We start from the raw sequence: 457,826 nt of genomic DNA on the forward strand, positions 1-457,826 counted from the left end.
GCGAGTGCAGCAGATGGGCCGAGTCGATCTGCCGGTCCCCGTCCCTGACCGCCCGGCGGCGGGCACCGCAGACCACCGCTGCCAGCTCGTCACTGAGCCTGGCATCGTCCGTCGGGGTGTCCGGGCGCCGACAGTCCTGTTCCTGGGCCGACTGCCGGGGAATACGGGGTTGCACAATCCCTTACCCCATCAGCCCCAGCGAGCCGGGTCATCCCCGAGGGGAAGCATCTTCGCGTCCCACACAGAGTGGACTCCGCCGGCCGGAATCTCCTCCTTACGGATGAGATCACGCCGAACGACCCCAAGGGGCGCGCGCCGCCTTGCAGTGCGCCTCGCGCGCAACCATGGCGCTGCGCCGCACGTCCCACAAGGAGATGGAGAGCAGGTGCTGGCTGGTGGCGTTACCGGCCGTGGACGGCAGACAGTACGTCTACCGGGTGTACGCCCCGGAGGACGCCCTGCTCGCCGACCTGTTCTGGGAGGCGTGGCACTGCCACGACGAGAGCGCGCTGCCGCGAGCGTGGGACGTGTTCGACGCGGCGGTGATACGGCGGGTGGGCTGAGTCGTGGGGCAGGCGACATCTGCGCGGGGCGGGCCCACGTCGGCGCGGGGGGGGAGAGAGACGCACGTCGGCGCGGGCAGGCACGTCTCCACATTTCCTGACGGCTCATCAGTATTGAATGTTCCAGGCCCCACGGCTACGTTCCGCGACACCGTAGCCCGAGACGAAGGGGTGGTCGCATGGCCGAAGTCAGCGCGGAGGCACGTATCGAGGCACCGGCCGAGAAGGTCTGGGCACAGCTGACGGACTGGTCGGCGTACGGGCAGTGGAACGCGACCCACACCAGCTTCCCCGGCGGCGGCCCCACGGCCCTCGAAGTGGGCGGGACCTTCCAGGAGAACATGAAGCTGATGGGGTTCCCGGCCGAGGTCGAGTGGACCATCGAGGAACTGGAGCCGGCGCGGGTGCTCGCGATACGCGGCAAGGGACCGATGGCCGTGACCGTGGCCACGCGCTACACGCTCACCCCCGAGGGCGACGGCGCCGCCACGACCGTGCGCATCGACGGGGAGTTCACCGGGGCGGCGGTGTCACTGATGGCGGGCAAGCTCAAGGACTCGGCCACGGCGGCGTTGAACGAGTCGCTGCGCAAGCTGGCCGGGCTGGTGACCTGACCGGCCGCGCGGCACGGACGAAGGCGCCCCGCGGAGTGGTCCACGGGGCGCCTTCACTTAGGGCGGGGAGGCCGCCGGTGCCGCTCAGTCCTCGTCGGCGAGGATCAGGTACAGCTTCTTGCGGGCGTCATTGATGACGGTCAGCGCCTTCTCGCGCTGCTCCTTGCTGCCCGTCTTCCAGACCTGACCGAAGGCTTCCATCAGGCCGAAGCCGGCCTGGCGGATCTCACCGAGGGCCTCCCAGTCGACGCCGCGGGAGGCTTCCTCCCAGGGCGCCTCGGGACCCGCCTCGGCCGCCTCGCGGCCCGCCTCGGTGAGCGAGAAGAGCTTCTTGCCACCCTCGCTCTCGCTGGCGATCAGGCCCTCGTCCTCCAGCAGTTGGAGGGTGGGGTACACCGAGCCGGGGCTGGGCTTCCACGCCCCGCCGCTGCGCTCGGCGATCTCCTGGATCATCTCGTAGCCGTGCATGGGGCGGTCCTTCAGCAGGGCGAGGATCGACGCGCGCACGTCACCGCGCCGCGCCCTCCCTCGGGGTCCGCCCCGCCCCCTTGGCCCCCAGGGGCCGGGCCCGAATCCGGGCCCACCGAAGCCGGGGCCGCCACCGCCCGGACCGAAGGGCCCGAAAGCGCCGCGAAGCCCCTCGAAGCCACCTCGGCCGCGGTGGCCGTGTCCACCAGGTCCACCGTGTCCACGCTCGAATCCATGGGAACGCATCGCAATCACTCCATTCCATCGTTGATCTGTCGCGATGCCTCAACGATATATCGGAATAGTTCGCATGGCAAGGGTGCGCGGAGGAGTGCGTGCCTCTGGGGCACCGAAAATCTCAGTTGATCTGGCCCCTGGCGCATGAATACTGGCTGTCGCTTCAGTTGATCCGGTCCGCTTCCGGCGTTTCGAACCGGACCAGTGGAAGAGCCTGCGAGAGATGACCATGCACGCTGACCAAGTGGACGTGACCACCGAAATCGTTGCGGCCTTGATCCAGGAACAGTTCCCCCAGTGGAGCGGCAAGGCGATCCGACTCCTGCCGTCGACCGGGACGGTCAACGCCATCTTCCGCATCGGGAACGACCTCTCGGCGCGTTTCCCACTGCGTCCGGTCGATGCCGCCGAGGCGCTGACGGTTCTGGAACAGGAAGCCCGGGCGAGCGCGGAGCTGGCACAGGTGTCTCGGTTCCCCGCCCCGGAACCCGTCGCCTTGGGAAAGCCTGGAGCGGGCTACCCCATGCCGTGGTCGGTCCAGACATGGCTGCCGGGAACGGTCGCCTTCGATGCCGACCCGAGCGGGTCGGACGCTTTCGCCGAGGACCTCGCGGCCTTCATCGCAGCCCTCCGGGACACCGAGACGCGGGGACGGCTGTTCAGCGGCGATAACCGTGGCGGCGTTCTCACTCACCACGACGATTGGATGGCGAAGTGCTTCGAGGAGAGTGAAGGGCTGCTCGACGTGCCCCGGCTGCGCCAGGTGTGGAGCCACCTTCGGGAGTTGCCACGCACGGCTCCCGACGTGATGAGCCATGGTGACCTGATTCCCGGCAATGTACTGGTCGCGGGAGACCGGCTCAGCGGCGTACTCGACACCGGCGGCTTCGGCCCGGCCGACCCCGCGCTGGATCTGGTCAGCGCCTGGCATCTGTTGCAGCCGGGCCCGCGGGAAGTGCTCCGGCGGGCACTGGGCTGTGACGATCTGGAGTGGGAGCGCGGCATGGCATGGGCGTTCGAACAGGCGATGGGTGTCGTCTGGTACTACGTCGAGAGCAATCCGACGATGAGCGGCATGGGGCGCCGGACGCTCGACCGCATTCTGGAGTCGATGAATCCGTGACGCCGCCGCCGACTTCCTTGCCGTGCACGGCCTGCCCGCCTCCGACCTCACGTGGGTGATGGCCACGGACGCCGTCGAAGCCGTCGGTCGCAAGAAGCCCTGCGAAGCGTGTGGGTGACGGACGGCCGGCCCTGACCCCAGGACTCCTACCGGCCCACACACGTCGGCGCCGTGCTCCCCGATGGCGTACGCCGCGTCACTCACGGCATGAAGGGACTGTGCCGTCCTGCGGGGTTTGGGTGTACCTCGAACCCAGTAGGGTGCGGCCGCCGCCCTCCCTGCCCCGAAATCGGTCCAGCACCCCTGAATTGGCCTTGGCCGCCCGCTCCACGCACCCCCTAGCGTCGACGCCATGCGGATTCGAATCGTCGATGCGTTCACCGACCGGCCCTTCGCCGGCAACCCGGCCGGGGTCCTGCTCCTGGACGGCTTCCCGGAGGACGACTGGCTCCAGAACGTGGCCATGGAGGTCAACCACGCCGAGACGGCGTTCGCGCACCGGCTGCCCGAGGGCGGGGAGGCCGACTGGGCGCTGCGGTGGTTCACTCCCCTCGCCGAGGTGGCGATGTGCGGGCACGCCACGCTCGCCACGGCCCATGTGCTGCACAGCACCGGCGCGCACGAGGGCCCCGTGCGGTTCGCCACCCGCAGCGGTGTCCTCGTCGCCACGCCCCGCGAGGACGGCTCCGTCACACTCGACTTCCCGACCGCCCCGCTCACGCCGGTCGAGGTCCCGGACGGGGTCGCGCGGGCGCTGGGCGCCGAGTCGCTCACCGCCTTCGACACCGGCCCGAACGTCGGCGACCTGCTCCTCGAACTGGCCGACGAGAAGACGGTGCACGCCCTCGCCCCGGACCTCAAGGCCCTCGGCGCCTACTCGCGGCGCGGCATCATCGCCACCGCCGGCGCCGAGGACCCCGCCCGCGGATACGACTTCGTCTCCCGCTGCTTCTTCCCGAACGTCGGCATCGACGAGGACCCGGTCACCGGCAGCGCCCACACCGCCCTCGCCCCCTTCTGGTCCGAGCGCCTCGGCCGGGCCGAACTCACCGGCCTGCAGGCCTCCCGTCGCTCCGGCCGGGTCCGCACGGAACTCCGCGGCGACCGCACCCTGCTGAGCGGGCGCGCGGTGACCGTCATCGAGGGGGAGCTGATCGCCTAGGCGGGCCGGCCAGGCATGCCAAAGGGGGCGTACGGGACCGTCGTACGCCCCCTTGCACACCCTCCGGCGATCGGGCTCACGCCGTCGGCAGCCAGCCCACCTTCCCGGCCAGCAGCGCGTACCCCACGAACGCCCCGATGTCGAGCAGGGAGTGCGCCACCACCAGCGGACCCACCCGGCCCCAACGCCGGTACAGGTAGACGAACACCACGCCCATCGCCATGTTGCCGAGGAAGCCGCCGATGCCCTGGTAGAGGTGGTACGAGCCGCGCAGTACGGAACTGGCCACCAGCGCGGTGCCCGGCGTCCAGCCCAACTGGCCGAGCCTGCGCAGCAGATAGCCGACGACGATGACCTCTTCCAGGATCGCGTTCTGCATCGCCGACAGGATCAGCACCGGGTACTTCCACCACACGTCGGGCAGCGCCTCGGGGACCACCGTGAGGTTGAAGCCGAGGCCCCGGGCCAGCAGGTAGAAGGCGATTCCGGTGCTGCCGATCACTGCCGCGATCGCCGCGCCACGGCCGAGGTCCGGCCAGGGCCGGGTGCGGTCGAAGCCGAGGGTGCGCAGGCTCTCCCCCTCGCGCAGCAGGAAGTGCGCGACGAGCGCGACGGGCACCAGCGCGGTGGTGATCCCGAAGAGCTGCCAGGCGAGATCCAGCCAGGGACGACCCGGCGCGGCCGAGGCGTTGAGGGTGGCCGCCTGGTCCTTGAGCCCGCCGGGCTTGGTGACCGATCCGACAAAACTGATCAGGGCGGACACACCGCTCGCACCGAGCGAGAGTGCCAGAACAAGCAGCGTCTCATCACGGAAGATCCGCCGCGAGGGCCGCTCGTGCGGAAAAGAATCGGCCACGGGGCCTGCCTCGCCCTGCACACCTGCCTCCTTGAGTAATCCCGCCTCATCCCGTCGCCTGCCGTACGGCCGGATCCCGGCACGAGGTTCAGCAGGGGCAACAGGGAGGGGCACCACCGTCGTGGGACGTCACAGCTTGCCCGATCAGTATGGGGCGGGCGTCGCCGCCCCCCGTCGACGCGGGCAGGCGTCGTGCCGCAGGCTCTCTGGACGCGGCCGGGGCGACGTTCACGCCCTCGAACCGACGGAGCGGCTCGCCGCCCTAAGGGGCGAGTGCACACGGTGTGACCGGGGTGAGCGGGGCTGACGGGACCCCCCTCTCTCGCCGGTCCACCCGTCCGTCACCCCAACGGCACCGGCTCCAGCAGCCCTACCGGCCACGTGTGCACCGGGTCCCCGCGGTGCATCAGCTCCCGGTACCGCCGCGTCGTCGCCGCCAGTGCCGCGTCCCGGGCCATCCCGGACTCCAGTGCCCGGTGGAAGGTGGCCGCCTGCCAGGATGCGCCGTTCATGCGCCGTCGACATCGCTCCTCGATGACGCCGAGGTAGAGATCCCGGTCGGCCGGCTCGACTCCCCACGCGTCCAGGCCGACCTCGGCCAGCGGCAGCAGTTCGTCGCGTACGAGGCTCACCGCGTCGACCTCGGTCGTCCCGCCGTACCGCCCGCGCCGCGGCCAGCGCAGCCGGGCGTCGATGCCGTGCTTGCAGGCCTCGTCGAAGTTGGCGGCCGCCGCCTCGAAGGGCAGCCGGGTCCACACGGGCCGTGATTCCTCCGCGAGGGCGCGGACGACGCCGTAGTAGAAGGCCGCGTTGGCGATGACGTCGGTGATGGTGGGCCCGGCGGGCAGCACACGGTTCTCCACACGCAGGTGCGGGACACCGTCGACGATGCCGTAGACCGGGCGGTTCCAGCGGTACACGGTGCCGTTGTGCAGGACGAGTTCGGCGAGCGTCGGTGTGCCGCCGGCGTCGAGGACGTCGAGCGGGTCCTCGTCGTCGCAGATCGGCAGCAGGGCCGGGAAGAAGCGCAGGTTCTCCTCGAAGAGGTCGTGCGCCGAGGTGATCCACCGCTCCCCGAACCAGGTGCGCGGCCGTACGCCCTGGGCCTGGAGCTCGGGCGGGCGGGTGTCGGTGGACTGCTGGAACAGCGGGGGGCGGGACTCGCGCCACAGCTCGCGCCCGAAGAGGAAGGGCGAGTTGGCGCCCACGGCGACCTGGGCGGCGGCGACCGCCTGGGCGGCGTTCCAGACGTCGGCGAAGCGGCCCGGGGTGACCTGGAGGTGCAGCTGTACGGAGGTACAGGCGGCTTCGGGGGCGATCGACTTCGAGGTGCACGTCAGGCGCTCCACGCCGTCGATGTCGAGCGTGAAGTCCTCGCCGCGGGCGGCCACGATCTGGTCGTTGAGGAGGGTGTAGCGGTCGACGGCGGAGAGGTTCGAGGAGACCAGGTCGTCCCGGTCCAGGGTCGGGAGAATGCCGATCATCACGATTCCCGCGTCGACCTCACCCGCTTTCCGGTCGGCATATGCCAGCGACGTACGGAGTTCCTCGGCCAGTCCATCGAATACCCGCCCCTGCAACCGGTGTGGGGCAATGTTGACTTCCAGATTGAACATGGCGAGTTCTGTTTGGAAATCGCGGCTCGCGATCCGCTCCAGCACCTGCGCATTCAGCATTTTCGGCATACCATCGGCGCCGGTGAGGTTCAATTCGATCTCCAGCCCCATGAGGTTCTTGGGGCGGTCGAACCGCTTCTCCTCCAGCAGCCGCTCCAGGCCCGTCAGGCACTGCCGCAGCTTCTCGCGGTAGCGCTGGCGATCGGACAGATCGAACCGACCTGCCACGACCTTCTCCCCCATCGAAGCTTCCCTCCTCGGTTGGGCGGGCCCTGTTGCCCGCCGCGTGGGCCCCGGATCCGGCCGCCGGTCTCCCGGGTCAGGTGGGATGATGCCCAGCCGAAGCGATCGATAACGTCCCGCGCGGGTGCGGCGCCCGCTAAGCTGTCGCCGGTGACCGGTGGCACATTCACCAGGCATGCGGCACGGTGCAGTTTCGGACGGTCGGCGAACTCGTGAAAAACGCCGACGAGAATTGGCCGACCGCACCCGTGGCATTTTTCGAGGTCATCGACGCATGACCGGCCGGAAATCGGGATGATTCCCGCATATCCGCGGCCGAATGAACCCTTGCCGGGTGCACCAAAAGCGGTTAGACGAAACACCGTCTGAACACTCGTCGTATAAACTCCGCAATCAAGGCAGAGGGTTGGCGCCCGAGGTCCCACGGACCTGCCGTCAGGTGACGTACGGCAGGCCTCTCTCACCCCCCTCGAGATCCCTGACCCCGGCCCCCGCCTCTCTGACCTCCGTGAGCAGACAGCGCCGTCCGCCCCCGCACCGCCCCGCCCCGCCCGGCCCTCGCGCCACCGTGCCTGTCGAATGAGAGGCGACCCACCATGCCGCTGCATGTTCCCCCGGCTCCCGCGCCCGCACTTCGCTCCGTCCTCACCGCACTCGGTTCACCCACCGCGGTCCGCGAGGCCCGAACCCCCTCCCTGCGCGCTGCCCAGGGACCCGCCACCCCTGAACTCCCGCTGCCCGTCCATGTCGTGGACGAGATCACCCCGGCGGGCGTGGCCGCGACCCGGCTGGCCGGGTGGCGCTTCCTGATCCACTGCGGGGAACGCGCGGTGGCCGCCGCCGAGACCCGGCTGACCCCCGACGGCTGGGCCTTCTCGCACTTCTTCGAGGGCCCTTACATCGCCTCCACGGAGCGTGCGCTGCGCCAGGCCGAGACGATCCAGCAACCCTTCCAGCCACGCCTGCTGTCGTTCCCCGGCCTCTACATGCTCACCCTCTGGCTGCACGGCGACTGCACCGCGGACGGCGCCGTCGGTCACCCCGACGCCACGGACATCCTCATCCCGCTGGCCCCCGCCCCGCCCGGCATCGCGTCCCACCGGCCGCACCGGGTCGCCGAACTGCTCCCGGTACTCACCCACCGGGCAACCCCGGCTCCCCTGCCTCCGCTGCCCCCGCTACTCGGCTCACCCGCCTGACAGCGCACGGCGCGAGCGCCTCCGTACCCCGCCGCCCACTTCCGGGCAGCGGGGTACGCGACTGTTCGGCGGCGGGATTAGGCTCGTATCGGAGAACAACAAAACACGCACGGACGAACCGTAAATAACTCGTACGAGCGAGAATGCGCTCGAATGAGCCTCGCAAGGTCCCGGCTCGACCGGACTAGCCCTATCCGACCACGGCGAACCATCCGAAGTGACCGTGGAGTTGGGATGAACCGTCGGCGCTCGGGATGCGTCATCAATCTGTAAGAAAGCGGTGCCGCGAAATCCCTGCGGATTGACGTCCATGGGGCAACACTGGGTTCCGACCGACTTATCAACGGGGGGCGGCCATGAACGAGTCTTCACGCCGCGAAACAGACACCACAGCCATCTCACAGATCACGACAGAGCGAAAGATCCCATCCATGTGCCAGCACCAGCCATCGTGCCCCTCAGCCAGCTCCGCCGACCGGGAGTCCGCCCGTCTCGTGGCGGCCCACCCGGAGCAGGGATGGAGTCTGCTGTGCAACGGTGTTCTGCTCTTCGAGGACACCGGTGAGCTCCTGCCGGACGGCCGGATCATCGCCCCGCACCGTCCGCATGGCACCGGCAAGGTGGTAACCGCCGCATAACGCCTGCCCGGCGGATCACGCCGGAGAGGCCCTGCACCACCGGGCGGACCGACGGACGCCCGGCGTTCTTCCAGGGGCCGGTCGCAGACCCTGACTGCGAGCCGGCCCCCACGTGCGTTCAGGGGAGGTCACTCAGCGTAGCGCCCCGATCGCCCTGCCCCCGGCCTACCTCAGCGCCTCCCTGATCGCGTAGTACGCCGGCTTCGGCCGGAGCTGCTCGTCCCACGGCAGTGCGGCGCCCTCGCCCTCGAAGAACGCCGGAATCCAGCTGTACTTGTCGGTGTAGTCCCAGACGGTGATGCCGACGCAGCGGCGCACCGCGAGGCAGGCGTCGGTCAGGTCCGCGTACCACTCGGCCTGCTGGGCCAGCTTCTCCTCAGTCGCGGGCAGGATCATCCGGATGTCGACCTCGGTGAGCGCGGTGTCCAGGCCCAGCTTGGCGAAGCGGCGGAGGTTGTCCTCCAGGGTGGTCGGATAGCCGTACTGGAGTGCCAGGTGGGCCTGGAGACCGATGCCGTCGAGCGGGACGCCCTGCGTCTTCAGCTCCTTGGCCAGGTTGTGGTAGGCGTCGCTCTTCGGGCCGATGCTCTCGATGTTGTAGTCGTTGAGATAGAGCTTGACCTTGGGGTCGGCCTGCCGGGCCCAGCGCAGGGCGTCGGCGATGTAGCCGGGGCCGAGCGTCTTGTAGAAGATCGTCTCGCGGTACGTCCCGTCCTCGTTGAACGCCTCGTTGACGACGTCCCAGGCGAAGACCTTGCCCCGGTAGTGCCGTACCTCGGTCTGGATGTGCTTCTTCAGTACGGCCCGCAGCTCGGTCGCCGTCCACTCGCGGCCGGTGAGCCAGCCGGGCAACTGGCTGTGCCAGACCAGGGTGTGGCCGCGCACCTTCTGGTGGTCGGCACGGGCGAGGTTCACGATCTCGTCGCCCTGGGTGAAGTCGAAGACGCCCTGCTGGGGTTCGGTGGCGTACCACTTCATGCCGTTGCCCGGTGTGATCTGGTCGAACTCGCTGCCGAGGAGGGCCTTGTACGGATCGTCAACGAGCTCGGGGTTGTCGGTGGCGCTGCCGAAGTAGCGGCCGTGGCGCTGGGCGAGGTCGGCGAGGGTGGGCGGCTTGTCATGGGCCTGGGCGGCCGGGCCGGTGATGGCGACCAGGACGGCCGCGAGGACACCGGCGAGTCTGAGACGGTTCTTGCGCATGGTGCGACTCCTCACGTGCGGATGTGTGGGTGAGCCGTACGTCCGTCGGTGTGTCTCACCCCTTGGTGGCACCGGCGGTGAGGCCGCCGACGAGCTGGCGCTCGGCGACCGAGTAGAAGGCGAGAGCGGGGACCATGGCCAGCACCAGATAGGCGAAGACGCGGGCGTAGTCCGCCGAGTACTGGCCCTGGAACTGCTGGACGCCGATGGGCAGGGTCCACCACGTGGAGTCGGTGAACACCAGCAGGGGCAGGAAGAAGTTGTTCCAGCTGGTGACGACGGCGAGGACCGAGACCGTGCCCAGCGCGGGCCGCGCCATGGGCAGCAGGACCCGCCAGAAGAACCCGAGCGGACCGCACCCGTCGAGTGTGGCCGCCTCCTCCAACTCGCCCGGGATCTGCCGGAAGAAGCCGCGCAGGATGATGATCGTCATCGGGAGCCCGAAGGCGGCCTGCGGCAGGATCACGCCCAGCGGGTTGTCCAGCAGGCCCATGGAGCGCAGCAGCAGGAACAGCGGCAGGGCCGCCACCGCGAAGGGGAACATCAGCCCCATCGTGAACAGCGTGAACAGCAACTCCCGCCCGCGGAAGGCGAACCGGGCGAACGAGAACGCCGAGAGCGCGGAGACCGCGACGACGAGGACGGTCGTGGCGACGGCGATCAGCGTGCTGTTGCCGAGCAGCCGCCAGAAGTCGCCGGAGCCGAGGATGCCGGTGTAGTTGCCGCCGACCCAGGGGTCGGGCAGCCCGACCGGGTTGCGGGAGAGCTGGTCGGTCGACTTGAAGCCGGAGAAGAGGGCGTAGAGCAGGGGTACGGCCATCACCGCGCCGACGGCGACGAGGACCACGTGCAGGGGCAGGTTCCGTAGGGTCTTGCGGCTCACTTGCCGTCCCCCCTCATCGTGGTGGTGGCCCCTTCCAGGTCGCGCCGGAGCACGAATCGCTGGTAGGCGAGGGCGAAGACGAGGCTGATGGCGAACATGGCCACGCTGATCGCGCTGGCGTAGCCGACCTGGTAGCGCTTGAAGCCGTACTGGAACAGGGTCACGGCCATGGTCTCGGAGTGGTGGTCGGGGCCGCCCTGGGTGACCACCCACACCAGGTCGAACAGCTGGATCGCCCCGATGACCGACAGGAAGACGCTGATGCGCAGGGTGGGCGCGAGCAACGGCAGGGTGACGCTGCGGAAGCGCTGCCAGGGCCCGGCGCCGTCGATCAGCGCCGCCTCGGTCAACTCCTTCGGGATGGCCTGGAGTCCGGCCAGGTAGAGCATCATGTGGAAGCCGAAGTACTTCCACGTCATGACCAGGAACAGGGTGGCCATGACCATGGAGGGGTCGGCGAACCACTCGCCGCCGAGGCCGTCCAGGCCGATCCCGCCGAGGATCCGGTCGGCGAGGCCGTCGTCGGGGGCGAAGATCATGCTGAACAGGACGCCGGTGATGGCCTCGGACAGCACGTACGGCGCGAAGAACAGCATCCGGTAGACGGCCCGGCCACGGATCCGCTGGTTGAGGGCGACGGCCAGGGCCAGCGCGAACGGCAGCTGGAGCACCAGGGACAGGGCGATCAGGACGAAACAGCGCCACAGGTCGCCCAGGAAGACCGGGTCGTCCAGGAGCCGCGTGAAGTTGTCTGCGCCGACGTAGTCCGACGGCATACCGAAGCCGCCCCAGCGGAAGAAGGCCGCGTACAGCGCGAACAGGATCGGCAACAGCACCAGGACGATGAACAGCACCAGCGCGGGCACCTGGAAGCCGACCGCGGTGAGCCAGTGCAGCACGCGCCGCCGGGCCCGCCCCCGTGCGGTGCCGGCGGACGGGGGCGGGGGGTCGACATCGGGTCCGGGCCGGTTGTCGGCGGACGGCAGGAACGTGGAGGTCATCGCCGGCTACTGCTCTTCCTTCGTGACCTGCGTGATCGACTCGGCGACCTGCTGAGGCGACTTGGACCCGGCGATGAGCGCGGCGACGCTGTCGTTGACCTCCTGGCCGACGGCGGGCGCGTAAGCCTGGTCGAGATAGAGCTGGAAGCCGGTGGCGGCCTTCAACTGTGCTTGTACGGCCTTGATGTTGGGATCGGTGATGGCGCGCTCGGCGGCCGGGAGCACCGGGAGGATGCCGGTCTTCTTGACCAGCTCAAGGTCTGTCGCCTCCGAGGCGAAGAACTTCAGGAAGTCGACGGCGGCCTGCGGAGCGCCGCTGCGCAGGGCGTGTCCGCCGCCTCCGCCGAACACCTCGGTGATCGTGCCCTTGCCTCCCTCGACCGCGGGGAACGGGAAGAAGCCGAGGTCGTCGCCGAGGCCCTTGCCGGCGTCGGCCTGGACGATGGGCGCCCACTGGCCCATGAGCTCCATCGCCGCCTTGCCGTTGCCGACGGCCGCGGCCTGGCCGGTGGGCGTGGAGTACGCGGCGCCGAGGAAGCCCTTCTGGAACGGCTGGAGGTCGACGAGTTCCTGGAGGTGCTGACCGGCCTGGACGAAGGCGTCGCCGGTGAAGTCCTTGTCGTCGTAGGCCTTCTGGAGGGCGGAGGCGCCCGCGGTGCGCATGGCGAGATAGGCCCAGTAGTACATGCCGGGCCACTTCTCCTTGCCGGCCAGGGCGAGCGGTGTGGTGCCCTTGGCCTTCAACTCCCGTACGGTGTCGAGGAATCCGCTCCAGGTCGTCGGCGGTTCGCTGATGCCCGCGTCCTTGAAGAGCGCCTTGTTGTACCAGAAGCCGATCATGCCGATGTCGAACGGGATGCCGTACAGCTTCTCGTCCAGGAGGTACGGCTCCTTCGCGACCGGCAGCAGGCCGTCGGCGAAATCTTTCGTACGGTCGGTGAGGTCCTCGACGAGCCCGGCGTCGGCCTGCTGCTTCAGGACGCCGCCGCCCCAGGTGTGGAAGATGTCGGGCAGCTTCCCGGAGGCGGTCAGCGCCGTCATCTTGGATTTGTAGGCGTCGTTCTCCAGCTGGACGATCTTTATCCTCACCTTGGGGTTCTGGGCCTCGAACTTCTTGGCCAGCGCCGCCCAGACCCCCTTCGTCGGCTCGACGGTGGAGATGTTCCACCACTCGATGGTGGTCGTGCCGTCCGACGACCCTCCGTCCGAGTCGCCGCCGCAACCGCTCAGTGCCGTCATGCCCACACCGGCCGCGGCGGAGGCCGCCAGGAAGCCGCGGCGGGACAGTCCCGGGTCGCCCATCATGCGCTCCTTGGGTACGGGACGGTCCGTCCTTGACCGTCCGCTGGATCGAAAGTTTCGGAAGAGATCCAGAAAGCTTCGTTGCTGCCGCACCCTAGAGACAGCTGCCAAACGGTGGCAACCCCTTGTACGCGGTGAATCTGCCGCCAACTGTCACGGCCCGGGCGGCTCTTCGGGGTCGTACTCGAACCAGTCGAAGGCCGCACTGGCCTCGGTGACGTACACGCCCCGAAGGGCTGTCGATCGCGAGGGCGATCGTGTCGGGCCCGCCGGCCGCACGCCGGGCGCGTCCTGACCGGTCGGGGACAGGGGCCGGTCGGTGCGGATCGCGGCCTCCAGCGTGACGGGCCCGTCCGGCACCGGCCGCCACGGAGGCACTGCCGTACCGGACCGATGCGGGCGATCACGCTCGCCTCTCCCCCGCCGAACTGACGAAGGTGTGTCCCGCCGGTCGAGACTGTCGGCGGTGGCGTGCAGAGTGAGCCGCCCCCGCCGTTCGGTCAGCGACCACGAGTCCTCTGGCCGACGGTGCGGGGAGATCCAGTACGGCGCCAGGCTCGCGGCGTCGAAGTCGTCCCGCGGGGCGGGCGGTTCGAGGGGATGGGGTTGGCGGGGGCCGGCTCGTAGGGGCCGCGCGGGGAGCGGGCGCGGGCGACGGAGACACTGTGGCCGAGGGCGGTGCCGCCCTCGGCGAGCATCAGGTACCGCCAGTCGCCGACGCGGCAGAGGTGCGGCGCCTCAGAATGCTGCATGCCTCGCCGACCCGGCACACGCTGGGGTCGGGGTGGAAGCCGCCGATGACCGGGTTGCCGTACGGAAGCCGCCGATGACCGGGTTGCCGTACGTCCGCATGCGCGTCAGCCCTCCACACAGTGTGGGCCGAAACATTCGGTCCGGTGGACGAACTTTACGGAGTGGACTGTAAGGGGGCGCTCGGGACGCGACGAGGGTGCGGGAACGCGGCACCTCCGGACGAGGGTCGGGCGGTCTCTCGTCCGGAGGCGGATGGGGGCCGGGATGCGGGTTACAGGCCCACGTCGCGGCTGCGGATGTCCTCCAGGGACTCTCGGCGGATCAGGAGCCGAGCCTGGCCGTCGTCAACGGCGACCACCGGTGGGCGGCCGACCATGTTGTAGCCGGAGGCCATGGACAGGTGGTAGGCACCGGCGACCGGAACGGCGAGCAGGTCTCCGGGACGGATGTCCTCGGGGAGTTCGACGTCGGCGGCGACGATGTCGCCCGCCTCGCAGTGGCGGCCCACCACGGTGACCGGGGCGGGGGCGGCGGTGCTGTGCCGGCCGACCAGACGGGGCGCGTACCGGACGCCGTACAGGGCGGGCCGGGGGTTGTCGCTCATGCCGCCGTCGACGGCGACGTACGTGTGCGCGCCGGTGCGCTTGACGGCCAGGACGTGGTACAGCGCGATCCCCGCCGGGCCCGCGATCGCCCGCCCCGGTTCGATGATGAGCCGGGGCAGGGTGAGCCCCGCCGCCGCGCACGCCTCGACCAGTTCGGCCCGTACCTTGCGGGCCAAGGCGGTGAGGTCCAGGGCGGGTTCGCCCGGGCGGTAGGCGATGCCGTGGCCACCGCCGAGGTCGAGTTCGGGCAGGACCAGGCCGTGCTGTACCTTCAGCCGGGCCATGAGCCCGACGATGCGCCGTACGGCGGCCAGATACGGCTTGGTGCTGGTGATCTGCGAGCCCAAGTGACAGTGCAGACCGGTCAGTTCGAGCTGGGGCTGGTCCAGGATCCGGGCGATGGCGTACTGCGCGTAGCCGTCGGAGATCGACAGGCCGAACTTCTGGTCCTCGGTGCCGGTGCGGATCTTCTCGTGGCCGCCGGCGCTGATGCCGGGCACCACGCGCACCATCACCTTCTGGTGGCCGTCGGGTCCGACCGCCGCGGCCAGCCGGGCGATCTCGGAGGGGCTGTCGATGACGATACGGCCGACTCCGAGGCGCAGGGCGGTGTCGAGGTCGCGCGGGGACTTGGCGTTGCCGTGCAGCACGATCTTCTCCGGCGGGAAGCCGGTGGTGACGGCGAGTTCCAGCTCACCGGCCGAGCAGACGTCCAGGCCGAGGCCCTCCTCGTCCACCCAGTGGACCATCGCCCGGCACAGGAACGCCTTGGCCGCGTACAGGATGTCGGCGTCCGGGAAGACGTGCCGGTAGGTGCGGCAGCGCTCGCGGACCTCGTCCTCGTCGATGACGTACACGGGCGTGCCGAAACGGTCGGCGACCTCGGCGAGCGGTACGCCCCCGACGGTGATCTCGCCCTCGCGGGGCTCGACGGCCGAGGCGGGCCACACCGAGAGAGCGTCGGCGGGGGCGGCGGTCACCGCGGGTTCGTGAAGCGTGGTCATCGTGCGGTGCCCCCTCAGCCGATCCACATCGCGAGTGCGGAGACGATCGCCGCCGCGCCGGTCACGCGCAGCGCTCCGACCGCCTGGGGGTCCCAGCGGTCCTGACGGAAACGGGGGCCGGAGTGCTGCCGGGCGTGCTCCGCGGCGGACGGCGTGGCCGGGACCGGTGGCGGGGCCAGGGTCGGGGCCGGGGCGGGCGCGCAGAACTGAGGGTCCACCGTGACGGTGGTGACGCCCAGAGGTGCGGCAAGGGAGCGCAGGGCGGGCTCGGCGAGCCGGATCCAGGGCTGGTCGGGGCCGAGGGTCGCGGTGAGTTTCCGCTGCGAGGTGAAGCCCACGGCCGTGCGGTCACCGATCGGTGTGCGGAAGAGGCGGGCCGCGCAGGCGGCCTGTCCCGGCCGGACCGGAACGTAGAGAGGGCCGGCCGGGAACCGATCAGAGGGCTCCGGGTCTTCGTCGGACAGGATGTCTGCCATGGGATGCCTCCGGGAGGATCCGAGGTGGGTCGGGCGAGTTGCTTGACGGCCCCGGACGCGGGGAGGCGGACCGGGGCTTGCCACTGACGCTATGCCCGACGCCCCGGGGTCCCGGACCCCTCATGACGCGATGCTGACGGCGATGGCCCGGACGCTGACGGGATGCTGACGCTGGGGCTCGTCCGACCGGGGCAGCGACCGTCAGAGGTGCGCCAAGAAGGGCCGCTCGGGCTGGCTGCGGGCCGGCCACCGGGGGTGACGGGAGGAACCCCGCGACGAGAAGAATGGTGAGGACATCTCCGGTTCCGACGCCCCCCCCGCCCGCACGGGTCATGGTGGGCGTGAGCGGCTCCCTGGGCAGCCTCACCGCGCTGTCCCGGTCCGCCGACGAGGCACGGCGGCGTGGTGCCGAACTGTGGCCGGTGCCGGCCTGGCAGCCGCCGGGCGGTGAGCTCGCCTCGCGGCGGGGCCCCCGGCGAGCCAGACGGATCTGACGGCCGTGCACCGGCGCAATGCCTGGCGGTTGCGGTTGGCCACCCGGGACTTGGCGGAGGCAAGGGGGGCTCGGGAAGGGGCGTGCCCCGGGGGAACTCCGCCGCGCGGGGTGCGTAGCCAGGAAGCGAACGACGCCGACGCCCCGGCCGATCGACAGCCGCCGACGTGACGTTCAGCGAACACTCACCGACGACACACCTCCCGCAGAACCTGACGAACCCGGCCGCGCCTTTGCTGGCCGCCCCTCGCCGAAAGCACCCGCCGACCGGCCCTGCGGGTCCCCCCGCGCCTACATCCGGCACACGCACCCGCCATCGGCGTGACGCACCGCCACGACGCCCTCATCCACCTCCGAAAGGGCGCGCGCCCCCGCCGACCCCCTGTCGTCGGCCAATCGACAACCGCCGACATGACGTTCGACGAACAGTCGCCGACGACCCACCTCCCGCCGACATGACCAACCCCGCCCGCACACCTGCCGGCCGACCCTCGCCGGGTGCACCCGCCAACCGGCCCTTCAGGTCACTTCCGCGCCTGCCGCCCCGCGCCCACCATCGGCATGACGCACCGACAAACCGACCCACCGCCCACACCGGCACGACGCCGAAATGCGCCCGCGAGAGGGCTGACGGCCCCGTCCGGCTGACGCGCGGCCGCCAGCCGGAGGGCCGTGGCGCCGTCGGGCGCCCGCGTCCACTCCGTGCCGGCGGGCCCGCATGTTGATCACGAGTGCTCGGACCAGCTGGGGGTCGTCTTCCGCGACCAGCACCCGGGTCATCGGTCAGGTGTCCTTGGTCAGTTCCTTGAGCGCGATGTTGAGTTCGAGGACGTTCACGCGCGGCTCGCCGATGAAGCCGAGCGTGCGGCCCTCGGTGTGCTCGTCCACCAGCTTCTGCACCTCGGCAACGCTCAGGTCGTTGCGCTGGGCGACCCGGTGCACCTGGAGGTCCGCGTAGGCCGGGGAGATGTCCGGGTCCAGGCCGGAGCCAGAGGAGGTGACCGCGTCCGCGGGGACCTGGGAGGGCTTGACGGTGTACCCGGACACCGAGTTCTCCTTGACGACCTTCGCCTGCGCCTCCTTCACCCACTTGATCAGCTCCGGGTTGTCTCCGGAACGGTTGGTGGCACCGGAAAGGATCAGCTTGTACTGGGTGTTGACCGAGTTCTCCCCCAGTCCGTTCGCCGGTCGGGGCTGGAAGTAGTCCAGGCTGTAGCCCTGTTGGCCGATCAGCGAGGAGCCGACGACCTTGCCGTCCGCCTTGACCTCCGAGCCGTTCGCCTTGTTGTGGAACAGCCCCTGGGCGATGCCGGTGACCACCAGCGGATAGATGACGCCGGTCACCAGGGTCAGCGCGAGGAGGGCGCGCAGGCCCGCCCCGAGCAGCCGGGCCGTGTTCGTAACCGAGTTGTTCATGGGGATCAGCACGCCTTTGGAGAGTTACAGCCCGGGGATGAGGGAGATGAGCAGGTCGATGAGCTTGATGCCGATGAAGGGGGCCACCAGACCGCCCAGCCCGTAGACGGTGAGGTTCCGCCGCAGCATGCGGTCGGCGCTGACCGGCCGGTACTGCACGCCCTTCAGGGACAGCGGCACCAGCGCGATGATGATCAGCGCGTTGAAGACGACCGCGGACAGGATCGCGGAGTCCGGCGAGGACAGGCCCATGATGTTGAGCTTGTCCAGGCCCGGGTAGACGGCCGCGAACAGCGCCGGGATGATCGCGAAGTACTTCGCGACGTCGTTGGCGATGGAGAACGTGGTCAGCGCACCGCGGGTGATCAGCAGCTGCTTGCCGATCTCGACGATCTCGATGAGCTTGGTCGGGTTGGAGTCGAGGTCGACCATGTTGCCGGCCTCCTTGGCGGCCGACGTACCGGTGTTCATGGCCACGCCGACATCCGCCTGCGCGAGCGCGGGCGCGTCGTTCGTACCGTCTCCGGTCATCGCGACCAGCTTGCCGCCCGCCTGCTCCCGCTTGATCAGCGCCATCTTGTCCTCGGGTGTCGCCTCCGCGAGGAAGTCGTCGACGCCCGCCTCCTCGGCGATCGCCTTGGCGGTCAGCGGATTGTCGCCTGTGATCATGACGGTCTTGATGCCCATGCGGCGCAGTTCCTCGAACCGCTCGCGCATGCCCTCCTTGACGACGTCCTTGAGGTGGACGACGCCCAGGATCCGGGCACCGTCCGCGTCCTCCACCGCGACGAGCAGCGGCGTGCCGCCCGCCTCGGAGATCCGGTTGGCGACGGTGTCCGCGTCCTCGGCGACCGTGCCGCCCTGCCCCTGGACCCAGGCGATGACCGAACCGGCCGCGCCCTTGCGGATCCTGCGTCCGTCGACGTCCACGCCGGACATCCGGGTCTGGGCGGTGAACGCGATCCACTCGGCGCCGACCAGCTCGCCCTGGTGCCGCTCGCGCAGCCCGTACCTCTCCTTCGCCAGGACGACGATCGAACGCCCCTCGGGGGTCTCGTCGGCCAGCGAGGAGAGCTGGGCGGCGTCGGCCACTTCGGCCTCGGTGGTGCCGCTCACCGGCACGAACTCCGATGCCTGGCGGTTGCCGAGCGTGATGGTGCCGGTCTTGTCGAGCAGCAGCGTGGAGACGTCACCGGCGGCCTCGACCGCGCGGCCCGACATCGCCAGGACGTTGCGCTGCACCAGCCGGTCCATGCCCGCGATGCCGATCGCGGAGAGCAGGGCACCGATGGTCGTGGGAATCAGGCAGACCAGCAGGGCGACCAGCACGACCATCGTCAGGTGCGTGCCCGCGTAGTCCGCGAACGGCGGCAGGGTGGCACAGGCCAGAAGGAAGACGATCGTCAGCGAGGCCAGCAGGATGTTCAGCGCGATCTCGTTGGGCGTCTTCTGCCGGGCGGCGCCCTCGACCAGGTTGATCATCCGGTCGATGAAGGTCTCACCCGGCTTCGTCGTGATCTTGATGACGATGCGGTCGGAGAGGACCTTCGTACCGCCGGTGACCGCCGAGCGGTCCCCGCCGGACTCCCGGATGACGGGGGCCGATTCACCGGTTATCGCCGACTCGTCGACGGACGCGACGCCCTCGACGACGTCACCGTCACCCGGGATGACATCGCCCGCCTCGCAGACGACGAGGTCGCCGATCTTCAACTCGGTACCCGGCACGCGCTGTTCGACAGCGCCGTCGAGCCGTCGCGCCACCGTGTCGGTCTTGGCCTTGCGCAGCGTGTCGGCCTGGGCCTTGCCGCGGCCCTCGGCGACGGCCTCCGCCAGGTTGGCGAAGATCACGGTCAGCCACAGCCAGGCGCTGATGGTCCACCCGAACCAGTCGCCCGGGTCCTTGAAGGAGAAGACGGTGGTCAGGACGGAGCCGATCCACACCACGAACATCACGGGGGACTTGACCAGCACCCGCGGGTCGAGCTTGCGGAAGGCGTCCGGCAGCGACTTGACCAGCTGCTTCGGGTCGAAGAGGCCCGCGCCGACACGGCCTTCGGGGGACTTGTGCCCCGTCGGCGCGTCCTGGTGCGGCGCAAGGGTGGGAGTGGACATGGAGTCCTGCTTCTTCAAGTCGGTCTTCGCTAGGTCGGTCTTCGCCACGTCGGTCTTCGCCACGTCGGTCCTCGTTACGTCGGTGGTCATGAGGCCAGCCCCTCGGCCAGCGGCCCCAGCGCCAGGGCCGGGAAGTACGTCAGACCGGTGATGATGAGGATCGCGCCCACCAACAACCCGGTGAACAGCGGCTTTTCCGTGCGCAGCGTGCCTGCCGTGGCCGGCACCGGCTTCTGCTCGGCGAGCGAGCCGGCCAGCGCCAGCACGAACACCATCGGCACGAAGCGGCCGAGCAGCATGCACAGGCCCAGCGTGGTGTTGAACCACTGTGTGTCCGCGTTCAGACCGGCGAAGGCCGAGCCGTTGTTGTTGGAGGCGGACGTGTAGGCGTACAGGATCTCGGAGAACCCGTGCGCCCCGCTGTTGGTCATGGAGTTCGCGGGAGTCGGCAGGGCCATCGCGAAGGCGGTGAAGACGAGTACCAGCGCCGGGGTGACCAGGATGTAGCAGGCCGCCAGCTTGATCTCACGGGTGCCGATCTTCTTGCCCAGGTACTCGGGCGTACGGCCGACCATCAGACCGGCGATGAACACCGCGATGATCGCCATGATCAGCATGCCGTAGAGGCCGGAGCCGGTACCGCCGGGCGCGATCTCGCCCAGCATCATGCCGAGCATGGTGATCCCGCCGCCGAGGCCGGTGAAGGAGGAGTGGAAGGAGTTCACCGCGCCGGTCGAGGTGAGGGTGGTCGCCGTGGCGAAGATCGACGAGCCGCCGATGCCGAAGCGGACCTCCTTGCCCTCGTACGCCCCGCCGGCGATGTCGAACGCCGGGCCGTGGTGGGCGAACTCGGTCCACATCATCAGGGCCGTGAAGCCGAGCCAGATGGTGGCCATCGTCGCGAGAATCGCGTAGCCCTGCCTGACCGAGCCGACCATGAGGCCGAAGGTGCGGGTCAGCGCGAACGGGATGACGAGGATCAGGAAGATCTCGAAGAGGTTCGAGAGCGGGGTGGGGTTCTCGAAGGGGTGGGCGGAGTTGGCGTTGAAGTAACCGCCACCGTTGGTACCCAGCTCCTTGATGGCCTCCTGCGAGGCGACCGCGCCGCCGTTCCACTGCTGCGAACCCCCCATGCTGTGCCCATTGACAAACTGCCCGACCTCGTGGATGCCGGAGAAGTTCTGGATGGCACCGCAGGCGACCAGCACGATCGCCGCGACGAAGGCCACCGGCACCAGGATGCGTACGACTCCGCGCACCAAGTCGGCCCAGAAGTTGCCGAGTTCACCGGTGCGGGACCGGGCGAAGCCTCGTACGAGTGCGACCGCCACCGCGATACCGACGGCCGCGGAGACGAAGTTCTGCACGGCCAGACCGGCGGTCTGCACGACGTGGCCCATGGCCTGCTCGCCGTAGTACGACTGCCAGTTGGTGTTCGTCACGAAGGACACGGCGGTGTTGAACGCCTGGTCCGGGTCGATGGCCGCGAAGCCCAGCGAACCGGGCAGCACGCCCTGCAGCCGCTGCAGCAGGTACAGGAAGAGGACGCCGACGACGGAGAAGGCGAGAACGCCGCGCAGATACGCGGTCCAGCGCATCTCGGTGTCGGGGTTGGCGCCGATGCCCTTGTAGATCCACTTCTCGACGCGCCAGTGCTTGTCGGAGGAGTAGACCTTGGCCATGTGGTCGCCAAGCGGTCTGTAGGCGAGCGCCAGCGCCGCCATGAGCGCGAGCAGCTGGAGCACACCGGCAGGAACGGGACCCATCTCTTGTCTCAGAACCTCTCCGGGAAGATCAGGGCGAGGACGAGATAGCCCAGCAGGGCGACGGCCACGACGAGGCCGACGATGTTCTCGGCGGTCACAGCTTCGTCACCCCCTTGGCGACGAAGGCCACCAGCGCGAAGGCCGCGATCGTGGCGACGACGAAGGCCAGATCGGCCATCGTGAGCTCCTGGAGTGAGGTTCGTTCGGACAGGGACGGTTAGAGGAAACAGCCTTCGTGGCCGGAATCGAGCACCGTTGACGGCTCCCTTACGGCCCACTGCGCGCCCTTGACGGAACTCATACGGCGACGCGATCGCCGCAGGTGACGGACGCCTCGGCGTCAGAACAAGCGGAACCGCAACCGGCAGATCACCGCGTCCGTCTCCTTGCGGACGGCATGCGCGACGATCGCGCCCCGCTGGTTCTGCAGCAGCCGCTGCCACATGCGTTCGGGCTCGGTCTCCGGGATGAGCACGGTGCCCCGGGTGGCCGGCTCCGCGGCCATGACGTCACGGACGTACGCGGCGATGGGCCGGCCCAGGGAGCACCGTTCGCCGACCGGCTGGACCAGGGGCACGCCGGGGTCCCACTCGGTCCAGGAGCGCTCCGGGGGCGGGCAGCGCGGCCCGGTCCTCGGGGTCGGGGTGGCAGACGGTGACCGCACGGACCTCGTCGCCCAGCGAGGAGGCGGCGGTGAGCGCCTCAGAGGGGAGCCGGGACAGCGAGGAGACGGGCACGATCACCACCGAGCGGTCGAGGTGCGGGTGTTCGGGGACATGGCCGAGGCCGAGGGGGCGGTCACGCCGGCCCAAGCCGCAGTCCGCCAAGAGTGCCCAGCCGGAACTCCTCGGTGACGCTGGGTGTACGCCCCCTGTCCACCGGACCTGCCCACCCCCTCATCCCCCATACAGCCCAGCCACCCCCGAAGAAGCCCCCGAGCTGAGCTCTTGACGGTCGCCCGACACCGGCACGGCGAGTCTTAACGGAAGCTTGACGCCGCTACGCCCGATATCCATGGGCCGGAGTGTCACTCTCTGCTTACGCTGGTGCCGCCGTCCGCGTGATGGCCGGATTCCGACGTCGCCTCGCACATGGCGGCGTCCCGCACATCAGGAGCACGCCGATGGCCACGACCGAACACCCCCCTCCCAGTCGCCTGCGCGCCTGGATGCTGGAGGGCCTGTCCGACATGGGCAAGGGCCACGGCCGCCAGGCGGAGCAGACCGAGTCCAAGCCGGAGACCACGGGCCAGCCCTGGTACCGCGTCATGTGCCTCACCGGCGTCGACTACTTCTCGACCCTCGGCTACCAGCCCGGCATCGCGGCCCTCGCGGCCGGTCTGCTCTCCCCGATCGCCACCATCGTGCTCGTGATCGTCACCCTCGCCGGCGCCCTGCCCGTGTACCGGCGGGTGGCCGAGGAGAGCCCGCACGGCCAGGGCTCGATCGCGATGCTGGAGCGGCTCCTGACCTTCTGGAAGGGCAAGCTCTTCGTCCTGACGCTGCTCGGCTTCGCGGCCACGGACTTCCTGATCACCATCACCCTGTCGGCGGCGGACGCCTCGACCCACCTGGTCGAGAACCCGCACCTGGAAAGCGCCCTGCACGACAAGCAGCTGGTGATCACCCTGATCCTCGTGGCACTGCTGGGCGCGGTGTTCCTCAAGGGCTTCCTGGAGGCGATCGGCGTCGCCGTCGCCCTGGTCGCGAGCTATCTCGCGCTGAACGCCGTCGTCGTGGCCGTCGGCCTGTATCACGTCGTGACCGAGGGACACGTGATCACCGACTGGTCCAGCGCACTCACCGCCGAGCACGGCAACGTCTTCGTCATGATCGGCGTGGCCCTGATCGTCTTCCCCAAGCTCGCGCTCGGCCTGTCCGGCTTCGAGACCGGCGTCGCGGTGATGCCGCACGTCAAGGGCGACCCGGGCGAGACCGAGGAGAACCCCCAGGGCCGCATCCGGGACACGAAGAAGCTGCTCACCACCGCCGCCCTGATCATGAGCTGCTTCCTGATCGCGACGAGCTTCATCACCACGCTGCTGATCCCGGAGAAGGAGTTCGAGCCGGGCGGCGAGGCCAACGGCCGCGCCCTCGCGTTCCTCGCCCACGAGTACCTCGGCAACGGCTTCGGCACGGTCTACGACGTCTCGACGATCGCCATCCTGTGGTTCGCCGGCGCCTCCGCCATGGCCGGCCTGCTCAACCTGATGCCCCGCTATCTGCCCCGCTACGGCATGGCCCCGCACTGGGCGCGCGCCGTGCGCCCCATGGTCATCGTCTTCACGCTGGTCGCCTTCCTGGTGACGTGGATCTTCGACGCGGACGTCGACGCCCAGGGCGGCGCCTACGCCACCGGTGTGCTGGTCCTGATCAGCTCCGCCGCCATCGCGGTGACCATCGCGGCCCGCGAGGCCGGCCAGCGCAAGTGGTTCATCGGCTTCGCGGTCATCTCGGCGGTGTTCCTCTACACCACCGTCGCGAACGTCATCGAGCGTCCCGACGGCGTGAAGATCGGCGCCTGCTTCATCGCCGGCATCATCCTCATCTCCCTGCTCTCGCGGCTGCTGCGCGCCTTCGAGCTCCGCGTGACCAGCGTGACGCTCGACGACATGGCGGGACGTTTCGTCCGGGACATCGCCAGCCGCAAGATCCGGTTCATCGCCAACGAGCCCGACCGGCGGGACAAGGCCGAGTACCGGGACAAGATCGAGCAGATCCGCAACGACAACGACGTCCCGGGCCAGGAGGACTTCGTCTTCGTCGAGGTGACGGTCACCGACCCGTCCGAGTTCGAGGCGGGCCTGACCGTACGCGGCGAGGTCATGCACGACCGCTACCGCGTCCTGACCCTGGAGTCCTCCTCCGTCCCCAACGCCCTGGCCGCACTGCTGCTGCACGTCCGCGACTCGACCGGCTGCATCCCGCACATCTACTTCGAGTGGACCGAGGGCAACCCCTTCACCAACTTCCTGCGCTTCTTCCTCTTCGGCCAGGGCGAGGTCGCCCCGGTCACCCGCGAGGTGCTGCGCGAGGCGGAGCCGGACCGCGAGCGCAGGCCACGGGTGCACACGGGCTGAAACGGCCTCGGGCATCAGGATCGCGTCAACGTTGAACCGTAAGCCGTCAGAGCACCGCCAGCGGCGTTCGCTCCGGCACCGCGGACCCCTACGGTCTGCTTGTGCAAGGAAGCAGACCGAGTTCTGCTCCGGCCGGCGACCGCCACTGGCGTGGCAGCGCCCGCTTCGCCACGGGCTGCGCACTGGTCTTCTTCGGTATGACCCTGCTGGTCGACCTGGACGCGGAGACCCTGACACCGTCCCGCACGCTGCTGTGGCTGGCCATGACGGCCGTGCTCTTCATGATCCTGCTCCCGCAGCGCGTGACCGCGGGCCCGGGATGGCTGGCGGTCCAGGGGCTCGTACGCCGACAGCGGGTGCGCACGGACGCACTGGTGGCCGTACGGCGGTACGGCGACGTCTCCGCACACCTGATCCTTCGTGACACGGACGGCCGTCGCCTGAACCTGGACCCAAGGATCCTCGTCGCCAACCCACTGCTGTGGCACGAGCTGGACACCGGCGTACGCCGCTCACGCGAACGCGGGACACTGCGCGATGGTGCGGACGTACTGGAGCAACTGGGGCACCAGATCGACGACTCGACGGCACAGGCCGTACTCAGGGCATCGGGGATCTACTGAACGCACCGCTCACACGGCGGGCGACCTCCAAAGACGCGCCGCTCACCCCGCAAGCGATCTCCCGAACGGCCTGCGCCGTGCGGGACCGACCACGACCCGCCCGTACGCCTTCCGCCCGGCGATCTCGACCCGCAGCACGACCGGCGCGCCGACGTCACCGGCCGGCCGCGCCTTGACCTTGGCGTACTCGACCACCAGGGAGTCGGTGTCCACCACAACGCCGGGCCGGGTGACCAGCCTCAGAGTGCCGCCCTGCCCTGGATGTCCAGGTCGGTGCGCGGGACCCCGTCGGCTATCACCGCCTGCGTGAAGTCGAGGGTCACGTCACCCCAGGACGACTCGATCTCCAGCCGCCGGAGCACCACCCACCCCTCGCCCCGTCTGACCGAACCACCCTGCTGCTCGATGCGGCCCACGTCCTTGACCTCGACTCCACCCGGCACCGCGGGCAGATCCACCGTCAGCTCGGCCGGCTCGGCCAAGGTGCGGGCGGAAAGGTCGGCGCTCACCCGCTCGTCCAGCTCCTCCATGGTCAGCCGTCCGTCCCCCGCCGCGGAGTTCAGCGCGTCCACCACAACCCGGACCAGCGCTATATCGCGTTATACCCAACGGCCAACCCCCTGCCCGCAGTTCCCGGCCCCTACCCCTATCGTGACCGCCATGCACTCCTACACGATCGGCCAGGCGGCGCGGCTGCTGGGCGTCAGCCCCGACACCGCCCGCCGCTGGGCGGACGCGGGCCGGGTGGCGACCCACCGCGACGAGACCGGACGGCGCCTCATCGACGGCAAGGACCTCGCCGCCTTCTCGGTCGAACTCGCCAAGCCCGGCAGCGTCGAGGAGGAGACCTCGTACACCTCGGTCCGCAACGCCTTCCCCGGCATCGTCACCGCGATCAAGCTCGGCGACGTGGCGGCCCAGGTCGAGATCCAGGCAGGCCCGCACCGGCTGGTCTCCCTCCTCACCCGCGAGGCGGTCGAGGAACTCGGCCTGGAGGTCGGCATGGAGGCCACCGCACGCGTGAAGTCGACGAACGTCCACATCGACCGCACGTAGTCGGACAAGAGGTCGCACTACGGTAGGAATCGCAACCCCAAAACGCCACAAAACCTACCCTCTGCGAGGCGTCCCCCATGAGCCTGAGCATCCGCAACCAGCTCCCCGGCACCGTCACCGCCATCACCCCCGGCGAGGTCATGGCAACGGTCAAGATCCGCCTCGCCGGCGGCCAGGACCTGACCGCGGCGATCACCCTGGAGAGCGTCGAGGACCTCGGCCTGGCCGAAGGCACCACCGTGCGGGCCCTCGTGAAGGCCACGGAGATCTCCCTCGCCACCGCCCCGGTCAAGGGCCTGTCCATCCGCAACCAGCTCCCCGGCACGATCACCGCCCTCACCGCGGGCGGTGCGATGGCATCGGTCAAGATCGCCGTGGAGGGCGCCGACCTGACCGCGGCCATCACCAAGGACGCCACCACCGACCTCGCCCTGTCCCCCGGAGTCCCCGTGGTCGCGCTGGTCAAGGCGACGGAGGTGGCGCTGACGACGGCGTGACGTACAAGGGGCTCCGCCCGGCCGGGTACGGCACAGGCGGAGCCCCTCGATGAACCACGTCGGCACTACGTCCGAAGGTCAGTCCTCGTACGCGGCCAGCGGCGGGCAGGAGCACACGAGGTTGCGGTCACCGAAGGCCTGGTCGATCCGGCGCACCGGCGGCCAGTACTTGTCGGCCACCGACACCCCGGCCGGGAACACGGCCTCCTCACGGCCGTACGCGTGCTCCCACTCCCCGCCCAGCGCGCCGGCGGTGTGCGGAGCGTTCCGCAGCGGGTTGTCGTCGGCGGGCCACTGACCCGACCCGACCTTCTCGATCTCCGCGCGAATCGCGATCATCGCCTCGCAGAACCGGTCGAGTTCGGCCAGGTCCTCGGACTCGGTCGGCTCGATCATCAGCGTCCCGGCCACCGGGAACGACATCGTCGGCGCGTGGAAGCCGTAGTCGATGAGCCGCTTGGCCACGTCGTCGACGCTCACCCCGGTCGCCTTGGTCAGCGGCCGCAGATCGATGATGCACTCGTGCGCGACCAGCCCGCCCGGGCCGTTGTAGAGCACCGGGTAGTGCGGCTCCAGCCGCTTGGCGACGTAGTTGGCGGACAGCACCGCCACCTGCGTGGCCCGCTTGAGCCCCTCGCCGCCCATGAGCCGGACGTACGCCCACGAGATCGGCAGGATCCCGGCGGAGCCCCAGGGCGCGGCCGAGATCGGCCCGACGCCCGTCTCGGGCCCGGCAGCGGGCTGCAGCGGGTGGTTCGGCAGATACGGCGCCAGGTGCGCCCGCACGGCGACGGGCCCGACGCCCGGACCGCCGCCACCGTGCGGAATGCAGAACGTCTTGTGCAGGTTCAGGTGGGACACGTCACCGCCGAAGTGCCCCGGCTTGGCAAGCCCCACAAGCGCGTTGAGGTTCGCACCGTCGACGTACACCTGCCCGCCCGCGTCGTGCACCTGCGCGCAGATGTCGGCGACGTGCTCCTCGAACACACCGTGCGTCGACGGGTACGTGATCATCAGTACCGACAGCTCGTCGCGGTACTGCTCGATCTTCGCCCGCAGATCCTCGACGTCGATCTCACCGTCGTCGGCGGTCTTCACGACGACGACCTTCATGCCGGCCATGACGGCGCTGGCGGCGTTGGTGCCGTGGGCCGAGGACGGAATCAGACACACGGTCCGCTGCTCGTCCCCGTTGGCCCGGTGGTACCCGCGCACGGCGAGCAGCCCGGCCAGCTCACCCTGGGACCCGGCGTTGGGCTGCAGCGACACGTTGTCGTAGCCGGTGACCTCGGCGAGACGTTCCTCCAGCTCACGGATGAGCGTCAGATAGCCCTGCGCCTGCTCGGCGGGCGCGAAGGGGTGCAGCTGCCCGAACTCCGGCCAGGTGACCGGCTCCATCTCGGTGGTCGCGTTGAGCTTCATCGTGCAGGAGCCCAGCGGGATCATGCCGCGGTCCAGCGCGTAGTCGCGGTCGGCGAGCCTGCGCAGGTAGCGCAGCATCGCCGTCTCGGAGCGGTGCTGGTGGAAGACGGGGTGCGTGAGGTAGTCGTCGGTGCGCAGCGGCCCGTCCGTGAGCGCGTCCTCGGTGCTCGCGTCCAGCGCCTCGATGTCGCCCTCGACCCCGAACGCCGTCCATACGGAGCCCAGTTGGGCCCGCGTGGTGGTCTCGTCGCAGGCGATGGACACGTGGTCGGCGTCGACCAGACGCAGGTTGACACCGTTCTGCCGGGCGGCGGCGACGACCTCGGCGGCCTTCGCGGGCACCCGCACGGTCAAGGTGTCGAAGTAGGCACCGTGCACCACCTCGACCCCGCCCGCCGCAAGCCCCGCGGCAAGGACGGAGGCATACCGATGGGTCCGCCGGGCGATGCCCTTCAGCCCCTCGGGCCCGTGGTAGACGGCGTACATTCCGGCCATCACGGCGAGCAGCACCTGGGCGGTGCAGATGTTGCTGGTCGCCTTCTCCCGGCGGATGTGCTGCTCACGCGTCTGGAGGGCCAGTCGGTACGCCTTGTTCCCGTCGGCGTCCACGGACACACCCACGAGCCGCCCGGGCAGGCTGCGCGCGAACTTCTCGTGCACGGCCATGTAGCCGGCGTGCGGCCCGCCGAAGCCCATCGGCACACCGAACCGCTGCGTCGTGCCGACCGCGATGTCCGCCCCCAGCTCACCGGGCGACTTCAGCAGCGTGAGCGCGAGCAGATCGGCGGCGACGGTGACGAGGGCACCGAGCTCGTGAGCCTGCTCGATGACGGGCTTGATGTCCCGTACGACACCGGAGGCGCCCGGGTACTGCAGGAGCACGCCGTTGATGTCGCGCGAGGCGACGTCGGCCGGAATCCCAGCACTGAGATCAGCGACGACGACCTCCACGCCGGTCGGCTCGGCGCGGGTCTCGATCACGGCGATGGTCTGCGGAAGGACATCCGCGTCGACCAGGAACAGGCCCTTCTTGTTCTTGCCCATACGCCGGGACAGGGCCATGGCCTCGGCGGCGGCCGTGCCCTCGTCGAGCAGCGAGGCACCGGAGGTCGGCAGCCCGGTGAGCTCGGCGACCATGGTCTGGAAGTTCAGCAGGGCTTCGAGCCGCCCCTGGGAGATCTCCGGCTGGTACGGCGTGTAGGCCGTGTACCAGGCCGGGTTCTCCATGACGTTCCGCAGAATGACCGGCGGGGTGAACGTCCCGTAGTACCCGAGCCCGATCATCGAGTCCAGCACCTGATTGCGATCGGCGAGCGACCGCAGCTCGGCCAGCACCTCGGCCTCGGTACGAGCACCCGGCAGATCGAGCGAGTCGGCGTTCTTGATCACATCCGGCACCGCGGCGGCGGTGAGCTCGTCGAGCGAGCCGTATCCGACCTGGGCGAGCATCTTGGCCCGAGCCTCATGATCAGGACCGATATGACGCTGCTCGAAAGGAATACCCTGCTCGAGCTCGGAGAGCGGAATGCGATGGGCGGTCATTGCGGAGGCCTCCTGGTCTGACACGACCTTCGAGGGGCACCACGGCGCGGGTCCCCGGACGGCCTCCCCCTCTGTCATCTCAACCTGAGAGCTTCACCGGTCACCCAAGGGCTCCCGGCTTTCACCGTCGGTGAGAGCGGAAGCCGTCGACACCCGCCCTGCTTTCCAGAGTGACCTCGTCCGTGCGGTACGTGTGCCTGAGAGATTCCGGGGAGGATTTGCTCCTTCGGCGCCTCCGGATGGTGTCCGGAGAGCTCTCCCGCACGGGGTCAGCAGCCGCTAGCAAGCCTACCAGCGGGGTCAACGCACGAACCTTCGAGTGGCCGCGCTCACCAATCTGCCCTTTCGTAGTGCTTACGTAGGAGTTGCGACCAAGTGGAGGGCCCGTGCAGACCGACATCGATCCGCGCAATCTGATCGGCCGCAAGGCCTTCGACCGCAACGGCACCAAGATCGGCACCATCGACGAGGTCTATCTCGACGACGCGACCGGGGTACCGGAATGGGCGGCGATACGCACCGGCCTGTTCTCCCGGGACGCCTTCGTCCCCTTGGAGCCCAGCGAACTCGTGGAGGGCACCCTCCACGTCCCCTTCGAGCGCGCCCTGATCAAGGACGCCCCCGACTTCGGCGTAGGCCGCCACCTCTCCCCCGAACAGGAACTCCAGCTCTACCACCACTACGGCCTGGACGTGACCCCTCCGCCCCCCATCCCGGACCGAGACTTCGGCAACTTGGCAGGTACGGAGGACACCTGACAGACCCACCACGCCAGCCCCGACACCCCCTGTCGGTCCACAACCACCCCGCCCAGCCCAGCCCTGCCGCTTCACCCACCCCAGCCACCATCCCCGCGCAGCCGACAGTCCCCCACCTCGCACAGTCCACGGAGAAAGCCACACGCCCAGCCCACGCCAACCCACACAGCCGAAGCCCACGGGGCCGGGAACAGCCGTGCGTACGGAACCCTGAGCCTCCGAGCCCAGAGCGCCTGCGACCAATGCAGCCCGGCCCGGACGCGCCTACCAAGGCACGCCCAGCCATCCGCCGCATCACGCTTGCCTCCCCACGCAACCTGAGCATCCAGGCCCGCAGGGCCCTTCAGCCGTCTCACCCAGCCCCCAGCAACCGACGCAACTTCAAGGCCCCCACGCCCACGCAGCCTCGCTCAGCCGCACCCATGCAGTCCGCAGCCGTTCCGCTCGACGCAGCTTGCGAGATGGCACCCGAACCCACCGCCCCTCCGGACATCCCCCATCCGCAGGATCGCGGCGCACGAACCCACCCAGCCTGCAGACATCCCCATCCACAGCCCCGCGCCACCCGCCCAGCCACCCACCAACCCAGCCTGCGGGCAGTCGTGCCGCTGGGGCGGCACGGGTGGGCGCAGGCGCCACCCCGCAAGCGCGGGCGAGCGTCCCCACCTCCGGCGCACCCACAACCCGCGCACACGGCCAGGGACAGGGCGCCCCACGCCCTCAGTCGCCCCGCACCCTCAGTCGCCCCACCCCTAGCCGCCCGACACCGCAGGCGCCACCCCGGAGTCCCCCTCCCCCTCCCGACCCCCCGCTCCAGAATCCCCAGGTCTTCGCGCCACCAACGGCAACGGCTCCGCCGCCTCCAACCCCGGATCGTCGACCCGAAACGTCCGCACCCGCCCCGGCTCGGACTCAGGCGTCTCGAACCGCACGGTCACCCGCCCCAGCCCACTCCCCTGCACCCACCCATGCCCGTACTCGACGTGCCGCACGTCATGCCCCGCAGCCCACCGCCGCTCGGCAGGGACCACCGCCCGCTCCTCCGCCGGCTCATCGTGATCCTCCTCCTCCTCGAAGCGCTCGCCCCGCTCCCCCGCCGCCTGCGCGAACAGATCCTCCTGCGTGTAGTCGGCCAGCCCACTCACCCCGACCCCCAGCAGCCGCACACCCCCCGTCGTGTCCACGGCATCCAGCAACCGCGCCGCGGCCTCCCGCACCACCGCCGGATCATCCGTGGGCCCCCGCAACGTCTCGGACCGCGTCAGCGTGGAGAAGTCGTACCGCCGCACCTTCAGCACGATCGTCCGCCCGGACAACCCGGCCCCACGCAGCCGCCGCACACACCGGTCGGCCAGCCGCTGCACCTCCAGCCCCACCCGGACCCGGTCATGAATGTCCACGTCATACGTGTCCTCGACCGACACCGACTTGGCCTCCCGTTCGGCCACCACGGGCCGCTCGTCATGCGCCAGCGCCATGGCGTACAGGGCATGCCCATGAGCCTTGCCGAGCAGCCGGACGAGCTCGTCCTCCCCCGCCTCGGCGATCTCGTCCACGGTATGGATCCCGGCCCGCCTCAGATGGTCCCCCGTCGCCGGCCCCACCCCCGGCAACGTCCGCACGGGCATCGGCCCGAGCATCGCCCTCTCGGTCCCCGGCTCGATCAGCACCAGCCCGTCCGGCTTCGCCTGCTCCGAGGCGATCTTCGCCAGCATCTTGGAAGCGGCCAGCCCCACCGACCCCGCAAGCCCGGTGACCGCCCGTATGTCGGCACGCAGCTTCGTCCCCACCAGCCGCGCCGACTGCTCGTCCCACGCCGCTCCCACTGCCTCCAGATCCACGAACGCCTCATCCAGGCTCAGCGGCTCCACCAGCGGCGACAGCTCCCGCAGCAGCGCCATCACCTGCTCGCTGATCTCCCGGTAGATCCCGAAGCGCGGCACGAGATAGGCGGCATTCGGCGCCAGCCGACGCGCCTGCGCCGTCGGCATCGCCGAGTGCACCCCGAAGACCCGGGCCTCGTAGGACGCGGTGGCGACGACTCCCCGCGGCCCGAGCCCGCCCACGACCACGGCCTTCCCGCGCAGGCTCGGCTTGGATGCCTGCTCCACCGAGGCGTAGAAGGCATCCATGTCGAGATGCAGGATCGTGGGCGCGTTTCTCACATCTCCGATGCTGCCTCACACCACTGACAATGCCCCGCTGACTGCCCGGAGGCGGCCGACGAGCAGCGACTCCCGCGCGTGCCGGCAGCCCATCCCGTCAAACCGCCGACCCCAGCCCGCCCGGCAGATGCGAGGCTCCCGAACGTCCTCCAGCGATGGCCGCACGGATCACTCGGTCCGCAGTGGATCACTCGGCCCGCTCAGACCGCCCGATTACGCCGCCGAGCCAACTCGTCCGCCGGATTGTGCCCGACCAACGTCTCCCCGGTGTCGATCCGCTCCCCGTGCAGCTGCGACAGGGCGCTCTCGACGTCCCGCCACACGACACCCACAGCGATCCCGAAGATCCCCTGCCCGCCCTGGAGCAGCGCGTGAACCTCGTCCGGCGAGGTGCACTCGTACACCGTCGCACCGTCGCTCATCAGCGTCATGCGTTCCAGATCGCGAAAGCCCCGCTCCCGCAGATGCTGCACGGCGGTACGGATGTTCTGCAGTGACACTCCGGTGTCGAGGAACCGCTTGACGATCTTCAGGACGACGACGTCCCGGAAGCTGTACAGCCGCTGCGTCCCCGACCCGTACGCGGGCCGCACACTCGGCTCGACCAGGCCGGTGCGCGCCCAGTAGTCGAGTTGCCGGTAGGTGATACCGGCGGCCGCACACGCCGTCGGACCGCGGTAGCCGATCTGCTCGGTCTCCATGGACGCCGCCCCTCCACCGCTGCTCGGCACGGCCGTCGGTCGCTGCGGAGCGTGATCGGCCGCGCTGCCCTGAAGCGGGCCGCTGGGATGGGGGTACCCCCTGCTCGAACGAAGTTGAGAACCCGGGGGAGGGAACGGACCACTCGCCCCGAGACTGCGCCCAGGGGCGCCCCCACCCGTACCGTCGCCGCTGCTTCTCACGCCGACCTCCGTCCTTGACCTGCCTTCTCGACGGTAGGCAGTCACCAGGGGTGCGTCAACGATCGCCACACTCGGCACGCCGAGTGATAATCACCCTAGGAGTGGTTTCCCGCACCCCACCGCGGGGAAAGGCTAGCCGAATGCGCTCGGCGCAAGCCCCGGGACGCTCTCACTCGCCGGTGGCAAATGCCGGCATTTGAGCCGTAACCGACTGTGGGCCGCCCTGTCACGGACCGCGAGTCCGCTGAACCGCCCACGCCGCCTCACTGACTGCTGGTGCCGAAGTCCTCGGGCGAGATCTGGTCAAGGAACTCGCGGAACTTCTCCACCTCGTCCTCCTGCTCGTCCGGGATCGCGATGCCCGCGTCGTCGAGCACTCCGTCGCTGCCGTAGATCGGCGTTCCGGTGCGCAGGGCCAGCGCTATGGCATCGGACGGACGGGCGCTCACCTCGACACCGCTGGCGAAGACCAGCTCGGCGTAGAAGACGCCCTCACGCAGATCCGTGATGCGTACTTCGGTGAGCTCCTGGCCGACGGCCTCCAGCACGTCCTTGAACAGGTCGTGGGTCAGCGGTCGCGCGGGGGCCATGCCCTGCTGGGCGAAGGCGATCGCCGTCGCCTCCCCCGGCCCGATCCAGATGGGGAGGTAGCGGTCGCCTCCCACTTCGCGCAGGAGCACGATCGGTTGGTTGGAGGGCATTTCGACCCGGACACCTACGACATCGAGCTCGTTCACACAGCAACCCTAGGCCGTGCTCGGGACGTTTGGGTAGTCGGGCCGAGAACGGGTGGCCGATCCGGCCTTCCCCCGGTAAGCAGGTTCACGGCAGCCGCACCCCGAGAGCGGTCTGCACCAGGGCGGCGTGCAGCTTCACCGTGAGCCCCGCCAGTTCCTTCGCCCGGGCCTCGGCATGTGCCCTGGTCTGGGGGTTGCGGTGGCGCCTGAGCGGCGCCACGACCTGGTCCACGAGCCCGGCCTCACGGTCGGCGGCGGCCTTCATCACCCGCAGATGCCTCGGCTCGATCCCGAACCGCCCGAGCTCTGCGACGAGCGAGGCCACAGTGACGGCCTCCGCGTCGTACGCCCCGTCCGGCAGCGGAGCGATCAGGCCGTACGACTCCCACTCCTCGAGCTCCTGCTCGCCGATCTCGGCGGCGGCGAGCAGCTCGGCCCGCCCGATCCGGGCCGCCGTGGGCCCTTCCACGGGCTCCAGGACCGTTTCTCCGTCACGCTGACGGCACACGGTCGGCAGGGGTGCGGCCTCACCGCGCTCCATGGCGTCCAGGTGCTCCCGGATGACCTTGAGCGGCAGATAGTGATCCCGCTGCATGCGCAGGACGTGACCGAGCCGCTCGACGTCCTGCGCACTGAACTTGCGGTACCCCGAGGGGGTCCGCTGCGGCTCGACGAGACCCTCCGACTCCAGAAAGCGGATCTTGGAGATGGTGATGTCAGGGAACTCGTCGCGCAGGACGTTCAGGACCGTGCCGATACTCATCAGCCGACTGTCCGGGGCGGCGATGCCGTGCCGGGCACCGCCGCTCGGTGTTTTCAGCATGGACCTTCCCTGGGTCTCCCCGGATGGGCTCCGGGGGAGGGTCAGTAGCCCCGCTGGCTCGCGTAGAAGACCAGCCGGTACTTGCCGATCTGCACCTCGTCACCGTTGTTCAGAGGGACCTGGTCGATCCGCTCACGGTTGACGTACGTGCCGTTCAGACTGCCGACGTCGGCCACCGTGAACGAGCCGTCCTGCGCGCGACGGAACTCGACGTGCCGACGCGAGACCGTCACGTCGTCCAGGAAGATGTCGCTCTGCGGGTGCCGCCCGGCCGTGGTCAGGTCGCCGTCCAGGAGGAAGCGACTGCCGGAGTTCGGTCCGCGACGCACCACCAGCAACGCGGAGCCCAGCGGCAACGCGTCGACGGCCGCCTGGGCCTCGGGAGACAGCGCCGGGATCGGCGTCTGGCCGGTCGCCTCGGCGTCGTACGCCTCGAGGCCGGAGATGGAGATCGTGGAGGTCGTCTCGGACGGGCGCTCGGGCGTCGCACCGGCCCGCAGCGGCGCTCCGCAGTTGGAACAGAAGCGGCTGTTCTCCGCGTTGCGGTTACCGCACCTCGTACACACCAGGGCCGACATCGGGGAAAACCCTCCACCCGTACTTGAGGTTGACGGTTGTCCGAAACCTATGCCGCCGGACTGCCCAGGGTCAACTGACGGCGCGCCCTGACCTCCGGAAATGTCACCGCCCGGACCAGGAACCTGGTCCCTGAACAGCGGGCGCTGGCCCTCTTCGTCCCCCTGGGCGCGATGACGAGCGGTCGCGTTGTCGCTGCCCTCTCGCGCGCTCTTGCCGAACAACTTCGCAAACAACTTCACGGGCGATTCCCCTTGACCGAAACAGACCCGCCCGTGGGGCAGGACGAACCCTGACTGCACTCACTGGCCGACCCGGACATCCTGACAACGTCCGTCTCCATCAGACAGTTTCCACCACGCACCACCCATTCGGTGCGCCGACCCCCCGCAACCTCATGCCCTCGCCGGACGTCCCCCATGCACCGCCGGTTCACTGGGAGGACGACCGAGCGTAGTCAGGCCGCTTCGCCGCTCGCAAGGCGTCCACGACGATCTTGTCCGACCGCTCGATGGTCACGGTGGCCTGCTCCTTCTCGAGGGTCTGCACCACGCCTCCAGGGATGTTGAGCGCCGGTTCCAGGTCCTGCGGCTTGCCGATGACCTTGAAACGATAGGGAGCGTTGATCTTGTTCCCGTCGACGCTCACGCTGTTGCCGGAATCCGTCAGATAGGTGCCGGCGACGACGCGTACGCCGTTCACCTGGATCGCCTCGGCGCCGGCCGCGCGCAGCTCCTGGATCGCGTCGAGCAACATGTCCGCCTCGACCGTCCCCTTCGTGTCGTCGATGGTCATCGTGATGCCAGGTCCCTGCGCAGCCACCGTGCCCGCCAGAATGCCGAGTTGCCTCTCCTTCTCGACGGTCTGCCTGCGGGCTTCCTCTGCCTGGTTCGAGCTGTTCTCCAGCTCGTCGCGCTGCTTCTCGAGACCTTGCTTCTCGTCCTCAAGACGCTGAGTACGGTCATCCAGTTCATCGAGAATGCGAACGAGATCTTCCTGACGTGCTCCACGCAGGGCGCTGTCACCGTCGCTGTTCGACGCGACCTGGACGGCCAGGCCGAAGCCGAGCCCGAACAGCAGCAGGGCGACGATGAGTTGGGCCCGGGTGACCCTCGGCGGCCACAGCCCCTGCGCCAGCCGCTGCCGCCCGGTCAGCTCGGCCTGCTGCTCCTCGGAAGCCTGCGCGGGTTCGGGCGCGCCGACCGGCGCCTCCTCGGGCAGTTCCTTGCGCAGCCTGTTCTCGGGCGTCTCGTCGTGGTTGCTCATCGGCCTCACGCCCGGAACACGTGCCGGCGAATCGCCGCGGCGTTCGAGAAGATCCGGATGCCGAGTACGACGACGACACCCGTGGACAGCTGAGCGCCCACGCCCAACTTGTCCCCCAGGAAAACGATCAGCGCGGCCACGACCACGTTGGACAGGAACGACACGACGAAGACCTTGTCGTCGAAGATGCCGTCGAGCATGGCCCGCAGACCTCCGAAGACGGCGTCGAGAGCCGCCACGACGGCGATCGGAAGATAAGGCTCGACGACCGCCGGAACCTCAGGCCGGACCAACAGGCCGGCCACGACTCCCACGACGAGGCCCAGTACGGCGATCACGATGTGCCCTTCTCGGATTTCTCGGTGTTCGGCTGTGCTGTACGTACGGTCACGCTCGGTGCGGCGGGCAGCCGGAGGTCGTCCTGCGCGGAAATGCTGGTCCTGATCCCGAAGTTCTCCTGCAGGGCGTGCAGGTAGAGCCCGTCGGCGCTGTCCTGGAACCTGGTGCTCAGCCGCTCCCCGTCCCCCACCGCGAGCACCGTGTACGGCGGAACCAGCGGCTTGTTGTCGACCAGTATCGCGTCACCCGCGGCCCTGATCGCCGACAATGCTGTCAGCCGCTGCCCGTTGATGGAGATCGCCTCGGCGCCCGATTCCCACAGCCCGTTCACCACACGCTGCATGTCACGGTCACGCACCCGCCCGGTGTCGGAGAACCCGGACGTGCCGCGCGGGTCGCCGTCACCCCCCGTGGCGGCTTCCTTGGCGTCGTTCACGACCAGCTTCACCCCGGGCCCGTGCACCTCCACGGCACCGGACAGGACGCCCACCAGTTCAGCCTGGTCACTGTCCCCGGTCGTCTTCAGCGCCTCGCGCTGTCGCGCGCTCACGTCGTCCCGCAGCTTGTCGACGGACTCCTCCAGCTTGTCCGCCGCCCCGGTCTCACGGTCGATCCGGTCGATCAGTTCCTCGCGCTCCTTGGCCATGACGGGCGCCGCGACCCGCGCCTGCGCCGCTCCCACGGTCACCACGAGCGCCGCGAGCACCAGACCGGCAGCGAGCCCCAGCTTCGCCCTCAGCGTCTTGGGAAGACCTCCGTCACCCGCGGCCTTCTTCCGGGCCGCGGCCTCGGCATACCCGTCGTCGAGGCTGTGATCCATGACGTTGGTGAGCAGCGACATGGACGCGTCCGGGCGCGCGGGGGGCGTAGGTGTGCTCCGAACGGGGGGCTGCGGCATGCCGCACATCGTCGCATGTCGCGGCCACTACCTCCGAATGGCCCCACCGGCGTGCCGGACAGGCCCCGTTCGAGGGCACCTGTCCGGCACGCGCGCGTGCTGCTTGCCTCAGCGGCCGGCGCTGTCCACGACCGCCGACCACTCGTCGAGCAGGGCCTGCGCGGACGCGTCGTCCGGCCCCTCGGCCCACAGATGGGTCACCGCCTCGGCCGGGTCGGGCAGGACCATCACCCAGCGTCCGTCGGTCTCCACGACCCGCACACCATCGGTGGTGTCGACAAAGCGATCTCCGGCCGCCTCGACGACCCGCCGCATCACCAGCCCCTTGACGGCCCAGGGGGTCGCGAGATCGCGTTTGATGACATGCGCCCGCGGAATCCGCGCGTCGATCTGGCTGAGCGTGAGCTGCGTCCGCGCCACCAACCCGATCAACCGCACAAAGGCGGCCGTACCGTCGAAGACGCTGCTGAACTCCGGAACGATGAACCCGCCCCGGCCGTCACCGCCGAAGATCGTCGTGTCGTCGCCACCCACCCGGGTCAGATCGTCCGGAGAGGTCGTCGTCCACTCCACCTGAGTCCCGTGATACGCCGCCACCTGCTCGGCGATCCGCGTGGTGGTCACCGGCAGCGCCACCCGCCCACTGCGCCGCTCCGCAGCCACCAGATCGAGCATGACGAGCAGAGCCCGGTCGTCCTCGACGATCCGCCCCTTCTCGTCGACCAGTGACAGCCGCTCACCGACAGGGTCGAACCGCACCCCGAACGCCGCCCGCGCGGACGCCACGATCTCTCCCAGCCGCACCAGCCCCGACCGCCGCGCATCCGCCGACTCCGTGGGCCGCGACTCGTCGAGACCGGGGTTGATGGTCAGCGAGTCCACACCGAGCTTGCCCAGCAGGCTGGGCAGCACAAGCCCCGCACTGCCGTTGGACGCATCCACCACGACCTTCAGCCCCGACTCCGAGATCCCGGTCGTATCGACGTTCCGCAGCAACGACCCGGTGTACGAGTCGAAGACACTGGCAGGAAAATGCAGATCCCCGATCTCTCCCGGGAACGCCCGCCGATACTCCTGCCTCGCGAAGACCCGGTCCAACTTCCGCTGGTTGGCCTGGGACAGGTCGGCCCCCTGCCCGTCGAAGAACATGATGTCGACAGAATCCGGCACCCCGGGCGTCGTCCGGATCATGATCCCGCCGGCACTACCCCGCGCGGTCTGCTGCCGTGCCACAGGCAGCGGTACGTTCTCCAGATCTCGTACGTCGATGGCGCTGGCCTGCAACGCGGAGATGACCGCCCGCTTCAGCGCCCTGGCGCCACGGGAGTGGTCGCGGGCCGTGGTGACGGTGGACCCCTTCTTCAGGGTCGTCGCATAGGCACCGGCCAGACGAACGGCGAGCTCGGGTGTGATCTCCACATTCAGGATTCCGGAGACACCCCGCGCACCGAAGAGATGCGCCTGGCCCCGCGACTCCCAGATCACCGAGGTGTTGACGAAGGCGCCGGCCTCGATGGTCTTGAACGGATACACGCGCACGTTGCCCTGAACGATCGATTCCTCACCGATCAGGCACTCGTCTCCGATGACCGCGCCGTCCTCGATGCGGGCGGCACGCATGATGTCGGTGTTCTTTCCGACGACGCAACCGCGCAGATTGCTGTGCTGCCCGACATACACGTTGTCGTGCACCACAGCCTTGTGCAGAAAGGCCCCGCTCTTCACGACGACGTTCGACCCGACGACGGTGTGCTCCCGGATTTCCGCCCCGGCCTCGACCTTTGCGTAGTCCCCGATGTACAGGGGCCCACGGAGAACGGCATCGGCATGCACCTCGGCACCCTCTGCCACCCACACGCCCGGGGAGATCTCGAAGCCGTCGATCTCGACGTCGACCTTGCCCTCCAGGACGTCGGCCTGCGCCTTCACGTAGCTCTCGTGAGTGCCGACATCCTCCCAGTATCCCTCCGCGACATAGCCATAGATCGGCTTGCCTTCCTTCATCAACTGCGGGAAGACATCGCCGGACCAGTCCACGGGAACGTCGGGCTCGACATAGTCGAAGACCTCGGGCTCCATGACGTAGATGCCGGTGTTCACGGTGTCCGAGAAGACCTGCCCCCAGGTCGGCTTCTCCAGGAAGCGCTCGACCCGGCCTTCCTCGTCGACAATGGTGATGCCGAATTCCAGCGGATTGGGCACACGTGTCAGACAGACGGTGACCAGCGCACCACTTTCCTTGTGGAAATTGATCAGCTCAGTGAGGTCGAAGTCGGTCAGGGCATCGCCGGAGATGACGAGGAAAGCATCGTCCTTCAACGCCTCTTCGGCGTTCTTGACGCTTCCGGCGGTACCGAGTGGCTTCTCCTCATTGGCATAGCTGAGCTCCATTCCGAGCTCTTCGCCGTCACCGAAGTAGTTCTTGACCAGTGAGGCCAAGAACTGCACGGTCACCACGGTCTCGGTCAGCCCATGCCTTTTGAGCAGCCGCAGAACGTGCTCCATGATCGGCCGGTTGGCCACCGGCAGGAGCGGCTTGGGCATGCTTGAGGTCATGGGGCGCAGGCGTGTGCCTTCGCCCCCGGCCATCACGACGGCCTTCATGTCGGAAGCGTCCTCCTCTAAGAGACGACGGTCTAGCCGACTTCACCCGTCCAGATTGTCCCGCACTTTTCCGCCGCGGGCCATCGAGCCGCTACGCCCGCTTCAATCCGCGAGTTCAATCGGCCATGGCGTCCGCACGAACCAGGCGGCGGACCTGTACCACGTAGAGGACTCCTGCCCACCAGTACAGCGTTGTACCCCATCCGGCGAACGCCCATCCGAAAATAGCAGCGAGTGACGGGATCCATCCATCTCCGTCGCTGAGCAGCAACAAGGGGAAGGCGTACATCAGGTTGAACGTGGCCGCCTTCCCAAGGAAGTTCACCTGCGGCGGCGGATAGCCATGACGCCTGAGGATGCCCACCATCACCAGCAGAACCAGCTCTCGCGCCAAAAGTGCAGCGGTCAACCAGATGGGCAGAATCTCGCGCCAGGTGAGCCCGACCAGAGTCGAGAGAATGTAGAGCCGGTCGGCCGCGGGATCGAGTAGCCGGCCGAGACTGCTGATCTGGTTCCAACGCCGCGCGAGCTTGCCGTCCAGGTAGTCACTGACGCCGCTCAGAGCCAGCACCAGAAGCGCCCAGCCGTCGCTCTTCGGCCCGCCGAACTCGGGCCTGAGAATCAGCCACAGGAACAGCGGCACGCCAACGAGCCGCGCCATGCTGAGGATGTTGGGGATGGTGAGGACCCGGTCCGTCTGGACACGGGTCTCCTGGACCTCCACCCGGGGGCCTCCTGTGGGAAACGTACCTACGATGCTCCCTGACCCTACCTCAACGCAAAAAAGCTCTGGCCCTTGGGCTGTGTGCCCAAGAGCCAGAGCTCTAAAAGGAGTTCGGCGGCGTCCTACTCTCCCACAGGGTCCCCCCTGCAGTACCATCGGCGCTGTAAGGCTTAGCTTCCGGGTTCGGAATGTAACCGGGCGTTTCCCTCACGCTATAACCACCGAAACACTATGAAACTGTCAAACATGCCGCACCACGCTCCATGGGAACGCGGGGCCGTTCGTGGTTTCAGAACCAACACAGTGGACGCGAGCAACTGAGGACAAGCCCTCGGCCTATTAGTACCGGTCACCTCCACACCTCACGGTGCTTCCAGATCCGGCCTATCAACCCAGTCGTCTACTGGGAGCCTTACCCCATCAAGTGGGTGGGAGTCCTCATCTCGAAGCAGGCTTCCCGCTTAGATGCTTTCAGCGGTTATCCCTCCCGAACGTAGCCAACCAGCCATGCCCTTGGCAGAACAACTGGCACACCAGAGGTTCGTCCGTCCCGGTCCTCTCGTACTAGGGACAGCCCTTCTCAAGACTCCTACGCGCACAGCGGATAGGGACCGAACTGTCTCACGACGTTCTAAACCCAGCTCGCGTACCGCTTTAATGGGCGAACAGCCCAACCCTTGGGACCGACTCCAGCCCCAGGATGCGACGAGCCGACATCGAGGTGCCAAACCATCCCGTCGATATGGACTCTTGGGGAAGATCAGCCTGTTATCCCCGGGGTACCTTTTATCCGTTGAGCGACGGCGCTTCCACAAGCCACCGCCGGATCACTAGTCCCGACTTTCGTCCCTGCTCGACCCGTCGGTCTCACAGTCAAGCTCCCTTGTGCACTTACACTCAACACCTGATTGCCAACCAGGCTGAGGGAACCTTTGGGCGCCTCCGTTACCCTTTAGGAGGCAACCGCCCCAGTTAAACTACCCATCAGACACTGTCCCTGATCCGGATCACGGACCCAGGTTAGACATCCAGCACGACCAGAGTGGTATTTCAACGACGACTCCACGAACACTGGCGTGCCCGCTTCACAGTCTCCCACCTATCCTACACAAGCCGAACCGAACACCAATATCAAACTGTAGTAAAGGTCCCGGGGTCTTTCCGTCCTGCTGCGCGAAACGAGCATCTTTACTCGTAGTGCAATTTCACCGGGCCTATGGTTGAGACAGTCGAGAAGTCGTTACGCCATTCGTGCAGGTCGGAACTTACCCGACAAGGAATTTCGCTACCTTAGGATGGTTATAGTTACCACCGCCGTTTACTGGCGCTTAAGTTCTCAGCTTCGCCATGACGAATCATGACTAACCGGTCCCCTTAACGTTCCAGCACCGGGCAGGCGTCAGTCCGTATACATCGCCTTACGGCTTCGCACGGACCTGTGTTTTTAGTAAACAGTCGCTTCTCGCTGGTCTCTGCGGCCACCCCCAGCTCAAGCAGCAAGTGCCATCACCAGGTGTGGCCCCCCTTCTCCCGAAGTTACGGGGGCATTTTGCCGAGTTCCTTAACCATAGTTCACCCGAACGCCTCGGTATTCTCTACCTGACCACCTGAGTCGGTTTAGGGTACGGGCCGCCATGAAACTCGCTAGAGGCTTTTCTCGACAGCATAGGATCATCCACTTCACCACAATCGGCTCGGCATCAGGTCTCAGCCTTAACGGTGTGCGGATTTACCTACACACCGGCCTACACCCTTACCCCGGGACAACCACCGCCCGGGCTGGACTACCTTCCTGCGTCACCCCATCACTCACCTACTACAAGTCTGGTCCGTCGGCTCCACCACTCCCCTTTGCCCGAAGGCTCCAGGGCGGCTTCACGGACTTAGCATCGCCTGGTTCGATGTTTGACGCTTCACAGCGGGTACCGGAATATCAACCGGTTATCCATCGACTACGCCTGTCGGCCTCGCCTTAGGTCCCGACTTACCCTGGGCAGATCAGCTTGACCCAGGAACCCTTAGTCAATCGGCGCACACGTTTCTCACGTGTGAATCGCTACTCATGCCTGCATTCTCACTCGTGAACCGTCCACCACTGCCTTCCGGCGCGGCTTCACCCGGCACACGACGCTCCCCTACCCATCACGATCCCCGTTGGGGGTATATATCGCAATGACACGACTTCGGCGGTACGCTTGAGCCCCGCTACATTGTCGGCGCGGAATCACTAGACCAGTGAGCTATTACGCACTCTTTCAAGGGTGGCTGCTTCTAAGCCAACCTCCTGGTTGTCTCTGCGACTCCACATCCTTTCCCACTTAGCGTACGCTTAGGGGCCTTAGTCGATGCTCTGGGCTGTTTCCCTCTCGACCATGGAGCTTATCCCCCACAGTCTCACTGCCGCGCTCTCACTTACCGGCATTCGGAGTTTGGCTAAGGTCAGTAACCCGGTAGGGCCCATCGCCTATCCAGTGCTCTACCTCCGGCAAGAAACACACGACGCTGCACCTAAATGCATTTCGGGGAGAACCAGCTATCACGGAGTTTGATTGGCCTTTCACCCCTAACCACAGGTCATCCCCCAGGTTTTCAACCCTGGTGGGTTCGGTCCTCCACGAAGTCTTACCTCCGCTTCAACCTGCCCATGGCTAGATCACTCCGCTTCGGGTCTTGAGCGCGCTACTATATCGCCCTGTTCGGACTCGCTTTCGCTACGGCTTCCCCACACGGGTTAACCTCGCAACACACCGCAAACTCGCAGGCTCATTCTTCAAAAGGCACGCAGTCACGAGATGGAAGCAAGCTTCCATCCGACGCTCCCACGGCTTGTAGGCACACGGTTTCAGGTACTATTTCACTCCCCTCCCGGGGTACTTTTCACCATTCCCTCACGGTACTATCCGCTATCGGTCACCAGGGAATATTTAGGCTTAGCGGGTGGTCCCGCCAGATTCACACGGGATTTCTCGGGCCCCGTGCTACTTGGGTGTCTCTCAAACGAGCCGCTGACGTTTCGACTACGGGGGTCTTACCCTCTACGCCGGACCTTTCGCATGTCCTTCGCCTACATCAACGGTTTCTGACTCGTCCTGTCGCCGGCAGACGACAGAAGAGAGATCCCACAACCCCGCATACGCAACCCCTGCCGGGTCTCACACGTATACGGTTTAGCCTCATCCAGTTTCGCTCGCCACTACTCCCGGAATCACGGTTGTTTTCTCTTCCTGCGGGTACTGAGATGTTTCACTTCCCCGCGTTCCCTCCACATACCCTATGTGTTCAGGTATGGGTGACAGCCCATGACGACTGCCGGGTTTCCCCATTCGGAAACCCCCGGATCAAAGCCTGGTTGACGACTCCCCGGGGACTATCGTGGCCTCCCACGTCCTTCATCGGTTCCTGGTGCCAAGGCATCCACCGTGCGCCCTTAAAAACTTGGCCACAGATGCTCGCGTCCACTGTGCAGTTCTCAAACAACGACCAGCCACCCATCACCCCGAACCAACAGATCCGAGTGCACTGGGGCCGGCATCGAAGGCTTCCCGACCTCACGGCCGTACCCTCAGACACCCAACAGCGTGCCCGACACACTCCCCGCTCCCCTCAACGTTCCACGCTCCGAAGAGCAGTACTAGAAGGAGAAGACGACCGAGTGTGCCGAATAATCAACGTTCCACCCATGAGCAACCAGCATCAGACATTCGCTGATGTACTGGCCTCTGACCTCGCCCCGAAGAGCTCGGTAAGAAGTGCTCCTTAGAAAGGAGGTGATCCAGCCGCACCTTCCGGTACGGCTACCTTGTTACGACTTCGTCCCAATCGCCAGTCCCACCTTCGACAGCTCCCTCCCACAAGGGGTTGGGCCACCGGCTTCGGGTGTTACCGACTTTCGTGACGTGACGGGCGGTGTGTACAAGGCCCGGGAACGTATTCACCGCAGCAATGCTGATCTGCGATTACTAGCAACTCCGACTTCATGGGGTCGAGTTGCAGACCCCAATCCGAACTGAGACCGGCTTTTTGAGATTCGCTCCACCTCACGGTTTCGCAGCTCATTGTACCGGCCATTGTAGCACGTGTGCAGCCCAAGACATAAGGGGCATGATGACTTGACGTCGTCCCCACCTTCCTCCGAGTTGACCCCGGCGGTCTCCTGTGAGTCCCCATCACCCCGAAGGGCATGCTGGCAACACAGGACAAGGGTTGCGCTCGTTGCGGGACTTAACCCAACATCTCACGACACGAGCTGACGACAGCCATGCACCACCTGTACACCGACCACAAGGGGGCGACCATCTCTGGCCGTTTCCGGTGTATGTCAAGCCTTGGTAAGGTTCTTCGCGTTGCGTCGAATTAAGCCACATGCTCCGCTGCTTGTGCGGGCCCCCGTCAATTCCTTTGAGTTTTAGCCTTGCGGCCGTACTCCCCAGGCGGGGAACTTAATGCGTTAGCTGCGGCACCGACGACGTGGAATGTCGCCAACACCTAGTTCCCACCGTTTACGGCGTGGACTACCAGGGTATCTAATCCTGTTCGCTCCCCACGCTTTCGCTCCTCAGCGTCAGTAATGGCCCAGAGATCCGCCTTCGCCACCGGTGTTCCTCCTGATATCTGCGCATTTCACCGCTACACCAGGAATTCCGATCTCCCCTACCACACTCTAGCTAGCCCGTATCGAATGCAGACCCGGGGTTAAGCCCCGGGCTTTCACACCCGACGTGACAAGCCGCCTACGAGCTCTTTACGCCCAATAATTCCGGACAACGCTTGCGCCCTACGTATTACCGCGGCTGCTGGCACGTAGTTAGCCGGCGCTTCTTCTGCAGGTACCGTCACTTTCGCTTCTTCCCTGCTGAAAGAGGTTTACAACCCGAAGGCCGTCATCCCTCACGCGGCGTCGCTGCATCAGGCTTTCGCCCATTGTGCAATATTCCCCACTGCTGCCTCCCGTAGGAGTCTGGGCCGTGTCTCAGTCCCAGTGTGGCCGGTCGCCCTCTCAGGCCGGCTACCCGTCGTCGCCTTGGTGAGCCATTACCTCACCAACAAGCTGATAGGCCGCGGGCTCATCCTTCACCGCCGGAGCTTTCAACCCTCACAGATGCCTGCGAGAGTGGTATCCGGTATTAGACCCCGTTTCCAGGGCTTGTCCCAGAGTGAAGGGCAGATTGCCCACGTGTTACTCACCCGTTCGCCACTAATCCCCACCGAAGTGGTTCATCGTTCGACTTGCATGTGTTAAGCACGCCGCCAGCGTTCGTCCTGAGCCAGGATCAAACTCTCCGTGAATGTTTTCCCGTAATCGGGACGACACATCACGAGAGCGGAACAGTCGAGCGGAATAGGCCCGACCGTTCACAGCGTCCTCGCTGTGTTTTTTCAAAGGAACCTCGTCCCAGCCGTGATGGCCGGAGACGGGGTATCAACATATCTGGCGTTGATTTTTGGCACGCTGTTGAGTTCTCAAGGAACGGACGCTTCCTTTGTACTCACCCTCTCGGGCTTTCCTCCGGGCGCTTCCCTTCGGTGTTCCAAACTCTATCAGTGTTTTTCCGGCCCTCTGACCACCGTCCTGCAGGCATGCAGAAGGTGACCCCGAGATAGGATCTGACAAGTTGGGTGCTGCCGGGCAAGGACACGAGGTTGTGTCGCTCAGCCCCAAGCAGGAGTACGACTGTACACGCGGCCGCAGAGCGGGTGCAAATCGACTTGAGGTATGGTCTAGACCACTCTGGAAGGCCGACGCGGAACCGGCACTTCCTGTGACATACCCTGCTGAACAGTGTGCCGTCCGACACAGACAGCGACGGCCCATATCGATCTCCACCCCTGGGAGGTTTCCCATGACCACCGTGACGTCCCCACTGGCAGGACGCGCCGTCGGACTGGCATCCGTGCCCGATCCTGTCTTCTCCGGGGCCATGGTCGGCCCGGGCACCGCGATCGACCCCGTGCGTGAACCCTCCGAGGCGGTGTCGCCCGTGGACGGCGTCATCGTCTCTCTCCATCCGCACGCCTTCGTCGTCGTCGACGAGCAGGGTCACGGCGTGCTCACTCACCTCGGTATCGACACCGTGCAGCTCAACGGCGAGGGTTTCGAGCTGCTCGTGAACAAGGGCGACACCGTGACGCGTGGCCAGGGCATCGTGCGCTGGAACCCGGTAGCGGTCGAGGAGGCCGGCAAGTCCCCGGTGTGCCCGATCGTGGCCCTCGAAGCCACGGCTGAGGCTCTCTCCGATCTTCGTGCCGACGGCGATGTGAAGGCCGGCGACAGTCTCTTCGTCTGGAAGTGACATCGACGCCGTCGTGTGACGGCAAGACGACGACAACCACCGCGGCGGCGGGACCCGCCGCACTATCGGAGACGGGTGAGATGGAGACAACGCTGCGAGGCGTCGGCGTGAGCCACGGTGTGGCGATCGGCGAGGTTCGGCACATGGGAACGGCGGTCCTCGAGCCGCCTGCCAAGCAGATTCCGGCCGAGGAGGCGGAGCGCGAACAGGGGCGCGCCCGCAAGGCCGTGGAGGCTGTGGCAGCCGACCTGATGGCGCGCGGCAATCTGGCGGGGGGCGAAGCCCAGGCGGTGCTCGAGGCACAGGCCATGATGGCCCAGGACCCCGAGCTGATGGCGGACGTGGATCGACGTATCGCCGTCGGCAGCACGGCCGAGCGCGCTGTGTACGACGCCTTCGCCGCGTACCGCGAGCTGCTGGCGGGTGCCGGTGAGTACCTGGCCGGTCGTGTGGCTGACCTCGATGACGTGCGGAATCGTATCGTCGCTCGTTTGCTCGGGGTCCCGATGCCGGGTGTCCCGGACAGTGACGAGCCCTATGTCCTGGTCGCTCGCGACCTCGCCCCGGCCGACACGGCGCTGCTGGATCCGGCCCTCGTTCTCGGCTTCGTCACCGAGGAGGGTGGGCCGACCAGCCACAGTGCGATTCTGGCTCGGGCCCTCGGCGTGCCGGCCGTCGTCGCGCTGCCGGGTGCCGGTGAACTTGCCGAGGGCACGGTGATCGCTGTGGACGGCAGCACCGGTGACATCTTCGTGAACCCGAGCGAAGAGAAGAAGGCGGAGCTGGAGGCTGCCGCCGCCGCGCGCAAGGCCGCGCTTGCGGCGTCGACGGGCCCGGGTGCCACGGCCGACGGCCACAAGGTGCCGCTGCTGGCCAACGTGGGCGGTCCGTCCGACGTTCCGGCCGCTGTCGAGGCGGGTGCTGAGGGTGTCGGTCTGTTCCGTACCGAGTTCCTCTTCCTGGACGACAGCAAGAAGGCACCGTCGGAGGAGAAGCAGGTCGAGGCCTACCGGCAGGTTCTCGAAGCCTTCCCCGAAGGGCGGGTGGTCGTACGTGTTCTGGACGCCGGCGCGGACAAGCCGCTGGACTTCCTGACGCCGGCCGATGAGCCGAACCCGGCACTGGGCGTGCGCGGTCTGCGGACGCTGCTGGACCACCCTGAGGTGCTGCGCACCCAACTGACGGCACTTGCGAAGGCTGCGGAGGGGCTGCCGGTCTACCTCGAGGTCATGGCCCCGATGGTGGCGGACCGGACGGATGCGAAGGCGTTCGCGGACGCCTGTCGCGCGGCGGGACTGCAGGCGAAGTTCGGTGCGATGGTGGAGATTCCGTCAGCCGCACTGCGGGCCCGTTCGATCCTGCAGGAGGTCGAGTTCCTGTCGCTGGGAACCAACGACCTCGCGCAGTACACCTTCGCCGCGGACCGACAGGTGGGCGCGGTGTCCCGTCTGCAGGATCCGTGGCAGCCCGCACTGCTCGACCTGGTGGCGCTGTCCGCCGACGCGGCGAAGGCCGAGGGCAAGAGCTGCGGTGTCTGTGGTGAGGCGGCGTCCGACCCGCTACTGGCATGTGTGCTGACCGGTCTGGGTGTCACCTCCCTGTCCATGGGGTCGGCGTCGATTCCTTACGTCCGGGCCACGCTTGCGAAGTACACGCTTGCGCAGTGCGAGCGTGCCGCTGCGGCGGCCCGGGCGGCGGACAGTGCCGAGGAGGCGCGCAACGCGGCTCAGGCGGTGTTGTCCGGCGAGTAGCCGGGGCCGGCCGGCCGCCTGTCGGTTCGTATGGGGCGCTCCACCTGCGGGTGGGGCGCCCCTTTGCGTTCAGTGGTCGTGTCCCGGGGCCACCTCCTCGTCACCGAGATCCGGCGGCACGCAGTAGTCGACACCCGATTCCGGGGCGATGAGGTCCCCCGATTCGACGTCGGTGCAGTAGGCGTCGAAGACTTCGCCCGCGGTGAGTGGTTCCAGGCCGTCTCCGCGCAGGCGCCATCCGTAGATGCGGTCGGATGTGCCGGGTGCGCTGGTCCGCATGACCAGTCCGCCGGGGCAGCGGGTGGCGAGGCCGAGTGCGAGCACCGTGGTGAATTCCAGCGCTTCGGCCTCGTCGAGGTGGGTGGCGCCCTGGGTGTCCTCGTCGGCATGGAGGACGGATACGAGTGTTTCCGGTGTTGCCGTGACGCTGCAGACGAGGTGTCGGCTGCCCGGCTGGGCCGTGTCCAGGATGCGGATCAGGAGGCTGGAGGCACGGGTGTAGGCCGCGCGGCCGATGTCCTCGCCGCAGGTGGCGCAGGCGCCGAGTCGTGCCAGGAGCGTGGCCGCGTACTCCCAGGTGGCTTGTCGGACGGCTTCGTCGACGAGGGCCGGGACGAGCTCGGTCAGGGGCTGGCCCTCGTAGAAGACGGTGGGTCCGGTGGTCGCGAGTTCGGCGGTGAAGCGCGTGCGGCTCGCTGGGGTGTCGGGGTCCAGGCCCGTTGTCGCGCAGAACTCGGCGTACTCCTGCGGGTCGAAGAGGGCGATCGCCGTATGGCTGCCTCGGGAGGCCCGTGTCCTGAGGAGGGCTTCCACCTGCTCCAGATAGATCTTGTGGTCGTCGAAGGTGAAGCTGCGGTAGCGCCGCATGGCACGGAAATCGTGCTCGTCGGTCAGCAGGCCGATCGTGCCGGCGATTTCACGGCGCAGAACGCGTCGCATCTCCTGGTGGTCGGTGTACGACATCTTTCCCCCTGCGTGCGGTCGATCAATGCTCACTCACAGTAACCGGGGGCACTGACAACGGCGTCGGGGTGGCGTGAGCGTGACCTCAAGGGGGGCATTCGGGCAGGTCGGAGGCGTGGTGACGCGACGGCTGGCCTCGGACGTCGTCGTGGTTCGCGAGTCCGAGGCCGGCGCTGGTCGGGTCAGGCGCGCTTGCGGGCGAGCTCCTCGTAGAAGTGCAGGAGGTCGAGGTTGTCGATGGATCCCGGATTGACCGCCTTCTCAAGGGGTGTGCCCTGGAGGAGGCGCTTTACCGGGACCTCGATGCGCTTGCCGGTGAGGGTGTGAGGGACGCCGGGGACCTCGATGATCTCGTCGGGGACGTGACGTGGTGAGAGCTGTTCGCGGATGGTCTGCTTGATGCGGTTCAGGAGTGCCTCGTCGAGCACGGTTCCGGGGGTCAGGTGGACGAACAAGGGCATCCAGTAGCCGCCGTCGGGCTGTTCGACGCCGATGACGAGGGATTCCTTGATCTCGGGGAGGCGTTCCACGGCTTCGTAGATGTCGGCCGATCCCATGCGGACGCCCTGGCGGTTGAGGGTCGAGTCGGAGCGTCCGTGGATGACGACGGAACCGCGTGAGGTGACGGTGATCCAGTCGCCGTGGCGCCATACGCCGGGATACGTGTCGAAGTAGCTGTCGTGGTACCGGCTGCCGTCGGGGTCGTTCCAGAAGTAGATCGGCATGGACGGCATGGGGTTGGTGACCACGAGCTCGCCGACCTCGTCGATGAGCGGTTCGCCGCTGGGGTCCCAGGACTGCAGGTCGGTGCCCAGGCCGGGGGCCTGGAGCTCGCCGACGTACACCGGCACCGTCGGCACCGCTCCCGCGAAGCAGGAGCACACGTCCGTGCCGCCGCTGACGGAGGCGATCCACAGATCGTCGCGGACCTCGTCGTGCAGCCAGCGGAACCCGTCGGGCGGCAGAGGGGATCCGGTGGTGGCGACACATTGCACCTTGGAGAGGTCGAAGTCGCGCGAGGGGCGCACATCGGCCTTGCGGCAGGCCATGACGTACGCGGCCGAGGTGCCGTAGAGGGTGGCTTCCGTGCGTTCGGCGACGCGCCACTGGGCGCCCGTGTCGGGATAGCCCGGGCTGCCGTCGTAGAGAACGATCGTGGTGCCGGTGAGCAGGCCGGAGACGAGGAAGTTCCACATCATCCAGCCCGTCGAGGTGTACCAGAAGAAACGGTCCTCGGGGCCCAGGTCGCAGTGCAGGCCGAGTTGCTTGAGGTGCTCGACGAGGATGCCGCCCTGGGACTGGACGATGGCCTTGGGGAGGCCGGTCGTGCCGGAGGAGTAGAGCACCCAGAGGGGGTGGTCGAAGGGGACCTGCTCGAAGACCGGTTCCTCGTCGGCCGCTGTGAGGGCGGACCACTCCAGCGCGCCCTCGGGGGCTTCGGAGCCGAGGAGGGGGATGTGCACCACGGCGCGCAGAGTGGGCAGTTCGCTGCGCAGCTCGGCGACGATGTCCCGGCGGTCGTGCTCCTTGCCGCCGTAGCGGTATCCGTCGACGGTGAACAGGACGACGGGTTCGACCTGCTGGAAGCGGTCCAGGACGCTGCGGGCGCCGAAGTCGGGGGCGCAGGAGGTCCAGACACCGCCCACGGCAGCCGTGGCGAGGAGGGCGACGACGGCCTGCGGGATGTTGGGGAGGTAGCCGCTGATTCGGTCTCCTGGGCGTACACCGAGGGCGCGCAGCTCGGCGGCGAGGGAGCCGACCTGGCGGCGCAGCTCGGACCAGGTCACGGGGCGGGGCTCGTGGGATTCGTCGACGTGCAGGAGGGCGGGTTCGTCGGCGCGGGTGGCGGCGGCGCGCAGGGCGTGCTCGGCGTAGTTCAGGGTGGCACCCGGGAACCACTGGGCGCCGGGCATCGAGCGATCGGCCAGCACGCGCGCGTAGGGGGTGGAGAAGCGTACGTCGAACCACTGCGTGACGGCTTGCCAGAAGGTGTCCAGTTCGTCGACCGACCAGCGGTGCAGGGCCGCGTAGCCGCCCTCGGCGGGGGCTCCGTGGTTTTCAGCGGCCCAGGCCTGGAACTTGGTGACCTGAGACCGAGCGATGCGCTGCGGATCTGGCTCCCAGAGAGGCTGGGGATTCACGGTCGACATGGGGCGGCTCCCGGACTGTGCGCGTCGTGTGCGTCTTCCACGCACGGCGGGGGTGTGCGCGTGACGCGGATGACACGGACGATGCCATGTGATCGACTTCTGCACCAGGGTGCGCCCCACATAGTCCGTGTCGTGAAGATGTGGTCCCGGCACGGGTGAACGGCAGTTGAACGACACGCATGTGTGGGGCGGTGAATGGCAGGCTGAGCAGCATGGACGGTCGTGACCTGGTGCGTTCGATAAAGGCGGTCGGTTCTGTGGGAGCGGCCCAGGGGTTGCGTACCGTACGGGCGGCGTGGCGCAGGAAGCGCGCCGACGCCGAGGGGCTGCCGCCCCGGGGTGCCGAGCGTGCTCGGGTGCCCGGGCCCGTGCAGGAGGTGCAGTCCGGTCCGGGCGGAGGCGTCATCCGGTTCAGCAGGTCCGAGCTGCGTGTCGTCGTCACCGTGAACGGGGCTGTCTTCTGGGGGTGGGACGGTGCCGCACCCGAGCCGTCGTACGCGCTGGCGGGCCGCTGTCCGGAACCGGATCCGCGGGCCGTGCTGGAGCCCGACAAGGACGGTGGCTGGCGGGTCGTGGCCGAGCGGGTGACGGTCGTCATCTCGCGGCACGGGGCCGTGGAGGTGCAGACGCCGGGTGGTGTGACCCTGCGCCGTGATCTGCCGCCGCGTTGGTGGGAGCCGGTCGACGGCGGGCCGGCGCGCTGGATGCAGCGGTCAGAGGTGGCCGCGGACTCACGGTTCTTCGGGCTGGGAGGCCGGGCGTCGGGGCCACGGCTCAAGGACGGGACGTACCGGCTGTGGAACACCGACCCCGGCCGTGCGTTCGGTCCTGACGACGACCCGCTGTACATCACCATGCCGGTGCAGCTGGTCGTGGCCGACGCGGCCTCGCACCTGGTGTTCCACGACACCTCGTGGGACGGCACGGTGACGCTGCGGGAGGGTCAGGAGGGCGACGGCTCCGGGCATGACCGCGCGGGGACCAGCGAACTGCGGATGGACGGGGGTCCGCTGCGCTGCTGGGTGATGGTGGGCACTCCCGCGCGCGTGCTGCTCGTCTGGGCCTCCCTCACCGGTGCTGCCGCGCTGCCGCCCACGTGGGCGCTCGGACACCATCACGCGCGGTGGGGCTTCGGCAGCGAACAGGAGGTGCGGCGGATCGTTTCGGGCTACCAGGAGCGGGATCTGCCGCTGGACGCGGTCCATCTGGACATCGACCACTACGACGAGCACCAGGTGTTCACGGTGGGCCTCGAGGGCTTTCCCAAACTGCCGCAGCTCGCCGAGGACCTGCGGCAGGACGGGATCCGTCTGGTGTCGATCGTCGACCCGGCGGTCAAGGCCGCGCCGGGCAATGCCGTGTACGACAGCGGGACGGCCGAGGACGTGTTTGTCAGGGACGCTTCGCGGCGGCTCGTGCAGGGCGTTGTGTGGCCCGGGGAGGCGGTCTTCCCGGATTTCACGCACGCGCGCGTGCGGCAGTGGTGGGGTGGTCTGTACGAGGAGCGGCTCGCGCAGGGCTTCTCGGGCTTCTGGCATGACATGAACGAGCCGACTTCGTTCGCCGCCTTCGGGGAGTCGACTCTGCCGCGTTCGGCCCGGCATTCCCTGGAGGGGCGTGGCGGGGACCACCAGGAGGCGCACAACGTCTACGGACTGTGCATGGCCAGGGCGGGCTATGAGGGGCTGCGCGCACTGGCGCCCGAGGAGCGGCCCTTCGTCTTCTCGCGGTCCGGGTGGGCCGGCATGCAGCGCTACGGGGGAACCTGGTCCGGCGATGTGGCCACGGGCTGGCCGGGACTGCGGGCGTCGCTGTCGCTGGTCATGGGCCTCGGGCTGTGTGGGGTGCCCTACTCGGGGCCCGATGTGGGCGGGTTCGACGGGAGTCCTTCGCCGGAGCTGTATCTACGGTGGTTCCAGCTGGCCGCGTATCTGCCGCTGTTCCGCACGCATGCGAGTCTGCGGGCGGGGCGCAGGGAACCGTGGGAGTTCGGTCCGGATGTGCTGGAGCACGCGCGCGTGGCGCTCGTCGAGCGGCGGAGGCTGCTGCCGTACTTCGTGACGCTGGCGCATCTCGCCCGGCGGACGGGGGCGCCGTACGTCCGTCCGCTGTGGTGGGCGGCGCCCGAGGAACGCGCGCTGCGCGACTGTGAGGATGCGTTTCTGCTGGGCGACTGCCTGCTGGTGGCGCCGGTACTGGATCCGGGCGCCGACCGGCGTGCGGTGCAGTTGCCGCCAGGGCGCTGGTACGACACGGCGACGGGGCGGACGTACGAGGGGCCGGGCCAGGTTCTCGTCGACGCGCCTCTGTCCCGGATCCCGGTGCTCGCGCGCGCGGGTGCCGTCGTCCCGGTACGCGGGGACGACGGCGGACTGGAACTGGAGGTGTGGGCGCCCGCCCGGGGACGTACCGGGGGCGGGCTTGTGGTGGCGGATGCGGGTGACGGCTGGGACGAACCGGAGATCGAGCGCTACGTCACCCGCTGGGCGGGCGGAAAGCTGGTCGTGGAGCTGGAGCATGAGGACGGGATGATCACGTCGCCTCGTCCGGTGCGCGTACGAGGTCTCGGCGAGCGGTGAGCTCAGACGTAACGACCCTCGAAGAACGCCCGTACGGCCAGTGTGTGCAGCGGGAAGGCGAGCTCCTCCGGCCTGCGCAGGAGGTGCCATCCTTCGGTTTCGTCGGTGGCGGCCGAGGTCGGCAGGCGGTCGGTGGGCTGTTCCGGAAGGAGGCCGAACAGCAGCAGGTGCCCGTCCGGTGAGCTCATCGCGTCGACGAGACGGACGTCGCGGCCGGCCGCGTCGATGCCGGTCTCTTCCTTGAGTTCGCGGACGACGGCCTGCCGCCAGTCCTCGCGGTCGTCGATGTAGCCGCCGGGCAGAGCGATGCCTCCGCGCGCGGGGGCGATGGTTCGGGTGATGACGACCAGGGCGGTGCCCTTGGTGTCGTACACGGGCTGGAGCGCGATCGCTACCGGCAGGGGATTGCGGTAGGCCACGGTGCCGCATGCCGGGCAGGTGCGGGGCCAGCCGGAGACGCCCTCTCCGTAGGGCGCGCCGCAGCTTGAACAGTGGGAGTCTGCTGCGGAGTTGGGGGCGGAGTGCTGAGTTTCGGACACGCGGCGGACTGTATCCGATCAGTGGAAGGGCGTCTTCCGGGGGGCGGTCACCAAAGCCTGGTGAGGGATTTCCAGGACACGGGGAAGTCGAAGTAGGTGTCCGGACAGGGCTCCGGCTTGGACGTGTAGTGCCACCACTCCTCGGCGAGGTTCACGAATCCGAGGGCTTCGAGGGTGCTCTTGAGCAGCAGCCTGTTGGCGCGCTGTTCGCCCTGGATGCGCGGGTCGAGGGTGTGCGAAAGGGTGTCGAAGCAGTCGAATCCGGTGCCCATGTCTACCGAGTTGACGGGGAAGCGTTCGCCCTGAGGTGCGTGGCAGGGTGCGAGGGGCTCTCCCGGTACGTATGGCCTGGTGGGGCCGGTAGCAGTCGTACACCTTGAGTGTGTAGCCCTGGCGCAGCAGCTGCTTCTGGGCCTTGTGGAGTGCTTCCGCGGCGGGTCGGGCGAGGATGCAGAGGGGCTGCCGGTAGCCGTCGATGCGCTCGCCCACGAAGTTGTGCGGTGTGAAGTACCGCATCTCCTCGACGATGGTGGGATCCACGGTGCTCAGCGCCACGAAGTCCTTCGGCGCCTTGGGCTCGGTCTTCGCCTGGGCGGTGGCCGGGGCGGCGGTCACGACCAGCGAGGTGGCGAGCATGGCGGCCAGCCCCCGTACCGCGGTCGAGAGTCGTGTCATGTCTCCTGCATCCATCAGGTATTCGCCGGGGCGGGGCGGCGATCCGACGCAGTCCACCCTTCAGGCCGCCCTGCCGCATTCCGGATGCCCGTGGCACACTTTCTGACGTCCCGTCAGATCTGCTGCCAGGAGGGGATATGCCACGCACGCGCACACCAGTGGTCGCCGGGTGGTTCGCCGGTGACGGGGACGACTTCCGGCTCCTGGGCACCCGGTGCTCTGCCTGTGCCTCGGTCTTCTTTCCGCGCGAGGACGCGCACTGCCGCAACCCGGCCTGCCCCGGCGGCGCGCTGGAGGAGGCTCCGCTCTCCCGGCGCGGGCGTGTCTGGTCGTACACGGACAGCCGGTACCGGCCACCGTCACCCTATGTGACCGATCCGGAACTTCCGTGGGAGCCGTACACGTTGATCGCTGTGGAACTGGCTGCAGAGCGCCTCGTGGTGCTGGGACAGGCGGTTCCCGGTGTCACCGTCGCCGATCTGGCGGTGGGCATGGAGGTGGAGGTCGTTCCCGGCGTGCTTCACGAGGACGCGGAGACGATCTGGACGACGTGGCAATGGCGGCCGACGGGGGTGGCGGCATGACGGAAGAGGTTGCGGTGCTCGGCGCGGGCATGCATCCCTGGGGTAAGTGGGGGCGCAGCTTCGTCGAGTACGGCGCGGTGGCGGCCCGCGCGGCACTCGCCGATGCGGGCCTGGAGTGGCGGGACATCGGGTCGATCGTCGGCGCCGACACGGTGCGTGGCGGCTATCCGGGGTATGTGGCCGGGGCGACCTTCGCGAAGGCGCTCGGCTGGCAGGGCGCCCGGGTCACGAGCGTGTACGCGGCATGCGCGTCCGGGGCACAGGCCGTCAACACCGCGCGGGCTCAGATACTTTCGGGGCTGGCGGACGTGGTGCTGGTGGTGGGTGCGGACGCGGCTCCCAAGGGGTTCTTCCGGCCTGCGGGCGGCGACCGGCCCGATGATCCGGACTGGCTGCGTTTCCGGGTCCTCGGCGCGACCAATCCGGCGTACTTCGGGCTGTACGCGCGTCGTCGGATGGCCGTGCACGGGGACACACCGGAGGACTTCGCCCAGGTCAAGGTGAAGAACGCCGCACTGGGCGCACTGAATCCCTACGCCCGCTACCGCAAGACGGTCACCGCCGAGGAGGTCGCCGCGTCCGCCGTGGTCGCCGACCCCCTGCGGCTGCTCGACATCTGCGCGACCTCGGACGGAGGAGCCGCGCTCGTGCTGGCCGGCATGGAGTTCGCGCGTCGGCACCGGGCCGCAGATCCGGTGCGGATCCGTGCGGTGTCCACCGTGACGCCGCGTTACCCCAACACCGTTCTGGATCTGCCCGACATCGCGACGGACTCCGCGGTGGCGGTGCGACCTGCCGCCGACACGTTCCGGGAGTCGATCGCGCGCGCGGCCTACGAGGAGGCGGGCATCGGCCCGCAGGAGCTCTCCTTCGCGGAGGTCTACGACCTGTCCACCGCCCTGGAGTTGCAGTGGTACGAGGATCTGGGGCTGTGCGACGAGGGAGAGGCCGCGAAGCTGCTTCGGGAGGGCACGACGACGCTGGGCGGCCGCATACCTGTGAACGCGAGCGGTGGGCTGGCTTCTTTCGGAGAGGCTGTACCGGCCCAGGCCATCGCCCAAATATGCGAACTCACCTGGCAGTTGAGGGGCGCTGCCGGTGACCGCCAGATCGCCGGGGCGCGGGTGGGGATCGCGGCGAACCAGGGGCTGTTCGGGCACGGGTCGGCGGTGATCGCGGTGCGGTGATGTACGACGGCGTTGCGGGCACGTGGAGTCGATTCCGCAAGCGTGCGTCACCGGCCTACGAGCGCGGCGCCCAGGCATGTCTACGGTGTGTGACCAACCCGGAATCCTGCGTGAACGTCTCATGAACTGGGCTCATGCGTGCTCCAGCGGCGCAATCATGCTCCCGTGGACTCCTGGACGGATACTCTCCGCTTCGCTTTCCAACCGGTGGTCAATCTGACGACCGGCGGGGTAGCGGGGCTGGAGATACTCGCCCGCCCGGAGACCGGCGACGTCCTGGCCGAGGCCCGCCGGGACCCGGAAGTCGACAGCCGGCTCGCCGTGTTGGCGTTCCGTGCGGCGGCCCGCAAGGAGGCGTTGCTGCCGCTGTACGTCAACGTGTTCGCCGGCACCCTCGCCGACCTCGGCGGGCTGACACCGCTGCACGACGCCGTGCGTGCGGCGGGGCGGCTGCCGTGGGAGGTGACGATCGACGTCGGCCCGCCGTACACGCACGTGCCCCAGCAGGCATTGCTGGAGGCGATCGGCTCGCTGCGGGACCAGGGTTTCCGGATCAGTGCGGACGGCGTCGGCGACGGGGACGTACCGCTGCGGCTGCTCGCCGACATGGCACCCGACCTGGTCAAGCTCGACGCGTCCTTGCTGGCGCGCCCGGCGGCCGTGCGGGCGATGCGGACGCTGTGCGACCAGTTGGCAGCGCTGCTGTGCGTCGAGGGCGTGGAGACGGAGCTGCAGTGCGGATCCGCGAGGTCGGCGGGCGCGCAACTGGCTCAGGGCGAGTTGTTCGCCCCGCCGGCCCGGCTACCCGCGGCGGAGGTATACGTTCCGCCGCGCTCCACGGGACTGGCGGTGACGCCACGCTCGGGACCGTCGGTGCGGGAGTTCGTGCGACCCGCGGCGCTGCTGCCCGCCACCGCCTCCGCGGGCCAGGTGCGGGCACTGCTGACCGGGTCGCCGGAGGTGTCCGGGGTGCTGCTGGTCGACGCGTACGGCGTCCCGGTGCGGTCGGTGCACCGCTCCCGGTTCCTGCTGTCGATGTCGGGCCGCTACGGCCATGCCCTGTACGCCGACCGGCCCGCGGCCAAGCTCGGCGACCCGCCGCGCACCGTGGGCGTGGACGCCACCGCGTGGGAGGTGCTGGACGTGGTCGCGGTCGGCGGCCGCGACCGTACGTCGGACGATGTGGCCGTCGTCGACCGGTACGGCCGCTGCGTGGGCGTCGTACGTCTCGCCGACCTCGTGCGGGCGCTCGCCGAGACCCGGGTCGAGGAGGCCGCGGGGCTCAATCCGCTGACCCGGCTACCAGGTTCGGACGCGATCACCGGTGAGGTGGATCTGAGGATCGCCGATGGGCGGCCGTTCGCGCTGAGCTGGCTGGACGTGGACCACTTCAAGCAGGTCAACGACGGAGCCGGGTTCGCTGCGGGCGACGAGCTGATCCGGTCGGTCGGACGTGCACTGCAGCACGCGGCGTCGGGCAGTACCCGCGTGGGCCACATCGGCGGGGACGACTTCCTGGTGCTCGCGGACCCGGAAGGGCTGAGTCCGCTGGCCACCTCCATGCTGGACACACCCTGGTCGGCGGGTGGGCGTCCCGTCACGCTGTCCCTGGCCACGGTCCTGTGCGAGCCCGGAAGCGTGACGGACCACCGGCAGGCTGCCGCCTGTCTCGCACCGCTGAAGCAGGCCGCGAAGTCACTGCGCGGGGCGAGCTGGGTACTGGGCCGCGCGGGGTTGTCCGGGCACGAGATCCTTCGCGGCACGGAGGCCGAGACGGCCCGGGCGTAGTCGGCGGTGGCGGACCCGGGCAAGGGGTGAGACGCTTTTCCTACCAGGTCGGCGGTGGCCGAAAGGTTTTCGTACGACCTCAACACAGTCATGGACTTCGACCCCTGCCGGGTCCAGCAGGATCTGGCCTCCCGGCCGGCCTCAGCAGGGCCTCGATGTCCGTCCATCCTCGAACGGGCGTGCCACGATTCGCTTCGGTGACGGTCCGTGACCCGTCGGTACGCCCCCAACCGTTGGCGTCGGCGACCTTGACGCCCCCTGGACGCCGGTGAACACTTCCCGGTGTCAGCCGACATCGCCGTACATTCTCGGCGTATCCACGCACTGCGCCGCGCGGTTCCGCCTGGAGCAAAGGCCCGTTCCCCCACGGGCGAGTCGGCTGCGACGGCACGCTCGTCACGGACGCCGGGCGGGGCGCGGGACCCTCCCTGCCTTCGGCTGAAGTCGCCATGGGTAACGCACCCCGCACGGAGCAAGCCGGGGCTGATCGTCCCGGCCAGGGCCTAGGAGCCGCCATGAGCAACGGAGATATTTTCCTCGGTGAGGTCATCGGTACCGCGATCCTGATTCTCTTCGGGGCCGGAGTCGTCGCCGCCGTCGTACTCAACTACTCCAAGGCGAAGGACGCCGGCTGGGTCGTCATCGCCTTCGGATGGGGATTCGGCGTGATGGCCGGCGCGTACACCGCCGCGCCGCTGTCCGGCGGGCAGCTCAATCCGGCCGTGACGATCGGAATCGCCATCGACACCGGGGAGTGGGACAAGGTCCACATCTACATCGCCGGCCAGATGGTCGGCGCGATCCTCGGTGCGGTGCTGTGCTGGCTGGTCTACTACGCGCAGTTCCAGGCCAACGCCGACAAGGACATCGCCCAGCCGACCCTCGGGATCTTCTCCACCGCGCCCACGATCCGAAATCCCGTGGCCAACCTGATCACCGAGATCATCGCGACCATCGCGCTGGTGCTACCGATCCTGGCGTTCGGCCTGACCAAGGGACTCGGCGTGTCCGGCACCGCGATTCTGATCGTCTCGTTCCTGGTGGTCGGCATCGGTATGTCGCTCGGTGGCCCCACGGGATACGCCATCAATCCGGCCCGTGACCTGGGCCCGCGCATCGTCCACGCCCTGCTCCCGATCCCCAACAAGGGCACCTCGGACTGGGGCTACGCGTGGGTTCCGGTGGTCGGACCGCTGATCGGCGGGGTGCTGTCCGGGGTCATCTTCAACGCAGCTTTCTGAAGGAACAGACGAAGGGGACGTCATGACGGACAAGTTCGTCGCCGCTATCGACCAGGGCACGACCTCCAGCCGCTGCATCATCTTCAACCAGGACGGCGCGATCGTGGCCGTCGACCAGCGCGAGCACCGCCAGATCTTCCCCAAGCCCGGCTGGGTGGAGCACGACGCCACCGAGATCTGGTCGAAGGTGCAGGCCGTGGTCGCCGGCGCGATCGCCAAGGCAGGGCTGCGCACCGACCAGATCAGCGCGCTCGGTATCACCAACCAGCGCGAGACGACGGTCCTGTGGGACCGCGCGACGGGCAAGCCGGTGCACAACGCGATCGTGTGGCAGGACACGCGCACGGCGGCACTGTGCAACCAGCTCGGTGGCACGGACGGGCAGGATCGTTTCCGTGAGCAGACCGGACTGCCGCTGGCGAGCTACTTCTCCGGTCCCAAGGCGGCCTGGTTGCTGGACAACGTGCCCGGCCTCAGGGCCCGCGCCGAGAACGGCGAGATCGCCTTCGGCACCATCGACTCCTGGCTGATCTGGAACCTCACCGGCGGCACAGACGGCGGACACCACGTCACCGACGTGACGAATGCCGGCCGCACCATGCTGATGAACCTGGAGACCCTGCAGTGGGACTCCTCGATCCTGTCCGCGATGAACGTGCCCGAGGCAGTCCTTCCGGAGATCAAGTCGTCCTCCGAGGTGTACGGGACCGCCGTCGGACAGCTGGCCGGCGTGCCGGTCGCCTCGGCCCTGGGCGACCAGCAGGCGGCGGTGTTCGGGCAGGCCTGCTACGACGTGGGCACGGCGAAGAACACGTACGGCACGGGCAGCTTCCTGCTGCTCAACACGGGCAACCGGCCGGTCCAGTCGAAGAGCGGGCTGCTGACCACCATGGGCTACAAGATCGGCAGTGAGGCGCCCGTGTACTGCCTGGAGGGAGCGATAGCCATAACGGGCGCGTTGGTCCAGTGGTTCCGCGACCAGCTCGGCATCATCCGCACCGCCGACGAGATCGAGCCGCTGGCGGAGAGCGTCGAGGACAACGGCGGCGCGTACATCGTGCCCGCCTTCTCCGGTCTGTTCGCGCCGTACTGGCGTTCCGACGCGCGCGGTGTCATCACCGGGTTGACGCGGTACGTCACCAAGGCGCACCTCGCCCGCGCGGTGCTGGAGGCGACGAGCTGGCAGACGCGCGAGGTCGTGGACGCCATGTACCAGGACTCCGGGGTGCACATCACGACCCTGAAGGTCGACGGCGGCATGACGAAGAACAACCTGCTCATGCAGCATCAGGCGGATGTGCTCGACGTGCCGGTGATCCGGCCCAAGGTCTCCGAGACGACCTGCCTGGGTGCCGCGTACGCGGCAGGGTTGGCCACCGGGGTCTGGAACGACCTCGACGAGCTCAAGGCGCACTGGGCGAAGGACGTCGAGTGGACGCCCTCAATGACCGCCGAGGCACGTGACCGCGAGTACCACAACTGGCGCAAGGCGGTGGAGAAGAGCTTCGGCTGGGAGGAGGACGGCGAGAGCTGAGAGAGGCGGCCGGCGCCGAGGAGACGGACGGCTGGAGCCGAAGCACGGTCCACGCGCGCGTGCGACCCGCTTGAGCCACGCGCGCGTGCCATGAGCCGCGGCCCGTACCCCGGTCGGCGGGGGTACGGGCCGTGTCCGTGCGCCGAGGTCAGGTGGTCCGCGCCGGAGGTCAGGTGGTCACGGTCTGGCGGCGGTCCGCCTGATAGGCCATGGCGTGCTGGACGACGCCGATGAGGATCTCCTTGACGGACTCTCGGTCGCGGGCGTCGCACAGCAGCAGCGGTACGCCGTCGTCGAGGTCGAGGGCCTGCCGGATGGCCTCCGCCGGGTAACGGTCGGCTCCCTCGAAGCAGTTGACGCCGACGAGGAAGGGTATGGAACGCCGTTCGAAGTAGTCGACGGCCGCAAAGCAGTCCTCGAGGCGTCGGGTGTCCGCGAGGACCACGGCACCGAGCGCGCCCTCCGAGAGCTCGTCCCACATGAACCAGAACCGCTCCTGGCCGGGCGTGCCGAAGAGGTACAGCACCAGGTCCTCCCGCAGGGTGATACGGCCGAAGTCCATGGCCACCGTGGTGGTGCGTTTGCCCTCGACACCGCTCGTGTCGTCGACCGGGCGTCCTGCCTCGGTGAGCAGCTCCTCCGTGCGCAGCGGCCTGATCTCGCTGACCGCGCCCACCAGGGTGGTCTTGCCCACGCCGAAGCCGCCGGCCACCAGGATCTTGAGCGTGACGGGCTCGACCGGAGGCTTCCCGCGCTCAGAACGCCCGAAGATCATCGATCTCTTCTCCTGCTTGGTTTGGGTCGCGCGACGGTGGGCCGTAGCCTCCGCCGCCGGGGGTTTCGATGACGAGTACGTCGCCGGGACCGACATCCGCCGAGTCGCTTCCGGCGAGTGCGGTGACCGTGCCGTCCGCGCGTTCGACGCGGTTGGCTCCCAGCGCGCCGGGTTCGCCGTCCGCCATGCCGTACGGCGGCACTCTGCGGTGCTGGGACAGCGTGGAGACGGTCATGGGCTCGTGGAACCTGATGCGGCGCACGGCTCCGTCCCCGCCGCGCCACTGACCGGCACCACCGCTTCCGCGCCGCACGGCGAACTCGTCGAGTCGCACGGGCAGCCGCCACTCCAGCACTTCGGGATCGGTGAGCCGCGAGTTGGTCATGTGGGTCTGGACGACGGGCGCGCCGGGGAAGCCGTCGCCCGCGCCGGATCCGGAGGCCACGGTCTCGTAGTACTGGTGGCGTTCGTTGCCGAAGGTGACGTTGTTCATGGTGCCGGAGCCCTCGGCCTGGACGCGCAGTGCGGCGTAGAGGGCGCCGGTGATCGCCTGGGAGGTCTCCACGTTGCCCGCGACGACCGCTGCGGGAGGTTCGGGCGCCAGCATCGAACCGGACGGCACGATGATCTCCAGGGGCCGCAGGCACCCGTCGTTGAGCGGGATGTCGTCGGCGACGAGGGTGCGGAAGACGTAGAGGACCGCCGCGTTGACGACCGAGAAGGGGGCGTTGAAGTTCGTGGCCAGCTGCGGGGACGTGCCGGTGAAGTCGACGGTGGCGGAGCGGTTCTCGCGGTCCACGCGCACGCGTACCCGGATCACGGCGCCGGAGTCGGTCTCGTAGGCGTACTCGCCGTCGTCCAGGGCGTCGATGACGCGGCGCACCTCTTCCTCGGCGTTGTCCTGGACGTGCTTCATGTACGCCTGGACGACGTCGAGGCCGAAGTTCTCGATCATGCGGGCGACTTCGTCGACGCCCTTCTGGTTGGCGGCGATCTGGGCGCGCAGGTCGGCGAGGTTGGTCTTCGGGTTGCGGGAGGGGTAGGGCGCCTCGGTGAGCAGGCGGAGGGTCTCCTCTTCGCGGAAGCGGCCGTTCTCGGCGAGCAGCCAGTTGTCGAAGAGGATTCCCTCCTCCTCGATGGTGCGGCTGTCGGCGGGCATGGAGCCGGGGGCGATGCCGCCGATCTCCGCGTGGTGGCCGCGTGAGGCGACGTAGAAGAGGATCTCCGGCTCACCCTCCGTGTTCGCGGTGCTTCCCGTGTCGAAGACCGGGGTGATCACGGTGACGTCGGGGAGATGGGTGCCGCCGTGGTACGGGTCGTTGACGGCGTACGTGTCCCCGGGCCGCATCCGCGAGCCGCGGCGCCGGATGACCTCCTTGACGCTGGTGCCCATCGAGCCCAGGTGGACGGGGATGTGCGGGGCGTTGGCCACCAGGTTTCCGTCCGGGGCGAAGAGTGCGCAGGAGAAGTCCAGCCGTTCCTTGATGTTGACGGACTGGGCCGTGGACTCCAGGCGGGCGCCCATCTGTTCGGCGATGGACATGAACAGGTTGTTGAAGACCTCCAGAAGAACCGGGTCGGCTTTCGTGTCGAGATCGGAACTCTGCGTAATCGCCACGCGTTCCATGACCAGATGCCCGTCGTCGGTCGTCGCGGCTTGCCAGCCGTCGTCGACGACGGTCGTCGCGCTGGCCTCGGTGATGATCGCCGGGCCGGTGACGGTCTCGCCGGGAGGCAGGTCCTCACGGCGGTGGAGAGGTACGTCGCGCCATGTTCCGCCGGTGTGGAGGCGGACGGTTTCCGGGGCGGCCGGGCCGCCTTCGGGGGTGGCTTCGTAGGGGGCGAGAGCGGAGAGATCGGGGGGTTCGGTGATGCCGGTGGCTTCGACGGAGAGGGCTTCGACGACGATCGGGCGGTCGAGGGTGAAGGAGTACGTGGCGCGATGACGTTCTTCGAAGGCGTGCCTCATCGTGTCGGGCTCGGTGAGTTCGACGGTGAGGGTGGTGTCGGTGCCGTCGTAGCGGAGTTGGGCACGGCGGGTGACCTTGATGCGGTCCTCGGGGACGTCCTCGTCGAGGAGTTCCGTGCGGGCGGCTGCTTCGAGGTCGTCCGCCGTCTTGCGGACGCCGGGCATCGAGGCGGCCTGCAGGGGCGCTTCGGCGGACTGTTCGCGCATGGCGGTGGTGTCGGCGAGACCGATACCGAGCGCGGAGAGGACGCCGGCCATGGGCGGCACGAGGACGGTCCGGATACCGAGCGAGTCGGCCACCATGCACGCGTGCTGGCCTCCCGCGCCACCGAACGTGGTGAGGGCGTAGCGGGTGACGTCGTGCCCCTTCTGGACCGAGATCCGCTTGACGGCGTTGGCGATGTTGGCGACCGCGATCTGCAGGTAGCCCTCGGCGACCTGTTCGGGGGTGCGGTCGTCGCCGGTCTGCTCGCCGATCTCGCGCGCGAGATCGGCGAAGCGATCCCTGACCAGGGCGTCGTCGAGGGGCTGATCGCCGTCAGGGCCGAACACCTTGGGAAAATGGGCCGGTTGGATACGGCCGAGCACGACGTTGGCGTCGGTCACCGCGAGCGGGCCGCCGCCCCGGTAGCAGGCCGGCCCCGGGTCCGCGCCCGCCGAGTCCGGCCCTACGCGGTAGCGGGAGCCGTCGAAGTGCAGCACGGAGCCGCCGCCCGCCGCGACGGTGTGGATGTCCAGCATCGGGGCACGCAGCCGGACGCCCGCGATCTGCGTGGTGAAGACGCGTTCGTACTCGCCCGCGAAGTGCGAGACGTCGGTGGAGGTGCCGCCCATGTCGAAGCCGATGACGCGGTCGAAACCGGCGAGCTGCGACATACGGGCCATGCCGACGATCCCGCCGGCGGGGCCGGAGAGGATGGCGTCCTTGCCTCGGAACTGCCCGGCTTCGGCGAGACCGCCGTTGGACTGCATGAACATCAGCCGTACGCCTTCGAGTTCGTCGGCGACGTGTTGCACGTAGCGGCGCAGCACGGGCGAGAGGTAGGCGTCGACGACGGCGGTGTCCCCGCGCGGGACGAGCTTCATGAGCGGGCTGACCTCGCTGGACAGCGAGATCTGCGGGAAGCCGATGCGGGCGGCGAGGCTGCCGACGGCCTGTTCGTGGGCGGGATGCAGGTGGCTGTGCATGCAGACGACCGCGACGGCCCGGATCCCGTCGTCGTACGCCTCCTGGAGGGGGCCGGCAAGGGCGTCCAGGTCGGGCGCGTGCAGGACGGTGCCGTCGGCGGCGATGCGTTCGTCGACCTCGACGACCCGTTCGTACAGCAGCTCGGGGAGTTCGATACGGCGGGCGAAGATGCGGGGCCGGTTCTGGTAGGCGATGCGCAGGGCGTCGCGGAAGCCTCGGGTGGTGACCAGCAGGGTCCGCTCGCCCTTGCGCTCGAGGAGGGCGTTCGTGGCGACCGTCGTGCCCATGCGGACGGCCTCGATGGGATCCTGGGAGCCCTCCAGCAGCTCGCGTACGCCCGCGACGGCCGCGTCGGAGTAGCGCGCCGGGTTCTCCGAAAGGAGTTTGTGGGTCAGGAGGCGGCCGTCCGGGCGTCGCGCGACGATGTCCGTGAAGGTGCCGCCTCGGTCGACCCAGAACTGCCAGCCTGTCACGTCACTACCCCGCTTCCACGCCGCTCACAGCGCCCGCAGGCCGTTGATCACGTCGCGCAGAATACTCTCGTCCACCAGCTCGGCAGGCGGTACAGGCCGGTTCACATGGACGAATTCCCCGTCCACCAGATCACCGATGAGAACCCGTACGACTCCGATGGGCAGGTCCAGTTCGGCGGAGAGCTCGGCCACGGACTGCGGGGCGTCACGGCACAGGTCGACGATGTCCACGTGTTCCGGGGACAGCGTCGAGTCCGCTTCCGGATCGTCCGCCTGCGACTCGGCGACAACCACCGCGATCAGGTCGAGGCGGTGCTGGGCCGCACTGGTGGTGCGGCCGCGCGTCATCGCGTACGGGCGGACGACCGGCCCGGCTTCGTCGTCGAACCAGTGGCTTCTTCCCTGACCCTCAGCGCTCATGCCATCCCACTACCCGCCCGAGGGCAGATCGGTGCGCGGAGCGGTGCCCAGATGCACACCGACCCGCTTGACGAGGAGCGTCATCTCGTAGGCGACCAGGCCGACGTCCGAGTCGGCGTCGGAGAGCACCGCGAGGCAGCTGCCGTCGCCGGCGGCCGTCACGAACAGGAAGGCGTCGTCGAGTTCGACGACCGTCTGCCGGACATTGCCCGCCTCGAAGTGACGGCCCACGCCCTTGGCGAGGCTGTGGAAGCCGGACGCGACGGCGGCCAGGTGCTCGCTGTCCTCGCGGGTCAGGTCCTTGGACACCCCCGTCGGCAGGCCGTCGCCGGAGAGGACGAGGGCCTTGCGGATGCTGGCGACGCGGTCCACCAGGTCGTCGAGGAGCCAGTTGAGCTCGCCGGACTGGTTGGTCGCGGTGTGGCCGGTCGCCTTCGGTGCGGTCATCGACCGTCCCCCTTCGTTCCCTGTGGTGCTGTGCCGCTGTGGGCGTCATCGCCCGCGGCGTTCTCCTGGCGGCCGCGCTGCCAGCCGCGCTGGAGGGAGGCCATTCGGCTGCGTACCTCGTCCGCGTCCCGCTCGGCGAGCTCCGTCCCCTCCTCGGTGCGCCGTGCGGGGCCCTGCCTGAGCTGCGGAGCCAGATTGGCCTGCCGTACGCGCCGGGGCAGCGGCGTCGAGCCGGAGCCGGTCTCCTGCGGGACGGCGGTCGTACTCGAGGCGCTGTCGTCGGGGCCGCTCGATGCGATCGCGGGCCTTCGTGGGCGCCTCGGGAGAGCCGCGGGCTGCGGCCGTTCACCGCGGTCGGGCCCGGCGACGGGCGGCGTGTCGCCACGGTCGCCGATCCGGTCCGGCGTGCCGGGCACCTCACCGCGGGCGGCCGTACCGCGGCGGCGGGTCGGCAGCGGGGCGAGGCCGTTCGGCTCCGGGCGGTTCGGGCCCGCGGAGGGCTCCGGGTCCGCTTCCCCTCGTCGGGACCGCTGCTCGGTGACCGGACGTCCGTGCGAGCTGACCAGCTTGGGTGTCCCGCGGCGGGGCAGCGGGACGGGCCCGCTCACAACGTCGTCCGGATCGGTCTGCTCCGGTCCGCCGTGGATGCCGGCGACCGGGTGGGCGCCGAGCGGGCCCTTCGCCTCGTCCTCGGACTGCGCGAGGGTGCGGCGCGGACGGAAGAGACCGCCGCGTTCGCCGTCCTCCTCGTCGAGTGGATCCGGGAAATCGCTGAGGGCGTCGAGGTCGACGGGGGCCTCCAGCTCGACCGGACCGTCCAGGAGCGAGGCGGGGAGGCCGGACACGCGGACCGGCACCTGGGCGAGGGCGGCGCGGCGCGACTCCTCCAGCTCGGCCTCCTTCGAGGGCGTGGGCCGGTCGAGACGGAACCCGATGCCGTTGGTGTCCGGGACGTCGTCGGTGAGCAGCGCGTCGGGGATGAAGACGACAGCGGTGGTGCCGCCGTACGGCGACGGCTGCAGCGAGACGCGGACGTTCTGCCGCTGGGCGAGCCGGCTGACCACGAACAGACCGAGCCGGTCGGTGTCGGACAGCTCGAACTCGGGCGTCTCGGCGAGTCGGAGGTTGGCGTCCAGCAGGGCGTCGGCGGCCATACCGAGGCCGCGGTCGTGGATCTCGAGGGTGAAGCCGTTGGCGACCCGCTCGCCCAGGACCTGGACGGCGGTGTGCGGCGGGGAGAACACCGTGGCGTTCTCCAGGAGTTCGGCCACGAGGTGGGTGATGTCCGCGACGGCCGGTCCGGTGACGGCGACGCGGGGCAGACGGCGCACCTCGATGCGCTCGTAGTCCTCGACCTCGGCGACGGCGGCACGCACGACGTCCATGAGCTGGACGGGTTTGCGCCACTGCCGGGACGGGGCGGCACCGGAGAGGATCACCAGGCCTTCGGCGTGCCGGCGCATTCGGGTGGTGAGGTGGTCGAGGCGGAACAGGTCGGCGAGTTCGTCGGTGTCCTCGGTCCGGCGTTCCATGGTGTCGAGGAGGGTGAGCTGCTTGTGGAGGAGGACCTGACTGCGCCGGGCGAGGTTGACGAAGACCTCGGAGACACCGGCGCGCAGTTCGGCCTGCTTGACGGCAGCCTCGACGGCGGCGCGCTGCAGGGTGTTGAGGGCCTGGCCTACCTCGCCCATCTCGTTCTTGTCGTACTCCAGGCGCGGAACCTCGGTCTCCACATCGACCTGTTCGCCGGCGGAGAGGCGGCGCATCACGCTGGGCAGTCGCACGCCGGATGCCTCATGGGCCTCCAGGCGCAGCTGCCGCAGATCGCGGATGAGGCCGCGGCCGATGCGCACGGAGAGGAAGAGGGAGAGCAGCAGGGCGAGCAGACCGAGGACGCCGGCGACGGCCGCCTTCAGGATGACGCCCATGGCGACGGGGCTCACGCGGTCCTGATAGCGCGCGCCCGCCTCGTCGTTGAGTTTGCTGAGCTCGTCGAGGACGCTGCCGGCGACGGTGTCCCAGCTCTTGGCGTCGACCGTGCTGGGCCTGCCCGCCTGGGTGGAGATGACGGCTTGTTCGGCGACCCGCAGTGGAGCGGTGGAGGCGTTCCGCCAGAAGCGCTCGAAGCGTTCCCGCTCGGACGAGGGCAGGTCCGCCAGGCTGATGTCGTACATGAGGGTGCGCTGGGCGACGAGATCGGAGACGTCCCGAATCTCCTCGCGCGAGAGCTTCCCGACCACTAGGGCGGAGCTGAGCAACGCGTCCTCGCGGGAGAGCAGTTCGCGGGCGCGGGTCACGTTGAGGAGAGCGCGGGCCTGCTTGTCCATCGCCACGCTGTCGATCCCGTCGAGGGAGCCCAGCAGGGCATAGCAGGGGTCCACGAGGAGGTTGTACTGGTTGAGGGCCGCGGCGCGGGTCACGGTTCCGTCCTCGACGCTGCGGCGCAGAGGGCTGATGCTGTCGAAGGCGTCCAGGACGGCGGTGAGGCGCTCGTTGTCGCCCTCGTCCAGGCCGTCGCGGACATCGGGGTCCTTGGCGTTCTTGCGGATCTCGGCGACGGCGGAGTCGGTGGCGTTCCGGGTGGCCCGCAGTGCGGACAGCGCGTCCGAGGCCCGGCGATCGGCGAGGTAGACCAGCGCCTGGCGGCGTTCCTGCTGCAGGACGCGGACGGCGTCCTCGGTGGAGTAGCCGATCTTCTCGACGAGGGACGACACCGTGAACAGCTGGGCCACACCCCGCCCCGTGAGTACCGTGGCGAAACCCCAGATCGCGGTCAGGGACACCAGCGGCACGAGAAGCAGCGCCACCATCTTCCGGCGGATCGACTTCCCGCGAAAGTGCATGGCCTCCCCCAGCTCAAACCCCCAACCGGTCAGGGGGCACACCTGTGCGTCAACAATTGGCGCGAGCCTACTACCGACGCACAAGTAACTCGAAGGCACATCCGGAATCTGAACTTCCGCACTGGTGACGAGACATGGGGAGTTGTCCGGGCATTGCGGGAGATTGCCTCCCGCAAACAGTCGGCGGCCTCGAAGGCCGATCCGGCCGACCCCTCAGGCCAGTTGGCCGGATTTCTATCCTTCGCGGGAATCTTCGGGACGCGTCGATCGTCCTTCTGTACGGGAAATGGGGGCGGAATGGGCCACAGGAGCCGCATCCCGTCCCCGGGCGGCGTAAAACAGCGCAAGCCGGGCAGTCGCTGGGGAGCCTGGTCTTCGGGACACGGGCGGGCGGTTTGTCGGCGGTGGGGAGTGACACGGTGATGGGCACGGCGGAGCGGCACGAGACGCCCGAGGGCGGAGCGACTGCGCATATGACGGCGCGGCCCGGCCCCGAAGCGCTGGATCGCGACATTCCCGTGGGCGGACTCGAGTCGACGGGCGGCCGAGAGGTTCGGATGGGCGTGAGTGCGGTGAGGGCGGACGAGCGAGACGTTTCGGCCGGCTCCGACGGCAAGGGGTCGATGAGCGGGAGAACGGCCACGGCCGTCGACGGCGGGGCGGCCGAACTACCGTCGCTGTACCGGCCGTTGTGGGTGGAGGAGCCCGCCCGACGGCGCCGGATGCCCGATCCGGTGCGCACCTCGGCGGTGCGGGCGGTACTGATCATCGCGGTGACGATGATCCAGGCGATGGTGGCCTTCCTGTGCACCCTGGCGGAGTCGTGGCTGGCGTTCCCGATGGTGATCAGCAGCGTGGTCAGCACGGTGGTGGCCACCTGGGGCGCCCTCGATGTCTGGGTCACCCGCCAGGTGTGGAACCAGCGCCACGGCGTGGTCTCGACGCCGAGCAGCACGGCGCGCGCTTTGCGACGCGAGCGGCGCCGGGCGCGACGGCAGGCACGGGAGGCCGAGCGCACTCAGGAGCGAATACGCCGCCGGGGCGGGGCCGGCCAGTTGTCGCACTCCTGAGCAGGGCGGGACGGCGCCGCGGGGAGAAGCGGGAGACGTAGTACATCTGGCGCGACACGTGCCGTTCACCGCAAGGTTGGTTCGATCGATCCGCCTCAGTGATCCCGGCACCCGCAGGCGCCTCCCCCTCCCCGGCCCACGAGGAGTCCGCTCATGTCATCCACGGAGCAGTCGACCGACCCCCACCGTCACGACGACGCCGAACTCGCCGAGTTCGGATACCGACCCGAACTCAGGCGCACGCTCGGCAACTTCCACACCTTCGCCGCCGGAATCAGCTACATCTCGATCCTGACGGGCACGTTCCAGCTGTTCTACTTCGGCTACGGCAGCGGCGGCCCCGCCTACTGGTGGTCGTGGCCGATGGTCTTCGTCGGCCAGTTCATGGTCGCCCTCTGCTTCGCGGAGCTGGCCGCCCGCTACCCCGTGGCGGGCTCGGTCTACAACTGGTCCAAGAAGGTGGGCAATCCGCATCTGGGCTGGCTCGCCGGCTGGATGATGTTGATCGCCTCCATAGTGTCCATATCGGCCGTGGCGCTCGCCTACCAGTTGACGCTCCCCCAGATCTCGTCGGCCTTCCAGCTCGTGGGCGACGGGACGGGTACGTATGACGTGGCGACCAACGCGGTCGTCCTGGCGGCGGTGTTGATCCTGTTCACCACGTTGGTGAACGCCTTCGGGGTCAAGCTGATGGCGAGGATCAACACAGCGGGCGTGTTCATCGAGTTGATCGCCACCGTCGTGCTGATCGTCCTGTTCGCCGTCCACATCACACGCGGCCCGCAGGTGGTGTTGGAGACGAACGGCACGGGTGCGGACCACGGCGCCGGATACCTCGGCGCGTTCCTCGTGGCCTCGCTGGCGTCCGCGTACGTCATGTACGGCTTCGACACGGCCTCCTCGCTCGGCGAGGAGTGTCTGGACCCGTCCCGCAACGCGCCGCGCGCCATCATCCGGGCGATCGTCGCCTCCTTCGTCCTGGGTGGCCTGATCCTGCTGCTGGCGCTGATGAGCGTCTCCAGCCTGAGCGGCGAGAAGCTGTCGACGGACGGCCTGCAGTACGTCGTGCTCGACGTACTCGGCCCGACGGCCGGCAAGGCGATGCTGTGGTGCGTGCTGATCGCCGTCACGGTGTGCGCCCTGGCGGTCCACACGGCGGCGATCCGGCTGGCGTTCGCGATGGCCCGGGACAACAATCTGCCGGCGTCCTCGCTGCTGGCCCGGGTCAGTCCACGCTTTCAGACGCCGGTGCTGCCGACCGTGATCATCGGGGTCCTGGCGCTGGCGATCCTGGTGGTCAACATCCGCCAGCCGCAGATCTTCACCGTCGTGACCAGCATCGGCATCATCATGATCTACCTCGCCTACCTCGGTGTCACCGCGCCGATGCTGGTGGCCCGGCTGCGCGGGAAGTGGCAGCCCGCGGGCGACGGCAAGTTCTCCCTGGGTCGGTGGGGACTGCTGGTCAACATCGTCGCCGTGGTGTGGGGCGCGGGCATGACGATCAATCTGATCTGGCCGCGCGCCTCGGTCTACAACGCGACGGCCCCCTACCACTGGTACTTGCGCTGGGGCGCGGTGCTCTTCGTCGCGGTCATCGCGGGTGGTGGCTTCGCGTACTACTGGTTCGTCCAGCGGCACAGGACGGGAGTCCTCGCCGAGCACCGCCTGGACACCACGGAACCGAAACAGGACGCCTGATCAGCTGGTCGTCGGTGCGGGACGTTTGAACATTCGCGTAGCCGTGATCTCGCTGTGCACCGCTTCCCCGGCCGGGGTCTGCTGCGGCAGTCCCGGCCGCAGGTGTTCCTCGACGCTGATGTACTTCAGCCCGGCGCGGAGGTCTGCGTCGTTGCGCAGTCGGATGACCAGGGGGAACTCAGCCAGCGCGGTGGTGTCGAACAGGCCGGTGGTGTAGAGGAGTTGGACGCCCAACGCGTCCGACACGGCGCGCTGGAGCTCCAGCAGGTAGGTCGCGTTGGCGCGTCCGATGGGGTTGTCCAGGAACAGCGTGCCGGCGTGCCGGTGCTTGTCCCGGCCCCGGTCGTTCGACCGCAGGGCGGCCATCGTGCAGTACAGGGCGATGGCCGCCGTGAGGAGCTGACCACCGGAGAACACGTCGCCCATCTGCCCGACGGGCACTCGCTCCGCGCGCAGAACGGCATCGGGCTTGAGGATCTCGACGGCGACGCCCTTCGGCTGCAGCGCCGCGGCGACGCCTCGCAGCAGCAGGGACATCCCGTCCCGCCTCAGGTCCGAGTTCTTCTTCACCGCCGCGCGCGTCGCCTCGTCGATGACCTCACCGAGGCGTTCGGTGAGCGTGGCCTGGTCGGGCTCCTCGAACCGGATGCGCAGGAACTCCTGCCCGGACCACTCGCCGAGCCCCTCGGGCAGCCGGGAGAGCCGCTGGGCGGACCGCAGGGTCGCCAGCGCCGATTCGACCAGCCCGCGCAGCCGGTCCACGATCGAGTCGCGGTTGCGCTCCAGTTGCGCCAACTCGTCGGTGAGCACGCGGAGTCGGGGGGCAAAGGCATCCGCCCACTTCTGCGCGTGTTCGGGCAGCGCCGAGGCGGGCAGCTCGCGGATCTGCTGGCGGGCGGGGGTGCGGACCTGCTCGTAGCGCGTGGAGTTGGCATGCCGGACGAGCACGTCGCTCGCCTCGCGCACGGCGGCCTCGGCTGCGGACAGGTCGGCTGCGCAGCCGCGCAGCGACCGGCGGGCCTCGGCGGCGGACTGCCTGGCCTCCTCCGGGCTGCCGGGATACGGCTCCGGCGTCTCCTGCTCGTCGTCCGCCGTGTGTTCCCGCAACAGGTCGCGCAGCATCGCGGCGATCTCGTCGAAGCCGCCCGCCGCGTCCTCGGCGGCGCGGTGCGCTTCGAGGAGCTCCGCGTGTGCCTCGCGGGCCTGGGTCAACGCCTCGGTGCGGGAGGCGAGTTCGGCGGTCGCCGTGCGCAGCAGTGCCTGGGCGTGCTCGGCGTCACGTGGCTGGAGTTCCTCGGACAGCTCGGTGTGTGTCTCGCCGTCCTCGGGCGCGTGCCGCTCGGCCTCGCCGCGCAGCCGGCCGAGCTGCTCGCTGGCGCTGGACATGCGGGTCTCCAGGAGCTGGACCAGCTCCTCCGCGCGCGCGGCGGCCGCCTGCCGGGAGGGCCCGTCGGAGCCGTCGGGCGACTGAAGGAGCTGCTCGGCCCGGGTACGGACCTTGTTGCTCAGCCGGTCCAGTTCCGCGCGGGCCGCGCTCTCGTCGCTCTCCGCGCGGGCCTGCTCGGCGCGCAGGTCGGCGCCGACGCCGACCTTCTCGTACACCTGGGAGGCCGCACGGTACGCCTCGCGGAGCGCGGGCAGGGACGCCTTCGGGGCATCCGCGTCCGTGTCCGGTACGTCATCGGGGGCGCCCGCGATCTCCGAGCGCTCGGCGCGCAGGGCGCGCGCGGTACGGCGCGCGTCGTCGGCAGCGCGCTGGGCGGCACGCCGGTCCTCGTCGGCGGCGCGGGCGCGCTCCAGGCAGACCTGGGCGCGGGCCTCGGACTCGGTGGCCTCGTCGGCGAGTTCGCGCAGCTTGACCTGCCAGCCGGCCCGCTCACGCAGCCGGAAGGCCAGCCCGGCCAGGGCGTCGGCGGCGCGCCGTGCCTTCTGTGCGGCCTCCTGTCGCTCGTCGCGGACCTGAGCGGCCTCGGCGGCGGCTTCGTCGGCCTCGGCCCGCACGGTCCGTGCCTCGGCCAGCTCGGCCTCCGACTCCTCGGCGAAGGCGCGCGAGTCCTGGGCCGCCCGCGCCAGCTCGACCAGTTGCCCGGCCGGGCAGCCCGTCCGCCACGAGGCGAGCCGCGCCGCCAGCTCCCGGTCCTTGCCGAGCCGCGCGGCGAGCGTGCGGATCTCCTCGTCGCGCTCGGTCGCCCGCGCGCGCAGGGCGTGCCGCTCCTGGTCGGCGGCGTGCTCGTCGTGCATGGCCGGGTTCGGCGGTACGAGGAACACATCAGGATCGGGGCCGCCCTGTGCATCGGCGGCCGGGGTCGGGGCGAGCAGGGCCGCTGCCGTACCGACCGCCACGGCGGACCGGGGCAGCAGGGCCGCGTCGCCCAGCACCTCGCGGGCACGCGCGTGCGTGTCCGGGTCGGTGATGATCACGCCGTCGACCAGTTCGGGCCGGGCGGCCAGCACGCGCGCGTGGTCGGCGGGGTCGACGGCCTGGGCGAGGTAGCGCCAGCCCGGGAGGGCGGGGATGCCCTGTTCGCCGAGGAACTCCACGGTGGCCAGCACGTCGGGGCCGGGCGGCAGCAGCCCGCCGTCACCGAGCGCGCCGAGGATCCGGGAGTCGTCGGCGGCTGCCGTACGCAGCTCGAAGAGCTGCCGCTCGGCGGCGGAGACGGCGGCGTCGAGCAGTTCGCGCAGTTCGTCGGCGAAGCGGTCGAGCTCCTCCGGGGTGAGCGCGGCTTCGGCGAGGGCACCCGGGGCGGCCTGTGCGGCGTCCTGCGCGGTCGCGCTTGCCTTGCCGTCGTCACCCGCGCGAGGGGCAGGCACGGACCCGCGCTTCACACCGGACTCTCCGGTCAGGCTGAGCAGTTCGGCGAGCCGCTCCTCCGCCGCCAGCCCTTCGGCTAGGCGGCGCTCTGCGTCGTAGGCACGCTCTGCGGCGCTCGCGGCGTCGGCAGCGCGGGCCGCCGTCAGCTCCGCGCGGGACTCGGCCGAGGCCGCCTCGCGCGCGTGCTCCGAGGCACGCCGGGACGCGTCACGGGCGGTGTCCCAGGCGGCGACGGCCGTCTTCTCGGCGTCGCTCGCGGCGAGGGCCGCGCGGGCCGGGTCGGCGTCGGGGGCGCTGTCGTCGAGCCAGCCCGCTCGGACGGCCTCGGCGGTCTCCTGCTCGACCTCGGACAGCCGTTGCCGCAGATGCCCGGCCTCACTGCGGGCCCGCTGCGCATCGGTGGCGGCGGCGGTGGAGTCGCGGTACGCGGACTCGCCGACCTCCTGGAGCGCTGCGGACCGCTCCTCCCCCTCGTTGGCGAGGGTCTCGGCGCTATCCGCGGCCGCGTGCAGGGCCCGTACGAGATCGACGGCGGCCTTGGCACGGGCGGCCAGCGCGGGGGCCGCGTCCCGCTCGGCCTCCTGGATCGCGGCGGACACACGCGCGACACGGTCGGCTGCCGCACGGTGCCGCAGCACGGCCTCGGCGGCCTGCCAGGCGGAGTGCAGGGTACGCGCGTCGGCCAGCTCACGCTTCTGCGCGGCCGCCGACTTTTCGGTCGCCGCGAGCGCCAACGAGGCGTGCCGGTAGGCGAGTTCGGCAGCGATCAACGCGCTGCGCTCCCGCGCCGCCTCGGTGTGGGTGACGGCGTAGGCGGCGGCGGTGACCCGCTGGGCGAGGTCGGAGGCGCGCACGCGCTCCTGGAGGCCCCGTGCGGACAGCCGCCGGGCCAGGGTCCGGGTCCTTCGCTCGGCACCGGCGTGGATGTCGCGCGCGCGTGAGCGCGCGTCGGCGGCCTCGACGATCCGTCCGAGCAGGTCCACGGACCCGGCGGTGAAGTCCCGTTCGGCCATCAGCTCGGCGCGCCGGCCCAGCTTGTTGCCGAAGCCGCTGACCAGGTCGGCGAGGCCGTCGGTGTCCCGCGTGTCCGTCACGGCGCGCAGCAGCAGGTCGGTGAAGTCGGAGTCCTTCTTGACCGCGAAGAGGCCGGCGGCCTCACCCTCGTCGGCGTTCATCTCCCGCTGGTAGCGGAAGAGTTCGGGGTCGAGGTGAAGGTCGCCGAGGTGCTCGATCCAGCGGTCGTGGATCTCCTCCCAGTGCACCTCCAGATGCGGATACGCCTTGCCCGCCTCGGTGATGGCGTCCCGGAAGCCCTTCATGGTGCGACGGCGCCCCTGCGCACCCGACTGGCCCTCGACGGACGGCCTCACGGCGGTGGCCTCGGCGACGGGCAGGTTGTCCAGCGACAGCCCGGGCCCCGGGCGGAAGGAGTACCAGGCCTCGGCGAACTTCCGCGGGTCGTTGGAGACCTGGCGCCCGCGCCATTCACTGACCTTGCCCACCACGACACACTCGCCGGTGAGCGTGTGCTGCCACTCCAGCGCGACATGCCCGCAGTCGTCGGCGAGCAGGAACTTCCGCAGCACGCCGGAGCTGGCGCCGCCAAGGGTGTTGCGGTGGCCCGGCAGCATCACGGAGAAGATCAGCTTGAGCAGGACCGACTTGCCGCCGCCGTTCTCCAGGAAGAGCACCCCGGCGGGCGCCGGCCGGCGCGGCGGACCGACAGGCTCCTCCTCGAAGAACTCCGCCTGCGTGGGGGCGGGGTCGGGCACGGGCTCGCCCACACCGCGCAGGTCCAGCACGGTGTCGGCGTAGCGCGCACCGGCCGGACCGATGGAGTAGAGGCGGACCCGGGACAGCTCGTACATGGCGGACTCTCGTAAGTCTTCGGCTAAGTCTTGGTCGATCAGGGGAGTTCGGGGACGTCAGGAGGAGTGGAACGGCAGCCCGGCGTCGGCCACCAGTTCCAGGTCGTCCGTGTCCTCGGCGGGCAGCAGGGTCGGCGTGCCGTCGGTGACCGGGACCACGCCCAGCTCCAGCAGCTCGGCCATGGCGGCGCTGCCCGCCATGTCACGCACCTGGAGTTGGTAGCGGGCGGTCGTGCGGTACGTGCCGCCGTTGTCGTCGCCGGTGCGCTGCAGGAACCCGGAGTCGGTGAGAAAGGCGGCCGCCTTGCCGACGATGCCGGTGGTCGAACCGGCGAGTCTGCGCGCGTCCTTGGTGGCGCCGGTGGCACTGCGTCTCACCCAGATACGCCAGGCGGCCTCCAGCCCGGGCGCGTCCGTCGCCGGGTCGGTGTTCTCGCCCCGTTCCTCGGCACGCTCCTCCAGCCGCCGGCAGGCCTGCCGGACGAAGGCGTCGACGCCGTTGACCGTCACGCGTCCGATGTAGCCGTCGTCGGCCAGGTCCTCGGGCCGCGGGAACGCCATGGCGGCGACGGCGAGATGGGCCAGTCCGTGCAGGAAGCGGTCGCTGCCGTCGGCGGACGTACGACGCGCGTAGTCGCCCATGCGGACGGCGAACACGGAGTCCTCGGCGGCGGTCACGGCCATCCCCGCGCGGGGGGACACCTCCAGGACCACGAGCCCGAGCCCCGCGGCCACGGCATCCGCGAGTCGCGCGAACGGCGGGTCCTCGCGGTACCGCCGGAGCAGCTCCGCGTACTCCTGGTCCCGTGCGGGCTGCAACTTGGGCTGCAGCCCGAACGCGACGAGCCGAGCCGCGTCGGCGGCGTCGGCGGGCGTGACGGCGGCGGGCGCCGACGGGGCGGAGGGCTCCGTGTCACTCCACTCGACGTGCTCGCTCACGGTTGGTGCTCCTTGCTCCGCTGTCGCTCACTCATGCTGCTTCCGTCCTGTCGGCGGCCATCCCGGCCGCGTCCAGCAGGGCCGTCCCCACGATCAGGTCGGCCCCGCCGAACTCGGGATCGTCCAGCTCCGTCCCGTCGTCCACGGCGAACAGCAGCTTCTCCTCGCCCTGCCGATAGGCGGTCCCGACAGGGGGACTTGCCGCGTGAACGGCCATCAACGCCACGAGATACGGAAGGTCCGGGTCCTGGCGACGCGCCTGAGCCAACAGGCCCGACAACCGGCGGGGCGCATCTGGCGGCAGGTCCAGCAGTTCCGTCGCCGCGGCCAGCTGTTCCTCGCTGAACCGGCTGTCGTCCGGCGTCGCGATGAGGTCGGGCTCGGGCATCTCCGCTCCGAGGTGCTCGCGCTCCACGGGCGGCGTCAGCAGTATGTCGACGAGGTCGCCGACCCGCACGGACAGCGGCGTACGCATGCCCGTCCCGCGCGCGAAGAAGGCGTCCGTGACCCGGACGGCCTGCTCCAGGGGCAACGGCAGGACGGGGGCGAGGAGATGGCCGTACAAATCCGTCCCCGACGTCGTCATCGGTGTCGCGAAGGCCTGCCGGTCCTGCTCTGCGCGGAACAGGGGGCCGGCCTCCAGCAGGCGTGACTGCAGCTGCGTGTGCCGTCGGATGCAGTCCTTGACGATGTCGACGAGCTCGGCCGCGCGGCGCTTGTGCTCCGCGTCCTCGGTCTCGTCGCGGGCCTTGCGGATGTTGGTGAGGATCGCGTTCTCGTGGCGGTACCGGTCGGCGACGTGGTCGAGCGCCTCGGCGATCATGTCCGGTACGGAGTTCAGCCAGTCGACCGACCGGACGTTGCGCCGGGTCGCGTCGAGGGCCCTGCGGAGCGTCTCCGAGTACTGCACGGTCCGGTACCGGGCCTGCTCGGCGGCCAGTTGCGCGTCGGCGAGGCGGCCGCGGTTGATCAGGACCTCCAGCTTGACCTCGGCGGCGATCTGGGCGCTGGTGACATCGGTGTCGAGGGCGCCGACGAGGACGTTGACCGCCTCGTCGGTCGTCCGCAGGTACACCGTGCCGCCCGGCCCCGGCACCTCCTCGATCAGCTTGAAGTCGTAGTCACGGCGGACATAGCTGCCGTCCGGCGCGAACGTGCCGTACACGGCCCTGAAGCCGCGGTCCACGCTGCCGACGTTGATCAGGTTCTCCAGGACCCAGCGGGCCACCCGCTCGTGCTCGGTGACGGGGCGCCGCGGGGCCTGGGCGGCGATGCGGGGGATGAGCCGGGCGACGATCTGGTCGTGGTCGGCGCCCGTGTCGAAGTCCATGTTGAGCGTGACCAGGTCGATGGCGGCGAGCGCCACCTCGGCCATGCCGTACACCGAGTACTCGCCCGCGAGGTTGGCCTTGCGCGCGTCGAGGTCGTGCAGCGGCGCGGTGCAGGCGAGCGCGCGCAGCCGCCGCGCCAGCCCCTCGTCGGCGGCCGGGCCCGGAGCAGGGCGCGGCCCCGCGCTGAGCTGGGGCGGAACACGGTCCGTCGATGCGGGTGAAGTCACGGTGCACAGACTAGGTCCTCGGTCTGACAACGACCCAAACGACGCAGATGCGCCCGGGCGTCACGGATGTCACACCGAGGCGGCTCAGGCGCTAGCCGTCGTCCCCGACGCGACGCCTGTACACCTCCACGACCCGCTCCAGCGAGTCGCGCAGGTACACGGCGAGCAGCCTTTCGGCCTCCGCCCTGTCCCCCGTCTCCAGTGCCTGCAGGATCTGCTGGTTTCTGGCCAGGTACGGCTCGTGCAGCCGGCGCGGGTCGTCCACCACGTGGAACGCCAGGCGCAGCTCCGCGAAGACACTGCGCATCAGTTCGTCGGTACGGTCACTGCCCGCGAGGGCGACCAGCTCACGGTGGAAGTGGATGTTGGCCGTACCCAGCGCTTTCCAGTCACCTTCGCGCGTCGCCCGCTGCCCCTGCGCCACGGCCTCGGCAAGGCGGTCGACGTCGTACGGCGGCTCCCCGAGCCCTCGCACGACCGCACACTCGACGAGCCCGCGCGTGCGGTAGATGTCCTCGACGTCCTCGACGGTCAGCACCCGGACGAAGACGCCCCGGTTCAGCTCGTGCACGAGCAGGCGTTCATGCGTGAGCAGCCGGAACGCCTCGCGCAGCGTGTTGCGGGAGACGCCGAGCGCGCCGCCGATGCTGTCCTCCGACAGCCGGGTGCCGGGTGGGAAGAACCCCTCCGCGATGCGGCTCCGGAGGATGTCCGAGACACGCTCCGCGGTGCTGGTGCGGCCCAGGAGGGCGCGGTCCTCGGCGAGTGAGGTCAGCTGCTCTGCCATGCCGGAATTCAATCGCAGATTACAAGAACGAAACAACATGGGTATTGAGGGATCGTTGAACGATCCCCTACGGTGCTACGAACCGGCACGGCTCAGTCCCCAGCGCCCTCCGTCCCCCCTCTCTGCGAGGTGCCCATGAGCTCGACCCCTCCACCGCAGGCCCTGACAGACGCCCACCCCACCACTGACGAACGCGCCGCCGACGACGGCGCGTTCGGCTGGTTGCGCGCCCTCGGCCCGCGCGGCCGCCGCGCCTTCGCGGGCGCTTTCGGCGGATATGCCCTGGATTCGTACGACTACTTCACACTGCCGTTGAGCATGGTGGCGCTGGCCGCCTACTTCGGCCTGGACAGCGGTCAGACCGGCCTCTTCACCACCGTCACGCTCGTGGTCTCCGCGGTCGGCGGCGCGCTCGCGGGTGTGCTGGCGGACCGGATCGGCCGGGTCAAGGCGCTGATGATCACGGTCATCACCTACGCGGTCTTCACCGTGGCCTGCGGCTTCGCGCCCAACTACGAGTGGCTGCTGGTCTTCCGCGCCCTCCAGGGCCTCGGCTTCGGTGGCGAATGGGCGGTCGGCGCGATCCTCGTGGCCGAGTACGCGACCGCCAAGCACCGGGGCCGCACGCTCGGTGCGATCCAGAGCTCGTGGGCGGTCGGCTGGGCACTGGCCGCGATCATGTACACGCTGGTCTTCTCGCTCGTCGACGAGGACCTCGCCTGGCGCGTGATGTTTTGGACCGGCGCGCTGCCCGCGCTGCTCGTGATCTGGATGCGGCGCCGCGTGCACGACGCCCCGGAGGCGGTGGCCGTGCGTGAACAGAGCGCCGGGAAGGGGTCGTTCGCGGCGATCTTCAAGCCCGGTCTGCTGCGTACGACGATCTTCGCGGGGCTGCTCTCCACCGGCGTCCAGGGCGGTTACTACACCCTCGCCACCTGGGTGCCGACCTACCTCAAGACCGAGCGCGACCTGTCGGTCGTCGGCACCGGCGGCTATCTGACGTTCCTGATCTCGGGCGCCTTCATCGGCTATCTGACCGGCGGTTACCTCACCGACCGGCTGGGCCGGCGACGCAACATCTGGCTGTTCGCGCTGCTGTCGGCGGTCTGCATCCTGGCGTACGCCAACATCCCCAGCGGCGCCAACACCCTGCTCCTGGTGCTCGGATTCCCGCTCGGGTTCTGCATGTCGGCGATCTTCAGCGGCTTCGGGTCCTACCTGAGCGAGCTGTACCCGACGGCGGTGCGCGGCACGGGACAGGGCTTCACGTACAACACCGGCCGCGCCGTGGGCGCGATCTTCCCGACCACGGTCGGCTTCCTTGCCGACAGCTGGGGTGTGGGCGGCGCGCTGGTCTTCGGTGCGATCGGCTACGGCATCGCCGCACTGGCCCTGCTCGGACTGCCGGAGACGCGCGGGAAGGAGCTGGTGTGAACCGTATGGAGGAGCGCCCGCTCACCGTCGGCCCGGACGACCGTCCGCTCACCGTCGCGTCGGACGACCGCCCGCTCACCCTCGTCGACGAGCACGCGCACGCGTGGAGCCCGAAAACGGCACGGGCCCGATTCCGGGAGGGCCTGACCGGTCCCACGGCCGGGGTCGCGGCGGGCCACACCCAGGTCAACCTGATCTCGGTGCCCGTCGACTGGGCGTACGACATGCTGCTGTTCTGCCAGCGCAACCCCAAGCCCTGCCCCGTACTCGACGTCACCGACGCCGGTTCCTGGACGAGCGTCCTCGCCGACGGCGCCGATCTGCGCACCGACCTGCCGCGTTACCGGGTATGGGAGGACGGCGAGTTGGTGGACGAGCCGACGGACGTGCGTGCCCACTGGCGGGGTGACCTGGTGTCGTTCCTGATCGGCTGCAGCTTCACCTTCGAGTGGACGCTGGCCGCGGCGGGCGTCCCGATCCGCCACGTCGAGCAGGGCCGCAACGTCCCGATGTACGTGACCAGCCGCCAGTGCCGTCCGGCCGGGAGGCTGCGTGGACCGATGGTGGTCTCCATGCGCCCGGTGCCACCGCAGCACCTGTCGGCGGCGCTGCGGGAGACCAGCCTCCTCCCGGCCGTGCACGGCAGCCCCGTGCACTGCGGCGACGCCTCGGCGCTGGGCATCGCCGACCTGGGCCGCCCGGACTTCGGCGATCCGGTGGACGCCGAGCCCGACGACATCCCGGTGTTCTGGGCCTGCGGAGTGACACCGCAGGCCGCGGTGATGGCCTCGCGCCCGCCGTTCGCCATCACCCACGCACCGGGGCAGATGTTCCTGACCGACGCCCGCGACGAGCAGTACCGCGTCGTCGCCTGACGGAAGAAACAACGGACGCATGACCTCCATCGATCTCAACGCCGACCTCGGCGAGGGCTTCGGCCGCTGGCAGCTCACCGACGACGAACGGCTCCTGTCGGTCGTCACGAGCGCCAACGTGGCCTGCGGCTTCCACGCGGGGGACGCGGCCACCATGCGGCGGGTGTGCGAGCTGGCGGCCGCGCGCGGGGTGCGGATCGGCGCCCAGGTCTCCTACCGGGACCTGGCAGGGTTCGGGCGGCGCGCCATGGACGTGCCGCCCGCCGAGCTGGCGGCCGAAGTGGCCTACCAGATCGGCGCCTTGGAGGTCTTCGCGCGAGCGGCGGGCACGCGCGTGTCGTACGTCAAACCGCACGGCGCGCTCTACAACCGCGTCGTGCACGACGAGGAGCAGGCCGGCGCGGTCGTCGACGGCGTGCTCCTGGCGGACGCCGCGCTGCCCGTGCTCGGCCTGCCCGACTCCCGGCTGCTGGAGGTGGCCGCCAAGGCCGGGCTCCCGGCCGTCGAGGAGGCGTTCGCGGACCGTGCTTACACCGACCAGGGCACACTCGTCCCGCGTGGCCAGGACGGCGCCGTGGTCACCGACCCGGAGACCGTCGTGGAACGCTCCATCGGTCTGGCCCGCTCGGGCGTGGTCACCTCGCACTCCGGGGCAGAGGTAGCGGTACGCGCGCGTTCCCTGTGCCTGCACGGGGACACGCCCGGCGCCGTCGAGCTGGCCCGACGGGTTCGGGCGCGGCTGGAGGAGTCGGGGGTCCTGGTGGAGGCCTTCGTATGAGGGCGCTGCCCGTCGGCGACGACGCCCTGCTCGTCGAGGTGAACTCGGGCGAGGAGGCGCGGGCACTGCACGCGGAGCTGCTGCGCCGCCGTGCCGAGGGCTCGCTGTCGGTCCGTGAGATCGTCCCCGCGGCCCGCACGGTCCTGCTCGACGGCCTCGCCGCACCGTCCCGCGTGGCCTGCGAGCTGGCCATGTCCGAAGTGCCGCCCGCTCCCCCACGCGCGCGTGACGTCGTCGAACTCCCGGTGCGCTACGACGGCCCCGACCTGGCGGACGTCGCCGCGCACTGGGGCGTCTCCGCGCACGACGTGGCCCGTATCCACGCGGACATCGAGTTCAGCGTCGCCTTCTGCGGATTCGCCCCCGGGTTCGGCTATCTGACCGGTCTGCCGCCGCGCTACGACGTCCCGCGCCGGGCCACTCCGCGCACGGCCGTCCCCGCCGGTGCGGTGGCGTTGGCGGGCCCGTACACGGGCGTGTACCCGCGCTCGTCGCCGGGCGGCTGGCAGCTGATCGGCACCACGGACACCGTGCTGTGGGACCACACGCGCGTGCCGGCCGCGCTGCTGTCGCCAGGCACGCGCGTGCGCTTCGTTCCGGTGGGGAGCTCATGACCGACCGCGCCTTCTCCGTCGTACGCGCCGGGGCGCTCACCACCGTCCAGGACCTCGGCCGTGCCGGGCACGCCCACCTCGGTGTGCCGCGCTCGGGTGCGCTGGACGGGCCGGCGGCGGCGCTGGTCAACCGTCTGGTGGGCAACGCCCCCGAGGCGGCGGTACTGGAGACCACGCTGGGCGGCTGCGCGGTGCGGCCTCGCTCCACAGTCACCGTGGCGGTCGGTGGCGCCCCGTGCCGGGTCACGGTGAACGGACGCCCGGTCGCGTGGGGCGCTCCGGTGCGCGTGCCCGCCGGCGCGCTCCTGGACGTCGGCGCGGCGGACTCCGGCGTACGCAGCTATGTGGCCTTCTCCGGCGGCATCGCCGTCGAGCCGGTCCTGGGCAGCCGTTCCACGGACCTGCTGTCCGGCCTCGGCCCACCGCCGCTCACGGACGGCGCGGTGCTGCCCCTGGGCAGGCCGACGCGGCTCCACGCGCGCGTGGACGTCGCGCCGCAGCCGGCGCCGCCTGCCGAGCTGGTGCTGCGTGTCACGCTGGGCCCGCGCGACGACTGGTTCACCCCGGCGGCCGTGCGTGCCTTCACCACCCGCGCGTACAGCGTCTCCGCCGCGAGCAACCGCATCGGGCTGCGCACCGAAGGCCCCGCCCTGGAACGGGCGCTCACCAGCGAACTCCCCAGCGAGGGCGTGGTCCTGGGCGCGGTCCAGGTTCCGCCCGACGGCCGACCGGTCGTGTTCCTGGCCGACCATCCGACCACGGGCGGCTACCCGGTGATCGCCGTCGTCCGCGCGGCCGACCTCCCGGCCGCCGCACAGGCGGTACCGGGCACCCCGATCCGCTTCGTGGCCGTACGCCACCGCTGACGCGCCCCCTCCCGCCACGCACGCGTGGGCAACGCCGTCTCCCACACGCGTGGGCAACGCCACCCCCGCCACGCACGCGCGCGCTACGCCGCCTCCGGCGCGGGCTGCGGCTCCGGGACCAAGCGACGGTCGGACAGGGGCAATCCCTCCGGCAGGGGCCGGTGCTCAGGCACCGCCCGATGATCGGTCAACACCATGGGCTCGGCCGCCGGACGCGGCTCGGGCCATCCCTTCCACTCGGGCATCCCCACGCTGTCGGGCATCCCCACGCTGTCGGGCATCCCCATCCACTCGGGCGCCGACAGCCCGGCCAACGCCATGGAGACCCCGTGTGCCGCTCGCCGGTCGAGCCGGTCGGTGGTGCCCTTCGCGCGGTGCCGCATCTCGACGGCGGCGAGGCGCACCAGCTGCGGCAGCAGGTCGTTGCACCGCCGGATCACCCAGGCGGTACCCGCCGTGGCCAGCCACAGCAGGCTCGCCGACTTGGTGGGCGGCGGGAACTCGGGCTCGGGCGAGGGCGCGGTCTGCGTCGCGAGGCCCCTGTGCGCCAGCATCGCGTGGAAGCGCAGGGCGATCTGCCGGTGCCCGCGCTCCCCGGGATGCAGCCGGTCCGAGCTCCACATCGAGCGTTCCATGATCCAGTCGTCGTCGACCGCGTGCAGATGCACCGCCCCGTACCGCTCGGACAACGTGTGGACCACATGGTTGACGGCCCGCTGCCGCCGAGCCAGCGGGTTGCCCAGGATGCCCGGCAGTCCCAGCATCGTGCCCGGGTCGGGCAGGCAGGCCGTGAGCACGGCCGTGCCCTGACGGGTGAAGGAGGCGTAGACCTTGTCGAGGCGTTCCGCGATCTTCTCGATGTCGAAGGTGCTGCGCAGTGTGTCATTGACGCCCACGAGGACGGACGCGACGTCCGGACGCAGGGTCAGCGCGGCGGGCAGCTGGTTCTCCAGCACGTCCCGCGTCTGTGCCCCGCTGACCGCGAGGTTGGTGAACTCGGCGCACGGTTCGGACAGCCCGCCGGCGAGCAGCGCGGCCCAGCCGCGCCACCCGTTCCCGACGGGATCGCCCACCCCCTCGGTCAGCGAGTCACCGAGGGCGACGTAGCGGAGCGGTCTCATGCCGCGCCCTCCGCACGCACGAAGGGACGCGCCGGCACCGCGGCGTCGTGCGCGGTGAGGAAGGCGTCCACCGCCGCGCCCCACCCGAAGCACTCCGCACGCGCGCGTGCCACCTCGCGGCGCTCGCGCTCGGGACGGTCGAGGAGCATCTCCACGGCGTCCGCGAAGGCGTCGCCGTTGTCCGCCGCGGTGGCCCCGGCGGCACCGATCACCTCGGGCAGCGCGGAGGACGCGCTCGCCACGACGGGCGTACCGCAGGCCATGGCCTCCAGCGCGGCGAGCCCGAACGTCTCGGCGGGCCCAGGGGCCAGGCACACGTCGGCGGAGGCCTGGAGCGCGCCGAGCAGGCTGCGGTCGGCGACATGACCGAGGAAGGTCACCGGCAGGTCCCGCTCCTGCGCCCGCTGTTCGAGCCGCGGGCGCAGCGGGCCGTTCCCGGCCACCACGAGCACGGCGCGCACTCCACGCCGGCGCAGGGACTCCAGGGCGTCCAGCGCGGTGCCGGGCCGCTTCTCCACGGAGAGCCGGGAGCACATCACCAGCAGCGTCTCGTCCGCACGCGCGTGCGTGGCGCGCAGCGCGGCGTCACGCAGGGTGGGACGCCGGTTCATCAGGTCGACGCCCAGCGGGGCCCGTACGACGTTACGGGCGCCGATCCGCACGAACTCCCGCTCGGCGAACTCGGTGGTGCACACGACCCTGGAGTACGTGTGGGCCGTACGGACGTTGAGGGCGTCGGCCGCGCGCCGGGACATCGTCTCCGACAAGCCCCAGGTGCGCAGGACGCCGTCGGCGGTCTCGTGGGAGACCATCACGGCGGGGACGCGGGCCCGGCGGGCCCACCTGCCGGTCCACCGCAGCGTGGTGCGGTCGGAGACCTCCAGGCGGTCGGGCGCGAGCTCCTCCAGCAGGGACGCGACCCGCCGCTTGTCGAGGAGGACGCGGTAGCCGCCGGTGCCGGGCAGCATCGGGCCGGGCAGGGTGATCACGCGGCCCTGCTCGGTCTCGCAGTCGGTGTACTTGTCACCCGGCACGATGAGGACGGGGTCGTGCCCCGCCAGCTTGAAACCCTTGCCGAGCTCGCGCAGCGCGGTGCGCAGCCCCCCGGAGGCGGGCGCGACGAAGTTCGCGAGCCGGACGATGCGCAGGCCGTTCATGCCGCCACCACCGCCCTGCGCGCGGCGACCACGTCCGCGTAGTGCCCGATCAGCTGGTCGCCGATCGCGGCCCAGGTGCGGCCCTCGACGGTGGCACGTCCTGCGGCACCGTACGCGGCCCGCAGCGCCCGGTCGGCGACCAGGGACCGCACGGCGTCCCGTACGGCGGAGGCGTCGCGCGGCGGCACCAGCAGGCCGGTGCGGCCGTGGTCGACCAGGTCGAGCGGGCCACCGGCGGCGGGCGCCACGACGGGCACGCCGCTGGCCATGGCCTCCTGCACGGTCTGGCAGAAGGTCTCGAACGGCCCTGTGTGCGCGAAGACGTCGAACGAGGCGAAGATCCGGGCGAGGTCGTCGCCGCCTCGTCGGCCCAGGAAGGCCGCGCCGGGCAGCGCCTCGGCGAGCGCGGGCTGACTTGGCCCGTCGCCGACGATCACGACCTTGACGCCCGGCAGACGGCAGGTGTCGGCCAGCAGGTCGATGTGCTTCTCGGGGGCGAGCCGCCCGACGTATCCGACGATCACCTCGCCGTTCGGGGCGAGCTCGCGGCGCAGCGCCTCGTCGCGCAGCTCGGGGCGGAAGCGGGCGGTGTCCACGCCGCGTGCCCACAGCTTGAGCCGGGGAACCCCGTGGGTCTCCAGGTCGTTCATGGAAGCGCTGGACGGGACGAGGGTGAGGTCGGCGGCGGAATGGACGGAGCGTATGCGGCGCCAGGCCGCGGCCTCGCCGGCGCCCATGTAGGTGCGGGCGTAACCGGCCAGGTCGGTCTGGTAGACGGCGACGGCGGGGATGCCGAACTTGGCGGCGGCGGCCATGCCACGGACGCCGAGGACGAAGGGGCTGGCCAGGTGCACGACGTCCGGGCGGTGCTGGACGATCGCCGCGGCGAGGCGCCGGCTGGGGAGGGCGACGCGGACCTGGGGGTAGCCGGGGAGCGGAAGGGAGGGGACGTGGACGACCGGGCAGGGCGCCGCGAGGGCGGCGAGCTTGTTTCCGGGCGCCGGGGCGGGTGCGACGACGAGGGGCGCGTGACCGCGATCGACCAGGTGTCGGGCGGTCTGGAGCGCGCAGTGGGCCACGCCGTTCACATCGGGGGGAAAGGATTCGGTCACGATGACGACACGCATACCGGTGTTGTCGCCGTACCGGACGTGGCCGCGTCAACGTGGATCTTTCCGAACAGGGAACGTCCCATGAGCGTTCCGCTGCGCACCCGGGCGGGTCAGATCACGTCCATGCGCGCCTGACCCGCAGGTCATCCCGCGTTCACCTCGCGGGCCGATCTCCGCGACATTCACAGCGTGAACACATGTCCCGGATGATGATCGGCGATCAGCCGACCGTCACGGCCCGCCCGATGATCATCTGACGGTCTCGCCCGGCGCCGTGTCCGGCCGAATGATCAACCAGATGTCGCGTCCGGCCCGAACGATCAACCGGATGTCGCGGCCCGAATGATCAGCCGGATGCCGTGTCCGGTCCGATCCGGCTGCGTACGGCCGTCTGCACCTCGGCCTCCTCGGCCGGGTCGGCGGCGAGCCTGCGCAACCGCTCCACGACGCGTGTGTCGCCCGTCTCGGCGTGCCTGGCGGCGATCTCGCGGGTGGTCTCCTCACAGTCCCACAGGCACTCGACGGCGAATCCGGACGGGAAGGAGGGATCGGTGGCGGCGAGGGCCCTGGCGGTGCGGCCGCGTAGATGGGAGGAGGCGGTCTCGCGGTAGATATGGCGCAGCACGGGGGCCGCGCAGGCGATGCCGAGCCGTCCGGTGCCGTCGACGAGGGTCCACAGGGTCGGCGCGTCGGGGCCTTCGCCCCGTACGGCCTCCCGTAGCGCCGCGAGGACCAGTTCCTTGTCCTCGGCCCCGCCCCGGCAGGCGAGCATGCGCCCGGCGGCGGCGCCCAGCGGGTCGGGCCGTCGGGCCCAGCTCCGCGCGCGGTCGACGGCGGCGATACTGCGCATACGTTCGAACGCGTCGAGGGCGGCCTCCACGACGGCCGACGAGCCGGTGACCACGGCCGCCTCGATCAGATCGAGGGCGTCCGGATCATTGCTGTCGGCGAGGTACCGCAGGGCCGTGCATCGGGCGCCGTCGGTGCCGTCCTTGGCGGCGGCGACGATCTCGGGCCGGTCCTCGGGACCCGCGACGGCGGTGAGGCACCGAGCGGCCGGCACATGCAGTGCGGCGCCGCGCTCCATCCCCTGCTGGGCCCACTCGAAGACGGCCTGCACGCTCCACCCCGGACGGGGCCCGGTAGGTCGCATCTGCCGCTGCCAGCGGTCGAAGCAGCCGGCCTCCTGGGCGGCACGCACACGCGTGGCGATCGATTCGCGTGAATCCTCGGCCCACAGCCGCCACGGCCGTGGCTCAAAAGCATCGCGTACGGCGGCGGCCAGTTCGGCCTCGCCCTCGGGATCGGCCGGGAAGCGGGCCAGCACGGGCGCGGCCAGGGCACGCAGTCCGGCGTCGTCGTCCCTGAGCGCGAGTTCGTCCAGCGCCCAGGCCCAGTTGGCACCTGACGCGGCGTACCTGCGCAGCAGTTGGAGGGCGTCCCGCCTGCCGTAGGAGGCGAGGTGACCGAGGACGGCGAGGGCCAGCCCGGTACGTGACTCCTCGGCGTCGAAGGCGTCCTCGACGTCGAAGAGGTGGGCCTCGATCTCGTCCAGCTCGCCGTTCAGGTCGAGGTAGAGACGGGCGTAGTAGAGGGAGCGGTTCTCCACCTGCCAGTCGTGGCGGGGGTCCCGCAGCACACAGTGGTTCAGGGCCGCGAGCGCCTCGGCGCGCGGGGCGGTGAGCGCGTGCAGTGTGCCGTCGCCGCGGCCCCGCTGGAGCAGGCCGAGCAGCGTACCGCTGGGCGCTATGACCGGTTCGAACATGGGAAACAGCCTCACATCAAGCGTCGACGCAACCGGGGTTCTTGCTTCACCTGGCCGCGTGACAACACGTCGGGGCGCCCGCCGTTTCCTGCTTGCTGTAGACCATTTTCCTCTGCCTCTCGTCAGTGGCCCATGCGGACCGCATCACGGTCCGCGCGGTGCGGCAACACCTGCCCAGCCATCGCGTCCGTGAATCACGACGTCATGATGACTCGGCACTTCCACCTGCCGCGACCGAAATTTCGGCGGCCCTGTACCGCCTCCCCCGTTTTCTGTGTTTTCGCTGGTCAGAACATTCGGATCAGTGTGCGCCGAACAACTCGAGCAGTTCCGTCTTGTGGAACATCCGGGCCGTGTCGACGGCCGACGGCGTGCCCTCGGACGGGTCGGCGCCACCCTCGAGAAGTGCCTTGATGACGTCCGTCTCGCCCTTGAAGACCGCACCGGCGAGTGGCGTCTGGCCTCGGTCGTTGACTCGGTTCGCCTCGGCCCCCCGGGCGAGCAGGGCGCGCACGGCCTCGGCGTGGCCGTGATAGGCGGCGAGCATCACGAGCGAATCGCCGCGGTCGTTGGTGAGGTTGGCCGGAACGCCGGCGTCGACGTACGCCACGAGCGCCTCGGTCTGCCCCTGCCGGGCCAGATCGAAGATCTTGGTCGCCAGCTCCACGACCTCGGGGTCGGGGGCTTCAGTCATCGGCCGGACCGCCTCTCACTACGAACACGGGGACTGCGGGGAACTGCTGGAACTGCTGGGAGCACCGGTACGGCCCGCGAGCGGTGCTCGGCCGTACGAGTGATTCGCCAGGGTACTGGCTCGCGCGGCACATGACCCGCCCCGCCCGCGGCAAAGATCATCGCAGACGCGGTCGGACGCGACACCCAAGCTCATCCGGCCAGGGACACTCCGCCACTCGAGGGAAATCCACCGAATTTCACCCGGTTGCACCTTTTATCGTATGGATACATCCTGTGAGCCTGGAAGTACTCATGGTGACTGTCCCCACAAACCAGGAGCACTCACATGATCCTCTCCATCTCAGGCGTCGTCCTGCTCGGCATCGTCGTCTTCATCTTCTTCCGCAAGGACGGGCTGAAGGCATCGCACGCCCTGATCTCGGCACTGTTCGGCTTCTATCTGGCGAGCACGGCCATCGCCCCGAGCATCAAGGCCGGCGGCGAGAGCCTGGCGAGCCTCCTGGGCGGCATCCAGTTCTGACGCCGCCCCACCCACCCGTACGCACCTGTAGGAGACAGCAGTGGCCCGCCGCCCCCTCCCTCGCATCCTGAGCACAGGCAGCGCGCAGATCGCCCGGAGCAGGGAGCTGGCCCGGGCGCAGTTCGCCCGAAGCCGCGAGCTGGCCCGGACGGCGACCGACAGCGCCTCTGACGTCCTCCATCCGCTGATCACGATCACCCGCGGTCTGCGTCGGCTGGCCTCGGCCGGGCGGCGCAAGTGGGCCGACACGCCCAAGGACAGGCGCGGCATGCTGCTGTTCCTGGTGGCCTCGGTGATCCTGGTCGTGGCACTCGTTCCGTACGGCCCGCTGCTCGCCGTCATCACGCTGATGGCGGCGGCGGCCTGGCAGGGCCGGGACCGCGCGCCGAGGGAGCCCGACGGCCCCGACGAGTCGCAGACGGAACGGCTGAGGGCGCTGTACGAGGCACTGGTCCCCTACTTCTCCACCGCCGATGACCCCGCCCCCCTCTACGCCCACGGCGGCGAGTGGGAGAAGGCCTTCCCGGAGTACGAGTTCGACGGCACGGGTCGCATCAGCGGTCTCCTGATCCGCTACCCGGCCTACTTCACCGACGGCGAGGCGCAGGCCCGCGCGCGGATCGAGCACCTGCTGACCGCGAAGTCCGGCCGCGGGCGGGAGTACCACTTCACCTGGGACGAGATGGGCAACGAGCTCACCGTCGCCGTCCTCGCGCCGCTGCCCACCGACATCGCCGCCCAGCGCTTCGTCACGGCCCCCGGCGAGACGGTCCTCGGCTTCACCGACCCCACCCAGGTCCAGCGCACCCTCCCCCTCACCCACGGCGAGATCCACCGCGACGTACCGCCGGTCGTCTGGCGCACCGGCATCCGCTCCACCGAGCCCCACCTCCTGGCCCTGGGCCAGCCCGGCAGCGGCACCTCGACCCTGCTGCGCTCGATCGCCCTGCAGGCGCTGCGCTACGGCGACGTCGTCATCGTCGAGGGCGGCAGCACCGGCGAGTACGCCTGTCTGATCGGGCGGGACGGCGTCCTGGCCGTCGAGTGCGGGCTGGCCGGGGCGCTGGCGAGCCTGGAGTGGGCGGCGACGGAGACCGAGCGACGTCTGATCGCCATCAACCGGACACGTCAGGCGGGCAACCCGCCGCCGGACGACACCAAGCGGCCGCTCTGGATCCTCCTGGACCGCCCGACCGCGTTCTCCCACCTCGCCGCGGCGGACAACCGCAAGGATCCCCAGTCCCTCCTCCAGGTCCCCCTCCGGCACGGCCGCGCAGCCAACGTCACGGTCGTCGTGGCCGACCAGTGGGACGCCATGGACACCCTCAGTGACGCCGTACGGCAGCACACGCGCGCGCGTGTCGTGCTCGGCCCCGCGACGGCGGAACAACTGGAGACCGTCCTGGGCGCTCCCCCGCACACGACCCCGGTCACCGACGTCCCGCCCGGCCGCGGCTACGCCCGCCTCGGCACGGGCCCCGTCCATCGTCTCCAGGTCCCGGCGACCCCGGACCCGTACGACGACGCGACGAGCGACGCCCAACGTCAGGCGGTACTGGACCTGCTCCCGGAGCGGACCACGCCGGTGCAGGCGGAATCCCTGGAGAAACTGGAGAGGTTGGAGAAGCCGGAGAAGGTGGAGAAGGCGGATCAGGAGCCGGAGCCGGTGCCCGCGGACGCTGTGGCCGCCGAGACGTCGTAGCCGTCAGGCGACGAACGGCCGCACCGAGTCGCCGCCCCCGCTGACCCCGCTCTCCACCAGCCGGGCCGCCGCGGCCAGCCTCACCGCGGCCTCCTCAGCCACCGCCCCCCCCACGGTGAACGGCAACCGCACATACCCCTCGAAGGCGCCGTCCACCCCGAACCGAGGCCCGGACGGCACCCGAACCCCGACCCGCTCCCCCGCCTCCGCGAGCCGCGACCCCGACAGGCCCCCGGTCCGCACCCACAACGTGAGCCCGCCCCGCGGCACCTCGAACTCCCAATCGGGCAGCTCCCGCCGCACAGCGGTGACCAGCGCGTCCCGGTTCTCCCGGGCCTGCGCGCGCCGCACCTCTACCGCCTGCTCCCAACCCCCCGTGCCGAACAGCCAGTTCACGGCCAGCTGTTCCAGCACGGGCGTCCCCAGATCGGCGTACGCGCGCGCGGCGACGAGGCTGCGGATCACATCCGGTGCGGCCCGCACCCAGCCGATCCGCATCCCGGCCCAGAAGGCCTTGCTGGCCGACCCGACGGTGATGACGGTCGACCCGGCGGGGTCGAAGGCGCACACCGGTCGCGGCATCTCGACATCCGGGTCCAGCCACAGTTCGCTCATCGTCTCGTCGGCCACGAGCACCGTCCCCGCCGAGCGCGCCGCGTCCACCAGCCGCCGCCGCTGGTCCTCGTCGGCCAGCGCCCCGGTCGGATTGTGGAAGTCGGCGACGACATAGGCGAGCCGGGGCGCGGCCTCCCGCAGCACCTGCCGCCACCGGTCCACGTCCCAGCCGGTCAGTCCCTCGGCCATGGCGACGGGCACGAGCCGGGCGCCCGCCTCCCGCATCAGCTGGAGGATGTTGGCGTACGACGGCGACTCGACCGCGATCCGCTCACCGCGACCCGCGAACAGATGGCAGATCGCGTCGATGGCGCCCATCGCCCCGGTCGTCACCATGATCTGCTCAGGCATGGTCGCGATCCCGTGCGCCGTGTACCGCTCGGCGATCATCGAGCGCAGAGCGGGCAGACCGGCCGGATAGTCACCGTGTGTGTGGGCGTACGGAGGCAGCTCCTCCAGCGCGCCCTGGACCGCACGGGTCAGCCACGGTTCGGGCGCGGGCAGCGCCGCCGTGCCCAGGTCGATCACCGAGCCGAGCGCCTCGGGCGGCAGCGGCTCCAGCCCGCGCGCGGGCAGCGGGTTCCCGGCCGGCACGGCGGTCCAGCTCCCGGCGCCGCGCCGGGACTCCAGGAACCCCTCCGCGCGCAGCGCCTCGTACGCGGCGGCCACGGTCGTACGGCTCACGGACAGCGCGAGGGCCAGCTCACGCTCGGCGGGCAGGCGCGCGGCGACCGGGACCCGGCCCTCCAGCACGAGCAGCCGGATGCCGTCGGCCAGGGCCCGGTACGCGGGCGGGCGCTTGGTGCCGGGGCCGGCGGGGCGGTCCTGCTGGGAGGTGAGGAGCCGGGCGAGCTGTGCGGCACCCACCGCAGAAGTCCACTGCGCCATGATTTCCAGTCCACCTTCCCCGAATTGGCCATGGATGGCATTGCTTCCCAAGCCACAGGGTGTCATGCATCAGGCCACTACCACCACAGGGGGGCATGTCTTGTCCACGCAGGGGGATTTCCTACAACGGCTCAAGCAGGGGCATCTCATACGGCGGCTGTCACAGCTCTACATCGGGCTCGCGCTGTACGGCGCGAGCGCGGCGCTGCTGGTGGAAGCGGGGCTGGGCCTGGAGCCCTGGGGCGTGCTGCACCAGGGCGTCGCCGAACGCACCGGCCTGACGATCGGCGTCGTCTCGATCGTCGTCGGCGCGGTGGTACTGCTCCTGTGGATCCCGCTGCGCCAGCGCCCCGGCCTCGGCACCGTCTCCAACGTCTTCGTGGTCGGCATCGCCATGGACGGCACCCTCGCGCTGCTCCCCGAAACGCACTCCCTGGCCGTACGGATCCCCCTTCTCCTGGCCGGCGTCGTGCTCAACGGCGTGGCCACCGGCCTCTACATCGCCGCCCGCTTCGGACCGGGTCCCCGCGACGGGCTGATGACCGGCCTGCACCGGCGTACCGGCCGCTCGATCCGCCTGATGCGCACGGCCGTCGAGATCGCCGTCGTCGTGACCGGCTTCACCCTGGGCGGCACCGTCGGCGCCGGCACCGTCCTGTACGCGCTGTCCATCGGCCCGCTCGCCCAGCTCTTCCTGCGCGTGTTCGCCCTCCCCCCGGCATCCGACGGCAGCACCGTCGTTGCCACCGGGCAACCCGAGCGGGCGATACTGCGTTCGTGAGCACCACGCGGATACGCCACCCGTACCTCGACCACCCCGGCCCGATCCCGTTCGCCCATCGCGGAGGGGCGGCGGACGGCCTGGAGAACACCGTGTTCCAGTTCCGGCGCGCGGTCGACCTGGGCTACCGGTACATCGAGACCGACGTCCACACCACGCGCGACGGCAAGCTCGTCGCCTTCCACGACGCGACCCTGGACCGGGTCACGGACGGGGCGGGCCGCATAGCCGACCTGCCCTGGGACGACGTACGGGACGCGCGCGTGGCGGGCAAGGAGCCGGTGCCCCTGTTCGAGGAGCTCCTGGAGACCTTCCCCGACGTGCGCTGGAACGTCGACCTCAAGGCGGAGCCGGCGCTCCACCCCTTCCTGGAGCTGATCGAGCGCACGAACGCCTGGGACCGCATCTGCGTCGGCTCCTTCTCCGAGGCACGCGTCATCCGCGCCCAGCGGCTGGCCGGACCGCGCCTGGCGACGTCGTACGGCACCCGGGGCGTCCTCAATCTCCGGCTGCGCTCCTGGGGAGTGCCGGCCGCGCTGCGCCGTTCGGCGGTCGCCGCCCAGGTGCCCGAGGCGCAGTCCGGGATCCAGGTGGTGGACCACCGCTTCGTGCGGGCCGCCCACGCGCGCGGGCTGCAGGTGCACGTGTGGACCATCAACGATCCCGATGCGATGCACCGGCTCCTGGACCTGGGAGTCGATGGCATCATGACCGATCACATCGACACGTTGCGCAAGGTCATGGAGGACCGGGACGTCTGGGGCTGACCCCCGTCCTGGCTCCGCCCTCGCGCGGGATCACCACGGGGAAGCGAGGGCGCGGGGTGGGCACCGATACCGTGCGGACGGATGCGGCCGACGAGGCCGCGGGGCGCCGCCGCGAGCAACGCGGCTGGTACCTCTACGACTGGGCGTGCTCCGTCTACTCGACGAGCGTGCTCACCGTGTTCCTCGGCCCGTATCTGACGTCGGTCGCCGAGGAGGCGGCGGACGCGGAGGGGTTCGTCCACCCCTTGGGCATCCCGGTGCGCGCGGGGTCCTTCTTCGCGTACTCGGTGTCACTGTCGGTCATCGTGGCGGTGCTGGTGATGCCTCTGGTGGGTGCGGCCGCCGACCGCACGGGCCGCAAGAAGCCCCTCCTCGCCACCGCCGCCTATGTGGGCGCCACCGCCACCACGGCGATGTTCTTCCTCGGCGGAGACCGCTATCTGCTCGGCGGCCTCCTGCTGATCGTCGCGAACGCGGCCCAGTCGGTCGCGATGATGCTCTACAACTCCTACCTCCCGCAGATCGCCCCGCCCGAGGAGCGCGACGCGGTCTCCTCCCGGGGCTGGGCCTTCGGGTACGCGTCCGGCTCCCTGATGCTGATCGTGAACCTGGTCCTGTATCTGGCGCACGACTCCTTCGGGGTCTCCGAGAGCACGGCCGTCCGCATCTGTCTGGCATCCGCAGGCCTGTGGTGGGGCGGCTTCGCTCTCATCCCGCTACGACGGCTGCGCGACCGTCGGTCCACGAGCGCCGACCACGTCGGCAAGGGGCCGAGCGCGATGGGCTTCCGGCAGCTCGCGGCGACCGTCCGCGACATGCGCCGCCACCCGCTGACGCTCGCCTTCCTCCTCGCCTACCTCATCTACAACGACGGCATCCAGACGGTGATCTCCCAGGCGTCGATCTACGGCTCCGAGGAACTGGGCCTCGGACAGTCCACACTCATCGGCGCCGTACTGCTGGTCCAGGTGCTGGCGGTGGCGGGAGCGCTGACGATGGGGCGGCTGGCCCGGACCTACGGAGCGAAGCGGACGATCCTCGGCTCGCTCGTCGCGTGGACCGTGACACTGGCGGCCGGGTACTTCCTGCCGGCCGGGGCCCCGGTGTGGTTCTTCGTGCTGGCGGCCGGCATCGGTCTGGTCCTGGGCGGCAGCCAGGCCCTGTCCCGCTCCCTGTTCTCCCATCTCGTCCCACCGGGGAAGGAAGCCGAGTACTTCTCGGCATACGAGATGAGCGACCGCGGTATGAGCTGGCTGGGGCCGCTGCTGTTCGGGCTCACCTACCAGCTGACCGGAAGTTACCGGGACGCGATCATCTCGCTCGTGATCTTCTTCGTCATCGGATTCGCCCTGCTCGCGAGGGTTCCGGTGCGGCGGGCGATCAGCGACGCGGGCAACCCGGTTCCGACAACGATTTAGCGTTCCGGCTGAAAGGGCGGTAGTGTACGCGTTTGGCCTGCCAGGCGTACCGTTACTGCGCGTCAAAGATGCCGAAACGCTGGGTCACATCTGCTAGCAGATGTGACAAACCGGGCGCCGGTGGGTACGACATTGGTCAGCAAGGCTGCGGCTACGACGGCGACGCATCACCCAGAACGGGACACGGGACGGGAATCTTTACCGCCGACCGGACGTTGACCGGATGACGACGACAGCGACACCTGTCCTGTGGGCGACAAGCCCGGGAGGCACGATTCATGAGTGAGCGAGCTCTTCGCGGCACGCGCCTCGTGGTGACCAGCTACGAGACGGACCGCGGCATCGACCTGGCCCCGCGCCAGGCCGTGGAGTACGCATGCGAGAAGGGGCACCGGTTCGAGATGCCCTTCTCGGTCGAGGCGGAGATCCCGCCGGAGTGGGAGTGCAAGGTCTGCGGGGCCCAGGCACTCCTCGTGGACGGCGACGGCCCTGAGGAGAAGAAGGCCAAGCCCGCGCGTACGCATTGGGACATGCTGATGGAGAGGCGTACCCGAGAGGAACTCGAAGAGGTCCTCGAGGAGCGCCTTGCCGTTCTGCGCTCCGGGGCGATGAACATCGCGGTTCACCCCCGGGACAGCCGCAAGTCGGCCTAGGTCCCTGCGCGGCTTGGACGGTTTGACCAAGCAACGCATCTAACCGCGGGCGCCGTACGTGAAGGTGACGTACGGCGCCCGCGGTTTGCTGTGCCCGAAAGCCGGGCCTGAACGCCTGAACACGGACCGGCAAAAAAGAGACCCGGCGCTCAGCGGCGCCGGGTCCTTGCGATGTCAGCGCGTCAGAGGCGGGCGCGGGTCCTGCGGGGTGTCCCCCGGCTCGTCCCTGATGACCTCGCCCTGCACGACCTTGCCGTCGGGGCGATGCATGCGGGCCTGCTGGAAGGCGTCCCCCAGTGAACCCGGGGTCGCCTCGCGCAGCTTGCGCTCGAACGTCCGCTCCGCATGGCGGCTGAGGGCCTTCTGGACCGGCGGGATCAGCAGAACCAGGCCCGCCGCGTCCGAGATCAGGCCCGGCAGCATGATCAGCAGGCCGCCGAGCATCATCAGGCCGTTGCCGCCCCCGCTCGTCGGGGTGCCGCCGCGTTGCAGCGCCTCGTTCAGCGACTGGAAGGCGCGTCGGCCCGCCCTCTTGATCACCACCGAGCCGAGCACGAGACCGGCGAGCAGCAGCAGGAACACCGTGAGACCGCCCGCCGCATCCGCGACCGCGGTGAGCAGCCAGATCTCCAGCACCAGCCACGCGGCGACACCGAGCGGCAGGAAGGTACGCAGCCGGGAGCGCCGGGGCCGGGCGGGATAGGTAGGGGTCGGTGCGCCAGTCGTCATGCGTCCAGTGTGCCTGGGCCCGGCTCAGAGCGGGATAAGGGGACGACTCAGACCGCCACGCCGCAAGCCGCGATCGCGACGGAGGCGCCCCGCGCTACGGCTGGGACGGCGACGAGGGCGACGAGGGCGACGACGACGGCTTGCCACGGCCCATCAGCTTGCCCACCCGCTCCCGCGCTCCCCACGACGTGACCCGCCACAGCGCCTCGACCAGGATGTCGCGGCTCATCTTCGAGTCACCGAGCTCGCGCTCGACGAAGGTGATCGGCACCTCGACGACATGGAACCCGGCCTTGACCGAGCGGCGGGCGAGGTCGACCTGGAAGCAGTAGCCCTGGGAAGCGACGTCGTCCAGGCCAAGGCCCTCCAGGGTCTCGCGGCGGAAGGCGCGGTAGCCGCCCGTGATGTCACGCAGCGGGAGATCGAGGGCGAGCCGGGAGTAGAGGCTGCCGCCGCGGGAGATGAACTCGCGGGACTTGGGCCAGTTCACGACGCGTCCGCCGGGCACCCAGCGCGAGCCGAGGACCAGGTCGGCGCCCTTGAGGGCGGTCAGCAGGCGGGGCAGTTCCTCGGGCTGGTGGGACCCGTCGGCGTCCATCTCGATCAGGACGCCGTAGCCGTTCTCCAGGCCCCAGCGGAAGCCCGCGAGGTAGGCGGCCCCGAGGCCCTCCTTGCCCTTGCGGTGCAGGACCTGGACCTGGTCGTCCTCGGCGGCCAGCTCGTCGGCGAGCTTTCCGGTGCCGTCGGGGCTGTTGTCGTCGGCCACGAGCACATGCGCCTCGGGGACCGCCTTGCGGACCCGGCTGACGATGCTCTTGATGTTCTCCGCCTCGTTGTAGGTCGGAATGATCACCAACGCCGTGCCGAGCGGGCCGAACCGCTTCCCCCGGTCCTGTGCCGCGAGGTCCCCGTCGCCGTCGTTCACTGCTGCCCCTTCACATCCGTACGCAGACATCCACCATAGTGGGCACGGCCTGCGCTGACGTGACAGCACGTTCGTACGGCGGTGTCGATTGCACAAGAACCGGGTAAGGCCGGGTTTTCCGGGACCGGTACGTCTGTTTCGCCACCTCTGCGGAGGTTGGCGCCCGCTGAGATGGTTCGCGCCTGCTGCGGATGGGGGCCCGGCGCCCTTCGGGCCGACCTGGGACCCGCTGGCTGCGGGTCGACCGAAAGCCGTTGTCTACTGAGCGCCCGGGCCCCACCCGGGTCACACCTCCCCGATCGGCCGCGACGTTCCGTCGTCGCCGCGCGGGCGCTGAGCCTGGCTCCCAGTGACGGTGCCCCGGTGCGGCACACCGTCCCTGACCCAGCGGCCTCGCGGCGGTTCCCGGAAGATCCGCGGTTCCCGTTCGGGCGTCCGGTGGTGGACTCGGCCGAACCTACCGGCCACGGGCCTGCGCCTGTCAACAGCCCTTTGACCTGCGGGTTTTCACCCGAATCGCTGGTCAGCGCGGAGGATGCGCAGGTCGCGCGCCGGGGTGGTGCGCAGCGATCGGACGCGCGCCACCCCGGGAGATCACTCGCCCGGCCGTACGAAGACCGTTCGTCCGCCCACCACCGTGCGCAGACAGACCGGCAGCTCACGGCCGGGGGTCAGGTCGGGCAGGCCGGGGGTGCCCGAGCGCGGGTCGGTGGACCAGCGGGCGACCCGGTCGTCGGGGGCCTGAACCACCAGTTCGTCGGTGCGCCACACGGCGTAGTCGGCGGGCGCGCCCGGCACCAGGACACCCGCGTCGTCGCGCCCGATCGCCCGCCAGCCGCCCCGCGTGTGCGCCGTGAACGCGGCACGCACCGAGACGCGGTGCTCGGGCGTGTGATGGAAGGCGGCCGCGCGGACCGTGCCCCAGGGGTCGAGCGGCGTGACCGGACTGTCGGAGCCGAAGGCGAGCGGGACGCCGGCGCGCAGGACGGCCGCGAAGGGGTTGAGGGTGCGGGCCCGTTCGGCGCCCAGGCGCTGGGCGTACATGCCGCCCTCGCCGCCCCACAGCGCGTCGAACGCGGGCTGCACGGAGGCGGTGAGGCCCAGCTCGGCAAAGGCCGCGACGGTCTCCGGCGTCAGCATCTCGGCGTGCTCGACGCGGTGGCGGGCGGCGCGGATCCGGGCGAGCCCGAGCTTCTCGGCGGCCGCGCGCACGCCCTCCACGACGGCGGTCACCGCCGCGTCGCCGATCGCGTGGAAGCCCGCCTGGAGGCCGGCCTCGGTGCAGGCGGCGACATGGGCGGCGACGGCGTTCGCGTCCAGGTAGGCGGTACCGGTGTGGGCCGCGTCGGCGTACGGCTCGTGCAGGCAGGCGGTGTGCGAGCCGAGGGCGCCGTCGACGAAGAGGTCACCGGCCGCACCGACCGCGCCGAGCTCCCGCGCCTTCTGGACGTCCTGCTCCGCCCAGTAGCCGATGACGCGCGGGCCCGGTTCCTCGGCCGCCGACCGGAGCAGCCCGGTGAAGTCCTCCTCGGACGAGATGTCCGGCCCACCGCACTCGTGGACGGTGCCGATGCCGAGGGAGGCGGCGTGGGCGAGGGCGGCGCGCTGTGCCTCGACGCGCTGGGCGGGCGTGATCGCGTCCAGCGCGGTGGCGCGTACGGCGTGATGGGCGTCGGCGACGAGCGGGGCGTCACCCGCCACCGGATCACCGGGCGCCATGTCCAGCAGGGCCGTCGTGACGACCGCGGAGTGGACGTCGATACGGGACAGGTAGAGCGGCCGGTCACCGGCGGCCTGGTCGAGCTCGGCGCGCGTCGGGGGACGGCCCCCGGGCCAGCGGGAGGCGTCCCAGCCGTGACCGAGCAGCACCTTGTCCTGCGGGCGGGCCGCGGCGAAGTCCCGCACCAGGGCGAGGGCCGCGTCGAGAGAGGGCGCAGCGGACAGATCGAGGCCGGTCAGCGCCAGGCCCGTGGCGGTGGTGTGCACATGGGCATCGGTGAACGCGGGGGTGACCAGGGCGCCGTCCAGGTCGACGACCTCGTCCACGCCGTCGGCGAAGGCGTCGGCGGCCCCCTCGGACCCCACCCAGGCGACCTGCCCGCGCTCCACGACCATCGCGGTGGCGAAGGGGTCGGCTGGGCTGTGGACCTCTCCGCGGCGGAGCAGGACGGTCTTCGGCTGGGCGGTGGGCTCACTCATGGGAGACAGTCTCGCGCCTGGCCCTGGATCTCTCTGAACAGGGGGCGGCCTCAACGCTCTGAAGGGGCGCGAGGCTGTATCGATGTGCGGCTCCGCCGCGCGGGCGCGACCAGCCCCGGATCACCCGCAGTCGGCGTCCGACGAACAGCTCGACGGCGACGACCCGCGGCGATCAAATCCGCGGCGGCCGCGCCTCGTACGGCGTCGACAACACCACCGTCGTCCGAGTCGAAACCCCCGCCAGGGCCCGCAGCCGCCCGAGCAGCTCCTCCAGTTCGTGCGGGGTGGCCACCCGAACCTTGAGGATGTAGTTCTCGTCGCCCGCGACACTGTGGCAGGCCTCGATCTCGGGCACCCCGGCCAGCCGCTCCGCGATGTCGTCGGGGGCGCTGGGGTCGAACGGCTTGACCGAGATGAACGCGGTCATCGGCAGCCCCACGGCCTCGGAGTCCACGACCGCGGCGTAGCCGCGGATGACGCCGCGCTGCTCCAGTCGGCGCACCCGCTGGTGCACGGCCGACGTGGACAGGCCCGTGGCCTTGCCCAGGTCGGTGTAGCTCATCCGCCCGTCCTTGACGAGCAGCTGCACGATTTGTCGGTCCAGCTCCTCCATGTCGCAAGAACCTACAGTGCGGTGATCTCTTGGGATACCTGAGCAGCCCAGGTCATGCCCGGTTTGTGATGTGGCCGGGCGTCAGCTGTGAACCGTCCGAGGGACAAACCGGCCGCCTCGGGCACCTGCGGGCGGCATGTGACGAACGCCACAGGCCTCGAACAGGCTCCGTGATGCCCCCGTGATTAACGCCGAGACCCGGCGGGAAGTGCTTGCTGTGGTCGAGGCCGCAGCGCCTTCACGGCCCCACCCGAGGGGGAGTTATCCATGCAGAGTCTTAAGCGCCCTGGTCGTACCGCGCCCAAGCGCCTTCAGTCCGTCGTCGAGCCCGCTCCGGAGGGCGTCGAACCCGACGACTTCGACGACGAAGAGCTGGACGCGTACGACACCTTCGAGATGTACCGGGTGATCTGCCCGGACTGCGCGCAGCCCATCGCCCTGCTGGCGGACGAGGACGTCCTGCCGGAGCACGCGCTGTGCGCCTCGCCGTGGAACCCGTTCGGCCTCACGGTCTGTGCCGGTACGGGCCGGCGGGCCGGCGAGGCCCGCTCCGCGGACGAGTCGGCCGAGCCCCAGGAGCAGGACACCGCCCTGCTGTTGACGCTCCCTCAGGGGCTCGACTGGCGGACACAGCCGTTCTCGCACGTCGGAGGCCCGGGCTCGCGCCCCATCCGGGTCCCCTCGATGCGCCGCCCGGCCGCCGCCTGAGCGGACGCCACCTCGGTCGCGTCGTTCAACCCCAGTAGCTGCCCTGCACCATGGCACGCAGGCTGCCGTGGTGCAGGATCAGTGTGTCCGGGTCCGCCGGGACGGCGACTTCGCCGAAGTACGCCTGGCGGTAGGCGATCCGCAGCATGACGACGGCGTGCCGCAGTGCGGCGTACAGCGTGTAGAAGTCCATGTCACGCGGGGTGTGGCCGGTGAGGCTGGCATAGCGGGCCTCGATGCGGTCGCGGCGCAGGAAGTCCGGCAGCCCGCGCTGTCCGAAGGTGACCGTCAGGTCGTGGAAGAAGCGGTGCAGATAGACGGTCCAGCCGAGGTCGACCTCGCGCGGGGCCAGTGCCGCCATCTCCCAGTCGAGGACGGCCGCGGGTTCGAAACCGTCGTAGATGACGTTCCCGATGCGTGCGTCGCCCCAGTTGAGCACCGGCGTGCCCGGGTCACGCGGCCAGAGCTCCTCCAGACGCTCGAACGCGTCCTCGATGAGCGGTGAACGGGCGAGACCGGCAACCACCCATTCGTAGTACGCGCGTTGGGCCGTGACGTGCCGCCGCAGTGCGTCACCCTCGCCCGCAAGTTCGAGGAACTCCGCCTCTTTCGCCGGTACTTGGTCGTGCAGCCGGGCCAGCAGTCCGATGGTTGCCGCCTCCAGGTGCTCGCGCTCGGCGTCGCTCGCCGCGTGCAGCCAGTTGCCCTCGTAGGTGTACGGCATGACGTCCGGCGGCACACGCCCCTCGACGCGCTCCATGACGAAGAAGGGCGCCCCGAGCGGGCCGGGGTCCTCCTCCAGCCACAGCACCTTCGGCACGGGCAGATCCGTGTGCTCGGCGACGACGCGCATCGTGCGGTACTGGCGCGGCATGTCGTACACCGGGAAGACGGTGTACGCCGCCGGATCCGCCGCGAGCCGCAACGCGCAGGCGTGCGCGGGCGGTTCGGGGTGCTCGATGTCGAAGAGCAGGGTCTCGCTGGACAGACCGTTCGACTCGGGGACGGTGACGCCGACCGCCTTCGCTCCGGGCAGCCGGGTGCCCAGCCAGGCGGCGAGGCGGCGGGTGAGCTCCTCGGGGTCGCGGGTGGTGGTGCGCGGGCGGGGTGCCGTGGCTGCCATGTCCCGAACCCTCCTACGGTGCGACCGACTTGAAGTCCGCGAAGCCGCTCGGGTCGTGCCGCCCGAACGAGCCGTGCTCGAAGATGCCGTGGCCGACCCGGCCGTCCAGCCGGAAGCGCGCGGCGTGGTCGGTGACGCAATACGCGGCCAGAGGGTGGTCCCCGGTGAGGTCGTAGCTGCGCCGGTCGGTCCACCCGCGCCCCTGCCAGGTGCCGTGCTGCCAGTCGTCGGCGGGCGGGTAGCCGGCGCCGATGGCGAGCGGGGACGAGGTGAGGATCTCCACCTGGAGTTCCTGCGGCTTGCGCACGTCGCCGAGGTGGACGAGGGCGCGTTCGGGGTGGCGGGTGCCGGAGCGGTAGGTGATCTCGGGCTGGGGCCAGCCGAGTTGGCGGTCGCGATGGCCGGGGTGGACCATGGTCGCCTCGCTCAACGAGCGGTACCCGTCCGCGTCCTCCTGGACGATCACCATCAGGAACCGGTCCTCGAAGCGCACCGGACACCAGATCCAGTGGAAGCCCTCGGTCGGACGCTCCTCGGCGAACCGCCCGCCCTCCTCCCCCGGCATGGGGCGCACACCCCAGCTGCGGTCGCGGGTGCCGGTCCACCCGCCCGGGCTGACGCGGAACTCCTGACCGCCCGCGCGCACGACGCCCGCCACTGCGCCCGCCTGCACGAAACGGCGCCCTTCGAGGGTGAGCCGGTCACCGCGGCGCTGGAGGTGGTGGGGTTCCCAGAGGGCGGGGAAGTCGGCCGTCCAGGCGATGTCGTACGACAACTCGGCGTCGTCGCAGATCAGGCGCAGCCGGCGCAGCGGCTCCTCCACCTCGATCCGCAGCGGCCCGACGGCCAGCCGCATCCGGTCCTCGCCGAGCGCGTCCGAGGCCCGCACCGCGTGCAGGGTGTCCCCCACCCGCAGGGTCGCGTACGCGTCGATCACCCCGACGTTGGGATACACCCCGAGCCCGAGGATCAGCAGGGCACGCCCCTCATGGTCGAGGACGTGGAAGATGCAGCGGTCGTAGGCGTTGCGGTCGCTGGTCGCGACGTACTTCATGGACAGCGGCACCTGGTGCACCGGGTACTCGTCGAGCGGTACCGGGCGGTCGTCGTCGGCCACGGCAAACCTCCCTGGAGACGGCTGGCCTGACGGTACGTCAGACGGCGTCGGGTGACCAGAGAAGGGGCCGGACGACCGCGAACTCACGCCCGATTCCCCCGAGCGGTGACTTGTCCGCCTGCCTCCGCGTTGCCCTGGTATGCCCCAGACGTACTCCGCGACCGGTCCGCAGCGCCGCATCTTCGTTCCGCGGCCCGCGGGAACGGTCACGCCGGCGCCCCCGCAGCAGCAGGATCCGCCCATCTACCGCGATCTGATGCGCAAGTGGGCCGACCGTGGCCGCACCTTGCCGGGGCGCCACGACCCGGAGTGGATCCGGCTCACGGCGCCCCAGGTCAGGCACGGCCAGTTCAGCGTCCTTCGGGACCTGCCAGGTGACGGGCGATGACCATCCGCTGGATCTGATTGGTGCCCTCGACGATCTGCAGGACCTTGGCCTCCCGCATGAAGCGCTCGGCGGGGAAGTCCGCGGTGTAGCCGTACCCGCCGAGGATCTGGACGGCGTCGGTGGTCACCCGCATCGCGGTGTCGGTGCAGTGCAGCTTGGCCATGGCCGCCTGCTTGGCGAACGGCCGGCCCGCGTCGCGCAGCCGCGCCGCCGCCAGATACAGCGCGCGGCCCGCCTCGATCTGGGTCGCCATGTCGGCGAGCATGAAGCGCAGGCCCTGGAAGTCGGCGATCGGCTTGCCGAACTGGCGTCGCTCGGTCGCGTACGTCACCGCCTCGTCCAGCGCCGCCTGGGCCACCCCGATCGCACAGGCCGCGATGCCGAGCCGTCCTGAGTCGAGTGCGGACAGGGCGATCGCGAAGCCCTGGCCCTCGTCGCCGACACGCCGGTCGTCGGAGACCCGGACCCCGTCGAAGTGGACCTGGGCCGTGGGCGAGCCCTTCATGCCCATCTTCTTCTCGGGCGCCGCCGCGCTCAGCCCCTCCGCGTCCCCGGGCACCAGGAACGCGGTGATCCCGCGCGGGCCGTCCTCGCCGGTGCGGGCCATCACGGTGTAGAAGTCGGCGATGCCGCCGTGCGTGATCCAGGCCTTGGTGCCGCTGATCACCCACTCGCCCCCGTCCCGCACCGCCTTGGTGCGCAGGGAGGCCGCGTCCGATCCGGAGGCCGGCTCGGAGAGGCAGTACGCGCCGAGCAGCCCGCCGCCGAGCATCGCGGGCAGGTGCTCGACCTGCTGCTGCTTGGTGCCGTAGGCGGCGAGGGCGTAGGAGGCCAGGGTGTGCACACTGACGCCGAGGCCGACGGTGAGACGGACCGCGGCGAGCTCTTCGAGGACCTGGAGGTAGACCTCGTACGGCTGGTCGCCGCCGCCGTACTCGGAGTCGTACGGCAGGCCGAGCAGTCCTGATTCGGAGAGCAGGGTGAAGACCTCGCGCGGGAAGCGTCCGGCGTCCTCCTCCTCGGCCGCGTTCGGGGCGATCTCGCGCTGCGCGATGTCGCGGACGAGCGAGATCAGGTCCCGGGCCTCGTCCGTGGGCAGTTGACGGTCCACCGGCTGCGGGGCGCGGTCGGGCATGGCGACGCTCTCCTCCCTTTCGGGAACGTCGGCGGTCGCGCCTTGGGTGGGGCGGCTCCGCCGGTCTCTCGGGTGCCGGCAGGTGCTCCGCTCCCGGGTCGCGGAAGCTGCTGACCAGCGGCTCTGCGGTGAGTATGCCCGATCGGGGACATCGAGTCACCAGTTAACGACCGCTTACTCCAAGAAACTTTCCGACCGATTCCCGGCCTCCCGAATTGGTCCGAACCATTGACCAAGTGGTCTAGTCCTCCTACCGTTTCGATCCAACGCCTCTCCGCGTTCATGCCAATCGGCGTGCGATCCCCTCTGTCCCCCGCGAGGAGACACCCGATGCACACCCCGCTTTCCTCCCGCGCTCGCGGCCGCACCCTGCCGGCCGCCGCGTGTTCCGCCGCGCTCGCGGCCGGCCTGCTCGCCGGCACCGGCACCGCGACCGCCGACCAGGACGGCCCCGACCAGGACGGTGCCCGCAAAGCGGCCGGCTCCAAGGTGGTCGGCTACTTCACCGACTGGGGCATCTACGACCGCAAGTACTACGTCAAGAACATCGAGACCTCCGGCTCGGCGAGGAAGCTCACCCACATCAACTACGCCTTCGGCAACGTCGTCGGCGGCAAGTGCGTCATCGGCGACACCTGGGCGGACACCGACAAGCCGTTCACCGCGGCGGAGTCCGTGGACGGCGTCGCGGACACCGCGGACCAGCCACTGAGCGGCAACTTCAACCAGCTGCGCAAGCTGAAGAAGCTCCACCCGAACCTCAAGGTCGTCTGGTCGTTCGGCGGCTGGAGCTGGTCCGGCGGCTTCGGTGAGGCGGCCAAGGACCCGGCGGCCTTCGCGCAGTCCTGCCACGACCTGGTCGAGAACCCGAAGTGGGCGGATGTCTTCGACGGCATCGACATCGACTGGGAGTACCCGAACGCCTGCGGCCTGACCTGCGACACCAGTGGCAGGGAGGCCTTCCCCGAGCTGATGAAGGCGTTGCGCGCCAAGTTCGGCAAGCGGGAGCTGGTCACCGCGGCGATCACGGCCGACGCCAGTGACGGTGGCCGCATCGACGCGGCGAACTACGCGGGCGCGGCCCGGTACGTCGACTGGTACAACCCGATGACCTACGACTACTTCGGCGCCTGGGCCGCCACCGGCCCCACGGCACCGCACTCCGCGCTGCGCTCCTACCCGGGCATCCCGCAGGAGGGCTACAACACGGCCGCCACCATCGCCAAGCTCAAGAGCCTGGGCATCCCGTCCTCGAAGCTGCTGCTCGGCATCGGCTTCTACGGCCGCGGCTGGACCGGAGTCACCCAGGCGGCGCCCGGCGGCACCGCCACGGGCCCGGCGAAGGGCACCTACGAGAACGGCTTCGAGGACTACAAGGTGCTCAAGCAGACCTGCCCGGCGACCGGCACGGTGGGCGGCACGGCGTACGCCAAGTGCGGGGACGACTGGTGGAGTTACGACACCCCGGCGACCATCAGGACCAAGATGCAGTACAAGGACCGGCAGGGGCTGGGCGGGACCTTCTTCTGGGAGCTCAGCGGGGACACCGCGAACGGTGAGCTGATCAAGTCCATCAAGTAGCAGGACCCTCGGGGGACTTGGGGCGGAGGACCACGAGGCCTCCGCCCCTTGTCCTGTCCGACGGGTTCAGTCGTCCCGCCGGGCGGGGTCGGGCGTCTTGTACGACGGGTCGAGCTCCTCGATGGCACGCATGGCGCCGCCCAGGGTCCTCACCAGCAGCTCGCGCATGGTGTCGCGGGGCAACTCGGGTCGGTCTATCCAGTCGAGGGTGGCGCCCTCCACACTGCACACCCAGGCGAGCAGACCCATGCGGGCCAGCGGGGCGATGTCGATACGGCCGTACGCCCCCTCGGCGATGGTCGCCACGATCGCCTCGCGCACCCCGTCCCGGATGGCGTGCACCTCGGTGTCGAAGCCGACGCCGCCGCTGACGATGGTGCGGTAGGCGGCCTGGTTGTGCTCGGCGTAGCGGAGGTAGCTGTCGATGGTGCGGTGGACCCGGTCCACCGGCTGCAGTTCGCCGCCGCTCGCCGCGTAGGTGACCAGGTCGGCGACGGAGTCCTGGATGATCGCCAGGTAGTAGCCGCGCTTGGACTGGAAGTAGTAGTAGATGAGCCCCTTGGCGACATGGGCCTGCCGGGCGATGTCGTCCATGGAGAGCGCGTCGTACGACGTGTCGGCGAACAACTTCCGCCCGATGGTGATGAGTTCGGCACGACGCGCCACCGAACGCTCGGTGCCGCGGGCCCGGGGACGGGCCGGGTCGCGCTGTTGACTAATATTCAATTTCGACCCTGGATTCCAACGGGCGGCGGGACATCGGCAGTATGGCAGACCTGCATCAGCTGCTCGTTCGAGTCTGATCGACTTTGATGGATCCGCTCGACATCACGTCGGCATATGTCCGACCAAAGGGTCGAGTGTGTGTCAGGTCACAGCAGACCGAGCTGAGTGACGAGCATCGCGACGACCACGACGAGGGTCCAGCCCATGACGTGCTCGACGATCTTCGGGCCGTCTTCCTTGGGGCCGCCGGTACGGACGCGGGCGGCGGTGGCAGAGTGCGCGGTCATACGCCCACCCTGCCACCGGGAACGGCTTGTGCGGCGGAGACGTTGCTCACAACACCCCGACCGCGGCGAGCGCGGCGCGCTGGCGCGGGGTCGCAAACGCCGGGAAGTAGAGGTAGCAGACGCCGCCGGTGCCGGAGACGACCTTGCCCGCGGCGTTGTACCGCTTGGTCCGCAGCCAGATGTTCTCCCATTCGCGCCGCTTGTAGACGCGCCGCACCGCCTCGTTGCTCGGCGAGTTCGGGTCGTTGGCGATCACGTCGCCGTCGGGGGTGAACCCTATGACGGTCATGAGATGCCCGGCGGTGCCGTACCCCGCCCCGGTCAGCTCCTCCTTGAGGAAGGACTGGGACGTTATGGCCGGGATACCGGCGGCGATCAGCTTCTCCAGGTCGGTGAGCGAGCCGAGCCGGGTGACGACGCCCCGGAGGTCCTCGAAGGTGGCCGCGTAGGCGGCGTTGAACGGCCAGTTGCCGCAGCCCTCGTACTGGTAGTCGAAGGTGAACCGGGCCGCGTGGCAGACCTGCGGGTCGGCGAAGGCCGGATCGACCCATTCCAGCTGCTCCGGGGTGAGGCTGCCACCCCAGTACTCGATGATCATCTGCGAGGAGGTGGGGCTGCACCATGCCTCGCCACCGTTGTCGTACTCGGGGTACTGGCCGATGTGGATCTCCTGCGAGTACCGCGGGACGATCAGCTCCCGGGCGAGGCCGGGGGTGGAGGCCGGGACGGTGAAGCGGTCGGGGACGTCGGAGCCCATGGCGCCGACCCGCCAGACCTTGGGGGTGAGCTTGGTACCGGGCTTGCGGTACAGGGTCAGCCGCAGCTGGTAGGAGGTCAGGCGCAGCCCGCCGGCCGGGTCGTCGATGGCGAACGTGTCCGTCCAGATGCTGCTCCGGCCGTCGCTCTGGTCGTCGACCGACGTCCGCCTGATGTCCAGGTCGCCGGCGGCCCAGCGGCCCATCACGTACCAGGGGGTCGCGGTGCCGTCGGAGTACGTGCCCCGCAGCTCGATCTGGAGCCAGGTGCCGTCGGGGGTGTGCGCGTTCCAGGAGGCGATCGCCTCGGTCGCGGGGACGGCGAGACGGTGGACGGGGGACGTCCAGGTCGCGTACTCCCAGCGGGCGGTCCTGCCGGTGTGCGGGTCGGTGTAGTCGATGGCACCGCCGGGCTTGGCGATCACGAGGCCGGGGCGGGTGCCCGCGACGGCTCGTGTGCCCTCGGCGGTGCCGGAGCGCCAGTCGGCGTACGTGGTCCAGGCCCGGTTGTCGACGGTGCGGGCCGGGGCCTCGGCGGGAGCCGGGGTATCGGCGCCCTGGTCGGCGGCGGCCGGGCCCGCGCCGCCGGCTACGGCTGCCGCGACGGCGGCGGTCAGGACGGCTCTCCGGGACGGCTGTTCGGCTCTGCTCATGGGCGGAAGACTCCCAGGTGTCCGAGTCGGCAAGGTCCAATGCACGGCTGTCCGCCAACTATGGCTGCAGGCGGCACCGTCTGCCAGCACTTCGGCCCCTGGCGCGCCTACCAATATTGGTCTCCACCACTGGCGCGACTCGGGATGGCCGTCCGCCCCAACCGCCCTATGGGCAGGGCGAGATGAGCGAGCCGGGTCTCGGCGTACGTCGCTGGAACGGCGTACACCGAGACGGGTGACGGATCGTCAGACGAGATCCATGGCGGCGATCTCGTCGGGGCGGCCGTAACTGACCGGGCCCTGGAAGCGGCGGCGGGCGGTGGTGAACCACCAGACCGTGGCCACGGCCAGGACGACGGCCAGCGCGATCGGCGCGTAGTTGAAGGAGTGGGCGGTGATCGGCGAGGCGTGCGGCAGCATGAACAGGACGCTGCTGAGCAGGATCCAGACCACGGCGACGGCCCCGACCGGCCGTCCCCAGCGGCCCAGGTGCCAGGGCCCCGGCTGGAAATCGTCCCCCAGGCGCAGCCGGAGCAGGATCGGCACCGCGTAGGCGAGGAAGAGTCCGACGACGTTGACGCTGACGATGGCGGTGAACGCGGTGTGCGACCACCAGCCGGGCAGCACGAGCGCCAGCGAGCAGGCGACCGCCAGCCACACCGCCTTGACGGGCGTCCGCGTGCGCGGCGAGACCGAGTGCCACCAGCGGGAGCCGGGCATCGCGCCGTCCCGGGAGAAGGCGAAGATCTGCCGGGTGTTGCTGGTGAGATTGGCGAGGCCGCAAAAGAGCATGGCGCCGATCACGATCAGCAGCAGCGCCTTCGCGGTGCCGAGGCCCAGCCCGTCGATCAGGATCTGCACGGGCGGTGCGTCGGCGCTCGCCACCCGGTCGTAGTCACGAATGCTGTAGACCAATGCGAGCATCAACAGCAGTCCCGCGATCGCCGAGAAAGCGATCGCCCGCGTGATCCCCCGCGGCGCGTTGACCGTCGCCCGGACCGTTTCCTCGGACATGTGGAAGCTGCCGTCGAAGCCGGTGAAGGTCCAGCTGGTGACCAGCAGACCGAGCATGCCGCCGTAAAGGCCGCTCGTGAAACCGGTGTTGTTCACGAAATGCGTGACAAAGGAAGCCGACTGATGATGTTCGGGCATGACGATCAGCGCGCTCACGATCACCACGAGTCCGATCAGCAGCCACCACACGGAGATCCGGTTCAGTACGGCCACGAGGTGCACGGTGTAGGTGTTGGCGAGCCCCTGGACCACGATGATCAGGCCCGTGATCAGCACCGTCCGGTGCGGGGTCGGCTCGTACGAGGGCCACTGCAGGGCGATGAAGGCCTGGAGGAAGGTGGCGGCGGCGTACCCGGTGGCCGCCGTGCCGCCGACCTGGCCCACGAAGTTCAGCCAGCCGGTGTACCAGGACCAGGCGCCCTTGTGCCGTTTGGCGAGTTTTCCGGCGGAGAAATACAGGGCGCCGCTCGTCGGATAGGCCGAGGCGACTTCCGCCATCGATGCTCCCACGAAGAGCACCATGACGGAGACGCCGATCCAGCCGAAGACGAGAACGCTCGGGCCGCCCGCATTCAGACCGAACCCGATTCCCGAGAAGATTCCCGAGATGATGTTGATGATGGTGAACGAGATGGCGAAATTGTCGAATGCCTGAAAACGGCGCGTGAGTTTTCTCGGATAGCCCATCGCATGCAGGGTCGCATCGTCGTCGAGCTCGATCGGAACCGCTCCCCCGCGCGCTCGGGCACGCGGAGCCGTTATCCCTTCTGACACGGAAACGGACCTTTCTCTTGGTGGGGGGTTGCGGTACGTCAGGCGCCCGGCACCGGCAGACCGCAGGCGCGACGCGCCCGGGACAGCTGCTCGGCCGGATCACCGAAGACGGACCAGGGCATACGGGAGGCGTACGGCCCCATCGCCGCGAAGACGGCACGTGCCTCCCCCTCGCGCCGGGCCATGACCAGGGCGTGGGCGAGGTAGGCCAGGTCGAGGACGGGCGTGAAGCGGTAGTCGGCCGCCGCGGGCAGCCAGTTCTCGTGGATCGCCAGGGCGGTGGCGCGCCACTGCGGCTGCTCCCAGACACGGTCGGCGAGCAGTTGGGTCGGGTCGTAGCACTCGACCAGGGCGACCAGGGGCAGCAGGCGCAGCGGTGAGTCGGCGGGCGCTCGCTGGCCGAGGAAGGCGGCGACGTCCCAGGCGGCCGTCACGGAGCCGCCGTACCGGGGAAAGAAGCAGGCCAGGAAGCGGTGGTGGGCCTCGCGGTGCCAGGGGTCGAGCGAGAGGACGTGCGCGAACAGGCGCCAGGGCCCGGACGGTGCCGTGAGCAGCCCGCGCGGGGCCTGGTCGCGCAGCCGGTGCAGCCGGGCCATGGCCAGCTTGGCCACCCAGGGCGTGGGATCGGCGGGGTCGGCCGTCGCGGCCCGGTCGCAGGCGGCCAGCGCTATCCGCTCCAGCGCCTCGGTGCGCGGGTCGCGGGCGTCGGCCGCGCGCAGTGCCCGTAGCACGGCCACCCGGGCCCACAGCAGCGCGGCCTCGGAGCCGGGCTCCTCGGCGAGCCAGCGCTCGACGAGGTCGGAGTCGGCCGCTTCGGAAGCGAGCACGAGGGAACGGTGGGCGCGCAGGGCGAAGTCGCCGCGGGTTTCGGCCAGGGCGTCACGGGCGCTCAGATAACGGCCGGCCCGGACATCGACGCTTACGCTCGCGAGCAAGCGGTCGTCGGCTGCCGGATGCCACACATACTGCCCCTCGAATAACCCCGCGGCCATCTGTCCCAGCCCATCCCCGTTACGGCACCTCACAGTTGCGCACCAGGCACCTTACTCATCGGAGGACTCAACCGGAACGTACATTTCGGGGTGGCGGCCGGAGTTTTTCGACGGGATTGCACCCCACCACGGCTAGTTCAAAGCGACACCTTTTCTCATTCCGTCCCGCCGCCATGGACACCAACCCCGCCCGGCATCCACTTCACCCACCACTAGAATGTTCCAAATAAATATGCCGACCTCCACTTCACTCCGGGAAAAACGATTCACGACCTCGCCACCCGGCTCCGCCGCCTCCCCCCGTCCTGCGGTCCGGTCCGCCTGATCGCCGTCGACGGGCACGCCGGCTCCGGAAAGTCCACGTTCGCCGGGCAGTTGGCCCGGGCGCTCGGCGACGCCCCGGTGCTGCATCTCGACGACATCGCGAGCCACGACGAGCTGTTCGAGTGGAGCGGGCGCATGCTGGCCCAGGTGATCGAACCGCTGTCCCGGGGCGAGACCGCCCACTACACCCCCTACGACTGGCGGACCCGCCGTTTCGGGCCGCCCCTCCCCGTGCCGCCCGCCCCGGTGGTCGTCGTCGAGGGCGTCGGCGCCGGCCGGCGCGCGCTACGCCCGTACCTCGCCCAGTTGCTGTGGATGGAGTTGCCGCACGAGGACTCCTGGACCCGGGGCCGCTCGCGGGACGGGGAGGAGCAGCGGGAGTTCTGGGACGGGTGGGTCGGGGCGGAGTTGAAGCACTTCGCCGAGGACCCTTCCCGGCCGTTCGCCGATCTTCTGATTCAACAGTGCGGCAAGGGGTATGAGGTGCTCAGTGGGCCTGCGGGGACGGTTGGACCGGACCAGCTCTTCACGCAGGGTGACGACCCATCGGCAATGTGCTGAACTTGTGAAGGGCCTTGCGGGAGAAGTTCCCGGAGTGCTTCAACTCGGCTTGACCCGGGGGCCGTACAGGACTTACGTTCTCAATGTGCGGCCAATCGAGGCCGCCCCCATACGCGAAGCCCCCGGTTGTTCCCCCGTGATCGGGGGCTTCGTTCTGCCCTCACACCTCTTTCCGCACGCTGTGAGGCGCGATTCGCTCACCCTCGGTCACCGAACGCGATACGCGCGCTCTGCTCCCACCTCCGCAAACGGCCGGTGCGGCACCCTGGGTCGGGCCATACCCGCGCAGGTACGATGCCCTCGGTGCGACCTACGGACAGCTGCTCTGCGCACCGATGCAACTCCGGTCCGCAGTACGGCGGTTCGAACAAGGCGGCCCCGGGCGACGGCCCGGCGGCCAACCGACGGGGGCACGGTCTGTGGGGGACGGGATGGACTTCGGCATGCAGGGCCCCGAGGCCCCGGCCGACCTCGCCTGGCTGCGAGGTGTGGATGCCTACACGATGGGGGCCTATCCACAGGCGGAGGAGGAGTTCCGCACCGCGGTGCGGATCGATCCCGGGATGGCCGACGGCTGGCTCGGCCTGCACGCGCTGCGCGTCGACACGACGACCGCGCTGCTGCGGATGTTCCGGCACCGCGAGCGCTTCGGGGAACAGCGCGCCCGGCATCGGCGGACCATCAACTCCTGGTACTGGCTGGGCTGGTGGGTGCAGCCGGTGCTGGAGAGCCCGCGCGACCTGCTGCTGGCCCACGCCTCGCACTGGCTGGACGGCCGGCACGTCCCGGAGCTGGACCGGGCGCTGGCCGGGCTGCCGCCCGTGGACACCGATCACCAGGTCCGCTTCCTGCACGCCTGCCGCGCCTACCTGGTCAAGGACTGGGAGCAGCTGGTGAGGCACACCGACCCGCTGCTCGACGACGCGATGCTCGGCATCGAGGCGGGCCTGTTCGGCGGCATGGCGCGGGTCCGGCTGGAGATGTACGGCCAGGCCGATCCGCTCCTGTCGGCCGCGCTCATGCGGTGCCGCAGTGAACAGCCGCAGCGCAAGGAGCTGCGCTACTGGCTGGCCCGGGCGCACGAGGGCACGGGCAGGTCCGCGGCCGCCCTGCCGCTCTACCGTGCCGTGCACCGCGTCGACCCCGCCTTCATGGACACCTCGGCCCGGCTCGCGGCCATCGCCGAGGGCGACGGGTACGACGACACGGCCGACCTCGCGTCGATCACGCTGACCGGCCTCGGGCAGGACGTGGCCGACGGCCCCGACGGGTTCGATCCGCTCTTCGGCATCGAGGGACGGGACCTGAGGCTGCCGGACCCCGACCTGCCGCCTTCCGGTCCGCTGCCGTCGGTGGTGGATCCGGCGGTACGCGAGAAGACGGCCGTACCGTCGCAGCCGCTGCCCGCGGGGCCGACCGACCCCGGGTTACTCGAGGAGGCGCTCGCCGAGCTGGAGCGCATGGTGGGGCTCGAACCCGTCAAGCGCCAGGTCAAGGCGCTGTCCGCCCAGTTGAACATGGCCCGGCTGCGGACCGGGCAGGGCCTGCCGGTCCAGCCGCCCAAACGGCATTTCGTCTTCTCCGGCCCGTCCGGCACGGGCAAGACCACGGTCGCCCGGATCCTGGGCCGGGTCTTCTACGCCCTCGGGCTCCTCGGCGGCGACCATCTGGTGGAGGCCCAGCGGGCCGACCTCGTCGGCGAGTACCTGGGTCAGACGGCGGTGAAGGCCAACGAGCTCATCGACTCCGCGCTCGGCGGGGTCCTCTTCGTGGACGAGGCCTACTCCCTGTCGAACTCCGGCTACGGCAAGGGCGACGCGTACGGCGACGAGGCCCTTCAGGTGCTGCTGAAGCGGGCCGAGGACAACCGGGACCACCTGGTGGTGATCCTCGCCGGCTACCCGGAGGGCATGGACCGTCTGCTGGCCGCGAACCCCGGTCTGTCCTCGCGTTTCACGACCCGCGTCGACTTCCCCTCGTACCGCCCCCTCGAACTGACCTCGATCGGCGAGGTGCTCGCCACCGAGAACGGGGACGTGTGGGACGAGGAGGCCCTGGACGAGCTGCGGTCGATCGCCGGGCACGTGGTCGATCAGGGGTGGATCGACGAGCTGGGCAACGGGCGGTTCCTGCGGACGCTGTACGAGAAGAGCTGCGCGTACCGGGATCTGCGGTTGACGACCTACCCGGGGGCGTTGACGAGGGGCGACTTGTCGACATTGCGGTTGTCGGATCTGATGCAGGCGTACGGCGAAGTGCTGTCGGGCAGGGGCCCGCAGGACCCGTCCGCCATGTGAGGTGGCCGGATCCCGCGGGCGCCGGCTAGCCGGCCAGTGCCCCTTCCGGCTCCCCGCTGCTCACCCGCGGCTGTGTGACCCGCACCTCCGGCAGCTCCCGGTGCGCCGGGTCCCGTACCTCGCCCACCAGCAGTTCCAGTACGTCCTCCAGCGCGACGAGCCCCAGCACCTTGCCGGACGTGTCGGCCACCTGGGCGAGGTGGGTCGCGGCGCGGCGCATGACCGTGAGGGCGTCGTCCAGCGGGAGTTCCGAGCGCAGGGTCGTCATCGGGTGCCACACCTGCTGCGGTACCGCCCGCTCCGACTCCTCCAGGTCCAGCACGTCCTTCACGTGCAGGTAGCCCATGAAGGCGCCGTTCTCCGTCGCGACCGGGAAGCGGGAGTACCCGGTGCGGGCGGTGAGCTCGACGATCTGGCCGGGGGTGACCGAGGGGCTGACGGTGACCAGGGACTCGCGCTTCAGGAGCACGTCGGTCACCGGGCGGGAGCCCAGTTCCAGGGCGTCCTCCAAACGTTCCTGCTCCTCGGGGTCGAGCAGACCCGCCTGGCCGGAGTCCTCGACGAGGCGGTTGAGCTGTTCGCTGGTGAACACCGCCTCCACCTCGTCCTTCGGCTCGACGCGGAAGAGCCGCAGGATGGCCTGGGCGACCGCGCCCAGGGCCACGGTGATCGGCCGGCAGAAGCGCGCGAACCAGACCAGCCCGGGGCTGAGCCACAGCGCGACCTTCTCCGGGGCCGCCATCGCCATGTTCTTCGGCAGCATCTCGCCGATGACCAGGTGGCAGAAGACCACCGCGGCGAGCGCGATGACATAGGTGAGCGGGTGGATCATGCCATGCGGCAGATGGACCCACTCGAACACCGGCTCCAGCAGATGCGCCACCGTCGGCTCGGCGACCGCGCCGAGCGTCAGCGAGCAGAGCGTGATGCCGAACTGGGCCGCCGCCATCATCTGCGGCAGCCGCTCCAGGCCGTACAGCACCTGACGGGCGCGTGCCGTGCCCAGGGGTTCGATCTGGCTGCGGCGGACCGAGACGAGGGCGAACTCGGCGCCGACGAAGAAGCCGTTGGCGAGCACGAGCAGCGCGGCGAAGAGGAGTTGGAGCACGCTCATCGGGCGACCTCCACCACGGTCCCGGTCCGGACCAGCCGAACGCGCTCGGCCCGGTAGTGGCCGACCCGGCGCACCGACAGCCGCCAGCCCGGCAGCTCCGCCTTGTCACCGACGGCCGGGATGCGCCCGAGCAGGTCGGCGACGAGCCCGGCGACGGTCTCGTACGGCCCCTCGGGCACGTCGAGTCCTATGCGCTGCAGGATGTCGACACGGCAGCTGCCGTCGGCGTCCCAGGCGGGCCGGCCCTCCTCCGGCGGGGCGGCGGCGAGTTCGGGCAGGTCCTGCCCGTCGTGCTCGTCGCGGACCTCGCCGACGATCTCCTCGACGATGTCCTCCAGCGTGACCACCCCGGCCGTACCGCCGTACTCGTCGACGACGACCGCGATGGGCTGCTCGCTGCGCAGCTGGGCGAGGAGGGGCTGGACCGGCAGGGTCTCGGGGACCAGCAGCGCCGGGCGGGCGATGCGGCCGACCGGGGTGCGCAGCCGGTCACTGGAACGGATCGCCAGGGCGTCCTTCAGATGGACCATGCCGACGATCTCGTCGATCTTCTCCCGGTAGACCGGGAAGCGGGACAGGCCCGTGGCGCGGGTCAGGTTCACCACGTCCTCGGCCGTGGCCGACGACTGGAGCGCGCTGACCTTCACGCGCGGCGTCATCACGTGCTGCGCGGTCAGCTCACCGAGCGACAGCGTCCGTACGAAGAGGTCCGCGGTGTCCTGTTCCAGCGCGCCGGCCTGGGCCGAGTGCCGGGCCAGGGAGACCAGTTCGTCCGGGGTGCGGGCGGAGGCCAGTTCCTCGGTGGGCTCGATGCCCAGGGCGCGCACGAGGCGGTTGGCGACCGAGTTCAGCCCGGCGATCACCGGGCGGAACAGCCGCGCGAAGGCGTGCTGCGGGCCGGCGACGAAGCGCGCGACCTGCATCGGCCGGGACACCGCCCAGTTCTTGGGCACCAGCTCGCCGATCACCATCTGCACGGCCGAGGCCAGCAGCATGCCGACGACCACGGCCACACCGGACACCGCGCCGTCGGGGATGCCGATCGCGGTGAAGGGCCCGCCCAGCAGCTCCGCCAGCGCCGGTTCGGCGAGCATGCCGACGACGAGGGAGGTGATGGTGATGCCGAGCTGGGTGCCGGAGAGCTGGAAGGACAGTTCCTTGAGCGACTCGACGACCCGGTGGGCCCGTCGGTCGCCCTCCGCGGCCGCCTTCTCGGCGTCCGTCGCCTCGACCGTGACCAGGCCGAACTCGGCGGCCACGAAGAAGCCGTTGGCGAGAATCAGAAGGAACGCGGCTGCCAGAAGCAGCAAGGGGATGGTCATGATGCCGCCGCCCCGGTATGTCGGGAGGGGGCGGCGCAGGTACTACAGGACGATCCGTCCATCGCTGGAGGGAATCACTCCTCGGGTAGCAGGGGGCCTCTGAAGCCCGGTGGGCACATCAGTGGCGGAGGCGCCAGAAATACGCCTCCGCCAACAGATTAATCAAGACATGGGGATTTACGGCAGGGTGAACGCCCCCGAGTCAGCTCCGACGGTCCCCCGGCTCCTGGACGGACCGGGCCTCGGCGAGGGCTCGAAGAGCGCGCGCGTCGGCGATGGCGTGCTGCTTGGCGATGCCCGGCTGGATGCCGAGGGCGGGCAGGCTGGTGCCGTCGCTGAGGTTGAGGAACACCCAGGGATCACCCGGGCGGAGGTTCACCTGGACGATCTCGGCCCATTCCAGATGGCGCTTGGAGGCGATGTTCACGACGGTGACGCCGGACTCGTCGGCGACGACCCTGACGCGCGCCAGCATGGCCAGCACGCCGAACATGAGCGCGCCGGTGAGGATGAAGCTGAGGCGCTCGCCCGGGCCGAGCTTCTCCAGCAGCAGCGCGATCGCCGTGATGACGACGAAGATCGCGCTGCCGGCGGCGAGCAGGATGGCCCGGGTCCGGCCCGGCCGGAACGTGACGGGCAGGGTGGGCAGTTCGGAGGACATCGGTGTACGGCCCCTCGGCTCAGAGGCGGCAGGCGTGGATGGCCGTGGTCAGGATGGCCCGGGCGCCGATGTCGTACAGGTCGTCCATGATCCGCTGGGCTTCCTTGGCCGGAACCATCGCACGGACGGCGACCCAGCCCTCGTTGTGCAGCGGCGAGACGGTCGGCGACTCCAGCCCGGGGGTGAGGGCGACGGCCTTCTCCAGCTGCTCGACCCGGCAGTCGTAGTCCATCATCACGTAGGTCCGTGCGACCAGGACGCCCTGGAGACGGCGCAGGAACTGCTGCACCTTCGACTCGGCGGCCTCCTCGCCGTCCGCGCCCGTACGGCGGATGACGACGGCCTCGGACTTCATGATCGGGTCGCCGACGACCTCCAGGCCGGCGTTGCGCAGCGAGGTGCCGGTCTCGACGACGTCCGCGATGACCTGGGCGACGCCGAGCTGGATGGCGGTCTCGACGGCGCCGTCGAGGTGGACGACGGAGGCGTCGATGCCGTTGTCGGCGAGGTGCTTGGCGACGATGCCCTCGTAGGAGGTGGCGACCGTCTTGCCGTTCAGGTCCGCGAGGTCGTCGCCGACGGTGCCGGGCTTGGTGGCGAAGCGGAAGGTGGAGCGGGCGAAGCCCAGCGGCAGGATCTCCTCGGCGTTGGCGCCGGAGTCGATCAGCAGGTCACGGCCGGTGATGCCGATGTCGAGCTGCCCGGAGGAGACGTAGATCGCGATGTCGCGGGGGCGAAGATAGAAGAACTCGACGTCGTTCTCCGGGTCGACGACCCGCAGCTCCTTGGACTCGCGCCGCTGCTGGTAGCCGGCCTCATGCAGCATCTCCGCCGCAGGGCCGGACAGTGAACCCTTGTTGGGGACGGCGATGCGCAGCATGAGGTCGGCTTCCTTCGTTCGCTCTTACGGGTGTGCTGGGTTGCTGGTGCTCAGAGGTGGGCGTACACGTCGTCCAGGGAGATGCCGCGAGCGACCATCATCACCTGGACGTGGTACAGCAGCTGCGAGATCTCCTCGGCGGCCGCTTCCTTGCCCTCGTACTCGGCGGCCATCCAGACCTCGGCGGCCTCCTCGACGACCTTCTTGCCGATGGCGTGGACGCCCTTCTCCACGAGTTCGGCGGTGCGGGAAGTGGCGGGGTCGCCGTGTGCGGCCTTGTGCTGGAGCTCGGTGAAGAGCTCCTCGAACGTCTTCTTGGACATGGTGACGCTCAGCTTATGCCACACACGGCTTTCGTCAGCGCCAGGGTTCAGATACTGAACGCAGGGTGGCCGCGGTCGCCACGGCCGCCGTCACCGCCTCGTGCCCCTTGTCCTCGTTGGAGCCCTCGATGCCGGCCCGGTCCAGGGCCTGCTCCTCGGTGTCGCAGGTCAGCACGCCGAAGCCGATCGGCACGCCGGTCTCGACCGACACCTGGGTCAGGCCCTGGGTCACGCCCTGGCAGACGTACTCGAAATGGGGGGTGCCGCCGCGGATGACGACGCCCAGCGCGACGATCGCGTCGTAGCCGCGGCCCGCGAGGACCTTCGCCACCACCGGGAGTTCCCAGCTGCCGGGGACCCGCAGCAGGGTCGGCTCGTCGATCCCCAGGTCGTGCAGGGCGCGCAGGGCGCCGTCCACCAGACCGTCCATCACCTTCTCGTGCCACTGCGCCGCGATGACCGCGACCCGCAGGTCGCCCACATTGCGTACGGACAGCTCCGGTGCGCCCTTGCCGCTCACGTTCTTGAGTCTCCTCGGTGTGCTCTTACTGGTTGGTGCAGGTGGACAGGGAGGCCGGGGGCACGGGGGCCGGGTCCAGCCAGGGCAGGTCGTGGCCCATCCGGTCGCGCTTGGTGCGCAGGTACGTCAGGTTGTGCTCGCCCGCCTGTACGGGCATCGGCTCCCGCTCGGTGACCTTGAGCCCGTGGGCGAGAAGCGCGTCGGACTTGTCGGGGTTGTTGGTCAGCAGGCGCACGCTGCGCACGCCCAGGTCGGCCAGGATCTGCGCGCCCGCTCCGTAGTCGCGGGCGTCGGCGGGCAGGCCGAGTTCGAGGTTGGCGTCGAGGGTGTCGCGGCCGCGCTCCTGGAGCTCGTACGCGCGCAGCTTGGACATCAGGCCGATGCCCCGGCCCTCGTGTCCGCGCAGGTAGACGACGATCCCCCGACCCTCGGCCCGGATCCGATCCAGGGCCGCCTCCAGCTGGGGGCCGCAGTCGCAGCGCAGGGAGTGGAAGACGTCTCCGGTGAGGCACTCGGAGTGGACGCGGACGAGTACGTCCTCGCCGTCGCCGATCTCGCCGTGGACGAGGGCGACGTGCTCGACGCCGTCGACGGTGGAGCGGTAGCCGTGCGCCGTGAAGGTGCCGTGGGCGGTGGGCAGGTGGACCTCGGCCTCGCGACGGACGGTGGGTTCGACGCCCGGCTCGGAGAGGACCGGCTCCTGCTCGGCCGGCTGCGACTCGGCCTGCTCCCGCGGTTCGGCGCCGCGCAGGTAGGCGATCAGGTCCTCGATGGAGATGATCGTCAGGCCGTGCTTGCGGGCGAACGGGATCAGCTGGGGCAGCCGCAGCATCTCGCCGTCCGCGCCGGCGATCTCGACGATGGCGCCGGCCGGGCGCAGCCCCGCGAGCCGGGCCAGGTCGACGGCGGCCTCGGTGTGGCCGTTGCGGACGAGGACGCCGCCGGGCCTGGCGCGCAGCGGGAAGATGTGGCCGGGGCGGACGAGGTCCGACGGCTGCGCCTTGCCGCTCGCGAGGAGCCGCAGCGTGGTGGCCCGGTCGGAGGCCGAGATGCCCGTGGTCACGCCGTGCTCGGCGGAGGCGTCCACGGAGACCGTGAACGCGGTCTTCATCGACTCGGTGTTGTCCTCGACCATCTGCGGAAGCCCCAGCCGGTCCAGCTCCTCGGGCTCCATGGGGGCGCAGATCAGGCCACGGCACTCGCTCATCATGAAGGCGACGATCTCGGGGGTGATCTTCTCGGCGGCGACGACGAGGTCGCCCTCGTTCTCCCGGTTCTCGTCGTCGACCACCACGATCGGGCGGCCCGCGGCGATGTCGGCGACGGCCTGCTCGACGGGGTCGAGGGTGAGGTCCTCCGGACCTTCGGTGCGGTACAGGATCGGTGCCGTGGTCATGCCGGCGCTCCTTCCAGGACGGGCCGCGCGTCCCTGCGGGAGCGCAGCCACCAGTCGCGCATGCCCCACAGGACGAGTGCGCCGTAGATGACGTAGACGAAGCCGGAGAAGGCGTAGCCGTTGGCGAAGTTGAGGGGGACGCCGACGAGGTCGACGAGCAGCCAGGCGAACCAGAACTCGACCATGCCGCGCGCCTGGGCGTACATGGCGACGATGGTGCCGACGAATATGTAGGCGTCGGGCCAGGGGTCCCAGGACAGGGTCGGGTACGCCTTGAAGAGCAGCGCCACCGCGACGGTGCCGGCGGCGGCCGCCGCGAGCATCGCGCCGCGCTCGCGCCAGGTGGCGAACCGTACGGCGATGTGGCCGTCGCCCCCGTCTTCGGGCCGGCCCTTGCTGCGCTGCCACTGCCACCAGCCGTACAGGGCGACGAGCATGACGACCGCCTGCTTGCCCGCGCTGCCGGTGAGGTGGCCGAAGAAGGCGCCGAAGAGGATCAGGCCGGCCAGGAACTGCACGGGCCAGGTCCATATGGAGCGCCGCCAGCCGAGGGCGAGGGCGGCCAGGCCGAAGAGGTTGCCGACCATGTCGGACCAGAGGATGTGCTGGCCGAACAGGGCGAAGGCCTCGGAGTTCAGCGAGTTCACTTGGCCGTCGCCCCTTCGGAGGAGAGCCGGTCGCCCAGCATCCGCTCGACGTACTTGGCGATGACGTCGACCTCGAGGTTGACCGGGTCGCCGGGCTGCTTCAGGCCGAGCGTGGTCAGGGCGAGGGTGGTGGGGATGAGGCTGACGGTGAAGAAGTCGGGCCCGGCGTCGACGACGGTGAGGCTGATGCCGTCGACGGTGATGGAGCCCTTCTCGACGACGTACCGGGAGAGGTCCGCGGGCAGCGAGACCTTCACGATCTCCCAGTTGTCGGAGGGCTTGCGCTCCAGCACCTCGCCGGTGCCGTCGACGTGTCCCTGCACGATGTGCCCGCCGAGGCGGGCGCCCACGGCGGTGGGGCGTTCGAGGTTGACGCGGGAGCCGACGGCGAGGACGCCCAGGCTGGAGCGGTTCAGGGTCTCGGCCATGACGTCGGCGGTGAACTCGTCGCCCTCGTGGTCGACGACCGTGAGGCAGACCCCGTTGACCGCGATGGAGTCGCCGTGCTTCGCGCCGTCGGTGACGACGGGGCCGCGCACTCGGAAGCGACAGGCGTCGTCGAGGGTCTCGACGGCGGTGATCTCGCCCAGCTCTTCGACGATACCGGTGAACACTTCCCGGGTCCTCCTGCCACATAGGGGCACGGACTCCGGGGCCTGTCGATGACGACAGAATGTACGAGCAGGGACACCGGGGGCGACGCCGAACAGAGTTCGCCTCATGGACGAACCGATACGGCGGCGCGCACGAATGCCCGCCCGCCGCGCACTGCCTCCCATCCGGACTTTAACCGTCGGTCCAGGAATTTCACCTGGTCAACCGGCCGCTGGAGGCGACCGGGTCGCGGACTGTAACCGCCGGTTCGGACTTTCACCGACCCCGGAGTGCGCTGCTTCTGGTACAGGGCCAGTGTGCCACGCCTGATCGGCGTCCATACGGGTGGCCGGTGTGGAGTGGCTCACAGACACTCTCACTGGACTTCTCCGGCAGATCGGCGCGCCCCCAACTCCCCTGCACGGGAATGCGCTTGAGAATGATCCGAGATTGGTCCATACCTATTGACGCTATGGTCTAGTCCTCTCTAGTGTGCGGGAACCTCTTCGGCCTCTCGGACCTCTCCCCAGCAGGGAACACACAACCCCTGCCCAGACGGCCCGGCGGCGGTGACGACGGCCCTTGCCCGCCGCCGGGCCTCCCAACTCCCGTTGCCGGAGGGTCTGGCAGGGTGAGGGGATGACGACAGTGACAGTCGAGATGTGCCGCGAGAGGCAAAGGACTGACACGAGATGACCACGATCCTGGTGACCGGCTGCACCGGAACGCTCGGCCGGCTCGTCGCGGAGCGGCTGCGGGCGGACGGGCACGAGGTGCGGGTGCTCAGCCGGCACGCCCAGCCGTACGCCGTCGACCTGCGCAAGGGCGGTTCCGGGCTGGACGCGGCGGTGGAGGGCGTGGACACGATCGTGCACTGCGCGACCGCGCCGGGCGGCGGTGACGAGGAGGCGGCCGCGCATCTGATCGCGGCGGCGCGGCGGGCCGACGTACGGCACCTGGTGTACATCTCGATCGTCGGCGTCGACCGGGTGCCCCTGGGCTACTACCGGGCCAAGCTCGCCGTGGAGGGGCTGGTGGAGGAGTCGGGGCTGGGCTGGACGGTGCTGCGGGCGACGCAGTTCCACGACCTGCCGGCGAGGCTGTTCGGGACCGTGTCCAAGGCGCCCGTCATGCTGCTGCCGGCCCGGGTGAAGGACCAGCCGGTCGAGGTGGCCGAGGTCGCGAACCGGCTCGCCGAACTGGCTGTGGGCGCCCCGGCCGGGCGGGTCCCGGACATGGGCGGCCCCGAGGTGCGAACCCTCGACTCACTGGCCCGCGCGTACCTCAGCGCGACAGGGCGCAGACGCCTCGTGGTGAACGTGCCGCTGTGGGGGAAGGCGTACAGGGGCTTTTGCTCGGGTGGCCATCTGACGCCTGGACTTGCGGTGGGGAAGGGGACGTTCGAGGAGTATCTGGGGCGGCGGTTCGGGGGTGGGCAGGAGGTCTGAGGCGGGGTGCGGCGGCGGCTGTACGGGCTGGGTCGGGGGGGCCGCGACGTCCGTTCGGTCTGCGCCGGGTTTTGCGGCAGCCGCACGGGTTGAGCCAGGACTCCCGGCGACCGCACGGGGGCTGCGCCAGGTTTCCGCGGCAGCCGCACGGGTCTAGCCAGGGCTCCCGGCGACCGTACGTCCTGCGCCGGATTCCGGCAGCCGCACCGGTTGAGCCAGGACTCCCCCGACCGTACGACCCGCGCCGGATTCCGCGGCAGCCGCACGGCTTGAGCCGTTTTCGCGGCAGCCGTACGAGTTGAGCCAGAGCTCCCCGGCGACCGCACAGCCCGAGCCAGGGCACCCCGGCGACCGCACGGCTTGGCGGGTCACCGGTCGGGCGGTGCGAACAGGTCGTCCTGTGCGGCGTCCCGCGCCGTGAGCAGCGCTCCGCGCAGGACCGCGGCGCCGCCCAGGCTGCTGGGCCGCACGGTCGTCGCCAGCGGCGACATCCGCCGGATCCGCTCCTCCACCCGCCCGGCGAGCTCCTCGCCGCCCGCCTGTCCGACCTCCCCGCCCAGGACCACGCAGCCGGGGTCCAGGATGGCGACGACGGAGGCGACGCCGATGGCGAGGCGGTCGGCCAGGGCGTCCAGGAAGCGGGAGGCGGACGCCGGGTCGTGGAGTGAACCGTCCGGCGGTGCGATGTCGGAGGTGCGGGGCGAGTCGGTGGGCGCGACCCGCGCCACCGCGCCCCTCACCACCCCCGCGGCGACCGGCTCGTGCACGGCGTCGCCCTTCACCGTCAGCCCGCACTCCCCCGCCAGCTCCACGATCGCCGCCGCCCCCGCCAGCGAGTGGAACCCCCCGTCGCAGTCCACCGCCGACGGCAGCCCCGACGTCCCCGGCACCGGCAGGAATCCGATCTCGCCGGTGCCGCCGGAGGCGCCGCGGCGCAGGGCGCCGTCGAGGACCACGGCCGCGCCGGTGCCGTGGCCCAGCCACAGGAGTACGAAGGTGTCCCGGTCGCGGGCCACCCCGTCGCGCTGTTCCGCGAGGGCCGCGAGGTTGGTCTCGTTCTCGACGTTGACACGGGCCTCGGGGAGCCGTTCCTGCAGGGCCGCCACCAGGCGGCGGTGCCATGCGGGCAGGCCCGAGGAGTCGCGCAGCTCACCGCTGGCCGGGTCGATGAGGCCCGGGGCGCCGATGCCCACCGTGTGGAGCCGGTCGGCCCCCGCCTCCTTCACGACCCGCTCCACCAGGGCCACCGCCTGCTCCACCGCGGGCCCGGTCCCCGTGTCGCCGCCGATCGGCACCGACGCCTCGGCGAGCACGGCCCCGACCAGGTCGGACACCACCACCGAGACGCCCTCGGTACGGACGTCCAGCGCCGCCAGATGGGCCCGGCCGGCGACGATGCCGTACAGCTTGGCGTTGGGCCCGCGCCGCTGCTCGCCGGCCTCGCCGACCACCTCGATCAGGCCGGCGTCGGTGAGGCGCTCGACGAGGTCGGCGACGGTCGGCCGGGACAGGCCGGTCAGGTGCTTCAACTGCCCTGCCGTCAACGGGCCCTCCTGCTGGAGCAGGCGCAGGGCGAGCCGGTCGTTGATGGCCCGGGCGGTGCTCGGGGATGCGGGCATGCCGGGATCCTTCCAGATCGGCGGGGCCGTACCGTGGGCGACCACTTTATTGCCTATCTATCAGGCAGGGTTCCTGATAGTTTACGCGCGGATCAGTACCAGCAGCTCAACTACCAGTGACTCAGGGACCAGGCGAGGACCGGGAGGGGCCGGACAATGAGTGAGGTGGTCTACGACCTGCGCGAGGTGAGGCGTGCCCGGTACGCCGTGGCGGCCGTCTTCGCCGTGCACGGTGCCGTCACCGGCTCGTTCGCGACACGGGTGCCGTGGATCCAGGACCATGCCGGGGTCAGCGCCGGACAGCTGGGGCTCGCGCTCGCCTTCCCCGCGCTCGGCGCGTCCGTCGCGATGCCGCTGGCCGGAAGCATCAGTCACCGCTTCGGCGCGCGCAACGCCCTGCGCGGGCTGATCGCCCTGTGGACGCTCGCGCTGATCCTGCCCTCCCTCGCCCCCAACCTGCTGACCCTCTGCCTGGCTCTGTTCGCCTACGGCGCCACGGCGGGCATGGCCGACGTGGCGATGAACGCGCTCGGCGTCGAGGTGGAGAACCGCCTGGACCGGTCGATCATGTCGGGGCTGCACGGGATGTGGAGCGCCGGCGCCCTGATCGGTTCGGCGGCCGGCACGCTCGCGGCCCACCTGGGCTCGGACGCCCGGCTGCACCACGCCCTCGCGGCGGCGGCCCTCACCGTCCTCGGCGTCCTGGCCTGCCAGTGGGTGCTCGACCTGCAGCCCGCCGAGGACGAGGAGCCGCCGCCCCGGTTCGCGCTGCCGCCCCGGTCGGCGCTGCTCATCGGCGCGGTCGGGTTCTGCGCGGTCTTCGCGGAGGGCGCGAGCCTGGACTGGTCGGCGGTCTATCTGCGGGACCAGCTGGGCACCTCGGCCGGTCTCGCGGCGGCGTGCACGACCGGGTTCACGCTCACCATGGCGATCGCCCGGATCGCGGGTGACAAGGTGGTGGACCGCTACGGAGCCGTGCGCACGGTCCGGTTCAGCGGTGTCCTGGCCACGCTGGGCGGCCTGCTCATCGTGGTGTCGGACCGGCCGGCCCTGGCGATGGCCGGGTTCGGGCTGCTCGGTCTGGGTATCGCCGTGGTCGTGCCGCTGTGCTTCGCGGCGGCGGGCCGCAGCGGCCCCAACCCCAGTCTCGCGATCGCGGGCGTCGCGACGATCACGTACACCTCAGGGCTCATCGCCCCGAGCGCGATCGGCGGGATCGCCCAGGCCACCAGCCTGATGGTGTCCTTCTGCCTGGTCACCGTGCTGTCCTCGGGCCTCGTCGTGTTCGCGCGGGTCCTGCGCGTCGGCGACCGCGACCGCCCGAAGGTCAGCCGCCCGGACGCGGCAGTTCCGGACCCGCGGCTCTGAAAGCCACCCTGAGCGGGCGCTCAGGATGCCTGATCAACCCGGGTCGGCACCGCCTCTGCCGTCCCCTGACAATGGTCCGGACACTCACTCGCACGACGAAAGTGAAACCGCACCATGGATCTCGGCGTCCGCTGGAAACTGCACGGCGACGGACGCACGCCGGCGCCCGGAGCGGTCGTCCGCCCCGACGAACGGCTCTCCTGGCCCCGCACCTTCGGGCTCGGCGCCCAGCATGTGGTGGCCATGTTCGGCGCGTCCTTCGTGGCGCCGGTCCTGATGGGGCTCGACCCCAACCTGGCGATCATGATGTCGGGCGTCGCGACGGTCGTCTTCCTGCTCGCCACCCGCGGCCGGGTGCCCAGTTACCTCGGCTGTTCCCTCTCCTTCGTCGGCGTCGCGGCGGTCATCCGGGCCGACGGCGGTACGAGCGCGACCGTGACCGGCGCGGTACTCGTCGTCGGTGTCGTGCTGTTCCTGGTCGGTCTCGCCGTGCGGCGGTTCGGGGCGCGGATCATCCACGCCACGATGCCGCCGATCGTCACCGGCGCCGTCGTGATGCTGATCGGCTTCAACCTCGCCCCGGTGACGGCCGCGACGTACTGGCCGCAGGACCAGTGGACGGCGCTGCTGGTGATGCTGTTCACCGGGCTGGCGGTCGTCTGTCTGCGCGGGTTCTGGTCCCGGATCGCGATCTTCCTCGGCCTGATCTTCGGCTACGGCATCTCCTGGGCCTTCGACCGGATCTTCGGCAGGATCCACTCGGTCGACGCGAGCGGCAAGCTCACCGACCACTGGCGGCTCGACCTGTCCGGGGTCTCGAAGGCCGACTGGATCGGGCTGCCCGACCTGCACGGCCCGTCCTTCCAGTGGTCGGCCATCCTGGTCGCGCTGCCCGTCGTCATCGCCCTGGTCGCCGAGAACGCCGGGCACGTCAAGGCGGTCGGCGAGATGACCGGCGACAACCTGGACGACAAGCTGGGCACGGCGATCTCCGCGGACGGCGCCGCCTCGGTGCTCTCCACCGCGGTGGGCGGCCCGCCCAACACCACGTACTCCGAGAACATCGGCGTGATGGCAGCGACCCGCGTCTACTCGACCGCCGCCTACTGGGCCGCCGCCGGCTTCGCGCTGCTCTTCGGTGTCTGCCCCAAGTTCGGCGCGGTCGTGGCCGCGATCCCGGGCGGCGTCCTCGGCGGCATCACCGTCATCCTGTACGGCATGATCGGCCTGCTCGGCGCCCAGATCTGGATCAACGCCGAGGTCGACCTGCGCAATCCGCTCAACCTGGTGCCGGCCGCGGCGGGCATCATCATCGGCGTCGGCAACGTCACCATGGAGTTCACCGACACCTTCGAGCTGAGCGGCATCGCGCTGGGCACGCTGGTGGTCATCACCGGCTACCACGCGCTGCGGGCGTTCGCCCCGGCCCATCTCAAGACGCAGGAGCCGCTGCTCGACGAAGGCACGTCCTCCTACGACGAGGAGAGCGGCACCGGCGAGGGAACTCAGCGCGCCAGGTCATAGGCGTACGACGCCGTGAAGGTGCCCGGCTGCCCCTTGCACCCGTCCGACTCCCCCGGCAGCTTCACCCACAGGTAGGCGTCGATCCGTGCCTCGCCCGTGGCGAGCGTCGGCGCCCGGCCCAGCTTGCGGCCGGCCGGGTCGCACCACTCCCCGTCGGCCGGGGCGCCGGCGCCGTTGCGGCTGGTGTCGATGACGGCGCCGAGGCTCGCGGGGCCGCCGAGGGCGTCGAGGACCTGTCGGTCGTAGGCGATCTCGTCGGCCGTGGCGTGGAAGTTGGAGACGTTGCTGAAGACGCCGTCGGAGGACGCGGTCGAGGCGGCGCCGGCCTGCCGCAGCCACTCCGCCTGTTTGCCGGGCGCGTTCCAGCCGGAATGCCCGGCGTCGTAGTAGACGCGGGCCTTGGGGTTGGCCTCTTTGAGGACCCGGCCCGCGCGGGCCAGGGAGGCGAAGCGGTCGGCACGTTCGCCGGCCGAGAGGCACTCGGTCTGGGCGACGGAGTCGGGCTCCAGGATGACGATGACGTCGCCGGAGCCCAGCCCGGCGGCGAACCGGTCGATCCAGGCGTCGTACGCGTCGAGGTCGGGCGCGCCGCCCTGGGAGTGCCCGCCGCAGTCGCGGTCCGGGATCGCGTACGGCACGACCACCGGTACCCGGCCCGACGCCGACCCGCCGGAGGTGACCGCGCGGACCCGGGCGGTGATGGTGTCCGGCGTGAAGTCGGCGAACCACACCGCGGCCGGCTGAGCGGCTATCCGGGACTGGATGACGGCGTGGCGCGGGTCGCCGGAATTGTCACGGACCCATTCGAGCACCTGGGACTCGGGGTGGCGGTAGAGGCGGGCGGACACCACGGTCGGCTGCTGCTTCCTCTCGGGCTCGGTCCCGGTCGGCGAGGGCGTGGGACCGGCCTTCCGCTTCGGCGTCGCAGCGGCGGACGTGGGGGGAGGCGATGCCGTCACGGACGGGGAGGGCGAGGGCACTGCGGGCAGGGACTCCAGGCTCGGCGAGCGCGTCACCTCGGGCGGCCCCGCCTCGTCGGAGCGCCCTCTGTCGTCGAGCGCGGACATCATGCCGGTCACGGTGCCGACGGCGACCACGACCGAGGCCGCCACGACCATGGCATGACGCCGGGCCGTCCTCCTTCGCTCGGACCTGCGTGCGGCCAGTCGCTGGGCACGTAAGCCTGGCACGGTCCTGATTCCCCTCCCCCAACAGCGAGCGCGTTCCCCCGTTCTGGGGAAGCGCCGGGCCCGCCGACACTCCGGTCAGCCTAAAGCTGGGACATTGCCCCCATGGCGCAATGCGAACAATTCACCACACCCGTGGACGCGGTCATCTCCCGTATGCGCGCCCTCGACGCGGGGCTGCCCGACCGCGACGGGGTCGCGGTCTTCAACCGCGTCTACCTCACCGTCACCGAGACGGTCGACCGGCACATCGACGGCGGCCGGTTCCCGGACGCGCGGGCGGCGATCACGCTGGACGTGCGGTTCGCGGAGCGGTATCTGGCGGCGGTGGAGGCGGCCGAGGAGGAGCGGCGTCCACCGGCCTGCTGGCGGCCGCTGTTCCAGATGCGGCGCCATCCCGGCGTACGACCGTTGCAGTTCGCGCTGGCGGGCATCAATGCGCACATCGGCCACGACCTGGCGCTCGCCGTGGTGGACGCCTGTCGTAGCCTCGGCTGCGAACCCTCCGACCTGGAGGACGAGTTCGATCGGGTAGGTGATCTCCTCGTCTCGCTGGAGGAGCGCATCCGCGAAGATCTGATGCCGGGCCCCGACCTGCTCCAGATCGCCGACCCCCTCACCCATCTGCTCGGCTCCTGGAGCCTGGAGCGCGCCCGGGACGCCACCTGGTCGGCGGCCCGGGCGCTGTGGGCGCTGCGCCGACTGCCCGACGTCGCCGAGGAGTTCGCCGAGCGACTGGACGCCGCGGTGGGGTTCGCGGGACGCATGCTGCTGACGCCGCTGCCGGAGTGATCCACTCCCGCGGAACCCCACCCGTCGGGGCTCAGTCCTCCGGCAGCTCGACCGGCGCGATCTCGTCGTACACGTCGCCGGGCCCCGGGTTGGAGGCGTCCGTGGCCCCGCCGAAGTGGTGCATCACGCCCCACACCGCGTTCAGCGCGGTCTGGATCGCACCCTCAGCCCAGCCGGCCGTCCAGGAGATGTCGTCGCCGGCGAGGAAGATGCCCCGCTTGTCCTCGGGCAGCCCCTCCTGCATGAAGTGCGTGAACAGGCGCCGCTGGTAGCGGTAGTGGCCGGGCAGGTTGGCCTTGAACGCGCCCATGAAGTAGGGCTCGTTCTCCCAGGAGACCGTCACCGGGTTGCCGATGACGTGCTTGCGAATGTCGACCTTGGGATAGATCTCGCCGAGCGACTTCAGCATGACCTCCATCCGCTCGTTCGCGGACAGCGGCAGCCACTTCAGGCTGTCGTCGCACCAGGTGTAGGAGAGGCAGATGACGGCGGGCTTGTCCGGGCCGTCGTCGAGGAGGTAGGTCCCGCGCGTCATACGGTCGGTGAGCGTCATCGACATGACGTCACGCCCCGTCTCCTCGTCCTTGTCCAGCCAGAACGGCCGGTCGACGGGGACGAACAGCTTCGAGCTCTCCATGTAGTGGGTGCGCTCGATCGCCGTCCAGTGGTCGATCGGGAAGAGCGAGTCGTCGCAGGCGATCTTCGACAGCAGCATCCAGGACTGGGCGGTGAAGATCGCCGCCTGGTACGTGCGGATGTCGCCGTCCGCGTCGGTCACGGTGATCCGGTTGCCCGCGGTGCGGTGCAGCCGGGTCACGGCCGGGCGGGGCTCGCCGTTGTCGTGCAGGCTCGCGAGCGAGGTGCCGTAGGCCCAGTGGACGATCTTCTCCGGCTCGCGCTCCCAGAGGCGCAGCGGCAGCTGCTGGGAGCCGCCGACGATGCCGCGGTGGTGGTCGTCGGCCTCGGTGTAGACGACGCGCAGGATCTCCAGGATGGAGTTCGGGAAGTCGGTGTCCCAGCCGCCGGTGCCGAAGCCGACCTGGCCGAAGATCTCGCGGTGCCGGAAGGACCTGAAGGCCTCGGAGTCGCAGAGGAAGCCGTAGAAGGTCTGGTTGTCGAGCTTCTCGACGAGCTTCGCCCAGATCTCCCGGATGCGCGGCACGTCCCGCTCGCGCATCGCCCGGTTCATGTCGGAGAAGTCGGCGCCCTCTTCGAGGCACTTGTTCCAGGCGTCGGCGACGTCGCGGTAGACCTGCGGGAGGTCGTCGATGGTCTCGGCGTAGTGCGACTCGCCCTTGAGGTCGACGACGGTCGAAGGCGTCGCCTCGGCAAGGGGGTTGGGGAAGGGCTGGGTCTGGAGGCCCACCAGGTCGATGTAGTGCTGGAGGGCGGTGGACGAGGGCGGGAAGCGCATCGCGCCCATCTCGGCGGTGAGGCCCTCGGTGCCCGGACCGTCGAAGCCCACGGTGCGCAGCCGGCCGCCGATCCGGTCGGCCTCGTACACGACCGGCTTGAGGCCCATCTTCATCAGCTCGTACGCGGCGACGATGCCGGACAGGCCGCCGCCGATGACCGCGACCTCGGTGCCGTGCTCGGTCGCGGGTATCTGGCCGAGTCCCGCCGGGTGGGCGAGGAAGTCGTCATAGGCGTAGGGGAAGTCCGGGCCGAACATGGTGATCGGCGGCTGCTGCTCGTCGGTGTGCTCGACGGCGTTGGGCACCATGGACGTCATGGGGTACGGACTCCTTGCGCGTGAAGAACTCGGGGGAAGCTCAGGGGGGTTTCAGACCAGGGACCCGTAGAGGCCGGGGCGGCGGTCCTTCAGGTACGGGTTCGCCTCGCGGGAGGCGGCGAGGAAGGCGGGGTCGACGTCGGCGAACACCAGCTCCTCGCCTCGTCCGGCGCGGGTGCGGGCGACCCCGTCGGGCCCGGCGAGGGTGGAGAGACCGACGAACTCGAACTCCCCTTCCTGCCCGACCCGGTTGACATACGCGACGTACATCTGGTTCTCGAAGGCCCGCACCGGGATCATCGACTCGGCGACGAACTGGAACGGGTGCATCTGCGCGGTCGGCACGAGCAGCAGGTCGGTGCCGGCGAGGGCGTGGGCGCGGACGTTCTCCGGGAACTCGACGTCGTAGCAGATCAGGATGCCGACGCGGAGGCCGTCGAGTTCGGCCTGGACCACCTGCCGGTCGCCCGGCGTGAAGTGGTCGCGCTCGAAGCAGCCGAAGAGGTGGGACTTGCGGTAGTTGGCGAGCCGGGTGCCCTCGGCGGAGATCAGCTGGGCGGAGTTGAAGACGGTGTCGCCCGCGCGCTCGGGGTAGCCGTAGGCGATCGCCAGTCCGTGCCTGGTCGCCGTCTCGGCGATCGCGTCCGCGCAGTCGCCGTCGGCGGGCTCGGCGAGGCGGGCGATGTCGTCGCCGATCGCGTACCCGGTCAGGAACATCTCCGGCGCGACCAGCAGCCCGGCACCCGCGCCGGCGGCACGGCCCGCGGCCTCGTCGAGGACCTTGAGGTTCTCGACGGTCGAGCCGGGGCGGCCGGAGCTCTGGAGCAGGGCGGTGCGCATGCGTGTCCTCACCGGGCGGAAGGGTGGTTGCGGGGGCCACGTAGACGGTACGGGCGGCTGACCAGGGCGGACAAGAAGGAGCCGTTGCGCGCCGGTGAGCGGTTTGTTGCGTGGGTCGAGGGGTGGGCGGCGATTCGTTGCGCGACCCCAGGGGTAGGCCCGCTGGTCCCTGGGGCGCAGTGGGCTTCGGCGTCCCCGCCGGGCGGCGGAGCGGGGTCCCGCCTCCGGCGCGATGTGGTGCGGGCGCGGCGCCGGGAGAGTGGTGACTGTCCACCTGACCTGCAGAAAGGACCACGATGAACCGCCGATGGACCGCACGGGACCACCGTACGAAGATCGTCGTGCTCGGCTCCGCACTGCTGCTCTCCGCCACCGCGGCCTCGGCCGCCACCGCGTCGGATTCGCAGGCACCACGGCAGCGGGAGGCCGCCGCGCTCACCGGCACCGCCAAGCTGTACCGCTCGGCCGGGGACGACATCACCTTCTCCTTCGACGCGCACCTGGCGGCGAAGGACAACGCCGACCCGACGAAGGCCACCGGCACCTTCGAGTTCAGCCACTACCTCAACGGCGAGGGCGCGAAGGCCAAGGCCAAGGTCGACTGCCTGGTGACCGGTGGGAAGGTGGCCGTCGTCTCCGGGGTCATCACCTCCTCCGACCTGCCGGGCGCCAAGGGCAAGCGGGTCGGCATCACCGTCCACGACGTCGGCGGGCGCGACCGGCTCGGCTACAGCTGGGCGTCGACGGGCAGCCCCGCCGAGACGAAGGGGCTGCCCAAGTGCGTGGGCTCCGCCCCCTTCGAGAAGGTCAGGAAGGGGACGGGCGACTTCACGGTCGTGCCGTGGCGGCCCGAGTTCTAGCCAGGGCCAGCGCGGTCACCAGGTAGGGCACCGCGAGCACCGCGAAGACCGTGCTGTGCGCCGCGCCCGTGCCGAGCAGGGCGTACACGCCGAACGTGGCCACCGTGGCGAGCTCCGTGCCCAGGCTCGCCACGGAGGTGAGCGTGGCCCTGCGGGACTCGTCGATCCGGTGCTGGAGACGGACGTCGGCGAGGACCTCCGCCAGCTGGAACCCACCGAAGGCGAGGCCCACGAGGGCGATGCCGGCCGGGGTCCGGGCCGCGGCGCCGATGGCCAGGGCGAGCGCGGAGCCCGCGAGGAGCCAGGCCATCCCCCTGGTGCCGAGGCGTTCCGCCGGTCCGGCCAGCAGACTGGCGGCCGTGACCAGCGTCCAGACGAGCAGGATCAGGTACGGCACCGTCGTATCCGATACGCCCGTGTCCCGGGCCAGCAGGGGCGTGTACTCGTCGAGCGCGCCCCACACCGCGGCGACGGCGGGGATCAGCAGGAGGGCGCCGCGCACGGAACGGTTCCCGCGGGCTTCGGCGAGGCCGGTGCGCAGGGTCACCCACCAGCCGTCACCACCGTGCTCCGGCCGCGTCCGGTGCTCCGGCAGCCGGGTCGCCACCGCGGCGGCCAGCAGACAGGCCAGCACGCTGCCCGCGCCCACGGCCGGGTAGCCGCCCAGGACGACCACCGGTCCGGCGAGGCCGATCGACGCCATGCTGGCCGCAAGTCGCACCGCCCGCACCCGTCCCATCACGCGCGCGTACCGGTCGTCGGCGCCGAGCCGGTCCAGTTCGTCGTAGGCCAGCGCCTCGAACGAGCCGGAGCACAGTGCTCCGCCGACGCCCCACAGGACGAAGCCGAGCGCGAAGGCCCAGTACGACGGGACGATCACCCACAGGGCGAAGCCGACGGCGTTGAACAGCGGGCCGATCCACAGCAGCAGCCGACGGGAGACGGCGTCGGCCAGCGCGCCGGAGGGGACCTCCAGCACGACGGCCGTGATCGACCACATGGCGAACAGCGAGGAGATCTGCCAGAGCGACATGCCGGTGTCGGCGAACAGCAGCGCGTACACCGGGTAGAGCAGGACGAAGTCGTCCAGGAACGAGTAGCCGTACAGCGTGGCCGTCAGGCGTCGGACGCCGGTGGCGGGTACGCGTGCGGGTGTGAGTGTCATGAGGCCTTCCCGGAAGGGCGGTTCGGACGTCGTCGGTACGGCGTCCGAGGCGGCCCTCGGGAGGCGCGGCTGGTGGATCAATGTCGCCAGGTCATGACACCGATGTTAGACAGACGCGGCCCTGTTGCCCAGCGAAAATGTGGTGATGACGGCGGCGTGGTCGGAGGGCCAGTCGTTGTCCTCGACGTGGGGCCAGGGACGCGGGCGGCCGCTGACGTACGTCTCGGAGTCGAGCACGCCGAGGCCGCGGTGCAGGACGAAGTCGATCCGGTCCTGTGGTTCGGGGCGTCCGCTGCCGTCCTCCCGCACGGGGTGGATCGGCGACCAGGTGTGTCCGGGGTGGGCGACCGGGTCCGGGTGGGCCTCGCGGTAGGAGTCGCGGAGCCCCGCCTCCTCGGCCGCCTTCGTCACCGGCCAGTCCACACCGGGCCGGTCCAGGTGGGAGGGGCTGTTGAAGTCGCCGACGAGGACGACGGGCACGCGGTCGTCGACGCGGCCGAGAGCGTCCCGCAGCTGGGCGAGGCGCACGCCCTCGTGGGCGGTCGGATCACCGTCGGTCACATAGGGCCCGTACTCCTTGTAGTCCAGATGGACCGTCCACACGTCCACCTCGGCACCCTCGTGCACCCGGACCCGTACACCGGCCGCCCCGTAGAACCCGACGTCCGGGTCCCCGAAGCGGGCCGTGATCGGGTACCGGCTGATGACGCCGAGGTTCTCCCCCGCCCGGTGGTGGTACCAGCCGAGGGCGCCGGCGAGCTCCTCCGCGGCCGTGCCGTACGTCTCCTGGAGGCCGACCACGTCCGCATCGGTCTCCGCGATGACCTTGAGCTGTTTGGCCCGGTGATCGTGGACCTTCGTGCCGCCGTACCAGAGATTCCAGGTCATGACGCGAAGGCGGTACGGCAGCAGGGAGCGCAGCGCCGAGGGGGTGATGCCCTCCAGGCTGGCCTCCACGGTCCGTCCGGGCACCGCCTCGATGGGCGCGAGCGAGGGCACCGCGAGCACCGTGCACCCGGCGGCCTCGGCGGAGGCGACGCCGGTCTCGGTGTCCTCGACGGCGACGCACCCGGACGGGTCGACGCCCAGGGCACGGCAGGCGGCCAGATACGGGTCGGGGGCGGGCTTGGTGTGCTCGGTGTCGTCGGCGGTGACGGAGACGGCGAACCGGCTCGCGCCTCCCAGGGCCGCCAGGACGGTGTCGGCGACGGCTCTCGGGGACGCCGTCACCAGGGCCGTGGGGACGCCCTCGCGGGCCAGCGCGTCGAGCAGGTCGAGGGCGCCGGGGCGGGGAACGATGCCGGCACGGACGCGGTCGGCGAACTCCCGGTGGAGCTCGTCGGCGAGGGCGTCCGCCCGGGCACCCGTGGCGGCGGCCAGCCAGGCGGCGGTGTACTCGACGGGCCGGCCGAGCACGTCCGCCTCGTCCGCCTCCGTCAGCGCCCGCCCGGCGACGTGTTCCACCGCCTCCCACCACAGCCGCTCGGTGTCGACGAGCGTGCCGTCCATGTCGAAGAGGACGGCCTGGAGCGGGAGTCGGGTCACGGTTGTCTCTTTCATACGTGGGGGTTCAGACGTGGGAGTTCATACGTGGGGGCCAGGGACGTACGGAATCAAGCACGTGCCGGGAGACGTACGGGGATCAGTGTCGGCGTTCGGCCACCAGCACCGGCCGCTCCGGCAGCGACACGCTCACCGCGGCCCCGGCGCCGAGCGCGGCGCCCTCGTGCGCGGGCAGGTCGGCCTTGACCTCGGTGCCGTCGGCGAGCCGCACGGTCAGCCGGGTGGTGGCGCCGAGGAACGCCGTGGCGACCACGCGCGCGTCGGAGGCTTCGTCGGCGCGCACCGCCACCGCCTCCGGCCGCACCAGCACATCGACGTCGGTCACCGGGGGTACGTCGCCGTCGACGGGCAGCCGCCGGCCCAGCACCTCGACACCGCCCTCGACGATCCGCCCCGGGATCCGGCTCATCGTGCCGACGAACTCGGCGACGAAGGCGGTGGCGGGGCGGCCGTACAACTCGGCCGGTGCGGCGCACTGTTCGAGCCGTCCGGAGCGCATGACCGCGACCCGGTCGGCCATGGAGAGGGCCTCCTCCTGGTCGTGGGTGACGAACAGGGTGGTGATGCCCAGCTCCCGCTGGAGCCGCCGGATCTCCTCGCGGAGCGTCAGGCGCACCTTGGCGTCGAGCGCCGACAGCGGCTCGTCGAGGAGCAGGACGCGCGGGCGCAGGGCGAGGGCGCGGGCCAGGGCGATGCGCTGCTGCTGGCCGCCGGAGAGCTGGTGCGGGTACCGCTCGCCCTTTTCGGCGAGGCCGACCAGCTCCAGCAACTCGGCGGCGCGGGCACGTCGTTCGGCGGTGCGCACCTTGCGCATACGCAGCCCGAAGGCCACGTTGTCGAGGGCGCTGAGATGCGGGAAGAGGCTGTACGACTGGAAGACCATCCCGGCGTCGCGGCGGTGCGCGGGGATGTCGCTGACGTCCTCGCCGTCCACCAGCACCGCACCGGAGTCGGGGTGTTCGAAGCCGGCGAGCATGCGCAGCGCGGTGGTCTTGCCGCAGCCGGACGGGCCGAGCAGGGCGAGGAGTTCGCCCGGCCGGACGGTCAGGTCGAGCCCGTCGAGGGCTACGGTGGGCCCGAACTCCCGGCGCAGGCCGCGGAATTCGACGGTGGCGGCCTGCGTCGCCGCATCTTCGGCTGTGCCTGCGGCTGTCTTGTCGAGCACGGTCATGGTCATCCCCGGGAGGTAGTACGGGTACGGCCGCCGAAGCCGGCGAGCACGAGGAGCAGCACCCATGTCACGAGCAGGCTGAGCACGGACACGGCGACGGAGAGCTGGGCCTGCGAGCCGCTGACGTTCACGATCCACACGGCGAACGGCTGGAAGCCGAGCAGCTGGGCGACGGTGAACTCGCCGAGCACCAGGGCGAGGGTGAGGAAGGAGGCGTTGAGCAGGGCGCCGCGGAGGTTGGGCAGGACGGCCTGGGCCAGGGCCTGCGGCCAGCTCGCGCCGCAGCTGCGGGCGGCCTCGACGAGGGTGCGTACGTCGATGGCGCGCAGTCCGGCGTCCAGGGCCCGGTGCACGAACGGCAGCGCCATCACGACGTAGGCGAGGACGAGCACGAACGGGAAGTCGGGGTTCTGGATCGCGACGAACGTCTGGAACAGCGGGGTGCGCGAGAGATGCTCGGGCCCCCACTTGAGCACCGTCCCGATCCCGGCGACGAACGCGATCGGCGGCACGACCAGCGGCAGCGAGCACACCACTTCGACGACCGGCCGCAGCCGGGGCGCGCCGAGCCGCAGCGCGACCATGGCGGGCACCATCAGCAGCAGGACGAGGGCGATGGTGGCCAGGGCCAGCTCCAGCGAGAGAAGCAGGCTGGACGCGAATCCCTCGGTGGAGAAGATCTGGGTGTAGGCGTCGAAGGTGAGCCCCTGCCCCGGCACGTCGACGGTGAAGACCACCGACGCCGCGAGCGGCACCAGGAAGTACAGTCCGGCGAGGCCGAGGACGCCCCACCGCCACAGGTTCAGGCGAGCCATCGGGCGCTCCGTCGTTGCAGGGGCAGATACACGGCCATGACCAGGCCGGCGACCAGGACCATGTCGAGGCTGAGGGCGAGGGCCACGTTCTCCTGCCCGACGAGTACGTTGCCCGAGAGGGCGTCGGCGATCTGGAGGGTGACCAGCGGGACGGAACTGCCCACCATGGCGGCGGCGGTGGCGTAGGCGGCGAAGGCGCTGCCGAAGAGCAGGACGAACCCGCCGAGGAGCGTGGGCAGCAGGACGGGCAGGGCCACGTGGCGCCAGTACTGCACGGTGGTGGCGCCGTTGTTCTGCGCGGCCTCGCGCCACTGGGAGCGCAGGCCGTCCAGGGCCGGGGTGATGGTGAGCACCATCAGCGGGATCAGGAAGTACAGGTAGACGAGGACCAGTCCCCAGAAGCTGTACAGGTCCCAGCCCTTGTCCGTCAGGCCCAGATGCCGGGTCAGCACACCGGCGTTGCCGAGCGTGGCGACGAACGCGAAGGCCAGCGGGACGCCGCCGAAGTTGGCGAGGACCCCGGAGGCGGTGAGCACGGCCTCGCGCAGCGCGGGGAAGCGGGAGGTCACCACGGCCTGGGCGAGCGGCAGCCCGAGGAGGGCGCCCAGCGCCGCGGACACGGCGGACAGCTTGACACTGCCGAGCAGGGCCGTGAGGTAGGCGCCCTGGAGGGAGGCAGTCAGGTTGTCGGCGCTGTACGAAGTCGCTCCTGTGGACGGGTCCTTGACGGTGAAGGCGCCGTCCAGCATGGCCAGGGCGGGCAGCCCGAAGGCGAGCGCGGTGAAGACGAGCAGCGGGACGACGGCGAGCGAGCCGAGCGACCGGCGCCGCCGCTTCACCGCAGCGGCGGGCGCCGTGTCGACCCGTACGGCGGTGGCCGTCATCCGGAGACGGCCTTCGCCCAGCCCTGTCCGAGGACCGTCTTGGCCTTGTTCTGCTGGGCCTCGGTCGGGAAGGCCGGCGTCCCGGCGACCTCGGGCAGCTTGGCCGCGGCCGTCTTGTCGAGGGTGCCGGCCTTCTCCATGGCGGTCATCAGGACCGGTCGGGCGTAGCCCTTCAGCCACAGGTTCTGGCCCTCGGCGCTGTAGAGGTACTCCTCCCACAGGCGGGCGGCCGCGGGGTGCGGGGCGTCCTTGTTGACGGCCTGGGAGTAGTACTGCGAGAACTTGCCGTCGCTGGGCACCGACACCTGCCAGTCGACGCCCTTGGACTTGAACTCCTCGGCGTACCCGGCGTTCAGGTAGTCCCAGTCGATGCTGATGGGCGTCTCGCCCTTCTCGACGGTGGCCGGGGTCGACTCGACGGGCGTGTAGTTGCCGTTCGTCTTCAGCTTGGCGAAGAAGTCGAGGCCGGGCTGGATGTCGTCGAAGGAGCCGCCGCTGGCGAGGGCGGCCGCGTAGACGCCGCCGAAGGCCGAGCCGGACTTGGTGGGGTTGCCGTTGAGGGCGACCTGCCCCTTGTACTGCGGCTTGAGCAGGTCGGCGAAGGTCTTCGGGCACTGCTTGACCCGCTTGGCGTCGCATCCGATGGAGATGTAGCCGCCGTAGTCGTTGTACCAGCGCCCCTGCGCGTCCTTCTGCCCCTCGGGGATGTCACCGAAGGCCTGCACCTTGTAGGGCGCGAGCAGGCCCTGCTGGGCGGCGCTCAGCGCGAAGGAGCTGCCGAGGTCCAGGACGTCCGGCGCCCGGTCCTGCCCCTTGCGCGAGGTCACGGCGTTGATCTCGTCCTGGCTGGAGCCGTCGGGGTTCTCGACCTCGACCTTGATGCCGTACTTCTTCTCGAATCCGTCGATGAGGGCGCCGTAGTTGGCCCAGTCTCGCGGCAGCGCCATGGCGTGCAGCGTGCCCTCCTCCTTGGCCGCCTTCACCAGGGCGTCCATGCCGCCGAAGTCCTCGGCGGAGGTGGCGGTGGCGGCGCTCTTGCCGTCGGCGGTGGTGGACGCGTTGTCGGGGGCGGCGCCACAGGCGCTCAGGGCGAGCGCGGCTACGACGACGAGGGCGCCGACCGGGACGGCGGTTCTCTGCAGGGACACGGTCACGGCTTTCTCCAGGGGGACGCGCGAGGGTGCAGGAGGATCTTGCCCAGGAAAGGTCTCAAACTTGTCTGAACAAGTTGGCCCCAGTAGGCCCGCCGATGGTGACACGTTCGTAAACTCTGGCGAAAGCCTTCGCCCTGAATTTGTGCGCACTCTCCGCCGACGCGGATCACCGGACGATCTCGATTAGGCTGGTCACGCTGTGCACAGCAACCGACTCAGAGGGGAAGCATGACGGCGCGACACGAGGAGATCGCCGACGAGCTGCGCCGGGCGATCGACCGCGAGGAGTACACGGTCGGCAGCCTGCTGCCCGCCGAGACGGAACTCGCGGCTCACTACGGCGTCTCGCGCGGCACGGTCCGGCAGGCCGTCGCCACACTGACCGCCGAGGGCCTCATCGGCTCGCGCCAGGGCGCCCGTCGCGTGGTGCTGGCCAGCCGCCGCAGCCAGAGCTTCGCCGAACTGCGCAGCTTCGCCCAGTGGGCGCGGGCGATGGGCCGGGAGGCGACGGGCCAGGTGGTCGCGCAGGAGTACACCCCGGCGACCCAGGAGGACGCGGTACGCCTCCAACTGCGCGTCGGCACGCCGGTGTTGCACGTCCTGCGCGTGCGCGGCCTGGACGGCGAGCCGGTACTGCTGGAGCGCACGGTCTACGCCGACTGGATCTCCCCCGCCGTGGAGGCCATAGAGCCCGAGTGCCCGTCCGTCACCCAACGCCTGTACGACGAGACGGGGTTGGTCTTCGCCTACGGCGAGCACGTCATCGACGCGGTGTCAGCGGGTGCGCAGGACGCCGAGTTGCTGGGCATCCGCCGCACGAGCCCCCTGCTGCGGGTGCGCCGCGTGACGACGACCCGCGAGGGCCGCCCGGTGGAGTGGTCGGACGACCGCTACCGCTCGGACGCGGTGAGCTTCAGCGTGCACAACTCGATCGACAACAACGCGCTGGCACGCAAGACGGCCGACTGACGCCCTCCGCCGAGCGGCTACGCGGCTCCGCCTGACGGAGGAGGCCACAGCACGGGCGAGCAGGCGAGACTGCCCACATGGACGCCACCGAAATCCCCGCCCTGCCGTTCATCGACGAACACGCGACGGTCGTCGAGACGAGCGCGGACGCCGTCTGGCGCGCACTGACCGCCCGGATGGACGGCGCCCGAGGATTCCGGGTGGCAGTGTCGACCCCGGGCCAGGAGCTGGCCCTGGTCGGCCATCACCCCTTCTCGAGGTACGCGCTGATCTTCCACTTGGACGAGGCGGACCAGGGCCACACGCGCCTACGGGCCGAGTCGCGAGCGACCTTCCCCGGACCGGCGGGTGCCGTCTATAGACGTCTCGTCATCGGCACGGGCGCCCATGCACTGCTGGTACGGCACATGCTGACGAAGGTCCGCAAAAGCGCCGCCTAAGGGGCGCGGGGCTGTATAAACATGCGGCTCCGCCGCGTGGGCGCGACAAGCCCCCACCGCCCCGCGGCCGACAAACTACGTGGGCGACCCCGAAGAGAACCGCCGCAACAAAGGCGACAGCACCAGCACGGACTTGGTCCGCTCCACGAACGGCTCCCCGGCGATCCGCTCAAGAACCCGCTCGAAGTGCCGCATGTCCGAGGCGAACACCTGCACCACCGCGTCCGCGTCCCCGGTGACAGTGGACGCGGCCACGACCTCCTGGTACCGCTCCAGGCCGCGCCGAATCGTGTCCGGCGAGGTGTTGTGCCGGCAGTAGATCTCGACGAACCCCTCGGTCTCCCAGCCGAGCGCCGACGGGTCCACCCGTACGGTGAATCCGGTGATGGCTCCGGTGGCGCGCAGCCGGTCCACGCGCCGTTTCACGGCAGGCGCGGACAGACCGACCAACTGCCCGATGTCCGCGTAGGAGCGGCGGGCGTCCTCGGCGAGGGCGTGCACGATGCGTTCGTCGAGATCGTTCAGCACTGCGGGTGGTTCACTTCACTTCTGGTGCGACTGGAGCGCCTGCTGCGGCGAGGCGCGAACGGCGATAGCCGTACAGGAAGTAGAACACGAGACCGGCGGCCATCCAGAACCCGAAGACGACCCAGGTGACGGTGTCGAGGCTGAACATGTTGTACGCGCAGAACAGGAAGCCCAGCACCGGCAGCACCGGTCCGAGCGGCACCCTGAACGTGCGCTCGAGCTCGGGCCGCTTCACGCGCAGCACGATCACCGCGATGTTGACCAGCGCGAAGGCGAACAGCGTGCCGATGCTGGTGGCGTCGACCAGCTTGCCCAGCGGGATCATGGCGGCGAGGGCACCGCAGAACAGCGACACGATGACCGTGTTGAGACGGGGCGCGCCGGTCTTCGCGTGGACCTTGCCGAGCGCCTTCGGCACCAGGCCGTCGCGGGACATCGCGAAGAGGATGCGGGTCTGGCCGTAGAGCACGGTGAGGACGACGCTCGCGATGGAGATGACGGCGCCGAGGGCGAGCAGGGTGCCCCAGAAGGACTGACCGCTCACGTCGGTCATGATCGCGGCGAGGGAGGCCTCGGAGCCCTCGAACTTGGTCCAGTTCCAGGCGCCGACGGCGACGCCCGCGACGAGCACGTACAGCGCGGTCACGATGATCAGCGAGAGCATGATCGCCCGCGGCAGGTCCCGCTTGGGGTCCTTGGCCTCCTCACCGGCGGTGGAGGCGGCGTCGAAGCCGATGTAGGAGAAGAAGAGCGTGGCACCGGCGGCGCTGACGCCCGCCATGCCGAGCGGCATGAAGTCCTCGTAGTTGCCGGACTTGAAGCCCATGAAGCCGACGGCGCAGAACAGCACGAGCGCGGCGATCTTGACGGCGACCATGATCGTGTTGGCGCGGGCGGACTCGCGGACGCCGCCGAGCAGGAACACCATCGCCAGCAGGACGACGATCAGCGCGGGCAGGTTGATGATCCCGCCCTCACCGGGCGCCGAGGACAGCACGGACGGGATGGTGACCCCTATGGTCCCGTCGAGCAGCTCGTTGAGGTACTCGCCCCAGCCGACGGCGACGGCGGCCACCGAGACGCCGTACTCCAGCACCAGACACCAGCCGCAGACCCACGCGACCAGCTCGCCCATCGTTGCGTACGCATACGAGTACGAGGAGCCCGCGACCGGGATGCTGCCCGCCAGTTCGGCGTAGGACAGGGCCGAGAAGAGCGCCGTGAGACCGGCGATCACGAAGGCCAGGGTGACCGCGGGGCCGGCCTCCGGGACGGCGTCGCCGAGGACGACGAAGATGCCGGTGCCGAGGGTGGCACCGATGCTGATCATGGTGAGCTGCCACATGCCCAGGGAGCGCCGCAGGGACCCTCCCTCACCCTGGCCGCCCTCCGCGACCAGGTGTTCCACGGGTTTGCGACGCATCAGGCGCGCGCCGACGCCCAGGGACGCGGGGGCGGCGGTCTGGCTTGGGTTCTGCGGTGGTGCGCCTTGGTCGAGCACGCGCTGGCTCCTTATCGCTGCCAATCTGGGCGGCGGGAACCGACGGCACCCCCACGAGCAGGGACCCACCGAGCGGGGTCCCCGCCACGCCACGTACGAGGCGACAGCCTACGAGGAGTGACGTTGCTGGTGAAATGCAGCAACCTTGCGTGTGCCCGCATGATCATTGCGTGTCTGGTGGCTGGGTGGATGTTCGTTGCGGCGGGGCTTTCGACCGTTGCGCGGGGCTGGTCAGAGAAGGTCTTCGACGAGGAACGCGCAGGCGTCGACCCACTCGCGCAGCACCCCGCCGGCGCCCTCGTACGACCAGCGGTCGTGGTAGTCGATCAGGGGTTGACAGCCGAGCCGCGCATAGAGCGCGGCAGCACGTGGGTTGTCCTTCGCGACGCCGAGGCCGACGACCGTGATGCCGCGTTCGCGGGCCAGATCCTCGGCGGCCCGCACGAGTGCGCTGCCGATGCCACGCGAGCGCAGCTCCTCCGGCCAGACGCCCAGTCCGTTGATCTCCGGACAGCCGGGCCACGCGGTGCGCACGGCGGGAGCGTCGCAGCCGATCCGGCGGATCTCCACGTGCCCGACGGGCCGCCCCTCCAACCAGGCGACCAGATAGGTGCTTTCAGAGCCTGTGCCATATCCCCGGCCGGATCAGCGCGCGGCGTCTGGTGCGTGCGATCGCAAGGCGCCGGAGCGCCCTCGTGGCGGAGCCACGTGGGCGTTTCGGCAACGCGGCTGGGGGTCCCCCCTCTGGGGGAGTGCGTGCCAGGCGTCGCGCGCCCGGCCGGGGATATGGCACAGGCTCTCACCCCGCTGCTGGCGTGCGAACCTTCGCGCGTGGAACGACAGGGTGCCCGGCGAAGCGATGTGCCGGTCGAGCAGCGCCACGTCGGCCGGTCCGCAGACGGTGATCTCCATGTTGCCGAAGCTACTTCCCGGAGCATGGGTACGGCCCCCGATTTTCCCGGCGAGCGGGACAACGGGGGCCGTACGCAAGGGCGTTGGGAGGTCAGCTCCAGCTGGCGTGCAGCGGCTTGCCCTCCGCGTAACCGGCCGCGCTCTGGATGCCGACGACGGCCTTCTCGGCGAACTCCTCCAGGGAGCCGGCGCCCGCGTAGGTGCAGGACGACCGCACTCCCGCGATGATCGAGTCGATCAGGTCCTCCACGCCCGGGCGGGCCGGGTCGAGGAACATGCGGGAGGTGGAGATGCCCTCCTCGAACAGGGCCTTGCGGGCACGGTCGTACGCCGACTCGTCGGACGTACGGTTGGCCACGGCACGCGCGGAGGCCATGCCGAAGGACTCCTTGTACGCCCGCCCCTGGGCGTCGTGCTGAAGGTCGCCGGGCGACTCGTACGTGCCCGCGAACCAGGACCCGACCATCACGTTGGAGGCACCGGCGGCCAGCGCCATGGCGACGTCGCGCGGGTGGCGGACACCGCCGTCGGCCCACACGTGCTTGCCGTACTTCTTCGCCTCGGCGGCGCACTCCAGCACCGCCGAGAACTGCGGCCGGCCGACGCCGGTCATCATGCGGGTGGTGCACATGGCGCCCGGGCCGACACCGACCTTGATGATGTCGGCGCCCGCCTCGACCAGATCCCGCACGCCCTCCGCGGCGACGATGTTGCCCGCGACGATCGGCACCTGCGGGTCGAGCGCGCGCACGGTCCTGATCGCGGCGATCATCGACTCCTGGTGGCCGTGCGCCGTGTCGATGACCAGCGTGTCCACGCCCGCGTCGAGCAGCTGCTTGGCCTTGCCCGCCACGTCGCCGTTGATGCCGACGGCGGCCGCTATGCGCAGCTTGCCGTTCGCGTCGACGGCCGGCGTGTACAGCGTGGCGCGCAGGGCGCCCTTGCGCGTGAGGATGCCGACGAGGCGGCCGTCGGCGTCCACGGCCGGGGCGTAGCGCCGGTTGTGGTGGTCGAGGGTGTTGAAGGCCTCGCGCGGATCGAGGTCCGCGTCGATGATCAGCAGGTCGCGGGACATGACCACTTCGAGCTGCGTGAAGCGGTCCACGCCGGAGAGGTCGGAGTCGGTGACGACGCCGATCGGCTTGTGGTCCTCGTCGACGACGACACCGGCGTTGTGCGCACGCTTGGGCAGCAGCGCCAGCGCGTCGGCGACGGTCTGGTGCGGGGCCAGCACGATCGGGGTGTCGAGGACGTGGTGGCGGCTCTTGACCCAGGAGATGACGTCCGTGACCACGTCGATCGGGATGTCCTGCGGGATGACCACCAGGCCGCCGCGCCGGGCCATCGTCTCGGCCATACGGCGGCCGGCGATGGCGGTCATGTTGGCGACGACCAGCGGGATCGTGGTGCCCGTGCCGTCCGGGGAGCTGAGGTCAACGCCCTGCCGCGAGCCGACCGCACTGCGGCTCGGGACCATGAAGACGTCGTCGTACGTCAGGTCGTACGCGGGCTGGATGTCATTGAGGAAACGCACGTGCTGCACATCCCAGTCGATCAGAGGTGGCCCCCGGACAGGTCAGCCAGGGGGAGGAGCACGTACTTCATTGTCCCATGCTGACCGGAATGCGATGCACGGTCACATCATCCAAGCAGGTCAGAGGCCCCCTAGGAGGATCCTCCAAGAGCGAGCAGTACGGAGAGCTCCGACGTGCGGTCCACCGCCTCGGAGAACACCTCCTGGGCGATCTCCCACTCGTCGGGCCGCGCCTTCGCATACGGCCGCCAGTTCCGTACGACGACCCGCATCCCCTGTTCGACGGCGGCTTCCGGCCACACCGTGCGGTCGGCGAGGGAATCGGCCAGCGCGTCCCAGTTGCGCCCGAACCAGTCGGGCAGCCGCAGGTCTCGGGCGCAGCTGTCCATCAGGCCCGCCTTGTCCGTGACCCCGTCGAGGTCGAGCGTGACCACGAGCTCCGTCATCCCTGTTACCGCCCCGTCGTAGTGATCGTCGACGCAGAAGGGGGTGGCCGTGGCCACCCCCTTCTGAAATACCGTCAGTTCCCGTCCGGATCAGCCCTGTTGAGCGCCGGCTTCGGCGTCGGACCCGCCGTCATCAGCACGTCCGCCGCCGAGGTGTCCGTCACCAGGCTGGTGACGAGCCCCGAGCGCAGCACCGCGTCGATGGCGGCCGCCTTGCGCGCCCCGCCCGCGATCGCGACGACCTCCGGGATACGGCGGAGCTGGTCGGCCTTGACCGTGATGCACCGCTCCCCCAGGTCCCGCCCGACCCGGCGCCCCTCCCCGTCGAAGAGGTGCGCGGACATCTCGGCGGCGACGCCGAGCGAGGCGTAGTGGGCGCGCTCCTCGTCGCTGAGCATGTCGTGCACCGTCGAGATGCCCGGCTCCCAGGAGCCGATCGAGACACAGGCGACCGTGACCTTGTCGAAGTACTCGAAGGCCCGCGCGATCCCGGTCTGGTGACGCAACGCCGCCGCGGTGGCCGCGTCCGGCAGCAGCATCGGCGCGTAGATGGGGTGCGCGTCGCCGCCGGAGACCTGCGCGGCCCGCCGTACGGCCTCCACCGAACCGCGCTCGGCGGTCCCGGCGTCGTACACGCCCGTCAGCTGCACCACGGTGCACGGCGGCAGCCGGTCCAGGGCCGCCGCCATGTGGATGGTGGACCGGCCCCACGCCAGTCCCAGCACATCCCCCTCGTTCACCAGCTCGCCGAGCAGGTCGGCGGCCACTTCTCCCAGGTTCTCCGGGTCTGGCGTCTCCTCGGCCTCGGCCGGGGACTCGACCACGACCGCGTGCCGGAGGCCGTAGCGGGCGCGCAGCGCGTCCGAGCGCTCCGCGTCCAGCTCGGCCGGCACACGGATCTCGATGCGCACCAGATCCCGTTCGAGAGCGGTCTCCAGGACCCGGGCCACCTTGAAGCGGCTGACGCCGAACTCCTCCGCGATCTGGATCTTGGACTTGCCCTCGAGGTAGAAGCGGCGGGCCATGGCCGCCGCCTGCACCAGCTCAGCGGGTCCCATCCGCATGGCTGACCGGCCAGCCGACATACCCGACACGGCGATCTCCTCACTGCTGTTCACACTCTGGATTCGCCGTTCATCCTTGCAGATCCGGCGCTCTTGATCCGCCCTGATGGGCGCCGTTCACGTTCCCTTGGCTCAGTGGTCGCATGCCCAGGCGGCGGTCTTGGTGACCGCCTCCGCCTGAGCACGCAGCACACGGACCGCTTCGGCCGGGTCCTCGGCCCCGTACACCGCCGAACCGGCGACGAAGACATCGGCGCCCGCCTCGGCACATCGCTCGATGGTCGAGGCGGACACGCCGCCATCGACCTGGAGCCACAACTCAAGACCGTGCTTGCTGATCAACTCGCGGGTGCGGCGAATCTTCGGAAGCATGATGTCGAGAAACGCCTGACCACCGAAGCCCGGCTCGACCGTCATGATCAGCAGCATGTCGAGCTCGGGGAGGAGATCCTCGTACGGCTCGATGGGGGTCGCGGGCTTGAGCGCCATGGAGGCGCGGGCGCCCTTGGCCCTGATCTCCCGGGCCAGCCGCACAGGGGCCGCTGCGGCCTCGACATGGAAGGTGACGGAGGAGGCCCCCGCTTCCACGTACTGGGGCGCCCACCGATCGGGGGCCTCGATCATCAGATGGCAGTCCAGCGGGGTGTCCGTCGCACGGGCCAGAGACTCTACGACCGGCACGCCGAGCGTGAGGTTCGGGACGAAATGGTTGTCCATGACGTCGACATGGAGCCAGTCGGCTCCCTCGACCGCCTTGGCCTCGTCCGCGAGGCGGGCGAAGTCGGCGGACAGGATGCTGGGGTTGATCTGCGCGGCCATGACCCAAGACTGCCATGTCCGAGCACGAATGTTCGCGCCGGTACAGACCTGAGACGTTCATCGGATGTTGTGTTCGGTTCGCGCGTGCCATGCTGGGCGGCCAACCGGAGGGTTGGCCGGATCGTTGTGCGGCTGCGGGGGTGGCCATGACGAAGATCCAGGAGAAGCGGCAGCAGACGCGGCCGGGACAGCAGGGCATCGCGCACCTGGTCTGCGGGCGACGCGCCAAGTGGGTGGTGCTCGTCCTGTGGCTGGTGGTGCTGTTCCTGACGGCACCGTTCGCCCAGAAGCTGACCGACGCCCAGGACAACGACGCGGCCTCCTGGCTGCCCGGCTCCGCCGAATCCACCCAAGTCCTGGAGATCTCAGAGAACTTCAGGCCGGAGCAGATTCCCGCGGTCGTCGTCTACGCCCGTGACGGCGGCCTGACGGCACAGGACCGGGCGGCGATCACCGAGGACGTGGGCCGGCTCAAGCAGCTGACCGACCACGGCATCCGGGGCGGCGAGACACGGGGCCCGGTCTTCGACCGCGAGGTGGACCCGCGCGCGGCCCAGGTCCAGGTCCCGATCACGATGGACGAGAAGGGCTGGGAGCGCATCGCGCCCGCGGTCGACTCCATCCGGGATGTGGTCGGCGAGGGCGGTGGCGGTCTGGCCGTGCACATCACGGGCCCGGGCGGCACGTCCGCGGACTTCTCGGAAGCGTTCGAGGGCATCGACTCCACACTCCTGTTCTCGGCGATGGCGGTCGTCATCGTGATGCTCCTGCTGACCTTCCGCAGCCCGACCCTGCTCCTGGTCCCCCTCCTGTCGGTGATCGCCGCCCTGTTCACCGCGCAGGCCTTCATCTATCTCCTGGCGGAACACGCGGGCCTGACGGTGAACGGCCAGAGCGCGGGCATCCTCACGGTCCTGGTCTTCGGCGCGGGCACCGACTACGCACTCCTGCTCGTCGCCCGCTACCGGGAGGAACTGCGCCGCCACGAGGACCGCCACGAGGCGATGGCCCTGGCCCTGCACCGCGCGGGCCCGGCCGTGCTCGCCTCCGGCGCGACGGTCGTCCTCAGCATGCTGGTGCTGCTGGCGGCGGAGATGAACTCGACGAGCGGCCTCGGCCCGGTCGCCGCGATCGGCGTGGCGGTGGGCCTGATCGCGATGCTCACGCTCTTCCCCGCCCTCCTGGTCATCTTCGGCCGCTGGATCTTCTGGCCGGCGATCCCGCATCTGGGCACGGAGAACCCGGAGAAGCGAGGCATGTGGGCCCGCATGGGCCGCCGTATCTCGCACCGCCCGCGCATGGTCTGGGTGGTCACGGCCATCGCCCTCGCGGTCTGCTCCCTCGGGCTGATCCAACTGCGCGCGGAGGGCCTGAGCAACGCCGACGCGTTCACCGACAAGCCGGACTCGATCACCGGTCAGGAGGTCTCCGCGCGCTACTTCCCGGCCGGCAGCGGCGACCCACTGGTCATCGTCAGCAACCGGGCACAGGCCGAAGAGGTGGGCCGCGCGGTTGCCGAGACGCGGGGCGTGGTCCCCGAGTCACTCGGTCTTCCGCCGGGCACGAAGCCGTCGTTCGAGGACATGGTGCTCTTCGAGGCCACGATGACCGATCCCGCCGACAGCGAGGCCGCGAAGCAGACGGTCGAACGCGTACGTGACGCGGTGCACGCGGTGCCGGACGCCGACGCGCAGGTGGGCGGCGGTACAGCAGCCCTGTTGGACATGGACAGGGCAACGACCCACGACAACGTCCTGATCATCCCGCTGGTCCTGCTGGTCGTCCTCCTGATCCTCTGCGCGCTGCTGCGCGCACTGATCGCCCCGCTCCTCCTGATCGGCACGGTGATCCTGTCCTTCGCGGCCGCCCTCGGCATCAGCGCGCTGGCCTTCCGCCACCTCTTCGACTACGCGGGCGAGACGACCGACTTCCCGCTGTTCGTCTTCGTCTTCCTGGTGGCACTCGGCATCGACTACAACATCTTCCTCACGACCCGCATCCGCGAGGAGGCAGCCCAGCAGGGCACCCGCCCCGGCGTGGTCACCGGCCTCGCCGCCACCGGCGCGGTCATCACCTCGGCCGGCCTCGTCCTGGCCGGCACCTTCGCCGCCCTCGGCACCCTCCCGATGGTCGCCTTCGCCGAAATCGGCTTCGCGGTCGCGCTGGGGGTACTCCTGGACACGTTCATCGTCCGCTCGGTCCTGGTGACGGCGCTGTTCCTGGACGTGGGGCCGAAGGTGTGGTGGCCGGGCAAGCTGGCACAAGAGGACGGGGATGCCAGGGGTGACGGGAGCGGCACGGAAGCCTCGGAGGCGGAGGAAAAGCTCGGCCGACGAGTCGAGTGACCGAGGCGAGAGGCCCTGGCGCGGGAGCACTGCCCGTCATGCTCGGTCCCCGCATCCCGCCCCGCTCGGCGTTGGGCCACCCACGGCACCGGCCCAGCGTCCCAGCCCGCCGGCCTCCGAGTACGAAAACGCCCGTCCCCAACCCCACCCACGCCTGCGGCCACCTACGACGCCGGCCCCCTCCCAGCCCGTCCGGCGTTTGAGGACGAGGCCCCTTCAGGGCCGAAGCGGGGTCTGGGGCGGCAGCCCCAGCGGGGTCCAGGGGCGGAGCCCCTGGCGGGGTCGAAGGGGCAGCGCCCCTGGGGGCGGGACGGGTAGGGGCGGCGGGGGGCGAGAACAGGCCCCTCAGTCAACCCGCCGAATCAACGCCAGATACATCGCATCCGTCCCATGCAGATGAGGCCACAACTGCACATCGGGCCCCTCCCCCAACTCCGGCACCCCAGGCAACAACCCCCGCGCATCGATCAACTCCCCACCGCCCCGATGCTTCAACACGTCCTCGACAACCACCCGCGTCTCAGCAAGATGCGGCGAGCACGTGGCATACCCAACCACCCCGCCCACCCGCACAGAATCCAGAGCCACCCGCAACAGCTCCCGCTGCAGCGGCGCAAACCCCTCCAGATCCTCCGGCCGACGCCGCCACCGAGCCTCGGGCCGCCGCCGCAACGCCCCCAACCCGGTACACGGAACATCCACCAGCACCCGGTCAAAGCTCCCGGCCCGCCACGCCGGCCGCGTCCCATCGGCAGCGATGACCTGATACGGCCCCGGATTCCCCGCCAACGCCTTGGCCACAAGCCCCGCCCGATGCGGCTGCTTCTCGGAGGCGACCAACACGGCCCCCCGCTCCGCGGCCAACGCCCCGAGCAACGCCGCCTTGCCCCCGGGTCCGGCACACCCGTCGAGCCACCTCTCGTCGGGCCCGTCCAGCGGAGCATGGGCAAGGGCGAGGGCGACGAGCTGACTCCCCTCGTCCTGCACTCCCGCACGCCCTTCCCGCACGGCCTCGATGGCCCCCGGTTCCCCACCCTCGGCAAGCCGCACGGCATAGGGCGACCAACGCCCCGGCACAGCGGCCTCCTCTCCGAGCAGTTCCTCGGTCGTGGCCCGCCCCGGCCGCGCGACCAGCGTCACCTCGGGCCGCTCGTTGTCGGCCTCCAGCAACCGCTCGATCCCGGCCCGCCCCCCACCGAGCGAGTCCCACAGCGCCGACACGACCCACCGCGGATGCGAGTGCACCACGGCGAGATGCTCCTCGGGATCGTCGTCGTACGGCGGCGCGACCCGCTGGATCCACCCGTCGAGATCGTCCTGCGCGACCTTCCGCAGCACGGCGTTGACGAACTTGGCCCGCCCGTCTCCGAGCACGACTCGGGCAAGCTCCACGGACGCGGACACGGCCGCATGCGACGGAATCCGCGTCCCGAGCAGCTGATGCACACCGAGGCTGAGCACATCGAGCACCGGCGGGTCGACCTCACGCAACGGCCGGTCCACACACGCGGAGATGACGGCGTCGTACGTCCCCTGCCGCCGCAGCGTCCCGTACACCAGCTCGGTCGCGAGCGCGGCGTCCCGCCCGTCGAAGTCGCCCTTGTCCCGCGCCTTCCGCAGCAGCGGCGGCAGAACGAGGTTGGCGTACGCGTCCCGCTCGTCCACGGCGCGCAGCGCCTCGAAGGCGAGCATGCGGACCGGGTCCTTCTTGGGCCGTCGGTAGGGCTTGCCGGGTTTGCGGGGCCGAGGGGAGGTGTCGCTCACGAAAAAGGTGCTCCGGATTGCTGGATGAGATACCCACACAGCCTACGTCGCACCAGGCCCCCGGCGCGCAGGACGGTCCCCGGCACCGGTGCCGGCCCGTCAGACCCCGAGGATCTCCCCGTCGCCGATCCTGACCCCCCGGGCCCAGTCGGCCGCCCGCATCGGCTTCTTGCCCTGAGCCTGCACCCACAGCAACTCGACGGCGTACGACCCGGTCCCGACGTAGACGTTGTTCTTCCCGACAGAGAGCGCACCGGGCGCGAGATCGTCCCGCCCGGGCACCGGCTGCACCTGGATGAGCTTGAGCCGCTCGCCGCGGAAGACGGTCCAGGCACCCGGCGCGGGAGTGCACCCGCGCACGACGCGGTCGACGCGCAGGGAGGGCGCGCTCCAGTCGATGTGGGCGTCCTCGACGTTGACCTTGGGAGCGAGGGTGATCCCTTCGGACGGCTGCGGTACGGCCTTCAGCGTGCCGTCCTCGATCCCGTCCATGGTCGCCGCGAGCAGCCCGGCACCCGCGAAGGCGAGCCGGGTCAGCAGGTCACCGCTGGTGTCGGTGGCCCGGACCTCCTCGGTGACGGTGCCGTAGACGGGCCCGGAGTCGAGCCCTTCCTCGATGAGGAAGGTGGAGGCCCCGGTGATCTCGTCACCGGCCATGATGGCGTGCTGCACGGGCGCGGCCCCACGCCAGGCGGGCAGCAGCGAGAAGTGCAGGTTGACCCAGCCGTGGGCCGGGATGTCGAGGGCGACGCGGGGCAGCAGGGCGCCGTAGGCGACGACGGGACAGCAGTCGGGCGCGATCTCCCTGAGCCGGTCGAGGAACTCGGGGTCGCGCGGCCTGGCCGGCTTGAGCACCTCGATCCCGGCCTCCTCGGCCCGCTCGGCCACCGGGCTCGCCACCAGCCTGCGCCCACGCCCGGCCGGCGCGTCGGGCCGCGTGACGACGGCGGCCACCTCGTGCCGCCCGGAGGCGATCAGAGCGTCCAGAGCGGGAACGGCGACCTCGGGGGTACCGGCGAAGACAAGCTTCATGGGTGGGCACGGGCCTCTCGGGCGGGGTTGGCATGGGCAACGCACAAGTCTATGGGTGCACGCCACAAGGCCTCACGTCGGCGGCACCAAGGACAACCGGACGCAACCCGCAACCCGCAACCCGCAACCCGCAACCCGCAACCCGCAACAACTGAATCCCTTGCCCATGAGCGTGGCCAACTGGAAACGGGTCGTGCGCGGGCGCGCAAGCATCCACGACCGAAGGCCGAGGCGCACACCCCCCGCGCAGGGGCGTAGGCATATGCCCACACGCCCCCACACCGTGACCCGCGGAGCGCTGCCGCGTTGGTCAAGAAAGAGTTGACCACAACGGGCCGCATGCGCCGCATCCGTATCCACGGCCCACTCCTTCAACGCCGGTTCGAGAGGCTTGTTCATGGCCGACCACGCAACCCACGACGCCCAGGCTCGGGCCAGCCTGCACTTGCTGGTGCGGGACATCGAGCGGGTCCGCCGGCAGGTGGACGCACTGCGCACGCTCACCGCGCAACTGGGCAACGTCTACCGCCCGCGCCGCTCCGGTCCCTCCACGGGCTTCGTCGTCTACGGACGCGCCCCCGCCCCGACGGTCCGTCTCGCCCAGGAGCTGCGGGACAGTGTCGAGACCCTGGTCACGGCAGCCGTGGACTTCGACCGCTCGCTCGGCTTCTCCTGGGACGCGGTGGGTTCCGCCCTCGGCGTCACCAAACAGGCGGTACACCGCCGCTACGGCGCCCGCCGCGCCGCCACCCAGGCGGCAGCCGAGGCCGAGCGTACGACCGAGCCCTCGGGAACCCGCACGGTCAACGTCACCACCGCACTCCCCCCGGTGCCGACGGTCCCCGCGGCCCGCTCCATGCCGACGCAGCCGACGGCAGGCAGCCCCGGCCTCCGCGACGAGGCCAGGCCCACAGCCTTCCCAGGCCCTCGCAACGGCTGACACCCCCCTAACTCTGCCCTCTCGGAGCGCACCCGGGAGGGCAGAGCCGTGCCAGAAGACCCACACTCGCGAGCACCGAGCACCAGGCACCAGGCACCAGGCACCAGGCACCAGGCACCAACGTCACCCGATATCAGGCGGATCCATCCGCACCCGCACCACGGCCTCACCACCCCCGCCCCCGGCACCGCTGCCGCCCCCCCGAGCCATCCGCGCAGCCTGCGCAGCCTTCAAGGCAGCCGCCAACGCGGCCCCCCGCCCCGGCGGCACCCGGATCAACGCCCGCTCCCAGTGCTCCCCGGGCGGCGGCGCCCCCACGCGCCGCGGTCGCCCCGCCGCCGTCACAGGCACCGGAACCGGCCCCAACACCTCCGCCTCCGGAGGCAGTTCGACCGCACGGAGAAACTCGGCGACCGCCTCCCCCGGCCCGGCGACGGACGCCATCCGGGACACCGGCGGAAACCCGAGCTCGGCCCGCTCGGCCAGCTCCCGCACCGCGTGCCCGACCGGATCCCACCGCACCAGCGCCTGTACGGGCCGCAAGGTGGGCTCGGCGACAACCACCACCGTCCCCCCGACCCGCTGCGGCCGCACCAACGACGCGGCCGCGATCCACCGCCGCAACGCGTCCTCGCCCGCCCGCAGATCGGGCCGCCCGAGCATCGCCCAGCCGTCCAGCAGCAGCGCCGCCGCATACCCGCCCTCGGCGACGGGCTCGGCCCCCGGCGTACTCACGACCAGTGAGGGCGTGCCCGGCACGGTGTCGAGCACATGCTCACGCCCCGACGTCCGCACCGGAACGGCGGGAAAGGCCCGCCCCAACTCCTCGGCGGTCCGCCGCGCCCCCACCACCTGAGCCCGCAGCCGGAACCCCCCGCACTCCGGACAGTGCCAGGCACCCTCGTCACGCCCGCACCACCCGCACCGCAGATCGGCGCCGGAGCCCTGTGCCTCCAGCGGCCCGGAGCAGTGCCGGCATCGAGCGGGAGCCCGGCAGTTGGCGCAGGCCATCCGAGGCACATATCCACGCCGGGGCACCTGCACGAGCACCGGCCCGTGCCGCAGCCCTTCCCGCACCGCCTGCCAGGCGAGAGTGGGCAACCGAGCGGCCCGAGCGGCCTCGTCCCGTGCGAGATCCCCGTCCCCCACGGTCCGTACGAGCGGAGCCGCACCCCGCACCTGCTCCCGCCCGGCGACCAACGGCCGGGCCCAACCGCTCTCCACCAGCTGGGCGGCCTCCACGGTGCAGCTCCAACTCCCCAGCAGAAAGCCGCACTTGTCCTGCGCGGCCCGCAGCAGCAGCACTTCACGCGCATGGGGCTGCGGAGCATGCAGCTCGCTGTGGCTGTCGTCGCCGTCGTCCCAGAGGGCGACCAGCCCAAGATCCTGCACGGGGGCGAACATGGCGGCACGCGTCCCCACGACGGCGCGCACACTGCCCCGCCGCACCGCGAGCCACTCCCGGTACCGCTTCTCGGGCCCGGCATCCGCGGTCAGCACCGCATGCCGTCCCTCCCCCATGAGTGAGGTCAGGGCGGCGTCGACCCGCGCGACAGCCCTCCCGTCCGGCAGCACGACAAGCGCCCCACGCCCGGAGGCCAACGTCGCGGCAACGGCCCGCGCCAGCTCCTCACTCCACTCGGGCCCCGGCAGGGCATTCCACACCGCGCGCGGAGCGCCCCCCGAAGCCAGCGACTCCAGAAAGGCGGCCCCCCGCTCATACCGCCCCCATGACCCCGCCTCGGGTGCCCCAGGCACGGGAAGCGGCTCCGGCGAAGGCCGCTGCTCAGCCCGGGCGCTGCGCGGCGGCACGGCCAGCTGCAGCACATCGGCGAGCCCTCCGGCATACCGATCGGCGACGGCCCGGGCCAGCCCCAACAGCTCCTCGCTCAACACCCGCTCGGGAGACACGACCTGCGCGAGAGCCGCCAGCGGCCCGGAGTAGTCGGACTCCGCGACCCGCTCGACAAGGAACCCGTCAATGAGCCCCCCACCCTCACGCCGCCCCTCCCGCACCCGATGCCGCCCGGCCCCGAACCGCACCCGCACCCGCACCCCCGGCTGCGCGTCGGCGTCCAGCTCCTCGGGAACGGCGTAGTCGAAGTACCGATCAAGGTGCAGCACGCCCTTGTCGACCAGCACCCGCGCGACGGGCAGCTCCTTGGCCAGCGCGGCCCCCCGCCACGTCCGCGGCTTGGCCTTGGGCGCCTTGGCCTTGCGCACACTCTCCCGAATGAACGCAAGCTGCTCGGGCGGCGCCCCCTCGGCCCCACCACCGGCCTGCCCGTCCTTGCTGCTCACGCCTGCATTCTTACCAAACACCACTGACAACCGACGGCGCCCGAGTTCCTTCACGGCAACGGATGGCACTCTGCCTTGGACCACTCGGCCACGTCACCGGACTCTCCCGGCCAACGGCGGGATTCGAACCCGCGGGGGCCTACAGCCCCGAAGTACCCGTCACCTTCGCACCGGGCACCCGCGGGGGCCTACAGCCCCGAAGTACCCGTCACCTTCGCACCGGGCGCCCCGGCGTCAGATTCCTCGCAAGAGAGCGTACGAGCCGCCGTGCCCGTTCGCTGCCCGATTTTTCCACGGCAAAGCCGGGCACGCCGAGGCCCGGCGCCCCAAGGGACGCCGGGCCTCATGCACACCAGTGGTGCCGGAACCGGTCGAGCCGGGCTTTACAGCCCCGCCGCCTTGCGCAGCTCCTCAACCCGGTCCGTCCGCTCCCACGTGAACTCCGGCAGCTCACGGCCGAAGTGACCGTAGGCCGCCGTCTGGGCGTAGATCGGGCGCAGCAGGTCAAGGTCGCGGATGATCGCGGCCGGGCGGAGGTCGAAGACCTCGTCGATGGCCTTCTCGATCTTCTCGGTCTCGACCTTGGCCGTGCCGAAGGTCTCGACGAACAGGCCGACCGGCTCGGCCTTGCCGATCGCGTACGCCACCTGAACCTCGCAGCGCGAGGCCAGGCCCGCCGCGACGACGTTCTTGGCGACCCAGCGCATCGCGTACGCCGCCGAACGGTCCACCTTGGACGGGTCCTTGCCGGAGAACGCGCCACCGCCGTGGCGGGCCATGCCGCCGTACGTGTCGATGATGATCTTCCGGCCGGTCAGGCCCGCGTCACCCATCGGACCGCCGATCTCGAAGCGGCCGGTCGGGTTCACCAGCAGGCGGTAGCCGTCGGTGTCGAGCTTGATGCCCTCGTCGAGCAGGGCCTTCAGCTCGGGCTCGACCACGAACTCCCGGATGTCGGGGGCGAGGAGCGAGTCCAGGTCGATGTCGCTCGCGTGCTGCGAGGAGACGACCACCGTGTCCAGGCGGACCGCCTTGTCACCGTCGTACTCGATGGTGACCTGCGTCTTGCCGTCCGGGCGCAGGTAGGGGATCGTGCCGTTCTTGCGGACCTCGGACAGGCGCTTGGACAGGCGGTGCGCCAGGAAGATCGGCAGCGGCATCAGCGTGGGCGTCTCGTCCGTCGCGTAGCCGAACATCAGGCCCTGGTCACCGGCGCCCTGGCGGTCCAGCTCGTCCTCGTCACCCTCCACCCGGGACTCGTACGCCGTGTCCACGCCCTGCGCGATGTCCGGCGACTGCGAGCCGATCGAGACCGAGACACCGCAGGAGGCGCCGTCGAAGCCCTTCTTCGAGGAGTCGTAGCCGATCTCGAGGATCTTGTTGCGGACCAGCGTCGCGATGTCCGCGTACGTCTTGGTCGTGACCTCTCCGGCCACGTGCACCAGGCCGGTCGTGATCAGGGTCTCGACGGCGACCCGGGACGTCGGGTCCTCGCGCAGAAGCGCGTCGAGAATGGCGTCGCTGATCTGGTCAGCGATCTTGTCGGGGTGACCCTCGGTCACGGACTCCGAGGTGAACAGGCGACGGGACACAACGCTCCCTGGGGTTGCAGCGGCTGCTGGCTGATCATTTGTGGACGCGGCGGGGGCTGCGCCCGGCGTCGTCCGAGGACAGTTTATCTGTCGCGCTCGGCCACGGACCCCCTGTCTCGCCTCTCGGGAGCGCTGTGACCTGCGGCACGGGCATTCTGCCCAATGTCACGCGCCCTTGGCCAGGGTCGCCACACCCGAATCGGGCGAGGCCCGACCGAGGCTCGCGGGGCATCAAACATTCACTCCCATTGCCGCGTCACCAGGTCCCATACGGTTTCGGCCAGCGCTTCCTTGGGCCCGTACGGTACGGGTGTCTCGGTGCCGTCGGCGCCCAGGACGACCGCCTCGTTCTCCTCGGAGCCGAAGGTCTTGCGCTCGCCCACCTCGTTCACCACGAGGAAGTCGCATCCCTTGCGCTCCAGCTTCTTGCGGCCGTTGGCCAGGACGTCGTCCGTCTCGGCGGCGAATCCGACGATCACCTGGCCGGAGCGGGCCCGGTCGGTCGAGATCTCCGCGAGGATGTCCGGATTCCGCACCAGGACGACGGGCTCCGGCTCCTGGTCGCCCTTCTTCTTGATCTTTCCGGTGGCGTAGGTCGCCGGTCGGAAGTCCGCGACCGCCGCCGCCATGACCACCGCGTCGGCGTCCGCTGCCGCCTTGAGGACCGCCTCCCGCAGCTGTACGGCCGTGCCGACCTGCACGACGTCCACACCCGCCGGGTCGGGCAGCCCGGTGTTGGCCGCGATCAGCGTGACACGGGCGCCCCGGGCGGCGGCGGTGCGGGCGAGGGCGTAGCCCTGCTTGCCGGAGGAGCGGTTGCCGAGGAAGCGGACCGGGTCGAGGGGCTCGCGCGTGCCGCCGGCGCTCACGACGACGTGCCGGCCCGCGAGGTCCGGCTCGGTGACGCCCCGGGCCAGCACACGGCGGCAGACCTCGAAGATCTCGGCCGGCTCGGGCAGCCGGCCCTTGCCGGTGTCGACGCCGGTGAGGCGGCCGACGGCGGGCTCGATGACCACCGCGCCGCGTCGGCGCAGCGTCGCCACGTTCTCCTGGGTGGCCGGGTGCTCCCACATCTCGGTGTGCATGGCCGGGGCGAAGACCACCGGACAGCGTGCGGTGAGCAGGGTGTTGGTCAGCAGGTCGTCGGCGAGGCCGTGCGCGGCCTTGGCGAGCATGTCGGCCGTGGCCGGGGCGACGACCACCAGGTCGGCCTGCTGGCCGATGCGGACGTGCGGGACCTCGTGGACGTCCTCCCAGACCTCCGTCGAGACGGGGTGGCCGGACAGGGCGGACCAGGTGGCGGCGCCGACGAAGTGCAGCGCGGAGGCGGTGGGCACGACCCGGACGTCATGGCCGGACTCCGTGAGTCTGCGCAGCAGCTCACAGGCCTTGTACGCGGCGATGCCGCCACTGACCCCCAGAACGACCTTCGGCTTGTCCACCGTCTCTCCCCGGACTCGGCAACGTACGACTCCACACTGCATCACTGCGGGGGGCGACCCCCACACACCCCCGACAGAACCACAGGCCCGGCAGTCGCGCTGCCGGGCCTGTGGAAAAGTCAGCTGCAAGCTGTAAATCGTACTTACTGCGCCGGGCCCTCTACGGCCTCGGACGTCAGCAGACCCGCGTTGATCTCGCGCAGGGCGATCGAGAGCGGCTTCTCGTGGACGTGGGTGTCCACGAGAGGACCGACGTACTCGAGGAGGCCCTCGCCGAGCTGCGAGTAGTACGCGTTGATCTGGCGGGCCCGCTTGGCCGCGTAGATCACGAGGCTGTACTTCGAGTCGGTGGCCTCGAGGAGCTCGTCGATCGGCGGGTTGATGATGCCCTCGGGCGCGGAGATGGAAGAGGACACGCTCTACCTTCCGATGGATGGGAAAGATTCAGTGCGACTGATCAGGCCCGACCGAAATGATCAAGCTTGGACGATCAGTCACGATCACACAACGTCCATCAAGGCTAGCAGCTCGCGGGCCACGTCCTCGACGGAGGTGTTGACCAAGGTCACATCGAACTCCGGCTCGGCCGCCAGCTCGATCTTCGCCGCGTCGAGGCGGCGTTCGATCACCTCGGGCGGCTCGGTGCCCCGTCCGGTGAGTCTGCGCACGAGCTCCTCCCAGGAGGGAGGGGCCAGGAACACCAGTTGGGCCTCCGCCATGGACTCGCGGACCTGCCGCGCGCCCTGGAGGTCGATCTCCAGCAGCACGGGCTCACCCGCCTCCAGCCGCTCCAGCACGGCCGCACGCGGAGTGCCGTAGCGGTTGCCGGCGAACTCGGCCCACTCCAGCAGCTCGCCGTTGGCGATCAGCTTGTCCATCTCCTCGTCGGTGACGAAGAAGTAGTGGACTCCGTGCCGCTCGCCGGGGCGGGGCTTGCGGGTCGTCGCCGACACCGAGAGCCAGACCTCGGGGTGTTCCTTGCGCATATGGGCGACGACCGTGCTCTTGCCGACCCCGGAGGGGCCGGAGAGCACGGTCAGCCGCGGACGTTCACTCATGCAGCGATTATTCCAGCAATCCCGGAGTGCCCGGGACTCCCGGTCCGGAGCACCCGGACTCAGGAGCCGGTGCTGCCGAACTCACGCTCCAGGGAAGCGATCTGATTCGAACCGAGGCCACGAACGCGGCGGCTCTCGGAGATGCCGAGTCGCTCCATGATCTGCTTGGCGCGGACCTTGCCCACGCCCGGCAGGGACTCGAGCAGGGCGGAGACCTTCATCTTGCCGATGACGTCGTTCTCCTGGCCCTGCTTGATGACCTCGTGCAGGGAGGCGCCGGAGTGCTTGAGTCGATTCTTGACCTCGGCCCGCTCCCGGCGAGCCGCGGCGGCCTTTTCGAGCGCGGCTGCGCGCTGTTCAGGGGTAAGGGGCGGAAGAGCCACGCCTACGTCACCTCGGATGTCGAACTGTCGGATACGGACCGGTGAGGAACCTAGTCGCCCCACACCTGGGGAGCTACGAGCAACACGCTTGCCCGTTCACCCCCACTACCTAATGGGTGCGGGAGGTGCCCCCACCCGTCGGAGACTAGCGGGCAAGTCCGCCAGAGTCAGCGAGAACAGCGGAAAAGTCCTGGTCAGCCTCCGTCAGGCCGGACATTTAGGACATAATGCCCCGGATTTGAGGATGTATTCAGACTCAAGTCGGCTTCGAGTCACTCATCGGAGGTCTCCCGCGACGGGTCGAACGTCCCTGACGGCGGTCAGTCGACCGTCACAGCCGCCCGGATCTCCTCGGCGAAGCGTGACGCGGCCTCACGCAGCGCGACGACGTCGGGCCCGTGCCTGAGCACACCCCGGCTGACGTTCGGCACGACATTGCCCACCACGGCACCGAAGACCCGGCGAAGATCGGACGGCGTGGCGCCCTGGGCCCCGATACCGGGCGCGAGGAGAGGACCGTTGATGTCGAGGTCGTACGTCGACAGGTCGCCGAGCGTGGCGCCGACGACCGCCCCGAAGGAACCGAGCGGCTCCTCCCCCACGTTCTCGGCCGCCAGGTGCGCCAGAATCGTCGCACCGACGTCGCGGCCGTCTCTGCGGACCGCGTGCTGGACCTCGCCGCCCTCCGGGTTCGAGGTCAGCGCGAGCACGAACAGGCCCGTTCCGCTCTCCCGGGCCAGCGCGACGGCCGGGGACAGCGAGCCGTAGCCGAGGTACGGCGAGACGGTCAGCGCGTCCGAGAACAGCGGGGAGTCCTTGTGGAGGAAGGACTCGGCGTACGCGGCCATGGTCGAGCCGATGTCGCCGCGCTTGGCGTCCATCACCACCAGCGCCCCGGCCGCCCGCGCCTCCGAGACCGACCTCTCCAGGACCGCGACACCGCGCGACCCGAAGCGCTCGAAGAACGCGCTCTGCGGCTTGAGTACGGCGACCCGGTCGGCCATCGCCTCGACGACCGTGCGGCTGAACCGCTCCAGGCCGGCCACGTCGTCGTTCAGGCCCCATTCGGCCAGCAGGGACGCATGCGGGTCGATGCCGACGCACAGCGGGCCGCGCTCGTCCATGGCCCGGCGCAGGCGGGTACCAAAGGGTTCCAGAGCACTCATGCGGTCTTCCTTGCCTTCCTGACGTCGGCGCCGACCGCGTCGGCGAGGGTGGCGTACGGGCTGGTGCGCAGGCGGGCCGCGAGGCCCTTGTGGATGGCGCGGCCCCAGAAGGGACCCTCGTAGATGAAGGCGCTGTATCCCTGGACCAGCGTGGCGCCCGCCAGGATGCGCTGCCAGGCGTCCTCGGCGTTCTCGACGCCCCCGACGCCCACGAGGGTGATCCGGTCGCCCACGCGCGCGTACAGGCGCCTCAGCACCTCCAGGGAGCGCGCCTTCAGGGGCGCTCCGGAGAGACCACCGGTCTCCTTGACCAGGGTAGGTTCGGATTTCAAACCGAGACCCTCGCGCGCGATGGTCGTGTTCGTGGCGATGATCCCGTCCAGGCCCAGCTCCACGGCCAGGTCGGCGACCGCGTCCACGTCCTCGTCGGCGAGGTCGGGCGCGATCTTCACGAGGAGCGGGACGCGACGGCCGGTCACCGTACGGTCGGCGGCCTCGCGGACGGCCGTCAGGAGGGGGCGCAGCGCCTCGGTGGCCTGAAGGTTGCGCAGGCCGGGCGTGTTGGGCGAGGAGACGTTGACCACCAGGTAGTCGGCGTAGGGCGCCAGCCGCTCCGTCGACTTCACGTAGTCGCCCGCGGCCTCCTCCTCCGGGACGACCTTGGTCTTGCCGATGTTGACGCCCACGACGGTCCTGAAGACCGGCTCACGGGACGCCAGGCGGGCCGCCACGGCCAGCGAGCCGTCGTTGTTGAAGCCCATGCGGTTGATCAGCGCCCGGTCCTTCACAAGGCGGAACAACCGCTTCTTGGGGTTGCCGGACTGGGCCTCCCCGGTGACCGTGCCGATCTCGACGTGGTCGAAGCCGAGCATCGACATCCCGTCGATCGCGACCGCGTTCTTGTCGAAGCCGGCGGCGAGCCCGAAGGGCCCGTGCATGCGCAGGCCGAAGGCCTCGGTACGCAGTTCCTCGTAGCGGGGCGCGAGTGCGGCCGCGACGAACGTGCGCAGCACGGGGATGCGGACGGCGAGGCGGATCCAGCGGAAGGCCAGGTAGTGGGCCTGCTCCGGGTCCATCCGTTTGAAAACCAGACGGAAGAAAAGCTTGTACATGTCGGTGTCCTCTTGAAGCCTCGGTGAGCCCCATGAAGAGGGGGACACCGTTTCCGGTGTCCCCCTCTTCGGCTGCTAGTCGCGGGCCGCGGTCAGGTGTTCCGCGTGTTCCTGGAGCGAACGGACGCCCACATCGCCGTGGTTGAGGGCGTCGATGCCCTGGACGGCGGCGGCGAGTGCCTGGACCGTCGTCAGGCACGGGACCGACCGCGCCACGGCCGCCGTACGGATGTCGTAGCCGTCGAGACGGCCGCCGGTGCCGTACGGCGTGTTGACGATGAGGTCGACCTCGCCGTCGTGGATGAGCTGGACGATGGTCTTCTCGCCGTTCGGGCCGGTGCCCTCGGACTGCTTGCGCACAACCGTGGCGTTGATGCCGTTGCGCTTGAGCACCTCGGCCGTGCCGGACGTGGCGAGCAACTCGAAGCCGTGGGCGACGAGTTCGCGGGCCGGGAAGATCATCGAGCGCTTGTCGCGGTTGGCGACCGAGATGAAGGCGCGGCCCTTGGTCGGCAGCGGCCCGTAGGCGCCGGCCTGCGACTTGGCGTACGCCGTGCCGAAGACCGAGTCGATGCCCATGACCTCACCCGTGGAGCGCATCTCCGGGCCGAGGACGGTGTCGACGCCGCGGCCGTGGATGTCCCGGAAGCGGGACCACGGCATGACGGCCTCCTTGACGGAGATCGGCGCGTCGAGCGGCAGCTCACCGCCGTCGCCGGTCGCCGGAAGCAGGCCCTCCGCCCGCAGCTCGGCGATGGTCGCGCCCAGCGAGATGCGGGCGGCGGCCTTCGCCAGCGGCACCGCGGTCGCCTTCGAGGTGAAGGGGACCGTACGGGACGCGCGCGGGTTGGCCTCCAGGACGTACAGGATGTCGCCGGCCATCGCGAACTGGATGTTGATCAGGCCGCGCACCCCGACGCCGCGAGCGATGGCCTCCGTGGAAGCCCTGAGCCGCTTGATGTCGAAGCCGCCCAGCGTGATCGGCGGCAGGGCGCACGCCGAGTCGCCGGAGTGGATGCCGGCCTCCTCGATGTGCTCCATGACGCCGCCGAGGTAGAGCTCCTCGCCGTCGTAGAGCGCGTCGACGTCGATCTCGATCGCGTCGTCGAGGAAGCGGTCGACCAGCACCGGTCGCGAGGGGCTGATCTCGGTCGACTCGGCGATGTAGGACGACAGCCGCGTCTCGTCGTAGACGATCTCCATGCCGCGCCCGCCGAGGACGTACGACGGCCGCACCAGGACCGGGTAGCCGATCTCGTCGGCGATGGCCTTGGCCTCGGCGAAGGTGGTGGCGGTGCCGTGCTTGGGGGCCGGGAGGCCGGCCTCCGCGAGGACACGGCCGAACGCGCCCCGGTCCTCGGCCGCGTGGATCGCCTCCGGCGAAGTGCCCACGATCGGCACGCCGTTGTCCTTCAGCGCCTGCGACAGACCCAGCGGCGTCTGTCCGCCCAGCTGTACCACGACACCCGCGATCGGGCCGGCCAGCGACTCCGCGTGGACGATCTCCAGCACGTCTTCCAGCGTCAGCGGCTCGAAGTACAGACGGTCGGAGGTGTCGTAGTCCGTGGAGACGGTCTCCGGGTTGCAGTTGACCATCACGGTCTCGTACCCGGCGTCGCTCAGCGCGAAGGAGGCGTGGACGCAGGAGTAGTCGAACTCGATGCCCTGGCCGATGCGGTTCGGGCCGGAGCCCAGGATGATCACCGCGGGCTTCTCACGCTGTGCGACCTCGGTCTCCTCGTCGTAGGAGGAGTAGAAGTACGGCGTCTTCGCGGCGAACTCGGCGGCGCAGGTGTCGACCGTCTTGTAGACCGGGCGGATGCCGAGCGCGTGCCGGACCTCGCGCACGACGTCCTCGCGCAGACCGCGGATCTCGCCGATCTGCTGGTCGGAGAAGCCGTGCCGCTTGGCCTCGGCCAGCAGGTCGGGGGTGAGCTCCGGGGCCTCGGCGAGCTCGTCGGCGATCTCCTTGATGAGGAAGAGCTGGTCGACGAACCAGGGGTCGATCTTCGTGTACTCGAAGACCTCCTCCGGCGTGGCCCCCGCGCGGATGGCCTGCATGACGGCGTTGATCCGGCCGTCGGTGGGCCGTACGGCCTCGCGCAGCAGCTCGGCCTTGTCGCCGGGCTCGCCGACGAACGTGAACTGGCTGCCCTTCTTCTCCAGTGAGCGCAGCGCCTTCTGGAAGGCCTCGGTGAAGTTGCGGCCGATGGCCATGGCCTCGCCGACCGACTTCATGGTGGTGGTCAGCGTGGAGTCGGCCTGCGGGAACTTCTCGAAGGCGAACCGCGGGGCCTTCACGACCACGTAGTCGAGCGTCGGCTCGAAGGAGGCCGGGGTCTCCTGCGTGATGTCGTTCGGGATCTCGTCGAGGGTGTAGCCGACGGCGAGCTTGGCGGCGATCTTGGCGATCGGGAAGCCGGTCGCCTTGGAGGCGAGGGCCGAGGAGCGCGACACGCGCGGGTTCATCTCGATGACGATGACGCGGCCGTCGTCCGGGTTCACCGCGAACTGGATGTTGCAGCCGCCGGTGTCGACGCCGACCTCGCGGATGACGGCGATGCCGATGTCGCGCAGGATCTGGTACTCGCGGTCGGTCAGCGTCATCGCGGGCGCCACGGTGATCGAGTCACCGGTGTGCACGCCCATCGGGTCGAAGTTCTCGATGGAGCAGACGACCACGACGTTGTCGTGCTTGTCGCGCATCAGCTCCAGCTCGTACTCCTTCCAGCCGAGGATGGACTCCTCCAGGAGCACCTCGGTGGTGGGAGACAGGGTCAGGCCCTGGCCGGCGATGCGGCGCAGTTCCTCCTCGTCGTGCGCGAAGCCGGAGCCGGCGCCGCCCATGGTGAAGGAGGGGCGGACGACGACCGGGTAGCCGCCGAGCGTCTCGACGCCCGCGAGGACGTCCTCCATGGAGTGGCAGATGACCGAGCGGGCGGACTCGCCGTGCCCGATCTTCTCGCGGACGGCCTCGACGACCTCCTTGAAGAGGTCGCGGTCCTCGCCCTTGTTGATGGCCTCGACGTTGGCGCCGATCAGCTCGACGCCGTACTTCTCGAGGGTGCCGGCCTCGTTCAGCGAGATCGCCGTGTTGAGGGCCGTCTGGCCGCCCAGGGTCGGCAGAAGCGCGTCCGGGCGCTCCTTGGCGATGATCTTCTCGACGAACTCGGGGGTGATCGGCTCGACGTAGGTGGCGTCGGCGATCTCCGGGTCGGTCATGATCGTCGCCGGGTTGGAGTTGACGAGGATGACCCGCAGGCCCTCGGCGCGCAGGATGCGGCACGCCTGGGTGCCGGAGTAGTCGAACTCGGCGGCCTGGCCGATGACGATCGGGCCGGAGCCGATGACCAGGACGGACTGGATATCGGTGCGCTTAGGCACGCTGGCCCTCCATCAGGGATACGAAGCGGTCGAACAGGTAGGCGGCGTCGTGCGGGCCCGCTGCCGCTTCGGGGTGGTACTGGACGCTGAAGGCCGGCCGGTCGAGGAGCTGCAGGCCCTCGACCACGTTGTCGTTGAGGCAGACGTGGGAGACCTCGGCGCGGCCGTAGGGGGTGTCGGAGACCTTGTCGAGCGGGGCGTCCACGGCGAAGCCGTGGTTGTGCGCGGTGACCTCGACCTTGCCGGTCGTGCGGTCCTGCACCGGCTGGTTGATGCCCCGGTGGCCGTACTTGAGCTTGTAGGTGCCGAAGCCGAGCGCCCGGCCCAGGATCTGGTTGCCGAAGCAGATGCCGAAGAGCGGGGTGCCGCGCTCGAGGACCGCCCGCATCACGGAGACCGGGTGGTCGGCGGTGGCCGGGTCGCCGGGGCCGTTGGAGAAGAACACGCCGTCGGGGTTCACGGCGTACACGTCGTCGGCGGTGGCCGTGGCCGGAAGCACGTGCACCTCGATGCCGCGCTCGGCCATACGGTGCGGGGTCATGCCCTTGATGCCGAGGTCGACGGCGGCGACGGTGAACCTCTTCTCGCCGATCGCCGGGACGACGTACGTCTCCTTGGTGGCGACCTCGGCGGAGAGGTCGGCGCCCTTCATCTCGGGGGCCTGGCGGACCTCGGCGAGCATGGTGCCCTCGTCGGGCAGCGCGTTGCCGGAGAAGATGCCGACGCGCATGGCGCCGCGCTCACGCAGGTGACGCGTCAGCGCGCGGGTGTCGATGCCGGAGATCCCGACGACGCCCTGGTGGCGGAGCTCGTCGTCCAGCGAGCGCTTGGCGCGCCAGTTGGACGGCACGCGCGCGGGGTCACGCACGACGTATCCGGCGACCCAGATCTGCTTGCTCTCCGGGTCCTCGTCGTTGACGCCGGTGTTGCCGACGTGCGGGGCGGTCATCACGACGACCTGGCGGTGGTACGAAGGGTCGGTGAGGGTCTCCTGGTAGCCGGTCATGCCGGTGGAGAACACGGCCTCGCCGAAGGTCACCCCCACGGCCCCGTAGGCGCGGCCGCGGAAGATCCGGCCGTCCTCGAGGACGAGTACGGCGGGAACCCTTGCGGCTCCCCTTGTGGAGGTCGTCATCGTTCGGCGCCTTCCGTGCTGTTGGTGTTGATCATGGAGTTAATGACGTCGACCCACTCGTTGTGCTCCGCCGCGTGGTCCGAGCGGAACCCTGAGTCGATCAGTCGTTCGCCGTGTGCCCAGGTCACCACGAGCAGTCCGCCCTCGGTCAGGACCTTGCCGGCGATGCCCTTGTCGAGCCGGGCCTCGCGCAGCTGCGCGGCCGGGACGAAGAAGTCGGTCGCGCCGGGGCGTACGACGTCCAGTCCCGCGTCGGTCAGCGTGAGCTCGACCCGGCTGCGGGTGCCGAGGCCGTGCGCCACGATGCGGTCCAGCCACTGACCGGCGGTGGTCGAGCCGTGGTAGCGGCCGCTCATGCTCAGTCTCGCCGGGCCGAGGTCGTCCGGCGCGCTGGGCAGCTCGGGCAGGTCGCCCTGGAGCGTGCCGCGCCACTTCCATCCCTCGCGCATCAGCCAGTAGACGAGCGCGACGAAGAGGAGGAGTCCGACGACCCAGCCGACGCGGGCGGCCCAGTCGGTCACTTCGGCCGACTTCTGTTCGGCCGCGAGTCCGGTGCCGGCTGCGAGCAGTGTTGCAGGTGTCACGTGAGCTTCCCGTCGACGAGCGTGGCCTTGCCCCGGAGCCACGTGTGCGTCACACGGCCCGGCAGCTCACGCCCCTCGTACGGAGTGTTGCGGCTGCGCGAGGCGAAGCCCGCGGGGTCCACGGACCCACGGTATTCCGTGTCGACGAGCGTGAGGTTGGCGGGCTCACCAGCCGAGACGGGACGGCCGTGCCCCTGCGCCTGCCCGATCTCGGCGGGCTTGAAGGACATGCGCTCGGCGACCCCGGCCCAGGTGAGGAGCCCGGTGTCCACCATGGTCTCCTGCACCACCGACAGCGCGGTCTCCAGGCCGACCATCCCCATGGCGGCCGCGGCCCACTCGCAGTCCTTGTCCTCGTGCGGGTGCGGGGCGTGGTCGGTGGCGACGATGTCGATCGTGCCGTCGGCGAGCGCCTCGCGCAGCGCCATGACGTCACGCTCGGTGCGCAGCGGGGGGTTCACCTTGTAGACCGGGTTGTAGCTGCGGACCAGCTCGTCGGTGAGGAGCAGGTGGTGCGGGGTGACCTCGGCGGTGACGTCGATGCCGCGGGACTTGGCCCAGCGCACGATCTCCACCGAGCCCGCGGTCGACAGGTGGCAGATGTGGACCCGCGAACCGACGTGCTCGGCGAGCAGGACATCGCGGGCGATGATCGACTCCTCGGCCACCGCCGGCCACCCGCCGAGCCCCAGCTCGGCCGAGACGACACCCTCGTTCATCTGGGCGCCCTCGGTGAGCCGCGGCTCCTGCGCGTGCTGGGCGACGACGCCGCCGAAGGCCTTCACGTACTCCAGCGCCCGACGCATGATCACGGCGTCGTCGACGCACTTGCCGTCGTCGGAGAAGACGGTGACGCCCGCGGCCGACTCGTGCATGGCGCCCAGCTCGGCGAGCTTCTTGCCCTCCAGGCCGACGGTCACGGCGCCGATGGGCTGCACGTCGCAGTAGCCGTGCTCCCGGCCCAGACGGTAGACCTGCTCGACGACACCGGCGGTGTCGGCCACCGGGAAGGTGTTGGCCATGGCGAACACGGCCGTGTAACCGCCGGAGGCCGCCGCGCGCGTGCCGGTCAGCACGGTCTCGGAGTCCTCGCGTCCGGGCTCACGCAGGTGCGTGTGCAGGTCGACCAGGCCCGGCAGCAGCACCTTGCCCGCCGCCTCGACGACCTGGGCGCCCTCGGCGCTCAGACCGGTCCCCACCTCGGCGATGGTCGCGCCGTCGATCAGCACGTCCTGCGGCTCGCCGCCGAGCACCTTCGCACCACGGATCAGGATCTTGCTCATCTGTCTTACTTCTCCTCGGTACGGGGGTGGGTGACGGCGGGCTCGTTTCCACCGAGCAGCAGATAGAGGACAGCCATCCGGATGGACACTCCGTTTGCGACCTGCTCGATGGCGGTGCAGCGATCCGAGTCGGCGACCTCGGCGGTGATCTCCATGCCGCGGACCATCGGGCCGGGGTGCATCACGATGGCGTGCTCGGGCATCTTGGCCATGCGGTCGCCGTCGAGGCCGTAGCGCCGCGAGTACTCGCGCTCGGTCGGGAAGAACGCGGCGTTCATCCGCTCGCGCTGCACGCGCAGCATCATCACCGCGTCGGACTTCGCGAGCGTGCTGTCGAGGTCGTACGACACCTCGCAGGGCCAGGTCTCGACGCCGACGGGCACCAGGGTCGGCGGCGCGACGAGGGTGACCTCGGCGCCGAGGGTGTGCAGCAGGTCGACGTTGGAGCGGGCGACCCGGCCGTGCAGGATGTCGCCGACGATCGTGATGCGCTTGCCGGCGAGGTCCTGGCCCAGTCCCGCGTCCCGTCCGACGAGCCGGCGCCGCATCGTGAAGGCGTCCAACAGGGCCTGGGTGGGGTGCTGGTGGGTGCCGTCGCCGGCGTTGATGACGGCCGCGTCGATCCAGCCGGAGTTGGCGAGGCGGTACGGCGCGCCGGAGGCGCCGTGCCGGATGACGACGGCGTCGACACCCATGGCCTCCAGGGTCTGGGCGGTGTCCTTCAGGGACTCGCCCTTGGACACGCTCGACCCCTTGGCGGAGAAGTTGATGACGTCCGCCGACAGCCGCTTCTCGGCGGCCTCGAAGGAGATACGCGTGCGCGTGGAGTCCTCGAAGAAGAGGTTCACGACGGTGCGGCCGCGCAAGGTCGGCAGCTTCTTGATCGGCCGGTCGGCGACCCGGGCCATCTCCTCGGCGGTGTCGAGGATCAGGACGGCGTCGTCACGGGTGAGGTCGGCGGCCGAGATGAGATGACGCTGCATCTGTCAGGCTCCGTAAGGCAGTTCAGGTCAGGAGAATTCGGACGGCACGCGCGCGTGGAGGCGCACCGAGCGGGCGTACGTCAGCGACGTACGCCTTACGCGTGCTACTGGGTCTGCTTGGCACCGAGCAGAACGGTGTCCCGACCGTCCTCCTCGGCGAGCTGGACCTTGACCGTCTCCCGCAACGACGTGGGGAGGTTCTTGCCGACGTAGTCGGCGCGGATGGGCAGTTCGCGGTGGCCGCGGTCGACGAGGACCGCCAGCTGGACCGCGCGCGGACGACCGATGTCGTTCAGGGCGTCGAGGGCGGCGCGGATGGTGCGGCCGGAGAAGAGCACGTCGTCGACGAGGACGACCAGGCGGCCGTCGATGCCGTCACCGGGGATCTCGGTGCGGGCCAGCGCACGCGGCGGGTGCATGCGCAGGTCGTCGCGGTACATGGTGATGTCGAGCGAACCGACCGGGATCTTGCGGTCGGTGATCTCCTCGAGCTTGGCGGCGAGCCGCTGAGCGAGGAAGACGCCTCGGGTGGGAATGCCGAGGAGTACCACGTCGTCGGCGCCCTTGGCGCGTTCGACGATCTCGTGGGCGATGCGGGTCAATACCCGCGCGATGTCAGGGCCTTCGAGAACCGGCCTGGCGTCGGACGCTTGCGTGTCCTGCTGCCTGTCCATACGAAAAGGACCTCCTTCTCCGCCTCACGGGACGGACCTTAAAGGACGTCTGGTTTGCGCCATCCACGGTAGCAGGCCGACGGCGCGGCTCCGTTCACCCCCTTGGCCCAATCGGCCACCGATAGCACGGAAGAGTCGGTGTGGACCATTCGGCTTGACGCGCCAGAGTAACGCTGCGTAACCTCACAGTGAGTTACCAACCGCGCGGCATGGAACCCAAGCCAGTCGCGTCGACCCAGTGCCGGGGAGCTATATGTCCAGCGAATACGCCAAACAGCTCGGGGCCAAGCTCCGGGCCATCCGCACCCAGCAGGGCCTTTCTCTTCACGGTGTCGAGGAGAAGTCCCAGGGACGCTGGAAGGCCGTCGTGGTCGGTTCGTACGAGCGCGGCGACCGCGCCGTGACCGTGCAGCGCCTCGCCGAGCTGGCGGATTTCTACGGCGTTCCGGTGCAGGAACTGCTGCCGGGCACCACTCCGGGCGGCGCCGCCGAGCCGCCGCCGAAGCTGGTCCTGGACCTGGAGCGGCTTGCCCACGTGCCGGCCGAGAAGGCGGGTCCCCTTCAGCGCTATGCCGCGACCATCCAGTCGCAGCGCGGTGACTACAACGGCAAGGTGCTCTCGATCCGCCAGGACGACCTGCGCACACTCGCCGTCATTTATGACCAGTCGCCCTCGGTCCTGACCGAACAGCTGATCAGCTGGGGCGTCCTGGACGCGGACGCGCGCCGCGCGGTCACCCACGCCGAGGAGAGCTGAGCGCTCCGCAACGGGTTCGGCCGATTTAGCAGAAACGTGCCGCCGGGGTGGCTGGAACTTTGCGGTTCCGGCCACCCCGGCGGCGTTCTGCGGGCCTGATGGGTTCCCCGTGGCACAGGACGCCGGAGGGCCCGCAGCGACGATGCTGCGGGCCCTCCGGCGTCTTCGAAGACCTCTACGCTTCCTCTCGGCGCAGCGAGGGCTTCAGGTCCTTGAGCCGACCGAGGAGACCGTTGACGAACGAGGGCGACTCGTCCGTGGAGAACTCCTTCGCCAGCTGCACCATCTCGTCGAGCACGACCGCGTCCGGGGTCTCGTCGACCCAGATCAGCTCGTGCGCGCCGAGACGCAGGATGTTGCGGTCCACGACCGGCATCCGGTCGAGCGTCCAGCCGACCGAGTACTGCGCGATCAGCTCGTCGATGCGCTTCGCATGCTGCGCGTACCCCTCGACCAGCTGCATCGTGTACTCGCTCACCGGCGGCTGCCGGGTGTCGGCCCGGGAGAGCCGGATCCAGTCCGCGAGGACCGTCAGGACGTCGGCGCCGCGCTGGTCGCCCTCGAAGAGGATCTGGAAGGCGCGCTTGCGGGCCGTGTTGCGGGCAGCCACGGTTAGCTGTTCACCCGGCCGAGGTAGTCGCTGGTGCGGGTGTCGACCTTGATCTTCTCACCGGTGGTGATGAAGAGCGGGACCTGGATCTGGTGACCGGTCTCCAGGGTGGCGGGCTTGGTGCCGCCGGTGGAGCGGTCGCCCTGGACGCCCGGCTCGGTCTCCTGGATGACGAGCTCGACGGCGGCCGGCAGCTCGACGAAGAGCACCTCGCCCTCGTGCTGCGCGACGGTGGCGGTGAAGCCCTCGATCAGGAAGTTGGCGGCGTCGCCGACGGCCTTGCGGTCGACCATGAGCTGGTCGTAGGTCTCCATGTCCATGAAGACGAAGTAGTCGCCGTCCATGTAGGAGAACTGCATGTCGCGCTTGTCGACAGTGGCCGTCTCGACCTTGACGCCGGCGTTGAAGGTCTTGTCGACGACCTTCCCGGACAGCACGTTCTTGAGCTTGGTGCGCACGAAGGCCGGGCCCTTGCCGGGCTTGACGTGCTGGAACTCGACGACGGACCAGAGCTGGCCGCCTTCGAGCTTGAGCACCATGCCGTTCTTGAGGTCGTTCGTGGAAGCCACGGTTGCGGAATCTCCTGGACTGACGTGGACGACCCCGGGGCACGCACCTGCCTAGAGGGCGAGCAGCTCCTTGGTCGTGATGGTGAGTAGCTCGGGTCCGCCGTCCGCCTCGGGGCGAACGACGAGCGTGTCATCGATCCGGACACCGCCCCGGCCCGGGAGGTGGACCCCCGGTTCGACGGTGACCGGCACGCAAGCGTCCAGTTTACCCATGGCCGCGGGAGCCAGCTGCGGGTCCTCGTCGATTTCGAGCCCGACGCCATGGCCGGTGAGGGCGGGCAGGCCCTCGTGGTACCCGGCGGAATCCAGCACCTGACGTGCGGCGCGGTCGACGTCACGGTAGGCGGCGCCGGGTGCCAGCGACTCCCGTCCGGCGCGCTGAGCGGCGAAGACGACGTCGTACAACTCGATCTGCCAGTCGGCGGGAGACGTACCGATGACGAAGGTACGGCCGATCTCGCACCGGTAGCCGCGGTAGGTGGCCCCCAGGCAGACGGAGAGGAAGTCGCCCTCCTCGACCCGGCGGTCAGTGGGCCGGTGGGCACGTCGGCCGGCGTTCGGGCCGGTGGCGACGGAGGTGCGGAAGGCCGGGCCGTCGGCGCCGTGATCGACCAGGCGCCGTTCGAGTTCCAGGGCGAGGTGGCGTTCGGTGCGGCCGACGAGGATGGATTCGAGGAGCTCCCCGAGTGCCTGGTCGGCGATCTCGGCCCCGATCCTGAGACAGGAGATCTCCTCCTCGTCCTTGACCACCCGCAGCTGTTCCACGGCTCCGCCGAGGTCGGCGAGGCGCAGGCGCGGGACGACCGAGCGGATGGCTCTGTGGCGGGCCACGGTGAGGTGGTGTTCCTCCACGGCCAGGGACTCCCCGCCCTGCGCTGCCGCGAGGTCGGCCGCGGCGACGGCGGGGTCGCCCTCGGCGCCGGGGAGGTTGTGGATCCGCAGGGCCTCGTCGGGACGGCCCTCGGTGGAACGGTCGTCGGGCGGGCCGACGCATACGAGCAGGTCTTCGGTCTTGCCGAGGAGCAGCGCGGAGCCCTGCGGGGCGGCGCCCGCGAGGTAGCGGACGTTGGCGGGGCGGGAGATCAGCGCGGTGGCGCTGCCGCTGGCTTGGCAGCGGTCCCTCAGCCGGGATCGGCGGGTGGCGTACACCTCTGACATGACCCGAGCGTAAGAGCTCCGCTGGGTTGGCGCCGGTTGAGGGCGTCTGAGTGGGCGGTGCCTGGATTGTGCGGGTTGGGGTGGTGCCGTTCGGGGGGGGCGGGTTGCGGCTTCGGGTTGGGTGCCGTCTGCGGGTGTGTGGGGGCTTGTCGCGCAGTTCCCCGCGCCCCTTCGGGCGCTGGACTCGCGTCGGCTACCAGCTCGGGCCCGCGTCTCTCCGGGGCGTCCGGTCGCCTTGGTTACCAGGTGGGCGGGCTGGCGATTGATCTTGAGAGTACGTCGTTGAGGACCTGGGCGGTCTGTGGGACGTCGAGTTGGGAGTTGTCGATGATCGGGAGGCCCGAGCCGTACCAGCCGGCCATGCGGCCGTGGATGCGGGCGACCTCCTCGTCGGTGAGGCGGCGGTTGCCCGAGCGTTCTGCGTTGCGCTCCAGGACGATCTCCAGGCCCGGGAGCAGGACGACCGGGAGCAGCCCTGGGCCCACGTGCCGCTTCCAGCCGCCGAGGCCGACCACCGGGCGGTCGGGGAAGACCGCGTCGTCGAGGATGCACGAGATGCCGTTGGCCAGGAAGTTGCGCGCGGCGAAGCCGCAGGTGCGGCGGGCCAGGCGGTACTGGGCCTCGGAATTGTCGTTCCACCCGGACTGGGGGTCGGCGAAGCCCGAGCGGACCCATTCGCGTACGTCGTCGAGGCTGATGTGGGCCGTGGGCACCCGGCGGTGGTCCGCCCAGTACTTGGCGACGCTCGTCTTACCGGCCCCGGCGGGCCCGATGAGCAGGACCGCGAGGGTCGTGGTCGTCGGATCCGGGGACGCCGTGGCGGGCGGGGTGCTCGGCATGGCGACGGGGCCGCCCGGCGGCAGCTGGACGTGGCCGGTGGTCTCGGGGGCCGGCGGGCCCGGCGGAGCAGGGGCCGGAGCGTGGTGCGGCGCGGGTGGGACCGGGCCTGGGGGTGTCAGGCCCGGTACGGGAGGCGGCGGAGGCATGGGAGCGGATCCCAGGTGCGGGGCGGGCCCCTGATGCGGTGCGGGTCCCTGGTGCGCGCCCGGGTGGTGCGGACCCGGGTGTTGTGCGGCCGGTGACCAGCCGTGCCCCGACTGGTGGGGCGGCGGCAGCGGAGAACCCACTGCGTGCTGCATCCGGTGCCACTCCGTCTCGTCTTCCATGGCCATTGGCGCTGGCAGCAGGGCACGAACCCCGCTCGGTACCGAACGGTACCGCCCCCGGCCGCCGATTGGTGAACGGCCGGAGGCGGTCTGAAGTGCCCATCGCCACAGGTGAATCGGACGGAAGGGTGGTTCGCCGGACTTACTGGCCGACTTCGCCGTACGCGGCGAGGAGGACGGCCGGGTCCGGGCCCTCCAGAACGGTCGGCTTGGCCAGGCCGTCCAGGACGATGAAGCGCAGCAGATTGCCGCGGGACTTCTTGTCGACCTTCATGGTCTCCAGCAGCTTGGGCCACTGGTCGTAGCGGTAGTGCAGCGGCAGGCCCACCGATTCGAGGATCGCGCGGTGACGGTCCGCCGTCGCGTCGTCCAACCGCCCGGCGAGACGGCCGAGTTCGGCGGCGAAGTGCATGCCGACGGAGACCGCCGCGCCGTGCCGCCACTTGTACCGCTCGTTCTTCTCGATGGCGTGGCCGAGGGTGTGGCCGTAGTTGAGGATCTCCCGCAGACCCGACTCCTTCAGGTCCGACGAGACGACCTCGGCCTTGACCCGGATCGACCGCTCGATCAGCTCGGCGGTGTGCGGGCCGGCCGGGGTGCGCGCCGCCTGCGGGTCGGCCTCGATCAGCTCCAGGATCGCCGGGTCGGCGATGAAACCGGCCTTGATGATCTCCGCGAGTCCGGACACGTAGTCGTTGACCGGGAGGGAGTCCAGCGCGGCCAGGTCGCATAGCACGCCGGCCGGCGGGTGGAAGGACCCGACGAGGTTCTTGCCCTCGGCGGTGTTGATGCCGGTCTTGCCGCCGACCGCCGCGTCCACCATGGCGAGCACGGTGGTGGGGATCGCGATCCAGCGCACCCCGCGCAGCCAGGTCGCGGCCACGAACCCGGCCAGGTCGGTGGTGGCGCCGCCGCCGACGCCGACGATGACGTCGCTGCGGGTGAAGCCGGACTGGCCGAGCGCCTTCCAGCAGTAGGCGGCCACCTCGGCGGTCTTGGCCTCCTCGGCGTTCGGCACCTGGATGGCGACCACCTCGTAGCCCTGCTCGGCCAGGTCGGCGCGGAGCGCCTCACCGGTCTCGGCCAGCGCCTCCGGGTGGACGACGGCGACTCGCTGGGCCTTGGCACCGATCAACCCGCCCAGCTCGCTCAGGAGCTGACGGCCCACCAGAACCTCGTACGGGTCGCTTCCCGCGGTGCCGCCGACCTGGATGCGCGTCACTGCTTCGGTCATGCGTCCTTCAACTCCAGTGCGTCCAGGGCGGCTTGGGTCACTTCTTCCGGGGTACGGCCGTCGGTGGCCACGACCGCCGTGGCGACCTCCTCGTACAGGTGCCGACGGGCCTCCATCAGCTCGCGCCACTGCTTGCGCGGGTTGATCGCGAGCAGGGGGCGGGCGGCGTTCAGGCCGGTGCGCTTGACGGCCTCCTCGACGTCCATCGAGAGGTAGACGACCCGCTGTCCGGCGAGCAGCGCGCGCGTGTCCGCGTCCAGGATCGAACCGCCGCCCAGCGCGAGGACACCGTCGTACGTGGCGAGTGCCCGGTGGACGGCCCGCTTCTCGATCGCCCTGAACGCGGGCTCGCCCTCGTCGACGAAGATCTCCGCGATGGTCCGGCCCTGCTCGGCCACGATGTCGTCGTCGGTGTCCCGGTAGCCGACGCCGAGCCGCTCGGCCAGCAGCTGACCGACCGTGGACTTGCCCACGCCCATCGGCCCGACCAGCACCACCACAGGCGCTGCGCTCATCGGATGGCCAGGTTGTCGAGGTACGACTGCACGTTGCGGCGGGTCTCGGGCACCGAGTCGCCGCCGAACTTCTCCGCCACCGCGTCCGCGAGGACGAGCGCCACCATGGCCTCGGCGACAATGCCGGCGGCCGGGACGGCGGAGACGTCGGAGCGCTGGTGGTGGGCCTGCGTCGCCTCGCCGGTCGTCACGTCCACCGTCTGCAGGGCGCGCGGCACGGTCGCGATCGGCTTCATCGCGGCGCGGACCCGCAGCAGCTCACCGGTGGTCAGGCCGCCCTCGGTGCCGCCGGAACGGCCGGAGACGCGGCGGATGCCCTCGGGCGTGTTCACGATCTCGTCGTGCGCCTTGGAGCCGGGCACCCGCGCCAGCTCGAAGCCGTCGCCGATCTCGACGCCCTTGATCGCCTGGATGCCCATGAGGGCACCGGCGAGCCGGGCGTCCAGCTTGCGGTCCCAGTGCACGTGCGAGCCCAGGCCGACGGGGACGCCGTACGCCAGGATCTCGACCACGCCACCGAGGGTGTCGCCGTCCTTGTGCGCCTGGTCGATCTCCGCGACCATCGCCTTCGACGCGTCGGCGTCCAGGCAGCGCACGGGGTCCGCGTCCAGCTTCTCGACGTCGGCCGGCATCGGGTACACGCCCTGCGGCGCCTTCGCGGCGGCCAGCTCCACGACGTGGCTGACGATCTCGATGCCGGCCGTCTCCTTGATGTACGACCGGGCCACCGCGCCCAGCGCCACCCGGGCCGCCGTCTCACGGGCGGAGGCACGCTCCAGGATCGGCCGGGCCTCGTCGAAGCCGTACTTCTGCATGCCGGCCAGGTCGGCGTGGCCGGGGCGCGGGCGGGTCAGCGGCGCGTTGCGGGCGAGGCCCGCGAGGATCTCCGGGTCGATGGGGTCGGCCGCCATGACCTGCTCCCACTTGGGCCACTCGGTGTTGCCCACCATGATCGCGACCGGGGAACCGAGGGTGAGGCCGTGCCGGACGCCGCCGATGAAGGTGACCTCGTCGCGCTCGAACTTCATGCGCGCACCGCGTCCATAACCGAGGCGGCGCCGGGCCAGGTGGTCCGCCACCATCTCCGTGGTGATCGGCACGCCGGCGGGAAGGCCCTCCAGCGTCGCGACGAGTGCGGGGCCGTGGGACTCCCCCGCGGTCAGCCAGCGCAACCTGCTCAACGGTGCTCCTCGATGCTCGCGCCCTGGTACTGCCCTGCGTACGCGCGTCCTCGCGTACGTCGACGGCGCGACCAGGTGCGCGGCCCCGGCCCGCCACCTCCGATCCTCCCACGTCCGGGGCCGGTGCCCGGCCGCCGGTCCACCAGACGGACGGCGGATGGACGGCACGGGGCGCCGGAAGGGATCACGCGGGGCCGTTGCCCCGTCGCCGACGTGGGCGTACGAGCGAAGGTGGTCCGCCGCTCGGACTCCGCCCCCTGCGGAACCCAGCGGATGCTAGCGGGCCGCGAGAGCGCGCTCTCCCGCTTGTCGCATGGCCTCCAGGGGCGCCGGTACCCGGCCGGTCATCTGCTCCACCTGGAGCACCGCCTGGTGCACCAGCAGGTCGAGCCCGCTCACGACGGCCCCGCCGTACATGGACCAGCGGGCGGCGAGGGCGGTGGGCCAGGGGTCGTAGAGCACGTCGAAGAGGGTGGCGGGGCGCTCCGGTACGGCGGCGGCGAGGGCGTCCGTCGTCCCGGCCGGGGTGGTCGCGATCACCAGCGGCGCGCGCAGTGCCCGGTCGGCGTCCGCCCAGTCGGCCGTGCGCACCTCGATGTCGAGTCGCTCGCCCCACTGCCGCATCTCGGCTCCGCGTGCCTCGCTGCGTACGTACGCCACGACCTCACCGGTGCAGATCCGCGCGAGCGCGGCCAGCGCGGAGGACGCCGTGGCGCCCGCGCCGAGGACGGCCGCCGAGTCGACCTGTTCGATGCCGCGCTCCCGCAGCGCGGCGACCATCCCGGGGATGTCGGTGTTGTCTCCGACGCTGCGGCCGTCCTCGGTGAAGACGACCGTGTTGACCGCCTCGACCGAGGCCGCCGTCTCGCTGATCTCGTCGAGCAGCGGGATGACGGCCCGCTTGAGCGGCATGGTCAGCGACAACCCGGCCCACTGCGGTCCGAGTTCCGCGAGGAACCCGGGCAGGGCGGCCTCGTCGATCTCGAACCGGTCGTACGACCAGTCCGTGAGCTTCAGTTCCTCGTACGCGGCGCGGTGCAGCACCGGGGAGAGGGAGTGGGCGATGGGCGAACCGAGGACGGCCGCCCGGCGGGCGTCAGTTGCCCCTGCTCTCATTGAACTTGTCCTTGAGCTTCAGGAAATCGTCGTGGGTCTTGGCGAACTCTGTCTTGTTCACGCCGTCGGTCGCCACGAAGTAGTACCAACCCTGGTCGGTCGGATTGAGCGTCCCCTTCAGCGCGCCCTCGCCCGGGTTTCCGATCGGGCCGGGCGGCAGACCCTTGTGGTAGTAGGTGTTGTACGGGTCCGGGTTGCTCTTGATCTCCGACTCGCCGATGTCGATGTTGCTCTGACCCTTCAGGTAATTGAAGGTCGAGTCGAACTGAAGGGCACCGTAGGTCTCGGGGTTCGCGAGGTCGAGGCGGTTGTAGACCACCTCCGCCATCTTGCGGTAGTCGTCGTTGGTCTTGCCCTCCGCCTGGACGAGGCTGGCGACCGTGATGACCTGCAGCGGGTTGTCCAGCTTGAGCGCCTTGGCCTTGGCCTCCAGGTTGAGCGCGTCGTACTTGCTCGCGGCCTGGGTCACCATCTCCTTCAGCACCGCTTCGGGCTTCATGCCCTTTGCGGCGGGATAGGTGCCCGGGTAGAGGAAACCCTCCAGCGGGTCCTTGATTTCGCTGTTGTCGTTCGCCCAGCTCGGAAGTCCGAGGGTCTTGTATTTCTCCTCGGCGACCTTCTCGGTGGTCCCGGACGACAATTCGAGCTGTTTGTCGATCGCCTTGTAGACAGCAAGATTCCGCTCGCCCGGCCTGACCAGAACATTGTTCTGGCTCTTGGGGTCGAGCATCATCGCGACGGCACTCGCGGCGGACATCTTCTTCTGCAGCAGATAGGCGCCCGCCTGGATCTTTCCTCCGTCGGGGTTGTCCTGCTGCGCGACGACGAAGGCGTCCACGCTCTTCACCACATCGGCGGTCTTCAGCAGCTGACCGATCTCGGATCCCAACGCACCCTTGGGGATCTCGACAGTCACCGTCTGGCTCGTGCCCTCACCCGCGTAGTCCGGGGCGGCGCCGAAACGATCCTGGTAGAACTGGTACCCGAAATATCCGACTCCGGCCACGCCTCCACCGAAGATCAGCACGACCACCAGACAGGCGAACCCGCTGCGGCGCTTCTTCGGCTTACCGCCCCGGCCCCGCCGGTCACCGCGCCCTCGGCCGTCGCCCGACTCGTCGTCGGAGTCGTCGTCATCGTCGCCACCGGCGAAGAACGCGTGTTCGCCCTGGTCAGGTCCCGGATCCCAGTCGGTCTGAGGCGGCTCGGGCTCGGCCTGCCGCCGACTCGGCGGCTCCGGCGGAGGGTACGCCTCGGGGGTTCCGTAGTAGTCGGGCTGCTGACCGCCGTAGGCAGCGGCCTGCTGCCCGTAGGGGTCCGCCGGGTCGGGGTACTGAACCTGGTGGTGGGTGCCGGTCGCCCAGCCGTTGTTGTCGTACGGCTGCTGCCCCTGGCCCGCGTAGTGCTGCTGGTCGTACTGCTGCTGGTACTGCTGTCCCTGGCCCTGCTGCTGGTACTGCTGCCCCTGACCCTGCTGCTGGTACTGCTGCTGTCCCTGGCCCTGCTGGGGGTACTGCTGTTGCGCCTGACCGTATGCGGCCTGCTGGCCGTTGCCCCAGTCCCCGTAGTGCTGGGGCTGCTGCGGCTGCTGCTCCGGATAGTGCTGCGGCTGGCCGCCGTAGGCAGCTTGCCGACCCGTGTGAGCCTGCTGCCCTTCCCATCCGCCGTCCCCGAACAACGGGTCCTCGGGATGCCACGGTTCGGAGCCTGGGCCCCGGCCATACTCAGTCATCGATCCCCTAGAGCCGCGAGGCGGCGGTCACGCGGCTGTTGAAGATCCGGCTCCCGTCCCGCCTCTCTGTGTGCCCCGGCTGTTCGAACACCGGCGCATCGCGCGGAACGTTACCGTATCGCGATCAGATAACCACTTCGACGCTCTCGCCCGGTGCTTTACCTGACACCCGTTCGGATTCGAGCGCCTGCTGCAGGATGATCACAGCGGCCGCCTGGTCGATCACCGACCGGCCCTTCTTCGACTTCACGCCCGAGGCGCGCAGTCCCTGACTGGCCGTCACGGTGGTCATCCGCTCGTCCACGAGCCTGACCGGAACGGGCGCGATCATGCGTGCCAGTTCCTGGGCGAAGCCCCTGACCTTCACCGCGGCCGGGCCCTCGCCGCCCTTGAGGGAGCGGGGCAGACCGACGACGACCTCGATCGGCTCGTACTCCTCGACGAGTTGCTTGAGGCGACGGTGAGCTGCGGGGATGTCCCGGCCCGGGACCGTCTCCACCGGTGTGGCGAGGATCCCGTCGGGGTCGCACGAGGCGACGCCGATACGGGCGTCGCCGACGTCGATCGCCAGACGACGGCCGCGGCGCATGCCCCGGCCGTCACCACTGGCGAGTGCGTCGTCGCTCACTTGGCCGTTTCCGCCACGAGCCGCTCGACCGCGTCGACGGCCTCGCCGACGGCGGCCGGGTTCTGGCCGCCGCCCTGGGCGACGTCCGGCTTGCCGCCACCGCCGCCACCGAGGGTCTTGGCCGCCGTACGCACCAGGTCACCGGCCTTGAGACCGCGCTCGCGGGCGGCCTCGTTGGTGGCGATGACCGTGAGCGGCTTGCCGTTGTTGACGGTGAACAGGGCCACCACGGCGGCCCGGCCGCCCTGGATGCGGCCGCGCACGTCGAGGACCAGCTTGCGCAGGTCGTCCGCCGTGGTGCCGTCCGGGACCTGACCGGTGACGACGGCGATGCCGTGGACGTCCTTGGCGGACTCGGCGAGACCGGCGGCGGCCTGGAGCACCTTCTCGGCGCGGAACTTCTCGATCTCCTTCTCGGCGTCCTTCAGCTTGCCGAGCATCGCGGACACCTTCTCCGGCAGTTCCTCCGGGCGGCCCTTGATCAGCTCCTGGAGCTGGGCGACGACCGTGTGCTCACGGGCGAGGAAGTTGTAGGCGTCCACGCCGACGAGGGCCTCGATACGGCGCACCCCGGAGCCGATCGACGACTCGCCGAGCAGCTTGACCAGGCCGAGCTGGGAGGTGTTGTGCACGTGCGTGCCGCCGCACAGCTCCTTGGAGAAGTCGCCGATCGTCACGACGCGCACGCGCTCGCCGTACTTCTCGCCGAACTCGGCGATGGCGCCCTGCTTCTTGGCCTCGTCGATGCCCATGACGTCAGCCCGGACGTCGAGATCACGGGCGAGAACCTCGTTGATCTTCTGCTCGACGTCGGTCATCACGGCCGTCGGCACGGCGGACGGCGAACCGAAGTCGAAGCGGAAGCGGCCCGGCTGGTTCTCCGAACCGGCCTGGGCGGCCGTCGGGCCGAGCGCGTCGCGCAGGGCCTGGTGGGTGAGGTGGGTGGCCGAGTGGGCGCGGGCGATGGCCGTGCGGCGGCGGGCGTCGATCGAGGCGTGGGCCTTGGCGCCGACGGTGACCTCGCCGACCTGGACGACGCCCTTGTGGACGTACACGCCAGGGACCGGCTTCTGGCAGTCGCGGATCTCGATGACGGCACCGGTGTCGACCTTGATGCGGCCGGTGTCGCCGATCTGGCCGCCGCCCTCGGCGTAGAACGGGGTGCGGTCGAGGACGATCTCGACCTCGTCGCCCTCGGTGGCCGCCGGGGAGGAGGCACCGTCGACGAGGATGCCGACGATGGTGGACTCGCCCTCGGTGTCCGAGTAACCGATGAAGTCGGTCTCGCCGACCTTGTCGGCGATCTCCCGGTAGGCGCCGGCGCCGGCGTGGCCGGTCTTCTTGGCCTGGGCGTCGGCCTTGGCGCGCTCCCGCTGCTCCTTCATCAGGCGGCGGAAGCCGTCCTCGTCCACGGAAAGGCCCTGCTCGGCGGCCATCTCCAGGGTGAGGTCGATCGGGAAGCCCCAGGTGTCGTGGAGCAGGAAGGCCTTGTCGCCGGCCAGAACGGTGGAGCCCGCGGCCTTGGTGTCGGAGACGGCCGTGTCGAGGATGTTGGTGCCGGCCTTCAGCGTCTTGAGGAAGGCGTTCTCCTCGGCGAGGGCGACCTTCTCGATGCGCTCGCGGTCGGTGACGAGCTCGGGGTACTGCTGGCCCATCATGCCGATGACGACGTCGATCAGGTCCTTGACGACCGGACCGGTGGCGCCCAGCAGACGCATGTTGCGGATGGCGCGGCGCATGATGCGGCGCAGGACGTAGCCGCGGCCCTCGTTGCCGGGGGTGACGCCGTCGCCGATGAGCATGGTGGCCGTACGCATGTGGTCGGTGACCACGCGCAGGGAGACATCGGAGGCGTGGGCGTCGCCGTACGCGACACCCGTCAGCTCGGTGGCCTTCTTGATGACGGCCATGGAGGTGTCGATCTCGTACATGTTCTGCACGCCCTGCAGAATCATGGCGAGTCGCTCCAGGCCGAGGCCCGTGTCGATGTTCTTGCTGGGCAGTTCGCCGAGGATCTCGAAGTTGTCCTTGCCGGTGCCCTGGCCGCGCTCGTACTGCATGAAGACGAGGTTCCAGATCTCCACGTACCGCTCGTCGTTGACGGCGGGGCCGCCCTCGACGCCGAACTCGGGGCCGCGGTCGTAGTTGATCTCGGAACAGGGGCCACACGGACCCGGGACGCCCATGGACCAGTAGTTGTCCTTCATGCCGAGGCGCTGGATGCGCTCCTTCGGCACGCCGACGACCTCGTGCCAGATGCGCTCGGCCTCGTCGTCGTCCTTGTAGACGGTGATCCAGAGCTTCTCCGGCTCCAGGCCGTAACCACCCTTGTCCTGGGGGCTGGTGAGCAGCTCCCAGGCGTACTTGATGGCGCCTTCCTTGAAGTAGTCGCCGAAGGAGAAGTTGCCGCACATCTGGAAGAACGTGCCGTGCCGCGTGGTCTTGCCGACCTCTTCGATGTCCGGTGTGCGCACGCACTTCTGGACGCTCGTGGCGCGGGCGTAGGGCGGCTTGACCTCACCCAGGAAGTAGGGCTTGAAGGGCACCATGCCGGCCGGGACGAGGAGCAGAGTCGGGTCGTCCGCGATGAGCGACGCCGAAGGGACGACGGTGTGCCCGCGCTCCTCGAAGAAGCTCAGCCAGCGGCGGCGGATCTCAGCCGACTCCATCAGTGGTCCTCGTTTCGGTTGTACGAGTACGTCGTCCTGTCGACGTACTTCGGGTTGTTGCGGTTCTCGATGGCGGCGTACCGCCGGGGTGCGGGGAGTTCGTGGTCGACGGAGGCGTTGAGCCCGAGCGCGTCGCCCAGTTCCTCCTCCCGCTGGGCCATGTTGTCGCGGACGTCGAGCGCGAAGCCCACCGCGCGGTCCTTGAGCCGGTGACCGGCCTCGATCGCCTTGTTCGCCGCGGTCGCGGCGAGGCTCTCGGGGGTCAGCTGCTTCAGCTTCCGGTTGACCTTGGTGGTGGCCCACACACCGGCGGCGACGCCCGTGGTGAACCAGAACGTACGGCGGAACATGCTGGGTCTCAGTCCCTCTTTCCGCGGAGGTTTCGCTTGTCCCGTCGCGCGGCCGGAACCGTGCGGCCCACGATCACGGTACGCCGGGACTCCTTGACGGGCGCGTCTTCCTTGCGGCCGCCGCCGAGGGCCCGGCGCACGCCGTAGCCGAAGGCCGCGACCTTGACCAGGGGGCCGCCGAAGGTGGACGCGACGGTGGTCGACAGGGCGGAGGCGTTGGAGGTGACCTCCTGGACGTCGGAGGCGATCGCGTCGACCCGGTCGATCTGGGTCTGCGCGGAGCGCACCGCCGTGGAGGCCTCTGCCAGGAGCGGGACGGCCTGGTCGGTCACATCCGCGACGAGCTTGGTCGTCGCCTTGAGCGTCTGGGCCAGCCTCGCCAGCGCGACGGCGAGGAAGGAGACCAGGATCGCCCAGAAGACGGCCACCAGGATCCCGGCAACCTCTCCACCGGACACTGTGTGCACCCGCTCCCTGAAACGTGCCTCAACATCGGTCTACATCGAAAAAGTCGTGCACCGAGCCTATCGCGCCCGGGATGCCGCTCCGCACCGGATTACCGCGCGCACCGAGCCGAGTTGCCGCGGCCAAGCGAAAGCCCGCCGCCTCCCCCACCCGGAAGGGCGGGGAGACGGCGGGCTCAGGCGCAGATGTCCTACGACCGCTGAAGGATCAACGGGCGTAGTACTCGACGACGAGCTGCTCGTCGCAGATCACCGGGATCTCCTTGCGGTTCGGCTCACGGTCCAGGCGGAACGCCAGGGCCTTGAGGTTCACCTGGAGGTAGCGCGGGGTCTCACCCTCGGGGGCGAAGCCACCCTCGCGGGCGATGGAGAAGAGGGTCTTCTCGCGGCTGCGCTCGCGGACCATCACGACGTCGTCGGGACGGACGCGGAACGACGGCTTGTCGACCTTGCCGCCGTTGACCTCGATGTGGCCGTGAACGACCATCTGACGGGCCTGGTAGATGGTGCGGGCGATGCCCGAACGCAGGACCAGGGCGTCGAGACGACGCTCGAGCTCGATGATCAGGGCCTCGCCGGTCTTGCCCTGAACCTTGGAGGCACGCTCGTAGGCGCGGACGAGCTGACGCTCGGACACGTCGTACTGCGCACGCAGACGCTGCTTCTCCAGCAGACGGACCTTGTAGTCCGAGTTCTGCTTGCGGCCACGGCCGTGCTCACCCGGCGGGTAGGGACGGGCCTCGAAGTACTTGACGGCCTTCGGGGTCAGCGCGATGCCGAGGGCACGCGACTTCTTGACCTTGGGGCGGGACTGGTTCGCCACTTCTTTTCCTTTTCCTGTTTCGGCTGCCTCAGGGTTACGGGAGGTCGCATCCGCAGCCGGGGAATTCCCGACAGGTCCACGAGGGACGTGCCAGGCAGCCGCTCCCCTGGTCTGGGCACATACGTGCAGCACACGAACGGCCCACCGACCGGTCCCGGAACTACGGGTGGTGGTGGGCTGCCCGCGACACCTACGACGGTGCGCGACGCTCCTGGATCAACAGATCCGGCTGGTTGTCCCGCCTGAGGCGCCGACCGGAGTCGGACACGGGACTCAGCACTGCGGGCGATTCTACAGGCTGCTCAGGACCGCCTGCGACCGAGGTGCTTCCTGGTCCACTCGACGGCGTCCGCGTACCGCGCCTCGGCGCCGTGGCGGGTGGGCTCGTAGTACTCGCGGTCCTTGATCGCGTCCGGTGCGTACTGCTGCTCGGCGATGCCCTCGGCCAGGTCGTGCGGATACACATACCCCTGCGCGTGCCCGAGCTTGGCGGCGCCCTTGTAGTGCCCGTCGCGCAGGTGCGGCGGAACAGGGCCCGCCAGTCCCTTGCGTACGTCCTCCAGGGCGGCGCCGATCGCGGTCGTCGCGGCGTTGGACTTGGGGGCCAGCGCGAGGGCGATGGTGGCGTGGCTGAGGGTGAGGGCGGCTTCGGGGAAGCCGATCATGGCGACGGCCTGGGCTGCGGCGACGGCGATCGGCAGGGCGTTCGGATCGGCGAGGCCGATGTCCTCGCTGGCGGAGATCATCAGGCGGCGGGCGATGAAGCGGGGGTCCTCGCCGGCCTCGATCATCCGGGCCAGGTAGTGCAGGGCGGCGTCGACGTCGGAACCGCGGATCGACTTGATGAGGGCGCTGGCCACGTCGTAGTGCTGGTCGCCGTCGCGGTCGTACTTCACGGCCGCTCGGTCGACGGTCTCCTCCAGCGTCTGCAGACCGACCTCCGTCTCGCCCTTGTCGAGCGCTGCCCCGGCGGCCGCCTCCAGGGCGGTCAGGGCCCGGCGGGCGTCGCCGCCGGCGATGCGCAGCAGGTGGGCCTCGGTGTCCTCGGGGAGGGTGACGGCGCTCTTGAGGCCTCGCTCGTCGGTGAGCGCGCGCTTGAGGAGGCCGCGCAGGTCGTCGTCGGTGAGGGGTTCGAGGGTGAGGAGCAGGGAGCGGGACAGCAGGGGGGAGATGACCGAGAAGTACGGGTTCTCGGTGGTCGCCGCGATCAAAGTCACCCAGCGGTTCTCGACGGCCGGGAGGAGGGAGTCCTGCTGGGCCTTGCTGAAGCGGTGGATCTCGTCGAGGAAGAGGACGGTCTCCTTGCCGAAGCCGCCGGTGGCGCGGCGCGCGCCGTCGATGACCGCGCGGACCTCCTTCACCCCGGCGGTGATGGCGGACAGCTCGACGAAGCGCTTGTTGGTCGCCTTGGAGACGACGTAGGCCAGGGTGGTCTTGCCGGTGCCGGGCGGGCCCCACAGGATCACCGAGGAGGGCCCGGCGGGGCCGCCGCCGGATTCCCCGACCAATCTGCGCAGGGGCGAGCCCGGCTTCAGCAGGTGCTGCTGGCCCACCACCTCGTCCAAGGTGCGCGGGCGCATGCGCACGGCCAGAGGACTCCCGGCGGGGTCCTTCTCCTGGCGTTCTTCTGCGGCGGCGGTGAACAGGTCGGGCTCCACGTGGGAAACCCTAAATCACCGCACTGACATCGAGGCCGGAGCGGGTCAGGCCCAGAGCTGGCTGCCCCAGCGGGTCAGGATCAGCATGCCGATGACGCCGCAGTGCGTCACCGGAAGCACCCAGGTGAACTCGGCGAAGAAGTTCTTCAGCGGGCGCGGGGCGGGCAGGAAGCCGTTGCGGATGTTGAAGGAGGTCACGTACCAGAACATGGTGATCGTCGCGGCCCAGGCCAGCGAGCACCACAGGCACAGTGCGTTGATGTTGTACAGCGACTGATACATCAGCCAGGTGCAGAAGACGACGCCGAACAGGGTGCCGACGTTGAAGGTCAGCCAGTACCAGCGCGGGAAGCGGGCGCGGGCGAGCAGGCTCATGCCGACGCAGACGACCATGCCGTAGCAGACGAGGCCGAGCATGGGGTTCGGGAACCCGAAGACGGCCGCCTGCTTGCTCTCCATGATGCTGCCGCAGGAGACGATCGGGTTGAGGCTGCAGCCGGGAGTGAAGGTCTTCCCCTCGACCTTGGCCTCGAGGATCTTGAACTTGTCGATCGTGATGACCCACGCGGCGAGCAGTCCGGCGGCGCCGGTGATCACCAGCAGCAAGGCGAACGCACGACTGCCGCCCAGCAGTTGCGGCGGCGCCTCGGCGCGCTCCGGCTCGGGTTCGGTGGAGACGTCTTTGACTGTCGTCTTGCTCATCACGCCGATTCCGTCACTTGAGAGTTGGACCTTCTCCGGACACGGCACATTGTGCCGTACACAGGCCCTCGCCCACCGTTCGCTGGGGATAAGGAAAGGCGTACGAGAGAGTGAAGGCGTGCGGTTCAGGACACCGGGCGGGACGGCTGACAAGGGCGGGGACCACGCGGTCCCCGCCCCGCACGATCAGCCCAGACGAGCTTCCAGCTCCGCCACGATCTCGTTGACGCCGACGGCCGCCTGCTCGCCGGACTCCATGTCCTTGAGCTGGACGACGCCTTCGGCGAGGTCGCGTTCGCCGGCGACGATCGTGTAGCGGGCACCGCTGCGGTTGGCGTTCTTCATGGCGCCCTTGAGGCCCTTGGCGCCGTAGGAGAAGTCCGCGGCGATACCGACCTTGCGCAGCTCGGTGACCTTGGCGAACAGCACCCGGCGCGCCTCCTCGCCGAGCGGCACCGCGAACACGCTGGTGGACGAGGGGAGTTGGAGCTCGACGCCCTCCGCCTCCAGGGCGAGCACCGTACGGTCGACGCCCAGGGCCCAGCCGACGGACGGCAGCGCGGGGCCGCCGATCATCTCGGACAGCCCGTCGTAACGGCCGCCGCCGCCCACCGCGGACTGGGAGCCCAGACCGTCGTGGACGAACTCGAAGGTCGTGCGCGTGTAGTAGTCCAGGCCGCGCACGAGCTTCGGGTCGTCCTCGAAGGAGACGCCCGCCGCCGTGATCAGCTCGCGGACCTCCTCGTGGTACGCCTTGCAGGCGTCGCAGAGGTAGTCGCGCAGGAGCGGAGCGCCGGTGAGCTGCTTCTGGACCGCCTCACGCTTGTCGTCCAGCACCCGCAGCGGGTTGATGTCGACGCGGCGGCGCGTGTCCTCGTCCAGGTCCAGGGCGCGCAGGAAGTCCTGCAGGGCCGCCCGGTAGACCGGACGGCACTCCTTGTCGCCCAGGCTGTTGAGCAGGATCCGGAAGTTGCGCAGGCCCAGCGAGCGGTACGCCTGGTCGGCCAGGATGATCAACTCGGCGTCCAGTGCCGGGTCCTCGGCGCCGATCGCCTCGGCGCCGACCTGGGAGAAGTGCCGGTAACGGCCCTTCTGGGGGCGCTCGTAGCGGTAGTAGGAGCCGGAGTACCAGAGCTTGACCGGGAGGTTGCCGACCTTGTGCAGGTTGGCCTCCAGCGCCGCGCGCAGGACCGAGGCCGTGCCCTCGGGGCGCAGGGCGAGCCTGTCGCCGCCCTTGGTCTCGAAGGCGTACATCTCCTTGGTCACGATGTCGGTGGACTCGCCGACGCCGCGCGCGAACAGTTCGACGCTCTCGAAGCCGGGCGTCTCGATGTAGCCGTAGCCGGAGTTGCGCAGGGGGGCGGCGATCGCCTCACGGACGGCCAGGTAGGTGGCGGAGTCCGGCGGGATCAGGTCGTACGTGCCCTTGGGGGCCTTGAAGGTGCTCACGGAAGGTCTCGTCACATTCCTCGTCGGGGAGCTTCCTGGGCTCCCAGGCCGGCGGCCACCTGCCGCAGATAGGGGTTGGTGGCGCGCTCCTGGCCGATGGTCGTCTGGGGGCCGTGGCCGGACAGCACCACGGTCGAGTCGTCGAGCGGCAGGCACACGCGGGCCAGCGAGTCGAGCATCTCGGCCATGTCGCCGCCGGGCAGGTCGGTGCGTCCGATGGAGCCGGCGAACAGCAGGTCGCCCGAGAAGAAGACCGGCGGGATGTCCGCCGCCTCGGGCAGGCCGAAGGTCACCGACCCCTTGGTATGGCCCGGCGCGTGCGCGACGGTCAGCTCCAGACCGGCCAGCTCCAGCTTGGCGCCGTCGGTCAGCTCCTTGACGTCGTCCGGCTCCCCGATGGTCAGCTCGCCCATCAGCTGCATGCCGATGGAACGGCCGAGCGCCTTCTCGGGGTCGCTCATCATGTACCGGTCCTCGGGGTGGATCCAGGCCGGTACGTCGTGCGCGCCGCACACCGGGACGACCGAGGCGACGTGGTCGAGGTGGCCGTGGGTGAGGACGACGGCGACGGGCTTGAGCCGATGCTTCTTCAGCGCTTCCTCGACGCCGGGGGCCGCTTCGTGGCCCGGGTCGATGATCACGCACTCCTCACCGGCGGCGGGGGCGACGAGATAACAGTTCGTCCCCCAGGCCCCGGCGGGGAACCCGGCAATGAGCACGATCGTCCTTCGTTTGTGTCGACACAGGTGGTTTGTCGGCGGGCTCCGCCCGTCGTCAGAGCCTACCGGCGCTGCCGATTCCTCAGCGAACCCATATACGGTACGGGGCACACGCAGGCGATCGGCTCAATGGACGCACGCGTACCGGTCGACACACACGACGCATGAGGAGAGAACCCGGTGGTCAGCCAGGAACAGCGGCGGCGTCAGCTCGCCCGGGAGAAGTTCTTGCGACAGCAGCAGCGGCGCACGGTCGCCCGGCGCAAGACACGCACGCGCAACGCGGCGATCGCGTCAGCCCTCGCGGTGATCATCATCGGCAGCCTCGCGCTGTACACGACCGATGTCCTCAAAGGCGACGACGACAGCAAGAGCAACGTGAACGCGGAGGCCACTCCGAGCGCGCCCAGCAAGGCCCCGGACCCGTGCGAGAAGCCCGCCGCGGGCAAGGTCAAGACGGCGACCTGGAAGAAGGAGCCGGAGCTGACCATCGACAAGTCGGCGAAGTACACGATGAAGCTCGCGACGACGTGCGGTGACATAGACATCGCGCTCAAGGCGTCGGCCGCGCCGCACACCGTGAACTCGTTCGCCTTCCTCGCCGGCAAGGGCTACTTCGACCACAGCAAGTGCCACCGGCTCGTCCCCAGCGGCATCTACGTGCTGCAGTGCGGTGACCCGCAGGGCACCGGCATGGGCGGCCCCGGGTACACGATCCCCGACGAGAACCTCAAGGACACGAGCCTCAAGGGCGGTGTCTACCCGGCCGGTACGGTCGCGATGGCCAACCAGTACAACGCGCAGACGAAGGAAGGCCGCAACACCGGGGGCAGTCAGTTCTTCCTCGTCTACCAGGACAGTCAGCTGCCGGCCGACTACACACCGTTCGGCACTGTGTCCGAGGCCGGTATGAAGGTCCTGAAGAAGATCGCCGAGGCAGGAGCCCAGGCCGCGGACCCCACGACGGGGAACACCGCCCCCAACGCGACGGTCGTCATCAACAAGGCGACAGTCACCAAATCCTGACCCCCAACTGCGAAATTTCGGTCGCGCGGGATGCGGACAGGCAACCCGCCGGTCGCCTATGTTGGCCGTGACGAAACTGTGGACGATGCCCGGGGGAACACAAGCCCCACGCAGGCATCATGTGGAGGAGGCGCTGTGAGCAGCGACCCGTGGGGCCGCGTCGACGAGACGGGGACCGTGTACGTGCGTACGGCCGACGGCGAGCAGGTCGTCGGTTCCTGGCAGGCCGGCTCCCCTGAGGAGGCGTTGGCCTACTTCGAGCGCAAGTACGAGGGCCTGGTCGTCGAAATCGGCCTCCTCGAGAAGCGAGTGAAGACCACCGACCTGTCGGCCAAGGACGCTCAGACCGCGATCGACCACATCCGTGAGCAGGTCGACGCCCACCACGTGGTCGGTGACCTGGACGCCCTGCGGATCCGCCTGGACAAGCTGGTCGAGACCGTCGGCAAGCGCCGCGAGGAGCGCAAGCAGCAGCGGGCGAAGCAGTCGGACGAGGCCCGGCACGCCAAGGAGGCCCTGGTCACCGAGGCGGAGGAACTGGCCCAGTCCGACCAGTGGCGGGCCGCGGGTGAGCGGCTGCGGGCCCTGGTGGACACCTGGAAGGGCCTGCCGCGGCTGGACCGCAAGTCGGACGACGAGCTGTGGCACCGCTTCTCGCACGCCCGCTCGGCGTTCTCCAAGCGCCGCAAGGCGCACTTCGCGCAGCTGGACGCGCAGCGCGAGGAGGCCCGCAAGACCAAGGAGCGGCTGGTCGCCGACGCCGAGTCGTTGTCCGGTTCGACCGACTGGGGTCCGACGGCGGCCCGCTACCGCGAGCTGATGGCGGAGTGGAAGGCGGCCGGCCGCGCCCAGCGCGAGCACGAGGACGACCTGTGGAACCGCTTCCGCGGCGCCCAGGACATCTTCTTCGCCGCCCGCAGCTCGGTCTTCGCCGAGCGGGACGCCGAGCAGGGCGAGAACCTGAAGCTGAAGGAGGAGCTGGCCGAGGAGGCCGAGAAGCTCCTGCCGATCGGCGACCTGAAGGCCACGCGTGCCGCCTTCCGCTCGATCAACGAGCGCTGGGAGGCCATCGGCCACGTGCCGCGCGACGCCCGCCCGAAGGTCGAGGGCCGGATGCACGCCGTCGAGCGCGCGATCCAGGAGGCCGAGGAGACCGAGTGGCGCCGGACCAACCCGGAGGCACGCGCGCGTGCCGAGGGGCTGACCGGTCAGCTCCAGGCCGCCGTGGACAAGCTGAAGGGCCAGATCGAGCAGGCGCGCGCCCAGGGCAACAACGCCAGGGCCGACAAGCTCGAGAGGGAGCTGGAGGGCCGGCAGGCGCTGCTGGACCAGGCGCTGAAGGGCCTGCAGGAGTTCGGCGGCTGACGCCTACTGCGGTCGGCGGCTGACGCCTACTGCGAGAAGGGCCCCGTACCGCGAGGTACGGGGCCCTTCTCGTATGCCGTGCGGCTGTGCGGCGACCGGCCGCACGCCGAGTTCTACGACCGGCTGCGCGCCGACGTCACCCGGTACACGTCGTAGACGCCCTCGACGCCCCGGACCGCCTTCAGGACGTGCCCGAGGTGCTTCGGGTCGCCCATCTCGAAGGTGAAGCGGGAGGTGGCGACGCGGTCGCGGGAGGTCTGGACGGCCGCGGAGAGGATGTTGACGTGCTGGTCGGACAGGACGCGGGTGACGTCGGAGAGGAGCCGGGAGCGGTCGAGGGCCTCGACCTGGATGGCGACCAGGAAGACCGAGGACTGGGTGGGCGCCCACTCGACCTCGAGGATGCGCTCGGGCTCACGGGACAGTGACTCCACGTTCACGCAGTCGCTGCGGTGAACCGATACGCCACTACCGCGCGTGACGAAGCCGATGATCGGGTCGCCGGGTACGGGCGTACAACAGCGGGCCAGCTTGACCCACACGTCCTCGACGCCCTTGACGATGACGCCCGGGTCGGCGCTGGAGCGGCGCTTGCGGCCGCGGGTGCGGGTCGGCGGGACCGCCTCGTCGATTTCCTCGGTGGCGGCCTCCTCGCCGCCGAGCGCGGAGACGAGCTTCTGTACGACGCTCTGGGCGGAGACATGGCCCTCGCCGATCGCCGCGTACAGCGCGGAGATGTCCGGGTAGCGCATCTCGTGCGCGAGCGTGACCAGCGAGTCGCCGGTCAGGATGCGCTGGATCGGCAGGTTCTGCTTGCGCATCGCGCGGACGATCGCGTCCTTGCCCTGCTCGATCGCCTCGTCGCGGCGCTCCTTGGAGAACCATGCCCGGATCTTGTTGCGGGCGCGCGGCGACTTCACGAAGCCGAGCCAGTCGCGGGAGGGGCCCGCGCCGGCCGCCTTCGAGGTGAAGACCTCGACCAGGTCGCCGTTGTCCAGGGTGGATTCGAGCGGAACCAGGCGTCCGTTGACCCTCGCGCCTATCGTGCGGTGGCCGACCTCGGTGTGGACGGCGTACGCGAAGTCCACCGGGGTGGCGCCCGCCGGGAGCGCTATGACGTCGCCCTTCGGGGTGAAGACGAAGACCTCGTTGCGCGAGAGGTCGAAGCGCAGGGACTCCAGGAACTCGCTGGGGTCCTCGGTCTCCTTCTGCCAGTCGAGGAGCTGCCGCAGCCACGCCATGTCATTGATGGCGTCCTTGTCCTTGCCGGCCTTGGGCACGTCGGTGCGGACCTTGGAGGCACCGGCGACGGCCTCCTGCTTGTACTTCCAGTGCGCGGCGATGCCGTACTCGGCGCGGCGGTGCATGTCGAACGTGCGGATCTGGAGTTCGACCGGCTTGCCGTTCGGGCCGATGACCGTCGTGTGCAGCGACTGGTACATGTTGAACTTGGGCATCGCGATGTAGTCCTTGAACCGGCCGGGGACCGGGTTCCATCGCGCGTGCACGGTGCCGAGGGCGGCGTAGCAGTCGCGGACGGTGTCCACAAGGACGCGGATGCCCACCAGGTCGTAGATCTCCGCGAAGTCACGGCCGCGCACGATCATCTTCTGGTAGACGCTGTAGTAGTGCTTCGGGCGGCCGGTGACGGTCGCCTTGATGCGGGCGGCGCGCAGGTCCTGCTGGACCTCGTCGGTCACTATGGCCAGATACTCGTCACGCTTCGGTGCCCGCTCGGCCACCAGCCGTACGATCTCGTCGTACATCTTGGGGTAGAGGATCGCGAAGGCGAGGTCCTCCAGCTCCCACTTGATGGTGTTCATGCCGAGGCGATGGGCGAGCGGCGCGTAGATCTCCAGCGTCTCGCGCGCCTTCTTCTCCTGCTTCTCGCGCTTGAGGTAACGCATGGTGCGCATGTTGTGCAGACGGTCGGCGAGCTTGATGACCAGGACGCGCGGGTCCTTGGCCATGGCGACGACCATCTTGCGCACGGTCTCGGCCTGCGCGGCCTCGCCGAACTTGACCTTGTCCAGCTTGGTCACGCCGTCGACGAGCAGCGCGACGGAGTCGCCGAAGTCGCGGCGGAGCTGGTCGAGGCCGTACTCGGTGTCCTCGACGGTGTCGTGCAGCAGGCCTGCCATCAGAGTGGCCGGATCCATACCCAGCTCGGCGAGGATCGTGGTCACCGCGAGCGGGTGGGTGATGTACGGGTCGCCGCTCTTGCGCTTCTGGCCGCGGTGCCAGCGCTCGGCGACCTGGTAGGCCTTCTCGATCTGGCGGAGCGTGGCCGTCTCGATCTTCGGGTCGTTGCTGCGGACTATGCGCAGCAACGGCTCCAGCACCGGGTTGTACGGGTTGGAGCGCTGGACGCCGAGACGGGCGAGCCGGGCGCGGACGCGGTTGGAGGATCCGGAGCGGGCCGGCTGGCCGGCGGACGGACGGGCCGCGGGCGGGTTCACGGGGCGCTCGGCCGGTGCGGGCTTGGGTCGCGTCTGCTCGGCCGGCTTGTCGACGGGCGCGGACTGGGCATGCTCGACCGTCCCGCGCGAGTCGTTCTTCGCGTGCGGCGCGTTCGGCGCGGGCTTCGCCGCGGGCGCCGAGGCGGACTCGGGCTTGGCGGCGGTCAGGTGCTGGGCCTCGTCTGGCAAGAGGGCTCCTCGTGCGCGATCCGGGTCCCCCGGTCAGGCTCCGGAGACCCCATGGTAGCGATCCTGCGCCCGAGGATCGCCTTCAGTCCGATGTGAGGGACGTCTACCGGTGAAACACGAGGGGCAGCAGATGGATTCCGCGGTGCCGTGCTCGCCGTGTCCAGGAGGTGGCGTGAGCGCTTCCGGTGACTGCCCTGAGGCGTGCCTGCGGCCGTCCTGCACGGCCTGCGCGATGTGCGGACCGTGTGCGGTGAACCGTCGGTTTCGCGCCATCTGGATGCCGTCGCTTTGCGGGAAGAGTGTGATGCGGGGAGGCGGGGCGGCTGGGATTGGGTGCGTGGGATTGAGTGGGTGGGGTCACTGGGGTGTTCCGGGAGCGCTCGAGGCATGTGTGCGAGGGCGGGGCGCGCCTGGCGCATATACGTGGGCAGGTGGGTACGCGCGTGCGCGGGGCGCCACCGTGCACCGCCTTCGCGCTCCCCTGAGGCGCAGATACGCCCCCTGCCGCAGCACTCGGTACGGCCCCCTGACGCACAGATGCCGCGCACCTGACGTATCAGGCGCGCGGCATCTGGTGCTGCGGTGGGGAAACCCCGCGCGGAGGTCGAGGCCTCGCGTGGGCTGCCGGGCTCAGACCGTGAGCAGCGACTCCAGCGGGGCTCCGTCCAGTGCTGGTGCCAGGCGGGCTCGGCCGCCCAGGAAGCCCAGCTCCATCAGGACGGCCAGGCCGGCCACCTCGGCGCCAGCCCGGCGGATCAGCTGGATCGAGGCCTCGGCGGTGCCGCCGGTCGCCAGGACGTCGTCGATGACCAGGACGCGGTCACCGCCGGTCAGGTCCTCGGCGTGCACCTCGATCTCGGCGGAGCCGTACTCCAGGTCGTACGCCTGGCTGAGCGTCGCCCCGGGGAGCTTGCCCGCCTTGCGTACGGGGATGAAGCCGACGCCCGCGCGGACCGCGACCGGCGCTCCGAGGATGAAGCCCCGGGCCTCCAGACCGACGATCTTCGTGGCACCGGCGTTCCCGGCGATCTCGGCGAGCGCGTCGGTGAGCGCCGTGAACGCCGCCGGGTCCGCCAGGAGCGGGGTGATGTCCTTGAACATCACGCCCGGCTCCGGGTAGTCCGCGACGTCGCGGATACGGCTCAGCAGGAGTTCCCTGATCTCGGTCATCGGCGCTTCCCGGAGGGTCGGCCACGGCCCCGGCCGCGGGACGCGGGCTGGTTGCGGGGGCCGACGACCGCGGGGGCGGCGTCCTCCGGCTCGTCGACGAGCGACTCGTCGTCGACCGGGGCGTCCTGGGACTCGCCCTGCGTGGCGGACTGTGCGCGCTTGGCGAGCACGCGCTTCCTCAGGGCCTTCATCTGCGGCTCGCGCTCCTTGAGGTCGGCGACGAGCGGCGTGGCGATGAAGATCGAGGAGTACGCACCGGCCGCGAGGCCGACGAACAGCGACAGCGAGATGTCGTTGAGCATGCCGGCGCCGAGGAAGCCGCCACCGATGAACAGCAGGCCCGCCACCGGCAGCAGCGCGACCACCGTGGTGTTGATGGAGCGGACCAGGGTGCTGTTGATCGAGCGGTTGGCGACGTCGCTGTAGGTCCAGCGGGTCTGCTTGGTGATGTCCTTCGTCTGCTCCTTGAGGCTGTCGAAGACGACGACCGTGTCGTAGAGCGAGTAACCGAGGATGGTCAGCAGACCGATCACGGTGCCCGGCGTGACCTCGAAGCCGACGAGAGCGTAGATGCCGACCGTGATGGTGATGTCGTGGATCAGGGCGACGAACGCGGCGAGCGCCATGCGCCACTCGAAGGCGATCGCCAGATAGATCACCACGAGGACCAGGAAGATGCCGAGGCCCTGCCAGGCCTTGGTGGCGATCTGCTCACCCCAGCTGGGACCGACCAGTTCGCCGGTGACGTCCTTCTCCGCGACGCCGAGCTTCTCGGCCAGCTCCGCCGAGACCTTGTCGGCCTGGGCGGTGTCGATGCCCGCGACCTGGATGCGCAGCTTGGCGTCATCGCCGCTGCCGAGCTTCTGGACGATCGCGTCGTGGCCGGACGCCTCTTCCGCGTACTCCTGGGCCTGGGCCACCGAGACGTCGGTCTTCGGGGTGTTGAAGACCGCTCCGCCCTGGAACTCGATGCCCCTGTTCAGGCCGAGCACCGCCAGGCCGACGATCGCCGTGATGGTGATCAGGATGGAGACGCTGTACCAGATCTTGCGGTTGCCGACGAAGTCGTAGCCGACCTCGCCACGGTGCAGTCGGGCGCCGAGGTTGCCGAGCTTCGACATCTCACGCCTCCTTCGTCTCGATGGGGGCGGAGGGACGGCGGGTGCGGCGCAGCGGCGGCCTGGCACCCAGTCGCTTCGGATCGAGGCCGGACCAGGGGTGGCCGCCACCGAAGAACTTGGTGCGGGCCAGGATCGTGAGCAGCGGCTTGGTGAACAGGAACACGACGACGACGTCGAGCAGGGTGGTCAGGCCGAGCGTGAACGCGAAGCCCTGGACCTTGCCGACGGTGACGATGAACAGCACGGCGGCGGCGAGGAACGAGACGAAGTCGGAGACCAGGATGGTGCGCCGGGCGCGCGGCCAGGCCCGCTCGACGGCGGGGCGCAGGGAGCGGCCCTCGCGGATCTCGTCGCGGACGCGTTCGAAGTACACGATGAACGAGTCCGCGGTGATACCGATGGCGACGATGGCACCACAGACGGCCGGCAGGTTCAGCGCGAACCCGATGGTCGGGCCGAGCAGCGACATGATCGTGTACGTCAGGGCCGCGGAGACCAGCAGCGAAAGGATCGCGATGATCGACAGACCGCGGTAGTAGACCACCAGGTAGATGATGACCAGGGCGAGACCGATCGCGCCCGCGATCAGACCGGCCTTGAGCTGCTCGCCGCCGAGCGCGGCGGTCACCGTGGTGACGCTGTCCTCGCTGAAGGAGAGCGGCAGGGCGCCGTACGACAGCATGTTGGCGAGGCTCTCGGCCGACTCCTGGTTGAAGTTGCCGGAGATCTCGGCGTTGCCGCCGGTCAGCGCCTCGCGGACGAACGGGTCGGAGACGACGTCGTTGTCCAGGACGATGGCGAACTGGTTCTGCGGCTGCTGCTTCTGGGCGAGCTTGCCGGTGATGGCGGCGAACTTCTTGCGGCCGTCGGACGTGAAGTCCATGGTCACGGTCCAGCCGGCGCCGCTCTGCGTGTTGAAGACGGCCTTGGCCTCGTCGACGTCGGTGCCGTCGACCTCGGCGGGGCCGAGGATGTACTTCTGCCACTGGCCCTGCGAGTTCTGACCGCAGGCGACGGTGGAGTCGGTGGGCTTGGCGCCGTCACCGGCCTTGGCGCGGGCCTGCTCGTTGGTGCAGTTCAGCGCGGCGTACTGCGCTTCGAGCTTGCCGCTGTCCGTGTCACCGGTGGGGCTGCTGCTCGCCGCCGGGGAGGCACTGGAGGAGGCGCTCGTGGACGGCGTGGAGTCGGCCTTCAACGCGTCGGTGACCGCGCGGCCCTGCGTGGTGGAGGTCGCCGAGGGGCTGGCCGAGCCGGAGGGGGTCGCCTTGTCCGTCGCCTTGTCGGTGGAGTCGCCCGACGCGCTGCTGGAGGCGCTCGGCGAGGGGGTGGCCGCGGCGTCGCCGCCGGAGACCTCCGTGGCGATGACCGGGCGGAAGTAGAGCTTGGCGGTGGTGCCGACCTGGTCCCGGGCCTGCTTGGAGTTCGTGCCCTTGGGGATGTTGACGATGATGTTGCGATCGCCCTGGGTCTGTACCTCGGCCTCGGAGACGCCCAGACCGTTGACACGCCGCTCCATGATCTGGACGGCGGTGTTCATGTTGGTCTTGTTGATCGCGGATTCCTGGCCGGGCTCCGCTTCCGCACGGAGCGTGATGCTCGTGCCGCCGGCGAGGTCGATGCCAAGACGCGGAGTGGTGTGCCCCGCGGCGAACATCCCTCCGGTGAGCGCCGCGATGGCGATCAGGATGAGGGCCAGCGAGCGCCCCGGCTTGCTCTGGGCGCTCGCGCTCCGGCCCTTCTTAGGTGCTGCCACCTTCTCGTACTCCCTCTCGGGCCGCCTCGCTCCGGATCAGCGGACGGACGGCCATGACATGGTGTAGGGATCCCCGTGCGAGATCGGCATGCCCGGGGGCGCGCAGGCATGGCCCGCGCGCCCCGGCACATGGCTACTTCGCCTCGGAGTCGCCGTCGGTCTTCTTCGGCTCGTCCGCCTTGGCCTCGGCGGCCACGGCGTCGTCGGAGGACTCCTCGTCCTTCTCGTCCTTCTTGGCGAAGTCGACGGGCTCGTCGTCGGAGGCGGCGGCAGCGGCGGACTCGTCGGTCTCGGTGAGGGAGGAGGCGTCGTCCGGGACGACGTCGGACTTCAGGTCGTGCTCGATGCCGTGCACGATGCGGTTGTACTCGTCGTCGGAGAGGACGGCACCGATCGCGTTCTTGGCGAAGAGGAGCTCCACGCCCGGGCCGGCGTCAACGAGGACGGTGTCGTCGCTGACCTCCTTGACCGTGGCGTACATGCCCCCGATGGTGCGGACACCGGATCCGGGCTGCATCTGGTTCCGCATGTCGGCGGCCTGCTGCTGCTTCTTCTTGGCCGACCGGGTCATCAGGAACATGGCCCCGATGAGCACGATGAACGGGAGGAGGGTCACGAGACTCACGGGTCGGAACTTCCTTCACACGACCGCGATGGTGAGCGGCCTGATGGTTGGGGGTATGTGTGCCGCCGACAACGGCGGCATCGGCGGAGTCTAAGCGAGTCTCCGCGCATGGAACAACGCTCAGCATGGCACCGGGGTTCCCCCTCGGGCCACAGAGCTCGCCGTCACGTTGTCGTCACGCCCCGAACAGGTCCTGTTGTCCGTTTCCCGCAGCTGACGAGCGGGGCGGGGTGAGGCCGAGATGCGCCCATGCGGCGGGAGTGGCGACTCGGCCGCGCGGAGTACGGGCGAGCAGGCCCTCCCGTACGAGGAAGGGTTCGGCGACCTCCTCGACGGTCTCGCGCTCCTCCCCCACCGCGACGGCGAGCGTGGACAGGCCGACCGGTCCGCCGCCGAACAGCTTCAGCAGGGCCTCCAGGACGCCGCGGTCGAGGCGGTCCAGACCGCGGGCGTCGACCTCGTACACGGCGAGGGCGGCCTCGGCGATGTCCCTGTTGATGATCCCGTCCGCCTTGACCTGGGCGTAGTCGCGGACGCGGCGCAGCAGGCGGTTGGCGATACGGGGCGTGCCGCGCGAGCGGCCGGCGATCTCGGCGGCGCCGTCGGCCTCGATCTCGACGTCGAGGAGGTTCGCGGAGCGGTGGATGACGCGCTCCAGCTCGGCGGGCTCGTAGAACTCCATGTGCGCGGTGAAGCCGAAGCGGTCGCGCAGCGGGGGCGGCAGCAGGCCCGCGCGCGTGGTGGCGCCGACCAGGGTGAACGGGGGCAGTTCGAGCGGGATGGCGGTGGCGCCCGGCCCCTTGCCGACGATCACGTCGACACGGAAGTCCTCCATCGCCATGTACAGCATCTCCTCGGCGGGCCGGGACATGCGGTGGATCTCGTCGAGGAAGAGGACCTCGCCCTCCTGCAGGGAGGAGAGGATCGCGGCGAGATCGCCGGCGTGCTGGATGGCGGGGCCGCTGGTGATGCGGATGGGGGCGCCCATCTCGGCCGCGATGATCATCGAGAGGGTCGTCTTGCCGAGGCCGGGGGCGCCGGAGAGCAGCACATGGTCGGCGGTGGCGCCACGCGCGCGTGCGGCGCGCAGGACGAGGTCGAGCTGTTCGCGGACCTTCTCCTGGCCGATGAACTCGCCCAGGTCCTTCGGGCGCAGCGCGGCCTCGACGGCCTGGTCCTCACGGTCGGCGGACGGGCCGACGAGCCGCTCGGCGGCGGTCGCGTCGGTCGTGTCGTCCCAGTTCATTGAGTGTGCCTCGCGGGTCGCGGTCGGGTGGTCGTTCGAGGATCGAGGCGCTCCCCGGGAGCGGGGCCCGGGGGCCCTTCCGGGGCGCCGGTCGGTCAGCGCGCTCTGTTGAGGGTCTGCAGCGCCGCCTTCAGCAACTGGCCCACCTGTGGTGCGCCCTCGGCCGCTTCGGCCTGCGGGGCCACGGCGGTGACCGCCTCGTCCGCCTCACGCGTCGCGTATCCGAGGCCGATCAGGGCGGCGTGCAGTTGGTCGCGCCAGCCCTGAGTGACCGGGGCGCCGACGGCGGGCGCGCCGATCGGTTCGCCCAGGCGGTCCTTCAGCTCCAGGAGCAGTTTCTGGGCGCCCTTCTTGCCGATGCCGGGGACGGCGGTGAGGGACTTCTCGTCGGCGGTCGCCACGGCTCTGCGCAGGGCGTCGGGCGAGTGCACCGCCAGCATCGCCTGGGCCAGGCGGGGGCCGACCCCGCTCGCGGTCTGGAGCAGCTCGAAGGTCTGGCGTTCGTCGTCGTCCGCGAAGCCGTACAGCGTCAGCGAGTCCTCGCGGACCACCAGCGAGGTGTGCAGCTTGGCGGGCCTGCCGAGGCGCAGGGTGGACAGGGTGTTCGGGGTGCACTGGACGGCCATGCCGACCCCGCCCACCTCGACGACCGCGGCGTCCGGAGCGAGTGCGGCCACTGTGCCGCTGACGAAGGCGATCATGCCGTACGGCCTTTCGGTGCTTTGGCGGTGTGCAGGGCGACGGCCTGCTGGAGTCGGTTCTGCGCGGGGGCGCGCCAGATGTGGCAGATGGCGAGCGCGAGGGCGTCGGCGGCGTCGGCCGGCTTGGGCGGGGCGCTGAGCCGCAGCAGGCGGGTGACCATGGCACCGACCTGGGCCTTGTCGGCGCGGCCGGATCCGGTGACGGCGGCCTTCACCTCGCTGGGGGTGTGCAGGGCGACGGGGATGCCGCGGCGCGCGGCGCAGAGCATGGCGACGGCGCTGGCCTGGGCGGTGCCCATCACCGTACGGACGTTGTGCTGGCTGAACACCCGCTCCACGGCGACGTATTCGGGCCGGTGCTCGTCCAGCCACTGCTCGATGCCCTGCTCGATGGCGACGAGGCGGTGTCCCAACTCGGCGTCCGCGGGCGTGCGCACGACGCCGACGCCGAGCATGGTGAGCGGGCGTCCGGCGACGCCTTCGACCACGCCGACACCGCATCGCGTCAGCCCCGGGTCCACCCCCAGTACACGCACCCGCGCGCCCTCCCTTCGCTCTCCGCCGGCTTCGCCGGGCGGTACCCCCAGTTCGTGCAGGCTATCGGGTGCCACCGACAACGCCGCTCAACAACGCCCGGCAAAGCGACGGGCCGACGGGTGTGCCCCGTCGGCCCGTTGAGCAGCTGTGTCCGCTCAGCTCGCGGCAGCGTTACGCGTCGACCTTCTCCATGATCTCGTCGCTGACGTCGAAGTTGGCGAAGACGTTCTGGACGTCGTCGCTGTCCTCGAGAGCGTCGATCAGCTTGAAGATCTTCTTCGCGCCCTCCTCGTCGAGCTCGACCTGAACGGACGGCACGAAGCTGGAGTCGGCGGAGTCGTAGTCGATGCCGGCCTCCTGGAGGGCGGTGCGCACCGCGACCAGGTCGGTGGCCTCGCTGATGACCTCGAAGGACTCACCGAGGTCGTTGACCTCTTCGGCGCCCGCGTCCAGGACGGCACCCAGGACGTCGTCCTCGGTCAGCTCGCCCTTGGGGACGATGACGACGCCCTTGCGGCTGAACATGTACGACACCGAGCCCGGGTCGGCCATGTTGCCGCCGTTGCGGGTCATGGCGACGCGGACGTCGGAGGCGGCACGGTTGCGGTTGTCGGTGAGGCACTCGATGAGCACCGCGACGCCGTTGGGACCGTAGCCCTCGTACATGATCGTCTCGTAGTCGGCGCCACCGGCCTCGAGACCGCCACCGCGCTTGATCGCGGAGTCGATGTTCTTGTTGGGGACCGACTGCTTCTTCGCCTTCTGGACGGCGTCGTAGAGCGTCGGGTTGCCCTCCAGGTCGACGCCGCCCATGCGCGCCGCGACCTCGATGTTCTTGATCAGCTTCGCGAAGAGCTTGCCGCGCTTGGCGTCGATCACGGCCTTCTTGTGCTTCGTCGTGGCCCATTTAGAGTGGCCGGACATCTGCCTGTCTCCTTCGCGTAACCCATCTATGAACGAACGCCAGAGATCCTACAAGGACTCCGCTGTCCGGTTCGCGCGCACCATGTCGACGAACAGGCCGTGCACGCGGTGGTCGCCGGTCAGTTCCGGGTGGAACGACGTGGCCAGCGCGTTGCCCTGACGGACCGCGACGATGTGGCCTTCGTGCTCGGCGAGGACCTCGGCCTCGGCGCCGACGGACTCGACCCAGGGGGCGCGGATGAAGACCCCCTCCACAGGATCGCCGTCTACGCCGTTGATGTCGACCGCTGCCTCGAAGGACTCGTTCTGACGTCCGAAGGCGTTGCGGCGCACGATCATGTCGATGCCGCCGATCGTCTCCTGACCCGAGCGCGGGTCGAGGATCTTGTCGGCGAGCATGATCATGCCGGCGCAGGTGCCGTAGACGGGCATACCGGCCCGCACGCGCGCGCGTAGCGGCTCCATCACGCCGAACAGGATGGCCAGCTTGGAGATGGTCGTGGACTCGCCGCCGGGGATGACCAGGCCATCGACCTCGGCGAGCTCTTCGGGGCGCCGCACCGGCCTGGCCACGGCGTCGGCCGCGGCCAGGGCGATGAGGTGCTCCCGTACGTCGCCCTGGAGGGCCAGGACGCCTATGACGGGGGTGTTGCTCATGGATGCAGTGCCTTACCAGCCGCGGTTGGCGTAGCGCTCGGCCTCGGGGAGGGTGTCGCAGTTGATGCCGACCATGGCCTCGCCGAGGTTGCGGGACGCGTCCGCGATGATCTTCGGGTCGTCGTAGAAGGTGGTCGCCTTCACGATGGCGGCGGCGCGCTTGGCCGGGTCGCCGGACTTGAAGATGCCGGAGCCGACGAAGACGCCCTCGGCGCCGAGCTGGCGCATGAGCGCGGCGTCGGCCGGCGTGGCCACGCCACCGGCGGAGAAGAGGACCACCGGGAGCTTGCCCAGCTCGGAGACCTCCTTGACCAGCTCGTACGGGGCGCGCAGCTCCTTGGCGGCGGCGTACAGCTCGTTGTTGTCGTAGCCGCGCAGGCGGGCGATCTCGTTCTTGATCTGGCGCAGGTGACGGACGGCCTCGACGACGTTGCCCGTGCCGGCCTCACCCTTGGAACGGATCATCGCCGCGCCCTCGGCGATACGGCGCAGGGCCTCGCCCAGGTTGGTGGCGCCACAGACGAACGGGGTGGTGAAGGCCCACTTGTCGGAGTGGTTGACCTCGTCGGCCGGGGTGAGGACCTCGGACTCGTCGATGTAGTCGACGCCGAGCGACTGCAGGACCTGGGCCTCGACGAAGTGGCCGATGCGGGACTTCGCCATGACCGGGATGGAGACGGCGTCGATGATGCCCTCGATCATGTCCGGGTCGGACATCCGGGCCACGCCGCCGTCCTTGCGGATGTCGGCGGGGACCCGCTCCAGGGCCATGACGGCGACGGCGCCCGCGTCCTCGGCGATCTTCGCCTGCTCCGGCGTGACGACGTCCATGATCACGCCGCCCTTGAGCTGCTCGGCCATGCCGCGCTTCACGCGCGCGGTGCCGGTCTCGGGGGCCTGGTTTTCGGAGATGGACACGGGTGACCTCGCTCGGTGAAAAGGGGGTTACTGCAAGCACCGAGGAAACGGGAGTGGACCAGGCCACTGCAAGGGCCAATGGGGACGCGGTGGATCCTTTTCCGGCCCGGTGGCGTGAACGTGCTGGTCAGGCGGCCCTGTCGGCCAGTGCCACGGGCGCCTCGTCGTCCATCTCGAACGCCATCGGGAACGGCGCGTGTCCGGCCAGACGGAACCAGCGGACCTTGCGGTGGCGGCGCAGGGCGCGGGCGGCGCGTACGGCGTCGTTGTGGAAGCGGCGGGCCATCGGGACCCGGCGGACGGCCTCGGTCAGTTCGCGGGCCGCCTCCTCTCCCCCGGGCGCCTCCCGTACCGCCTCCACCTGCTGGGACTCTTCGAACACGGCCCGCAGCGCCTGGCTCAGCTCGCTCTCGGCGACCTCCCGCTGCTCCTCCTCGGCCTGCCGGGCGGCGTGGGCGGCCTCGTACAGCACGATCGACGCCGCCGGATCCAGGACCCCGGAGGTGGCCAGCTCCTGGGCCACGGAGGCGCGGCGCAGCAGCTGTGCGTCGAGCGCGGCGCGTGCCGCGTCGATCCTGGCGTGCAGCCGGTCGAGGCGGCCTGCGGTCCAGCTCAGGTAGAGGCCGATGGCGACGAGGGCTACGAGGATCCAGATGAGAGTTGCGGTCACGGGCGGCAGACTAGCTCCGCCGGGTCAGCCGGGGTTCGTTCGGGGCGTCGGTGTTCGTTCCGGGCCTTGTCGTGGCCCTCGCCGGATTGCCTGGAGCGGCGTCGAGAGCCCCAGGCTGCTCGTCAGTCCCGCGCCAGCCCCAGCCTCGCCCGCAAACCGCTCACTCCACCCCCGGCCGCCCGTTCGTCCGCCGCCACCGCGGCCGCGCCCGCCGTCACCGTCTCGTACACCGACAGGATGTCCGCGCCGACCGTCGACCAGTCGAAGCGACGCACGTGCACGCTGCCCCGCTCCCGCAGTTCCTCGCGGCGGGCAGGGTCCTCCAGGAGGCGCACCGCGGCCTCGGCCAGGGAGTCGGCGTCCTCGTTGGTGAAGAGTTCGCCGGCCGCGCCCTGGTCGAGGACCTGGGCGAAGGCGTCGAGGTCCGAGGCGAGGACCGGGGCGCCGGCCGACATCGCCTCGACCAGGATGATCCCGAAGCTCTCGCCGCCGGTGTTGGGGGCGACGTACAGGTCGATGCTGCGCAGGAACCGGGCCTTGTCCTCGTCGCTGACCATGCCGAGGAACTCGACGCGGGAGCGGAGCTCGGCGGGGAGAGACTCCACCGCCTGCTCCTCATCGCCCCGGCCCGCCACCAGGAGCCTCGTCTGCGGGCGCGCGGCGAGGATCTTCGGCAGGGCCCCCATCAGCACCGGCAGGCCCTTGCGGGGCTCGTCGATGCGGCCGATGAAGCCGATCGTGTCGCCCTGCCACTCGGGGTTGGGCTCGGCCTTGGCGAAGAAGTCGACGTCGACGCCGTTGGGGATGACCACAGCGTCGCCGCCCAGGTGTTCCACCAGCGTGCGGCGGGCGTACTCGCTCACCGCGATCCGGGCGCTGATCTTCTCCAGGGCCGCCTGGAGGATCGAGTACGCGGCGATCATCGCCCGCGAGCGCGGGTTGGACGTGTGGAAGGTGGCGACGATGGGGCCCTGGGCCGCCCAGCAGGTCAGCAGACCGAGGGACGGCGACGTCGGCTCGTGGATGTGGATGACGTCGAACCGGCCGTCGTGCAGCCAGCGGCGTACCCGGGCCGCCGAGAGGAAGCCGAAGTTCAGCCGGGCGACCGAGCCGTTGTACGGGACCGGCACGGCACGGCCCGCCGAGACCACGTACGGCGGGAGCGGGGTGTCGTCGTCGGCGGGGGCCAGGACGGACACCTCGTGGCCGAACCGGATGAAGTACTCGGCGAGGTCGCGGATGTGGAACTGGACGCCCCCCGGCACGTCCCAGGAGTACGGGCAGACGATCCCGATCTTCACGGGCGCTCCCCGGACGGGCCGTCGGCAGGTCGTGGTTCCAGGTCGTCGAGCCACAAGCGCTGGAGCATGTGCCAGTCCTCCGGATGTTCGGCGATCCCCGAGGCGAAGGCATCGGCCAGCGCCTGTGTCATGACAGACGTCTTCTCGGCCCGGGTACCTGTCTCGGGTACCTCGATCGGGGGATGGAGGCGGCCCTTCATGACGGGTGAGTCGTCGTACCAGAGCGTGACCGGGACCAGGAGCGCCCCGGTCTGCTGGGCCAGCAGCGCGGGCCCCGCGGGCATGCGGGCCGTGGCGCCGAAGAAGTCCACCTCGACGCCCGAGGCGGACAGGTCGCGGTCGGAGACCAGGCAGACCAGGCCGCCGTCGCGCAGCCTGCGGGCCAGGGTGCCGAAGGCGGTGCCGCCGCTGTGCGGCAGGACCTCCATGCCGAGGCCCTCGCGGTAGGCGACGAAGCGGTCGTAGAGCGTCTCGGGCTTGAGGCGTTCGGCGACCGTGGTGAACGGCGTCTCGAGCTTGGTGGTGACCCACGCGCCCGCGAGGTCCCAGTTGGCCAGGTGCGGCAGGGCGAGTATCACGCCGTTGCCCGCGGCCAGGCCGTCGGTCAGGTGGTGGAGGTCCTTGGGGTCGAAGCCGCCCTTGACGCGCTCGGCGCTCCAGGCGGGAAGCCGGAAGGACTCCATCCAGTAGCGCAGGTACGAGCGCATGCCCGCGCGCGAGAGCTCGGCGAGCCTCTCCGGGCTCGCGTCAGGCACCACGCGCGCGTAGTTGCTCTCCAGCCGCTGGACGCCCTTGCCGCGCTGCTTCCAGGCGAGGTCGGCGATGGTGCGGCCGAGCCGTACGGCGACCGGCTCGGGGAGCTTCTTGACGGTGCCCCAGCCGAGGCCGTACAGCGCGTCCGTGAGCCGCTCCTGGGCACTCACTTGGCTGCCTCGCTCCCTTGAGAGGCGTTCTGCGCCTTCTCCTGCGCGGCCGCCGCCTCCGCCTCGGCCGACTCGCGGCGGACCGTGACGACCCGCTGGATCAGCGTGACGAGGCTGCCGACGGCGACGATCCACAGGGCGACGGGCAGCAGGTACTGGATGCCGGGTACCCCGAACTTGTGCAGGCCCGCGAAGCCGGCCGCGACGAGGGAGATGACCAGGCGCTCGGCGCGCTCGACGAGACCGTTGACCGCGACCGGCAGGCCGATCGATTCGCCACGGGCCTTGGTGTACGACACCACCTGGCCGCTGGCCAGGCAGAAGATCGAGACGGCGCACAGGACGAGGTCGTCGCCGCCGCCCGCGTACCAGAGGATGAAGCCACCGAAGATCGCGCCGTCGGCGACCCGGTCGAGCGTGGAGTCCAGGAAGGCGCCCCAGCGGCTGGAGCGGCCGAGCTGGCGGGCCATGTTTCCGTCGACGAGGTCGGAGAACACGAACAGCGTGATCACGACCGTGCCCCAGAAGAACTCGCCCATGGGGTAGAAGACCAGCGCGCCCGCGACCACACCGGCGGTACCGATGAGCGTGACCGTGTCGGGGCTGACGCCCCGCCGGATCAGAAACGCGGCGAACGGTGTGAGGACACGCGTGAAGAATGCACGCGCGTACTTGTTCAGCATGGCCTTCCCGAGGGTCGGTGTGGCGCCGTGCGGCCCTTGCTGGCCACCGGCTGGCCCATCGTAGCCACGCGCGCGTGCGTGCGACCGCCGGGCACTCGTACTGGGCTCGGGCAGCTCGGTCCACCACGGCCGGACGGCGCGATCGCGTCTGCCGTATGGACGCACCGTGACGGGAGTGGAAAGCTCGAAGGACCGCGGGCGTCACCGGAGCCGCCATCGCACGCGGATCCGCATGTCCGCGCCCACAGTGACCTCACCGTGCACGGGAGGCAGGATCATGGGCGACAAGGCGAACGCACACCCCGGAGCCGCCGGCAGGGCTACAGCGGCCGACCACCCCGCGTCCGTACGGAATGTGGTGCTGGTCGGCCACTCCGGATCGGGCAAGACGACTCTGGTGGAAGCTCTCGCGCTCACCGCGGGGGCGGTGAACCGGGCGGGCCGCGTGGAGGACGGCGGCACCGTCTCCGACTACGACGAGATCGAGCACCGGCAGCAACGCTCGGTGCAGCTCTCCCTGGTGCCTGTCGAATGGGACGGCATCAAGGTCAACCTTCTGGACACCCCCGGATACGCCGACTTCGTCGGGGAACTCAGGGCCGGTCTGCGAGCGGCGGACGCGGCCCTTTTCGTCGTCTCCGCCTCGGACGGCGTGGACGGCTCGACCCGCATGGTGTGGGAGGAGTGCGCGGCCGTCGGCATGCCCCGCGCGATCGTCGTCACGCACCTGGAGGCCGCGCGGGCCGACTACGAGGAGATGACGAGGATCTGCGCGGAGGCCTTCGGCGGGGACGACCCCGACGCCGTGCTCCCGCTGTATCTGCCGCTGCACGGCCCGCAGGGCCCGGACGGGCACGCGCCCGTGACCGGTCTGACCGGGCTGCTGTCGCAGAAGCTGTTCGACTACGCCTCCGGTGAGCGCAAGGAGTCCGAGCCGGGCGAGGACCAGCTGCCGGAGCTCGAGGAGGCCCGCAACCGGCTGATCGAGGGGATCATCGCGGAGAGCGAGGACGAGACCCTCATGGACCGGTATCTGGGCGGCGAGCAGGTCGACGTCAAGACGCTGATCGAGGACCTGGAGCGGGCCGTCGCGCGCGGCACGTTCTTCCCTGTCCTGGCCGCCGCTCCCGCGTCCGACGGTGGCCGGCAGGGCCTCGGCACGGTCGAGGTGCTGGAGCTGATCACGCGGGGCTTCCCGACACCGCTGGAACGCGAGGCGCCCCGGGTCACCACCGTGGACGGCAAGCCGCGCGAGCTGAAGGTGTGCGATCCGGACGGGCCGCTGGTCGCGGAGGTCGTGAAGACGGCGTCCGACCCCTACGTCGGCCGGGTGTCGATGGTGCGCGTCTTCTCCGGCACCCTGCGCCCCGACGAGACGGTGCACGTCTCCGGCCACGGCCTGGAGGACCGCGGCCACGAGGACCACGACGTCGACGAGCGGATCGGCGCCCTGTCCGCGCCCTTCGGCAAGCAGCAGCGCACGCTCACCCACTGCATCGCCGGTGACCTCGCGTGCGTGGCGAAGCTGAGCCGCGCGGAGACCGGCGACACGCTGTCCGCCAAGGACGACCCGCTCCTGATGGAGCCCTGGCAGATGCCGGACCCGCTGCTGCCGCTCGCCATCCAGGCGCACAGCAAGGCGGACGAGGACAAGCTGTCGCAGGGCCTGTCCCGGCTGGTCGCCGAGGACCCGACCATGCGGCTCGAACAGAACCAGGCCACCCACCAGGTGGTGCTGTGGGCCCTGGGCGAGGCGCACGCGGACGTCGCCCTCGAACGGCTCCGCAGCCGCTACGGCGTGCAGGTCGACGTCGTGCCGCACAGGGTCTCCCTGCGGGAGACGTTCGCGAGCAGGTCGGCGGGCCGCGGCCGGCATGTGAAGCAGTCCGGTGGGCACGGGCAGTACGCGATCTGCGAGATCGAGGTGGAGCCGCTGCCGGGCGGCTCGGGCATCGAGTTCGTCGACAAGGTCGTCGGCGGCGCGGTGCCCCGGCAGTTCATCCCGTCGGTGGAGAAGGGCGTACGGGCCCAGGCGGCCAAGGGAGTCGCGGCCGGCTACCCGCTCGTCGACATCCGGGTCACCCTGCTCGACGGCAAGGCCCACTCCGTGGACTCCTCCGATGCCGCGTTCCAGACGGCCGGCGCGCTCGCGCTGCGGGAGGCGGCGGCCGACGTGAAGATCCATCTGCTGGAGCCGGTGGCCGAGGTGGCCGTCCTCGTCGGTGACGACTACGTCGGCGCCGTGATGAGCGACCTGTCCGGGCGACGCGGCCGCGTCCTCGGCACCGAGCAGACCAGCGGTGGCCGCACCCTCATCAAGGCCGAGGTGCCCGAGATCGAGATCGGCCGGTACGCCGTCGATCTCAGGTCGCTGTCGCACGGCACCGCACGCTTCAGCCGTTCCTACGCGCGGCACGAGCCGATGCCGCCGCAGGTCGCGGAAAGGATTCGTGAAGAGACGCGCGACGCCTCGTAGTTGGCGCCGAGCGCAACCGGGCCGAGCACAACCAGGTGGCGTTTTCCGACGCCGCGGAACAGCTTTTGCGGAACGCTCCCCTCCGCGTCGGCGGGCGGCTTTGGGCCGTCCGCCGACGATTGTCGGTGGCTGGGGATACGCTGATCACTGATCAACAGGTGTGCGCAGTACGGAAGTCGGGAAAGGCCGCAGAAGCGACAGTGCGGCGATCGGGGGCGGGAATGACCGTTGAGAGCGGTTACGCGGACATCTTCGGTCCGCAGGTGCCTCGCACGGCCGGCGAGGGGCAGACGGCGACGTACGCGCTGGCCTCGGCGGCATATCGGGACAATCCGTACGAGGACATCAAGAAGGCCGACAACGAATGGAACAAGACCGACGTCAAGGCGGGCCGCAGCTGGGCGAAGCTCTTCCGCCCCAACCTGGGTGAGGCCTTCTCACGGGCCGTGGTCGACCGCATGCTCGGCAGCGGCCGCAAGCCCCTGATCCAGTCCTTCGGCACCGAACCGCAGGTCGTCGTCGAGCACTGCCTGGCCGCCAACAACATCCGCAAGGCCCGCGACCGGATGCTCAGCGCCATCATGGTGATCTGCGGCGTGCTGTTCCTGCCCGGCCTGCTGGTGTGGCTGCTGGTCTTCCAACTGCGCACCACCATCGTCAAGCGGGACGAGAAGCGGGGCGGGGCGCTCGCCTCGGCGCTGCTCGTCGCGGTGGGCGCGCTCGCCGTCATCTTCCTGCTCCGTATGCCGTTCACCGGCTTCTGGGCCTGGTACGCGCGAGCCTCGGTCCTCATGCCCGTGGTCGGCTGGTTCTGGGCCAAGCAGGTCTGCGAGCGCACCGCCAAGGACCTGCGGGAGCGGTGGGACAGTCTGCTGGCCGGCAGCAGCGTCGGCGCGAAGGTCCCGGAGGCGGTGCCGACCAGCCCCACCGAGACCCAGGCCGAGCAACTGCGCCAGTCCCTCGCCAAGTTGAGCGCCGAGCAGCAGTCCAACTCCGTGTTCTACGCCGGGCCCAAGGGGATACTCGGCATGGGCACGCGCTGGGGCAGCTGGCAGCTGGCCGAGGACCTGGTGCCGGCCGACGCGACCCGGGAGATCCACCCCTTCCGCAGCTGGGACGTCATCCGGTCGATCCATGACCAGCTGCGGATGCTGGAGCGCGGTCCGCTCAACACCGGTGGTTTTCCCAAGCCTTCGATACGGCACTGGGTCGTCACCCCGATCGCCGAGGGCGCGAAGGCGGTGTCCCGGCCGGAGGGCACGGACGTCGAGGCGTACCAGGTCAAGTCGCACGCGATACAGGACATCTGCAACAAGCAGCAGTTCGGCAGCGGTGACCGCCACTACCTGGGCGTCCAGTGGACGCTCTGGGACGGGCAGTTGATCATCACCATGCTGATCACGGTGACCGTGCTGCACGAGACATTGCGCATCGAGGTGACCGGGCACGCCCTCGGTCCGGTGAACGGCCTCTTCCAGGAGAAGCCCGAGGCGCCGACCAAGGAGGTCACCAAGTCGCTGAAGCCGTGGGAGACCCGCAAGGTGAAGCTTCCGCTGGTCAACAGCGACGAGGTCGTCCGGCTGGCGGTCCGCGCCCCGATCTCCTGGTATCCGCCGCTGCTCAACTGGCTCGGCGGGACGATCGGGCTGCCCGAGCCGTTCGGGCTGCGGCATGCCTGGGCGGATCAGCCGTGGCGGCACCGGTTCATGGCCGACGACGCGCTGCGGGCGGCCACGCCGGTGCTGCGGGTGGTGCACGCCTCGGCGATCAAGGTGCTGGAGGAGAACGGCGTGGACACCGAGAAGTTCGGTAACCGGTCGGCGTTCCTGAGTACGGCTGTGCAGGATCCGTCGCCCCGGAAGGCCGACGTCTACGACGCGTAGGCCTCCGGCGGCTGAGCCGGGTGGGGTGGGTCCGGGTGACCGTCCCTGGGGGCTGTGCCCCCGGCCCCCTTCGGCCTGACCGGCCAGGTCCTCCAACGCCGGACGGGCTGGATGATCTCGCCGTCGGCCGACACGTCACACCGTCGGCCAGACCTCCGCCAGCATCTTCCGCGTGTCCGCCAGCAGCTGCGGCAGCACCCGCGTGTGCCCCACCACGGGCATGAAGTTCGTGTCGCCGCCCCAGCGCGGGACGATGTGCTGGTGGAGGTGGGCCGCGATGCCGGCGCCGGCGACCGTGCCCTGGTTCATGCCGATGTTGAAACCGTGGGCGCCGGAGGCGGTGCGCAGGGCCGTCATCGCCTGCTTGGTCAGGGCGGCGAGCTCGACGGTCTCCGGCTCGGTGAGGTCGGTGTAGTCGGCGACGTGGCGGTAGGGCACGACCATGAGGTGGCCGCCGTTGTACGGGTAGAGGTTGAGGACCGCGTACACCTGCTCGCCGCGCTTGACGACCAGCCCGTCCTCGTCGGACTTGGCCGGGATCGAGCAGAAGGGGCAGCCGTCGTCGGCTCCGGGGCCGGTCGGCTTGTTCTCACCCTGGATGTACGCCATCCGATGGGGCGTCCACAGGCGCTGGAACGCGTCCTGGATCCCCACTCCCCACTGCTGCTCCGGCTCACTCGTCATGCGTGCAGCATATGGCTTCGTCCGTTCGTGGCGTGTCGCCGGGGCTCGCACCCGGTCGGCCCGGGCCAAGCTGGGCCGGTGGACGATGACAGTCGTTTGGCCCGCTGGCAGAAGCACGCCGAGGTTCCACTCGTCTTGGCGTCGCTGATCTTTCTCAGTTCGTACGCGGTGCGCGTGCTGGGCCATGGTCATCTGTCACAGCCCGTGCTCGATCTCTGCCTCGCGCTGACGTTCACCGCCTGGGCCATGTTCGGCGTCGACTACGCCGTGTGCTGGCGGCTCAGCGGGCAGCGGCTGGGCTTCGTACGGCGCCATCCGCTGGACACCGTGGTGCTGGTGCTGCCACTGCTGCGGCCCCTGCGGATCGTGAAGATGTACGAGACCGTCCAGCGCCGGCACGGGCGGCCCCGCCTCAGCCTGCACGCGCGTGTGATCGTCTACGCCGGGATGGCCAGCCTGCTGCTCGGCTTCACGGGTGCCCTCGCCGTCTACCAGCAGGAGCGCGGGGCGCCGGGCGCGACCATGCGGACCTTCGGGGACGCCGTGTGGTTCACCTGCTCGACCCTCGCCACGGTCGGCTACGGCGACATCACGCCCGTCACCGAGCGCGGGCGGGTGGTCGCGGTCGGGATCATGGGCGTGGGGCTCGGCCTGCTCGGCGCCGTGACCGGCACCTTCGCCTCGTGGCTGCTGCAGGTCTTCTCCGTGGAGGACGACGAAGGGCCCCCGGGAAGCTGAACTCCCCGAGGGCCCTCGACAGGCACGCGCCGTCGGCTCAGACCTGCGTCCGCTCCTCGACCACCTTCGCGATCTTCGCGATGGCCTCGTCGAACGCGATGCCGTTCTCCTGTGAGCCGTCGCGGTAGCGGAAGGAGACGGCGTTGTTGGCCATGTCCTCGTCGCCCGCGATGACCATGAAGGGCACCTTCTGCTTCTGGGCGTTGCGGATCTTCTTCTGCATACGGTCCGAGGAGGAGTCGACCTCGACGCGCAGCCCCTTCTTCTTGGCGGCCGCGGCGAACTTCTCCAGGTAGTCCACGTGCCCGTCGCCGATCGGGATGCCGATCGCCTGGACCGGGGCCAGCCACGCCGGGAAGGCGCCCGCGTAGTGCTCCAGGAGCACCGCGAAGAACCGCTCGATCGAGCCGAACAGCGCGCGGTGGATCATGACCGGGCGCTGCTTGGAGCCGTCCGCGGAGGTGTACTCCAGGTCGAAGCGCTCCGGCAGGTTGAAGTCGAGCTGGATGGTCGACATCTGCCAGGTACGGCCGATGGCGTCCTTGGTCTGGACGGAGATCTTCGGCCCGTAGAAGGCGGCGCCGCCCGGGTCCGGGACCAGGGGCAGGCCCTGCTTCTCGGCGACCTGGCGCAGCGTCTCGGTGGCCTCCTCCCAGACCTCGTCGGAGCCGACGAACTTCTCCGGGTCCTTGGTGGACAGCTCCAGGTAGAAGTCGGTCAGGCCGTAGTCGCGGAGCAGGCCGAGGACGAAGGTGAGCGTCTTGTCGAGCTCCTCCGACATCTGCTCGCGGGTGCAGTAGATGTGCGCGTCGTCCTGCGTGAACCCACGCGCGCGGGTGAGGCCGTGCACGACGCCCGACTTCTCGTACCGGTACACGGTCCCGAACTCGAAGAGGCGCAGCGGCAGTTCACGGTAGGAACGCCCGCGCGCGTCGAAGATCAGGTTGTGCATCGGGCAGTTCATGGGCTTGAGGTAGTAGTCCACGCCCTCGTCGAGCTGCATGGGCGGGTACATGCCCTCGGCGTACCAGTCCAGGTGCCCGGACGTCTCGAAGAGCTTCCCCTTCGTCGCGTGCGGGGTGTAGACGAACTCGTAGCCCTCCTCCTCGTGACGGCGGCGCGAGTAGTCCTCCATCACGCGGCGGACGACGCCGCCCTTGGGGTGGAAGACCGCGAGGCCGGAGCCGATCTGCTCCGGGATGGAGAACAGGTCGAGCTCGTTGCCCAGCTTGCGGTGGTCGCGCTTCTCGGCCTCGGCGAGGAAGTCCAGGTAGCCCTTGAGCTCGTCCTTCGACGGCCAGGCGGTGCCGTAGATGCGCTGGAGCATCGGGTTCTTCTCGCTGCCGCGCCAGTAGGCGGCCGCGTTGCGCATCAGCTTGAACGCCGGGATCGCACGGGTCGACGGCAGGTGGGGACCGCGGCAGAGGTCCTTCCAGCACAGGTCGCCGGTCTTGGCGTCCAGGTTGTCGTAGATCGTCAGCTCGCCGGCGCCGACCTCGACGTCCGCGCCGTCGTCGGAGGACGCGGAGCCCTTGAGGCCGATCAGCTCCAGCTTGTAGGGCTCGGCGGCGAGCTCCTCGCGGGCGGCCTCGTCGGTGACGACGCGGCGGGCGAACTTCTGCCCGCGCTTCTGGATCTCCTGCATCTTCTTCTCGATGGCCTTGAGATCCTCGGGCGTGAACGGCTTCTCGACGTCGAAGTCGTAGTAGAAGCCGTCCTTGACCGGCGGGCCGATGCCCAGCTTCGCCTCGGGGAAGAGCTCCTGCACGGCCTGCGCCATGACATGCGCGGTGGAGTGGCGCAGGATGTTCAGACCGTCCTCGGAGGAAATCTCGACGCCCTCGACCTCCTCGCCGTCGGCGAGCACGTACGACAGATCCCTGAGCTCACCGCCCACGCGCGCGGCGATGATCGAGCGCTCGCCGGCGAAGAGGTCGGCGGCCGTGGTGCCCGTCGTCACCACGCGCTCTTCCCGCTCGGAATCGCGTTGGATGATCACACGGACGTCTGACACCGGTCTCTCCTGACTGAAGGTGGATCGCGGCGCCATACCAGGAGCGCGCGCATTACGCGATCGTACCGACCCCGGACGGCCGACCGCGAAACGGTCACGCAGCACGCCGCTCCCCCGGGCCGACCAGCCCACCCCAACGCCGAGCGGGAGCCCACCAGCCTGTGCTGCCCCCACGACACCGGCATGTGGCGCCCCGTAGGCGACCGAGCCGGACATTCGGCACACCAGCCGCAAGGCCTCGCCCTGCAACCGTGCCCCGCCGACCCGTCGCCACCCCGGCCCGTTCGGTCCCGGCCCCCCCTTCAGTCCTCCCCGTCCTCCCCGCCGCAAGCCCCCTCGAAGAAGTCCAGGTCCTCCTGCAGCGACTTCATCAGCCGGTCCCGCTCGGCCTCGTCCACCTGCACCGGTACGACGCCGGAGGCCCCGCTGAGCTTGCGGAACCCGCCCCGGCTCTCCAGCCGCCCGTGCACCCGCACCGGCAGCCCGACGAGGTGGGCGTGACCGGCTATGCGGTACGCCTCCTCGTCCAGCGTCAGCCGGACGTGCGGCACCTCGGCGCCCGCGATCACGCGCAGCCGTACGGTGCCCTCCCCCCGCGGCCCCGACCTGCGCATCCGTACGACCGCACCGGTGAGCCTGACCGGCACGGACGGCTCCTCGCGCAGATAGCGGGCCCCGGCCTCACGCAGCACGGGCAGGTCGCCCGGCGAGAACTCGACGGGCTCGACACCGGCCGCGCAGTCCCCGGGCACCCCGGCGGCGGGCGCCCACTCGACGGCGATGCGCGCACCCTCCGTGCCGCGCACGAGGGCGATCAGGGCCTCGGTGAGCTCGCGGCTGACGCCCGCCTCGACGGCGCCGTCGAAGGCGTCCATGCCGCCGGTGGCCCGCTGGTAGTCGATGGCCTCGCGGGCGGCGTAGAGCGCCTGGTGGAGGCGTACGGCAAGCGGGCGCCCCGTGCCGACGGGCACGAAGGCGGTGAGGCCGCGTCCGCCCGCCGCGGAGCCGACGAGCACGCTCTCCAGCATCGTGGCGGCCGAGCGGCGGTGCCGGGCGCCGTAGTAGCCGGCACGCGCGCGCGTGGCGAGTGCCGCGGCGAGGAGCATCTGGCGCGCGGCGGTGCGCAGTTCCTCCTCGATGTTCCAGGGCACTGCCCCGACCGGCCCGCTCGGGGCGTCCCGCCACCAGCGGACCTCGTCGCTGGGCACGGCGAGCCCGACCAGCACCTCGCGCGCGGAGGGCATGCCGCTGCGGGACAGGGCGACGAGCGCCTCGCCGAGCAGGTCGTCGCTGTCGGGGAAGGCGCGGGACTCGGGGACGAGCAGGCTCGTACCGCCGCCGCCCGGCCCCGGCGGGGTCCAGCGGCCGTAGCGCCCCGCCGCTCCCCCGCGCCGCTGCCAGCCGTGCCGGTGCAGCAGGGCGCTGAGCACGGCGGGGTCGACCTCGCCGGGCTCGGGGGGACGGCCCCAGGACGCGTCGACCGGGTGCGGCCGTACGGGACGTACCGGCTCCTCCAGGGGGCGATGCGTCACGGTTTTCCTCCCGTCCCGACCCGCGTCATGATCTCGCAGAGCGCCCGGTCGTCGAAGATGCGTGAGGTCGGTATCCGCACGGTGGTGCGGCGCCGCCCGGTGATCGGGTGTCCGGCCAGGTTGACCCAGTAGCAGCAGTGCCGCAGGTCGAGCCGGTCGTGGCCGGCCCGCAGCCACTGCTCCTGGGAGCGCGGAACGATCATCACGACCAGGATCTTGTGCACCGAGACCGGGGTGCGGGCGAGCTTCGCCAGGTGGTCGTTGTCGAGCGTGAACGAGAAGAAGCGGCCGGGCGGGTTCGGTGCGAGCTGGTACGTCGCCTTGAGCTGGACCTTGATGGTGACCTCGTCGTCGACCGTGTGGCCGGGCGCGCTGTGGCTCACGTGCCAGTCGATGCCGTTGTCCGGAAAGGGCTGCGACAGCGAGCATCCGGACGCCGCCGCGACGGCGTGCAGATAGCCCACCTGCAGTGTCTCCATGCAGGCGGTAGTGGCGAGTGAACCGCGATGGGGGCCCGTGCGTTCGGGCAGCAGCCCGCCCCGCTCGGGCTGCGCTATCGCCATGACGAACAGCCTTCCACGCCAGATGAATCCCCGTACCGGGCCGCTGAACTGCAAAGACCCGCACTCCTGTTGTGTCCTTCCGGCGTACGGCGCAAACGGCCCGGGTATCACCAAACGGGCAGAAGACGGTACGTCAGCTGCCGTGGGTGAACGAGGGGTTGTGTGGATATGGCGTGCTGGTATGAGGGCCCGCTGGCGGCATTCGACACGGAGACGACAGGCGTGGACGTCGAGACCGACCGGATCGTTTCGGCGGCCGTCGTCGTCCAGGACGCTCCGGGGAGCCGGCCGCGGGCGACACGGTGGCTGGTGAACCCGGGTGTGCCGGTGCCGGAGGCGGCGACGGCGGTGCACGGACTGACGGAGGAACATCTTCAGCGCAACGGCCGCTGGCCTGCGCCGGTGATGCAGGAGATAGTCGAGGAGCTGGCCGCACAGACGGCGGTGGGCCGGCCGATCGTGGTGATGAACGCGCCGTTCGATCTGACGCTGCTGGACCGCGAGTTGCGGCGCCATCGGGCGTCGTCCCTGGACCACTGGTTCGAGACGACACCCATGCTGGTGCTCGATCCACGCGTCCTGGACAAGCACCTGGACCGCTACCGCAAAGGTCGCCGCACCCTGACCGACCTGTGCGCGCACTACGGCGTCACGCTGGACGGCGCGCATGACGCGGGGGCGGACGCACTGGCCTCGCTGGAGGTCGTCCGGGCGGTGGGCCGCCGTTTCGCCGCGCGCCTGGAGCGCCTGTCCCCCGCCGAACTGCACACGCTCCAGGCGGTGTGGCACGCGGCACAGGCGCGCGGCCTGCAGGCGTGGTTCGCCCGCAGCGGCAGCGAGGAGGCGGTGGACCCGGCGTGGCCCCTGCGTCCGGACCTGCCGGCGGCGGCATGAGGAAAAGAGTCCGCCACGACACAAAAAGACCGGTCCGCTACTGCGGACCGGCCTTTCCCGGTGGGCGATACTGGGTTCGAACCAGTGACCTCTTCGGTGTGAACGAAGCGCTCTCCCACTGAGCTAATCGCCCGGGAACGGACTGAACAATACAGGTCCCCGCGCGTTTCCTTCAAACCGCTTGATGGCCGTCCTTCAATCCCCTTGAGGGCCGTCCTTCAATCCGCTTGATGGCCGCTTCGTCGGCCGCCGGCCAAGTACGCCATCAGTCCGCGTCGTCCGGCGCGCATCATCAGCCAGTGGTTGGCCCGGAAGACCGGCCGCCCCGGCACGGCGAACCGCCGCAGCAGCGGCTTGTTCACGTCGACGACCTGGTCGTAGCGGGCCAGACTGCCGCCGCCGCGCGGAGTGACCGTCCAACGCGCCCAGCCGTCGATGTCACCGGACATGGCGATCTCCAGCACGCCGCCCTCCCGGTCCCTGCGCACCTCGCGTGCGGTGAAGACCATGTCGTACGGCAGGACGGAGCGGATCGTGATCACGCCGGTGGTGTCACTGAGCTTGGTCACCTCGCGCACCTGCGGCCACCAGCGGGGGTAGTCCTCCGCCTGCTCCAGCAGGTCGTAGACGGCGGCGGGAGGCGCGGGCAGCACCCACAGGCTGCGGAAGCGGTAGTGGCTCCAGTCCATGGGCCGAGTCTGCCCCCGATCGGGGGGTTCGCGCGGTACCTGAGTACGTTCTGAGTACGCGCACTCATGCCGTACGACGTGACGCGGCCCACACTCCAAACATGACGCACTTTCCGCCACCGGCCGAGGAGTTGCGGCTCCTCGACCTTGAGCTGCGCCAACTGGACGCCCGCCGGGCCCAGTTGCTGCACCGCCGAGCCTGGCTGGTCACCGCGCTGCAAGCAGCGGCCCGGCCGGTCCCGGCGCCGGGCACACCGCCCCGCCCCGAGGCCTCGGCACCCCGGGTCCAGAACGTCCTGCTGATGCTCGGCGCCGTCCTGCTCACCATCGCCGCGATGGCGTTCACGCTGGTCAGCTGGGGACACCTGGGGATCGCCGGGCGCGCCCTGGTGCTCGGCGGTGTCACGGTGGCGGTGCTCGCCGCGCCGGTGCCGCTGCTGAAGCGCGGGCTGCGCTCGACGGCCGAGTCGGTGGCGGGGATCGGGCTCGCGCTGACCGTGCTCGACGCGTACGCGTTGCGCCAGGTCACGTCGCTCGACATGGACGCCACCGGCTATGTCGCGGCCGCTTCGGCCGTACTGGCCGCCCTGTGGACGGCGTACGGCCTGCTGCCGCGCACCTCCGAGCTGCGTCTGCCCCTGCCCGCCGCACTGGCCGCCGCCCAACTCCCCCTCGCCCTGTGGGCGGTGGCGGCCGACGCGGGCCTGTACGGGATCACGGCCGCCGTGCTCGTGACGGCCGGGTTCGACACGGGTGTGGCGCTCCGGGTGCCCACGAGGTCCATACGGATCACCGCCGTGGTCGGTGCGTACGGCCTGGGCGCCTGGGGTGTGTGGGCCGCCGGCTGGCTGTCCTGGACGGCCACCGGCCCGAGCGCCGCCGCCCGTGCGGCGGCGCTCCTCCTCTTCGCCGCGGGCGTCGCCCTGACGGCGGCCCGGCGGGAGGCCGCCGGGAAGCAGGCGGTCGGCCTCACCGTCGCCGCCGGCCTCCTCACGGTCGCCGCGCTCGGCGGCACGGCCCGGTCCGTGCTGCCGGACGCCTGGACGGTTCCGGCGTATCTGGCGTGCGGGATCGCGCTGCTCGCGGCGGTACGGATGGACCGGCTGCCGGAGGCGGTACGGCTCGGGCTCGCCCGGGCTTCCGCCGCCGTACAGGGGCTTGCCCTGGTGTGGACGTTGCCCGCGGTCGCGATCGCGCTGCTGGGCCCGGTCACGTGGGCGGAGCAGGTATGGTCCGGGGCGCCCGGCGACCTGCGTGCGGCGGTGGCGGCGGGTGCGCCGTGGCCGCCGGACGCCCGGACGGTGCCCGTCGTCCTGGCCGCCGTCGCCGTCGTGCTGCTCCTCGCGGTGCGCGACACGGTCTGGCGGCCCCGGGCCCTGACCGGTGTGCTGGTACTGGCGTGGGCGACGGCGCTGGTTCTGCCGGTGGTGCTCGAAGTCCCGTACGTCGTAGGCCTGGTGGCGTTCGGGATCACGACCGCGGGAGCCCTCGCGGCGGCCGCGTGGATCCGGCCCTCTGAGCGCCCGCGGACGGCGGCGGAGGAGCCCTCGGCAACCGCCACGGCGGTACCCACCGCCGTCGGCTTCCCGGCTCCCGGCCCGGCCGCCCTGGTCCTCGCCGTCCTCACCTCCCTCAGCCTCGCCTTCCTCTCCCTGACCACGGAGCCGGCCACCCTCGCCGTGCTCTCGGCGCTGACGGCACTCTTCACGGCGGCTTCCTGGAGGCCGCACCTCGCCCCGGTCACGGCCCCGACCGCACTCGCGTACGCCGCCCTGCTCGCCTGCGCGACGGGTGCCGCGGCGGGCTGGGAGCCGCAGTACACCGCCCTGCTGGTCCTGGCGGTCCCGGTCGCGGCGGCTGTGCTCGCGGCACGGCTCGGTGACGCCCGGACGACGGTCCCGGTCGAGGTGACGGGCGCGATCGCGGCCCTGCTCGCGGTCGCACTGGCCGCGGTCTCGGCCGACCTGCCGGTGATCGCCCTGGTCCTGGCGCTCTGCGGTGTGATCACCGCCGGTACGGCGATCCGCCCCGACCGCCGCCCTGTCGCCTACGCCTCCGCCGCGCTCTTCGTCCTGGCCACCTGGATACGCCTGGCGGCCTGGGACATCGGGACGCCCGAGGCCTACACACTGCCGGTCACCGTCCCGGCCCTGCTCGTGGGCGCCCTGCGCAGGCGCCGCGATCCGGAGACCTCGTCCTGGACGGCGTACGGCCCCGGACTCGCCGCCACCCTCGTGCCGAGCCTCCTGGCGGCCTGGGGCGACCCGGACTGGACACGCCCGCTGCTGCTGGGCCTCGCCGCCCTGTCGGTCACCCTGCTGGGCGCCGGGCACCACCTCCAGGCGCCGCTGCTGCTCGGCGGCACGGTGCTCACCCTGGACGCGCTGCACGAACTCGCCCCGTACATCGCCCAGGTGACCGAGGCACTCCCGCGCTGGGTGCCTCCCGCCCTGGCCGGCCTGCTGCTGCTCGCACTCGGAGCGACGTACGAGCAGCGTCTGAGGGACGCCCGAAAGATGCGGGACTTCTTGGGGAACATGCACTGAGGCGCCCCTGAAAGGGGCGCGGGGCTGTATCGATATGCGGCTCCGCCGCGTGGGCGCGACCAGCCACAACGGCCCCGCAGTTCCCCACCACCTGTTACGGCATCTTGTCTCCCAGCAGCGCCAGATTCTCGATAGCGGCGAGCCCGTACAGCGCCGTGTCGTTGGTGGACACCCAACTCGCCTCACTGCCCGGCACCAGAGAAGCCGGACCGCTCAGCTCCTCCGTCTTCCAGGGCGCGGACTCCTGGTAGCCGTCGGAGTTGTAGAACTTCTCCCACGCGCGCGTGGCGAGCTTCGCGTCACCCGTCTGGACGGCGGCGTACGCGTCGAGGCGCGAGTGGCCCTGGAAGAGCAGCAGCGAGCCGAAGTTGGAGCCGTAGCGCGCCGCCTGCTCGGCCTTCGTCGCGTTGAAGTAGCGGCAGTAGTCGAAGTACGCCTCGTTGAACTTCGGCATGTCGACGAGGTCGATGAGTTCGGCGCACAGTTCGTTGAGGCCGAAGACGGCCGAGAGGTGCGAGACACCGACCACGGGCTTGTCCGCGATGGCGAACTTGCCCGTGTCGAGGTCGTAGAGCCCGCTGCCCTGCACGAAGCCGTTGGGCTGGGCGGCGATCGTCTCCATCGTGGACAGCACGCGCGCGCGTGCCTTCTCCCACTTGGGCCCCTTGCGCTCCCACTCCGTCAGCCAGGCCGAGACGAGCCCGCTCCAGTCCGTGCCGAAGCCGATCGACAGCGCGTGCCGGTCGGGGGTGTACGGCTCGGTGCGGATCTTGCGGATCGGGTCCAGGACGAGGAAGGTCTCGTCGGAGTCGACGTTGGCGTGCATGAGGTCGCCTACGCGTTCGTCGGCGGTGAGGAAGTAGTAGTAACGGCGGTACGTGGTGTTGGCGATGCGCTGCTGCTTGGCGCTGTCGGCGTAGTGCTGCACGCCGTGCCGGGTGCCGAGACCGGCCCACTTCCCCAGGTGGTAGACGTCGACCTCGCCGGTGTGCCGGGTCATCGCCTCGGCGAACCGGAAGATGTCCGCGCGGCCGCTGCGCAGGTACGCGAACCACAGCCACAGGTCCGGGGAGAGCTCGGAGTTGTCCCAGGCGTAACCGCCGATGTCGTACCGCCACTGGTGCCGGACGGTGTCATAGGTGTGCATGATGTCGCCGTAGTCCCAGAAGCCGTACCAACGGCGCATCTCCACCTGGTCCTTGTAGTAGGTGAAGAGGAAGTCGAGGTGGTCCTCGATCTTCGCCTTGGCGGGCGTGGACCGGTCCGGCTCGGAGTAGAGCCCCGGGCCGAAGACCTGGGCCCTGATGAGCTGCCTGGGCGGGGCGGCGAGCTGCGGCAGCACCCGTACGGCCTCGACCTGGTGAGCCAGGGCCTGCGCCGGGGGCGTGGACTCGTTGGCCCAGAAGAGGAGTTCGGAGGTGCGGGCGATGCCGTACGGCGTGCCGAACTCCGGCTCGTAGTCCTCGTAGGTGATGTTGAGGCCTTCGAGCTGTTCGGGGTAGGTGTCCTGGCCCATGCCGTCGTGGTAGAAGCGCAGGTCCATGGGCTGCGCCTCCGGCGACCAGAGCCACATGGTGACCTCGGCCTCGTCGGTGTGGGCGTCGCGGATGTCGAGCTGGGCGGGGAACTTCTCCCAGAAGTCCCGCAGCCCGAAGGAGAGTCCGCCGCTGACGCCACCGACGTAACCGAACCCGCAGGCGCGCTTTCCACCACCGGCGCCGATCCAGCCGTGGCCCTTCTTGGTGCGCTTGCGCAGCGTGAAGCCGTCGGCGGACAGCTGGGAGAGCGTGTAGTCGCCCCACTCGGGGATGTACCGCAGCCGGGTCGTCACCCGCTGGTCCCACGTGGACGGGTCGGGCAGCTTCTCCCCCGCGAACTGCGCCGCCTGTACGGCCGCCCCCGGGTCGCGGCGCAGTCCGGTGATGCCCTTGACGGCCTCGCGGAGCATGCCGGTGCCCTCGCCGCCGATGCGGATGTGGCGGTCGTACGGCGCGTCGCGCATCGGCACGGTGAAGCGCACGCCGATACCGCGGATGAAGTCGCCGCTCGCCCTGCCCGGCTCCTGGGTGCCGTCGTACGTGATGGTGTGCACCATGCGGAAGGAGTCGGCGCCGGCGTAGAAGTAGAGGCGGATGGAGAACGGCAGCCGGCTCCGGCTGCCCTTGCGGTGCTTGCCGTCGATGCGGACCACGGCACGGACCGGCCCTTCCTGCTCGACGGTGACCTCGGAGATGGCTCCCTCGAAGCGCTCGGTCCTGACCGCGCCCTGGTCCTCGCCCTCGATCTCCGGCTGGCGGATGAGCACGAGCCGGCCGTTCTTGGCGATCTCGGTGGAACCGCGGGTGACCGACTTGATGAGCGTCGCGCCCGAGTTGCCGATCTTCGCCGTGATGACGCCCGTCGAGACGGTGATCGCTCCGCCGCTCTTGTCGACGGTGACCTTCTTGGCCGGGGCGGTGGCCTCCCCGGCGGTGAGGGTGAGCTTGCCGTTGCCCGAACTGACCGCGTGCGCCGTCCACTTGAGGGAGCCGTCCGGCCAGTACGCGAGCGGCCAGGACTGCACCGGCACGGCCTTGCCGTCGGCGTCCGTGAGCGCGAAGGTCTGGTCCTCCTGGTACGCCCCCTTCGGCCACGGCACACCCACGGTGGAGCCGGGCGCGGCACCGAGACCGCCGTCCTCCAGCCAGTCGAGGGTCACGGGGTCGGCATCGGCGTCGGCGGCTCTGGGCGCGGCCTGCGCGTCCTTGGCTCCTGGCGCCCAGCTGAAGTGCGCGGCGGCTCCGGCGACGGCGGCCGCCTTGAGGATGGACCTACGGGGGATGGGGGACATGACCTTTCCTTTCCGTGCGGAATGCTGGGAGTCAGGGGCATGACAGAGAGAGGTACGGCGCGGGGCGCCGACCTTGTTACGGGGGCACCGCCCGTCAGCGGTGCCGGTAGCGCGCCTCCACGGCGACGGCCGCCGCCGCGACGGCGCCCAGGACGGGGACCGCCAGCGGCGGGACGAACCAGGCGGACACCGCCACGACAGCCAGCCCGCAGACGACCAGGAAGGTCCCGGCGGGATCGAGCACGGTCCGCCGCCCGGCGTCCGCGAGCAACGCCCGCCAGGCCGCGCCCGGCGTCCAGACGGCGGCCGCCCGCAGCAGGGCCACGGCGGCCCCGATCAGTGCGAAGACGCCGACGGCGCCGACGAGCGGCCCGCCGGGCAGCCCGGCCCGCACGGCCAGGACGTCCACCCAGACCGCGACGGCCACCGCCCACCCGGCCAGCCCGACGATCCACCCGCCGCGCACAGCCGTACGGAAGTCCGCGACGAACTCCCACCGGCCACCGCCCTCGTGGGTCGTACGCCGCCGAAGGTGCCGTGCGCCGGCGGCGAAGGCGGCCGGGTAGGTGACGACCCCGAGGCAGGCCACGGCGATCCACACGCCGGTGAGCAGGCACTCGGCGAAGACCGCGAAGCGCTCGCCGAACAGGGACTCCTTGCGCCGGGGCTCCTTGCGCGAAGCGCGGGCCCGCACGCGTGCTTGCGCCATGGTGACCGCCTCAGCCCTTCAGTCCGGAGGTCGCCATACCGTCGATGAGATAGCGCTGGAAGGCCATGAAGAAGGCGATGACCGGCACCAGCGCCACCAGCGACATCGCGATCATGCTTCCGTAGTTGGAGATGCCCTCCTGGTCGCGGAACATCATCAGGCCGAGCGAGACGGTGTACTTGTCGGGAGTGTTGAGGTAGATCAACGGCCCCATGAAGTCGTTCCAGGCATTGATGAAGGTGAAGATCGCGCTGGTGATGAGCGCGGGCCGGCTCAGCGGCAGCGCGATCGACCAGTAGGTGCGCAGGTGCCCGCAGCCGTCGAGCTTGGCGGCCTCGTCCAGCTCGCGCGGCAGTCCACGCATGAACTGCACCATCAGGAACACGAAGAAGGCTTCCGTGGCCAGGAACTTTCCGGCGACGAGCGGCACCAGGGTGTCGGTGAGCTCCAGGTTGCGGAAGAGCACGTACTGCGGGATGAGCAGCACGTGGTACGGCAGCAGCAGCGTGCCGATCATCAACGTGAAGAGCAGGTTCCGCCCGGCGAACCGGATCTTGGCGAAGGCGTACGCGGTCAGCGAGCTGGACAGCACGACACCGACCACGGCGAGGACCGCGTACATCAGCGAGTTCCAGAAGAAGCTGCTGATGGAGATGCCGGAGATGCCGTCGGCGAGGCCGGAGAAGTTCGCCCAGACCGGCTTGGTGGGCAGCAGATCAAGGCTGGCGATGATGTCCTTGCTCGGCTTGAACGAGGCGCCCACCACCCAGATCACGGGATAGAGGACGACTGCCAGGAGGGCGAGCGCGCCCACGTGCCAGGCGATCGATCCGGTGCGCCGCCGTTCGTTCGCGGTGTGCAGGGCAGGGCTGGTGGCACTGGTCACTTGGCGGCCTCCTCGTAGTGCACCCACTTCTTCTGCGACCAGAACAGGACCGCCGTGACGAGCGCCACCGCGATCACCAGCGTCCAGGCCATCGCGGAGGCGAAGCCCATCTGGGCCTCCTTGAAACCCTTCTGGTAGAGGTAACAGGTGTAGACGAGCGTGGCGTCGGCGGGCCCGCACCGGGTGTCGGAGACGACGTAGGCGGAGCCGAACACCTGGAACGCGTGGATGGACTCCAGCAGCACGTTGAAGAAGAGCACCGGGGAGATCATCGGCAGTGTGATGTTCCAAAAGCGCCTGAGCGGACCGGCCCCGTCCACCTCGGCGGCCTCGTACAGCTCCTGCGGGACCTGCTTGAGGCCGGCCAGGAAGATGACCATGGGGGCGCCGAACTGCCAGATGCTCAGGGCCACCAGAGCGTAGATGACGTAGTCCGGGTTGCCGATCCAGCCGCCCACGTCGAGGCCGAAGATCTTCTGCGTACGGTCCACGATCGCGTCGTCCGAGAACAGCGCACGCCACACGAAGCCGACGGAGACGCTGGCGCCGATGAGCGAGGGCAAGTAGAACGCGGCCCGGTACAGGCCCTGTCCGCGCCGCTTCTGCGCGAGCAGCAGCGCGACACCGAGCGCGAGCAGCAGCTTCAGCGGTGTGGCCACGACGACGTACTTCAGCGTGACCTCGACCGACTTCTGCCAGCGCGGGTCCTGGAACATCGTCGTGAAGTTGTCCAGCCCCACCCACTGGGGCGGCGTGAACAGGTTGTAGCTGGTGAACGCGTAGTACAGCGACGCGATCATCGGCCCCGCCGTGAGCAGCAGGAACCCCGCGATCCACGGCGACATGAAGAGGTAGCCGGCGAGGTTCTCGCGGCGCCGCCCGCGCCGCCCGGCGGCGGGAGCGTCGGACCGCTTCCCGGCCGGGCGCGCGGGCGCTTCCTTGACGAGCGTCATGGTGGTACGTCCCCTCAGCCCGCGAACGCGGCCTTGGCCTCGCTGAACAGCGCCTTTGCGGCGTCGGCCGGCTTGGTCCTGCCCTGGGCGACCTCGCCGCCGATGCGCAGGAACGCCGCCTCGATGACGTCGGTGCCGGACGGGTGCGGGGTGATCTTCCCGAGCACTCCGGCCTTGGCGACCTCTTCCTCGTAGGCCGCGACGCCCTTGTTGTTGGCGTCGGCGGGCTTGAACGCGTCGTACTGCTCGGTGGTGGCGAGGATGCCGCGGTCGTAGCCCATGATCTTGCCGACCTCGGGGTCGTGGACCATGAAGGAGATGAACTGGGCGACTTCCTTGGGGTGCTTGGTTCCGGAGAAGGCGCTCATCATCAGCGAGCCGAGGTACTGGCCGGTCTGCTTGCCGTCCGTGGTGGGGATGGGCGCGAGCCCGTAGTCCGACTCGCCCTCGCCCTCGTAACGGATGGAGAAGTTGTCCCAGGTGAACTCGGACGCGGCGAGGCCGGCCGAGAGCCCGGACTTCGGCTTGACCTGCTCGATCTTCTTCGGGTCGGCGACCAGCCCGGACCGCACGCGCTTGTAGCCGTCCTCCCACCACTGCGTCAGATCGTCCTCGGTGAAGCCGAGATCGGTGTCCGTGAAGAAGGCCTTGCCGTTCTGACGGAGGTACAGGTCGTAGAGGTACATGATGCTGAAGTAGCCGGTGTCACCGGCGATCTTCAGCTTGTCCTGGATGGTCTGCAGCGCGTCGAAGTACTCGTCCCAGGTCCAGCCGAACTTCGCCTCGACGCCCGCCTTCTCGAAGGCCTTGAGGTCGATGACGAGCGCCATGGTGTTGGCGCCGACGGGAATGCCGATCTGCTTGCCGTCGACCTGACCGTTGGCCAGAACGCCGTTGCGGAAGTTCTCCAGGTCCAGGTTCCCCGCGTCGGCCTGCGACTTGAGATCCATCAGAACGCCGCGCTTGTCGTACTTACGCAGAAAGCCGACCGCATTCTGGAAAACGTCCGGCGGATTCCCGCCGGAGGCCTGGGTCTGGAACTTCTCCCAGAACGCCTCATAGTCCGTGAATTCAGGCTTGATCTTGATCTTCGGGTACTTCTTCTCGAAGAGCGCGATCGTCTTCTTGATGGCGATGGTGCGCGGCTCGCCGCCCCACCACGCGTAACGGAGCGTCACCGTCCCGTCGCCGGAACCGCTGTCACCACCGCACGCGGTGGTCGCTCCCAGCCCGAGCGCGGCCGCGGAGGCCCCGGCCGCCTTCAGGATCGTACGCCTCTCAACATTCCTGCTGGTTCCCATGGTTGGGCCCCCTCCCCGCAGCGTCATCGCCGCCTGCATGAATCGTTTCAAGTAAGCGCTTGCTGGCACAAGCTACGAGGGGCCTCGTGGTGCGTCAATGATTCGGACAGGAATTTCTTGCGTCACGGCGCGGCAAGTTGACGGCCCGTCGGGAACGACCCGGGCATCGGATCGCCCAACTGCGCAGGTGAGGCACGCGTGATCGACGGGCCGAACGTGAACTCGCCATCGGCGCACGCCTGTTGATCGGCAGGAACTCGCCTGCCCGGGCAAGGGCAGCGAAGGTGCGCAACAAGGGCCCGAGCGCGCTCCGAAGCGCATACGACTGCGGCGCCTGCACATACGACGGCGGCCCGCCTGCACTGTCGCAGGCGGGCCGCCGATCCGGGTGGGCGATACTGGGTTCGAACCAGTGACCTCTTCGGTGTGAACGAAGCGCTCTCCCACTGAGCTAATCGCCCGGACGCAGGAAGAACATTACCCCATGTCAGGGGGTGCGTGTGACCAGTGCGGACCTGGCCCGACCGACCCCCGCACCCCCCGCGCGGATCACTGGTCCTTGATCTTCCAGGGCATGACGATGCCGAACTTCCACAGGTAGATGCCGACGAGGACGCCCACGATCACGAGGCCGATCGTCGTCAGGATGATGTTGCGGCGGCGCACCTTCGGGTCGAGGGCCTTCTGGGCCGCCTCGGTGACCTTGCGCTTGGTCCAGCGCAGCACCAGCTGGGCCCAGACGAACTCGGTCGCCCAGATCGCCATGCCGCCGAAGATCACGACCCAGCCGGGCCCCGGCAGCGGCAGCATGATGATGCCGGCGACCACGACCGCCAGGCCGATGACGAAGACACCCACCTGCCAGCTCAGGTGCAGCGCACGGCGCGCCTTGATGAACTCCGGCGCTCTCGAGCCGAGCCCCTGCTCGCTGTCGCCCTTCACACCATCCACTTCGATCTTGTCGGCAGCCATGGCGACGTCGCCCGGCTCGTTACTCCCCGTATTCATACGGCCAAACCCTACCGGACCGAAACCAGTCACCGGAATGGTCGTACCTCGCGAACGGGTTCTCGGCCGGAAGAGTTACGTAAACACACGCAAAACACTCAGAGGGGTTTACAACGGCACCGTAGGTGGCATGTCGATTTCGCCGACGTGCGAATCCCCGAGCGCACACTGAGCGAAAGGCCCTGGCGCTTATGAACACCACGGTCAGCTGCGAGCTGCACCTGCGCCTCGTTGTGTCGAGCGAGTCATCCCTGCCTGTCCCCGCAGGCCTGCGGTACGACACGGCCGACCCCTACGCCGTGCACGCCACCTTCCACACCGGAGCCGAGGAGACCGTCGAGTGGGTGTTCGCCCGCGACCTCCTCGCGGAGGGCCTGCACCGGCCCACCGGAACCGGCGACGTCCGCGTCTGGCCGTCGCGCAGCCATGGCCAGGGCGTCGTCTGCATCGCCCTGAGCTCTCCGGAGGGCGAGGCGCTGCTCGAGGCCCCGGCACGGGCTCTGGAGTCCTTCCTGAAGCGGACGGATGCCGCTGTGCCTCCCGGCACGGAGCACCGGCATTTCGATCTCGATCAAGAGCTCTCGCACATCCTGGCGGAAAGCTAGGGCGAGGCTCCCGCAAGCCGCCCGGCGCCGTCGACTCGGGGTGACGGCTCGGGCCCAGACAACCGCATACGGCACGCAGCAGCGCCGTCTCCGCATCGCCGGAGGCGGCGCTGATGTGCGCCTGGGACAGGCCGGGGCGAGGGCGAGCCGGCGGGAACCGTCGGCGTCCCCACGGCGTTGTAATCGACGTCACAGCAAGGGCGGGGCCGGTGGGATCCCGGCGGATGCCACTACCATCGGCCAGCATCGGCGGGCGCCCGCCCGACCCCAGGCCAGGGAGCGAAACGTGCTGATCACCCATGACACCCGGTGTGCGCTCGATGCCGTGGTGGATCTGGTGAACACCGCGCCGGATGGCGACGGGACACCGGACGGGCTGCCTGACGTCGCAGCTCTCGAGAGTTTCGTACAAAAGCACGAAATCAGCGATGTCGGGGTCCTCTCGGAGTTCGATCTGTCGGCGGTACGCAAGGTGCGCGGGCGGTTCGCCGCGATCTTCGCGGAGCCGGATGCCCGGCGCGCGTCCGCGCTGATCAACGAGCTGGTGGCTGCCGCGGGCACCACCCCCCGCCTCACAGACCACGACGGCTACGACTGGCATGTGCACTACTTCGCCCCCGGCGCCTCGGTCGCCGACCACCTGGCTGCCGACTGCGGCATGGCGCTGGCGTTCTTCGTGGTGGCCGGGGAGCAGGAGCGGCTGCGGCGCTGCGAAGCACCGGACTGCCGGCACGCCTTCGTGGATCTGTCCCGCAACCGTTCGCGGCGGTACTGCGACAGCCGCACCTGCGGAAACCGTCTGCATGTGGCCGCCTACCGGGCGCGACGCAAGGAAGCGGCCGGCTGAGCGGCGATCGTCCGCCGGCCGACAGGGAACCTTCGTCGACGCGGACCCCGGCGGGTGGCGCCGGGGGCCGCGGGTACGGCTCAGAGCAGCAGCAGATCGTGCAGCGCAGCCATGAGCAGCAGACACCCGATCACCGCAAGGAAGATCATCAGCGGTGGCTGGGAAAGGGCGAAGAGGCACCCGCGAGGCTCGTCCTGAGGGGGCGCGGCCTCGCTTTGAGTCGTGTCCAGCATCTCGCGGCGATGATGACGCAGTTCCCCCGCACCGCGCGATCAACACGCCCGGAATGAGCGGGAGTTCGCCGAATTCCGCGATGTCCGGTTCGAGTCTTGATCGCTTACGGGCGGGCGGCGACCCACTGTGTCGTTTCAGTCCCGCCCGCTGAGGTCATATGCCGTGCTTCTTCAGGATGGCCTCGATGTCGCTGAAGTCGTCGCCGGCATCGGCCCGGGGTGCGGTCGCGGGCCGGCTCGCCTGACGGCTGCCCGGCCCCAGCGAGGGCGCCGAGGCCTGCGGCGCCACCGCCTCGCGCTGCCCGGCGGAGCGGGCCTCCTTGCGCTCCTTGCGGGTGCCGCCGCGGCGGCGCTCCACCGCGCGCGTGCTCGCGAACAGCAGCCAGGAGACACCGAGAACCCCGAAGCCGGCCCAGGCGGTCGGGCTGAAGGCGGTGTCCGCCAGCCACTCGACGACACCGGTCATCACCAGGCCGAGGGGCACCAGCGAGTACGCGGCCATGCGCGTGGCCGCGAGGAACCGCTTGCGGTACGCCGTGACCGCCGCGATGCCCAGGCCGGCCGCGGCGACGGCGGAACAGACGGTCTCGGCAATCATCCGGTCCTCCAGGCAGGCGGCGTCGAGGTCAGGGCACTTCGTCCCTTCCATCCTGCACCGCGGCAACCCCGCCCGGCCATGCCTGGGCCGGACATCAGGGACATCTCCGGGTCGTCTCCTCCGCAGGTGCCGGACGGAGTCGCACGCCCGGGGCCGACCGGGACCCGAGCCGGCCCGGACCGAGGCACCCGGCCGGATTCGGTCGTCCGCGCCGGGGCTGGGAGACTGGGGCCATGAGCGACTCCTCCCCCGCCCGCCCCACCGCCCCCGTCCTCGACGTCTGGTGCGAGCTGCAGTGCCCCGACTGCCGCACCGCCCTGGACGACCTCCGCGCCCTGCGCGCCCGTTACGGCGACCGGCTGGAGCTGCGGCTGCGGCACTTCCCGCTGGAGAAGCACAAGCACGCCTTCGCCGCGGCACAGGCCGCCGAGGAGGCGTTGGAGCAGGGGCAGGGCTGGGCGTACGTCGAGGCGGTGCTGAGCCGGGTCGAGGAGCTGGACCGCAGGGGGGAACCCTTCCTGGTCGAGGTGGCCGGGGAACTCGGCCTGGACGCCGGGGAGTTCGACACCGCGCTGATCGACGGCCGGCACATCCTGATCGTCGACGCCGACCAGGCCGAGGGCAAGGCGATCGGCGTGACCGGCACGCCGACGTATGTCATCGGCGGCGAGCGCCTCGACGGCGGCAAGAGCCAGGAGGGGCTGCGCGAGCGGATCGAGGAGATCGCCGACCGGCTGCTGGCCGACGGTGTCTGAACCTCAGAGCAGTCGCTTGTGCAGGTTGTAGTCGGTGGTCGCGTAGCCGAGTGACTCGTAGAGCCGCTCGGCCGGCGCGTTGCCCGCGAAGACGTGCAGGGCGATGCAGTCCTTCCCGCCGGCCACCGCCTGGGCCTCGGCGAGCAGCATGAGCGCCCGTCCGTGGCCCCGGCCGCGGTACCGGGCGTCGGTCTCGGCACTGAGGACGTACGCGGTGTCGGGCCAGAGCGCCAGCCAGAGGACACCGACCGGCGCCTCCTCGTGCTCCAGCACGCTGATCAGGGTGTTCTCGGTGGCCAGGCCGTTCGGCAGGTGCCTTGCGTGCCCCTGGTCCGCCCTGGCGTACGCCTTGTCGACGGGCACCCCCCGTTCGATCAGGCTGTGGGCGAACCCCTCGCGTTCGTGTACCAGCCACGGGCCGTACTCGGCCTCGGTCATCGGCCGGGCGGTGGTGCCGGCGGGCAGTCCGGGCGGGGACGGTTCCAGTGGCTTGGACATGTTCCGGCTGCGCAGGACGTACCCGAGCGCCGTGGCGAGCCGCAGCGCGGTCTCGGCGTCGCCGGGCACGCGCGCGTCGATGCTCTTGCAGCCCCAGCTCCGTGCGATCTCCTCGGCGGCGAGCACCGCCACCGTGCCGCGTCCCCGCCTGCGGTCCGGCTCCTCGATGTGCAGGTCGGTGACACAGGCCACGGACGGGCCGGCAGGGCCCGTGGAGAGGCGGATCCCGCCCACGGGACGGCTGTTCACACACACCTGGTAGCGGCGTGACTGCGTCCCGTCGGCGTTGCGCTGAAGCGGCTCGGTCGGCCGCAGGGTCGTGGTCATCAGGGGTGTTCTACCCACCGGACCGCCCCGCGGCAGCCCAATTCTCCCCGCCCTTACGGATCCAGGTCGTCCCCGGACCGCTCGGCGAAGATCCGCATGGCCTTGGCGGTCACCGGGCCCGGCGTGCCCGGCAGTTCGCGGTCGTCGACGCGGTGCACGGCCTGGACGTCACGCAGGGTGGAGGTGAGGAAGACCTCGTCGGCCCGCTCCAGCACGTCCAGCGGCAGGTCGCTCTCCTTGGCGCCGGTCCACTCGACCGTCAACGCGCGCGTGATGCCCGCGAGACAGCCCGAGGCGACCGGCGGGGTGTGGATCTCGCCGTCCAGGACGACGAAGACGTTCGACCCGGTGCCCTCACAGAGCTGCCCGACCGTGTTGCCGAACAGGGCCTCGGTGGCGCCGTGTTGGTGGGCGCGGGCGAGGGCGACGACGTTCTCGGCGTACGAGGTGGTCTTCAGGCCGGTGAGCGCACCGCGCTCGTTGCGGGTCCAGGGGACCGTGATCACGGCCGTGGAGTCGGGCCGGCGGAGGGTCTCGCCGAGGGCGACGACCAGGGTCGGGCCGTGCTCGCCGCGGTCGGAGCCGAGGGGGCCGTGGCCGCCGGTGTAGGTGATGCGCAGCCGGCCGAGCGGCATCGGGTTGGCCTCCAGCACGGCGGCGCAGGCGCGGCGGACCTCGTCGTGGTCCGGCTCGGGCAGGCCGAGACCGCGCGCCGAGCGCGTCAGCCGGTCGAGGTGCCGGGTCAGCGCGAACGGACGGCCGTCCACCGCCTTCACCGTCTCGAAGATGCCGTCGCCCACGGTCAGCCCGTGGTCGAAGACGGACACGCGGGCGGACTCGATGTCCTGCAGCCCGCCGTCGAGCCAAAGCTTCACTGGTCTCCTCGCAAGTCCGCACCGGGGGCGTCGAGCCGACCGGAGCCCTGGAGGGTGTCCTCCGGCCCCGCGAAGCTCGCGCCCGCTCCCTCTCCACTCACCGCGTACGCCCCCGACGCTACCGCGAGCAGCCGGGCCGCCTTCAGCTCGGTCTCCCGCCACTCCCCCTCGGGGTCCGACCCCCAGGTGATCCCCGCCCCGGTCCCGAACCGCAGCACACCCTCGGCCCGGTCGAGCCAGAAGGTACGTATCCCCACGGCCAGCTCGCCGACGCCCCGGTCGGCGTCGACCCAGCCGATGCCGCCGCAGTACGGCCCGCGGGGCGCCGTCTCCAGCGCGTCGATGATCCGCAGGGCACTCGACTTGGGCGCACCGGTGACCGAGCCGGGCGGGAAGGCGGCGTCGAGCAGCTCGGGCCAGCCGGCGCCCTCGCGCAGCTCGCCGCGGACGGTGGACACCAGATGGACGAGGCCCGGGTGCTTCTCGACGGCACACAGGTCGGGGACGGTCACGGTCCCGGTGGCGCACACGCGGCCGATGTCGTTGCGCACCAGGTCCACGATCATCACGTTCTCGGCGTAGTCCTTCTCCAGCAGGTCCGCCTCGGTACGCCCGGTGCCCTTGATCGGCCCGGACTCGACGACACGCCCGTCGCGCCGCAGGAAGAGTTCGGGAGACGCGGTGGCGATCTCGACCCCGTGCTCCGGCAGCCGGATCGTTCCTGCGTACGGCGCCGGATTGCCTCGGGCCAACAGGGCGGTGAGGGAGTCCACATCGGCGTCCGGACCGATCGGCGCTGTCAGCACCCGGCACAGATTCGCCTGATAGACCTCCCCGGCCGCGATGTGCTCACGGATGCGCCGTACGCCCGCCGTGTACGCGGCGCGGTCGAGCGAGGACGTCCAGTCACCGGTCCCCGGCCCCCGCCACTCCCCCGGCACCGGGGCGGGTACGGGCTCCGCGCGTACGTCCCGGAAGCGGGCGCAGGTCAGTCCGCCCTCGAAGTCGGCGCAGACTGCCCAGAAACCGCTGGAGTCCAGGGCCGCGGGGTCGCTGGTGACATCGAGGAGGCCGGTGGCGACGCGGGCGCCGAAGCGGGCGAGGGGAGCGAGGTCGAGCACGCAGTCGAGTCTATGGCCGGTGTCGTGCGGGTGACCTGGCCATGTCCCTTCGGGGAGCGTCCCGGGGTCCCTGAGCAGGCGCAGCGCAGCACGCTGCACAAACGCGTTTTTGTACTGGCCCCGGAATCCGCTAGAGTTCAACACGTCGCCGGGCCGCGGGAGCGGAACGAAACGACAAGCGGACGTAGCTCAGTTGGTAGAGCGCAACCTTGCCAAGGTTGAGGTCGCGAGTTCGAGCCTCGTCGTCCGCTCGAAGGAACAAGGGGATCTTCCCGAACCCCTACACTCCTGGTGGAGTGGCCGAGAGGCGAGGCAACGGCCTGCAAAGCCGTCTACACGGGTTCAAATCCCGTCTCCACCTCCAAGGACGATTAGCTCAGCGGGAGAGCGCTTCCCTGACACGGAAGAGGTCACTGGTTCAATCCCAGTATCGTCCACTGGATCTTCGGATCCCCCGCGCGATTAGCTCAGCGGGAGAGCGCTTCCCTGACACGGAAGAGGTCACTGGTTCAATCCCAGTATCGCGCACGCAGTAGCCCGTGATCCTCGGATCGATCGTCGATCACGGTCCCGAGGACGATTAGCTCAGCGGGAGAGCGCTTCCCTGACACGGAAGAGGTCACTGGTTCAATCCCAGTATCGTCCACACACCGAAGCCCCCGGTCCTGTGACCGGGGGCTTCTTCGTGGTGCGGCTCAGCTGGAGAACAGCATGTGGCCGAAGCTCTTGTGCCGCTTGTGGCCGTAGTGACCGCCGTGGCCGTGGTGCCCGCCGTGCGGCGCGCCCCAGGCCGGGGCCTGCGGGGCGGCGGCCGGGTAGGCCTGCGGCGCGGCCGGGGGCGGCGGGGCCGGCTGGGACCACTGGGACTCCAGGCGGGTCAGGGACTCCAGCTCGCCGTAGTCGAGGAAGATCCCGCGGCAGCCGCTGCACTGCTCAATCTGAACGCCGTTGCGGTTGTAGGTGTGCATCGGCGCATGGCACTTCGGACACTGCATGGTCGGCTCAACTCCTCGCCGGTCGGTCCTGCTTCGCGTATCGCCAGGACAGACTCTGTCCGGCTGCGGTCGGTTGCACCCTACTTTGCGTGTCCATGGGTCAACTCAGGGGGGACGGACGCCATTCGGTCACAGGCGTCGACGAGGGACTGCTCGACCTCGTCGAGGAATCGGCCCTCTGCCAGGGCTTTCGTGATCGCCCGGGCTGCGGTCTGCACGGTCAGGGCACGGGCGGGAACGTCCAGTGCGGGCCAGGGGTCGCCCTCGGCGGGGACGGCTGTGCCGCCGGCGGCGCGGTAGGCGGTCAGGAACCGGGTCCATTCCTCGGGGGACAGCAGCCCGCACGCGTACCAGGCGGCGGGTCGCGCGAGATCCCAGGCGGGCACGCCTACGCCGAGGTCGTCGACGTCGATGAGCAGCCAAGGGCCGTCCGGGGCCGGGTGTCGGACGAGTTGGCCGAGGTGGAGGTCGCCGTGGCAGAGGGTGGTGCTGTCGGGCTGGGGGGCCTCGGCGCGGGACCAGGCGGGGAGGGTGTCCCAGGCGCGGAGGACGGATGGGGTGGCGGTGGTCGGTTCTGTGGCGGCGGGGCGTTCTGTGGCGGTCGTCCGATCCGTGGCGGCGGGCCGTTCCGTGGTGGTCGTCCGTTCCGTGGCGGCGGGCCGTTCTGGGGCAGTGCGTTCTGCGGCGGTGACGGCGCGGAGGCGGGATATCGCCCGGGCGGCTTTGGCGGGGCCGCGCATGGGGGGCAGCGCGGCGGGTGCGGGGGCGCGGTGGAGGCGGGCGAGCAGGGTGGCGGCTGCTTCCCACGGGGCCGCGTCGGGGTCTGCCGGGTCCACCGGGGTGCCGTACGGCCAGAAGGTCACGAGTCTGCCGTGCAGGTCGACGGGCGTGGGGGTGAGCGGGGGCAGGAGGAGGTCGGGGAGGTGGGCGGCGGTGGTGAGGCGGGGGGTCAGGTCGGTGGGGGTGAGGTCCGGGGCGTGGGCCTTGGCGACCGTGTCGGCGTGGCGGACGACGGTGGCGTCGGGGCGGTCGGCGAGCGTGACGGGTGCTCCGCAGGGACAGGTGGTTGTGCGTGAGTGGGCGGCGGCCTCGGCCTGTGCGGTGAGGGCGGGGAGGAGGGGGTTGGGGGTCACTGGGGTCCCTTGGGTGCGGATGCGTTGGGGGGAGGGTACGTGGCGGGGGCGGCAGAGGTGTGTTTTCTCGCCCCCGCCGCCCCTACCCGTCCCGTCCTCCAGGGGCTCCGCCCCTTCGACCCCGGTTGCTTTCTGGGGGCTGCCGCCCCCAGACCCCCGCTTCGGCCCTGAACGGGCCTCGTCCTCAAACGCCGGACGGGCTGACATGCCGGGACCGGCGCCGAGAAGTCACCCTTGCCCACATCACGCCCCCTGCGGGTGGGCGGGGGATCGGGACGGTGGGGACCTCCTCCTCGAACACCCGGCGGGCTGCCGTCGGCACCCCCGTACAAAAGCAATGCCGGCGCAGCTCCCCAGCTGCGCCGGCATTTTTGCCGTCCGCCGCACCCCCGTCCCCACGGGGTTTCATGGGTGGATGTCCCCGCCCGGACCGCTCTTCCGGGCCTGGGGTCGCCGCTCAGCGCCCCAGCATCACGCCCACGGACGACGCCTGTGTGGCCACTGCCTCCCAGCCGTCGAAGACGACCAGGAGCAGGACCGCCAGGGGAAGGGCCATGAGCGTCGCCACCAGGGGGTGGCGGCGGCCCTGACGGCGGGGGCGCAGCATGGTGCGCTCCTGCATGCGGAGCAGTGTCCGCGGTGCCGTCTGGGCCATGGTCCCTCTCCTGACCTGTGTCAGTTGTCGTTGGCAGCGGCGGGTGTCTGACCTCGGGGGACGAGTGCTGCACCCGCCGCTTGACCTCAAATCTAGGCGTCCGACCACCCCCGGCACGTCATGCCCTCGTACCGATTGCCGGGCCTCCCGGAGGATGAGCCACGACGCGCGGAGTACTCCCCTGGGTGGAGACGAGGTCCTAGGTCTCGGGGTCTTCCCGGAGGGGATGTCCGGCGTGCCCTGCTTTCTCCGGGCCTCGCTCCGGGCCCTACGCCGGGTCCTTCTCGGAGCTGTCCTCGCGTGGCACCGGCTGTTCGACCAGCGCCAGGACCCGGTTCGCCATGAAGCGGGCCGTACGCACGACCGACCCGTTCCTGGTGACTTCGCTCACTTCCACGACACCTCTGCGCACCGCCGTCTCCACCCGGCGGCCGGCCCTGCTCGCCACCACCTCGTATGTGCGCGTCGTGTCCCCTGCGTCCACGACTATCTCCACGCGATCACCCTTCACGGGCTCAATCCCCCTTCTGCGACGGCTGGTTGGGGGCAGGGCAGGGCGTAAGTAGCCCTGCTCAACCGCCCCCTGACCACCCTTCAAGTCTCCCACCCACCACTGACAATCCATCGCCCCGAGAGGGCGCGGCCTCTGCGCACGGCGGCCCGTGGAAACGTAAGCTGTGGCTCGTCAGACGGACCGGGCAGCGGGGATGAACATGGCGATGATGCGCCTGAGGCGCGAGGACCCGCGCGTCGTCGGCTCGTTCAGGCTTCACAGACGCCTCGGCGCGGGTGGCATGGGCGTCGTCTACCTGGGCTCCGACAAGAAGGGGCAGCGGGTCGCGCTGAAGGTGATCCGGCCCGACCTGGCGGAGGATCAGGAGTTCCGCTCGCGGTTCGCGCGTGAGGTCTCGGCGGCACGGCGGATTCGCGGCGGCTGCACGGCCCGGCTCGTGGCCGCCGACCTCGAGGCCGAGCGCCCCTGGTTCGCCACGCAGTACGTGCCCGGCCCCTCCCTGCACGACAAGGTCGCCGACGCGGGCGGGCTCGGCGCGGCCGAGGTCGCCGCCATCGGTGCCGCCCTGTCCGAGGGACTGGTCGCCGTGCACGAGGCCGGGGTCGTCCACCGGGATCTCAAGCCCTCCAACATCCTGCTGTCCCCCAAGGGCCCCCGGATCATCGACTTCGGCATCGCCTGGGCGACGGGCGCCTCGACGCTCACCCATGTCGGCACCGCGGTCGGCTCGCCCGGCTTCCTCGCCCCGGAGCAGGTGCGCGGCGCCGCCGTCACACCGGCTACGGACGTCTTCTCTCTCGGCGCCACGCTCGCGTACGCCTCTATGGCCGACTCTCCCTTCGGGCACGGCAGTTCCGAGGTGATGCTGTACCGCGTCGTGCACGAGGAGCCGCAGCTGCACGGCGTGCCCGACGCCCTGGCTCCACTCGTACGGGCGTGTCTGGCGAAGGACCCGGAGGAGCGGCCCAGCACGCTCCAGCTGTCGCTGCGCCTCAAGGAGATCGCCGCCCGGGAGGCACAGGGCTTCTCCGACGTACGGCCGCCCGCGCCCCGCTCCGCCGAGGGGGACCGTCCGACCGGGCGGCTCGCCGACACCTACCCGGAGCAGCAGCGCGCCCAGCGACGCACGCAGGGCGCTCCCCCGCCCCGCGGCACCGGCCTGCCGCGCGGCAACGGCGTCCCGCGGGTGCCCGGCCCCGCGCGTGACGCGGGCGCGTCGAGGGGTGGCAGTGTCCCGCAGGGCGGTACGGCGTCGTCCCGGTCCGGTGCCCGGCCGGTGCCCTCCGCACGGAACGCCCCGCGCTCCGGCAACGGCAACGGCACCCGGCCCGCCCAGCGCAGCGGCACCGGCCGTCCGGCGCCCCGGAACACGGGGACCGGGCGGCGGCCCGCCAACCCGCAGCTGCTGCGGCAGCGGCTGTTCGTGTTCGTCGTGGTGACGCTGCTCGTCGCGCTCGGCATCGCCGCCGCGCAGGGCTGCCAGGGCCCGCAGCGGGGGCTCGGGGACGACGGGGACGTCGTACGGCAGGAGAACATGGATCCCGGCTACCGGCCGTTGGACGGAGACGAGATGTCCGATCGGTACGAGACCACGTTCGACATCTCCGATTAGCCGGGCCGCGCGGGCGTCACAGGCCGGGCAGGATCCGTTCGAAGAACTCCCGGTCACCGTCGAAGACCGGGTCCAGGGCCAGGAATTCCTCCGGTGTGACCCAGCGGGCCTCACCGACCTCGTCAGGGTCGGGGACCACGTCGCCGGTGTCAGCCCGTGCCGTCCACCAGTGGAGCCGGAAGCGGCCGTCGTCGGTCTCGGACTCCCAGACCTTCGCCAGGGGTACGACGGTGAGGCCGACCTCCTCGCGGACCTCCCGGACGACCGCCTCCCGCTGGGTCTCCCCCGGCTCGACCTTGCCGCTGAGGGGCTGCCAGTAGCCGGGGCGTGCGACGGCGGGGCCGCGGCGGATGGCGAGAACGTGGTCGGTGCCGCGGAGCAGGACCGCGACGATCGCCTCGCGCTGTGCCATCGCCGTACGGCCTAGATCTGGGGGCGGCCCGTGGCCACCGCGTAGAAGGCGACCGCGGCCGCCGCGCCGACGTTGAGGGAGTCGACGCCGTGGGCCATGGGGATGCGGACCCATTCGTCGGCTGCGACCAGGGCCTGCGTGGACAGGCCGTCGCCCTCGGCGCCGAGCATGAGGGCCACCCGGTCCATGCGGTGCGGGGCGGCCTCGTCGAGGGTCTTGGCCTTCTCGTCGGGAGTGAGGGCGAGGAGGGTGAAGCCCGCCTCGCGGACCGATTCCAGGCCCCTGGGCCAGGTGTCCAGGCGGGCGTACGGCACCGAGAAGACCGCGCCCATGGAGACCTTGACGCTGCGGCGGTAGAGGGGGTCTGCGCAGTCCGGGGAGAGCAGGACCGCGTCCATGCCGAGGGCGGCGGCCGAGCGGAATATGGCGCCGATGTTGGTGTGGTCGTTGACCGACTCCATGACCACCACCCGGCGGGCGCTCTGGAGCAGTTCGGTGGCGGTCGGGAGCGGCTTGCGCTGCATGGAGGCGAGCGCGCCGCGGTGCACGTGATAGCCGGTGACCTGCTCGGCGAGCTCCGGGCTGACCGCGTAGACCGGGGCCGGGAGCTCGTCGATGACGTCGCGCATGACGTCGACCCACTTGGCCGAGAGCAGCATCGACCGCATCTCGTAGCCGGCTTCCTTGGCCCGTCTGATGACCTTCTCGCCCTCGGCGATGAAGAGGCCCTCGGCCGGCTCGCGCTTGCGGCGCAGTTCGACGTCGGTCAGGCCTGTGTAGTCGGTCAGGCGCGGGTCGTCGGGGTCATCGACGGTGATGAGATCGGCCACAGGGTGATACTGCCTTGTCCTGGGTGCGGTGCCAACGGCTTGGCACGGTTGGGTTACCCGCGGTTACGAGAAGGGCTGACGCGGGGGTCACGCGGAGGGGTTCGGTCCTACGTTCACGACCTCGCCGATGACGATGACCGCGGGCGGCTTCACCTCGTGGGCGAGCACCGCTTCGGCGGCCGTGGCGAGGGTCGCGTCGACCCTGCGCTGGGCGGCCGTCGTGCCCTCCTGGACCAGGGCGAGGGGCGTGTCCGGGGACTTGCCGTGCGCGATGAGCGTCTCGGCGACCTTCCCGATCGTGCCGACTCCCATGAGGATCACCAGCGTGCCGGTCAGTTTGGCGAGGGACGGCCAGTCGACCAGGGAACGCTCGTCGTCGGGGGCGATATGGCCGCTGACCACCGTGAACTCGTGGGCGACGCCCCGGTGGGTGACCGGGATGCCCGCGGCGCCGGGCACCGAGATCGAGCTGGAGATGCCGGGCACGACCGTGCACGGGACGCCGGCCTCGGCCAGCGCCTGGACCTCCTCCATGCCGCGGCCGTAGACGAAGGGGTCGCCACCCTTGAGCCGTACGACCGACCTGCCCTGCTTGGCGTGCTCGATCAGCGCGTTGTTGATGGCCTCCTGGGCCATGAAGCGGCCGTACGGCAGTTTCGCCGCGTCGATCACCTCGACGCTCGGCGGGAGCTCCGAGAGCAGGTCGCGCGGGCCCAGGTGGTCGGTGATGACCACGTCGGCCTCGGCGAGCAGGCGGCGGCCGCGCACCGTGATCAGATCGGGGTCGCCGGGGCCGCCGCCGACCAGGGCCACTCCGGGGGTGCGGGTGCGGTGGTGGGGAGCCACGAGGGTGCCGTCGCGCAGGCCCTCGACGACCGCGTCGCGGATGGCGGCGGTGTGGCGGGGGTCGCGGCCGCGCGCGTCGGTGGTGAGGACGGCGATGGTGACGCCCTCGCTGTGGCCCGTGGCCGGGGTCCAGGCGGTGGCGGCGTCGGCGTCGTCGGAGCGGACGCACCAGACGCGGTGGCGCTCCGCCTCGGCCGAGGCCAGGGTGTTGGCTTCGGTGTCGCCGGTGGCGATCAGGGCGTACCAGGCCTCCGCGAGGTCGCCTTCCTCGTACGGGCGCTCGTGCCAGGTGAGTTCGCCCGCGTCCGCCATGGCCTGGACCGAGGGGGTCACCGAAGGGGACACGAGGTGGATGTCGGCGCCGGCCGCGATGAGGGTGGGGAGGCGGCGCTGGGCCACATGACCGCCGCCGAGGACGACGACCTTGCGGCCGGTGAGGCGGAGGCCTACCGGGTAGGCGGGGTTTTCGGCCATGAGGTGCGGCTCCTCTTTACGGCGGTGCGGTGGCCCTGACGTGCGGATTTTACGGGGCGGGCGGGGAAGGCGGCGCAGGTGTCCGGTGGCTGAGCGCCGTTGCCGGGTGCGGGTGCGCGGGTCTGCGCCCACCCGATCCGCCATGGGGGCACCTCCCAGGCCCTTGAGGCACTGGGGGGAGGAACTTCTCCCCAGCCCCACGGGCGGCGCCAAGCGCGGTGCGCATCGGCGGGGGACCCGGCGCTGTTGCACCGGCGCTGTTGTACGGGTCCCCCTCCCGCGCCGCGGCGACCGCTACTTCTCGGTTACCCCCGCCGAATCGAACGTCGCCACCTCGTGCATCGCCCTCGCCGTGCTCTGCACCAACGGCAGGGCCAGCAGCGCGCCCGTGCCCTCGCCCAGGCGGAGGTCGAGGTCGACCAGGGGGCGCAGGCCCAGCTTGTTCAGGGCTGCCACATGGCCGGGCTCGGCGCTGCGGTGGCCCGCGATGCAGGCGGCCAGGACCTCGGGGGCGATCGCGCGGGCGACCAGGGCGGCGGCGCCGGCGCTGACACCGTCCAGGATCACCGGGGTGCGCAGGGATGCGCCGCCGAGCAGGAGGCCGACCAGGGCGGCGTGTTCGAACCCGCCGATCGCCGCCAGGACGCCGATGGGGTCGGCGGGGTCGGGCTGGTGGAGCTCGATGGCGCGGCGGACGACCTCGGTCTTGCGGGCCAGGGTCTCGTCGTTGATGCCGGTGCCGCGGCCGGTCACCTCGGCCGCGTCTGTGTCCGTGAAGACGGAGATCAGGGCCGCCGACGCGGTCGTGTTGGCGATGCCCATCTCACCGGTGAGCAGGGCCTTGTTGCCGGCCGCCACCAGGTCGCGGGCGGTCTCGATACCGACCTCGATGGCCTGCTTGGCCTCCTCGCGGGTCATCGCGGGACCGGTGGTCATGTCGGAGGTGCCCGCGCGGACCTTGCGGGGCAGCAGACCGGGGGTCGCGGGGAGGTCCGCGGCCACGCCGACGTCCACGACACAGACCTCGGCGCCGACCTGGCCGGCGAACGCGTTGCAGACCGCGCCGCCGCCGAGGAAGTTGGCGACCATCTGGGCCGTCACCTCCTGGGGCCAAGGGGTGACTCCCTGCGCGTGCACACCGTGGTCACCGGCGAAGATCGCGACGGCCGCGGGCTCCGGGATCGGCGGCGGGCACTGGCGGGACAGGCCGGACAGCTGGGCGGAGATGATCTCCAGCATGCCGAGCGCGCCGGCCGGCTTGGTCATGCGCTTCTGCCGTTCCCAGGCCTCGCCGAGCGCCTTGGCGTCCAGCGGGCGGATCTGGGCGACGGTCTCGGCGAGCAGGTCGTGCGGCTCCTCGCCGGGCAGCGCGCGACGGCCGTACGTCTCCTCGTGCACGACCCACGACAGCGGGCGGCGCTTGGACCAGCCGGCCTGCATCAGCTCGGGCTCGTCCGGGAACTCGTCGACGTACCCGACGCAGAGGTAGGCGATGACCTCCAGGTGCTCGGGCAGGCCGAGGGCGCGGACCATCTCGCGCTCGTCGAAGAAGCTGACCCAGCCGACGCCGAGGCCCTCGGCGCGCGCGGCGAGCCAGAGGTTCTCGACCGCGAGGGCGGCGGAGTACGGCGCCATCTGCGGCTGGGTGTGGCGGCCGAGGGTGTGGCGGCCGCCGCGGGTCGGGTCGGCGGTGACGACGATGTTCACCGGGGTGTCGAGGATGGCCTCGATCTTCAGTTCCTTGAACTGCTTGGCCCGGCCCTTGGGGAGGGACTTGGCGTACGCCTCGCGCTGACGCTGGGCCAGTTCGTGCATCGTGCGCCGGGTCTCGGCGGAACGGATGACCACGAAGTCCCAAGGCTGCGAGTGACCCACGGAGGGCGCGGTGTGGGCGGCCTCCAGGACGCGCAGCAGCACCTCGTGCGGGATCGGGTCGCTGCGGAAGCCGTTGCGGATGTCGCGGCGCTCGCGCATGACCTTGAGCACGGCCTCGCGCTCGGCGTCGTCGTAGGCGGGCGCGGCGGGGCCGGTGGACTGACGTACTTCTTCCACTGCGGCCGTGCTCTCTTCCTGGGGGTCTTCCTGGTCGGCGGCCCGGGTGTCCAGGTCCTCCGCGTGCTGTACGAGGTCGGGGTCGGCCCCACGGGGTGCGGGGACCGTGGCGACGACAGGCGGTGCCTCCTCCACGGGGAGGACGATCGGCTGCGGCGGAGTCGGCGCGAGGTGCGGGGTGGTCGGCACCGAGCCGTCGACGGGGACGAACCGGCCCAGGGGCTGGTCGGGCGCGGGTTCCAGGGGGGTGCCGGAGGGGAGAACGGTCGTGGCGTCGCCGTCGGCACCGAACTCTGCGGGCCCGACGGGCTGTTGGGCCGGACCCTGGGGGTCGTGGGACGCCTGCGCGGAGTGGGCAGTGGGCTGGAGCTGCGGTCCCGCGGGTTCCGCGACGAACGGCTCGGGGACCTCGGCCGGTGCGACGTCCGCCGGGGACGGCTGCGGACCGGGCGATTCCGGGGTCGCCGGAGGCTGGGTGGCGGAATCCGGGGCGCCGGAGTCGGGGGTGGTGGTCGAGGCGGCGGCCGCGGCGAGCGGCTGGGGGGCCTCGGCCGACTCGGTGGGGATGTCCGAGGTCTGCTCGGCGGCGGGCATCCCGGCTGCCGGAACCGCGACGTCGGCGTCCGCTTCGGGGGCGGTCGTGGGTACGGCCTGTGCGGCGTGGGCCGCGTCGGCCTCCGCGGGCGTGCCGTCCTGGGCCGGCTGCTGGACCTGCGCGAGGTTCGGGTCCGCCACGGGCTCCGCGACCGGGGTGGAGGGCTCGGCCTCCTGCTGGAGGGCCTGCTCGGGGCCCGCGGGGTGGAGGGCCGGATCGGGGGTTACTGCCGCAGGTGCGTCGTGGGTGGCGTGGGGCGCCTGGCCGACCTGCTCGGCGTCCGCGGGCCCGGGAGCCGGCGCCGCTTCGGCTGCCGTCGGGCCGGGGACGGCTTCGGGGGTCGGCCGGCCCTGGGCCGGGGCGCCACCCTCGGCTGCGACCTGGGCGACCTCGCCCGCCGGGACGGCCTCGACGGCCTCAGGGGCCGGGGCGTGCTCGAGAGCGGGCCCTTCGCTGCTCTCGGCGAGAGCCTCGGGTCCGGCGGCGCCGGCAACCTGGTCGGCCTGGGCGGAGGGAGCTCCGGGGGTCTGCCCGGCCTCGGCGGAGGCAGCCCCAGGGGTCTGCTCGGCAGCGACGACGGGCGTCTCGGGCACCTGCACGGCATCGGGAGCGGGTGCCGCGAGGGCCTGCACGGCTTCGGGAGCGGGTGCCGCGAGGACCTGCTCTGCTTCAGCGTTGGGTGCTGCGACGGCCTGGTCAGCTTCAACGGCGGGCGCTGCGAGGGGCTGCTCACCCTGAGCGGCGGGCGCTGCGAGGACCTGCTCGTTTTCAGCTGCGGGCGCTGCGACCGCCTGCGCAGCCTCAGGCGCGGCCGCCTCGGCGACGTGCACCGCCTCGGCCGCAGCAGCCTCGCCCTGCGGCGCGGCCTCGGGTACGGCCCCGCCGGGAACCTGCGCGGCCTCGGCTTCGGGTGCCTGGGCGCCCGCAACCACGGTGTACGCGCCCTCGGCAACCGGCACGCCCTCAGCGCCCGGCACGCCGGCCGGAATCTGCTCAGTCTCTACGCGCTGCCCGTCCTCGGGCGCGTCGCCAACTCCCGGGTCCTGTACGGCGTCCGGCTCGCCCCCGCTCACCGGGACCTCCCCGCCGCCGGCGTCGGACGGAGTCACCTCGACCGAAGGGGCACCTGAATCGGCACCGGCCACAGCTGCCGCGTCAGCTCCGGCCCCGGCCGGAGCGGCGGCCGCGACGGTCGGGCCGTCCGCGGTCTCCGCCGACTGAGCGACGTCCTGGCCATGCGCGGCATGGGCACCCGGAACCTGCGCTTCGACGCCCGGCTCCCTGGCACTCGCGACCGGCCCCGTTCCCGGAACTTGACCGCCGTCCGCGCCCGGCTCCACACCAACGACCGATTCCGCGTCAACGCCCGGCACGCCATCACCGGCCGCGGGCACCTGGCCGCCGTGCATGTCGTCCTGCGGTACAGCCACACCCACCGAGGCACCTTGCGGGACCTCCGAAGCCGCAGCCTGCGCAGCACCCTCCGCGCCCACGGCCTCCGTGGCCACCCGCGCCACCACCGCCTGCGCGGCGCCCACCGGCTGCCCGGCCGGGACAACCGTTTCGGCAGCCGCCGCCTCGACACCCGCCGGCCCGGGGGCCGACGCGCCCCAGGGGGCGGCCGTCTGCGGGGCCGACGCCTCGCGGTGCTGCGGGAGGTCGAGGTACTCGGGACCGGTCGCCCCGGGGTGGCGTGCGGGTACGCCCACGGCGCCGCGGTCGGCGAGGGAGCGCACCGGGCTGGCGGAGGCGTCGGGGATGGGCGGACCGAGGTGGAGGGGGCGCCGGGGTGTGATGGGCGGGATCGGCGTCGACGGGGCCGAAGGGTTCGGCAGGCGGACCCCGCTGAGGTCGACCGAGCCGCTGTCGCGGCCGGACATCTCGTGCGGGCCCGGCTCGTGGACGGCCTCGAGGACCGGCTCCGGCGCGGGCGGGGCGACCTCGTTGCCCCAGGCGCCCTGGGAACCGGGCAGCAGCAGGTCTTCGTCCTCGGCGGTGGTCTCGGAGAGGTAGGTGTACGCACCGTGCCCCGCGGGGGCGCCCGGCTGCTCCACCATGCCTGCGCTCTCCGGCAGTCCCTCGCCCGGGACCTGGCCGGTGTCGGTCATGCGTACCCCTCGCCCATCGGTTAGTGCTTCTACGACCAGCTCACCCGGGAACGGCGCACCGACCGCCCCCGCAGTGAAGAACGAGCGTGCGTGCCCAGCGGCACGAACGACCCGCCCAAAAAAGGCGACAAAGCCATTGAGAGGCATTGTCCTGGCCATTCGGCCGTCGCGACAGGTTGATCCGCGACAGTCCGCTGTGGACTGCGCCACGTTGCGCGTCCACCGGTTCCGCCGTACCACACGCACCCCAAACGGGGCGTGTTTTTCCGGACATTGACCGACGAAGCGCCGGGCGACCGAGTGCGGTACAACGATCGGCCAGCCTACCGCGAGCGGTACGACAACAGGATCACCGGGACAGGTACGCGGTCATACCGCACGGTCGGGCAGAACCCCGCTGAGCAGGAACGCGACCGTGCGCTCCCGCTCCGTCCAGGCTCGCGTGTCGAGATCCACGGACTGCAGGAGCGCGCACTCCACGTCGTAGCCGTGCTCGGTCAGATCGCGGCCGACGAGTTCGGCGGCGTCGCGGGTCGCGGCGTGCGTGACTATGCGCTGCGGTCGCCGGTCGGCGACGGCGGACACGACGGCGGCTCCCCCGCCGCCGACGCGGACGACGTCCGGTTCGGGGAGGTTCTCCAGGACGTGCGGGGCCATGCCGTGGACGATCTGCAGCTGGACCCCGAAGCCGCGCGCGTTGGCCTCGGTGCGCTGGCAGGCGCGCGGGTCGCGGTCGACGGCGATGACGGCGGCGCCGGCCCGGGCCGCCTCGGTGGCGAAGGCGCCGCTGCCGCAGCCGATGTCCCACACGAGGTCACCGACGCGCGGGCCGAGCCGGGCGAGTTGGGCCGTGCGCAGCGGTTCCAGCTCGCCCTCGCCCATGAGTCCGCCGTAGGACTCGGCGGGCAGGGTCCAGCCGCGCGGCGAGGCGGACGGGTCGCGTCCGGCGATCCAGCCCCCGGACTCCCCCGCGCCGGCCCGGCCGCCGATGACGATGACGACGTTCGGGTCGCGCCACGCGTGGTCGGGGGCCTTGTCGGACGTGACTACGGTGACCTGCTCGCGTTCGGTGCCCAGTTCCTCGCAGATGACGAAGGTGCGGTGGACGCCTTCCAGGAGCAGGCCGAGTTCGGCGGGTCCGGCGCCGGGCGAGGTGAGGACGGCGACCTTCGTGTGGGCGCGGCACACATTCACCGCGCGTCGCAGGGTACGACGGTGTGCGACGACCACCTGTGCGTCGTCCCATGGCATGCCGGCCCGGGCGAAGGCGGTGGCGACCGAGGAGACGGCGGGGACGACCTCGACCTCCAGGCCGAACTCGGGCGCGCGCAGGGTCCGTACGACTCCGAAGAAGCCGGGGTCGCCGTCGGCGAGGACGACCGCGGTGCCGCGGTGGCCGGCGATGCGGCGGGCGGCGAGTGCGGTGCTGCCGAGGCGGATGCGCTCGGCGGCGGGCGGCACCTCGGGGAGCGACAGGTGGTGGGCGGCACCGGCCACGAGCGTGGCGGCACCGAGGGCGGAGCGTGCCGCGGCGGTCAGCGGCGAGCCGTCCCAGCCGATCACCGTGACGCGGTCGGCCATCGTCCTCAGTCTCCAGGGTTTGCGCAGGTCGTCGTGGTGCTGCCCGAGGGGCAGGCTCCGTGAGGGTACCTGGTCGCCGTTACGGCACCACCCGTGCCCGTGGGTCCCTCTCCCGTCAGTTCCACTGGTCGAACGAGGTGAAGCCGCCGGTGTCGGCCAGTTGCTCGCCGGCTCCGTCGAGGTCCTCCGGGAGCAGGCTCCACACGATGAAGTCGGTGCGTACGTCGACCCAGGTGCCGTCGTCCCTGCGGACGTGCGCTATGCACGCGTTGCGCAGGACGCCCTCGCTGATACAGCCGATCTTCTGGGCGACCTGCTGGGAGGCGGTGTTGTCGGCGGCCGTGCGCAGTTCGATGCGTTCGAACTTCTGGTCGTTGAACAGCCATTGGGCGGTGGCCAGGGCGGCCTCGGAGGCGTAGCCCTCGCCGCGGGCCCAGGGGGCGACTATGTACGACAGTTCCGTCGACCGCACATGCCAGTTCGTCTTGGCGAGCTGGACGACGCCGACCAGGCGCTGGGTGAGGAACTCGGTGACGGCGAGGTCGAGTCCTCGCCCGGCCGCCCGCTCGGTGGGGGCGTAGTCGGTGATCCAGGTGCGGGCGCCGTCCTCCGTGTAGGGCTGGGGGACGTCGGTCCAGGCGCCGACCTGCTCGTCGTTCATCATCTCGGCCAGCGCCGGCACGTCGTCCTCGTCGAGGGGGCGCAGCACCAACCGCTCCGTGCTGATGGAGATGTTGGGGAAGGTGCTAGTCATGCGCCGCTCCGTAACCTTCGGAAAACCTTCAGGGCTGCTGAACTGCCCAGCATGCAGCATGAAAGCACTGAACCGCACGACAGGGTCCACTCCAAGTGAGCGAGTGGACCCTGTGCGTACCGATACGCCGTATACGCGCCGTCAGCCCGACGCGACCGGCAGGACCGAGCCCTTGTACTTGACCTCGATGAACTTCTTCACCTCGGAGGACGTGAGGAGCTTCGCGAGCTTGCGCACCCGCGGGTCGTCCTCGTCGCCCGTCTTCACGGCCAGGAGGTTGGCGTAGGGGTTGTCCTTCACCGACTCCAGCAGGATGGCGTCCTCGGTGGGGCTGAGGCCGGCGTCCTGGGCGTAGTTGTTGTTGATGACCGCCGCGTCCACGTCGTCGAGCGAGCGCGGCAGCTGGGCGGGTTCGAGCTCCTTGAACTTCAGGTGCCCGGGGTTGGCGGCGATGTCCGCCGGGGACGCGTCCGTGCCCGCGCCCTCCTTGAGCGTGATGACGCCCTTGGAGGCGAGGAGTTTCAGGGCGCGGCCCTCGTTGGTGGTGTCGTTCGGCACGGCGACGGTGGCTCCGTCGGCAAGCTTGGTGACGTCGGTGACCTTGTTCGAGTAGACGCCCATGGGCGGCAGATAGGCGTCGACGACCGGGACCAGGTCGGTGCCCTTGGACTGGTTGAAGTCGTCCAGGTAGGGCTTGTTCTGGTACAGGTTCGCGTCGAGCGAGCCCTCCTGGAGCGCGGTGTTCGGCAGGACGTAGTCCGTGAACTCCCTGATCTCCAGGTCGAGGCCCGCCTTCTCGGCGAGGTTGTCCTTGATGTACGTCAGGACCTCGCCGGCCGGGACCGCGGTGGCGCCGACGACCAGGGTGTCGTCGGCGGCGCCACCGGAGGAGCCCGAGCCGCAGGCGGTGAGGGTCAGGCCGAGTGCCAGCGTGGCCGTCAGCGGTACGGTGCTGCGCTTCATGTCGGTCAGAAGGCCGCGACGACGGCGCCGTCGTACTTGTCCTCGATGAACTTCTTCACCTCGGGCGAGGTGAGCAGCTTCGCGAGCTTCTGTACCCGCGGGTCGTCCTCGTTGCCCTCCTTCACGGCGAGGAAGTTGCCGTAGGGGTTGTCCTTGGGCGACTCGGCGGCGATGGCGTCCTTGGCCGGGCTGAGGTCGGCCTCCAGCGCGTAGTTGCCGTTGATGACGGCGGCGTCGACGTCGCCGAGGGAGCGCGGCAGCTGGGCCGCCTCGAGCTCCTTGAACTGGAGGTTCTTGGGGTTGGAGGCGATGTCCTTGGGGGTCGCTTCGTAGCCGACGCCCGCCTTCAGCTTGATCACGCCGTTGGCTTCCAGCAGCTTCAGCGCGCGGGCCTCGTTGGTGGTGTCGTTCGGCAGGGCGATCGTGGCGCCCTTCTTGAGGTCCGTGAGCTTCTTGACGCCCTGGGAGTACAGGCCGAGCGGCTCAAGGTGCACCGTGGCGTTCGGCACGGCCACGATGTCGGTGCCGTTCTTCTTGTTGAAGTCGTCCAGGTACGGCTGGTGCTGGAAGTAGTTGGCGTCGACCTCACCCTGCTGGACGGCCGTGTTCGGCAGCGTGTAGTCGGTGAACTCCTTGATCTCGAGTTCGAGGCCGGCCTTCTTCGCGAGGTTGTCCTTGATGTAGCTGAGGATCTCGCCCTGCGGGGTGGGCGTGGCGGCGACCGTCAGCGTGCCGCTCGCGTCGCTCCCGGAGTCCTTGTCCGAGCCGCAGGCGGTGAGCCCGAGGGTGAGGGCTCCGGCGGCGAGGGCGGCAGTGGTGATCTTGGCGGTGTTACGCACGAAAAGTGCCTTTCCTTATGGGTGATGCGACCCCGCGTCGGGTGTGCGGGGAGTTCTGGGGGCTGTGCCGGTGCTCAGGCGCTCTTGCTCGTCGCCGTGGACGCCTTCAGCAGCCGCAGCTTCGGCGCCGCGCCCGAGCGGCCGCCGCGGCGGTGCAGGGAGCGGGCCGCGTAGTCGCCGGCGAACTGGATGAGGGAGATGACGACGGCGAGGACCGCGACGGTGAGCCACATCAGCTCGGTCTCGAAGCGCTGGTAGCCGTAGCGGATGGCGATGTCGCCGAGGCCGCCGGCGCCGACCGTGCCGGCCATGGCCGAGTAGCCGATCAGGGCGACGATCGTGGTCGTGGTGCTGGCGATGAGGGACGGCAGGGACTCCGGTACCAGGACCTTGCGTACGACGGTCCAGGTGTTGCCGCCCATGGACTGCACGGCCTCGACGAGCCCGCCGTCCACCTCGCGGACAGCCGTCTCGACGAGGCGCGCGAAGAACGGGATCGCGCCGATCGCGAGCGGCACGATGGCGGCCTCGCGGCCGATGGTGGTCCCCGTGACCCAGCGCGTGAAGCTCATCAGGGCGACCATCAGGATGATGAACGGCATCGACCGGGCGACGTTCACGATCTGCCCGATGACCTTGTTGGCGAGGACGTTCTGCAGGAGCCCGCCCCGGTCGGTGAGGACGAGGAGGACGCCGAGCGGGAGGCCGCCGACGACGGCTATGAGGGTGGACCAGCCGACCATGTAGAGGGTGTCCCAACACGCCTGCTCCAGCAGGGGCTGCATCTCGGACCAGGTCACTTGGCACCTTCCTTGACCAACAGGGGCTCATTGACGACGTCGATCTGCAGGCCCTGTTCGCGCAGGAAGCCGATGGGTACGACGTTGTCCTCGTAGCGGCCGGGCAGTTCGATGCGCATCCGGCCGACCTGGAGGCCGCCGACGGTGTCGATGGCGGCGCCGAGGATCGAGATGTCGATGTTGTAGGTGCGCGAGAGCTGGGAGATGACCGGCTGGGTGGCCGCCTCGCCCTGGAAGGTGACATCGACGACGGTGCGGTCGTCGCCGGTGGCCTCGCCGTCCACCGGGAAGAGGGCGGCGGCCAGTTCCGATCCGGGGGTCGCGAGCAGCTCGCTGACCGTGCCGGACTCGACGATGCGGCCCTGCTCCATGAGCGCGGCCGAGTCGCAGATCGACTTCACGACGTCCATCTCGTGGGTGATGAGCAGAACGGTCAGGCCCAGCTGCCGGTTCAGGTCGCGCAGCAGCTGGAGGATGGAGCGGGTGGTCTCCGGGTCGAGGGCGCTGGTCGCCTCGTCGGAGAGCAGCACCTTGGGGTCGCCGGCCAGGGCGCGGGCGATGCCGACGCGCTGCTTCTGACCACCGGAGAGCTGGGCGGGGTAGGCCTTGGCCTTGTCCGACAGACCCACCAGGTCGAGCAGCTCAAGTGCCTTGCGGGAGCGTTCCTTCCCGGACTTGCCGAGGATTTCCAGCGGAAGCTCGACGTTGTCCTGGACCGTCCGGGAGGACAGCAGGTTGAAGTGCTGGAAGACCATGCCGATACGGCTGCGGGCCTGCCGGAGTTCCTTGCCGGCCCGGGGCCCGCGCCCCGCGAGGGCGGTGAGGTCCTGTCCGGCGACGGTCACCGTCCCGGCGGTGGGGCGTTCCAGCAGGTTGACGCAGCGGATGAGCGAGGACTTGCCGGCGCCGGACTGGCCGATGACGCCGTACACCTCGCCTTCGCGGACATGCAGATCGACGCCGTCGAGGGCGGTGACCTCGCGACCGCGCGAGCGGTAGACCTTGGTGAGGCCCGATGTGGTGATCACTGGGTTTCCGTCACTGTCGAGTGCGCGGCGCATCGTGGGCGCCGGGCACGGGGCATTCGTGGTCGAAGGCAGCCGGAACGCAGCACGGTTCTCGCAGGCGCGGTGGAACCGGAGTGGAGAATCGTGTGCGCGGGGCAGTGCTCAGTCATCGGTCCCGTACGCGGACGTACGGGCGGACATGAGCGGGCTCTCGCTTCGGGGCGCGAGGCTCAGGGTGGTGCAGGGGCCCTCTAGAAGGCGCACATTCGACACATACAACGAGCACCGGGCGTCATGGTCGCCTCGGTCGCAGCGGTGCGGCAGCTCGTCGTGGTCATGCGATCAGTAAACCAGACGTACGGTCCTTACCGACCGCCGCTGTCCGCATGCTGGACAGCGGCGGACAGTCGTCAGCCGCGGACGGAGATCTCCACGCCCCCGGCGGTGACCAGCGCCGACAGGGCGGACAGGTCCCGCACGACCAGGTCGGCATCGAGCTCGTGGGCCTGGTGGGTTGTGGTCAACGCCACGGTGGTCATGCCGGCGGCGCGACCGGCCGCGAGGCCCGCGGGGGCGTCCTCGAAGACGACGCAGTGGGCCGGGTCGACGCCCAGTTCCCGGGCGGCGAGGAGGTAGGGCTCGGGGTCGGGCTTGCCGCGGGTGATGTCGTCGGCGGTGACCATGGTCTTGGGGAGGATCCCGACCGCGTCGAGCCGGGCCTCGGCGAGCCGCCGGGTGGCGGAGGTGACGACGGCCCAGCGGTCGGCGGGCAGCGAGTCGAGGAAGGCCTTGGTGCCGGGCAGCAGATGCACACCGCCGTTCGGTACGTCCTCCACCTCCAGCGTCTCGATCCGTGCGAGGGCCTCCGGCACGATGTCGGCGGGCAGCAGGTCGGCGGCTATCTCGACGGCGGGCCGCCCGTGCAGCTCGATCCGGCCGAACTCCTCGGCGGTGATGCCGTACTCCTCGGCCCAGCGTGTCCAGCAGCGGTCCACGGAGGCGAGAGAGGAGACGAGGGTGCCGTCGTTGTCGAACAGGAGAGCGCGCGCGTGGATCGTCATGGTCTAGACCCTACGGGGCCGTGGGAGCTTGCCCGACACGGCCTCGGGCGTCGATCATGCCCGCGTGAGACCGGAGGTACAGGCCTTCGTGGCCGACGGACCGCTGCCCGACACGGACGCCGAGGGCGACGAGATCGACCGGCGGGTGGACGCACGGCCCGGCCCGCGGCCGACGAGAACGAGTGGCGGCACCGGCTGTGGCGGCGGGCCGTGAACGGTGGTCTCGTCGCCGACGGGGCGGGCGGCTGACGGGCGGGGGCGGCCGCATCAGGCCTTTTGGACCGTAATAGGCTCGCCACATGCTTGATGCCCTGACGCTGGTGACCGGTGTCGCCGCGCTGCTGCTCGCCGCCTGGTGCGGGTGGGCGGCATACCGTGACCAGCCGACGAAGGACTGGCACTTCATCGGGATGGCCGTGGTGACGGTGCTGACCCTGGTGCAGTTGGTGGCCGGGATCGTGCTGCTGGCGCAGGGTGAGAAGCCGGAGCAGGGCACGACGATCTTCGTGGCGTATCTGCTGGGCGCGTTCGCGTGCGTTCCGGCCGCCGGGTTCATGTCGCTGGCCGAGCGCAGCAAATGGGGTTCGGTGACGGTCGCCGCCGGCGGTGTGGTGCTGGCCGTGCTGGAAGTGCGGCTCTATGACATCTGGGGAGGCTGAGGTGGCCGTGACGGAGGAGAAGCCGACCAGGACGCGGCTGATCAGCGGGCCGGGGATGTTGCTCGTCTGGCTGTACGGCGTGATGGTCGTCGGGGCCGTGTCGCGATCGGCGTACCAGATCGCGACGGAGTTCGACCGGGCGCCGCTCGCCTACTCGCTGTCGGCGGTCGCCGGTCTCGTCTACGGCTTCATCACGTACACCCTTGTCAGGGGCGGCGAAAAAGCCCGCAGGGCGGCGCTGGTCTGCTGCGCCGCCGAGCTCGCGGGCGTTGTGGTCGTCGGCACCTGGACGCTGGTGGAACCCTCGGCGTTCCCCGACGCGACCGTCTGGTCCGACTACGGCATGGGGTATCTGTTCATCCCCGTCCTGCTGCCCCTGTCGGCCATGTACTGGCTGCGCAAGGCACGCGCCCGGTAAGGGAACTCAAGCAGTGGCGGCGTACGCCCCCGCCGGCTTCTCCAGGACGATCATCGGCACCCCGTCCGCGCCCTTCGACGTGCCCACCGCCTCGTAGCCCACCTTGCGGTACAGACGGAGGTTGCCCTCGCTGCGGTGGCCGGCCTCCAGGCGGAACCTCTTGGCACCGCGCTGTTCGGTGAGGGCGGACTCGGCTGCGCGCAGCAGCCTGGCACCGATGCCGTGGCCCTGGAGGCGGGGGTGCACGCAGAGCTTGCCGATGGCGGCGGCGCCGTCCGCGGTGACGCTGCCGCGGACCGAGCCGACGACCTCGTCGCCCAGCCGCGCCACGAAGACGCAGTCCCCGACGACCTCCGCGCGGACCGAGTCCAGGGTTTGGACCAGCGGGTCGATGCGGTAGTTGCCGTACAGCGCCGCCTCGCTCTGGAAGCACAGGTACTGCAGCCTGAAGATCTGCTCCGCGTCCTGCTCGGTCGCCGCCGAGATGGTCACGCTCATGCCCATGTGCGCACGCCCCTCGCTCACCTGATCGCCTGTTGTCCCTCACTCCTATCCCCGCGCTCCGCGGGCCGCAACCTCCGGTGTGAGCAAACGACGCAGACATCCCAGGCATCTGGAACGTTCTGGACCAAGACTGCCCTGTGAGATACCCAACTCCCCCGCGATTTCCCGGTATGTCAGGTCGTCCGGGGAGAGGAGGGCCTCCACGAGCGCGGGGCAGCGGCCGGGGAGTCGGCGGACCGCTTCGCGCAGGGCGCGGTGGCGGGCGGCCGTGAGGGCCAGGTGTTCCGGGTCGTGGGCACGCTCGTCCGCCGGCTCGCGCTCATACGGCCGTTCGAACCGCGTCGTACGGCGGCTGCGGCGCGCCTCGGCGCGAACGGCCCTGCGCAGCCAGCCCGGCGGGTCCACGGGCGGGCCGTGCGAGTCGAGGCGTTCGAGGAGGCGGAGCCAGACCGCCTGTTCCAGGTCCGCGGGCTCCGCTCCGGAGGCGGGTGCCTCGGCCGAGGCCTCGGCGGTGAGCAGGGGGCGCAGCACGGCAAGCAGGTCGTCCGTCATATGCGGCACGACGCGGCCGCCCGGGCGCGAGGTTGCCCGGGCGGCCGACGCTCACCCCAACCGGGGCGTGGGTCTCAGCCGTTGACGAAGTCCTCGCGGGCCAGCACGCCGGTGTCCGGATTGTCGGTGAAGACGCCGTCGATGCCGGTCGCGAAGTACGTCTTGTAGGCGCCGAAGACGTCGCCGTAGGCGTCCGGGTCGGTGCCCTTGCGGAAGTTCGCGGGCAGGAAGGGGTTCTCGTTGCGCATGGTCCAGGGGTGCAGGAGCAGGCCGACCTTGTGCGCGTCGTTCACCAGCGTGGTGGGCGTGGTGAGGTTGCCGTTCGCGTCCCTCGGGATGATCAGGTCCAGGGTGGTGCCGAGGCCCTGGGCGTAGGAGGCGATCTCGCGCAGGCCGGCCGGCTTGACCAGGTCGGCCACGGTGCGCGGGTCGCCCGTCTCGATGAAGTCCCAGGGGCGGGTGGTCGGGCCGGAGAGCAGGACCACGAGCGGGTTGTCGACCAGCTTGTTCAGGCGCTGGATGCTGGTCGGCTCGAAGGACTGGATGATGACCGGGGAGGTTCGCCGGTCCTTGCCGTGCTTGTGCAGCACCTTGGCGATCCGCTCCTCCAGGCCGAGGCCCAGCTTGCGGAAGTAGGTGGGGTGCTTGAGCTCGGGGTAGATCCAGACCTGCTTGCCGCGCTTGCGGGTCTGCTCGTCCTGCCACTTCAGGACCTCTTCGAAGGTGGGGATCTCCCAGCGGCCGTTGTAGAGGGTGTTGTGCGGGCGGTTGGCCGGGATGCGCTCGGTCGCGCGCAGGGTCTTCAGCTCGGCGAGCGTGAAGTCCTCGGTGAACCAGCCGGTGGTGGAGACGCCGTCGAGGAGCTTGGTCTTCTTGCGGTCGGCGAACTCGGGGTGGGCGGCGACGTCGGTCGTGCCGCCGATCTCCGGCTCGTGCCGGCAGACCAGGTGGCCGTCCTTGGTGGGCACGAGATCGCCCGCCTCGACGATGTCCGCGCCCATGTCGAGGGCCAGCTGGTAGGAGCCCAGGGTGTGCTCGGGCCGGTAGCCGCTGGCGCCGCGGTGGCCGATGATCGTCGGCTTGGGCAGGCTCTTCAGGCCACCGCCCCCGCCACCGTGCCGGGCCTCCGCCGCCTTCGCCGTACCGGACAGCCCCAGGACCGCGCCGCCCGCGCCGAGCACGGCCGCGCCGAGAAGCATCCGCCGTCCGGTCCCGCCAGCCTGCTCGTTCTCCTGCGTTCCCATGAGCGCCCTTCCTGCCCGTCCGTTCGACTTCTTCGTTCGGCTCCGCCTCCGGGGCGCGCCGTGGTGCGGGCCGATCCTAGGTGCGTGTACATGACGGACGGGAGACCTCCGGCGGAACGCGCGGGTGACGCTGGATGTCGTACGTGAAGGGAGTGATGACGGCCCGTCGGATTCGGTTCCCGGACACGGGGAACGCGTCCGGTATGCCCCGAGGGCGATGTCCGTCACACCGTGGCGGGCGCGTTACGTGCCGCCCTCGGCGCGCCACCGCAGGTAAACCAGCGTCAACAGTGCGTAAGACGTCGGTGAAGTCGGCGCACCCGATGTGCGGGATCCCGGGAACCGCGAGTATCGTCCTCACCTGCACAGACTTCTACGAATCCCTTGACACCGGAGGGCCCGTTGTCCCGCTTCGCGCTCATCAAGGCAGTGCTCGGACCGATCATGCGCCTGATGTTCCGCCCACAGGTGGAGGGCGCGGAGCACATCCCGGGCGACGGTCCGGTCATCCTGGCCGGCAACCACCTGACCTTCATCGACTCGATGATCCTGCCGCTGGTCTGCGACCGTCAGGTCCTCTTCATCGGCAAGGACGAGTACGTCACCGGCAAGGGCGTCAAGGGCCGCCTCATGGCCTGGTTCTTCACCGGTGTCGGCATGATCCCGGTCGACCGGGACGGCGGCCGGGGCGGCGTCGCGGCGCTGATGACCGGACGCCGGATCCTGGAGGAGGGCAAGGTCTTCGGCATCTACCCCGAGGGCACACGGTCCCCCGACGGGCGGCTGTACCGGGGTCGTACGGGCATCGCGCGCCTCACGCTCATGACCGGGGCGCCGGTCGTCCCGTTCGCCATGATCGGCACGGACAAGATCCAGCCGGGCGGGGCGGGTATGCCCCGGCCGCGCAAGGTGACGGTGCGGTTCGGTGAGGCGATGGAGTTCTCGCGGTACGAGGGGATGGACCGGGACCGTTATGTCCTGCGGGCCGTCACCGACTCCGTGATGGCGGAGGTCATGCGGCTGTCCGGGCAGGAGTACGTGGACATGTACGCGAGCAAGGCCAAAGAGGCGGCGTAACTCCTCGGCAGAGCTTCAGACGGCGGGCTGCACTTCGGGTGGCCCGCCGTCCGTGTGTTCAGACCCGGGCGCGGGAAACCACAGCACGAACGTCGAGCCCTCCCCCGCCCGCGAGAACAACCGCACCTGACCGCCGTGCCAGATCTGCCGGACGATCGCCAGGCTCAGCCCCGCACGCCGGCGCGGCGCAGGGCGTCGTGGTCGCCGATGACGGTGAGGCCGGGTGAGAGGCGGCGGCGCAGGGTGAGGCCGCGGTCGGCGGCGAGCGGGGCGAACTCCTCGCATGCCTCGTCGGCCGCTGCGGCCAGGTCGGCGTCGGCGAGGGCGGGCGCGTTGCGGCGGGCGGTGGCCAGGAGGCCCTCGACGAGCCGGGTCATACGGGTGGTCGCGCGGTCCACGCCGCGGGCCGCCGAACGGCGATCCTCGTCGTCCGACTCCTCGGCGAGCAGTACGGCGTCCAGGTTGGCGCGGATGTCGGCGAGCGGGCTGCGCAGTTCGTGCGAGGCGTCGTCGATGAGCTGACGCTGGGCGCGGAACGCCTCGTCGAGCCGGTCGAGCATGGAGTCGACGGTTTCGGCGAGGTCGCGCAGCTCGTCCTTCGGGCCCTTGAGGTGGATGCGCTCGGACAGGTCGGTGGCCTGGATCTCGGCGGCCGTGCGGGAGATCTCGTGTACGGGGCGCAGGGCGCGGCCGGATCCAGCCGACGGCGAGGCTTGCGACGGCGAAGGAGAAGCGGCGCAGCTGGCGAGCGTCTCGTAGTTCACGGCGGCCTCGACCTCCGCGACCTTGACCGCGTCGAACTCCGCCACCTCCCGGCCGTTGACGATCTCCGTCACGGAGAGCGGCTTGGTGACGGCGTGCGCCTCGCCGCTGCGCTCGACGGCGAGGTAGGTGCCGCCGAGGACGAGGGCGGTGAGGACGAAGAGGAGGGCCGGGGTACAGGACGGTCAGGCGGAAGCGGATGGTGTGCGTGAACGCGGGGAGCCGGATCCGCCGCCGCCGGACCGTGGGGGCTGGTCGCGCCCACGTGGCGGAGCCGCACCTCGATACGGCCCCGCGCCCCTAGGGTCGGCCGTCCAACCGTTGGCCGCGGAGGAGGAACCATGCTGCCAACGCTGCGGCGAGCAGTACGGCCGCCCCTGCTCCCGCCGCGACGGCGAGACCGTCGACGAAGGAACTGCGGGCCGCTTCCAGCATCGCCTCGGACGTCTGCGCCGGCATACCCGCCGCCGCCTCCACCGCGCCGCCCAACGACTCGTGGGCCTCCGCCGGTGTGCCCACCGGGCCGGAGAACCCGCGGTACACGCCGGTCACGATCGATCCCAGTACGGCGATTCCCATGGCCGCGCCCAGCTCGTACGCCGTTTCCGACACCGCGGACGCGGCGCCCGCCTGCTCCTTCGGCACGCTGGAGAGGATCACGTCCGACGTCACCGTGAAGGAGAAGCCCGCGCCGACGCCGACCACCAGCAGGGCGGCCCCGAGCAGGGGGTAGCCCGTCGAGCGGTCGATCACCGTGAGCACGGCCAGGGCGAGGCCGATCGCCGCCAGGCCGCCGGAGACCACGGCCCGTACTGAGTAGCGGCGGGCCACGCGGCCGGCGATCAGACCGGCCACGACCGCACCGATCGCGGCCGGCAGTTCGGCGAGACCCGCCTCCAACGGGCCCCTGCCCTGCACGAGTTGCAGGAACTGGGAGAGGAAGAACACCAGGCCGGACAGGCCGAGGATGGTCAGCAGGTCGGCGAGCACGGCGCCGCTGAAGCCACGGCGGCGGAACAGCCGCATGTCCAGCAGCGGGGTCGGCAGGGTGAGTTGGCGGCGTACGAAGCCGTACAGCGCGGCCGCGCCCAGCAGGCCCGCGGCGAGCGTGGCCCAGGTGAAGCCGTGGGAGGCCGCCTCCTTGACGGCGTACACCACACCGATCATGCCGACGAGCGACAGGGCGACGCTGATCAGGTCCCACGGACCGGGACTCGGGTTCCGGGACTCGGGCAGCAGCTTGATGCCGACGAGGACGAGGACCACCATGACCGGCAGGTTGATCAGGAAGACCGAGCCCCACCAGAAGTGTTCGAGCAGGAAGCCACCGACGATCGGGCCGACGGCCGTACCGGCGGAGGCGGTCGCGCCCCAGATGCCGATGGCGAGGCTGCGCTCGCGCGGGTCGTGGAAGAGGTTGCGGATCAGGGCGAGGGTGGCGGGCATCAGGGTCGCGCCCGCGACACCGAGCAACGCCCGGGCCGCGATCATCAGTTCGGGCGTCGTCGCGTAGGCGTTGAGCACGGATATCGCGCCGAACGCCGTGGCGCCGACGAGCAGGATCCGCTTGCGGCCCATGCGGTCGCCCAGGCTGCCCATCGACACGAGCAGGCCCGCGATCACGAAGGAGTAGACGTCGCCTATCCACAGGAGCTGGTTCCCGGTGGGCTTCAGGTCCTCGCTGATGTAGGGGGTCGCGAGGCCGAGGACGGTCGCGTCGACGGCCACCAGCAGCACGGCGAGGACGAGGACGGACAGCGCCAGCCAACGGCCGGGGCGCTTGGTCACCGCCTCGGTCGTGGTCGCCGGCTGCAGGGTGCTGGTCATGATTCCTCTCTCGGTTGTTCGGGTTGACGCAGTGCGCCGCCGAGCAGCAGCTCGACGATCATGTGGGTGAAGTCGTTGCGGGCGACCCTGCCCTCCGAGACCGCCCAGGCCCCGGAGGCCAGCAGGCCGTAGAGCGCCTCGGTGAGCCAGGCCGGGGTGAGGTCGATACGGAACTCACCGCTCTGCTGGCCGCGCCGGAACAGCGCGGCGATGCGGTCGTCGATGCGGGCCCAGCCCGCGTTCTGCTCCTCGCCCTCGAACAGCTGGTTCTCCGTGTAGAGGAACGCCAGCAGTGCGGCCGCGGGCTCGATCTCGCGGACCAGCCGGTGCACGGCGTCGCGCGCCGCCCCCTCGTCGGGGCGGGCCGCGTCCAGCGCGGCCTCGCACTCCGCGATGCCGAGCGACTCCAGCGCCCGTACGAGGGCGTCGCGCCCGGCGAAGTGCCGGTGCAGCGTGGCACGGCTGATCCCGGCCGCCTTGGCGACCTCGTCCATGGTGGCGGTGGATTTGCGGGTCAGCAGGGCTGCGGCGGTGCGCAGTACGTGATCACGATCGACGGCCATGAGACAAGAGTAGCGCATGTGAGACATTCATGTCTCACCGCGGGCATGGGTGACTCATGGCTGTCGATCAGCGGGGTGTGCGTCAGTGCCAGGGCAGCTGCCCGCGCCGCTCCCAGTACGCGCCCGGCTCCTCCACCAGCACGGCGAGCCGCTCCAGCTGGCCCTCGTCGAGGTCGACCACGGCGGCGTGCAGGTTGGACGCGAGCTGCACGGTCGTCGCCGCGCCGGAGAGGACCACGCCGACCCAGGGCCGGCGGAGGATCAGCGCGAGGGCGACGGCGTCGCAGCCCAGGGACGTTTCCTCCGCCACGGCCTTCAGCGCGTCCGGTGCGTGCGGGTCCGCGAGGCGTCCGTTGGCCATGCCCTCCTTCACGATCACCGTGAGCCCGGCGTCGTGGGCCTCGGCGAGGGCGGGGGCGGCCGAGGTCTCCAGGGCGTTGTACGTCGACTGGACGGTACGGAAGAGGGGCTCGCCGTCGACCGTCACGGCGAGGGCGGCACGGATCGCGTCGGCCTGGGCGGGGCCGCTGGTGGAGAAGCCGACGGTGAGACCCTGGGCCGCGGCCTCGGCGAGCCTGGCGTGGAGGTCCTTGTCGGTGAGGGCGGGGCTGTCCGGGGTCACCGAGTGGATCTGGTAGAGGTCGAGGCGGTCGCCGAGGAGGGCGTCGGACTCGGCGCGCTGGCGCTCGTACGTCTGGAGGCTGTGGTCCTTGACCTCGTGCTTCTCGGCGTCGGTGGTCCAGTCGGCGGTGTAGGTGTAGCCCCACTTGCTGCCCACGACGATGTCCTCGAGGTCGGGGCGGGCGTTCAGCCAGTCGGCGAGGAACTCCTCGGAGCGGCCGTAGGAGCGGGCCACGTCGAAGTAGCGGACGCCCTGGGCGTAGGCGGCGTCGAGGAGTTCGTGGGTGCGGTGGCGCAGGGCGTCGACGGTGCGCTCGGCCGGGAGGTCGTCCTCCCGGCCGAGATTGATGTAGCCCGGGCGGCCGACGGCGGCCAGACCCAGACCGATGTGCGCGGTGGGGGTGGTCGCGGCGGCCAGACGACTGAAGGGCATGGGGCGCTCCCTGCACGATCGGCGGAGGGGGGATCCGGCACCAATCTACCCAGCCCCGGGCGGTTCAGCCGGAGCCGACGCAGCGCGGGACGAAGGCCGGGTCGGCCGGTCCGTCGCGCTTGAGGGCGTTGAGCACCCAGCTCTCGACCAGCGGCGACTTGGTCGCCTGGTCGTGCTCGGTGATGTTCAACGGGCAGCGGTCCTGGAGCAGCACGTTGGTCACGTAGGAGGCGGGGCCGTCGAGGAAGGAGCTGGTGTAGGGCAGCACCACCTCGTCGTAGCGCGTGGCGATCGCCGTGTAGTCGGGGCCCACCGGGGCCTCCGGGTCGGCGTTGAGCTTCTGGAGGAAGTCCGAGCCGGCGGTCTGGTCGACGCACGAGGGGCAGACGGTGGCGCCGGCCACGAGGGCGAGCGGGTTGGTGGTGCCGTGGTTGGAGGGCACGATGCCGACGAGGTCGTCGACCTTGGTCGCGCCCCCGAGGAACTTCACGTAGTAGCGGGGCATCATGCCGCCCTGACTGTGGCCGACGAGGTCGGCCTTCTTGGCGCCGGTCGCGCCGAGCACGGCGTTCACGAAGTCGCGCAGCTCGGCCGCCGAGTCCGCGACCGGGGCGGTCTCCAGATCGCCGTACTCGAAGGAGAAGACGCAGTGACCGGCGTCCGCGAGTGCGGGCGACAGGGTCAGCCAGTTCTCGTACGAGGTCTTGAAGGTGCCGTTCACCAGGACCACGGGCTGCGGGTGGGCGGAGTCCGGCTTGCAGGACCAGTTGTTGGCGCCGGGGGGCGGCGTGTCGGCGGCGCCCGCGGGGGCGGTGAGCCCGAAGGCGCAGAGCGCGGCCATGACGGCGAGGGCGAGGAGGCGGACTGTTCGTCTTGTACGTCTTGCGCGCATGACGTCCCTTTCATGCTCGGCTTCGACCGGTCGGCGTTCGACAATGTCGACCGGAACCGGAATCGTTACTTCCGAGTAAGGGCAAGTCAAGGTTTCGGCCAGTGGCTGATTTCCTTCTGTTACCGAGCGGGCCGGGCAGCACGAAGGGCCCGGACGGAGGTCCGGGCCCTTCGGAGGACTGAAACGGGTCAGCTCTGCTTGGCCGTGGCCCACGCGTGCTGCGCCGCCACGTCCGCCTTGATCTCGGCCAGTTGGACAGCGACCGCGCTCGGCGCCGTACCGCCCCGGCCGTTGCGGGAGGCAAGGGCGCCCGGGACGTTGAGGACCGACCGCACCTCCGGCGTCAGATGAGCCGAGATCTTCGCGAACTGTTCGTCCGTCAGGCCGTCCAGTTCCTTGCCCTCGGCCTCGGCGACCTTGACGCACTCGCCGGCGACCTCGTGGGCGACGCGGAACGGGACGCCCTGCTTGACCAGCCACTCGGCGATGTCGGTGGCCAGGGAGAAGCCGGCCGGGGCCAGTTCCTCCATGCGCTCGCGGTGCACGGTGAGGGTCGCCATCATGCCGGTGAAGGCGGGGAGCAGGACCTCCAGCTGGTCGCAGGAGTCGAAGACCGGCTCCTTGTCCTCCTGGAGGTCGCGGTTGTAGGCGAGGGGCAGCGCCTTCAGGGTCGCGAGGAGACCGGTGAGGTTGCCGATCAGGCGGCCGCTCTTGCCGCGGGCCAGCTCCGCGATGTCCGGGTTCTTCTTCTGCGGCATGATCGACGAGCCCGTGGAGAACGCGTCGTGCAGGGTCACGAAGGAGAACTCCTTCGTGTTCCAGATGATGACCTCCTCGGCGATCCGGGAGAGGTTCACGCCGATCATCGCGGTGATGAAGGCGAACTCGGCGACGAAGTCACGCGACGCCGTGCCGTCGATCGAGTTGGCGGCCGACCCGTGCTCGAAGCCGAGGTCCTTCGCCACCGCCTCCGGGTCCAGTCCGAGGGAGGAGCCCGCCAGGGCGCCCGAGCCGTACGGCGACACGGCCGTGCGCTCGTCCCACTGGCGCAGCCGCTCGGCGTCCCGGGACAGGGACTGCGCGTGCGCGAGGACGTGGTGGGCGAAGAGCACCGGCTGGGCGTGCTGGAGGTGGGTGCGGCCGGGCATGGCCACGCCCGGGTGGGCCTCGGCGAGGCCGATGAGCGCGTCCTGGAGGTCGGCGATCAGGCCGCCGATGATCCGGGCGTGATCGCGCAGGTACATCCGGAAGAGGGTCGCGACCTGGTCGTTGCGGGAGCGGCCGGCGCGCAGCTTGCCGCCGAGGTCGGGGCCGAGGCGCTCCAGCAGGCCGCGCTCCAGGGCGGTGTGGACGTCCTCGTCGGCGATGGTGCCCACGAAGTCGCCCGCGGCCACATCCGCTTCCAGCTGGTCGAGGCCCGCGATCATCCGCGTCAGCTCGTCCTCCGTGAGCAGCCCCGCCTTGTGCAGCACGCGCGCGTGGGCACGCGAACCGGCGATGTCGTACGGCGCCAGCCGCCAGTCGAAGTGGACGGACGCGGACAGCTTGGCCAGGGCCTCGGCGGGACCGTCGGCGAAACGGCCGCCCCAGAGCCGTACGTCACCGCTGTTGCTGCTCACTTGCTGCGCTCCTCGGGAGGGTCTGGGTGTGGCACCGCCTCCCCGTGGCGTGAACGGGGAGGCGGTCGTCAGGTTAGTGCGAACTCACCACACAGTGACCTGCATGAGTATGCAGAGTTATGCATGATTCGTCAATCTGGACCCGTCACGGCAGCGCCTCGGCGGAAAATTCGCGTCGCCTTTGAACGCGAGAAACCGCTTACCCGTACCTCTCGCCGAACGCAGGCGCCGCGTTCGTAAACGACGACCACTCCCGAACCCGAGTGAGGCATCCGCATGTCCAGGGCTCTTCCGAAGTACAACAAGCGTCGCGTCGCGTTCATCGGCGGCGCCGCCGCGGTGGCGCTGTCCGGCACGGTGATCGCCGGCTTCGCCCTCGCCGGGGAGACGACATCGTCTTCGAAGAGCGGCACGAACGCCCGCACGCTGGCCGGCCCCGGCACCGTCTCGTGCCCGGACGTCGCTTCCCGACTGCCCGCGGTCCCGGCGACCGCGAAGGCGGAGGTCGACCGCAACCTCGCGCTGCTCAACACCCAGATCCAGGAGGCCAACAAGCGGCTGGTCGACACCGTGGGCCAGGGTGGGCCCAACTTCGCCCAGAACGCCATCGTCGGCCCGCTGAAGGACAAGCGCGTGGCGACGATCAACCGCATCGCGACGGCCATCGGCCGCACGGCCGCCAGACCGCAGGGCCTGGACGCGCTGGCGCCGTGCACCCTCAACGCGAACGGGAACGCGGCCGCCGCGACCCCGAAGGCGACCCCGACCAAGCAGGCCAGCGGCAACAAGGGGAACACCGGAGGCAACGCGAACACCGGCAATGCGGGGAACACGGGGAACACCAACGCCGTCGGCACCATCTCCTGCCCGGACGTGAGGTCGAAGCTCCCGGCGGTCCCCGCGACCGCGAGGGCCGAGGTCGACCGCAACCTCGCCCTGCTCAACACCCAGATCCAGGAGGCCAACAGGCGACTGGCGTCCTCGGTCGGCCAGGGCGGGCCCAACTTCGTCCAGAACGCCATCCTCGGCCCCCTGAAGGACAAGCGCGTGGCGGCGATCGACCGCATCGCCATCTCCATCGGCCGTACGGCGGCCAAGCCCCAGGGCCTGAACTCCCTGGCCACCTGCACGCTCACCAAGTGACGTGACCGGCACCGTGGCCGCCCCGCTGAACGCCGGCCGGGGCGGCCACGGACGTGCCAACCGGACGCCATAATTCCTTAGACAGGCGAACGACCCCCGTCCATAATCGGTGGACGTGGGAAAAACCTATGAGCGCATAGACGGCAGGCTCCGCACGTTCATCGAGGAGCAGCCCCTCTTCTTCACCGCGACCGCGCCCCTGTCCGCCGACGGGACGGTCAACCTCTCCCCCAAGGGTCTCAAGGGCTCCTTCGCGATCCTCGACGAACTCACCCTGGCCTACCTCGACTTCGCCGGCTCCAACGCCGAGACGATCGCGCATCTGCGGGAGAACGGCCGGATCACCCTCATGTGGTGCGCCTTCCAGGGCCCGCCCAACATCGTCCGGGTGCACGGCCGCGGTGAGGCCGTCTTCCGCGACGACCCGCGGTTCAAGGAACTGCTCGGCCACTTCCCCGACATCGACCCGGGCCTGCACGGCCTGCGCGCGATCATCGTCGTACGGGCCGAACTCGTCCGCGACTCCTGCGGATACGCCGTGCCCCTCATGACGTACGACGAGGACCGCGAGCTGCACGGCAAGCGGTTCGCGCGCGAGGACGACGACTCGCTCAGCGCGTACTTCACCAAGAAGGAGCACATCGCGACCAGCCTGGATGGCCTACCCGGGCTGCCGTTGCCGCTCCCCCCGTCTAGCGTCTGAGCCATGCGCCCCGGTGTCGTCGCCCTCGCGTCCGCGTCCCTCCTCGTGCTCGGTGCCGCGCCCGGCGGCGCCCCGCCGCAGCCGCTGCCCGCGCGGATGGCCGACACCGGGGGCGGCAGCCAGCTGATCACCGCGGTGGCACCGAAGGCCGGCTCGACGTCGGGGACGGTCACCTGGTGGGACCGGGTGGACGGGCAGTGGGTGAAGGCCGGATCGGCGACGGCCCGGTTCGGGGCGAAGGGGCTGGTCGAGGGGGCCTCTCGCAAGCAGGGCACGAACACGACGCCGACGGGGCTGTACGGGCTGCCGTACGCCTTCGGCAGCAAGGCAGCGCCGCGGGGTACGGCGTACAAGTACCGCCGCGTTCACCGGGACTCCTGGTGGTGCCAGGACGATGACTCCCGTGCGTACAACCGCTGGACCGAGCCGCTGGCGCGCGACTGCCGGGCCGCCGAGTCCGAGCATCTGATCTCCTACGGCGCGCTGTACGCGTACGCGCTCGTCATCAACTTCAACTACGCCCGTCCGGTCAAGGGCCGAGGGGCGGGGATCTTCCTCCATGTGAAGGGGCGTGGGGCGACGGCCGGTTGTGTGTCGGTGTCCGCGAACGCGATGAAGCGGATCCTCAAGTGGGCCGATCCAGGGCGCAAGCCGCACCTGGCGATCGGGACGATGCACGGGCCCACGGCGATCACCCGGTACTGAACCGGCACCGGGCAAGTACGGACCGAGCACGACTGAACACACGGGCCTCCCCGCACGTATCTCTGGGCCAAGGGACCACGTCAACCACGCACTCCCCTTGCTCCCGTCCCCGGAGGAACCGTGACCACCACGCTCGCGGGCGGCCGTGCCGCCCGACGCCAGACGATGCGCCGCATCCGCCCGCGCCGCTCCCCGGCCGTCCCGTTGGTGATCGCCCTATGGGCGGGCGCGGCGGCCGTGCTGTGGTTGTGGTGGGACAACACGCCGTCCCTCGCGGACAACACCGCCAAGATCCTCGCCGCGGGCCGGATCACCGGCCTGCTCGCCGGCTATCTGATGGCGCTCGTGGTGCTGCAGATGGCGCGGGTGCCCGCGCTGGAGCGGCGGGTGGGCTCGGACCGGGTCGCGCGCTGGCACGCGATGAGCGGCCGGTACACGGTCTGCCTGGTCGTCGCGCACGTCTTCCTCACCATGTGGGCGTACGCGCTCCAGGCCGGCAAGACGCTCGGCGATGTCGTGCAGCAGACGATCGACTCGGTCAACACGCTGCCGGACATGGGCAAGGCGGCCATCGGCACCGGGCTGCTGTTCCTCATCGCGTTCATCTCGATCGGGGGCATCCGCCGCCGGATCCCGTACGACACCTGGTACCACGTACACCTGCTCACCTACGCGTCCGTGTACCTGACGTTCTGGCACCAGATCACCACCGGCAACGAGTTCGCCGTCACCCCCGCCGCGAAGACCTTCTGGTACGGGCTGTACGCGGCCGTGACCGCGGCCGTCGTCTGGTACCGGATCCTCACCCCGATCCGCCTCAACCTGCGGCACCGGATGTACGTCGAGGCGGTCATCGAGGAGACCCCGGGCGTCGTGTCGGTGCTGATCGGCGGGCGCAAGCTGCACCGCATGGGCGCGGAGGCGGGGCACTTCTTCCGCTGGCGGTTCAAGGCGCCGGGCATGCGGTTCAGCTCCCACCCGTACTCGCTGTCGGCGGCGCCCCGCCCCGACATGCTGCGGATCACCGTCAAGGCGATCGGCGACCATACGTCCCGGCTGCGCGACCTCAAGCCCGGCACCAAGGTGTGGGCCGAGGGCCCGTACGGCGCCATGACCGCCCAGCGCCGCAGCCGGGGCAAGGTCCTGCTGGTGGCGGGCGGCGTGGGCATCACCCCGATGCGGGCCCTGTTCGAGACGCTGCCCGGCGCGGCCGGCGACATCACGCTGCTCTACCGGGCCAACAGCACCCAGGACCTGGCGCTGTGGGACGAGCTCGCGGCCATCGCCGACGAGCGCGGCGCCCGGCTGATGTACGCGGTCAACAGCCCCGACGGTGAACGGCCCGACATCTCGGCGGAGCGGTTGCAGCAGAAGCTGCCCGACATCGACAAGCACGACGTGTTCATGTGCGGGCCGGCCGGCTTCGCACAGGGCGTCTACGAAGCACTGCGCGGCGCGGGTGTGCCTGCCCGCCGCATCCATCACGAGTCGTTCGAGATGTGAGCGACGGGACTACGAGACTTCAAGACTTCAGGAGCTGTAGAAGCCATGAGGAAGAGTCACCCCATCCGGCGTGTCGTGCTGGCCGGCGCCGCCACCGTGTCCGGGATCGTGCTGCTGCTGTCGCTGAAACCGGCTTCCGACCCGGGTTCCGCGCAGGCGGCGGGGGTCGGGGCACCGCCGGCGGCCTCGGCCCAGGGTGGCGCCGCGGCGGCCGGGTCCGGCACGATCACCGGTGACGCGGCGCAGACCCAGTACGGCGCCGTGCAGGTGCGGCTGACCGTGGCCAACGGCAAGATCACCAAGGCCGAGGCGGTCCAGGCACCCAAGGGCGGCCAGAGCGACCAGATCACCGCCAACGCCGTGCCCAAGCTCAACCAGGCGGTGGTCGCCGAGCAGAGCGCGGACATCGACGCCGTGTCCGGGGCGACGTACACCAGCAACGGCTACAAGAAGTCCGTCCAGTCGGCGATCGACAAGGCGAACGCGAGCGCCGGCTCCCAGGGCTCGGGCGGCTCCGCCCAGGCCGCCACCGTCACCGGCGACGCCGTCCAGACGCAGTACGGCGCGGTCCAGGTCCGGATCACGGTCGCGGGCGGCAAGATCACCAAGGCCGAGACGGTCCAGGCGCCGAGCGGCGGCCAGAGCACCAACATCACCGCCAACGCCGTACCCAAGCTCAACCAGGCCGCCGTAGCCACCGGAACCGCCGACATCGACGCCGTGTCCGGAGCCACCTACACCAGCGCCGGCTACAAGGAATCCCTCCAGTCGGCGATCGACAAGGCGCAGGCGAGCGCAGGTTCGGCCCAGGGCTCCGGTTCCGAGGGTTCGGGCGGCGGCGCCCAGGCCGGCACCCTCACCGGCAGCGTCGTCCAGACGCAGTACGGGCCGGTCCAGGTCCGGATCACGGTCAGCGGCGGCAAGATCACCAAGGCCGAGGCGGTCAAGGCGCCGAGCGGCGGTCAGAGCACCAACATCACCGCCAACGCCGTACCGAAGCTCAACCAGGCGGCCGTGGCGGCCGGCAGCGCCGACATCGACGCCGTGTCCGGAGCCACCTACACCAGCGCCGGCTACAAGGAATCCCTCCAGTCGGCGCTGGACCAGGCCGGTGGCTGACACGGTGGCGGAACCGACACAAGCTCCCGCCGCGGTGCGTCATGCGGAGGAGGTCATGGGGACGGTCTTCTCCTTCGACGTCCGCGGCGGGGATCCCGGTGCCGTGCAGTCTGCACTGGAAGAGGCGGTCGCCGGACTGCACCGGGTCGACGAGGTGTTCAGCACCTACCGCGACGACAGCCAGGTCTCCCGGCTGGCACGCGATGAGCTGACCGTCGACGACTGCGACCCGGACGTCGCCGAGGTGCTCGCCCTCGCCGCCCAGGCGGAACGGATCAGCGAGGGCTGGTTCAGCACCAGGTACGAGGGCCGCCTCGACCCGACCGGCATCGTGAAGGGCTGGTCGGTCGAGCGAGCGGCCCGCCGCCTGGTGGACGTCCCCGGGGTGACCGGCGTGAGCGTCAACGGCGGGGGCGACGTGCAGCTGCTCGGCGTGCCCGGCCCCCAACGCCCGTGGCGCGTGGGCGTCTCCGACCCCCTGCGTCCGGGCGCCCTCGCGGCCGTCATCTCCGCCGCCGGGCTCGACGAACTGGCGGTGGCCACGTCCGGCACGGCGGAGCGGGGCGCCCACATCGTCGACCCGCGCACGGGGCGCTCCGCGGTGACGGACCTGGTGGCGGTGACGGTGGTCGCCCCGTCGGTGACCTGGGCGGACTGCTGGGCCACGGCGGCGTTCGCGATGGGCTCGCGCCAGGGTTTGCGCTGGCTGGAGTCCCTGCCGGGCGTGGAGGCACTGCTGATCACGGCGGGCGACGAGGTGCGGTGCACGGGGGGACTGGCGGCGCGGCTCGGCTGAGGGCTGAGCAGGGAGCGTGACGCTCACCCGCGCCGGCGGGGCGCCGCCCGCGCACACCCGTGCCGCCCCAGCGGCACGACAGCCCGCGGCCGGCGCGGGGCGGGACAGCCACCCGCAGCCGCGCCGGGCAGCTTGCGGCGCCGACGAGCGGCAACGCCCTCAGGGGCGCGGGCTGTATCGATGTGCGGCTCCGCCGCGTGGGCGCGACCAGCCACACCCGGTCCCGCAGTCGGCGAACAACCGCCACCACCCCGCTCAATGGCCGTTCTGAGCCAACCGCAGCAAGTGATCGGCCAAGGCCTGCCCACCCGTAGGGTTCCGGCTGATCAACAGCAACGTGTCGTCACCGGCAATCGTCCCCAGAATGTCCTGCAGCTCGGCCTGATCAATGGCCGAGGCCAAGAACTGCGCGGCCCCCGGAGGGGTGCGCAGGACCACGAGGTTCGCGGAAGCCTCCGCGGAGATGAGCAGCTCCTGCGACAACCGCCGCATCCGCTCTTCCTTCGCCGACTCCCCCAGCGGCGCCCGAGGGGTACGAAAACCCCCCTCGCTGGGCACCGCGTAGATCAGGTCGCCGTCGTTGTTCCGGATCTTCACCGCGTTCAGCTCGTCCAGATCCCGGGACAGCGTCGCCTGCGTGACGCTCAGCCCGTCGTCCGCGAGCAGCTTCGCCAGCTGGCTCTGCGACCGCACCGGCTGCCGGTTGAGGATGTCCACGATCCGGCGGTGACGTGCGGTGCGGGTCTGCGGCACGGCAGGCCCGGCGGCGCCGTTCGCCCCGTTGTGCTCGTGCTCCTGCGCATGACTCATCGTCGTCTCATTCTCCGGATCATTCGTCCCCGTCGGCCTCGTCCAGGATGCCGGGAAGGGCCTGAAGAAGCGCCTCCACTTCGTCGTCACCGAGGTTCAGCGGCGGCATGAGCCGTACGACATCGGGGGCGGGCGCGTTCACCAGGAAACCGGCGTCCTGAGCCGCCTGCTGCACCTTCGCGGCGAGCGGTTCGGTGAGCACGATACCCAGGAGCAGTCCCGCGCCCCGGACATGACCGATCAACCGGTGGTCGAGACCCTCGATCCCGTCGCGCAACTTCTCGCTCTGCCGCTTGACGTTCTCCAGCAACCCCTCGTTCGCGATCGTGTCCAGCACGGCCAGCCCCGCGGCACACGCGACGGGGTTCCCGCCGAAGGTGGTCCCGTGATGGCCGGGCTGGAGCAGCTCCGCGGCCCGCCCGAAGGCGACCGTCGCGGCCAGCGGCAATCCGCCGCCCAGCTGCTTGGCGAGGGTGACGATGTCGGGCAGCACGCCCTCGTGGGCCTGGTACTCGAACCAGTGCCCGGTACGGCCGATGCCGGTCTGCACCTCGTCGAGGACGAGCAGCGCCCCCGTCGAGGCCGTGATCGCCCGCGCCGCCTTGAGATAGCCGGCAGGCGGGACCACCACGCCGAGCTCGCCCTGGATCGGCTCGATGATCACCAGAGCCGTCTCCTCCGTCACCGCCGCGGCCAGCGCCTGGGCGTCGCCGAACGGCACGTGGGTGACGTCAGCGGGCAGCGGCAGGAACGGCTCGCGCTTGCCGGGCTGGCCCGTCATCGCGAGGGCGCCCATGGTGCGGCCGTGGAAGCCGCCCTCGGTGGCGACGACGTGGGTCCGCCCGGTCAGCCGGCCGATCTTGAACGCGGCCTCGTTGGCCTCGGCGCCGGAGTTGCAGAAGAAGACCCTGCCGTCCCGGCCGAAGAGCTGCAGGAGCCGCTCGGCGAGGGTGAGGGTCGGCTCGGCCATGAAGAAGTTGGAGATGTGGCCGAGGGACGCGATCTGCGTGCTCACGGCCTCGACGATCGCGGGGTGGGCGTGGCCGAGCGCGTTGGTCGCGATACCGCCGACGAAGTCGAGGTACTGCTTGCCCTCGGCGTCCCAGACCTTCAGGCCCTCACCGCGGACGAGAGGGAGCCGCGGGGTGCCGTAGTTGTTCATGAGCGAGCCCTGCCACCGCTGGGCGTACTCTGCGTTTGCCGCGGTCCCGGTCATTCGGCGTCCCCCTCAGGCGCGTCCGGCACGACCATCGTGCCGATTCCTTCGTCGGTGAAGATCTCCAGCAGGATCGAGTGCTGCACCCGGCCGTCGATGACGCGGGCGGTGGTGACGCCGCCGCGCACGGCGTGCAGACAGCCCTCCATCTTCGGCACCATGCCGGAGCTCAACTCCGGCAGCAGCTTCTCCAGTTGGGAAGCGGTGAGGCGGCTGATCACCTCGTCGCTGTTGGGCCAGTCCTCATAGAGACCCTCGACGTCCGTGAGGACCATGAGGGTTTCGGCGCCCAGAGCAGCAGCGAGTGCCGCAGCCGCCGTATCAGCATTGACGTTGTAGACATGTCCGTCGTCCTGGCTCCGGGCGATCGACGAGACGACCGGGATCCGGCCGTCGGCGAGCAGTGCCTCGATCGCGCCCGTGTCGATCGCGGTGATCTCGCCCACCCGCCCGATGTCGACCAACTCGCCGTCGATCTCGGGCTGGTGCTTGGTGGCGGTGATGGTGTGCGCGTCCTCGCCGGTCAGGCCGACGGCGAGCGGCCCGTGCTGGTTGAGCAGGCCGACCAGCTCGCGCTGCACCTGCCCGGCGAGCACCATGCGTACGACGTCCATGGCGTCCTCGGTGGTGACGCGCAGGCCCGCCTTGAACTCGCTGACGATGCCGTGCTGGTCGAGGGCGGCGCTGATCTGCGGGCCGCCGCCGTGCACGACGACCGGCCTGAGGCCGGCGTGGTGCAGGAACACGACGTCCTGGGCGAACGCGGCCTTCAGCTCCTCGTCGATCATGGCGTTGCCGCCGAACTTGATGACGACGGTCTTGCCGTTGTGCCGGACCAGCCAGGGCAGCGCCTCGATGAGGATCTGGGCCTTGGGGAGGGCGGTGTGCTTGCGGGTCGGGGACTTTCCCTCTTCTGAGTGATTGACCGTCATAACCGACTTTCGGAAAGATCTCGGATCAGCCGCCGGGCGGGCGGTGTTGGCCTGCGGAGGCGACGTAAGACTCACCCCGGACTCGTCCGAGGGCGAGCGGTCGCCGGCGAAACAGGAACCCTCGTCGGCGACGACGAGGACCCGCGACAACCAAGCGGGCACGTCAAGAGGAGTAGGCGCTGTTCTCGTGGACATAGTCGGCCGTGAGGTCGTTGGTCCAGATCGTCGCAGACTCATTGCCTGCCGCGAGGTCCGCCACGATGTGGACCTCGCGGTAGCGCATGTCGACCTTCTCGCGGTCCTCGCCGACGCCACCGTTCTTGCACACCCAGACGCCGTTGATGGCGACGTTGAGCCGGTCGGGCTCGAAGGCGGCCTTGGTGGTGCCGATCGCGGACAGCACGCGGCCCCAGTTGGGGTCCTCGCCGTGGATGGCGCACTTGAGGAGGTTGTTGCGGGCGATGGAGCGGCCCACCTCCACGGCGTCGTCCTCGGTCGCGGCGTTGATCACCTCGACCTTGATGTCCTTGCCGGCGCCCTCGGCGTCGCGGATCAGCTGCTGGCCGAGGTCGTCGCAGACGGCCCGTACGGCCTCGGCGAACTCCTCGTACTCCGGGGTGACTTCGGCGGCGCCGGAGGCGAGCAGCAGCACCGTGTCGTTGGTGGACATGCAGCCGTCGGAGTCGACGCGGTCGAAGGTGACCTTGGTCGCGGCGCGCAGGGCCTTGTCCAGTACGTCGTTGTCGAGGGCGGCGTCGGTGGTGAGGACGACCAGCATGGTGGCGAGGCCGGGGGCGAGCATGCCCGCGCCCTTCGCCATGCCGCCGACGGTCCAGCCGTCCTTGGTCACGACGGACGTCTTGTGGACGGTGTCGGTGGTCTTGATGGCGATGGCGGCCTTCTCGCCGCCGTGCTCGGAGAGCTGCGCCGCGGCGGTCTCGACGCCCGGGAGCAGTTTGTCCATGGGCAGCAGCACACCGATGAGGCCGGTCGAGCAGACGGCGACCTCGATGGCGCCGCGCCCGAGTACCTCGGCCACCTTCTCCGCCGTGGCGTGCGTGTCCTGGAAGCCCTTCGGTCCCGTACAGGCGTTGGCGCCACCGGAGTTGAGGACGACCGCGGAGACCTGGCCGCTCTTCAGGACCTGCTCGGACCACTGGACCGGCGCGGCCTTGACGCGGTTGGAGGTGAAGACGCCCGCGGCGGAGCGGCGGGGGCCGGTGTTGACCACGAGGGCCAGGTCCGGGTTGCCGTTCTCCTTGATCCCGGCGGCGATGCCCGCCGCCGTGAATCCCTTGGCTGCCGTGACACTCACTGCATCTCCTTGTTCGCTTCTCCGCCCGTGCAGCGCAGAGGTGCGGCTTTCGTCGTTGTCTGCGGCCCGGTGGCTGCACGTGCGTCGCTCACGGTGCGACTCCGATCGTGGAAAGCCCGGTGTTCTCGTGGAACCCGAGGGCGATGTTCATGCTCTGCACGGCGCCACCGGCCGTGCCCTTGGTCAGGTTGTCGATGGCGCTGATCGCGATGATGCGGTTCGCGGCCGCGTCGTACGCGACCTGCACCTGAACGGCGTTCGAACCGTAGACGGACGCCGTGGCGGGCCACTGCCCCTCGGGGAGGAGGTGGACGAAGGGCTCGTCGGCGAAGGCCTTCTCGTAGGCGGCGCGCACGGACTCGCCGGTCACGCCCGGCTTCGCGGAGGCGCTGCAGGTGGCGAGGATGCCGCGGGGCATCGGCGCGAGGGTCGGTGTGAAGGAGACGGAGACCCGCTCGCCCGCCGCAGCGCTGAGGTTCTGGATCATCTCGGGGGTGTGCCGGTGGCCACCGCCGACGCCGTACGGCGACATGGAGCCCATGACCTCGCTGCCCAGCAGATGCGGCTTGGGCGCCTTGCCCGCGCCGGAGGTGCCGGAGGCGGCGACGATCACGGCCTCGGACTCGGCGAGGCCGGCGGCGTAGGCCGGGAAGAGGGCCAGCGTGGCGGCGGTCGGGTAGCAACCGGGCACCGCGATGCGCTTGGACCCCTCCAGCGCGGCGCGGCCACCCGGAAGTTCGGGGAGGCCGTACGGCCAGGTGCCGGCGTGCGGGGAGCCGTAGAACTTCTCCCAGTCGCCCGCGTCCGCCAGCCGGAAGTCGGCGCCCATGTCGACGACGAGCACCTGCGGGCCGAGCTGGTCGGCGACGGCGGCGGACTGGCCGTGCGGCAGGGCGAGGAAGACGACGTCGTGGCCGGCCAGGACGTCCGTGGTGGTCTCCTGGAGTATCCGGTCGGCGAGCGGCAGCAGGTGCGGCTGGAGCGCACCGAGGCGCTGTCCGGCGTTGGAGTTGCCGGTCAGGGCGCCGATCTCGACCTCGGGGTGGGCCAGGAGCAGACGCAGCAGTTCCCCGCCCGCGTATCCGCTCGCTCCGGCCACTGCCGCACGTACCGCCATGGAATCCATCCTCCTCTTGGATGGCATGACTATACGTTTCGCTGCAGTTTTATGCAATCCAATGCATCGGCATGCGGGATCACCCGTCGGGACCTGACGTGACAGTCGGCGAGGGTTGTGTCGTATGTGTGCACATCCCTCCGTACGACGGCACATGTGTCCGTCCTGCGCATTTCAACAGTACTTCCCGGCCGGGGCGTCCCGCCCGACGCCGGACTCTGCTGACCTGGTTCCGCCCGACACACCGACCGGCGACGGGGGACACGATGCCGACGACCGATCTGCCCGACTTCCTGCAGGACACCAAAGGCACCCTGACACTGCAGGACCGCCGCACGCTCACCGAGCAGGCGCTGGTCCTCTTCACGGACAATTACGTCCACCTCCCCTTGAAGACGGCGATGCACGCCGTCCATCCGGTGCAGCGACTGCGGCTGCTGCTCACCAGGCTCGGCCGCCAGACGGAGCAGACCGTGGACCCGGAGTGGCGGTTCCACGCCGAGCTGGCCTCGATCTTCCACTCGGTGCGCGACCTGCACACCAACTACCTGTTGCCGGCGCCGTTCGCGGGCAGGATCGCCTTCCTCCCCTTCCTCGTCGAGGAGTACCACGACACCAACGGTCCGCGATACGTCGTCACCCGCGTCGTACGCGACTTCACCGCGCCCGCCTTCGGCCCCGGCGTGGAGATCAGCCACTGGAACGGGGTGCCCATCGACCGCCAGGTCGATCTGTCCGGAAACCGCTACGCGGGGAGCAACCCCGCCGCCCGGCACTCCCGGGGGCTGCAGGTGCTGACCCTGCGCCCACTGATCACACACCTTCCGCCGGACGAGGAATGGGTCGTCGTCACCTACACGGGCACCGACGACAAGACCCACGAGCTGCGCGTGAAGTGGCAGGTGACCGAGAACCTCCCGCCCTTCGTCAACGCCGGTGAGCTCTCCGAGGCCGCCGCGGCCCAGGGACTCGACCTGGCCGGGGACGAGATCAGCCGGGCGACGAGGATGCTGTTCCTGCCCGACGTGGTGGCCCTGGAGGCGGCGGGCGGGCCTGCGCCGGAGGACCTGACCACGGTGCCGGCCGAGGCCGGGCAGGACATTCCGAGCAGGCTGCCCAGCCTGTTCAGGGCACGGGCCGTGCAGACCCCGTCCGGGGTCTTCGGCCACATCCGGATCTTCAGCTTCAGCACTCGTGACCCGGCGGGCTTCGTCGCCGAGTTCGTCCGGCTCCTCGGGCTGATCCCGCAGCGCGGACTGGTGCTGGACGTGCGGGGCAACGGCGGCGGCCACATCCATGCCTCCGAGTTCCTGCTGCAGACGCTCACCCCGCGGCGGATCACGCCCGAGCCGACGCAGTTCATCAGCACCCCGCTCAACCTGCGGCTGTGCCGTCGGCACGCCACCAACCCGACCCGGTTCATCGACCTCGGCCCGTGGCTGCGGTCGCTCGACCAGGCGGTGGAGACCGGCGCGGCCTTCTCCGCGACCTTCCCCATCACACCGGAGGCGGGGGCGAACGCGATCGGCCAGCAGTACCAGGGGCCGGTGATTCTGATCACCGACGCCCGCTGCTACTCCGCCACCGACATCTTCGCCGCCGGTTTCCAGGACCACGCCATCGGCAAGGTCCTCGGCGTCGACGACAACACGGGCGCGGGCGGCGCCAACGTCTGGGAGCACCAGCTCCTCAAGGCCCTCTTCGAAGAGCCGCTCCCCGCCGACACCACCTCCCCGTACCGTCCGCTGCCCGGCGGGGCGGGAATGCGGGTCTCGATCCGGCGGACGGTGCGAGTCGGCGCACTGGCCGGCACACCCGTGGAGGACCTCGGCGTGGTCCCCGACGTACGGCACCGGATGACCCGCGACGACGTCCTGCACGACAACAGGGATCTGCTGGCCGAGGCAGGCCGCCTCCTCGCGGCGGAGCCGGTGCGCCGACTGGACGCGACCCGCGACGCGTCCGGCGCCTCGATCGCCGTGCACACGGAGGGCCTCGACCGGATCGACGTGTTCGTCGAGGGCCGGCCGCGCACCTCGGTGGACGTCTCCGACGGCGACAGCACGGTCACCGTCACGCCCGCCGCGGGCGCGGGCGACGTCATCCGCGTCGAGGGGTACTCCTCCGGCACCCTCGCCGTCTGCCGCACCCTCGCCGACGGCACCTGAGCCACCGCGGCACGCAAGGCCCGACGCGCCTCACCGGGCCTTGCGTGCCGCGTACGCCCGCGCCGCCCGCACCCGGTTGCCGCACTTCGTCGTGCACCAGCGCCGGGCCCCGTGCGAGCGCAGGAACCAGCGGGCGCAGCCCTGGGCGGCGCATTCGGTGAGCTGGTCGGCGTCGGCGCCGGTGAGCAGGTCGGCGGCGTCCTCGGCGAGGAGGGAGAGCGCGGCGGCGGCCGGGTTGCCGGTGTCGGGTTCGTCGGCGCGGTGCGGGCCGTCTGCCGTCCAGTCCAGCCGGGGGGTGGAAGGGGCCGCAGCGAGGGCGGAGTTGAGGGTGGCGAGGTCATCGGCGGTCGGGCGGCCCTGGGCGCCGTATGCCGCGAAGAGGCCGCGCAGCGCCTCGCGCAGACCGAGAAGCCTGCCCAGCTGCCTGCCGTTCAGCGCGACCGGGTCCGGCAACAGCTCATGCCGTACGAGCCACAGGTGCGCGGCCTCGGTGTCGTCGAGCAGGTCGACCTGGCCATGGCTGAGGGTGAACCGCGTGTTGACCAGGGCCAGCGAGGCATAGCGCTCCTCGCCGGGGACGGGGAGCTGGTGCAGGTAGACGGGCGTCTCTTGATCCTCTTGAACCACGGCTCTCATGTTAACGCTTGCGATTCTCCGTGAGGGAGGCTTAGCGTGCCTCACGGAGAATTCACCATGAACCCGTGAGAGGTGGAACACCGTGGCCTTCGACGTGGACGCGCTGCGCAAGGACTTCCCGATCCTGGGGCGGACGATGGACAGCGGCGCCCGTCTCGTCTACCTGGACTCCGGCGCCACCACCCAGAAACCGCTCCAGGTCCTCGACGCGGAGCGGGACTTCTACCTCACGCACAACGCGGCCGTGCACCGCGGCGCGCACCAGCTCGCCGGTGAGGCGACGGAGGCGTACGAGAACGCGCGCCGCACGATCGCGCGCTTCGTCGGGGCGGACGAGGACGAGGTCGTCTTCACCAAGAACACGACGGAGGGCATCAACCTGGTCGCGTACGCGCTGGGCAACGCCCGCCGGATCGGCCCGGGTGACCGGATCGTGGTGACGGAGATGGAGCACCACGCCAACCTCGTGCCGTGGCAGCAGCTCGCCGAGCGGACTGGGGCGACGCTGGACTGGTTCGGCCTGACCGACGAGGGCCGTCTCGACCTCTCCCGGGCCGACGAGCTGATCGACGAGCGCACGAAGGTCGTCGCCGTCACCCACCAGTCGAACGTCCTCGGCACGGTCAACCCGGTACGCGAACTCGCCGACCGGGCCCATGCGTTCGGCGCCCTGGTCGTGGTGGACGGCGCCCAGTCGGTACCCCACCGCCCCGTCGACGTACGCGAACTGGGTGCGGACCTGCTGGCCTTCTCCGGCCACAAGATGCTCGGCCCCAACGGCATCGGCGTGCTGTGGGGCCGACGCGAACTCCTGGCGGAGCTCCCGCCGTTCCTCACCGGCGGATCGATGGTCGAGATCGTGGAGATGGACCGCACCACCTTCCTGCCGCCCCCGCAGCGCTTCGAGGCGGGCGTGCCGATGACGTCCCAGACGGTGGGCCTCGCGGCGGCCGTGCAGTACCTGGAGGCGCTCGGCATGGCGGAGGTGGCGGCGCACGAGGATCAACTGACCGCTCGCGCACTGCAGTTGCTCGGCGAGCTCCCCGGCGTACACATCGTGGGCCCGTCCGCCCTCACCGAGCGCGGCTCGGCCGTCTCCTTCACGGTCGACGGCGTCCACCCGCACGACGTCGGCCAGGTCCTGGACGAGCGAGGCATCGCCGTCCGCGTCGGCCACCACTGCGCCCGCCCGATCGTCCGGCGCTACGGCATCCCGGCGACCACCCGGGCGACCTTCTACGTGTACAACACCGAGGCCGAGGTGGACGCGCTCGTCGAAGGCGTCCGCGCAGCTCAGGCCTACTTCGGAAGGTGATCGCCGGACGTGAGGGGGGTTCTCGCCGAGCGCGGGCCGCTGCCGCTGGGGCAGCGGCCCGCGGACGGCTCCCCGGCTACCTCTGCTTGATCCGCAGGAAGGTGACCGAGTTCGCCGGGAAGGTGTACGTGAACTTGTCGGCGACCCCCTCGAAGACGGAGCTCTTCGGGGCGACCGGCGTGGCCGTCTCCGAGTTCACCGCGTCCGGCGCGGCCGCCAGCGTGGTCACCCGGGCCGTGGAGGCGACCTTCGCGCCGCCCAGGTCGATCGCCGTACGGGCCGCCGTGGACTGGGCGTTGACGACCTTGACGATCAGGTCACCGGTCTTCTTGTCCAAGGTGACGACCTGGCGGAACGGCTCGGCCGGCTTGTCGTCCTTGAAGCTGCCCCACTCCTGGCCGTCGAGATAGAGGGTGACCTGGCGGCCCCGCACCTTGACCTGGATGTCGTAGGTACGGCCCGTCTCGATCGACCCTGCCTTGGAGATCAGCGTCCCCTTGCCGCCGTCGACGGCCTGCTCCACGGCGGACTGCGTGTTGTTCCAGCCGCCCAGGTTCCACCAGTAGTAGTTGCCGGTGTCCTTGACGCCGAAGGCGACGAGGAAGCCCTCCTTGCCGGACTTCTTGGTGGCCTTCACCTTCAGGTCGTAGTCGTGCCAGGTCGGGTCACCGGCCGAGACCATGGTGTTCTCGGCGGCCACGTCGCTCTGTACGTACTGCCCGTCCTGGATGCTCCAGCTGCCGCCGCCGGTGTGCCTCCACTGCACGGCGTCACCGCTGAAGTCGTCGGTGAGCAGCGTCCCGCCGTCCGCGTCGGTGACCCGCACATCGTCGTACGCCGCCGTGGTCGCCCAGGTCGACAGGCCGACCGCGCCGGTGATCGGGCCCTGCAGCGACGGTGTTCCGGTGGCCGTCGAGGGCACCACGCGGTCGCCGACGTTGGTCATGAACAGCTTCTGGACCTCGTAGTTGGCGGAGTTCCAGGAGGCGTGGTTGTTGAACCACACCAGGTCCGGGCGCCACTGCACATAGTCCTCGTTGGCGAACAGCGGGGCGTAGGAGGCCAGCTTGACGACGTCCGCGTTGCGCTCCAGGCCGGTCATGAACGCGGCTTCGGCGAGGCCGTTCTTGAAGGCGTTGCCCTGGGAGGCGTACTCACCGAGGAAGACCTTCGGGCCGCCGCGGTCGTAGGAGTCGTAGCGGTCGTTGTTCTGCAGGAACCACTGCGGGCTGTTGTAGTAGTGCTCGTCGACCATGTCGACCTTCTCCTGGCGGTTGAGCTGCCAGGCGGTGTCGAAGGTCTGACCGGCGTCGTCCGGGCCGGAGTTGGAGACGACGGTGATGTCGGGGTACTCGGCCTCGATGGCGGCGCGGAACTGCTTGAACCGGGCCATGAACTCGACCGGCAGGTTCTCCTCGTTGCCGACCCCGAGGTGGGTGAGGTGGAAGGGCCTCGGGTGGCCCATCTGCGCGCGCTTCCTGCCCCAGGTCGAGGTCACCGGTCCGTTGGCGAACTCGATGAGGTCGAGGGTGTCCTGGATGTGCCGCTTGAGCAGCGCCTCGTCGTCGACGGCCTGGTTCTGGCCGCAGCCGGTCACCAGGGCCGGGACGACCGGCAGCGGCATGGCGCCGATGTCCTCGGCGAAGCGGAAGTACTCGTAGTAGCCGAGGCCGTAGGACTGGTTGTAGCCCCAGAAGTTGGAGTTGGTCGCGCGCTCCTCGACCGGGCCGATGGTGTCCTTCCACTGGTAGGACCGCTTGCGCTGCCAGTTCGAGGCCTCGCTGTAGTCCTCCATCGAACCGGTGTTGACCAGGCAGCCGCCGGGGAAGCGCAGGAAGCCCGGGTGCAGGGCCGCGACCTTCTCGGCGAGGTCCTTGCGCAGGCCGTTGGCCTGGTGCTTGTAGGTGTCGCGCGGGAAGAGGGACACCATGTCCAGGGCCGCCGCGGCGGACGAGGCGACGGTGAGGCGGCCGTCGCTGCCGGTGCGGGTCGCGGTGAAGGTGGCGCGGTACTTGGCCCAGCCGCCCTTGCGTACGGCCACCTGCCGGGCGGTCGCGAGGGTGCCGTCGGCGTCCTGGAGGGTGACGCTGAGGGCGGTGCCGCCCTCGGCGCGCGCCCACACCGAGAAGTCGTACTTCTTGCCCGCCTCGACGTGGATTCCGGTGTTGTAACCGGCGTTCGTGACGGCCGAACCGGCGCCCAGGGACAGGTAGTTGCGGTTGCGCTCGTTGAGCCGGCCGGCGTCGTTCACGACCTGACCGGTGCCCTCGACCGTCCAGGAGGTGAGGGGCGTGTACGACCGGTTGTCGTCGGTCGAGTACTCGAAGGACCGGTTCTGCACGAGCTCGGCGTACAGACCGCCGTCCGCGGCCCGGTTGATGTCCTCGAAGAAGACGCCGTACATCGTGTCGTCGATCTTCGCGCCCTTGGCGGTGGGGTCGACGGTGATCGCGTAGTCGGCGACGTCCTCGGCGTGGGCAGGGGCGGGGATCAGGCCGGCCGCCACCAGGAAGGCGGTGGCGGCGATGCCGTATCTCCAGCGCGTGCGTGACATGGACACTCCGCGGCTCGTTGTTCGATATGTCAGACAATGATCAGGACTTCGAACGGCAAGATAGGGAGGGGGATTTGAGAGCGTCAACAGGTCGGTCGGGATCGAAAGTGTCGGAAGCGGTCGGAGGCGAGGGACGGATGGGCGAGTTCTGGCCGGTTCCGGATGCACTGGCATATCTGGCCGGGCACTGGCGGGTCGAGCGGTCCGTGCGGGATCTCTCGAGCGGGGATGAAGGGGAGTTCTCCGGTACGACGGTTTTCGGCCGCCTGGAGGGTGACGGGCCGCCGGACACCGGACTGCTGCACGAGGAGTCCGGCACTTTCGTCTGGCAGGGCGTCGGGCGTCCCGCCGAGCGGACGCTGCGCTTCCTGCCGGGTGCGACACCGGGCACCGCGGACGTGCGCTTCGCCGACGGGCGGCCCTTCCACGACCTGGACCTGACCTCCGGGCGGCACATCGCCGACCATCCCTGCTCGGCCGACCTCTACCGAGGTGAGTTCACCGTCCGGGACGAGGACCACTGGCGGACGGTGTGGCGGGTGCGCGGCCCGGCCAAGGACCTCGTCCTCACCACCGACTACGCGCGCGTGGACGCCGGCTACGCCCGCGAGGGCTGAGTCGGCGCCCCGTCGAAGCGGAGGTTCCAGCGGCCCGCCCGGCCGGTCACGGTGGTCGCCGACAGGGGGCGCACGTCGAGGTTCCAGTACGTGGCGGGCGGCGCCTTCAGTGCGTACACCAGGGCGGCGCGGATCACCGACGGTTCGGCCACGGCGACGATACGGCCGCCGTCCTCCACGGGCCGGGTGTCGAGCCAGGCGCCGACGCGGCCGATGAACGCCAGCAGCGACTCACCGCCGTGCGGCGTGCCGCGCGGGTCGGCGAGCCACGCGTCCACCGCCTCCGGCTCCCGGGCCATCGCCTCGCCGAGGGTCAGCCCGCGCCAGCGCCCCATGTCACAGTCGCGCAGGGCGAGTTGCGACAGCGGGGCATACCCGAGGGCATCGCCTGTCGCGCGACTGCGCGGGGTCGGCGAGCAGTAGCGCAGCTCGGCGGCCGCCAGCGGCAGCAGGTCGCGCGCGACGCGCTGCACCTCGTCCCAGCCGGCCTGGTCCAGCGGCCGGTCGTCCTCGAAGCGCTCGGCGAGCAGCGGTGAGCTGCGCGCGGCGGCGACGAACGTGACCCGAAGTGGCATGCGGCGATGGTGTGTCGTGAAAGTGCGCAGGTCAAGGGGTGTTGTGGAGGAGTCACCGAGGGTGGACGACACCTTACTGCGGGGTCAGGATCAGGCGGACAAGTCGCCCGAAAACAGAGCTGTTGGAAGTTCAAGCAGTGCCGTCGGAAGGACAGTTCCGCCGGCGGCTGCGCTAGAAGTACAGCGCCATCCACTGATCCGGCCGCTCCAGCGGCGCGAACCCGAGCTTCTCGTAGACCCCGTGCGCGTCGTGCGTGGCGAGCAGCATGCGCTTGATGCCGTACGGCCGCAGGTGCTCGCGTACGCCCCCGACGAGCGCCGTCCCGATCCCCTTGCCGCGCACCGACGGTTCGACGTACACGTCGCACAGCCACGCGAAGGTCGCCCGGTCGGTGACGACCCGGGCATAGGCCACCTGCTCCCCCGAAACCGTCTCGTACACCCCGAAGTTCAGCGACCCCTCGATCGCCCCGTCCTGCTTCTCCCGCGCCCTCCCGATCGCCCAGTACGCGTCGGTGGACAGCCACCGGTGCACGCGCTCGGCGTCGACGCGGTCGGGGTCGGCGGAGATCTCGTAGCCCTCGGCGAGGGGCGGGGTGTCGGTCATGCGGCGAGATTCGCAGGGCGAGCGCGCGGGCGTCGAGCGGATTTCCCCGAGGGCGGGGCGTTGTCAGTGGCGGGTGCGATGCTGCGGGCATGACTGGGACGACGACCGCCGCGGACTACGCCTGGCTGGAGGAGCGGTACGAGAACCTGATGCAGGCGTACTGCGTCACGCTGGTCCGCGGACTGACCCCCGAGGAACTGCTCCGCGAACTGGCAGCCGAGCCCGGGCCACGGATCACCGGCGTCGACGGCCTGTGCGAGCCCTCGTACGACGATCGCGGGGCGTACCGGCTGTTCGTCGGGGCGACCTCGGTCGGCGACTGGTCCCTCATGGTCGAGTTCAACGGCTACCTCGGCGTCACGAACGAGGCCATGATCCCCCTCTCACGCGGCCGCACGGTGGTCTCCCACTTCCTCAACGTCAACGCGGTGGACCATTTCTGCTGGTACGAGGACGGCGAGCTGCGCCTGCACTTCGAGCCGCTCTTCGCCCACTACCGCGAGGGCACCCGTCCCGACGAACTCCTGGAGGAAATGCGGGCGTCGGGCTTCGACCTGATCGAGCACGACGAGGACGACGAGCGGGACTACGAGGGCCTGACCGGCGCCTCCTTCGCCCTCGCCCACCGCATCACCGGCATACGCCTGACCCCGGAGCTGTTCGCGTCGGCCGAGTTCACCTGCGGTGTCGCCCCGGTACCCCACGGCTAGAGCACCTCGTCACAGGCGGCCCGCAGCCGCCGTACCCCCTCCGTGATCTCCCCGATCCCCGCCGCCGCCGCGAAGCTCAACCGCAGGTGCCCGGCCGGAGGCTCCGCGCTGAAGTACGGGCGGCCAGGGGTGATCGCGACGCCCGCGCGCAGGGCGGCGGAGGTCAGGGCCGCCTCGTCGGCGCCGTCGGGGAGGCGGAGCCACAGGTGGTAGCCGCCGGACGGGATGTGCGGGAGGGCGAGTTCGGGGAGGTCGAGGCGCAGGGCGGCCGTCATCGTGTCGCGGCGGGACTTCAACTCGGCGGAGATCGCCCGCAGATGACGCGGCCAGGCGGGCGAGCCGACGAGTTCGAGCGCGGCCTCCTGCAGGGGCCGGGGCACGAAGAAGGTGTCGACGACCTGGATGGCGCGCAGCCGCTCCAGCACCGGGCCCCTGGCCGCGAGCGCGCTCAGCCGGAAGCTCGGCGAGGTGGCCTTGGTCAGCGAGCTGACGTGGACGACGACGCCGTCGGGATCGTCGGCGGCCAGCGGACGCGGCAGCGGCCCCGCGTCCTCGTGCACCAGCCGTCGGACGAAGTCGTCCTCGATGACGAAGGCCCCGGCCTCGTGCGCGATGCGCAGCACCTCGGCGCGCCGCTCGGGGGCGAGCATCGCGCCGGTCGGGTTCTGGAACAGCGGCTGGCAGACGAACACCCTGGCCCCGGTCGCCCGGAAGGCGTCGGCGAGCAGCGACGGCCGGACACCGTCCGGGTCGACCGGGACCGGGATCGGGCGCAGGCCGGCCGCGCGGGCGATCGCCAGCATGCCGGGGTACGTCGGCGACTCGACCAGCACCGGCGCACCCGGCGGAGCGAGCGCCCGCAGCGCGGTCGTCAGCGCCGACTGGCCGCCCGCGGTGATCAGCACCTCCGCGGCCGTGACAGCACCGCCCGGCCCGCCGATACCGCGCGCGAACCACTCCCGCAGCTCCGGCAGCCCCTCCATGGGCGGCCTCCCCCACGCCCCGGGCCGGCGGCTCGCCCGCGACAGCGCGGCGGCCATCGCCCGCTCCGGCTGCAACGACTGGTGCAGATAGCCGCCGTTGAACTCGATCACGCCGGGCGGCGGGGCGGTGAGCGAGGCCAGCACCCCCGAGGCGTCCACCGAGCGCGGCACGAGCTCCGCTGCGGCGTCCGCGCTGAGCGCCACCTCCTGCCAGGAGGTGTCCCCGACGGGAGAGGCCTGCGTACGAGGTTCGGCGCGGAACGCTCCGGCACCCGGCCGGGTCACCACCAGCCCCTCGGCGGCCAGTTGCGCGAGGGCGCGGGAGACGGTCACCGGGCTCACCCGGAACCGCTCGACGAGGGCCCGGCTCGACGGGAGCTTTCCACCAGGAGAGTAGCGGTCCAGCTCCTGCCGCAGCCGACCTGCCAGTTCACCGACACTGCTACGCTCTTGCATGAGAACCGAGAATAGCGCTATCACCTCGAACCCGATAGCAGTCACCACCCCGGTCGCCTCGCCCTCGTCGGGCGTCCCGGCCAGGAAGACCCTCGGCGGCACCCTGCAGGCCGCTCTCGGTGTGGCGGCCTTCTCCCTCACGTTCCCCGCCACCGCCTGGGGCCTGGAGGGTTTCGGCCCCTGGTCCCTGGTCGCCGTGCGCTGCGTGCTCGCCGCCCTCGTCGCGGGCGGCTGCCTGATCGCCCTGCGCGTGCCGCTCCCCGCCCGCCGGCACCGGGCGGGCCTCGCGGTGGTCGCCGCCGGAGTGGTGGTCGGCTTCCCCCTCTTCAGCACGCTCGCGCTGCAGACGTCCACCACCGCGCACGCCGCCGTCGTGGTCGGCCTGCTCCCGCTGACCACCGCCCTGTTCTCGGCCCTGCGCATCGGCACCCGCCCCTCGCGCACCTTCTGGACGGCTGCGCTCGTCGGAGCGGCCGCGGTGGCCGCCTTCACCGTGCAGCAGAGCGGCGGCGCGCTGAGCACGGCAGACCTGTACCTCTTCGGGGCGCTGCTGGTGTGCGCGGCCGGCTACACCGAGGGCGGCCGGCTGGCCCGGGTGATGCCGGGCTGGCAGGTGATCGGCTGGGCGCTGGTGCTGTGCCTGCCGCTCAGCGTCCCGGCCGCCGCGGTCGCCCTGTCGTACGAGCCCGTCCACCTGAACTGGCACGGCGTGACCGGACTGCTCTGGGTCGCGGCGGGCTCGCAGTTCATCGGCCTGGTCGTCTGGTACCGGGGCATGGCGGCCATCGGCATCCCGAAGGCCAGCCAGTTGCAGTTGGCCCAGCCCCTGCTCACACTGGTGTGGTCGGTGCTGCTGCTGGGCGAGCACCTGACAGTGGCCGCCCCGCTGACGGCCGCGGCAGTGCTCGTGTGCATCGCCGTGACCCAGCGGGCGCGTGGCTGAGCGGGCCCGTACGACCCACTTCCAACCACCGCTCCACGCCGTAGACTCAAGGCCACGGACCGCTGCTCCCGCACCTGGTGAGGAGGCCCAACAGATGCGTGCAACCGTGGGCGACCAGCTTGTCCAGCACGGCAGGGTGGTCGGGCAACACGACAAGGTCGGCGAGATCGTCGAAATCCTGGGCCAGGAGGGCAACCCCCCGTACCGCGTCCGTTTCGAGGACGGGCACGAGGGTCTGTGCTCCCCCGGCCCCGACACCGAGATCCGTCACAAGAACAGCGCGAGGTAGCTCGACGAGCAGATCAGCGCGGGGTCATGGCCGGCTGCCCGTAGTGGTCGTCGACGACCTGCGCCATGGCCCCGATCCGGTCCGTGGCCACGTCCTTCGCGGCGAAGAAGACGTGGCCGTGCGCTTCCGGGTGCTTCTTGGCCAGGGTGAGGTGCCGGGACAGCTCGGCCCGCTCCTGCCAGGCAGCGGGCTGCGCCGGATCACCGGCCTTGTACAGGGCCTCGCCGATGTACAGCTGTGTCCTGCTGCCCCGCGCCACCTCCGCCCACCAGGGCACGAGCTTGGCGTAGTCGGCGGCGGCGAGGCCGATGTTCCAGTACAGCTGCGGGCAGATGTAGTCGATCCAGCCCTCGCGGACCCACTTGCGGGTGTCCGCGTGGAGATCGTCGTACGTCTGCACGCCCGCTCGTGAGTCGGAGCCGAGGGGGTCGGTGGCGGCGTTGCGCCACACGCCGAACGGGCTGATGCCGAACTGCGTGGTGGGCCGGATGCGCCGGATGCCGGCCGCCATCTCGATGACCAGCTTGTCGATGTTGTCCCGCCGCCAGGCGGCCCGCGTCGCGAAACCGCCGCCGTAGCGGTCGTAGGCGTCGGTGTCGTCGAAGGTCTGGCCCGCCACCGGATAGGGGTAGAAGTAGTCGTCGAAGTGGACCCCGTCGATCTGGTACTTCTCCACCGCGTCGAGCATCGCCTTCTGCACGAAGGTGCGCACCGCGGGCAGCCCCGGGTTGTAGTAGAGCTTGCCGCCGTACGTCACCACCCACTCCGGGTTCTGTCGGGCGGGGTGCGATTCGACCAGCCTGGTGGGGTCCGTGTGGTTGGCGATGCGGTACGGGTTGAACCAGGCATGCAACTGGAGATCACGGGCGTGGGCCTCCCGGACGGCGGTGCCGAGCGGATCCCAGCCGGGGTCCTTGCCCTGCGTACCGGTGAGGACCTGCGACCACGGCTCGTACGGCGAGGGCCACAGGGCGTCGGCCGTGGGCCGTACCTGGAGGATCACCGTGTTCAGGCGGTGCTCGACCGCCCGGTCCAGGTGAGCGATCAGCTCGTCGCACTGCTCGTCCGCGGTCAGGCCCGGCTTGGAGGGCCAGTCCCGGTTCGTCACGGTCGCCACCCACACGCCGCGCATCTCCCGGACCGCCCGCCGCCGGCCCGGCTCCGACCCGCGCGCCAGGGCGGAACCCGCCGCCATCGCGCCGCCTGCCGCCACGAGTGCCGACAGGGCGGTCGCCGTGAAGGCCCGTCGTGACAGCCGTGACTTCCGGTGCAGCATCTCTTCGTACCTCCGTGTGCCGTGGTCAAAGGCCCACCCCGCAGCAGATCCGTACGTACCGGATCGCGCCCGCGCCAGCTTTTCATGAGGCACCCGAACGATCGATCAAACTTCGCCGAAGGTAACGTGCAGGTTTGGAGCAGGCGTCGAACAACGGCGACCTGCCGCAGTCGTGGACCAGCGAAGGGGACGATGTGACCGGCATCTCCGGAGATATTGCACGCGTCGGTGTGGTGGGCTGCGGCCAGATGGGAGCGGGCATCGCCGAGGTGTGCGCCCGTTCCGGCCTGGACGTGAAGGTCGCCGAGACCACCGGCGAGGCCCTGGAGATCGGCCGCACCCGGCTGCACAACTCCCTGGCCAAGGCCGCCGAGCGCGGCAAGATCAGCGAGGAGGAGCGGGACACCACGCAGGCGCGGCTGTCCTTCACCACCGACCTGGGCGAGTTCGCCGACCGCGATCTGGTGATCGAGGCCGTCGTCGAGAACGAGCAGGTGAAGACCGAGATCTTCCAGGTCCTCGACCAGGTCGTGACCCGTCCGGACGCCATCCTGGCCTCCAACACCTCCTCGATCCCGCTGGTGAAGCTGGCGGTCGCCACCTCGCGCCCCGACCAGGTCATCGGCGTCCACTTCTTCAACCCGGCCCCGGTGCAGAAGCTCGTCGAGCTGATCCCGGCCCTCACCACCTCCGAGGGCACGATCGCCCGCGCCCAGGCCTTCGCCGAGAAGCTGCTGGGCAAGCACGCCATCCGCGCCCAGGACCGCTCCGGCTTCGTGGTCAACGCGCTGCTGATCCCCTACCTCCTCTCCGCGATCCGGATGTTCGAGTCGGGCATCGCCAGCCGCGAGGACATCGACAACGGCATGGAGCTGGGCTGCGCCCACCCGATGGGACCGCTGAAGCTGTCCGACCTGATCGGCCTTGACACCGTCGCCTCCGTGGCGCAGAGCATGTACGACGAGTTCAAGGAGCCGCTGTACGCCGCTCCCCCGCTGCTCCTGCGCATGGTCGACGCGGGCCGGCTGGGCCGTAAGTCCGGCTCGGGCTTCTACACCTACGCCTGACCACAGAGCGCGGGAACGGCCGATTACAGACGGTCAGATTCCGGCCAAGTACACGGGCCCGGCACCGAGCAGGTGCCGGGCCCGCGGCATTCACACACCGTGTGCGCTCCGGGCTCGCATATGCCCCTCGCACACTCTCCCCATGCGTCCACCAGGCGAGTTCACTTTTCCTGCGCATGCCAGGGATTCGAGACGACTACGGAAAGGAGCGGACAAGTGACCGCCGATCCCGAGCATCCCGTCGTATCTGGAGAACTCGCAGAGTTACGACGCCGACTCGACGTCGCCTACGCCCGCGTGGAGGGCGGGCTGGCTCTGCTCACGCACCGCACCGAGGAGACCGCGAAGGAACTCGACGAGCTGAACACCCGGATCAACACACTGGAACACGCGCGCTGGCCGCTGCCCGCGGTCGCCGCCCTCACCGCCGTGGGTGCTCTCGTCGTGGCGATCTGGCAGGCGGTCGGGCACTAGCCGTCCTGACCCAGCCTGAGCTGGTGCAGCATCAGTAACGCGGCCGCCATGTTGGCGGCCGGGACCTCCCCACGGGCGACCATGTCGGGGACGAGCTTCAGAGGGACCCATTCCCGGCGGTCCGACTCGAAGTCGTCCACGGGATGCCCGACGTACTCGCCCTCGTCGGCCCAGTAAATGTGGTGCCGGGCGTCGGTGAGCCCGTTGGAGGGCTCCACGCTCATGAGGTGGTGCAGGGGTCCCGGCCGCCAGCCGGTCTCCTCCTCGAGCTCCCTGGCGGCCGCGCGGACGATGTCCTCGCCGTCCTCGACGACGCCCGCCGCGAGTTCCCACCCCCAGCTGTCGGTGATGAAACGGTGGCGCCACAGGAGGAGGACCTCATTGGCCTCGTTGACCACCGTGGCCACGGCGACCGGCCGCAGCCGTATGAGGAAGTGGTCCAGATGCCGACCGTCCGGCAGCTCCACATCTGCCAGATTGACGGTGAACCAGCGGTTTTCATACACAGTTTGTTCGTTCTGTTTCGTCCACTGCACGGTTCTGCCACCTTCCGTCGAGTAAGTGGCAATATCGCAGCAGGGACTATGAGGTGTCGGTGCTCTCGAGTACCGGCTTGCACGGGCCTAAAGCGGTACGCGCAGTGCTCCGTCGATGAGTTCGGCGGCCTCGGCGGTGCCCGCGGAGCCGCTTCGCACCAGGTGTTCCCGCACGGCCCGGAGTCTGTCGCGCAGGCGCTGGGACTCCATTCCCCGCGCCTGCTCGGCCATCTGCACCGCTGTGGCCACCGCCTTGTCGGCGTTGCCCTGACGCAGCTCGATCGTGCTGAGCATGGCCAGCCGGTGCACCCGGCCCCGGTCGTGGGCGGGATTGTCGACGGCGGCCGCGGCGTGCTCCCCCGCCGCCGCCAGCTCCCCGAGACTCAGCAGCGCCTCCGCCACCTGGACGTTGACGAGTCCGGGCTGGACATAGCCCGTTTCGTCGGGTTCGTATCCGCGGTGGATGCGATCGGCGGCCTGCTCGGCACGCCGGATGCAGGACAGGGCGCTCGTGCCGTCGCCGAGGTGGGCGTACGCCTTCGCCTGCATCGCGTACAGGTCAGAGGCGAGCGCCGGGGTGATGTGCTTGCCGGCGGCCCGCAGCGCGGCCTCCGCGAAGGCGACGGCCTGCCGGAACTCCCGCATGAACAGCGACTGGTTGACCAGCAGCGCGATCACATACGCGCCCAGCCCCCGGTCCCCGCTGGCCTTCGCGAGCCGCAGTGCCTGATGGAAGTAGCGCTGGGCGAGCCCGTGCGCGTCGGAGTCGTACGCGCAGATGCCGGCCACCGCCACCAACCCACCGGTGGCGCGGTGCAGTTGACGCCCCGTGGCATCGGTGTAGCTGCCGCGCAGCAGCGGGGCGGCCTCGGCGTTCAGGAACCCCACGATCCGGGTGCGGGTCGCTATGCCGCCCGCCTTCCGGTACATCTGCTCGTAGTGCGTGCGGGCCGCGCGCAGCATCTCGATGTCGCCGGGGGTGACCCGATGCCTCCCACCACGCGAGACGTCCACGTCCTCGGGCGGGTTCTCCCACTCCCACACGGGCATCACGGCAGGTGTTCCCGTGACCGCGGGCGCTCCCAGGATGTGGGGCCGCTGCTGCTCGTCGGAGCGCCACAACGCGGTGGCCCGCTCCACGAAGCCGGACAGCGAGGTGGCATGCGCGGTGGACGGTTCACCGGGCACACCCAGGCCGATGTCGTCGAGCGTGACGGTACGGTGCAGCCGGGCGGCGAGCACCTCGCAGATCAGGTCGGGCACCTGACCCCGTGGCCGCTGGCCCTTCAACCACCGTGCGACGGCGGTGTGTTCGTATCTCAGCGCGAGCCCACGCGCCCGCCCCGCCTGGTTCACGTGTGCTGCCAGCCCCGCGTGCGAGATCCCGGCCTCGTCCAGGATCGCGTCGAGCAGAGTGTTGGGCTGCATATATGCCCCCCGGGTGGCTCGGTGCCGACAGAGTAGTGCGAACCGGTTCACACGGGGTGTGAACGGAGTGCCCGAATCCGTAGGGTGCGCGCGCTGTTGCGGAGAGTTTCCATCCAGTTGACTGAAATGCCTCGCAAGAGGCCGGCCGGGCCGCCGGCTCCCCCTCGTACAGTGCGGCGGCCCGCATCCGCGCCGTCCGCCCAGCTGCCTGCCCGACACTCCGTGGCGGGGCGGACGGCGTCGCCGCGCCGGCGTGGCGGTGCGACTGAACGCCGTTGCTCTAAAGGTGGTTGGTCGGCTGCGGGTTTGTTGTGGCTGGCCGCGCAGTTCCTCGCGCCCCTGACGGGGCGCTGCACTGGACGTGGGTTCTGTCGTTCCGTAGGACCAGTAGCGCTATGTCGTCCGCCGGGTGTCCTCTTGTGTGGCGGAGGAGGGCGGTGAAGAGGGTACGCAGTATCGATTGCGGTGTGACGGGCTGGTCGTGTACGGCGCCGGTGAGCGCCGCCTGCAGGGAAAAGAACCGGCCGCGCGCGTCCCTCGCGTCCTCGACTCCGTCCGTGTACAGGACCAGGGAGTCGCCGGGGAGCAGGGCGCCGCAGGGCAGCGGGGTGAGGTCGGGCGGGAGCGGGAACGGGCCGAGGGGTGGCAGCGGATCAGCGCGGGCGACGGGCTCCACGTCTCCCTCCGTCAGCAGATACGGCCAGGGATGGCCGCAGTTGAGGGCTTTCATCTCGCCGTCACGTCCGATCTCCAGCAGCAGGACGGTGACGAACTCCTCGGCGACCGGGGTGTCGGGCTCTACGCCGGAGGCGGGGTGCTCGTCGCGTGCCCGCTCGCGCAGGTGCCGGGCCAGGGCCCGATCCAGCCTGCGCAGCACCTGGCCGAGATCGGGTTCGTCGTGGACCGCCTCGCGGAAGCTGCCGAGGAGGGCGGCCACCGTGCCGATGGCGGCGATGCCATGGCCGCGTACGTCGCCCATCACTGCCCGTACCCCGTGCTCGGTGGCGACGACCTCGTACAGGTCACCCCCGACACAAGCACTGCGATCCGCGGAGAGCTGGGCGGCGGCGACGTTCAGCCCGTCGATGCGCGCGGGCAACGGCCGCAGCAGCGCGTTCTGCGCGGCCCCGGCGACCTTGCGGACCTGCCGGAGCTCACGCAGCAGTGCCTGCCGGACATGCAGGATCAGTCCGGTCCCCACGGCGAAGAAGACGGCGCTGGTGACGACCCGGGCACCGAAACCGTCCTCCTGGGCGAGCGGGCAGGCCAGCTTGTACGTGATCGCCATCGCGCCCCGTGCGACGGGCAGGCCCATCGCCAGCACTTTCGGGGGAACCCGAGCCTTGATGCGGAACATGCCGATGGCCCCCCAAAAGGCCCTGACAACGCAGAATCGGACCGACCCCGAAAGGCCGGTCCGATTCTGTCGAGAGATGGCCCGGAAGTACCAGGTCACCCGGAGAAGTCACCCTATTGAGTGAGGTGACCGCAACGCACCCCTTCAGGGGCGCAGGGAACTGCGCGAGCAACCACGGACAACCCGCGGCCGCCCGCCGATCGCAGTCCCCCGCCCCGTGGGCGCACTACCCCCGCAAAACCGCACCCGTACGCTCGCCCGCCAGGGCAACCGCAGCGTCCCTGGCAGCCGAAGCCTCGTCGACGGTCAGCGTCCGATCGCCCGCGCGGAAGCGGAGCGCGTACGCCAGCGACTTCTTCCCGTCGCCCAGCTGGTCCTCGTTCTCGTACACGTCGAACAGCCGGATCCCCTCAAGAAGTTCACCCGCCCCCGCACGCAGCGCCGCCTCGACCTCCGCGGCCGGCACCGGCTTGTCCACCACAAGGGCGACATCCTGCGTGGCCACCGGGAAGGTGGAGATGCTCGGCGCCTGAGGCGTACCGTCCCCGACCTGCTCCAGCGCGTCCAGGTCCAGCTCCATCGCGCAGGTGCGCGCAGGAAGGCCCAGCGCCTTGAGCACCCGCGGGTGCAGCTCACCGGCGTGACCGACGACGCGCTGGGCACCGTCGACGGTGATCGCCAGCTCGGCGCACCGCCCCGGGTGCCACGGCCCGTACTGCCCGCCCCGCACGATCAGCTCGGCGCCTGCTTCCCGCGCGACGACCCGGGCCGCCTCGACCGCGTCGGACCACCCGGCCGGACGGCCGTCGCCCCACCAGCCGGCCTGCTCCCGCGCCCCGGCGAGGACGACGGCCACGTGGCGCGGCTGCTCGGGCAGCACGGCGTTCAGCGCGGCGATCTCCTCGTCGGTCGGGCGACGGTCGACGGGCAGGTGCCCGGCGACGCTCTGCTCCGCGCGCGGCTGGAAGACCAGGCCGGTCTCGAACAGGGCCAGATCGTGCGAGCCCCGCCCGTCGTTGCGCCGCAGCGCGCCGAGCAGCCCCGGCAGCAGTGACGTGCGCAGCGCGGGCTCCTCGTCGTTGAGCGGGTTGACCAGCTTGACGACGCGGCGGGCCGGGTCGTCGGCGTCCAGTCCGAGCTGGTCGAAGACCTGCTCGCTGACGAAGGGGTAGTTCGGCGCCTCGACGTAACCGGCGCCGGCCAGCGCGCGGCCGACCCGGCGGTGCAGGCGCTGACGGTGGGTCAGACCACGGCCGGACGGCGGCTTCGGCAGCGTGGAGGGCAGGTTCTCGTAGCCCTCCAGCCGGATGACCTCTTCGGCCAGGTCGTTCGGCTCCAGCAGGTCGGGCCGCCAGGACGGCACGGTGACGATCAGCTCGTCCTGCCCGTACACGTCGCAGCCGATCTCCTGCAGTCGCCGTACGACGGTCTCGCGGCCGTACTCGACGCCCGCGACCTTGTCCGGGTGGTCGGCCGGGCTGGTGATGGTGTGCGGCCCGGAGGGCGTGGCGACCTCGGTGACGCCGGCCTCGGCCGTACCACCGGCCAGCAGCACCAGCAGGTCCACCGTCCGCTGTGCGGCAGCGGCTGCCGCGGCCGGGTCGACGCCGCGCTCGAAGCGGCGGGACGCCTCCGAGGACAGCTTGTGGCGGCGGGCGGTGCGCGCGATGGCGACCTGGTCGAAGTGGGCGGCCTCGATGACGACATCGGTGGACGCGTTCTCGACGTCGTCGTGGTCGGCGATCTCCGTGTTGGCGCCGCCCATGACGCCCGCGAGGCCGATCGGGCCGCGCTCGTCGGTGATGACCAGGTCCTCGGCGTGCAGCTTGCGCTCCACGCCGTCGAGGGTGACGAGCTTCTCGCCCTCCTCGGCCCGGCGCACGCCGATCGTGCCCTGGACCAGGCTGCGGTCGTAGGCGTGCAGCGGCTGGCCGAGCTCCATCATCACGTAGTTGGTGACGTCGACGGCGAGCGAGATCGGGCGCATGCCGACCTTCTGCAGACGGCGCTGCAGCCAGATCGGGGAGCGCGCCTCGGGGCTCAGGCCGGTCACCGTACGGGCGGTGAAGCGGTCGCAGCCGATCGGGTCCGAGACCTGCACGGGGTAGCCGAAGGCGTTCGGGCCGGGCACGTCGAGCAGGGCCGGGTCGCGCAGCGGGATGCCGTAGGCGATGGCGGTCTCGCGGGCGACGCCGCGGATGGACAGGCAGTCGCCGCGGTTGGCGGTGACGGCGATGTCCAGGACCTCGTCGACCAGCTCCAGGAGCTCGATGGCGTCCTTGCCGACCTCGGTCTCCGGCGGCAGCACGATGATGCCGTGCGTGCCGTCGTCGCCCATCCCCAGCTCGCTGGTGGAGCAGATCATGCCGTGCGAGACGCGGCCGTAGGTCTTGCGCGCGGCGATCGCGAAGCCGCCGGGCAGCACGGCGCCGGGGAGGACCACGACGACCTTGTCGCCGACCTGGAAGTTGCGGGCGCCGCAGATGAGTTCCTGGGGCTCGCCGGTGCCGTTGGCCTGGCCGACGTCGACGGTGCAGAAGCGGATCGGCTTCTTGAACTCCGTCAGCTCCTCGATGGTCAGCACCTGGCCGACGACGAGCGGGCCCTTGAGGCCCTCGCCGAGCTGCTCGACGGTCTCCACCTCGAGACCGGCGGCGATGAGCTTGGCCTGGACGTCACGGCCGGTTTCGGTCGCCGGCAGGTCGACGTACTCCCGCAGCCAAGAAAGCGGGACCCGCATCAGATCTCCATCCCGAACGGCCGGGTGAACCGGACGTCACCCTCGACCATGTCTCGCATGTCTTCGACGTTGTGGCGGAACATCAGCATCCGCTCGATACCGAACCCGAAGGCGAACCCGCTGTACTTCTCCGGGTCGACGCCGCAGGCGGTCAGCACCTTGGGGTTGACCATGCCGCAGCCGCCGAGCTCGATCCAGCCCTCGGAGGAGCAGGTACGGCAGGGGCGGTCGGGGTTGCCGACGGACTCGCCGCGGCAGACGTAGCACACCATGTCCATCTCGGCGGACGGCTCGGTGAACGGGAAGAAGTTGGGCCGCAGCCGGGTCTTCATGCCCTCGCCGAAGAGGGACTGGACCATGTGGTCCAGGGTGCCCTTGAGGTCGGCCATGGTCAGGCCCTCGTCGACCGCGAGCAGCTCGACCTGGTGGAAGACCGGGGTGTGCGTGGCGTCCAGCTCGTCGGTGCGGTACACGCGGCCGGGACAGATCACGTAGACCGGCAGCTCACGGTTGAGCAGGGAGCGGATCTGCACGGGCGAGGTGTGGGTGCGCAGGACGACGCCGGACTCGGTGCCGCCGTCCGGGCCCTGCACGAAGAAGGTGTCGGCCTCGCCGCGCGCGGGGTGGTCCGGGCCGATGTTCAGCGCGTCGAAGTTGAACCACTCGGCCTCGACCTGCGGGCCCTCGGCGACCTCGTAGCCCATGGCCACGAAGATGTCCTCGATGCGCTCGGAGAGCGTGGTGAGCGGGTGGCGGGCGCCGGGCGGCACGCGGTCGTAGGGCAGTGTGACGTCCACTGCCTCCTCGACCAGGACGCGCTGGTCCCGCTCGGCCTCCAGCTCGCCCTGGCGGGCACCGAGCGCCTTGTTCACGGCGCCGCGGGCCTGGCCGACGAGCTTGCCGGCGGCGGCCTTGGCGTGCGGGGGCAGGGCGCCGATCTCGCGGTTGGCGAGGGCCAGCGGGGAGGTGCCGCCGGTGTGGGCGACCTTGGCCTCCTGGAGCGCGTCGAGGGAGTCCGCGGCGGCGAAGGCGGCGAGCGCCTCGTCCCGCATGCGCTCGATCTCTTCCGGTTTCAAGGCCTCGACCTCTACAGGGTCGTACGACTTATTCGGTGCCGACATCTCTTCCCGTGCTTCCGATTGGCTGGCTGAAGGTCCCCGTACCGACTCGTGGACAGATCGTCACGGTTTTTGGGACACAAAGGTGCCAAAGGCCGAGTCTAACGGGGTTGAGGAATGCGAATGCGCCCGTGGGGCTCGGTCCGGATCTCAGGTGAGATACGCGGGTGCCGCCACGGGCAACGTAAATCGGAACTGCGCGCCGCCGCCGGGGGCGCGGCCGACCTCGATGGCGCCGCCGTGGGCCTCGACGATGCCCTTGACGATGTAGAGCCCGAGGCCCGTGCCGCCGCGCTTGCTGCCCCGCCAGAAGCGGGTGAAGACGCGGTTCATGGATTCCTCCGGGATGCCGGGCCCCTCGTCGCTCACCGTGACCGACGTGCCGACGTCCTCCCCCTCACGTGGGGACGTCGTGGCCGTGATGTCAATGGTGACCGTTCCGTCGCCGTGCCGCACGGCATTTTCGATGAGGTTGCTGAGCACCTGGTCGACCTTGTCGGGGTCGGCCCACAGGTCGGGCAGCGGCTGCTCGACACGCAGCAGGAAGCGGTCGGCGACCTGGCCGGCGGCGACGTACGCCTGGATGTGCCGTCCCACGGCCGCGCCGATGTCGACGGGCTGGCGGCGTACCTCCAGGCGCCCGCTGTCGATCCGGGAGATGTCGAGCAGCTCGGCGATGAGCCGGGTGACCCGGTCGGCGTCGGCGTCGACGGTCTCCAGCATCAGCCGCTTCTGGTCGTCGGTGAACCTCTCCCACTTGGCGAGGAGCGTGGCGGTGAAGCCCTTGACCGAGGTGAGCGGAGAACGCAGCTCGTGCGCGACGGTGGCGATCAGCTCGGCGTGACTGCGCTCGGTGCGGCGGCGGGCCTCTGTGTCGCGCAGGGAGACCACGACGCGGCGGACGGGCCCGGTCGGCTCGGCACGGACGTAGCGCACCGAGACGAGCACCTCCCGGCCGCCGGGCAGGAGCAGGTTGCGCTCAGGCTGTCGGCGCCTGATGGCGAGCCCGCCGTACGGATCGGTCACCTGCCACCAGCGCCGCCCCTCAAGGTCCTCTAACGGCAGGGCCTTCGCCAGGCGCTGCCCGAGGGCGTCGGCGGCGGGGACGGCGGTGATGCGCTCGGCGGCGGCGTTGAAGCAGATGACGTGCCCGTGCTCGTCGGCGACGACGAGGCCGTCGGGCAGGTCGTCGGGATCGATGCCGAAATCGGCGGGATCACCGGACCGGGCCGTTGACGGCTGCCGCACCTCCCGTGCCCCCGGTGCGCTGCCCGTGCCGACACTCATCCCCGTACCCCACCTCTCACAACGGCTGAGGGGCCCCCGAGCTGGTCACCCTACTAGCTCTCGGTGACGGTGCGGCACCCTCCGGAGGCGCGCTGTGCACGGGCCGACGCATAGAGACATACGGCGGCGGCGGTGGCGAGGTTCAGGCTCTCGGCCTTCCCGTGGATCGGCACGCGCACGACGGCGTCGGCCAGCGCGCGCGTCTCCTCCGGAAGCCCCCAGGCCTCGTTCCCGAAGATCCAGGCGGTCGGCCCGCCCATGGTCCCCTTGTCGAGCTCGTCGTCGAGATCGTCCGTCCCCGCCCCGTCGGCGGCCAGGATGCGCACGCCGGCCTCCTTGAGCCCCTCAACGGCCCGCTCGACGGGCACCCCGACGGCGACGGGAAGGTGGAACAGCGATCCGACCGAGGCCCGTACGGCCTTGGGGTTGTAGAGATCCACGGACGCGTCGGTCAGTACGACGGCCTCGGCACCGGCGGCGTCGGCGCACCGCAGCACGGTCCCGGCGTTGCCGGGGTCCCGCACATGCGCGAGCACGGCGACGAGCCTGGGCCGGTCGGCGAGGATCTCGTCGAAGGGCGTGTCGACGAACCGGCAGATCCCGACGAGCCCCTGCGGTGTGACCGTGGTGGAGATGTCGGCGATCACCTGCTCGTCGGCGAGGTGCACGCGGGCGCCCGCGGCCCGGGCCTCGCCGATGATGTCGGCGTACCGCTCCGCGGCCTCGACGGTCGTGAACAGCTCCACGAGCGTGGACCCGTACGCCGCCGCCTCCCGCACCGCCTGCGGCCCCTCCGCGAGAAACAGCCGCTCCTTCCCCCGGAAGTTCCGCTTGGCGAGCCGCCGGGCGGCCAGGACGCGGGGGGAACGGGGGGAGATCAGCTCGGGGCTGACGGGCATGGGGTTCACCTTGGTGTTCTGAAGTTCACGGACACAACAGGACCCGCAAGCCTCCTCGGCCTGCGGGTCCCTTCAGTCACGTCGGCCTGGAGCCGTTGGAGCGTCAGGCGGCCTTCGGGGCGTTGACGTCCGACGGCAGCGCCTTCTGCGCGACCTCGACGAGCGCGGCGAACGCGTTCGCGTCGTTGACGGCCAGCTCGGCCAGGATCTTGCGGTCGACCTCGACGTTCGCGGCCTTCAGACCCTGGATGAAGCGGTTGTACGTGATGCCGTTGGCGCGGGCAGCGGCGTTGATGCGCTGGATCCACAGCTGGCGGAAGTCACCCTTGCGCTTCTTGCGGTCGTTGTAGTTGTAGACCAGCGAGTGGGTGACCTGCTCCTTGGCCTTGCGGTACAGGCGCGAACGCTGACCGCGGTAGCCGGAAGCCTGCTCGAGGATCGCCCGGCGCTTCTTGTGGGCGTTGACTGCCCGCTTGACGCGTGCCACTTTTTAACTCCTTGTAGCGGGGCCGTGGTTGGACTCACACGGCCCGGAATCGATTGGGTCCCGGTCCAGACGTACGGCGCTCGGTCGAGGCGCCGCTCACGTCACTTGCCGAGAAGCTTCTTGATCTTCGCGGCGTCGCCCGGGGCCATCTCGGCGTTGCCGGTGAGGCGACGCGTCACGCGGGACGACTTGTGCTCGAGCAGGTGGCGCTTGCCGGCGCGCTCACGGAGCACCTTGCCGGAGCCGGTGACCTTGAAGCGCTTGCTGGCACCGCTGTGCGACTTGTTCTTCGGCATAGCGCCGTTCTCTCCTCGTAGATGGCGTTCCGATGCCCGGTCGTAAAACCGGGCACGGTGGAACGTCGCTCTTGTATCGGTTACGTCCTGGGGACTGGTGTCCCCCGGGATCACGCCTCGGCGGAAGCCTCGGCAGGTGCCTCGGTCTCCACGGCGCCCTCGGCCTCCGCGGCGTTCTGCGACTTGCCGGGGTTGGCCTTCGCTTCTGCCTTGCGGGCTTCCTGCGCCTGGCGGGCCTCGGCCATCGCCTCGGTCTTCTTCTTGTGCGGACCGAGAACCATGATCATGTTGCGGCCGTCCTGCTTCGGGTTCGACTCCACGAAGCCGAGGTCCTGGACGTCCTCCGCGAGACGCTGCAGCAGTCGGTAGCCCAGCTCGGGCCGGGACTGCTCGCGACCACGGAACATGATCGTGATCTTGACCTTGTCGCCCTGCTTGAGGAACCGGACGACGTGACCCTTCTTGGTGTCATAGTCGTGCGGGTCGATCTTCGGCCGGAGCTTCATCTCCTTGATGACCGTGTGCGCCTGGTTCTTGCGCGCCTCACGGGCCTTCATGGCCGACTCGTACTTGAACTTCCCGTAGTCCATGAGCTTGCACACGGGCGGACGGGCGTTCGCCGCTACCTCGACGAGGTCGAGGTCGTACTCCTGGGCAAGCTCCAGTGCCTTGGCCAGCGGGACGATGCCCACCTGCTCGCCACTGGGACCGACAAGTCGCACCTCGGGAACGCGAATCCGGTCGTTGATGCGGGGCTCGGCGCTGATGGATCCTCCTCGGTTAGCACCACACGGCGGTCTGGCGGACAGCCGCGTATGTCTCTCGTTCAGTAAGACCTAACCGCGCCGAAGCACAAAAAATGCCCCGGACGATCACAGGCGGGGCTCCAAAACACTACCGGAGCACCGCCGCGATGATCGCGGGGCACGATTTCGGGCGACTCCATCGTCCGTACGGAACGATGGTGGCCGCCTGACCGGGGTGACCCGCCGTCCCGGGGGACGGTCAGGTGGGAGATCGGAGCCTCCACTTGTGGGCTCGACACATAAGTGTCCAGCCGGTCGTTACACAAGGTTAGCAGCATCCCGAGGGTGGCGCTAACCGGCGTGTACCGGGGCCTATCGTGTGAGGCATGAGTGACACCTCCCCCTCGGACACCCCCGAGACCCCCGGCGCGACCGACTTCGACGCCATGACCCGTGACATCGCCGAGGTCCCGGCGGTCGAGGTGATCGTGACGGTCGCCGTCAACCTGATGAGCGCCGCCGCCGTGAAACTCGGTCTGACCGAGGAGGGCGACAAGCACAAGGACCTGGACGAGGCCCGCAAGCTGGTGCACGCCCTCGCCGGGCTGCTGGACGCGAGCACGACCGAGATCAGCTCGTTCCACGCGGCACCGCTGCGCGACGGGCTGAAGTCGCTGCAGCTGGCGTTCCGCGAGGCGTCGATCGTCCCGGACGAGCCGGGGCAGGGACCGGGCGAGAAGTACACCGGCCCGGTCTACGGCTAGTCACCCTCGCGGCGACGACTGATCAGGCTCGTACGAACAGGGGCTCGCCCGGAGGCGTGGTCCCGGCCGGCAGCAACGCCAGGTCGAGACCGCGCACCAGGCGGGCCCTCAGTGTGTCGTCGGCGGCGAGCCGCTCGGCGACCGCGCGGGCGGCCTGGGCGGGTACGGCGGACTCGTCCAGGACGAGGGCCAGCGTGCCGTCGGCCTGCCCGGGCCCGAGGTGGGCGAGCAGCACGGCGGGCTCCGCGGCCACCGCGGCGCGAACCGCCTGCCGTACGGCCGGGTCGGCCAGCGGATCCGTCGTCGTACGCCCCTCGGAGAGCGCGAGCAGCGCGCGTCCCGTCAGCTCGTACGGCACCGGACCGGCCATGTCCAGGACGATCGTGTCCGCCTTCTCGTGGACGGCGGCCTGCAGGGCTTGGTGCAGGGGTACGGCGACGGGGCGGGCCGCCGGGTCCCAGCGGGCGAGGGAGTCGGTGGACGTGAAGGCGGGCAGGGCGGTGCGGTCGCCGGCCTTCAGGGTGGGGACGGCCATGTCACTGGTCTTCTCGCGGCGCAGCCCGTTCTCGTCCTCCTCGACCTCGCCGAGCACGGCCACGACGGGGACGAGCAGCCGGGCGTCCTTGAGTGCGGCCAGGACGGGCCCCTCGGCGGTGCGGTCCTCGGCCCAGGCGGCGAGCGCGGCGCTCAGCCGGGGGTCGGCGGTGCCGTCGTCGTCGGAGAAGGGAGAGTCGGGAATGTTCTTGTTCGCCACGGTCACCGACCCTATCGGGGGGATGCTGCTGCGCTTGTGCGGCCCCGTTAACCGTGCCGTGACACGGCTCCCGGCAATCTCCGTTTCTCTGACACAGATCTAACGTCCGTCTAACGGTACGCACAGACGGCGCCCTCACGATCGCGGGCATGGAGTCCTCCGGAGCCCGCCGAAGCCGTCGCGCTCGCCCCTCCCGACGCGGCCTGCTGTACGGCGCCCTCGCCGCCGTGACCGTCCTCGGCGGTACGGCCACGGGAACCGTGTACGTGACCGCGCAGGCGCACTCCGGGGGCAGGGCCGTATCGTCGGCGGCGTCGCCGACGGCCTCGCCCTCGTCCTCGGCGCCGGTCGCAGTGAGCGGGGAGGCTTCGGTGGAACCTGTGGTGCAGCCGACGGTGGATCACGACGAGCTGCTGGCGGCGGCCATGGAGGCGGTGGACGTCCCGGACGGGGTCGAGGTGGCGGTGGCGGTGCTGGACCCGGAGTCCGGTGCGAGCGCCTCGTACGGGGACGGGAGCTTCGACACGGCCAGCATCGTCAAGGTCGACATCCTGGCGGCGCTGCTGTTGCAGGCTCAGGACGAGGGACGGCGGCTGACGGCGGCGGAGCAGTCGTATGCGACCGCGATGATCGAGAGCAGCGACAACGCCTCGGCGTCGGAGCTGTGGCGCAGGATCGGGAAGGCGGCGGGGCTGGACGCCGCGAACGAGCGCCTCGGCCTCACCGGGACCGAGGGCGGCGACGGAATGCTCTGGGGGCTGACGCAGACCACCGCCACCGATCAAGTCACCCTGTTGCGGCAGGTGTTCGGGGAGGACTCGGAGTTGAGCGATGCCTCCCGGGCGTATCTGCGCGGGCTGATGGGGCAGATCGCCGTGGGCCAGCGGTGGGGGGTGTCGGCCGCGGCCGACGGCTCCTCGTGGGCGCTGAAGAACGGCTGGCTGCCGCGTACGGCGACCGGGCTGTGGGACATCAACAGCGTCGGCCGGGTGACGGTCGACGGCCACGACTACCTGGTGGCCGCGCTGTCGGACGGCAACGCGACGCAGGCGCAGGGGATTTCGCTGGTCGAGGCGGCGGCGGTGGCGGCGGTGTCGGTGTTCGCCGGGCAGGACGCGCCGGCGTCCGGGGCCGCTTCGGTGCCCGCCACGGCATCGTCGTAGCCGCCACGGCATCGTCGTGGCCGCTCCGGCGCTCCCGGACGCCGCCGCAATTCCCGTCGTCCGTCAGTTCGCGCATCAGTAACCTGTCCCGGTGGCGCCATCAGACGTTCTGTCCCGAGCCCTGAACGACCCCGTCGACCCGCCCCTCGGACCGCTCCCGGCGCCCGTGGCCGATCTTCTTCGCTCTCTCGACGCCCCGCCGCGGTTGGCCGCCCATCTGCGTGCGGTGCACGACGTGGCGGTTCAGCTGGTCGATTGGGTGGAGCGTCGGTATCCCGAGCTCGCCGTCGACCGCGAGGCCGTCCTGTTCGGAGCGGCCACGCACGACATCGGCAAGACGGTGCACATCGCCGAGTTGTCGGGTCCCGGCTCCTGTCATGAAGAGGCGGGGAGGCACCTGCTGTCGGCCCACGGGTTCGGCCCGGAACTCGCCCGCTTCGCCGGCACCCACGCCTCCTGGGCGGATCCCGCTGCCACACTCGAAGACCTGCTGGTGAGCACGGCGGACAAGGTCTGGAAGAACAAGCGGGTCCCCGAGCTCGAAGACCTCGTCATCTCACGGCTGGCCCGGGCGACGGGCAGGCAGCGCTGGGAGGAGTACCTGGCGCTCGACGACCTCCTCGGCCACATCGGCGACGGAGCCGACCACCGGCTGGCCTTCCAGGCGTCCTTCCCTGTGTACGCGTAGGGCGTGTCTGTGCCGATGAGCACGGCAGTGGACCGCTGCACGCGCGGGTCTCAGAAGTGGAACCGTCCGCGGCGGCCGCGCAGCACTGCGATCGCCCCGATCAGCAGGAGGCCGCCGGCGCTGCCCGCGAGGACGGCGGTCCAGTTCGTCGCGTCGTCGTCGGACTTGGCGGCCTCGGGGCCCGGGCCGAAGTACTCCTCGCCGTACGCCGCCGGCTGCAGGCCCTTCGGCTTGAGGGTCTCGGCCTTCTCGATGGCGGCCGCCGGGTCGATGAAGCCGTAGCCGCGGGAGTCGTCGCGGCCGTCGGCGGGGGCGTCGCGGGCCGTGTCCTCGAGGAGCTTCTTGATCTGGGCCGGGGTCAGACCGGGGTGCGCGGCCTTGATCAGGGCCACCGCTCCGGAGACGAAGGCGGCCGCGGCGCTGGTGCCCCAGCCCTCGTAGTACTTGTGGTCGGGGTCGGCGATGACGACGTCGACGCCGGGGGCGCTGACCGTCGCGTACCAGCGGCGGGTGGAGAAGGAGGCGCGGGTGCCGTAGCGGTCGACGGCGGTCGCGGCGATGACGCCCGGGTAGGCGGCCGGGTAGGAGATGTGGTCGCCCTTGTCGCCGCCGTTGCCCGCGGAGGCGACGACGACCGCGCCCTTCTTCAGGGCGTACTGGACGGCCTCGTCCTCGCCGGCCTCGGGGTGGGCGGACTTGGAGTCGTCGCCGAGGGAGAGGTTGATGACGTCGGCGCCGTGGTCGGCGGCCCAGCGGATGCCTTCGGCGAGGGCGTTGCCGCGGGTGCTGCGGGCCTTGGCGCGGGCGGGGTCGCCGTCCTCCAGGATGACGCGGACGGGGAGGATCTTGGCCTCGGGGGCGATGCCCATGACGCCGTCGCCCTTGCCCACGCCATGTCCGTGACCGGCGATGATGCCGGCCATGGCGGTGCCGTGCCGGGCCCAGGGGCGATCGCCGCGCTCGGCGCCGAAGCCGACCATGTCCTTGCCTTCGAGGACGTTGCCGGCCAGGTCGGGGTGGTCGTCCTCGACGCCGGTGTCGAGGACGGCGACGGTGATGCCGGCGCCCTTGGTGGTCTGCCAGGCCTCCTGGGTGTGCATGGCGTCCAGGGCCCACTGCCGGGCGCGTATCGAGTCGGCGTGCGCGGCGGTGGGCGGCAGGAGGGCGAGGCAGGCGCCGAGGAGGACGGCGACGGGGCCGGTCCGGCGGATCGTGAAGGTCTTCATGGCGCCGCCGGTTCGGGGGGCCGTGGTTGCCACGCTGCTCGTTCCGGTCCTCATCACGACTGCTCCGTGGTCGGGCCGACGTTCTTACGCAGGGCGCGTTCGACGCGGTCGGCGAGGCCCTTTGCCTCGTGGCCGAGGCCGGCCTGGGCCACGGCCGTGGTGGTGCCGGACCGCATGGCCTCGTCGGCGGGCTCGGGCTCGTCGACGGTGCGGTCGTCGGCCCAGCCTGAGACGGCGTACACGACGACGGGGGCGTCGGTGAGGACGGAGACGGTCCAGGAGGCGCGCTGCTCGTCGCCGAATCCGGCGGCCAGGGTGCCCTTGACGGCGTAGGGGCGCGGCATGAGGTCCGCGCGGCGGTCCAGGTCCTCTTTGGCGAACCGGCTGTCGAGCGAGCGCATGGCGGCCGCGTCGGCCGTGGTGAAGAGCAGGCCGACGGTGGTGACGTAGCTCTCGGTGGCGTCGATGTAGGTGGCGCGCAGGAGTCGCTCGCAGCCGACGGGGGCGAGGGCCTTGCGCAGCAACGGGTCGAAGGCGTTCGCACAGCCGCTGTCCGGGGCCACGGCGATCCGCGTCCAGGTCCGGTCGGCGCCGCCTGGTCCGGCGCCCTTGCCGAGCACGGTGCGCGGGAACAGCTGGTCCACGGGGACGCTGTGCCACAGACCGCCGGCGGCGGCGAAGGTGTCCTGCGCTCCGTCGTCGCCGGACTCCCCGACCAGCCAACTCCCGGTCACGGCCCCGCCGATGAGGCCGAGCCCGAGTACGACACAGGCGGCGGCCGCGGCGAGCCGGGGCCGGATCCGCACCCCGAGGAGGGGCCGCGGTCGTGCCCGTTCGTCGTAGCCCTCGGGCTCCCCGAACGACACGTGGGGCCGCCCGGCGCCCGGGGCACCGCCCGGCGCCATGGGGGCGCTCCAGGAGAGGGACGGGTCCGGGGCGAAGGAGGTGGAGCCGCGGCCGTTCGTGGACTGCCCCGGAACGTGGGCGGGCGCGGGCCCTGAGGGTGCGGCGGCACCGTATCCGCTGCCCGCCGGCGCGTGCCCGGCCCCCGGCTCACGCTCGGGAGGGAGCGGGACCGATACGGCGGGCCGCGGGGGCGGCGGGGCGGAAGCGGGACGGCGAGTGGGGTCGGCGGGTGCCGGGCCGGGACGGGTGGCCGGCGGCGGAGGCATGGCGGTGGAGCCCTGCGCAGGCCCGCTGCCCGGCCGGGGAGGCGCGCCGGACGCTCCCTGCGCGGTCGACGTGCCCGCCTGAGGAGGCACGCCGATGGAACCCGGCATGGGCGCGCCGCCCGGCCGGGACGGCACGTCGGCGGAACCGCGCGCCGAGGGCGGCCGGGTGTCGGACTCGGGCGAGGAGCCGGAGAGGATCGGCCGGAGCCGGAAGGTGGTCTCCGCGGCGGTCTCGGCGGGGGCGCCCGTACGGCGCGGCGTCGAGGGCCGCTCGGCCTGGCGGGGCGGTATGCCGTTGGGCGCCGGCTGCCCGGCGGGTTCCTGGCGGGGCGATCCGCCGCTCTCGGCGAGCCCTGCGGTGGGCGGGGCGTCCGGGAAGCGCGCCGAGGCCCGGGGCGGTGGCGGAGGCATGGAGGCGTCGTCTCCGGAGGCCGGGACGCGCAGGTGGGGGGTGTGGGGCGACGTACCTGACATTCCGGACGGACTCGACGGGTCGGATGCACTGGATGTGCCGGACGGGGGGTGAGTGGAGCTCGCCGGGGAGTTCGGCATCGCCCCCGGCCCACCCTGCGCGGATCCCTCCGGCGCCGGGCCCGGGCCGGTCGGCTGCTCGCCCTGCGTGGTGCCGGCCGGCGGGTCGGCGGGTCTCGGCGGTGTCGTCGGGCGGGGCGGGACGGCGGGCGGTGGGGGTGTCGCGGGGCGCGGAGGGATGGGGGCGCGGCGCGCTTCCGTGCTCATCCACCCCCCCGTTTCCTCATGTCCGGGCCCGCTCTCGTACGCAGGCCGTCGTTCTGTGTCCCGGCTGCCCTGCCCGGCGCGGAATCGTCCGACCAGGCACGCATACCCGCACGGGCGGAGCGTCATCCCGGCGCGCCCGAGCGGCCGTGGGCGTTCCACCCATGCGTGCGCGTCACTCTACGGGTTGATGCAGGGGGAACGGGAACCAGTCCACGACCCCGCGTAAATCTGCCCGGAACGTCCCCCTACCCTGCGGTAATCCCGTCTGGCAGGCTGCGTTCATGACTGCGCGCGCCGCCGACCGGGCCCGTTACGACCGGGCCACCGCCCATCTCGAAGCCCCTCTCGCGATCGTGGACCTGGACGCCTTCGACGCCAACGCGGACGATTTGCTCCGCCGCGCCGGCGGGAAGCCGATCCGTGTCGCCAGCAAGTCCGTCCGCTGCCGGGCCCTGCTGGAGCGCGTGCTCGCGAAGGACGGGTTCGCGGGGATCATGTCCTTCACGCTGGCCGAGTCCCTGTGGCTGGCGCGCTCCGGGTTCGACGACGTCCTGCTCGCCTACCCGTCCGCCGACCGTGCCGGGTTCGCCGAGCTGGCCGGTGATCCCAAGCTCGCCTCCGCCGTCACCGTGATGATCGACGATCCGGCACAGCTCCGGTTCATCGACGACGCACGCGACGGTGGCCGGGAAGTGGTGCGGGTCTGCCTGGAGTTGGACACCTCGCTGAAGCTGCTCGGCGGGCGCGTGCGGGTCGGCGCCCGGCGTTCGCCGCTGCACTCCCCGGCCCAGGTCGCCGACATGGCCCGGGTCGTCGCGCGGCGGCCGGGGTTCGAGCTCGTCGGGATCATGGCGTACGAGGGACACATCGCGGGAGTCGGGGACGCGGTGGCGGGGCGGCCGCTGCGGTCGCGTGCCATACGGCTGATGCAGGCCGCCGCGCGCCGGGAGCTCGCCGAGCGGCGGGCCGAGGTGGTGCGGGCGGTGCGGGCCGTGGCGCCGGGGCTGGAGTTCGTCAACGGTGGCGGGACCGGCAGTGTGCAGCACACCGCCGCCGAGGACTGCGTCACCGAGATCGGGGCCGGGTCGGGGCTGTACGTCCCGCGGCTGTTCGACAACTACACGTCCTTCAGCGGGCGTCCGGCCGCGCTGTTCGCCCAGCCCGTGGTGCGCCGGCCGGGGGTCGGGGTGGTGACCGTCCTCGGGGGCGGCTATCCGGCCTCGGGTGCGGCCGGGCCCGACCGGCTGCCGGTGCCGTACCTGCCGGAGGGGCTGCGGTACGACCCCCAGGAGGGGCCCGGCGAGGTGCAGACGCCGCTGCTCGGCTCGCCGGCCGACGATCTGCTGATCGGCGACAAGGTGTGGTTCCGGCACGCCAAGGCCGGTGAGCTGTGCGAGCGGTTCGACGCGCTGCACCTCGTCGAGGGCGACTCGGTGCCGGCGACCGTGCCGACGTATCGGGGCGAGGGCCGTACGTTCCTGTAGCGGCGGTCCGCGCGCGGGGCGAGCGGGACGTCACCATCCCCCGAGGGCGGCGTCCCGCTCACTTCCCCGGCGCCGGGCTACAGCGGCGTGACGTACGCCCCCGAGATCCCGCCGTCCACCAGGAAGTCGGTGGCGTTGACGAAGGAGGAGTCGTCGCTGGCCAGGAAGGCGACGGCGGCGGCGATCTCCTCGGCCTCGGCGAAACGGCCCACCGGGATGTGCACCAGGCGGCGTGCGGCCCGCTCCGGGTCCTTGGCGAACAGCTCCTGCAGGAGCGGGGTGTTGACCGGTCCCGGGCACAGGGCGTTGACCCGGATGCCGTCGCGGGCGAACTGCACGCCCAGCTCGCGGGACATGGCCAGCACGCCGCCCTTGGAGGCCGTGTACGAGATCTGCGAGGTCGCCGCGCCCATCCGGGCCACGAAGGACGCCGTGTTGATGATGGAGCCCCTGCCCTGCTGCCGCATGTAGGGGATGGCGGCCTTGCAGCACAGGTAGACGGAGGTGAGGTTGACCTCCTGGACGCGCTTCCAGGCCTCCAGGCCGGTCTCCAGGATGGAGTCGTCGTCGGGCGGCGAGATACCGGCGTTGTTGAAGGCGATGTCGACGCTGCCGTAGGTGTCGTACGCCGTCTTGAACAGCGCCTCGACCTGCTCGGGGTCGGTGACGTCGACCTTCACGAAGATCCCGCCGACCTCCTCGGCGGCCGCCTTGCCGCGCTGCTCGTCGACGTCGCCGCAGACGATGTGGGCGCCCTCGGAGGCGAGGCGGCGGGCGGTGGCGAGGCCGATGCCGCTGCCGGCGCCGGTGATGACGGCGGTACGGCCGACCAGGCGTCGGCAGACATTCTCTTCGGTCACTGTGCGGGGCCTTCCGTGCTGATGAAGACGTTCTTTGTTTCGGTGAAGGCGGTCAGGGCGTCCGGGCCCAGTTCGCGGCCGATGCCGGACTGCTTGAAGCCGCCGAAGGGGGTCCAGTAGCGGACGCTGGAGTGGGAGTTGACGGACAGGTTGCCGGCCCGGACCGCCTGGGAGACGCGCAGGGCGCGGCCGACGTCGCGGGTCCAGATGGAGCCGGAGAGGCCGTAGTCGGTGGCGTTGGCCAGCCGGACCGCCTCCGCCTCGTCCTCGAAGGGGAGGACGACGGCGACGGGGCCGAAGACCTCCTCGACGGCTACGCGCGCGCGGGGGTCGACGCCGGTGAGGACGGTGGGCGGGAACCAGAAGCCGGGGCCCTCGGGGGCCTTGCCGCGGATGCCTTCCAGGTCGTCGCCGACGTACGAACGCACGCGCTCCAGCTGGACCTTGGAGATCAGCGGGCCCATGTCGGTCTTCTCGTCGGCCGGGTCGCCGACCGTCACCGCCTCGATGGCGGGGCTCAACAGCTCCAGGAAGCGGTCGTAGGCGGAGCGCTGGACGAGGATGCGGGTGCGGGCGCAGCAGTCCTGGCCGGAGTTGTCGAGGAAGGACATGGGCGCGGCGGCCGCGGCGGCTTCGAGGTCGGCGTCGGCGAAGACGATGTTGGGGCTCTTGCCGCCGAGTTCGAGGGTGACGCGCTTGAGGAGCGCCGAGCCCTTCGCCAGCACTTGTTTGCCCACGCCCGTGGACCCGGTGAAGACGATCTTCGCGACGCCCGGGTGCTCGACGAGGGCGTTGCCCGCGACGGGACCGTGACCGGGCAGGACCTGGAACAGCCCCTCCGGGAGGCCCGCCTCCAGGGCGAGCTCCGCCAGGCGCAATGCCGTCAGCGGGGTCGTCTCGGCGGGCTTGAGGATGACCGCGTTGCCGGCCGCGAGCGCCGGGGCCGTGCCCCAGGCCGCGATCGGCATCGGGAAGTTCCAGGGAGCGATGACGCCGACGACACCGAGCGGTTCGAGGATCGTCACGTTCAGGCCGCCGGCGACCGGGATCTGACGTCCGGTCAGCCGCTCCACTCCCCCGGCCGCGTAGTCGAGCAGATCGCGGACGTTGCCCGCCTCCCAGCGGGCGTTGCCGACGGTGTGCCCGGCCTCGCGGACCTCCAACCGGGCGAGTTCCTCGAGGTGTTCGTCGACCTTGACCGCGAACCGGCGCAGCAGCCGGGCGCGTTCGCCCGGGGCGAGGGCCGCCCACCCGGACTGTGCCAACGCGCCGCGCACGACGGCGGCGTCCACGTCGGCCGCGGTGGCGGCCTGGACGGTGGCGACGACCTCCTCGGTGGCGGGGTTCAGTACTTCCAGTACGTGCTCGGAAGACTCGGAAGACAAGAAGGGCCTCACATGCGTTCGAAGGAGCGGCGCAGCTCCCAGTCGGTCACCGCGGCGTCGAAGGCGTCCAGCTCGACGCGCGCCATGTTGCGGTAGTGGGCGACCACCTCGTCGCCGAAGGCGGCCTTGGCGATCGGGCTGTTCTCCCACAGCTCAGCGGCCTCGCGCAGCGTCGTGGGGACGTGCGCGAAGTCGGCGGCGTAGGCGTTGCCGGGGCAGGGCTCGGGCAGCTCCAGCTTGTGCTCGATGCCGTACAGGCCGGCCGCGACCAGTCCGGCCACGGCGAGGTGCGGGTTGACGTCGCCGCCGGGGAGCCGGTTCTCGAAGCGCATCGAGCGGCCGTGGCCGACGACGCGCAGGGCACAGGTGCGGTTGTCGTGGCCCCAGGCGACGGCGGTCGGGGCGAAGGAGCCCGGCTGGAACCGCTTGTAGGAGTTGATGTTGGGGGCGTAGAGGAGGGAGAAGTCACGCAGGGCGGCGAGCTGTCCGGCGAGGAAGTGCCGCATGACCTCGGACATGCCGCCGGGGTCCTCGGCGGAGCCCGCCATGACGTTGTTGCCGGCGGCGTCCGCGAGCGAGAGGTGGATATGGCAGGAGTTGCCCTCGCGCTCGTTGTACTTGGCCATGAAGGTGATCGAGACGCCCTCCTGGGCGGCGATCTCCTTGGTGCCGGTCTTGTAGACGGCGTGCTGGTCGCAGGTGACCAGGGCGTCGTCGTACTTGAAGGCGATCTCGTGCTGGCCGGGGTTGCACTCGCCCTTGGCGGACTCGACGGTGAGGCCGGCGCCCGCCATCTCGTTGCGGATTCGGCGCAGCAGGGGCTCGATGCGCCCGGTGCCGAGCACCGAGTAGTCGATGTTGTACTGGTTCGCCGGCGTCAGCCCCCGGTAGTTGGCATCCCAGGCCTGCTCGTAGGTGTCCTTGAAGACGATGAACTCCAGCTCGGTGCCGACGTTCGCCGTGTACCCGAGTTCGGCGAGGCGCTCCAGCTGGCGGCGCAGGATCTGGCGCGGGGCGGCCACCACCGGGGAGCCGTCGTTCCAGGCGAGGTCGGCGATCAGCATCGCGGTACCCGCGTTCCAGGGCACGCGGCGGAGCGTGGCCAGGTCCGGGTGCATGGCGAAGTCGCCGTAGCCGCGCTCCCAGGAGGACATGGCGTAGCCGTCGACGGTGTTCATCTCGGTGTCGACGGCGAGGAGATAGTTGCAGCCCTCGGTGCCGTGGTGCAGGACCTCGTCGAGGAAGAAGCGGGCGGCGAACCGCTTGCCCTGGAGCCGCCCTTGCATATCGGGGAAGGCCAGGACGACAGTGTCGATCTCACCGCCTGCGACGAGGGCGTGCAGCTCCTCGACGCTCAGCGGGGGTGTGCGGTCTGCCACGGGAGAGCCTCCATTCGGCTTACTTCGGTCAGCCGGGAGCCATAAGGTATTGCGCAGGACCATTGATTGGGAAGGGGGTCGGGCCACATGTCGCAGGCGGACACGGAGCTCGGGGCGCCCGGGGCCGACGACGACCGGCTGACGTCGGTGCTGCGGCCGGTGCGGGCCGGCAACGGCTTCGAGGAGGCTCTGGAGCAGATCCTGCAGGTCGTCCGGCTCGGTCTGGTGCCGGGCGGCGAGCGGCTGCCGGCGGAGCGGGAGCTGGCCGACCGGCTGGGGATCAGCCGGGTGACACTGCGCGAGGTGCTGAAGGTCCTGCAGGACCAGGGCCTGGTCGAGTCGCGGCGCGGGCGCTACGGCGGAACGTTCGTCCTGCCGCGCCCCGAGACGCCCGGCGAGGAGGAGTTGCGCCGCCGCCTGAAGGACGTCGACGTCGAGGACACACTGCGCTTCCGCGAGGTGCTGGAGGTGGGCGCGGCCGGGCTGTGCGCGGCGCACGGGCTGGACGAGGAGCAGGCCGACCGGCTCCGCGAGGCCCTGGTGCGCACGCACGACGCCCCGCTCGCCGAGTACCGCCGCCTGGACACCCTGCTGCACCTGACGCTCGCCGAACTGTCCGGCTCCCCCACGCTCACGGCCCAGTACGCGGCGGTACGCGCCACGGTCAACGACCTCCTCGACTGCATCCCGCTCCTCGTCCGCAACCTGGAGCACTCCCAGCGCCAGCACGCCGCCCTGGTGGAGGCCGTGATCGAGGGCAACGCCGAGTGCGCGCGGGAGATCATGCGCGAGCACTGCGGGGGTACGGCGGCACTGCTGCGGGGCTTCCTGGGCTGAGCCGTGCCGCCTGCGGGCGAGCCAAGGATTTACGGGCGATTAACGCAGGGGTATTGCCTTCTCACGCCGACGACCGCAAAGGTATGGATCCATTCCATTGAGCCGGAGCTCGGTCGACCCCACCGCGCCCGGAAATGCCCGGCGTCCACCGCATGTGGGGAGTTGGCCCATGTCCCAGGAATCCACAAGCACACCCGCCCCGGAGGCGGACGACTATCTGGAGCGCAGAACCCTGCGCCGCGGCAGCGCCGGCTGGGTGCTGCTGACCGGTCTCGGCGTCGCGTACGTCGTCTCCGGCGACTACTCGGGCTGGAACTTCGGCCTGGCCGAGGGCGGCTTCGGCGGCCTGGCGATCGCCATGGTGCTCATGGGCGCGATGTACGCGTGCATGGTCTTCGCGCTCGCCGAACTGTCCTCGATCCTGCCGACGGCCGGCGGCGGCTACGGCTTCGCCCGCCGGGCGCTGGGCCCCTGGGGCGGCTTCCTGACCGGTACGGCGATCCTCATCGAGTACGTCCTCGCCCCCGCCGCCATCGTGATCTTCATCGGCGACTACGTCGAGTCGCTGGGCCTGTTCGGCCTGGAGTCCGGCTGGCCGGTGTACCTGGTCTGCTTCGCGATCTTCCTCGGCATCCACCTCTGGGGCGTGGGCGAGGCGCTGCGCTTCAGCTTCGTCGTCACCGGGATCGCGGTGGTCGCCCTGGTCGTGTTCGCGCTCGCGGCGCTGCCGGACTTCTCCCTCGGGTCGCTGGACGACATCCCGGTCGACACCTCGGCGGCCGGGTCGAACTCCTGGCTGCCCTTCGGCCTGCTCGGCATCTGGGCGGCGTTCCCGTTCGGCATGTGGTTCTTCCTGGGCGTCGAGGGCGTGCCGCTGGCCGCCGAGGAGACCAGGGAGCCGGCCCGTACGCTGCCGAAGGCGATCCGCTGGTCGATGGCCATCCTGGTGGTGCTGGCCGTGGTCACCTTCTTCGCGGCGGCCGGCGCACGTGGATCGGCGGCGATCCAGGAGGCGGGCAACCCGCTGGTCGAGGCGCTTCAGCCGGACGGCGAGGCGACGACCCTGAGCCGGATCGTGAACTACGCGGGCCTGGCGGGCCTGGTGGCGTCGTTCTTCTCCCTCATCTACGCGGGCTCGCGCCAGCTCTTCGCCCTCTCCCGCGCGGGCTACCTCCCCCGCTTCCTGTCCCTCACCAGCAGCCGCAAGGCGCCCTACCTGGGCCTGCTGGTGCCGGGCACGATCGGCTTCCTGCTGGCGGCGCTGACGGGCGACGGGGCCCGGATGCTGAACATCGCGGTCTTCGGCGCCACCATCTCCTACGCGCTGATGTCCCTGTCCCACATCGTGCTGCGCCGCCGCGAGCCCGAACTGCCGCGGCCGTACCGTACGCCGGGAGGCGTGGTGACCTCCTCGGTCGCCCTGGTGCTGGCCTGCGCGGCGCTGGTGGCGACGTTCCTGGTGGACGTGACGGCGGCGGTGATCGCGCTGGTGGTGTACGTGGTGGCCATCGCCTACTTCGGCCTCTACAGCCGGAAGCACCTGGTGGCGAAGGCGCCCGAGGAGGAGTTCGCGGCGCTGGCTGCGGCCGAGGCAGAGTTGGCACGGGACTGAACGTTCGACTGTGAGTGTGAGGGAGTTGAAGTGGCCAGGCCGCTGATCGGGGTCACCACCTATCTGGAGTCCGGTGCGCGCTGGGGGGTGTGGGAGCTGGACGCGGCACTGCTGCCAGTCGGCTATCCGCGGCTCGTGCAGCGGGCGGGCGGCCTGGCCGCGATGCTCCCGCCGGACGACCCTTCTCTCGCCGCGGCTGCCGTGGCCCGGCTGGACGGGCTGGTCATCGCGGGCGGGCCCGACGTGGAGCCGGTCCGCTACGGCGCCGAGCGCGAGCCGCGGACCGGGCCACCGACGCGGGAGCGGGACGCGTGGGAGCTGGCGCTGATCGACGCGGCGCTGGCAGCGGGGCTGCCCCTGCTCGGCATCTGCCGGGGCATGCAGCTGCTGAACGTCGCCCTCGGCGGCACGCTCGTCCAGCACATCGACGGGCACGCGGAGGTCGTGGGCGTCTTCGGCAGCCACACCGTGAAGCCGGTGCCGGGGAGTCTGTACGCCGGTGTCGTGCCGGAGGAGACCTCCGTGCCGACGTATCACCACCAGGCCGTGGACCGCCTCGGCGAGGGTCTCGTCGCGTCGGCGTACGCGGCGGACGGGACGGTGGAGGCGGTGGAACTGACGTCGGCCGGGGGGTGGGTGTTGGGGGTGCAGTGGCATCCGGAGATGGGGGAGGACGTGCGGGTGATGCGGGGGTTGGTGCGGGCTGCCGCCGGCGGCTGACGGGGTATCTCGCCCCCGCCGCCCCTACCCTTCCCGTCCCTGGGGGCTGCCGCCCCCAGACCCCCGCTTCGGCCCTGAACGGGCCTCGTCCTCAAACGCCGGACGGGCTGAAAAACCAGCCCCTCCGGCGTTTGAGGAGCGGGGTCTGGGGCGGAGCCCCAGAAGGACGGGAAGGGTAGGGGCGGCGGGGGCGAAAACTACCCCCGCGTCAGCGACAGCAGGTCCCGCGCCGGCCCCACCGGCCGGTGGCCCATCGGCCACACCGCCCGGAGGTCGCGGGCCAGGGAGACGTCGGCCAGCGGGATGCGAACCAGCCGCCGCATCGACAGCTCCTCCCCCACGGCCAACTCGCTCAGCACCGCCGGCCCCGCCCCACTCACCGCGGCCGCCTTCACCGCCGTCGTCGAGGACAGCTCGATCAGCGGCCGGGCCAGCCCGCCCAGCGCCGCGTCGAGGACCTGACGCGTACCCGACCCCTTCTCCCGGAGGATCAACGGCGTCGCCGCCAGCTCCGACGCCTCCAGCGCCCGCCGCCGACGCGACCAGACATGCCCTGGCGCCGTCACCACGATCAGGCTGTCGTGGGCGATGACGACCGAGTCCAACCCCGTCGGGACCGACAGCCCCTCCACGAACCCCAGGTCCGCCTCGTCCGCGAGCAACCGCTCCGCCACGGCCGCCGAGTTCCCGGCGAGCAGCGACACCGCCGTGTCCGGCCGCTGGGCGCGCAGCGCGAGCAGCCAGCCCGGCAGCAGGTACTCCGCGATCGTCATGCTCGCCGCCACCCGCAGCCGCGAGTCCCGCCGGTCCCGCAACGCCTGCGCCCCGACGTCGAAGGCCTCCGCCGCCTCCACCACGCGCCGCGCCCAGTCCGTCACCAGCGCCCCGGCGTCCGTGAGCCGGGAGCCTCGCGGTGACCGGTCGACCAGCGCCACGCCGAGCTGGCGTTCCATCGACCGGATCCGGCTGCTCGCCGCCGGCTGGGTGATCCCCAGCTCACGGCCCGCCCCGCCGAGACTGCCGAGCCGCGCCACCGCCAGCAACAGCTCCAACGCGCCGAGATCCGGAACGCGATGCGCCAGGGATCCCGCGCGAAACCGCCCCTCCGCCGCCTCTGTCATAAGGCCAGTTTATGTGCCCATAGAGGCAAACTCCCTGGTGGGAGACGAAGACCGGAGCAACGCTGAGCGCATGGTCACCGCCGTCCGTCACCTCGGACCCAACTGGTACGCCTCCGTCATGGGCACCGCCGCCGTCGCCACCGCCGGAGCCGCGCTGCCGCTTCAGCTCCCCGGCCTGCGCACGACCTGCGCAGCCGTCTGGGCGCTCTCCCTCGTCCTGCTCGTCACCCTGCTCGCCGCCCGCGCCCTGCACTGGACCCACCACCGCGACCAGGCCCGCGCCCACCTCCTCGACCCGGCCACGGCGCCCTTCTACGGCTGCCTGGCGATGGCCCTGCTCGCCGTCGGGGGCGGTGCCGTCACCGTCGGCCGGGACTGGATCGGGACCGGGGCGGCGGTCGCGCTCGACGCGGTGCTGTTCGGCGCCGGTACGGTCGTCGGGCTGGCGGCCGCCGTCGCCGTCCCGTACCTCATGGCCGTACGCCATCGGATCGAGCCGTCGCAGGCCACGCCCGTATGGCTGTTGCCGCTCGTGGCGCCGATGGTGTCGGCCGCGCTCGGGCCGCTGCTGGTGCCGCATCTGCCGCCGGGGCAGGCCCGGGAGACGATGCTGCTCGCCTGCTTCGCGCTGTTCGGGCTCAGTCTGCTCGCCACCCTGCTCATGCTGCCGCTGGTCTTCGCCCGGCTGATCACCGGCGGCCCGCTGCCCCTCGCTCTCACGCCGACCCTGTTCCTGGTGCTGGGGCCGCTCGGGCAGTCCACCACCGCCGTCGGCAGCTTCGCGGACGTCGCGCCGGGCGTCGTCCCGGGCCCCTACAGCGGGGGCTTCGGCGTGCTCGCCGTCCTCTACGGCGTGCCCGTCATGGGCTTCGCCCTCCTGTGGTCCGGGCTCGCCACCGCCCATGTCCTGCGCGCCCGGCGGCACGGCATGGGGTTCGCGATGACCTGGTGGGCGTTCACCTTCCCGGTGGGCACGTGCGTCACCGGCGCCGCCGCACTGGGCCGGCACACCGGGCTGGTGGTCTACGACGGGCTCGCCGTCGGGTTGTACGTCGTGCTCGTCGGCGCCTGGGCCGTCGCCGCCGTGTGCACCGCACGCGGTCTGCTCAGCGGTGCGCTGCTCGCAGCGCCTCGGCCAGCACGCGCGGTGCCTCTGCCAGCGACGGGCCGTACCACGTCAGGTGCCGTCCGCTGACCAGCGCGCAGGGCAGTCCGGGGAAGGCCTCCGGGCCGTCGTCGGCAGTGAAGCGGTAGGGCTCGTCCGGGAGGACGACGACGTCCGGGGCCGCCGCCCGCAGGTCGTCCAGGGGGACGCGCGGGTAGCGGTCCTCGTGCGTGGCGTACAGGTGGTCCACGCCGAGGCGGGCCAGGACGTCGCCGGCGAAGGTGTCGCGGCCCAGCACCATCCAGGGCCGCCGCCAGATCGGGACCACCGCCGTCGTACGGCGCTGCGGGGGCGGCAGGGACGACCACGCCTGCTCCGCCTCGTCCAGCCACCGCGGACGTGCCGTCACCCCGCAGGCGGCCAGCACGCGGGCCAGCTCCCGCAAGGCCTGCGGCACGTCCCGCACCTCGGTCACCAGGACCTCGACGCCGGCCGCGCGGAGGGCGGCGAGGTCGGGCTCGCGGTTCTCCTCCTCGTTGGCGATCACCAGGTCGGGGGCGAGGTCGATGACGCGGTCGGCCTTGGGGTTCTTGGTGCCGCCCACGCGGGTGACGTCCAGGCCGGCGGGATGGCCGCACCAGTCCGTGGCGCCGACGAGGACGCCTGGGGCCGACACGGCCACGGCCTCCGTCAGGGACGGCACCAGGGAGACGACGCGCATCAGCGCCCCGGCCGGTCCCGGACCGCCTCGATGTGCTCCGCCACCGCGACGACGACCACACGCGTGTCCGGCACGGTCGCCCGCCAGCGGTGGCGCACCCCGCCGGTGAGGTACAGGGTGTCGCCGCGGCCCAGGCGATAGGCGCGGCCCTCCGCCTCGATCTCCACGGCGCCGTCGGCGACGTACATCAACTGGTCGTTGCGGTACTGGAATTCGCGGCCCGCCTCATGGTCCCCGGTGAACTCCGAGGCGTGCATCTGATGGTGACCGCGCACCAGCGACCGCACCCGTGGTTCCGGCGCGAGTTCGGTGGCGTCGGCCCGGACGACGTCGACGCTGCACGCCGGGTCGGCGGCGGCGAGAAGCTCGACGGCGGTCGTACGCAATGCGTCGGCGACCTTCTCGAGGGAGCTTCTGCTGGGGCGTGCCCGGTCGTTCTCGACCTGGCTCAGGAAGGGCACGGACAGGCCGCTGCGCTCGGCCACGACGGCGAGGGTGAGGTCCAGTGCGCGGCGTCGCCGCCGCACGGCCGCGCCCACCCGAAGGGTCTGTTCTTTGTGGTCGCCCATCGCTCCGGCTCCCTCCTTCGCTCGTCGGTCCACTGTCCTCGCGCCCGCTGCCCGGCGCACACCTTCTGTTGAGTTCCTTGCACCCTACGCATGTTCGGCAAACCGTTTCATGCGCCCGTCACATCGACGACACGTCGGGGGGAGTACGACCCATCGGTTCGCGCCAGCGGATCGGCACCCCCACTGCGCCGTGTACCCCCATGCCACCCCTGACTCCCGCTCAGCACAAGAGAACCGGTGTCGCGTTCAATGCTCCGGGGTCCGTCGGTGTTCCCTCTCCCCCTGCGGTGGGACCGCCTGGTCACGGCGTCGTCCCGGGCTCCGTGCCGGAGCGTTAAGTCGAGGCCGGCCGCGGGGAGTTGGCGCGGCCCAGTTCAGGTGGTGGGGTAGCGCTGCGTGGTTGGCCGGATCCTTCTCGTAGGCATGCCGTAGGACTATGCGGACATGCCGCGAGGGGTGGGCCAGCCGTACGTGAGGGGAATACGTACGGCGTGACCCACCCCTCGGGCGGCGGTCCGGGCCCGTCAGGTCACCCGGCCGCCTGGCTCTTGTGCTCCGATCCGGCGACCGGGGCCCACTGGTCCAGCAGGCCCGGGTTCTGCTTCAGCCAGGTGCGGACGGCGTCCTGCTCCTTGCCCTTGCCCGCCTTCGTGATCTGCGACTCCAGGCCGGTGAGCTGCCGCTCGGTCATGGAGAAGTCCTTCAGCCACTTGCCGACCTCGGGGTTGTCCGCGGCGAAGCCCTTGCGCGCGAGGGTGTGCACACCGTCGCCCTTGCCCCAGGCGCCCTTGGGGTCCTTGAGCTTGTTCAGGTCGTAGTCGCTGTACGCCCAGTGCGGCGACCAGAGCGTGACGACGACGGGCTCCTTCTTGGCGTACGCGCGCTTGAGCTCGGCGAGCATCGCGGGCGTCGAGCCGTCCACGACGTCGTACTCGCCCTGAAGGCCGTACTCCTTGAGGACCTTGTCCTTGAGCATGCCCATCATTCCGGCGCTCGGCTCGATGCCGATGATCCTGCCCTTGAACTTGGCGGCGTTGCCCTTGAGGTCCTCCAGGGAGTCGACGCCCTTCACGTACGACGGGACGCTGAGCTCCAGCGAGGTGGGGCCGTACCAGGAGCCGAGGTCCTCGAGCCGGTTCCCGTACTTCTTCCAGTACTCGGCGTGGGTGGTGGGCAGCCAGGCGTCCGTCTGGAAGTCGAGCTGGCCGGTGGCGACGCCGGTGTACAGGGGGCCCGCGGCGTACTGGGTGGTGGTGACCTTGAAGCCGCGCTGCTCCAGGAGCTCCTTCCACAGGTACGTCGAGGCGATGCCCTCGTCCCACGGGATGTAGCCGAGCTTGATCTCCTTGCCCTTGCCGACGTTCGTGGCGGAGGCCTCGGCGGTGCCGGCGGTGGGGCCGAAGACGCCCAGGCCGCCCGCGACCAGGGCCAGGACGGCCACTCCGGCGACGGCGACGACCGGGCGGGGGCGGTGGTTCCAGACCTTGGTGCCGCCCGCGGCGCGGGCCTTGGCGGCGGTGCGGCGGCCGAGCGGGGAGATCTGCGCGCCGAGCGCGCCGGTGATGCGGTCCAGGTAGATGGCGAGGACGACGATGCCGACGCCCGCCTCGAAGCCGAAGCCGATGTCGAGCTGCCCGATGGCCTCGTTGACCGCGCCGCCGAGGCCGCCGGTGCCGACCATGCCGGCGATGACGACCATCGACAGGCTCAGCATGATGACCTGGTTGATGCCCGCCATGATCGTCGGCAGGGCGAGCGGCAGCTGGACCCGCAGCAGGGTGTCGCGGGGTGTGGTGCCGAAGGCCTCGGCGGCCTCGACCAGTTCCGCGTCGACCTGCCGGATGCCCAGCTCGGTCATGCGCACACCGGGGGCGAGCGCGAAGATCAGGGTGGCGATGACACCGGCGGCGGTGCCCAGGCCGAAGAAGAGGATGGCCGGGATCAGCAGCACCATCGAGGGCATCGTCTGGAGCAGGTCCAGGACGGGCCGTACGGCCGCGCTGACCGCCTTGGAGCGGGCCGCCCAGATGCCCAGCGGGATCGAGATCACCAGCGCGATGACCGTCGCCACCAGCACCAGGGCCAGCGTCGACATGGCCCGGTCCCACAGGTCGAGCGAGTCGACCAGCGCGAAACCGGCGAAGCCGAGGACGCCCGCGACCAGGCCGCGCAGCCACCAGGCCAGCACGGCGAGGATGCCCGCGAGGAGCAGGGGCTCGGGGGCGGTCAGGACGGCGTTGACGCCGTCGTACATGCCCTCCACGACCGCTTTGATCGCGTCGAAGAGCCAGCCCATGTGGGCGACGAGCCAGTCCACACCGGAGTCGACCCAGTCGCCGAGACGCAGCCTAGGCATGGGCGATCACCTTGCCCTCCGGGCTGTCGCAGGGCGCGGGTTCTGCGCTCTCGTCGCCGAGGAAGCCGACCAGCCGCTGCCGCGGCACGACGCCGATGACCTTGTTGTCCTCGTCCACGACCGAGACACGGTGCGACAGCCGGGCACTGATCGCGCACAGCTCCGCGAAGGTCGTGTCCCGGGTGGCGGTCTCGCAGGCGCAGAGGGGGGCGCCGGCGGTGACCGAGGTGTCCATGAGCGCGCTCGCGGTCAGCACGCGGGAGCGGTCGACGTCCTGGATGAAGGAGGCGACGTAGTCGTTCGCCGGGCGCAGGAGGATGTCCTCCGCCGAACCGGTCTGGACGATTCGGCCGTCGCGCATGACCGCGATGCGGTCGCCGAGGCGCATGGCCTCGTTCAGGTCGTGGGTGATGAAGACGATCGTCTTCTTCAGGGTGCGCTGCAGTTCGAGCAGCTGGTCCTGCATGTCGCGGCGGATCAGCGGGTCGAGCGCGCTGAAGGACTCGTCCATGAGGAGCAGGTCGGCGTCGGTGGCGAGGGCGCGGGCCAGGCCCACGCGCTGCTGCATACCGCCGGACAGCTCGTCGGGCCAGGACTTCTCCCACCCGGCCAGTCCGCACAGGGCCAGCGCCTCGCCGGCGCGCTTCTCGCGCTCGGCGCGGGGCACGCCCTGCACGGCCAGGCCGTAGGCGGCGTTCTCCAGCACGCTGCGGTGCGGGAAGAGCGCGAAGTGCTGGAAGACCATGCTGATCTTCTTCGCGCGGACCTGGCGCAGCTCGCGGTCGCTCAGCGCGGTCAGGTCCTGGCCGTCGAAGCGGACGTGGCCCGCGGTCGGCTCCAGCAGCCCGTTGAGCATGCGCAGCAGGGTGGACTTGCCGGATCCGGACAGGCCCATGACGACGAAGATCTGGCCCGGCTCCACGGTGAAGGAGGCGTCGATCACGGCGGCGGTGATGCCGTCGGCCCGCAGCTCCTCCCGGTCGGCCCCTTGCCGGAGCCGCTCGACAGATTCTTGCGGTCGTCTGCCGAACACCTTGTGGAGATGTTCGGCCTCAAGCCTGGCTGACACAGGTACCTCTTGTCTCGACGGCAGATGAAGGGAGCGACGACCGGACGGTTGAACGCGCAACCGGCCTCACTCCGAGGCCGCGCCTGCCCGGGTTCTCCGGGTACAAACGCGCAAGTGGTCCAGGCCACAGAAATGGCATACGACGCAACTCGTTGCGCAGGACAGCGCACTCCGCGGACCGCTGTCAGTGCCGTACGGCGTGACTGTCAGTGGCTTGCGGCATGATGCGTGGCGTGACCGGACGACTGATGCTCCTCGACACCGCCTCGCTCTACTTCCGCGCCTATTTCGGCGTCCCGGACTCCGTGAAGGCCCCGGACGGCACGCCGGTGAACGCCGTGCGCGGGCTCCTCGACTTCATCGACCGCCTGGTCAAGGACCACCGCCCGGACGCGCTGGTGGCCTGCATGGACGCCGACTGGCGGCCCCAGTGGCGGGTCGACCTGATCCCGTCCTACAAGGCGCACCGCGTGGCCGAGGAGCACGAGGCCGGGCCGGACGAGGAGGAGGTGCCGGACACGCTGTCGCCGCAGGTGCCGGTCATCGAGGCCGTCCTCGACGCGCTCGGCATCGCGCGCGTGGGGGTCGAGGGGTACGAGGCGGACGACGTGATCGGCACGTTCACGGCGCGGGCGCGGGGCCCGGTCGACATCGTCACCGGCGACCGTGACCTGTACCAGCTGGTGGACGACGCGCGCGGGGTGCGGGTGCTGTACCCGCTCAAGGGCGTGGGCACGCTCCAGCTCACCGACGAGGCGTGGCTGCGCGAGAAGTACGGCGTGGACGGCCGGGGGTACGCGGATCTGGCGCTGCTGCGCGGCGACCCCAGCGACGGTCTGCCGGGCGTGCCGGGGATCGGCGAGAAGACGGCCGCGAAGCTGTTGGCCGAATTCGGCGACCTGGCCGGGATCATGGCCGCGGTCGACGACCCCAAGGCGAAGCTCACGCCCTCGCAGCGCAAGCGGCTGGACGAGTCCCGGCCGTACGTCGCCGTCGCGCCGACGGTGGTGCGGGTCGCGGGCGATGTGCCGCTGCCGGATGTCGACACGACGCTTCCGCGCGCGCCCCGGGATTCGGCCGGACTGGACGAACTGGCCGTGCGGTGGGGGCTGGGCGGGTCGCTGCAGCGGCTGCTCGGGACGCTGGGGGCGTGAAGGGCGCGATTTGGTGAATGGGGTTCACGGTGCGGGGAATTCGGTCCCTGTGTACGCGACATGCACCCTTTCATGAACGTCCATAGCGGCATTCGCCAGGCGGAGGTGCTAACTTAGGTAAACCTAAGCTTGGAACGAGGGAGGCCAGTGATGGCACTACGCCCTGCCCGCAAGCCGCGGAAGCCCCACTCCGCGCAGGTCATCCGTACCGAACGGCTGACCCCGCACATGCAGCGTGTGGTGCTGGGCGGTGAGGGGCTCGACGAGTTCGCGGCGGACACCTGCACGGACCATTACGTCAAGATCCTGTTCTCTCCCGCCGGTGTGAGCTACCCCGAGCCCTTCGACCTGGAGCGCATCCGCGAGGAGCTGCCGCGCGAACAGTGGCCGGTGACGCGGACGTACACCGTGCGGGCCTGGGACCCCGAGCACCGTGAGCTGACGCTGGACTTCGTGCTGCACGGCGAGGAGGGCCTGGCCGGCCCCTGGGCCTTGCGCGCCCGGCCGGGCGAAGTCGTGCGGTTCATGGGCCCCGGCGGCGCCTACGCCCCCGACCCGGACGCCGACTGGCATCTGCTCGTCGGCGACGAGAGCGCGCTGCCCGCGATCGCCCGCTCCCTGGAGTCGCTGCCCGACGGCGCCACGGCGTACGCCTTCGTGGAGATCGCCGGCCCCGAGGAGGAGCAGAAGATCGACTCCGATGTGGAGGTCATCTGGCTGCACCGCGGCTCCCGTCCCGTCGGCGAGGCACTGGTCGAGGCCGTACGCACGCTGGACTTCCCCGAGGGCCGGGTGCACGCGTTCGTGCACGGCGAGGCGCACTTCGTGAAGCAGTTGCGCCACCTGCTGCGGGTCGAGCACGGCGTACCCCGGGAGGACCTGTCGATCTCCGGCTACTGGCGGCTCGGCCACAACGAGGACGGCTGGCAGGCTTCCAAGCGGGACTGGAACGCACGGATCGAGGCGGAGCAGGAGGGGGCGGCGCCGGCCGCGTGAGACTCCTCGAAAGGGGCGGCACTTCCAGAAGTGCCGCCCCTTCGTCGTACCCGGGACGCTCAGACGGACCGCTGGTACGAGCGGAACGTCCGTATCGACAGCCACACCGCCGCGACCGCCAGCGCCAGCAGACCTCCGCCCCGGAGGGCGACGTCACCCCAGTCGGGGTTCCCGGACATGGCCGAACGGCCCGCCACCATCGCCCAGTTGAGCGGGTTGAGGTCGGCGACGTGCCGCATCCAGTCGGGCATCTGCGACGGCGCCATGAAGGCGGAGGACAGGAAGGTCAGCGGCAGCAGCAGGAAGGTGTTGATGCCGATGATCGACTCCCGCTCCCGCACGAGCATCCCCAGCGCGTTGGACAGCGCCCCGAAGATCGTCCCGAGCAGGACCGAGGCGACGACCAGCACGGCGATCCCGCCGACACCGCCCGGACAGTCGGCCCCGCCCAGCAGGCCGAGCAGCACGATGACGACCGACTGCAGGGCGGTGACCAGGCCGTTGTTGACGACGTTGCCGTTCATCAGGGCGGCTCGACTGACCGGGGTGGTCAGGAACCGGTCGAGCGTGCCCCGCTGGATCTCGTCGAGCGTGCCCATCCCGGCCCACAGGTTGGAGCTGAGGGCGCTCATCACGACGACGCCCGGCACCAGGTAGTCGAGGTAGGAGGTGGTGCCGAAGCCGCCGAGCTCGATGACCTTCTTGAAGAGGCTGCCGAACAGGAACAGCCAGATCACCGGCTGGATCAGGGTGATGACGGCATAGGCGGGCTGGCGTACGAACACCATGAGTTGACGTTGCGTCATGTACCAGGTCTGGGCGACGGCGGTGCTCATCGCGCACCTCCGGTCGCGGCCAGGACGAGATCCTCGGCGCCTTCGGCCTCGGCTTCGGCCTCCGAGTAACGGCGGCCGGCGTAGCGGAGGTAGACGTCGTCGAGGGACGGGCGGGCGACGGTCGCGGTGGCGACGCCGACCCCGGCGCGTTCGAGCGCGGCGAGGAGCGCGGGCATCGCGGCGGCGCCCTGGTCGGCACGGACGCTCACGCGGCGCCCGTCGACCAGCACCTCGTGCACGCCGGGCAACCCGCCGAGGGCGCCCCTGAGCAGCGTACGACCGGCTTCGCCGACCGCTCCGCGCAGTTCCACATGGACGGCGTCGCCGCGCAGTTCGCCCTTGAGGGAGTCCGGGGTGCCCGCCACGACGACCCGGCCCCGGTCGACGATCGCGATGCGCTCGGCGAGCCGGTCGGCCTCCTCCAGATAGTGCGTGGTGAGCAGGACCGTCAGGCCGTCCTCCCCGGCCAGTCGGCCGATCTCGTCCCACATCGCGGCGCGGGTCTCGGGGTCGAGGCCGGTGGTGGGCTCGTCGAGGAACAGCACCTCGGGCCGGTGCACCAGGCCGAGGGCGACGTCGAGGCGGCGGCGCATCCCGCCGGAGTACCCCTTGACCGGGCGGTCGGCGGCGTCGGCGAGCCGGAAGCGGTCGAGCAGCTCGGTGACCCGACGAGCGAGGTCGGTGCGGCCCAAACCGTAGAGCCGTCCCTGGAGTTGGAGGTTCTCACGGCCGGTGGCGACCGGATCGGCGCCGGAGTTCTGGGCGACCACGCCGATCGCGCGCCGCACCCGGTCCGGGTGGCGCAGCACGTCGTGCCCGGCGACGGTGGCCGAGCCGGAGTCGGGGCGGGCCAGGGTGGTGAGGATCTTGACGGTGCTCGACTTGCCGGCGCCGTTGGGCCCGAGGAGGCCGAAGACCGTTCCCGGCTCGACGGTGATGTCCATGCCGTTGAGGGCGTAGACATCGCCGTAGGTCTTGATGAGTTGACGTGCCTCGACCGCGGGCACGCGGGTGGCACTGGTGCTGGTACTCATGACGACTGCTCTCCTGGTGAGCGGATGTGTGATCGATCCGCGTGAGCAGTGCCGGGCTATCCTGGGTGTGCCGCACCTCGATGACCCGGTTCTGCCACGGCGGATCCGTTTCGGGGTTCGAGACCCCGGCGGAGCTGCTGCAACAGCCCCGCCGGGGTCTTTCTCATGTCGTGAACTCGGCCGGCAACTCCCCCGTTTCATGGAAGCGCCGCCACTCCTCGACGCCGGGCAGCTCGCCCTTCCTGGTCTCGTCGAGGAAGCCTCGGACCCACTCCGCCTGCGCCTCGACCATGTGCAGTTGGTACTCGACCTCGACGAGGAAGAGCCGCGGCAGCGTCTCGCAGAGCTTCTCCAGTGCGCCCCGGCCGCTCGCCACCTGCACCTCCAGCGAGCTGAGCCGCATCTCGAGCAGCCGCACCACCTCGTCGGGGGGCAGCGCCGCCATCAAGGAGAGGGCCGTCTCGAAGATCGGGTACTCCTTCGCCGGGATGGCGAGCAGGTCGGACAGCCACTCGGCCATCTCCTCGCGCCCTGCGTCGGTGAGCCCGTAGACCGTGCGCTCGGGGCGGTTGCCCTGGCGTTCCACACCGGTCACCTCGACGAAGCCGTGCTTCTCGAGGTTCTGCACGACCGTGTACAGCGAGCCGTAGTTGGTCTTCGTGCTGACGTCCTTGCCCTGACTGCGCAGGGTCTGGGCGATCTCGTACGGATGCATCGGCTTCTGCCAGAGGGTCGTCATCACGGCGAGCGCCAGCGGGTTGGTGAGCTTGCGGCGTTTCCCCGTCATGGTGACCACCTCGCTGCCGAATATCCGTGGCCGAACATATCGCGACTCGACCGAAAGCGTCAATAGACACGATGTATCGCGTTCTGGAGGTCGCCACAAGAGGCCACCGGCGCCTGTCGTGAGAAATTAGGATCGACTCGGACATGAGCACGTCATGCGTTCGAAACAGCCCCTCCCTAATTTCTGTCGCCCGACAGGAATTCTTGCGCCGCTGTGCGAAAGCAGGTTGCCGCCATGACGAGCACCGCCCCCGCCGCCCCACGCCCCGACCCGCCGCTGGACCCTGACGAGCTCTCCCTCGCCGAGTTCGGGTACCGCCAGGAACTGCACCGCAGCCTCGGCCGGTACGCGTCCTTCGCGGCCGGTTTCTCCTTCATCTCCGTCCTGACGACCGTCTTCCAGTTCTTCGCCTTCGGGTACGCGTTCGGCGGCCCCGTCTTCTTCTGGGCCTGGCCCGCGGTGCTCGTCGGGCAGCTGCTGGTGGCCGCGTGCTTCGCGGAGCTGGCCGCGCGCTATCCGATCTCGGGCGCGATCTACCAATGGTCGTCGCGGCTGTCGAACGTCACCTTCGGCTGGTTCGCCGGCTGGATCATGGTGATCGGGCAGATCGTGGTGGTCGCGGCCGCGGCACTGGCGCTGCAGATGGTGCTGCCGGCGATCTGGTCCGGCTTCCAGCTCATCGGCACCGACCCCGCGCCGACCTCGGCGGACGGCGCGGCCAACGCGGCGCTGCTCGGCGTGATCCTGCTTGTCCTCACCACGGTGGTGAACCTCCTGGACAACAAGGTGCTGTCACTGGTGAACCGGGTCGGCGTGACCGCCGAGATCATCGGCGCGGTGCTGATCATCGCGCTGCTGCTGACCCACTCCGAGCGCTCCCCCGGCATCACCTTCCACACCGAAGGCGCCGCCCAGTCGGGCCTGTTGGGCGCGCTGCTGGTGGGCTCGTTCACGGCGGCGTACGTGATGATCGGCTTCGACAGCGCGGGCGAGATGAGCGAGGAGACGCACCACCCGCGCCGCACCGCGCCCCGAACCATCCTGACCGCGCTGGGCGCCGCGGGCCTGCTCGGCGGCCTGCTCGTGCTCGGGGGCCTGCTCGCCGCGCCCAGTCTCACGGACGGCCGGCTGGCGGTCGACGGCCTGAGCTACGTCCTCACCAGCAGCCTGGGCGACGGCGTGGGCCGGGTGCTGCTGGCCGACGTGGTGGTGGCGATCACGGTGGCGACCCTCGCCATCCAGACGGCCGCCTGCCGGATGCTGTTCTCGATGGCCCGCGACGGCCAACTCCCGTTCGCCCGCCGCCTCGCGAAGGTCAGCCCACGCACCGGCATGCCCGGCGCGCCCGCGCTGGTCGTCGGCGTCCTCGCGGCAGCCCTGCTCCTGCTCAACTTCGCCTCGCCGGAGGCGTTCCTGGCCATCGGCACGACCTGCATCGTGATGCTGTACCTGGCGTACGCGATGGTCACCGGCCCTCTCCTGGTCGCCCGCCTGCGCGGCCGCTTCACCGCCACCGACACGGACGAGACCGGCGCCCGCCTGTTCTCCCTCGGCCGCTGGGGCGTCCCGCTCAACGCCCTGGCCCTGCTGTACGGCCTCGCCATGACCGTCAACCTCGCCTGGCCCCGGGCGGCGGTGTACGACCCGGCGGGCGGGCACTGGTACTTCCAGTGGTTCACCGTGCTCTTCCTCGGCGTGACGGTGGTCGCGGGTGTCGGCTTCCGGATGTACCGGCGGCGGACGGCGCCCGTGAGCACGGTCCCCGAGACGACGGCATCCGAGGCCGCCGGTTAGGCCGGTGCGTCCGCCCGGGGCTCAGTCGCCCTGCACGCGCGCGTGCAGATGCATGTCGTGCCGGCCGTCCCGGTGCAGGGCGGAGCTGCGCTTGGTGCCCTCCAGGCGGAAGCCGGCCTTGGCGGCGACCCGGCAGGACGCCTCGTTGCGGACGGCGTGCAGGAGTTCGAGGCGGTGGAAGCCGATGTCGTCGAGGGCCCAGCGGGCGAGGGTGATCGTGGCGCGGGCCGCGACGCCCTGGCCCCGGGCCTGGGCGGTGGTCCAGTAGGCGACCTCGGCCGTGGCCTCGTCGAGGTGGATCTCGCGCAGGGCGACGCGCCCCAGCAGACGGTCGCCGTCCGCGTCGACCACGGCCCACTGGGGCGCTCGCTCCTGCGCCCACGCCTTCAGCCACTCCTCGATCCAGCCGCCGACCTCCTCCACCGAGTCGGCGGCCCGGACGTGCCACTGATGCATCACCGGGTCCTGGAAGGCCGCGTGCACGGCGGGCGCGTCCTCGGCCCGCCAGGGGCGCAGGAGAAGGCCGTCACCGGTGGGGAGGGTGGGCTGCGGGAGACGGGCGAGGGTTCCGGCGGGCAGGACGGGACCGGTCAGGAAAGGCATGTGCGGGATCCTGCCAACGCGTCCGGGCGGGTCCGACAGAATTTCCGGCGCCGTACGCTTGATCGTGATGAGACGCCGTAACCAGCCCCCGCCCTCTCCCCTGCCGCAGCGCGACGGGGTCGACGCGGTGCGGGTGCGGCTGCCCTTCGAGGGGGCGTGGACCACCGTTCGGGAGTATCTGGTGGAGCGGCTTTCGGGGGCGGGGCCCGGGGTCGTGGCCGGGATGTTCGACACCGGGCAGGTCGTCGGCGCGGACGGGGAGGCGGTGACGGCGGACGCGGCGTATGTGCCGGGGATGTTCGTGTGGTTCCACCGGGAGCTGCCCGCGGAGGTGCGGGTGCCGTTCGCGGTGGACGTCGTGTACCGCGACGACCACATCGTCGTCGCCGACAAGCCGCACTTCCTGGCCACGACGCCGCGCGGCGGCCATGTCACCGAGACCGCGCTCGCGCGGCTGCGCCGGGAGCTGGGCCTCCCCGCGCTGGGCGCCGCGCACCGGCTCGACCGGCTCACCGCCGGACTGCTGCTGTTCACGGTGCGGCCAGAGGAACGCGGCGCGTACCAGACGCTGTTCAGCGACAAGCGGGTGCACAAGGAGTACGAGGCCGTCGCGCCGTACGACCCCGGGCTCGCCCTGCCCCGGACCGTGCGCAGCCGCATCCTGAAGGAACGCGGGGTGCTCGCCGCCCGGGAGGTCGACGGCGAGCCGAACGCCGTCACGCACGTCGAGGTCGTCGAGCAGCGCGACGGCCTCGCCCGTTACCGGCTGACGCCCACCACGGGGCAGACCCACCAGCTACGGGTCCACATGAACGCCCTCGGCATACCACTCCTCGGCGACCCGCTGTACCCCGAGGTGACCGCCCCCACCCCGGCCGACGACTTCCGACGCCCCCTCCAACTACTGGCGCGCGCACTGGAGTTCACCGATCCGGTGACGGGGGCGGCCCACCGGTTCCGCAGCACGCGGACCCTTGAGGCCTGGGCGTCGTACGCCGGGTGGGCGGGGCGGTAGCCGTACGGCGGGGCCTGCCGGTCCGGTCCGGGGGCCGAGCCCACTGCCGCACCGGGGCCGGGCACCGGACCCTGCCGACCTGGACCGGGCACCGAGCCCCTTACCGGTCTGGGCAGGACACAGGCTCCCCTGCTGGTCCGGGGCCGCGCGCCGAGCCCTCTGTCAGACCAGGGCCGGACACCGCACCCTGCCAGACGGGGCCACGCACCGAGCCCCCAACCGGTCGGAGCAGGGAACCGACTCCCCGGCCGGCCCCCGCCTGACCGGGCCCGCGCACCGGGCGCCCTGTCGCCCAGGCCGGACAGGGCCCCTGCCGAACGGAGCCACACACCGAGCCCCCACCGGTCCGAGCAGGGAACCGACCCCCCGGCCGGCCCAGAACCAGGCACCGGCCCCTGCCCGACCGGGGCCGCGCACGAGCCCCCTGTCGGACCAAGGCCGGACACCGCACCCTGCCGGACCGGGGCCACACACCAAGCCCCCGACCGGTCCCAGCCGGACGCCCCCTCCCCGACCGGACCGCGGCCAGGCACCTGGCCCCCTCCAGGACAAGAGCCAGGCACCGAGCCCCAACCGCTCGCTCAGTTCCCCCGCCACCACCGCAGGAACCGCCGCCAGGGCCCGTTCGCCCGAGCCGGTTCCGGTGCCGCCGGTGCCGTCGGAGCCGCTGTCGGCGTTGGCGTCGCCGCGGGCGGCGGTGGGACGGTCGGCTGGGTCGCCGGGGCGGGTGACGGCTGGGCGGTCGGGGGGGCGCCGACCTGCCAAGTGGCGCGCTGGGCCGGGACCGAGGCGTGGCCCGGCTTCTGCAGGACGTCCTGCGGCGGCTTCGGCGCGAAGCGGACCGGCAGTGCCACCAGGTGGGCCGACATCATCGACTGCCGCCACTCCAACTCGTCCTCGGCGCAGTCGAGTTCCACGTCCGGCAGCCGCATCAGCAGCGCGTCGACGCCGACTTCGGCGATGGCACGGCCGATGTCCGCGCCGGGGCACTCGTGCGAGCCGCCGCCGAAGGCGAGGTGGGAGCGGTTGCCCATCATGTTGGCGGAGAGGTCGGGGCGTACGCGCGGGTCGACGTTGCCCGGGGCCGGGGCGAAGAGCAGACCGTCCCCCTTGCGGATGCGCTGGCCACCCAACTCCGTGTCCTGCTTGGCGAAGTAGCCCAGGACGGCGCTGAACGGCGGCTCGTCCCACAGGGACTGCTCGACCGCCTCCGGCACCGTCATCTGCCCGCCGCTGAGCTGGGCCCGGAACCGCGGGTCGGTGAGGACGACGCGCAGCACGTTGGCGAGGAGGTTCGCGGTGGCCTCGTAGGCGGCGATGAGCACGACCCGCAGGTGCTGGCCGACCTCCTCGTCGGTCAGCCGCGCCGGGTGGTTGATCAGGTGGGTCGTGAAGTCCTCCTGCGGCTGCGCCCGCCGCTTGACGGTGAGCCGCATCAGGGCGTCCATGATGTACGCGTTGCTGGCGATCGCGGTCTCGGTGCCCTTGAGCATGTCGCGGGCGGCCTCGACGATCCGGTCGTTGTACTCGTCGGGCATGCCGAGGATCTCGCACATCACGGCCATCGGCAGATGCTCGGCGTACTGGTCGACCAGGTCCGCGCGGCCCTCCTCGCAGAACCGGTTGACGAGGCGCTGCGTGGAACGGTTGATGTGGCGGCGCAGACCGCGATGGTCGATGGTGGACATGGCGCCGGTGACCGCACCGCGCAACCGCAGATGTTCGTCGCCCTCCGCGTGGGAGCAGATCGGCTGCCAGGTGATGAGCGGCATCAGCGGGTGGTCGGGCTTGACCATGCCCTCCAGCAGCGGGTTCCAGATACGGCTGTCCCGGCAGAACTGCGAGGGCGTGCGCACCATGTGCAGGTTCTCGGTGTGGCCGAGGACCACCCACATCGGCACATCGTCGTGGAGCAGTACCGGCGCCACCTGGCCGTGCTGCTCACGCAGTTGCTCGTACAGCTCGCCCAGGTCCTCCGCCTCATGGAGCCGGTGCAGTGCTCCGGGGCCGATTCCGTGGGCCGGGCAGCCGGGCGGTGGGGCGGGAAAGGCGTCGTGCGTACCGGTCGTGGAATGGGATTCACGCGTCACAGTGGTCGCTCCGAAGTGGATCCGGTGTCTGGGGAGTCAAAACGCATGCGGATACGGCGGGTATGAATGAGCGGGTGCGGATGAGCGGGTGCGGGGACGGGGCAGGTGAGGGTACGGGCGGGTGCCAGGGGCTGCCGGACACAAGGGACTGGGGACGCTCCGGCGAACGGGACTGCCTGAACGCGGCCGCGTGAGCGCGCTACCTGAGCGCGCCCGACACGGCGAGCGAGTGCAGGAAGTGCATCAGGGTCATCAGGACGTCACGGCTGGAGGCCCGGCGGCGCACGTCGCACTCGACGATCGGGATCTCCTCGTCGAGGTCGAGCGCCGCGCGCAGGTCGTCGATGCCGTAACGGGGCGCGTCGGGGAAGGAGTTGACGGCGACGACGAACGGCACGCCGCGCTCCTCGAGTCGCCCTATGACGTCGAAGCTGACTTCGAGCCGACGGGTGTCGATCAGCACGACCGCGCCCAGCGCGCCCTCGAACAGCCCGTTCCACAGGAACCAGAAGCGCTCCTGGCCGGGCGTGCCGAAGAGGTACAGCACGAGCTGGTCGGTGATGCTGATGCGGCCGAAGTCCATGGCGACCGTGGTGGCCGTCTTGGTGTCCGAGCCGAAGTTGTCGTCGACACCGATGCCGGCCTGCGTCATGGTCTCTTCGGTGGTCAGCGGCCTGATCTCGCTGACCGAGCCGACCATGGTCGTCTTGCCGACCCCGAAGCCGCCCACGATCACGATCTTGACCGCGGCCTCGGCCGTGTGCGGCAGCTGGTCCTCGGTCCGTGGACCGGGGATGGTGTCAGAGCCTTTGAAGTCCATGCATCACCGCTTCGAGAAGGGACCGGTCGGCGACGGCCTGGCGCACGATCGGGGCGCGCGCCGTCACCAGGTCGGCCGTCAGCAAGTCGGTGAGCAGGACCGTCATCGCGCTGAACGGCAGACTGAGATAGGCCGAGAGTTCGGCCACGGACAGGGGGGTCGTGCAGAGCCGGAGCAGCGCCGCCTGCTCGGGCGCGGCGGAGGGCGGTGGGTCGGCGCTCGCCACGATTAAGGTGACCAGGTCGAACTCGGCGCGCTCGGCGCCGTCCTTTCCGGCCACCACGAAGAGCCGTTCGGGGTTCTTCTTCTGCCCCGGCTGGGGCGGGGGTGGGGGCGGTTGTCCGTTGGGGTATCGCCGCTGGCGTTGCGGAGGAGTCATACGGTCTGACCGTTGCGCCTCGACGGACTCGTGAGATGGGCGCCGATGCGGCCGACGAGGTCGGACATGCGGTTGCTCATCAGGCCGGGCTCGGCGAACGTGTCGGAGAGGACGGCGAGATAGGCGTTGGCGCCGGCGGCCATCAGATAGAAGTAGCCACCGTTGATCTCGATGAGGACCATCTTCATCTTGCCGTCGCTGTTCGGGATCTCCGTGGCGACCGCGCTCGCCAGGCTCTGCAGACCGGCGCAGGCCGCGGCGACGCGGTCGGCGGTGTCCGGGTCGCCGCCGTAGCGGGCGATGCGCAGACCGTCGGCGGAGAGCACCACGATCATCTCGATGCCCGGAACGCCGTCGTGGAGCTCCTTGAGCATCCAGTCGAAGTTGGCGCGCTGCTGGATCACTTGGGGTCCCCCTCGTCGTCGGCCTCGCGGCGGGCCGGTTGGGTTCGCGGCTGGAGTGTGTACGGGTCGGGCTTGTCCTTGAGTCCGTTCCAGAACGCCTCGACCCACGCACCGGGGGCGGGCTCGTCCACCTCCGGCTCGGGCATGGGCACGGGTTCGGGCTTCGGCGTCGACCAGATCGTCGGCCTGCCCTCCCGTTCGGCCCGCTCGATGGCCGCCTGCTCGGCGAGCCGCTTGCTGAGCGGGGTCTTGACCCGGCTGCGGCGCTGGGGCAGCCCGCCGGCGGTCCATTCGGTGACCACGGGGACGTCGTCCTCCATGGACACCGCGGCGGGGATCTTCGGGCTGGTGGGGCGCCGCTTCTTGGGTGTGCGCTTGGGACCTTCGAGCGCACCGGGTCCGAGCTTGGGCGCCGACACGGCGCCGATGCCGTGCGCGTATCCGGGCGCGGCTTCGGTGGTGAGCATCTCGCGCGGGATCACCAGGACGGCACGGACACCGCCGTACGCGGAGGTGCGCAGGGAGACCTGCATGTTGAACGCCGTACACAGACGGCCGACGACGGCCAGGCCCAGTCGTGGGGACTCGCCGAGTTCCTGGAGGTCTCCGCCCACCTTGGCGCGCTCCAGCATGCCCTCGACCCGGGCGCGGGCCTCCTCGCTGAGGCTGACGCCGGCGTCCTCGATCTCGATCGCGATGCCGGTCTGCACCTCGGTGGCGGTGACGTGCACCTCGGTCTGCGGCGGCGAGTAGCGCGTGGCGTTGTCGAGGAGTTCGGCAGCGGCGTGGATGACCGGTTCGACGGAGATGCCGCGGACGTTGACCTGGGCGATGGAGTCCAGCTTGATGCGGCGGTACTCCAGGATCCGGGACATGGCGCCGCGCAGCACGCTGTACAGCTGGACGGGGTTGGGCCACTGACGGCCCGGTCGGCCGCCGCCGAGCACGGAGATGGAGTCGGCGAGGCGGCCGATCAGCATGGTGCCGTGGTCGATGCGCAGGAGGTCGTCGAAGACCTCGGGGTTGCGACCGTGGTCCTCCTCCATCTCCCGCAGTTCCACGGCCTGTTGGTGGACGATCGCCTGGACGCGGCGGGCGATGTTGACGAAGGAGCGCTGGGCGGAGTCGCGCAGGGCTTCCTCGTAGTCGACGATGTCGAGCATCGACCTCACCAACGCGAGCTGCGAAGGCGAGAGTTGGGCGTAGGACGGGTCGATCTCGGCGAGGTCACGCATCACCTCATGAGGTGAATTGCCACAGCGCAGCCGGTAGATCGCGGCGGGCGTGACCTCCCGTGCGAGGCGGGCCATCTCCTCGTCGTGGGCGGCGACACGCCGTTCCAGATACGCGGCGTGACGGGCGTGCTCGGCCCGCTCGTCACGCAGGGCGCGGCCGCGGCGCATCACCTCGGCCGCGGATGCCAGCACCAGCAGCAGGGCCACGGCACCGCACACGCCGACGGCCGTCCGGGCCGGTTCCGCCACCACGGCGACGGCGGCTCCGGTTGCCGCGGCCATCACTATGGCGGGCAGCAACATGACGCGCGCGTACGGGAGTTCACGGCGACGGGGCGGGGATTGAACGCTCACCATGTGGGCCCTCTGAAATGAATCGGGTGGGTGTAGGGGGAGCTTGCAGCGGGGTACGTCATGGGTATGTCGGAATCTTCTGCATGTTTGGGAACAAGCGCACGAATACGCCTCAACTCGGTGCGCTGCGGGCGAGCTTAGTCCGACCGGATCATCGCCGTGTCATATTCAGCAAGCACCTGAAATGGGCTGCGTGACAGGAGTACCCTCGGCCCCATTTATACGCTCGGCTTGCATTCGTACACGGTGCGTCACGGCGTACGGACGTGCGAAGAACACTCACCGTGACGGGCGAAGGACCGGGTTCCGGGCGTCCGCCCGAGGGATTCGGACCCCGTTCGCCCGGGTGCTCAGATCCCCGCGATACGCAGCGCGGCGTCCGCCGTCGCCTCGGCGAACACCGGTACCGGGCGCTCCGGGTCGGAGCGGCGGACGAGGATGACACCCTCGATCAGGCCGAAGAGCAGATCCGTACGCAGATCCAGCTCGCTCTTGGCGAGCGCGCCGCCCGCCGCCGTGGCGGCGAGCAACTGGCGGTAGGCGTCCTTGAGTTCGGCGCGCACGGCGTGGAAGCCGGCGAAGCGCTCGGCGCGCACCTCGGGCAGCAGGTACAGCCCGCCGAGGTTGTGCGGGCCGCCGCACAGCAGCTCCACGTCCGTGCGGCACAGCCGCCACAGTCGGTCCTCGGCCGGGGCCGCGTCGTCGGCGAGGAGCTCGCGGGCATAGGCGAGCGAGGGTGTGACCGTGGACTCCAGGAGCTCGGCGAGGAGTTCCTCCTTGCCGGAGACGTAGTGGTACATCGAGGCCTGCCGCATGCCCGCGCGCTCGGCGACGGCGCGGGTGGTGGTGGCGGCGTAGCCCCGGGTGGTGAACAACTCGGCGGCGGCCGCGAGGAGTTCGGCCCGCGGCTCCAGCCCGCTGTCCGGCCGTTGAGCGGCCCGCGGCCTGCCGACCCGTCGGCTTCCCGGCCCACCTGACGTACCCATGGGTTCGATCCTCGCACATCGGGGCGTACGGCGATCTCGACGAGGCTTCGGCGGCGTCCGGACACCTTGCGAGGGGCTGCCGCCTGCCCGAAGGTGGCCCTCGGTAACCACCCGGCAACACCCCCGCAATTCCGCCGACCCACCCCACCCTTAATTTCTGTCGGGCGACAGAAAAGCCCGCAGGTCGACACCCGAGCCGGAGGTCCCGCGCATGGCGACAGAGACCACTTACGGAGCCCGTGACCACGCCCGCGCCCAGGAGGGCAGCCGGGCCGAGGCGATGCCCGTCGTACCGGCGCGGGAGTGGCCGTCGCCGCCCTGCGAGGCGGGGCATCTGGTGTGGGCCGAGACGGTGGCGGGCGGCAACTACACGCACCGGGTGCTGGCCCGCGGCACGGAGCTGCGGCTGACCGACCTGCGCGGCGACGCCTGCGCACACCTGCTGCTGTATGCGGCCGACCGCCCCTGGGAGCGGCTGAACGTCGCCGACACGGTGAAGGTGCAGTGGAACGCCTACCTGGGCGAGAGCCGCCTGCTGCTGTCCGACCAGGGCCGGGTGCTCGCGAGCGTCGTCGCCGACACCTCCGGGCGCCACGACGCCCTGTGCGGGACGTCCACCCTCGTCCGCAACACCGAGCGCTACGGCGACGGCACCGCGCAGTCCCCCTCCCCCGCTGGCCGTGAACTGTTCAAGCTCGCGGCCGCGAAGAACGGCCTGGAGCCCCGGGACCTGCCCCCGTCGCTGTCCTTCTTCCAGGGCGTACAGGTCCGCGAGGACGGCACCCTCGACTTCACGGGCTCGGCCGGTCCCGGCGCCGGCGTGACACTGCGCGCCGAGCAGGACGTGACCGTGCTGATCGCCAACGTGCCGCATCCGGCCGACCCGCGCCCCGAGTACGTCAGCACCCCACTGGAGGTGCTGGCCTGGCGCGCGGCGCCGACCGCCCCCGGCGACCCGCTCTGGGACGCCACCCCCGAGGGCCGCCGCGCCTTCCTCAACACCACCGAATTCCTCGCCGCGAGGGGGCTCGCATGAGCACGAGCACGAGCACGACCGTCGTTCCCGCCCGCTCCGCCTGGTCGTCCGTGGTCCGCGAGGGCGAAACGCTGACCATCACCGACCTGCACGGCAACCAGGCCGTCGACTTCCTCGTGTACGACGCCCGGGACACGTCGGTCCGCTACAGCGCGCCCGACACCATCCACGCGCAGGGCGGCATCTTCCTGACCACGGGCAGCGTGCTGATGTCGAACGAGCACACCGCGCTGATGACGGTCGTCGCCGACGAGGTGGGCCGGCACGACACGGTCGGCGGCGCCTGCTCCAAGGAGTCGAACACGCTCCGGTACGGCCATCACACCTGGTTCCAGCACGCCTGCGTGGACAACTTCCTCGCCGAGGGCGCCAAGTACGGCCTCGGCAAACGCGATCTGGTCTCCAACATCAACTGGTACATGAACGTACCGGTCGAGAAGGACGGCACCCTCGGAATCGTCGACGGCATCTCGGCCCCGGGGCTGTCGCTGACCCTGCGCGCCGAGCGCGACGTCCTGGTCCTCGTCTCCAACTGCCCCCAGATCAACAACCCCTGCAACGGCTTCGAGCCGACCGCGGTGGAGATGACGATCGGGGCCGCTGGATGAGCTTCGACACGCTGCTCGTCGCCAACCGGGGCGAGATAGCCGTCCGCATCATCCGCACGGCTCGCGAACTGGGCCTGCGCACGGTCGCGGTGTACTCCGACCCGGACCGCTCCGCCCCTCACGTCCGGCTCGCCGACAAGGCCGTACGGCTCGGCCCGGCGCCCGCCAAGGACTCGTATCTCGACGCCGACCTGGTGCTGAAGGCGGCCAAGGACAGCGGGGCCGGGGCGATCCACCCCGGCTACGGCTTCCTGTCCGAGGACGCGGCGTTCGCGCGGCGCTGCGAGGACGCCGGGATCGTGTTCGTGGGCCCGACGCCCGAGCAGCTGGAGCTGTTCGGCGCCAAGCACACGGCGCGGGCGGCGGCCGAGGCGGCGGGCGTACCGCTGGCGCCGGGGACGGGGCTGCTGGGTTCGCTCGCCGAGGCGCTCGACGAAGCCCGGGTCATCGGCTATCCCGTCATGCTCAAGGCGACCGGCGGCGGGGGCGGTATCGGCATGTCGGCATGTCGCTCCGCCGACGAACTGACCGAGGCCTGGGAGCGCGTGCAGCGTGTCGCCGCCGCCTCCTTCTCCTCCGCCGGTGTCTTCCTGGAGCGGCTCGTCGAGCGCGCCCGCCATGTCGAGGTGCAGGTCTTCGGCGACGGCGAGGGCAGGGTGGTCACCTTCGGCGACCGGGACTGCACGCTGCAACGGCGCAACCAGAAGGTGGTGGAGGAGGCCCCGGCACCAGGGCTCCCCCCGCACATCCGCGAGCAACTGGCCACCTCCGCACGTGACTTGTGCGCCTCCGTCGGCTACCGCTCCGCCGGCACCGTCGAGTTCGTGTACGACGCCGCCCGCGAGGAGGCGTACTTCCTGGAGGTCAACACCCGCCTCCAGGTCGAGCACCCGGTCACCGAGGAGATCTACGGCGTCGACCTGGTCGTCTGGATGCTGCGCCTGGCACGCGGCGAGCGCGACGTCGTCCGCGACCCGGGCGCACCGCGCGGCCACGCCGTCGAGGCCCGCCTCTACGCCGAGGACCCCTCGCGCGAACACCGGCCCAGCGCGGGCCTGTTGACCAGGGTGGAGTTCCCGAGCGGGGTGCGGGTCGACGGCTGGGTCGAGACGGGCACCGAGGTGACGACGGCGTACGACCCGATGCTCGCGAAGATCATCGCGTACGGCCCCGACCGCGTCCACGCGCTGAAGCGGCTGGACGAGGCCCTGGCCCGCACCCGCGTCGACGGCATCGAGACCAACCTCGGCCTGGTGCGGGCGGCCCTCGCCGAGAGCCGCTTCCGCGAGGCCGCCCACTCGACGGCGACCCTCGCGGCCGTCACCGACCCGACCCCCCGTATCGAGGTCGTCTCCGGCGGCACCCTCACCACCGTGCAGGACTGGCCGGGCCGCACCGGCTACTGGCAGGTCGGCGTGCCGCCCTGCGGGCCGATGGACGACCTGTCCTTCCGGCTCGGCAACCGGGCGCTCGGCAACCACGAGGGCGCTCCCGGGCTCGAATGCACCCTCCAGGGACCGGCGTTGAGGTTCACACACGCCACCACGGTGTGTGTGACCGGCGCCCCGGCCCCGGTGACCGTCGACGGCACGCCGGTGCCGCAGTGGGAGCCGGTGACGGTGCCGGCGGGGGCCCTACTGGAGGTCGGCGCGCCCACCGGGCACGGCCTGCGGACGTACGTCCTCCTCGCGGGCGGCCTCGACGTCCCCGCCTTCCTGGGCAGCGCGAGCACCTTCACGCTCGGCCGGTTCGGCGGGCACGGCGGGCGTGCGCTACGCACCGGCGACGTGCTGCACGGCGGGACGGTCGGGGACGGAACACCGGTTCCCGTACCGGACCGCCCGTTCTTCGGGTCCGTATGGCACATCGCGGCCGTCGAAGGTCCGCACGCCGCGCCGGAGTTCTTCACCGAGGACGACATCCGCGACTTCTACGCCGCCGACTGGAAGGTCCACTTCAACTCGGCGCGCACCGGCATACGGCTCGTCGGCCCGAGGCCGCGCTGGGCGCGCGCCGACGGCGGTGAGGCGGGCCTGCACCCGTCCAACATCCACGACACGCCGTACTCCGTCGGCGCCGTCGACTACACCGGCGACATGCCGGTGCTGCTGGGCCCGGACGGCCCGTCGCTGGGCGGGTTCGTGTGCCCGGCGACGGTGATCAGCAGTGAGCGCTGGAAGCTGGGGCAGCTGCGGCCGGGCGACACGGCGCGGTTCGTGCCGGTGGACGTGACGGGCCGGGAACGACCCGTGATCGTCGACGGCGGCGTACTGGCCCGGGACGGCGACGTGACGTACCGCCGCAGCGGCGACGACAACCTGCTGGTCGAGTTCGGGCCGATGCAGCTGGACCTGGCCCTGCGCATGCGGGTCCACGCGCTGATGGAGACGGTCGCCGAGACCCACCGGGACGGCATCACCGATCTGACGCCGGGCATCCGCTCCCTCCAGATCCAGACGGACCCGAACCGGCTGCCGCAGCACGAACTCCTCGCCGAGGTACGGGAGATGGTCGCGTCCCTCCCGCCCACCGACGAACTCGTCGTCCCCTCCCGCACCGTCCACCTCCCCCTCTCCTGGGACGACCCGGCCACCCGTGAGGCCATCGCCCGCTACATGGCGGGCGTGCGCGACGACGCGCCCTGGTGCCCGTGGAACATCGAGTTCATCCGCCGCGTCAACGGCCTGGAGTCGGTCGAGGACGTGTACCGCACGGTCTTCGACGCGGAGTACCTGGTCCTGGGGCTGGGCGATGTGTACCTGGGCGCTCCGGTGGCGACCCCGCTGGACCCGCGGCACCGTCTGGTGACCACCAAGTACAACCCGGCGCGCACCTGGACGGCCGAGAACTCGGTCGGCATCGGCGGCGCCTATCTGTGCGTCTACGGCATGGAGGGACCCGGCGGCTACCAGTTCGTGGGCCGTACGACCCAGGTGTGGTCGCCCTGGCAGCAGCGCGGGGCGTTCGAGCCGGGGTCGCCCTGGCTGCTGCGGTTCTTCGACCGGATCAAGTGGTACCCGGTGGGTGCCGAGGAACTGCTGGAGCTGCGGGCGGACATCAAGTCCGGGCGGTTCGTGCCGCGCATCGAGGAGGGCTCCTTCTCGCTCGCCGGGTACCGGGCCTTCCTGGCGGAGAACGCCGGGACGATCGCGGAGTTCAGGGGCCGGCAGCGGGCCGCTTTCGCGGCGGAGCGGGACGCGTGGGAGGCGGCCGGCGAGTTCGCGCGGGTGGACGAGACGACGGCGCCGGCCCCGCCCGCGGTCGAGGTGAGCGTCCCGCCGGGCGGGCGGCTCGTCGAGGCCGAGTTCACCGCATCCGTCTGGCAGCTGAACGTCCGGCCGGGTGACGAGGTGACGGCAGGGCAGCCGCTGCTCGCCCTGGAGGCGATGAAGATGGAGTCCAGGGTGCACGCGCCGATGGCCGGCGTGGTCGTGGAGGTCCTGGCCAGGCCCGGAGACCAGGTGGAGGCGGGGACGGCCCTGGTCGTACTCGCGCCCGCCGCGACCTGAATCGCGAGGAGAACAACAATGTCGAGCGCACTGTCCCGTGTCCGCGCCGCCTACGCCCGGATCGAAGCCGTGGACCGCCCCGAGATCTGGATCGATCTGCGCCCGCGGGCCGATGTCGAGGCCGAGGCCCGGATCATCGACGACCGCGCGGCCGCGGGGGAACACCTCCCGCTCGCGGGCCGCCTGTTCGCCGCCAAGGGCAACATCGACGTCCAGGGCCTGCCCACCACCGCGGGCTGCCCTTCGTACGCCTACGACCCCGAGGCCGACGCACCCGTGGTCGCCCGCCTGCGTGCCGCGGGCGCGCTCGTCCTCGGCACGACGAACCTCGACCAGTTCGCGACGGGCCTGGTCGGCACCCGCTCCCCCTACGGCGCGGTGCGCGGCGCCCACGACCCGGCCAGGATCAGCGGCGGCTCCAGCGCCGGCTCGGCCGTCGCCGTGGCGCTCGGCATCGTCGACTTCGCGCTCGGCACGGACACGGCGGGCTCGGGCCGGGTCCCGGCCGCCTTCAACGGCATCGTCGGCCTCAAACCGACCCGGGGCCTGGTCCCGACCGTGGGCGTCGTCCCGGCCTGTGCGTCGATCGACTGCGTGACGGTGTTCGCGCGGACGCTGCCGGAGGCCGAGCAGGCCCTGTCGTTCATGGCGTCCCCACCCGCCCGCGCCCTGCCCCCGCTCCCCCAGCGCGCACCGGGGCCGTGGCGCGTCGCGGCCGCGCCCGTGGAGCAGCTCGGTGAGCTGGACCAGGGCTGGGCCGAGGCCTACGAGGCCGCGGTACGGCAGCTCGCCGCAACCGGCGCCGACATCCGCACCCTTGACCTCGCGCCCTTCACCGAAGCCGCCGCCATGCTGTACGAGGGGGCCTTCGTCGCCGAGCGCTACACGGCCGTGGGGCGCTTTGTCGACAAGGCGCTGGAAGCGGGGGACGGCACCCTCGACCCCACCGTCGCCGGCATCATCACTCGCGCCCGCGACATCCCGGCCCACCGGCTCTTCGCCGACCAGGACCGACTGGCCGCCCTGCGCGCCCGCGCCGAGGCCGAACTCGCCGACGCGGACGCCCTGTTGCTCCCGACCACACCCGGCCACCCCACCCTCGCCGAGGTGGCCGCCGACCCGCTGGGCGCCAACGCCCGACTGGGCCGCTTCACCAACTCCACGAACCTCTTCGACCTGGCCGCGGTCGCCGTCCCGGCCGGTGAGGTGAACGGCCTGCCGTTCGGCGTGATGCTGATCGGTCCGGCGTTCACGGAGGAGCGGCTCGCCCGGATCGCGGATCTGCTCCGCCCGGAGGTGAGCCTCGCCGTGGTGGGCGCCCATCTCTCCGGCCAGCCCCTGAACCCCCAACTCCTCGCCCTGGGCGCCCGGTTCGACCGTACGACCGCCACGGCGCCCGTCTATCGCCTGCACGCCCTGTCCACGACCCCGCCCAAGCCGGGCCTGGTCCACGTGGGCGAGGGCGGTGCCGCGATCGAGGCCGAGGTGTGGCGGCTCCCGGCTGAGGGACTCGGCCGGCTCCTCGCCGGGCTGCCCCGGCCGATGGCTCTGGGGCGGGTGCGGCTGGAGGACGGCAGCCATGTTCCCGGGTTCCTGTGCGAGCCGGGGGCGCTCACGGACGCGGAGGACATCACGGCGTACGGGGGCTGGCGGGCGTACCTCGGGGGCGGCCGCCGCTGAAAAAAGCAAAGGCAAGGAGGTCACTCACTCCTTGCCACTCTCAACTTATAGCGCACTGGGGGGCTTGCGGCAAGGCCCCCCTCCTCCCGCAGAATCTCCGGCCTAGGCCAGAATCTGCAGAACGGGGTGGCACACAGTGCGTGTGTTGTTGTCGACGTACGGTTCGCGCGGGGACGTCCAGCCGCTGGCGGGGCTCGCGGTGCGGTTGCGGGAGCTGGGCGCGGAGGTACGGGTGTGCGCGCCGGCGGACGAGGAGTTCACGAAGCTGTTGGCCGGGGTCGGCGTGGAGCTGGTTCCCGTCGGCCCGTCGGCGCGCGCGCTGACAAAGGCTGGACCGGTGCCGTCGACCCTGCCCCAGCGTGCGGCCGCGGTGATCGCCAGTCAGCTGGACGCGGTCACCCCGGCGGCCGAAGGATGCGATGTGCTGGTGGCGACCGGCATGATCTCGGCTGCGGCCGGGGCGCTGTCGGTGGCCGAAAAGCTGGGCATCCCCTCCGTGTCCGTGACCTTCCAGCAGCTCACCCTGCCGTCCGCGGACCGCCCGCCGCTGGCGTATCCGGGCCGCCCGCTCCCGCCCGAGGTGACCGACAACCGGGCCCTGTGGGACCTGGACGCCCAGAACGTCAACGCGCTGTTCGGTGAGGCGCTCAACACCAACCGGGCGTCGATCGGCCTGCCTCCGGTGGACGACGTCCGTGACTACGTCATCGGCGACCGGCCGTGGCTGGCGACGGACCCGGCCCTGGACCCGTGGCAGGAGACGCCGGACCTCGACGTCGTACAGACCGGCGCGTGGTTCCTGCGGGACGAACGCCCGCTCCCGGACGGGCTGGTGGCGTTCCTGGATGCGGGCGAACCACCGGTGTACGTCGGCTTCGGCAGTATGCCCCTGCACGGATCGAAGGACCCCGCCCAGGTGGCCATCGAGGCGGTCCGCGCGCAGGGCCGCCGCGTACTCCTCGGGCGTGGCTGGGCCGACCTGTCCCTGATCGACGACCAGGACGACTGCTTCGCCGTCGGCGACGTCAGTCACCAGGCCCTGTTCGGCCGGGTGGCCGCTGTCGTGCACCACGGCGGCGCGGGTACGACCACGACGGCCACCCGGGCCGGCACACCCCAGGTGGTCGTACCCCAGATGGCGGACCAGCCGTACTGGGCCGGCCGGGTCGCCGAGCTGGGCATCGGCGCGGCCCACGATGGTCCGACTCCGGCCTTCGAGTCCCTCTCGGCCTCGCTCGCGACGGCCCTGGCCCCCGAGACCCGCGCCCGAGCCACCGCCGTGGCCCGCACGATCCGTACCGACGGGGCGACGGTGGCCGCGAAGCTGCTGCTCGACTCGATCGGCCGGGAAACGCCGTCCGTGTCCGCGTAGGCCACGCGGGATCGTCAAGGCCACGACCCGGAACACCAGACCCCGCGCGCAACGGTCGCAAGTGACCTCAGATCGGAGCCCATCGCAGTGACCCCCCTGACCACCAGCGCTTTCGACCTCCCCGACCGTCTCTCCGCCAAGGCCGACCCCACCCTGATCGCCGACGACGAGCGGTACTTCACGGCTCTAGCGCAGTGCCTGGAGCAGTCGATCGCCGAGGTGTCCGACCAGCTCGACGCGGCACGCAGGGCACCCGGCGGACTGGGCCGGCACGCCATGGACCGGGACGCGGAGATCCACCGGCTGACCGCCCGCCTGCGCACCCTGCGCCGCTTCGGCCTGGACCTGTGCCTCGGGCACATGGTGAGCGCTGACGACTCCGAGCCCGTGTACATCGGCCGCCTCGGCCTCACCGACAGCGCCGGCCGCCGACTGCTGGTCGACTGGCGCTCCCCCGCCGCCGAGCCGTTCTTCGGCGCCACCCACGCCCGTCCGATGGGGCTGGCGAGCCGCCGCAGGTACCGCTGGACCCGCGGCCGGATCAGCGACTACTGGGACGAGGTGTTCACCCCGGACGGTCTCGAACGGCACGCCGCGCTCGACGACCAGTCCGCCTTCATCGCGAGCCTGGGCAGCAACCGCTCGCCCCGGATGCGCGACGTGCTCGGCACCATCCAGGCCGACCAGGACGCCATCATCCGCGCGAGTTCCCGCGGCGCACTCGTCGTGGACGGCGGTCCGGGCACGGGCAAGACGGTCGTCGCCCTGCACCGCTCCGCCTACCTGCTGCACTCCGACCCGCGCCTCGGTCACCGTCGGGGCGGCGTCCTGTTCGTCGGCCCGCACCGGCCCTACCTGGCGTACGTCGCCGATGTCCTGCCCAGCCTCGGCGAGGAGGGCGTGCAGACCTGCATCCTGCGGGACCTCGTCACCGAGGGGGCCGCGGCGGGGGTCGAGGCCGACCCGGAGGTTGCCAGGCTGAAGTCCTCGGCGGAGCTGGTCAACGCGATCGAGAAGGCCGTCCGGTTCTACGAGGAGCCGCCCGCCAAGGGCATGACGGTCACCACCCACTGGTCCGACATCTGGCTGAGCGCCCACGACTGGACGGCGGCGTTCGAGGCGGCGGAACCCGGTACGCCGCACAACGAGGCGCGCGAGCAGGTCTGGGAGGAGCTGCTCACGATCCTGGTCGACAAGCACGACGACGAGGCCTCGGCGCAGGACGGCGAAGTCCCCGCCCACCTGCTGCGCAGGTCGCTGTCGCAGAACAGGGAACTGCTCACGGCCTTCAACCGTGCCTGGCCGCTGCTCGAAGCGGCGGACCTGGTCGGCGACCTGTGGTCGGTGCCCGCGTACCTGCGCATGTGCGCGCCCTGGCTCGACCGCGACGAGGTGCGACTGCTCCAGCGCACGGACCCGCAAGCCTGGACGGTGTCCGACCTGCCGCTCCTGGACGCGGCACGACAGCGGCTGGGCGACCCGGAGACGGCCCGGCAGAAGCGCCGGCACAAGGCAGTCCTCGCCGCCCAGCGCGAACGCATGACGCAGGTCGTCGACAACCTGATCGAGGCCGTGTCCAACTCGGGCGCCGACGGTGACGACGGCGAGGGCCTGGTCACCATGCTGCGCGGCCAGGACGCCCAGGTCAGCCTGGTCGACGAGTCGGAGCTGTCCACCATCGACCCCGACCTGCTCGCCGGCCCGTTCGCGCACATCGTCGTGGACGAGGCCCAGGAACTCACCGACGCCGAATGGCAGATGCTCCTGCTGCGCTGCCCCTCCCGCAGCTTCACCATCGTCGGGGACCGCGCCCAGGCCCGGCACGGCTTCACCGAGTCCTGGCAGGAACGCCTGGAGCGAGTCGGCCTCGACCGGATCGACATGGCCTCGCTGACCATCAACTACCGCACGCCGGAAGAGATCATGACGGAGGCCGAGCCGGTCATCCGCGCCGCGCTCCCCGACGCCAACGTGCCGACGTCCATCCGCAGCAGCGGCGTCCCGGTCGCGTACGGATCGGTCTCGGACCTCGACTCGGTCCTGGCCGACTGGCTCACCACACACGCCGAAGGGACCGCCTGCGTCATCGGCGCCCCCACGTTCCGCCCGACGGACCGCGTCCAGTCACTGTCGCCGGGGCTGTCGAAGGGATTGGAGTTCGACCTGGTCGTCCTGGTCGGCCCGGAGAGCTTCGGCGAGGGCGTCGAGGGAGCGGTGGACCGTTATGTGGCGATGACGCGGGCGACACAACAACTGGTCATCCTCCGATAACCGCACGCCCAGGGGCGCGGGGCTGCATTGATCTGCGGCTCCGCCGCGTGGGCGCGACCAGCCAAAACGTACCCGCGCCCGCCCGATGACCTCACCCCACCGACGAGTAGGCGACAACTCCCCGGAGCAACCCGTCCACAGCCTTGCGCGCATTCTTGGCCACGGTCGACCCCTCCGGAGGAGACGCCGCCGAAATCTGCCCCAGCACGTCGATCACCTGCTTGCACCACCGCACGAAGTCCCCGGCCGGCATCTCCGCCTCCCGAAGCACCTCGTCCAGCCCGGACCCGCTCGCCCACATGTACGCGGCCCAGGCAAAGCCGAGGTCGGGCTCCCGCTGCCCCACCCCCTCGCTCTGGGTGATCCGGAAATCCTCCTCCAGGGCGTCCAGCCGCCCCCAGATCCGGACCATCTCACCGAGCGCGGCCTTGGCCTTGCCCGACGGCAGCTTCGGCGCCATCGCATCGTCCCCGACCCGCGCCTCGTACACCAACGCCGAGACGCACGCGGCCAGTTCGGCCGGCCCGAGCCCTTCCCACACGTGCTCGCGCAGGCACTCGCTGGCCAGCAGGTCGAGTTCGCCGTACAGCCGGGCGAGCCGCTTGCCGTGCTCGGTGACCTCGTCGCCGCGCAGATAGTCCAGCTCGGTCAGCAACGCCACGATCCGGTCGAACGTACGGGCAATTGTGTTCGTACGGCCTTCGATACGGCGCTCCAACTGCGAGGTGTCCCGCAGCAGCCGGTGGTAGCGCTCGGCCCACCGGGCGTGGTCCTCACGGTCGTTGCAGCCGTGGCAGGGGTGCGCCCGGAGCGCCTTGCGCAGCCGCTCGATCTCCCGGTCGTCCGCCGCCTGGGACCGACGCTTGCGGTGCCGCTCCGGTGCGATGTGCCCGGCCTTGGTGCGCAGCGCGGAGGCGAGGTCCCGACGGGACTGCGGGGAGCGCGGGTTGAAGGACTTCGGGATCCGCATCCGCTCCAGCGCCTCGACGGGCACCGGGAAGTCCATGGAGGCCAGCCGCTTGACCTGCCGCTCGGCGGTCAGGACGAGCGGACGCGGCCCGTCGTGGTGCTCGAATCCGCGATGACCGTTCGAGCGCCCGGCGGGCAGCCCGGGATCCAGCACCAGCGCGAGCCCGGCGTACTTGCCCGTCGGCACATGGATGACGTCACCGGGCTTGAGCCGCTCCAGCGCGACCGCGGCCTCCGCGCGCCGCTCGGCCGCCCCCTGCCGGGCCAACTCGTTCTCGCGGTCCTTGAGTTCGCGGCGCAGTCGCGCGTACTCCTCGAAGTCCCCGAGATGGCAGGTCATGGACTCCTTGTAGCCTTCGAGTCCTTCCTCGTTGCGCTGCACCTGCCGCGAGATCCCGACGACCGACTTGTCGGCCTGGAACTGCGCGAAGGACGTCTCCAGCAGCTCGCGCGAGCGGTGCCGGCCGAACTGCTCGACGAGGTTGACCGCCATGTTGTACGACGGCTTGAAGCTGGACCGCAGCGGGTACGTGCGCGTGCCGGCCAGGCCCGCGAGGTGCTCGGGGCTGGTGCCGCGCTGCCACAGCACGACGGCGTGTCCCTCGACGTCGATACCGCGCCGCCCCGCGCGACCGGTCAACTGCGTGTACTCGCCGGGCGTGATGTCGGCGTGCTGCTCGCCGTTCCACTTGACGAGCTTCTCCAACACCACGGACCGGGCGGGCATGTTGATGCCCAGCGCGAGTGTCTCGGTGGCGAACACGGCCTTCACCAGGCCCCGTACGAACAGTTCCTCGACGACCTCCTTGAAGGTCGGCAGCATGCCCGCGTGGTGGGCGGCTATACCGCGCTCGAGGCCCTCCAGCCACTCGTAGTAGCCGAGGACATGGAGATCCTCGGTGGGGATGGAGGCGGTGCGCTCCTCGACGAGGGCACGGACCTTTTCCCGTGCCTCGTCGTCGTTCAACCGCAGGCCGGCGTACAGGCACTGCTGGACGGCGGCCTCGCAGGCGGCCCGGCTGAAGATGAAGGTGATGGCGGGCAGCAGCCCCTCGGCGTCGAGCCGTTCGATGACTTCGGGGCGGCCCGGCGTCCACACCCGGGAGCGCTGTCTGCGCTCCCGCTCCCGGTCGGCCTCGCGCATGGCGCGCCCGCGTCTGCGGTCCTGGTACGACGGCCGGGTCGCCTCCATGCGGGCCAGCCGTGTGAGGTCGGGGTTGACGGCCTTCTTGTGGCCCTCACCCTCCTCGAACAGGTCGTACATCCGGCGCCCGGCGAGCACGTGCTGGAACAGCGGCACGGGCCGGTGCTCGGAGACGATCACCTCGGTGTCGCCGCGGACGGTGTCCAGCCAGTCGCCGAACTCCTCGGCGTTGGACACGGTCGCCGACAGGGAGACGAGGGTGACCGACTCGGGAAGGTGAATGATCACTTCCTCCCATACGGCGCCGCGGAAGCGGTCGGAGAGGTAGTGCACCTCGTCCATGACCACATAGCCGAGGCCGAGCAGGGTCTGCGACCCGGCGTACAGCATGTTCCGCAGCACCTCGGTGGTCATCACGACCACGGCGGCGTCGGGGTTGACGCTGTTGTCGCCGGTAAGCAGACCGACCATGCCGTTGCCGTAACGGCGGCACAGGTCGGCGTACTTCTGGTTCGACAGCGCCTTGATGGGTGTCGTGTAGAAGCACTTCTTGCCCTGCATCAGGGCGAGGTGGACGGCGAACTCGCCCACGATCGTCTTGCCCGAGCCGGTGGGCGCTGCGACCAGCACGCCCTTCCCCGCTTCGAGCGCCTGGCAGGCCTCGATCTGAAAGGCGTCGAGGCCGAAGTCGTACATCTCGCGGAAGGAGGCGAGCGCGGTGGCCTGATCGACAGCACGCTTGCGCGCTGCCGCGTACCGCTCAGCCGGAGAGAGGTCCTCTGTCATCGTGCTTTCGAGCGTACCGGGCCCCACTGACAACAGGACGATCATTATCCGGATCCGCACCCGGCAAACCCGGGATCCGCGCAGCTCACGGCCGCGCAACGGAAGCGGCCGGGTGCGCCCCGTAGGCGCCCCGGCCGCACAGTTCGGCAACCGCCGCGATCAGGTCACGTCGTCGTAGCCGTTGACCCGCTCACCGCTCGCCTGCTCGGGCAGCGCCCGGGCCGCGGAGACGGACTCGACCTCGCCGATGTCGTCGGGAGTCAGGTCCAGGTCGGAGGCCTCGTCGTCGGCGGGACCCATGGCCTCGCGGCGGGCCCTGCGCCGGTCGTTGACCAGGGCGACGACGACCGCCGCGAAGTACAGGATCCAGATCGGTCCGGCGAGGGCCATCATCGTCAGCGGGTCGGTGCTCGGCGTCGCGATCGCCGCGAACACCGTGATGCCCATGATCATGCCGCGCCACCAGCCGAGCATGCGCTTGCCGGTGATGGCACCGGTGAAGTTGAGCATCACCAGCAGCAGGGGCAGCTCGAAGGAGAGACCGAAGACGATCACCATGCGGGTGACGAGATCGAGCAGGTCGTCGAGCGGCAGCAGGTTGTCGACGCCGAACGGGGTGAACTCGATCAGGACGTCGGCGGTCGTGGGCAGCACCCTGTAGGCGAAGAAGGCGCCGGCGAGGAAGAGCGGGAAGCCCGTGGCGACGAACGCGTAGGCGTACTTCCGCTCATGCTTGTGCAGGCCGGGGGCGACGAAGGCCCACAGCTGGTACAACCAGACCGGTGCGGCGAAAACAACACCGGCCATCAGGGACACCTTCAGGGCCAGCGTGAACGGCGCGAGCAGACCGTTGATCGTGATCTGCGCACACGGGTTCTCGTCGCGCGCCGTCTTGGCCAGTTCCTCGAACGACTTCGGGCAGCCGACCGATTCAAGCACCGGCTTGGTGAAGAAGTTGATGATGTCCTGATAGAAGAAGGCGGCGACGACCGTGATGACGACGATCGCGAGCAGCGCTTTCGCAAGCCGGTTGCGGAGCTCACGAAGGTGTTCCGCAAGGGGCATCCGCCCCTCGGGATCCTTCTCCTCTTTGCGGGCAGACTTCAGCAACCCACGTTCCCATCTCGTGCGGCGGGCCGGCGGTCACCGGCCCTGCGTCAGCGCTTGGTGGTGTCCGTCGGCTCGTTGACCGGCCGCGAGCTGGTCACGTCGCCGGGCGCGGACTGGATGATGCGCTGAGCCGGGGGCTGCTGGTCGTCGCCGGTGCTGTTGTTCGGCGGGTCGGCCGGGGCGGCGGACTTGCCGTCGTCCTTCATCGCCTTCGCCTCACTCTTCAGGATGCGCGCGGACTTGCCGAGCGAGCGCGCCATGTCCGGAAGCTTCTTCGCGCCGAACAGCAGGATGATGACGACGAGGATGAGAATGATCTCGGGGGCTCCGAGCTTTCCGAACATAAGTCTTGACCTTCTCACCGAGGCGACTGGGGTGGGATGCTGTCCGACCGGTCGGACATGTGTCCGAACGATCGTGATGTCAGCGATCGTAACGCTCAGGGGTAAACGTGAGGCAATCCCCGTGCGTACTCCCTGTCCGCGGACCGGGCCTCGTTCTCCGGGCCGCGACCAGCAGCGTACCTGCCCGGAGCGCCACGTTGACAGGGCGAAGTGGCCCAAAACGCATGCGGCTCAGGACTCACACCCAATACTTGAGGGACCTACAGGGAGTCCACAGCGCGGGCCGCGCTCACCGTCGCCCGCTCCAGGTCCTCGGCCGCCCTGCTGATGCGTCGCGCCGACTCCGTGACCTGCCTGCCGAGGCGCTGCGCCTCCAGGAAGACCCGCACGGCGAGCACGCCGAGCACGGCGAGACCCAGAAAACCCACAGCTACCGCGAACATCGGCCAGAACATGAAGGCGAGCCTAGACCGTCCTACAGCGCGGAGTGCAGCCGCAGGGTGCTGACCCCACCGCCCGTCAGCAGCTCGACGATCCGCTCACCGGCCGGCTTGCGAACGGCCGCGCCGCAGTCGGGGCAGGTGAAGGAGTAGAAGGTCGTACGGCTGGTCGCGCCGATGGCGAGGCGCAGCGCGCTCGCGGCGAGTTCGAAACGGCCCCGGCAGTCCGGGCAGCCCGCCTTGAACACCACCGGCGCCACGCTTCTCATCCCGGCGAAAGCGGACGCCACCGTCATCCCCGGCACTGCAGACGTCGCCGACTCACTCAAAGCCCTTGCTCCTGCCTGTCGAACTGCCTGACCTACTGTCCGTCGCGGTCCGGGCGCGGCCCGTGAGCACCCTGCGCCTCGATCCCGTCGTACGCCGCCAGCGCCTCGCGGGCGGCCTGCCGGGCACTGTCGGCCAGCTCGGGCGGCGAGACGATACGGCCGTCGCGGCCGAGCCGAAGCGCCAGACGCCGCAGCGACGCCGGGTCGGGGGTGCGCAGGGTGATACGCAGCCCGCCGTCGGGCAGCTCATCCGCGCTGTCGTGCGGGTAGTACTCGGCGACCCAGCGCCCGCCCGGCCCGACCTCGACCACGACCTCCGGGTCCTCCGCGGCAGGCTGCACCAGCCCCTCCGACAGGTCCCGCAGCTCGACCTCGGGCGGCGCCGACGGCTCGTCCAGGATCTTGATCTCGGCGACCCGGTCGAGCCGGAAGGTGCGGCGTGCCTCGGAGCGGCGGCACCAGGCCTCGACATAGGTGTGGCCGACGCTGACCAGCCGGATCGGGTCGATCTCGCGCTCGGTGACCTCGTCACGGGCCGGCGAGTAGTACCGGATCCACAGCCGGCGCCGCTCGGAGATCGCACGGTCGACGTCCGCGAAGACCCCGCCCTCGGACTCGAACGTCACCGACAGCCGGGAACTGGCGCCGGCCGCCTCCCCGGCCGCCGTCTCCACCTTGGCGGTCGCCCGCAGCAGCGCCTGCCGGTCGCCCTCACGCAACCCCGGCAGCGTGGCCACGGCGCGGGCGGCCACCAGCAGCGCGGTCGCCTCGTCGGCCGCGAGCCGCAGCGGCTCGGCCGCCTCCGCCCCGAGGGCGGCCGGGTTGTGCCACCAGATGCGCTCGCCGTCGGTGTCGATGTCGAGCAGATCGCCGCCACGGAAACTGGTGCCGCACATGGGCAGCACATCGAGGTCGGAGACCAGCTCGTCCTCGGAGATGCCGAAGGCACGCGCGACGTCCTCGAGACGCGCACCGGGCCGCTCCCTCAGATACGTCACCAGGGAGAGCATCCGCCGGGTCTGGTCGATGGCGCTCGCGGGCCTGACCGGTTTGCCTGCCACTGTGTGCTCCGCTCCCCCTCAGCCCTTGGCCACGGCACGCAGCCGGTCCACCACATCGGCCCGCAGCTCCGCAGGCTCCAGGACCACCACGTCCGGCCCGAACTCCACCAGCCAGGCATCCAGCCCGTGCCCGTACGGAATCTCCAACTCGTCCCAGCCGTCCCCGAGTTCCCTCACCGAGGTGGCCTTCGCCCGCAAGGGGTACCCCGCGTCCGTGCGCAGCCGGATCAGCGCGGAGCGGTCGGCGGTCTCCCCCGCCCAGCTCGCGACCGTCTCCCGCACGGTGACGACATCGGGCACCTCGGCGGTGAACCGGCCGCTGCGGCTGCGCACCTTGCCGGTGATCCGGGACAGCCGGAAGACCCGCTCGGCCCCCCGGTCACGGTCCCAGCCCGCCAGATACCAGTGGCCGCGCCAGCACTCCAGCGCCCACGGCTCGACATGCCGGGGTTCGGGGCGGGCGGCGGTGGCCTTGCGGTAGTCGAAGACGACCGGACGACGGTCGCGGCAGGCCAGCATCAACGGCTCGAACGCCGCCTCGTGCACCGGGATACGGGGCTCCAGGGCGCCGTGCGCCTCGTACGGGTCGACGTCCTCCGGCAGTCCCGCCGCGCGCAGCTTCTGCAGGGCACCACTGGCCGCGCCCGCCAGCCGGGCCTGCTGCCACACCTTGGCGGCCAGCCCCAGGGCAGCCGCCTCCTCGGCGTCCAGCGTGATGGCCGGCAGCCGGTTGCTGTCGCGGCGGGCGAGATAGCCGACGTCGCCGTCGAGGTTCTCCACCGTCTCGATGACCAGGCCGAGCTCGCGCAGATCGTCCTTGTCCCGCTCGAACATCCGGTTGAAGGAGTCGTCGGAACCCGCTTCCAGGTAGGCCTCGATGGACTCACGCAGCTCGCGTTTGCTCAGCGGTCGCCGCGTCCCCAGCAGACACAGCGCCAGGTTCATGAGCCGCTCTGCCTTGGCAATGGCCATCGACGCCCTTCGCCTTCCCTATGGTGCTTACGACCGATGACCGTACCGCCCCGAAGTGGCGCGGCAAAAGCCGAGGGCCCATGCCCGGACAGGCATGGGCCCCAGGTAGTCGGGTCCGGTCGCCGCCGATCAGACGCGGCGACCGGAAACGACGACCGGATACGACGCTCAGACGCCGAGCAGGTCGACCACGAAGATCAGCGTCTCACCGGGCTTGATCGCCGGGGTCGGGCTCTGGTTGCCGTAGGCGAGGTGCGCCGGAATGGTCAGCTGGCGGCGGCCGCCGACCTTCATGCCCTGCACGCCCTGGTCCCAGCCCTTGATGACGCGACCGCCACCCAGCGGGAAGCGGAACGGCGTACCGCGGTTCCAGCTGGCGTCGAACTCCTCACCCGTGCTGAAGGCGACACCCACGTAGTGGACGGTGACGGTCTGACCCGCCTGCGCAACCGCGCCGTCGCCCTCCCAGATGTCCTTGATCTCGAGGTCCGCCGGCGGCTCGCCGCCCGGGAAGTCGATCTCGGGCTTGTCGATGCTCACGTCTTACGCTCCATGCTTGTCGTGGAAAGACAACGGCCCCAGTCTTTCATCACCTCGGGCGACGTCACATCTTCGCCAGGATGTCCACGGTGAAGACCAGGGTCGCGCCCTTGGAGATGCCACTGCCCGGCTGCGGGTTGTCGCCGTAGCCCAGCTCCGGGGGGATGACGATCAGCACGCGGCTGCCCACCTTCTTGCCGGTCAGGCCCTGCGACCAGCCCTTGACGACCTGCTGCAGCGAGAACGACGCCAGCTGCTTGTTGGCGTACGTCGAGTCGAACTCCTTGCCGGTGTCCCACTGCACGCCCTTGTACTGCACGAGGACGGAGTTCGCCGCCGTGACCTCGTCGCCGTCGCCCTCGATGACGTAGTTCGCCACCAGCTTCTTCGGCGGGTCCGTCTTGGGGACCTCCAGGGAAGGCGCCTTGCCGTCGGTGTTGGTGCCGACCTTGGGCAGGTCCACGTTGTCCTGCGCGACCACATCGCCCTTGGCGGAGCTCTTGGCGTTGAACGTGTCCAGGATGTCGACCACGAACACCAGCGTGTCCGTGCCCTTGATCCCGGCCCGCGGCTCGCCTTCCTTGCCGTAACCCCAGGTCGGAGGCACGGCCATCTCGACACGGCTGCCGGCCTTCTTACCGGTCAGGGCGTACCGCCAGCCGTCGATGATGCGGCCCTGGGAGAGCTGGATGAGCAGCGGCGTCTTGGGATCGTAGGAGTTGTCGAAGACCTTGCCCGTGCTCCAGATCTGGCCGAGGTAGTCGGCCTGGATGTAGTCGTTCTCGGCCACCACCTTGCCGCCGCCCGCGATGACCGTCTTCACCGCGAGATCCTTCGACGGATCACCGCTGCCCTTGGCGACCGTCGGCTTCTGCCCGAACTTCGTGCCCGCGGTGATCGCCGGCAGCGGACCGTCCACGATCTTCGGCGACGGCGCCGCCGACGTCTCCGGGGCCGAGGGAGAGGCGCTCTCGTTCGCCTTGCTCGAGTCGTCCTTGTCGTCGCCGCAAGCGGCGAGCGTGACCATTCCTGCGGGTACGGCGATGAGAAGTGAGCGTCGGCGCACGGTGGGGGCCTCGTAATCGGTCGATCTTGTGGATGGCGTGCGCGCAACTCTACGGCGTGCGAAGGGCGCCGTACGGGAAACGTACGGCGCCCGTGTTGCGTTCCGGAAGATCAGCCGGAACCGCCTCGCTCACATTCCGGCGATCAGTTTCTCCACCCGGTCGTCCACCGAACGGAACGGGTCCTTGCACAACACCGTGCGCTGAGCCTGGTCGTTCAGCTTGAGGTGCACCCAGTCGACCGTGAAGTCCCGGCGCTGTTCCTGGGCCCTGCGGATGAAGTCGCCGCGCAGCCGGGCCCTAGTGGTCTGCGGCGGAACCGACTTGCCCTCGAAGATCTTCAAGTCATTGCAGATACGCGCGGCTTGACCCTTCTTCTCCAGCAGGTAGTACAGGCCGCGACGGCGGTGGATGTCGTGGTAGGCGAGGTCTATCTGCGCGACCCGCGGATGCGACATGGTCATGTTGTGCTTGGCCCGGTACCGCTCGATGAGCTGGTACTTCATCACCCAGTCGATCTCGGTACCGATCCGGTCCAGGTCCTCGGCCTCGATCGCGTCCAGCGTGCGGCCCCACAGCTCCAGGACCTGCTCGACCGTGCCGGTACGGATACCGCGGCGCTCGCAGAAGTCCACGGCCTTCTCGTAGTACTCGCGCTGCACCTCCAGCGCCGAGGCCTCCCGGCCACTGGCCAGACGCACCTTGCGCCGGCCCGTGATGTCGTGGCTGACCTCACGGATCGCCCGGATCGGGTTCTCCAGGGTCAGATCCCGCATCACCGTGCCCGCCTCGATCATGCGCAGCACCAGGTCGGTCGCGCCGACCTTGAGCAGCATGGTCGTCTCGGACATGTTCGAGTCGCCCACGATGACGTGCAGGCGCCGGTAGCGCTCCGCGTCCGCGTGCGGCTCGTCGCGCGTGTTGATGATCGGCCGGGAACGGGTCGTCGCCGAGGAGACGCCCTCCCAGATGTGCTCCGCGCGCTGGCTGACGCAGTACACGGCACCACGCGGGGTCTGCAGGACCTTGCCCGCGCCGCACAGCAGCTGACGCGTGACAAGGAACGGGATGAGGATGTCCGCGAGCCGGGAGAACTCCCCGTGGCGTGCGACGAGATAGTTCTCGTGGCAGCCATAGGAGTTACCCGCCGAGTCGGTGTTGTTCTTGAAGAGGTAGACGTCGCCCGCGATTCCTTCCTCGTGCAGGCGTCGTTCGGCGTCCACCAGGAGTCCTTCGAGAATGCGCTCGCCCGCTTTGTCGTGGGTGACCAGTTCGGTCACGTTGTCACATTCCGGTGTCGCGTATTCCGGATGCGATCCCACGTCGAGATACAGGCGGGCGCCGTTTCGCAGAAAGACATTGCTGCTGCGGCCCCATGACACGACACGGCGGAAGAGGTACCGCGCCACCTCGTCAGGCGACAGGCGGCGCTGTCCCCTGAACGTGCACGTGACGCCGTACTCGTTCTCCAGCCCGAAAATGCGGCGGTCCATGACTGAACATTACGCCCGATCCCCTGAGCTGAAACGGGGTTCGACAGCACGGTTTGGATCATTTTCCGATGAAGCCGCAACCACCGCACCCCTGGCGGGAGCTGCGAGGACCCGCCCCGTGCCCAGCAGGACCAGCAACGACACCGCCCCCGCGGCACCCGGCACGGCGAACCCCCACAGGGCCCCGCCTGCCTCGACGACCGGCCCCGCCAGACCCGTTCCGACCGACGCCCCCACAGTGAACGTCGTCACAAGCCAGGAGAACGCCTCGGTGACCGTCCCACGCGGCGCATGCCGGTCGACCAACACGAAAGCACAGGCGATGCACGGCGCCAGAAACACACCCGCCAGCACCGCCAGAAGCGTCATCGCGACCACTGACGGCATCAGCATCAGCGGCAGATAACACACCGCCAGAAGCCCCACCAGCACCCGCAGTCGCCGCGCCGGATCCCCACCCCACTGCCGCGCCCCGTACACCGTGCCACCCACCAGCGCACCCAGCCCCAGACCGGCCATCAGCCAGCCGTACACCGCGTCACCACCGTTGTCGTCCGCGTACGACGCCGCCGCCACCACGATCGACCCCATCGCCATCCCGACGAACAGGAAGGCGGCGAGCAACGCCACCAGACCGGCCGAGCGCAACGCCCCCAGCCAGTGCGCCTCACGCGGCGCCGAACGCCACGCGCGCGAGGGCGCCGACACGACCACCGACAGCGCGCCCAGCACCCCGACGGCGTTCAGCACGAGCAACGCCGCCTGCGCCGACCACAGCGCCGTACACAGCGTCAGCAGCAACGGCCCGACCGTGAACATGACCTCCTGAGCCACCGCGTCCAAGGCGTACGCCGTGTGCACCTGACCCTCCTTGTGGAGAACCGACGCCCACAGCGCCCGCAGACCGCCCTCCAGCGGCGGCGCGAGCAGACCGGAAGCCACCACGGCCGCATAGGCAAGCGGCAGCGTGCCGATCCCCACGAAGGCGAACCCGGCCATCGCGAGCGCCGAGGCGACCGCGGCCGGCAGCTGCACCCGAGGCTGGCCGTACAGATCCACCAGCCGCCCCAGCAACGGCTGCCCCACGGCGTTCGCGACGCCGTACACGGCCGCCAGACCCCCGGCCAGGCTGTACGAACCGCCCTCCGCACGCACGAACAGCATGATCGCGAGCGAGGCGACAGCGTTCGGCAACCGGCCCACGAGCGTGCCGACGAGCAGCCGTGCGGCATGCCTCGCCCTGAGGATCTCCACATATGCGCCGGTCATCGCCGCGCCGCCCTCCGCTCAAGTTTTACGTATAACGTCCTTCGTCATACGTACCATGTGCGCTGTTCAGGAGTCCAGACGAAGGAGCGCGCGGACGGTGGCACACGGCAGCACCCGCCCCACCAGCCGGGACGTAGCCCAAGCCGCAGGCGTCTCCCAGGCCGCGGTATCCCTCGTCCTCGGCGACAAATGGCGCGGCCGCGTCTCCGAGACCACAGCGGAACGCGTACGCCAGGCAGCCCGCGAACTCGGCTACCGGCCCAACCTCGCGGCCCGCAACCTCCGCCTCGGCCACACCCGCACCGTACTCCTCGTGGTCCCCGCCCTCACCACCGAATTCTTCGCAGGCGTCTACACCGGCGCCGCCCGCCTCGCCGCCCGACACGGCTTCGGCGTCGTTCTCTACCCCTCCCCCGAAGGCATCGGCCCCGCCCGCGACCCCTTCGCCTCCGCCCAGACCGCCCTGGACGGCGTCATCGCCTCCTCCATGGCCGCCGACGCCCTCACCGCCATCCACGGCGACCAGCTCCCCCTGGTCATGCTCGACAGCGACCCCCAAGGCAGCCTCGGCGCCGCAACCGTGAACCTCGACATCGCCGACGGCGTCCGCCAGGTCGCCGCACACCTCATCGGCCTCGGCCACCGCCGCATCCTGCACCTCGCCGCCGACGTGCCGTCCTGGACCTTCGACGTACGCGCACGCGAACTCGCCACACGCATCGCCGAGACACCCGGCACCTCACTGCGCACCGCCCGCGCCCCCATCTCCATCGACGGCGCCCTCACCGCCACCACCACCGCACTCACCGCACCCGGCCCCCGCCCCACCGCCATCGTCAGCGACGACGACAAACTCGCCGCCGGCGCCTACAAAGCCGCACGCCGCCTCGGCCTGCGCATCCCCGACGACATCTCCGTCACCGGCCTCGACGACCTCGCCCTCGCCACCGCCATCGACCCCGAACTCACCACCGTCCGACTCGACGCCGAGCTCTTCGGCGAACGCGGCATGCAAGCCCTCCTGGCGGTCCTGGAAGGCCGCGAACCCCAAGGCGGCGACATTCCCGTCGAACTCGTCGTACGAGGCTCCACAGCGCCGCCCAGCGCCCCCTGAACCCCACCCCGAACACACCTGTGCCCCGGCCGAGCGAGCGGCCGGGGCACAGTACGGGGCGAACAGGGCGAGCGAGATGAACCGCTCGGACTACTCCTCGGAACCGCCGGAATCCTCCGAACCGTCCTCACCATCAGCGCTCTCGGCCTCCGTGGCCGCGCCACCGGCCTCCAACAGCCGACCGAGCTGCCGACCGACAATGCGCTTGAACTTCCGCGACTGCGGACGCGTCCGGTCCAGCACCGCGACCTCCAGACGCTCCGCCGGAATCTCCCGCTGCGTGCCGTTCGACTCACGGGACAGAGCCTGGACGGCCAGCTTGAGAGCCTCGGCAAGGCTCATGCCGTCCTGATGACGCTGGTCCAGATAGTTACTGATCAACTCGGCATTGCCACCGACCGCGACCGAACCGTGCTCGTCCACGATCGAGCCGTCGTGCGGCAGCCGATAGATCTGGTCACCCTCGGGCGTCTCGCCCACCTCGGCGACGACCAGCTCCACCTCGTACGGCTTCTCGGCCGCGGAGGAGAAGATCGTGCCCAGCGTCTGGGCGTAGACATTGGCCAGACCACGCGCGGTCACATCATCACGGTCATAGGTGTAACCACGAAGATCGGCATACCGCACACCACCGATCCGCAGATTCTCGTACTCGTTGTACTTACCGGCCGCCGCGAAACCGATCCGGTCATAGATCTCGCTGAACTTGTGCAGCGCGCGGGACGGGTTCTCGCCGACGAAGACAATGCCGTCGGCATACTGCAGCACGACCAGGCTGCGACCACGGGCGATGCCCTTACGGGCATACTCCGCCCGGTCGGCCATCGCCTGCTGGGGTGAGACATAGAACGGCGTCGACACCGGTTATCCGTCCCTTTCTGTCGAAGTCACAGGATCACCTTGATAAGACCGAGCCGCCGCCTACAGCAGCGCGGCCCGCGGGCCGTCGGGCTGCTCCAGACGCCGCTCCAGAATGGAACGCGCGATCTCGGAGGACTCGTCATCGTCGAGCCGGCGGAAACCGTCCTCGGTGATCACCGTGACGATCGGGTAGATCCGGCGGGCGACATCGGGACCACCGGTCGCCGAGTCGTCGTCAGCCGCGTCATACAGAGCCTGCACCACCAGCGTCGTGGCCTCGGCCTCACTCAGATCGGCACGGAACAACTTCTTCATCGCGCCACGCGCAAAGATCGAACCCGACCCCGTGGCGGCATAACCCTGCTCCTCGGAACGACCACCCGTCACGTCGTACGAGAAGATCCGCCCCTTCTCCCGGTCCACGTCGTACCCGGCGAACAGCGGCACGACCGCCAGCCCCTGCATCGCCATCCCCAGATTCGACCGGATCATCGTCGACAGCCGATTCGCCTTGCCCTCCAGCGACAGCTGCGCACCCTCGACCTTCTCGAAGTGCTCCAGCTCCAACTGGAAGAGCTTGACCATCTCGACGGCCAGACCGGCCGTACCGGCGATACCGACGGCCGAGTACTCGTCCGCCGGGAACACCTTCTCGATGTCCCGCTGTGCGATGACGTTGCCCATGGTGGCCCGCCGGTCACCGGCGAGCACGACGCCCCCCGGGAACGTCACGGCCACGATGGTCGTGCCGTGCGGGGCCTCGATCACGCCTTGCGTGGGCGGGAGTTGACGCTTGCCGGGCAGCAGCTCGGGCTGGTGCTCGGAGAGAAAGTCCATGAACGAGGACGACCCAGGCGTCAGGAAGGCAGCTGGTAGACGCCCGGTGCTACGAGTGTTGGCTTCCACGCGATTCCTTCCACGTATGCAGCAGCCCGCCTTATCACGTCGGGCCGATCCTTGAACTGCCCCAGTGCAGCGTTGCAGCTGAAGCACAGTACGCCACGGACCCTACCCGTCTCGTGGCAGTGATCCACATGCTCGGGCAGAGCCGCCAAACATATGCAGCAGACGCCCCCTTGAGAGGCCACCAGCTCGTCGCGGTCGGCTTCGGTGATGCCGTACTGCCGCTTCAAGTGGCCCTGCCGCCCTTGCACTGCACGGCACGCCTTGCAGCGAGTCGCCAGCCCGTCGGACGCAGTGGCGTTGCGATGCCACTCGCTGTGCGGCTTCACTTCTCCGCATGTCCGGCAGAGCTTGTGCCCGGTCGGAACCTCCACCTTCTCCCGCACCGACTTCCCCATGGCCTCCCGGCGACGCCGGTAGTGCGCGGCGCCGTACTCCGCCACGCACTCCCGGCATCGCACCTGGAGGCCATCACTCCGATTCCTGTCCCGCGCGAAAGCGGCGAAAGGCAGGTCCCGCTTGCAGCCCGTGCACTTCTTGGCGCTCGGCTCGTCAGCCACCCAAATCCCCCGCAACCTTCAGTTCGAAGGCAAAGTGACCGAATCGCCTTTACTCTCCACCTTTTTGCACGAAGCTTCGCACGAAATCCTCGGCATTTTCCTCGAGTACGTCGTCGATTTCGTCGAGAACCGAGTCGACGTCATCGCTCAGCTTCTCCTGCCGCTCCTTGAGGTCCTCAGAAGCCTGCGTCTCTGCCGCCTGCTCCTCGACCTCCTCAGTAGAGCGCGTGGCCTTCTGCTGTCCGCCGCTGGTGTCCTTGGTTGCCATATCCCTCACCCCGCTCATTTCGCCCGACATGGTCGGCAGGTCGGCTTTCCTGCCGATCGGTGATGATCAGACCCTACAAGCCGGGTCTGACATCGGCCCCGCAGTTTCTCCAACGTACGGGGGCCACCTCGATGATTCCCGGCGGCCGGGTTTTCCACCCTGTTCGGCCGGTGCCGTCCGGGTGTGCGGTCAGCCGCCTGACAGGACCCTGACCAGGTCTTCCGCGGTGCGGCAGCGGTCCAGGAGCTCCTTGACGTGATTTCGCGTTCCGCGAAGCGGTTCGAGGGTTGGAACGCGCTGGAGGGAGTCGCGGCCGGGCAGGTCGAAGATGACCGAGTCCCAGGAGGCCGCGGCGACGTCGTCGGCGTACTGCTCCAGGCAGCGTCCGCGGAAGTACGCGCGGGTGTCCTCGGGTGGCTTCGCCTTCGCCCGTTCGACGGTTTCCTCGTCCATGAGGCGCTTCATGCGGCCGCGGGCCGCGAGACGGTTGTAGAGGCCCTTTTCGGGGCGTACGTCGGCGTACTGGAGGTCGAGGAGGTGGAGTTTGGCGGCGTCCCAGTCGAGGTTGTCGCGGCGGCGGTAGCCCTCCATGAGTTCTCGTTTGGCGACCCAGTCCAGTTCGCCGGAGAGGCTCATGGGGTCGCGTTCGAGGCGGTTGAGGGTGTCTTCCCAGCGGGTGAGGATGTCTTTGGTCTGGTCGTCGGCGTCCGCGCCGAAGCGTTCCTCGACGTATTTGCGTGAGAGCTCGTAGTACTCCATCTGGAGCTGGACGGCGGTGAGTGTGCGGCCGCTGCGGAGGGTGATCAGGCGCTTGAGTGATGGGTCGTGCGAGACCTGGTGGAGTGTGCGTACGGGCTGGTCGACGGCGAGGTCGACGGCGATGAAGCCGTCTTCGATCATGGAGAGGACCAGGGCCGTGGTGCCCAGTTTCAGGTAGGTCGAGATCTCGGAGAGGTTGGCGTCGCCGATGATCACGTGGAGGCGGCGGTATTTCTCGGCGTCGGCGTGGGGCTCGTCGCGGGTGTTGATGATCGGGCGCTTCAGCGTCGTCTCCAGGCCCACCTCGACCTCGAAGTAGTCGGCGCGCTGGCTGAGCTGGAAGCCGTGTTCGTGGCCGTCCTGGCCGATGCCGACGCGGCCGGCTCCGGCGAAGACCTGGCGGGAGACGAAGAAGGGGGTGAGGTGGCGCACGATGTCCGAGAAGGGGGTTTCCCGCTTCATCAGGTAGTTCTCGTGCGTGCCGTAGGAGGCGCCTTTGTTGTCGGTGTTGTTCTTGTAGAGGTGGATGGGCTGGGCGCCGGGGAGTTGTGCGGCGCGTTCTGCTGCTTCGGCCATGATGCGTTCGCCGGCTTTGTCCCAGAGGACGGCGTCGCGGGGGTTGGTGACCTCGGGCGCGCTGTATTCGGGGTGCGCGTGGTCGACGTAGAGTCGTGCTCCGTTGGTGAGGATGACGTTGGCCAGGCCGATGTCCTCGTCGGTGAGCTGGCTGGCGTCGGCGGCCTCGCGGGCGAGGTCGAAGCCTCGCGCGTCGCGCAGCGGGTTCTCCTCCTCGAAGTCCCAGCGGGCCCGGCGGGCCCGGTGCATCGCCGCCGCGTAGGCGTTGACGATCTGGGATGAGGTGAGCATGGCATTGGCGTTGGGGTGGCCGGGGACGGAGATCCCGTACTCCGTCTCGATGCCCATTACTCGCCGTACGGTCATGCGGCCCTCCTTGCCCGGCGGCACCCTCGGTCGTGGGCGCCGCGCAGATACCGCTGGCGCTCGGTTGCGTGTGCGGTGCCCGTCCCCGCACTGCGCGACTCTGCGGTACGGAAGAGCCTAGAACGCCTTTGCGCTGGTGGGGAGATCATTTGCGTCATTGCCTTGCACGCCTTGTGTTCCGGTGGTGGCCGGAAAAACAGTGGGCTGCGGGTACCCGGTGAGGGCACCCGCAGCCGCCCTGTGTTTTACAGGTACTGACCGGTGTTGGCCACCGTGTCGATGGAGCGTCCGGTGTCCGCGCCCTGCTTTCCGGTGATGAGGGTGCGGATGTAGACGATCCGTTCGCCCTTCTTTCCGGAGATGCGGGCCCAGTCGTCGGGGTTGGTGGTGTTGGGCAGGTCTTCGTTCTCCTTGAACTCGTCCACGCATGCCTGGAGGAGGTGGGAGACGCGCAGGCCCTTCTGGTTGTGTTCGAGGAAGTCCTTGATCGCCATTTTCTTGGCGCGGCCCACGATGTTTTCGATCATGGCGCCGGAGTTGAAGTCCTTGAAGTAGAGGACTTCCTTGTCGCCGTTGGCGTAGGTGACTTCCAGGAAGCGGTTTTCCTCGGATTCGGCGTACATCTGCTCGACGGCGGTCTGGATCATGCTTTGGACCGTGGTCGCCTTGCTGCCGCCGTGCTCGCCGAGGTCCTCGGAGTGCAGCGGGAGGCGTTCTGTGAGGTACTTGCCGAAGATGTCCTTGGCGGCCTCGGCGTCCGGGCGCTCGATCTTGATCTTCACGTCCAGTCGGCCGGGGCGCAGGATGGCGGGGTCGATCATGTCCTCGCGGTTGGAGGCGCCGATGACGACCACGTTCTGCAGGCCTTCCACGCCGTCGATCTCGGCGAGGAGCTGGGGGACGATGGTGTTTTCCACGTCCGAGCTGACGCCGGAGCCGCGGGTGCGGAAGAGGGATTCCATTTCGTCGAAGAAGACGATGACGGGTGTGCCCTCGCTGGCCTTTTCTCGTGCGCGCTGGAAGACGAGGCGGATCTGCCGCTCGGTCTCACCGACGTACTTGTTGAGGAGTTCGGGGCCCTTGATGTTGAGGAAGAAGCTCTTGCCCTGGGCTTGGCCGGTGACTTCGGCGACCTTTTTGGCCAGCGAGTTGGCGACGGCCTTGGCGATGAGTGTCTTGCCGCATCCGGGGGGTCCGTAGAGGAGGACGCCCTTGGGGGGGCGCAGTTCGTGTTCCTTGAACAGGTCGGGGTAGAGGTAGGGGAGCTCGACCGCGTCGCGGATCATTTCGATCTGGTTGCCCAGGCCGCCGATCTGCTCGTAGCCGATGTCCGGGACCTCTTCGAGGACGAGTTCCTCGACCTCGCTCTTCGGGACGACCTCGTAGACGTATCCGGAGCGGGGTTCGAGCAGGAGGGCGTCGCCGGGGCGGATGGTGACGTCCAGGAGTGGTTCGGCGAGCCGTACCACCCGTTCCTCGTCTGTGTGCCCGACCACGAGGGCGCGCTCGCCGTCCTCGAGGATCTCTTTGAGGGTGACGATGTCGCCGACGCTCTCGTATTCCATGGCCTCGACCACGTTGAGGGCTTCGTTGAGCATCAGTTCCTGGCCGCGCCGGAGGTCTTCGAGTTCGACGCTGGGGCTGACGTTCACGCGGAGTTTGCGGCCTCCGGTGAAGATGTCGGCGGTGCCGTCCTCGTTGGCTTGCAGGAAGACTCCGAAGCCGGCCGGTGGCTGTGCGAGCCGGTCGACTTCTTCCTTGAGGGCCACGATCTGGTCTCGGGCCTCACGGAGCGTGTTCGCGAGTCGCTCGTTCTGGGCGGATACGCCGGCCAGGTTCGTCTGCAGCTCGACGATCCGCTCTTCGAGAATCCTCGTGTGTCGCGGAGAGTCGGCGAGCTTGCGTCGCAGGACGGCGATCTCCTGCTCAAGGTAGGCGATCTGCCCGGCCGGGTCGTCGGACCCTCGTCCCGGGCGGATGCCGCGGTTCATGTCGTCGTCGTGGGCTGCCACGGTCCTCACCTCCTCCAAGGGGAGCTGGACGCTTCCAGACCCTACCTGGGTGGGTGTCGATTGAAACCCCTAGATCACAAAGACGGTCGGGGTGTGTCCGATCTTCACCCTTGCGCTCTCCCTCACGCCAGGGGAATACCCACCGCACATGATTGGAACCCAGGCCCAGGTAGGGTCAAAGTGTTCAACACCCGTCAGAGCTGGCCGGATTCCCGCACGGCTCGGGGCAGGAAAGACGGCAGGAGAGATGAGCGTGGAGCAGGCGGCCGGGGTCGAGGGCGAGGCGCTGGAGGTCTGGATCGACCAGGATCTCTGTACTGGTGACGGTATCTGCGTCCAGTACGCGCCTGAGGTGTTCGAGCTGGACATCGACGGTCTGGCCTATGTGAAGAGCTCCGAGGACGAGCTTTTGCAGGCCAAGGGGGCCACAACGCCTGTACCGTTGCCGCTTCTCACGGATGTGGTGGACTCGGCGAAGGAGTGTCCGGGCGAGTGCATCCATGTGCGTCGGGTTTCGGACAGGGTCGAGGTGTACGGTCCGGACGCCGAGTGACCTTGCGGATACGGGCTGTTACGACTGTCTGATTTCTCACACGTGCCGGTGGCATACGTCAGACGCTGTGGGCACCGGCGGGTGTCGAGCGGACGAACGCGCCGTTCTCCCACTGCCACTTCGCGCTGTCCTTCACGTCCGGGCAGCAGCGTGGTACGTCTTGCGTCGAGTAGCCGAGCAGGTCGCCGACGACGGCTCCGTCACGGACTGCGATGTCACTGACGGTGATGCTGTCCTTGGGGTCGACGAGGGTTGCGACGATGCGGGGTGCGGCCGTCTCGGCGGACCGGGTGAGGACGTACACGCCGTCGGGTGGTGTGCCCATCGGGGAGTCGCAGTGCACGACGGCCACGGTCTCGGGGCTGCCGTCGCCGTCCAGGTCTCCTGTTGCCTTCTTCACCACGACCGCTTTCACCGGCCCGCATTGGAGCGGGTAGTCGACGCCGGTGGGGTCGAGGGGTGTGGTGGCGGCGGGTGTTTTCCTCGCCTCCGGGCCGGCTGTCTGGGCCGCTGTCGCCGAGTTGGGCTGGAGGACCGAGGAGAGGGCCACGACTGCGGCCACCGCTGTGGCGGTGGCGAGCCAGTGGATCGGGCGGGTGTGGGCGTGTGCCAGTTCCGGGACGGCGGATTGCTGCACTAGGAGCGTCTCCTGTGAGGGCTGTGCCGGTGGGGTGTCCAGCATCGTGCCACACGTCACAGTGGTGTGGAACGGCGGGGGTGTGGAGTTCCGGTGCCGGATGACGGGCGCTCGGGAGTGCGACGGGATGTCGTATGACTGTCGGAGTTGTCGTTTGACTGTCCGGGTGGTCGTTCAGTGGTCACGTTCGGCGGTCGTGTGTCAACGGAAAGGCGCTGTGGTCGAGTTCCCGGAGCTGTTGCGGGAACTCGACCACAGCGCTTGTACGTTGGTTGCGGCACGGGGCCGCCTCAGCGGCCGGAGCCTCCGTCGGCGTTCGGGCCTTCGTAGTCCTCGCCGTAGGCGCCCTTGGCGGGGCGGCGGCGGCGCATGGGCGGCTCGACTCCGTCGGCGAGGCGGCGGGCGGTGAGCAGGAAGCCGGTGTGGCCGATCATCCGGTGGTCGGGGCGGACGGCGAGGCCCTCGATGTGCCAGTTGCGGATCATCGTCTCCCAGGCGGTCGGCTCGTTGAAGCAGCCGATCTCGCGGATGGACTCGACGGTCCGGGCGAGCTGGGTGGTGGTGGCGACGTAGCAGCAGAGGATGCCGCCGGGGACGAGGGCCTTGGAGACGGCCTCGAGGCACTCCCAGGGGGCGAGCATGTCGAGGATGACGCGGTCGACGTCGGTGTCGCTCAGGTTGTCCTGGAGGTCGCCGACGGTGAGCTGCCAGGCGGGGTGGGGGCCGCCGAAGTAGCGCTCGACGTTCTGCTGGGCGATCTCGGCGAAGTCCTCGCGGCGCTCGTAGGAGTGCAGCATGCCCTGGTCGCCGATGGCGCGCAGCAGGAAGCTGCTGAGCGAGCCGGAGCCGACGCCGGCCTCGACGACGCGTGCGCCGGGGAAGATGTCGGCGAAGGCGAGGATCTGCCCCGCGTCCTTGGGGTAGACCACGGCGGCACCGCGGGGCATGGACAGGACGTAGTCGGGGAGCAGGGGGCGCAGCGCGAGGTAGGCGACGTTCCCGGTGGTGCGGACAACGCTGCCCTCGGGTGCGCCGATCAGTTCGTCGTGCGGGAAGGAACCCTTGTGGGTGTGGAAGTTCTTCCCGGCTTCGAGCGTGAACGTGTAGTGGCGGCCCTTGGGGTCGGTCAGCTGAACCTGGTCCCCGACCTTGAAGGGCCCGCGCCTGCGGGCGGCACCGGTCGGTTCGGACATGTGAACAGCCTACCGGCGTTTCGGGGGGCCGCCGACCACGCGTGCGTGGCGGGGGTTGTTCAGCTGGGGCGGGCCATGGCCTTGACGAAGGCGCGCTCCACGTCGGCCGCGGACAGGACGCCGTAGATCTCGCCGGTCTCCTCGACGACCAGGTATTCGGTGGCCGGGGCGGCGCGGAGGGCGTCGAGGAGTTCTTCTCCCGCGAGCTCGGCCGAGACGCGCATGCCGTCGGTCAGTTCCTGGGCGAGGCCGCTGACGGCGACCCAGGGGCGGCGGTGTTCGGGGACGCCGACGATGGCGGCCTCGCGGACGAGGGAGAGGGGGTTGCCGTCGGCGTCGACGACGACCAGGGCGCGGGCGCCTGCGGCGTTGGCGCGGCGCAGGGCCTCGGAGAGGGGGGTGTCGGTCTCGACGGGGACGGCGCGGCGGGTGAGGGCGCGGGCGCGCAGTTCGGGGAGGTGCTGGCGCAGTCGGGCCATGCGCAGGCTGTTGCCGGCGCCGGTCCAGATGATCGCGGCGAGGATGGCGGCGAGCAGGGCGTCCATGACGGTGTCCATGCCGACGTTGTCGACGGCGTCGGAGCCGAGGGCGCCGGACTGGGTGAGCCATGGGAGTCCGATGAGGACGCAGACGGCGAGGGCGCGGCCGACCCAGGCGGCGGCGATGGTGCCGGTCATCGGCTTGCCGGTGATCTTCCAGATGATCGCGCGGAGCATGCGGCCGCCGTCGAGGGGCAGGCCGGGGAGCAGGTTGAAGGCGGCCACGATGAGGTTGGAGACCATCAGGCCGGCCAGCAGGACGCCGGGGACGGTGCCGGGTTGGACGGGCTGCATGGCGGCGTAGAAGACGCCGGCGAGTACGAGGGAGAGCAGGGGGCCGACGAAGGCGAGGACGAATTCGCGTCCCGGTGTCTCGGCCTCTTTCTCGATCTCGGAGACGCCGCCGAAGAACTGGAGCTGGATGCGGCGGACGGGCAGTTTGAAGCGGAGGGCCGCGACGGTGTGGGCGAGCTCGTGGACGAGGACGGAGGCGTAGAAGGCGACCGCGAAGAAGAGGGAGACGAGGTAGCGGGCGGCCCCGAGCTCGGGGAGTACGCGGTCGAGCTGTCCGCCGAAGACCCAGGTGATGAGGGCGGCGACGAGGAACCAGCTGGGGGCGACGTAGACGGGCACTCCGAAGGGGCGGCCCATGAGCAGCCCGCCGCGTGGCTCCGGCGCGCGGGGCGGTTGTCCCTTGGCTCCGCTGTCGGCGAAGGTGCGGTGGTCCGGGGCGGTGTGGGAGGGCGGCTGGTGGTCGGTCGCGGTGTCCTGGGAGGCGTCCTTCGTCGTCGGTACGGCGCGGTCGGCGGTCTCCTGCCCGGTTTCGTTGCCGTCGGCGTCGCGGTCCCGTGTGTCCGCGGGCCCGGGCTCCGGGCCGTCGGCGTCGGATTGCCGGGGCTGCTGCCCCTTCGCTTCCTCGCCGTTGGCTGCCGTCCCCTTCGGCGCGTGCGCTTGTCCCCCGTGTCCGTCGGGTGCGTCCCCGGTGGTGTCGTCTTGGGAGAGGTCCAACCGCCGCACCACCATGGTCGGTTCGTCGACCGGCGGTGTCGAGGGCTTGTCGGTGCCTGTGGCGCGTCGAGGGGTGCCGGGGCGTGTGGGGCCCGCGGCCGGGGTCGCAGGTGGTGCGTGGCGCTCGGCCGATTCCTCGTCGCCGGACCGCGGCTGCCCGCTGCCGCTCTCGTCCACGGTGTCCCCTCGTTCGAAGCGTCATCCGCGCCTGGCGGGCGGAAGGGTCTCGGGTCGATGGTATGCGGCGGTGGTGGCGCGTTTCTCCCCGGCACCCCCTCTGTTTTCCCCTCCGTCGCAGCCGTGACGGCGGCGGCTGGGTGACTGTCAGTGGCGGGCCGTAAGGTCTGTGGGCATGGAGACGAGCACGGAGGGTGCCGCGGGGGACCGCGGCAGTGACGTCGCGCCGGTGAGCGGGCCGGTGGCGGACGGGTTCCCGGCGGGGGCGGACGGTACGGTGGCGACGGTCGAGGCGGGCGCGCTCACGGCGGCCGACGCCGCGGTCACGGGGGCCGACGGCCCCGCCAGGGCGGCCATACCGCCGGCTTCGCTGTCGCCCTCCCGTGCCAGTGACTTCATGCAGTGCCCGCTGCTCTACCGGTTCCGGGTGATCGACCGGCTGCCCGAGAAGCCGAGTGCGGCGGCGACCAAGGGCACGCTGGTGCACGCGGTGCTGGAGCGGCTCTTCGACGCGCCGGCGGCCGAGCGGACGGCTCCGCGTGCGAAGTCCCTGGTGCCCGGCCAGTGGGAGCGGCTGCGCGAGAGCAGGCCGGAGGTCGTGGAGCTGTTCGCGGACGATCCCGAGGGGGTGCGGCTGGCGACGTGGCTCGGGGAGGCGGAGCAGCTCGTCGAGCGGTGGTTCGGTCTCGAGGATCCGACCCGGCTGGAGCCCGCCGAGCGTGAGCTGTTCGTGGAGGCCGAGCTGGACTCGGGGCTGCGGCTGCGCGGCATCATCGACCGTGTCGATGTGGCGCCGACGGGCGAGGTGCGGATCGTCGACTACAAGACGGGCAAGGCGCCCCGGCCCGAGTACGCCGAGGGCGCGCTGTTCCAGATGAAGTTCTACGCGCTCGTGGTGTGGCGGCTGAAGAACGTCGTCCCGCGCCGGCTCCAGCTGGTCTACCTCGGCAGCGGTGACGTGCTGACGTACGACCCCGTCCTCGCGGATCTGGAGCGGGTCGAGCGCAAGCTGCACGCGTTGTGGGAGGCGATCCGGCTGGCGACGGAGACGGGCGAGTGGCGTCCCCGGCCGACCAAGTTGTGCGGCTGGTGCGACCACCAGGCGCACTGCCCGGAATTCGGCGGCACTCCCCCGCCCTATCCGTTGCCGGTGAGGGTGGCCGAGTCGGGTGGCGGCCGGCAGGGCAGAATGGGGCCGGACTAGCGAAGGAGACTTACGTGGCCATCCGCGTCCTACTGGTCGACGACCAGCCGCTGCTGCGCACCGGCTTCCGGATGATCTTGGAGGCCGAGCAGGACATCGCGGTCGTGGGCGAAGCCGGTGACGGCCTCCAGGCCCTCGACCAGGTGCGGGCCCTGCAGCCCGACGTGGTCCTGATGGACATCCGCATGCCCCGGATGGACGGGGTCGAGGCGACGCGGCAGATCACCGGGCCCGGGCGGGACGGCCCGGCGAAGGTGCTGGTGCTGACGACTTTCGATCTCGACGAGTACGTGGTGGAGGCGCTGAAGGCGGGCGCCAGTGGCTTCCTGCTGAAGGATGCCCCGGCCAACGAGCTGGTGCAGGCGATCCGTGTGGTGGCCGCCGGTGAGGCGATGCTCGCGCCGAGCATCACGCGCCGGCTGCTCGACAAGTACGCCACGCATCTGCCGTCCGGTGACGAGCCGGTGCCGGACACCCTGCACACGCTCACCGAGCGTGAGGTGGAGGTGCTGAAGTTGGTGGCGCGGGGGCTGTCCAATGCGGAGATCGCCGCGGATCTGTTCGTCAGCGAGACCACCGTGAAGACGCACGTCGGGCATGTGCTCACCAAGCTGGGGCTGCGTGACCGGGTGCAGGCCGCGGTGTACGCGTACGAGAGCGGGCTGGTGCGCCCCGGCGCGCAGTAGGCGGCGGCCCGCGTCACGGCCGGCAGCCCGCGTTACGACGCAAAGGGCGCCCCTTCCTGGGAAGGGGCGCCCTTTGCGTGTGCGGCGGGTACGGCGGGCCGTCAGTCCTTGCTGAGTTCCCAGAAGCGGAACACGGTCGAGGCGTCGAGGCAGTACTCGAGGCCGTAGACGTTCTCGTGCGTGACGGCGTACTGCTTGGCCTGCCAGACCGGCAGGACGGGGAGTTCCTTGGCCACGATGTCCTGGAGCCGGCCGAACTCGTCGTCCGTGGCGGAGCGGTCGCTCTCGGCGGCGGTGCGCGGGATGAGCGTGCCGGTGATCGACTTGTTGCTGTAGTTGTTGCTCAGCACGTTGCCCTTGCCGAAGAAGGGGGACGTGAAGTTGTCGGCGTCCGGGTAGTCCGGGATCCAGCCCTTCACGTACACGCCGTACTTGCCGTCGGCGATGTCCTTCTCGTACTGGTCGAAGGCGACGGACTGCACGTCGGCGTCGAACAGGCCGCTGTCGTTGAGCTGCTTGGCGATCGCCCTCAACTCGTCGTCGGTGGCGGGGCCGTAGCGCGACGGGGTGGACCACAGGGTCAGCTTCACCTTGCCGCTGATGCCCTCGTCCTGCAGCGCGGCGGCGGCCTTGGCCTTGGAGGGGCGGGCGCCGTAGGTGTCGAAGTAGGCCGTGTTGTGGCCGCCGATACCGGCCGGGATGATCGAGTACAGCGGGGTCGCCGTGCCCTGGTAGACGTCCTTGATGAGGGCGTCGCGGTCGATGAGGTAGGCCATGGCCTTGCGGACGCCGAGCTTGCCGGCGACGGGGTCGTCCATGTTGAAGACCAGGTGCTGGACCTCGGCGCTGCTGCCCTCGAGGATCTCGACACCGGAGTCGTCGCCCGACTTCTCGATTCCGGCGATGTCGCCGGCGGTGAGGCCTCGGTAGGCGATGTCGACCTGGTTCTGGAGCAGCGCCTTCTTCAGGGCGTCCTGGTCGCCGTGGAAGAACTTCAGGGTCACGCCGTCGTTCTGTACCTCGGCGGTGCCCTTGTAGTTCTCGTTGACGGAGAAGACGGCCTCGTCGTCGTCGAACTTGTCCAGCTTGTACGGGCCGGAGCCGACGGCCGCGCCGTCCTTGCGCAGGCCCTTGGCGTCGTACTCGTCCTTGTCGACGATGGAGCCGGCGCCGGAGGCTATCTTGCTCGGGAAGGTGGCGTCGGGGGTGTTGAGCCGGAAGACGACCGTCTTGTCGTCCGGCGTCTGGACCTTGTCGAGCGTGGGGAACATGACCGCGGGGCCGTCGGGATCGTTGATGTCCAGCATGCGGTCGAAGGAGAACTTGACGTCCGCAGAGGTCAGTTCGTCACCGTTGCTGAATGTCAGGCCGTCCTTGAGGGTGCACTTGTAGACCGTGGCCCTGGTGTCGGAGAAGGTGCACTGCTCGGCGGCCTCGGGCTGCGGTTCGGTGGCGCCCTTGGGGAAGCTGAGCAGCGACTGGAAGACGTTGTTGAACAACAGCCAGGAGCCGGGGTCGTAGCCGGAGGCGGGGTCCGTGGCCAGGACGTCGTCCGACATCCCCATGACCACTGAAGTGCCGGTCCCCCCGGTGTCGCCCGTCTCGGTTCCGCAGCCGGTCAGCAGGCCGGAGGCCAGCCCTGCCACGACGGGCAGGACTGGCCACTGGTTGCGCATGTTCACGTACGAGTGCCTTGTCGTCGGTTGTGAGAAGCCCGGGCCGCGTCCCGGATCCCGGGCCTGACCCGGCGCCCTGGTCCAGGTGCCGGGTACGGGGAGACGTCAGCCGCTCACGCCGCGGCCGAGCTCCCACAGCTGAAGCGTGGAGGACGAGTTGAGCGCGTACGCCGTACCCGTGACGTCGTCGCCCGCGGCGACGTACTGCTTGCCCTGCCACAGCGGGATCACGGGCACGTCGCCCGCGACGATGTCCTGGATGTCCGTGAGGCTGCCGACCGCGGACAGCCGGTCGGCGGCGCGGCGGGACTCCGGGATGAGGGTGCCCCGGATCGTGCTGTTGGTGTACGGCGAGCCGAGGAAGTTGTCCTTGTCGAGGAAGGGCGCGAGGTAGTTGTCGGCGTCCGGGAAGTCCGGGAACCAGCCCATGCCGTAGACCTCGTACGTGCCCTTCTGCTCGGCGGGGCGGAACGTCGCCCAGGGGGTGCCCTCGATGGCGACGTCGAACAGGCCGCTGTCGTTGAGCTGCTTCTGCAGCAGCTCGAACTCCTTCTTCGTGGCCGGGCCGTAGTGGTCGGTGGTGTAGTGCAGCGTCAGCTTCACCGGAGTGGTGATGCCGGCCTTCTCCAGCAGGGACTTGGCCTTGCCGACGCTCGGGTCGCCGTACTTGTTGAAGAACGAGTTGGAGTGGCCCGTGATGCTGGCGGGGACCAGCGAGTACAGCGGTTCGGCCTGGGAGCCGTAGACCTTGGAGACGAGTTCGCCGCGGTCGATGACCTGGGCCATCGCCTGGCGGACGGCCTTGCTGCGGACGGACGGGTCGTCGGTGTTGAAGGCCAGGTAGCGGATCTCGAGGCCGGACAGGTCGACGAGGTCGACGGTGTCGTCGGAGTCGGCCGACAGCTTCTGGATCTGCTGCGGCGACATGGTGCGGGTCATCAGGTCGATGTCGCCCTTGCTGAGGGCGCTGCCCATCGCGTCGGCGTCGGTGAAGTTGCGCAGTTCGACCTTGTCGTTGTTCACCGTCAGGCTCCCCTTGTACTCGGGGTTCTTGGTGAACACGGCGGAGACCAGTTCGTCGTTCTCGACCTCGGCCTGGAGGGTGTACGGGCCGGAGCCGTCGACCTCGAAGCCGTCCCGCAGCTTGTTCTTGGCGTAGATGTCCGGGTCGACGATGCCGGCGACCGGGGTGGACAGCTTGAACGGGAAGGTGGAGTCGGCGGTCTTGAGGTGGAAGATGACCTCGCGGTCGCCCTGGGTCTCGACGGTGTCGATGGTGGACAGCAGGGCGAAGACGCCGCTGTCGGCCTTGAGGGAGCGGGCCCGGTCGATGGAGTACTTCACGTCCTCGGCGGTGACGGGGTCGCCGTTGGAGAACGTCAGGCCCTCGCGCAGGGTGCAGGCGTAGCGTTCGTTGCCGCTGTCGGTGAAGCCGCAGCTCTCGGCGGCCTCGGGGACCGGGGTGCCCTCGCCGCGCGGCTGGACCATCAGGGTCTGCACGGTCTGGCGCAGGATGTTCCAGGTGCCGACGTCGTAGGCGTAGGCCGGGTCGAGCGGGGCGGGAGCGTCCTTCGAGGCAGTGAACGCGTCCGTGGTGCCGACGACGATCGCGTCGCCGTTGTCGCCGCTGTCGGTTCCGCCGCAGGCGGCGAGAACCGGCGCGAGCAGGCCGATGACGGCCGGCAGCACCAAAGTCTTGCGGTTCATGCTCGGGTTTCTCCAGCTGTCGACTCCGTGTACCCGGCATGCAGGGGTGTCGCTGCGGATCACGGGGTAAGTGCGATGTTCTCGCCGACGAGATTAGTCCGCACCAGCAGGGCGGTTCGCAGCCACCGGAGTTAAGGGTTCGTCACGGAGTGGAACGGGGTGTGGACGCAACGGAAGGCTCACCGGGGAAGGATTCGTGCACCGGTCCATCAATCGGGACACAAGGGCGCGTTCGCAGCCCTCCGTGGAGGGCGGGCGGCGCGGGGCGGGGCGCCCGAAGAGCCCTCTTGGAGTGTCGAACGTCACAAACTGAACAGTCTTGGCATGGGCCGGAATTCAGCCATCCGGCACGTTCGAATTACCGCGCGGAATTCCCCGCTATCGATGTTGCACGCTGCGTGAACGGCGTGCGCATTTCCGTTGTCACGCCGCCATCAGGCCGCGCAGAAATGCCAGATCGACCTCTTCCAGCGAGGTCACCACGGTGCGCCGGGAGGCCGGGCTGATCGGTGCCACGGAGGGCACGGCGACCACGTGGCAGCCGGCGGCCTCGGCCGCGGCGACGCCGGTCGCCGTGTCCTCGACGACCGCGCAGCGGGCCGGATCGGCGCCGAGTCCGGCGGCGGCGTACAGGTACGGGTCCGGGTGCGGCTTGGTGCGCGGCACCTCGTCACCGGCGACGGTCAGCGCGAAGTGCTGGGGGCCGAGCGAGGTGAGGACGCGGTCGATGATGCGCCGGTGCGAGGCGGAGACCAGGGCGGTGGGGATCTCGTACTCGGCCAGCTCGGCCAGCAGCCGGGCGGCGCCGGGCATCAGCGGCAGGGCGCGGTCGATGCGGTCCTCGAAGCCCTGGTTGAGGAGCACTGTGAGCTCGGCGAGGGTGATGTCGGCGCCGGTGGCCTCGATCAGGAATCCGGCGCTGCGGGTCATGGGGCCGCCGACCACGACATGGCGCCAGGTGTCGTCGAGGGTGTGGCCGAGGCCGGCGAAGATCTCGACCTCGACGTCCCACCAGAAGCCCTCGGTGTCCACCAGGGTGCCGTCCATGTCGAGGAGGACGGCCTGAAGGGCCGACCCGTCGGCCGTACGGGTTGCTGGCGCGGGGACCGTGCTGGTCATCCACGTACCTCCTTGAAGGGGCGATCAGGCCGGTTCCCGCTGGGGAACCGGCCTGCAGTGGACCGACCAGTGTACGTCCGTCCCGGCCGAAACGCCTCGTTTAACCGGCGTGGCCCGGGGCACACCTCGAATACCACGGGGGACGCCCTGACGTGCGCCGATGCGGCGCGCGCCGCCCCTGCTGCGGGGCGGGTGCGTCAGCGCGCGTTGAAGTACTTCGCCTCCGGGTGGTGGATGACGATCGCGTCCGTGGACTGCTCGGGGTGCAGCTGGAACTCCTCGGACAGGTGGACGCCGATGCGCTCCGGCTGGAGCAGGTCGGCGATCTTGGACCGGTCCTCCAGGTTCGGGCAGGCGCCGTAGCCCAGCGAGAAGCGGGCGCCCCGGTACTTCAGCGCGAACATGTCCTCGATGTCGGCCGGGTCGTCACCGGCGAAGCCCAGCTCGGAGCGCACGCGCGCGTGCCAGTACTCGGCGAGCGCCTCGGCCAGCTGCACGGACAGGCCGTGCAGTTCGAGGTAGTCGCGGTAGGCGTTCGCCTCGAACATCCGTGCCGTCTCCTCGCCGATCCGCGAGCCCACGGTGACCACCTGCAGGCCCACGACGTCCGTCTCGCCGGACTCCTGCGGGCGGAAGAAGTCCGCGAGGCACAGGCGGCGGCCGCGGCGCTGGCGCGGGAAGGTGAAGCGGGTGCTTTCGTTGCCGTGCTCGTCCAGGAGGATCAGGTCGTCGTCCTTGGAGACGCACGGGAAGTAGCCGTAGACCACGGCGGCTTCCAGCAGGTTCTCCGTCTGGAGCTTGTCGAGCAGTCCGCGCAGCCGCGGGCGGCCCTCGGTCTCGACGAGTTCCTGGTACGAGGGACCGTCGCCGGTGCGGGTCTCCTTCAGGCCCCACTGGCCCTTGAAGAGGGCGCCCTCGTCGAGCCAGGACGCGTACTCCTTGAGCTGGATGCCCTTGATGACGCGGGTGCCCCAGAACGGCGGCTCGGGGACCGGGTTGTCGGTGGCGACGTCGGAGCGGACGTGGCCCTCCTCCGGGCGCTCCTCCACCACGGCGGAGGAAGTCGCCCGCACTCGGCGCTGCTTGAGCTCGGGCAGCTTCGCGCCGGGCACGCCCCGCTTGACGCCGATCAGGGCGTCCATCAGGCGCAGGCCCTCGAACGCGTCCCGCGCGTAGCGGACTTCGCCCTCGTACAGCTCGTGCAGGTCCTGCTCGACGTACGCGCGCGTGAGGGCGGCGCCGCCGAGGATGACGGGGTAGTTCGCCGCCAGGCCGCGCTGGTTGAGCTCCTCCAGGTTCTCCTTCATGATCACCGTGGACTTGACCAGGAGGCCGGACATGCCGATGACGTCGGCCCGGTGCTCCTCGGCTGCGTCAAGGATCGCGGAGACGGGCTGCTTGATGCCCAGGTTGACCACGTTGTAGCCGTTGTTGGACAGGATGATGTCCACCAGGTTCTTGCCGATGTCGTGCACGTCGCCGCGCACCGTCGCCAGCACGATGGTGCCCTTGCCGTCGGCGTCGGACTTCTCCATGTGCGGTTCGAGGTAGGCGACGGCGGACTTCATCACCTCGGCGGACTGCAGGACGAACGGCAGCTGCATCTGGCCGGAGCCGAACAGCTCGCCGACGACCTTCATGCCGTCCAACAGGGTCTCGTTGACGATGTCGAGGGCGGCGCGGGTCTGCAGGGCGTCGTCGAGGTCGGCCTCCAGGCCGTTCTTCTCGCCGTCGATGATGCGGCGCTTGAGTCGCTCCTCCAGCGGGAGGGCGGCGAGTTCCTCGGCCTTGCCGGCCTTGAGGGACTTCGCGGTGGCGCCCTCGAACAGCGCCATCAGCTTCTGCAGCGGGTCGTAGCCCTCGGCGCGGCGGTCGTAGATGAGGTCGAGGGCGGTGGTGACCTGCTCCTCGTCGAAGCGGGCGATCGGCAGGATCTTCGAGGCGTGCACGATCGCCGAGTCCAGGCCGGCCTTGACGCACTCGTCGAGGAAGACGGAGTTGAGCAGGATGCGGGCGGCCGGGTTGAGGCCGAAGGAGATGTTCGACAGGCCGAGGGTGGTCTGCACGTCCGGGCGGCGGCGCTTGAGTTCGCGGATCGCCTCGATGGTGGCGATGCCGTCGCCGCGGGACTCCTCCTGGCCCGTGCAGATGGTGAAGGTCAGGGTGTCGATGAGGATGTCCGACTCGTGGATGCCCCAGTTCGTCGTCAGGTCCTCGATCAGCCGCTCGGCGATCTCGACCTTCTTCTCGGGCGTGCGGGCCTGGCCCTCCTCGTCGATGGTCAGCGCGATCAGGGCGGCGCCGTGCTCCTGGGCGAGCTTGGTGACCTTCGCGAACCGGGACTCGGGGCCGTCGCCGTCCTCGTAGTTGACGGAGTTGATGACCGCGCGGCCGCCGAGCTTCTCCAGGCCGGCCTGGATGACGTCGACCTCCGTGGAGTCCAGCACGATCGGCAGGGTGGAGGCGGTGGCGAAGCGGCCGGCGAGTTCCTCCATGTCGGCGACGCCGTCGCGGCCGACGTAGTCCACGCACAGGTCGAGCATGTGCGCGCCCTCGCGGATCTGCTCGCGGGCCATCTCCACACAGTCGTCCCAGCGGGCCTGAAGCATGGCCTCGCGGAACTTCTTCGAGCCGTTGGCGTTGGTGCGCTCGCCGATCGCCATGTAGGCGGTGTCCTGGCGGAACGGGACCGTCTGGTAGAGGGAGGCGGCGCCGGGCTCGGGGTGGGGGTCGCGCTCGGAGGGCGTGAGGTCGCGGACGCGGTCGACGACCTGGCGCAGGTGCTCGGGGGTGGTGCCGCAGCAGCCGCCGATGAGGGAGAGGCCGTAGTCCAGGACGAAGTTCTCCTGGGCGTCGGCCAGGCCCTCGGGGCCGAGCGGGAAGTGGGCGCCGTCCTTGGTGAGGATCGGCAGGCCCGCGTTGGGCATGCACAGCAGCGGGATGCGGGAGTGCCGGGTGAGGTAGCGCAGGTGCTCGCTCATCTCGGCGGGGCCGGTGGAGCAGTTCAGGCCGATCATGTCGATGCCGAGCGGCTCCAGGGCCGTCAGCGCGGCGCCGATCTCGGAGCCGAGCAGCATCGTGCCGGTCGTCTCGAAGGCCATGGAGACCAGCAGCGGCACCTCGGTGCCGGTCGCCTCCATGGCGCGGCGGGCACCGAGGACGGAGGCCTTGGTCTGCAGGAGGTCCTGGGTCGTCTCGACGATCAGGGCGTCGGAGCCGCCGGCGAGCAGTCCCTCGGCGTTGGCCTGGTAGCCGTCGCGGATGGTGGCGTAGCCGATGTGGCCGAGGGTGGGCAGCTTGGTGCCGGGGCCGACCGAGCCGAGGACCCAGCGCGGGCGGCCGTCACGGGCGGCGTACTCGTCGGCCACCTCGCGGGCGATGCGGGCACCGGCCTCGGACAGCTCGTGCACACGGTCGGCGATGTCGTACTCCGCCGCGGCCGTGTGGTTGGAGCCGAAGGTGTTCGTCTCGACGCAGTCGACGCCCACCGCGAAGTACGCGTCGTGGACGGAGCGGACGATGTCCGGTCGGGTCAGGTTCAGGATCTCGTTGCACCCTTCGAGGTTCTCGAAGTCCTCGAGGGTGGGGTCCTGGGCCTGCAACATGGTGCCCATCGCTCCGTCGGCGACCACCACTCGGGTGGCGAGCGCCTCGCGGAGGGCGGACACACGGGTCCGGCTGTCGGCGGAAGGGGTCGGTGGCAACGAGGCCATGAAGGGGCTCCCTGGAGTGCGACGGCTGTCGGCTTTGCGCCCTGAAGTGAAAGCTTCCACAGTGGGCGCACGCCGCCAGCGTAGCCGGGACCATGGCCGGATGGTCAGGGCGTCCACGGGGCGGGACGGGGATGACCGGCGGGCCGGTCGCCGGACACGAGTGACACAGTCGCCGGACACGGGTGACGCAACACAAGCGGACGGATGCCGCCCGACCATTAGCGGGAGGTCGGCATCGACCGGTAGTGTTCGACATTGCCGAACGGCGGCAGCGACGTCGCGGGTCGACGGTCGAAGGGGACGGAGGCAGTACGGCGATGGCACGGAACATCCAGTCGCTCGAACGGGCGGCCGCGATGCTGCGGCTCCTCGCGGGCGGCGAGCGGCGCCTCGGCCTGTCGGACATCGCCTCGTCACTGGGCCTCGCCAAGGGCACCGCCCACGGCATACTGCGCACCCTCCAGCAGGAGGGCTTCGTCGAGCAGGACGACGCTTCCGGGCGCTACCAGCTGGGCGCGGAGTTGCTGCGCCTGGGCACGACCTATCTGGACGTGCACGAGCTGCGGGCGCGCGCCCTGGTGTGGACGGACGACCTGGCCCGCTCCAGCGGGGAGAGCGTCTATCTGGGCGTGCTGCATCAGCAGGGCGTACTGATCGTCCACCACGTCTTCCGCCCCGACGACAGCCGGCAAGTGCTGGAGATAGGGGCCATGCAGCCGCTGCACTCCACGGCCCTGGGCAAGGTCCTGTCGGCGTACGACCCGGTCGCGCACAGCGAGGCGATCGAGGCCGACCGCAAGGCCTTCACGGACCGCACGGTGTGCGACCTGGACGGCTTCGAGCACATCCTCGACATGACGCGCGCGCGTGGCTACGCGGCCGACGTCGAGGAGACCTGGGAGGGTGTCGCCTCCGTCGCCGCCCCCATTCACGACCGGCGCCGTATGCCGGTGGGCGCGGTCGGGATCACCGGCGCCGTGGAGCGGCTGGGCCGGGACGGCGAGCTGCGTCAGGAGCTGATCGCGGCGGTACGGGACTGTGCCCGCGCGGTGTCGCGGGATCTGGGCGCCGGGCGCTTCTGAGGAGCCGGGCAAGGAGTGACAGCCGGGGCGTCATATGGCGTTCCGGCCCTCGCGATGTCCTGACATAGCGGCACAAACCACCCGAGGAACACGCGCCGTACTCCCTACGCGGCAGTACGCATCCGACCCCTCAGTGTCGATAAATCAACACAACCCATAACGATCGAGCATTCGATAACAGGGCTCTTGACGGGCGCCTTACGCCGGGGCAAGACTCCCGTCCATCGGTCGGCATTGTCGAACACCTACCGGCAATACGCGCTAGAGTGTGACAACGCCAAGGACCGCCATCGCCCTCACCCCGAGGGCACGCGAACCACCGGAGGGACCCGGGGTTCGGCTTCCCTGGACGAAGGACAAAGGAGTCGCGGGTGTCCAGCTCCGACATCTTCATCGGCGAGACCATCGGTACCGCCATACTCATCCTGCTCGGCGGCGGCGTCTGCGCGGCCGTCACGCTGAAGGCCTCCAAGGCCCGCAACGCCGGCTGGCTCGCCATCACCTTCGGGTGGGGCTTCGCAGTGCTCACGGCGGTCTACACCTCGGCGCCGCTGTCCGGCGCCCACCTGAACCCGGCCGTGACGGTCGCCCTGGCGATCAAGGACAACGACTGGAGCAACGTTCCGACGTACCTCGCCGGACAGTTCCTGGGTGCCGCGATCGGTGCGGCTCTGGTCTGGGTCGCCTACTACGGCCAGTTCCACGCGCACCTCACCGACAAGGAGATCGTCGGCGGTCCGGGTGCGCAGGCCACGGAGGCCAAGGCCGTCGAGGCCCAGGAGACGGGCGCCGGCCCGGTCCTTGGCATCTTCTCCACCGGTCCCGAGATCCGGAACGTGGTGCAGAACCTGCTCACGGAGATCATCGGCACCGTCGTGCTGGTGCTCGCCATCCTCACGCAGGGCCTCAACAACAACGGCGACGGCCTCGGCCCGATCGGTGCGCTGATCGTCGCGCTCGTGGTCGTCTCGATCGGTCTGTCCCTCGGCGGGCCGACCGGCTACGCGATCAACCCGGCCCGTGACCTCGGTCCGCGTATCGTGCACGCCCTTCTGCCCCTGCCCAACAAGGGCGGCTCCGACTGGGGCTACGCCTGGATCCCGGTGGTCGGTCCGCTGATCGGCGCGGCGATCGCCGCAGGCATCTACAACGTCGCATTTGCTTAGGAGAACCGAGCTTCACCCGTTCGAGTGAGAAGCACCGAAACTCTCAGCACGCGCCGTACGTAAAGCCCCATAACCACGGAACTTCCAGGAGCACACAGTGACCGACGCGCACACCGCCGGCCCCTTCATCGCAGCCATCGACCAGGGCACGACCTCCTCCCGCTGTATCGTCTTCGACCGCGACGGACGCATCGTCTCCGTCGACCAGAAGGAGCACGAGCAGATCTTCCCGAAGCCGGGCTGGGTCGAGCACAACGCCACCGAGATCTGGACCAACGTCCAGGAGGTCGTCGCCGGAGCCATCGCCAAGGCCGGCATCACCCGCGACGACATCAAGGCCATCGGCATCACCAACCAGCGCGAGACCACCGTGCTGTGGGACAAGAACACCGGTGAGCCCGTCCACAACGCCATCGTCTGGCAGGACACCCGCACCGACGCCCTCTGCAAGGAGCTCGGCCGCAACGTCGGGCAGGACCGCTTCCGCCGCGAGACCGGTCTGCCGCTGGCCTCCTACTTCGCCGGTCCGAAGGCCCGCTGGCTGCTGGACAACGTCGAGGGCCTCAAGGAGCGCGCCGAGGCCGGCGACATCCTCTTCGGCACCATGGACACCTGGGTCATCTGGAACCTGACCGGTGGTGCCAACGGCGGCAAGCACGTCACCGACGTCACCAACGCGTCCCGCACCATGCTGATGAACCTGCACACCATGGAGTGGGACGAAAAGATCGCCGAGTCGATCGGCGTGCCGCTGCAGATCCTGCCCGAGATCCGCTCCTCCGCCGAGGTCTACGGCGAGGTCACCGGCGGCAAGCTGGGCGACCTGCTCGGCGGCATCCCGGTCGCCTCCGCGCTCGGCGACCAGCAGGCGGCCCTGTTCGGCCAGACCTGTTTCTCCGAGGGCGAGGTCAAGTCGACGTACGGCACCGGCACCTTCATGGTGATGAACACCGGTGACAAGATCATCAACTCGTACGCGGGCCTGCTGACCACGGTCGGCTACAAGATCGGCGACCAGCCGACGGTGTACGCCCTGGAGGGCTCGATCGCCGTCACCGGCTCGCTGGTGCAGTGGATGCGCGACCAGATGGGTCTGATCTCCACCGCCGCCGAGATCGAGACGCTCGCGCTCTCGGTCGAGGACAACGGCGGGGCCTACTTCGTACCGGCCTTCTCCGGCCTGTTCGCCCCGCACTGGCGCTCCGACGCCCGCGGTGTGATCGCCGGCCTGACCCGGTACGTCACCAAGGCGCACCTCGCGCGTGCCGTCCTGGAGGCGACCGCGTGGCAGACGCGGGAGATCGCCGACGCCATGGTCAAGGACTCCGGCGACGAGCTGGTGGCCCTGAAGGTCGACGGCGGCATGACCTCCAACAACCTGCTGATGCAGACCCTCTCGGACGTCCTGGACGCACCCGTGGTGCGCCCGATGGTCGCCGAGACCACCTGCCTCGGCGCCGCCTACGCCGCCGGTCTCGCCGTCGGCTTCTGGTCCGGTACCGACGAACTGCGCTCCAACTGGCGCCGGGCCGCCGAGTGGACCCCCCACATGGACGCGGAGACCCGCGACCGTGAGTACAAGAACTGGCTCAAGGCCGTCGACCGGACCATGGGCTGGATCGAGGACGACGAGAGCTGACGAGAGCCCGTCGAAGGCTCTCCGACACGAGCTCTGATGAGGAGTAAGAACCCGAAATGACCAGTCAGTCCACCCTGCAGTCCGTGCCTGCCCTCGGTACGCGCCCGGCCTCCGGCTCCAACCCGAGCCGCGCCGAGACCCGGGAGCAGCTTTCCAAGGCGTCGTACGACCTTCTCGTGATCGGCGGCGGCATCCTGGGCATCTCCACCGCCTGGCACGCCGCGCAGTCCGGCCTCAGGGTGGCTCTGGTCGACGCCGGCGACTTCGCCGGCGCCACCTCCTCCGCCTCCTCCAAGCTGCTCCACGGCGGTCTGCGCTACCTGCAGACCGGCGCGGTGAAGCTGGTGGCGGAGAACCACTTCGAGCGCCGTGCGGTCTCCCGCCAGGTGGCCCCCCACCTGGCGAACCCGCTCACCTTCTACCTTCCTGTGTACAAGGGCGGGCCGCACGGCGCCGCGAAGCTCGGGGCGGGCGTCTTCGCCTACTCCGCGCTCTCCGCGTTCGGTGACGGCGTCGGCCACCTCCTGTCCCCCGCCAAGGCGGCGCAGGACGTGCCCGAGCTGCGCACCGAGAACCTCAAGGCCGTGGCCGTGTACGGCGACGACCAGATGAACGACGCGCGCATGGCGCTGATGACGGTCCGCGCGGCCGTCGAGGCGGGCGCGGTCGTGCTCAACCACGCCGAGGTCAGCGGCCTGCGCTTCACCAAGGGCCGGGTGACCGGAGCGGACCTCAAGGACCGGCTGTCCGGCGACGAGTTCGGGGTGAACGCCCGTCTCGTGCTGAACGCGACCGGGCCCTGGGTCGACCACCTGCGCAAGATGGAGGACCCGAACGCGGCCCCGTCGATCCGGCTGTCGAAGGGCGCGCACCTGGTCCTGAAGCGGACCGCGCCCTGGAAGGCGGCGCTCGCGACCCCGATCGACAAGTACCGCATCACGTTCGCCCTGCCCTGGGAGGACATGCTGCTGCTGGGCACCACGGACGAGGAGTTCGAGGGCGACCCGGCGGATGTCGCGGTCAACGACAAGGACATATCCCAGATCCTGGACGAGGCCGCGTTCTCCATCCGGGACCAGCAGCTCGGCCGGGACCTCATCACATACGCCTTCGCGGGTCTGCGGGTGCTGCCGGGCGGGCCCGGGGACACGGCGAAGGCCAAGCGCGAGACGGTCGTGACCGAGGGCACGGGCGGCATGCTGTCCGTGGCGGGCGGCAAGTGGACGACGTTCCGCCACATCGGCCGCACGATCATGCAGAAGCTGGAGTCCCTGCCGGGCGCCCCGCTGGGCGACGACTTCGAGCCGATCGCCTCGCTGCCGAAGAAGCTGCCGCTGCCGGGTATCGCCAACCCGCGCGCGGTCGCCCACCGGCTGCTGACCGACCGCCCGGCGCCGGGCCCGCGCATGGGGGCGGACACGGCGAAGCACCTGGCGACCCACTACGGCTCCCTGGCCTTCGACATCGCCCGCATCGCCAACGAGAACCCGGAGCTGGGCGAGCGCGTCCACCCGGACGCCCCGGAGATCTGGGCCCAGGTCGTCTACGCCCGGGACAACGAGTGGGCCGAGACGCCGGACGACGTGCTGCGCCGTCGTACGACCCTGACGATCCGTGGTCTGGCCTCGGACGACGTCCGGGCGAAGGTCCAGGACCTGCTCGACAAGAAGTGACCTCGAACGCGCCGAGGGAGGTTTTCGCCGGATGAGCCTCCCGCGGCGCAGGGTCCGGCCACTCCCCTGACCGAGCCGGACCGCACGAGGGCGGCCCCATCCGCACCGGGGCCGGCCACCACCGGAAGGGGCGGCTCCACGCCGACGGAGCCGCCCCTTTCGTATGCCGGATATTCCGGGGCGCCGAGGCCGGTGTTGCCTCTATCGTGCGGCCGTGACGATCACCGACGCCGAGATGGCCGCGCTACTCGCGCCCGGCGGGTTTCACTTCCTGCGACGCCTGAGCGACGCCGAGGTCCCGCCCCCTCCTCTGCCGCCCCATCACGGCCCTGCGAATTGCCTGCCCGAGCACGGGCGGATCGACTCTCCCGTGGTCGACATCGACGACCCGGAGCTGCCCGCCAAGGTCCGGCAGGGCTGGTACGGGATGGCGGCCGAGTACGGACTCCTCGACGACGGACGCGAGTTCCTGCTCGGCGTCGACTACTCCGACCCCGAGGACGTGAACAGCGAATGGGCGTGGGCCCGGGTGCGGCTCCTCGACGAGTGGGACCTCGGCGGCGGTGACGACGGTCCGCTGCCGAAGTGGATGCGGTTCTACATGGGCGACCGTTTCGTCCCGGAGTTCACGGTGATGTCCCTTGACGGGCGCCTGATGATGAACACCACCCTGTGGGGCGACGGCACAGTCAGCACCATCGTCATCTGCCCGTCCAGGCTGCCGTGACGCTCGTCAGAGGAGCGCCCGCACGTGCTCCGGTGTCGTCAGCTGCGCACGCCGCACGATCAGTTCGCGCCCCAGCAGCAACGCCCGCCGGGACGCCGGTACCGGGTCCGGCAGCGTCGTCAGGTCGGTCAGGTGGGCGAAGCCGATGATGCGGCGGATGATCTCCGTGCCCGCGTAGCCCAGGGACTCCGTCCACACCCGGCGCAGGAAGCGGTCGAGGTAGGCGTCGTCGAAGAACGGGTCGACGCGGGTCGGCCACAGGCGGCGGAACTCCGTCTCGAAGGCTTCCCAGGACAGGCGGAGTTGGTCGTCGTGGTCGGACAGCGTGCCGAGCGCACGCGCCCGCTCCTGCGACACCAGCGCGTTGGCCCAGTACAGGCCGAGGTCGTAGCCGATCGGGCCCACGAAGGAGAACTCCGGGTCGAACACCCGGACCACGGGGGCGCCTTCGCGTTCGCCGACCATGATGCTGCCGGTGTGCAGGTCGCCGTGGAGGAGGGCCTGGGCGCTGGTCATGAAGGTGTGGCGGAGGTCGGCCACCTCGGTCCGCAGACCGGTGTCGGCGCGGAACCGCGCGGCCAGGTCGTCCAGGCCCTCGTGCCAGTGGTTGTGCTCGTGCTCGATGTAGGGCTCGGACAGGACCACGTCCTCGGTGATCTTGCAGAGTTCAGGGCTGACCGAGGCCGCGATCAGGGCCTTGCGGTCGGCCGACGCCATGCCGAAGTCGCTGGTGGCGAAGGAGAACTGGGCCACGAACTCGCCGATCCTCGCCGAGGTGTGCGGGCCGTAGGGCGCGCCCTCGTTCAGCAGCGTCCGCAGCACCTCCAGGTCGGACATGTCCTCCATGACGAGGGCGTAGTTCTCGGGGTCGTAGCCGTGGACCGCCGGGATCTTGTCCGGGGCGACCTTGGCGACCTGCTCGTACGCGCGGGCCTCGGCGTCGGCGCGGTCGGGGTTCATCGGCCAGGAGGGCCCGGCGACCCGGACCCAGGGCAGGGCCTGCTTCACGGCGAGGCTGCGCGTTCCGTCCGCGCTCGTCGCCAGGAAGACCCGGTTCATGTTGCCGTCCGAGACCTCGCGGACCCGCGGATCGGCCGGGTCGTCCCAGTGGCCGCGCTCGCGCAGGTACGCCGGGATGTCGTCGGTCTCCAGGATGCGGTAGCCCATCGTACGAACTCCTCGAACTTCCTCAGGCCGTGCGGCGCTTGGACAGGGTGAAGCTGAAGACGAGCGCGAGGATGAGGACCGCGCCCTCGACGACGTCCTGGGTGTAGTACGGCAGGCCCTTGATGGTCAGGCCGGTGGTGATGATGCCGATCAGTACGGCGCCCAGGGCCGTGCCCCAGACGTTCGGGCGGCCGCGGCCCAGGACCGAGGTGCCGACGAGGGCCACCGCGACCGCCTCCAGCAGCTGCGAGGTGCCGGCGGACACATCGCCCTGGCCGATGCGGGACGCCAGGATCAGGCCGCCGATCGAGGCGAGGACCCCGGAGAGGACGTAGGCGAGGGCACGGTACGCGCCGACGCGGATGCCGGCCAGGCGGGCGGCCTCGGGGTTGGCGCCGATGGCGTACAGGACGCGGCCCCAACGGGTGCGGGCGAGGAAGACCCAGGCGACGACGGTCAGCGCGCCGAAGACCAGGACGGAGATCGGGATGCCGAGGACGGTGCCGCGGTCGATGCGCAGGAAGCCGTCGGTGAACCTGCCGGGCGCGGTGGTGCCGTCGGACCGGGTCATGCCGGGGGTGATGGACTGGCCGTCGACCAGGATCAGCTTGGCGCCCTGGATGACGAACATGGTGCCGAGGGTGGCCAGCATGTCGGGGATCTTCAGGACGACGATGAGCAGGGCGTTCAGCAGGCCGGCCAGCGCGCCCGCCGCGATCACCGCGAGGATCGCGACGGTGCCGATCTGGTTGAGGACGACCATGGTGTGCGCGGCGACCGAGACGCCGAGGCCGGCCACCGCTCCGACGGACATGTCCATTCCGCCGACGGCCATGGTGAGGGTGACGCCGAGGCCGAGGATCGCGGCGACCGAGACGTATCTGAGCGTGTCGAGGAGGGTCGCCGACTCGCGGAAGGAACCCTCGCTCAGCGCGAAGTACAGGAAGAGCGCGACCGTGACGAAGATGAACCCGTACTTGATGACGGCGTTCTGGACGCGCACGGCGGTGGAGGCCGCGGGCGGGATAGCCGCCTTGGTGGGGACCTCGGTGCTCTGGGTGGTGGTCATGGGGTGCTTCCCTGGACTTCCTGGGGGCGGGGCCGGCGTCAGACGGACGCCGAGATGGTCTGGATGACGCGGTCGCGTTGCGCGTCTTCGCCGCAGGCGTCGAGGTGGACCTCACCGGCGGCCAGCACGACGACCCGGTCGGCGACCTCCAGCACCTCGTCGACGTCGGCGGACAGGACGAGGACGGCGGCCCCCTCGGCGGCCAGCGCCCTGGCGCGGCGGCCGATGTCGCGGCGGGCACCGATGTCGACGCCCCGGAAGGGCTCGTCGAGGATGAGGACGCGCGGGGTCTCGGCGAGCCAGCGGCCGACGACGACCTTCTGCTGGTTGCCGCCGGACAGCTCCTCGACGGTGCTGTGCTCGTCGCGGGCGACGACACCGAGGGCCCCGATGATGTCGCGGCCGAGGGCGTTCTCCTTCGCCGTGTCGACGAGCCCGAGCCGGGACAGCGACTTCAGGAACGGCAGCGAGATGTTCTGGGCCAGCGACCAGCCGGGGACGAGGGCGTCGGCGTGCCGGTCCTCGGGGACGAGGTGGACGCCGGCGCGGATGGCGTCGCCGGGGCGGCGGGGCGCGTACGGCTTGCCGTCCAGCTCGACGGCACCGGACGTGAAGGGCTCGGCGCCGAACAGGCCGCGGGCCAGCTCGGTCTTGCCCGCGCCCAGCAGGCCGACGACGCCGGTGACTTCGCCGGCGCGGAGGTCGAGGTCCAGGGGCGCCCTGCCGTCGAAGAGCCGTACGCCGCGTAGTGACAGGGCGACGTTCCCGTGCGCTTCCCCTGGCTCGCCCTCCCGGACCGGGCGGGCCGTCGTGGCCTCCTGGGCCTGGGCGAGCATCGCGCGCAGGGCGGCGTCCCAGTCGAACGGCTTGGCCTGGTCCTCGGTGAGACGTCCGTCCCGCAGGACGACCAGGCGGTCGGCGAGGGCGTCGATCTCGCCGAGGCGGTGGGAGACGTAGAGCACCGCGATGCCGTCGTCGCGCATCCTCTCCACGAGCGTGAAGAGCCGCTGCGCCTCGGCCGCCGACAGCGCCGAGGTCGGCTCGTCGAGGATCAGCAGCCGGGGGCGGGTGGCCAGGGCGCGGGCCAGGATGAGCAACTGGCGGTCGGAGACGCCGAGTTCGGTGACGTCGCCGCGCAGCACGGCGTCGCTCCAGTCGAGGCCGAGGGCGGCCTGGATCTCGCGGGCCCGGGTGAGCAGGCGGCGTCCGCCCAGGAACGGGTTGCCGCGTTGCTGTGCCAGTTCCTCGAAGACGAGGTTCTCGGCGACCGTGAGACCGGGGACGATGCCCTCGCCGATGCGCTGGTGCACCGTCTGAATACCCAACTGGCGGGCGGCGAGCGGGGACTGCAGCGCTGCGAGCTCCCCGGCGACCCGCACCTGCCCGCTGTGGTCGGGGTGCACGCCCGACAGGATCTTGATCAGCGTGGACTTGCCGGCCCCGTTCGCGCCGAGCAGCGCGACCACGCTGCCCGGGGCGATGTCGAGGGAGACGGAGGCGAGGACGGTCTTGCCTCCGAAGGACTTGCCGACGTCCCGCAGGCTGACCGCCGGGGTCGACTCAAGCGCGGAAGGCTCAATGGGCGACATTCGAGATCCAGTCGGCGGTGCTGACCTCGGACAGGTTCAGCGCGGGCAGCGCCTCGCGCAGCTGGTCCATGTTCGCGATCTTCTTCTCGCGCAGGAAGTCCTGGGTGATGGCGACGGCCGGGAACTCCACGGAGGTCTTGTTCAGCTGACCGGCCAGTTCCAGGGCGGTCGTACGGACCACCGCGGCGCCGACGGCGGACGGGTCGGTGCCGGCCGTGGCGACCCACGGGCTGTCGGTGGCGGTCATGTTCTGGATGTCGGCGTTGGAGACGTCCGCGCCGAAGACCTTCACCTTGTCCTGGAGCTTCTTGTTCTGCACCGCGAGGACGGTGCCCTTGGCGAGCTCGTCGTACGGGGCGAAGACGCCGGCGACGTCGGAATGCTGGGTGAGCGCGGCGGACACCAGCGGCACGTTGTCCGTCGCGGTGGAGTCGGTGACCTTGCCGACCTTGAACTCCTGCTTCCAGTCCTGGGCGTCGACCGTCGACTTCCAGACGCTGTCGCGCTTGTCGAGGGCGGCGTATCCGGCGACGTTGACGTAGCCGACCCTGGCGTCCTTGCCGACCTCCTTCGCCATCACGTCGAGGACGGCCTGCGCCATGCTCGCGTCGTCCTGCTTGGTGGAGACGACGCCCTTGGTGGAGGTCTCGACGTCGTAGACGACGACCTTGATGCCCTTCTTCACGGCCTTGTCGATCTCCGGCTGGAGGGTGGCCGGAAATCCATGGTCGATGATGATGGCCTGCGCACCGGAGTTGATGGCCGAGGACAGGTCGGTTGCCTGCTTGGCGTTGTCGGCCTGGGCGTCGTACACGGTCAGGTCGACACCGAGGGCCTTGGCCTGTGCCTTGGCGCCGTTGCCCCACTGCTCGAAGTAGTCGCCGGCACCGCTCTGCCGGACCAGGGCCACCTTGACGGCGCCCTTGCTGAACGGCGCGGGCTTCTCGCCGGTGGCGGCGGAGGCCGAGGCGGCGGTGTTGCCGGAGGACTTGGAGGCGTCCGTGGACTGCGAGCAGCCCGCGAGGAGGAGGGCGGACGCGGAAGCGAGGGAGAGCGCGGCGAGGGGCAGGCGGACACGGGACATGACGGTGCTCCAGGTGCAAGGAAGGGTTGGGGAGTTGCTCGACCCGGAGCTGGGGACACCGATGCGCCGGCGGCCGGTGCACGGCCGGGCGGGGGCGGCCCGCGGGAACGTGGGCGCGTGGGAGCTCCGGAGGGGGTCAGCGACAGCTGGCCGTGGTCGACCGGAGCAAGTCCACGTACAGCCGCCGCACGAGCAGCAGCGTCTTCATACGGAGATCATGGGAACGGTTTCAGCCACTCGTCAAAGCGATGGAAGCGGTTTCTCACCACGTGAGACAACGACTTCGTCACACCCTGTTGACACCGCGACCGAGTGTCGACGGAGTTACGATCACGGGACCGGCGCACCCGAACCGGCACAGTGAGGCCCTGATGACGACACTCCGCGCGACAGCGATGTGCATGCCCGGCATGCGCTGCTGTCCGGGCGCGCTGTGTCGCGGCTGACCGGCACTGACCGGCTTTCGCCGCCGCACCCCCTTCCTCGCTGCCCCTTCCGGGTGCTTGTCTCGGTACCCGGACTTCCCTTCCAGTTCCAGGAGTTGCACCCATGACCCTGCTGACGACCTGGCCCGAGTCCGGACCGGAGACCGTGGTCCGCCGCACGTCGGACCCCGCCGAGATCGCCGAGGCCCTCAAGCCGCTGGGCGTGCGCTACGAGCAGTGGCCGGTCCGCGAGGACGTGCCGTTCGACGCCGACAGCGACACCGTGTTCGCCGCGTACGGCCCGGAGATCGACCGGCTCAACGCCGAGGAGGGCTTCACCACCGTCGACGTCCTGGGCCTGCACCCCAGCGACGACCCGGAGTTCCCGGTGAAGGCGAAGGCCGCGCGCGAGAAGTTCCTCCAGGAGCACACGCACGACGACGATGACGAGGTCCGCTTCTTCGTCTCCGGCTCCGGCATCTTCTACCTCCACGTGAACGGCGAGGTGCACGCCGTCTTCTGCGAGAAGGGCGACCTGCTGGGCGTTCCGCGCGGTACGACGCACTGGTTCGACATGGGCACGAAGCCGTCGTTCACCGCGATCCGCTTCTTCCACGAGGAGGACGGCTGGATCGGCAACTTCACCGGTTCCACCATCGCCGGCCGCTTCCCGGACTACGACACGATCGCTGCCGGCTACGAGGCCGACCGGGGCGCCGCGTGAGCCTCGCCGGCCTCACGTACGACGTGGACGCCGTGGTGCTCGACATCGAGGGCACCACGAGCGCCACCGGGTTCGTCGTCGACGTGCTGTACCCGTACTCGCGCTCGCGGTTCGGCGCGCTGCTCGCCGAGCGCGGCGGCGACCCGGAGGTGGCGCGGGCGGTCGCCCAGGTGCGGGAGCTGACGGACGATCCGGAGGCCGACGCGGTCGCGGTGGAGAAGACCCTCAACGCCTGGCTGGACGAGGACCGCAAGGCCACACCGCTGAAGACCCTCCAGGGCATCATCTGGTCCGAGGGCTTCGCCCGCGGCGACCTGGTGTCGCACTTCTACGACGACGTCGTACCGCGGCTGCGTGCCTGGCACACGGCGGGCGTACGGCTGTACGTCTACTCGTCGGGGTCGGTGGCCGCGCAGCGGGCGTGGTTCACCAACAGCCCGGAGGGCGATCTGACGTCGCTCGTCTCGGGTCTGTACGACACCGAGAACGCGGGCCCCAAGCAGGAGCCGGAGTCCTACCGCCGTATCGCCGACGCGACCGGCATCGGGCCCGCCCGTCTCCTCTTCCTCTCCGACCGCCCCGGCGAGCTGGACGCGGCCCGTGCGACCGGCTGGCACGCGGTCGGGATCCGGCGGCCCGGGGAGCCGTACTACGAACAGGGCGTCGGCGACCACGCGCAGGCGGGGACGTTCGACGAGATCACCATCACCACTTCCGGGAGCAGCACGTGACCGCCGAGATCAGCCAACTCGACCTGGAGGAGGCGGGCGCGGTGCTGGCCGCCGAGTCCGCCCGGTTCGCCTCCTTCGGCTGGATGCGGGGCACCTCCGGCAACCTGTCCGTGGTCCTGTCCCGCGACCCGCTGCGGCTCGCCGTCACGGCCAGCGGCCACGACAAGGGCGAACTGACGCCCGCGGACGTGGTGCTGGTCGACGGTCAGGGCGCCGCGGTGCATGTTGGCAAGCCGTCCGCCGAGGCCGAACTGCACGCGCGCGTGGCCGCGCTGACCGGTGCCGGGGCCGTGGTCCACGTGCACACGGTCGCGTCGGTGGCGATGGGCCGCCGCGAGCCCGGTGGCATCGTCTTCAAGGACCTGGAGATGCTCAAGGGCGTCGGCCAGCCCGCCCACGACGTCGAGGTCACTCTCCCGGTCATCGCCAACAGCCAGGACATGAAGGTCCTCGGCGACCGCCTGGAGGCCGCGCGCGACCCCCGTATGCCCGCGGTCGTCGTGGCCGGGCACGGCCTGTACGTCTGGGGCGACAGCCCGCGCCAGGCCCGCCACCACACCGAAGTCGTGGAGTGGCTGCTGGAGTTGGAGCTGGCCCAGTGACTTGAGATACGCCGGTGATCAGGCCTCCTGAGGCAGCAGCGCCTCCCCCAGCCGCCGCCAGTGGGGCATCGCGGAACCGCCCGTCTCGGTGCCGATGACCTGTACGGCGACATGGTCGGCGCCCGCCCGGACGTGGGCGCGGAGCTTGTCCACCACGGTGTCCACGTCCCCCCAGAACACGAGGTCGTCCACGAGGCGGTCGCTGCCGCCGTGCGCGATCTCGTCGTCGGTGTAGCCGAGACGGCGGAACTTGGCGATGTTGTAGGGGGTGTTGAGGTACGGGTGCAGATGCTCGCGTGCCGTCGCGCGGGCCCTGCCGGGGTCCGGCTCGAACAGCACCGCGTGCTCGACGCCGAGGAACGCGTCGGGCCCGAGGATCTCCCTCGCCTGAGCGGTGTGGGCCGTGTTGACGTGGTAGGTGTGTGCGCCGGCGGAGCGATCCCGCGCCAGGGCGAGCATCTTGGGGCCGTACGCGGCCAGGATGCGGCGGACCGGCGTGTGCGGCGCGGGGTTGCGTGACTCCTTCGTGAGCGTGTCCAGCTCGTCGAGGTACTGGTCCATGGCGGCGAGGGGCTTGACGCCCGGTCGCGCATCGCCGAATCCCAGACCGAGCACATGCCGCGACGGGTAGGCGTCGGCCAGCAGGACGCTCGCGGCGTGGGTCGCGGCCGCTCCGCGCTGCCAGATCTTCGCGATGCCGTTGATCACGTGCAGCCGCTCGGTGCAGGAGAGCAGATAGCCCGCCTGGGTGAGCGCCTCACGCCCGCCCACCTCGGGGAACCACACCGCCCGCCAGCCCAGTTGTTCCAGCTCCTGTACCGAGTCGCGCAGCTGCGCGGCCGGCTGGTGCTCGAAGTCGAAGGTGTACACGCCGAACGTGCCGAGATTCGCGCCGAGATTCTCCATGCATCGAAATATCGCAGATTCTCGATATGGAGCGCAAGGTGAATACCCTCCCTACGGAGGGATCCAACCGCTAGAGGGTCTGGCCGAGTTGAGCCACCAGTTCGGCGATGCGCTCCTCGTCGCGCTTGTAGTGGGTCCACTTGCCCACCCGCGTCGCCCGCACCAGCCCAGCGCGCTGAAGCTCGGCCATGTACGCCGACACCGTCGACTGGGCCAGCCCGGCCTTGGCCTGGATGTGGCTCACACAGACCCCGACCTCGACCGGGTCCGCGATCGCCTCGTACTGCGAGAAGTGCCGCTCGGGCTCGCGCAGCCACACCAGCAGCTGCAACCGCACGGGGTTGGCCAGCGCCTTCAGGGCGCCGACCAGGTCCGCATCCGGTGAGATCACAGCGTCGGTCATGGGTCCGGAGTATAGGTCGGCGCCGAAGTCGGCGGACGTCAGCGCAGCCGCTCCCCCGGCAGCTCCCCCGCCGACACCTGGAGCACCCCGCGCTCGGTGACCAGGCCCGTCACCAGACGCCCCGGCGTGACGTCGAACGCCGGGTTGTGGCCGCGCGATCCGGCCGGGGCGGTGCGGACGCCGCCCCACTCCAGGACCTCGTCCTCGCCCCGGAGTTCGATGTGGATGTCGTCGCCGGTCTTCGTGGCCAGGTCGACGGTGGTCGTGGGCGCCGCCACCAGGAACGGGATCCCGGCGTCCGCGCAGGCCAGGGCGACCCCCACGGTGCCGACCTTGTTCGCGGTGTCGCCGTTGGCGGCGATGCGGTCGGCGCCGACGACCGCCGCGTCGACCTCGCCGCGCAGGATGGTGCCGGCGGCCGCGCCGTCGGCCTGGACGTAGTGCGGGATGCCCTCCTGGGCCAGCTCCCAGGCGGTCAGGCGGGAGCCCTGGAGCAGCGGGCGCGTCTCGTCGGCGTACACGACCTCCAGGCGTCCGCGCGCATGCAGTTCCCGTATGACGCCGAGTGCCGTGCCCCATCCGGCGGTGGCGAGCGCGCCGGTGTTGCAGTGGGTGAGGATGCGCAACGGCCGCTCGACGCCGACGCGTTCGAGCAACCAGTCGGCGCCGTATGCCCCCATGGCCCGGTTGGCCTCGATGTCCTCGCGCTGTACCGCGGCGGCCTCGTCCAGCACCGCGTCGAGGCCCTCGTCGAAGCGGGTCATCACGCGGTCCACGCACACCATGAGGTTGACCGCGGTGGGCCGGGCCTCGCGGACCCGGGCCACGGCCGCGCGCACCTCATCGGCCGACCAGCCCTCGCGCTCGCCCTGGAGCAGAGCGAGGGCGACACCGTAGGCGCCCGCCGCGCCGATCGCGGGCGCACCGCGCACGACGAGGCGCTGGATCGCGTCGACCAGGGTGTCCACATCGCGGACGTCCATCGTCTCGGTGCGGTGCGGGAGCAGGGTCTGGTCGATCAGCGCGAGGCCGGATCCGGTCCAGTGGACGGCGCGCAACTCCTGGGACATGACGGATACTCCTGCTGGTCCTGTGGGTCTCGCCACGGTACATGACCTTGAAGAACCACAGTTCGAGACGGTCGGGCACATGTCCGAATGTCCGGTGTACAGTCCACCCACCCGCAGCCCATCAGTCGAGACGAGGGAGGACGAGTGCTGCTCACCAGGCGCCGCTTCCTTGACTTCGGCCGGTGCGCCGGCGACGGCTGTCGACCCTGACTCGCCCCTGAGCCGCCGAGCCGCCCCCACCTCGGCCCCGGTCCCCCGTCGCCCGTCCTCACCTCACGCGCTCACCGTCGAGTGCTCCTTGCCGCATCCCGGAAGGTCCCCCGATGTCTCGCAGATCCCGCCGTACCCTCCAAGTCGCCGCCACCACCGCGCTCGTGGTCGCCGCGGCCACCGCCTGCAACGCCGCCGCGAAGAAGGACAGCGCCGACGGCGCGAGCGGCGGCAGCGGGAAGTCCTTCACGCTCGTCACCCCCGACGCCGTCGGGCAGAACGAGTTCCTGAAGCTCTCCGTCAGCGGCGTCGAGGACGCGGCGAAGCAGCACGACGGGTCACAGAAGGTCTACGAGTCCACGGACACGGCCTCCCAGCAGCAGAACGTCCAGGCCGCGGTGGACGCCAAGCCGGACGTCATCGTGTTGGTCGGCTTCGAGTTCGCCGACATCGTCGCCCAGCAGGCCGAGAAGAACCCGAAGCAGCAGTTCCTGATCGTCGACGCCTGCACGACGAAGACGTATCAGAACGTCAGCTGCGCCGTGTTCCGTGAGCACGAGGGCGTCTACCTCGCGGGCGCCGAGGCGGGTCTGCTCAGCAAGTCCGGAAAGGTCGGCGCGGTCGACGTCCTCGACACGCCCCAGTTCCGGCGCTACAGCGACCCGTTCGCGGCCGGCGCCAAGAAGGTCGCCGCCAAGACGGAGACCTCCACGCGCTTCGTCGGCGGCCAGTCCCCGTTCGACGACTCGGCCCGCGCCAAGGAGCAGGCGAACTCCCTGCTCGCCAAGGGCTACGACCAGATCATGGCGGCCGCGGCGGCCGGCAACTACGGCGTGTTCGAGGCGGCGAAGGCCAAGGGGGCGTTCGCGTACGGCGTCGACGTCAACCAGTGCGTCTCGGCACCCGGCACGGTCGTCGACAACGTGATCAAGCGCACGGACGTCGCCGTGGAGAAGGGCATCGACGCGGTCCTGGACGGCAGGACGGGCACGACCGTCTCGTACGGCCTGAAGGAGGGCGGCATCAGCCTCACCGGCCTGGAGGACGGCGTGGACTCGTCGAAGTGCGTGATCGCCGAGCACAAGGACGTCCTGAAGAAGGTGGAGGCGCTGCGCGACCAGATCGTGGCCGGGAAGCTGACGGTCGATGACCCCGCCGCGAGCTGACGCCGAGGGCGCCGGGGTCGTCGAGGGCTCCGACGGCGTCGCGGTCGAACTCCGGGGCATCACCAAGCGGTTCCCCGGCACGCTCGCCAACGACGCTGTCGACCTGACCGTCCGGCGCGGTGAGATCCACGCGCTGATGGGCGAGAACGGCGCGGGCAAGTCCACGCTGATGTCGGTGCTGTACGGCATGGAGCGCGCGGACGCCGGTTCGGTCATCATCGACGGACGGGAGGTGGCCTTCGCCAGCCCCTCCGACGCCATGGCCGCCGGGCTCGGCATGGTGCACCAGAGCTTCAAGCTGTTCGACTCGCTGAGCGTCGCCGAGAACGTCGTGTACGCCGCCGAGCCGCGTCGCTTCGGCCTGGTGGACCTCGCCGCCGCCCGCCGCCGGGTACGCGAACTCGCCGAGGAGCACGGGCTGTCCGTGGATCCGGACGCCCGGGTCGGGGACCTGCCGGTGGGCCTGCGCCAACGCGTGGAGATCCTCAAGCTGCTGCACCGCGGCGCCCGCACCCTCATCCTGGACGAGCCGACCGCCGTGCTCACCCCGGCCGAGGCGGACGCCCTGTTCGCGGTGCTCAAGTCGCTGGCCGCAGAGGGCCGTACGGTGATCCTCGTCACGCACAAGCTGCGCGAGGTCCTCGAAGGCAGCGACCGGGTGACCGTGCTGCGGGACGGCCGGGTGGTCGCACGCCTGGTCACCGCCGAGACCTCCGCCGACCAGATCGCCGCCGCGATCACCGGCCGCGCGGTCGAACTGGACCGCATCCACGCGCCGGGCACTGCGGGCGAGCCCGTCCTGGAGGTGGCCGGCCTGTCCACCGACGCCGTGCGCGACGTCCACCTGAGCGTGCGTGCCGGGGAGATCGTCGGCATCGCGGGCGTGGCGGGCAACGGGCAGAGCGAGCTGGTCCAGGCACTGGCCGGGCTGCGGGCGACCACCGCCGGGCGGGTCACGCTCCGGGGCGGGGACATCACCCACGCCTCGGCCACCGAGCGCCGCGCCAAGGGGCTGGCGTACGTCCCGGAGGACCGCCACGCGGTCGGTACGGCCCCTGCGGCCTCGGTCGCCGACAACCTCGCGATGGGCCACCACCGTACGTCCCTCTCCTCCCGCGGCCTGCTGCCGCCGGCGGCCGTCCGGGCGCACGCGAAGAGGCTGGTCGAGCGGTTCGGCATCAAGACGTCGAGCCCCGAGGTGCCCGCCTCCGCGCTGTCCGGCGGCAATCTGCAGAAGCTGCTGATCGGCCGCGAACTCGCCCACGACGCGCCGGTGCTGCTTGTCGAGCAGCCCACCCGCGGTGTCGACATCGGCGCCATCCAGACCATCCACGACCAGCTGATCGCCTACCGCGACGCCGGTCACGCCGTCCTGCTCGTCTCTGCGGAGCTGAGCGAGATCCGGGGGCTCGCGGACCGGGTGCTGGTGATGTACGAGGGCCGGGTCGCGGCGTCGTACACCAAGGACGAGGCGGACGAGCGGACGCTGGGACTCGCGATGGCGGGCGGCGACACCCGCACGCAAGTGAAGGCCGCTGACTGACATGAGACTTGACCGAATATCGGGAGCCCTGCGCTCCCCCATCACCTTCTCCGTACTCGCGGGCGTACTCATCGGCGCACTCTTCCTCGTCGGCACCGGCGCGGACCCGGTCGCGGCCTACGAGGCGGTCCTGACCGGCGCGCTCGGCGCCGACGGCATCGGCTCCACCCTGACCACGGCCACCAGCGTGCTCGGCATGGCCCTCGCGCTGGCGATCCCGCTGCGCGCCGGGCTCATCAACCTCGGCGGTGACGGCCAGTTGGTGCTGGGCGGCATCACCGCCGCCGTGACCGGCCTGTACTCGCCGCTGCCCGCGCCGCTCACCGTCGTACTGGCACTGCTCGCGGGCATGGCGGCGGGCGCCGCGTACGCCGTCCTTGCCGCCCTGTGCGAGAACCACCTCGGCGTCCCGCTGCTGGTCAGCAGCCTGCTGCTGAGCTACCCCGCGGTGTCGCTCGCCTCCTACCTGGCCCGCTACCCGCTCAAGGAGCCCGGCTCCAGCCTCCCGCAGACGCGGGCGCTGCCGGACGGCGTGGCACTGCCCGCCTTCGGGGACTCGACGGTGACCGTCGGACTCGTGCTCGTCGTGCTCGCGGCGGCCGCGTACTGGTTCACGGATCGGCGCACCGCGATCGGGTACGAGATACGGATGACGGGTCTCAACGCGCGCTTCTCCGCCTACGCGGGCGTCGAACGCCAGGCCCTGACCCTGAGGTTGATGTCCGTCTCGGGCGCGCTCGCCGGACTGGTCGGCGCGATCGGGGTGTTGAGCTTCCCCTACCGCTTCGTGGACGGCTCGCTGACCGCGCCCGGTTACACCTGGACGGGTCTGACGGCCGCGCTGCTGGCAGCGGCGGCTCCGCTCGGCACGCTGATCGCCTCGTTCTTCTTCGCCGTCCTGCAGGTCGGCGGGCTCGCGATGGAGCGGACGACCGAGGTGCCGCGCGAGCTGACGCAGGTGCTCCAGGCGATCGTGATCGTGTTCCTGGCGGCCCGGCTGCGCTTCCCCGGCCGCCGGCTCAACCGTCGTAAGGAGGCGGTGTGATGTTCTTCGACTCCGATCTCCTGATGTCGGCGCTGCGCGCACTGACCCCGATCCTGCTGGCCGCGCTGGGCGGGGCCCTGTGCGAGCGGGCGGGCGTGTTCAACATCGGCCTCGAAGGCATGATGCTGATGGGCTGCTTCACGGCCGTGGCCACGAGCTGGTTCACCGGCAGCCCCTGGCTCGGCGTCCTGGCGGCGGCCCTCGCGGCGGCCGGGTACTCGCTGATCCTGGCGGTGGGCGCCGTGACGCTGCGCGGGGACGCGGTGGTGCTCGGCATCGCCATGAACCTGCTGGCAGTCGGCCTGACCAGCTTCCTGCTCCGTACGGTCTTCGGCGTCCAGGGCACCTTCGACGACCCGGCACTGGCCGGGCTGCCGCTGATCGGCGGTTTCACGCCGCTCGCCTATCTGGCGTGGGTGGCGGTCGGGGTGGCGGCGCTGCTGCTGTCGCGGCATGTGTGGGGGCTCAGGCTGCGCGGGGTCGGCGAGGCGCCGGACGCGGCGGCGACGCTGGGCGTGAGCCCGGCCAAGTACAAGTACGGCGCCATCCTCGTCTCCGGCGTCCTGTGCGGGCTCGCCGGGGCCCAACTCGCGCTCGGTAACGTGACGTTGTTCTCCGAGAACATGACGGCGGGCCGGGGCTGGATCGCGGTCGTCGCGGTCATGCTCGGCCGCGCCCTGCCGCTCGGCGTGCTGCTCGCCGCCCTGCTGTTCGGCCTCGCCGAGGCGGCCGGCTTCCGCCTCCAGGGCCTCGGCCTGCCGCAGCAGGCGACCGACGCCGCACCGTACGTCGTCACGCTCGGCGCCCTCTTCCTCACGACGGCACGGCGCCGTCGCACCCGTCCCCGTCCCTCCGGAGCCGCCTCATGACCCAGGACCTGCTGCCCATCACGCGCATACCGCGCACGGGACTCCCGCCGCACGCGGTCGTCGTCGGCGACCCGGCCCGCGCGGCGGCCGTCGCCGCGCTGCTCGACGGTCCCGAAGAGGTGTCGTACCACCGCGAATACCGTGTCTTCAGCGGCAGTTGGAAGGGCGTTCCGGTCACCGTCGCCTCGCACGGGGTCGGGGGGCCGGGCGCGATCCTGCTGTTCCAGGAGCTCGCGGACGCGGGCGTGCACACCGTCCTGCGGTTCGGTACGGCGGGCGCGATGAAGCCGGGCATCGGCGACGGCGACCTCGTCATCGCGGAGGCGGCCGTACGCGACGACGGGGTGACGCAGCAGCTGCTGCCGCCGGAGTACCCGGCCGTCGCGGCGCCGGAAGCGGTGCTGGCGCTCCAGCGGGCGGCCCGTGAGTCGGGAGCCCCGCACCACCGGGGCATCGTGTGGACCCGCGCGGCCTTCCAGCCGGGGCTCGTCCCGCTCTTCTCCTACGACGGTGCCGGGCTCGCGGCGATCGAGATGGAACTGTCGGCGCTGCTGGTGACGGCCTCGCTGCGCGGGCTCGTCGCCGGCGGAGTGCTCGTCATCGACGGGGCGAACGCGGACGAGCTGGTCGACGAGGAGGGCACCAGCGCCTACGACCCGCACCGCGAGGTCGTCGCGGCGGGGGTCGAGCGGGGCGCCGTCGTGTCGCTGGAAGCGCTGCGGCTGCTGGCCGAGGGGAACGAGCTGTGAGCATCGACCTGTTGGTGCACGGCGGTGACGTCCTGACGGTGGACGAGGCCGGAACCGTCGTACGGGGCGGGGCGGTCGCGGTCCACGAGGGCGAGATCCTCGCCGTCGGTTCCGCCGAGGAGCTGTGTACGCGGTTCACGGCGCGGGAGTCCATCGACGCGGCGGGGTGCCTGGTCCTCCCCGGCCTGATCAACACCCACACCCACCTCGCGATGACCCTGCTGCGCGGCCGCGCCGACGACGTCACCCTCCAGGGCTTCCTGGAGCGGGTGCTGCGCTGGGAGGCCGAGCTGCTGACGCCGAAGAACGTGGCGGCGGCGGTGCGGCTGGCGGTGGCCGAGAGCGTACGGGCCGGGGTGACCTCGGCGCTGGACATGTACTGGTTCCACGAGGCGGCCGAGCGGGCGGCCCGCGAGACGGGCTGGCGGCTGCTGACCGGGCCCACCTTCATGGACGTGCCCGAGCCGCCGGACAAGCTCGCCTACGAGGACCGGATGGCGTGGGCCCGCCGGGACCTGGAGGCCCGCGGCCCGGCCCGCCACGGCCGCCGTCCCGTCGTCTTCGCGCACTCCGCCTACACCCTCTCCCCCGACCAGCTCACCGAGATCGCGGCCCTGGCCCGGGAGTTCGGGGCGCTGCTGCACATCCACGCCGCCGAGAACGCGGCCGAGGTCGCCACCGTCGAGGTGCGGACGGGCAAGCGCCCGGTGGAGCTGCTCGACTCGCTCGGGCTGCTCGGCCCCGACCTGCTGCTCGCGCACGCCGTGGAGCTCACCGGCCCGGAGATCGCGGCACTGGCCCGTACGGGCACGTCCGTCGCCCACTGTCCGGTGTCGAACCTGAAGCTGGGCTGTGGCATCGCGCCGGTGCCGCGGCTGCTGAGCGCCGGGGTGACCGTCGGGCTCGGCACGGACGGGGCCGTCAGCTCCAACACCCTGGACGTGCTGGGGGCGGTGCGGCAAGCGGCGCTGGTGCACAAGGCGGGCGGCGACCCCACCGCGGTCGGCGCCGAGCGGGCCGTACGCATGGCGACCGTCGAGGGCGCGCGGGCGCTGGGGCTCGGGGAGCAGCTGGGCTCGCTGGAGAAGGGCAAGCGGGCCGACCTGATCGTGCTCGACCTGAACGCGCCACACCTGCGTCCGCTGCACGACCCGTGGTCCATGCTCGCCTACGCGGCGCACTCGGCGGACGTGCGGGACACGGTGGTCGAGGGGCGGGTGCTGATGCGCGACCGGGCGCTGACCACGCTCGACGAGGCGGCGGTGATCGCCGACCTGGAGGCACTGCTCTGAACAGGCCCCATAATGGCGGATGAGACATCGGATGTCTTGCGCGACGCCTTACCGGCACCGTGCGGGACATCGTGAACGACTGGGAGGCGGGCCATGGCTGTCACCGACGAGGCGATCGAGAGGATCAAGGGCATGATCGTCTCCGGCGCGCTGCGCCCCGGCGACCGGCTCCCCAAGGAGAGCGAGCTCGCCGCCGAGCTGGGGCTGTCCCGCAATTCCCTGCGGGAGGCCGTGCGGGCCCTGTCGCTGATCCGGATCCTGGACGTACGGCAGGGCGACGGCACCTACGTCACGAGCCTCGACCCGCAGCTGCTGCTGGAGGCGCTGAGCTTCGTCGTCGACTTCCACCGCGACGACACGGTGCTGGAGTTCCTCGCGGTGCGCCGGATCCTGGAGCCGGCCGCCACGGCGATGGCCGCGTCCCGGATCAGCGAGCAGCAACTGGACGCGCTGGCGAACCAGTTGGACAAGCTCGGCACCGATCCGTCGGTGGAGGAACTCGTCGCCTGCGACCTGGAGTTCCACCGGGGCATCGTGCAGAGCTCCGGGAACTCGGTGCTGTGCTCGCTCCTCGACGGGCTCTCGGGACCGACGACGCGGGCGCGCATCTGGCGGGGGCTGACCCAGGAGGACGCGGTCAGCCGGACCCTGCACGAGCACCGGGCGATCCTGGCGGCGCTGCGGGACCGGGACGAGGAGGCGGCGCGGTCCTGGGCGACGGTGCACATCGCGAGCGTGGAGCAGTGGTTGCGGTCGACGCTGTGAGTCCCCGATACAGCTCGGATGACTGTGGGGTGTTCCGGGGTGGTGATCGGGGCAGTGATCCGTTCACTCCCCCGTGCAAGGGGGCTGCGGGCGCCCCCGCCGCACGCCGTAAGGTTGGGTGGTCAAGCGAGGGCACGTCGGAAGGAGGCACTGGGTGATCGAGCTCGAGGGGGTTCCCGAGCTGATCGACCCGGTCATGGTGGCCGCGTTCGAGGGCTGGAACGATGCCGGCGACGCCGCCTCCACCGCGGTCGCGCATCTGGACAGGGAGTGGAAGGGCGAGGTGTTCGCGGCGCTGGACGCCGAGGACTACTACGACTTCCAGGTGAACCGCCCCACGGTGTGGATGGACGACGGAGTGCGCAAGATCACGTGGCCGACGACAAGGCTGTCCGTCGTCCGCGTCGGTGGTGAGAAGCCGCGCGATCTCGTACTCGTCCGAGGGATCGAACCGTCCATGCGGTGGCGCTCGTTCTGCAACGAGCTGCTCGGCTTCGCGCACGAACTGGGCGTGGAGCTGGTGGTCATCCTGGGCGCCCTGCTCGGTGACACCCCGCACACGCGTCCGGTCCCGATCAGCGGGACGACGTCCGACGCGGACCTGGCCCGGCGTATGGACCTGGAGGAGACCAAGTACGAGGGCCCCACGGGCATCGTCGGCGTCCTCCAGGAGGCGTGCACGCACGCCGGCGTCCCGGCGGTGTCGCTGTGGGCCGCCGTACCGCACTACGTCTCGCAGCCGCCCAACCCGAAGGCGACGCTGGCCCTGCTCAACCGCCTGGAGGACCTGATCGACGTGCGCATCCCGCTGGGCGAGCTGCCCGAGGACGCGCGCGCCTGGCAGGTCGGCGTGGACCAGCTGGCCGCCGAGGACAGCGAGGTCGCGGAGTACGTGCAGACGCTGGAGGAGGCCCGGGACACCGCGGAGCTGCCGGAGGCGTCGGGCGAGGCGATCGCCCGCGAGTTCGAGCGGTATCTGCGGCGCCGGGACGGCGGCCCGTCGGCCGACGACCGTACGCGCCCGCCGATGCCGCCGAAGCCTGGGGGCACCAAGGACGAGGACGAGGACTCGTCGGAGGACTGAGTCCCTGAGGGGCTGGCAGAGGGCGGTGCGCCGAGCTGCGCACCGCCCTCTGCTGTCCCACGCGTCACCTGGGTGTCAGGCGGGCACCAAGATCACGTCGTACGTCGTCTGCGGCGTCGGCGTCGTCGTGAAGCGCGCGTTGGGCAGGTAGAGCCGGCCCTTGTACGCGGCCACGGTGGTCGGCACGTCGAAGAGCGGGTCGGTGACACGGCGCTGGAAGACGCCGCTGCGGCCGTCCGCGGCGAGCCTGAACACGTCGATCGCGTTCTGCCGGTTCTGGACGACGTACAGCGTCCGCCCGCTCAGCAGCAGCCCGTCGCCGTTGGTGAGCGGGGCCGCGTCGCCGAGGTCGACGAGCCGGGTGACGCCGGTGCGCGGGTTCACGCGGTGCAGACCGCCGACCCCGGACTGCACGACGAGGAGCGCCGAGCCGTCGGGGGTGGCCGTGATGCCGTTGGCGTTGACGACCTCGCCGGAGACCTGGCTCCAGTCGCCGCTCAGGGTGATCCTCACGACGTCGTCCGCGTCCGGCAGTTCGCCGTGCCGGCCGAGCGGCAGGGCGTACAGCGCGGGCTGGAAGGAGTCGGTGAACCAGGCCGTGCGCGGGGTCAGGAACACGTCGTTGGCGAAGGTCGGGGTCGCCGTGGTGAGGACGTACGAGGCGAGGACCTCGCCGGTGCGGGCGTCCACGACCCGGGCGCCCTGACCGCGTCCGGCGACGAACAGGCGTCCCTGGTGGTCGAGTTTGAGGCCGACCGAGGGTGTGCCGGGCCCGGCCGAGATGATGCCGCCCGCGCCGGTGCGCAGGTCCGCGCGGTAGATCGAGCCGTCGCCGAGCGAGCCGAGGTAGGCGTACGGTCCGCCGCCGATGGTGATGCCCTCCGGGCGGAAGCCGTTCGGGAGGTGGATCACGGTCGGCTGGGTCTTCTCGGTCACCGCCGCCGCGGCGGCGGAGGTGCCGGCGGACCCGGCGAGCACGGCGCCGGCGGTGGCGGCACCGGCCGCGAGGAGTCTGCGGCGGGTGAGGTGAGGTGCGAAGGAGCGGTGTTCGGGGGCCACTGTGCGTCCTTCCGCGAACGGGGACCGCCCGTCGGCTGGTCCAACGGTCAACTGTCTCCTCCACCCCATCACATGCCGGCCGTCTCCGCAGCAGCGGACAGCCCCTCGACAGCGACTGGACAGCATCCGGCCCGATTATGGCGTGACATCTCTTTCAGGCCGGATTGCACACGTTGCCCAATTCAACTTGATTTCAAACCGAGTTGGCGAAAGCGGTCTGGACGGACGGGGCCGCGCGTGCTTGGTTGTCCACCGAAGGCGCGCCGCACCACCCGCACTTGGTACCCGCAGGACCGAAGGGAGCGGCAGACGATGACCGACCAGGCACAACCGGCGCAGGGCCCGGGAGCGTCCGGGCCGGGGCCCGACGGAGCGGGATTCACCTATCGAGGAGCCGAGCGGGAACTGATCGTCGTCGCCCGCCCCGAGGCTCGGCTGCGCGCCCAGACCGAGGGCGTGCGGTCGGTGGCGGGCGCCGACGTCTCGGCCCTCAACATGTTCCTCAGTGACGAACAACTTGCGCTGGAGCCGCTGTTCGGCAGCGAGGAGCGACTCCAGCAGGCCGCCGGCACGGACGACGTGCCCGACCTCGCGCTCTTCTACCGGGTGCGCGGCGGGGAACGCCGTGCCGAGGAGCTCAGGGCACGCATCGCCGCGCTGCCGGGGATCGACACGGCATATGTGAAGCCGGGCGCGGTTCCCGCCTCGATCGGGCAGGTCGGGGAGGGCGGGCGCCTGAAGGAGGGCGCGCCCGTCACGCCCGACTACAGCGGCCGGCAGGGCTATCTGCGGCCCGCGCCCGAGGGCGTCGACGCCCACTGGGCCTGGCAGCGGCCCGGCGGCGCCGGTCAGGGCGTGACCGTGATCGACGTGGAGGGCTCCTGGCAGCTGGGCCATGAGGACCTGGCCGCCAAGCTGGCCGGCGTCGTCGTCGGCACCCCGCTGACCGACCTCGCCTGGCGCAACCACGGCACCGCCGTGATCGGCGTGATCGGCGGCGACCGCAACGAGTACGGCGTCACCGGCATCGTGCCGGAGACGGTGACCGCGGCCGCCTCCTTCCAGGGCATCGGCACGGCGGCCGCGATCCACGCGGCGGCCGACCGGCTGAGCCCCGGCGACATCGTGCTGATCGAACTCCACCGCCCGGGACCCCGGTTCGAGTACGCCGAGCGCGACGACCAGCGCGGCTACATCCCGCTCGAATGGTGGCCGGACGACCTGGCCGCCGTCCGCTACGCCACCGCCAGGGGCATCCTCGTGGTGGCGGCCGCGGGCAACGGCGCCGAGTCGCTCGACGACGCCGTCTACGAGCGGCGCCCGGACGGGTTCCCCGAGTCGTGGCGCAACCCGTTCAACCCGTCCAACCCGTCCTCCGACGCCGTCCTGGTCGGCGCGGGCGCCCCGCCGCCCGGCACGCACGGCCGCGACCACGGCCCCGACCGCTCACGGCTGGCGTTCTCCAACTACGGCGCCCGGGTGGACGCGCAGGGCTGGGGGCGCGAGGTGACGACGACCGGCGGCTTCTGGGACAAGCCCGGCGACCTGCAGGGCGGGCCCGAGGAGATCGCCTGGTACACCGACACGTTCTCGGGGACGTCCTCCGCCTCCCCCGTGGTGGTCGGCGCGCTGGCGGCGCTGCAGGGCATGCTCAAGGCCGCCGGCCAGCAGCCGATGTCCGCCGAGCGGGCGCGTGCGGTGCTGCGGGCGACGGGTTCCCCGCAGCAGGACGCGCCGGGCCGCCCCGCCTCCCAGCGGATCGGCAACCGGCCCGACATCAAGGCGGCGGTCACGTATCTGGTGCCGCAGGCGGTCGGCTCGGGCAAGGCCGAGCGGTACTGGGACGAGTTGCTGCCGTATCCGCGTGAACTTCCGCCCAGGCTCCGGCTGTTCGTGGCCGGCGACTGGCGGAACCTCAATCATCCGTCCCCCGAGATCCGCCAGGCGGTCCATACCGCCTTCGCGGGGGGACGGCCCGATGTCCGAGTGTGGTTCTCGGACGACGAGATCGTCGGCCTGGTCATCACCGGCTGACGCAGCCCATCACATCAAGGGAAGGTGACACCCGCATGAGCACCACCCCGCAGATGAGTCACATGGGACAACAGCTTGGCCAGCAGTTCCCGAGCACGTCTCCGTACCAGCAGCAGCCGTTCGGGCAACAGCAGCCGTTCGGGCAACAGCAGGGTTACGGCCAGCAGCAGGGCTACGGCCAGCAGCAGCCGTACGGCATGGGCGGCTCGCTGGAGCAGCTCCAGCAGCTCGGCCAGCAGCAGCCGTTCCAGCAGCTGCTGCAGCAGCTCGGGCAGCAGGGGGTCCAGGGGCTCCAGCAGCTCGGCCAGCAGCAGGGCTACGGGCAACCGCAGCAGGTCGACCAGCAGCAACAGCAGGCCGAGCAGCAGGTGCTGCAGCTGATGCAGCAGCTCACGCAGGCCGCGGTCCAGTCCGCCGTCCAGCACGCCCTGCAGTCCGGTGCCGCGAACGGCTATATCGACATCGTCCAGCCGCTGCCCGGGCAGCCGTCGCAGATCTACCTGCGCATCAACAACGTGTTCCGGGTCTTCAACAACCCGAACGCGCAGACCCACGACCAGGTCCAGGAGGCCTTCGCGTTCGGCCACCAGGTCATCGGCGTGTGGGACTCCAGCCAGCCGCTGGTCCTGCGGAGCATCCACATCCGCAAGATCTGACCGGCCCGTGCAGCACGGCGCATGAAGCACCGCGCATGAAACACAGCACATGAACCAAAGGGGTGCTTCCTCCCGCGGGGAGGAAGCACCCCTCTCTCGGTCCCGGATCCCTACAGGGCCACGCCCAGCAGCGCGTCCACCGCCCGCGACACGACACCCGGGGCACCCGTGTCGGTGCCGCCCCGCTCCTCCTGCGCGGCGACCCAGCGGTCGACCGCGGCGAGCGCGGCCGGGGCGTCCAGGTCGTTCGCGAGGGCCTCGCGGATCTCCTCGACGAGCGCCTCCGCGGACGGCCCGTCGGGCCGGGAGACCCCGGCACGCCAGCGGCCGAGGCGGGCGACGGCGTCCTCGAGCACCTGGTCGGTCCACTCCCAGTCGGCCCGGTAGTGGTGGGCGAGGAGCGCCAGCCGGATGGCGACCGGGTCGACACCGTCGCGGCGCAGCTGGGACACGAAGACCAGGTTGCCCTTGGACTTGGACATCTTCTCGCCGTGCAGGGCGACCATGCCGGCGTGGACGTAGGCCTTGGCCATGGGGAACTCGCCGGTCAGCACCTGGGCGTGCGAGGCGCCCATCTCGTGGTGCGGGAAGGCGAGGTCGGAGCCGCCGCCCTGGACGTCGAAGCCCATGCCGAGGTGGTCGAGGGCGATGGCGACGCACTCGATGTGCCAGCCGGGCCGGCCACGCCCGAGCGAACCGCCGTCCCAGCTGGGCTCGCCGGGCCGCGCCGCCATCCACAGCATCGGGTCGAGCGGGTTCTTCTTGCCGGGACGATCCGGGTCGCCGCCCCGCTCGGCGGACAGCAGCCGCATGGCGGCGGCGTCGAGGCCGGAGACCTTGCCGAAGTTCGGGTCGGCCTCGACGGAGAAGTAGATGTCCCCGTCGAGCTCGTACGCGGCGCCGGCGTCCCTGAGGCGCTCGACCAGCGGGACGATCCCGGGTATGGCCTCCACCGCACCGATGTAGTGCTGCGGCGGCAGCATCCGCAGGGCGGTCATGTCCTCACGGAAGAGCGCCGTCTCCTTCTCGGCGAGGGCGACCCAGTCGATGTCGTCGCGCTCGGCCCGCTCCAGCAGGGGATCGTCGACGTCGGTCACGTTCTGGACGTAGTGAACCTGCCGCTTCGTGTCGAGCCACACGCGCTGAACCAGGTCGAACGCGTTGTAGGTCGCCGCGTGACCCATGTGGGTCGCGTCGTACGGCGTGATGCCGCAGACATAGATACGGGCGACGGGACCGGGGTCGAGGGTGACCAGAGCGCCGGTCGCGGTGTCGTGGATCCTCAGGTCGCGGCCCTGACCAGGCAGGGCGGGGACCTCAGAAGCGGGCCAGGCATACATGTCATGAGCGTAACCGGACGGATGTTCCGTACACGAACCGGAGCGGGTCGGATGGCCGGTAAGGCGTTCTTGCGCGTCACCGGCCATTGTGCTTCCCGACGCCGGCGCCCCGCTAGACGGGCGGCCAGGGAATGGCGGGCCACTCCCCGCTCGGTTCCGGATGCCTCCCGGAGGCCAGCAGCGCCTCGACACGCGCGCGTGTGGCCGCCACCTCCGCGGCGGTGATCAGCCCGGCCAGGCGTACGGCGAGCTCACCGCCCTCCTTCAGGCCCTCCCGCAGGGTGCCGAGCGCCTCGACCGCCTCGGCCGTCAGCGGCTCTCCCGCCCAGCCCCACAGCAGCGTCCGGAGCTTGTTCTCGACGTTGAACGTGACGCCGTGGTCGATGCCGAACAGCCGGCCGGCCTCGGTGGGCAGCAGGTGGCCGCCCTTGCGGTCGGCGTTGTTGATCACGGCGTCCAGGAGGGCGAGCCGCCGCAGCCGCTGGTCGTCGGCGTGCACGAGCAGGGCGGTCTTCCCGTCGCCGACCTCGGCGAGACCGATCGCCTTCCAGCCGGGGCCGGGTTCCTCACCGTCCACCAGGGCGAGCAGTTCGGCCTCGGGCGCCGCCTCGATCCACAGCTGGACCATGCCCTCGCCGTACGGCCCGTCCCGCAGCACGGTCGGCGGGACGAGCCCCCAGCCGGTCGCCTCGGAGACCTCGTACGCGGCGACCTCGCGCTGTGCGAGCGTCCCGTCGGGAAAGTCCCACAGCGGCCGCTCACCGGCGACCGGCTTGTACACGCAGGATGCCTCCCGGCCGTCGTACACGACCGTGCAGAACAGCGCCGCGTTGGACGCCTCGCGGATGCGCCCGCGCACGGTCAGCTCGCCCTCGGCGAGCAGCTGCACCGAGGTCACGCTCCGCGGCGGTATCCGTTCTGGCGCGGACATACATGTCCTTCCGGGTCGAGCGGGAGGCTGCACAGCGGACACGGCGGCCGCCCGGCGTTGACGACATCGAGGGCACGCTTGGCGAAGGCCCGCGCCTGCGCGCCGGTGAGCCGGACCCGCAGCATCGGGGGGCCGTTCTCCTCGTCCTGGAGCAGCCGCTCCTCGGCCTCGGCGAGGTCCTCCTCGGAGTCCGCGTCGAGTTCCACGAGGGCCTGCGCCTCGACGATCATGCGCTGCTCCTCGCCGTCCCAGGCGAGCGCCATGGTGCCGACGCGGAACTCCTCCTCGATGGGGGTGTCCAGCGGGCCGGTGTCGGAAATCTCGCTGGGCGCCATGGCCGGGACGGCGGCACTGCCGCCGCTGCGCCGGACGACCTCGTCGAGCAGCTCGTCCATGCGCTCGGCGAGGGCGGCGACCTGGGTCTTCTCCAGGGCCACGCTGGTCACCCGGGCGCCTGCGGTGGCCTGGAGGAAGAACGTACGGCGTCCGGGTAGCCCGACCGTACCGGCCACGAAACGGTCCGGGGGGTCGTAGAGGAACACCTGACGGGACACGTCCTGTCTCCATTGGAATCGTGAGTACGGCGAAATCGTGGGTACGGCGAAATGCTGGGTACGGCGCTACTCCGACCGCTGCTTCACCCTACTGCGCCCGACGATCACGGTGCGCCCGCGCCGCCGCCGACCGTCGCGTCGCCGGTCGGCGGTTCCTCGCGCGGGGCGAGCGACGCGAAGTCCCCGGTGTCACCGAGGCGTACGAGGAACGGCCTCAGGCGTGTGTAACGGATCACGGTGATGGAACACGGTTCAACGGAAATCCTCTGGAAGAGGTCGAGATGAAGACCGAGGGCGTCCGCGACGAGGGACTTGATGATGTCGCCGTGCGAGCACATGAGGTACACGGCGTCGGCGCCGTGATCGCGCTCCACGCGCGCGTTCCACTCGCGTACGGCCTCGGCGGCCCGGGTCTGCATCGCCCGCATCGACTCCCCGCCGGGGAACGCGGCCGCCGACGGATGCGCCTGGACCACCTCCATCAGCGGCTCGTCCTTGAGCTCGGCGAGCTTGCGGCCGGACCAGTCGCCGTAGTGGCACTCCCCGATCCGTTCGTCGGTGTGCGCGGTGAGTCCGGGGCGGGCGTCCAGCAGCGGTCGGATCGTCTCCTGGCAGCGCTGCAGGGGGCTCGTGACGACCTCGGAGATCGGCAGCTCGGCGAGCCGGCCGGGCAGTGCGGCGGCCTGTGCGGCCCCGCGCTCGTCGAGGGCGACGCCGGGTGTCCACCCGGCGAGCAGTCCCTCGGTGTTGGCGGTGGAACGTCCGTGCCGGACCAGGATCAGCGTGGGCATGCGGCCCAGCGTAGGCGTACGACGGGGTGCGCTCGGGGCCGGGCGGCGGGAGAATACGCTCCGTGATCGTCGACTGCGCCATCTATCGCGACGGGCGCCGGACGCAGGGGCCGGACGACTTCTCCGACGCCCTCGATCTGTGCCGTCTGCAGAACGACGCGTTCGTCTGGATCGGCCTGTACGAGCCCACCGAGAAGGAGTTCGACCGGGTCACCGAGGAGTTCGGGCTGCACCCGCTGGCCGTGGAGGACGCCCTGAAGGCGCACCAGCGGCCCAAGCTGGAGGTGTACGACGACTCGCTCTTCATGGTCCTCAAGCCGGTCGGCTACGAGCCGAAGAGCGACATCGTCTCCGCCGGCGAGGTCATGGTCTTCATCGGCGACTCGTTCGTGGTGACCGTCCGGCACGGCGAGGAAGCGCCGCTCGGGGCGGTGCGGCGCCGGCTGGAGCACGAGCCCGAGATGCTCCGGCACGGCCCTACGGCGGTGCTGTACACGATCGCCGACGCCGTGGTCGACCACTACGTGGACGTGGCCGACGAGTTGGGCACCGACCTGGAGGAGCTGGAGGCGGACGTGTTCTCGCCGATCGGCGGCAGCTCCCGGCACACGGCGTCCCGCATCTACGCCTTCAAACGGCAGATCCTGGAGTTCCGCCGGGCCACCGGGCCGCTGGCGCAGCCGCTGACCCGGCTCGCGGGCACGGGCCTGTTCGGTGTGCGCGTGCCCTTCGTGCACGAGAAGGCGCAGCCCTTCTTCCGCGACGTGAGCGACCACCTCACGCGCGTGAACGAGGCGGTGGAGGGCCTGGACCGGCTGGTCTCCGACATCCTCGCGGCGCATCTGGCGCAGATGAGCGTGCGGCAGAACGACGACGTGCGGAAGATCTCGGCGTGGGCGGCCATGGCCGCGATCCCCACGATGATCGCGGGGATCTACGGGATGAACTTCGAGCACATGCCGGAGCTGCGCTGGGCCTGGTCGTATCCCCTGCTGATCGCGGGCATGGCCGCCGTCGAGGTGCTGCTGTACCGGTTGTTCAAGAGCCGGGGTTGGCTGTAGGGGCCCGTGGTGTCGCGGGGGCTCGTCGCAGGTGTCGTCAGGCGAACTCGGGCGCCGAGGTGGCCGGTCCGCCCAGGGCGTCGCGGCGTTCCGGCATCTTCAGGGACACCATGCGCCGCCAGCCCGCGAAGCGCTCCCAGGCGTACACGGCGTGGATGCCCGCGGCGAGCACGGCCGCCTTCGGCCGGGGCCAGCCGAGGATGCGGCCCATGTGGTCCATGACCGCGAGGCTCACGTCCCGGTAGATCCGGATCTCGGCGAGGGCGCACTCGCGCAGCGTCCGCTGGATGGCCCGGCCGTGCCCCTGGGCCGCGAAGCGCAGGAGTTCCTCGTGGCAGTAGGCGAGGTGGTTGTCCTCGTCGCCCGAGATCATCTTGACGGCGCGGCCGAGGTCGGGGTGGTCGGCGAAGTGTTTGCGCAGCAGGTCCATCTGCTCCGAGGCGCGCTGTTCGGTGACCCTGCTGTGCGACAGGTAGGTGACGATGTCCTGGACGGTGAGCTGTTCGTCGCTCTTGAGCTTGTCGTGCGCGAGGCCGATGCCGTGCTGCTCCAGCAGCATCGTGTAGTCGGTCTCGGGCGGGACGGGGACGGGTTCGAGGCCGCGCTTCTTCAGCAGGGCGTTGAAGATCCGCCCGTGCTTGTCCTCGTCCGCCCCGTGCCGGGTGATCTTGGGCGCGAGTGAGCGTTCGCTCTCCGGGACGAGCGCGGCGATGCGGGCGTTCTCCCAGCCGCCCTGGGACTCGCCGCTGGCGGCGATCGAGCAGAACAGGCGGAAGGACTCGTCGTTGTCGAGGATCTCCTGGAACAGACTCTTGGCCGAAAGCATCGTTGGGCACCTCTCTGCAGGACGCAGGACTCCGCAGGACTTCACGGGACTCCGCGGGATTCCGCAAAGAACGAGTCAAATGCGCTGAGAGAGGTGCTGCAACAGTAATGACGGACAACTCCGCCAAAAGAATGACCATCCAGGTCACGACAGGGGCGTAACCGCACGGGGCACGCGCGCGTTGTGCTGCGTGACGGCCGTGGCGGGGAAGACCCCCGAGCCCCCACCACGGCCGTGGAAAACTCCCGGTGATCCGCCCCTTGTCACGCCAGTCCGGCGCGCTCCAGGGCCTCGGTGCCGGCGCGGAGCGAGGCGAGTCGCTCGTCGAGCGTGAAGCCGGCCGGAGCGAGGCTGAGGGTGGTGACCCCGGCCGCCGCGTACTCCTTCATCCGGTCCGCGATGCGGTCCACGGAACCGAGCAGGGTCGTCTGGTCGATCAGCTCGTGCGGGATGGCGGCCGCGGCGCCCTGCTTGTCGCCCGACAGGTACTTCTCCTGGACCTCGGCGGCCGCGGCCTCGAACCCCATGCGCTGGGCGAGCTGGTTGTAGAAGTTCTGCTTGGCGCTGCCCATGCCGCCGACGTACAGCGCGGTGTAGGGGCGGAAGGTGTCGGAGAGCGTGGCCACGTCCTTGTCCTCGCCGACGGCCAGCGGAAGCGTCGGGCAGACGTCGAACCCGTCGAGGGTCTTGCCGGCCTTCTCGCGCCCCGCGCGCAGGTGCCGGATCGTGGTCTCCTCCAGGTGCTCGGCGGAGGGGAAGATCACGAGGGCGCCGTCGGCGATCTCGCCGGTCTGCTCGAGGTTCTTCGGGCCGATGGCGGCGATGTACAGCGGGATGTGCTCGCGCTGCGGGTGCACGGTCAGCTTGATCGGCTTGCCGGGGCCGCCGGGCAGCGGCAGCGTCCAGTGCTGCCCTTCGTACGACAGCCGCTCGCGCGTCATCGCCTTGCGCACGATCTCGACGTACTCACGCGTGCGTGCCAGCGGCTTGTCGAACTTGACGCCGTACCAGCCCTCGGAGACCTGCGGCCCGGAGACGCCGAGACCGAGGCGGAAGCGGCCGCCGGAGAGCGAGTCCAGGGTGGCGGCGGTCATCGCGGTCATCGCCGGCTGGCGGGCCGGGATCTGGAAGATGGCGGAGCCCACGTCGATGCGCTCGGTCTGGGCGGCGACCCAGGAGAGCACGGTGGCGGCGTCCGAGCCGTACGCCTCGGCGGCCCAGCACACGGCGTATCCCAGCCGGTCGGCCTCCTTCGCGACGGCGAGATTGTCCGCGTCCATTCCCGCGCCCCAGTAGCCGAGGTTGATCCCGAGCTGCATGGCGGATTCCCCTTACCGATCAGTAACGTCCCTTGTGGGCCCGACCATAGCGCGGGGGACCTCCCACGGGGAGGGCGATGTGGCGGGCGTCGCCCGGCCGGCCGTCGGTGTCGCCGGTCACCGTCCTGGAAACTGGTCATCCACAGGCCCCCACATGGCAGGTTCTGGCCAGTAATCTCGGCGTTCATGGAGCAGAGGCATCTCGGCCGCACCGGCCTTCGTGTGTCCCGGATCGGGCTCGGCACCCTCACCTGGGGCAGGGACACCGACGAGCACGACGCCGCGGACCTCTTGAAGACGTTCTGGGAGGCGGGCGGCACCCTCGTCGACACGGCCGACGTGTACGGCGACGGGGAGGCCGAGTACCTGCTCGGCCGGCTCATAGAAGGCCTGGTCCCGCGCCGGGACCTGGTGATCTCGACGAAGGCGGGCAGCGTGCCCGACCCGGACCGCCGCTTCGACGGCTCGCGCGGCCATCTGCTCTCCGCGCTGGACGCCTCGCTGGCCCGGCTCGGGACGGACTACGTCGACGTCTGGCACGTCCACGCCTACGACCCGTACACCCCGCTGGAGGAGACCCTCCAGGCCCTCGACCTGGCGGTCGGCAGCGGCCGCGCCCGCTATGCCGGCGTCTCCAACTTCTGCGGCTGGCAGCTCGCCAAGGCGGCGACGTGGCAGCTGGCGGCGCCGGGCACACGGACCCGGCTGGCGAGCACCCAGCTGGAGTACTCGCTGCTCCAGCGCGGTGTGGAGCGCGAGGTGCTGCCGGCCGCGCTGGATCTGGGCATCGGCCTGCTGCCGTCCTCGCCGCTGGGGCGCGGGGTGCTCACGGGCAAGTACCGCGACGCGACGCCGCCCGACTCGCGCGCCGCCTCGGACCATATGGCGCCCTTCGTCGAGCCGTACCTCGACGACACGGCGAGCCGCATCGTGGACGCCGTGCAGACAGCGGCCGACGGGCTGGCCGTGACCCCGCTCCAGGTCGCCCTCGCCTGGGTCCGCGACCGGCCCGGCGTGGCCGCACCGGTGATAGGCGCGCGCAACGCACAGCAGCTCACGGCGGCATTGTCAGTGGAGGCCCTTAGTCTTCCTGACGAGATCTGCCGGGCGCTCGACGACGTGTCAGCGCCCGTGCACCGCTATCCCGATCACGACTGGAGCACGCTGTGACCACGGAGCCGCCCGAGACCACGGAGGAAACCGAGCCGGGGACCCCGCAGAGCGGGGCGCCGTCGGACGGGGTCGCACGGTCGTACGACGAGGGCGGGGCCGGCCGGGCCGGGGACGAGGAGGGGGCGCTTCCCGGGGCCGAGTCGCCGGCCGGTGACAGCGAGACCGCGGCCGCGGCCTCCACGGCCGATGACGGCACCGGCGACACCGCCTCCCAGAAGTCCGAGGCCGAGGCCGAGCTGGCCGCTCAGCGGGTCGAGCGGGAGCGCATCGAGCGGCGCAAGGCCGAGCGGAACGGGCCCATCGAGAGCGGGACCAAGCTCAGCGGAAAGGCCGCCGATCTGCTCGCGGCCGTACGGGCCGTGGAGGGCGGCGCGAAGCCCGCGGCCACCGTCTTCAGCGAGCCGGAGCCACCGCGCCGCCCCGCCCCGGAGCCGGTACGCCGGCCACAGCCCGCGATGACGGCCGACGCACCCGCCGCCCCCGCACCGCTGACCGTCGACTCCGTACGCCGGGTACTGACCGAGGGCGGCGCACCGGAGACCCTCGCCCCGCAGGCGGCCGCCGCACTCGGCGAGGGTGCGAGCGACCAACTGCGCGCGGACCCCTGGCAGTTGCTGCGTATCGGTGGCGTACGACCGGAGCAGGCCGACGGGTTCGCGCGGGCCCTGCTCGGCGCGGAGTGCGCACCGGACGACGAGCGGCGCGGCCGGGCGGTCACCGTCTGGCTCCTGGAACAGGCGGCCCTGGCCGGGCACACGGCCCTGGAACTGCCGACGCTCACCGCGGCACTGGCCCAGCGGGGGGTGCCGGACGCCGATACGGCCGTACAGAACACCCTGGCCGAGGGCGAGGCCCTGGCCTTCCAGGACGCCCTGGACGAGCCCGGCGCCCCGGCCCGGCGGGACGACGAGGAGGCGGAGGGCGAGGAGCGGCCCGTCCGTGTGCTCGTCGGCCTGGAGCGGTACGCCCTCGCGGAGGAGAGCCTCGCCGACGGACTGGCCCGTCTGATCAACTCGGCGCCGAAGCAGGACGGTTCGGCCGAGGCGTGGGAGCGGGCGGCGGCCGCCGCGGGTTCCGCCGGCGAGCTGATCCGCGCGGTCGCGGCACACGGCCTGGTCCTGCACACCGGCGGCGAGGCGTCGCTGGCCGAACCGGCGGCACTGCTGCAGGCGGCTCGGGCTCTCGGCCTGCGGGCCTGGGCGGCCGCCCACAGCCCTCAGGGACGGGGGCGCTTCTCGGCACTGCTGGGCGAGGGCGAGCGGTCCGAGGTGCCCGGCGTCGCCACCGTGGCCGGGCTGCTCTCCGGTGCGGAAGGGCCCGGGCGGGACGTGGACGGCGCGCTCGATCTCGATCTGCTCGTCGTGCTCGACGCGCCGCAGCTGGACGTCGAGGCGGCGGCGCTGCTCACGGAGTCGCTGCCCGACGGGGCGCGGCTGGTGCTGGCCGGGGATCCGGCGCTGCTGTGGTCGGCGGGGCCCGGTCGGGTGTTCGCCGACCTGCTGGCGGCACGGATCTGCCCGCAGATCGCCTCACGGCGGCCGGATCCCGGCCCGCTGGGCGAGCTGGTGTCCGGTATCGGCATCGGCGAGCTGAACCAGGTCGAGGCCCCCGGCAAGGAGGTCGTGATCGTTCCCGTGCGGGACGCCGGCGAGGCCGTGCACCGCACCGTGCAGCTCGTCGCCGACTCGGTGCCGCGCGCGCTCGGTGTCCCCGCCGAGCAGACCCAGGTGATCACGCCGGGCCACGGCGGCGCGGCCGGCACCCGCGCCCTCAACGCCGCCCTCAAGGAGCGGCTCAACCCAGGCCCCGGCCGCTTCGGCGGCTTCGACCCCGGTGACCGCGTCGCCTACTCCCCCGCCCCGGGCCGCATGGTGCCGGGCCAGGTGGTGAAGGCCGACGCCGAGGGACTGCATCTGTCCTGCGCGGGCGAGTCCGTGGTCGTACCGAAGGAACGGGTGGAGCAGTCCGTACGCCACGGCTGGGCCCTGACCGCGCACCAGGCGGTGGGCGCCCGCTGGCCCGCGGCGGTCGTCGTCCTCCCCGGCGACGCGGCCCAGGCCCTCACCCGCCCCTGGGTCTACACGGCCTTCAGCCGCGCCGACCGCCACCTCTCGGTGGTCCACGGCGCGGAACAGGCCCTCCCCCGAGCGGTCACAGAAACCCCGCCGAAGCCACGCACGACCCGCCTCCCGGCCCTGCTCAAACCACAGGCGCCGAAGACGGACTGACCGATCCGCTCCAGGAAGCAGCAGGGCAGCCAACCCCAAAGGGGCGCGGGGCTGTATCAATTTGCGGCTCCGCCGCGCGGGCGCGACCAGCCGACCACGGGCGGCAGCCGCACACTCACCGCAGGCACCACTGCGGGACCGCGTCACACAGCACGTCGGCGGCGGTCACGGACAATTTCCGTGACCGCCGCCGACCCAACAGCCCGCGCAGCCCGCGGCAGCGAACCCGCTAGCGCTCCGCGTCCAACGGCTCCAGATCCTCGTCCAACCCGGCGTCGACCTCGTCGCGGTCGTCGAGATCGTCGTCCTCGTCGTCGAACACCGCACTGACGTCGAACCGGCAGACCACCTGCTGCGGGTCGACCCCCTCGAAGGGCATCTCCAGCCACTCCCCCGGGTCGGCCGACTCGTCCGCGGCGGTCACCCAGAGCGTGGAGTCGCCCTCCTCCAGGCCGAACTCCTTGTGCCGGGAGGCGATCTCGTCCGGTTCGAACTCACCGAACAGAACGCCCAGCGCCCCGTGCACCGTGCCGGCGGCCTCCGCGCTCTCGTCGTCGTCCGCCGCCTCGACCCGCTGGGCCTGCGCCAGCAGCCGCTGCGGCTCCACCACGGCGTAGTCGCGGCGGATCAGCACGCTCAGCGCGTTCGGTTCCTCGGGGCCCGTGTACGGGGGCAGCGCGTCCTCCGTACCGGGGATCTCGAAGGGAGTGACCTCGTCGTAGCGGTCGTAGAGCAGCTCGTCGTAGACCTCGGCGGCCGCGGCCAGCTGGTTGAACGCCTCGTAGACGGCAGGGTCGTCCTCACCCGACCGGTGTTCGACCGCGGCCAGATGACGGTCGAGCGCGGTCTTGACCGCCTCGGCGGCGGCGCGTACCTCGGCAGCGGTGGGCTGCACAGCATCAGACATAGTGCAGACGCTATCCGTACCGGGCCCCAGCCCGCACAATAGATGCGATGCCGGAATACGAATTTGTCGACGTGTACGTACCGCGCGGGGTCTCCCGCAAGGACGCCACACGCCTGCTGACGGACCATGCCGAGTACGGACACTGGGAGTTGGACCGCCTGAGCCTGCTGCGTGACGGCAGCCGCAAGGTGCGGCTGCGCCGCAGGATCATCCGCCAGGTGCGGGCCACGTGGTGAGCTGAGGCGACAGGAAGACCGCAGACAGGAACAGCGGGAGAACGACAGCACAGAACGGAGCGGGCCCCCTCGACGGGGCCCGCTCCGTTCGTGCCGGAGACCGCGACCTACGCCGAGGCCCGCGCCTTGCGGTACATCACCGCGCCCGCGAGCAACGCCCCCGCGCCGACCGGCAGGGTCAGGCCCAGCGGCAGGTCACTGCCGGTCTGGGCGAGCTGCCCGTCGCCCTGGGGCTGGGTGAGGCCCTGGGTGCCGGGGTGGTTGCCGTTCGAGGAGCCGCCGTCCGGCGTGACACCGCCCGTGCCGGGCGGTGTGCTCGGGGTGCCGGGGTGGTTCGGCTCTTCCGGGTTCTGCGGGCTCCCGGGGTTACCGGGGTTTCCGGGGTTGCCCGGGTTTCCGGGGTTGCCCGGGTTTCCGGGGTTACCCGGCTCATCAGGGTTTCCGGGGTTGCCCGGATTTCCGGGATTGCCCGGCTGCTCCGGCGTACCGGGCGGATTCTCGTGGCCGCCGCCACCGCCGTTGTTGCCGCAGTCGTTGTCCTCGGCGGAGTTGCCGATGCCGATGACGTCGACGGTGTTGCCGCACACGTTGACCGGCGCATGGATCGGCGCCTCCACGTGGTTGCCGGATCCGACGCCGGGCGAGTCACTGGCGTGCCCGTCGGCCGACGCCCCTCCGCCGCCCTGGGAGCCGCCGTGGCCGCCGCCCTGGTTGGTACAGCTGTTGCCGATCGCCGGGTTGAGCACCCCGACGATGTTGACCGTATTGCCGCAGACGTTGACCGGCGCGTGCACCGGCGCCTGCACCGTGTTGCCCGACAGCACGCCGGGCGAGTTCGAGGCGCCGCCGTTCGCGCCCGCGCCGGTGGCGTGAGCGGTGCCGCCCGCGGCGGCGATGACGCCGGTCGCGGCCGCCACGGTCAGCAGGCCCTTGCGGGTGACCTGTCGCATTGCTGATTCCCTGCCTTCGACCTTGTTCCGAGAAGACGGCGCCGGAATGGCCCGACGCCGCCGAAAGGCCGGTCGGCCCCGGAGCGCATGGCGTGCGCTCCGGGGCCGACGGGCTCAGCCCCTTTCACGGGGCGAGGCGCAGCGTCACTTGTTGATGCAGGTGTTGCCGAAGGCGGGGTTCAGCAGCCCGATCACCGAGATCGTGTTGCCGCAGACGTTCACGGGGACGTGAATCGGCGCCTGAACGACGTTGCCGGACAGGACACCCGGGGAGTGCACCGCAGCACCCTGGGCACCGGAGTCGGCGACAGCGAGGCCCGCGCCCGCGAGAACCAGGCCACCAGTGGCAGCCGCAGCGGCGACGACCTTCTTGATCATTATTCCTCCTTGTTGGCAATGCGATCACAAGTAGCTGATCGCATCACCTGTAACGAGGAGGAACTAATAGGGCTACGACCTGATGAGCGCGTTCACCCTCCCCAGCCATGCCCAGCACGTCTGGTCGAATTCTGAAGTGTCGTTTCAGTGGTCCAATTCAGGACGCATCGATGAATCGGTCGAGAACCCGCACCCCGAATTGCAGCCCGTCCACCGGTACCCGCTCGTCGACACCGTGGAACATGCCCGCGAAGTCCAGCTCCGGCGGCAGCTTCAGCGGCGCGAAGCCGAAGCCCCGGATGCCCAGGTCGTCGAAGGACTTGGCGTCGGTCCCGCCGGAGAGCATGTAGGGGATCGCCTTGGCCGCCGGGTCCTCGGCCACCAGCGCGGACTGCATCGCCGCCACGAGCGCCCCGTCGAAGCCCGTCTCGACGGCCTTGTCGGCGTGCACGTCCTCGCGCCGCACGTTCGGCCCGAGGATCTTGTCGAGGTCGGCGAGGAACTCCTCCTCGAATCCGGGCAGGAAGCGGCCGTCGACGTGCGCGGTGGCCTCGCCCGGGATGACGTTGACCTTGTAGCCGGCGCCGAGCTGCGTGGGGTTGGCCGTGTTGCTGAGGGTCGCGCCGATGAGCTTGGCGATGCCGCCGAGCTTGGCGAGGGTGCCCTCCATGTTCTCCGGGTCGAGTTCGGTGCCGAGGGCGTCGCCGAGCTCGTCGAGGAAGGCCCGGGTGGTCTTGGTGACCCGCACCGGGAACTTGTGCCGGCCCAGCCGCGCGACGGCCTCCGACAGCTCGGTGATCGCGTTGTCGCGGTGGATCATCGACCCGTGCCCTGCCGTACCGGCCACGGTCAGCTTCATCCAGTGCATGCCCTTCTCGGCCGTCTGGATCAGATAGAGCCGCCGCTCCTCACTCACCGTGAAGGAGAACCCGCCCACCTCACTGATCGCCTCGGTGACGCCCTCGAAGAGGTCGGGGTGCTTGTCGACGAGGAACCGGGCTCCGTACTTGCCGCCGGCCTCCTCGTCGGCGAGGAAGGCGAGCACGATGTCGCGCGGCGGCTTGCGCCCGCTGCGCAGCCGGTCGCGCACGACCGCCAGGGTCATCGCGTCCATGTCCTTCATGTCGACGGCCCCGCGTCCCCACACGCACCCGTCCGCGACCTCGCCGGAGAAGGGGTGGTGGGTCCAGTCGTCGGCGTTGGCCGGTACGACGTCGGTGTGCCCGTGGATGAGCAGCGCCGGCCGCGACGGGTCCTCCCCCTCGATCCGCGCCACGGTGGAGGCGCGGCCCGGGTGCGACTCGAAGATCTTCGGTTCGAGCCCCACCTCGGCGAGCTTCTCGGCGACGTACTCGGCCGCCTTGCGCTCACCGGGACCGGAGTGGTCGCCGTAGTTGCTGGTGTCGATCTGGATCAGCTCGCGACAGAGGTCCACGACCTCGTTCTCGCCGGTGACGCCCCTGGCCGTGTCCGTATCGCTCACGCTGCTTCCTCCCGCGCTGTCACTGCTGGTGGTTCCCCTCATCCTCCCCCTCCGCCCGGCCCCGCCCAAGACCGGCCGCACCCCGTCACACACCGTTCACGCCACGACGGGGGGTGATCGGGGCACCCTCCGAAGCCTGGTAATGTTTCCTCTGTCGCCGCGAGGGAAACCCCGCACGACAGACACCTTGTCCGGGTGGCGGAATGGCAGACGCGCTAGCTTGAGGTGCTAGTGCCCTTTATCGGGCGTGGGGGTTCAAGTCCCCCCTCGGACACACGAAACAGCAAGGGCCGTGACCATGAGTCACGGCCCTTGTTCGTTGTGTGGGGGAAGTCTCGTTCCGTCGAAGATCACCAGGTCAGGGCCTGTCCCCCAGCCTCCGCGCCACCCCGAACGACTGCTCCGGGTGGCGGACCGAGAGGCGCGAACCTAGCGTCGTACTAAAATTTCCGGCTTGTTACGGAGTCGGGTCGGACAACCCCAGGCATACCTGCGGGCCCGCCGGCGCCCCGGAGCTTCCGGGATCGAGACGCGAGGACCGGATGGCAGCCATACACGAGAGCAGTGCTCTCGGCCTGCTCGACGAAGAGCTGAGCGCGGAGATCCATCAGCAGTTCGGTGACAGGGCACGCTTCTCCGGGGGCCCCGCGGCCTCCCCCCGCACGCTCGTCGACGTCTTCGAGGCGTCCGTGCGGTCGTATCCGGACGAGCCCGCCCTGGACGACGGCGCGACGTGTCTGACCTACCGTGCGCTGGCCGTCGAGGTGGAGCGGCTGCGGCGCGCGCTGGCCGCGGCGGGGGTCGGGCTCGGTGACCGGGTCGGGGTCAGGGTTCCGTCCGGCACCAATGACCTCTATGTCGCGATCCTCGCGGTGCTCGCGGCCGGTGCCGCCTACGTTCCCGTCGACGCCGAGGACCCGGACGAGCGGGCCGAGCTGGTGTTCGGGGAGGCGGACGTACGGGCCGTGGTGGGGGCCGGCCACGAGCTGGTCGTCAACGGCCGCAGCGATGTGCCCGCCGCGCGGCCCGGTGTCGAGCACGACGCGTGGATCATCTTCACGTCCGGCTCCACCGGGAAGCCGAAGGGCGTCGCCGTCTCGCACCGCAGTGCCGCCGCGTTCGTGGACGCCGAGGCCGCGCTGTTCCTCACCGAGGAGCCGATCGGGCCCGGGGACCGCGTCATGGCGGGGCTGTCGGTCGCGTTCGACGCGTCCTGCGAGGAGATGTGGCTGGCGTGGCGGTACGGGGCCTGTCTGGTGCCGGTGCCGCGTTCGCAGGTCAGGAGCGGGGCCGATCTGGGGCCCTGGCTGGTCGAGCAGGAGATCACGGTCGTGTCGACCGTGCCCACGCTGGCCGCGCTCTGGGAGCCCGAGACCCTCAATGACGTACGGCTGCTGATCTTCGGCGGTGAGGCCTGCCCGCCCGAGCTGGCGCAGCGGTTGGTGACGGAGGGGCGCGAGGTCTGGAACACCTACGGGCCGACCGAGGCGACCGTCGTCGCCTGTGCCTCGCTGCTGGGCGGCGAGGAGCCGATCCGGATCGGGCTGCCGCTGGACGGCTGGGAGCTGGCCGTCGTCGACGAGGCCGGGGAGCCGGTGCCGATGGGCGCCAGCGGGCAGCTGGTGATCGGCGGGGTCGGGCTCGCGCGGTATCTCGACGCCGAGAAGGACGCGGAGAAGTACGCGCCGCTTCAGTCGCTGGGCTGGGAGCGGGCGTACCGCAGTGGTGACCTCGTCAAGGCGGAGCCCGAGGGTCTGGTCTTCCTCGGGCGGGCCGACGAGCAGATCAAGCTCGGCGGGCGGCGGATCGAGCTCGGTGAGGTGGACGCCGCGTTGCAGGCGCTGCCCGGTGTGGCCGGTGCGGCCGCCGCCGTGCGGACCGCGCGCAGCGGCAATCAGCTGCTCGTCGGGTACGTCGTCACTCAGGACGGCTGGGATCAGGCGGCGGCGGTCGAGAAACTGCGGGCGGAACTGCCCGCCGCGCTCGTGCCGCTGCTCGCGCCGGTCGACGAGCTGCCGACCCGGACGTCGGGCAAGGTGGACCGCAATGCGCTGCCCTGGCCGCTGGAGGGGCTGGAGACCGGTGGGCCGGCCGAGCAGCTCTACGGCACCGAGGCCTGGCTCGCCGAGCAGTGGACCGAGGTGCTCGGCATCCCGGTCACCGGCGCCTCCGATGACTTCTTCGCGATCGGCGGCAGCAGTCTGGCCGCCGCTCAGCTGACGACGCGGCTGCGGACCCGCTATCCGAGCGCGGCCGTGCTGGACATCTACCAGCAGCCGGTGCTGCGCAAGCTGGCCCGGCGGCTGGAGGAGTCCGCGCACGACGACGGGGCGGAGAGGTTCGTCGAGCCGGTGCCCCGGCGTGCGCAGGTGGTTCAGCTGCTGCTCCTCGTTCCGCTGTTCACGCTGCTGGGCCTGCGCTGGACGGTCGCTTTGGCCGCGCTCGGCAATCTGCTGCCCGCCTACGCCTGGCTGCCGACGGCTCCCTGGTGGCTCGTCGCGGTCGGGGCCGTGGTGCTGTTCAGCCCGCCGGGGCGGCTCGCGCTGGCCGCCGGTGGCGCGCGGCTGCTGCTGAAGGGCGTCAAGCCCGGGCGGTACGCGCGCGGTGGCGGCGTGCATCTGCGGCTGTGGACGGCCGAGCGGCTCGCCGAGTTCAGCGGGGCGACCTCGCTGACCGGGGCCTGGCTGGAACGGTACGCGCGGGCGCTGGGCGCCAAGGTCGGGCCGGACGTCGATCTGCACTCGCTGCCGCCGGTCACCGGGCTGCTGAAGCTGGGCCGGGGCGCGGCCGTGGAGTCCGAGGTCGACCTGTCCGGGTACTGGCTGGACGGTGACCGGCTGGAGATCGGCGCGATCAAGGTCGGCGCGCATGCCACCGTCGGTACCCGCAGCATGCTCTTCCCGGGTGCCCGCGTCGGCAAGCGGGCCGAGGTGGCGCCCGGCTCGGCGGTCACCGGGCAGGTCCCGACCGGCCAGCGCTGGGCCGGGGCGCCCGCGGTCAAGCTCGGCAAGGCCAAGCGCAACTGGCCCAAGGAGCGGCCGCGGCGCGGGACGTACTGGCGTGTGATGTACGGCCTCACGGGCTTCGCACTGACCGCGCTTCCCGTGCTGGCCGGTGCGGCCGCGTTCCTCGTGGCCCAGGTGTTCTACACCCCGCACGCGCCCCTGGCGGGCGCCGCGCTGGCCCTCGTACCGGCGACGCTCGCCTTCGGGCTGGCGTACGCCGTGCTGCTCCTGGTCTCCGTGCGGCTGCTCAGCCTGGGGCTGCGGGAGGGGACGTATCCGACGCACAGCCGGGTCGGCTGGCAGGCGTGGACCGTGACGCAGCTGATGGACCGCTCGCGCGAGACGCTGTTCCCGCTGTACGCGGGACTGGTCACGCCGGTGTGGCTGCGGCTGCTCGGGATGCGGATCGGCAAGGGCGCCGAGGTGTCGACCGTGTTGGCGCTGCCCAGCCTGACCACGGTCGGCGAAGGGGCCTTCCTGGCCGACGACACGCTGACCGCGCCGTACGAGCTCGGTGGCGGCTGGATGCGCATCGGGCGGGCGGAGATCGGGCGGCGGGCCTTCCTCGGAAACTCGGGGATGACGGCGCCCGGGCGGACCGTGCCGGACGGCGGACTGGTCGGTGTGCTGTCGGCGACGCCGAAGAAGGCCAAGAAGGGCACGTCGTACCTGGGGCTGCCGCCGGTGAAGCTGCCGCGCAGTGCCGCCGACGGTGACCAGAGCCGGACGTACGATCCGCCGGCCCGGCTGCTGTGGGCACGCGGCCTGGTGGAGCTGTGCCGGATCGTGCCCGTGTTCTGCTCGGCGGGGGTCGCGGTGCTGACCGTGGCGGCGCTGTGTGTGCTGGGCGGCTGGGCGCCGGTGCTGTCCGGGCTGGTGCTGCTCGGGGCCGGGGCCGCGGCGGGGCTCGTGTCGATCGTCGCGAAGTGGCTGCTGGTGGGGCGGCATCACAGCGGGGAGCATCCGCTGTGGTCGTCCTTCGTGTGGCGCAACGAGCTGGCGGACACCTTCGTCGAGGTGCTCGCGGTGCCGTGGCTGGCGGGTTCGGTGCCGGGTACGCCGGTGATGACGGCGTGGCTGCGCGGGCTCGGCGCGCGGATCGGCAAGGGCGTGTGGGTCGACAGCTACTGGCTGCCGGAGACCGATCTGGTGACCCTGGAGGACGCCTCCACCGTGAACCGGGGCTGTGTGCTCCAGACACACCTCTTCCACGACCGGATCTTGCGGACGGATACTGTGGTTCTCCGTGAGGGCGCGACGCTGGGTCCTGGCGGGATCGTTCTGCCCGGCAGCGCGATCGGGGCCCGCACGACGCTGGGTCCCGCGTCGCTCGTGATGGCGGCGGAATCGGTCCCCGACGACACCCGCTGGCTCGGCAATCCGATCGAGGCATGGCGTCCCTGAGCGCGGCCCACTGGGGGCCGGAGAGCGGTGGGCCGGCACGGAGTGGCAGCAGTACGGCGCAGGGAGCACAGACAGCAGTGGCAGTTCAGCAGGCGGCGGGCGCGGACCCGTACTTCCCGGAGCACGGCGACTCCCGGTACCGGGTGCACCGGTACGAGCTCGCGCTGGACTACCGCCCGGGCCCGAACCGGCTGTCGGGGACGGCCCGGATCAACGCGATCGCGGGGCGCTCGCCGCTGGCCGAGTTCGTGCTGAACCTGGCCGACTTCAAGATCGGGCGGGTCCGCGTCGACGGACGGCAGCCGCACTACACGCACCGCGGCGGCAGGCTGCGCGTCCGCCCCGCCAAGCCGATCCGCGCCGGGGCGGCCTTCACGGTCGAGGTGCACTGGTCGGGCAACCCCAGGCCGGTGAACAGCCCCTGGGGCGGGCTCGGTTGGGAGGAGCTGGAGGACGGGGCGCTGGTGGCGAGCCAGCCGATCGGGGCGCCGTCCTGGTACCCGTGCAACGACCGGCCGGCGGACAAGGCGTCGTACCAGATCTCGATCACCACGCCCTCCTCGTACGCGGTGGTGGCGGGCGGGCGCCTGCTGACCCGGACGACGAAGGCGTCCACGACGACCTGGGTGTACGAGCAGTCGGCGCCGACGTCCAGCTATCTGGTCGGGCTGTCGATCGGCAAGTACCAGACCGTGCTGCTGGGCGACCCGGGCCTGGGCGGCGTACCGCAGCACGGGCACATTCCCGCGCATCTGCTCGGCGACTTCTCGCGGGACTTCGCCCGCCAGCCGCAGATGATGGAGGTCTTCCAGGAGCTGTTCGGACCGTACCCGTTCGACGAGTACGCGGTCGTGGTGACCGAGGAGGAGCTCGATGTGCCCGTCGAGGCACAGGGGTTGTCGCTGTTCGGCGCCAACCACGTGGACGGGGCGCGGGGTTCGGAGCGGCTGGTCGCGCACGAGCTCGCGCACCAGTGGTTCGGCAACAGCGTGTCCATCGCGGACTGGCGGCACATCTGGCTGAACGAGGGGTTCGCGAAGTACGCGGAGTGGCTGTGGTCGGAGCGGTCGGGCGGACGTACGGCCCAGCAACTCGCCGCCGCCGCACACCGGTTGCTGTCGACGCTGCCGCAGGATCTGCGGCTGGCGGACCCGGGGCGCAAGTCGATGTTCGACGACCGGTTGTACGAACGTGGCGGGCTGGTCCTGCACGCGGTGCGCTGCGCGCTGGGCGACATCGCCTTCTTCCGGATGCTGCGCGGCTGGGGGCAGCTGAACCGCAACGGCACGGTGACGACCAAGGCGTTCGCCGGACACGTGGCCCGCTTCACGAGCGAGCCGGTGGACGAGCTGTTCGAGGCGTGGGTGTACGGGGCGGCGCTGCCGCCGTTGCCCGGGGCGCAGACGCGGGCGGCCGTCTAGACCTGGCTACTCCGAGGTCCACTTCGTCATCCAGCCGTCGTTGAGCGCGGAGATCACCCGCTCGCAGCCGGCGACGAAGGCGTCCTCGGCATCTGGGTCGGCGCGGTCGCCGGACTCGCCGCGCCGCTCGACGGCGTCCTGAAGGTCGTCGGCCGTGGCGGCGAACTGAGCCTGCTGGTAGGCGTAGTTGGCGGTCATGCCGTGCGCGCTGACCGCGGCGCCCGCGGTGGTGGCGACGGCCACCCAGGCGGCCGCGTGCTCCACGCCGAACGCACCGGCCAGCGCGCCCAGCAGGACCCCGGCGGTGCCCAGCGCGAGTTCGATCCGGCGGACCAGTGCGAGGCGACGGCCCATCGTGCGGGCCCGGGCCAGGTAGTAGCCGCTGATCTGGGGGCGCAGGCAGTGTTCGACGTACGTGTCGACGTCCGACACGGCGGGGAGCCGTCGTGCGACCGGGGTGATGCCGACGGTACGGGGGATGAGGTGGGCCGCGTCCTCCCGCAGGGCCTTCAGGCGCTGCTGCAGGACGTGGCGGGCGTCGGGCCCGCGGTACGGCGTCACTCCGGCCAGCCACCTGTGGATCTCGCTCTTCATGGCCTCGCTGGTCACGCGCAGCCCGGTCCAGTCGCGCACGGCCGCGGGTCCCGCGTGCCGGGCGAGGAGCGGTACCAGGCCGGTGGTGGCCGCGGCGGCGAAGGCCAGCGCCTTGCCGAGCGTCGCGTGGGCGGCCATCGTCTGGGACGCGGCCGTGCCGAGAGCGGCGGCCGTGAGCCCGAGGACCAGGCTCCATGTGCGGGACCGCTCGATGGTGGTCTTCGCCCGGCCGGCCGCCTGGGACCAGACGCTCTGCTGGTCCCAGGCCCGTCGGGCCACGGCGTCCGCCGCCCGCTCGGTCGCCATGTCAGTACCTCGCGGCGGGAGCGTCGGCCGGGGCACCGGCTCCGGACGGCAGGTTCGGGCACGTGCGTTCGTAGCGCCGGCCCGGTACGTACTGCTGCCACTCCGCGGCGGTGAGGTTGCGGTCGACCAGCCGGCAGCCGTACTCCACCCAGGACGTGAAGCCCCGGTCCCAGACGCGAGCGGTGTCGTCGGCGCCGGCGGAGGCGATCGACCGGCCGCCGGGACCGAAGGCGACGGCGTAGACCTCGCCCCGGTGGCCGGTGAGGACGAGTCCGGCGGGCCGGCCCGTGCGCACCTGCCAGGTCCGTACGGTGCCGTCGTCCCCGGCGCCGGCGACGAGACGCCCGTCGGGGCTGAAGGCGACGTCCTCGACGCCGGCGGTGAACCCGGTGAGGGGTGCGCCGCGCTGCCGGCGGGTCGCGACGTCCCACACGCGCACGGTGTGGTCGAGGCTCGCGGTCGCGAGCAGCCTGCCGTCCGGGCTGAACGCCACTTCCTGCACGGCGTTCGTGTGTCCCTTCAGCGGCTTCCCGACGTGCCCGCGCCGGTCGACGTCCCACAACAGCACGGTCTGGTCGTCGCTCACAGTTGCCAGCAGTCGCCCGTCGGGGCTGAACGCGACGCCGTTCACCGATTCGCCGTGTCCGTCCGGCAGGGCGCCCAGGGCCCGGCCGTCGTCCACCGACCACAGCCGTACCTCGGCGTCCCCGTCGGCCGCGGCCAGCAGTGTGCCGTCGGGGCTGAACGCCACGTCCTGGACACCGCCGTGGGAGCCGGTCAGCGTCCGCAGCGGGCGCGGCGGGTCGGTGCGCAGGTTCCACAGGCGTACGGCGTCCGCCTCGCCGGCGGTGGCGAGGAGGCTGCCGTCGGGGCTGAACACCGCCCGGTACACCGCTCCGTCGTGGCCGCGCAGCACGCGGGTGGCGGGCGTGCCCGGGCCGAGGCGCCACAGGCGGGCGGTCCCGTCCTGCCCCGCGGTGGCGAGGAGCCGGCCGTCGGGGGCGAAGTCGACGCCGTTGACGTCGCCTTCGTGGCCGACGAGCGACCTGCTGACCGAGTGGGTCCGGGCGACCTGCCAGAGCCGGGCCGTGCGGTCCCAGCTGGTCGTGACGAGCCGCTTGCCGTCCGGGCTGAACACGACCTGGTTGACCAGGTTGGTGTGCCCGACGAGCGGCAGGCCCTGCTGCTCCCCGGTGCGCGCGTCGTACAGCCGGGCCGTCCCGTCGTCGCCCGCGGTGGCGAGCAGCCGGCCGTCGGGGCTGAAGGCGACCGACCAGATGTCACGGCCATGGGCGTCGACGTTCCAGTCCCGGGGCCTGCCCGTGGCGACGTCCCACACGCGGGCCGTACCGTCGGCGCCGGCGGTGGCGATGCTCCGTCCGTCGGGGCTGTACACCACCCGTCGCAGCCAGTCGCGGTGGCCCTTGAACGTCCGCACCTCGCGCGGCGCGCCGGGCCCCAGGCTCCACAGTCGTGCGGTCATGTCCCAGCTGGAGGTGGCGAGCCGGCGGCCGTTGGGGCTGAAGGCGACGCCGGTGACGGCGTCCTGGTGGCCCTTCAGGACGGTGCGCAGGCGCGATCGCCGTACGTCCCAGAGGCGAACGGTGCCGTCGAGGCTCGCGGTGGCCAGGGTGCGGCCGACCGGGTCGAAGGCCAGGTCGTGCACCATTTCGGTGTGTCCCCGGAGCACCGCGGTCTGCCTTCGTGTCACCGCGTCCCACAGGCGGACGGTGCCGTCCATGGCGCCTGCCGCGAGCAACCTGCCCGCAGGGTCGAACTCCACCTCCGTCACCGCGGCCTGATGTCCGGTCAAGGGCTTACCGACGGGCGCACCGGTCCTCGCGTTCCACAGGCGTACGGTCCGGTCCCAGCCGCAGGTGGCGAGCAGCCGCCCGTCAGGGCTGAAGGCCGCGCTCTGGACCTGGTCGGGGTGGGCGAGCAGGGTCGACGGGTGGGTGATCCGGGAGAGTCCGGTGATCAGCCCGGACGGGGGGTGCGGCTGCGGGTGGTCGCCGTGGGCCACGCTGAGGCTCTGCAGGCCCACCAGGACGGCCACGTCCGGGCGGCTCCCGGCCAGGCGGTCCGACTCCGCGCCGAGTCTGCCCGCGAGGGCCAGCCGGGCACGGGACTGAGCGCGTGCGTTGCTGACGTAGGCGAGCCCGGTGGCGAGCACGGTCAGGACCAGCAGCAGGCTCAGTCCGGCGGCGAGTGCACGCAGGCGCCGGTTGGAGCGCCTCGCCGCGTCGAGTTCGCTCCTGGCCTGGGCGCGGCTCGCGGCGAGGAACTGCCGTTCCGCCGGGCCGAGTTCGCCGGGGTGCCGGCCGGCCCAGTCCTCGAAGGCCTGGAGCCTGGCCCCGCGCAGGAGGTAGGCCCGGTCCTGTTCGCCGCGCTCCCAGTCGGCGGCCAGCCGCTCCAGGTCGGAACGCAGCCTCAGCAGGTTCCTGGACTCCTCGATGCGGTCGCGCAACGGATCCCACTGGCGCAGCAGGGCCTCATGGGCGACCTCGACTGTGGTGCCCGTGCCGGCGTCGCCGGTGCGGACGAGCAGCCGGGCCTCGACGAAGGCGTCGGCCACGCGCCGTTCGTCCGCGCCGAGTTCGGCGTACGCGATCCGTCGGCCGGTGGGCGGTCGGTCGCCCTCCACCGCGGCGAACTTCAACAGGGTCGGGAGCACCGCGCCACCCACGCCTCGCCCTTGCAGTTCCGCGCGAATCCGGTCGGCCCGGCCGCGCAACGCGCCCACGACTCCGTCGAGTTGCTCGTAGTGGTCGCGGGTGACCGTGCCCGTGCCGGCGGCGCGCAGATAGAGCTCGCGCAGGGTGTAGGCGAGGAGGGGCAGGGCGTCGCCCCCCGCCGTCTCGTTCACCATGCGGGTGACCAGACCCGCTTCGAAGGTCAACGCGGCCTGCTGGGCGGGGCGTTCGATGACCTCCGGCAGCCGGTCGGGGCCGATCGGCTGGATCAGCACGCAATCGTCGACGGCGTCGGCGAGTCCCGCGCGCTCCGGGCTCGTGGTCAGGAACTCCGACCGCACCGTGGCCAGCACCCACAGGGGGCTGTCCGGACCGAGCCCGGCACGCAGGAGCCGCAGGAAGGAGCGCTGCTCCGCGATGCCGGTCAGGCCGACCAGTTCCTCCGCCTGGTCGACGACCACGAGGACCATGCGGGACTCGCCGTCCGCCCTTGGGGGGTGGGCGAGCCGGGCCGCGAGGCGGACGAGGCCCGCCGAGCCGTCGGCGAGGGCCCGCCGCAGTTCGTCGTACGTCTGCGGGTGGCCCTGGTCGGCGAAGGCGCGTTCCAGGGCCGCGACCAGGTTGGCCGTGGGTTGCCTGCCGGGCCGAAAAGGCGGCAGCACCACCCATCGGTGCGGCCGGCGCAGCAGCCGGGGCAGGACGCCCGCGCGCAGCAGCGAGGACTTGCCGCTGCCCGAAGGGCCGACGACGGCCACGAACCGGCCGCCGTCGTACCGCATCACGGGGTCCAGTGCCTCAAGGAGCCGCTCGATGTCGCGGTCGCGCCCGAAGAACACCGCCGCGTCCTCGGCCGAGAACGGTTCGAGCCCCGGATAGGGCGGTCGGACCGGATCCCGGGCGAAGGAGCCCTCGGCGGTGATGCCCGCGAGCCGCAGTCCTTCGAGGATCCGGCCGTAGGCCCGTTCACCGTCCCGCAGGTCCACCCATTGGACATCGCCCAGGATGCCCGGGCGGGGCGCGTCGTCGAGCCGTACGGGTACGACCGGCCGCTTGGCCCGCCGGGCGTGGGTCAGCTCGGCGAAGCACCAGTGCGACTCCCGTGACGCCGCGCTCGCCAGGTAGATCACCGCGTCGGCCCGGTGCAGCTGCGTGTAGAGCTCCGCCTCCCAGCGCTGCCCCGCGGGGATGCCCGCATCGGGGTCGACATCGAGGAACAGGCCCTCGAACCCGACCGACTTGAGCCAGTCGGCGACCCGCTGGGCCACGGCTCGGTCCCGGCTGCTGTGGCTGATGAAGAGCTGAGGCATCGCTAGGGCGTCGGGGTGGGCGACGGCGGGTAATCGATGCGCTGCAGGTACCACTTCTCGCCCTGGTCCGAGGTGGCGAGGTTGGTGTTCTTCAGCGGCACCTTGTAGGTCGTGCCCCGCTCCTTGTAGACGCACTGGTAGTTCTCGATGGTCCTGGCGGCGTCGGCGGGCCGCACCTCGCAGGAGAATTTCTTGGGCGCGGCAAGGTACTTCCAGCCCTCGTCCTCCCACCAGTATCCCGAGTTGTCTCCCCGGGTCAGCAATTGACTGAAGAGGATCGCCGTACCGTCGGGTCCGGCCGAGCAGACCCAGTCCTCGACCACAATTCGGTCGACTTTCTCCAGATACGAACAGGAGAATTTCCGCGGGTGCTCGTAGTCACCGTCGAAGGCGGCCAGCGAAATGTTCTTCTTGGGCTTCTTCCGTTTCGCGAAGGCGTCGGTGGCGCCCGCCAGCACCAGAGCGCCGATGAGCGCCACCACCAGTAACGCGATCAGGGCACGCCCCCGCGCCCAGGCGTGATTGATTAACAACGGCATCCCTTTCGGGCAGAAAAGAGTGAGGTTCCAGAATTCGACTGAGCATGCGAATCAAGGATCCATGCAAGCCGAATGGAACAATTCGGGCGAACCGAGGTTACTCGTCCAGCATATTATGCGTCAACCCGGAATTAGCGTTCTCAATTACGGGACGGGAGTGACGCATAATGGTGTCCATGTCTCGCCGCACCTCGCGTTCCCAGCAGCGCCCCACGAACACCGCCTGCCCTTGCGGACTCCCCCAGTCGTACGACGACTGCTGCGGCCGTTACCACTCGGAGGCGAGCGCCGCCGCGCCGACCGCCGAGGCCCTGATGCGGTCGCGCTACAGCGCGTTCGTCAAGGGCGATGCGGCGTACCTGATGCGGACCTGGCATCCGCGGACGCGGCCGGCGCGCCTCGACCTCGATCCGGGGATGCGGTGGACCGGGCTGGAAATCCTGGACACCGACGACGGGTCCGCGTTCCACTCCACGGGGACCGTGACCTTCCGGGCTTCCTACCGGGGCGGGTCACTGCATGAGCGGAGCCGGTTCGAGCGGGTCGACGGGGCGTGGGTGTACGTCGACGGGGAGTTCCCGGACCAGTAGGCCGGGGAGTTCGCAGGCCGGTGGGCCTACGGCGCCAGGATGTCCAGTTCCTGCAGCGCGCCCACCGTGATCTCGCGGGTGAGGTGTTCCGCGCGGGCCGCGTCGCCGGCGCGGACCGCCTCGGCGACCTGGACGTGGAGGGTGACCGCGGCCGGGTCGGGGTCCTCGAACATGACCTCGTGGTGGGTGCGGCCCGCGAGGACCTCGGCGACGACGTCGCCGAGGCGGGCGAACATCTCGTTGCCGGAGGCGTTCAGGATGGCGCGGTGGAAGGCGACGTCGTGGACGAGGTAGCCCGCGAGCTGGTGGCCGCGGGAGTGGGCGACCATGCCCAGGGCGCACTCGGTGAGTTCGGCGCACTGCTCGGCGGTGGCGTTCTTGGCGGCCAGGGCGGCCGCCGCCGGCTCGATCGCCGAGCGCAGCACGGTCAGTGAGCGCAGCTGGTGGGGGCGGTCGGCGCCGGCCAGTCGCCAGCGGATGACCTGGGGGTCGTAGACGTTCCACTCGGACTTGGGGCGGACCGTCACGCCCACGCGGCGGCGGGACTCGACCAGGTGCATGGACTCCAGGACCCGGACCGCCTCGCGCATCACCGAGCGCGACACGTCGAAGCGCTGCGCCAGTTCGTCGGTGCGCAGGACGCTGCCCGGCGGGTACTCGCCCGCGGTGATCGCGGGGCCGAGGGTTTCCAGTACATGGCCGTGCAGACCCCGGCCCGGAGTGGTCATGTACTCAGCGTACGGGGTGGATCACGGTCTCAAAAAGTCAGACTTATTCATCACAGGGTCTTGAATTCGTCGTACCTAATGGGTTTCAGTGGCGTCGACATCACGTGTCGACGAGGACATTCAGACAGTGAGGCAGCGATGAGTACCCCCCATGTCGTCGTGGTCATGGGCGTCGCGGGCACCGGGAAGACCACCATCGGTCCCCTGCTCGCGGCCCGGCTCGGCGTTCCGTACGCCGAGGGCGACGACTTCCACCCGCCGGCCAACATCGCCAAGATGTCGGCCGGTACCCCGCTCGGCGACGACGACAGGTGGCCCTGGCTCGATGCCATCGGCACCTGGGCGCACGGGCGGGCCGGGCTCGGCGGGGTGGTCAGCTGCTCGGCGCTGAAGCGGTCGTACCGGGACCGGCTGCGGACCGCCGCGCCGGACCTGGTGTTCGTGCACCTGGCGGGCGACCGCGCGCTCATCGAGGACCGGATGTCGCACCGGCAGGGGCACTTCATGCCCACGGCGCTCCTCGACTCCCAGTTCGCCACGCTCCAGCCGCTCCAGGCGGACGAGGCCGGGGTCGTCGTGGACGTGTCCGGCAGCCCCGAGGAGATCGCCGACCGGGCCGTGTCGGCCCTGACGGCGCTCCCCGAGCCGACCCCGTAACCCCCCGCACCCCTCCTCCACCCCGTATCTGCAAGGGAATCCACCCCCGTGACCAGACTCAGCGTCGAGATGCTGGCAGCGGACCCCGTCGAGCCCATCACCTCGGCCGGCCACGCTCAGCTGGGCATCGCCGTCCTGGCGGGCATCGCCGTCATCGTCCTGCTCATCACCCAGTTCAAGCTCCACGCGTTCCTGTCGCTGACCCTCGGGTCACTGGCGCTCGGCGCGATCGCCGGGGCGCCGCTCGACAAGGCGATCGTCAGTTTCACCACCGGGCTCGGCACCACCGTCGCCGGTGTGGGCGTGCTCATCGCCCTCGGCGCGATCCTCGGCAAGATGCTCGCCGACTCCGGCGGCGCCGACCAGATCGTCGACACGATCCTCGCCAAGGCGGGCGGCCGTTCGATGCCGTGGGCGATGGTGCTGATCGCCTCGGTGATCGGCCTGCCCCTGTTCTTCGAGGTCGGCGTCGTCCTGCTGATCCCGGTCGTCCTGATGGTCGCCAAGCGCGGCAACTACTCGTTGATGCGCATCGGCATCCCCGCCCTCGCCGGCCTGTCCGTGATGCACGGACTGGTCCCGCCGCACCCCGGCCCGCTGGTCGCGATCGACGCGGTCGGGGCCAACCTGGGGGTGACGCTGGCGCTCGGCGTCCTCGTCGCCATACCGACGGTGATCATCGCCGGCCCGCTGTTCTCCCGGTACGCGGCCCGCTGGGTGGACGTCCCGGCCCCGGACCGCATGCTGAATACAACTGGGGGTTCCCCCCAGACCCCCGCCCAGCGCGCTTCGGAGGATCTGGACAAGCGTCCCGGCTTCGGCGCCACGCTGGCGACCATCCTGCTGCCGGTCGTCCTGATGCTCTCCAAGGCGCTGGTCGACATCGTGATCGACGACCCCGAGAACACCGTGCAGCGCGTGTTCGACGTCATCGGATCGCCGCTGATCGCGCTGCTCGCCTCCGTGCTCGTGGGCATCTTCACGCTGCTCAGGCCGGCCGGGTTCAGCAAGGAGCGCGTCTCGCCGCTGGTCGAGAAGAGCCTCGCGCCCATCGCGGGCATCCTGCTGATCGTCGGCGCGGGCGGTGGCTTCAAGCAGACACTGATCGACACCGGCGTGGGCCAGATGGTCCTCGACATCTCCGAGGACTGGTCGATCCCGGCCCTGCTGCTGGCCTGGCTGATCGCGGTGGCGATCCGGCTCGCCACGGGTTCGGCGACGGTGGCGACGGTCTCGGCCGCGGGGCTGGTGGCCCCGCTGGCCGCCGACATGTCGACGACCCACGCGGCCCTGCTGGTCCTCGCCATCGGCGCCGGCTCGCTCTTCTTCAGCCATGTCAACGACGCCGGATTCTGGCTGGTCAAGGAGTACTTCGGCCTGAACGTCGGTCAGACCGTCAAGACCTGGTCCGTCATGGAGACGATCATCTCGGTGGTCGCCGGCGGTGTGGTCCTCCTGCTCTCGCTGATCATTTAGGGGTACGACGATGACGGCTCACCCTCTCTTCGACATCAGCGGTCGCACGGCCCTGGTCACCGGCTCCAGCCGGGGCATCGGACTGGCCCTGGCCCGCGGCCTCGCGGAGGCGGGCTGCACGGTGGTCCTCAACGGTCGGGACGGCGAACGGCTCACCGAGGCCGCCGCCGAACTGGGCGCCGCCGAGCTGCCCGGGAACGTCCACACGGCCGTGTTCGACGTGACCGACGGCGCCTCGGTGACCGCCGGGATCGCGGACGTCGAGGAGCGGGTGGGCCCACTCGACATCCTGGTCAACAACGCGGGCATGCAACTGCGCGCCCCGCTCCTGGAGTTCACCGACTCCGACTGGCACCGCATCCTGGACACCAACCTGACCAGCGCCTTCCTGGTCGGCCGGGAGGCGGCCCGGCGGATGACGGAACGCGGCCACGGGAAGATCGTCAACATCTGCTCGCTGCAGAGCGAGGTGGTCCGCCCCGGCATCGCGCCCTACGCCGCCACCAAGGGCGCGCTGAAGATGCTCACCAAGGGCATGTGCGCGGACTGGGGGCCGTACGGCGTCCAGGTCAACGGCCTGGGCCCCGGCTACATCGAGACCGAGCTCACCCAGGCCCTCGTCCAGGACGAGGAGTTCAGCGCGTGGGTGCGGCGACGCACCCCGGCCGGGCGCTGGGGCCGTACGGAGGACCTGGTGGGCGGGGTGCTGTTCCTCGCCTCCCCTGCCGCGGACTTCATCAGCGGGCAGGTGCTGTACGTCGACGGCGGCATGACGAGCGTGCTGTGAAGGAGGCCCCGGAGATGCTTGGTTGCGTGATCCACGGGCAGGGCGACCTGCGGGTCGACGAGCTGCCGGTACCGGCGCCCGGCCCCGGGCATGCCCTGGTCGCGGTGCGGTACGGCGGGGTCTGCGGCTCCGATCTGCACTACTGGCGGCACGGCGGGGTCGGGGACTTCCGGCTCAAGGAGCCGATGCTGCTCGGGCACGAGGTGGTCGGGACCGTCGTCTCGTACGGCGACGGGGCGTCAGGGCCGGTTCCCGGTACGGCTGTCGCGGTGCACCCGGCGACGCCCTGCGGGGTGTGCCCCGAGTGCGCGGACGGGCGGCGCAACGTCTGCCGGGACACCCGCTACCTCGGCAGCGCGGCCCGCTTCCCGCATGTACAGGGCGGGTTCGCAGCCCAAGTGGCCGTCCCAGCAAACCAGTTGAGGCCGCTCCCGGCCGGTCTCGAGCTGCGGCGGGCGGCGCTCGCCGAGCCGCTGTCCGTCGCGCTGCACGCGGTGCGGCGGGCCGGGGAGGTGGCCGGGAGGCATGTCCTCGTCACCGGTGCCGGGCCCATCGGATGTCTGGTGGTCGCGGCGGCGAAGGCGGCCGGAGCGGCACGCGTGACGGTGACGGACCTGCTGCCGACGGCCCTGGAGTATGCGCGGATCGCGGGCGCCGACAGCCTCGTACGGGCCGACGATCCGGACGATGCCGGGTGGCCCGCCGAGGTGGACGTGGCGATCGAGGCGTCCGGGGTCGCGGCGGGGCTGGACACGTGTCTGCGGCTCGTGCGGCGCGGGGGTGTCGTGGTGCAGCTCGGGATGCTGCCGCCGGGGCAGAGTCCGTTCGCGGGGAACCTCGTCGTGAGCCGTGAGATCGAACTGCGCGGGGCGTTCCGCTTCGACACGGAGTTCGACGACGCGCTGGAACTGCTCGCCGCCGAGGCGTCGTTCGACGGGCTGGTCAGCGCGGTCGTGCCGGTGCGGGAGGCCGAGTCGGCGTTCGCACTAGCGGCGGACCGCAGCACGTCGTGCAAGGTGCTGCTGGACTTCGCGGGCTGAGCCCCCTGTGAACTCCCCCTGTTCCGCAGGGATTCCGGTTCGCGGGTCGCGGTTCCCGTGTGCCCGAACTCGCACCGACCGTCCCATGAAGCGGCTTCCCCGAAGGGGCCGCGGGCCCGATGATGAGGGGGTCCCCGACGACTGCCGCAGTCGCCGGGGCCGGAACATCGGGGGGCGTCATGGCGGTTTCCCTCGGGATGCGTGTCTCGGGGCTGCTCGTCGCGGGGGCGGTGGCGGTGGCCGCCGCGGCCTTCACCAGTGACGGGGGTGGCTCGGCGGACGGCAGGGGCGGCGGGGGCACCGTCGTCACCGCAGGGCCCTCCGACACGGTCCGGAGTCTGCCGACCTGGCCATCGGCCAGATCCGCGCCTGCGGTACGGCCGTCGCCCGACGGCCACATCGGCGCACCCGCGCTCACCGGCACGCCCAGCGCGTCGCAGGGCATGAGGGCGACCGAGAGCCCGGCTCTCTCGTCCCCCTCCCCCAGCCCCACCATGAGCCAAAAGCTCCTCGAAGCCCCCGCCTGGCTCGCGCCCGGCCCCGACTCACCGAACCTCGACGGCGCCGCCGACCCCTCGAGCGTCTACGACCTGCTCCGCGCCCCCACCGAGTGCCGGAACGCCCTGAGCCAGGTGCCCGGGGCCCCCGCCGACGCGGAATGGACGGTGCTGCGAGGGCTGGCCACGGCCTGCCTGGCCGTGCAGGGCGAGGGCGGAAGCTGGGAGCAGGCGGCCTCGGACCATGCCGCATCCGCGGGCGGAGCCGACACCTGCAAGGGGCGTGCGGCGTACGCCGTCCTCGGCGGGCTGCTCGACTTCCATCGGCGGCATCCCGGTGCCAGTGTGCGGCTGAAGCCCACGGCGAGCGGCACGCCCGCGGCCTGTGGTTACCGGATTGCCGGGGTGGACACGGGCGGGGACGGGGAGGCTCGGCCCGGCGAGACGATCGGGATCGAGTTGGCGGACGCGCATTTCGACCCCGGCGAACTGCTGCGGGACGGGGTGGTGAGCATCGGCGGGCAGCAGGTCGCCGGGGTGCCTGTCCTGAAGCCGGACTCGGGCGGCCGACTGGTGCTGTCGGTCGTGGTACCGGCGCTGGGCCCGGGCTCCGTCGACGTCGCCGTCGGGTACGCAGGCGTGGAGGTCCGTGTGGCATCCGCATTCACCGTCGCCACCCCGGACGTCGTACAGGAGCCCGGTGCGGGCACGGGCCCAGGCGCCCCTGGCGAAGTCAGCCACGGTTCGGACGCGCCCCCAGGGGCGCGGGGAACTGCGCGACCAGCCACGACGGCGCCACAGACGACCGACGGCCGATCACCGCTCTTCGCGCGGAGCGCTTCGCCGCCAGACGGAGTGCTCCCGCTCGGCCCACTCCCGGCTCACCTCACCGGTCCGCATGCCCCGGCGCGCCTCCGGATCCCCTAGCGCCATGCCGATGTGGCCGGCCAGGACGATGCCGATGGTGAGAGCCAGCCAGTCGTGGACGAACGTCGCGCTGGTGCGCCACACCAGGGGCGTGAGATGGGTGAACCACATGATCAGACCGGTGCCGAGCATCACCAGCGTCGCGCCGGCGATCCAGGCCGCGTAGATCTTCTGCCCGGCGTTGAACTTGCCCGCCGGACGGGACGACCGCCGCTTGTCGCGGCGCAGGGCAGCCCGCAGCCAGACGCGGTCGTGCGGGCCGAAGCGGTTGAGGAAGCCCAGGTCGGCGCGGAACGCACGGGAGACGAGTCCGGCCAGCACGGGCACGGGCAGGGCGAGACCGGCCCACTCGTGGACACGGACCACCAGCTCGCGGCGGCCGACGAGTTCGGCGAGCTGCGGAACGTAGAGGCACGCCGCCGTCACCACGCACACGCCCATCAGCACGGCCGTCGTACGGTGCACCCAGCGCGTGGCCGGGCCGAAGCGCCGTACGCTCGCCGTCCGGCCGGGGGTGTCAACTCGTAGGCTCATCGTCGCGTCCGTTCGAACGGCCGACCCAGGCGTCGACGTCGTAGCCGCGTTCCTCCCAGTAGCCGGGTTTCACGTCCTCGGTGACGGTGATCCCGGAGAGCCATTTGGCCGATTTGTAGAAGTACATGGGCGCCACATAGAGGCGGGCCGGGCCGCCGTGGGCGTGGCTCAGGGCCTTGTCCTGCATGCGCAGGGCGACCAGGACGTCGGCGCGGCGGGCCTGGTCGAGAGTGAGGCTCTCGGTGTACGTGCCGTCGAAGCAGGTGAAGCGCACCGCCCCGGCCCCTTGGCGCACTCCCGCCGCGTCGAGCAGCCGGGACAGGCGCACCCCTTCGAACGGCGTGCCGGGTACCCGCCATCCGGTGACACATTGCACGTCGCGCACCAATCGGTTCTGCGGCAGGGCACGCAGTTCGGCCAAGGTGTAGGTCCGGGGGTGGTCGACCAGGCCGTCGACCTTGAGGCGGTAGGTGGTGGCGTTCTTGCGGGGTACGGAGGAGGCGACCGAGTAGTAGCGGAAGCCGCCGCCGTTGGGGAGCAGGTCGGTCAGGCCCGTGGGGTCCTTGTCGGAGGCGCTCGCGAGGAAGGACTCCAGGCCGCGTTGCAGGGTGGGCGCGGTGACCACGCCGAGGGCGCCCAGGCCGAGGGTGCCGAGGAAGACGCGGCGGCCGACGGGCTTGCCCTGCTTCTGCTCCGCGCCGTGGTCCTCTCCCCTCGCTTCGGGGGCTTCGGGCTGTTCGGGGTTCACCTCTCCATTCGAACACCCGCGACCCGGGCGGGACCAGGAATCGCGGGTGCTCGTCAGGGTTCCGTCACACTTCTTACGGGACTCTCAGGAACGCTCCCCTGCTCCTGCGTCTCCCGTTGCCGCCTTCTCCAGCTGGAACGCCTCGTTGCCGAGCCCGATGCGGGCATGCCGCTCGGGGGCACGGGAGCGCAGCAGCAGGCCCTGGGCCAGGCCGACGGCCAGGGCGAGGGCGATGACGGCGGGCAGCGCCCAGCTCAGGGCCGAGTCCGGGCCCGCCCCGATCAGGACATCGAAGTCCTTGACGGTGTAGACGACGATGAAGAGCAGCGCGAGGACGGAGAGCCCGGAGGCGGCCAGCCGCCAGAACTGGGCGGCGGCGGCCCCGCGGCGGACGAAGAAGACGATGACCGAGACCGAGGCGGCGGCCATCAGGGCGGCGACGCCGAGCGCGCCGAGGCTGCCCATCCACGTGAACAGGTGCAGGACCGGTGCGGTCGGGTCGCCGGTCGGCCTGTCGTCGGCGAACGCGAACGCGGCGACGACCACGAGCGAGATCCCGGTCTGCAGCAGCGAGCCCGTGCCGGGGGCGCCGCTCGCGCCGCTGGTGCGGCCGAAGGCGCGGGGCAGCAGGCCTTCGCGGCCCATGGCGAAGGCGTAGCGGGCGACGACGTTGTGGAAGCTGAGCATCGCCGCGAACATGCCGGTCACGAACAGGACGTGCAGGACGTCGGTGAAGCCGGTGCCGAGCAGGTCCTCGGTGAGGAAGAACAGCAGCCCGGCGCTCTGCTCCTGCGATGTGCCGACGATGGCGGAGGGGCCTGCGGCGACGGTGTACGCCCAGCAGCTGATCGTGTAGAAGACGGCGATGCCGCCGACGGCCAGGAACATCACGCGCGGCACGAGGACGTGCGGGCGGCTGGTCTCCTCCGCGTAGACGGGGGCCTGCTCGAAGCCGAGGAAGGCGGCGACGCAGAAGCACAGGGCGGTGCCTATGCCCGCGCCGGTGAGCGTGTCCGGGTTGAAGGCGTGCAGCGAGAGGCCTTCCTTACCCGGGTCGGCGATCGCGGCGACGTCGAAGATGACCACGAGGGCGACCTCGATGACCAGCAGAACGCCGAGCACGCGCGCGTTGAGGTCGATCTTCAGCCAGCCGAGGGCACCGACGACGAGCACGGCCGCCAGCGCCGGTATCCACCAGGAGACCTCCACTTCGAGGTAGGTGGCGAACAGGCCGGAGACCTCGAAGCCGAAGATTCCGTAGATGCCGACCTGGAGCGCGTTGTAGGCGACGAGTGCGACCATCGCCGCGCCGGCGCCGGCCGTGCCGCCGAGGCCGCGGGAGATGTACGCGTAGAACGCGCCGGCGTTGTGGACGTGCCGGCTCATCTCGGCGTACCCGACGCTGAAGAGGGCGAGGACGAGGCCGAGGATCACGAAGAGCAGCGGCTGTCCGAGGACGCCCATCACCCCGAAGGTCGTGGGCATGACACCTGCGACCACCATCAAGGGTGCGGTCGCGGCGAGCACGGACAGCAGCAGGCCCGTCGTGCCGAGCCGGTCGGCGCGCAGGGCGCGGTCCTGTCCCTTGAACGTACTGATGCCGCCGCCGTCCGCGGTGGCTCTGCTCGTGCTGGAACTGCCCGTCTTCATTGGGGACCGTCCTTCGTCGGGTTGGGGGCGCTGGGGGTGTGGGGGAGGGGATGGGGCGGTGTTGGGGCGGTGTTGGGACCAGGGCGGTTTCGTTGCGTCGGGTCGGTGCGGTTGCGTGGGGTCGGGGCGGTTGCGTCGAGTCGGCGCCATCGCGACGATGCCGTTGCGTCGATGCGGTGGCGGGGATGCGGCGGCGTCGCGACGATCCTGTTGCGTCGCGACGTTGGCGTCCCATCGAGCTGGTTCCGTCGCGGCGATGCGGTTGCGTCGGGCCTGTGCCGCCACGACGATCCCGTTGCGTCGCGACGATCCCGTTGCGTCGCATCGATACGGTCGCGTCGCGCCAGCACCGCCACGTCGCGTCAGCACCGTCCCGTCCGCCCCGTCACGTCGAGTCACTGCCGTCACGTCGAACCGGCGCCGTCACGTCGTACCCAGCGCCGTGTCGCGTGCGGCGCTGAAGGCGGGATACGGGTCGCGGTCCGGGTACGACCAGGGCGACGGGGTGGCGTGCCGGCCGATGCGGTGGAACAGGGCGGCCGCCTCGGCGCCCCGGCCCTCGCAGACCTTGGCGTGGGCGAGGAAGTTCAGGTCGACCAGGCGGCGCGGGTGGCCTTCCTGCTCCCACTCCAGCCACCAGTCGAAGGCGGCCCGCATCACCTGCCGGGCCCGGCGGCCGGTCCAGTGCCCGGAGGCGGCCGCGTCACGCGCCTCATGCCCGGCCGCCGCGAGGACGCGGTAGCGCTCGGCGTGGGCGATGACCGGGAGGACGGCGAGCGGGGAGTCGGCGGGGGCGCGCTCGGCGGCATGGTTGGCGAAGTCGTAGACCTCGTGGAGCGGGTCGGGACCGGTGCCGGGGTGGCGCTCGGCGAGCCGGGCGACCATCAGGTGGTGGGCGTGGTGGTGGTCGGCGTACCGGGCGCGGACCTCGGCGAAGAGCCGGCGCACCTCCTCCTCGGCGCCCAGCGTGCTCTCCAGCATGAGCAGGCCGAGCCAAGGGGTGGGGTCGGCGGGCGCGAGGGCGGCGGCGGTGTGGCAGGACTCGCGGGCCCGGACCGCTTTCTCCTTGCCGCGCAGTGCGCGCCGGACCTGCGCGTGGGCGAGCAGGACGGCGGCGTCGGCGGAGTCGGGTTCGGCGAGCAACCAGTCGCGGGTCCAGGGGGCGCAGTGCGGTTCCTGGGCGAGGACGGTGACGCGGTGCCCTCTGCGGTCCCAGTCGTCGCCGGTCCGGGCCAGCAGCGAGCGGGCCGTCTGCCACCGGCCCTGGGCCAGCGCTGCGCGGGCGGCGGCGAGCTCGGCGTCATCGAGGGCCGCGTCGAAGGCGTGCGCTGCGCGCTTTCGACCGCGGCCGAGGGGTGGCGGGGGTGGTGGGGGCACCGTTTTGGGTTCTGTTCTGGGTTCTGTCGGGGAAAGTGTGTGGACTGTCATCGAGTGATCACGCACAGCAAACCCGCAGCCAACGGTTCGCGTCAAGGGTCGCCACGGTGTTACACGCGTCAACTCTCGTTACTGGTGGGGCGGTTGAGGCATTCAACGCTGTCGCGAATGTCGGATTTGTGCGTACTGTGTGGCGTACGTCATGGCGCCGTAGCGGCGGGCATCGCACGATTGCAGGACCGCGCATGCCGGGCTCTGGGCCGCTACAGTCGGCCATTACGCACCCCGTCCCCCCGGCAGGATGATCGAGGTACGCAGCGTGTCGCTTCAGATTCTGATACTCGCCGTCACCGCTGCGTGCTGCCTGGGCTTCGGCTTCGTGCTGCAGCAGAACGCGGCGCAGAAGGCGCCACTGAGCGACTTCCTCTCGCCCCGGATCCTCCTCGACCTGATGAAGGTGCCCCGCTGGCTGGGCGGCATCGGGCTGATGGTGGTCGGTATGGCACTGGGCGCGATGGCGCTGGGCCAGGGCGAGATCTCCCTGGTGGAACCGCTGCTGGCGACGAACCTGCTGTTCGCGCTCATGCTCTCCCGCCGCCAGACCAAGCAGCCGCTGGGCCGCCAGGGCTGGGCGGGCCTCGCGCTGCTCGCGGGCGGGGTGACGGCGTTCATCGTCGCCGGACAGCCGCAGGGCGGAACGGCCACCGACAGCCCCCTGAGGCACTGGCTGATCATCGGCGTCATGGTCGGAGTGGCCCTGGTGCTCACGACGTACGCCAAGCGCTCGCGGCTGAGCTCGGGTCCCGCGCTGCTGGCGACCGCCGCCGGTCTCCTCTACGGCGTGCAGGACGCCCTGACCCGCGTGACCGGGCAGCGCTTCGCCGAGGGCGGTATGACGGAGGTCCTGACCAGCTGGCAGCCGTACGCCGTGGTCGCGCTCGGCCTCACCGGGCTGATCCTGGTCCAGAGCGCGTTCGAGACCGCGTCCCTGCGCATGTCCCTGCCCGCCCTGACCGCGGCACAGCCGCTGGCCGGCATCGCCTGCGGCGTGGGCTTCCTCGGCGACCGTCTGCGCACCGACGCGGGCGCGCTGGCGTGGGAGGCGGCCGGGCTCGCCGGGATCGTGGTCGGCATCATCATGCTCGGTACGCATTCGGCGATGCCGTCCGGCGCGGTCCAGCCCCGGCGGGTGGCGCCGGCCCTGCAGACGCCCTGACCGGCACGAGCGCCGCCCCGAGCGCGGACGCCTGACCGCCACGGGCGCCCGCCCTGCTTGGATGGCCCCATGAGCGCTGCTGACGAAATCCTCGACATCGTCGACGAGCAGGATCGGGTCATCGGACAGTCCCCGCGCGGCGAGGCCTACGCCCAGGGGCTCCGCCACCGCTGCGTCTTCATCGAGGCCCGGGACGCACAGGGCCGCCTCTTCGTGCACCGCCGCACGCCCACCAAGCTGGTGTTCCCCTCGCGGTACGACATGTTCGTCGGCGGAGTGGTCGGCGCGGGCGAGTCGTACGACGACGCCGCGCTGCGTGAGGCCGAGGAGGAACTCGGCGTGAGCGGCCTCCCCAGCCCGTCGTACCTCTTCAAGTTCCTGTACGACGACGGTGCCGGGCAGACCTGGTGGTCGGCCGTGTACGAGGTGCGCTGCGAGCTGCCCGTGAGCCCGCAGGTGGAGGAGGTCGCCTGGCACGGCTTCCTGTCCGACGCCGAGGTGGAGCGGCGGCTGACGGAGTGGGCGTGGGTGCCGGACGGGCTCGATGCGTACGAGCGGCTCAGGGCGTACCGGGCGGCGACCGGCTGATCGTCTGCCGCGCGGCGACCGGCTGATCGTCTACCGGGCAGGCACCGGCTGATCCCGGGAACCACCCGCGAGCGCGTCGGCGAGGGCCCGTTCCTGCTCGGCGGTGATGCCGAGGGCGAGCCGTACGGTGCGCGGGCTGTACGCCCCGTCGCACAGCGCGAGCGGACTCGGCCGGACCGTGCTGCCGCTGAGCGGGCTGCCGCCCCGGAACGACCAGCTGGGCGCCTCCCAGAACCCATGGTCCAGGAGCCGCTCCGCCACACCCGGCGCGGCTTCCGGCGCCGCCCCCACCGCCTCGAGCGCACCGGATATCCGCGCCACCGCCTCCCCCTTGGGCAGGTCCGCGTCGCCGAAGGCGGGCAGCAGCAGGAGCAGCCGCAGCCCGGGATCCACGACGCCCTGCGCACCCGCCGGGGCGGACTCGGCCACGGCGACCAGTTCGGGCCAGGACAGTCCCGGCCCGCTGAAGTGGCCGTCGATCGAGGCCAGGTACGCGTGCCGGTCCCAGTCCGGGTGGGCGATCAGATAGTCCGTGCCGGAGTCGTCCGGGAAGTTGCGGTGCACGATCCACAGCACATGCCCGCCCGCCATGGGTATGCGGAACGCCGGCCAGACCTCCTCCGCCTCGTACAGCACCGAGGCCGCCTCGTCGACGTCCGCCGAGTCGGCGCCGAAGATCTCCGGCTCCGCCACGAACTCGTCCCAGACGGGAGCGTAGAAAACCGGCCAGAAGCCGGGCAGCCCGAGCAGGTGCTCGGCGGGCGCGATGCTGCGTCCGGGCATCGCGTACCCGGCCAGTGACGTGGGAACCTCCATGCCCAGGACCGTAGCGGGCGGCACTGACAACGCCCCCTCGCGGCCGCCCGGATAGGGTCGTTCATGTGATCGAGTTCGTACGAAACGTCCGGCTGTGGTTCGAACCCCAGCAGATCCGTCAGGAGGGCGGCACCCCCGACTACCGGTTCTCGCTGGCCAACGAGCGCACCTTCCTGGCCTGGCTGCGCACCGCTCTGGCGCTCATCGGCGGCGGGTTCGCGGTGGACCAGTTCCTGCCTGACCTGCGGTGGGGCTGGCGGGTCGGGCTGGCGCTCGCGCTGCTCGCGGCGGGCGCGCTGTGCTCTCTGCGCGCGGTCAACCACTGGGTGCGCTGCGAGAGGGCGATGCGCCGGGGCGCCGACCTGCCGGTGTCGCGGTTCCCGGCGGTGCTGAGCCTGGTGGTCGCGGTCGTGGCCGTCGCCATGGTCGTCGTCGTGCTGGTCGGGTGGGAGGGGTGAGCGCCGGGCCGGTCGCGCAGCCGGTGCGGGATCCGGGGCTGCAGCCCGAGCGGACCCGCCTGGCGTGGCGGCGTACGACACTGTCCGGCACCGTGGCCGCCGTACTCGCCATGCGGACCGCGCTGCACGGCGGGGTCTCGGTCGCCGGGGGCATCGTCTGCGCCCTGTGCTGCGGGCTGTGGCTGGGCTTCCTGGCCCTGGCCCACCGCCGTATCAGCGCCCTCACGGCATCGGGCGAGCCCTCGGCGTTCGCCCCCCGGCAGGCCACGGCCACGGTTCTGGTCACCGTGGCGCTGGCCGTGTGCGGCGTCGCCCTCGTCCTGTGAGGGCCGCGGCCGCCGTCGGACCGTCCTGGAACTCCTGGCCCGCGCCGGCCACCTGAGGCCGGCATCCCCGCGGGCCGCTACTCCGCCCCCTGCCACAGCCCCGCCGGCGCCGCCGCCTCCTCCGTCTCCCAGTCCACCGTCACCACGATCTTGCCCCGGGTCCGCCCCTCCTGGTTGAGCCGGTGGGCGTCGGCCGCCCGCTCCAGCGGGAACGTCTCCGAGACGTGCACGGACACCACGCCCTCCTCCGCCAGCTCCGACAGCCGCAGCAGGTCCGCCGCGTCGGGGCGCACGAAGTAGTAGCGGCCGCCGTAGTCGAAGACGTCCGGGTCGGCGATCGACACCAGTCGGCCCTCGGGGGCGAGGAGATTGGCCGAGTCCTTCAGCGCGTCCCCGCCGACCGTGTCGAACGCCGCGTCCACGCCCTCGGGAGCCAGTGCGCGCACCCGGTCGACCAGGCCGTGGCCGTACTCGACCGGCTCCCCGCCGAGGCCGCGCACGAATTCGTGGTTGTGCCCACTCGCCGTACCGATCACCCGGGCGCCCAGATGACGGGCGAGCTGGACGGCGATCGAGCCCACCCCGCCGGCCGCGGCGTGCACCAGGACGGTCTCGTCACGCCTGACCTGGAGCACCTTGAACAGCACCTGATAGGCGGTCAGCCCCACCAGCGGCAGACCGGCCGCCTCCTCCCAGGTGAGGTTGCGGGGCTTGCGTGCGAGGGTGCGCACGGGCGCCGCGACGTACTCGGCGAAGGTGCCCCGGGAGAGGAAGTCCTCGCGTACGTAGCCGATGACCTCGTCACCGACTCCGAACTCCGTGACGGACACGCCGGGTTGGACGACGACACCGGAGACGTCCCATCCCGGGACCACCGGGAAGGCCGGTTCGAGGAGGCGGTCCATGGAGCCCTCGCGGCACTTCCAGTCGACCGGGTTGACCGCCGCCGCCCGTACCTTGACCAGCACCGAGTCGGGTCCGACCCGGGGGTCGCGCACGTCCCCGTATGCGAGCTCCTCGGGGCCGCCGTAGCGTGAGTAGCTGATGCCCTTCATGGGTCCGACCCTCTGGCCCGGCAGGGCGCCACGCAAGCCGAATGGCCCGATATGCGGCGTTCGCGTGGCAGCCTGTCGACGTCACAACCCGCACCTTCGAAGGTGAGCACCATGACCACCCTGCACGTGGAACACCTCTCCCACACACACGCCCACGGCGCCGACTGCGGGCACACCGCGGTACCGCACGGTGACCACACGGACTACGCGCACGACGGCCATCTGCACCGCGAGCACGCGGGCCACTGGGACGAGTGCGAGACGGAGGGGCACGTCGCACACGAGGGCCACTCCCACCAGCACGGCGCCGACTGCGGGCACGAGAGCGTCCTGCACGGCGACCACGTCGACTACGTCCACGACGGCCACCGGC

397 protein-coding genes, 8 tRNA genes, 3 rRNA genes, 8 pseudogenes and 2 riboswitches (2 of these 418 cut by a window edge) are annotated in these 457,826 nt (G+C 70.6%); of the genes and pseudogenes, 139 read left to right on the forward strand and 277 right to left on the reverse strand.

The genetic code is table 11. From position 1 onward, the window contains the following. Nucleotides 1-175, reverse strand: partial view of a Clp protease N-terminal domain-containing protein gene (locus EJ357_RS07425; RefSeq protein WP_126389872.1) — the 5' portion only. It extends 383 nt beyond the left edge of the window; 175 of the gene's 558 nt are visible here — the first part of the coding sequence; it begins with the start codon at nt 173-175; its stop codon lies off the left edge, out of view. Nucleotides 176-374: 199 nt separating this feature from the next. Here EJ357_RS07425 and EJ357_RS07430 point away from each other — a divergent pair, with 199 nt between their 5' ends. Both EJ357_RS07430 and EJ357_RS07435 read left to right on the forward strand, forming a co-directional pair. Beyond that, a complete protein-coding gene (locus EJ357_RS07430; protein WP_175647215.1) occupies nt 375-563 on the forward strand; it encodes a hypothetical protein in 189 nt (62 codons plus the stop codon). Between the two features lie 179 nt (nt 564-742). Beyond that, on the forward strand, nt 743-1,177 hold the full coding sequence (locus EJ357_RS07435) for a type II toxin-antitoxin system Rv0910 family toxin (RefSeq protein ID WP_126389874.1): 435 nt from the start codon (nt 743-745) through the stop codon (nt 1,175-1,177). 84 nt (nt 1,178-1,261) lie between these two features. Here EJ357_RS07435 and EJ357_RS07440 read toward each other — a convergent pair whose 3' ends face one another. Continuing rightward, complete coding sequence (locus EJ357_RS07440) at nt 1,262-1,891, reverse strand: PadR family transcriptional regulator (protein ID WP_126389876.1); 630 nt, start codon at nt 1,889-1,891, stop codon at nt 1,262-1,264. 214 nt (nt 1,892-2,105) lie between these two features. Here EJ357_RS07440 and EJ357_RS07445 point away from each other — a divergent pair, with 214 nt between their 5' ends. Together EJ357_RS07445 and EJ357_RS07450 are read left to right on the forward strand one after the other, a co-directional pair. Beyond that, nucleotides 2,106-3,005 carry an aminoglycoside phosphotransferase family protein gene (locus EJ357_RS07445; protein ID WP_126389878.1) on the forward strand — a complete coding sequence of 300 codons (900 nt, stop codon included), beginning with the start codon at nt 2,106-2,108 and terminating at the stop codon, nt 3,003-3,005. Between the two features lie 352 nt (nt 3,006-3,357). Beyond that, on the forward strand, nt 3,358-4,167 hold the full coding sequence (locus tag EJ357_RS07450) for a PhzF family phenazine biosynthesis protein (RefSeq protein ID WP_126389880.1): 810 nt from the start codon (nt 3,358-3,360) through the stop codon (nt 4,165-4,167). A gap of 76 nt (nt 4,168-4,243) precedes the next feature. On the opposite strand, the gene EJ357_RS07455 is transcribed toward EJ357_RS07450, so the two are convergent. After that, nucleotides 4,244-5,044, reverse strand: coding sequence for a CPBP family intramembrane glutamic endopeptidase (locus tag EJ357_RS07455; protein ID WP_126389882.1), 801 nt, complete (start codon nt 5,042-5,044; stop codon nt 4,244-4,246). A gap of 320 nt (nt 5,045-5,364) precedes the next feature. After that, nucleotides 5,365-6,882, reverse strand: coding sequence for a glutamate-cysteine ligase family protein (locus EJ357_RS07465; RefSeq protein WP_126389886.1), 1,518 nt, complete (start codon nt 6,880-6,882; stop codon nt 5,365-5,367). A gap of 596 nt (nt 6,883-7,478) precedes the next feature. On the opposite strand from EJ357_RS07465, the gene EJ357_RS07470 reads away from it, so the two are divergent. Both EJ357_RS07470 and EJ357_RS07475 read left to right on the forward strand, forming a co-directional pair. Beyond that, a complete protein-coding gene (locus EJ357_RS07470) occupies nt 7,479-8,081 on the forward strand; it encodes a hypothetical protein (protein WP_126389888.1) in 603 nt (200 codons plus the stop codon). A gap of 431 nt (nt 8,082-8,512) precedes the next feature. After that, the gene (locus tag EJ357_RS07475; protein ID WP_126389890.1) at nt 8,513-8,719 is read left to right on the forward strand and encodes a DUF5999 family protein; all 207 of its coding nucleotides are present in this window, start codon (nt 8,513-8,515) and stop codon (nt 8,717-8,719) included. Between the two features lie 165 nt (nt 8,720-8,884). Here EJ357_RS07475 and EJ357_RS07480 read toward each other — a convergent pair whose 3' ends face one another. The 8 genes and pseudogenes from EJ357_RS07480 to EJ357_RS07515 all read right to left on the reverse strand — a co-directional run bounded on the left by EJ357_RS07480 (nt 8,885) and on the right by EJ357_RS07515 (nt 15,943). After that, entirely contained in the window at nt 8,885-9,919 is a 1,035-nt protein-coding gene (locus EJ357_RS07480) for an endo-1,4-beta-xylanase (RefSeq protein WP_126389892.1), read from the reverse strand. A gap of 55 nt (nt 9,920-9,974) precedes the next feature. Continuing rightward, nucleotides 9,975-10,739, reverse strand: a complete 765-nt coding sequence (locus EJ357_RS07485) for a carbohydrate ABC transporter permease (protein WP_228473283.1) — start codon at nt 10,737-10,739, stop codon at nt 9,975-9,977. A 59-nt stretch (nt 10,740-10,798) separates the two neighbouring features. Next, complete coding sequence (locus tag EJ357_RS07490) at nt 10,799-11,803, reverse strand: carbohydrate ABC transporter permease (RefSeq protein WP_126389896.1); 1,005 nt, start codon at nt 11,801-11,803, stop codon at nt 10,799-10,801. Between the two features lie 6 nt (nt 11,804-11,809). Next, nucleotides 11,810-13,105, reverse strand: a complete 1,296-nt coding sequence (locus tag EJ357_RS07495; RefSeq protein ID WP_126399279.1) for an extracellular solute-binding protein — start codon at nt 13,103-13,105, stop codon at nt 11,810-11,812. Nucleotides 13,106-13,258: 153 nt separating this feature from the next. Continuing rightward, nucleotides 13,259-13,465, reverse strand: a complete 207-nt coding sequence (locus EJ357_RS50975) for a hypothetical protein (protein WP_145978901.1) — start codon at nt 13,463-13,465, stop codon at nt 13,259-13,261. Between the two features lie 87 nt (nt 13,466-13,552). Further along, a pseudogene (locus tag EJ357_RS07505) lies at nt 13,553-13,860 on the reverse strand (family 43 glycosylhydrolase); the annotation flags it as partial. A 269-nt stretch (nt 13,861-14,129) separates the two neighbouring features. Then, a complete protein-coding gene (lysA, locus tag EJ357_RS07510) occupies nt 14,130-15,467 on the reverse strand; it encodes a diaminopimelate decarboxylase (protein WP_126389900.1) in 1,338 nt (445 codons plus the stop codon). 14 nt (nt 15,468-15,481) lie between these two features. Further along, on the reverse strand, nt 15,482-15,943 hold the full coding sequence (locus EJ357_RS07515) for an SAV_915 family protein (RefSeq protein ID WP_126389902.1): 462 nt from the start codon (nt 15,941-15,943) through the stop codon (nt 15,482-15,484). A gap of 284 nt (nt 15,944-16,227) precedes the next feature. Here EJ357_RS07515 and EJ357_RS07520 point away from each other — a divergent pair. Then, nucleotides 16,228-16,416: pseudogene (locus tag EJ357_RS07520) on the forward strand (hypothetical protein); the annotation flags it as partial. A gap of 658 nt (nt 16,417-17,074) precedes the next feature. Here EJ357_RS07520 and EJ357_RS49195 read toward each other — a convergent pair. From EJ357_RS49195 to EJ357_RS48180, 6 genes and pseudogenes are all read right to left on the reverse strand, one after another. Then, nucleotides 17,075-17,216 (reverse strand): annotated as a pseudogene (locus EJ357_RS49195) (DNA-binding response regulator); the annotation flags it as partial. 3 nt (nt 17,217-17,219) lie between these two features. Continuing rightward, a complete protein-coding gene (locus EJ357_RS07530; protein WP_126389904.1) occupies nt 17,220-17,852 on the reverse strand; it encodes a potassium-transporting ATPase subunit C in 633 nt (210 codons plus the stop codon). A 24-nt stretch (nt 17,853-17,876) separates the two neighbouring features. Continuing rightward, nucleotides 17,877-19,967: a potassium-transporting ATPase subunit KdpB gene (gene kdpB, locus EJ357_RS07535; protein WP_126399281.1), complete on the reverse strand. Its 2,091-nt coding sequence runs from the start codon at nt 19,965-19,967 to the stop codon at nt 17,877-17,879. Nucleotides 19,968-20,053: 86 nt separating this feature from the next. Then, nucleotides 20,054-21,733 carry a potassium-transporting ATPase subunit KdpA gene (gene kdpA / locus EJ357_RS07540; RefSeq protein WP_126389906.1) on the reverse strand — a complete coding sequence of 560 codons (1,680 nt, stop codon included), beginning with the start codon at nt 21,731-21,733 and terminating at the stop codon, nt 20,054-20,056. A gap of 8 nt (nt 21,734-21,741) precedes the next feature. Continuing rightward, entirely contained in the window at nt 21,742-21,831 is a 90-nt protein-coding gene (gene kdpF / locus EJ357_RS07545; protein WP_016434100.1) for a K(+)-transporting ATPase subunit F, read from the reverse strand. Nucleotides 21,832-22,073: 242 nt separating this feature from the next. Then, nucleotides 22,074-22,524: pseudogene (locus EJ357_RS48180) on the reverse strand (amino acid permease); the annotation flags it as partial. 332 nt (nt 22,525-22,856) lie between these two features. Between EJ357_RS48180 and EJ357_RS07560 the strand changes: the two are divergent. Together EJ357_RS07560 and EJ357_RS07565 are read left to right on the forward strand one after the other, a co-directional pair. Further along, the gene (locus EJ357_RS07560; RefSeq protein WP_126389910.1) at nt 22,857-24,812 is read left to right on the forward strand and encodes an APC family permease; all 1,956 of its coding nucleotides are present in this window, start codon (nt 22,857-22,859) and stop codon (nt 24,810-24,812) included. A gap of 101 nt (nt 24,813-24,913) precedes the next feature. Beyond that, complete coding sequence (locus tag EJ357_RS07565) at nt 24,914-25,435, forward strand: hypothetical protein (protein WP_126389912.1); 522 nt, start codon at nt 24,914-24,916, stop codon at nt 25,433-25,435. Nucleotides 25,436-25,477: 42 nt separating this feature from the next. On the opposite strand, the gene EJ357_RS49200 is transcribed toward EJ357_RS07565, so the two are convergent. Both EJ357_RS49200 and EJ357_RS49205 read right to left on the reverse strand, forming a co-directional pair. Then, nucleotides 25,478-25,648 carry a hypothetical protein gene (locus tag EJ357_RS49200; protein ID WP_228473008.1) on the reverse strand — a complete coding sequence of 57 codons (171 nt, stop codon included), beginning with the start codon at nt 25,646-25,648 and terminating at the stop codon, nt 25,478-25,480. Between the two features lie 26 nt (nt 25,649-25,674). Continuing rightward, nucleotides 25,675-26,010 carry a DUF1707 SHOCT-like domain-containing protein gene (locus tag EJ357_RS49205; protein ID WP_228473010.1) on the reverse strand — a complete coding sequence of 112 codons (336 nt, stop codon included), beginning with the start codon at nt 26,008-26,010 and terminating at the stop codon, nt 25,675-25,677. Nucleotides 26,011-26,095: 85 nt separating this feature from the next. Here EJ357_RS49205 and EJ357_RS07575 point away from each other — a divergent pair, with 85 nt between their 5' ends. Both EJ357_RS07575 and EJ357_RS07580 read left to right on the forward strand, forming a co-directional pair. Continuing rightward, a complete protein-coding gene (locus EJ357_RS07575; RefSeq protein WP_126389914.1) occupies nt 26,096-26,491 on the forward strand; it encodes a TOBE domain-containing protein in 396 nt (131 codons plus the stop codon). A 77-nt stretch (nt 26,492-26,568) separates the two neighbouring features. Continuing rightward, nucleotides 26,569-26,988 (forward strand): TOBE domain-containing protein, encoded by a 420-nt coding sequence (locus EJ357_RS07580; protein ID WP_126389916.1) that lies wholly within the window; start codon nt 26,569-26,571, stop codon nt 26,986-26,988. Between the two features lie 78 nt (nt 26,989-27,066). Here the strand turns inward: EJ357_RS07580 and gcvP are convergent, their stop codons facing one another. Then, on the reverse strand, nt 27,067-29,952 hold the full coding sequence (gcvP, locus tag EJ357_RS07585) for an aminomethyl-transferring glycine dehydrogenase (protein ID WP_126389918.1): 2,886 nt from the start codon (nt 29,950-29,952) through the stop codon (nt 27,067-27,069). 175 nt (nt 29,953-30,127) lie between these two features. Then, a riboswitch (glycine riboswitch) is annotated at nt 30,128-30,224 on the reverse strand. Between the two features lie 114 nt (nt 30,225-30,338). Here gcvP and EJ357_RS07590 point away from each other — a divergent pair. Then, entirely contained in the window at nt 30,339-30,710 is a 372-nt protein-coding gene (locus EJ357_RS07590; RefSeq protein WP_126389920.1) for a PRC-barrel domain-containing protein, read from the forward strand. Between the two features lie 752 nt (nt 30,711-31,462). Here the strand turns inward: EJ357_RS07590 and EJ357_RS07595 are convergent. The 13 genes from EJ357_RS07595 to EJ357_RS07655 all read right to left on the reverse strand — a co-directional run bounded on the left by EJ357_RS07595 (nt 31,463) and on the right by EJ357_RS07655 (nt 47,030). After that, nucleotides 31,463-32,875, reverse strand: a complete 1,413-nt coding sequence (locus EJ357_RS07595; protein ID WP_175647331.1) for a DNA polymerase IV — start codon at nt 32,873-32,875, stop codon at nt 31,463-31,465. A 200-nt stretch (nt 32,876-33,075) separates the two neighbouring features. Then, entirely contained in the window at nt 33,076-33,777 is a 702-nt protein-coding gene (locus tag EJ357_RS07600) for a MerR family transcriptional regulator (protein ID WP_126389922.1), read from the reverse strand. A gap of 263 nt (nt 33,778-34,040) precedes the next feature. Continuing rightward, entirely contained in the window at nt 34,041-34,514 is a 474-nt protein-coding gene (locus tag EJ357_RS07605; protein ID WP_004002801.1) for a bifunctional nuclease family protein, read from the reverse strand. 85 nt (nt 34,515-34,599) lie between these two features. Then, on the reverse strand, nt 34,600-35,337 hold the full coding sequence (ftsR, locus tag EJ357_RS07610) for a transcriptional regulator FtsR (protein ID WP_126389924.1): 738 nt from the start codon (nt 35,335-35,337) through the stop codon (nt 34,600-34,602). Nucleotides 35,338-35,378: 41 nt separating this feature from the next. Further along, complete coding sequence (locus EJ357_RS50485; protein WP_284060034.1) at nt 35,379-35,915, reverse strand: FHA domain-containing protein; 537 nt, start codon at nt 35,913-35,915, stop codon at nt 35,379-35,381. Between the two features lie 430 nt (nt 35,916-36,345). Then, on the reverse strand, nt 36,346-37,179 hold the full coding sequence (locus EJ357_RS07620) for a DUF881 domain-containing protein (protein WP_126389928.1): 834 nt from the start codon (nt 37,177-37,179) through the stop codon (nt 36,346-36,348). A 5-nt stretch (nt 37,180-37,184) separates the two neighbouring features. Next, nucleotides 37,185-37,517 carry a small basic family protein gene (locus EJ357_RS07625; RefSeq protein ID WP_003988855.1) on the reverse strand — a complete coding sequence of 111 codons (333 nt, stop codon included), beginning with the start codon at nt 37,515-37,517 and terminating at the stop codon, nt 37,185-37,187. Beyond that, a complete protein-coding gene (locus EJ357_RS07630; protein ID WP_126389930.1) occupies nt 37,514-38,425 on the reverse strand; it encodes a DUF881 domain-containing protein in 912 nt (303 codons plus the stop codon). Before EJ357_RS07630 ends, EJ357_RS07625 begins: the two co-directional genes overlap by 4 nt. Nucleotides 38,426-38,524: 99 nt before the next feature. Next, the gene (locus tag EJ357_RS07635) at nt 38,525-41,020 is read right to left on the reverse strand and encodes a mannose-1-phosphate guanyltransferase (protein ID WP_126389932.1); all 2,496 of its coding nucleotides are present in this window, start codon (nt 41,018-41,020) and stop codon (nt 38,525-38,527) included. A 115-nt stretch (nt 41,021-41,135) separates the two neighbouring features. Then, nucleotides 41,136-41,744 carry a CDP-alcohol phosphatidyltransferase family protein gene (locus tag EJ357_RS07640; protein WP_126389934.1) on the reverse strand — a complete coding sequence of 203 codons (609 nt, stop codon included), beginning with the start codon at nt 41,742-41,744 and terminating at the stop codon, nt 41,136-41,138. Nucleotides 41,745-41,853: 109 nt separating this feature from the next. Next, nucleotides 41,854-41,970, reverse strand: a 5S ribosomal RNA gene (gene rrf, locus EJ357_RS07645). A 93-nt stretch (nt 41,971-42,063) separates the two neighbouring features. After that, a 23S ribosomal RNA gene (locus EJ357_RS07650) occupies nt 42,064-45,185 on the reverse strand. Between the two features lie 319 nt (nt 45,186-45,504). Further along, a 16S ribosomal RNA gene (locus EJ357_RS07655) occupies nt 45,505-47,030 on the reverse strand. The 16S, 23S and 5S rRNA genes sit together here, the layout of an rRNA operon. Before the next feature lie 554 nt (nt 47,031-47,584). On the opposite strand from EJ357_RS07655, the gene EJ357_RS07665 reads away from it, so the two are divergent. Then, nucleotides 47,585-48,034 (forward strand): PTS sugar transporter subunit IIA, encoded by a 450-nt coding sequence (locus EJ357_RS07665; protein WP_126389938.1) that lies wholly within the window; start codon nt 47,585-47,587, stop codon nt 48,032-48,034. A gap of 80 nt (nt 48,035-48,114) precedes the next feature. Continuing rightward, entirely contained in the window at nt 48,115-49,785 is a 1,671-nt protein-coding gene (gene ptsP, locus EJ357_RS07670; protein WP_126389940.1) for a phosphoenolpyruvate--protein phosphotransferase, read from the forward strand. A 69-nt stretch (nt 49,786-49,854) separates the two neighbouring features. Here ptsP and EJ357_RS07675 read toward each other — a convergent pair whose 3' ends face one another. Together EJ357_RS07675 and EJ357_RS07680 are read right to left on the reverse strand one after the other, a co-directional pair. Then, the gene (locus EJ357_RS07675) at nt 49,855-50,748 is read right to left on the reverse strand and encodes a hypothetical protein (RefSeq protein WP_126389942.1); all 894 of its coding nucleotides are present in this window, start codon (nt 50,746-50,748) and stop codon (nt 49,855-49,857) included. Between the two features lie 182 nt (nt 50,749-50,930). Beyond that, nucleotides 50,931-52,898, reverse strand: a complete 1,968-nt coding sequence (locus tag EJ357_RS07680; protein ID WP_126389944.1) for an acetoacetate--CoA ligase — start codon at nt 52,896-52,898, stop codon at nt 50,931-50,933. 212 nt (nt 52,899-53,110) lie between these two features. Between EJ357_RS07680 and EJ357_RS07685 the strand changes: the two genes are divergently transcribed. Next, nucleotides 53,111-55,477, forward strand: coding sequence for a glycoside hydrolase family 31 protein (locus tag EJ357_RS07685; protein ID WP_126389946.1), 2,367 nt, complete (start codon nt 53,111-53,113; stop codon nt 55,475-55,477). 2 nt (nt 55,478-55,479) lie between these two features. Here EJ357_RS07685 and EJ357_RS07690 read toward each other — a convergent pair whose 3' ends face one another. Beyond that, nucleotides 55,480-56,016 (reverse strand): NUDIX domain-containing protein, encoded by a 537-nt coding sequence (locus EJ357_RS07690; protein ID WP_126389948.1) that lies wholly within the window; start codon nt 56,014-56,016, stop codon nt 55,480-55,482. Nucleotides 56,017-56,063: 47 nt separating this feature from the next. Continuing rightward, nucleotides 56,064-56,691, reverse strand: a pseudogene (locus EJ357_RS07695) (M15 family metallopeptidase). A 158-nt stretch (nt 56,692-56,849) separates the two neighbouring features. Here EJ357_RS07695 and EJ357_RS07700 point away from each other — a divergent pair. The 5 genes from EJ357_RS07700 to glpK (EJ357_RS07720) all read left to right on the forward strand — a co-directional run bounded on the left by EJ357_RS07700 (nt 56,850) and on the right by glpK (EJ357_RS07720) (nt 63,025). Continuing rightward, complete coding sequence (locus EJ357_RS07700) at nt 56,850-57,275, forward strand: Zn-ribbon domain-containing OB-fold protein (protein ID WP_126399285.1); 426 nt, start codon at nt 56,850-56,852, stop codon at nt 57,273-57,275. Next, nucleotides 57,272-58,462: a lipid-transfer protein gene (locus EJ357_RS07705; RefSeq protein WP_175647332.1), complete on the forward strand. Its 1,191-nt coding sequence runs from the start codon at nt 57,272-57,274 to the stop codon at nt 58,460-58,462. Before EJ357_RS07700 ends, EJ357_RS07705 begins: the two co-directional genes overlap by 4 nt. 165 nt (nt 58,463-58,627) lie before the next feature. Beyond that, the gene (locus EJ357_RS07710; RefSeq protein WP_126389952.1) at nt 58,628-60,250 is read left to right on the forward strand and encodes a GGDEF domain-containing protein; all 1,623 of its coding nucleotides are present in this window, start codon (nt 58,628-58,630) and stop codon (nt 60,248-60,250) included. Between the two features lie 515 nt (nt 60,251-60,765). Further along, nucleotides 60,766-61,491 carry an MIP/aquaporin family protein gene (locus EJ357_RS07715; RefSeq protein ID WP_126389954.1) on the forward strand — a complete coding sequence of 242 codons (726 nt, stop codon included), beginning with the start codon at nt 60,766-60,768 and terminating at the stop codon, nt 61,489-61,491. A 22-nt stretch (nt 61,492-61,513) separates the two neighbouring features. After that, entirely contained in the window at nt 61,514-63,025 is a 1,512-nt protein-coding gene (gene glpK / locus EJ357_RS07720; protein ID WP_126389956.1) for a glycerol kinase GlpK, read from the forward strand. A 169-nt stretch (nt 63,026-63,194) separates the two neighbouring features. Here glpK (EJ357_RS07720) and EJ357_RS07725 read toward each other — a convergent pair whose 3' ends face one another. From EJ357_RS07725 to EJ357_RS07745, 5 genes are read right to left on the reverse strand one after another with little or no spacing between them, the layout of a single operon-like run. Then, nucleotides 63,195-63,800 (reverse strand): GTP-binding protein, encoded by a 606-nt coding sequence (locus EJ357_RS07725; RefSeq protein WP_126389958.1) that lies wholly within the window; start codon nt 63,798-63,800, stop codon nt 63,195-63,197. Then, nucleotides 63,781-67,431, reverse strand: a complete 3,651-nt coding sequence (locus tag EJ357_RS07730) for a hydantoinase B/oxoprolinase family protein (RefSeq protein ID WP_126389960.1) — start codon at nt 67,429-67,431, stop codon at nt 63,781-63,783. Before EJ357_RS07730 ends, EJ357_RS07725 begins: the two co-directional genes overlap by 20 nt. Before the next feature lie 24 nt (nt 67,432-67,455). Continuing rightward, on the reverse strand, nt 67,456-67,851 hold the full coding sequence (locus tag EJ357_RS07735) for a DUF742 domain-containing protein (protein WP_126389962.1): 396 nt from the start codon (nt 67,849-67,851) through the stop codon (nt 67,456-67,458). A 9-nt stretch (nt 67,852-67,860) separates the two neighbouring features. After that, nucleotides 67,861-68,298: a roadblock/LC7 domain-containing protein gene (locus EJ357_RS07740; RefSeq protein WP_031486154.1), complete on the reverse strand. Its 438-nt coding sequence runs from the start codon at nt 68,296-68,298 to the stop codon at nt 67,861-67,863. Further along, nucleotides 68,295-71,141: a nitrate- and nitrite sensing domain-containing protein gene (locus tag EJ357_RS07745; RefSeq protein ID WP_126389964.1), complete on the reverse strand. Its 2,847-nt coding sequence runs from the start codon at nt 71,139-71,141 to the stop codon at nt 68,295-68,297. Before EJ357_RS07745 ends, EJ357_RS07740 begins: the two co-directional genes overlap by 4 nt. Before the next feature lie 422 nt (nt 71,142-71,563). Here EJ357_RS07745 and EJ357_RS07755 point away from each other — a divergent pair, with 422 nt between their 5' ends. Next, a complete protein-coding gene (locus tag EJ357_RS07755; protein WP_126389968.1) occupies nt 71,564-72,211 on the forward strand; it encodes a hypothetical protein in 648 nt (215 codons plus the stop codon). Between the two features lie 153 nt (nt 72,212-72,364). Further along, a complete protein-coding gene (locus EJ357_RS07760) occupies nt 72,365-73,912 on the forward strand; it encodes an APC family permease (RefSeq protein ID WP_126389970.1) in 1,548 nt (515 codons plus the stop codon). Here EJ357_RS07760 and EJ357_RS07765 read toward each other — a convergent pair whose 3' ends face one another. The 4 genes from EJ357_RS07765 to EJ357_RS07780 all read right to left on the reverse strand — a co-directional run bounded on the left by EJ357_RS07765 (nt 73,913) and on the right by EJ357_RS07780 (nt 81,879). Then, nucleotides 73,913-78,595, reverse strand: coding sequence for a hypothetical protein (locus EJ357_RS07765; RefSeq protein WP_126389972.1), 4,683 nt, complete (start codon nt 78,593-78,595; stop codon nt 73,913-73,915). It abuts the gene before it with no gap. Nucleotides 78,596-78,652: 57 nt separating this feature from the next. Further along, nucleotides 78,653-79,534, reverse strand: coding sequence for a hypothetical protein (locus EJ357_RS07770; protein ID WP_126389974.1), 882 nt, complete (start codon nt 79,532-79,534; stop codon nt 78,653-78,655). A gap of 31 nt (nt 79,535-79,565) precedes the next feature. Beyond that, nucleotides 79,566-81,092, reverse strand: coding sequence for a hypothetical protein (locus EJ357_RS07775; RefSeq protein WP_126389976.1), 1,527 nt, complete (start codon nt 81,090-81,092; stop codon nt 79,566-79,568). 91 nt (nt 81,093-81,183) lie between these two features. Further along, nucleotides 81,184-81,879, reverse strand: a complete 696-nt coding sequence (locus tag EJ357_RS07780) for a GntR family transcriptional regulator (protein ID WP_126389978.1) — start codon at nt 81,877-81,879, stop codon at nt 81,184-81,186. Between the two features lie 135 nt (nt 81,880-82,014). On the opposite strand from EJ357_RS07780, the gene EJ357_RS07785 reads away from it, so the two are divergent. Genes EJ357_RS07785 through EJ357_RS07805 form a run of 5 tightly spaced genes read left to right on the forward strand, consistent with a single transcriptional unit; the run spans nt 82,015 to nt 86,446 of the window. After that, complete coding sequence (locus tag EJ357_RS07785; RefSeq protein ID WP_126389980.1) at nt 82,015-83,313, forward strand: MFS transporter; 1,299 nt, start codon at nt 82,015-82,017, stop codon at nt 83,311-83,313. Between the two features lie 5 nt (nt 83,314-83,318). Beyond that, on the forward strand, nt 83,319-84,188 hold the full coding sequence (locus EJ357_RS07790; RefSeq protein WP_126399287.1) for a putative hydro-lyase: 870 nt from the start codon (nt 83,319-83,321) through the stop codon (nt 84,186-84,188). A gap of 19 nt (nt 84,189-84,207) precedes the next feature. Further along, on the forward strand, nt 84,208-84,966 hold the full coding sequence (locus EJ357_RS07795) for a LamB/YcsF family protein (RefSeq protein ID WP_126389982.1): 759 nt from the start codon (nt 84,208-84,210) through the stop codon (nt 84,964-84,966). After that, entirely contained in the window at nt 84,963-85,580 is a 618-nt protein-coding gene (locus EJ357_RS07800) for a 5-oxoprolinase subunit B family protein (RefSeq protein ID WP_126389984.1), read from the forward strand. Before EJ357_RS07795 ends, EJ357_RS07800 begins: the two co-directional genes overlap by 4 nt. After that, a complete protein-coding gene (locus EJ357_RS07805) occupies nt 85,577-86,446 on the forward strand; it encodes a 5-oxoprolinase subunit C family protein (RefSeq protein ID WP_126389986.1) in 870 nt (289 codons plus the stop codon). Before EJ357_RS07800 ends, EJ357_RS07805 begins: the two co-directional genes overlap by 4 nt. A 290-nt stretch (nt 86,447-86,736) precedes the next feature. On the opposite strand, the pseudogene EJ357_RS07810 reads toward EJ357_RS07805, so the two are convergent. The 5 genes and pseudogenes from EJ357_RS07810 to EJ357_RS07835 all read right to left on the reverse strand — a co-directional run. After that, nucleotides 86,737-87,567 (reverse strand): annotated as a pseudogene (locus tag EJ357_RS07810) (SGNH/GDSL hydrolase family protein); the annotation flags it as partial. Then, a complete protein-coding gene (locus EJ357_RS07815; protein WP_126389989.1) occupies nt 87,564-88,724 on the reverse strand; it encodes a glycosyltransferase in 1,161 nt (386 codons plus the stop codon). The gene EJ357_RS07815 and the pseudogene EJ357_RS07810, both read right to left, overlap by 4 nt. After that, nucleotides 88,721-89,851, reverse strand: a complete 1,131-nt coding sequence (locus tag EJ357_RS07820) for a glycosyltransferase family 4 protein (RefSeq protein ID WP_126389991.1) — start codon at nt 89,849-89,851, stop codon at nt 88,721-88,723. The genes EJ357_RS07815 and EJ357_RS07820 overlap by 4 nt, the downstream gene beginning before the upstream one ends. A gap of 331 nt (nt 89,852-90,182) precedes the next feature. Beyond that, on the reverse strand, nt 90,183-91,601 hold the full coding sequence (locus tag EJ357_RS07825) for a HEAT repeat domain-containing protein (RefSeq protein WP_126389992.1): 1,419 nt from the start codon (nt 91,599-91,601) through the stop codon (nt 90,183-90,185). A gap of 301 nt (nt 91,602-91,902) precedes the next feature. Next, nucleotides 91,903-92,295 carry an ankyrin repeat domain-containing protein gene (locus EJ357_RS07835; RefSeq protein ID WP_126389994.1) on the reverse strand — a complete coding sequence of 131 codons (393 nt, stop codon included), beginning with the start codon at nt 92,293-92,295 and terminating at the stop codon, nt 91,903-91,905. A gap of 327 nt (nt 92,296-92,622) precedes the next feature. On the opposite strand from EJ357_RS07835, the gene EJ357_RS07840 reads away from it, so the two are divergent. Further along, complete coding sequence (locus EJ357_RS07840) at nt 92,623-92,817, forward strand: hypothetical protein (protein WP_004002760.1); 195 nt, start codon at nt 92,623-92,625, stop codon at nt 92,815-92,817. Nucleotides 92,818-92,857: 40 nt separating this feature from the next. Next, entirely contained in the window at nt 92,858-94,519 is a 1,662-nt protein-coding gene (locus EJ357_RS07845) for a hypothetical protein (RefSeq protein WP_126389996.1), read from the forward strand. Between the two features lie 3 nt (nt 94,520-94,522). Here EJ357_RS07845 and EJ357_RS07850 read toward each other — a convergent pair whose 3' ends face one another. Continuing rightward, nucleotides 94,523-96,022 (reverse strand): SCO1417 family PLP biosynthesis transcription factor, encoded by a 1,500-nt coding sequence (locus EJ357_RS07850; RefSeq protein ID WP_126389998.1) that lies wholly within the window; start codon nt 96,020-96,022, stop codon nt 94,523-94,525. A gap of 64 nt (nt 96,023-96,086) precedes the next feature. Here EJ357_RS07850 and yczE point away from each other — a divergent pair, with 64 nt between their 5' ends. The 4 genes from yczE (at nt 96,087) to EJ357_RS07870 (ending at nt 99,641) form a co-directional block, all read left to right on the forward strand. Continuing rightward, on the forward strand, nt 96,087-96,803 hold the full coding sequence (gene yczE / locus EJ357_RS07855) for a membrane protein YczE (RefSeq protein ID WP_175647333.1): 717 nt from the start codon (nt 96,087-96,089) through the stop codon (nt 96,801-96,803). Further along, the gene (locus tag EJ357_RS07860) at nt 96,800-97,570 is read left to right on the forward strand and encodes a glycerophosphodiester phosphodiesterase (RefSeq protein WP_126390000.1); all 771 of its coding nucleotides are present in this window, start codon (nt 96,800-96,802) and stop codon (nt 97,568-97,570) included. The genes yczE and EJ357_RS07860 overlap by 4 nt, the downstream gene beginning before the upstream one ends. Before the next feature lie 56 nt (nt 97,571-97,626). Next, on the forward strand, nt 97,627-98,988 hold the full coding sequence (locus EJ357_RS07865; RefSeq protein WP_126390002.1) for an MFS transporter: 1,362 nt from the start codon (nt 97,627-97,629) through the stop codon (nt 98,986-98,988). 278 nt (nt 98,989-99,266) lie between these two features. Then, nucleotides 99,267-99,641 (forward strand): RNA polymerase-binding protein RbpA, encoded by a 375-nt coding sequence (locus EJ357_RS07870; protein ID WP_003977404.1) that lies wholly within the window; start codon nt 99,267-99,269, stop codon nt 99,639-99,641. 174 nt (nt 99,642-99,815) lie between these two features. On the opposite strand, the gene fxsA is transcribed toward EJ357_RS07870, so the two are convergent. From fxsA to EJ357_RS07890, 4 genes are all read right to left on the reverse strand, one after another. Further along, on the reverse strand, nt 99,816-100,370 hold the full coding sequence (gene fxsA / locus EJ357_RS07875) for an FxsA family membrane protein (RefSeq protein WP_126390004.1): 555 nt from the start codon (nt 100,368-100,370) through the stop codon (nt 99,816-99,818). A gap of 94 nt (nt 100,371-100,464) precedes the next feature. Beyond that, complete coding sequence (locus EJ357_RS07880; RefSeq protein WP_126390006.1) at nt 100,465-101,295, reverse strand: polyprenol monophosphomannose synthase; 831 nt, start codon at nt 101,293-101,295, stop codon at nt 100,465-100,467. Between the two features lie 594 nt (nt 101,296-101,889). Then, nucleotides 101,890-103,494 (reverse strand): amidohydrolase, encoded by a 1,605-nt coding sequence (locus tag EJ357_RS07885; protein ID WP_126390008.1) that lies wholly within the window; start codon nt 103,492-103,494, stop codon nt 101,890-101,892. Nucleotides 103,495-103,666: 172 nt separating this feature from the next. Continuing rightward, a complete protein-coding gene (locus EJ357_RS07890; protein WP_126390010.1) occupies nt 103,667-104,107 on the reverse strand; it encodes an Lrp/AsnC family transcriptional regulator in 441 nt (146 codons plus the stop codon). A 267-nt stretch (nt 104,108-104,374) separates the two neighbouring features. Here EJ357_RS07890 and EJ357_RS07895 point away from each other — a divergent pair, with 267 nt between their 5' ends. After that, the gene (locus tag EJ357_RS07895; protein WP_126390012.1) at nt 104,375-104,815 is read left to right on the forward strand and encodes a hypothetical protein; all 441 of its coding nucleotides are present in this window, start codon (nt 104,375-104,377) and stop codon (nt 104,813-104,815) included. A gap of 25 nt (nt 104,816-104,840) precedes the next feature. Here the strand turns inward: EJ357_RS07895 and EJ357_RS07900 are convergent, their stop codons facing one another. The 3 genes from EJ357_RS07900 to EJ357_RS07915 all read right to left on the reverse strand — a co-directional run bounded on the left by EJ357_RS07900 (nt 104,841) and on the right by EJ357_RS07915 (nt 108,578). Then, entirely contained in the window at nt 104,841-105,938 is a 1,098-nt protein-coding gene (locus EJ357_RS07900; protein WP_126390014.1) for a phosphotransferase family protein, read from the reverse strand. A gap of 13 nt (nt 105,939-105,951) precedes the next feature. After that, nucleotides 105,952-106,992, reverse strand: coding sequence for a hypothetical protein (locus EJ357_RS07905; protein ID WP_126399291.1), 1,041 nt, complete (start codon nt 106,990-106,992; stop codon nt 105,952-105,954). Nucleotides 106,993-107,405: 413 nt separating this feature from the next. Further along, entirely contained in the window at nt 107,406-108,578 is a 1,173-nt protein-coding gene (locus tag EJ357_RS07915; protein ID WP_126390018.1) for an acyl-CoA dehydrogenase family protein, read from the reverse strand. Between the two features lie 330 nt (nt 108,579-108,908). On the opposite strand from EJ357_RS07915, the gene EJ357_RS07920 reads away from it, so the two are divergent. Next, the gene (locus tag EJ357_RS07920; protein WP_126390019.1) at nt 108,909-110,159 is read left to right on the forward strand and encodes a glycoside hydrolase family 18 protein; all 1,251 of its coding nucleotides are present in this window, start codon (nt 108,909-108,911) and stop codon (nt 110,157-110,159) included. A gap of 66 nt (nt 110,160-110,225) precedes the next feature. Here the strand turns inward: EJ357_RS07920 and EJ357_RS07925 are convergent, their stop codons facing one another. The 5 genes from EJ357_RS07925 to EJ357_RS07945 all read right to left on the reverse strand — a co-directional run bounded on the left by EJ357_RS07925 (nt 110,226) and on the right by EJ357_RS07945 (nt 115,360). Further along, on the reverse strand, nt 110,226-110,885 hold the full coding sequence (locus EJ357_RS07925; protein ID WP_126390021.1) for a TetR/AcrR family transcriptional regulator: 660 nt from the start codon (nt 110,883-110,885) through the stop codon (nt 110,226-110,228). Between the two features lie 146 nt (nt 110,886-111,031). After that, on the reverse strand, nt 111,032-111,172 hold the full coding sequence (locus EJ357_RS07930; RefSeq protein ID WP_126390023.1) for an SCO1431 family membrane protein: 141 nt from the start codon (nt 111,170-111,172) through the stop codon (nt 111,032-111,034). Between the two features lie 46 nt (nt 111,173-111,218). Next, nucleotides 111,219-112,580, reverse strand: a complete 1,362-nt coding sequence (locus EJ357_RS07935) for a peptidase C39 family protein (RefSeq protein ID WP_126390025.1) — start codon at nt 112,578-112,580, stop codon at nt 111,219-111,221. Between the two features lie 246 nt (nt 112,581-112,826). After that, nucleotides 112,827-114,281: an amino acid permease gene (locus EJ357_RS07940; protein ID WP_407698472.1), complete on the reverse strand. Its 1,455-nt coding sequence runs from the start codon at nt 114,279-114,281 to the stop codon at nt 112,827-112,829. 125 nt (nt 114,282-114,406) lie between these two features. Continuing rightward, nucleotides 114,407-115,360 (reverse strand): hypothetical protein, encoded by a 954-nt coding sequence (locus EJ357_RS07945; protein WP_175647334.1) that lies wholly within the window; start codon nt 115,358-115,360, stop codon nt 114,407-114,409. Nucleotides 115,361-115,624: 264 nt separating this feature from the next. On the opposite strand from EJ357_RS07945, the gene EJ357_RS07950 reads away from it, so the two are divergent. Together EJ357_RS07950 and EJ357_RS07955 are read left to right on the forward strand one after the other, a co-directional pair. After that, nucleotides 115,625-116,245 carry a nucleoside/nucleotide kinase family protein gene (locus tag EJ357_RS07950; RefSeq protein ID WP_126390029.1) on the forward strand — a complete coding sequence of 207 codons (621 nt, stop codon included), beginning with the start codon at nt 115,625-115,627 and terminating at the stop codon, nt 116,243-116,245. A 431-nt stretch (nt 116,246-116,676) separates the two neighbouring features. Beyond that, the gene (locus tag EJ357_RS07955; protein WP_126390031.1) at nt 116,677-118,542 is read left to right on the forward strand and encodes an AAA family ATPase; all 1,866 of its coding nucleotides are present in this window, start codon (nt 116,677-116,679) and stop codon (nt 118,540-118,542) included. A gap of 25 nt (nt 118,543-118,567) precedes the next feature. On the opposite strand, the gene EJ357_RS07960 is transcribed toward EJ357_RS07955, so the two are convergent. From EJ357_RS07960 to EJ357_RS08000, 9 genes are all read right to left on the reverse strand, one after another. Continuing rightward, complete coding sequence (locus EJ357_RS07960; RefSeq protein WP_126390033.1) at nt 118,568-119,656, reverse strand: hemolysin family protein; 1,089 nt, start codon at nt 119,654-119,656, stop codon at nt 118,568-118,570. Next, the gene (locus EJ357_RS07965) at nt 119,653-120,978 is read right to left on the reverse strand and encodes a hemolysin family protein (protein ID WP_126390035.1); all 1,326 of its coding nucleotides are present in this window, start codon (nt 120,976-120,978) and stop codon (nt 119,653-119,655) included. Before EJ357_RS07965 ends, EJ357_RS07960 begins: the two co-directional genes overlap by 4 nt. A gap of 202 nt (nt 120,979-121,180) precedes the next feature. Continuing rightward, the gene (locus EJ357_RS07970) at nt 121,181-121,639 is read right to left on the reverse strand and encodes a PH domain-containing protein (RefSeq protein WP_126390037.1); all 459 of its coding nucleotides are present in this window, start codon (nt 121,637-121,639) and stop codon (nt 121,181-121,183) included. A 19-nt stretch (nt 121,640-121,658) separates the two neighbouring features. Then, entirely contained in the window at nt 121,659-122,519 is an 861-nt protein-coding gene (gene hisG, locus EJ357_RS07975; RefSeq protein WP_126390039.1) for an ATP phosphoribosyltransferase, read from the reverse strand. Nucleotides 122,520-122,569: 50 nt separating this feature from the next. Then, nucleotides 122,570-122,842, reverse strand: a complete 273-nt coding sequence (locus tag EJ357_RS07980) for a phosphoribosyl-ATP diphosphatase (protein ID WP_048458133.1) — start codon at nt 122,840-122,842, stop codon at nt 122,570-122,572. 34 nt (nt 122,843-122,876) lie between these two features. Then, complete coding sequence (gene ribH, locus EJ357_RS07985; RefSeq protein ID WP_126390041.1) at nt 122,877-123,362, reverse strand: 6,7-dimethyl-8-ribityllumazine synthase; 486 nt, start codon at nt 123,360-123,362, stop codon at nt 122,877-122,879. Between the two features lie 25 nt (nt 123,363-123,387). Then, nucleotides 123,388-124,758 carry a bifunctional 3,4-dihydroxy-2-butanone-4-phosphate synthase/GTP cyclohydrolase II gene (locus EJ357_RS07990; RefSeq protein WP_126390043.1) on the reverse strand — a complete coding sequence of 457 codons (1,371 nt, stop codon included), beginning with the start codon at nt 124,756-124,758 and terminating at the stop codon, nt 123,388-123,390. Beyond that, nucleotides 124,755-125,405: a nicotinamide mononucleotide transporter family protein gene (locus tag EJ357_RS07995; protein ID WP_126390045.1), complete on the reverse strand. Its 651-nt coding sequence runs from the start codon at nt 125,403-125,405 to the stop codon at nt 124,755-124,757. The genes EJ357_RS07990 and EJ357_RS07995 overlap by 4 nt, the downstream gene beginning before the upstream one ends. Beyond that, on the reverse strand, nt 125,402-126,019 hold the full coding sequence (locus tag EJ357_RS08000; RefSeq protein WP_126390047.1) for a riboflavin synthase: 618 nt from the start codon (nt 126,017-126,019) through the stop codon (nt 125,402-125,404). Before EJ357_RS08000 ends, EJ357_RS07995 begins: the two co-directional genes overlap by 4 nt. A 147-nt stretch (nt 126,020-126,166) precedes the next feature. After that, nucleotides 126,167-126,297, reverse strand: a riboswitch (FMN riboswitch). A 394-nt stretch (nt 126,298-126,691) separates the two neighbouring features. Between EJ357_RS08000 and EJ357_RS08005 the strand changes: the two genes are divergently transcribed. Beyond that, nucleotides 126,692-127,447: an SDR family oxidoreductase gene (locus EJ357_RS08005; protein ID WP_126390049.1), complete on the forward strand. Its 756-nt coding sequence runs from the start codon at nt 126,692-126,694 to the stop codon at nt 127,445-127,447. A gap of 368 nt (nt 127,448-127,815) precedes the next feature. Here the strand turns inward: EJ357_RS08005 and EJ357_RS08010 are convergent, their stop codons facing one another. Beyond that, the gene (locus EJ357_RS08010) at nt 127,816-129,066 is read right to left on the reverse strand and encodes an ROK family transcriptional regulator (RefSeq protein ID WP_126390051.1); all 1,251 of its coding nucleotides are present in this window, start codon (nt 129,064-129,066) and stop codon (nt 127,816-127,818) included. 156 nt (nt 129,067-129,222) lie between these two features. On the opposite strand from EJ357_RS08010, the gene EJ357_RS08015 reads away from it, so the two are divergent. Both EJ357_RS08015 and EJ357_RS08020 read left to right on the forward strand, forming a co-directional pair. After that, nucleotides 129,223-130,434, forward strand: a complete 1,212-nt coding sequence (locus tag EJ357_RS08015; RefSeq protein ID WP_126390053.1) for an MFS transporter — start codon at nt 129,223-129,225, stop codon at nt 130,432-130,434. Nucleotides 130,435-130,548: 114 nt separating this feature from the next. Beyond that, on the forward strand, nt 130,549-131,958 hold the full coding sequence (locus tag EJ357_RS08020) for a uracil-xanthine permease family protein (RefSeq protein ID WP_126390055.1): 1,410 nt from the start codon (nt 130,549-130,551) through the stop codon (nt 131,956-131,958). On the opposite strand, the gene EJ357_RS08025 is transcribed toward EJ357_RS08020, so the two are convergent. Continuing rightward, complete coding sequence (locus EJ357_RS08025) at nt 131,940-133,076, reverse strand: glycoside hydrolase family 6 protein (protein WP_126390057.1); 1,137 nt, start codon at nt 133,074-133,076, stop codon at nt 131,940-131,942. The genes EJ357_RS08020 and EJ357_RS08025 overlap by 19 nt on opposite strands. 174 nt (nt 133,077-133,250) lie before the next feature. On the opposite strand from EJ357_RS08025, the gene EJ357_RS08030 reads away from it, so the two are divergent. Continuing rightward, nucleotides 133,251-133,937 carry a DUF5995 family protein gene (locus tag EJ357_RS08030; RefSeq protein WP_126390059.1) on the forward strand — a complete coding sequence of 229 codons (687 nt, stop codon included), beginning with the start codon at nt 133,251-133,253 and terminating at the stop codon, nt 133,935-133,937. A 31-nt stretch (nt 133,938-133,968) separates the two neighbouring features. Here EJ357_RS08030 and EJ357_RS08035 read toward each other — a convergent pair whose 3' ends face one another. Then, on the reverse strand, nt 133,969-135,669 hold the full coding sequence (locus tag EJ357_RS08035) for a flavin monoamine oxidase family protein (protein WP_126390061.1): 1,701 nt from the start codon (nt 135,667-135,669) through the stop codon (nt 133,969-133,971). 51 nt (nt 135,670-135,720) lie between these two features. After that, complete coding sequence (locus tag EJ357_RS08040; protein ID WP_126390063.1) at nt 135,721-136,509, reverse strand: carbon-nitrogen hydrolase family protein; 789 nt, start codon at nt 136,507-136,509, stop codon at nt 135,721-135,723. Between the two features lie 296 nt (nt 136,510-136,805). On the opposite strand from EJ357_RS08040, the gene EJ357_RS08045 reads away from it, so the two are divergent. After that, complete coding sequence (locus EJ357_RS08045) at nt 136,806-137,369, forward strand: Repetin (protein WP_126390065.1); 564 nt, start codon at nt 136,806-136,808, stop codon at nt 137,367-137,369. Here the strand turns inward: EJ357_RS08045 and EJ357_RS08050 are convergent. The 6 genes from EJ357_RS08050 to EJ357_RS08075 form a co-directional block, all read right to left on the reverse strand. Next, complete coding sequence (locus tag EJ357_RS08050) at nt 137,338-138,534, reverse strand: MFS transporter (RefSeq protein ID WP_126390067.1); 1,197 nt, start codon at nt 138,532-138,534, stop codon at nt 137,338-137,340. The two genes, EJ357_RS08045 and EJ357_RS08050, sit on opposite strands and share 32 nt — an antisense overlap. 105 nt (nt 138,535-138,639) lie before the next feature. Continuing rightward, nucleotides 138,640-140,079 (reverse strand): HAD-IA family hydrolase, encoded by a 1,440-nt coding sequence (locus tag EJ357_RS08055; protein ID WP_175647335.1) that lies wholly within the window; start codon nt 140,077-140,079, stop codon nt 138,640-138,642. 97 nt (nt 140,080-140,176) lie between these two features. Next, nucleotides 140,177-141,268: an ABC transporter ATP-binding protein gene (locus EJ357_RS08060; protein ID WP_126399295.1), complete on the reverse strand. Its 1,092-nt coding sequence runs from the start codon at nt 141,266-141,268 to the stop codon at nt 140,177-140,179. Between the two features lie 2 nt (nt 141,269-141,270). Beyond that, complete coding sequence (locus tag EJ357_RS08065; RefSeq protein ID WP_126390071.1) at nt 141,271-142,083, reverse strand: ABC transporter permease; 813 nt, start codon at nt 142,081-142,083, stop codon at nt 141,271-141,273. Further along, nucleotides 142,071-142,967, reverse strand: a complete 897-nt coding sequence (locus EJ357_RS08070) for an ABC transporter permease (RefSeq protein WP_126390073.1) — start codon at nt 142,965-142,967, stop codon at nt 142,071-142,073. The genes EJ357_RS08065 and EJ357_RS08070 overlap by 13 nt, the downstream gene beginning before the upstream one ends. After that, a complete protein-coding gene (locus tag EJ357_RS08075) occupies nt 142,964-144,121 on the reverse strand; it encodes an ABC transporter substrate-binding protein (protein ID WP_126390074.1) in 1,158 nt (385 codons plus the stop codon). The genes EJ357_RS08070 and EJ357_RS08075 overlap by 4 nt, the downstream gene beginning before the upstream one ends. 228 nt (nt 144,122-144,349) lie before the next feature. Here EJ357_RS08075 and EJ357_RS08080 point away from each other — a divergent pair, with 228 nt between their 5' ends. Next, nucleotides 144,350-145,090, forward strand: a complete 741-nt coding sequence (locus EJ357_RS08080; protein ID WP_126390076.1) for a GntR family transcriptional regulator — start codon at nt 144,350-144,352, stop codon at nt 145,088-145,090. A gap of 77 nt (nt 145,091-145,167) precedes the next feature. Then, the gene (locus EJ357_RS08085; RefSeq protein WP_126390078.1) at nt 145,168-145,530 is read left to right on the forward strand and encodes a hypothetical protein; all 363 of its coding nucleotides are present in this window, start codon (nt 145,168-145,170) and stop codon (nt 145,528-145,530) included. A 75-nt stretch (nt 145,531-145,605) separates the two neighbouring features. Here EJ357_RS08085 and EJ357_RS08090 read toward each other — a convergent pair whose 3' ends face one another. From EJ357_RS08090 to rpe, 7 genes and pseudogenes are all read right to left on the reverse strand, one after another. Further along, entirely contained in the window at nt 145,606-146,058 is a 453-nt protein-coding gene (locus tag EJ357_RS08090; RefSeq protein WP_048581051.1) for an Lrp/AsnC family transcriptional regulator, read from the reverse strand. 10 nt (nt 146,059-146,068) lie between these two features. Next, complete coding sequence (locus EJ357_RS08095; RefSeq protein ID WP_126390080.1) at nt 146,069-147,559, reverse strand: amino acid permease; 1,491 nt, start codon at nt 147,557-147,559, stop codon at nt 146,069-146,071. A 231-nt stretch (nt 147,560-147,790) separates the two neighbouring features. Then, a pseudogene (locus EJ357_RS08100) lies at nt 147,791-148,177 on the reverse strand (GNAT family N-acetyltransferase); the annotation flags it as partial. Nucleotides 148,178-148,562: 385 nt separating this feature from the next. Continuing rightward, the gene (locus EJ357_RS08115; RefSeq protein WP_175647336.1) at nt 148,563-150,005 is read right to left on the reverse strand and encodes a GuaB1 family IMP dehydrogenase-related protein; all 1,443 of its coding nucleotides are present in this window, start codon (nt 150,003-150,005) and stop codon (nt 148,563-148,565) included. A gap of 131 nt (nt 150,006-150,136) precedes the next feature. Further along, entirely contained in the window at nt 150,137-150,451 is a 315-nt protein-coding gene (locus tag EJ357_RS08120; RefSeq protein WP_126390086.1) for a barstar family protein, read from the reverse strand. Nucleotides 150,452-150,525: 74 nt separating this feature from the next. After that, a complete protein-coding gene (locus EJ357_RS08125) occupies nt 150,526-151,569 on the reverse strand; it encodes a sugar-binding transcriptional regulator (RefSeq protein ID WP_126390088.1) in 1,044 nt (347 codons plus the stop codon). A gap of 78 nt (nt 151,570-151,647) precedes the next feature. After that, nucleotides 151,648-152,334 (reverse strand): ribulose-phosphate 3-epimerase, encoded by a 687-nt coding sequence (rpe, locus tag EJ357_RS08130; protein ID WP_126390090.1) that lies wholly within the window; start codon nt 152,332-152,334, stop codon nt 151,648-151,650. Between the two features lie 146 nt (nt 152,335-152,480). Between rpe and EJ357_RS08135 the strand changes: the two genes are divergently transcribed. Beyond that, nucleotides 152,481-154,679, forward strand: coding sequence for an MMPL family transporter (locus EJ357_RS08135; protein ID WP_126390092.1), 2,199 nt, complete (start codon nt 152,481-152,483; stop codon nt 154,677-154,679). Nucleotides 154,680-155,024: 345 nt separating this feature from the next. Here EJ357_RS08135 and EJ357_RS08140 read toward each other — a convergent pair whose 3' ends face one another. After that, nucleotides 155,025-156,443, reverse strand: a complete 1,419-nt coding sequence (locus tag EJ357_RS08140; protein WP_126390094.1) for an RsmB/NOP family class I SAM-dependent RNA methyltransferase — start codon at nt 156,441-156,443, stop codon at nt 155,025-155,027. Nucleotides 156,444-156,542: 99 nt separating this feature from the next. Then, nucleotides 156,543-157,475 (reverse strand): methionyl-tRNA formyltransferase, encoded by a 933-nt coding sequence (fmt, locus tag EJ357_RS08145; RefSeq protein WP_126390096.1) that lies wholly within the window; start codon nt 157,473-157,475, stop codon nt 156,543-156,545. Between the two features lie 397 nt (nt 157,476-157,872). Between fmt and EJ357_RS08150 the strand changes: the two genes are divergently transcribed. Further along, the gene (locus EJ357_RS08150; RefSeq protein WP_126390098.1) at nt 157,873-158,415 is read left to right on the forward strand and encodes a hypothetical protein; all 543 of its coding nucleotides are present in this window, start codon (nt 157,873-157,875) and stop codon (nt 158,413-158,415) included. Between the two features lie 123 nt (nt 158,416-158,538). Here EJ357_RS08150 and EJ357_RS08155 read toward each other — a convergent pair whose 3' ends face one another. From EJ357_RS08155 to pyrR, 14 genes are all read right to left on the reverse strand, one after another. Continuing rightward, nucleotides 158,539-160,716: a primosomal protein N' gene (locus EJ357_RS08155; protein ID WP_126390100.1), complete on the reverse strand. Its 2,178-nt coding sequence runs from the start codon at nt 160,714-160,716 to the stop codon at nt 158,539-158,541. Between the two features lie 383 nt (nt 160,717-161,099). Then, nucleotides 161,100-162,308 (reverse strand): methionine adenosyltransferase, encoded by a 1,209-nt coding sequence (gene metK / locus EJ357_RS08160; protein WP_126390102.1) that lies wholly within the window; start codon nt 162,306-162,308, stop codon nt 161,100-161,102. Between the two features lie 239 nt (nt 162,309-162,547). Continuing rightward, nucleotides 162,548-163,750, reverse strand: coding sequence for a bifunctional phosphopantothenoylcysteine decarboxylase/phosphopantothenate--cysteine ligase CoaBC (coaBC, locus tag EJ357_RS08165; RefSeq protein ID WP_175647337.1), 1,203 nt, complete (start codon nt 163,748-163,750; stop codon nt 162,548-162,550). A 143-nt stretch (nt 163,751-163,893) separates the two neighbouring features. After that, complete coding sequence (gene rpoZ, locus EJ357_RS08170; RefSeq protein WP_003988945.1) at nt 163,894-164,166, reverse strand: DNA-directed RNA polymerase subunit omega; 273 nt, start codon at nt 164,164-164,166, stop codon at nt 163,894-163,896. An 84-nt stretch (nt 164,167-164,250) separates the two neighbouring features. Next, nucleotides 164,251-164,808 (reverse strand): guanylate kinase, encoded by a 558-nt coding sequence (gene gmk / locus EJ357_RS48845; RefSeq protein ID WP_126390104.1) that lies wholly within the window; start codon nt 164,806-164,808, stop codon nt 164,251-164,253. Nucleotides 164,809-164,867: 59 nt separating this feature from the next. Further along, nucleotides 164,868-165,191, reverse strand: a complete 324-nt coding sequence (locus tag EJ357_RS48850; RefSeq protein ID WP_003977346.1) for an integration host factor — start codon at nt 165,189-165,191, stop codon at nt 164,868-164,870. Nucleotides 165,192-165,511: 320 nt separating this feature from the next. After that, nucleotides 165,512-166,357: an orotidine-5'-phosphate decarboxylase gene (gene pyrF, locus EJ357_RS08185; RefSeq protein WP_175647338.1), complete on the reverse strand. Its 846-nt coding sequence runs from the start codon at nt 166,355-166,357 to the stop codon at nt 165,512-165,514. Beyond that, nucleotides 166,354-167,469: a quinone-dependent dihydroorotate dehydrogenase gene (locus EJ357_RS08190; protein ID WP_126390106.1), complete on the reverse strand. Its 1,116-nt coding sequence runs from the start codon at nt 167,467-167,469 to the stop codon at nt 166,354-166,356. Before EJ357_RS08190 ends, pyrF begins: the two co-directional genes overlap by 4 nt. A gap of 75 nt (nt 167,470-167,544) precedes the next feature. Continuing rightward, nucleotides 167,545-170,853, reverse strand: a complete 3,309-nt coding sequence (carB, locus tag EJ357_RS08195; protein WP_126390108.1) for a carbamoyl-phosphate synthase large subunit — start codon at nt 170,851-170,853, stop codon at nt 167,545-167,547. Next, nucleotides 170,846-171,988, reverse strand: coding sequence for a glutamine-hydrolyzing carbamoyl-phosphate synthase small subunit (gene carA, locus EJ357_RS08200; RefSeq protein WP_126390110.1), 1,143 nt, complete (start codon nt 171,986-171,988; stop codon nt 170,846-170,848). Before carA ends, carB begins: the two co-directional genes overlap by 8 nt. Continuing rightward, the gene (locus EJ357_RS08205) at nt 171,985-172,572 is read right to left on the reverse strand and encodes a PH-like domain-containing protein (protein WP_126390112.1); all 588 of its coding nucleotides are present in this window, start codon (nt 172,570-172,572) and stop codon (nt 171,985-171,987) included. The genes carA and EJ357_RS08205 overlap by 4 nt, the downstream gene beginning before the upstream one ends. Then, the gene (locus tag EJ357_RS08210) at nt 172,569-173,855 is read right to left on the reverse strand and encodes a dihydroorotase (RefSeq protein WP_126390114.1); all 1,287 of its coding nucleotides are present in this window, start codon (nt 173,853-173,855) and stop codon (nt 172,569-172,571) included. Before EJ357_RS08210 ends, EJ357_RS08205 begins: the two co-directional genes overlap by 4 nt. A gap of 5 nt (nt 173,856-173,860) precedes the next feature. After that, nucleotides 173,861-174,838 carry an aspartate carbamoyltransferase catalytic subunit gene (locus tag EJ357_RS08215; protein ID WP_126390116.1) on the reverse strand — a complete coding sequence of 326 codons (978 nt, stop codon included), beginning with the start codon at nt 174,836-174,838 and terminating at the stop codon, nt 173,861-173,863. A gap of 104 nt (nt 174,839-174,942) precedes the next feature. Then, a complete protein-coding gene (pyrR, locus tag EJ357_RS08220; protein ID WP_126390118.1) occupies nt 174,943-175,512 on the reverse strand; it encodes a bifunctional pyr operon transcriptional regulator/uracil phosphoribosyltransferase PyrR in 570 nt (189 codons plus the stop codon). 253 nt (nt 175,513-175,765) lie between these two features. Between pyrR and bldD the strand changes: the two genes are divergently transcribed. Further along, nucleotides 175,766-176,269, forward strand: a complete 504-nt coding sequence (gene bldD / locus EJ357_RS08225; protein ID WP_019757325.1) for a transcriptional regulator BldD — start codon at nt 175,766-175,768, stop codon at nt 176,267-176,269. A 175-nt stretch (nt 176,270-176,444) separates the two neighbouring features. On the opposite strand, the gene nusB is transcribed toward bldD, so the two are convergent. The 18 genes from nusB to EJ357_RS08320 all read right to left on the reverse strand — a co-directional run bounded on the left by nusB (nt 176,445) and on the right by EJ357_RS08320 (nt 195,012). Then, nucleotides 176,445-176,879 (reverse strand): transcription antitermination factor NusB, encoded by a 435-nt coding sequence (nusB, locus tag EJ357_RS08230; protein ID WP_126390120.1) that lies wholly within the window; start codon nt 176,877-176,879, stop codon nt 176,445-176,447. Between the two features lie 2 nt (nt 176,880-176,881). After that, complete coding sequence (efp, locus tag EJ357_RS08235; protein WP_030048852.1) at nt 176,882-177,448, reverse strand: elongation factor P; 567 nt, start codon at nt 177,446-177,448, stop codon at nt 176,882-176,884. Between the two features lie 51 nt (nt 177,449-177,499). Further along, nucleotides 177,500-178,606: an aminopeptidase P family protein gene (locus EJ357_RS08240; protein WP_126390122.1), complete on the reverse strand. Its 1,107-nt coding sequence runs from the start codon at nt 178,604-178,606 to the stop codon at nt 177,500-177,502. A 239-nt stretch (nt 178,607-178,845) separates the two neighbouring features. Beyond that, nucleotides 178,846-179,745, reverse strand: a complete 900-nt coding sequence (locus tag EJ357_RS08245; RefSeq protein ID WP_126390124.1) for a Pro-rich N-terminal domain-containing protein — start codon at nt 179,743-179,745, stop codon at nt 178,846-178,848. Nucleotides 179,746-179,914: 169 nt separating this feature from the next. Further along, nucleotides 179,915-181,006: a 3-dehydroquinate synthase gene (gene aroB, locus EJ357_RS08250; protein ID WP_126390126.1), complete on the reverse strand. Its 1,092-nt coding sequence runs from the start codon at nt 181,004-181,006 to the stop codon at nt 179,915-179,917. Then, nucleotides 181,003-181,521, reverse strand: coding sequence for a shikimate kinase (locus EJ357_RS08255; RefSeq protein ID WP_126390128.1), 519 nt, complete (start codon nt 181,519-181,521; stop codon nt 181,003-181,005). The genes aroB and EJ357_RS08255 overlap by 4 nt, the downstream gene beginning before the upstream one ends. Continuing rightward, nucleotides 181,518-182,702, reverse strand: coding sequence for a chorismate synthase (gene aroC / locus EJ357_RS08260; RefSeq protein WP_126390130.1), 1,185 nt, complete (start codon nt 182,700-182,702; stop codon nt 181,518-181,520). Before aroC ends, EJ357_RS08255 begins: the two co-directional genes overlap by 4 nt. A gap of 276 nt (nt 182,703-182,978) precedes the next feature. Beyond that, complete coding sequence (locus EJ357_RS08265) at nt 182,979-183,818, reverse strand: shikimate dehydrogenase (protein ID WP_126390131.1); 840 nt, start codon at nt 183,816-183,818, stop codon at nt 182,979-182,981. Next, nucleotides 183,799-185,550 (reverse strand): endolytic transglycosylase MltG, encoded by a 1,752-nt coding sequence (mltG, locus tag EJ357_RS08270; RefSeq protein WP_126390133.1) that lies wholly within the window; start codon nt 185,548-185,550, stop codon nt 183,799-183,801. The genes EJ357_RS08265 and mltG overlap by 20 nt, the downstream gene beginning before the upstream one ends. A gap of 124 nt (nt 185,551-185,674) precedes the next feature. Further along, entirely contained in the window at nt 185,675-186,139 is a 465-nt protein-coding gene (ruvX, locus tag EJ357_RS08280) for a Holliday junction resolvase RuvX (RefSeq protein WP_126399301.1), read from the reverse strand. 35 nt (nt 186,140-186,174) lie between these two features. Further along, a complete protein-coding gene (gene alaS / locus EJ357_RS08285) occupies nt 186,175-188,847 on the reverse strand; it encodes an alanine--tRNA ligase (RefSeq protein ID WP_126390135.1) in 2,673 nt (890 codons plus the stop codon). Next, nucleotides 188,847-189,197: a hypothetical protein gene (locus EJ357_RS08290; protein ID WP_126390137.1), complete on the reverse strand. Its 351-nt coding sequence runs from the start codon at nt 189,195-189,197 to the stop codon at nt 188,847-188,849. Before EJ357_RS08290 ends, alaS begins: the two co-directional genes overlap by 1 nt. Nucleotides 189,198-189,205: 8 nt before the next feature. Beyond that, a complete protein-coding gene (locus EJ357_RS08295) occupies nt 189,206-189,664 on the reverse strand; it encodes a DUF948 domain-containing protein (protein WP_126390139.1) in 459 nt (152 codons plus the stop codon). A gap of 205 nt (nt 189,665-189,869) precedes the next feature. Continuing rightward, nucleotides 189,870-190,484 (reverse strand): 30S ribosomal protein S4, encoded by a 615-nt coding sequence (rpsD, locus tag EJ357_RS08300; protein ID WP_030053239.1) that lies wholly within the window; start codon nt 190,482-190,484, stop codon nt 189,870-189,872. A gap of 302 nt (nt 190,485-190,786) precedes the next feature. Beyond that, nucleotides 190,787-192,142 carry a replication-associated recombination protein A gene (locus EJ357_RS08305; protein WP_126390141.1) on the reverse strand — a complete coding sequence of 452 codons (1,356 nt, stop codon included), beginning with the start codon at nt 192,140-192,142 and terminating at the stop codon, nt 190,787-190,789. 45 nt (nt 192,143-192,187) lie between these two features. Further along, nucleotides 192,188-192,844: a vitamin K epoxide reductase family protein gene (locus EJ357_RS08310; protein WP_126390143.1), complete on the reverse strand. Its 657-nt coding sequence runs from the start codon at nt 192,842-192,844 to the stop codon at nt 192,188-192,190. Between the two features lie 186 nt (nt 192,845-193,030). Further along, a complete protein-coding gene (gene hisS / locus EJ357_RS08315) occupies nt 193,031-194,293 on the reverse strand; it encodes a histidine--tRNA ligase (protein WP_126390145.1) in 1,263 nt (420 codons plus the stop codon). 11 nt (nt 194,294-194,304) lie between these two features. Next, nucleotides 194,305-195,012: an MBL fold metallo-hydrolase gene (locus EJ357_RS08320; RefSeq protein WP_126390146.1), complete on the reverse strand. Its 708-nt coding sequence runs from the start codon at nt 195,010-195,012 to the stop codon at nt 194,305-194,307. 180 nt (nt 195,013-195,192) lie between these two features. On the opposite strand from EJ357_RS08320, the gene EJ357_RS08325 reads away from it, so the two are divergent. Further along, nucleotides 195,193-196,038 carry a peptidylprolyl isomerase gene (locus EJ357_RS08325; RefSeq protein WP_126390148.1) on the forward strand — a complete coding sequence of 282 codons (846 nt, stop codon included), beginning with the start codon at nt 195,193-195,195 and terminating at the stop codon, nt 196,036-196,038. A 135-nt stretch (nt 196,039-196,173) separates the two neighbouring features. Then, nucleotides 196,174-197,403, forward strand: a complete 1,230-nt coding sequence (locus EJ357_RS08330; protein ID WP_126390150.1) for a DUF349 domain-containing protein — start codon at nt 196,174-196,176, stop codon at nt 197,401-197,403. 113 nt (nt 197,404-197,516) lie between these two features. On the opposite strand, the gene EJ357_RS08335 is transcribed toward EJ357_RS08330, so the two are convergent. The 15 genes from EJ357_RS08335 to pgsA form a co-directional block, all read right to left on the reverse strand. Beyond that, nucleotides 197,517-200,051 (reverse strand): RelA/SpoT family protein, encoded by a 2,535-nt coding sequence (locus tag EJ357_RS08335; RefSeq protein WP_126390152.1) that lies wholly within the window; start codon nt 200,049-200,051, stop codon nt 197,517-197,519. Nucleotides 200,052-200,681: 630 nt separating this feature from the next. Further along, nucleotides 200,682-201,221, reverse strand: coding sequence for an adenine phosphoribosyltransferase (locus EJ357_RS08345; RefSeq protein WP_126390156.1), 540 nt, complete (start codon nt 201,219-201,221; stop codon nt 200,682-200,684). Further along, complete coding sequence (secF, locus tag EJ357_RS08350) at nt 201,218-202,342, reverse strand: protein translocase subunit SecF (protein ID WP_126390158.1); 1,125 nt, start codon at nt 202,340-202,342, stop codon at nt 201,218-201,220. The genes EJ357_RS08345 and secF overlap by 4 nt, the downstream gene beginning before the upstream one ends. Nucleotide 202,343: 1 nt before the next feature. Next, a complete protein-coding gene (gene secD, locus EJ357_RS08355) occupies nt 202,344-204,095 on the reverse strand; it encodes a protein translocase subunit SecD (protein ID WP_126390160.1) in 1,752 nt (583 codons plus the stop codon). A 133-nt stretch (nt 204,096-204,228) separates the two neighbouring features. Further along, nucleotides 204,229-204,720 carry a preprotein translocase subunit YajC gene (gene yajC / locus EJ357_RS08360; protein WP_126390162.1) on the reverse strand — a complete coding sequence of 164 codons (492 nt, stop codon included), beginning with the start codon at nt 204,718-204,720 and terminating at the stop codon, nt 204,229-204,231. A gap of 175 nt (nt 204,721-204,895) precedes the next feature. Next, nucleotides 204,896-205,966 (reverse strand): Holliday junction branch migration DNA helicase RuvB, encoded by a 1,071-nt coding sequence (gene ruvB / locus EJ357_RS08365; RefSeq protein ID WP_126390164.1) that lies wholly within the window; start codon nt 205,964-205,966, stop codon nt 204,896-204,898. Nucleotides 205,967-206,061: 95 nt separating this feature from the next. Then, nucleotides 206,062-206,667: a Holliday junction branch migration protein RuvA gene (gene ruvA, locus EJ357_RS08370; protein WP_126390165.1), complete on the reverse strand. Its 606-nt coding sequence runs from the start codon at nt 206,665-206,667 to the stop codon at nt 206,062-206,064. Continuing rightward, on the reverse strand, nt 206,664-207,203 hold the full coding sequence (ruvC, locus tag EJ357_RS08375; protein ID WP_126390167.1) for a crossover junction endodeoxyribonuclease RuvC: 540 nt from the start codon (nt 207,201-207,203) through the stop codon (nt 206,664-206,666). The genes ruvA and ruvC overlap by 4 nt, the downstream gene beginning before the upstream one ends. Nucleotides 207,204-207,375: 172 nt before the next feature. Next, nucleotides 207,376-208,128, reverse strand: a complete 753-nt coding sequence (locus EJ357_RS08380; protein ID WP_048581096.1) for a YebC/PmpR family DNA-binding transcriptional regulator — start codon at nt 208,126-208,128, stop codon at nt 207,376-207,378. A 48-nt stretch (nt 208,129-208,176) separates the two neighbouring features. Continuing rightward, nucleotides 208,177-208,785, reverse strand: coding sequence for a pyridoxal 5'-phosphate synthase glutaminase subunit PdxT (gene pdxT / locus EJ357_RS08385; protein WP_126390169.1), 609 nt, complete (start codon nt 208,783-208,785; stop codon nt 208,177-208,179). A 12-nt stretch (nt 208,786-208,797) separates the two neighbouring features. After that, a complete protein-coding gene (gene pdxS, locus EJ357_RS08390) occupies nt 208,798-209,703 on the reverse strand; it encodes a pyridoxal 5'-phosphate synthase lyase subunit PdxS (protein ID WP_126390171.1) in 906 nt (301 codons plus the stop codon). Between the two features lie 127 nt (nt 209,704-209,830). Next, on the reverse strand, nt 209,831-210,373 hold the full coding sequence (locus EJ357_RS08395; protein ID WP_126390173.1) for a LemA family protein: 543 nt from the start codon (nt 210,371-210,373) through the stop codon (nt 209,831-209,833). Nucleotides 210,374-210,495: 122 nt separating this feature from the next. Then, nucleotides 210,496-211,674, reverse strand: coding sequence for a glycosyltransferase family 4 protein (locus tag EJ357_RS08400; RefSeq protein ID WP_126390175.1), 1,179 nt, complete (start codon nt 211,672-211,674; stop codon nt 210,496-210,498). After that, a complete protein-coding gene (locus EJ357_RS08405; protein WP_126390177.1) occupies nt 211,671-212,597 on the reverse strand; it encodes a phosphatidylinositol mannoside acyltransferase in 927 nt (308 codons plus the stop codon). The genes EJ357_RS08400 and EJ357_RS08405 overlap by 4 nt, the downstream gene beginning before the upstream one ends. After that, entirely contained in the window at nt 212,594-213,280 is a 687-nt protein-coding gene (gene pgsA, locus EJ357_RS08410) for a phosphatidylinositol phosphate synthase (RefSeq protein ID WP_126390178.1), read from the reverse strand. Before pgsA ends, EJ357_RS08405 begins: the two co-directional genes overlap by 4 nt. 277 nt (nt 213,281-213,557) lie before the next feature. Between pgsA and EJ357_RS08415 the strand changes: the two genes are divergently transcribed. Continuing rightward, nucleotides 213,558-215,756 carry an elongation factor G-like protein EF-G2 gene (locus EJ357_RS08415; protein ID WP_126390180.1) on the forward strand — a complete coding sequence of 733 codons (2,199 nt, stop codon included), beginning with the start codon at nt 213,558-213,560 and terminating at the stop codon, nt 215,754-215,756. A 221-nt stretch (nt 215,757-215,977) separates the two neighbouring features. Further along, nucleotides 215,978-217,639 carry a hypothetical protein gene (locus EJ357_RS08420; RefSeq protein ID WP_126390182.1) on the forward strand — a complete coding sequence of 554 codons (1,662 nt, stop codon included), beginning with the start codon at nt 215,978-215,980 and terminating at the stop codon, nt 217,637-217,639. 135 nt (nt 217,640-217,774) lie between these two features. Here EJ357_RS08420 and EJ357_RS08425 read toward each other — a convergent pair whose 3' ends face one another. Then, nucleotides 217,775-218,323 carry an HIT family protein gene (locus EJ357_RS08425; protein WP_126390183.1) on the reverse strand — a complete coding sequence of 183 codons (549 nt, stop codon included), beginning with the start codon at nt 218,321-218,323 and terminating at the stop codon, nt 217,775-217,777. A gap of 78 nt (nt 218,324-218,401) precedes the next feature. Between EJ357_RS08425 and EJ357_RS08430 the strand changes: the two genes are divergently transcribed. Beyond that, nucleotides 218,402-219,061, forward strand: a complete 660-nt coding sequence (locus EJ357_RS08430) for a potassium channel family protein (protein WP_126390185.1) — start codon at nt 218,402-218,404, stop codon at nt 219,059-219,061. 37 nt (nt 219,062-219,098) lie between these two features. Here EJ357_RS08430 and thrS read toward each other — a convergent pair whose 3' ends face one another. The 3 genes from thrS to EJ357_RS08445 all read right to left on the reverse strand — a co-directional run bounded on the left by thrS (nt 219,099) and on the right by EJ357_RS08445 (nt 223,170). Continuing rightward, on the reverse strand, nt 219,099-221,075 hold the full coding sequence (thrS, locus tag EJ357_RS08435; protein WP_126390187.1) for a threonine--tRNA ligase: 1,977 nt from the start codon (nt 221,073-221,075) through the stop codon (nt 219,099-219,101). 302 nt (nt 221,076-221,377) lie between these two features. Beyond that, nucleotides 221,378-222,607 carry a hypothetical protein gene (locus tag EJ357_RS08440; protein WP_126390189.1) on the reverse strand — a complete coding sequence of 410 codons (1,230 nt, stop codon included), beginning with the start codon at nt 222,605-222,607 and terminating at the stop codon, nt 221,378-221,380. Beyond that, nucleotides 222,604-223,170, reverse strand: a complete 567-nt coding sequence (locus EJ357_RS08445) for a DUF4365 domain-containing protein (RefSeq protein WP_126390191.1) — start codon at nt 223,168-223,170, stop codon at nt 222,604-222,606. Before EJ357_RS08445 ends, EJ357_RS08440 begins: the two co-directional genes overlap by 4 nt. A 168-nt stretch (nt 223,171-223,338) precedes the next feature. Between EJ357_RS08445 and EJ357_RS08450 the strand changes: the two genes are divergently transcribed. Further along, the gene (locus EJ357_RS08450) at nt 223,339-224,064 is read left to right on the forward strand and encodes a 3'-5' exonuclease (RefSeq protein WP_126390193.1); all 726 of its coding nucleotides are present in this window, start codon (nt 223,339-223,341) and stop codon (nt 224,062-224,064) included. Between the two features lie 61 nt (nt 224,065-224,125). Here the strand turns inward: EJ357_RS08450 and EJ357_RS08455 are convergent. Then, nucleotides 224,126-224,197: transfer RNA gene (locus tag EJ357_RS08455), tRNA-Val, on the reverse strand. Between the two features lie 85 nt (nt 224,198-224,282). Beyond that, nucleotides 224,283-224,753 (reverse strand): SRPBCC family protein, encoded by a 471-nt coding sequence (locus tag EJ357_RS08460; protein WP_126390194.1) that lies wholly within the window; start codon nt 224,751-224,753, stop codon nt 224,283-224,285. A gap of 101 nt (nt 224,754-224,854) precedes the next feature. On the opposite strand from EJ357_RS08460, the gene EJ357_RS08465 reads away from it, so the two are divergent. Continuing rightward, nucleotides 224,855-227,299: an SCO7613 C-terminal domain-containing membrane protein gene (locus EJ357_RS08465; RefSeq protein ID WP_126390196.1), complete on the forward strand. Its 2,445-nt coding sequence runs from the start codon at nt 224,855-224,857 to the stop codon at nt 227,297-227,299. Nucleotides 227,300-227,393: 94 nt separating this feature from the next. On the opposite strand, the gene EJ357_RS08470 is transcribed toward EJ357_RS08465, so the two are convergent. The 7 genes from EJ357_RS08470 to EJ357_RS08500 form a co-directional block, all read right to left on the reverse strand. After that, nucleotides 227,394-230,129, reverse strand: coding sequence for an exo-rhamnogalacturonan lyase family protein (locus tag EJ357_RS08470; RefSeq protein ID WP_126390198.1), 2,736 nt, complete (start codon nt 230,127-230,129; stop codon nt 227,394-227,396). A gap of 94 nt (nt 230,130-230,223) precedes the next feature. Further along, nucleotides 230,224-230,838 carry a hypothetical protein gene (locus tag EJ357_RS08475; protein ID WP_126390200.1) on the reverse strand — a complete coding sequence of 205 codons (615 nt, stop codon included), beginning with the start codon at nt 230,836-230,838 and terminating at the stop codon, nt 230,224-230,226. A gap of 10 nt (nt 230,839-230,848) precedes the next feature. Beyond that, nucleotides 230,849-231,724: a carbohydrate ABC transporter permease gene (locus EJ357_RS08480; protein WP_126390202.1), complete on the reverse strand. Its 876-nt coding sequence runs from the start codon at nt 231,722-231,724 to the stop codon at nt 230,849-230,851. Beyond that, the gene (locus EJ357_RS08485) at nt 231,721-232,677 is read right to left on the reverse strand and encodes a carbohydrate ABC transporter permease (protein WP_126390204.1); all 957 of its coding nucleotides are present in this window, start codon (nt 232,675-232,677) and stop codon (nt 231,721-231,723) included. The genes EJ357_RS08480 and EJ357_RS08485 overlap by 4 nt, the downstream gene beginning before the upstream one ends. Nucleotides 232,678-232,691: 14 nt before the next feature. Then, complete coding sequence (locus tag EJ357_RS08490) at nt 232,692-233,978, reverse strand: ABC transporter substrate-binding protein (RefSeq protein WP_126390206.1); 1,287 nt, start codon at nt 233,976-233,978, stop codon at nt 232,692-232,694. 389 nt (nt 233,979-234,367) lie between these two features. Continuing rightward, nucleotides 234,368-234,439 (reverse strand) — tRNA-Val (locus tag EJ357_RS08495). A gap of 88 nt (nt 234,440-234,527) precedes the next feature. Next, the gene (locus tag EJ357_RS08500) at nt 234,528-234,986 is read right to left on the reverse strand and encodes a TIGR02611 family protein (RefSeq protein WP_126390208.1); all 459 of its coding nucleotides are present in this window, start codon (nt 234,984-234,986) and stop codon (nt 234,528-234,530) included. A 191-nt stretch (nt 234,987-235,177) separates the two neighbouring features. Here EJ357_RS08500 and EJ357_RS08505 point away from each other — a divergent pair, with 191 nt between their 5' ends. Further along, nucleotides 235,178-235,591 carry an SsgA family sporulation/cell division regulator gene (locus EJ357_RS08505; RefSeq protein ID WP_004002642.1) on the forward strand — a complete coding sequence of 138 codons (414 nt, stop codon included), beginning with the start codon at nt 235,178-235,180 and terminating at the stop codon, nt 235,589-235,591. A gap of 286 nt (nt 235,592-235,877) precedes the next feature. Next, nucleotides 235,878-236,438 carry a CGNR zinc finger domain-containing protein gene (locus EJ357_RS08510; protein WP_126390210.1) on the forward strand — a complete coding sequence of 187 codons (561 nt, stop codon included), beginning with the start codon at nt 235,878-235,880 and terminating at the stop codon, nt 236,436-236,438. Between the two features lie 80 nt (nt 236,439-236,518). Here the strand turns inward: EJ357_RS08510 and EJ357_RS48190 are convergent, their stop codons facing one another. Together EJ357_RS48190 and EJ357_RS08515 are read right to left on the reverse strand one after the other, a co-directional pair. Beyond that, nucleotides 236,519-236,671, reverse strand: coding sequence for a hypothetical protein (locus EJ357_RS48190; protein WP_004002639.1), 153 nt, complete (start codon nt 236,669-236,671; stop codon nt 236,519-236,521). A gap of 154 nt (nt 236,672-236,825) precedes the next feature. After that, nucleotides 236,826-237,269 carry a hypothetical protein gene (locus EJ357_RS08515; RefSeq protein WP_126399303.1) on the reverse strand — a complete coding sequence of 148 codons (444 nt, stop codon included), beginning with the start codon at nt 237,267-237,269 and terminating at the stop codon, nt 236,826-236,828. A 233-nt stretch (nt 237,270-237,502) separates the two neighbouring features. On the opposite strand from EJ357_RS08515, the gene EJ357_RS08520 reads away from it, so the two are divergent. Further along, nucleotides 237,503-238,024, forward strand: coding sequence for a DsbA family protein (locus EJ357_RS08520; protein ID WP_126390212.1), 522 nt, complete (start codon nt 237,503-237,505; stop codon nt 238,022-238,024). Between the two features lie 3 nt (nt 238,025-238,027). Here EJ357_RS08520 and EJ357_RS08525 read toward each other — a convergent pair whose 3' ends face one another. Genes EJ357_RS08525 through EJ357_RS08535 form a run of 3 tightly spaced genes read right to left on the reverse strand, consistent with a single transcriptional unit; the run spans nt 238,028 to nt 240,845 of the window. Next, nucleotides 238,028-238,849: a GNAT family N-acetyltransferase gene (locus tag EJ357_RS08525; RefSeq protein ID WP_126390213.1), complete on the reverse strand. Its 822-nt coding sequence runs from the start codon at nt 238,847-238,849 to the stop codon at nt 238,028-238,030. 53 nt (nt 238,850-238,902) lie between these two features. Then, nucleotides 238,903-239,724 (reverse strand): aminotransferase class IV, encoded by an 822-nt coding sequence (locus tag EJ357_RS08530; protein WP_126390215.1) that lies wholly within the window; start codon nt 239,722-239,724, stop codon nt 238,903-238,905. Next, nucleotides 239,721-240,845, reverse strand: coding sequence for a chorismate-binding protein (locus EJ357_RS08535; RefSeq protein WP_126390217.1), 1,125 nt, complete (start codon nt 240,843-240,845; stop codon nt 239,721-239,723). Before EJ357_RS08535 ends, EJ357_RS08530 begins: the two co-directional genes overlap by 4 nt. 178 nt (nt 240,846-241,023) lie before the next feature. Between EJ357_RS08535 and EJ357_RS08540 the strand changes: the two genes are divergently transcribed. From EJ357_RS08540 to EJ357_RS08560, 5 genes are all read left to right on the forward strand, one after another. Further along, nucleotides 241,024-241,096, forward strand: a tRNA-Gly gene (locus EJ357_RS08540). Nucleotides 241,097-241,135: 39 nt separating this feature from the next. Further along, a tRNA-Cys gene (locus EJ357_RS08545) sits at nt 241,136-241,209 on the forward strand. Nucleotide 241,210: 1 nt separating this feature from the next. Beyond that, nucleotides 241,211-241,282, forward strand: a tRNA-Val gene (locus EJ357_RS08550). Nucleotides 241,283-241,301: 19 nt separating this feature from the next. Beyond that, nucleotides 241,302-241,373 (forward strand) — tRNA-Val (locus EJ357_RS08555). 46 nt (nt 241,374-241,419) lie between these two features. Continuing rightward, nucleotides 241,420-241,491: transfer RNA gene (locus EJ357_RS08560), tRNA-Val, on the forward strand. Nucleotides 241,492-241,540: 49 nt separating this feature from the next. Here EJ357_RS08560 and EJ357_RS08565 read toward each other — a convergent pair. The 4 genes from EJ357_RS08565 to EJ357_RS08580 form a co-directional block, all read right to left on the reverse strand. Further along, nucleotides 241,541-241,840, reverse strand: coding sequence for a TFIIB-type zinc ribbon-containing protein (locus EJ357_RS08565; RefSeq protein ID WP_126390220.1), 300 nt, complete (start codon nt 241,838-241,840; stop codon nt 241,541-241,543). 80 nt (nt 241,841-241,920) lie between these two features. Then, nucleotides 241,921-242,973, reverse strand: a complete 1,053-nt coding sequence (locus EJ357_RS08570) for a phosphotransferase (protein ID WP_126390222.1) — start codon at nt 242,971-242,973, stop codon at nt 241,921-241,923. 457 nt (nt 242,974-243,430) lie between these two features. Next, a complete protein-coding gene (locus EJ357_RS08575) occupies nt 243,431-243,628 on the reverse strand; it encodes a hypothetical protein (protein ID WP_126390224.1) in 198 nt (65 codons plus the stop codon). Between the two features lie 268 nt (nt 243,629-243,896). Beyond that, nucleotides 243,897-244,139: a hypothetical protein gene (locus EJ357_RS08580; protein WP_126390226.1), complete on the reverse strand. Its 243-nt coding sequence runs from the start codon at nt 244,137-244,139 to the stop codon at nt 243,897-243,899. A gap of 196 nt (nt 244,140-244,335) precedes the next feature. Here EJ357_RS08580 and EJ357_RS08585 point away from each other — a divergent pair, with 196 nt between their 5' ends. Next, nucleotides 244,336-245,754, forward strand: coding sequence for a serine/threonine-protein kinase (locus tag EJ357_RS08585; RefSeq protein ID WP_175647804.1), 1,419 nt, complete (start codon nt 244,336-244,338; stop codon nt 245,752-245,754). Between the two features lie 16 nt (nt 245,755-245,770). Here EJ357_RS08585 and EJ357_RS08590 read toward each other — a convergent pair whose 3' ends face one another. The 11 genes from EJ357_RS08590 to EJ357_RS08640 all read right to left on the reverse strand — a co-directional run bounded on the left by EJ357_RS08590 (nt 245,771) and on the right by EJ357_RS08640 (nt 260,076). After that, nucleotides 245,771-246,166, reverse strand: coding sequence for an NUDIX domain-containing protein (locus EJ357_RS08590; protein WP_126390230.1), 396 nt, complete (start codon nt 246,164-246,166; stop codon nt 245,771-245,773). An 11-nt stretch (nt 246,167-246,177) separates the two neighbouring features. Then, a complete protein-coding gene (locus EJ357_RS08595) occupies nt 246,178-246,996 on the reverse strand; it encodes a TrmH family RNA methyltransferase (RefSeq protein ID WP_126390232.1) in 819 nt (272 codons plus the stop codon). Between the two features lie 87 nt (nt 246,997-247,083). Then, nucleotides 247,084-248,316 (reverse strand): uroporphyrinogen-III C-methyltransferase, encoded by a 1,233-nt coding sequence (gene cobA / locus EJ357_RS08600; RefSeq protein ID WP_126390234.1) that lies wholly within the window; start codon nt 248,314-248,316, stop codon nt 247,084-247,086. A gap of 294 nt (nt 248,317-248,610) precedes the next feature. Further along, complete coding sequence (gene cobT, locus EJ357_RS08605; RefSeq protein WP_126390236.1) at nt 248,611-253,071, reverse strand: nicotinate-nucleotide--dimethylbenzimidazole phosphoribosyltransferase; 4,461 nt, start codon at nt 253,069-253,071, stop codon at nt 248,611-248,613. 369 nt (nt 253,072-253,440) lie between these two features. Further along, nucleotides 253,441-254,652 carry a precorrin-6y C5,15-methyltransferase (decarboxylating) subunit CbiE gene (cbiE, locus tag EJ357_RS08610; protein ID WP_126390238.1) on the reverse strand — a complete coding sequence of 404 codons (1,212 nt, stop codon included), beginning with the start codon at nt 254,650-254,652 and terminating at the stop codon, nt 253,441-253,443. Between the two features lie 115 nt (nt 254,653-254,767). Beyond that, nucleotides 254,768-255,406: a GNAT family N-acetyltransferase gene (locus EJ357_RS08615; protein WP_126390240.1), complete on the reverse strand. Its 639-nt coding sequence runs from the start codon at nt 255,404-255,406 to the stop codon at nt 254,768-254,770. Nucleotides 255,407-255,547: 141 nt separating this feature from the next. After that, nucleotides 255,548-256,369: a MetQ/NlpA family ABC transporter substrate-binding protein gene (locus EJ357_RS08620; protein ID WP_126390242.1), complete on the reverse strand. Its 822-nt coding sequence runs from the start codon at nt 256,367-256,369 to the stop codon at nt 255,548-255,550. 5 nt (nt 256,370-256,374) lie between these two features. Continuing rightward, nucleotides 256,375-257,208, reverse strand: coding sequence for a MetQ/NlpA family ABC transporter substrate-binding protein (locus EJ357_RS08625; RefSeq protein WP_126390244.1), 834 nt, complete (start codon nt 257,206-257,208; stop codon nt 256,375-256,377). 74 nt (nt 257,209-257,282) lie between these two features. Further along, nucleotides 257,283-258,008 carry a methionine ABC transporter permease gene (locus tag EJ357_RS08630; RefSeq protein WP_126390245.1) on the reverse strand — a complete coding sequence of 242 codons (726 nt, stop codon included), beginning with the start codon at nt 258,006-258,008 and terminating at the stop codon, nt 257,283-257,285. After that, the gene (locus tag EJ357_RS08635; RefSeq protein ID WP_126390247.1) at nt 258,005-259,036 is read right to left on the reverse strand and encodes a methionine ABC transporter ATP-binding protein; all 1,032 of its coding nucleotides are present in this window, start codon (nt 259,034-259,036) and stop codon (nt 258,005-258,007) included. Before EJ357_RS08635 ends, EJ357_RS08630 begins: the two co-directional genes overlap by 4 nt. A gap of 389 nt (nt 259,037-259,425) precedes the next feature. Next, nucleotides 259,426-260,076, reverse strand: coding sequence for an HAD-IA family hydrolase (locus EJ357_RS08640; protein ID WP_126390249.1), 651 nt, complete (start codon nt 260,074-260,076; stop codon nt 259,426-259,428). A gap of 64 nt (nt 260,077-260,140) precedes the next feature. On the opposite strand from EJ357_RS08640, the gene EJ357_RS48195 reads away from it, so the two are divergent. From EJ357_RS48195 to EJ357_RS08650, 3 genes are all read left to right on the forward strand, one after another. Continuing rightward, a complete protein-coding gene (locus tag EJ357_RS48195) occupies nt 260,141-260,290 on the forward strand; it encodes a hypothetical protein (RefSeq protein WP_175647339.1) in 150 nt (49 codons plus the stop codon). Between the two features lie 85 nt (nt 260,291-260,375). Beyond that, nucleotides 260,376-260,735: a hypothetical protein gene (locus tag EJ357_RS08645; RefSeq protein WP_126390251.1), complete on the forward strand. Its 360-nt coding sequence runs from the start codon at nt 260,376-260,378 to the stop codon at nt 260,733-260,735. Continuing rightward, complete coding sequence (locus EJ357_RS08650) at nt 260,716-261,153, forward strand: hypothetical protein (protein ID WP_407698473.1); 438 nt, start codon at nt 260,716-260,718, stop codon at nt 261,151-261,153. The genes EJ357_RS08645 and EJ357_RS08650 overlap by 20 nt, the downstream gene beginning before the upstream one ends. A gap of 6 nt (nt 261,154-261,159) precedes the next feature. Here the strand turns inward: EJ357_RS08650 and EJ357_RS08655 are convergent, their stop codons facing one another. From EJ357_RS08655 to EJ357_RS08665, 3 genes are all read right to left on the reverse strand, one after another. Further along, nucleotides 261,160-261,657: a GNAT family N-acetyltransferase gene (locus EJ357_RS08655; protein WP_126399305.1), complete on the reverse strand. Its 498-nt coding sequence runs from the start codon at nt 261,655-261,657 to the stop codon at nt 261,160-261,162. 45 nt (nt 261,658-261,702) lie between these two features. After that, entirely contained in the window at nt 261,703-262,209 is a 507-nt protein-coding gene (locus EJ357_RS08660; RefSeq protein ID WP_126390254.1) for a sigma-70 family RNA polymerase sigma factor, read from the reverse strand. A gap of 74 nt (nt 262,210-262,283) precedes the next feature. Then, nucleotides 262,284-263,453 carry a glycerophosphodiester phosphodiesterase gene (locus tag EJ357_RS08665; protein ID WP_126390256.1) on the reverse strand — a complete coding sequence of 390 codons (1,170 nt, stop codon included), beginning with the start codon at nt 263,451-263,453 and terminating at the stop codon, nt 262,284-262,286. A gap of 402 nt (nt 263,454-263,855) precedes the next feature. Here EJ357_RS08665 and EJ357_RS08670 point away from each other — a divergent pair, with 402 nt between their 5' ends. Beyond that, on the forward strand, nt 263,856-264,530 hold the full coding sequence (locus EJ357_RS08670; protein WP_126390258.1) for a lysophospholipid acyltransferase family protein: 675 nt from the start codon (nt 263,856-263,858) through the stop codon (nt 264,528-264,530). A 164-nt stretch (nt 264,531-264,694) separates the two neighbouring features. Here the strand turns inward: EJ357_RS08670 and EJ357_RS08675 are convergent, their stop codons facing one another. From EJ357_RS08675 to argH, 6 genes are all read right to left on the reverse strand, one after another. Beyond that, nucleotides 264,695-265,366 (reverse strand): sensor histidine kinase, encoded by a 672-nt coding sequence (locus tag EJ357_RS08675; protein WP_228473013.1) that lies wholly within the window; start codon nt 265,364-265,366, stop codon nt 264,695-264,697. A 226-nt stretch (nt 265,367-265,592) separates the two neighbouring features. Beyond that, entirely contained in the window at nt 265,593-267,119 is a 1,527-nt protein-coding gene (locus tag EJ357_RS08680; protein ID WP_126390260.1) for an MFS transporter, read from the reverse strand. Beyond that, nucleotides 267,116-267,682, reverse strand: a complete 567-nt coding sequence (locus tag EJ357_RS08685) for a TetR/AcrR family transcriptional regulator (protein WP_175647340.1) — start codon at nt 267,680-267,682, stop codon at nt 267,116-267,118. Before EJ357_RS08685 ends, EJ357_RS08680 begins: the two co-directional genes overlap by 4 nt. An 82-nt stretch (nt 267,683-267,764) precedes the next feature. Next, the gene (locus EJ357_RS08690) at nt 267,765-268,736 is read right to left on the reverse strand and encodes an aldo/keto reductase (RefSeq protein WP_126390264.1); all 972 of its coding nucleotides are present in this window, start codon (nt 268,734-268,736) and stop codon (nt 267,765-267,767) included. 64 nt (nt 268,737-268,800) lie between these two features. Beyond that, nucleotides 268,801-269,628, reverse strand: a complete 828-nt coding sequence (locus EJ357_RS08695; RefSeq protein WP_126390266.1) for an alpha/beta fold hydrolase — start codon at nt 269,626-269,628, stop codon at nt 268,801-268,803. A 188-nt stretch (nt 269,629-269,816) separates the two neighbouring features. Further along, nucleotides 269,817-271,247: an argininosuccinate lyase gene (argH, locus tag EJ357_RS08700; RefSeq protein WP_126390268.1), complete on the reverse strand. Its 1,431-nt coding sequence runs from the start codon at nt 271,245-271,247 to the stop codon at nt 269,817-269,819. 276 nt (nt 271,248-271,523) lie between these two features. On the opposite strand from argH, the gene EJ357_RS08705 reads away from it, so the two are divergent. The 6 genes from EJ357_RS08705 (at nt 271,524) to EJ357_RS08730 (ending at nt 277,216) form a co-directional block, all read left to right on the forward strand. Further along, nucleotides 271,524-272,390: a hypothetical protein gene (locus tag EJ357_RS08705; RefSeq protein ID WP_126390270.1), complete on the forward strand. Its 867-nt coding sequence runs from the start codon at nt 271,524-271,526 to the stop codon at nt 272,388-272,390. A 115-nt stretch (nt 272,391-272,505) separates the two neighbouring features. After that, complete coding sequence (locus EJ357_RS08710) at nt 272,506-273,093, forward strand: pyridoxamine 5'-phosphate oxidase family protein (RefSeq protein WP_126390272.1); 588 nt, start codon at nt 272,506-272,508, stop codon at nt 273,091-273,093. A gap of 3 nt (nt 273,094-273,096) precedes the next feature. After that, nucleotides 273,097-273,798: a L,D-transpeptidase family protein gene (locus EJ357_RS08715; protein WP_126390274.1), complete on the forward strand. Its 702-nt coding sequence runs from the start codon at nt 273,097-273,099 to the stop codon at nt 273,796-273,798. A gap of 120 nt (nt 273,799-273,918) precedes the next feature. After that, nucleotides 273,919-275,301 (forward strand): ferredoxin reductase family protein, encoded by a 1,383-nt coding sequence (locus tag EJ357_RS08720; RefSeq protein ID WP_175647341.1) that lies wholly within the window; start codon nt 273,919-273,921, stop codon nt 275,299-275,301. 45 nt (nt 275,302-275,346) lie between these two features. Next, nucleotides 275,347-276,420, forward strand: coding sequence for an FMN-binding protein (locus tag EJ357_RS08725; RefSeq protein WP_126390276.1), 1,074 nt, complete (start codon nt 275,347-275,349; stop codon nt 276,418-276,420). A gap of 55 nt (nt 276,421-276,475) precedes the next feature. Continuing rightward, on the forward strand, nt 276,476-277,216 hold the full coding sequence (locus tag EJ357_RS08730) for an FAD:protein FMN transferase (RefSeq protein WP_228473015.1): 741 nt from the start codon (nt 276,476-276,478) through the stop codon (nt 277,214-277,216). Nucleotides 277,217-277,471: 255 nt separating this feature from the next. Here the strand turns inward: EJ357_RS08730 and EJ357_RS08735 are convergent, their stop codons facing one another. The 5 genes from EJ357_RS08735 to argC all read right to left on the reverse strand — a co-directional run bounded on the left by EJ357_RS08735 (nt 277,472) and on the right by argC (nt 282,606). Next, on the reverse strand, nt 277,472-278,026 hold the full coding sequence (locus EJ357_RS08735; RefSeq protein ID WP_126390278.1) for an arginine repressor: 555 nt from the start codon (nt 278,024-278,026) through the stop codon (nt 277,472-277,474). A 19-nt stretch (nt 278,027-278,045) separates the two neighbouring features. Further along, the gene (locus EJ357_RS08740) at nt 278,046-279,242 is read right to left on the reverse strand and encodes an acetylornithine transaminase (protein ID WP_126390280.1); all 1,197 of its coding nucleotides are present in this window, start codon (nt 279,240-279,242) and stop codon (nt 278,046-278,048) included. Beyond that, entirely contained in the window at nt 279,239-280,174 is a 936-nt protein-coding gene (gene argB / locus EJ357_RS08745; RefSeq protein WP_126390282.1) for an acetylglutamate kinase, read from the reverse strand. The genes EJ357_RS08740 and argB overlap by 4 nt, the downstream gene beginning before the upstream one ends. Nucleotides 280,175-280,337: 163 nt before the next feature. Next, entirely contained in the window at nt 280,338-281,489 is a 1,152-nt protein-coding gene (gene argJ, locus EJ357_RS08750) for a bifunctional glutamate N-acetyltransferase/amino-acid acetyltransferase ArgJ (protein ID WP_126390284.1), read from the reverse strand. A gap of 88 nt (nt 281,490-281,577) precedes the next feature. Further along, nucleotides 281,578-282,606, reverse strand: coding sequence for an N-acetyl-gamma-glutamyl-phosphate reductase (argC, locus tag EJ357_RS08755; RefSeq protein WP_126390286.1), 1,029 nt, complete (start codon nt 282,604-282,606; stop codon nt 281,578-281,580). Between the two features lie 266 nt (nt 282,607-282,872). On the opposite strand from argC, the gene EJ357_RS08760 reads away from it, so the two are divergent. Continuing rightward, a complete protein-coding gene (locus EJ357_RS08760; protein ID WP_126390288.1) occupies nt 282,873-284,774 on the forward strand; it encodes a S41 family peptidase in 1,902 nt (633 codons plus the stop codon). Between the two features lie 30 nt (nt 284,775-284,804). Here EJ357_RS08760 and EJ357_RS08765 read toward each other — a convergent pair whose 3' ends face one another. After that, nucleotides 284,805-285,401, reverse strand: coding sequence for an ABATE domain-containing protein (locus tag EJ357_RS08765; protein ID WP_407698474.1), 597 nt, complete (start codon nt 285,399-285,401; stop codon nt 284,805-284,807). 91 nt (nt 285,402-285,492) lie between these two features. On the opposite strand from EJ357_RS08765, the gene EJ357_RS08770 reads away from it, so the two are divergent. Next, nucleotides 285,493-286,725, forward strand: a complete 1,233-nt coding sequence (locus EJ357_RS08770; protein ID WP_126390292.1) for a cysteine desulfurase — start codon at nt 285,493-285,495, stop codon at nt 286,723-286,725. Between the two features lie 76 nt (nt 286,726-286,801). Here the strand turns inward: EJ357_RS08770 and EJ357_RS08775 are convergent, their stop codons facing one another. Next, on the reverse strand, nt 286,802-289,279 hold the full coding sequence (locus EJ357_RS08775; RefSeq protein ID WP_126390294.1) for an alpha-L-arabinofuranosidase C-terminal domain-containing protein: 2,478 nt from the start codon (nt 289,277-289,279) through the stop codon (nt 286,802-286,804). A 137-nt stretch (nt 289,280-289,416) separates the two neighbouring features. On the opposite strand from EJ357_RS08775, the gene EJ357_RS08780 reads away from it, so the two are divergent. After that, nucleotides 289,417-289,896 carry a DUF6314 family protein gene (locus EJ357_RS08780; RefSeq protein ID WP_126390296.1) on the forward strand — a complete coding sequence of 160 codons (480 nt, stop codon included), beginning with the start codon at nt 289,417-289,419 and terminating at the stop codon, nt 289,894-289,896. On the opposite strand, the gene EJ357_RS08785 is transcribed toward EJ357_RS08780, so the two are convergent. Beyond that, the gene (locus tag EJ357_RS08785; RefSeq protein ID WP_126390298.1) at nt 289,878-290,471 is read right to left on the reverse strand and encodes a histidine phosphatase family protein; all 594 of its coding nucleotides are present in this window, start codon (nt 290,469-290,471) and stop codon (nt 289,878-289,880) included. The two genes, EJ357_RS08780 and EJ357_RS08785, sit on opposite strands and share 19 nt — an antisense overlap. A gap of 172 nt (nt 290,472-290,643) precedes the next feature. After that, on the reverse strand, nt 290,644-291,078 hold the full coding sequence (locus EJ357_RS08790; RefSeq protein ID WP_126390300.1) for a GNAT family N-acetyltransferase: 435 nt from the start codon (nt 291,076-291,078) through the stop codon (nt 290,644-290,646). An 89-nt stretch (nt 291,079-291,167) separates the two neighbouring features. On the opposite strand from EJ357_RS08790, the gene EJ357_RS08795 reads away from it, so the two are divergent. Beyond that, nucleotides 291,168-291,788 (forward strand): DUF6461 domain-containing protein, encoded by a 621-nt coding sequence (locus EJ357_RS08795; protein ID WP_126390302.1) that lies wholly within the window; start codon nt 291,168-291,170, stop codon nt 291,786-291,788. Here the strand turns inward: EJ357_RS08795 and EJ357_RS08800 are convergent. Further along, on the reverse strand, nt 291,785-293,227 hold the full coding sequence (locus EJ357_RS08800) for an aminotransferase-like domain-containing protein (protein ID WP_126390304.1): 1,443 nt from the start codon (nt 293,225-293,227) through the stop codon (nt 291,785-291,787). The two genes, EJ357_RS08795 and EJ357_RS08800, sit on opposite strands and share 4 nt — an antisense overlap. On the opposite strand from EJ357_RS08800, the gene EJ357_RS08805 reads away from it, so the two are divergent. Further along, nucleotides 293,226-294,170 (forward strand): DMT family transporter, encoded by a 945-nt coding sequence (locus EJ357_RS08805; RefSeq protein WP_126390306.1) that lies wholly within the window; start codon nt 293,226-293,228, stop codon nt 294,168-294,170. The two genes, EJ357_RS08800 and EJ357_RS08805, sit on opposite strands and share 2 nt — an antisense overlap. A 94-nt stretch (nt 294,171-294,264) precedes the next feature. After that, nucleotides 294,265-294,459 carry a DUF1918 domain-containing protein gene (locus tag EJ357_RS08810; RefSeq protein ID WP_126390308.1) on the forward strand — a complete coding sequence of 65 codons (195 nt, stop codon included), beginning with the start codon at nt 294,265-294,267 and terminating at the stop codon, nt 294,457-294,459. Between the two features lie 13 nt (nt 294,460-294,472). Here the strand turns inward: EJ357_RS08810 and EJ357_RS08815 are convergent, their stop codons facing one another. Continuing rightward, the gene (locus EJ357_RS08815; RefSeq protein ID WP_126390310.1) at nt 294,473-295,735 is read right to left on the reverse strand and encodes a glycoside hydrolase family 10 protein; all 1,263 of its coding nucleotides are present in this window, start codon (nt 295,733-295,735) and stop codon (nt 294,473-294,475) included. Nucleotides 295,736-295,929: 194 nt separating this feature from the next. On the opposite strand from EJ357_RS08815, the gene EJ357_RS08820 reads away from it, so the two are divergent. Both EJ357_RS08820 and EJ357_RS08825 read left to right on the forward strand, forming a co-directional pair. Then, a complete protein-coding gene (locus EJ357_RS08820) occupies nt 295,930-296,802 on the forward strand; it encodes a 3-hydroxybutyryl-CoA dehydrogenase (RefSeq protein WP_126399311.1) in 873 nt (290 codons plus the stop codon). Between the two features lie 216 nt (nt 296,803-297,018). After that, a complete protein-coding gene (locus EJ357_RS08825; RefSeq protein ID WP_126390312.1) occupies nt 297,019-297,276 on the forward strand; it encodes a hypothetical protein in 258 nt (85 codons plus the stop codon). Here the strand turns inward: EJ357_RS08825 and EJ357_RS08830 are convergent. The 10 genes and pseudogenes from EJ357_RS08830 to infC form a co-directional block, all read right to left on the reverse strand. Continuing rightward, complete coding sequence (locus tag EJ357_RS08830) at nt 297,273-297,812, reverse strand: NUDIX hydrolase (RefSeq protein ID WP_126390314.1); 540 nt, start codon at nt 297,810-297,812, stop codon at nt 297,273-297,275. The genes EJ357_RS08825 and EJ357_RS08830 overlap by 4 nt on opposite strands. Nucleotides 297,813-297,899: 87 nt before the next feature. Continuing rightward, the gene (locus EJ357_RS08835) at nt 297,900-299,240 is read right to left on the reverse strand and encodes a transcriptional regulator (RefSeq protein WP_126390316.1); all 1,341 of its coding nucleotides are present in this window, start codon (nt 299,238-299,240) and stop codon (nt 297,900-297,902) included. Between the two features lie 280 nt (nt 299,241-299,520). After that, nucleotides 299,521-300,597: a PP2C family protein-serine/threonine phosphatase gene (locus EJ357_RS08840; RefSeq protein WP_126390318.1), complete on the reverse strand. Its 1,077-nt coding sequence runs from the start codon at nt 300,595-300,597 to the stop codon at nt 299,521-299,523. 226 nt (nt 300,598-300,823) lie between these two features. Continuing rightward, on the reverse strand, nt 300,824-303,337 hold the full coding sequence (gene pheT, locus EJ357_RS08845) for a phenylalanine--tRNA ligase subunit beta (protein ID WP_126390319.1): 2,514 nt from the start codon (nt 303,335-303,337) through the stop codon (nt 300,824-300,826). Next, a complete protein-coding gene (gene pheS / locus EJ357_RS08850; protein ID WP_126390321.1) occupies nt 303,337-304,458 on the reverse strand; it encodes a phenylalanine--tRNA ligase subunit alpha in 1,122 nt (373 codons plus the stop codon). Before pheS ends, pheT begins: the two co-directional genes overlap by 1 nt. Before the next feature lie 147 nt (nt 304,459-304,605). Further along, entirely contained in the window at nt 304,606-305,742 is a 1,137-nt protein-coding gene (locus EJ357_RS08855; RefSeq protein ID WP_126390323.1) for a sensor histidine kinase, read from the reverse strand. Between the two features lie 53 nt (nt 305,743-305,795). Further along, nucleotides 305,796-306,641, reverse strand: coding sequence for a TrmH family RNA methyltransferase (locus tag EJ357_RS08860; protein WP_126390325.1), 846 nt, complete (start codon nt 306,639-306,641; stop codon nt 305,796-305,798). 103 nt (nt 306,642-306,744) lie between these two features. Beyond that, complete coding sequence (gene rplT / locus EJ357_RS08865) at nt 306,745-307,128, reverse strand: 50S ribosomal protein L20 (protein ID WP_006141703.1); 384 nt, start codon at nt 307,126-307,128, stop codon at nt 306,745-306,747. 101 nt (nt 307,129-307,229) lie between these two features. Next, nucleotides 307,230-307,424 (reverse strand): 50S ribosomal protein L35, encoded by a 195-nt coding sequence (gene rpmI, locus EJ357_RS08870; protein WP_004933563.1) that lies wholly within the window; start codon nt 307,422-307,424, stop codon nt 307,230-307,232. A gap of 110 nt (nt 307,425-307,534) precedes the next feature. Then, a pseudogene (gene infC, locus EJ357_RS08875) lies at nt 307,535-308,216 on the reverse strand (translation initiation factor IF-3). Nucleotides 308,217-308,556: 340 nt separating this feature from the next. Here infC and EJ357_RS08885 point away from each other — a divergent pair. Next, nucleotides 308,557-308,934 (forward strand): DUF1844 domain-containing protein, encoded by a 378-nt coding sequence (locus EJ357_RS08885; RefSeq protein WP_126390329.1) that lies wholly within the window; start codon nt 308,557-308,559, stop codon nt 308,932-308,934. Nucleotides 308,935-308,956: 22 nt separating this feature from the next. Here the strand turns inward: EJ357_RS08885 and EJ357_RS08890 are convergent, their stop codons facing one another. Further along, entirely contained in the window at nt 308,957-309,688 is a 732-nt protein-coding gene (locus EJ357_RS08890) for an SseB family protein (protein ID WP_126390331.1), read from the reverse strand. Nucleotides 309,689-309,837: 149 nt separating this feature from the next. Here EJ357_RS08890 and EJ357_RS08895 point away from each other — a divergent pair, with 149 nt between their 5' ends. Continuing rightward, entirely contained in the window at nt 309,838-310,851 is a 1,014-nt protein-coding gene (locus tag EJ357_RS08895; RefSeq protein WP_126390333.1) for a serine hydrolase, read from the forward strand. A gap of 91 nt (nt 310,852-310,942) precedes the next feature. Further along, complete coding sequence (locus EJ357_RS08900) at nt 310,943-311,539, forward strand: HD domain-containing protein (protein ID WP_228473016.1); 597 nt, start codon at nt 310,943-310,945, stop codon at nt 311,537-311,539. Between the two features lie 50 nt (nt 311,540-311,589). On the opposite strand, the gene mycP is transcribed toward EJ357_RS08900, so the two are convergent. Together mycP and EJ357_RS08910 are read right to left on the reverse strand one after the other, a co-directional pair. Continuing rightward, nucleotides 311,590-312,765, reverse strand: coding sequence for a type VII secretion-associated serine protease mycosin (mycP, locus tag EJ357_RS08905; protein WP_126399315.1), 1,176 nt, complete (start codon nt 312,763-312,765; stop codon nt 311,590-311,592). Between the two features lie 53 nt (nt 312,766-312,818). Then, nucleotides 312,819-314,348 (reverse strand): hypothetical protein, encoded by a 1,530-nt coding sequence (locus tag EJ357_RS08910; protein WP_407698475.1) that lies wholly within the window; start codon nt 314,346-314,348, stop codon nt 312,819-312,821. A gap of 608 nt (nt 314,349-314,956) precedes the next feature. Between EJ357_RS08910 and EJ357_RS08915 the strand changes: the two genes are divergently transcribed. Further along, nucleotides 314,957-316,159 (forward strand): amino acid deaminase/aldolase, encoded by a 1,203-nt coding sequence (locus EJ357_RS08915; protein ID WP_126390335.1) that lies wholly within the window; start codon nt 314,957-314,959, stop codon nt 316,157-316,159. Between the two features lie 77 nt (nt 316,160-316,236). Here EJ357_RS08915 and EJ357_RS08920 read toward each other — a convergent pair whose 3' ends face one another. The 3 genes from EJ357_RS08920 to EJ357_RS08930 are packed head-to-tail and all read right to left on the reverse strand — an operon-like array spanning nt 316,237 to nt 319,783. Further along, nucleotides 316,237-317,019 (reverse strand): 3-oxoacyl-ACP reductase, encoded by a 783-nt coding sequence (locus EJ357_RS08920; protein ID WP_126390337.1) that lies wholly within the window; start codon nt 317,017-317,019, stop codon nt 316,237-316,239. Continuing rightward, a complete protein-coding gene (locus EJ357_RS08925; protein WP_126390339.1) occupies nt 317,016-318,404 on the reverse strand; it encodes an aldehyde dehydrogenase family protein in 1,389 nt (462 codons plus the stop codon). Before EJ357_RS08925 ends, EJ357_RS08920 begins: the two co-directional genes overlap by 4 nt. Before the next feature lie 8 nt (nt 318,405-318,412). Continuing rightward, entirely contained in the window at nt 318,413-319,783 is a 1,371-nt protein-coding gene (locus EJ357_RS08930) for a glutamine synthetase family protein (protein WP_126390341.1), read from the reverse strand. Nucleotides 319,784-319,870: 87 nt separating this feature from the next. Between EJ357_RS08930 and EJ357_RS08935 the strand changes: the two genes are divergently transcribed. The 3 genes from EJ357_RS08935 (at nt 319,871) to EJ357_RS08945 (ending at nt 322,952) form a co-directional block, all read left to right on the forward strand. Further along, nucleotides 319,871-320,620, forward strand: coding sequence for a FadR/GntR family transcriptional regulator (locus EJ357_RS08935; RefSeq protein ID WP_126390343.1), 750 nt, complete (start codon nt 319,871-319,873; stop codon nt 320,618-320,620). Nucleotides 320,621-320,789: 169 nt separating this feature from the next. Continuing rightward, nucleotides 320,790-322,232: an ethanolamine permease gene (gene eat, locus EJ357_RS08940; RefSeq protein ID WP_126390345.1), complete on the forward strand. Its 1,443-nt coding sequence runs from the start codon at nt 320,790-320,792 to the stop codon at nt 322,230-322,232. 42 nt (nt 322,233-322,274) lie between these two features. Continuing rightward, the gene (locus tag EJ357_RS08945) at nt 322,275-322,952 is read left to right on the forward strand and encodes a gamma-glutamyl-gamma-aminobutyrate hydrolase family protein (protein WP_175647806.1); all 678 of its coding nucleotides are present in this window, start codon (nt 322,275-322,277) and stop codon (nt 322,950-322,952) included. 197 nt (nt 322,953-323,149) lie between these two features. Here the strand turns inward: EJ357_RS08945 and EJ357_RS08955 are convergent, their stop codons facing one another. Further along, entirely contained in the window at nt 323,150-324,073 is a 924-nt protein-coding gene (locus EJ357_RS08955; RefSeq protein WP_126390349.1) for a LysR family transcriptional regulator, read from the reverse strand. A gap of 70 nt (nt 324,074-324,143) precedes the next feature. Here EJ357_RS08955 and EJ357_RS08960 point away from each other — a divergent pair, with 70 nt between their 5' ends. Further along, the gene (locus EJ357_RS08960) at nt 324,144-325,268 is read left to right on the forward strand and encodes a TDT family transporter (protein WP_126390351.1); all 1,125 of its coding nucleotides are present in this window, start codon (nt 324,144-324,146) and stop codon (nt 325,266-325,268) included. Here the strand turns inward: EJ357_RS08960 and EJ357_RS08965 are convergent. The 4 genes from EJ357_RS08965 to EJ357_RS08980 form a co-directional block, all read right to left on the reverse strand. After that, nucleotides 325,180-325,899: a helical backbone metal receptor gene (locus EJ357_RS08965; protein ID WP_126390353.1), complete on the reverse strand. Its 720-nt coding sequence runs from the start codon at nt 325,897-325,899 to the stop codon at nt 325,180-325,182. The genes EJ357_RS08960 and EJ357_RS08965 overlap by 89 nt on opposite strands. Further along, nucleotides 325,899-326,468, reverse strand: coding sequence for a helix-turn-helix domain-containing protein (locus EJ357_RS08970; RefSeq protein WP_126390355.1), 570 nt, complete (start codon nt 326,466-326,468; stop codon nt 325,899-325,901). Before EJ357_RS08970 ends, EJ357_RS08965 begins: the two co-directional genes overlap by 1 nt. A gap of 529 nt (nt 326,469-326,997) precedes the next feature. Continuing rightward, nucleotides 326,998-328,824, reverse strand: coding sequence for an ABC transporter permease/substrate binding protein (locus EJ357_RS08975; RefSeq protein WP_126390357.1), 1,827 nt, complete (start codon nt 328,822-328,824; stop codon nt 326,998-327,000). Beyond that, nucleotides 328,817-329,893: a quaternary amine ABC transporter ATP-binding protein gene (locus tag EJ357_RS08980; RefSeq protein WP_126390359.1), complete on the reverse strand. Its 1,077-nt coding sequence runs from the start codon at nt 329,891-329,893 to the stop codon at nt 328,817-328,819. The genes EJ357_RS08975 and EJ357_RS08980 overlap by 8 nt, the downstream gene beginning before the upstream one ends. Before the next feature lie 224 nt (nt 329,894-330,117). Between EJ357_RS08980 and EJ357_RS08985 the strand changes: the two genes are divergently transcribed. Together EJ357_RS08985 and EJ357_RS08990 are read left to right on the forward strand one after the other, a co-directional pair. After that, nucleotides 330,118-331,047 carry a 5'-3' exonuclease gene (locus EJ357_RS08985; RefSeq protein WP_228473156.1) on the forward strand — a complete coding sequence of 310 codons (930 nt, stop codon included), beginning with the start codon at nt 330,118-330,120 and terminating at the stop codon, nt 331,045-331,047. A 150-nt stretch (nt 331,048-331,197) separates the two neighbouring features. Next, complete coding sequence (locus tag EJ357_RS08990; RefSeq protein WP_126390360.1) at nt 331,198-332,043, forward strand: siderophore-interacting protein; 846 nt, start codon at nt 331,198-331,200, stop codon at nt 332,041-332,043. A gap of 59 nt (nt 332,044-332,102) precedes the next feature. On the opposite strand, the gene EJ357_RS08995 is transcribed toward EJ357_RS08990, so the two are convergent. The 3 genes from EJ357_RS08995 to EJ357_RS09005 form a co-directional block, all read right to left on the reverse strand. Next, complete coding sequence (locus tag EJ357_RS08995; protein WP_126390362.1) at nt 332,103-332,879, reverse strand: ABC transporter permease; 777 nt, start codon at nt 332,877-332,879, stop codon at nt 332,103-332,105. Further along, on the reverse strand, nt 332,876-333,913 hold the full coding sequence (locus EJ357_RS09000; protein WP_126390364.1) for an ATP-binding cassette domain-containing protein: 1,038 nt from the start codon (nt 333,911-333,913) through the stop codon (nt 332,876-332,878). Before EJ357_RS09000 ends, EJ357_RS08995 begins: the two co-directional genes overlap by 4 nt. A 163-nt stretch (nt 333,914-334,076) precedes the next feature. Further along, a complete protein-coding gene (locus EJ357_RS09005; protein WP_126390366.1) occupies nt 334,077-334,700 on the reverse strand; it encodes a PadR family transcriptional regulator in 624 nt (207 codons plus the stop codon). 234 nt (nt 334,701-334,934) lie between these two features. Here EJ357_RS09005 and EJ357_RS09010 point away from each other — a divergent pair, with 234 nt between their 5' ends. Next, the gene (locus tag EJ357_RS09010) at nt 334,935-336,494 is read left to right on the forward strand and encodes an amino acid permease (protein WP_126390368.1); all 1,560 of its coding nucleotides are present in this window, start codon (nt 334,935-334,937) and stop codon (nt 336,492-336,494) included. A 21-nt stretch (nt 336,495-336,515) separates the two neighbouring features. Here the strand turns inward: EJ357_RS09010 and EJ357_RS09015 are convergent, their stop codons facing one another. Then, entirely contained in the window at nt 336,516-337,097 is a 582-nt protein-coding gene (locus EJ357_RS09015) for a GNAT family N-acetyltransferase (protein WP_175647343.1), read from the reverse strand. 67 nt (nt 337,098-337,164) lie between these two features. Between EJ357_RS09015 and EJ357_RS09020 the strand changes: the two genes are divergently transcribed. Then, nucleotides 337,165-338,112, forward strand: a complete 948-nt coding sequence (locus EJ357_RS09020) for an RluA family pseudouridine synthase (RefSeq protein WP_126390370.1) — start codon at nt 337,165-337,167, stop codon at nt 338,110-338,112. A gap of 581 nt (nt 338,113-338,693) precedes the next feature. Here the strand turns inward: EJ357_RS09020 and EJ357_RS09025 are convergent. From EJ357_RS09025 to EJ357_RS09050, 6 genes are all read right to left on the reverse strand, one after another. Beyond that, nucleotides 338,694-340,202 carry a cytochrome P450 gene (locus EJ357_RS09025; protein WP_126390372.1) on the reverse strand — a complete coding sequence of 503 codons (1,509 nt, stop codon included), beginning with the start codon at nt 340,200-340,202 and terminating at the stop codon, nt 338,694-338,696. Nucleotides 340,203-340,401: 199 nt separating this feature from the next. Then, nucleotides 340,402-341,022 (reverse strand): GTP-binding protein, encoded by a 621-nt coding sequence (locus EJ357_RS09030; protein WP_126390374.1) that lies wholly within the window; start codon nt 341,020-341,022, stop codon nt 340,402-340,404. Then, nucleotides 341,003-341,401 carry a DUF742 domain-containing protein gene (locus EJ357_RS09035; RefSeq protein ID WP_126390376.1) on the reverse strand — a complete coding sequence of 133 codons (399 nt, stop codon included), beginning with the start codon at nt 341,399-341,401 and terminating at the stop codon, nt 341,003-341,005. The genes EJ357_RS09030 and EJ357_RS09035 overlap by 20 nt, the downstream gene beginning before the upstream one ends. Then, nucleotides 341,398-341,805, reverse strand: a complete 408-nt coding sequence (locus EJ357_RS09040) for a roadblock/LC7 domain-containing protein (protein ID WP_031486688.1) — start codon at nt 341,803-341,805, stop codon at nt 341,398-341,400. The genes EJ357_RS09035 and EJ357_RS09040 overlap by 4 nt, the downstream gene beginning before the upstream one ends. Continuing rightward, entirely contained in the window at nt 341,802-343,397 is a 1,596-nt protein-coding gene (locus EJ357_RS09045) for a sensor histidine kinase (RefSeq protein WP_126390378.1), read from the reverse strand. Before EJ357_RS09045 ends, EJ357_RS09040 begins: the two co-directional genes overlap by 4 nt. A 347-nt stretch (nt 343,398-343,744) precedes the next feature. Further along, the gene (locus EJ357_RS09050) at nt 343,745-344,380 is read right to left on the reverse strand and encodes a TetR/AcrR family transcriptional regulator (protein ID WP_126390380.1); all 636 of its coding nucleotides are present in this window, start codon (nt 344,378-344,380) and stop codon (nt 343,745-343,747) included. 211 nt (nt 344,381-344,591) lie between these two features. Here EJ357_RS09050 and EJ357_RS09055 point away from each other — a divergent pair, with 211 nt between their 5' ends. From EJ357_RS09055 to helR, 6 genes are all read left to right on the forward strand, one after another. Beyond that, nucleotides 344,592-345,416, forward strand: coding sequence for an urea amidolyase associated protein UAAP1 (locus EJ357_RS09055; protein WP_126390382.1), 825 nt, complete (start codon nt 344,592-344,594; stop codon nt 345,414-345,416). Then, nucleotides 345,413-346,024 carry an urea amidolyase associated protein UAAP2 gene (locus tag EJ357_RS09060; protein WP_126390384.1) on the forward strand — a complete coding sequence of 204 codons (612 nt, stop codon included), beginning with the start codon at nt 345,413-345,415 and terminating at the stop codon, nt 346,022-346,024. Before EJ357_RS09055 ends, EJ357_RS09060 begins: the two co-directional genes overlap by 4 nt. Then, nucleotides 346,021-349,533: a 5-oxoprolinase/urea amidolyase family protein gene (locus EJ357_RS09065; RefSeq protein WP_126390386.1), complete on the forward strand. Its 3,513-nt coding sequence runs from the start codon at nt 346,021-346,023 to the stop codon at nt 349,531-349,533. Before EJ357_RS09060 ends, EJ357_RS09065 begins: the two co-directional genes overlap by 4 nt. Before the next feature lie 18 nt (nt 349,534-349,551). After that, nucleotides 349,552-351,213 (forward strand): allophanate hydrolase, encoded by a 1,662-nt coding sequence (gene atzF, locus EJ357_RS09070; protein WP_126390388.1) that lies wholly within the window; start codon nt 349,552-349,554, stop codon nt 351,211-351,213. 136 nt (nt 351,214-351,349) lie between these two features. Next, nucleotides 351,350-352,585, forward strand: coding sequence for a glycosyltransferase (locus EJ357_RS09080; protein ID WP_126390392.1), 1,236 nt, complete (start codon nt 351,350-351,352; stop codon nt 352,583-352,585). 87 nt (nt 352,586-352,672) lie between these two features. Next, the gene (gene helR, locus EJ357_RS09085; RefSeq protein ID WP_126390394.1) at nt 352,673-354,856 is read left to right on the forward strand and encodes an RNA polymerase recycling motor ATPase HelR; all 2,184 of its coding nucleotides are present in this window, start codon (nt 352,673-352,675) and stop codon (nt 354,854-354,856) included. Nucleotides 354,857-354,947: 91 nt separating this feature from the next. Here the strand turns inward: helR and EJ357_RS09090 are convergent, their stop codons facing one another. From EJ357_RS09090 to EJ357_RS09140, 11 genes are all read right to left on the reverse strand, one after another. After that, nucleotides 354,948-357,800: a DEAD/DEAH box helicase gene (locus EJ357_RS09090; RefSeq protein ID WP_126390396.1), complete on the reverse strand. Its 2,853-nt coding sequence runs from the start codon at nt 357,798-357,800 to the stop codon at nt 354,948-354,950. A gap of 114 nt (nt 357,801-357,914) precedes the next feature. After that, complete coding sequence (tatC, locus tag EJ357_RS09095) at nt 357,915-358,865, reverse strand: twin-arginine translocase subunit TatC (protein WP_126390398.1); 951 nt, start codon at nt 358,863-358,865, stop codon at nt 357,915-357,917. 47 nt (nt 358,866-358,912) lie between these two features. Continuing rightward, on the reverse strand, nt 358,913-359,209 hold the full coding sequence (tatA, locus tag EJ357_RS09100; protein ID WP_126390400.1) for a Sec-independent protein translocase subunit TatA: 297 nt from the start codon (nt 359,207-359,209) through the stop codon (nt 358,913-358,915). A 260-nt stretch (nt 359,210-359,469) separates the two neighbouring features. Then, the gene (locus EJ357_RS09105) at nt 359,470-359,664 is read right to left on the reverse strand and encodes a hypothetical protein (protein ID WP_031486675.1); all 195 of its coding nucleotides are present in this window, start codon (nt 359,662-359,664) and stop codon (nt 359,470-359,472) included. A 20-nt stretch (nt 359,665-359,684) separates the two neighbouring features. Beyond that, nucleotides 359,685-359,978: a hypothetical protein gene (locus EJ357_RS09110; protein ID WP_175647344.1), complete on the reverse strand. Its 294-nt coding sequence runs from the start codon at nt 359,976-359,978 to the stop codon at nt 359,685-359,687. 32 nt (nt 359,979-360,010) lie between these two features. Beyond that, entirely contained in the window at nt 360,011-361,039 is a 1,029-nt protein-coding gene (locus tag EJ357_RS09115) for a helix-turn-helix transcriptional regulator (protein WP_126390405.1), read from the reverse strand. Nucleotides 361,040-361,057: 18 nt separating this feature from the next. Continuing rightward, on the reverse strand, nt 361,058-362,011 hold the full coding sequence (locus EJ357_RS09120) for a helix-turn-helix transcriptional regulator (protein ID WP_126390407.1): 954 nt from the start codon (nt 362,009-362,011) through the stop codon (nt 361,058-361,060). A gap of 168 nt (nt 362,012-362,179) precedes the next feature. Then, on the reverse strand, nt 362,180-362,551 hold the full coding sequence (locus tag EJ357_RS09125) for an FKBP-type peptidyl-prolyl cis-trans isomerase (protein ID WP_030053355.1): 372 nt from the start codon (nt 362,549-362,551) through the stop codon (nt 362,180-362,182). A gap of 64 nt (nt 362,552-362,615) precedes the next feature. Next, entirely contained in the window at nt 362,616-363,617 is a 1,002-nt protein-coding gene (locus EJ357_RS09130) for an FKBP-type peptidyl-prolyl cis-trans isomerase (protein ID WP_126390409.1), read from the reverse strand. 129 nt (nt 363,618-363,746) lie between these two features. Then, a complete protein-coding gene (gene pafA / locus EJ357_RS09135; protein WP_067429457.1) occupies nt 363,747-365,108 on the reverse strand; it encodes a Pup--protein ligase in 1,362 nt (453 codons plus the stop codon). A 9-nt stretch (nt 365,109-365,117) separates the two neighbouring features. After that, complete coding sequence (locus EJ357_RS09140; RefSeq protein WP_126390411.1) at nt 365,118-366,377, reverse strand: MFS transporter; 1,260 nt, start codon at nt 366,375-366,377, stop codon at nt 365,118-365,120. Between the two features lie 97 nt (nt 366,378-366,474). On the opposite strand from EJ357_RS09140, the gene EJ357_RS09145 reads away from it, so the two are divergent. Then, entirely contained in the window at nt 366,475-367,491 is a 1,017-nt protein-coding gene (locus tag EJ357_RS09145) for a LacI family DNA-binding transcriptional regulator (protein ID WP_175647345.1), read from the forward strand. 90 nt (nt 367,492-367,581) lie between these two features. Here the strand turns inward: EJ357_RS09145 and prcA are convergent, their stop codons facing one another. From prcA to arc, 6 genes are all read right to left on the reverse strand, one after another. After that, nucleotides 367,582-368,352 carry a proteasome subunit alpha gene (prcA, locus tag EJ357_RS09150; protein WP_126390415.1) on the reverse strand — a complete coding sequence of 257 codons (771 nt, stop codon included), beginning with the start codon at nt 368,350-368,352 and terminating at the stop codon, nt 367,582-367,584. Between the two features lie 60 nt (nt 368,353-368,412). Next, entirely contained in the window at nt 368,413-369,258 is an 846-nt protein-coding gene (gene prcB / locus EJ357_RS09155; protein WP_126390417.1) for a proteasome subunit beta, read from the reverse strand. Next, nucleotides 369,210-369,815, reverse strand: coding sequence for an endonuclease VII domain-containing protein (locus tag EJ357_RS09160; protein ID WP_126390419.1), 606 nt, complete (start codon nt 369,813-369,815; stop codon nt 369,210-369,212). Before EJ357_RS09160 ends, prcB begins: the two co-directional genes overlap by 49 nt. A 49-nt stretch (nt 369,816-369,864) precedes the next feature. Then, the gene (locus EJ357_RS09165; protein ID WP_126390421.1) at nt 369,865-370,083 is read right to left on the reverse strand and encodes a ubiquitin-like protein Pup; all 219 of its coding nucleotides are present in this window, start codon (nt 370,081-370,083) and stop codon (nt 369,865-369,867) included. A gap of 189 nt (nt 370,084-370,272) precedes the next feature. After that, complete coding sequence (gene dop, locus EJ357_RS09170; protein WP_175647346.1) at nt 370,273-371,784, reverse strand: depupylase/deamidase Dop; 1,512 nt, start codon at nt 371,782-371,784, stop codon at nt 370,273-370,275. 245 nt (nt 371,785-372,029) lie between these two features. After that, entirely contained in the window at nt 372,030-373,796 is a 1,767-nt protein-coding gene (gene arc, locus EJ357_RS09175) for a proteasome ATPase (protein WP_126390423.1), read from the reverse strand. Nucleotides 373,797-374,043: 247 nt separating this feature from the next. Here arc and EJ357_RS09185 point away from each other — a divergent pair, with 247 nt between their 5' ends. Beyond that, nucleotides 374,044-374,349, forward strand: a complete 306-nt coding sequence (locus EJ357_RS09185; RefSeq protein WP_126390427.1) for a ferredoxin — start codon at nt 374,044-374,046, stop codon at nt 374,347-374,349. 58 nt (nt 374,350-374,407) lie between these two features. Here EJ357_RS09185 and EJ357_RS09190 read toward each other — a convergent pair whose 3' ends face one another. The 3 genes from EJ357_RS09190 to EJ357_RS09200 all read right to left on the reverse strand — a co-directional run bounded on the left by EJ357_RS09190 (nt 374,408) and on the right by EJ357_RS09200 (nt 377,903). Further along, nucleotides 374,408-374,986, reverse strand: coding sequence for a hypothetical protein (locus tag EJ357_RS09190; RefSeq protein ID WP_126390429.1), 579 nt, complete (start codon nt 374,984-374,986; stop codon nt 374,408-374,410). Between the two features lie 290 nt (nt 374,987-375,276). Then, nucleotides 375,277-376,179, reverse strand: a complete 903-nt coding sequence (locus tag EJ357_RS09195; protein WP_126390431.1) for a tRNA (adenine-N1)-methyltransferase — start codon at nt 376,177-376,179, stop codon at nt 375,277-375,279. 59 nt (nt 376,180-376,238) lie between these two features. After that, a complete protein-coding gene (locus tag EJ357_RS09200) occupies nt 376,239-377,903 on the reverse strand; it encodes a site-2 protease family protein (protein WP_126390433.1) in 1,665 nt (554 codons plus the stop codon). A gap of 175 nt (nt 377,904-378,078) precedes the next feature. Here EJ357_RS09200 and EJ357_RS09210 point away from each other — a divergent pair, with 175 nt between their 5' ends. Together EJ357_RS09210 and EJ357_RS09215 are read left to right on the forward strand one after the other, a co-directional pair. Beyond that, nucleotides 378,079-379,107 carry a RecB family exonuclease gene (locus EJ357_RS09210; protein ID WP_126390435.1) on the forward strand — a complete coding sequence of 343 codons (1,029 nt, stop codon included), beginning with the start codon at nt 378,079-378,081 and terminating at the stop codon, nt 379,105-379,107. 14 nt (nt 379,108-379,121) lie between these two features. Then, a complete protein-coding gene (locus EJ357_RS09215) occupies nt 379,122-379,793 on the forward strand; it encodes a response regulator (RefSeq protein WP_030946450.1) in 672 nt (223 codons plus the stop codon). A 101-nt stretch (nt 379,794-379,894) separates the two neighbouring features. Here the strand turns inward: EJ357_RS09215 and EJ357_RS09220 are convergent, their stop codons facing one another. The 4 genes from EJ357_RS09220 to metH form a co-directional block, all read right to left on the reverse strand. Continuing rightward, nucleotides 379,895-381,475: an ABC transporter substrate-binding protein gene (locus EJ357_RS09220; RefSeq protein WP_126390437.1), complete on the reverse strand. Its 1,581-nt coding sequence runs from the start codon at nt 381,473-381,475 to the stop codon at nt 379,895-379,897. 99 nt (nt 381,476-381,574) lie between these two features. Then, entirely contained in the window at nt 381,575-383,176 is a 1,602-nt protein-coding gene (locus EJ357_RS09225; RefSeq protein ID WP_126390439.1) for an ABC transporter substrate-binding protein, read from the reverse strand. A gap of 423 nt (nt 383,177-383,599) precedes the next feature. Further along, nucleotides 383,600-384,295, reverse strand: coding sequence for an HAD family hydrolase (locus EJ357_RS09230; RefSeq protein ID WP_126390441.1), 696 nt, complete (start codon nt 384,293-384,295; stop codon nt 383,600-383,602). A gap of 197 nt (nt 384,296-384,492) precedes the next feature. Continuing rightward, nucleotides 384,493-388,008, reverse strand: coding sequence for a methionine synthase (gene metH, locus EJ357_RS09235; RefSeq protein ID WP_126390443.1), 3,516 nt, complete (start codon nt 388,006-388,008; stop codon nt 384,493-384,495). Nucleotides 388,009-388,325: 317 nt separating this feature from the next. On the opposite strand from metH, the gene EJ357_RS09240 reads away from it, so the two are divergent. From EJ357_RS09240 to EJ357_RS09260, 5 genes are all read left to right on the forward strand, one after another. Beyond that, nucleotides 388,326-389,090: an IclR family transcriptional regulator gene (locus EJ357_RS09240; RefSeq protein WP_126390445.1), complete on the forward strand. Its 765-nt coding sequence runs from the start codon at nt 388,326-388,328 to the stop codon at nt 389,088-389,090. A gap of 371 nt (nt 389,091-389,461) precedes the next feature. Then, nucleotides 389,462-390,256, forward strand: coding sequence for an MIP/aquaporin family protein (locus tag EJ357_RS09245; protein WP_126390447.1), 795 nt, complete (start codon nt 389,462-389,464; stop codon nt 390,254-390,256). A 97-nt stretch (nt 390,257-390,353) separates the two neighbouring features. Next, entirely contained in the window at nt 390,354-391,895 is a 1,542-nt protein-coding gene (gene glpK, locus EJ357_RS09250; protein WP_126390449.1) for a glycerol kinase GlpK, read from the forward strand. A 56-nt stretch (nt 391,896-391,951) separates the two neighbouring features. Further along, complete coding sequence (locus EJ357_RS09255) at nt 391,952-393,568, forward strand: glycerol-3-phosphate dehydrogenase/oxidase (protein ID WP_126390451.1); 1,617 nt, start codon at nt 391,952-391,954, stop codon at nt 393,566-393,568. Nucleotides 393,569-393,782: 214 nt separating this feature from the next. Next, nucleotides 393,783-394,295, forward strand: a complete 513-nt coding sequence (locus tag EJ357_RS09260) for a hypothetical protein (RefSeq protein ID WP_126390453.1) — start codon at nt 393,783-393,785, stop codon at nt 394,293-394,295. A 6-nt stretch (nt 394,296-394,301) separates the two neighbouring features. On the opposite strand, the gene mtnK is transcribed toward EJ357_RS09260, so the two are convergent. From mtnK to EJ357_RS09280, 4 genes are read right to left on the reverse strand one after another with little or no spacing between them, the layout of a single operon-like run. Continuing rightward, nucleotides 394,302-395,462, reverse strand: coding sequence for an S-methyl-5-thioribose kinase (mtnK, locus tag EJ357_RS09265; protein WP_126390455.1), 1,161 nt, complete (start codon nt 395,460-395,462; stop codon nt 394,302-394,304). A gap of 22 nt (nt 395,463-395,484) precedes the next feature. After that, nucleotides 395,485-396,531, reverse strand: coding sequence for an ABC transporter permease (locus EJ357_RS09270; protein ID WP_126390457.1), 1,047 nt, complete (start codon nt 396,529-396,531; stop codon nt 395,485-395,487). A 38-nt stretch (nt 396,532-396,569) separates the two neighbouring features. Then, nucleotides 396,570-398,120, reverse strand: a complete 1,551-nt coding sequence (locus tag EJ357_RS09275) for a sugar ABC transporter ATP-binding protein (protein WP_126390459.1) — start codon at nt 398,118-398,120, stop codon at nt 396,570-396,572. Next, nucleotides 398,107-399,204: a substrate-binding domain-containing protein gene (locus tag EJ357_RS09280; protein ID WP_126390462.1), complete on the reverse strand. Its 1,098-nt coding sequence runs from the start codon at nt 399,202-399,204 to the stop codon at nt 398,107-398,109. Before EJ357_RS09280 ends, EJ357_RS09275 begins: the two co-directional genes overlap by 14 nt. Nucleotides 399,205-399,753: 549 nt before the next feature. Here EJ357_RS09280 and EJ357_RS09285 point away from each other — a divergent pair. The 3 genes from EJ357_RS09285 to mtnB are packed head-to-tail and all read left to right on the forward strand — an operon-like array spanning nt 399,754 to nt 401,686. Continuing rightward, nucleotides 399,754-400,353, forward strand: coding sequence for a 1,2-dihydroxy-3-keto-5-methylthiopentene dioxygenase (locus EJ357_RS09285; RefSeq protein WP_126390464.1), 600 nt, complete (start codon nt 399,754-399,756; stop codon nt 400,351-400,353). Next, nucleotides 400,350-401,084, forward strand: a complete 735-nt coding sequence (mtnC, locus tag EJ357_RS09290) for an acireductone synthase (protein ID WP_126390467.1) — start codon at nt 400,350-400,352, stop codon at nt 401,082-401,084. Before EJ357_RS09285 ends, mtnC begins: the two co-directional genes overlap by 4 nt. Further along, the gene (mtnB, locus tag EJ357_RS09295) at nt 401,081-401,686 is read left to right on the forward strand and encodes a methylthioribulose 1-phosphate dehydratase (RefSeq protein ID WP_126390469.1); all 606 of its coding nucleotides are present in this window, start codon (nt 401,081-401,083) and stop codon (nt 401,684-401,686) included. Before mtnC ends, mtnB begins: the two co-directional genes overlap by 4 nt. Nucleotides 401,687-401,704: 18 nt before the next feature. Here the strand turns inward: mtnB and EJ357_RS09300 are convergent, their stop codons facing one another. From EJ357_RS09300 to mtnA, 3 genes are all read right to left on the reverse strand, one after another. Next, the gene (locus tag EJ357_RS09300) at nt 401,705-402,592 is read right to left on the reverse strand and encodes a TIGR03620 family F420-dependent LLM class oxidoreductase (RefSeq protein ID WP_126390471.1); all 888 of its coding nucleotides are present in this window, start codon (nt 402,590-402,592) and stop codon (nt 401,705-401,707) included. A gap of 70 nt (nt 402,593-402,662) precedes the next feature. Beyond that, nucleotides 402,663-402,995 (reverse strand): ArsR/SmtB family transcription factor, encoded by a 333-nt coding sequence (locus tag EJ357_RS09305; RefSeq protein ID WP_126390472.1) that lies wholly within the window; start codon nt 402,993-402,995, stop codon nt 402,663-402,665. Nucleotides 402,996-403,033: 38 nt separating this feature from the next. Then, nucleotides 403,034-404,065 carry an S-methyl-5-thioribose-1-phosphate isomerase gene (gene mtnA / locus EJ357_RS09310; RefSeq protein WP_126390474.1) on the reverse strand — a complete coding sequence of 344 codons (1,032 nt, stop codon included), beginning with the start codon at nt 404,063-404,065 and terminating at the stop codon, nt 403,034-403,036. A gap of 323 nt (nt 404,066-404,388) precedes the next feature. Here mtnA and EJ357_RS09315 point away from each other — a divergent pair, with 323 nt between their 5' ends. From EJ357_RS09315 to EJ357_RS09350, 8 genes are all read left to right on the forward strand, one after another. Beyond that, nucleotides 404,389-405,441, forward strand: coding sequence for a BMP family ABC transporter substrate-binding protein (locus tag EJ357_RS09315; protein ID WP_126390476.1), 1,053 nt, complete (start codon nt 404,389-404,391; stop codon nt 405,439-405,441). Further along, nucleotides 405,422-406,984 carry an ABC transporter ATP-binding protein gene (locus EJ357_RS09320; RefSeq protein WP_126390478.1) on the forward strand — a complete coding sequence of 521 codons (1,563 nt, stop codon included), beginning with the start codon at nt 405,422-405,424 and terminating at the stop codon, nt 406,982-406,984. The genes EJ357_RS09315 and EJ357_RS09320 overlap by 20 nt, the downstream gene beginning before the upstream one ends. 1 nt (nt 406,985) lies before the next feature. Further along, the gene (locus EJ357_RS09325) at nt 406,986-408,029 is read left to right on the forward strand and encodes an ABC transporter permease (protein ID WP_126390480.1); all 1,044 of its coding nucleotides are present in this window, start codon (nt 406,986-406,988) and stop codon (nt 408,027-408,029) included. Next, nucleotides 408,029-408,898, forward strand: a complete 870-nt coding sequence (locus EJ357_RS09330; protein ID WP_126390482.1) for an ABC transporter permease — start codon at nt 408,029-408,031, stop codon at nt 408,896-408,898. The genes EJ357_RS09325 and EJ357_RS09330 overlap by 1 nt, the downstream gene beginning before the upstream one ends. Beyond that, the gene (locus EJ357_RS09335) at nt 408,895-409,647 is read left to right on the forward strand and encodes a nucleoside phosphorylase (protein ID WP_126390484.1); all 753 of its coding nucleotides are present in this window, start codon (nt 408,895-408,897) and stop codon (nt 409,645-409,647) included. Before EJ357_RS09330 ends, EJ357_RS09335 begins: the two co-directional genes overlap by 4 nt. Then, nucleotides 409,644-410,939: an amidohydrolase gene (locus tag EJ357_RS09340; protein ID WP_126390486.1), complete on the forward strand. Its 1,296-nt coding sequence runs from the start codon at nt 409,644-409,646 to the stop codon at nt 410,937-410,939. The genes EJ357_RS09335 and EJ357_RS09340 overlap by 4 nt, the downstream gene beginning before the upstream one ends. A gap of 93 nt (nt 410,940-411,032) precedes the next feature. Continuing rightward, on the forward strand, nt 411,033-411,704 hold the full coding sequence (locus tag EJ357_RS09345; RefSeq protein ID WP_126390488.1) for a FadR/GntR family transcriptional regulator: 672 nt from the start codon (nt 411,033-411,035) through the stop codon (nt 411,702-411,704). A gap of 154 nt (nt 411,705-411,858) precedes the next feature. After that, entirely contained in the window at nt 411,859-412,788 is a 930-nt protein-coding gene (locus EJ357_RS09350) for a PAC2 family protein (protein ID WP_126390490.1), read from the forward strand. Between the two features lie 75 nt (nt 412,789-412,863). Here the strand turns inward: EJ357_RS09350 and EJ357_RS09355 are convergent, their stop codons facing one another. After that, entirely contained in the window at nt 412,864-413,847 is a 984-nt protein-coding gene (locus EJ357_RS09355) for an SMP-30/gluconolactonase/LRE family protein (RefSeq protein WP_126390492.1), read from the reverse strand. A gap of 312 nt (nt 413,848-414,159) precedes the next feature. Here EJ357_RS09355 and EJ357_RS09360 point away from each other — a divergent pair, with 312 nt between their 5' ends. Then, a complete protein-coding gene (locus EJ357_RS09360) occupies nt 414,160-415,881 on the forward strand; it encodes a S8 family peptidase (protein WP_126390494.1) in 1,722 nt (573 codons plus the stop codon). Between the two features lie 14 nt (nt 415,882-415,895). Here the strand turns inward: EJ357_RS09360 and EJ357_RS49230 are convergent, their stop codons facing one another. Continuing rightward, nucleotides 415,896-416,306 (reverse strand): hypothetical protein, encoded by a 411-nt coding sequence (locus EJ357_RS49230; protein ID WP_228473017.1) that lies wholly within the window; start codon nt 416,304-416,306, stop codon nt 415,896-415,898. Here EJ357_RS49230 and EJ357_RS49235 point away from each other — a divergent pair. Continuing rightward, complete coding sequence (locus EJ357_RS49235; protein WP_228473018.1) at nt 416,262-416,537, forward strand: hypothetical protein; 276 nt, start codon at nt 416,262-416,264, stop codon at nt 416,535-416,537. The genes EJ357_RS49230 and EJ357_RS49235 overlap by 45 nt on opposite strands. A gap of 110 nt (nt 416,538-416,647) precedes the next feature. On the opposite strand, the gene mshC is transcribed toward EJ357_RS49235, so the two are convergent. The 4 genes from mshC to EJ357_RS09385 form a co-directional block, all read right to left on the reverse strand. Then, a complete protein-coding gene (mshC, locus tag EJ357_RS09370) occupies nt 416,648-417,877 on the reverse strand; it encodes a cysteine--1-D-myo-inosityl 2-amino-2-deoxy-alpha-D-glucopyranoside ligase (RefSeq protein WP_126390497.1) in 1,230 nt (409 codons plus the stop codon). 112 nt (nt 417,878-417,989) lie between these two features. Next, nucleotides 417,990-418,808 carry an SCO1664 family protein gene (locus tag EJ357_RS09375; protein ID WP_126390498.1) on the reverse strand — a complete coding sequence of 273 codons (819 nt, stop codon included), beginning with the start codon at nt 418,806-418,808 and terminating at the stop codon, nt 417,990-417,992. Next, nucleotides 418,772-419,362, reverse strand: coding sequence for a DUF3090 domain-containing protein (locus EJ357_RS09380; protein WP_126390499.1), 591 nt, complete (start codon nt 419,360-419,362; stop codon nt 418,772-418,774). Before EJ357_RS09380 ends, EJ357_RS09375 begins: the two co-directional genes overlap by 37 nt. A 104-nt stretch (nt 419,363-419,466) precedes the next feature. Then, nucleotides 419,467-420,153: a histidine phosphatase family protein gene (locus EJ357_RS09385; protein WP_126390500.1), complete on the reverse strand. Its 687-nt coding sequence runs from the start codon at nt 420,151-420,153 to the stop codon at nt 419,467-419,469. A 62-nt stretch (nt 420,154-420,215) separates the two neighbouring features. Here EJ357_RS09385 and EJ357_RS09390 point away from each other — a divergent pair, with 62 nt between their 5' ends. After that, nucleotides 420,216-421,214 (forward strand): magnesium and cobalt transport protein CorA, encoded by a 999-nt coding sequence (locus tag EJ357_RS09390; protein WP_175647347.1) that lies wholly within the window; start codon nt 420,216-420,218, stop codon nt 421,212-421,214. A gap of 37 nt (nt 421,215-421,251) precedes the next feature. Here the strand turns inward: EJ357_RS09390 and EJ357_RS09395 are convergent, their stop codons facing one another. Next, nucleotides 421,252-422,040: a ferritin-like domain-containing protein gene (locus EJ357_RS09395; protein ID WP_126390501.1), complete on the reverse strand. Its 789-nt coding sequence runs from the start codon at nt 422,038-422,040 to the stop codon at nt 421,252-421,254. Between the two features lie 263 nt (nt 422,041-422,303). After that, entirely contained in the window at nt 422,304-423,359 is a 1,056-nt protein-coding gene (locus EJ357_RS09400) for an LLM class F420-dependent oxidoreductase (RefSeq protein ID WP_126390502.1), read from the reverse strand. 186 nt (nt 423,360-423,545) lie between these two features. On the opposite strand from EJ357_RS09400, the gene EJ357_RS09405 reads away from it, so the two are divergent. Beyond that, a complete protein-coding gene (locus tag EJ357_RS09405; RefSeq protein WP_126390503.1) occupies nt 423,546-424,529 on the forward strand; it encodes an aldo/keto reductase in 984 nt (327 codons plus the stop codon). Then, nucleotides 424,526-426,760, forward strand: coding sequence for a helix-hairpin-helix domain-containing protein (locus tag EJ357_RS09410; RefSeq protein ID WP_126390504.1), 2,235 nt, complete (start codon nt 424,526-424,528; stop codon nt 426,758-426,760). The genes EJ357_RS09405 and EJ357_RS09410 overlap by 4 nt, the downstream gene beginning before the upstream one ends. Before the next feature lie 229 nt (nt 426,761-426,989). Here EJ357_RS09410 and EJ357_RS09415 read toward each other — a convergent pair whose 3' ends face one another. Then, nucleotides 426,990-427,667, reverse strand: coding sequence for a hypothetical protein (locus tag EJ357_RS09415; protein WP_126390505.1), 678 nt, complete (start codon nt 427,665-427,667; stop codon nt 426,990-426,992). A gap of 47 nt (nt 427,668-427,714) precedes the next feature. On the opposite strand from EJ357_RS09415, the gene EJ357_RS09420 reads away from it, so the two are divergent. Then, complete coding sequence (locus EJ357_RS09420) at nt 427,715-427,903, forward strand: DUF5703 family protein (protein WP_030053310.1); 189 nt, start codon at nt 427,715-427,717, stop codon at nt 427,901-427,903. Nucleotides 427,904-428,010: 107 nt separating this feature from the next. Here the strand turns inward: EJ357_RS09420 and EJ357_RS50490 are convergent, their stop codons facing one another. The 3 genes from EJ357_RS50490 to EJ357_RS09435 all read right to left on the reverse strand — a co-directional run bounded on the left by EJ357_RS50490 (nt 428,011) and on the right by EJ357_RS09435 (nt 430,714). Next, nucleotides 428,011-428,853: a chaplin gene (locus tag EJ357_RS50490; RefSeq protein WP_126390506.1), complete on the reverse strand. Its 843-nt coding sequence runs from the start codon at nt 428,851-428,853 to the stop codon at nt 428,011-428,013. 144 nt (nt 428,854-428,997) lie between these two features. Further along, complete coding sequence (gene chpH, locus EJ357_RS09430) at nt 428,998-429,231, reverse strand: chaplin ChpH (protein WP_048584573.1); 234 nt, start codon at nt 429,229-429,231, stop codon at nt 428,998-429,000. 157 nt (nt 429,232-429,388) lie between these two features. Beyond that, nucleotides 429,389-430,714, reverse strand: coding sequence for a M20/M25/M40 family metallo-hydrolase (locus EJ357_RS09435; RefSeq protein ID WP_126390507.1), 1,326 nt, complete (start codon nt 430,712-430,714; stop codon nt 429,389-429,391). A 189-nt stretch (nt 430,715-430,903) separates the two neighbouring features. On the opposite strand from EJ357_RS09435, the gene EJ357_RS09440 reads away from it, so the two are divergent. The 3 genes from EJ357_RS09440 (at nt 430,904) to EJ357_RS09450 (ending at nt 436,544) form a co-directional block, all read left to right on the forward strand. Continuing rightward, nucleotides 430,904-430,988, forward strand: a tRNA-Leu gene (locus EJ357_RS09440). Between the two features lie 268 nt (nt 430,989-431,256). After that, a complete protein-coding gene (locus tag EJ357_RS09445; RefSeq protein ID WP_126390508.1) occupies nt 431,257-435,123 on the forward strand; it encodes a Pls/PosA family non-ribosomal peptide synthetase in 3,867 nt (1,288 codons plus the stop codon). 77 nt (nt 435,124-435,200) lie between these two features. Further along, nucleotides 435,201-436,544 (forward strand): M1 family metallopeptidase, encoded by a 1,344-nt coding sequence (locus tag EJ357_RS09450; protein ID WP_126390510.1) that lies wholly within the window; start codon nt 435,201-435,203, stop codon nt 436,542-436,544. A gap of 6 nt (nt 436,545-436,550) precedes the next feature. Here the strand turns inward: EJ357_RS09450 and EJ357_RS09455 are convergent, their stop codons facing one another. The 3 genes from EJ357_RS09455 to EJ357_RS09465 are packed head-to-tail and all read right to left on the reverse strand — an operon-like array spanning nt 436,551 to nt 441,977. Beyond that, entirely contained in the window at nt 436,551-437,444 is an 894-nt protein-coding gene (locus tag EJ357_RS09455; RefSeq protein WP_126390512.1) for a DUF4231 domain-containing protein, read from the reverse strand. A gap of 1 nt (nt 437,445) precedes the next feature. Further along, nucleotides 437,446-441,444 (reverse strand): nSTAND1 domain-containing NTPase, encoded by a 3,999-nt coding sequence (locus EJ357_RS09460; protein WP_126390514.1) that lies wholly within the window; start codon nt 441,442-441,444, stop codon nt 437,446-437,448. Between the two features lie 2 nt (nt 441,445-441,446). After that, the gene (locus tag EJ357_RS09465) at nt 441,447-441,977 is read right to left on the reverse strand and encodes a hypothetical protein (protein ID WP_126390516.1); all 531 of its coding nucleotides are present in this window, start codon (nt 441,975-441,977) and stop codon (nt 441,447-441,449) included. Between the two features lie 182 nt (nt 441,978-442,159). On the opposite strand from EJ357_RS09465, the gene EJ357_RS09470 reads away from it, so the two are divergent. Beyond that, complete coding sequence (locus EJ357_RS09470; protein ID WP_126390518.1) at nt 442,160-442,573, forward strand: YchJ family protein; 414 nt, start codon at nt 442,160-442,162, stop codon at nt 442,571-442,573. Nucleotides 442,574-442,599: 26 nt separating this feature from the next. Here the strand turns inward: EJ357_RS09470 and EJ357_RS09475 are convergent, their stop codons facing one another. Then, nucleotides 442,600-443,301: a FadR/GntR family transcriptional regulator gene (locus tag EJ357_RS09475; RefSeq protein ID WP_126390520.1), complete on the reverse strand. Its 702-nt coding sequence runs from the start codon at nt 443,299-443,301 to the stop codon at nt 442,600-442,602. A 138-nt stretch (nt 443,302-443,439) separates the two neighbouring features. Between EJ357_RS09475 and EJ357_RS09480 the strand changes: the two genes are divergently transcribed. From EJ357_RS09480 to EJ357_RS09500, 5 genes are all read left to right on the forward strand, one after another. Continuing rightward, on the forward strand, nt 443,440-443,958 hold the full coding sequence (locus EJ357_RS09480; protein WP_126390522.1) for a gluconokinase: 519 nt from the start codon (nt 443,440-443,442) through the stop codon (nt 443,956-443,958). Nucleotides 443,959-444,006: 48 nt separating this feature from the next. Then, on the forward strand, nt 444,007-445,434 hold the full coding sequence (locus EJ357_RS09485; RefSeq protein WP_126390524.1) for a GntP family permease: 1,428 nt from the start codon (nt 444,007-444,009) through the stop codon (nt 445,432-445,434). Between the two features lie 10 nt (nt 445,435-445,444). Next, nucleotides 445,445-446,221, forward strand: coding sequence for an SDR family oxidoreductase (locus EJ357_RS09490; RefSeq protein WP_126390526.1), 777 nt, complete (start codon nt 445,445-445,447; stop codon nt 446,219-446,221). A 14-nt stretch (nt 446,222-446,235) separates the two neighbouring features. Beyond that, a complete protein-coding gene (locus EJ357_RS09495; protein WP_126390528.1) occupies nt 446,236-447,261 on the forward strand; it encodes an L-idonate 5-dehydrogenase in 1,026 nt (341 codons plus the stop codon). A 179-nt stretch (nt 447,262-447,440) separates the two neighbouring features. After that, on the forward strand, nt 447,441-448,685 hold the full coding sequence (locus tag EJ357_RS09500) for a hypothetical protein (RefSeq protein WP_126390530.1): 1,245 nt from the start codon (nt 447,441-447,443) through the stop codon (nt 448,683-448,685). Here EJ357_RS09500 and EJ357_RS09505 read toward each other — a convergent pair. From EJ357_RS09505 to EJ357_RS09520, 4 genes are all read right to left on the reverse strand, one after another. Further along, nucleotides 448,575-449,219, reverse strand: coding sequence for a cytochrome b/b6 domain-containing protein (locus tag EJ357_RS09505; RefSeq protein WP_126390532.1), 645 nt, complete (start codon nt 449,217-449,219; stop codon nt 448,575-448,577). The two genes, EJ357_RS09500 and EJ357_RS09505, sit on opposite strands and share 111 nt — an antisense overlap. Next, nucleotides 449,203-449,967, reverse strand: coding sequence for a molybdopterin-dependent oxidoreductase (locus EJ357_RS09510; RefSeq protein ID WP_126390534.1), 765 nt, complete (start codon nt 449,965-449,967; stop codon nt 449,203-449,205). The genes EJ357_RS09505 and EJ357_RS09510 overlap by 17 nt, the downstream gene beginning before the upstream one ends. 84 nt (nt 449,968-450,051) lie before the next feature. After that, nucleotides 450,052-451,617 carry an APC family permease gene (locus tag EJ357_RS09515; protein ID WP_126390536.1) on the reverse strand — a complete coding sequence of 522 codons (1,566 nt, stop codon included), beginning with the start codon at nt 451,615-451,617 and terminating at the stop codon, nt 450,052-450,054. A 423-nt stretch (nt 451,618-452,040) separates the two neighbouring features. After that, entirely contained in the window at nt 452,041-452,994 is a 954-nt protein-coding gene (locus EJ357_RS09520) for a tetratricopeptide repeat protein (RefSeq protein ID WP_228473019.1), read from the reverse strand. A gap of 319 nt (nt 452,995-453,313) precedes the next feature. Here EJ357_RS09520 and EJ357_RS09525 point away from each other — a divergent pair, with 319 nt between their 5' ends. After that, the gene (locus tag EJ357_RS09525) at nt 453,314-454,210 is read left to right on the forward strand and encodes a DMT family transporter (RefSeq protein ID WP_126390540.1); all 897 of its coding nucleotides are present in this window, start codon (nt 453,314-453,316) and stop codon (nt 454,208-454,210) included. Between the two features lie 69 nt (nt 454,211-454,279). Further along, nucleotides 454,280-454,798 carry an NUDIX hydrolase gene (locus tag EJ357_RS09530; protein ID WP_126390542.1) on the forward strand — a complete coding sequence of 173 codons (519 nt, stop codon included), beginning with the start codon at nt 454,280-454,282 and terminating at the stop codon, nt 454,796-454,798. Nucleotides 454,799-454,828: 30 nt separating this feature from the next. Here the strand turns inward: EJ357_RS09530 and EJ357_RS09535 are convergent, their stop codons facing one another. After that, nucleotides 454,829-455,614 carry a hypothetical protein gene (locus EJ357_RS09535; RefSeq protein ID WP_126390543.1) on the reverse strand — a complete coding sequence of 262 codons (786 nt, stop codon included), beginning with the start codon at nt 455,612-455,614 and terminating at the stop codon, nt 454,829-454,831. A gap of 65 nt (nt 455,615-455,679) precedes the next feature. On the opposite strand from EJ357_RS09535, the gene EJ357_RS09540 reads away from it, so the two are divergent. Both EJ357_RS09540 and EJ357_RS09545 read left to right on the forward strand, forming a co-directional pair. Further along, entirely contained in the window at nt 455,680-456,072 is a 393-nt protein-coding gene (locus EJ357_RS09540) for a YidH family protein (RefSeq protein ID WP_126390545.1), read from the forward strand. Next, entirely contained in the window at nt 456,069-456,398 is a 330-nt protein-coding gene (locus tag EJ357_RS09545) for a DUF202 domain-containing protein (RefSeq protein WP_126390547.1), read from the forward strand. Before EJ357_RS09540 ends, EJ357_RS09545 begins: the two co-directional genes overlap by 4 nt. 77 nt (nt 456,399-456,475) lie before the next feature. Here EJ357_RS09545 and EJ357_RS09550 read toward each other — a convergent pair whose 3' ends face one another. Then, complete coding sequence (locus EJ357_RS09550) at nt 456,476-457,453, reverse strand: NADP-dependent oxidoreductase (protein ID WP_126390548.1); 978 nt, start codon at nt 457,451-457,453, stop codon at nt 456,476-456,478. Nucleotides 457,454-457,564: 111 nt separating this feature from the next. Between EJ357_RS09550 and EJ357_RS09555 the strand changes: the two genes are divergently transcribed. Beyond that, a protein-coding gene (locus EJ357_RS09555; RefSeq protein ID WP_126390550.1) for a hypothetical protein crosses the window boundary here: on the forward strand, nt 457,565-457,826 show its 5' portion. Its footprint extends 35 nt past the window's final position; only the first 262 of its 297 coding nucleotides appear in the window; the start codon lies at nt 457,565-457,567; the stop codon falls past the right edge of the window.

This window comes from Streptomyces cyaneochromogenes, assembly GCF_003963535.1.
Taxonomy (GTDB): Bacteria; Actinomycetota; Actinomycetes; order Streptomycetales; family Streptomycetaceae; genus Streptomyces; species Streptomyces shaanxiensis.

What these genes read in the sequence shown, in the direction of transcription:
- EJ357_RS07430 (WP_175647215.1), top strand. Translation starts at nt 375, where the DNA reads ATGGAGAGCAGGTGCTGGCTGGTGGCGTTACCGGCCGTGGACGGCAGA.
- EJ357_RS07435 (WP_126389874.1), top strand. Translation starts at nt 743, where the DNA reads ATGGCCGAAGTCAGCGCGGAGGCACGTATCGAGGCACCGGCCGAGAAG.
- EJ357_RS07440 (WP_126389876.1), bottom strand. Translation starts at nt 1,891, where the DNA reads ATGCGTTCCCATGGATTCGAGCGTGGACACGGTGGACCTGGTGGACAC.
- EJ357_RS07445 (WP_126389878.1), top strand. Translation starts at nt 2,106, where the DNA reads ATGACCATGCACGCTGACCAAGTGGACGTGACCACCGAAATCGTTGCG.
- EJ357_RS07450 (WP_126389880.1), top strand. Translation starts at nt 3,358, where the DNA reads ATGCGGATTCGAATCGTCGATGCGTTCACCGACCGGCCCTTCGCCGGC.
- EJ357_RS07465 (WP_126389886.1), bottom strand. Translation starts at nt 6,882, where the DNA reads ATGGGGGAGAAGGTCGTGGCAGGTCGGTTCGATCTGTCCGATCGCCAG.
- EJ357_RS07470 (WP_126389888.1), top strand. Translation starts at nt 7,479, where the DNA reads ATGCCGCTGCATGTTCCCCCGGCTCCCGCGCCCGCACTTCGCTCCGTC.
- EJ357_RS07475 (WP_126389890.1), top strand. Translation starts at nt 8,513, where the DNA reads ATGTGCCAGCACCAGCCATCGTGCCCCTCAGCCAGCTCCGCCGACCGG.
- EJ357_RS07480 (WP_126389892.1), bottom strand. Translation starts at nt 9,919, where the DNA reads ATGCGCAAGAACCGTCTCAGACTCGCCGGTGTCCTCGCGGCCGTCCTG.
- EJ357_RS07485 (WP_228473283.1), bottom strand. Translation starts at nt 10,739, where the DNA reads ATGGCCGTACCCCTGCTCTACGCCCTCTTCTCCGGCTTCAAGTCGACC.
- EJ357_RS07490 (WP_126389896.1), bottom strand. Translation starts at nt 11,803, where the DNA reads ATGACCTCCACGTTCCTGCCGTCCGCCGACAACCGGCCCGGACCCGAT.
- EJ357_RS07495 (WP_126399279.1), bottom strand. Translation starts at nt 13,105, where the DNA reads ATGGGCGACCCGGGACTGTCCCGCCGCGGCTTCCTGGCGGCCTCCGCC.
- lysA (WP_126389900.1), bottom strand. Translation starts at nt 15,467, where the DNA reads ATGACCACGCTTCACGAACCCGCGGTGACCGCCGCCCCCGCCGACGCT.
- EJ357_RS07515 (WP_126389902.1), bottom strand. Translation starts at nt 15,943, where the DNA reads ATGGCAGACATCCTGTCCGACGAAGACCCGGAGCCCTCTGATCGGTTC.
- EJ357_RS07530 (WP_126389904.1), bottom strand. Translation starts at nt 17,852, where the DNA reads ATGAACAACTCGGTTACGAACACGGCCCGGCTGCTCGGGGCGGGCCTG.
- kdpB (WP_126399281.1), bottom strand. Translation starts at nt 19,967, where the DNA reads ATGTCCACTCCCACCCTTGCGCCGCACCAGGACGCGCCGACGGGGCAC.
- kdpA (WP_126389906.1), bottom strand. Translation starts at nt 21,733, where the DNA reads ATGGGTCCCGTTCCTGCCGGTGTGCTCCAGCTGCTCGCGCTCATGGCG.
- EJ357_RS07560 (WP_126389910.1), top strand. Translation starts at nt 22,857, where the DNA reads ATGGCCACGACCGAACACCCCCCTCCCAGTCGCCTGCGCGCCTGGATG.
- EJ357_RS07575 (WP_126389914.1), top strand. Translation starts at nt 26,096, where the DNA reads ATGCACTCCTACACGATCGGCCAGGCGGCGCGGCTGCTGGGCGTCAGC.
- EJ357_RS07580 (WP_126389916.1), top strand. Translation starts at nt 26,569, where the DNA reads ATGAGCCTGAGCATCCGCAACCAGCTCCCCGGCACCGTCACCGCCATC.
- gcvP (WP_126389918.1), bottom strand. Translation starts at nt 29,952, where the DNA reads ATGACCGCCCATCGCATTCCGCTCTCCGAGCTCGAGCAGGGTATTCCT.
- ftsR (WP_126389924.1), bottom strand. Translation starts at nt 35,337, where the DNA reads ATGCTGAAAACACCGAGCGGCGGTGCCCGGCACGGCATCGCCGCCCCG.
- EJ357_RS50485 (WP_284060034.1), bottom strand. Translation starts at nt 35,915, where the DNA reads ATGTCGGCCCTGGTGTGTACGAGGTGCGGTAACCGCAACGCGGAGAAC.
- EJ357_RS07620 (WP_126389928.1), bottom strand. Translation starts at nt 37,179, where the DNA reads ATGAGCAACCACGACGAGACGCCCGAGAACAGGCTGCGCAAGGAACTG.
- EJ357_RS07630 (WP_126389930.1), bottom strand. Translation starts at nt 38,425, where the DNA reads ATGTGCGGCATGCCGCAGCCCCCCGTTCGGAGCACACCTACGCCCCCC.
- EJ357_RS07635 (WP_126389932.1), bottom strand. Translation starts at nt 41,020, where the DNA reads ATGAAGGCCGTCGTGATGGCCGGGGGCGAAGGCACACGCCTGCGCCCC.
- EJ357_RS07665 (WP_126389938.1), top strand. Translation starts at nt 47,585, where the DNA reads ATGACCACCGTGACGTCCCCACTGGCAGGACGCGCCGTCGGACTGGCA.
- ptsP (WP_126389940.1), top strand. Translation starts at nt 48,115, where the DNA reads ATGGAGACAACGCTGCGAGGCGTCGGCGTGAGCCACGGTGTGGCGATC.
- EJ357_RS07675 (WP_126389942.1), bottom strand. Translation starts at nt 50,748, where the DNA reads ATGTCGTACACCGACCACCAGGAGATGCGACGCGTTCTGCGCCGTGAA.
- EJ357_RS07680 (WP_126389944.1), bottom strand. Translation starts at nt 52,898, where the DNA reads ATGTCGACCGTGAATCCCCAGCCTCTCTGGGAGCCAGATCCGCAGCGC.
- EJ357_RS07685 (WP_126389946.1), top strand. Translation starts at nt 53,111, where the DNA reads ATGGACGGTCGTGACCTGGTGCGTTCGATAAAGGCGGTCGGTTCTGTG.
- EJ357_RS07705 (WP_175647332.1), top strand. Translation starts at nt 57,272, where the DNA reads ATGACGGAAGAGGTTGCGGTGCTCGGCGCGGGCATGCATCCCTGGGGT.
- EJ357_RS07715 (WP_126389954.1), top strand. Translation starts at nt 60,766, where the DNA reads ATGAGCAACGGAGATATTTTCCTCGGTGAGGTCATCGGTACCGCGATC.
- glpK (WP_126389956.1), top strand. Translation starts at nt 61,514, where the DNA reads ATGACGGACAAGTTCGTCGCCGCTATCGACCAGGGCACGACCTCCAGC.
- EJ357_RS07725 (WP_126389958.1), bottom strand. Translation starts at nt 63,800, where the DNA reads ATGATCTTCGGGCGTTCTGAGCGCGGGAAGCCTCCGGTCGAGCCCGTC.
- EJ357_RS07735 (WP_126389962.1), bottom strand. Translation starts at nt 67,851, where the DNA reads ATGAGCGCTGAGGGTCAGGGAAGAAGCCACTGGTTCGACGACGAAGCC.
- EJ357_RS07740 (WP_031486154.1), bottom strand. Translation starts at nt 68,298, where the DNA reads ATGACCGCACCGAAGGCGACCGGCCACACCGCGACCAACCAGTCCGGC.
- EJ357_RS07745 (WP_126389964.1), bottom strand. Translation starts at nt 71,141, where the DNA reads ATGCACTTTCGCGGGAAGTCGATCCGCCGGAAGATGGTGGCGCTGCTT.
- EJ357_RS07755 (WP_126389968.1), top strand. Translation starts at nt 71,564, where the DNA reads ATGGGCACGGCGGAGCGGCACGAGACGCCCGAGGGCGGAGCGACTGCG.
- EJ357_RS07760 (WP_126389970.1), top strand. Translation starts at nt 72,365, where the DNA reads ATGTCATCCACGGAGCAGTCGACCGACCCCCACCGTCACGACGACGCC.
- EJ357_RS07765 (WP_126389972.1), bottom strand. Translation starts at nt 78,595, where the DNA reads ATGTACGAGCTGTCCCGGGTCCGCCTCTACTCCATCGGTCCGGCCGGT.
- EJ357_RS07780 (WP_126389978.1), bottom strand. Translation starts at nt 81,879, where the DNA reads ATGGCAGAGCAGCTGACCTCACTCGCCGAGGACCGCGCCCTCCTGGGC.
- EJ357_RS07785 (WP_126389980.1), top strand. Translation starts at nt 82,015, where the DNA reads ATGAGCTCGACCCCTCCACCGCAGGCCCTGACAGACGCCCACCCCACC.
- EJ357_RS07790 (WP_126399287.1), top strand. Translation starts at nt 83,319, where the DNA reads ATGGAGGAGCGCCCGCTCACCGTCGGCCCGGACGACCGTCCGCTCACC.
- EJ357_RS07795 (WP_126389982.1), top strand. Translation starts at nt 84,208, where the DNA reads ATGACCTCCATCGATCTCAACGCCGACCTCGGCGAGGGCTTCGGCCGC.
- EJ357_RS07800 (WP_126389984.1), top strand. Translation starts at nt 84,963, where the DNA reads ATGAGGGCGCTGCCCGTCGGCGACGACGCCCTGCTCGTCGAGGTGAAC.
- EJ357_RS07805 (WP_126389986.1), top strand. Translation starts at nt 85,577, where the DNA reads ATGACCGACCGCGCCTTCTCCGTCGTACGCGCCGGGGCGCTCACCACC.
- EJ357_RS07815 (WP_126389989.1), bottom strand. Translation starts at nt 88,724, where the DNA reads ATGAACGGCCTGCGCATCGTCCGGCTCGCGAACTTCGTCGCGCCCGCC.
- EJ357_RS07820 (WP_126389991.1), bottom strand. Translation starts at nt 89,851, where the DNA reads ATGCGTGTCGTCATCGTGACCGAATCCTTTCCCCCCGATGTGAACGGC.
- EJ357_RS07825 (WP_126389992.1), bottom strand. Translation starts at nt 91,601, where the DNA reads ATGTTCGAACCGGTCATAGCGCCCAGCGGTACGCTGCTCGGCCTGCTC.
- EJ357_RS07835 (WP_126389994.1), bottom strand. Translation starts at nt 92,295, where the DNA reads ATGACTGAAGCCCCCGACCCCGAGGTCGTGGAGCTGGCGACCAAGATC.
- EJ357_RS07840 (WP_004002760.1), top strand. Translation starts at nt 92,623, where the DNA reads ATGATCCTCTCCATCTCAGGCGTCGTCCTGCTCGGCATCGTCGTCTTC.
- EJ357_RS07850 (WP_126389998.1), bottom strand. Translation starts at nt 96,022, where the DNA reads ATGGCGCAGTGGACTTCTGCGGTGGGTGCCGCACAGCTCGCCCGGCTC.
- yczE (WP_175647333.1), top strand. Translation starts at nt 96,087, where the DNA reads ATGCATCAGGCCACTACCACCACAGGGGGGCATGTCTTGTCCACGCAG.
- EJ357_RS07870 (WP_003977404.1), top strand. Translation starts at nt 99,267, where the DNA reads ATGAGTGAGCGAGCTCTTCGCGGCACGCGCCTCGTGGTGACCAGCTAC.
- fxsA (WP_126390004.1), bottom strand. Translation starts at nt 100,370, where the DNA reads ATGACGACTGGCGCACCGACCCCTACCTATCCCGCCCGGCCCCGGCGC.
- EJ357_RS07885 (WP_126390008.1), bottom strand. Translation starts at nt 103,494, where the DNA reads ATGAGTGAGCCCACCGCCCAGCCGAAGACCGTCCTGCTCCGCCGCGGA.
- EJ357_RS07890 (WP_126390010.1), bottom strand. Translation starts at nt 104,107, where the DNA reads ATGGAGGAGCTGGACCGACAAATCGTGCAGCTGCTCGTCAAGGACGGG.
- EJ357_RS07895 (WP_126390012.1), top strand. Translation starts at nt 104,375, where the DNA reads ATGCAGAGTCTTAAGCGCCCTGGTCGTACCGCGCCCAAGCGCCTTCAG.
- EJ357_RS07900 (WP_126390014.1), bottom strand. Translation starts at nt 105,938, where the DNA reads ATGGCAGCCACGGCACCCCGCCCGCGCACCACCACCCGCGACCCCGAG.
- EJ357_RS07905 (WP_126399291.1), bottom strand. Translation starts at nt 106,992, where the DNA reads ATGAAGTACGTCGCGACCAGCGACCGCAACGCCTACGACCGCTGCATC.
- EJ357_RS07915 (WP_126390018.1), bottom strand. Translation starts at nt 108,578, where the DNA reads ATGCCCGACCGCGCCCCGCAGCCGGTGGACCGTCAACTGCCCACGGAC.
- EJ357_RS07920 (WP_126390019.1), top strand. Translation starts at nt 108,909, where the DNA reads ATGCACACCCCGCTTTCCTCCCGCGCTCGCGGCCGCACCCTGCCGGCC.
- EJ357_RS07930 (WP_126390023.1), bottom strand. Translation starts at nt 111,172, where the DNA reads ATGACCGCGCACTCTGCCACCGCCGCCCGCGTCCGTACCGGCGGCCCC.
- EJ357_RS07935 (WP_126390025.1), bottom strand. Translation starts at nt 112,580, where the DNA reads ATGAGCAGAGCCGAACAGCCGTCCCGGAGAGCCGTCCTGACCGCCGCC.
- EJ357_RS07940 (WP_407698472.1), bottom strand. Translation starts at nt 114,281, where the DNA reads ATGGGCTATCCGAGAAAACTCACGCGCCGTTTTCAGGCATTCGACAAT.
- EJ357_RS07945 (WP_175647334.1), bottom strand. Translation starts at nt 115,360, where the DNA reads ATGGCCGCGGGGTTATTCGAGGGGCAGTATGTGTGGCATCCGGCAGCC.
- EJ357_RS07955 (WP_126390031.1), top strand. Translation starts at nt 116,677, where the DNA reads ATGGACTTCGGCATGCAGGGCCCCGAGGCCCCGGCCGACCTCGCCTGG.
- EJ357_RS07960 (WP_126390033.1), bottom strand. Translation starts at nt 119,656, where the DNA reads ATGAGCGTGCTCCAACTCCTCTTCGCCGCGCTGCTCGTGCTCGCCAAC.
- EJ357_RS07965 (WP_126390035.1), bottom strand. Translation starts at nt 120,978, where the DNA reads ATGACCATCCCCTTGCTGCTTCTGGCAGCCGCGTTCCTTCTGATTCTC.
- EJ357_RS07970 (WP_126390037.1), bottom strand. Translation starts at nt 121,639, where the DNA reads ATGTCCTCCGAACTGCCCACCCTGCCCGTCACGTTCCGGCCGGGCCGG.
- hisG (WP_126390039.1), bottom strand. Translation starts at nt 122,519, where the DNA reads ATGCTGCGCATCGCCGTCCCCAACAAGGGTTCACTGTCCGGCCCTGCG.
- EJ357_RS07980 (WP_048458133.1), bottom strand. Translation starts at nt 122,842, where the DNA reads ATGTCCAAGAAGACGTTCGAGGAGCTCTTCACCGAGCTCCAGCACAAG.
- EJ357_RS07990 (WP_126390043.1), bottom strand. Translation starts at nt 124,758, where the DNA reads ATGACCACGGCACCGATCCTGTACCGCACCGAAGGTCCGGAGGACCTC.
- EJ357_RS08005 (WP_126390049.1), top strand. Translation starts at nt 126,692, where the DNA reads ATGACCACGATCCTGGTGACCGGCTGCACCGGAACGCTCGGCCGGCTC.
- EJ357_RS08010 (WP_126390051.1), bottom strand. Translation starts at nt 129,066, where the DNA reads ATGCCCGCATCCCCGAGCACCGCCCGGGCCATCAACGACCGGCTCGCC.
- EJ357_RS08015 (WP_126390053.1), top strand. Translation starts at nt 129,223, where the DNA reads ATGAGTGAGGTGGTCTACGACCTGCGCGAGGTGAGGCGTGCCCGGTAC.
- EJ357_RS08020 (WP_126390055.1), top strand. Translation starts at nt 130,549, where the DNA reads ATGGATCTCGGCGTCCGCTGGAAACTGCACGGCGACGGACGCACGCCG.
- EJ357_RS08025 (WP_126390057.1), bottom strand. Translation starts at nt 133,076, where the DNA reads ATGGTCGTGGCGGCCTCGGTCGTGGTCGCCGTCGGCACCGTGACCGGC.
- EJ357_RS08030 (WP_126390059.1), top strand. Translation starts at nt 133,251, where the DNA reads ATGGCGCAATGCGAACAATTCACCACACCCGTGGACGCGGTCATCTCC.
- EJ357_RS08035 (WP_126390061.1), bottom strand. Translation starts at nt 135,669, where the DNA reads ATGACGTCCATGGTGCCCAACGCCGTCGAGCACACCGACGAGCAGCAG.
- EJ357_RS08040 (WP_126390063.1), bottom strand. Translation starts at nt 136,509, where the DNA reads ATGCGCACCGCCCTGCTCCAGAGCTCCGGCCGCCCCGGCTCGACCGTC.
- EJ357_RS08045 (WP_126390065.1), top strand. Translation starts at nt 136,806, where the DNA reads ATGAACCGCCGATGGACCGCACGGGACCACCGTACGAAGATCGTCGTG.
- EJ357_RS08050 (WP_126390067.1), bottom strand. Translation starts at nt 138,534, where the DNA reads ATGACACTCACACCCGCACGCGTACCCGCCACCGGCGTCCGACGCCTG.
- EJ357_RS08060 (WP_126399295.1), bottom strand. Translation starts at nt 141,268, where the DNA reads ATGACCGTGCTCGACAAGACAGCCGCAGGCACAGCCGAAGATGCGGCG.
- EJ357_RS08065 (WP_126390071.1), bottom strand. Translation starts at nt 142,083, where the DNA reads ATGGCTCGCCTGAACCTGTGGCGGTGGGGCGTCCTCGGCCTCGCCGGA.
- EJ357_RS08070 (WP_126390073.1), bottom strand. Translation starts at nt 142,967, where the DNA reads ATGACGGCCACCGCCGTACGGGTCGACACGGCGCCCGCCGCTGCGGTG.
- EJ357_RS08080 (WP_126390076.1), top strand. Translation starts at nt 144,350, where the DNA reads ATGACGGCGCGACACGAGGAGATCGCCGACGAGCTGCGCCGGGCGATC.
- EJ357_RS08085 (WP_126390078.1), top strand. Translation starts at nt 145,168, where the DNA reads ATGGACGCCACCGAAATCCCCGCCCTGCCGTTCATCGACGAACACGCG.
- EJ357_RS08120 (WP_126390086.1), bottom strand. Translation starts at nt 150,451, where the DNA reads ATGACGGAGCTCGTGGTCACGCTCGACCTCGACGGGGTCACGGACAAG.
- rpe (WP_126390090.1), bottom strand. Translation starts at nt 152,334, where the DNA reads ATGGCCGCGCAGATCAACCCCAGCATCCTGTCCGCCGACTTCGCCCGC.
- EJ357_RS08135 (WP_126390092.1), top strand. Translation starts at nt 152,481, where the DNA reads ATGACGAAGATCCAGGAGAAGCGGCAGCAGACGCGGCCGGGACAGCAG.
- fmt (WP_126390096.1), bottom strand. Translation starts at nt 157,475, where the DNA reads ATGAAGCTTGTCTTCGCCGGTACCCCCGAGGTCGCCGTTCCCGCTCTG.
- EJ357_RS08150 (WP_126390098.1), top strand. Translation starts at nt 157,873, where the DNA reads ATGGCCGACCACGCAACCCACGACGCCCAGGCTCGGGCCAGCCTGCAC.
- gmk (WP_126390104.1), bottom strand. Translation starts at nt 164,808, where the DNA reads ATGAGTGAACGTCCGCGGCTGACCGTGCTCTCCGGCCCCTCCGGGGTC.
- pyrF (WP_175647338.1), bottom strand. Translation starts at nt 166,357, where the DNA reads ATGAGTGCTCTGGAACCCTTTGGTACCCGCCTGCGCCGGGCCATGGAC.
- EJ357_RS08190 (WP_126390106.1), bottom strand. Translation starts at nt 167,469, where the DNA reads ATGTACAAGCTTTTCTTCCGTCTGGTTTTCAAACGGATGGACCCGGAG.
- carA (WP_126390110.1), bottom strand. Translation starts at nt 171,988, where the DNA reads ATGACGACCTCCACAAGGGGAGCCGCAAGGGTTCCCGCCGTACTCGTC.
- EJ357_RS08210 (WP_126390114.1), bottom strand. Translation starts at nt 173,855, where the DNA reads ATGAGCAAGATCCTGATCCGTGGTGCGAAGGTGCTCGGCGGCGAGCCG.
- EJ357_RS08215 (WP_126390116.1), bottom strand. Translation starts at nt 174,838, where the DNA reads ATGCAGCGTCATCTCATCTCGGCCGCCGACCTCACCCGTGACGACGCC.
- pyrR (WP_126390118.1), bottom strand. Translation starts at nt 175,512, where the DNA reads ATGGACAGGCAGCAGGACACGCAAGCGTCCGACGCCAGGCCGGTTCTC.
- bldD (WP_019757325.1), top strand. Translation starts at nt 175,766, where the DNA reads ATGTCCAGCGAATACGCCAAACAGCTCGGGGCCAAGCTCCGGGCCATC.
- EJ357_RS08240 (WP_126390122.1), bottom strand. Translation starts at nt 178,606, where the DNA reads ATGTCAGAGGTGTACGCCACCCGCCGATCCCGGCTGAGGGACCGCTGC.
- EJ357_RS08245 (WP_126390124.1), bottom strand. Translation starts at nt 179,745, where the DNA reads ATGCAGCACGCAGTGGGTTCTCCGCTGCCGCCGCCCCACCAGTCGGGG.
- aroB (WP_126390126.1), bottom strand. Translation starts at nt 181,006, where the DNA reads ATGACCGAAGCAGTGACGCGCATCCAGGTCGGCGGCACCGCGGGAAGC.
- EJ357_RS08255 (WP_126390128.1), bottom strand. Translation starts at nt 181,521, where the DNA reads ATGAGCGCAGCGCCTGTGGTGGTGCTGGTCGGGCCGATGGGCGTGGGC.
- EJ357_RS08265 (WP_126390131.1), bottom strand. Translation starts at nt 183,818, where the DNA reads ATGAGAGCAGGGGCAACTGACGCCCGCCGGGCGGCCGTCCTCGGTTCG.
- mltG (WP_126390133.1), bottom strand. Translation starts at nt 185,550, where the DNA reads ATGACTGAGTATGGCCGGGGCCCAGGCTCCGAACCGTGGCATCCCGAG.
- ruvX (WP_126399301.1), bottom strand. Translation starts at nt 186,139, where the DNA reads ATGCGCCGCGGCCGTCGTCTGGCGATCGACGTCGGCGACGCCCGTATC.
- alaS (WP_126390135.1), bottom strand. Translation starts at nt 188,847, where the DNA reads ATGGAGTCGGCTGAGATCCGCCGCCGCTGGCTGAGCTTCTTCGAGGAG.
- EJ357_RS08290 (WP_126390137.1), bottom strand. Translation starts at nt 189,197, where the DNA reads ATGTTCCGCCGTACGTTCTGGTTCACCACGGGCGTCGCCGCCGGTGTG.
- EJ357_RS08310 (WP_126390143.1), bottom strand. Translation starts at nt 192,844, where the DNA reads ATGAGCAAGACGACAGTCAAAGACGTCTCCACCGAACCCGAGCCGGAG.
- EJ357_RS08345 (WP_126390156.1), bottom strand. Translation starts at nt 201,221, where the DNA reads ATGACCGAGATCAGGGAACTCCTGCTGAGCCGTATCCGCGACGTCGCG.
- secF (WP_126390158.1), bottom strand. Translation starts at nt 202,342, where the DNA reads ATGTCGAAGCTCGGCAACCTCGGCGCCCGACTGCACCGTGGCGAGGTC.
- ruvB (WP_126390164.1), bottom strand. Translation starts at nt 205,966, where the DNA reads ATGAACTGGGACGACACGACCGACGCGACCGCCGCCGAGCGGCTCGTC.
- ruvA (WP_126390165.1), bottom strand. Translation starts at nt 206,667, where the DNA reads ATGATCGCCTTCGTCAGCGGCACAGTGGCCGCACTCGCTCCGGACGCC.
- EJ357_RS08380 (WP_048581096.1), bottom strand. Translation starts at nt 208,128, where the DNA reads ATGTCCGGCCACTCTAAATGGGCCACGACGAAGCACAAGAAGGCCGTG.
- pdxT (WP_126390169.1), bottom strand. Translation starts at nt 208,785, where the DNA reads ATGAGCAACACCCCCGTCATAGGCGTCCTGGCCCTCCAGGGCGACGTA.
- pgsA (WP_126390178.1), bottom strand. Translation starts at nt 213,280, where the DNA reads ATGCTGAACAAGTACGCGCGTGCATTCTTCACGCGTGTCCTCACACCG.
- EJ357_RS08415 (WP_126390180.1), top strand. Translation starts at nt 213,558, where the DNA reads ATGGGCGACAAGGCGAACGCACACCCCGGAGCCGCCGGCAGGGCTACA.
- EJ357_RS08420 (WP_126390182.1), top strand. Translation starts at nt 215,978, where the DNA reads ATGACCGTTGAGAGCGGTTACGCGGACATCTTCGGTCCGCAGGTGCCT.
- EJ357_RS08425 (WP_126390183.1), bottom strand. Translation starts at nt 218,323, where the DNA reads ATGACGAGTGAGCCGGAGCAGCAGTGGGGAGTGGGGATCCAGGACGCG.
- EJ357_RS08445 (WP_126390191.1), bottom strand. Translation starts at nt 223,170, where the DNA reads ATGGCGATAGCGCAGCCCGAGCGGGGCGGGCTGCTGCCCGAACGCACG.
- EJ357_RS08450 (WP_126390193.1), top strand. Translation starts at nt 223,339, where the DNA reads ATGGCGTGCTGGTATGAGGGCCCGCTGGCGGCATTCGACACGGAGACG.
- EJ357_RS08460 (WP_126390194.1), bottom strand. Translation starts at nt 224,753, where the DNA reads ATGGACTGGAGCCACTACCGCTTCCGCAGCCTGTGGGTGCTGCCCGCG.
- EJ357_RS08465 (WP_126390196.1), top strand. Translation starts at nt 224,855, where the DNA reads ATGACGCACTTTCCGCCACCGGCCGAGGAGTTGCGGCTCCTCGACCTT.
- EJ357_RS08470 (WP_126390198.1), bottom strand. Translation starts at nt 230,129, where the DNA reads ATGTCCCCCATCCCCCGTAGGTCCATCCTCAAGGCGGCCGCCGTCGCC.
- EJ357_RS08475 (WP_126390200.1), bottom strand. Translation starts at nt 230,838, where the DNA reads ATGGCGCAAGCACGCGTGCGGGCCCGCGCTTCGCGCAAGGAGCCCCGG.
- EJ357_RS08485 (WP_126390204.1), bottom strand. Translation starts at nt 232,677, where the DNA reads ATGACGCTCGTCAAGGAAGCGCCCGCGCGCCCGGCCGGGAAGCGGTCC.
- EJ357_RS08490 (WP_126390206.1), bottom strand. Translation starts at nt 233,978, where the DNA reads ATGGGAACCAGCAGGAATGTTGAGAGGCGTACGATCCTGAAGGCGGCC.
- EJ357_RS08500 (WP_126390208.1), bottom strand. Translation starts at nt 234,986, where the DNA reads ATGAATACGGGGAGTAACGAGCCGGGCGACGTCGCCATGGCTGCCGAC.
- EJ357_RS08505 (WP_004002642.1), top strand. Translation starts at nt 235,178, where the DNA reads ATGAACACCACGGTCAGCTGCGAGCTGCACCTGCGCCTCGTTGTGTCG.
- EJ357_RS48190 (WP_004002639.1), bottom strand. Translation starts at nt 236,671, where the DNA reads ATGCTGGACACGACTCAAAGCGAGGCCGCGCCCCCTCAGGACGAGCCT.
- EJ357_RS08515 (WP_126399303.1), bottom strand. Translation starts at nt 237,269, where the DNA reads ATGATTGCCGAGACCGTCTGTTCCGCCGTCGCCGCGGCCGGCCTGGGC.
- EJ357_RS08520 (WP_126390212.1), top strand. Translation starts at nt 237,503, where the DNA reads ATGAGCGACTCCTCCCCCGCCCGCCCCACCGCCCCCGTCCTCGACGTC.
- EJ357_RS08525 (WP_126390213.1), bottom strand. Translation starts at nt 238,849, where the DNA reads ATGACCACGACCCTGCGGCCGACCGAGCCGCTTCAGCGCAACGCCGAC.
- EJ357_RS08565 (WP_126390220.1), bottom strand. Translation starts at nt 241,840, where the DNA reads ATGCAGTGTCCGAAGTGCCATGCGCCGATGCACACCTACAACCGCAAC.
- EJ357_RS08575 (WP_126390224.1), bottom strand. Translation starts at nt 243,628, where the DNA reads ATGGCCCAGACGGCACCGCGGACACTGCTCCGCATGCAGGAGCGCACC.
- EJ357_RS08585 (WP_175647804.1), top strand. Translation starts at nt 244,336, where the DNA reads ATGAACATGGCGATGATGCGCCTGAGGCGCGAGGACCCGCGCGTCGTC.
- EJ357_RS08590 (WP_126390230.1), bottom strand. Translation starts at nt 246,166, where the DNA reads ATGGCACAGCGCGAGGCGATCGTCGCGGTCCTGCTCCGCGGCACCGAC.
- cobA (WP_126390234.1), bottom strand. Translation starts at nt 248,316, where the DNA reads ATGGCCGAAAACCCCGCCTACCCGGTAGGCCTCCGCCTCACCGGCCGC.
- cobT (WP_126390236.1), bottom strand. Translation starts at nt 253,071, where the DNA reads ATGACCGACACCGGCCAGGTCCCGGGCGAGGGACTGCCGGAGAGCGCA.
- cbiE (WP_126390238.1), bottom strand. Translation starts at nt 254,652, where the DNA reads ATGGCCGACCGCGTCACGGTGATCGGCTGGGACGGCTCGCCGCTGACC.
- EJ357_RS08615 (WP_126390240.1), bottom strand. Translation starts at nt 255,406, where the DNA reads ATGACTAGCACCTTCCCCAACATCTCCATCAGCACGGAGCGGTTGGTG.
- EJ357_RS08620 (WP_126390242.1), bottom strand. Translation starts at nt 256,369, where the DNA reads ATGAAGCGCAGCACCGTACCGCTGACGGCCACGCTGGCACTCGGCCTG.
- EJ357_RS08640 (WP_126390249.1), bottom strand. Translation starts at nt 260,076, where the DNA reads ATGACGATCCACGCGCGCGCTCTCCTGTTCGACAACGACGGCACCCTC.
- EJ357_RS08645 (WP_126390251.1), top strand. Translation starts at nt 260,376, where the DNA reads ATGCTTGATGCCCTGACGCTGGTGACCGGTGTCGCCGCGCTGCTGCTC.
- EJ357_RS08650 (WP_407698473.1), top strand. Translation starts at nt 260,716, where the DNA reads ATGACATCTGGGGAGGCTGAGGTGGCCGTGACGGAGGAGAAGCCGACC.
- EJ357_RS08655 (WP_126399305.1), bottom strand. Translation starts at nt 261,657, where the DNA reads ATGGGCATGAGCGTGACCATCTCGGCGGCGACCGAGCAGGACGCGGAG.
- EJ357_RS08660 (WP_126390254.1), bottom strand. Translation starts at nt 262,209, where the DNA reads ATGACGGACGACCTGCTTGCCGTGCTGCGCCCCCTGCTCACCGCCGAG.
- EJ357_RS08665 (WP_126390256.1), bottom strand. Translation starts at nt 263,453, where the DNA reads ATGGGAACGCAGGAGAACGAGCAGGCTGGCGGGACCGGACGGCGGATG.
- EJ357_RS08680 (WP_126390260.1), bottom strand. Translation starts at nt 267,119, where the DNA reads ATGACCAGCACCCTGCAGCCGGCGACCACGACCGAGGCGGTGACCAAG.
- EJ357_RS08685 (WP_175647340.1), bottom strand. Translation starts at nt 267,682, where the DNA reads ATGGCCGTCGATCGTGATCACGTACTGCGCACCGCCGCAGCCCTGCTG.
- EJ357_RS08690 (WP_126390264.1), bottom strand. Translation starts at nt 268,736, where the DNA reads ATGCCCTTCAGTCGTCTGGCCGCCGCGACCACCCCCACCGCGCACATC.
- EJ357_RS08695 (WP_126390266.1), bottom strand. Translation starts at nt 269,628, where the DNA reads ATGCGCGCAAGACGTACAAGACGAACAGTCCGCCTCCTCGCCCTCGCC.
- EJ357_RS08705 (WP_126390270.1), top strand. Translation starts at nt 271,524, where the DNA reads ATGTCCAGGGCTCTTCCGAAGTACAACAAGCGTCGCGTCGCGTTCATC.
- EJ357_RS08715 (WP_126390274.1), top strand. Translation starts at nt 273,097, where the DNA reads ATGCGCCCCGGTGTCGTCGCCCTCGCGTCCGCGTCCCTCCTCGTGCTC.
- EJ357_RS08725 (WP_126390276.1), top strand. Translation starts at nt 275,347, where the DNA reads ATGAGGAAGAGTCACCCCATCCGGCGTGTCGTGCTGGCCGGCGCCGCC.
- EJ357_RS08730 (WP_228473015.1), top strand. Translation starts at nt 276,476, where the DNA reads ATGGGGACGGTCTTCTCCTTCGACGTCCGCGGCGGGGATCCCGGTGCC.
- EJ357_RS08735 (WP_126390278.1), bottom strand. Translation starts at nt 278,026, where the DNA reads ATGAGTCATGCGCAGGAGCACGAGCACAACGGGGCGAACGGCGCCGCC.
- EJ357_RS08740 (WP_126390280.1), bottom strand. Translation starts at nt 279,242, where the DNA reads ATGACCGGGACCGCGGCAAACGCAGAGTACGCCCAGCGGTGGCAGGGC.
- argB (WP_126390282.1), bottom strand. Translation starts at nt 280,174, where the DNA reads ATGACGGTCAATCACTCAGAAGAGGGAAAGTCCCCGACCCGCAAGCAC.
- argC (WP_126390286.1), bottom strand. Translation starts at nt 282,606, where the DNA reads ATGGCGGTACGTGCGGCAGTGGCCGGAGCGAGCGGATACGCGGGCGGG.
- EJ357_RS08760 (WP_126390288.1), top strand. Translation starts at nt 282,873, where the DNA reads ATGCCGACGACCGATCTGCCCGACTTCCTGCAGGACACCAAAGGCACC.
- EJ357_RS08775 (WP_126390294.1), bottom strand. Translation starts at nt 289,279, where the DNA reads ATGTCACGCACGCGCTGGAGATACGGCATCGCCGCCACCGCCTTCCTG.
- EJ357_RS08780 (WP_126390296.1), top strand. Translation starts at nt 289,417, where the DNA reads ATGGGCGAGTTCTGGCCGGTTCCGGATGCACTGGCATATCTGGCCGGG.
- EJ357_RS08785 (WP_126390298.1), bottom strand. Translation starts at nt 290,471, where the DNA reads ATGCCACTTCGGGTCACGTTCGTCGCCGCCGCGCGCAGCTCACCGCTG.
- EJ357_RS08790 (WP_126390300.1), bottom strand. Translation starts at nt 291,078, where the DNA reads ATGACCGACACCCCGCCCCTCGCCGAGGGCTACGAGATCTCCGCCGAC.
- EJ357_RS08795 (WP_126390302.1), top strand. Translation starts at nt 291,168, where the DNA reads ATGACTGGGACGACGACCGCCGCGGACTACGCCTGGCTGGAGGAGCGG.
- EJ357_RS08805 (WP_126390306.1), top strand. Translation starts at nt 293,226, where the DNA reads ATGAGAACCGAGAATAGCGCTATCACCTCGAACCCGATAGCAGTCACC.
- EJ357_RS08800 (WP_126390304.1), bottom strand. Translation starts at nt 293,227, where the DNA reads ATGCAAGAGCGTAGCAGTGTCGGTGAACTGGCAGGTCGGCTGCGGCAG.
- EJ357_RS08810 (WP_126390308.1), top strand. Translation starts at nt 294,265, where the DNA reads ATGCGTGCAACCGTGGGCGACCAGCTTGTCCAGCACGGCAGGGTGGTC.
- EJ357_RS08815 (WP_126390310.1), bottom strand. Translation starts at nt 295,735, where the DNA reads ATGCTGCACCGGAAGTCACGGCTGTCACGACGGGCCTTCACGGCGACC.
- EJ357_RS08835 (WP_126390316.1), bottom strand. Translation starts at nt 299,240, where the DNA reads ATGCAGCCCAACACTCTGCTCGACGCGATCCTGGACGAGGCCGGGATC.
- EJ357_RS08840 (WP_126390318.1), bottom strand. Translation starts at nt 300,597, where the DNA reads ATGTTCCGCATCAAGGCTCGGGTTCCCCCGAAAGTGCTGGCGATGGGC.
- pheT (WP_126390319.1), bottom strand. Translation starts at nt 303,337, where the DNA reads ATGCGGGTCCCGCTTTCTTGGCTGCGGGAGTACGTCGACCTGCCGGCG.
- pheS (WP_126390321.1), bottom strand. Translation starts at nt 304,458, where the DNA reads ATGTCGGCACCGAATAAGTCGTACGACCCTGTAGAGGTCGAGGCCTTG.
- EJ357_RS08855 (WP_126390323.1), bottom strand. Translation starts at nt 305,742, where the DNA reads ATGAGTGTCGGCACGGGCAGCGCACCGGGGGCACGGGAGGTGCGGCAG.
- EJ357_RS08860 (WP_126390325.1), bottom strand. Translation starts at nt 306,641, where the DNA reads ATGCCCGTCAGCCCCGAGCTGATCTCCCCCCGTTCCCCCCGCGTCCTG.
- rpmI (WP_004933563.1), bottom strand. Translation starts at nt 307,424, where the DNA reads ATGCCGAAGAACAAGTCGCACAGCGGTGCCAGCAAGCGCTTCAAGGTC.
- EJ357_RS08885 (WP_126390329.1), top strand. Translation starts at nt 308,557, where the DNA reads ATGAGTGACACCTCCCCCTCGGACACCCCCGAGACCCCCGGCGCGACC.
- EJ357_RS08895 (WP_126390333.1), top strand. Translation starts at nt 309,838, where the DNA reads ATGGAGTCCTCCGGAGCCCGCCGAAGCCGTCGCGCTCGCCCCTCCCGA.
- mycP (WP_126399315.1), bottom strand. Translation starts at nt 312,765, where the DNA reads ATGAAGACCTTCACGATCCGCCGGACCGGCCCCGTCGCCGTCCTCCTC.
- EJ357_RS08910 (WP_407698475.1), bottom strand. Translation starts at nt 314,348, where the DNA reads ATGCCTCCGCCACCGCCCCGGGCCTCGGCGCGCTTCCCGGACGCCCCG.
- EJ357_RS08915 (WP_126390335.1), top strand. Translation starts at nt 314,957, where the DNA reads ATGACTGCGCGCGCCGCCGACCGGGCCCGTTACGACCGGGCCACCGCC.
- EJ357_RS08935 (WP_126390343.1), top strand. Translation starts at nt 319,871, where the DNA reads ATGTCGCAGGCGGACACGGAGCTCGGGGCGCCCGGGGCCGACGACGAC.
- eat (WP_126390345.1), top strand. Translation starts at nt 320,790, where the DNA reads ATGTCCCAGGAATCCACAAGCACACCCGCCCCGGAGGCGGACGACTAT.
- EJ357_RS08955 (WP_126390349.1), bottom strand. Translation starts at nt 324,073, where the DNA reads ATGACAGAGGCGGCGGAGGGGCGGTTTCGCGCGGGATCCCTGGCGCAT.
- EJ357_RS08960 (WP_126390351.1), top strand. Translation starts at nt 324,144, where the DNA reads ATGGTCACCGCCGTCCGTCACCTCGGACCCAACTGGTACGCCTCCGTC.
- EJ357_RS08965 (WP_126390353.1), bottom strand. Translation starts at nt 325,899, where the DNA reads ATGCGCGTCGTCTCCCTGGTGCCGTCCCTGACGGAGGCCGTGGCCGTG.
- EJ357_RS08970 (WP_126390355.1), bottom strand. Translation starts at nt 326,468, where the DNA reads ATGGGCGACCACAAAGAACAGACCCTTCGGGTGGGCGCGGCCGTGCGG.
- EJ357_RS08975 (WP_126390357.1), bottom strand. Translation starts at nt 328,824, where the DNA reads ATGCCTAGGCTGCGTCTCGGCGACTGGGTCGACTCCGGTGTGGACTGG.
- EJ357_RS08985 (WP_228473156.1), top strand. Translation starts at nt 330,118, where the DNA reads ATGCGTGGCGTGACCGGACGACTGATGCTCCTCGACACCGCCTCGCTC.
- EJ357_RS08990 (WP_126390360.1), top strand. Translation starts at nt 331,198, where the DNA reads ATGGCACTACGCCCTGCCCGCAAGCCGCGGAAGCCCCACTCCGCGCAG.
- EJ357_RS08995 (WP_126390362.1), bottom strand. Translation starts at nt 332,879, where the DNA reads ATGAGCACCGCCGTCGCCCAGACCTGGTACATGACGCAACGTCAACTC.
- EJ357_RS09000 (WP_126390364.1), bottom strand. Translation starts at nt 333,913, where the DNA reads ATGAGTACCAGCACCAGTGCCACCCGCGTGCCCGCGGTCGAGGCACGT.
- EJ357_RS09005 (WP_126390366.1), bottom strand. Translation starts at nt 334,700, where the DNA reads ATGACGGGGAAACGCCGCAAGCTCACCAACCCGCTGGCGCTCGCCGTG.
- EJ357_RS09010 (WP_126390368.1), top strand. Translation starts at nt 334,935, where the DNA reads ATGACGAGCACCGCCCCCGCCGCCCCACGCCCCGACCCGCCGCTGGAC.
- EJ357_RS09015 (WP_175647343.1), bottom strand. Translation starts at nt 337,097, where the DNA reads ATGCCTTTCCTGACCGGTCCCGTCCTGCCCGCCGGAACCCTCGCCCGT.
- EJ357_RS09020 (WP_126390370.1), top strand. Translation starts at nt 337,165, where the DNA reads ATGAGACGCCGTAACCAGCCCCCGCCCTCTCCCCTGCCGCAGCGCGAC.
- EJ357_RS09030 (WP_126390374.1), bottom strand. Translation starts at nt 341,022, where the DNA reads ATGGACTTCAAAGGCTCTGACACCATCCCCGGTCCACGGACCGAGGAC.
- EJ357_RS09035 (WP_126390376.1), bottom strand. Translation starts at nt 341,401, where the DNA reads ATGACTCCTCCGCAACGCCAGCGGCGATACCCCAACGGACAACCGCCC.
- EJ357_RS09045 (WP_126390378.1), bottom strand. Translation starts at nt 343,397, where the DNA reads ATGGTGAGCGTTCAATCCCCGCCCCGTCGCCGTGAACTCCCGTACGCG.
- EJ357_RS09050 (WP_126390380.1), bottom strand. Translation starts at nt 344,380, where the DNA reads ATGGGTACGTCAGGTGGGCCGGGAAGCCGACGGGTCGGCAGGCCGCGG.
- EJ357_RS09055 (WP_126390382.1), top strand. Translation starts at nt 344,592, where the DNA reads ATGGCGACAGAGACCACTTACGGAGCCCGTGACCACGCCCGCGCCCAG.
- EJ357_RS09060 (WP_126390384.1), top strand. Translation starts at nt 345,413, where the DNA reads ATGAGCACGAGCACGAGCACGACCGTCGTTCCCGCCCGCTCCGCCTGG.
- EJ357_RS09065 (WP_126390386.1), top strand. Translation starts at nt 346,021, where the DNA reads ATGAGCTTCGACACGCTGCTCGTCGCCAACCGGGGCGAGATAGCCGTC.
- atzF (WP_126390388.1), top strand. Translation starts at nt 349,552, where the DNA reads ATGTCGAGCGCACTGTCCCGTGTCCGCGCCGCCTACGCCCGGATCGAA.
- EJ357_RS09090 (WP_126390396.1), bottom strand. Translation starts at nt 357,800, where the DNA reads ATGATCGTCCTGTTGTCAGTGGGGCCCGGTACGCTCGAAAGCACGATG.
- tatA (WP_126390400.1), bottom strand. Translation starts at nt 359,209, where the DNA reads ATGTTCGGAAAGCTCGGAGCCCCCGAGATCATTCTCATCCTCGTCGTC.
- EJ357_RS09105 (WP_031486675.1), bottom strand. Translation starts at nt 359,664, where the DNA reads ATGTTCTGGCCGATGTTCGCGGTAGCTGTGGGTTTTCTGGGTCTCGCC.
- EJ357_RS09120 (WP_126390407.1), bottom strand. Translation starts at nt 362,011, where the DNA reads ATGGCCATTGCCAAGGCAGAGCGGCTCATGAACCTGGCGCTGTGTCTG.
- pafA (WP_067429457.1), bottom strand. Translation starts at nt 365,108, where the DNA reads ATGGACCGCCGCATTTTCGGGCTGGAGAACGAGTACGGCGTCACGTGC.
- EJ357_RS09140 (WP_126390411.1), bottom strand. Translation starts at nt 366,377, where the DNA reads ATGACCGGCGCATATGTGGAGATCCTCAGGGCGAGGCATGCCGCACGG.
- EJ357_RS09165 (WP_126390421.1), bottom strand. Translation starts at nt 370,083, where the DNA reads ATGGCAACCAAGGACACCAGCGGCGGACAGCAGAAGGCCACGCGCTCT.
- dop (WP_175647346.1), bottom strand. Translation starts at nt 371,784, where the DNA reads ATGACCGTACGGCGAGTAATGGGCATCGAGACGGAGTACGGGATCTCC.
- EJ357_RS09185 (WP_126390427.1), top strand. Translation starts at nt 374,044, where the DNA reads ATGAGCGTGGAGCAGGCGGCCGGGGTCGAGGGCGAGGCGCTGGAGGTC.
- EJ357_RS09195 (WP_126390431.1), bottom strand. Translation starts at nt 376,179, where the DNA reads ATGTCCGAACCGACCGGTGCCGCCCGCAGGCGCGGGCCCTTCAAGGTC.
- EJ357_RS09210 (WP_126390435.1), top strand. Translation starts at nt 378,079, where the DNA reads ATGGAGACGAGCACGGAGGGTGCCGCGGGGGACCGCGGCAGTGACGTC.
- EJ357_RS09225 (WP_126390439.1), bottom strand. Translation starts at nt 383,176, where the DNA reads ATGAACCGCAAGACTTTGGTGCTGCCGGCCGTCATCGGCCTGCTCGCG.
- EJ357_RS09230 (WP_126390441.1), bottom strand. Translation starts at nt 384,295, where the DNA reads ATGACCAGCACGGTCCCCGCGCCAGCAACCCGTACGGCCGACGGGTCG.
- metH (WP_126390443.1), bottom strand. Translation starts at nt 388,008, where the DNA reads ATGGCCTCGTTGCCACCGACCCCTTCCGCCGACAGCCGGACCCGTGTG.
- EJ357_RS09240 (WP_126390445.1), top strand. Translation starts at nt 388,326, where the DNA reads ATGGCACGGAACATCCAGTCGCTCGAACGGGCGGCCGCGATGCTGCGG.
- EJ357_RS09255 (WP_126390451.1), top strand. Translation starts at nt 391,952, where the DNA reads ATGACCAGTCAGTCCACCCTGCAGTCCGTGCCTGCCCTCGGTACGCGC.
- mtnK (WP_126390455.1), bottom strand. Translation starts at nt 395,462, where the DNA reads ATGGGCTACCGCATCCTGGAGACCGACGACATCCCGGCGTACCTGCGC.
- EJ357_RS09270 (WP_126390457.1), bottom strand. Translation starts at nt 396,531, where the DNA reads ATGACCACCACCCAGAGCACCGAGGTCCCCACCAAGGCGGCTATCCCG.
- EJ357_RS09275 (WP_126390459.1), bottom strand. Translation starts at nt 398,120, where the DNA reads ATGTCGCCCATTGAGCCTTCCGCGCTTGAGTCGACCCCGGCGGTCAGC.
- EJ357_RS09280 (WP_126390462.1), bottom strand. Translation starts at nt 399,204, where the DNA reads ATGTCCCGTGTCCGCCTGCCCCTCGCCGCGCTCTCCCTCGCTTCCGCG.
- EJ357_RS09285 (WP_126390464.1), top strand. Translation starts at nt 399,754, where the DNA reads ATGACCCTGCTGACGACCTGGCCCGAGTCCGGACCGGAGACCGTGGTC.
- EJ357_RS09300 (WP_126390471.1), bottom strand. Translation starts at nt 402,592, where the DNA reads ATGGAGAATCTCGGCGCGAATCTCGGCACGTTCGGCGTGTACACCTTC.
- EJ357_RS09305 (WP_126390472.1), bottom strand. Translation starts at nt 402,995, where the DNA reads ATGACCGACGCTGTGATCTCACCGGATGCGGACCTGGTCGGCGCCCTG.
- mtnA (WP_126390474.1), bottom strand. Translation starts at nt 404,065, where the DNA reads ATGTCCCAGGAGTTGCGCGCCGTCCACTGGACCGGATCCGGCCTCGCG.
- EJ357_RS09315 (WP_126390476.1), top strand. Translation starts at nt 404,389, where the DNA reads ATGTCTCGCAGATCCCGCCGTACCCTCCAAGTCGCCGCCACCACCGCG.
- EJ357_RS09320 (WP_126390478.1), top strand. Translation starts at nt 405,422, where the DNA reads ATGACCCCGCCGCGAGCTGACGCCGAGGGCGCCGGGGTCGTCGAGGGC.
- EJ357_RS09325 (WP_126390480.1), top strand. Translation starts at nt 406,986, where the DNA reads ATGAGACTTGACCGAATATCGGGAGCCCTGCGCTCCCCCATCACCTTC.
- EJ357_RS09330 (WP_126390482.1), top strand. Translation starts at nt 408,029, where the DNA reads ATGTTCTTCGACTCCGATCTCCTGATGTCGGCGCTGCGCGCACTGACC.
- EJ357_RS09335 (WP_126390484.1), top strand. Translation starts at nt 408,895, where the DNA reads ATGACCCAGGACCTGCTGCCCATCACGCGCATACCGCGCACGGGACTC.
- EJ357_RS09345 (WP_126390488.1), top strand. Translation starts at nt 411,033, where the DNA reads ATGGCTGTCACCGACGAGGCGATCGAGAGGATCAAGGGCATGATCGTC.
- EJ357_RS09360 (WP_126390494.1), top strand. Translation starts at nt 414,160, where the DNA reads ATGACCGACCAGGCACAACCGGCGCAGGGCCCGGGAGCGTCCGGGCCG.
- EJ357_RS49235 (WP_228473018.1), top strand. Translation starts at nt 416,262, where the DNA reads ATGCAGCAGCTCACGCAGGCCGCGGTCCAGTCCGCCGTCCAGCACGCC.
- mshC (WP_126390497.1), bottom strand. Translation starts at nt 417,877, where the DNA reads ATGTATGCCTGGCCCGCTTCTGAGGTCCCCGCCCTGCCTGGTCAGGGC.
- EJ357_RS09375 (WP_126390498.1), bottom strand. Translation starts at nt 418,808, where the DNA reads ATGTCCGCGCCAGAACGGATACCGCCGCGGAGCGTGACCTCGGTGCAG.
- EJ357_RS09385 (WP_126390500.1), bottom strand. Translation starts at nt 420,153, where the DNA reads ATGCCCACGCTGATCCTGGTCCGGCACGGACGTTCCACCGCCAACACC.
- EJ357_RS09395 (WP_126390501.1), bottom strand. Translation starts at nt 422,040, where the DNA reads ATGCTTTCGGCCAAGAGTCTGTTCCAGGAGATCCTCGACAACGACGAG.
- EJ357_RS09400 (WP_126390502.1), bottom strand. Translation starts at nt 423,359, where the DNA reads ATGCAGCTCGGGATCAACCTCGGCTACTGGGGCGCGGGAATGGACGCG.
- EJ357_RS09405 (WP_126390503.1), top strand. Translation starts at nt 423,546, where the DNA reads ATGGAGCAGAGGCATCTCGGCCGCACCGGCCTTCGTGTGTCCCGGATC.
- EJ357_RS09415 (WP_126390505.1), bottom strand. Translation starts at nt 427,667, where the DNA reads ATGTCTGATGCTGTGCAGCCCACCGCTGCCGAGGTACGCGCCGCCGCC.
- EJ357_RS09420 (WP_030053310.1), top strand. Translation starts at nt 427,715, where the DNA reads ATGCCGGAATACGAATTTGTCGACGTGTACGTACCGCGCGGGGTCTCC.
- EJ357_RS50490 (WP_126390506.1), bottom strand. Translation starts at nt 428,853, where the DNA reads ATGCGACAGGTCACCCGCAAGGGCCTGCTGACCGTGGCGGCCGCGACC.
- chpH (WP_048584573.1), bottom strand. Translation starts at nt 429,231, where the DNA reads ATGATCAAGAAGGTCGTCGCCGCTGCGGCTGCCACTGGTGGCCTGGTT.
- EJ357_RS09445 (WP_126390508.1), top strand. Translation starts at nt 431,257, where the DNA reads ATGGCAGCCATACACGAGAGCAGTGCTCTCGGCCTGCTCGACGAAGAG.
- EJ357_RS09455 (WP_126390512.1), bottom strand. Translation starts at nt 437,444, where the DNA reads ATGGCGACCGAGCGGGCGGCGGACGCCGTGGCCCGACGGGCCTGGGAC.
- EJ357_RS09460 (WP_126390514.1), bottom strand. Translation starts at nt 441,444, where the DNA reads ATGCCTCAGCTCTTCATCAGCCACAGCAGCCGGGACCGAGCCGTGGCC.
- EJ357_RS09470 (WP_126390518.1), top strand. Translation starts at nt 442,160, where the DNA reads ATGTCTCGCCGCACCTCGCGTTCCCAGCAGCGCCCCACGAACACCGCC.
- EJ357_RS09475 (WP_126390520.1), bottom strand. Translation starts at nt 443,301, where the DNA reads ATGACCACTCCGGGCCGGGGTCTGCACGGCCATGTACTGGAAACCCTC.
- EJ357_RS09480 (WP_126390522.1), top strand. Translation starts at nt 443,440, where the DNA reads ATGAGTACCCCCCATGTCGTCGTGGTCATGGGCGTCGCGGGCACCGGG.
- EJ357_RS09490 (WP_126390526.1), top strand. Translation starts at nt 445,445, where the DNA reads ATGACGGCTCACCCTCTCTTCGACATCAGCGGTCGCACGGCCCTGGTC.
- EJ357_RS09495 (WP_126390528.1), top strand. Translation starts at nt 446,236, where the DNA reads ATGCTTGGTTGCGTGATCCACGGGCAGGGCGACCTGCGGGTCGACGAG.
- EJ357_RS09500 (WP_126390530.1), top strand. Translation starts at nt 447,441, where the DNA reads ATGGCGGTTTCCCTCGGGATGCGTGTCTCGGGGCTGCTCGTCGCGGGG.
- EJ357_RS09505 (WP_126390532.1), bottom strand. Translation starts at nt 449,219, where the DNA reads ATGAGCCTACGAGTTGACACCCCCGGCCGGACGGCGAGCGTACGGCGC.
- EJ357_RS09515 (WP_126390536.1), bottom strand. Translation starts at nt 451,617, where the DNA reads ATGAAGACGGGCAGTTCCAGCACGAGCAGAGCCACCGCGGACGGCGGC.
- EJ357_RS09530 (WP_126390542.1), top strand. Translation starts at nt 454,280, where the DNA reads ATGAGCGCTGCTGACGAAATCCTCGACATCGTCGACGAGCAGGATCGG.
- EJ357_RS09535 (WP_126390543.1), bottom strand. Translation starts at nt 455,614, where the DNA reads ATGGAGGTTCCCACGTCACTGGCCGGGTACGCGATGCCCGGACGCAGC.
- EJ357_RS09550 (WP_126390548.1), bottom strand. Translation starts at nt 457,453, where the DNA reads ATGAAGGGCATCAGCTACTCACGCTACGGCGGCCCCGAGGAGCTCGCA.